Genomic DNA, 461,373 nt, shown 5'->3' with positions numbered 1-461,373 from the left:
GTGATCATGTTGGGGCTGGTTGCGGGATAATGGAGGCAAGAAATGGACCCCATTATTTGGACGGTTCAGAGACCAGGATAAGGTTGAGTCCGCCAGTGGCAACGCCTTGTTGAAGATTTGAGGTGTCCTGGCAATAGATGCGTGAGAAATCAGAAGTGGACAAGCACAGATCACTCTTTTGCGCGTAGAAGACAACTCACCGAGGTCCAGGAGGGCGTCCCGCCTGGCGGGCCCTTGGCGGAGCCTTCGCAGGTCACCGGCAGCGCCCGTGTGGGGCTGGGGCAAAGCCCCAGGCTCTTCAAGCTTCCATCACGGTGTTCCGTTCTCAAAGAGGCGGAATCAGGCTGTGTGTGCAAGTTGGGCTTTGTCTTCTTGGCGCTCATGCATCGCAGTGGAACGGATTGGCGGCGGACTGAATCCTTGTGATCGAGCCACGCCCAGCGCGTGCTCCCTGCAGCATAAAGGTGGGCAGCGTCATCTCATTGCCGCGCGGGAATTCCTCAACACAAATCGATTGAGGCAAAGCCTGAATAGGCTTCTGCTTTTCCATCTCTGCGTTCTGATGCGCTTATTGGGCGCTGGGCAGAGTCTGATCAGAAAGGCGCTGCAGCAGCGCGGCTTGACGCAGAAAAACACCGCGTTCAGGCTCAGATTTGCCGGTCGAGAGTTCGGTAAACTGGGCGGCGATGCGTAAGAGAAGCGTCTTGGCGTCGGCTTGCGCCGGCGCGATCGCCCATGCCGCCAGCGCCAAATCCCGCGCATTATCCTGAATGGGCAGCGACAGGCGCGTTCTGGCCAAATAGTTCTCCGCTTTTCGCAACAGTTTCTCGCGGTTCGGCATCTGGCGGCGCCACTGCCGGGCAATCTCTTGGCGTGTGACGCGCCACTGAGGCGACGCGTCTGCGCCCAACACCACGCCCGCATACCCCAGCAATGTCCACCCGCGCGCCGGTAGGCGCTGCTTGCCCGCCAGTTGCAGGTATCTCTCACCCACCTGGGTCATGAGCTGCTTGGCTTTGGCATGATTGGGGTCAAGGTCGAAAATCTGTAGCAATTTGTCTATTGCGTTTTCGCCAGTTGGAGAGGCCAGACGCAGCGCTTTCAGGTCAGCGCGTGCGCCGTCCAACAACGCGCCGATACGCGCGTCATTGTCGGCGCTCGGTTGTACGGAGGGCGCCTGTGGGGCGCTCTGCCCCATGGGCGACAAGGTGGCGGGCGCTGGCGGCGTCTCCGGCTTGGGCGCAATAACGGCGGGAGGCGCGCTGGAGCCATTGGCTGAGCGCAAACGGGGGTCGTCCGGCGCGATGCGCGACGCGCGCTCGAGCAGTTGTGTGCGCTCTTTGTTCGACTGGGCGGCGGCGGCCAGTTCAATGTAACGGTCGACCACGCGCAGCAGTCCCGCTTTGGCGGTCAGATTATCCGGCTGCAAGGCCAGCACCGCCTCAAAACGCGCCACCGCGTTGCGCACAGGCGGAGAAGAGAGGCGGTCCGCCTGGAGATTCTGTTCCCCACGCGCCAGCAGATCGGCGATTTTGCGCAGCGTGTCGGCATCGTGCCCTGTTTCATTTGCCGCCAGGGCGATGCCGCCCTCTTTGGCGGCGTCGGCCGCCTTGTCTTCAATTGGATCACTGGCAAGGGGCGGCGCAGCATCAGCTGACAGCTGCTCGTCGGCGGAGGTCTGGGGATTCGGCGTCTCCTGGCTGGGCTGGTTCGCGTCGCTTGTTTGCGCATCGACGATGGGTTGAGCCGTTTGCGCGGATTGAGACTTGCGCAGCGGCGCTTGGGTTGAAGGCGGAATCGGCGCCAGCGGCTCCAGGGCCACATGGATGATCTGATCCTGATTGGTCAGATCCACGATCACCTCTTGAGTCAGATAGCCGCTATGGCTGATGCGCATTTCGTAGCGGTCCGGCGGCAAGGTCATGGCCGGTTGATAGGGCGCATTGTCTGCGGAGAAACGGATATCGGCGTCGTTGGGCTCCACATGTACGTCCAACCGATGACGGATGGGCGTAAGTTGCGCGGTGATGGTGGTTTGGGGCGAATCGCCCGCCTGGATGACGCGCTCCCAGGTGTGGTGACCTGGCAGCACCATGCGCACGCGGAAATAGCCAGGTTTGAGCCCCTCTTTGACAACCGGCGTCACGCCGATGCGTCGCCCTTCAAAAAATGTCGCCGCCCCGGGCGGATTGCTGAGAAGACGCAGGGAGACGGATTGCGCCTCCTGGGCGGTGGATTGGGCCAGCTCTGGCTCGGTTTGCCGAGGGGACGCCGCCCCAGGCGACGCCGCTGGGGCTGAGTGCGCGCGCTGAGTCGCTTCTGCTTGTGGTTGGGCTGTGGGAGCGTTGGCCACAGTCGGTGCGTCAGCGGCTCCTTCGGGCGCGCCCAAGGAGGCCAGGTAGAGGGCCAAATCCTCACGCGCCTGGGCGTCGCCTAACGCCATGCGCATGGCGCGCAGTTGCGCTGGGCTTAGGTTGGATGCCGCGCCGGAGCTGAGTTCTGTGAACTTGGAGAGTGGAAATGTCGTTTGATCCGGGCCATGGTACAGATACTCCGCCAGCGCCGATTGGGTCCAAGCAAGGCCCAGAGTCTGTCCCACCTGAGTATGTGCGTTGGAGTGCGGGTAGCCCGGCGTGCTGCCGACTTTGCGCCCAATAAGACGCCACAGATAAGGGCCTTGGCGATTGCGTTGGCTGGCGCTCAGATCGTGACAATTGCCGCACAGCGATTGCGCCAACTCCTGGCCATGGGCCAAACGCTCCTGGTCGCTGTTGTCGCTGCAAGCGGACAGTAGAAATAGCAAGAGCGCGCACAATGGCAGGAGGCGGCGCAAGGTAAAGGGATAGAAAAACATACGATTCAGGCCGATAGCGTACGAAATGCCCAGGCGCGCGTCGGCGCAACGGTCAAGATTTGAGAGCGATATATAACAATTCAGAAAAATTGGACATTCACACGGTCCACCGGGCTGAATTATAATCGCTCTTGATAGGTATCACAATTGCTGGTTTCGTCGGAGTCTGTTTCGGGCGACATTGTGCGCTGTTTGAGTGTGGGATGGATTCGCGTCATGCAGACTTTGAGTAGGCAGCCTCGGAACGCGATGACAAACCATGCGTGAGGGGAAAGCTGGTGTCTGAGTCGCAAGATGAACAAGATCTGAGCGATTGGGGGTTGGTGGATCGCTCAGGTGTTGCGCGCTGGATGGCGTTGCCTTTGAAAGTGGGCGCCACCTTGATTGGTCGTGGTGTGGAAAACGATTGGGTGCTCAAGGATGAGGCGACCTCCCGGCGCCATCTTTCCGTCAGTGTTACTGAGCTTGGTGAGGTTGTGGCTGAAGATTTGGGTTCGGCCAATGGCGTGCGCATCAATGGGACGGTGATTCTGGGGCCGACGCCGTTGCAGGATGGCGACGTGGTGGGGTTGGGTCTGGCCACTCAACTGGAGTTGACCCGTTTAAGCGGCTCCTCCTGGGCGCAGGGCGTTGAGCACATGCGCGCGCGCAATCTGGATGCGACCCTGGGCGTGTGGAACGCCGATTTCTTCGATGATTTATTGGATACGGGCATCCAGCGCAAAACCATCATTGGCGATCCCTTCTGTTTGCTGCTGGCGCGCATGGAGGGGTATGCGGAGTTGGCGGCGCGCAGCGCTGATGGTCGCGTGGCGGATGTGGAGTTGACATGTGTGGCGCGTATTCGCCGCCATCTCTCCTTTCAGAAAGGGGACGCTGTCGCCTGGTTGGGCGATGGGCTGTTTGGCGTGATGTTGACACATAACAATATTCGTCAAGGTCTCCAGCGGGCTGAGTCGTTGCGGGATGCGCAACAACTGATGACGCAAAACTCCGAAACCAGCGATGAGATCGCTCCGCCGCAATTGGCCATGGGGTTGGCGGCGTGTCGGCAGCAGGTGACCGCTCCGGAAGAGTTGATGGGCCGCGCCATGCAAGCGTTGGAGCAAGCGCAAAAAGATGGTCATGGGTTGCTGCGTTACTACTATGAGCAGGGCGCAGGCATCTATCCCAAGCTCGATGGCGAGGACCCGCTCTGCTGTGAGGACTCCACCCTGCGCGCTTCGGATGCTGAGATCAAAGCCGGACAGCGGCCTGTGTTCCGCAAGGAGCAGTTTGAAATCGAGTAGCAAGATAGGACTGTCGTGGGCGTCGCAAAGGCGTCGTAACAGGCTGCGGCCTGTGTTGTGGAGGATTTTGCGTGGGGCTGTTGGAGACCTTGGCGCGTTCTGCGCTGTTTGTCGATCTATCCTGGGAACAGTTGTCTGAGTTGGAGCCGCACGTGCGCGGCGTGAGCATGAGCGCGGGGCGCTTTATCCTGCGACAGCACGACGAAGCGCGGCGGATTTTTGTGCTGGTCTCCGGCGCCGTGCAGCATCTGGTGCAGTTGGATGGCGCGGAGGATCCATTCCTGGTGGATGTGACCGACGCCGAGGGCTCGGTGTTGGGGTGGTCGGCGTTTCGCGCGCCCTATCGCTATATGGAGACGGCGCGCTGCCAGTCCGACTGTTTGCTGATCAGCATTGAGCGGGCGGGGTTGGAAGCGTTTCTGACCGCCTATCCGCAGCAGGCGACGGGCTTTCTGTGCGCCGTGGCGGGAGCGGCGTCAGAGCGCTTGGCGCGGGCCATTGGACGGTTGGTGCCGCTGTCGGCGCCGATTCAGCCGCCACTGCCTGCGCAAACCGAAGCGCTGGAGCTGTTGGCGGATGTGAACCAAGTGCGTGATGCGGTGCGTCATACCCCATTCTTTGAGGAGATGGATGAGTCGCTGCGCGAACGTTTGCTGGATATGGGCCAACGCGTGGAGTTGGAGGCGGGGCAGGCGGCGTTTCGGGTGGGCGATGCGTCGGATCGACTCTTTCTGCTGGCCGACGGCCGCATTCAACTGTTGTGGCCCTGCTCCGACGCGATGCAGGTGACCACCGGCTCCACCCGCGTGCCCTATCAGACCCTCAGCAGCCCGGGGCAGACCCTGGGCTGGACGGCCCTGGTGGAGAAGTTCCGCCAGGACGCCGACGCCGTGGCGCTGGAGCGTTCGGTGCTGCTGGCGCTGCCCCGTGAGCCGGTTGAGCGCGCCATGCGCGAGGATCCAGCCTTGGGCGCGTTGGTGATGCGGCGGCTGCTGTGGGTTATTGGCGGGCGTCTGCGCACCACCCGGGCGCGCTTGATCGCCCAGCGCTATGATCAGGAGTCGCTGGCGATTCAGAGCCTCATTGACGAGCAGGGGCCGCAGTTGGCGGTCAACTCCCCGCTGCGTCGCATTCCGCACTATCTGGCCAACCGCCTCACCTTGGGAGACGCCTTCCAGGTGCTTGAGAACGTGCGTCGCGACGGCGACTTTCTGGAGCGCAATCTGGCGGAGACCTGCTTGGACCTGATGGGACGCATCCATCGGGATCTGATGTTCTTCCGCGGCTTGCAGGATATCTATGAAGGGGTGGCCAGCGCGCCGGCCGGGCAGGACGCCGAGGTGATTCGCACACGCGCCAATCTGGGCTTTGGGCGGCTCTTCTCCAGCGTCGGACACCGCATTGTGGGGTGGGAGAATCTGCCTGAAGAGTCTGGCTGCATCTTCATCATGAACCACTTGGTCAACGACACCGCCAATCAGCTGCCGGCGGGCTTCATGATCACCCTGGACACCCACTTCGTCTCCTCCATGATTCTCTATCGCCACTATGGGCAGAACGCCCTGCGCGTGGTGCGGCGCTCGGAGCTCAACGAGTATGAGCATCAGCGCTATTTTGACCGCTTTGATTATATCTACGTGGGCGGCGACACCGGCGAGGAGGCGACGGAATCGAGTCGCACGCGGGATCGCGAAGCGTTTAATGAGCGCGCGCGGCAGACTTTGGCGGAGGGGCGCAATCTACTCATCTGCCCGGAGGGCAACACCACCAGCACAGAGGAGTCGCCGCTGCCATTCCGCAAAGGCATTTTCCATCTGGCCGCGCGGCTGCAGCCGGAGCCGTTGATCTGCCCCATTGTGGTGGCCAACTTTGACAAACGCTTAACCCGAGTCCGTACCGTGGCGATGATTCAACCGCCGTTCCGGCTCTCCGAGCGCATGGCGGATCCGTTGGATAACGAGCAGATTGGCGGCTTTGTCGACGCTTTGCGGGAGCAGTACCGGGAGTGGGTGGGGCAGGCGCGGGCGTTAGCCGATGCCGGGGAATAAGGGGTTGTAAGGGGCGGCGTCTTCGGCGATGAGATGGCACGGCGTTTTGTCGCCGAACTCTGGCGGCGCGCCCTCCAGAGCCAGGCGTTGCACCCGTTGGTCAAAGATCTCCCACAGCGTCTCCAGCGGCTCCTCGGTGTGGCTGATGGGGAATGAGTAACGCTCGTGGGGGCAGCGCAGCAGATCGGCGATGGCGCGCACGGTCTGTTCCGGCACGATGGCGTCGCGGCGGCCCCAGCCGATGAGGGTGGGGGATTGAATCAGCTGGGCCACGTTGACCGGATCAAAATAGCCCAGTACGCGCATCACATCCTCCTCAGCCTCCGGATTGCGCGCCAGGTAGGCGTTGACCTCGCCGCCAGAGCCCTGCAACGAGAAGAAGCGCCGTCCTTCGCGCCAGCCGAAGGTGGGCACGCCCACCGCCAGCAGATCGGCGCGATTGGTGATCCCCTGCGCCATGGTCGCCAGCCAGCCGGCGTAGCTGAACCCATAGAAGAGGCGGCGGCTGATGCGCGCTTCGCCCACCAACTCCACGCCCACGCGCAGCGCTTGCACCAGATCCATGACCGCGCCGCGCAGCAGGCTCTGCTCCGGCGAGTGGATGCCGGTCAGGGCGCGTCCCCAGCGGGACAACGGGTAGCTGAGTAGCGCGTCAGAGCGTCCATGGCCGCGAGTGTCGACGCCAATGACATTGATGCCCGACTCGGCCCAGTGTGTTTTGATCAGGCAGGCGCCGTTATAGCCATGGCCATGCACGATGAGCGGGCGTGGCGCGTCATCGTCGTGGATCAATGCGTAGCCCCACACCTGTTCGCCCCCCAGCGACGTGAAACGCAACTCATCCAGCATTACGCCTGACGGGGCTTCAGCCTCCATGCTGGGGTAGCGGCTGACTTGGGGATCGGTGGCGTCCACTGTGCGCAGTGTTCGGCGCCAGAACTCGGCAAAGTCCGGCGGCGCATCGGGATGGGCGGGGCGGTTGGGGGGTGCAGAAAGCGGCATGGGTTTATGACACTCTGCGCAGCGCTAGGGCTGAGCTTGAATCGGGATGTTTCGCCAGTTGTGAAAACGGATCGTTGACATGGCGCGCAGCCATGGGAGGCGCAAAGTGGCGCGGCGCGCTCGCTTATGCGATACTCTCCAGCGCCTCACGGGTTGCATGGGCCAGAGCGACGACGCGTGGCGCCAGGGGATCGATCTCAGCCCACGCTTCCTGTTGGCTGAGTCGCTCCAGCTCAATCACGCAGCGGGCCAGCTCATGCGCGCCCAGCTGCAGGCTGCTGCTTTTGAGGGTATGCGCTTGCGCGCCCAGTTGTTTGGCGTCGCGCGCGCGCACCGACTCTTCAATGGCATGAATACGACCAGGCAGGAGTTGCAGATAGGTCTCAATAAACAGCGAGAGATCCTCCCCCAACTCTTGTCGTAGCAGGTCGATGGCGGCGGAATCCAAGGCCTTGGTCATGATGCATCCCCTGAGTTGTCAAAAGGGCGCTTCATAACCAAGATAGAAGCGTTTTATCGCAAAGCAAAGTGGAATCGATAAAAAAAGCAGGCCGGGTCCACAGTTGAGACTGTGGCCCGACCTGCCAAAAGCGGGCACCTCGGTCGGGAGCAGCTCCAAGGCGCCGCCCCCTGGCTCATCCGGTCAGGTCAGGCCGGATCGTCACGGGAGCCAGGGGAATCTCGATCTTGCCGCAAGCGGCAAGGGGTGGTGCGTCTGTTCTTCAGTGCGCTGGCGGGAGACGCCTGACGCGACTGGTTGTTTCGATAGAAGCAACACTCATGCCATGCTTGTATTGCATGGATTTTCTGTAAGAATCCTCGAATATGTTTGATTTCTGACAGCTTTGGGCCGAGGGAATGCCAAGATTTCGACAAAATGACGGCGCAACTTTCATGACAACCGCGTCTGCCCGTCGCGCGCAGCGCTATTGCGCCGTCGTGTGTTTGCTGGGCGTGTGGGGCGTGGTCGCGCAGAGTTGGGCGCACAATCGCGACGGCGCCGAGCCCAAATGGCTCGCCATGCTCCAGCAGTCGGCGCAAGACGGCGATATCGAGGCGATGACCCGACTGGGCTTTGCCTATGAGTCCGGCGAGCTGGGCCCCGATGGCCGCAAACCGGCGCGGCAGTGGTATAAAAAAGCAGCGGAGCAAGGATTCGCGCAAGCCCGCGAACGTCTGGCGCTGATGGATGAGATTACCGGACGCGACAGGGATATTGAGAGCGCTCGAGCAGGTTACGCCAAGGCGGAGACTCAGTCTGAAGCCAGTCGCCTGGCGGTGGGCGATTTCCAGATGTATGGCTGGGGCGGCAAGCGCCGCGCACAAGCGGCGATGGCGCGCTATGAGAAGGCGGCGCGATCACCACGCAACGCCGCACGGGCCTTGTTGCGGTTGGCTTTGAATCACTACTGGGGCGCAGGCGTGGCGCGGGATACGCAACGCGCCCGCGAGTTGGCGCAAAAGGCGTTTGCCGCAGGCTCCATGGAGGCGGCCTATACGTTGGGGCTGTGGCTGTTGGAGGAGAACTCCGACACGCCACAGCAGGATCAGTTGCGCCAGGCGGCGCATTGGTTTCGACTTGCGGCCCAGGGCGGTCACGCCGGAGCCATGTGGCGGTTGGGCGCGCTGTTGGAGAATCCACGTTTTGACGCCGACTCCCCCGAGGCCGCCAAAGAGGCGCGACAGTGGCTGATCAAAGCCGCCGCCGAAGGCGATCATCGCGCCACTTATCGTCTCGGCCAATTGGCCCAGGAGGAGGGGCGTGCGGTGGGCGGTCATACCGCCCTGACTTGGTTTGAGCGCGGCGCCCAGGGCGGGGACCCGTTGTCGCAATATGGCGCTGCGCTGGCCATCTTGGACCAAGAGGATCCCGATCGCGAGGCGCTCACCCAAGCTCTGGAGTGGTTGCGGCGCGCGGCGGAAAATGGCCACATGCTCTCACAACATCTGCTGGCGCGACTGCTGGATGAAGGGCGCGGGGTGGAGCGTGACCTGGAGGAAGCGGCGCGCTGGTATCGTGAGGCGGCGCGACAGGGGCTGCCTGAGGCGCAGCACAACCTGGCCACGCTGCTGGCCCAGGGCGAAGGGGTGGCCAAACAGCCGGGCGAGGCGGCGCGCTGGTATCGTATGGCTGCGGCGCAGGGGTTGAGCGAAGCCGACGCCGCCCTGGGCGGTCTCTACGCCAAAGGCATCAACGGCGAATCACGTCCGCAGAAAGCCGTGCGCGCCTATGAACGCGCGGCGCGGCAGGGGGATCTGCGCGCCAAGTACAATCTGGCGGTGATGCTGCGCGATGGCGAGGGCGCGCCCAAGGATGAGAAGCGCGCCATGCGTCTGTTTGAAGAGGCATCTGAAGCAGGCGATCCGCGCGCCAGCAACAGCTTGGGCTTCGCATACTCCCATGGTCGCGGGGTGCGAAAGGATTACGCCAAGGCGGTGAAATATTACCGTCAAGCCGCCGAGCATGGCGACGCCTTGGCGCAATTCAATTTGGGGCACATGGCGTTGCGGGGCAAAGGGGTCGCCGCCGACCCCAAGGCTGCGTTCGATTGGTATCTCAAGGCCGCCAATGGCGGTTATCCTCCGGCGCAAACGGCGGTGGGCTTCATGTTGGAGAAGGGGATCGGCGTCGAGCAGGATGCCGCCAAGGCGCTGCCCTGGTATCGCAAAGCGGCGGAGTCCGGCTATGCGGCCGCGCGCAACGCTCTGGGGCGGCGTCTGTATGAGGAGGAGGGCGCGTCACTGGAGCAGAAGGTGCGCGCCTTGATGTGGTTCAAGCTGGGTATGGACGCCGGTAACGCCGCCGCCAAGGCCAACTATGACGCGGTGGTCCCGCAGCTATCGGATTCGGCGGTGCGCCAGGCGTTGGACATGGCGCGCGAACGCGACGGCAAAAACGCCCCTGCCGCAAAATAAGCGCTCAGGCGCACAGGGGCTTCTCTTCAAGCACTGTGGAGATCGCCAAACCATCGGCTGCGCAGCGGCGAAACGCAGCAAATGCGACGGCCTTGTTTACTGCGCGCGCTGGGTTTCACGCTCAACACGGGCGCGACAGCCGCATCTGTTCAATATTGGTGTTCGCCACGCATTGCGTAACGCCATGAAAATGTCGAAAATGGCTGAATTTGACACACTGAGCCGCATTGCGCGCTCCCGCCATTGCCATCTCCGTCTTTCCGTTTTGCGCAGTCATGTCGCTTCAGTTTTGCGCACACGGGGAAAAACTATGAGTCGCTCATGGGATCTTCCGCCCTCTTTCGTCTGCTTGTGATCGCTTCCGCCATCGCGCTGAGCGTCGCGCCGCAACCTGCGCAGGCGGTCAGCACCGATGCCCCGCCGCCCTCGGCGTCTCTGCCGACGCCCGCTGCGGACACCCTTGTGCCGATGAACTTCGCCCGCGGCGATTACGCCGCCGCGCGCCGCCACTACGCCAGCCAAGCCGATCGGGGCAACCCCGCCGCGCAAGTGATGCTCGGTTATCTGTGGGAAGAGGGTTTGGGCGGCCCCAAAGACGTGGATCAGGCGCGCAGTTGGTACCAAAAGGCTGCGGATCAGAACGCGCCGGCCGGACATATCAAATTGGGCGATCTGCATTTTCAAGGCATCGGCGTGGAGCGCGACCCGCTTAACGCGCTGACCCATTACCAACGCGCGGCGGCGTCAGGCAACGCCGAGGCGCAATTAACCCTGGGTCTGCTCTATGCGCGCGGCGCAGTGGTCAAAACCAATCTGCAGGCGGCCCACGACTGGTTCGCCAAAGCCGCCGCGCAGGGTTCGGCTTTGGCCCACACCTCTATCTGTCTGCTGCGCATTCGCGGCATGCTTGACAGCGCCGGACCACGCGCCCAAGGGCTCGAGAGCTGCCGCAAGGCGTCTCACCTGAACGAACCCTTCGCCGAGTTGCTGTTGGGCGAGTGGTATGAGCAGGGGCATGGCTCCGGTCCGCAATACACCGACGCCCTCGATTGGTATCGACGCGCCGCCGGACGGCCGTTTGACACCGGACCCTACTGGATTACCGAACTGTTCCGTGCCGACGGCACGGCGCAGCCCCGCGCCATCCGCGCTCTGAAGCCGCTGCTGGACTCCCGCAATCAGGCGATTATCAGCGCCGCTTTCAAAGTGGGCGAGATGTTCCGCGATGGCCGTGGGGTGGAGAAAAACCCGCGTCAGGCGTTCCATTGGTTCAAGCAGGCTGCACAGAAGGGGGATCGCGGCGCCCAGTTCATCGTCGGCCTCTATCTGGCCCAGGGCGTGGGCGTTCCTCAGGACATTCATGACGCCGTTATCTGGTATCGCCGCGCCGCTGAGCAGGGCGAGGCCCCGGCGCAGTTCAATCTGGGACTGCTCTATTACCAGGGCGAGCATGTGCCGCGCGACTTTGATCAGGCGATCAAGTGGTTCACCCGCGCCGCTGAGCAGGGCGATGATCAAGCCCAGGATCATCTGGGGGATATCTACCGCTATGGCCGCGGCGTGGAGGTGGATCCGACCCGCGCCATGATGTGGTATCGACGCGCCGCAGAGCAGGGCAATCTGTTCTCTCAAACCAGCCTGGGGGACCTGCTGCAAGAGGGGTTCGAGGGGCAACCTGCCGATCCCAAAGAGGCCGCGGCGTGGTATCAACGCGCAGCCGAGAAGGGGCACACCCAAGCCCAGGGTAACCTGGCGGATATGTATCGCACCGGTGTGGGCGTGCCGAAAAACCTCGCCCAGGCGGTTCAGTGGTATATGAAAGCCGCCGAGAGCGGCGACGCCTTCTCGCAAAACTGGCTCGGCATCATGCTCCACGAAGGCTTGGGCGCGCCCAAGGATCTGGGGCAGGCGGCGCACTGGTACCAGCAGGCCGCCGAGCAGGGTTACGCCTATGCGCAGAATAATCTGGCGGTGATGTATCGCGACGGTCTGGGGGTGAAGCGCAACTACGCCAAGGCGCGCAAATGGTTCACCAAGGCCGCCGATCAGGACAACGCCGAAGCGTGCAACAGCTTGGGCGCGTTGTGGGATAGCGGCAAAGGCGGAGCGGAAGATCCGGTACAGGCGCGGCGCTGGTATCGGCGCGCCTCCGATCTGGGTAATGCCGCAGCGCAGTTCAATCTGGGTGGCCTCTACTATCGCGGGCGCGGAACCAGCCGCGATCTGGATTTGGCCATCTCCTGGTATGAGCGCGCCGCCGAACAGGGCCGCGCTGAGGCCAAAACCGCGCTGGCGCGCATCTATCTGGACGATGAAGACGGCCCCTACGACGCCAAAAAAGGCTATGAACTGCTGGTGGAGGCCGCCGAGGGCGGCCATGCAGAAGGGCAGGCGTTGTTGGGGATTCTGCTGGCGGGCGGCGGACCGGTTCCCGCCAACTCGACACAATCCATTGTCTGGCTGCGCCGCGCCGCCGAACAGGGCAATATGGATGCGCAGTTCCATCTGGCTTACAAGCTCCATTTGGGCCAGGGCGTCAAACGCAATCTGGCCGCTGCGGCCAAGTGGTATCGCGAAGCCGCGCTGCGCGGCAGCGCCGAGGCGGCCAATAATCTCGGCGCGCTCTACTACTATGGCCAGGGGATGGAGCGCGACGTCTATGAAGCGGTGCGCTGGTACCAGTTGGCGGCCAAGTTAGGCCACGTGCAGGCTTTCCACAATCTGGGCAACCACTATCGTCTGGGCGTGGGCGTGAAAGCCGATGGCGCTGAGGCGGTGCGGTGGTTCACCAAAGCCGCCGAACACGGCTTCGCTCCCGCGCAATACTCCCTGGGCGAGTTGCTGGAGAAGGGCGGCGTCAATGGCGCGGTGGTCAATCTCAAGCAGGCGGCGTATTGGTATTCAAAGGCGGCCAGGCAGGGCAATCAAGAGGCGCAATTCCGTTTGGGACTGCTGCGGGAAAGCGGACGTTTGGGGCGCATCGACTTGGGCGCAGCGGAGCGCTTGTTCCGTCAAGCGGCCAATCAAGGCCATCTGCGCGCCATGTTCCGTCTGGGCCGCTTGCTGAAAAACAAGGGCCGCAAGAGTGGCGATGAGCGGGACTATCTGGACGCTTACGTCTGGCTCTCACGCAGCGCATCACAAGGCTATGAGCCTGCCCAGGAGGCGTTGAAACTCTTGGTCGAAGGGTTGTCGCCGACGCAACTTGAGCGCGCTGAACGGCTCCTGAAAGAGGCGGACAAGACGAAATCGCCGTAGCGGGAACCCTTCGCCCGGATGGTGCGCCGTTGATGAGGCGAGGGGCAAGGCCGACAGGAAAGCGTTATACGGCCTTCACTACCGCGCGGGTTTGTCCGCTGCGCCGTAGTTTCTAAGGCGTCAAACGCACGGCGTCCGCCGTGGTCCACAGCATATAGCGATTCCACGTGATGCGCGCCACCGGCATGGGCGTGCGCGCGGACTCCCATTGGATAAACTGAACCGATGTCGCGGGGGGCAGCATATAGCACTTGCCCTCTTTGACATAAGTGTCACCCACGGCGTCGATTCCCCGCAAGCGCGCAGCAATCACCGCCTCCAACCAAGCGCGCTCCAAACACCCCACCAGATTGGCCCCACTCTGCGTCATGGCGGGTTGACCGGGTGCAGGCGTTGCGCCATTCGTGTTCGCGCCGCCGGCGGGGGCCGCAGCAGGCTGCGTTTTTTGTTGCGCCGCACGTTGCTCGGCCTGCAATTTGAGCAGTCGGGGGTCGTCGGCGGGGAGCCCTGGATTGTCCTTGTTCAGAAACACCTGGGGGGCATTGCGCAGGGCTTCCATGTTTAACAATTTTGAAATGTTGACCTTCTTATGGGTCAATTCGCGGGTGCGCTCATTCTGCGGCGCAATATGCCCTTCGCTATTGATCATCCAGGTGTAGGGCGTCAGCTTGCCATAGGCGTTGGCGAATTTGCGCTCCACAATGCTGAAGTTGGCGCGCGCATAGTGGCGCACCTCCCACCCCTTATCCTCCAGAACCTTTTCTTTGCGTTTGGCGTCCAAACAGTCGGCGACCGTGCCGCCTTCGAGGCAAGCCTGCGAGGAGACGCGGTCGATGAAAGCGCGATCCTTGGCTGATAGAGCCGATTGCATTGAGGCTGCGCTGACCGGCGTTGCCTCAACCAGGGAGAGTGATAATCCCAGGCAGAGCGTTAAGGCGCTGGCGGTGGTCTGCAATCCCAGTCGATGCAGAGCGTGGTGCGGAGGACGTTTCATCATGGATTTATTCAGATTTTGAATGTGTAGGGCACTTGTGCGCAGGCGCAAGTGCGTTTACCGTGGTAAACAAGCGCCACCAGTCTAGCGGAAGCTATCGGTTGGCGCATCCTTTCCTTTTGTATCCTGGTCTGTCTGGGCCAGCGCCACCCTGTTGCGGCGATGCGTCGTCCAACCCAATGTGACGCTGGCGTTGTATGACGAGAGGAGTCTGTTATGAAGTGGCACTGTCCGATTTGTAGCTATGTATATGATGAAGACGAGGGCATTCCGGCGTTGGGGATTCAGCCAGGAACGCTGTTTAAGGATCTTCCCGATGATTGGGAGTGTCCCGAGTGCCCTGCGCGCAAAGATCAGTTTGTGCCTTATGACGATGAAGAGGCCGATGATCAGGATGTCATTGAACTGGACGGCGATGAGTGGTGAAAACACGGAAGCTTGTCCAGGGTTTCATCTCTTTTTCACATTGTCCGCGCGCGTAAGCGAAAAAGTCGCACGGATGCGAATTTTTTCATGGAAACGTTACAGCCTGTCGCGCAAGGGGTAACAAGGCCTCCCTATGATTCGGCCCGCGCTCGTCAATCGACGACGAATCTGTATCCTCCATAGCAGTTCCGAACCATCCAAAGGGAGTCATAAGGTAATGAAAAAGAGCCTGATTACCGCCGCCGCGCTGGTCGGTTTGATGAGCATTGCGCCTCAGCAAGCCGAAGCCCGCGACCAGATCCGCATTGTGGGTTCCTCCACGGTGTTCCCGTTCGCCACCACTGTGGCTGAACAGTTCGGTCGCTCCACCAAGTTCAAAACTCCGGTGATCGAGTCCACTGGCTCTGGCGGCGGTCTGAAACTGTTCTGCGCTGGTCTGGGTCTGGAGCATCCCGACATTACCAACGCCTCCCGCCGCATCAAGAAGTCGGAAGTGGAGAAGTGCGCCAAGAACGGCATCACCGACATTACCGAAGTCAAAATCGGTTATGACGGCATCGTGATGGCCAACTCCAACCAGGGCCCCCGCGTTGACCTGACCAAACAGCAGATCTTCCTGGCTCTGGCCAAAGTTGTGCCCGGTCCCGACGGCAAGTTGATCGACAACCCCAACATGAAGTGGTCCGACGTCGATTCCAAACTGCCCCCGACCCCGATTCGCGTGTTCGGTCCCCCTCCGACCTCCGGCACCCGTGACGCTTTCGCCGAGCTGGCCATGGAAGGTGGTTGCAAAACCTTCCCCGACATCAAGGCGATGAAAAAGAAAGATAAAAAGAAATATAAAGCGATCTGCCACGGTGTTCGTGAAGATGGCGCCTATGTGGAAGCCGGTGAGAACGACAACCTGATTGTGCAGAAGCTGGCTGCTGACCCCTTGGCTTTCGGCATCTTCGGCTTCAGCTTCCTCGACCAGAACAGCGACAAGGTGCACGGCAGCCTGATTCAAGGCGTTGAGCCCACCTTCGAAAATATCGCTTCCGGCGACTACCCCGTCTCCCGCTCCCTGTACTTCTACGTGAAGAAGAAGCACGTGGGTCTGGTTCCGGGCATCCCCGAGTATCTGAGCGAGTTCAGCAGTGAAAAAGCCTGGGGCGACGAAGGTTACCTGGCTGAAAAGGGCCTGATTCCCATGCCCAAAGAAGAGCGCAAGAAGTACGCTGAAGACGCCAAAATGCTGAACAATCTCTCCATGTAATCAGCATTTTACGCTGCGTCGACGACTGACGCACAGCATTCAAAAGCCCTGAACCACCTGGTTCAGGGCTTTTTTTTGCGCTACTCGCTTGCCTCGAATCGCGCGTAACTTCGCCGTGCGAGCGCCTCTAGGCATAGATACATAGCGAGTTCAAACCATAACTGCACAGAATGGCCAATGTTTGCGTGACGCAGGAGAAGCTTGCGCTGACTCTTGGCCGCCGACTGGTCGGCGGCGGGGTCTGGGGGCCGCGCCCCCAGCGGGTGTGGGCGGAGCCCACGGTTTGGATTTTGACTTTGGGAGCTCGAGGGCGGAGCCCTCGATATCTTCAAGCGCCCATATGTTCAGTTTTGAATCCTAGCGACCATTTTGGCCGCTAGCCAGTCGGAGGCCAATAGTCGGCGATCGCTCAAACGGCGTCACACAAACATTTGGCGCTCTGTACAATTCTGGATTGCGGTGACGATATACGCTGCTATTGAGGGGATCATTGCGGTGCGGATGAGGCGTTGGTCGCCGCCGTAATTGGACGCAGAGGCTTGGCGTTGGGGTCAGGCTCTATGGGGGTGATGATGCCGCCGCGAATGCCCATGAAGCGTTGAATCAGCGCAAAGGCCTTATTGGCGTCGCTGCGCTTGTCATAGGGTCCGGCGCACAGGCGCACATAGTGAATGCCGCGCACCAGCACATCGCGCGTGTAGTAGGAGATGCCAAGAGAGTCCAGCTCCTCCTGCTGTTTGCGCACATTGTCGTAGAGCAGGTAGCTGCCCACATGCACGGCGTATTTGCCGCTGTGTAGAGGGGGTTCAATGGCGGGCTGAATGCGCGGTGCGACGGCGCCGCCCGGTCCATTGGCGTCGAGAATCGCCAAACGCGGCGGTTGCACCGGTTTGGCTGCGATCTCTTCGTTATAGCGCAGGGGGAAGCCTTGATCGCCCGCTTGGGCCAAGGGGTTGCGGTCATTGACTGAACGCCCCCAAACATAGATTACAGGGGCTGTGCGCAAACCTTGTGCGTTAGCCTTTTGCGCAGAGTGAACAGCCCACAGTGCGCCAACGCAGCAAGCCGCCGCCAGGAGAGGGAGACGAAAGCGAGAGATCCGGCGTGTCGCCATCAGGACCAACCTCCATGCGCAAACAGGAGTGACGCTGCGCCATCTCTTGGCGGCAAAGCGTTATCGGCGCCACTCAACCAACGGCGCGCGCACCAGGGCGACAGGAATCAGATTGGGTTCGCCCACCGGACGCACCACCTGTAGCGGCACCTGGGCGGAGCCATATTTGAAGTGGGTCGGGCCGCCAAAAGGAGACCACTGTACCTCCAGCACCGGCGTCATATCGCTGGGATAGATTTTGGATGCGATGTTGCCGGGCGGATAGATGTAGCGACTGGTGGGCGCAAAGATCCGGGGAGCCGGATCATGCGCCCACACAGGCTGCGCGGAAGCCAAGGTCATGGCGGCGACGAGGACGCCAGCCGCAGCCCGAAGGGAATTGGATAGGGTTCGACGTAAGCCAACCATGACGCAAAGCCTCCATGCTTTGTGTCGGGTCCGTCGCCCACGGCGACGGACCCGAAACCGTCCTTACTTGTAAGACACGTTCACCCGGTAGGGGCTGGCGGGCATGCTCATGGGCACCCAGCCATAGGAGCTGTTCTGCGACACCACCACAGGCACGCCCATGGCTTGATAGCGCATGGTGGGCGCAACCGGGGAGACGGCGGCGTAGACAGCGGCGGGCTGCGTGCTGGCGTAGCGCACCGGCATGGCCGGAGCGGGCACATGGGCGGCGCCCATGGTGGCCTGAGGCGCGCCGCCGCCACGGGGGCTCGGATGGCTCAGGTATTTGGACAGGCCGTAGGTCGGCACGCCCACCGGCTGGGTGGTGTGGTAGATCAGGCCAGCCAGGGCGGTGGCGCCCAGGATGGTGGCCACGCCAGCCGCATCCGCTTTGGCGGACGAGGGGGAGTAGGCGGCGACGGCCATCGCGGCGGCGATGCCCATCAGGGCCGGTTTATGGAAGACGCTCTTGTTGATCATTGTTTACTCTCCGCTGCAAGATTTGGCCGTTTTCCGAATTTTTGGGCCGCTTTTTTATGTGTTTTTCACGCCTTTATTATTGTTATGGCACTGCTAGGCATCACTTGGTTCAACGGTACGACAGAATCAACGATACATCATGGCGCGCCCGTTTTGACGGGGAGCGCTGGGCGCATAGGCGTTGCCCATCTGCGCCACGTTCACGGGACGATATCCCGGGACCGGACTATAGGTTGATGCGCTGGGCATCGGCTGACCGCCGTTCATGGCGGTTGCTTGAGCATAGGTGTTGGGAGAGACGTAGATTCTCGCCATGCCGTTCTGGTCGCTCACCGTGGCGCGCGCATGATAGTCATACGTCGGATACTGGTAGGTGGCGACGGCGGGCATGCTCTTGAGCAGCACCTTCTGTTGTGTGAGCACGGTCACCGGCTCGGCCGGGTCGTCAACGGCGGTAAAATAGTCCCACTTGCCGGTTTTGGACGGATCCATGTACCACCAGTAGTCCACCGGGTGCATGGCGCCCTCCTGATAGACGTGGGCCATGACGTAGGGGGCTTTCGCCTGCGCGCCCTGCGCTTGCCACCCGTTGGCTTGCGCGGCGCCGGCTACGCTCAGGGCCAGCATGCCGATGGCGGCGGCCACTGCTTTGGTCTGCGTCTTCATGCTTTGGCGGCATCCGTTAACGCTGTTCATGGGTTTTTCTCCTTTTTCCCAATCGCGGCGGCAACAGACGGTTTGTGATCGCTCTTTACGAGTCTGCGTCAGTTGCCTGCCGTATTACAACTTTTTTTTCCTGATTTTGCTCTACTTTTTCCGAATCACTTATCCGGCGCCATGGGAACCATGGGAGCCATGGGGGCCATGGGAGTCGGCGTCGGGGCCAGGTGCACCGGCGCAGAGACTTGCGGCGCGGCGCTGGCGTAGCTGGCCATCTGTTGATGCCGCATGGGCGCCTGGGATTGAATCAGCGAAATCGGGTCTGTGGCGCTGGGCATCATGTTCATCATGGGCTGCTGCGTCACCGGTTGCGCATTGGCCGGCGCCATGGGCTGCGGGGCCACCATCATGTACGGTCCGGATTGCGCATACTGGGATTGCGGCGCGGTGGCTTGCTGCGGCATGGCGAAACCTGGCTGCGCATAGGATTGAAACGGCTGCGCCATCTGCGGATAGCCCATGGAGGGCGGGTAGGCGGCCATCTGTCCAAAGGTCGGCCCTTGGGTGTAGCTCATTTGCGGGTAGACGGTTTGCACCATGCCCATGTTGGGGTATCCGCCCATCTGCTGCGCCACCATGATCGGTTGCTGCGCATAGGCCTGCTGCGCATAGCCCTGTTGTACGAACCCCTGCTGGGCATAGCCCTGGGCGGGGTAGGCGGCGTAGGCCATGCCGGCCATGGGGTCATAGCCCATGCCCATCATGTCTTGCTGTTGATAGATGGCCTGCTGCTGCATCGCCATGGGCGCGCCGGGGTCGGCGTTCCAGTTGGGATTGGCGGAGTCGTAGACAGGGACGAAGCAGCCGCCCAAAACCGGGGTCAACGCCAGCACGCTCAGCATGGCGCGGCCGAACGGTTTGCGGGTCAGTCCGTTGCGGGTTTGAAATTTCGTCACCGTCTTACCTCCGTGGTTGTCTCTGGTGTCTTTGGGCTATTCATGCCGATGACGGTCATAGTATCGGGCGTAGAGACGGGGCGGATTAGCGGATCTTGGAAAAAAATCCGCTTTTTGAAGGGGTAACAGAGGGAGCGTGACGGTTATGCCGCGTCGTGGTGCGGGCGTAACTGTTTGAATCCCCGTTGAGGGGACGGCGTGTTATGTGAAATCAGAAAAAAAAATCAGCTGACTGTATCGCCAGTGAAATGGTGAGACACAGACAGCCATACAGGGGATACAGCTCAGATCGAGGGCGGTTTGGCCAGGGGAGCGCCGTCATCGGGCAGGAAAAGAATCGCCTCCAGACCGCCTTCAGGGCGGTTCTTGAGGGTCAACTCGCCATGGTGCGCGCGCACGATATTGCGCGCAATGCCCAGCCCTAGACCGGTGCCGCCGGAGCGGCGATTGCGCGAGGTCTCCAAGCGCACAAAGGGTTCGAACACCTCTTCGAGTTCGGCTTCGGGGATGCCCGGGCCGTCATCGGCAACCACAATGTGCAGACCATGGCGCCCATATCCGGCGCGGATGTAGGCGCGTTCGCCATAGGCCACGGCATTGCTCACCAGATTGTCCAGGCAGCGTTTGATGCTGTTGGGCTTGATATTGACCGGCGGGATCTGACTGCTCATCAAACGCACGTCGCGGCCCATATCCCGATGCTCTTCACACAGGGTTTCGAGCATGGCGTTCAGATCGGTCTGTTGACTCTCTTCCGAGCCCTCCATACCGCGGATGAAGTCCAAAGAGGAGGAGGTCATCGCCTCCATCTCTCCCACATCGCGCAGAATCTTCTCGCGCAACGCTTCGTCATCGAGCATTTCGGCGCGCAGCCGCAAACGCGTCATGGGTGTTTTCAGATCATGGGACAACGCCGCCAACAGATGCGTTCGTTCCTGTACGTAGCGTTGAATGCGCGCCTGCATGGCGTTAAGAGCGCGGGCCGCCTCGCGCATCTCCCGGGCGCCGCACTCGATGAGCGGCGGACGTTGAATATCTTCGCCCAGGCCGCGCGCGGCGGTGGCGAGCATGGAGAGGGGGCGGGTGGCCAAACGCACCACCACAAAGGTGATCAGAAACAGCGCAGCGGAGACCAGCGCCAAGCTGGCCAGCAGCCGCGTGGGACTCTCAAACAGCGCCTCGGGCATATCGTGATAGAACGCCGCCCACTGACCATCGCGCAACTGCACTTGCGCCACAAACGCCAGCTCCTCAGGCAGAATGGCGCCGCCGATATCCGGCGGCTCAGGCGGCGCAGGTTCGGTCTTCTTGGGCGCCTGCGGCTGTTCTGGCGCAGGCGTTTGTGGCCGTAATCCCGGGAAGGGCGGCGTAAAGAAAGGTTGCACCGGGGCGGGTAGGGGGTTCTTAACGGCCCACTCCGGCGTGGTGGGGGCGCTGAATCCCGGCGGCGCGCTGTGCGGCGTGAATCCCGGCGGGGTGGCGGGGTTCAACGGTTGTGCGGCGGCAAAATTGGGGGCGGAATAGCCACTGTTGGCCGCCTCTGTCGCCGCTGAGTTCGCGCGCTGCTGTGTGGCCCCTTGTTGCGGGCCATAGTTGGCGTTGGGCTGGGAGAACCGATTCTGATTGGGCGATGCGCCGCCATCCTGTGCGCCGGGAAACGGGAACGGTGGTTGACCAAACATGGGCATGGGCGGCGCACTGGGGAACAGCGGCATGCCTTGAGGCGACTGATTGGCGTAACGCGGCGCTTGCGGCGCTGTGCGCGCAGGCTTGGCTGGCGCAGTGGCGGCAGGGGCTTCCTTGTCTATAGCCTCAGGCGCTGTGCTTTGCTCCTCTTTGGGCGTCTTGCTGGCGGCGCTTTCGCTTGAAGACGATGACGTTTTGGCGGCGTGCGGCGGGACGGCGCTCTTGTCGCGCGCAGGCGTCTCTTTTGAGAGGGGCTTGGCCGCTGCCGACTCCGACGGGTTGGATGCGACAGGCGCAGCAGGCAGGGCTGTTAGCGGCGGCTCCTGCCGATTGAGCACATCGATCTCGATGGGGCGCTGGTCGTCCAGGCGACGCCGCAACAGCGCCAACACATAGCGCGCCTGGGGCGCATCGGAATCCACGCCCTCAAAACGCTGTGGTTGGTCATAGAAGCGCATGCGGAAGTTGGGCGACTCCAGCGCCGTGGCCAGCATCAGTCGATCATCGCGGGAGAGGGGGTCGAGCAGTTTGATCAGCGATGCGAATCGGTCCGCCGTCTGCAGCCCGCCCATCATCACCAGAGTACGCCCTCTGTCTTGGAGGTAGATCGCCGCGCCCAGCCCCAAAGAGAGGATCAGTCCGGCGCCCAGGATGATGGCCAGTCGTGAGAAGAGGCTATCGGGCAGCCAGCGCCGACGACGCGGCGGGATGGTCGGCGTCACGCCGACTCCTCAACCGGGCAGTCAAGCATATAGCCTTGGCCCCAGACGGTGGCGATGAGCTCAGGGCCATCGGGATTGCCCTCGCGCAGACGTTTGCGCAGGCGGCCTATCTGCACGTCGATGCCGCGTTCAAACGGCGAGGCGTCGCGTCCCACATAGGCGTTCATGATGCGGTCGCGATCCAGCACCTCCTGGGGATTGTTCAAAAAGATGGTGAGCAGGGCGTACTCTTTCTTACTTAAGGAGATGAGCACGCCGCTGGGCGCGGTCAAGCGGCGCGAAGCCAGATCCAGGCGCCAATCGGCGAACAGCAGCGCCTTGGCCGCCGGGCGCCCTTTGACCACCGGTTCGGCGCGGGCGCGCCGCAGCACGCTGCTGATGCGCGCCAGCAACTCACGGGGGTTGAACGGTTTGGGCAGATAGTCGTCGGCGCCCATCTCCAGGCCGATGATGCGATCGGTCTCTTCGGTGCGCGCGGTGAGCATGATGATGGGCAGCGGCGCGGTCTTGGGGTCGGCGCGCAGGTTGCGGCACAGGGTCAGGCCGTCGTCGCCAGGCAGCATCACATCCAGCACCAGCAGGTCCGGCATATGTTCATTGATGGATGGCCACAGCTCCTCGCCATCAGGCAGGGCGATGCATGCAAAGCCGTTCTTTTGCAAGTAATCCTGCAAAAGCTCGCGGGTCTGGTCGTCATCCTCCACCACCAGGATGGTCTCTTTTGCACTCATCGCAGTCCTCTTGACTCTCAATCGCGCCCGTGGGGCTTAACTGTAACAAATATGTGTCAATATTGGCACGGTTGTTTGGCTTTATCGCATGGATTCAATGGGATGTTGGGAAACTTTTACACAAATACGACTTCACGTCGACTGTGGATTATGTCACAGTATCGCTCAACGGAAGCCGAACGGATTCGGACCCTCTGCTCAAGAGGCTCCAGCAGCATAATAACAATGGACTCCCCAGGCGCGCCAGTTGGCCGATGCGCGCCGACTCGAAACTCGACCTCGACGACTGCAATGGAGATGAAAAATGAAAACGATTTCCAAACTGACCCTGGGCGCTCTGTCCGCCGCCATGCTGTTGGCCGGCGCCGCTTCCGCTGAAGAAGCCGCTGCTCCCGCGCCGTTCGCTCCCTATGGCTACGCTCCCTACGGTTACGCCGCCGCGCCCGCCATGCCCTGGTCGCAAGATCCCTACGCCGTGCAAAAGACCATCATGGAGAGCCAGTACAAGCTGCACCGCAAAATGATGGAAGACCAGTACAACATGCAGCGCGCCATGATGGATAAGAACGCTTTCCAAGGTCCTGAAGGCGAAAAGATCTACAAGCAGATGATCGAGAGCCAGGACAAGATGCACAAGCAGATGATGGAAAGCCATGACAAGATGCAAGAGAAGGTCATGGGCAACATGGAGAAGATGAAGACCATGGCTCCCGCCATGCAATCCCCCTTCACGGCCCCCACCGCCGCCAAGTAATCACCACGCTGCTAGCGTGAGGAATTTTTCTCCCGCCTCTGTGTGAGGCGGGAGAAGCCCGATTGCATCCCTCCTCCCGCGAAATCGCGGACCCGCTCCACCCCCCTGGAGCGGGTTTTTCTTTTGTGTCATCTGAAACCCCTGTTGTCCCTCCTGGTTCTGTTTCACACTCCTTTCCCATGATCTGAAAGGAGTCCATTGATGAATGCTGGTTCGCAGAGCGCTCAGAGTGCTTCGCCGCATGTGGTTGTGATCGGCGGCGCAGCTTCCCATGAGCTGATTCAGGATGTGGTCAATGCAATGCGACCGCTCTGCTGGCGCGGGGTGATTGCCGATGCCCGTGGCGCAACCTGGGCCCAACTGGCTGCGGAGTCGCGGCAAGGCGCGCAAGCGGCGGCGCCGGTGTGGTTGCTGCCGCTGGTGGAGCCCGCCCTTTGGCGCGATGCCGGCGTGGAGACGCGATTTTTTCGCCAGCTCCTGGCGCGGGAGCGCGCCGGCGAGTGGACCATTGCGCCTGTGCTGTGGCGTCCCGCGCCATGGCCCGATCCGGCCTGGGGGCGGCTGCGCGCCATCCCCGAACAAGGAAGCTCGATCGCGCCCCGTCTGGGCTACTCCGCCGCGCTGGCGTGGATTCAGGAGGCGTTGCGGCTGCGTTTGCGTGAGGATCGATCCCTCAGTCTGGGGCGGAGTGATGGCGTTGAACAGGGCGGCGGCGGCGCGGGTATGAGTCAGGATCCCCCTGAGCAGCGATTTCCCGCAGCGCGACCGCTCAACTTTGTCGCCAATGAAGAGCTGATGGCGGTAATGGACGCCGCCATGGCGCAGCATGCCCATGTGATTCTGTCCCCGCCCGAGGGCGCGGAGGCGGCGCATGGCTGGGGCGCCGCCACTTTGGCTTTGGAGTATCTCTATCGATTCCGGCAGCGTCATGCGGGCGTTGTTTGGCAAACGCCAGGAGAAGCGCTTGATCTCGCGCGGCAGCGACGACAAGTCGACCCGCGTGCGCTGTGGGTGGGGGATGCGGCGTTTACCGCACAAGCTGGAGACGCCCAACGCCTGACCTTATGGCGCAGTGTGGAGCCCCCCCTAGAGACACTGGCTGGTTGCGTGGTGCGTCTGCCGTCGTGGTCACTGAATGTGCGATTGGCTGCGCTGCGTTTGTGGAGTGGGCAGCGCCCTGGCCCGGGGTTGCGCGCGGTGGCCGAATGGGCGGATGGATGGCCGCTGCTGACGACTCTGCTGGGCGCAGCGGTGCGGGTGCGTCGGATTGCGCCGATGAAACTTCTCTCTCTACTGGATGTTGCGCACGCAGTGGGTTTGCAGGCGAAACTACGCGCCTATTATGCTTGCATGCGACTGTGGCTGGAGCAGGAGCGTCCACACAGCGCGCGTGTTTGGGCGCTGCTTTGCGCACAGTGGCGCAGCAGCGGCGCGCCTGAGCAGGATGCCGTGCGGCAGCGGTTTGGATTGGATGCTGATGCGCAGATTGGCTTGTTGCAAGCGTTGGGCTGGGTGCGGATTATTCGACAGCGTTGCGTCGGCCAGCAAGCTCTATTGGCGTTGGCGCAAGAGGATACAAACTGAGAAGCGGCGCGTTAATCCTCGCGCAGGCGGAAGGTGATGGTGAGTCGATTGCCCTGGTCATGATAGTTGACCTCATCGCAGAGGCGAGCCAAGGCGCGCAGACCACCCTGACTCTGTTGGCGCGCGGCGACATAGTCGAAACCCGCGCCGCTATCGCGAATATCCAGACGAAACTCGCCGCTGCAATCCTGTTCGGAGCAGGGGTGGCCCGAACACTCCCCCGTGTTTGCGAAATAGGCGATGTTGATGCGAATTTCGCCTTCGGTCAGTTCACGTAAGCGCTCCTGCCGCAGTTTGCTGTATTGGGTGGAGCGGGCCAGGTCGTACTTCAGCGACGGATCCAGACGCAACAGGCCGTAATCCAAGGCGTTGGAGAAGGTCTCACGCAAAATGATGAAGATCTTCTGGGCGTGGCGGCGCAGGGTGGGGCGGTGCAGCGCCATGCGCGTGAGCTGAATCACCCAGTCGCTGCCGCGCAAGGCGTCGGGCTCCAGCGTCGCGTCTAGGCGCCAGGTCGGGTCTTCGGAGTGGCCGCAAGCGGATTGGCGCGCGCGGTGCGCGCGGAATTGGGCTGCGGATTCAACAATGATGCGGGATTCGGCAAAGGGTTCATGCAGATTTTGACAGTTCAACTCAACGGCGGTGACGTCATCTTGTGGCGGCGTTGCGCCGCAGAACTGTCTGACCGCAGTATGAATATGGTCAAATGGCAGCTCTTCGTGCTGAATTTTCAACAACAGCGCCTCATAGGCGTCGGCGCCGAAATAGTCGCCATTGGCGTTCTGCGCTTCAATGGCCCCATCGGTGCTCATCACGATGCGCTGCATGGGAGAGGTGCGGCTGCGCACCGTGGGGGCTTGAAACTGATCGCCCGTAAGGATGCCCAGCGGGGGAATGCGGGAGTCCACCCGGCGAATGATGCGTCCGGCTTCCATGATCAGCACGTCGGGCAGCCCGGCGTTCCAGATCTGCACCGCCTGTTTATAGGGGTTCATCTCCAGCGCCGCCGCAGCCAGAAAGGCGCCGGGCGGCATGCGCTGATTGAGCTTGTTGTTGAGCTCCAACAGAATCGCATCCATGCGGAAGCCGCGTTCGCTCATGCCGGTGAAGATGTCCGACACCAGCGGCGCGCCCAGCGCCGCTGGCAGGCCATGGCCGGTGAAGTCGCCCAGAAAGATGTGCCGCCCGCCGTCGGGGCGGGTGGCGGCCAACAGCACATCGCCGGAGGAGGCTTCCACCGGGGTCATCACGTAGCGCAGGTCCGGCGTATCCAGATCCGGCGCATTGCGAATCCGCGACAGCGACTCTTCAATGAATTGCCGCTCTTGCGCCAGTTGGTCGCGGTGGCTCTTGAGCTGTAAGGCCAGCCGCCGCTTGCGGATCCAGGCATCGATGCGGGCCTGAAGAATCAGCTTGTTAACAGGTTTTAAGATGAAGTCGTCGCCGCCATAGGCCAGGCAGCGCGCCAAGTCGCTCTCCTCTTCCAAAGCGGTGAGGAAGATCACCGGAAGCAGGGGGTCAGCGGTCATGGACTTGATGGCGCGGGTGACTTCCAGCCCATTCATTCCCGGCATCACCACATCCAGAATCGCCAGCGAAGGGGGATGTTGCTGGAACTTGGCGATGGCCTCTTTGCCGTCATAGGCAACCACCACGTCATAGCCCATGGCCAGCAGATAGCGTCGCACCAGGAGCACCTGGTCCGGGTCGTCATCGACCAGCAGAATCCGTTCTTGGTCCATAAGACGTCAGACTGAGCGTGTGGATGCGTCGATTAGATAAACGAAGAGAACAGCGCGTTATCGGATTCCGGGTGCAGCTTGAGCGCATTGAGATAGGCGGTGTTGGCCAGCCCGAAGCGGTTCGTGCCGATGCCAATGGCGCTGCCTTCGCCCACTTTGGCGTCATCGGCGACGTCCAGATTGCTGGCCATGTTGGCGCCGTTGAGCAGGTCATCCAGGCTATCGGCTTTGATGGCGGCCTTGCCTTGGAGGAAATTGATGGTGTCTGGCTGACGGCTCGGATAACCCGCGCTATCCAGCACCTTGGAGAGCGGCGAGCTCTGCTTGACCTTTGCGCCGAAGGTGCTGTAATCGCCGCGCAAAGTGGGTGTAACGCCACTGTTGAGCGAGAGGGCGGAGTAGAGTGAGGTATATGCGTTCAGAGTATTGGCCATGATTTCTGCCCACCAAATGAGGGCGGCTCACCAAATGAGGGCGCCTGTGGCTTTTGAGAAAGATGCGACGCAAAGACGCTTCTTTCCATACTAATGTAAAATAAATCCTAACAAAAAAGCTTCAGCCTATCCAGAAATATCCGATAGTTCTCGTTGAGGGCGTCATGCGTGCTGAGTTTATCCCAATGCTATTGCGCATTTTTACCAAACGGTGCGGTTAAAATGGCGGGGGGAAGTCAGGGTTGGGGACGGTTTCCGCCTCGCTGGCGTTATCATCATCGCTGGATTCGTCTGCCGGGGTTTCGGCCAACGCTTTGCGGGCGGCCTCGACGATCTCATCCAGAGCCGCCTCATCCACATGGCGAAAGAATGAACCGCCCGGCGCCAAACGCATGTTAGGGCCCAGCTCGCAGCTGCCAAAACAGCGAATACGCCGCACTTCAATGGCCACGCCCGCCTGCTTTAAGCGCGTTTCAAGCGCATTCGCCAGCCCCTCGCTGCCGCGACCGGCGCAGGAGGGGCGGGTGCTGGGACGTTCATTGATGCATGCCATGATGTACGGGCGCATGCCGTTCTCCAAAGCGGGTTGAGCGAGTGGAATTACGGTTTACGCTTCGAGCTTCATGTAAGGCTCTAAACGATGCATCAGGCGATAGGTCACCTCGTCGCGGCGGCCGTCATTGAGTCCCATCAGGCGATCTTCGCCATCGGTGATCCCCTCCAGATAGTCGATGTTGGAGCGGTCGGCATGGAGAATGGCCAAGCGTTCGCCCACCATGCGGGGATCTTTTTCAAACACCTTGGCGAAGATGAGAATGATGGCGTAACCGCGCTCGTTGTCATCCTCAACATGCTGACGCGCCAGCAGCATGTTGGCCATGCCTTTGACATAGCCCATGACATAGGCGTCGTCGAGCAACTCTTCAGGGAGTTTGCCGCCTTGGCGCTCGCGCACCTCTTTGAACAGAGGGCAGATCTGCTGCAGACACTCTTGCAGATGTTTCTCCAGCACTTTCTCTTCAAGGGTGGACATCTGTTCTCTCCTGCCTGTGGGGCGGCGGCGTCACACCGCCAGTGGGGGGCTTTCGCCCGACGCCGCTATACTCCAGCGCATTCAGCGCGATATAGAGAGTTTAATGTTCCGATGTCGGTTTGCCAATTGTCTTCATGGACGGGAGCAGATATTTTCTGTATTTGCTCAAAGGTTGTGCAGAAATTTTATGCAGATCATTTTTGGTCTGTATGATGCTTGCAATCCTGCAGGCGCAACCCGCAGTTGGCGCGACGGCGCCTTGTGTGTGGAGGGTTTTGTCCGGAAGTCGTGACGAGAGCATTCTGTTGGGCGCGCGCGCGAACATTCTGGATATTTTCCGCAAAATCCGGTTATGATGGGTGAAATTCGATTTTTGTTCATGTAGACTGGCTTCGCAGTGGCGTGGGCGTTAGGTTGTTATGACCAAGACGCCATTGACAGGGGCTTAACGCAGGTTGGGGGCGGACGTTGCGCGGTCGGCAGAGCATGCGACGGCGGCGTTGAGCGCGATCTTCCCTTCTATCGCTTCATGAAACAGGCGATGGGTCGGCGCTGGCGGTTTCCAAACAGAATCTTCAACGGGGAATGCAAAGTATGGAAACGACGGAGGAAGTGAAAAAGCGGATCGGCTTCATCGGCGGTGGCGGCGACGGTAAGGAGTTGCTGCGGATGTTCGCCAAAAGCAACCGCGTCGAGGTGGTGTATGTCGCCGACTCCAATCCCAATTCTCCGACCATGAGCGCCGCCAAAAAGATCGGCGTGAAGACGCTGACCAAGATCGATACGGCGATGAAGAACATCGAGGCGGACTTCATTATCGTCGCCGAGATGAGCGAAGACATCATCAATGTCATCCATGAGGTGAACCCCGCTGGCGAAGTGCTCTCCAGTGAGATCGCCATCATGTTCTACCAGGTGCTGGACGCCCAGCGCGGCGAAACCTACCAACAGGTATTTGACGATCTGACCTCGGTGCGTCAAGAGATCGACCGCAACACCCGTGACGTCTCCAAGACCCTGCACGGCATTGAGAAGATCTCCAACGAGCTGGAGGTGCTGGCCATCAACGCCGGTATTCAGGCCTCCCGCGCCGGCGAGTTCGGCAAGGGCTTCGCGGTGGTGGCGGGCGAGGTGAAAAGCACCGCGCGCGTGGCGCGTGAGTTGGCGGGCGATATCGATCGCGTCATCAGCGAGATCTCCTCCATGTCCGACAAGATCGAGCAGTCGCTGCGCAAAGTGCAGTAAGACGCTCTGACTGGACGGATAGCGCATACGAAACGGCCCCGCCTGATCGCTCAGGCGGGGCCGTTTTGTGTTTGGTTGGTTGGTGTGGTGCGCGGTTATTTTGGCTCCAGCTTGAGCGAGGCGGAGTTGATGCAATAGCGCATGCCGGTGGGCGCGGGACCGTCATCGAACACATGGCCCAGGTGGGCGTCGCATTTGGCGCACAACACTTCGGTGCGGGTCATAAAGAGGCTGCTGTCGGTTTCCGTAGCAACGGCCTCTTCATTGATGGGTTTCCAGTAGCTGGGCCAGCCGGTGCCGGAGTCGAATTTGGCGTCGGAGTCGAATAGGGGCTCTTCGCAACAGGCGCAGACATACACGCCAGGCTCCTTGCAATCAAAATATTGTCCGGTAAAGGCGCGTTCGGTGCCCTTTTTGCGGCAGATGTGATACTGCTCTTCGGTCAGTTCCTCACGCCACTCGGCATCGCTTTTGACCACTTTCTCATTCATTTGTATGATTCCCGTCTGTTTGGCCCCGGCATATGGCTCGGGGCGCGTGGTTTGGCAGCACACTCTTTTGGACAAGGACGCGCTATGAGCGATCCCCGTTATAAAATCCGCGTTGAGGTGGTCTCCGACTACCTGGAAGACCAATCCTCGCCGGACGATGACCGCTATCTGTTCTCCTACACCGTCACCATCCGCAATGAGGGTACGGAAGCCGCTAAGCTTTTGACCCGGCACTGGATCATAACCGACGGCAACGGCCTGACCCAAGAGGTGCGCGGCCCCGGCGTGGTGGGCGAACAGCCCCGCTTGGAGCCGGGGGAGTCGTTCCAGTACACCAGCGGCACGCCTCTGTCCACGCCTATGGGCAGCATGCGCGGCTCCTATCGTATGATCAGCGATGAGGGGATAGAGTTCGACGCCGAAATCAAACCGTTTGGTTTGTTGGGGCCGGCGACGCTGCATTAAGGCGGGCGGCTAGAGCCAGCGCGTCACGCCAATTTCCGCCCGGCGACAAGCTGCCGAGGATGGCCGCCCCATGCGCGCCGGTGACCGCCGTATCGCCGGTGGGCAGGCCGCGCAGCGCGCGCATGGCCAGCCAGGCGAACGCTTCCGCCTCCATGGCGTTGTGGTCAACGCCCAGCTCCGCGCTGGTGAGGATGCGGGCGCTGGGCAGGCGGGCGGCGATCTGCCTGCGCAACGCCGGATTATTGGCGCCGCCGCCGCACAGAATGATACGCTCCGGTGTGCTGTTGGCGGCTTGCAGGATCGCCTCGGCGATGCTCTGCGTAGTGAACGCCAGCAGGGTGGCGACGCCGTCGTTGCCGCCCATGGCGGGGAACGCCGACAGCCAGCGATCCAGCAGCGCCGGACTGAAATCCTCCTTGCCGGTGGATTTGGGCAGCGGACGTTTTAGGTAGGGGTGCGCCATCAGCCACGCCAGCGCCTCGGCGTCGACGGCGCCCGCTGCGGCGCGCTGGCCATCCCGGTCGCAGCACTCCAGGCCGCCGCTCAGGCGCATGCTCAGTTCATCCATCAGCGCATTGGCCGGGCCGGTGTCCCCCGCCACGATGGGCGGCGCCGGGGGCTTTTGTAGCAACGTCACATTGGCGATGCCGCCCAGATTGACCACCACGTCGCAGGCGCTGTCGCTGGCGTCGGCAAACAGCGCCTGATGGTAGTAGGGCGCCAGCGGCGCGCCTTCGCCGCCCAACGCCATGTCCGGGGTGCGGAAGTCGCTGACGGTGGTGACGCCGGTGCGCGCGGCGATGATGGCGGCAGAGCCGATCTGCAGGGAGAAGTGCGGCGGGCGGTGGCGGATGGTCTGACCATGGCAGCCGATGAGGGCGATGTCATGGATGCGCACATCGGCTTGTCGGCACAGTGCGGTGGCGGCTTCGGCAAAGCGCTCGGCCAAGCGGCGGCTCATCTCCCCCAAGCGTTCAATCTCCTCGGGGCCTGACTGCTGCAGCGCCAGGATTTCATCGCGAATCTCCGCTGGGTGCGGCGTCTCCAGATAAGCGATGGGCTGCGGGCGTCCTTCGCCGGTGGTGCGGATGAGCGCGGCGTCGATGCCGTCGGCGGAGGTGCCGGACATCAGGCCGATCACCAGGGGGGCGTCATTGTGTGCTTGGGGCATGGCGTTTGGCCGTCTGTTGCAGTATATATGACTGTTCGTTGAACATGTTGTTTTGCGCGCGGCGCGTCAATCGTTTTGTGGCGTGGCGGCGCAGGCGCGCACAGGAGTCGAAGTGATGAAGCCACTGGCCGAACAGATGGAGATCATGACCCGCGGGGTTGTGGATCTGGTCTCGAAAGAGGCGCTGGAAGAGAAACTCAAGCGCGCCATCGACAGCGGCAAACCGCTGCGCGTCAAGGCCGGGTTCGACCCCACCGCGCCGGACCTGCATCTGGGCCATACGGTGTTGATCCAAAAAATGCGCCAATTTCAGGAGCTGGGCCATGAGGTGCTGTTTCTGATCGGCGATTTCACCGGTTTGATCGGCGACCCCACCGGCAAGAGCGAAACCCGCAAGCCGCTCACCGCCGAGCAGATCGCCGCCAACGCCGAGACCTATAAGCAGCAGGTGTTCAAAATCCTCGACCCCGAGCGCACCACGGTGATGTTCAACAGCACGTGGATGAACGCCATGACCCCGGCGGATATGATCAAGCTGGCGGCGCGCTTTACTGTGGCGCAGATGCTTGAGCGCGACGACTTTTCCAAACGGTACAAAGAGGGGCGGCCCATCGCCATCCATGAGTTCCTCTACCCGCTGGTGCAGGGGTATGACTCGGTGGCCATGCGCGCCGATGTGGAACTTGGCGGCACCGATCAGCTGTTCAATCTGCTGGTGGGGCGTGAGTTGCAGCGCGACTTCGGCCAGGAGCCCCAATGCGTGCTGACCATGCCCATCCTGGAGGGGCTGGACGGCGTGCAGAAGATGTCCAAGTCGCTGAATAACTACATTGGCGTGCTGGAGCCGCCGCGGGAGATCTTCGGCAAGGTGATGTCCATCTCCGATGATCTGATGTGGCGCTACTATGAGTTGCTGTCCGATCTCTCTCTGGCGCAGGTGGCGGAGTTGAAGCAGGCGGTGGCCTCGGGCGCGGAGCACCCCATGGAGGTGAAAAAGCGTCTGGGCGCCGAGATGGTGGCGCGGTTTCATGACGCCGAGGCCGCTGAGGCGGCCCGCGCCGAGTTCGAGACCATGTTCAAGAAGAAGGACCTGCCCGACGAGATCGACGAAGTCGAAGTCCAAGCCGAGGGCGCGTCCCTGGGGCTGCCCGCCGTGCTCAGCGGCGCCGGGCTGGTGAAATCCAATAGCGAGGGGATGCGCATGATCAAGCAGAACGCCGTCTCCGTGGAGCGCGAGAAGGTCAGCGATCCCAAACATGAGTTGGCGGCGGGCGAGCGCTATCTGATTCAAGTGGGCAAGCGTCGCTTTGCCTATGTGACGGTGAAAGGGGCCTGAGTATGGGCGCGCCCGACGTATTGCAGAAGATCATGGCGCGCAAACGCGAGGAGGTGGCCGCGCGCCGCGCCGCCGTCTCCGAAGGCGAGATGAGTCGCCGCGCCAGCGCTGCGCCGGGCGGGCGTGGATTCGCCCAAGCTCTGATGGAGAAGGCGGGGCTGGGCGAAAACGCCGTCATCGCCGAGGTCAAGATGGCGTCCCCCTCCAAAGGGCGCATCTTTCCCGCTGAGAAAAAATTTGATCCCGCCGCCATCGCCGCCGGTTACGCCGAACATGGCGCGGCGTGCATCTCCTGCTTGACCGATCACGACTTCTTTCAAGGGCATGAAGAGTATCTCACCGCCATTCGCGAGTCGGTGGCGGCGCCGGTGCTGCGCAAGGATTTCCTCTACGACCCCTATCAGGTGCTCGAAGCGCGCGCCATGGGCGCCGACGCCATTCTGCTGATCATGGCGGTGCTCTCCGTGCCCCAGGCCCAGGAGTTGGAGGCGGCGGCTCTGGACCAGGGGTTGGATGTGCTGGTGGAGGTGCATGATGAAGCCGAACTGGACGCCGCCCATGAGTTGAAGACCCCGTTGATGGGGGTCAACAACCGTAATCTGCGCACCTTTGAAACCTCCCTGGAGACCACTGTGCGACTGGGCGAGCGGGCGGAGAAATCCCGCCTGCTGGTCTCCGAGAGCGGCATTCACAGCGCGACGGATATCCGCATGCTCAACGCACACGGCGTGCGCGCGTTCCTGATCGGCGAAGCGTTCATGAAGAGCGGCGATCCTGGTCCGGCGCTGGGCGCGCTGCTGTCTGAGGCGGCGGTGTAAGCGTGGCGCTGGCGATCAAAATTTGCGGCGTCACCACTCTGGAGGACGCCTGGATGGTTCAGGACGCCGGGGCCGACGCGCTGGGGCTGGTGTTCTATAAGAAATCCTCCCGCTATGTGGCCCCAGAGACGGTGGCGCAGTGGGCCGGACGCATGCCGCCGCTGCTCACCGTAGTGGGGCTATTCGTCAACGCCTCGTTGGAGGAGATCCGTCGCGCTGAGTTCCTGTGCGGGCTGGATCGCATTCAGTTGCACGGCGATGAAGCGCCGGAGTTCTGCCAGGCGGTGGGGCCGCGCGCCATCAAGGCCGCGCGGGTGGCGCAAGCGGACGATTTGCTCGGCTTGAATCGCTACCCCGCCCGCGCGCTGCTATTGGACGCCAAAGTGGATGGCGCTTATGGCGGCACGGGCCACGCGTTTGACTGGGATATCCTGCGGCGGTTCGAACCCGATGCGCCGTTGATCCTGGCGGGGGGGCTCAATCCCGACAATGTGGCTGAAGCGGTGCGCCGCGTGCAGCCCCATGGGGTGGATGTCTCCAGCGGCGTGGAGGCCGCGCCGGGACGTAAGGATGCTGAAAAAACCCGACGTTTTGTTGAAAATGCGCGCGCCGCCGCTGTGGCGGGCGCTTAACTGATCGACCGAGGACGCCATGACCGAAGAATCCGGCGCGATGAACTGGCTGACCCGCATTATTCGCCCCAAAATCAAGGGCGACAGCAAGGCCAGCACGCCTGAAGGGCTGTGGATCAAGTGCCCCAGCTGCGGTCAGGCGCTGTTCCAAAAGGAGCTGGAGCGCAATCTGGATGTGTGCGCCCACTGTGAGAATCACTTCCGCATCTCCGGGCAGCGCCGCATCGACATCACCCTGGATGAAGATGGCCGTGAGGAGCTGCTGGGCAATATCGAGCCGGTGGACCCGCTCAAATTCAAGGACTCCAAGCCCTACAAAACCCGCATTAAAGAGGCGCAGAAGAAGACTGGCAATCCCGATGCGCTGCGTCTGTTCAAAGGCGCCATCAAGGGCGTGCCGGTGATCTGCGCGGCGTTCGACTTCCCCTTCCTGGGCGGCTCCATGGGCTCGGTGGTGGGCAGCAAGATCGCCGCGGGCGCGCTGGCGGCGGTGGAGCAACGTTGCGGCTTCATCGTGTTCTCCGCCTCGGGCGGCGCGCGCATGCAGGAGGGCATTCTGTCGCTGATGCAGATGGCGCGCACCTCCACCGCCCTGACGCGTCTTGAGCAGGCGGGTCTGCCGTACATTTCGGTCCTCACCGACCCCACCAGCGGCGGCGTCACCGCCTCCTTCGCCATGTTGGGCGATATCAATATCGCCGAGCCCAACGCGCTGATCTGCTTTGCCGGTCCGCGGGTGATCGAACAGACCGTGCGCGAGAAGCTGCCGCCGGGGTTCCAGCGCAGCGAATATCTGCTCGATCATGGCTTTCTGGATATGATCTGTCACCGCAACGAGATGCGCGACACCCTGGCGGACCTGCTCACGCGGTTTACCTCGCACCAGGCCAAAATTCCCGATTTCGCCACCAACCTGCGCTGATCCGACCATGGAGCCCTCAGGTTCCGAACGGTTGATTCGCCCGGGGCTGGAGCGGGTGGTTGCGTTGTTGGATGCGCTGGGCGGCCCCCAGCGTTCGCTGCGCCACGTGGTGCATGTGGCGGGCACCAACGGCAAAGGCTCGGTGCTGGCGTTTCTGGAGGCGATTCTCAAGGCTGCGGGCATTCCCAGCGGCGTTTACACCTCGCCGCATCTGCACCGTTTCAACGAACGCATTCGCGTGGCGGGCGCGCCCATTGACGATGCGGCGTTGGATCGCTATCTGGCCGCAGTCAGACGCGCCGACCCCAATGAGTTGGCGACCTATTTTGAACAGGCCACTGCCGCTGCGCTGTTGCACTTTGCCGATTGGGCCGCATTGCGACCGGGCGGCGCGCCTGCGCCGGTGTTGCTGGAGACCGGCTTAGGCGGGCGTTTGGACGCTACCAACGTCTTTCCTGCGCCGCTGCTCACCGCCATTACGCCCATCGCTTTGGATCACGCCGACTATCTGGGCCAAACCATCGAAGCCGTTGCCGCTGAAAAGGCGGGAATCCTCAAGGCGGGCGTAACCGCTGTTGTCCACCCCGGTTCATTGGCGGCGCGCAATGTCATCGCCGCCCAGGCCGAGGCGGCGGGCGCGCCGCTGTGGTTGGCGCAACGGGACTATCGCTACGACATGGCGTTCGAAGCGCACAGTTGGCGCTACGAGGATGCTTTCGGGCAGTTGGTGTTGCCGCGGCCAGGGTTGGTTGGACAGCATCAGATGCACAACGCCGCCCAAGCCGTGGCCATGGCGCGACTGCTGCGCGCCAATCAAGGCTGGCGTCTGCCCAACGAGGCGGTGTGCGAGGCGGTGGCGCAGGCGCAGTGGCCGGGACGTCTGCAGCGCATCGCCACAGAGCCCGAAGTGTGGCTGGACGGCGCCCATAACGCCCACGCGGCGCAGGCTGCAGCCGCCTTCTTTGCCGAAACGCCGGGACGCAAACCCACGCTGCTGTTTGCGGTGATGTCAGATAAGGATCTGCCCAGCATCATCGACGCTTGGCGCGATGGGGTGGAGGCGGTGGTGTGTGTGGGGTTGGATGACGCGCGGGCGTTGGATCCGCATCGCTGCGCCAACACCTGGCGCGCAGCGGGCGTACCCGCCCATGAAGCGCCCGACATTCCAGCCGGGCTGGCGCTGGCGCGGGATTTGACCGGTCATGGGGGTCGCGTGGCGGCGACGGGTTCGCTATATCTGGTGGGAGCGCTGCTCAGTGCGTTATAATGGGCGTTTGATCATCGGATGTTGGCTTGCAGGGATGGGCACAAAACACCAGCGCGCCTGCGAGCGCAGTAACGGGGCATAGGAGACGCAGTGAGCATGCGCAAGGCACAACAACAGGATCGCGGCGTTCGACGCGCGCCGGGAATGCTCTCAGTCTCCTGGCTGGTTTTGGCCGCGGCGGCCGCCTGCGCCGGGCCGGTGCTGGCCCGCGAGCAGCTCACCGAGCTGGCCAAAACCCCGGTGGAGCTGGAGGCCGACGAACTGGATCTGGATCGCAGCGACGGCAAGGTCAGCGCCCGCGGCGAAGTGCGCATCGTGCAGGAGGGGATTCTCGACCTCCAAGCCGACTCCGCCACCTATGACTTGACCGCGCAGAAGCTCAACGCCCGCGGCATGATCCGCATCACCCGCAAAGGCGCGGTGTTCCAGGGCGACGCCATCGAACTGGATGTGGCCAATGACGCCGGTGAAGTGGAGAATGCGCGCATCGACATGCCCGGGCCGGGCGGTCGCGCCACCGCCTCGGCGGCGCAGCTGCACAACGCCAAGCGCATGACTCTCAAGGACGCCACCTTCACCAACTGCGACTGCGAAGATCCGCCCTGGTACATCAGCGCCAGCAAAATTGAGGTGGATGACGAGAAGAACTCGGTCAGCGCCCGCGACGTCACCCTGCGTCTGGGTGGCGTGCCCATCGCCTATACGCCGTGGTGGACCCAGCCGCTGCGCAAAGAGCGCAAGAGCGGCTTCCTGACCCCCTCGTTCCAGGTCAGCGACTCCACCGGTTATGAGCTGGATCTGCCCTATTACTGGAATATCGCTCCCGACCGCGACGCCACTCTGACTCTGCACCCCACCACCCGACGCGGCGTGATGGGTAAGGTGCAATATCGCTACAAGGGGCAGAACTACCACGGCGAGTTGGAGACCCACGGCATCCACGACACCGAGTTGGAGATGTTCCGCGGTCTGTTGGTGTTCGACCATCAGCACGCCATGGGACCGTGGCGTTTGGAGTCCCATGTGGCCGCCAGCCGCACCAACGACTTCCTGGTCGACTTCGAACAGGATCTGCTGGACCCCAACACCCGCCACTTGCAATCGAGCTTGAGCGCCAAGCGTCTGATGGCGCGTCGCGGCGGACACACCGCCATTGAAGCGGGGGTCAACTGGTTCCAGGATCTGACCGTGGACACCAATCGCGACACTGTGCAGCAGTTGCCCTATGTGGCGCTGAGCGACTCGCGCCTGCTGCCGGGGATGACCCGTCGCCTGCGTCTGGAGAGCGGCGCGCGTCTGGACCACTTCTATCAGATGTCCGGCGACCGCGCCCAACGCGGCGATCTATCCGCCAAACTGCGCTACACCCAGCCGCTACACATTGGCCGTATCTCGCTGGCCGCTGGCGGCGAGGAGACCGCTTACTGGACTCAGCGCGGACCGGTGCAGGCGGGCGGCAATGACGAGGACGACTTCAACAACCGCATCGCCTCCATGCTCAGCGCGCGTTTGGATCTGAACCTGTCGCGCAACTATGAGTGGGGCAACGGCGGCGCGCTGCGTCACGCCATTGAGCCAACCGTGCAGTACGTGCTCAACGCCGCTACCGACCAGAGCATCATTCCCAACTACGATTCGCGCTCGCCGGTGACCGCCACCGATGACACCCTGCGCGCCTTCAACGCCACCAATCTGTTTGCTGAGAACCAGTTCGCCGGCATCGACCGCATTAGCTCCGGTCAGTGGATCAGCTACGGCGTCACCCAACGCTTCACCGGACGTCGCAGCGCCGACGGTCCGGTGGAGAACCTGGCCACCTTCACCATCGGTCAACGCTGGGCGCCGGCGGGCGATCGTGACTATCAGGATGGCAACTCCGTCTCTGACATCGTCGCCGACCTGTCGCTCAACATCTCCGATCAGTGGAGCGTAGAGGCCGACACCCGCTTCGATCCGCACAAGAAGTTGCTGGAAGTGGCCGATACCGAGGTGATCTATCGCTGGGATGAGGGGCAGGCGGCGTTGGGTTATCAGGTCAACCGTCCCGAAACCACTGAGGTCAACCGCGACGTCACTTTCAACAGCTCCTGGCGTTTCGCCAAGGAGTGGAAGTGGGAGCAGGAGGCGGGCTACTCCATGGAGCACCGCAACCTCAAGAGCTGGCGCACCGGCCTGACCTATATTCATGACTGCTGGAACCTCAAAGTCGTGGGGGGGCGTCGTCTGTCGGCGGACGCCAACACCCACGAAGGCGGCTATATGGGCGTGGTGCTGTCGTTTGAGGGCCTGGGCTCGTTTGGCGTGAATTGATCGTTGAGCGTTTGTGTGAACGACCGCCCGCTGGGGCGTTTGCCGTGAAGAGGGAGAACCGCATGAAATTGCGCGTAACGGTCTGGATGGCGCTGCTATGGCTCTTGACCTCCGCCGCCTGGGCGGGCGAACCGCTGGACCGCGTAGCCGCGGTGGTGGAGGGGGAGGTGATCACTGCTTCGGAGGTGCGCGCCAAGGCGGGCCCGATTCTGGAGCGGTTGAACGCTTCGGGCAGTCCGGCCAATCCGGCGCGTATCTACAATCGCGTGCTCGACAGCTTGATCATGCGCATCCTGCAGCGCAACAAAGCCAAACAGTTCGGCATTGTCGCCAGTGATCGCGACGTGATGAAGATGGCCGCAGGCATCGCGCGTAAAAATGGCGTTTCGCCGCAGGATATGCCGAAAATCGTCGCCCAGCAGGGTGGTGATTGGGAGGACTATCTGAACCAGCTACGCGACGACATGATCAAAACGCAGCTGCTGCGGCGGGTGATCCGCCCGCTGGTGTCGGTCTCCGAGGAGGAGTTGCGCGATCTGTATGAGAGCGCCAAAGAGAGTGATGAGGGCGCCGAGGAGCGCCGCGTGGGGCAGATCCTCATCGCGCTGGATGAGCGCGCGCCGGAGCTGGAGGTGGAGAAGGCCTACAATCGCGCCGAGGAGCTGGCCCAGCAACTGCGTGATGGCGGCTCTCTGGCCACACTGGCCAGCCAGCACTCCGATGATCCCAGCGGTTTGAACGGCGGCGATATGGGCTGGTTCAAACGTGGCGAGTTGCTGCCGGAGATGGAGCGTGCGCTGTTCGAGCTGACAAAGGGAGAGATCAGTAAACCGCTGCGTTCTCCCCAGGGGTTTCATGTGTTCAAACTGCTGGATGTGCGGCGCGATAAGAGCGCCCATGCCAAACCGGCCCAACAGAAAGTCCATGCGAGCCATATTCTGATCAAACTGGAGCGCGACGCCTCTGAGGCCGAGGTGGAGGCGGCGTTGCAACAGATTCAAGCGATTCGCCAGAAGATCGTCGACGGAGCCAACTTCGCGCAGATGGCCAAAGAGGTCAGCGAAGGGCCTTCCGGCGCCAATGGCGGCGACTTGGGCTTCTTCGGCAAAGGCGAGATGACGCCCCCGTTTGAGCAGGCGGCGTTTGCGCTGGAGGTGGGCCAGGTCAGTGAGCCGGTGCGCACCGAATTTGGTTGGCATCTGATTCTGGTGGAGGAGCGTCAGAGCATCGATGGCGACTCCTTCGAGGCCCAGCGTGACGCGCTGCGTCGGCGTCTGCTGGAGGCCCGCACCAAGGCGCGCTTCTCCCAGTGGCTGCGGGATCTGCGCTTGCGCGCCTATGTGGAGAAGTATTAATGGCCCACGCCGAGTCGGCGCGCGCGTCGGGGCTCATTGCGGTCACCATGGGCGACCCGGCGGGGGTGGGGCCGGAGTTGGTCCTGAAAGCCTTTGTGGCGCGTTCGACCGATGCGCCGCGTTGGGTCTGGCTGGGCGACCCGGAGGTGCTGGCTTGGGCTGCGCGCGCCGTGGGATTGCCCTGTTCGTTGGCGGTGCTCAGCGATGTGCGCGAGGCGCAGGGGTTGGACCCCAAGGCGCTGCCTGTGCTGCCCACCACGCACAAGGTGGATCGCGACCATCTCCATTTTGGCGTCGCCCATGGCGGCCATGCCCAAGCGGTGGTGGAGAGCATTCGCATGGCGTGCGACCTGGCCATGGGGGGTCTGGTGGATGGCGTGGCCACGCCTCCCATCAACAAATCCGCGCTGCATCTGGGCGGTTTCGATATCCCGGGGCATACTGAACTGCTGGGCCAGTTCACCCACAGCGCCACGCCGCCGGTGATGATGTTGGCTGGGCGCGGTCTGCGGGTGATCCCCGCCACCATCCATCAATCCCTGGCCAGCGTGCCGCAAGCCCTCACTGTGGAGGGGCTGGCGCAGACCCTGGTGACCACCGCCGTGGCGTTGGCGCAGGACTTCTCGCTGCCGCATCCGCCGCACATCGCCGTCACCGGACTCAATCCTCATGCGGGCGAGGCGGGCGCGTTTGGCGATGAGGAGAGCCGCATCATCGAACCAGCCATGGCGCTGGCCTCCACCATGCTGCAGTCCACTGGTCTGATCTCCCGATGGGAGATGACCGGCCCCTGGCCCGCCGACAGCCTCTTCTCCGAACGCTCCCGCAGCCGCTATGACGCCATCGTCTGCATGTACCATGATCAGGCGTTGATCCCCATCAAAATGCTCGCCTTTGGCGAGGCGGTGAACATCACGCTGGGGCTGCCCATCGTGCGCGCCAGCGTCGACCACGGCACGGCCTATGATCTGGCCGGGCGCGGGGCGGCGGATCACCGTTCGCTGCTCATCGCCATCGAGTCGGCGGCGCAGATGGCCGCCAGCCGTCGCATGTGGCGCGCCCAGCATGGGGAGGCGGCGCATGCGTGAGCGCATTCTGCGACAGCTCAAAATCCATGGTCTGGCGCCGCGCAAGGGGTTGGGTCAGAACTTCCTCATCGATCCGGAGATCACCCGCCGCATCGTCGCCTCCGCCGGAGTCAATCCCGGCGATCCGGTGTTGGAGATCGGTCCAGGCTTGGGCTCGCTGACCATTCCGCTGCTGGAAAAGGTGAAAACCCTGTGGGCGCTGGAGCGCGACGAGAAGCTGGCGGAGCTGCTGCGGGTGGAGGCCCACGGGGTGGGGGATTTGACCATCCTGGATGGCGACGCCCTGCAAGTGGACTACGCCGAGTTGGCGCAGCAGTTGGGCGGGCCGCTGCATCTGGTGGCCAATCTGCCCTATAACATCAGCACGCCGCTGGTGGGGCGTTTCTTGGATCAGCGCCACGCCTTCGCCAGCATGACGTTAATGTTCCAACGCGAGGTGGCGCTGCGTCTGGCCGCCGCGCCGGGCAATAAGGATTATGGCGCGCTCACCGTCTGGCTGCGTCTGTGGGCCGACGCCCATGTGCTGTTCGATGTCCCCCCCAGCGCGTTCCATCCGCCGCCCAAGGTGGTGTCCTCGGTGATCCACATCCGCATGCGTCCCGCCCCGCGCGCGGAGTTGGCCGATCCCGAGCGCTTCCATCGCATCGTCAAAGCCGCTTTCGCCCAGCGCCGCAAGACCCTGCGCAACACTCTCAAGCCGTTGGGCGCGGAGTCGGTGAATTGGCTGGAGGCGGCGGGCATTGATCCCGGACGTCGGGGCGAAACCCTCTCCTTTGACGAGTTCGTCGCGCTCTATCGCGCCGCCGAAGCCGCCGCCTGATCAATCCTTCGCCCGCTCCTGGGCGATCTGTTGCATACGGCTCTCGATGGCCTGTTTGACCTCCTCCAGAATGGCGTTGCGCTCATGCTTGCCCCGCGTGGCGGTCTCAATGGGCGGGGCGATGCGCACGCGGATAAGTCCGGGCTTTTTGAGGAATCCGCGCGCAGGCCAGTAGACTCCGGCGTCATGCGCCACCGGCACGATGGGCAGTTTGGAGTCCAGCGCCAAGCCCACGCCGCCCGCCTTGTAGTCGCCCACCACGTCCGGGGCCACGCGGGTGCCTTCGGGGAACACCACCAGACTGGTCCCTTCGCCCAAAATGCGCTTGCCTTCGCGCTTGAGCATGCGCATCGCTTCGCCGGGATTGGAGCGATCGATAAAGAGTTGACCTGTGGCCTTGAGCGCCCAGCCAAAAACCGGTATCTTTCCCAAGCTCTCTTTCAAAATCCAGGCGATTCGTGGAAAAACGCCATAGAACACCAAAGTCTCCCAGGCCGATTGATGTTTGGCCATGATCACGTAGGGCGGCGGCGGCAGATTCTCCATTCCCTGGATCTCATGGCGTAGGTTGCAGGCCAAGGCCAGCGAAAGGGCGTTGTAGCGGCCCCAAGAAGCGGCGATGGCGCGACGGGTGTCGATGGCGGTTACCGGCCACAGCAGAGACAGCAGCAGGCCGTAGACCAGAATGCCGCCCACCATGAGCAGGAAGTAGACAGAAGAGCGAAGCAAAATCAGCATAGCGGACTCACGTTTTTTTTGCATTTTCCGGCGATTTTTTTGCCGAAAGGGGCTTGAACTTTTGAAAACAGCACCTATCTATAAGTATGAAACCAGCGGCGGGCAAGATTTCACCGCTGAAAAAGCGCGTTATACGCGCGATCGTCATCATCCGTTTGGCAGAGGGGCGTACGCCATGACCAACATGCTTGTGGCGCTTCGTGATGAGAGGCATTTGGACCAATTCCTGGCGCAGGTGGACAGCTTTCCCATGCTTTCGGCCCAGGAGGAGTTCGACCTGGCGGTGCGCTATCGCGAAAAAGAGGATATCGAGGCCGCGCATAAGTTGGTGACTGCGTATCTGCGCTATGTGGTGCGCATTGCCAAGGAGTACCAGGGCTACTACGGCCTGCGCTTCATGGATCTGGTGCAAGAGGGCTCGGTGGGTCTGATGCAGGCGGTCAAACGCTTCGATCCCCATAAAGGTTTCCGTCTGGCCACCTACGCGCTGTGGTGGATCAAGGCTTCCATTCAGGAGTATGTGTTGCACTCTTGGAGTCTGGTCAAGATCGGCACCACCGCCGCGCAGCGCAAACTCTTCTTCAGCCTGCGCAAGAGCAAGAGCACCATCGACCGTCTGGACACCGTGCAGGCGCAAGAGATCGGCGAGCGTCTGGGCGTCTCCGGCGAAGCGGTGCTGGAGATGGATGCGCGTCTGGCCGGTCGCGACGACAGCCTCAACCGCACGGCGGTGGAGGATGGCGAAGAGATTCAGAATCTGCTGGCCGACCAGACCCCCAACCAGGAGACCCTGTTGTTGGAGGATGAGGCGCAGCGTCTGCGGCGCGAAGCCGCCGCCCGCGCCATGGCGGGCTTGAACGAGCGTGAGCGCATCATCGTGCAGGAGCGCATTCTCAATGCGCAACCGGCCACGCTGGAAACCCTTGGCGAGCGTTTCGGCGTCTCCCGCGAGCGTATCCGCCAGTTGGAAAAACGCGCTCTGGAGAAGATGCGCGGCATCCTCTCGGGCGATGAGCCGATGTTGATGGGCGCCTGAGTCACAGTTTGCCAGGCAATAGAATAGAAAAGGGCGGGATCGTTTGATCCCGCCCTTTTTGTTTGTGGCGATATTCTCATGATAACCGGTCAAAATCTGAATCTGACAAAGAGGCAAAGGCGTGAGGGCGCTTCAAGAGGCTGGGGCGTTGCCCCAGACCCCACAAGGGCTCCGCCCTCGACCCGCCAGGGCGTTGCCCTGGACCCACCAGGCCAATGAGGACAAGTCCGATTTCCCTGGACCCTCGTGAATTTTACTTCCTCATCTGTATGAAGCTTGTTCCTTGTCTGATTTTGGTTTTGCTCAGCTATATAGTCGCCGCAGAAGAGAATTAGACATTTGAAGCGAGAAGATATCGAGGGCTCCGCCCTCGAGCTCCCAAGATCAACAGCTACACCGTGATTCGGACCATCCCTGGTCCTCACCCTTCGGGCTCGCTGCGCGAGTCCGATTTGGCATTCCTGCCAAATCGTGGGCTCCGCCCATGTATGGTCCGCTCCGCCACGGCAAGAGAAAATGTCCACTGATGTGTGAGGCTTAGTCGCGCCCATGTATCCGGCCTGTTGATGAGGGGCTTGTCGCCCTCTGGCCCTGATGGAATTTGCGCGTGGCCCTCCTCAACACACCCTCGGCCTCAATGGGCCCTTGGGCGAAACAGGTTCTTGACCACGCAGGGCTATGCCGTTTCACGCCATCAATCTCGACTCTCTCTCGCAACCTGGCTGGTGGGATCTCTTTCTCTTTCCTTATCGGCCTGTTTTTCTTTTAGAGTTGTATTGCGCTCTCTCTACACAGCGGCGCTGGCCCCATAGGCCTCCTGCTTCACCAGCATCGCCCACGCGCTGCGCGCCATGCGGTTGGCCAGCGCCACCACTGCTCTATTTGCGCCGCGACGTTCCGACACCGACACTGCCCACTGGCTGCGGCGATCCAGCTTGTTTTCACACACGCGCAACGCCGCCCGCGCCCCATGAATCAACAGGGTGCGAAGATAACCGTTTCCCCGCTTGCTGATCCCCGTCAGCCACGCCTTGCCGCCTGTGGAGTGCTGATTGGGAACCAACCCTATCCATGCCGACAGCTCCCGGCCATTCTTAAACGCCCGCACATCCCCCACCGACGCCAACAGCGCCGTCGCCGTGATCGGTCCCACTCCCGGGATCGTCATCAGCAATCGACACTGCGGCTCCGCCTTGGCCAGCGCCTCAATCTCACGCTCATATTTGCCGATGCGCTCATCCAAATGCGCCAACTCATCGCGCTCATCCTCCAGAATTACGCGAAAATTGGCGCTCATTTCCGAGCTCTCATCACTCAAAATCAGCACAATCGCCCGCCGCGCCTGTTTGATGCTCTTGGGAAAGACAATCCCATACTCGGCAAGCAGTCCGCGAATCTGGTTCACCAACGCCGTGCGGTTCTTCACCGCCAGACTGCGTATCCGATGCAGCGACAATATCTCTTGCTGGGCAACGCTTTTGATCCCCACAAAACGCATATTCGGCCGCTGTACCGCTTCGCAAATCGCCTCTGCATCCACGCTGTCGTTCTTGTGCCGCTTCACGTAGGGCTTCACATATTGCGGCGCCATCAAACGCACATCATGCCCATATCCCTGAAATTTCCGCGCCCAATGGTGGGCGCCGCTACTGGCTTCCATCCCCACCAGGCACGGCGGCAGTTGCGCCATGTACTCCAGGAGCTCGTCTCGTTTCAGTCGCTTCTTGAGAACGCTTTTGCCGCTCGCATCGACGCCATGCAACTGAAACACGCTCTTGCCCAGATCAATACCCAGTACCCGTACCTGTCCGTTTTCGATATGATTGCTCATGGTCCGCTCCGACTCCGTTTAGATGGAAAAACACACCACCATCTTGGCCCATTGCGAGGCCGTTTGGGTAGCGGAGCGGACCATTCCATTACACCCGCTTAAGGGTCACAGACCCTATGACGATTTGGCAGGATGGCCAAATCGGACTCGCGCAGCGAGCCCGCAGGGTGAGGGCCATGGATGGCCCGAATCAATCCCGCCTCCGGCCAGCCGGAGGCCAATAGTCAGCGCAAGCTTTACCTGTGTCACACAAACATTGAGGAGCCTGTGCAATTCTGAATTGCGGTGACTATAGATATTAGAAGTGGACAAGCACAGATCGCTATAGTGCGTCAAAACCAAAACTGCACAGTTTTGGATTCTCATGGCGATTCATTGCGGGGCTATTGCGCCGGAATGGCGTCGTATTGCTTCTCCAACCGCTTTTCGGAGACCGGGATGGCGGTTTTCAGATCCTGCGCAAACAGCGACACCCGATACTCTTCGATCATCCAGCGGAACGCCTGCATCTCCTCCGGCCATGGCGCATCGGCTTCGCGCTTGGCTTTGAGCTTCTCCAACTTCGCCTCCCACACGGCGACCTGTTCCAGCTTCTGTTTATCCTTCTCCAGCGATGCGCCGCCGCGCTCCAAGCGCAGGAACGCCGCCTTCAAATAGCGCGGATAGTGCGCCAATTGATCCAACGGCGTCTGCAGCAGGAAGCCTGGATAGAGCAGTGCCGCCAGATGCGTCTTGATAGAGCCCGCCAGATGGCGTTCCGCCGGATGTTTGGGCGCTTTCAGGCGCTTCTTGAGCAGCTCCCGCGCGCTGTGAATCGATTCAAGCAGACGCGCCATTTTGTCGGCTTGCGGCATCAGGTGAGCGCGCCCCGCTTCAAAAGCGGCGAGAAATTGCGCCTCAGTGCGAATCCTCTCCGCGCCGCCCGCCGGGTCGATAAAGGCGCGCTGGGCGGCGGCGAAGGCGAACTCCCGGTTGAGCAGTTCACGCCGTTCGATCTCGCCCAACCCCACCTGCGCCGCCTTATTGATCGGCGGATTCTTGAGCAGGGTCTTGGCGATGGAGGGGAGTTGCAGCAGGAACAGACGGCGTAATCCGCGTTCATGGGCGTTGCGCGCCGCCAGCGGCGCATCATACAGCTTCAACGCCACGGTATCGCCTTCATCGGTGAGGGCCGGGTAGGCGTAGAGAGGGCGTCCTGCGCGGCCGATATCCACCCGCTCGTCGATAGCGCCAAACTGCCAACTGGTCTTGCCGCTGATCTCATGGGAGGACTTGGGCAGGGCGTCGAACTCCGTCTTGGCCTCGGCCCCTAGTTGCGCCTGCAGCGCGGTCAGATCACGCCCCTGAGCCAGCAGACGCCCCGTCTTGGGCTCCAGGACCTTGAAATTCAATGTCAGATGCTCTGGCGCCCGGCTCAAATCCCAATCATCGCGGGAGATGGCCACCCGGTAGCGCTTCTCCACCACGCGCTCCACCGCATCGATCAAGCGGCCGTCGCCGAAGGTCAGATCCCGCATCAGCGTGCGCGCCGCATCGGGCAGCGGCACCATGGGTCGGCGCAAACTCTTGGGCAGCGTTTTGAGCAGCGCCAGCAGCTTCTCCTCCAGCATTCCAGGAACCAGCCACTCAAACGGCGCGGCGGGCATTTGCGCCAGGGCGGGCAGGGGGATATGGGCGCTTACCCCGTCGGTTCCATGGCCGGGGGTGAACTGATACTCCAGGGCGATCTCCTGACCCAGGATGGTCAGATGGCCGGGAAACTCCTCGCCGCTGATATCGGACTCGTCGCTGTGGATCACCAGGTCACGCGGCAGAAAGAGCGCTTTGGGGTTTTTCTTCTCGGCGTTGCGCCGCCAGCGGGTGAGATCCCGCACGCTCACCACCCACTCGGGCAGCGCCTCATCGAAGAAGCGGAACAGTTCGTAATCTTCCGCCAGAATACCGCGGGCGCGGGCGCGGTGCTCCAACTCCTCGGCTTCGGCGATGAGGCGGCGATTGTGCAGATGGAACGGCGCGTCGCTGTGGATTTCGCCCGCCACCAGCGCCTCTTGAATGAAGATCTGCCGTGAAGCGACCGGGTCGATGGGGCCGTAGTGCACCAGTCGTTTGGGCACCAGGGTCAGGCCCAGCAGCGACACCCGCTCATAGGCGCTCACCTGTCCGGCGCGTTTGGACCAGTGGGGCTCGAAGGTCTGCTTCTGCACCTGATGCGGCGCCACCAGCTCCACCCACTCCGGCTCGATCTTGGCGCACTGCCGCGCATAGAGCTTGCTGGTCTCGGCCAGTTCGGCGGACATGATCCACTTGGGCGGCTTGGCGTAGAGGTGGGAGCCGGGAAAAACGTGGAATTTTAGCTGCCGGGTTCCATCGAACTGGCGCTTCTCCACCTTAAAGCCGATGTTGCCCAGCAGGCCGGTGAGGATCGACTGATGCAGCGGTTCATACGCCGCCTCAGTCATATTGGGACGAAAGCCCAACTCCTTGATGGTGATGGTGAGCTGCTGGTGGATATCGCGCCACTCGCGCACCCGCACCCAGGAGAGGAAATTCTGTTTGAGAAACTTACGGAATTTGTTGGCCGATCCGGCCTGCCTCTGGCCCTTTTCGATGAAGCGCCAGAGGTTGATCTGAGCCAGAAACTCCGAGCGGTTGTCGGCAAAGCGACGATGGGCGTCGTCGGCCTTCTGTTTCTGATCATCGGGACGTTCGCGCGGATCCTGGGTGGAGAGGGCGGCGGCGATGATCAGCGCTTCGGTCAACACGCCGCGCTCATTGGCGGCCAGCAGAATCCGGCCAATGCGCGGATCCACTGGTAGTTTGGCCAGATGGCGCCCTACTTCGGTCAAGGCGCCGTCGGCTTCGATGGCGCCCAGTTCATCCAGCAGGCGCAGACCGTCGCGCACGGCGTTGGGACGCGGCGGATCGATAAACGGAAAATCCAACGGATCGCCCAAATTGAGCGACTTCATACTCAGGATTACCGCCGCCAGGGAGGTGCGCAGCGCCTCGGGATCGGTGTGTTCGGGACGATTGAGAAACTCCTCCTCACTATACAAGCGAATGCAGATGCCGTCGGCGATGCGCCCGCAGCGCCCTTTGCGCTGATTGGCCGAGGCTTGGGAGATGTTTTCTATGGGTAAGCGCTGCACCTGGGTGCGGCCCGAGTAGCGGCTGATGCGCGCCAAGCCGGTATCCACCACGCCGCGAATGCGCGGCACCGTGAGCGAGGTTTCGGCGATGTTGGTGGCCAGAATCACCCGCCGTTTGTCGCCGGGATGGAAAATTCGATGCTGCTCGGCGGCGGAGAGGCGGGCGTAGAGCCCCAACACCTCGGTATGGGGCGGGTGGTGCTTGCGCAGCGCCTCGGCGGTTTCGCGAATCTCCCGTTCGCCGGGCAGAAACACCAGCACATCGCCGTTATCGGTGTCGCGGAACAGTTCGTCCACCGCATCCAGAATCGCCGCAATGCGCAGGTCCGCCTGCTGCTGCTTGCCGGGCGCCGGGAATACTTCGTCTTCATCCTCATCGCGCAGGGTGATGGGCGCATAGCGCGTCTCCACCGGATAGGCGCGGCCCGAGACCTCGATAATGGGAGCGTTGTCGAAGTGCTTGCTGAACTTCTCGGTGTCCAGGGTGGCGGAGCTGATGATCAGCTTGAGATCGGGACGGCGCGGCAGGATGCGCTTGATGTAGCCCAGCAGGAAATCGATGTTGAGGCTGCGTTCGTGGGCCTCGTCGACGATGAGGGTGTCATAATCCTCCAGCCAGCGATCCTGCTGGGTCTCCGCCAGCAGCATGCCGTCGGTCATTACCTTGACCAGGGAGTGGGCATTCACACGGTCGTGAAACCGCACTTTGTAGCCGACGGTTTCGCCCACCGCAGAGCCCAGATCCTCCGCCAGATACTCGGCGATGGCGCGGGCGGCGATGCGGCGCGGCTGGGTGACGCCGATGAAGCCATTGACGCCGCGTCCCAACTGCAGACAGATTTTCGGAAGTTGTGTGGTCTTGCCCGATCCGGTCTCGCCGCACAGCACCACCACCTGATGCTCGCGGATCGCCGCGGCGATCTCATCCCGGCGCGCGCTAACCGGCAGTTGCTCGGGGAAGTTGGGCTCAGGGATGGCGCGCACGCGCTCATCACGCCGGGTTACCGCATCAGAAACCGCCTGCTCCAACTCAAGCAGGGTCTCCTCCTTGGGGCCGCGATTCTGCTTGACCGCCTTCTGCGCGCCCTGGATGCGCCGCCGCAGGCGCGTCTGATCGCGCCGCAGGGCGTTATCCAGTTGCGTCCAGAGGGTATTCAGGCGTTGCTTGGGGTGCTTGGCTGCTTGACTCATGAATTCACTTGCTTGCTGTTAGCCACGTGATAGACGTCAAACCGGGTGCTGCGCCCGCTGATGGCGTGGCCCGGCTTAGGGCCGTCCAACGGCGGCGCCTTTAGGGGGCGTTTGACCACCACCCGTTTGCCCGCCAGTTGCAGCGCCCCCGCCAACGTTTCCGCCGCATCGGCGTCGTCGCCCACCAATTGTTTCAGGCGCCGCATCTCCTTGTTGGGCAGCGCGCCCTTCTTCTTCTCCGGGAACATCGGGTCCAGCGTGATCACATCCGGCGGCTCGTCGGACCACTGCGCCATCAGCTCCCGCGCATCGCCCGCCAACAGACGCATCCGCGTCGCCAAAGGCGCCGCCTCGTCATCCCGTTGCGCGCGCTGTAACGCATCTTCCAGCAGCGCCGCGATGATGGGAGACCGTTCGATCAGAGTCACCGCGCAGCCCAGGCGGGCCAGAATCCAGGCATCGCCGCCCAGTCCGGCGGTGGCGTCCAGAATGGACGGCGTGACGCCGCCTTTGACCCCCACCGCCTTGGCCAACGGCTGGCCGCGCTCCCAGTTCTCCGCCGCGCCGCCGCTGAACTCGGCGAAGACCGGTCCGCCGCCGGTGGGATCCGTCAGCGCGCGCAGCTCCAAGCGCTCCGCCGTCACCACCAGAAGATGGCTCATCCCCTCGGCGGAGGCGATGCAGGGCAGGCGCAGGCGCGCGGCCCATTGTTGTGCCACGGACTGAACGTCCAGGCTTTCGGCCCAAACGCCAAGGGGGGGCTGCGTTGTGGTCAATGGCGCTCCTTGGGGAAAACGCGGGGAAATCGTCTGCTGGATTTGCTTCTTGGGCCGCAGCGGCCTAAGATGGTCGCCCGCGAAATTTCCGGGCGATCCTAGCATGAAGCGTCGGCTCATCAAAGGCGCGCCCCGTCGTTGATAAATGGATACCCGTATGACCACAGCTCCTCTGCGCGTCGCCTTTCAGGGCATGCCCGGCGCCTATAGCGAACAGGCGTGCCGCGAACGTCTGCCCGGCGGCGAATACCTCCCGTTCAAAACCTTCGAGGAGGTGTTTGACGCGGTGGATGAGGGGCGCGTGCAGTTGGGCATGGTCCCGGTGGAGAACAGCATGGCCGGGGTGGTCTCCGACAGCTACGACCTGCTGGCGATCAAGGATCTGCACATCATCGGCGAATACTTCCTGCCGGTTCGCCACTGCCTGATGGCCCATCGTGGCGTGAGCTTGGAGCAGGTGCGCAAAGTCTACTCACACCCGCAGGCGTTGGCGCAGTGTCAGGGCTTTCTCAAACGTCAGGGGTGGGAGCGCGTCGCCGTCTACGACACCGCCGGCGCCGCCGAGGATCTGAGCCGCAACGGCCACCCCCACGAAGCGGCCATCGCCTCGGAGCTGGCCGCCGAGCTCTATGACCTGGAGATCCTGGCGCGCAACATTCAGGACAGCCGCCGCAACACCACCCGTTTTCTGGTTATCTCCAAACAGGGCAAGCCGCTGGATCCGCAAATTGAATCGGTCAAGACCAGCCTGCTGTTTGAGGTGCGCAACATCCCCGCCGCGCTGTATAAATGCCTGGGCGGCTTCGCCACCAACGGCATCAACCTGACCCGCCTGGAGTCGCGCCCGGTGGCGGGCAAGGATTGGAGCTACCACTTCTATCTGGACTTCCAGGGCCGCCCCGACCATGAACCGTCGCAACTGGCCATCGAGGAGCTGGGCTTCTTCACCCACAGCCTGAAAATTCTCGGCAGCTACCCGGAAGCGCCCAAACCGCCGGAAGATCCCGACCCGCAAGCGGGCGAGGAGGGGGCATGATCGCCTATCCGCAGTTCGACCCCATCATTTTCGAAGTCGGGCCGCTGGCGGTGCGCTGGTACGGGCTGATGTACACGCTCTCCTTCCTCTTTGCCTGGCCGCTGCTCAACTACCGCGCCAAGCGCTTCATGCCGCAACTGACTTCGGACCATCTGGGCGATATTCTCATCTACACCCTCATGGGCATCGTGCTGGGCGGACGCTTCGGCTATATCCTGTTCTACCAGTTCGACTACTATCTGCATCATCCCCTCGCCATTCTGCGCGTGTGGGAGGGGGGCATGTCGTTCCATGGCGGTCTGCTGGGGGGCATCGCCGCCTGCCTGCTCTATTCGCGAAAATCCGGCATTCCCTGCCTGCAACTGGCCGACCTGGCGTTCCCCATCGCCCCGGTGGGGCTGCTGCTGGGACGCATCGGCAACTTCATCAATGGCGAGCTGTGGGGCCGCGTCACCGACGTCCCCTGGGCTATGGTGTTCCCCACCGGCGGTCCGTTGCCGCGCCATCCCAGCCAACTCTATGAAGCCTTCCTGGAGGGGGTCTGCCTGTTCATTCTGATGTGGACGCTGGGCAATAAGCCGCGTCCGGCGGGCTTCCTGCTGGGGCTGTTCATCATGGGCTATGCGGTGTGTCGCTTCCTGGTGGAGTTCGTGCGCGAACCCGACGCCCATCTGGGGCTACTGGCGCTGGGGCTCTCCATGGGCCAATGGCTCACCCTGCCCATGTTCCTGGTCGGTCTGGGACTGCTGCTGCGCGCCCAGCGCAAAGGCGCGCAGGCGGCGTAAGCGACGCTCATGTCCAGCGAACCGCGCGCCCCCGCCCATCCGCTGAAAAAGGTCGCCAAGAGCCTGCCGCTGGCGCCTGGCGTCTATCGCTACCTGGACGCAGGCGGAACCGTGCTCTATGTGGGCAAGGCCAAGCAGCTGCGCAAGCGCACGCTCTCCTATTTCACCAAGAATCAGCAATCGCCGCGCATTCAGGTGATGCTCAGTCTGGCCCGTGGGCTGGAGGTGACCATCACCGAAACCGAGAGCGAGGCGCTGATTCTGGAAGCGTCGCTGATCAAAAAGCTCAAGCCGCGCTATAATGTGCTGCTCAAGGACGACAAGTCCTACCCCTATCTGCACCTGAGCACCAACCATGCGTTTCCGCGCCTGTCGCTCTATCGCGGCGACCGCAGACCGCCAGGCAAGTACTACGGACCCTATCCGTCGGCCCATGCGGTGCGCGAGACCCTCAAGTGGATCCAGAAGATCTTCCCCATCCGTCAGTGCGATGATAACGAGTTCAATCTGCGCACGCGTCCCTGTCTGCAGTTTCAGATTCACCGCTGCAACGGACCCTGTTGCGATCGGGTGAGTACTGAAGAGTACGCAGCGCTGACCCGCGACGTCATTCTGTTCCTGGAGGGCAAGGACAAGCAGCTCACCGAGATGCTCGCAGCGGCCATGTGGTCGGCCTCTGAAGAGCGCGACTTTGAAGGCGCCAAGGTGCTGCGGGACCGTATCCGCGCCATCGAATATGTGCAGCGTCAGCGCCGAGTCAATCTGGCCGCTGACGCCGATATGGATATCGCCGCCATTGAGCTGGGCGGCGGCATCGCTTCGGCGCAGGTGTTCTTCATCCGCCGGGGGGTCAATCTGGGCAGTCGTGGATTGATTCTGGAGCAGACCGGCGACTCCGATCCTGAAGAGATCCTCGAACAGTTCCTGCAGCAGTTCTACAGCGATAAGCCGCCACCGTCTGAAGTGGTGGTGGATCTCGATCTCACCGAGCGGGCGTGGTTGGAGAATGCCCTCTCCGAGCGACGCGGCCAGCGGGTCACCCTGACCCGCCCCCAGCGCGGCGAAAAACACCGCCTGTTGATGCTGGCCAGGGACAACGCCAAGCAGGCGCTGCAGCGCCATATGAGCGGGCAGGAGGAGGTGCGGCGCAAGCTGGAGGCGCTGACCGAGGCGCTCAATCTGCCGCAGACGCCAGACCGCATTGAGGTCTACGATATGTCCCACATCCAGGACAGCGAGGCGGTGGGGGCGATGATCGTGTTCGGCCCGGAAGGGTTCCGCAAAAACCAATACCGCAAATTCAACTTCAAGGATCCCAATCTCGCCGACGATACGGCGCGCATGGCCGAGGTGCTCACACGCCGTCTCACCCGCTTGAAAAACAGCGAAAATGAACAGAGTGAAGGGAGCGGTGAGGCGTGGCCGGATCTAATCCTGCTGGATGGCGGCCAGGGGCAGCTCAATGCGGTGATGCGGGTCGCGCGCGAAATGCAGATGGATGACATCGCCTTTTGCGGCATCGCCAAAGGACCGGAGCGCAATGCCGGACGCGAGCGGCTGTTCTTGCCCGACGCCGACGAACCCCTTATACTCCCTCACGACTCGCCTGCGCTGTTTCTATTGCAACAGATCCGCGACGAAGCGCACCGCTTCGCCATCGGCTTTCATCGCAACAAGCGCGGCAAGCGGCAGATCAAATCGGCCCTGGACGCCATCCCCGGCGTGGGTCCGCGACGCAAGAAGGCGCTCATCGCCCGGTTTGGCTCGGCGCGCGGGGTGTCGGAAGCCAGCGTGCGCGAATTGGCGCAGACGCCCGGCGTCTCCCAAACCCTGGCCGAAACCATATTGGACGCTTTGAAATCGGACTCCTGACGTAAGAGCTGCGCATCGTGCATCTGAATCTGCCCAACTGGCTCACTTTGAGCCGGATTATCATGATCCCGTTCTTTGTGGGGGCGATCTACCTGTCCGGCGATTGGGGCAACCTGGTCGCCGCCAGTCTGTTCGCCATCGCTGGCGTGACCGATTGGGCCGATGGCTATATCGCGCGCAAGCAGGGGTTGGTGTCGGCGTTTGGCAAGTTCTTCGATCCCGTCGCCGACAAGTTGTTGGTGGTGGCCGCCCTGGTGATTCTGCTTGATCAACAGCGCGTCGATCTGGTGGTGGTGATGGTGCTCATCATCCGCGAGATCCTGGTGATGGCGCTGCGGGAGTTCATGGCCGGGCAGGGCAGCGGCGCGCCGGTTTCCTGGATTGGCAAGTGGAAAACCGCCATGCAGATGCTCGGCATCGGCATGGCGCTGCTGCAGGACTCCTTTTTTAGCCTGCCGCTGGGGATGCCCGGGCAGTTGTGCCTGTACGTCTCCGCCGTGCTGTCGGTGTGGTCGGCGTTCTACTACATGCGCGATGCGTGGGATAAAATCCGACCGTAACACGCCTGTTGCGCCGGGTTCACACGATTGCGCGAGAATTTTTTTTCAAATTTGCGCATCGTTTGCTTGACCCGTCGCCGACATTGCCTTATAACATCCCCTCACCGTTGGCCAAGCGAACAACCACAGCCACGGTGAACAGTCGTACAAAGCACGGAATTTGTGGTAGAGTAGCAAGCGTGCGGGAGTAGCTCAGGGGTAGAGCGCAACCTTGCCAAGGTTGATGTCGAGGGTTCAAATCCCTTCTCCCGCTCCATTTTCTCTCTTCACACATTCTCGCGATTGCGATGATGGCCGGGTGGCGAAGTGGTCTAACGCTGAGGTCTGCAAAACCTTTATTCGTGGGTTCGAATCCCACCCCGGCCTCCAGCTCTTTGCTAACGAAGGCGTTGAAAATTATCTATCCTGCGGGAGTAGCTCAGGGGTAGAGCGCAACCTTGCCAAGGTTGATGTCGAGGGTTCAAATCCCTTCTCCCGCTCCAATTCGATCGCTTGACGGTCCATAAGGCGGCCTGCCGTACCTCGCAGTGCCGCCTTTTTTGTTTGTGATATGGATGCGCAGCGGTGTTCAAGTTGTCTGTTGTGAGTAGAATTGAGTAGAATAACTCTTCTATGCTGCAACGCGTGTTGAACCCTCTGGTTGTTGAACTGTCTGATGAGTTAACGAAGACAGACAGGCAGTACGGTCGTTTTCAGGAAGTTGCAAGCGGAATAATCACGCTTGTTGAGGTCGCCGATATCCCCATTAGCCGATATCGGCGAAAATTTCACGACGGTCGGCTCGCTGCTTTCGCCTCCAGCCCCGACCGCGCAATAAAAAGGACCCCGCATCATGGGTAACGCCACGGTTCCCGACTACATTTTCCACAAGAACGACCGTATTGCCGTCTTCATCGACGGTTCCAACCTGTATGCCGCAATCCGCTCCCTGGGTTTCGACTTCGACTACAAAAAGCTGCTGCAGTTTTTCCGCGGTCGCTGCCGCCTGATGCGCGCTTACTACTTCACCGCGCTGGGCGATGATCAGGAGTATTCGCCCATCCGCCCGCTGGTGGACTGGCTCGCCTACAACGGTTATTCCGTGGTGACCAAGCCCATCAAAGAGTATGTGGACCCGGTCACCGGTAACAAGCGCACCAAGGGCAATATGGACATTGAGATCGCTGTCTCCATGCTGCGCTTGGCTCCCAACTATGATCATGCGGTGCTGTTCTCCGGCGACGGCGACTTCCGCAGCGTGGTCGAGGCGCTGCAGGAGCAGGGCAAGACCGTGACCGTGATCAGCTCTCTGCTGACCCATCCGCCCATGATCGCCGACGAACTGCGTCGTCAAGCTGACTACTTCCTGGAGCTGGCCAAGATCAAGGATGAGTTGATCCGCGAGCAGCATGGCTCCCCGGGCGGGGCGCACCCGCAGCAAAGCGCCCCCAGCGCGACGCCGGACAATATTGGCAACCAGGCCCCTTAACGGGTTGCTGCTGGCGCAGCGACGCCCGCCGATGAAAAAATGCAAACGCTCCCGTGAAAACGGGAGCGTTTTTGCGTATAAAGCCTGCACGCATCGCCAAAATCATCATGTGGCTTTCCAATTGAGTCGCATCAACCCTGGACCCACATCGATGATTTTAGGATGATGTGTGATCGACTTGAAACATATCACGCCAGCATAACAAAGGGCGGTTCATGGGTAAGATAGCTTTTCTGTTCCCCGGACAAGGCGCGCAGAGCGTCGGCATGGGTCAGGCGTTGAGCGCCGAAGGCGGCGCCATTGGCGCCTATTTTGAGCAGGCTGACGCCGCGTTGGGCGAATCCTTAAGCGGGCTGATGTTCAATGGCCCAGAGGATCAATTGACCCTCACGCGCAATACGCAACCAGCGCTGGTCACCACCGCTATGGCGGCGTATCAGATGGTCACCGAGCGCACCGCCATCCGCCCCGACTTTGTCGCCGGCCACTCCCTGGGCGAATACGCCGCCATCTGTGCGGCGGGCGGTCTGGCGTTTGCCGATGCGGTGCGGCTGACCCGTCTGCGCGGCGACGCCATGCAGTCGGCGGTCCCGGTGGGGCAGGGCGCCATGGCGGCGATGCTGAATATGGCCGAAGCCGACGTCGAGGCGGTGTGCGCCGAGGCGGCCGAGGCTACCGGCGGCGTGTGCGTGCCCGCCAACTATAACACCGCCGTGCAGATCGTCATATCCGGCGCCAAAGCGGCGGTGGAGAAGGCGGTGGAGTTGGCCAAGGAGCGCGGCGCCAAGCGCTGCCTTCTGCTGCCGGTCTCCGCACCCTTCCATTGTCCCCTGATGCAACCCGCCGCCGAGGCGATGCAAGCGGCTTTGGCTGACGCCCAGATCAATGATCTGAGCGTGCCGTTGATCGCCAATGTCAGCGCCGCGCCGACCCAGGACGCCGAGACCGTGCGCCGTCAACTAGTGGAACAGGTGACCGGCTCGGTGCGCTGGGAAGCCTCCATGCAGCGTTTGCTCGATGAGGGCGTGGACACCTTCCTGGAGCTGGGTACCGGCAAGGCGCTGTGCGGCATGCTCAAGCGCATCGATAAAAGCGCCCGCGCCATTCCGGTCAATGGGCCGGAAGATCTGGCCGCGTTGGCGGATCTGTAATCCAAGAAATTTGTAGCAAATGGGAGCAGTTACTATGAAGGATCGCGTCGCCCTGGTCACCGGCTCCACGCGCGGCATCGGCAAGAGCATCGCGCTGGATCTGGCGCGTCGCGGCGCCCATGTGGTGGTGAGCGGAACCAATCAAGAGAAGATCGCCCAAACCGTAGCGGAAATTGAAGCTTTGGGCGTGCAGGCGTTGGGCGTGTCCGCTGACCTCAGCCAATCGGAGTCCGCCGCGCAATTGATCGACGCCGCCATGGGCAAGTTTGGCCGCATCGACATTCTGGTCAATAATGCGGGCATCACCCGCGACGGCCTGATGTTGCGTATGAAAGAGGACGATTGGGAGGCGGTGCTCAACGTCAATCTCAGCAGCGTGTTTCGTCTGGTCAAACTGGCGCTCAAGCCGATGATGAAGGCGCGCTTCGGGCGCATCATCAACATCACCTCGGTGGTGGGCTTCACCGGCAATCCCGGTCAGGCCAACTACACCGCCGCCAAGGCCGGACTGGTGGGTTTCTCCCGCAGTGTGGCGCGTGAAGTCGCCCCGCGCGGCATCACGGTCAACTGCGTGGCGCCCGGTTTCATCGCCACCGATATGACCGAAGCATTGAATGATCAGGCGCGGGAGGCTATCCTCTCACAAATTCCCACGGGAGCCATGGGCTCGGCAGAGGATATCGCAGGCGCGGTGGCCTATCTGGCCGCGGAGTCGACCAGCTATGTCACCGGCGAGACCTTGCATGTCAACGGCGGCATGTATATGGGTTAATTTGTTACGGATTAAACGGCGATGCGCCGTTGATCAAAATCGAAACTGTCGGCGAGGAGACCCCAGGCGCCGAAGCTTCGAGTGAAAGCAGTCCATCTTCAGCGCAGCGCCGCCACGGGCGCGCGGCGCCTCACTTAAGGGAACGAAATCAATGAGCGACATTGTTGAACGCGTGAAAAAGATCGTGGTGGAACAACTGGGCGTGGACGCCGAAAAAGTCAACACCGACTCCAACTTTGTCGATGACCTGGGCGCCGACTCCCTCGACAGCGTTGAGCTGGTGATGGCTCTGGAAGAGGAGTTTGGTTGCGAAATTCCCGACGAGGCGGCTGAAAAGATCACCTCCGTGCAAGAGGCGATTGACTACATCAACGCCAATATGGACTAAGACGCCCTTTGGGCGCCGCCGTGCGCTGGTTCTCCCGGCGTGCGGGGATTCTTGAAACCGCCAGGCGCTGTTTGCAGCTCGTTTGCTGATAACAGCGCCTGCGCGGTTTTGTGCTTATGTTGCATCTTTCAGACGAATTGACGCGGAGGCGGCCATGACGCGCAGAGTGGTCATCACAGGGGTGGGTCTGGTGACCCCGTTGGGGGTTGGCAATCAAACGACCTGGCAGGGACTGATGGAGGGGCGCTCCGGCATCGGCCCGATCTCCCTGTTCGACGCCACTGAATACAGCGTGCGCATCGCCGGTGAAGTTCCCGACTTCAACGCCGAGGATTGGATTCCGAAAAAAGATGTGAAGAAGATGGATCGCTTCATTCACTTCGGCATGGCCGCCGCGCAGTTGGCCATGGAGGACTCTGGACTCGAAGTGACGGAAGAGAACGCCACCCGTATCGGCATCACCGTGGGCTCGGGCATCGGCGGCCTGGTGGCGATCCAGACCCAGGCACAGCAGATTCTGGAGAAGGGGCCGCGCCGCATCTCGCCTTTCTTCATCCCCAGCGCGCTGATCAATCTGATCTCCGGTCAGGTCTCCATCAAGTATGGCTTCAAGGGGCCCAACCACTCGGTGGTTACCGCCTGTTCCACCGGCGCACACGCCATTGGCGACGCCTTCCGCATGATTCAACGCAATGAGGCCGACGCCATGATGGCGGGCGGCGCCGAAGCGGCCATCTGCGAACTGGGCATCGGCGGTTTCGCCGCCGCCAAGGCGCTCTCCACCCGCAACGACGAGCCCGCCAAGGCGTCGCGTCCGTGGGATAAGGATCGTGACGGCTTTGTACAGGCCGACGGCTCTGGCATCGTTATTCTCGAAGAGCTGGAATCCGCGCAGAAACGCGGCGCCAAGATCTATGCGGAAGTGGTCGGCTACGGCATGTCCGGCGACGCCCACCACATCACCCAGCCCTCGCCCGGCGGCGAAGGGGCGGCGCGCTGCATGCGCGCGGCGCTGGCCGATGCGCAGCTCAATCCCGAGCAGATCGGCTATATCAACGCCCATGGCACCTCCACCCCGGCAGGGGACGTTGGCGAAACCATGGCGGTCAAATCGGTGTTCGGCGACTACGCCAAAAATGGCCTGATGGTCAGTTCCACCAAATCCATGACCGGCCACCTGTTGGGCGCGGCGGGCGGCGTAGAGGCGATCTTCACCGCCATGGCGCTGTCTGAAGGGGTGATCCCTCCCACCATCAATCTGGACAACCCGGATCCTGAGTGTGATCTGGACTACGTGCCGCACACCGCGCGTGAAGTCAAATTGGAAGCCGCTGTCTCCAACTCCTTCGGCTTTGGCGGCACCAACGCCACTCTGGTGCTGAAAAAAGCGCCTTGAAGCGCGGAATCGCGGTCATATCGGTATTCGCCATCGTTCTAGCGCTCTGGTGCTGGCATCGATATGACCGCTATATGCGCCACTCTCTGGATGAGCGCATCACTGTCACCATCCCCAAAGGGTGGGGCGCAGCGCAAACCGGCGCCGAACTGGCCCGTCGGGGTGTGGTGGAGTCGGCGTTGGGCTTCCGCTTGCAGGCGTGGCGCGCCCCGGAAGGGGTGATTCGCGCCGGCGAGTACCACTTTGAGCCCGGCGACGGTCCGCGCGAAGTGCTGGCCAAGCTCCACGCCGGCGAAGTGGTGCAGCATGCGTTTGGCTTCCCCGAAGGGTTGACGGTCGGCGATGTGATCCAGCGCATGCAGCAGGCGGGTTTTGACAATATCCAATCCGCCTTGGATGCGCCTGCGCTGCGCGCCATCATCCAGAGCCCTGCGGAGGCGAGCGGCTTGGCGGCGCTGGAGGGGTGGCTCTACCCCGACACCTATTTCTATACCTCCGGCACCCGCACGCTCAGTCTGTTTCGACGCATGGCCAATCGCATGCGTCATGTGCTCGATAGCGAGTGGCTGACGCGCCCGCCGACGCATCCATTGACCCGCTATGAGACGCTGATTCTAGCCTCCATCATCGAAAAAGAGACTGGACGCGCCGCCGAGCGACCGCTGATCTCCGGGGTGTTCCACAATCGGCTGAAGCGCGGCATGCGCCTACAGAGCGACCCCACCGTGATCTACGGCATCGAGAATTTTGACGGCAACATCACCCGCAAGCATCTGCGCGAAGCCACCCCCTACAACACCTATGTGATCCCGGCGCTGCCGCCTACGCCCATTGCCAACCCCGGGCGTGACGCCATCCATGCGGCGCTGCATCCCCAGGAAACCAAGGCGATTTTCTTCGTGGCCAAGGGCAACGGCTACCACGCCTTCTCCGAGACGCTGGCGCAACACAACCGCAATGTGCGCCGCTACCAACTGAAAAAGCGTAAAAAATCCCAATGAACGCTGCGCCGCACACGGCTCGCGGTCGCTTCATCACCTTTGAAGGCGGCGAAGGGGCGGGCAAGAGCACACAAATTCAACGTTTGGCCAGCCGTCTGGACGCCATGGGCGTCGCCACCTTGATCACCCGCGAACCCGGTGGATGCGACCTTGCCGAACAGATACGCGCGCTGCTGGTGCAGGGGGATCCCGGCGGCATGGAGCCGGTGACCGAGCTGTTTTTGGTGCTGGCGGCGCGGCGTCAACATGTGATGCGGGTGATTCAGCCCGCTTTGGAGGCCGGGAAGTGGGTGTTGTGTGATCGCTTTCACGACAGCACCCTGGCCTATCAAGGCGCTGGACGCAATCTGGCGGGGGCGCGCCTGGACAGCGCCGAGCAGTGGGCGCGGGATGATCTGACGCCGGATCTGACCCTGTTTCTGGATCTGCCCTCGGAGATTGGCCTGCAGCGCTCACGCGCCCGCGGCGACGCCGAACAGCGTTTCGAAAAGGAGCGTGAAACGTTCCATCACAGCGTCAGGGAAGCGTTCCGCCAGCGCGCGCTCAGCGAACCGGGGCGCATGCGGGTGGTGGACGCCAGCCTGAGCATCGATGCGCTATCCGAGCGCATCTGGGAGTTGACCGGCGATGTCCGCAACGCTGTATGACGCCATTGGCGGACACGCGCCGCAGTTGCGCCGTCTGCAAGCCGCCCAGGCCGCCGACCGACTGCCCCACGCCCTGTTGTTGAGCGGGCCGCCCAGCGTCGGTAAGCGCATGAGCGCCATCGCCCTGGCGCAGAGTCTCTTGTGTCATAACCCCCTGATGCGCGCCAATGATTGCGCCGTTGCCTGTGGCGTTTGCGCTGGCTGTCGCAAGGTGGCGGCGGACACCCACCCGGATTTCCGCCGGGTGGAAAAACAGGAGGGGCGTACGCAGATTCTGGTGGAGCAGGTGCGCGACTTGATCCACGATATCGCCCTGTCGCCGCTGGAGGGGGGTGGCGCATCGCCCTGGTGGATGACGCTGCGCAGATGAACGCCAGCGCCGCCAATGCGCTGCTCAAAACCCTGGAGGAGCCCCCTGCGCAGTCGCTGTTGATCCTCATCACCCAGCGCCCGGGACTGCTGCTGCCCACCATCCGCTCCCGCTGTCAGCAGGTGACCTTCTCCGCCCTGGAGCCTGCCGAGATTGACGCCATTTTGCACACCCATGGGGTGGAGGAGACGACTGTCCGCGCCAGCGCCGCAGCGGCGGCGCGCGGTCAAGTCCAGCGTGCGCTGGATCTGTGCGATGGCGACGCCCTGGCCAAACGCGAGGGCTTTATTCAGCAGTTACAGCGCCTGCCCGAGGCCTCTTTGGGCGCGGTGTGTCAGTTCGCCGAGCAATGGGCGGAGAAAAGCGCTTTTCCTATCGCCCTGGATACGCTTCAAGGATGGCTTGGCGATCGGATTCATGCTAACGTAACAGAAAAATTACAGGACCGGCGCGCAGACGAGTCCAACCCCCAAAATGTCCATGCCGCACGCTTGTGGTTGGCCCATTTACAGTGGTTTGAAAACATCAGCGCGCAGGCGACTGTTTACAATCTGAACAAACAGTTGACTCTGGAAACGATCTTGATCCGCACCGCCCGTGTTATGCGCCAGGCGTCGTGACGCATCGATCCAGCCAGAGGTGAGAACCGCACATCCATGAGCGAAACACCCATCACTCCGCCTTCATCAGAAGGCGGCGCTTCTGCTGCGCCGCCCCCGTCCAGCCAAGCCGGATCCAACCGAGCCGAGTCCAACTCGCCGTCTCAGAGTGGGCAGAAGCGCGGACGCAATGGCGGCGCGCGCAATGGTCCACACCGGGTTGTTGGCGTGAAGTTACAACGCTCCGGCGCCATTCATCGCGTGAAATCCCGCATCGCCAAGCTCAATTGCGGCGATGAAGTGCTGCTGGAGACCCGCGCTGGCGATGTCATCACCGGGGCCATCGACCATATTATCCCCGCTAGCGCAGAGGCCGCACAGCGCGCCGGTTTCGGCCACATTACGCGCATCATTCGCGTTGTGACCGACAAAGATCGCGATGCGCAGGAGACGCGCGAGCAGCGCGAACGCGACGCCAAGCGCGCCTGCCAAGTGATGATTCGGCAGAAGAAGCTGCCCATGAAGCTGGCCAAGGTGACCCTGCAGGGCGCCAACAAGGCGATCTTCCACTTCACCGCCGACGCCCGCGTGGATTTTCGTGAGCTGGTGCAGGAGCTCTCCAAAGAGCTGCAAATGCGCATTGAGATGCGTCAGGTGGGGGTGCGCGACGAAGCCAAAATGCTGGGCGGCATGGGCGCTTGCGGCCAATCTTTGTGCTGCGCGCAGCATCTGCAGAAGTTTCATCCCGTCTCCGTGCGCATGGCCAAGAACCAGGATCTGTCGCTCAATCCGGACGCCATCTCCGGCATCTGCGGACGCCTGATGTGTTGTCTGGCTTACGAGAACGATACCTATACAGAATTGCGCAAAGGACTGCCCAAGCCCAAGTCCCGCCTGTTTACCTCAGAGGGTCAAGAGGTCACGTTGCGCTGCGTTCACCCCATTGCGCGCACCGGCGAGGTGCAGGCGGTGGAGGGGGGCTGGCGCTCGCTGGTCTCCCTGGATGATCTGCTGCAAACGCGTCCAGGTCAGGAGGAGGCGGCAGCACAGCCCGCCATGGCGCAACAGGGCGATGAGACAACGGAAAAGGGTGAGGCGAGCGCGCCGAGCACGCGTAAAAGCGGCGGTGGTTCGCGCAGATCCAGTCGGGAAGAGGGTCGCGGCCCCCAACGACGCGGCGCCCGTGGGGCCAACAGTGCGTCCAACGATGCTGGTCTGTCATCTCAACAGAATAAGAGCGATGCCGTCGCCACGCAGAGCTCACAAGACGACCCCCAAAAGGGGGGCGATGAGGCCGCCAGCGGCGGCAAACGCAAAAGCCGTCGCCGTCGTGGACGCGGGCGCAATAAGAACGCGGATGCCGCGCAAAATCCCAGCAGCGCCGCTTCCAATCCCCCCAGCGAGCAAAACCCGACGAAGCAGCAAACGGCTCCCGCTGGCGGGGAACAGAATGCTCAACACCAGGCACAGAGTCCCAGTGGCGCGACCGATGCGCCGCGCAAACGGCGTCGTCGACGTCGTCGTAAAAGCGGCGGCGGCGGTGATGCATCCAATGGGACGCCGCCCAGCGGCGGTCAATCCGGGGCCTCAGGAGAGTAGTTCATGTTGCTGGCGGACAGTCATGCGCATCTGACATTTGATGCGTTCAGCGCAGATATTGAAGCGGTATTTGCCCGCGCCGAGGAGCGCGGCGTGCGTTACATCAATCTCATCGCCACCTCACTGGCGGAAACAGACGCCCTGTTGGCGCTGGCGGAGGGTCGCTCCGGCGTCACCGCCACCACCGGCGTGCATCCCCACAAAGCCGGTCTCGAACCAATTACTGTTGATCAGATTCGTCAGCGTTGTCAGGATCCGCGGGTTATCGCCATCGGCGAGACCGGTCTGGACTACTTCTACGACAAGGCCCCCCGTGAGGCGCAACAGGAGTCGTTTCGGCTGCACATCCGCGCCGCTGTGGCGGAGGGAATGCCCCTGGTGGTGCACACCCGCGATGCAGAGGAGGATACCCGCAAAATCCTGGAGGAGGAGGGCGCCGACCGCTGCGGCGGCGTGATTCACTGCTTCACCGGCAGTGAGGAGATGGCGCGTTGGGCGCTGGATTTCGGTTTTTCACTCTCTTTTTCCGGCATCATCTCCTTCCGCAACGCCGCCAATTTGCGTGAGATCGTCGCCTGGGCGCCATTGGATCGCATCCTCATTGAGACCGACTCGCCCTATCTGGCCCCAACGCCGCATCGTGGCGGACGCAATGAACCGGCCTATGTGGCGCGGGTGGCCGAGGTGATCGCCCAGGCGCGTGATATGGATGTGGAGGAGGTGGCGCTGGCCACCACGCGCAACTACCTGCGACTGTTCCGCATTACCGATGGATACGGCGCCCAGCAAGCGGTCTCCGATAAGGGGCTCCTGGCCTATCCTATTGGCGACAAGCTCTATTTGAACATCACCCAAGGCTGCACCCTCAAGTGCGCGTTTTGTCCCAAGTGGAGCAGCCCGCAGGTGCATGACTACGACCTGACGCTCAAGAGCGCGCCATCAGAAGAGGAGGTGGTCCGCGCCATGGGGGATTTGACGGCCTATTCCGAAGTGGTGTTCTGCGGCTATGGCGAGCCCACTTTGCGTCTGGGGGTGATGCTGGCGCTGGCGAAACGCATTCAGGAGATGGGCAAGCGGGTGCGTTTGAATACCGATGGACTGGCCAACCGGGTGTATGGCGAAGATGTCACCCCGCGCTTTGCCGGACTCATCGATTCAGTCTCCATTTCATTGAACGCTCAGGAGCAGGCGGTTTATGATCGCCATTGTCAGCCCGCTTTTGAAGATTCCTACGCTGCGGTGAAACAATTTATTTCGGCTGTGAAGCGCCATGTGCCCCATGTCACCGCCACCGCCATTGATGGTTTGGACGGCGTGGACATCGCGGCGTGTCAACGCATCGCGCAAGATGAGTTGGGAGTGGCGTTCCGAGCGCGCGATCTCGATAGAGTCGGATAGATTGGGAGGAACTGGCGTCAAACTTGCTCAATCCTTGGCGCATACCTCGTCAAGCAAGCCATTTGTCTGACGAAGGCGCAGATTTCATCAAGTTGACGCGCGCAACAACCGATAGTATATGCGCATGTGTCTGGTGCGGGAAAGCGTCAATTGGCGCAACCCTGCTTAGGCTTTCCAAACGGGATTGACGTCACGTGTCTTCGGGCAAAAGCAAAGGCAAGGGCTTCCTCAAAAGCTTGATCTCCGGCAAAGGGGACAAGCAGGAGGACGCCGCCGCAAAGCTCCTCAAAGAGGGCACGGTTGATGATGTCGAGAAGATCATCTCCATCATCATCAAGGCCATTGAGGACAATCTTCCCGTCCAATTGACCATTGGCGAACAGGATCCGTTTACCTATTACACCTATTTTGAGCGCGAACACGAGAACACGATCTATCTGAAAGAGGCGCGCTACGTTCTCATCGCTGCGCTTGACCCGCCCATCGGCAACATCAAGATCCGCAACGCCGTCTACGTGGATGCGCAGATGTTCACCGACACCACCTTGGTGAGAGCGCGCTTGCGCTTCCAGAAGGTGCGCGAATCGAAAATCATCCAGCTCAGCTTTCCCGCCAAACTGGAGCAGGAGCCGCAAAAACGCGCGGTCATTCGCGCCAAGATCGATCCAAAGTGGGCGCTGAATCTGGAGATTATTCGTCCCTCCGGGGTGAAGTTCGACGCCAAAGCGTATGACATTGGCACGGGCGGGCTCGCCTTCTATCCGGTGAAAAAGGATCTGCCGCGCATCACCGACGGCTCGCGCTCTGAAGTGGTGATTCACTGGCCCGAAGGCAAACCCATCCGCATCGACGCCATGCTCATTGGCGAGTTCTCCAAAGAGGGCTATACCGGCTACCGTTGCCGCTTCATGATTGGGAATTATGAATTGGCCAAACAGATTGAAGAGATGGTGGCGTGGGTGCAGCGGCAGACGTTGAAAAAACGCACCCGCCTGTTTAAGGACTAACCACCGCTTCGCCATCACGCCTGTGGCAAATAGGAAAAGGCCCGCCAGATTCATTCTGGCGGGCCTTTTCTTTGATTGTGCAACAGCACGCCAAGGGTTTGGCGATGGCCCGTCAGCATTGGCAGGCCAGGGGAGGGGCCTTACTTGATGCGCATCCCCGGCGCGGCGCCGTTATCCGGCGTCAGGATGTAGATGCCCGCGCCATCGCCTGCCGCCAGCACCATCCCTTCGGAGAGGCCAAAGCGCATTTTGCGCGGCTTAAGATTGGCCACCATCACCGTCAGGCGCCCCACCAGATCCTCCGGCGCATAGGCGGACTTGATGCCCGCAAACACGTTGCGCTTGCCCAGATCGCCCACGTCCAGGGTCATCTGAATCAGCTTGTCGGCGCCCTCCACATGATTGACCTCTTCAATGCGCGCCACGCGCAGATCCACCGCCATAAAGGCGTTGATGTCGATCTCATCGGCCAGCGGCTGGCCGCACGCTTCGGGGCGTTTGCTCTGCTCTTGTTCCGCCATTGTCTTGTCGTCCGTTTTGCTCTGGGTTGCGGTGGAATTCGACGCCGGGGCAGGGGAGGGGGACTCCTCTTTGGAAGCGGCCACCAGCGCATCCACGCGGTCCGTCTCCACCCGGGTCATCAGGTGTTTGAACTTCTTGATTTGGTGATTGCTCAGCGGTGTGGCGGCGTCGGCCCACACCAGCGGCTCGGCGTCCAGGAACGCCTCCACCTTGGCGGCCAATCCCGGCAGCACCGGTTTGAGATAGATGATCAAGCTACGGAACAGGTTCAGCGTGATGCTGCACACCCCGTGCAGCGCCTCGGCCTGTTCCGGGTCCTTGGCCATGGTCCACGGCGCGCGGCTCTCCACAAAGCGGTTGGCTTCGTCAGCCAGACGCATAATCGCCTGCATCGCCTTGGCGTACTCGCGGCTCTCATAGAGACCGGCGATCTCTTCTCCTGCAGCGGCAAATCGGGCAAACAGCCCCTCGTCATCCTGCGGGTAGGCGTCGGACAAACGACCCTCAAAGCGCTTGTGAATGAACCCGGCGGTGCGCGAGGCCAGATTCACCACCTTGCCCACCAGGTCGCTGTTCACCTTGGCGACAAAGTCCTCCAGACTGAGGTCGATATCGTCCACCCGCGCGGTGAGTTTGGAGGCGTAGTAGTAGCGCAGATATTCCGGGTTCAGAAACTCCAGATATTTGCGCGCATTGATGAAGGTGCCGCGGGATTTGGACATCTTCTGTCCGTCCACGGTCAAAAAGCCGTGGGCGAACACTGCGTTGGGGGTGCGAAAGCCTGCGCCATGCAGCATCGCCGGCCAGAACAGGGTGTGGAAGTAGAGAATATCCTTACCGATGAAGTGATACACCTCGGTTTCGTCTGCGCGGCGCCAGTAGGCGTCGAAATCGGCGCCAGTGCGCTCACAGAACTTCTGCGTGGAGGCCATGTAACCGATGGGCGCGTCCAACCACACATAGAAGTACTTGCCCGGCGCATCGGGAATCTCAAAGCCAAAGTACGGGCCGTCACGGGAGATGTCCCAGTCGCGCAGGCCCGCTTCAAACCATTCGCCCAGTTTGCGCGCCATCTCCGGCTGCAACGCGCCTGATGCGGTCCAATCCCGCAAAAATGCGTCGAAGTCGGCCAGTTTGAAGAAGTAGTGCTCAGACTCTTTCTCCACCGGGGCGGAGCCGCACACGGCGCAACGGGCCTCTTTGAGGTCGGTGGGCGAGTAGGTGGCGCTGCACACTTCGCAGCTGTCGCCATACTGATCCTCGGCGCCGCAGCTGGGACAGATGCCGCGAATGAAGCGATCCGGCAGAAACATGCCGTCATGTTCACAGTAGGCCTGACGCACCGTGTTGGTGTGGATGTGGCCGGCGTCGCGGTTCTTCAGATAGACCTCTTCGGAGAGCGTGCGATTCTCCGGTGAGTTGGTGGTGTAGTACTCGTCAAAACCGATGCCAAAGGCGCGGAAATCCGCCAGATGCTCGTCGTGCATGCGCGCCACCAGATCATCCGGCGAAACGCCTTCTTTTTGCGCGCGCAGCATGATGGGCGTGCCATGGGTGTCATCGGCGCAGACATAGACGCAGTCGCGTCCCATCAGTTTGTGGAATCGGGTCCAGATGTCGGTTTGCACGTATTCGACCAGATGGCCCAAATGGATGTGACCGTTGGCGTACGGCAAGGCGCTGGTGACCAGAATTCGGCGCATGGCGTCAGACTCTCATGGGATTTATGATGGCGTAATCGGGAACACTGGCCAGCCGATGACGTCAAATGAGTTGTAATGGCATTTGACATAACATCGTCTGCATTCAGATACACAGGCGCGCCAGTGTAGGACGCAAAGCGCCCCAGGGCAAGCCGCAGAAGGCCCTGGCGCCGCCCCTGGGCCCTAAAGACGCATAAGATGTATTATGTCAAATACGGTAATGCGGAATTCCATATCAGGGATCCCATTTGAAATCAGATAGATGGGGCTGTCACCCATCAAATCCTGCAAAACTCTTGCGCGGATGCTGGTGATAGACGCAGTTTTGTCTATAATGGTGTGGATCTTTTTTATCTTATCATCAGGTTGCCGCACACATTCTGGCGCTAGCCTGACGGATACCCCCATTTTCAGCCTGCTCGGCGCTTTGCTATTCGCCAAGGAGCCTCCGTGAACATGCAAGCCCAGGACGACTTCCTCAAACGGATTGAGAAACTCAACGAGATCGGCATTGCGCTGTCGTCGGAGAAGGACACCAATCGCCTGTTGGAGACCATTCTGCTTGGCGCCAAGGAGCTGACCAACGCCGACGCCGGAACCCTCTATAGCGCAACTGAAGATGGGCAACTCAAGTTCGAGATCATCCGCACCGACTCGCTGGGCATCGCCATGGGCGGCACCACCGGAGTGCCGATCAACTTCCCTACTCTGCCGCTGTATAAGAATGATCAGCCCAACTTGCAGATGATCGCCGCCTATGCGGCCATCAAAGGCGAAACGGTCAATGTGCCCGACGCCTATGAGGCCGAAGGCTTCGACTTCTCCGGCACCCGCGCATTCGACCAGAAGACCGGCTACCGCTCGCAGTCGTTCCTCACCGTGCCGTTGAAGAACCACGAAAACGACCTCATCGGCGTGCTGCAGCTGATCAACGCCAAAAATCTCGGCGACAATCAAATCCGCGCCTTCACCATCGAAGACCAACAGCTGGCCGAGTCCCTCGCCTCCCAGGCGGCCATCGCGCTCACCAACCAGCGTCTGATCAACGATCTGAAGAAACTCTTCGAAGCCTTCATCCAAGCCATCGCTAACGCGATTGACGACAAGTCCCCCTACACCGGCGGCCACTGCCACCGCGTGCCGGTGTTGGCGGAGATGTTGGCCGACGCCGCCAGTCGCTCCGATTACGGCGAACTGGCGGCCTTCAAGCTTACCGAAGAGCAGATGTACGAACTGAAGATCGCGGCCTGGTTGCACGACTGCGGCAAGGTCACTACGCCCACCGAGGTGGTGGACAAAGCCACCAAGCTGGAGACCATCTTCGACCGTGTGCATCTGGTGGATCACCGCTTTGAGGTGCTTAAACGCGACGCCAAAATCGCCATGTTGGAGGCCAAACTGGCCGCCATGCAGGGTGGCGACGCCGAACACGCTGCGCAACTGGAAGCCGAGTATAACGATAAGATCGCGCAACTGGATGACGACCGTGAATTCATCCGCACCGCCAATATTGGCGGCGAATTCATGTCCGATGAACACCAGGAGCGCGTGCGCGCCATCGCCAAGCACGCTTATGTGAATGAACAAGGCGAGGATGCGCCGTTCCTCTCTGATGACGAGGTCTACAACCTTAACATCGCCCGCGGCACCATCACCAAAGAGGAGCGTGAGATCATCAACCACCATGTGGTGGCCACCATCAAGATGCTCTCGGCGATCCCCTTCCCCAACCACCTCAAATGCGTGCCGGAGATTGCCGGCAATCACCATGAAACGCTCATCGGCACCGGCTATCCCAACGGCCTGACCAAAGATCAGATGTCGGTGCAGGCGCGCATTATGGCCATCGCCGACGTGTTTGAGGCGCTCACGGCGCGCGACCGTCCTTATAAAGAGGGCAAAACCCTCTCCCAGGCGCTCAAGATTCTCGGCTTCATGAAAAAGGACCAGCACGTCGACGCCGATCTGTTTCAAGTCTTCATCGATGACAAAGTGTTCCTGCGCTATGCCGAAGAGTATCTGGATCCGAAACAGATCGACGATGTCGATCCCGCCAAGATCCCTGGCTACGACGTCGGCGCTTGACCCCGGACCGGAACGAATCAATTGCTCTCAGGCGCGCCTGAACCCAGGCGCGCAGGATACGGGATTTGACATAATTCAGTTTCAGCCAGGAGAGAGGCATGGTGATTTCCCCCGCGCGGCGCTATCTGATTCGGCATATTCTGAGTGCGGCGATACTCACCCTGTTCTTGATGAACTCTTCTGGGCTGCTGCATCTGGCGCCGGTGGCCCATCTGGAGAACTTCCTCTATGATGCTCGCCTGAACGCCACTCTCCCCAACGAGATCGATCCGCGCATTGTCATTGTCGATATTGACGAGCGCAGCCTCAAGGAGCTGGGCCAATGGCCCTGGTCCCGCGATAAGCTGGCGCGTCTGGTCAATACGCTGTTCGACCATTACGGCATTGCCGCCATGGGCTTCGACGTAGTCTTCGCCGAGGCCGACAACAGCGATGCGCTGCCAGTATTGGATCAATTAGCGGCCACCAACCTCAAAGATGACTCCGCCTTCCAGCAGACTTATCAACAAGTCCGCGTCAGTTTGGACAATGACGCGAAATTCGCCGATGCGCTGCGCGATCGTCCGGTGGTGATGGGGTACTATTTCAAACCGTATAACGACGACTCCCATGTGGGCGTACTGCCCCCCTCCTACCTGCCCATGGCGGCTCTCACCGAGGCGGAGTCGCTGCTCATTACGCCGGTCAAAGCGCGCAGCTATGGCGCCAATCTGCAAAAACTGCAGGTGGCCGCCTACACCGGCGGATTCTTCGACAATCCCCTGGTGGATGACGATGGCGTGTTTCGCCGCGTGCCGGTGCTACAGGAGTATAACAACGAACTCTACACCTCGCTGGCGCTCTCTTTAGTACATACCGTGTTGGGCAGTCCGCCGCTGGCCATGGGCGAAGGGATGCTCTCCATCGGCGAGTTGGATATCCCGGTGGATAGCAATATGGCGGTGCTGACGCCATTTCTGGGCACACAAGGGAGCTTCCCATATATCTCCGTGGCCGACGTGTTATCGCACAAAACGCCTGTTGAGCAGTTGGAATCCACCATCGTGCTCCTGGGCGCCACAGCGCCAGGTCTGTTGGATTTGCGCTCCACGCCGGTGCAGAACGTCTACCCTGGGGTGGAGATTCACGCCAATATCATCAGCGGCATCCTTGATGGCCGCATCCGCTCTGAACCGCCGATTCTGGTGATGTTCGAGTTGGGCGTATTGGCGCTCTTGGGGCTCCTGCTGACTTTCACTCTGCCACGCGTCTCCCCAATGCTCACCAGCGTGCTGTGTGTCGTGCTGTTGCTGCTGGCGGGGGCAGGCAATCTCTATCTGTGGAGTCAGGGGGTGGTGGCGCCGCTGGCCAATACGGTGCTGCTCATCGTCACCATGTTCATGCTGCACATGTCTTTGGGGTTCTTCCTGGAGAGCCAAGGCAAACGTCAGATTTCCAAGGTGTTCGGGCAGTATATTCCACCCGAGTTGGTGGATGAGATGAATGAGTCCGGGCAGGAGTTCTCCATCGGCGGCGAGAGCCGGGAGATGTCCGTGCTGTTCTCCGACGTGCGTGGTTTCACCACCATCTCTGAAGGGTTAAAGCCCGATGAGTTGACGCAGTTGATGAACGCCTTCCTCACCCCCATGACCAGGGTGATTCATGAAAATCGCGGCACCATTGACAAATATATGGGCGACGCCATCATGGCGTTTTGGGGCGCGCCGATTCAGGATGACCAGCACGCCGAACACGCTCTGCAATCAGCCTTCAAAATGATCGAAGGGATGCGCAAGCTCTCCGAGGAGTTCAAGACCAAGGGGTGGCCCGAACTGAAGATTGGCGTGGGCATCAACACCGGCCCCATGAACGTGGGCAACATGGGCTCGGAGTTTCGCATGGCCTATACGGTGTTGGGCGATGCGGTGAATCTAGGCTCGCGCCTGGAGGGGCTGACCAAACAGTACGGCGTGGAGATCATCATCGGCGAAACCACTGAGGCCCATGTGCGCGATGTGGCATTGTGTCGGGATCTGGATCGGGTGCGAGTGAAGGGTAAGGCCGAACCGGTGACCATCTATGAGCCGGTCGGATTTAAAAAGGAGTTGGAGAGCGCGCGCGCCGCCGAGGTGGAGAGTTACCACGCCGCCCTGGCGCTCTACCGCGAGCAGCAGTGGGATGCGGCCCAGAGCGCGTTTGAACAACTCAGCGAGCAGGAATCCAACCGTCTGATCTACAAAGTCTACTTGGAGCGCATCGCGCTATTCCGCGACACCCCCCCGGGCGAAGATTGGGATGGGGTGTTCACCCACACCAGCAAATGACTCGATCCTCTGTGGGGGAGAACTTACGCCGCCTCAATCACCACCTGGGCGATAGCGTAGCGACGCTCATCGCTTAAGCTGAGGTGAATGCGCGTCTCTCCCCTCCCCGCCCCCTGCGACAGCGCTTGCAGGCGCGCCAGAGTGGGGCCGCTCAATTGCGTCACCGGCTTACCCTGAGCGTCGTTGAGCACCTCGATATCAGTAAACCACAGACCATCGCGAAAGCCGCTGCCCAGCGCCTTGACCAGCGCCTCCTTGGCGGCGAAGCGTTTGGCGTAGCAGGCCATGGCCCCGCGCGCGCGCTGCGCGCAAACGGCGCGCTCGGCGGGGGTGAAAAGACGCGCCAGAAAGCGTTCTCCGTGGCGCTGCACCGCCTGCTCCAGTCGCGCAATCTCCAGCATATCCACACCGATGCCTAGGATCATGCCGCCACGCCCTACTGCGCCGCCTCGCGCATGAGCGCCTTCATGCGCCGCACTGACTCCTCCATGCCCCACATCAGCGAGCGCGCCACAATGGCGTGACCAATGTTGAGCTCCTGCATGCTGGGAATGGCGGCGATGGGCTGCACGGTGTGGTAGTCCAACCCATGCCCGGCGTGGACGATGATGCCTTGCGCATGGGCCTGGTGCGCAGCGATTTGAATCGCCGCCAACTCCTTCTCCCGCGTCTCGGCGGTTTCGGCGTCGGCATAGCGTCCGGTGTGCAGTTCGATCACCGGCGCCCCGGCGGCGTAGGCGGCGGAGATCTGCTCCAACTCCGGGTCAATGAACAGCGAGACGCGAATCCCCCCCGACAACAGGCGCTGGGTCACATCGCGAATGCGCTCCAACTGCCCGGCCACATTCAACCCGCCTTCGGTGGTCAGCTCGGCGCGCTTTTCCGGCACGATGCAGCAGTCGGCAGGGCGATATTTGAGGGCGATTTCGCACATCTCGTCGGTGGCCGCCATCTCCAGATTGATGCGGGTGCGCAGCGAGCGGGTCAGACGCGCCAGATCCTCCTCCTGGATATGCCGACGATCCTCACGAAGGTGGATGGTGATGCCGTCGGCGCCGCCGCGTTCGGCGGCCTGCCCGGCCTCGACGATATCGGGATTGCGTCCGCCGCGCGCCTGTCGGACTGTGGCCACGTGATCGATATTGACGCCCAGTTGAATCATGGTGAACACCTCGTTGCAGCGCGCGCGGAACCAAGGATTGGCGGAATTACTCGCGTCGTTGCGCCGCGTTGGGATTGACGGTATCGAGCAAGCGTTCGCGCGCATCCTCCGCATCGGTTTCCGAATCCGGCGCATTGGGATTGCTGTGCAGAATATCGCGAATAATCCCCGGCGCAATGGCGGACATGGGTTTCAGACGCACTTTCGGATCGCGCAGCGGACCGGTGACGCCAAACTGCGTCTCTAACACCGCATCGCGCTCCCCGGCCACCAGCTTGCCCAGCAACGGCACTTTGGAGACGATGGCGTCCAAGGTCTGCAGCGGTCGCGCGCCCACCAGCAGATTCAGACGATCCTCACTGATGTTGGCTTCGCCACTGACGACGATCTTCAGCGACGGGCCGGTCAACGTAACTCCCTGGTCGCTGAACAGCGCGCCGTCGCTTAGGCGCAGGCCGCCGGAAAGCGTTTCGAAATAGAAGCCGTTGCTCTCCAGATCGGGCCGATCCCCCATCAACAGATTGGGCAGCTTTTGCAACGAGAACAGCCCCAATAGAGAGCTTAGAGAGGAGACCTGACGCAGCGACCCTTTGGTGATCAGCAGATCGCCTTGTCCGCTCAGAGAGTCAAACAACGGCGCGCCAAGGGGGCGCTCTCCCTCCAGTTTAAACTCCAATTGGGCCTCGTCCTCCTGTAGAGAGTCGCTCAGTCCCAAGGCGTCGAGGAGTTGTCCCAGATTGCCGCTGGTGAAGAAGAGATCTCCCGTATAGGGCCCGTTGGCCCACTGTTCTTTCCAGGCGAACGAACCACGCAACATGGCGGACGCATCATCCAGCGAGAAAGAGGCGCGCGGCAGAGATAAGCGATTCTCCCGCAACTCGCCCTGGGCCTCCAGATCCCGCGCGCGCTTGTCATTGGCCAGAATGGTCTCATCGGCGACGATGTGCAGCGTGATCTCCGGCGGCGGCTTGGCGGCAATGGCGGACTTGGCCGGACGCGACGCTGACGACGCTGATGAACTGGTTGGCGCGTTTGAAGTGGAGTCGCCAAGCGTGCGCGTGAGCCAATGGGACAGATCCAAGACACGCCAATCCATATTCACCGCGATGCGCTGAGGAGCATACGCTTTATCCAGCGCCGCCTGGATGCTCAGCGCGCCATTATTACGGCCATATTTGAGTTTATCCAGCAGCAGTCCACCGCGATTGCGCCCATAGGCCCAGTCCGCCGAACCGGAGAACGCCAGCGATCCCACCTGACCCTTCAGCCGCGCCAGAGTCACTTTCTCGCCGGTTACGTCCAACGCGCCATCAAACGACCAGGAGGCGGGCTCGCCACGCGGTTTGTAGAGCAGATGTTTGCCCGCAATGCTGAGCCCATCCAGATTGAAACTGCCGGAGATGGCGTAATCCTTCTGCTTGGGACGTTTGCGCAGGGAGAGTCGGGCGGGGATGGAGCCGGTGAGCGCCCCTTTGCCCGGTTGCAGCGCTGGCGCCAGCCAGTCGCGCAGCTCATCGGTAATGAAATGGGTGGCCAGATTGACGCTCAGGTCGGTGGCGCCGGGATTCTGATAAGCGTCGGCGGTCAGGTCCAGCGCCAGCGCGCGATTCTTATACAGCGCGCTGCTGTCGCTCAGCGTCATGCTCTGATTATCCGCATGCAGCAAACCGGTGACGCGCTGTAGCGGCGCATCGAGAAAATTGGGCCGAATATCGGCTTGATCGATACGCAGCGACACATCGTACTGAGCGTCATCCAAGCGGTTGACCGGCAGCGTGAGCAGAAACTTCATCTCCCCTTGGCCGGAGAAATCGCTGCCATTGAGAGCGACGCGTTTGTCCCATCTCAATTTGGGGTTGGCGATCACCTCGCGCCACACGCCGCCGATATCCGCGCGGCAGCGCGCATCCACCTCCACGGTCTGATCGCCATTGAGAATATGGGGAATGCGCACCACCCCGCGCACCCGTTTGCTACTGCCCCAATCCGCATGCTTCACTTCGGCGGTCATCACCTGTTTATCGAAGGTGAGGATCACTTCGGCGTCGCCAATGGGCGGCAGGCCGGGGAAGTAGCTCACATCCACATTATGGATCATGCCCTGGATGCGGAAGATCTCCTGCTTGGGGTTGGCCGAGGGACGATGAAAGGGAATACGGTCGACCGGCCCGCGAATGCGCGCGGTGGCGTGGGAGACGCCGCCTTTTTTCAGACGCGTATCCAGCCAGTTGACCAGATTCGGGTTCATGTAGGTGACCGGATAGAAGCGGTTGACGATGCCGGTGGGCGCGCCGCCCGCCGTGGCGGTCAGGTCCAATATCGGCGCGCTCTTAAGCCCGAGCCCGCTGACGCTGAACAGCCCCTTGGCGAACAGATCGCCATCGCCGCGATAGCGGAAGGCGTCGGCGCGCAGGCTCCAGCCCTTTCCCGGGGCGTCCTGTTGCGCTGTGCCGCGCGCGCGCAACTGTTGAATAGGAAACGGCCAACGAAAGGTGGGTTTCCAAGTGAGCGAACCGGTTCCAATACGCGCCTCCCACTGCGCGTTCCAGGGCTCGCCACCGCCCAAAGCCAATGAGGCGGCCACATCCAGCGGCGCGTGCAACTCCCGAAGGGGGGGGATCTGCGCCACATAGGGCGCCATATGGGCCACCCGCGCCCCGCCCACCGCCGCCTGCAGTCGCCAGCGCCCGGAGGTGGCGCGTTCGGCGCGGCCACTGATCTGGATGGGGCGGAGCGATTCATCGCCGCTGGCGGGCATCCAGGTGACGCCATCCATCTCCGCCACCGGCTTGGGGCTGAGGGGGTTCCAGACTTTGATCGCCCGCAGTTGCATCTGCGCGGTAAAGGGAGCGTCCGGCTCGCCAGTGATAAAGGCGTCGGACCACGCCATGACCCCGGACTCCACCCGCACGATGGCCACCGCCAATCGGTTGAGCCACTCATTGACCCAGCTTTCGCCCAGATAGGGCTCCACCTGCGCCGCCGCCCCTTCGGCGCGCCACACCGCCAGCGGCAGATTGCCCACCCAGACATTGCCCAGCTCGCTGCGCGCCACATTAAAGCGCGGCTCCACCAGGGTCAGCTCCAAAGGGATGTGTCGTGGATTGGAGAGCCACGAGCGCGGCGCCAATCGCAGGGTGGCCAAACGCACCCGCGCCACCGGCTCCGCGCCCGCCTGGGGGTGAGTCAGCGTCAATCCGTGGGCCTGTAGCGTCAACAAGGATGGTCCCAAAGCCAGTTTCAGACGACCGATCTCGGCATGAAAACCGGTGGCCGCTTCCAGCCAGGTGACGATTTCATCCTTGTACTCGTTGATTTGCGGTGGAAAATAGGTCAACCACATCACCACGCCAAAGATTGTCAGCAGCGGGATATACACCGCCACGCGCACAATCCAGCGCACGCCGCGCCAGAGCGCGCGTCGCTTTTTGGTGTCCGGTGGTGAGGGGGGCTGTGGCGACATATATCCGTGGGCGCGACCGGCCAAACCTTTGATCAATCGAGTCAAAATAGGAGCTGAACATGGCGCAAAACGACACCACGCCGCTCATCGACAAGCAGCGCCAGGAGGCGCTGTGCGCCGCGTTCGACCTGGACAATGGGGCTTGGGATGAGATTCGTCAACTGGCCATGCAAACCGCGCGCCCACAAGCGCCCTATGAAGAGATGGAGAGAGTGGCGGCGCACAACGACGTCGACGCACCCCAGCGCGCCGCGCTGTTGCGCGGATTGCGCGATCCCCACTGGCGGCGACTGATCGTCATCGGCGTAGGCAACAGCCACTTTCTGGCCGGCATCGTGCGGCGCTGGCCGGACTTCATCCCGCAATTGATGGACGCCCCCTTCCCGCCCGATCCCGACCAGTTGCGCCGCGATATTCTTGAGGACGTGCTGGCGACCAAGGATCGAGCCGAAGCGGAAAAGCGTCTGCGCATCCACAAGCATCGGCTGTTTTTCGCCGTGGGCGCGCGGGAGTTGGCCGGCCACATTCTGCTGGAGCAGACCACCGAAACCCTCAGCCTGCTGGCGGAGATCTGCCTGGAGGCGTGTTATCAGTGGTTGCGCCGCGACTTGGCGGCGATCCACGGCGAGCCCATGAGCCGTCAGGAGGATGGCTCTGAAGCGCCGTCGCGATTCGTCATTCTGGGCATGGGCAAATTCGGCGCGCGGGAGCTCAATTTCTCCTCGGATATCGACCTGATCTACCTGCACGACGTCAATGACGGTCAAACCACCGGCCCGCGCCAGATCGCCATTAAGCAGTTCTTCATCAAACTGGGACGGGAGTTGATGAAGATGATGCACACCCCCTCCGCCGAAGGGTTCGTGTTCCGCACCGATCTGCGTCTGCGCCCCGAGGGCGAGAGCGGCGACCTCTCCATCCCGCTGCTGTCGGCGGAAACCTACTATGAATCGTGGGGCCAGACCTGGGAGCGCGCCGCCATGATCAAGGCGCGTCCGGTAGCCGGGGATATCGCCATGGGCGAGGCCTTCCTGACCTCCCTGCGCCCGTTCGTCTATCGCCGCTATCTGGACTACAGCGCGCTGGAGTCCATCCGCGAGATGAAGCATAAGATCGACCGCAAGGTCAACAACGCCGAAGGCTATGGGCGCAACGTCAAACTGGGGTTTGGCGGTATTCGTGAAATCGAGTTCTTCGCCCAGAGCCAGCAGTTGATCCACGGCGGCAAGATCCCTGAGTTGCGCACCCGCGAGACCATCACCGCCCTGCGGCTGCTGCGTGAGCACGGCTTTCTCGACTACGAGCGCTGCGAAACGCTGTGCGCCAACTACCGCTTTTTGCGCACGGTGGAGCACCGCATTCAGATTGAGCGCGAACAGCAGACCCACAATCTGCCCACAGATGATGACACCCAGGAGTGGGAGGCGCTCAGTCGCCGCATGGGCATGGATCTGGCGACATTCCGCGCAAAACTGGACAGCGTGCGCAAGCAGGTGCACGGCATCTATCAGGAGCTGTTCTTCGGCGGCCACGAGAGCGCCGAGGAAGCGGCCCTGGGTGAGCGCGCCGAAGAGTTGATGCGCTGCAATATCGACTCGCCGCGCTGTGATGAACTGCTCATCGCCGCCGGGGTGGAGGATCTGGCCGCCGGACGCGACTTCCTCACCCTGCTGCGGGAAGGACCGCGCCGCAGCGCCCTGACCGAAACCGACCAACTCTGGTTCGACAAGCTGGCGCCCCGGGTATTGGATGCGGTGCTGGACGCCGCCGACCCTGACCTGGCCATCACCCACGCCGCCGAATTCCTCGAGCAGTTGATCTTCCACCCCCACTATCTGGCGCTGCTGGTGGAGAGCCCGGGGGTGTTGAATCTGCTCATCCCCATCTTCGGCGCCTCGCCGCTGCTGTCGCGCTTCTTCATTCGCACCCCGGCGCTGATGGATCGGCTGGTGAGTCAGGAGTTTCTCGCCGGGTACCAGGGCCAGAGCCGTCTGCGTCAGGAGCTCACCGGGATGCTGACGCAGGTGGATGACGCCGAGACCCGCCATGAGCTGATCCGCAGCTTCAAGAACACCGAAGTGCTGCGCCTGGGGATCCGCGATCTGGGGGGCCTGGCGGATCTCTCCGAGACCATGGCGGGACTGTCGGCCATCGCCACCATCTCCCTGGAGCAGGTGTTCAATGACGCCTGGCGTGAGCTGGCCGAACGCCACGGCGCGCCCATGATGACCAACGCCGATGGGGAACGGGTGCGCGCCCGCTTCGCCATTCTCGCCATGGGCAAGCTGGGCGGCGACGAACTCAACTACAGCTCCGACCTGGACCTGATCTTTCTGCACACCAGCAGCGGCGAGCAATCCTGGACCGATGGCGAGCGCTCGGTGAGCAACAACCAGTTTTTCGCCAAGCTGGGACAGCGCATCATCCACGGCATCACCGCGCTGACCCGCGGCGGCCGCCTGTATGAACTGGATATGCGTCTGCGCCCCTCGGGCAACTCCGGCCCCATCGTCAGCGCCTGGGACTCTTTCAAGCAGTATCAATTGAATGAGGCGTGGACCTGGGAGCATCAGGCCCTCACCCGCGCCCGGGTGGTGGTGGGCGACGCCGATACCGCGCGTCTGGTCGGCCAGTTCATCCACGACGTCATCGCCCAACCGCGCGACCTGGCGACGCTACGCGACGATGTCCACGCCATGCGCGAGCGCATCTATCAGGAGAAGAAGCCCCCTGAGAGTGTCATTGACATCAAACAAGCGCGCGGCGGCGTGGTGGATGTGGAGTTTCTGATTCAATATCTGATCCTCGGCCACGCCCACACCCACCCCAATGTGATCCACCGCAACGCCTCGCGGGCGCTCACCGCCATCTACCGCGCGGGGCTGCTGGATCAAACCGAGTGGGAGAGCCTGGAGAACGCCTATCGCTTCTTCCGCTTGATCGAAAACCGCCTGCGCCTGCTGCACGACCGTTCGGAGAACCGCATCGCCCGCGATGATGCGCGGGTGCAGGCGCGGCTGGCGCGGCTGTGCAATCTGGAGGATGGCCAGGAGGTGATCACGCTGCTGGAGGCGCATATGGCGCGGGTGCGCCCCCTGTATGAAAAGCATTTGTTGCCCGCGCAATAGCATCACGGCGCAGGGCGCTTTTCTTGGCGCCGGTTTTCCGCTACCATGATCGGCCAGCCTGGATGAATCCGGTTCGTAAGGAGCCGCTTTACAACGACGCACGGCTTGCGCATCCAGGCGCGCAGGGGCGTCATATCAAGAGCAAAAACCAATGTGGGATCGTGACGGCAAGATCTGGATGGATGGCGAAATGGTGGACTGGCGCGATGCGAAAGTCCATGTGCTCACCCATACCCTGCACTACGGCCTGGGGGTATTCGAAGGGGTGCGCTGCTATGAAACCGCCACCGGTCCAGCCATCTTCCGTCTGCAGGAGCACACCGACCGCCTGTTCAACTCGGCGCACATTCTCAACATGTCTCCCACCTGGAGCCGTGATGAGATCATGCAGGCGCATATCGACATCGTCAAAGCCAACGGCTTGAAATCCTGCTACATCCGCCCGCTGTTCTACTACGGGGCCGAGAGCATGGGGATCAATCCGGCGCCGCTCAAGACCCACGGCATGATCGCCGCCTGGGAGTGGGGCGCCTATTTGGGTAAGGATGGCATGGAGAATGGCATCCGCATCAAAACCTCCTCGTTTACCCGCCATCACCCCAACGTGGTGATGACCCGGGCCAAGGCGGTGGGCAACTACCCCAACTCGATTCTGGCCAAATCCGAGGCGCTGGCCTGCGGCTTCGACGAAGCCCTGCTGCTGGACACCGAAGGCTACGTGGCCGAAGGCTCGGGGGAGAACGTGTTTATCATCAACGGCAAAACCGTGATGACCCCGCCGCTGGACTCCGCCCTGGACGGCATCACCCGCAACACGGTGATCATGGTGCTCAAGGAGTTGGGGCTGGAGGTGGTGGAGCAGCGTTTCCCCCGCGATGCGGTGTGGATCGCCGATGAGGCGTTCTTCACCGGCACCGCAGCCGAGGTGACCCCCATCCGCGAACTGGATGGCCGCACCATCGGCAAAGGAACCGCCGGGCCCATCACCAAAGAGGTGCAGAAACTCTACTTCGACGTGGTGCACGGGCGCTATCCCAAGCATCACGAGTGGCTGACGCCGGTTAAATAACCGGTTTTTACAGGGATCAACAACGGGCTTGCCGGCGACGGCAGGCCCGTTTTGTCGTATCGGGAGCAATGACAGATGGCTAGCTATCAATACATCTACACCATGCAGCGGGTCACCAAAACGGTGGGCCCGCAGAAGACCGCCATTCTCAAGGACATCACCCTCGCCTTCCTGCCCGGCGCCAAGATCGGCGTACTGGGTCTGAACGGTTCGGGTAAGTCCACCCTCATGCGCATCATGGCGGGGATCGACACCGAGATCGGCGGCGACGCCAAGCCCGCTGATGGCGTCAAGGTGGGCTATCTGTCCCAGGAGCCGGAGCTGGATCCCGACAAAGGGGTGCGCGGCAATGTGGAAGAGGGCGTGGCCGAGGTCAAGGCGCTGGTGGATCGCTTCAATGAGGTGAGCGCCAAGTTCGCCGAAGAGATGACCGACGATGAGATGAACGCGCTCATCGCCGAACAGGGCGAGCTGCAGGAGGAGATCGACCGCCTCGACGCCTGGGATCTGGACCGTAAACTGGAGATCGCCGCCGACGCTCTGCGCCTGCCGCCGTGGGACGCTGACATCAGCAAGTTGTCTGGTGGTGAGAAGCGCCGCGTGGCGCTGTGCCGTCTGCTGCTCTCCCAGCCCGACATGCTGCTGCTGGACGAGCCCACCAACCACCTGGACGCCGAGTCGGTGGCGTGGCTGGAGCGCTTCCTGGATGAGTACCCCGGCACCGTGGTGGCGGTGACCCACGATCGCTACTTCCTGGATAATGTCGCCGGTTGGATTTTGGAGCTGGACCGCGGCGCGGGCATCCCCTGGAAGGGCAACTACTCCTCCTGGCTGGAGCAGAAGGAGGCGCGTCTGGCGCAGGAGAAGAAAGAGGACGAGTCCCGCCGCAAGCGCCTCGGCGCCGAGTTGGAGTGGGTGCGCTCCTCGCCCAAAGCGCGTCAGGCCAAGAGCAAGGCGCGTCTGGCCGCCTACGAGGAGTTGGCCAGCCAGCATCGTGAAAAGCGCAAAGACACCCAGTCCCTGTTCATTCCGCCGGGGCCGCGTCTGGGCGATGTGGTGATCGAAGCCAAGGGTCTGAGCAAAGGCTTTGGCGAGCGCCTGCTGATGGAGGACCTGAACTTCATGATCCCCAAAGGGGGCATTCTGGGCATCATCGGCGCCAACGGCAGTGGTAAGACCACCTTCCTGCGCATGCTCACCGGACAGGAGAAACCTGATGCGGGGGAGATGATCCTCGGCGAAACCGTGAAGCTCACCTATGTGGACCAGTCCCGCGATGCGCTGGACGGCGACAAAACCGTGTGGGAGGAGATCTCCGGCGATCAGGACATCGTCACCCTGGGTGATCGCGAGATCAACTCCCGCGCCTATGTGAGCTGGTTCAACTTCAAGGGCGGCGATCAGCAGAAGAAAGTGAAGTTCCTCTCCGGCGGTGAGCGCAACCGTCTGCACCTGGCCAAACTGGTGCAGGAGAACGGCAACCTGTTGCTGCTGGACGAACCCACCAACGATCTGGATGTGGAGACCCTGCAGGCGCTGGAGACGGCGCTGTTGGAGTTCCCGGGCAGCGCCGTGGTGGTGTCCCATGACCGTTGGTTCCTGGATCGTATCTGTACGCACATTCTGGCGTTCGAGGGCGAGTCACAGGTGGTGTTCTGTGAGGGTAACTATCAGGACTACCATGCGGATTTGAAGAAACGTCTGGGCGATGCGGCCGATCAGCCCCACCGCATCAAGTACAAGCGTCTGGCCCACTGACGCGACCGTCCGGCGACCGTGTTGCACGGTCGCCGGACAGATCAACGCCTGCGCATCGGCGCAGCTTAGACCAAGGCGCTTTGACGGCTGGCCTCCAGCGGCAAGCGCCGGAAAATCACCTTCTTGCCTTTGACCATGGTGGACACCGGCTTGGGCGTCACCACCGCCACCGGCGTTTTGCTCTGCGCGGCGTCCTGCTCGGCGCGGGCCGTCAGGCCCTGCAGCTGCTCAGCCACTTCAATCAGCATATCCCGCGAACGGGTGCGCTCACGACGCAGATCGGAGCGCCCCTTCACCAACGACTCAATGCACTTGATGCGGCGCATGGCGGTGGTCTCATTGACCCCGTAGAGGGCGCCGATCAGTTGATAGGTGGCGCGGAAGCGATAGTAGATCATCAGCGCCATCAAGTGGTTCTCCAGATCGGGAATGCGGTAGGGGCGACCGGAGACCTTCTTGTTGCCCTGCAGCACGGACCACTCAGGACGCAGCGCTTCCGCCAGTTCAGCGAACTGCGCCAGCTCCATGCCACATACGCGGGTAAACAACTCCGTATGGGGTTTGAGCAGTTGATAGGTCAAATGCGGAAAATCGTGCTGGGTCACCATCGGTTTTCTCCCGTCAACAGTCCATCCCTTACGCCGTATCCATAACCTGTTTGTACTGTGCGGATCGACGCGCTGCTGCCTCTCTAAAGCGCAGATTCCGGGCCATGTTTTTTCGCAGATAATTCCTCTTTTAAGTTCAGATGATTAGCAATTCTTCCTGAGTTTTTTTCATCTTGCAAAAGCCTGTAAATATCTTGCGCGTGAAATGGCCAGAAATTAATTTATATAAAATTATTCAATGTGTTGTACTTATGCAAGATTCCTACACCCTGTTAAAACGCTTACACCCCTTTTGCAGTGTCGGCCAGCGCAACGGTCACTTAAGAGAATTGGCGGCTTGAAACCGAATGCGCATCGTTCTAATCTGAGATTGCATCAAAATTCAAACACAAGACGCGCCGCCTGAACGCCACCTGGCGGCGACCGGTTGCGCACTCAGCGCCCGGTCGAAGCACGTAGCGCCGATTCGGGGATTTATGGCCTCTTTAGACGACACCCCCTCCCTCTTCTCCAACCTTGAGGCTGATGAGCCGGAAGCATCCGGCTGCCTGAGCACAACGATCATTCACACCGATGGCGCCTGCAGCGGCAACCCCGGTCCGGGCGGTTGGGGGTATGTGTGGGAACGCGACGGCTTGGCGGGACAAGCCGCAGGGTTTTCACCCCGCACCACCAACAACCGTATGGAGCTGCTGGCCGCCATTCGCGCGCTGGAGAGCCTGCCGCGCGGGAGCCAAGCCGAAGTGATCACCGATTCCGCCTACGTCAAAAATGGCATCACCGAATGGATACATGGTTGGAAGCGACGCAACTGGCGCAAGAGCGGCGGCGGCGCCGTGCTCAACGCCGATCTATGGAAACGATTGGACGCCCTTGCCGCCCAGCGTTCGGTTGAATGGCGCTGGATCAAAGGACACGCCGGACACCCCGGCAACGAAGCCGCCGACGCCCTGGCTCGCCGGGCGATCAGCGACGGTTTGAACGGTTTGGCCGATGCCGACCCCGAAGGCGCGTTGTAACGGCCAGACCATCTTTCACTCACCAGGAGAGACGCTATGTTCGAGGATCAACTGCAAGCGGTGCAGGAACTGCTGACCACCAATGAGGCGTTCAAAGAGCTGTATGATCGCCATCAGGATTTGAAAAACCAGGTGAGCGACCTGAACGGCAGCACCGTTGACGACTTTACCCTGGAGCGTTTGAAAAAAGAGAAACTTCTTCTCAAAGATCAGATGGCGACGATCCTCAACCAACACACCGGCGTCTGAACGCCGGAACCGGAGGGGCGCTCACACGCCCCTCTTTTTTTCCGCATTGAGCGCGTCCCCTTCCATCTCTCGCGCGTCGCTTGCTTGGCGATGCGCGTCACGGGCGCCCGTTCGGGCGACTGTGACGACCCTGCGGAGTGATTAGCATGAACGCCGCCTCTCCCCTGCCTTCTGCAGAGCTGATTGAACAAGCTCTCAAGCGTCTGCCCGACAGCCACCAAAAAGCTGCGCAAAACCTGTTAACCCAGATATTGCATGATCTGAAGGGATCGCTCTCTTCGGCGCTGTGGTGCGACGCGCAGGGGCTGGAAGCGCTGTTTACCCTGTTCAACACCCCCCTGGTCAATGACAATGGCGGCGTCAAACTGCACATTGGTCGGCACGCGGGCGTACGCGACGACGACGAGACCAACGCATCGCCCTGCGCCCAGGGCGGCACGCGCATCATCATCCATCTGCACGACACCCCCTACATCCTCGATGCGGTGCGCAACTTCCTTAAACAGAGTGGGCTATCGCTGTTCGCCCAAGCTCACACCACCCTGCTGGTCAAGCGCAACGCCAAAGGCCATCTGGTCAACGTCGCTACCCAGAAGGTGAAAAACACCGACGCCTACACGCGCGAGATGGTGATCCTCATGCTCACTGAGGAGATCCTTGAGCCCGAGGCGTTTGATACCCTGCGAGTCAATCTGCAGGCGGTGTTGGACTGGGTCAAGCTGTCGGTGGACGACTTCCCGCAGATGGTGGCGCGCATCGAACAGGAGGCCGAACGGCTGGAGGGGGAGAGCCACGACGTCGAAGCGCAATTTCTGCGCTGGGTGGAGGATGGCAATTTTGTCTTCATGGGCGCGCGCATGCTCCTGGGTCATGGCGGTCAGTTGCGCAACCACCCCCATGAAGCGCCGTTGGGCGTCTATCGCAGCGCCCAGGTGGACGCCCTGCTGGCCCGCGTCATGCCCGGCATGCGTGAGGAGATCGACGCCATCCTCGACAACATCACCCAGCAGCCACCGCAAAAGGATGACGGCGCCACCCTCACCATTGACTACTGTGAACATGGCCAATCTGTGATCTACAACGCCGAGGGCGCTGACTTCTTCCTGCTCAAACGCCCGCATACGCTCAAGGACGGCGAGCTGACCTGGAAGGTGTTTATCGGTCTGGGCCGCTTCTCGCGCGCCTCTCTGGCCAGCCGCGCCTCCACCGTACCGGTGCTCAATATTCGCCTGAAAGAGACGCTGGCGCTCTCCGGCTTCGAACCGGGCTCCTATCTGCACCATGAGTTCCGCAATCTCTATGACCGCATGCCGCTGCGGGAGCTGTTCTACTCCAATCCCGAGGTGATCACCGAACAGATTCGCGAAATCCTGGAGATGGAAGGCGAGAACGACGTGCGCGTGCTGGCGCGCATGGGGCGCTTTGAGAACTATGTTTCCGTCATTACGGCGGTGTCGAAAAACCGCTTCTATTCGCGCCTGACCGACAAGGTCAAAACCATTCTATCGCGCCATATGGAGTACCCGGTGAGCACGGTGTCGGTGTCGGAAACCGGCTCGACCTTCTTCATTGTCTGCTACGCCAACCACACGCCAGGCAAGCCGTTCAGCTTCCATCGCGCCATGCTCGAAGCGCAGATCCGCCGCGAGGTGATGACCTGGGAGGACAAGCTGCGCGAAGAGCTGCTCCACAGCCTGCCGCCTCGCGCCGCGCATAGACGCTTTAATCGTTACGCCAACGCTTTTGAGCCGGTATTCAAGGAGGCTGCGCCTGCGCCGCAGGCGGCGCGGGATATCGATGTTATTGAGTCCCTCACGCCGCGCAAGCGTTTCGCCAGCCGTGTGGCCCACTATGAAAACGGCGGCGTCTACATCAAGCTCTACACCGATGACCCGGTGGAGCTGACGCGCATGGTGCGCACGTTTGATAACTTCGGCGTCGCCTGTCTGCACGAATTCTCCACTCAGGTGCGGTTGGAGAACGACAAAACCATCACCATTCAGCGCTTTGAAGTGGGCGGCCCGTCACGGGACCGTGAGCAGCTTACCAACCGCGCTGAGTTGTTCAGTCAGGCGCTGGACGCCATCCACGATGGCCGCATGCTCGACGATGCGCTGATTCAGTTGGTGCTGCTGGAGGGGTTTGAGCCCAAAGAGATCCTGTTGATGCAGGGAGTGCGGCAGTACCTGCTGCAGATCCGTCGCGAACTCTCCGCCGCCAAGGTCAATCAGGTGCTGATCGTGCACCACAAGCTGGCGCGCTTGATCCTGGAGGCGTTCCTGTGCCGCTTCGACACCGGCGGCAAACGCTCGAAGAAACTGATGTGCGACACCGCCAAGCGCTTCGAAGAGGGGCTGCAGGAGGTGGTCAATTTGCAAGATGACCAAGTGCTGCGCGGTCTGCATAACGTGGTCGAATCGATGCTGCGCACCAGCTACTTCCGCGAGGATTGCGAGCAGCGCATCTCGTTTAAAATCGACAGCGCCGCCATCTCGGAGATGCCCTCGCCGCGCCCCTGGCGCGAGATCTTCGTCATCACCCCCACTTTGGAGGGGGTGCATCTGCGCGGCGGGCGCGTGGCGCGCGGCGGGCTGCGCTTCTCCGACCGCCACGACGATTTCCGCACCGAAGTCCTCGGCTTGATGAAAACCCAGATGGTGAAAAACGCCATCATCGTGCCGGTGGGCTCCAAGGGCGGCTTCATCATCCCGCGCATTGGCGAGATCACCCCCAGCCACCGCATGGCCTATGTGGAGGCGCAGTACAAGGACTTCATTCGCGGCCTGCTGGACATCACCGACAACCGCGTGGAGGGCGGCATCGCCCACCCGCCTGACGTGATGATTCTGGATGAGGAGGACCCCTACCTGGTGGTGGCCGCCGACAAAGGCACCGCCACCTTCTCCGATATCGCCAACGGCATCGCCGAGGAGGAGTACGGCTTCTGGATGGGCGATGGCTTCGCCTCCGGCGGCACCCACGGCTATGACCATAAAAAGGTGGGCATTACGGCGCGCGGGGCCTGGGAGTGCATCCGCCTGCACTTCCACGAGCTGGGCCATGACATCTACACCGACCCGTTCACCGTGGTGGGCATCGGCGATATGTCCGGCGACGTGTTCGGCAACGGTCTGCTCTCCTCCCGGCAGATCAAACTGGTGGGCGCGTTCAACCACCTGCACGTCTTCCTCGACCCCGATCCCGACACCGAGAGCAGCTTCGCCGAGCGCGAGCGGCTGTTCAAGATGGGGCGCTCCTCCTGGAGCGACTACGACGTCAGCCTCATCTCCAAAGGCGGCGGCGTGTTCAATCGCTCGGCCAAGGCGATTCCGCTCAACGACACGCTGCGCAAACTGCTGGACACCAAGGCCGAATCCCTCTCCGGCGAGCAGGTGATTCAGCGCCTGCTCACCGCGCGGGTGGATCTGCTCTACAACGGCGGCATCGGCACCTATGTGAAGGCCCACACCGAGAGCCAGCTGGATGTCTCCGACAAGGCCAACGACTCGGTGCGGGTGGACGCCAGCCAGCTTAAATGCCGCATCGTCGGCGAGGGCGGCAATTTGGGGCTGACCCAGCGCGCGCGCCTGGAGTTCGCCGTCAATAAAGGGCGCGTCAACACCGATGCGCTGGACAACTCCGGCGGCGTGGACTTGTCGGACCATGAGGTCAATCTGAAGATCCTCTTCGCCCACCTGCTGCAAGTGGGCGAATTGGACTCCATCGACAGTCGCAACACCCTGCTCTCCAAACTCACCGAGGAGGTGGCCAATATGGTGCTGGCGGACAACCGCATGCAGCACATGGCCATCAGCCGCGACGAAATTCTCTCCTCCCAGAGCCCGGAGATTTTCCTCGACGGCCTGGACATGCTGCACGAGTTGGCCGGACTCAATTTCGTTGATGAGAACGTGCCCTCGCGTGAGGCGCTGGTGGAGATTCTGGACGATGGCCCCATGCCGCGTCCGCTGCTGGCCATCATGCTGGGCTACGCCAAACTCTACGCCTACACCCGCCTGCTCGACTCCGAGTTGGTGGATATGTTCTTCTTCGAGCGCTATCTGGTCAGCTACTTCCCCGCCTCGGTGTCGCGCGATTACGGCAAGGAGCTGTCCGAGCACTTCCTCAAGCGGGAGATCATCGCCACCTGCATCACCAACCGGGTGATCAACCAGACCGGGGTGGGGCCGCTGCTGGCCACCTTCAACAAAGTCCGACGCGCCCGTCCCGACGGCAACCCCTTAAGCGATCTGTTCAAAGCCTATCTTATCGCCGAGAACATGGTGGACGCCCCCAGTTTCCGTCACGACGTGCATGCGCTAGGAGTCAATGTCAAAGCGCCTATCAAGTATCAGGTGCTGGCGGATATGGAGTCGGTGCTGCTGCATCTGGCGGCGTGGATGCTGACGCATCTGTCCAACGACCGCATCACCATCGATGTGATCAACCTCTACGGCAAGGTGATTCTGGCGTTCCAGCGCAATTTGTGGGAGTCGCTGCCGCAGCTACTCTCCGCCGAGCGCGTAAACGAGCTAGACAAGCGCCGCAAACAGTTGGAGAAGATGGGGCTGAGCGAGAAGCTGGCCAAACAGACCGTGCTGCTGCCCTATCTGAAGGACGCCATGACCATCCTGCACCTGAAGGAGTCGCTACATGTGCACTTTGAGCCGGTGGGCCATCTCTATATCCAGGTGGACGACTTCTTCGGCATCTCCTGGATCGAGGAGAGTCTGCAGAAGGTGCGCAATCGCGATGTATGGGGCCGCCTGAATCTGGAGAACGTGCGCAAGGAGTTGTGGGAGACCCGCACCCGCCTGGTCAAACGCATCATCACCTTCAAGCGCCACAATGAGTCGGTGGCCGAAGCCTTTGCCAACTATCTGCAAGAGGTGGAGTCGCAGGTGGAGGAGTATCAGGCGCTGATGACGCAGTTGCGCGAACAGCAACTGCAGGATCTGTTGCCGCTATCGGTGCTGGTGCGCAAACTGCGCGACCTGCTGTTGATTGGTCAGGAAGAGAGCTGAATCAAGGAGCCGGAAGAGCATGAGTGAGCAGAACAAGAGCCCCAATGCGGTATGGCAGGAGGTGAGCGTTACGCGCGCCAACCGCGAAAAGCTGCATGGGCATCGCAGCCTGCTGGTGTGGTTTACCGGCCTGTCGGGCTCGGGCAAATCCACCCTGGTGCACGCCACCGAACAGGCGCTGCACGCCCGCGGGCGACGCACCTACGCCCTGGATGGCGACAATGTGCGCCACGGCTTGTGCGCCGACCTGGGTTTCTCCGACAACGACCGCACCGAGAATATTCGCCGTATCGGTGAAGTGGCCAATCTGTTTGTGGACTCCGGGGCCATTGTGCTGGCGGCGTTCATCTCGCCGTTTCGCGCCGACCGCCAAAAGGCGCGCAATCTGGTGGACCCAGGCGACTTCATCGAGGTGTTCTGCGACTGCTCGCTGGAGATCTGCGAACAGCGCGATGTGAAGGGGCTTTACAAAAAGGCGCGTCGCGGCGAGATCAAGGATTTCACCGGCATCTCTTCGCCTTATGAGGCCCCCATCGACCCGGAAGTGAGCCTCAATACCGGCGAGTTGAGCGTGGCCGAATGCGTGGAGCGCATCATGGCCGTGGTGGAGGCGCGCACGCAACTGACCGGCGATTAATGATAGCTGGGGGCGCGTTCAAGGCGATTTGAACGCGCCCCACGCCACGAGCGCCCACCCCAGCATAATCAGGGTTCCGCCCCAGGGGGTGGCGACGCCCACCCAGGCCAGCGCCGGGGCCAGGGTTTTGATAAAAATCGTGCTGGAGAAGAGCAGCGCCCCCAGCAGCAGCGCCCAGCCGCCGGTCAACTGTGCGCCAGAGCCCCCTCCTCGCGCCAAAATCAGCCCCAACAGCGCGGCGGCGATGCCGTGCAGCAGTTGATACTGCACCGCCGACAGCGCCGACTCCCAGCGCCCGGCGGCGACCAACGCTTCGCGCAATCCATGATGAACCCAGGCTCCCAGCCCCACCGCCACGCCTGCGCAAAGCGCCCCTAAAGCAGACAAATGGCGTGGCCCGAACAGCAGCTTGATTCGATCCATAACGCTCTCTCCCCACCCGGGCGCGTCGTTTTCCCCTTGGCGCCCCGGGGTGTTGTGGCTTAGATAAATGCGATCCAGATTTGCCCGAATGAGTCTCAGCGAAAACCCAGAGGCGCGCAATGAGCGACGAAGACAACTCCCATTCCGACGACCACGGCGAACACCATCCGCCGCGCTTTCCCGTGGGCCATCCCGACCGCGTCAATATGCCGGACACAACGCCCAAAGCCCCGGCGCGGGACACCGAGGATGAAGCCGAGGAGAGCATTCGCGAATCCATGCGCCGTCAGGCCGCCCAGCAGCGCGAAGAGGCCCACCATCAGCGTGAGGAACGCGCCCATCACCCCAGCACAGGAGCTTCCGGGGCCATGATCGAAGAGGACCATCTGCGCCAGTTCATCGACCGCATCGAGCGCCTGGAAGAGGAGAAGGCGGGCATCATGTCCGCCGTCAAGGATATCTACCAGGAGGCCAAGAGCGTCGGTTTCGACCCCAAGATCATGCGTCAGATCATCCGACTGCGCAAAATGGATCCCAACGAAATCGACGAGCAGGAGATCCTGCTGCACACCTACAAAAAAGCGTTGGGCATGGAGTAATTCGCCCCTGCGTGGTGTCCCTCTTCTAAGAGCTCCTTTCAAAATGAGAGCATCGCGACGACCCAGCGGCGATTTCGGCGCGCACAGCAGCAGAGCGTATAGATATACGTGAGCAGCGAGCACGACGAAAGCGTCGCTGGGGCTAGCAGGGCTCCATTTTGAAAGGAGCTCTAAGCGTCCAATTTGGCGCGCGGTTTTTCCGGCAGCCCCGAGCGGCCCGTCACTTAACCAGGAGAGTGGATATGATTTCTCGCAGAGCATTGATCCAGGCCGCCGCCGTCACCGGCGTGGGCGTGGTCGCCAGCGCCGCCCCGGCGCGCGCCATGCAGCCTGTGGACGCCAAAATGGCCGGCGGCGTCTACTACACCGCAGCCTACCCGGGACGCTGGAGCGGCAAAGCCGCCAGCCACGCGCCGCGCATCACGGTGACGCCCCAGGCAGATGGCGCCAAGGCAGTGGAGATCGTCACCGAGCATAAAATGCACGGCTACAAACACTATATCGTCAAGCATGTGCTGCTGGACGCCAACTACGGCTTTCTGGATGAAACCGTGTTCAACCCGGAGTCCGACGAAGCCAAATCGACCCACACCCTGCCGCCGGGTTATACGGGTCCGGTCTACGCCTTAAGCATGTGCAATCTGCACGACGTGTGGCTGTCTGCGGCGCAGGCGTAGAAACAAAGCAATACTGAACAAACGGCCAATGTTTGCGTGACGCTGGCCCGTCTTGCGCTGACTATTGGCCGCCGACTGGTCGGCGGCGGGGTCTGGGGTCTGCGACCCCAGCGGGGTGTGGGGCAGCGCCCCACGATTTGGCTCTTGGGAGCTCGAGGGCGAAGCCCTCGATATCTTCCATTTACCGTTAATCAAGCATCCGATTTTGGCTTCCCCTGAAGCTATAATCAACATCGCGGCCCCATCAGGAATAGCCCGCAGGGCCGCAATATGGGATCATGAACCGGCTAAACGCTGTGCGTTTAGCCGGTTTTCATTTGTCCATGGCGCATAGCCATGGACTGCATTTCAGTCAGGTTCGACAGCCATCATGCAAAAATTCTTCGCCACCACCGCCAAGGGTCTGGAAGCCGCGCTGGCCAGCGAGTTGAAAACCCTGGGCCTGCGCGATGTGCGCGCCGCCCGCGCCGGCGTCAGCTTTACCGGCGAGTTGGAAGCGGGCCTGCGCGCCTGTTTGTGGTCGCGGGTGGCCAGCCGCGTGGTGATGCGCCTGGACAATCTTCCCGCCGCCACCGCCGACGCTCTGTATGAATCGGCGCGCGCCTTCCCCTGGGAGGAGCATCTGGCCCCAGAGGGCACCCTGGCGGTGGACTTCCTTGGGACCAATGATGAGATCCGCAACACCCAGTTCGGCGCGGTGACCATCAAGGACGCTATCGTCGACCGCCTGCGCGATCGCAACGGCGTGCGCCCCTCGGTGGAGCGTCAACAACCGGACCTTCGCGTCAACGCGCGTCTGCGCGGCGAAACCGTGCTGCTGGGCATCGACCTCTCCGGCGACGGTCTGCATCGACGCGGCTACCGTCTGGAGGGCGCGGGCGCGCCGCTGCGCGAAACCCTGGCGGCGGCGATGCTTATCTACGCCGACTGGCCCGCTCGCGCTGCGGCGGGGGAGCCCTTCATCGACCCGGTGTGCGGCTCAGGAACATTGGTCATCGAGGCGGCGCTGATGGCCGCCAACTGCGCCTCGGGGATGGATCGCGACTACTTCGGCTTCAGCGGCTGGCTGGGCCGCGACGATGCCCTGTGGCAATCCCTCATGGCCGACGCCGAGGCGCGCTGTGAAGCGGGGCTGGATGCGCTCAAATCCGCCATCAACGGCTATGACATCAACCCTGAGGCCATCCGACAAGCGCGCGCCAACGCCCGTCGCGCCGGGGTGGGCTCGCTGGTGCATTTTGACGAAGGCGATCTGTTCCACTGGCGACCAGACACCGCCGAATTCAAAGGCGGCGGTCTGCTCACCGCCAACCCCCCCTATGGCGAGCGACTGGGCGACAGCCAGTTGCGCGACGATCTCTCCGCCAAATTGGAGTCCCTGCTGCACGGTCCGCTGCGCAGTTGGGGCGCGGCGGTGATTCTGCCCCAGGAGGCGGGACGCGGGTCGTTCCAACTTCCTGGCGGCGCGCCGCAGGAGGCGTTCAACGGCGCCATCCCGTGTGATCTGTGGATTCGCAACACCGCGAGCGCCCCCGCCCAAGCCGCCGATGCGCCGCTCTCCGAGGGCGCGACGATGCTGGCCAACCGGCTGAAGAAGAATCTCAAGCGTCTGAAACCGTGGCTCAAGCGCGAGGCGCCGGAGTGCTATCGCGTCTACGACGCCGACATGCCCGAGTATGCGGTGGCGGTGGATCGCTACGGCGAGTGGGTCCATGTGCAGGAGTATCAGCCGCCCAAAGATGTCGACCCGCAAGCGGCGGCGCGCCGCTTCGATGAGGCGTTGACGGCCATCGGCGCCGCCCTGGACGCGCCCCCGGAGCGCATCGTGGTGAAACTGCGCAAACGGCAGCGCGGCGAAACCCAATACACCCGGCAGGATGACCAGGGGCGTTTTCTGGTGGTGGAAGAGCACGGCGCGCGCCTGCGCGTCAATCTCACCGACTATCTGGACACCGGCCTGTTCCTGGATCACCGCCCCCTGCGGCGCATCATCCAGCAGGAGTCCATGGGCAAACGCTTTCTCAATCTTTTCTGCTATACCGGCGCCATCACCGTGCACGCCGCCCTGGGCGGCGCGTATGAATCCCTGAGCGTGGACATGTCTGGCAACTATCTGGACTGGGCGCGGCGCAATCTGGACGAGAACCGCTGCGACCCCAAACGCCACCGCATCGAACGCGCCGACTGCCTCTACTGGATCCCCCGCTCACGCGAACGCTTCGACCTCATCGTGCTCGACCCACCCACCTTCTCCAACTCCAAAAAGATGGTGGAAACGCTGGATATTCAACGGGATCACACCATGCTGATCAGCCAGACAGCGGCGCTGCTCAATCCTGGTGGAACGCTCTTTTTTTCCACCAATCGCAAACGCTTCCAGCCCCAATGGGATGCGGATTTCGGCGTCTCCGACGGATTGACGATTACTGAAATTACCGCGCAGACCCTGGACCCGGATTTCAACCGCCAACCGCCGCCGCATCGCTGCTGGCGTGTTGAAAAAGGGCTCTAATGACGTCATTGTGCAGTAAATTATTCAAAGCCCCGGATTTTTGAGGTATCTTTTCCCCTGGCGATCCGGCGGCGGCAGTCGTACAATCGCACCATTATTACAATTCGTCGGGATCACACCCCATTCGCCGGAGCGCAGTCCAGCCTCTGAGCGAGGAGCCCAAACGCATTGAGTTGAGGAGGTATTTCAGTGGCTGACAACAAGAAATTCCGCCTGGTCACCCGCAGTGACTTTGACGGACTGGTGTGCGCGGTGCTCCTGCGTGAACTGGACATGATTGATGAGATCAAGTTCGTCCACCCTAAGGATATGCAGGACGGCAAGATCGAAATCACGGGTCAGGACATCACCACCAACCTTCCCTACGTGGAAGGCGTGCACCTGGCTTTTGACCACCATGCCAGTGAAATGATGCGTCGGGGCGAAAAGAAGCCCGAGAATCACATCATCGACCCCCACGCCCCCTCCGCGGCCCGCGTGGTGTACAAGTACTTCGGCGGCGCCGAAGCCTTCCCCCGCGTCTCCTATGACATGATGACCGCGGTGGACAAGGGCGACTCGGCCATGTTCACCGAGGAGGAGGTGCTGCGCCCCACCGGTTGGGATCTGCTCAACTTCCTGATGGACGCCCGCACCGGCCTGGGCCGCTTCCGCGACTTCAAAATCTCCAACTACCAACTGATGATGCATCTGATCGAGTACTGCCGCGATCGCACCATCGAAGACATCCTGGAAGTGGAAGACGTCAAAGAGCGCGTGGAGCTCTACTTCGAGCAGGAAGAGAAGTTCAAAGAGCAGATCCGTCGCTGCTCCACCATCTACGGCAATCTGGTGGTGCTGGACCTGCGCAACGAAGAGGTCATCTATGCGGGCAACCGCTTCATGATCTACGCCATGTATCCGGAGACCAACATCTCCATTCACGTGATCTGGGGCTTCCAGCGTCAGAACACCGTGTTCGCCATCGGCAAATCGATCATCAACCGCACCTCCAACACCAATGTTGGCGAGCTGTGCTTGAAGTATGGCGGCGGCGGTCACCGCAACGCCGGCACCTGTCAGATCGAAACCGACAAGGCTGAAGAGACCCTCAAAGAGATTGTGGGCAAGATCAACGCCGACGGCTAATCAGTCTATGGCGGTGGCGTTATCGCCCTGTTGTCATACAGAAAACCCGAAGGGCTCCCCTTCGGGTTTTCTTGTTCTGGACACCCTCCCCTCATCCACAGGAGCATCGTCCCATGGTGCGAATACAGACAGAAGACTTCTCAGTGGACGAGGAGACGCGGGCGCTATTGGCGCACAACCCCCGCATTGGCGGCATCGTGACCTTTCTGGGCACGGTGCGGGACTTCTCCAGCGGCGAGGATGTGCAAGCCATCGAGCTGGAACACTACCCCGGCATGACCGAGCTGGAGCTGGAGCGTATCGAACAAGCCGCTCTGGCGCGCTTTTCCATCGACGCCATCACCGTGGTTCATCGTGTGGGGCGGCTGACGGTCAGCGAAAATATTGTCCTGGTCATCGCCGCGAGCATGCATCGCGCTGCGGCGTTTGAGGCCTGCCGCTACGTCATCGATCACCTGAAGGTGCGCGCCACCTTCTGGAAAAAGGAGTTCACCGCCCAGGGCGAGCGCTGGGTGGACTCCTGCCCCGGCTGCGAAGCCGCCGCCAGCCAGTGGGACGACCTGAAAGCGGGCCACACCCATGCCGACGCCTCAGACAAAGCTCACGACCATTCCCATCACCACCATCACGCCCACGACGCCGCCGCCCATCGCGACCACGACCACGCCATCTCCTGGGCTGGCCTGAACGTCGGGGTTCTGACTCTCTCCGATAGCCGCACATTGGCCCAGGACGCCAGCGGCGACGCACTGGAGGGGATGCTATTGAACTACGGCGCGCAGAGCATCAAACGCGCGCTGCTGGCCGATGAGCAAGCCGCCATTGAGGCGCATCTGCGTCAATGGGCCGATGTGGAGCGCCTGGACGTGATCCTCACCACCGGCGGCACCGGTCCCGGACCACGCGACTGCACCCCGGAGGCGACCCGTACGGTGACCAATCGCGAGCTACCTGGATTTGCTGAACTGATCCGCAGCGCCGGACTGGAGCAGACCCGCACCGCCGTGTTTACCCGAGGGGTGAGCGCTTTCCGGCAAAACTGTTTGATCATCAACCTCCCCGGCTCTCGTCGCGGCAGCGCACATTCGCTGCAAGCGGTGGCCGATCTGGTTCCCCACGCCCTGCGCATGGCGCTGGGCGGCGGTCACGGTTAACACACGCAGGAGCCCTTTATGATCACCTATGAAGAGGCGCGCGCGCGCGTCCTGCAGAGCGTTTCGCCTATTGATCGGACCGAGACCGTTTCCCTGGATGACGCTTTGGGGCGGGTGTTGGCGCAATCCATGGTCGCTCCATTTAACGTCCCTAACCACGCCAACTCCGCCATGGATGGCTACGGCCTGCGCCATGCCGACTTGAGCGACGCCCCCACCACCACGCTGACGCTGGCGGGGGAAGTCGCCGCCGGGGATTTCCGCGCACAGCCGCTGGAGCCCGGCCACGCGGTGCGCATTCTCACCGGTGCGCCCATTCCGCCGGGCTGCGACTGTGTGGTCAAACAGGAAGATGTCACCGTGGCGGGTCAACAGATCACCCTGCCCTCGAATCTGGCGCTGAACAACAATATCCGCCCGGCGGGAGAGGATATCGCTTGCGGGCAAACCTATCTGGAGCCTGGCAAGGCGCTCACGCCGCCGGATATCGGCCTGCTGGCCTCCATGGACCAAACAGAAATCCCAGTTTTCGCACGGTTGCGCGTGGCGGTGCTCTCCACCGGCAACGAAGTGACCCCAGCAGGGCAACCGCTGGCGCCCGGAAGAGTCTACGACAGCAATCGCGCTGCGCTCAAAGCCGCCATCACCGCTCTGGGTTGCGAGTGCGTCGACCTGGGCGTTGCGCCGGACGATCTGGCCGCCATTGAAGCCGCCCTACGCGATGGCGCCGCGCGCGCTGACGCGGTGATTACCAGCGGCGGCGTCTCGGTGGGCGACTACGATCTGGTCAAAGTGGCGCTGAAGAACCTCGGCGACATCGACTACTGGAAAGTGCGTATGAAGCCCGGCAAACCGCAGGCTTATGGCGTCATCGGTCCCGCGCGCTTTTTTGGTCTTCCCGGTAACCCGGTCTCAGCCATGGCCGTCTATCTGCTTATTGTGCGTCCAGCGCTGCTGAGGATGATGGGTCTTGCCGAACAGCCGGAGAATCTTTTGCGACTGCCGCTACAGGGCGGTTGGCGCAAAAAACATGACCGACGGGATTTCCTGCGCGCACGCGTTCACTTTCAAGGCGCGCAAAGTTACGTCACCACCACCGGACCGCAAGGCTCAGGGGTATTGAGCGGCATGGCGCGCGCCAACGCCTTTATCGCATTGCCGGAATCACCAGTGGTGATTGCGGATGGCGATTTGGTGGATGTGCTACTCATAGACTACGCGCCGGGAGTATGATGATGAGCGACCCGCTGAGCCATTTTGATGAAACCGGGGCCGCGACCATGGTGGACGTGGGCGCCAAAGCGGTTACTGAGCGTATCGCCATCGCCGGGGCCTCGGTGTGCATGCAGCCACAGACCTTGCAACGCATTCTGGCTCACGGTGTGGCGAAAGGCGATGTGATGGAGGTGGCGCGCATCGCCGGCATCATGGCGGCGAAAAAGGTTGATCAATTGATTCCGCTGTGTCATCAACTAAATCTCACATCTGTTAAAATTCATTTTGAACCCGTGGTCGAGGCCAGTCGGCTGGAGATCACCGCGCGGGTCAAGACCAGTGGTCAGACCGGCGTGGAGATGGAAGCCCTGACCGCAGCCAGCGTCACTGCATTGACCGTTTACGATATGGTTAAGGCTATGGACCGCGCGGTGCGCATCGAAGGCATACGATTACTGGAAAAATGCGGCGGCAAAAGCGGCCATTTTGTGCGCTCCGCACAAGATGAACCGTAAGTTCACGCTGAACGTGATGTTACTGCAAATGAGAGCTTCATGGCGCTAATCGATCCTTTTGGTCGGGCTATTACTTATCTGCGACTATCCGTCACGGAGCGCTGCAACCTGCGCTGTCACTACTGCCGCAAACCCGATGATTTCAATGAACGCGAGGATGATCAGGTCTTGAGCATGGCGGAACTGACGCGCTTAGCCCGCCTGTTTGTGGAGCTGGGAGTAGAACGCATCCGTTTGACTGGCGGCGAGCCACTGCTGCGCCAGGGCATCGTCGAAATGGTGGCTGAGCTCACTGCGTTACCAGGACTTCAAGAGGTCAACCTCTCCACCAATGCGCTGCTGCTCGAGCGACTGGCTGAACCGCTCAAACTGGCGGGACTGGGGCGCATCAATGTCTCACTCGACACTCTAAGACAACCAACCTTCACGCAAATCTGTGGCGCAGGGGATCCGGCTCGCGTCGTTGCCGGAATTGACGCCGCCATCGACGTCGGATTGGCCCCGGTGAAATGCAATATGGTGGTGATGGGTGGGGTCAATGACGATGAGATTGGCGACATTCTGAATTTTGCCCGTCAACGCGGCGTGACATTGCGATTTATTGAGACCATGCCCATTGGCGAGGCCGGTGCGCAAAGCATGTCTCGCTACATTCCGGCGCAGGAGATTCTCTCTCGCGTCTCCACTCTACTCGGCGCAGATCTGATCCCGGCGACAGAGCACCGTGGTCCAGGACCGGCGCGTTATTTCCACATTGCAGGCAGTCACGCCACAGTGGGCGTCATCTCGGCGGTCTCGCAACACTTCTGTGATAGCTGCAACCGAGTGCGCTTGACGTCGGAAGGTCAGTTGGCTCTCTGCCTGGGCGATGTCGGCCGGGTGGATCTGCGCGCCCCTCTGCGCAGCGGCGCACAGGACGAGTCAATGAAACAACACATTCTTCAGGCGCTGGCGCAAAAACCTTTGAAACACCCTTTTGATCAAGGCGGCTCATCAGGGAATGACATGGTCGCCCTTGGGGGTTGACATGCTCAATGAAGCTTCATTATTTCAGCATTTTACTGATACCTGAACACAGCAGAGCAGGTGTGCGCGGAATCATTTTTACCACAGCATGTCTAATAAGTCGGTGGATCTAATCACACCGGTTACGCTAACGGCGCCTTTTTTCTCATAACAAGTGAAAAAACATGACTAGCAGAATTCATGGTCTCGCATTGATTCGCTGAATGCCTGTAAATTTTTTCTGAAAAGTTTGCCTGTTACGCGCGCTCAAGCCGCTTTTTGTCTTTTACAGGCAGATGATAAAAGAGTATATCTAGTTCCAGATATGGGAAATCAATTACGGACGGGGATGCCTGTTATAACACAGACTGGCGGTGATTTTTTTACTCCCCGACCATCCCATGCGGCATGCTGGTTTTACAGCATGACGCCTTTACCTTGCCGGATAACAAGTCCGGTCGCCACGTGGCACAGAAAACGAAATAGAGACCATGACTCTAAGTAATCGTATCCGCACAGCGCGCGAATATGCCGGCTTTACGCAAAAAGAGTTGGCCGATCGCGTCAATATCAGCCAGACCGCCGTACACAAACTCGAATGCGGTCGCTCACGCTCCTCTCGACGTACTGTTGCAATCGCCCTGGCCTGCGGTGTAGATCCCATCTGGCTGGAGACGGGAGAAGGCAGTATGGTCAACGGGCCGGTGGGCGCGTTCGGCCACGCTTCCGATTCCGAAGCCACTTACTACGCACACGGTCAGAGACACTACTTCCAAGCGCCCATCATCTCCTGGGATGACGCCGCTCAGTGGGCCGCCAACACTGAAGAGAGTGGAAAAGAGCGCATCGATCACGACGGCTGGGCCCCGGTGGCGCAAGGCGTCTCCGGTAACGCATTCGCTTTGCGCGTGATTGGCGAATCCATGGAGCCTGAGTTCTCTGACAAGGATATCATCATTGTCGATCCTTCAGCCGAGGTCGCTCCAGGTCAACGCAACTATGTAGTCGCCATTGTGCCGGACCACAGCGGCGCGCCGATGACCTTGGACGCCAACGTACGCCCGACCTTCAAAGAGTATGTGATGGACGGCGGCATGAAATTCCTGAAGCCGCTTAACCCCCGCTACCCTATGGTCCAAGTGCAAGATGAGATCATTCTCCTTGGCGTGGTGGTGAGCAAATACAAAGAGTATCGCTAGTCATCTCGGCAACGCCTGTAAAAAAACCCCGCCAAGCCGAAGCTTGGCGGGGTTTTTTATGCGGAAAGACGCTTGGTCAAATTTGGCCTCAACTCGAAGCAGACTGACGTAAAACGCGCAGACCCCCAATTCGCCACAGCGCCGGAACCCCTAAAACCGTCACCACACAGTAAGAGATTGCTTGATAGATTAAAACCAGGCTCAGCGCCTCTTCCGCGCCAACCCCAAATGGCTTGAGAACCAGCACCGCTACCAGTTGAAACACGCCGACATAGCCTGGAGTTGAAGGCGCCAAGCTGGAAAACGCCAAGGCTGCAAAGAGAAGCGCGCACACCACAGGCTCCGCCTCGACGCCCACCGCAAGGGCTGTGGTCAGCATAAACCCAACCTCAAGAGTTAACCAAACCCCTGTCCACAGCAGAAACGCCGTCAACGGACGCCATTGATGCAATCCTCTGGACCCAAGAAGGAATTGACGCAACATGTGCTGAAGCGTAGCGGAGAAACTCTGTGGCAGCCGCGAACGCTCCAGCAGCGCAATCAACTTCTCTTCAAATAGCGGCAACGCAAGTAATATCACCAAAACCAAGGGCGCGCCCAACGCCATGGCCCCGCCGCCGCCGCTCAACCATGCTGGCGCCGCATCCAACAACGCCGTCGCGGCGCCCAGCAAACCCGCCAACGCTGCGGCGTCTGCAATGCGCTCGACCACAACTGTACCAAACAAGAAATTGCGCGAAACGCCGCTTCTGGCTGCGAGAGTAAAGATCCGCGCCACTTCGCCAGCCCGTGCAGGAAGGTAATTGTTGCCCAAATAACAGACCATATTGGCGTCGAACACCTGCCGCCACGGCAGCGGCGCCGAGGAAGACATGGTCAAGCGCCAACGCTGGGTTCTGGCCAGGAACGAGGCGATATGAATCAGTGCAGCAAGGCCGATAAGGAGCGGATCCGCTTGAGTCATACGCGCCCAAAGCTGAGCAAAATTCACATCACGAAAGGCTGCCCACAGCGCCACTGCTGCAATGGCAAGCGTGACGACAAGAACCAGATGGCGCTTAGTGATCATGGGCGCTGATGACTCATCTTGTGGCAGAGTGAATTTCAGAGGCGAATGAAATGAATGGCTTACTTCTGATGACGCAACTGATAGAGGAAAAAGGCTTGCAGGGTGGGACCATCCATCACGCCGCCGGGTTTGGCGGCCATCTCCAACATCTCCGCTTCAGAGAACCACCGCCCTTCGACAACGCCGATCTCTTCATCAATGGGGGCGTTTTCATCCAGCAGGCAGTTCTGTGCGGCAAACAGCGCGATGCAGGCGTTGGCCAATCCGGGGACGGGGTGAATGCGACCCAAATCAAGCATGTCCGGTTGCGCGCAATGCAGGCCGGTCTCTTCATACAACTCTCGGCGGGCGGCGACTTCAGGCTGTTCGCCATCATCCACAAAGCCGCCAGGAGCCTCCCAGGTCCATGCATCCACCGGGTGACGATAGATGCGCAGCAGATAGTAGGCGTTGTCCCGCACCGGCAGAATCATCGCGCCGGACAGTCCGGCGGAGCGCATGGATTTGGGCTCCACTACAAGATAGTCCGGCACATGATCGCCGTTGGGTTGCGTCAGCGCATCAGCATAGATGCGAAAGCGGCTGTTCTCCAGCGCCAGACGGCGCGCGTCCCAAGCATAGGGACGCTCGCCAGGAGGCGGACGCCAACTCACTGGTCGCCGTTCTGGAAGTGAATCGCGGTATCCGGGTCATAGACCATCACCTGCGAGCCGGTATGATCGATGCGCGTATCCACATGGATCAATTTGTTCAAACGTTCGCGCACGCGCTTCTGCAGCGCCGGACGCACACAGAACACCATGAAGCCGCCGGAACCGGCGCCCATCAGCTTGCCGCCACTGGCGCCCGCATCCATGGCCGCATTGTAGATCTCATCAATGCGCTCATTGGTGACGCTATCGGAGAGCTCACGCTTAAGCTTCCAGGACTCATGCATCAATTGGCCAAAGTGATCGATAGGCTGCTTGATATCGGTGAGGATATCGATGCTCTCATCAACCATCTTGTACATGCGCTTGAGCTGCTTCTCTTTTTTGCCTAGATTGGCGATCTTCTTACCCGCCACATCGGAAGCAAACCGCGTAATGCCGGTAAAGAAGAGCATCAACGAGCCCTCCATCTCCTGCATCCGCTCGCCGGAGAGGATCATGGGATCCACCTGGAAGGAGCCGTCGCGCAGGAAAGAGATCTTGTTGAAGCCGCCCAACGCCGCCGTAATCTGGTCCTGACAGCCCACATTCTCTTTGAGCACATTCTGCTCGATGTGGATCGCCTCCTGGGCCAGTTGCGCCTTAGTGACCATGCGGCCATTGAGGGCGTGGATGGCGCTCAGGAAGCCCACGGTAAACGAGGAGCTGGAACCCAAACCAGAACGCGCTGGCAAGTCGGCGTCGTGGTGAATCTCCAGACCACAGTTGACGCCGTGCTCCTGCATCACGCCGCGCACCACCGGATGTTGAATCTCAGAGAGCTCTTTGACCAACTCCACTTTGGAGTAGACGATGCGGTGCTTGTGCTCGAAGAACGGCGGCAGACGCCGCACAGTCAGATAGCAGTATTTATTGATCGCCAGCGCCAGAACCGCGCCTCCATGCTCCTTGAACCAGGGCGGGTAATCGGTGCCGCCGCCAAAGAAGGAGACTCGAAATGGGGTGCGGGTAATAATCATGAGCAGACCTCATACATCCAGCAGGGCGATGCGATCCAGACGCGCCTGGAAGAACGCCTGCGCCTGCTGGTAACTGTCTGGCGTGCCAAAGTCGATGAAGGGAGCGCTGACCACATCGGCGCGAATGGAGCCGGTGGGCATCGCGGCAAAGAAATCTTTTTCCAACGAGGGGCCTGCGCTCGCCATGAGACGATCCTGCTGGGCGGACTCCAGCAGATAAACTCCGGCGTTGATCAAACCCGGACCGGTGCGCGCCGGATCCTTTTCGGCGAAGCGGGAGATGCGTTCGGCCTCGTCCAACTCCACACAGCCGAAGCGGCTGCCATCCGGCACTTCAACGCAGAGCATGGAGAGATCCGCGCCGCTCTGTTGATGACCGCGGGCGAAAGCGCCCAGGTCAGCGTCCAGATAGGAGTCGCCATTCATGATCAGGCGCGGCCCGGCAGGCGCATCCATCTGCGGCAGCACAAAGCGCAGCGCGCCCGCCGTGCCGAGAGGTTCAGACTCCACAAAGCCTTCCACCCGCATCCCCTCCGGCAGGTCCAACTGCGCCAGATGGTCGCGTATCGCTTCGGCGCCGAAGCCCAGGCAGAAGACGATGTGATTGGCGCCATAGCCGCGCAGCCACGCCAGCAGATGACGCAGATAGGGCTCGCCCGCCAGCGGCGCCAGCAGTTTGGGGGTTTCGCCCAGAACCGAGCGAATGCGGGTGCCCAGACCGCCGGCCAACACCATGACAGGGGTGTTGGACAGCGACTGGTCGATGGGAAGCGTCGCCACCCGTTTAATCCGCTTACACGTTGGTGTAACGGGTGTTGCGGAGCATGGTGTAGCCCTTGATGAGCTCTTCGATGCCCATGTCCAGGGAGTAGGCGGGCATAAAGCCGGTGCCTTCGATCTTGTCGTTGGAGACGATGTAGTCGCGCTTGTCGGGATCTTCGCCGATGGGGGCTTCCAGAGGCACGAAGTTGGGCAGGTGCTTCTGGATGCGCTGGCACAGCTCCAGCTTGGACAGGTTGGCGTCGGACAGGCCCACATTGTAAGCTTCGCCGCGCATGGTGTCGAAGTTGTCCAGGGAGTGCATGAACACGCGGGTCACATCGCGCACGTGGATGTAGTTGCGCTTGAAGTGGGACTCGAACAGCACCACGGCGCGGTCATACACGGCGCGGTAGCAGAAGTCGTTGACCAGCAGGTCGATGCGCATGCGCGGGGCCATGCCGAACACGGTGGCCAGACGGAAGCTGATGGCGTTCTCACGCTCCAGCAGCGCCTCTTCCACTTCCACTTTGATTTTGCCGTAGAGGGAGATGGGACGCAGCGGCGAGGTTTCGTCGCAATACTTGTCCTTCTCGCCAATGCCGTAACCGGAGTTGGTGATGGGCATCAGCACGCGCTGCTCTTTGCTCATGTGCTTGAACATCATCAGCACCGCGTCGCGGTTGACGGTGATGGTGCCCACTTCGTCGCGGCTGCACAGGGGCGCGCCCACCAGGGCGGCCAGCGGAACCACCACGTCGCACTTGGAGACCAGATCCTTCATGATCTTCTCGTTGCGCACGTCGGCGTTGACCACCGTGAAGTTGGGGTTGGCGCAGGAGGTGTTGAGCGAGGATTGCTGGAACATGAAGTTGTCGATCACAGTCACCTTATGGCCCGCAGCCAACATTTCGGGGACCATAATCGAGCCCAGGTAGCCAGCGCCGCCCGTAACCAAAATGTTGTATTGCTCCGCCATGGTGTCACACTCCTGAGATCGTGATTGCTGAATACGATGGAACGCGCGCGAATCGCGACGTCCTATGTGGAAAAAAGGGGGCTATTATCGTTATGCCGCCGCTGGATGTCAACCGGCCTCACTCCCATCAACGCCAGAGACGTCATAAATCACGAATGCCTCACTGCGATGGAGTATTGGCAACGGCAACTCCGGCGTAAGCGGCAGCTGCGCACAGGCGTCTTCCAAACAGTCGTGCGCGGGCGGCTGGCCTGGCGTTGGCGTCACCAGAATGGTCCATTGCGGATAGCGCGCGCGCAATGCGCGGATGCGCGCCATATCCAGCACCGCCATGTAGCGTTGCAGCAACGTCACATCGCTGCGCGCATTGAACTGTTTCGAATCCCGATAGAAGGCCCGCAAATCCGTATATCCGTATACGCTGTCGGCGATTTGGCGCACAGCGGGGATGGCGGCGGGGAAATTGGACATGGCCAAGAAGGTCCAGCTATCGGCCAGACTCGCCCGCAACATCATTTTATCGTTGCTGGTGTCGGCATAGGGCGGCGCCAGAACGACTGCGCCAAGGGGCGCGTTGCGCTGAATCCACTCCCCGGCGTCACGGGCAAAGGCGATGGCGCTGGCAAAGCGCGTCTTTTGCATGGACGCAAACGCGCTCACGCCCCACACATCCAGCAGTAGCGCCACAGCGACAAAACCCGCCATCGCCACCGGCAACAAGCGCCCAGATTCGCTCCCAGAGGCCGCTGGATTGCCGGGCCGCCACAGCAGCAAACGCCACTGCAGCAGCGCCGTCGCCACAGCGAGCAGCAGCAACTGCTTGGAGGGCCCCATCTGGGCGAATCGCCACGCAACCAACGCCCAGAACAGGGCCAACCCCGCCCAGGCGAACAGTCGAGTTTGCGGCTTGACGGCCATCCCCCACAGCAGCGCCGCCATGAGTGGGGCCGCCATCCAGAGATCGCCGCGCAGCAGCATGGCGGCGGCCAAAGCCACCCCCAGCCCCAACCCGGATGCCGCGCCCACGCCGCCGCCACGCATCGCCTGCGCAAGGGCGCCCACCAGCCAAATCACCGCCAACGGCGCCAACAGAAAACCGCCGCGCGGCAAAGTGGCGGCGCTGAGAGTCATCCAGTGCATCAACGCGCCCACCAGCGCCGCCGCCCAGGCCAGCAGGATCATGCCCAGCACGCCCCAGGTCACGCGTTTGAGCAGATCAAGACCAGGAGCGGTCTGTTGTGGCGTCGCCGCCCGCATCAGCAGCAGCGTGGTGAGGGCCAGCACGACCATCTGCGCCATCTGCATGGGCTCGCGCCAGGGATAGTACTGCGTGGCGTAGTGACCATTGCCCACCAGCTCCATCCACAACGCCTGATCCGCCGCTAAGACCACTGCGCCGGAGGCGCCCAGCACTGTGAGCAGTTTCCACAATCCTGGAATAGCCAGAGCCACGCACAGCGCGCTCCCCTGGCCGATGGCGCGCCAGGAGATCGGCTTGGCGAGTAGCTCCATGCCCCATAACGCCAGCAGAACCAGACCAAAATAGGTGGGGTAGATCCACGCGCTCAGACCCGCCAGGGCATAGGCGAGCAAACGCCGGTTATAGGCAAGAGCCGCCAACGCCAGCACCCCGGGAAGTTGCCCCAGCGCGCCGATTTGATGGCTTTTGAACAGCACAAAACCGTAGGGGGCCGCCAGGGTCAGCAAGGGACCGGCGGAGAGAATGATGAGCAGCGCCGCCGCAGCGCCCACATGGGAGCCGGTTACGCGTCGGCCCAGCAGCGTAATCGCCGCCAGCGTGCCGCCAATTTGCGCGGCAAACAGGAGAGTGAGCCAACTGAATACAGAAATGCCGGTGGCGGATTCGGCGACGCCAATGAGATCCGCCAGTAGCGACGGGATGCGGGTGGCGTAGATGGTGACGGGAAACGCCGGATCGACGGAGAGCGCTCCATTGTGCACCAGCACACCGAGCAGCAGCTCCGATTCGTGATAGATCAACTCCAGATCAAAACGCCAAAACGCCCACAACGGCCACAGCACAACGAGGGCCGCCGTGAGCGCCAAGGCCAGGGGCTCGCGCCCCCGCCACGGATTCAGATTGATCACGCGTTATCCCGCGCGCGCAGGTTGGCCATCAGACTGGGATCCTCATCCAGCAGCTTGCGCGGCAGCGTCATGGCGCGCATCTCCTTGATGTGATCCAGCACATTGGTCCCGAAACGCTTCTCCACCATGGAGAGATAGCCTTGATCGTGGAAATAGCGATCGAAGGCGTAGTCGCGGAAGGCCAGAATCTCGCCTGCGCTGAGCTGATCGTTGGCCAGCGGCAGGGTGTCATAGGCGTGCTGCGAGAAGTGGTGCCACTGCTCGGGCAGTTTGGCGCCTTTGGACACCGCTTCGGTGTAGAGTTGCGAGCCGGGATAGGCCATGGCCGAGTAGAAGTTGATAAAAGCGCTCTTGAGCTCCAGGGCCATGTCCAGGGTGCGCTGCATCGACTCCAGAGTGTCGTCAGGCAGACCGAAGATGTAGTTGCCCAGCACGTGAATGCCCGCATCCTCCACCCGCCGCACCGCCTGCACGATCTCGGAGTCATTCAGGCTCTTTTCGGCGCCGTCACGCACGAAGTCGCTGGCGCTTTCGATGCCCAGGGCTAACCAGTTGATGCCCGCCGCGCGCATTTTATCCAGCAACTCAGGATAGGCGGTGTCGACGCGGGCGTAGGCCCAGATATTGACGTCATAGCCGTTGGCGATGATGCCGTCGCAGATCGCCTCCACATGGCGCTTGTTGAGCACGAACATCTCATCGACGAACTTGATGTTCTTGACGCCGTAATTCTTGACCAGATTGCCGATCATCGCCACCACCGTCTCCGGGCTCCACATGCGGTAGCTGGGTTTGCCGAAGGGGGCGTTGATGCAGCAGAAGTTGCATTTAAATGGACAGCCCAGGGTGGTGTAGAGCGAGGCATAGGGCTGGCGTTGATCGATGTGATCAAAACAGTGCCAGTTGTGCGCGCGATAGCGATCCATGGGCAGCAGATCCCACGCTGGCAGCGGCATGGTCCCGTCCAGATCGGTGATCAGCGGCGCGGCGGCCTGGGGCGGGATCACCTCGCCATCTTCGATGCGCCACAACGCCGGGGCGCGGCTGACGTCGCCGGAGCCCTTGAGGGCCTCGACCACCGCTTCGATGGTGATCGGGCCTTCGCCGTCGCACACGTAGTCCACCGCCTCCTCCATCAGGGTGCGCTTGGGCAGCGCCGCTGGATGGGTGCCGGTGATGAGAATCTTCTGCGCGGGAGAGGCCTCTTTAATCAGCTTCGCGATCTTACCGGCGCTGGACATGTTCTGCGTCGACGCCGACGGTTGGAACCCATACACCGGAATCACGATCAAACGCGCTTTATAGTCCTCTACGGCGGCGCGCGCGGCGTGTTCGGCGGGGCCGGACATGGCCGGGGTGTCGTAAATGGCGACGGAGTAGCCTTTGCGACGCATGTAATCGGCGAACATGGCCGAATAGATGGGCGGCTCAATGGCGGACATGCCGTCGCCCAAATTTTGATAAAGTTGTTTGCGGTCGCCGGGATTGATAAAGAGAACGTCCAGGGGCTGGGCCATGATATTGGAAACTCGTCTGGATAGGAGGTCTAAACGCGCAGTGTCAAAACGGACGGATACGAGGCGAACCCCCGCATCACGCTACTGGAATCTGGCCAAGATACGCCCCCCTATCGCTGTGCGCAAGCCGCCTTGCGCCGTCATTGCGCGGTGCGTATAGTGGCGCAACCCAAAGGCCTCTGTTTCATTCCAGGCGCAAACGCGGGCGCATCACCATTTATTATAGATGGCGCCGCGTTTATCATACTGTTTTCTTGCAAGGAGCACTCTTATGTCAGAAGTCCTCGACGTCAGCAAAACCCAATTGGAAGGCGTGTTGCTGATCAAGCCCCTGACGAACTTTGAAGATTTTCGCGGCGGCTTCGTGGAGACTTGGCATCAAGAAGCCTATGAAAAGGCGGGCATCGACGTTAAATGGGTGCAGGACGACCTCTCCTGGTCCCACCAACACGTGCTGCGCGGCTTCCATGGCGACTGGAAGACCCATAAAATGGTCTGCTGCCCGTACGGTCGTCTGTGGGTGGTGATTCTCGACGCCCGTGAGGATTCGCCCACCTACGGCAAATCCCAGGGCTTTGCCGTCACCATGAGCAACCGCTACCAACTGTTTGTCCCCCCCGGCTGCGCCATGGGCCATGTGATCATGTCCGAGCTGGGCATGCTCTCCTACAAACAGAGCCAATACTACGATCGCGACAGCCAGTTCACCATCAAGTGGGACGACCCCCGATTCAATGTCTACTGGCCGGTGCAAAACCCGATTCTCTCCCTGCGTGATAAAGAGGGCATCTAACCCCCTCGCCGCACGCAGGCAGCGACCTCAATATAAAGATTAGGCAATCACACGCCTCACGGAGCGATATGACAATGAAATGGCCCTTGATGGTTGACAATATCCTGCGCGAAGACCTCGATAATCTGATCGAATTCCTCAAACAGGACATGCCGCGACTGACCCAGGCCGGCGAAGTGCGCGCGTTCCAACAGGAGTGGTCCGAGTGGCTGGGCGTCAAATACAGCGTCTTCGTCAGCTCCGGCGCCGCCGCCAACCTGCTGACCATGGGCGCCATCCGCCACCTGTATGGCGAAGGCGAAGTCCTGGTCCCCGCCCTGACCTGGGTGTCGGACATCTCCTCGGTGATTCTGCAGGGCCTGAAACCGGTGTTCGTGGACATCAATCCACGCACCCTGGCCATGGATGAAGATCAGGTGCTGGCCAAAATCAACGATAACACCCGCGCGGTGTTCCTCACCCACGCGCAGGGCTTCAATGGCCTCTCCGACCGTCTGGTGAGCGAACTGGAGAAGCGCGGCGTGCCCCTGATCGAGGACGTGTGCGAATCCCACGGCGCCACCCATAAGGGCAAGAAGCTGGGCTCCATCGGTCTGGCCTCCAACTTCTCGTTCTACTTTGCCCACCACATGAGCACCATCGAAGGCGGCATGGTCTGCACCAACGATGAGGCGTTCTACAACGCCATTCTGGCGCTGCGCTCCCACGGCATGACGCGGGAGATTCAGAACGATGAGATCCGTCAGAAGTGGATCGATGAGAACCCGGAGCTGTCGCCTGATTTCATCTTCGCCTACCCGGCCATCAACACCCGCAACACCGAAATCGGCGCCGTGCTGGGCCGCAGCGCCCTGCCCCGTCTGGACGCCAACAACGCCCTGCGCACGCGCAATTTCACCCTGTTGATCAAGAATCTGGATCCCAACATCTACTTCACCGACTTCGTCCTGGAAGGCAGCAGCAACTACGCCTTCAACCTGATCCTCAAAGAGAAGGATCCGGCCCTGCGCGATCGTCTGGAGAAGAAGATGCGCGACGAAGGGGTGGAGTTCCGCCGCGGCAGCGCTGGCGGCGGCAACCAGGTGCGCCAACCCTACGTGCGTCCCTACATTCGCGAAAACGAGTGGCTGGAGTACCCGGAAGTGGAGCATATCCATTACTACGGCTACTATGTGGGCAACTACCCCAGCATGAGCGAAGAGCAGGTTCTGGAACTGTGCAAGGTGCTCAACAGCATCTAAGTGTATAAAAAGGAAGATTGGCAGCCCATGGACGCCACCCTCAAAGCCCTATCCGCCAAAGCGCACTGGGTGCGCAAGGAGATGTTCCGCTTGCACCAACGCGAGCCGGAAACCCGCATCGCCTCGTCGCTCTCGCCCATTGAGATGCTCACTGCGCTCTACTATGGCGACCTGCTGAAGTTTGACCCCAAAGACCCCCACTGGCCCGGACGTGATCGCCTGATCCTGAGCAAGGGCCATGGCGTCATCTCCATCTATCCCATTTTGGCCGACGTGGGCTTCTTCCCCGTCTCCGAATTGGAGAAGATCGGCGGCACCGACACCTTCCTGTCGGCCATCCCCGACGCCATCATCCCGGGCTTCGAGACCACCAACGGCTCTCTGGGCCACGGCGTCGGCGTGGGCTGCGGCATGGCCCTGGCCCTGCGCGCGCAGAAGAGCGAGTCGCAAGTGATCGTCATCAATGGCGATGGCGAAATGAACGAAGGCTCGGTGTGGGAAGGGATCATGTTCGCCGGCCACCACGGCCTGGATAACTTGATGCTCATCATCGATGACAACAAGTACTCCATGCTGGGCGCGCAAAAGCGGGTCATGGGGCTCGACCCCATGGCCAAGAAGCTGGAAGCGTTTGGCTGGAACGTGGTGGAGATGGATGGCCATGATATGGCCGCCACCCACCAGAGCCTCAAGCAGATCTGGAATGTCCGTGATGGACGTCCGCGCGCGGTGATTTCCCACACCGTGAAAGGCGTGGGCGTGCCCGAGCTGCTGGATAACGATCTGTGCCACGTCTCCACCCTCAAGTCCGAACGGGTGGCGGAGATTTTGGCGGACCTGGAAGCCCAGGAACCGAAGGGAGACGCGTAATGGCGACCATGAGCGGGAAAAAAACCATGCGTGATGCGCTCATCGCGCGCGTGCATGAAGCGATGGCCACCGACGAGCGCATCTTCTTCCTGTCGGCGGACATGGGCGCGCCGGTGCTGGACCACATCCGCGCCGACTTCAAGGATCGCTTCATCAATGTCGGCATCGCCGAGCAGAATCTGGTCAACGTCGCCGCCGGTCTGGCTCATGAAGGTTGGACTGTTTATGCGCTGGCTATCGCGCCGTTCTACCTGCGCGCCTATGAGCAGATCCGCATCAATCTCTCCCTGGCGCAGCATCTGCGGCCCATGAACGTCACCATGCTGGGGGTGGGCGTGGGCGTCAGCTATGACGTCTCCGGCCCGACGCACCACTGCCTGGAAGACATCAGCGCCATGCGCGTGCTGCCGCGTCTGACGGTCTGTTCGCCAGCGGACTGGGTCACCTCCCACGCCTTCTATGAGACCACCCGCGATGTGGCCTCGCCCAAGTACCTGCGCTGCGATAGCAAGCCCAACGAAGCGATCTACACCGACACGGATATGCTCGACTTCACCAAGGGCTTCCACGAGTTGATTCAAGGCGAGCGCGTCTGCCTGGTGACCACCGGCTATATGACGCAAAAAGCGCTGCGCACCCTGGATGGGTTGAAAGACCCCTCCATCGGCCTGGTGGACCTCTACATGCTCACCGAAGGTCTCAACGAAGCGGCGCTGTTCGAGACGTTGAGCCGTTACGACCGCATCATCACCTTGGAAGAGGCGTTCACCAATCGCGGCGGCATCGACTCCCTGGTCTCCAACCTGCTGCACAATAACCACTCCACCATTCCCATGGAGCGGTTCGGGTTCGACAACCAGTACCATTTCAAATTCGGCACCCGCGACTATCTGCATGATCTGGCTGGCTTTGGCGACAAACCGCTGGTGGATGCGCTGTCACGCAACATGGCCGATGTGGCCGCCGCCCGCGCCATGTAATGCGGGCTTTGCCCATCACTGACTTTATGCCGAGTGATTCACCCAAATGAGCCAACAGCACTCTGACGCCGCCCAACCGCAACTGCTCTCCGCCGTCTTCTCCATGCGCAATGAGGAGGGCGTGCTTGATGAGTTGATCGCGCGCATGCGCGCCGCCCTGGACCCGGTCGAGAACCTCGATTACGAGTTGATCTTCGTCAACGATGACTCAACGGATCGCAGTCTGGAGATCCTCACCGCCTATGCCGCTGAGGATAAACGCATCAAGGTGATCAACACCTCGCGTCGCTTTGGCGTGATTCAAGGCAACCTGGCCGGTTTCCGCCACGCCAAGGGCGACGCCATTGTCTATCTGGACGCCGACCTGCAGGATCCGCCGGAGTTGATCCCCACCTTGATCGAAAAGTGGCGCGAAGGGGCGGAAGTGGTGCACACCACCCGTACTCACCGTCATGGCGAAAACCCCGTCAAGATGGCGATCACGCGCGGCGCCTATCGGGTGATCAATTTCTTCTCCGAAATTGAGATCCCCATGGATACCGGCAACTTCAAGCTGATCTCGCGCCGGGCCATGGATGAACTGCTCAAAATCAAGGAGCAGGAGCCGTTCTTGCGCGGTCTCGTGTGCTGGGTGGGCTTCAAGCAGGAGTTCGTCTACTACGAGCGCCAGGCTCGCTACGCAGGCGTTACCCACTTTGCTCTGTTGCGCAGCTTCAACCCCACGCGCAGCTTTGTCTCCGGGGTGATCGCCTTCTCCACCATCCCGCTCTACTTTGCGCTGCTGCTGGGGATGCTGGTCTCCAGCGGCTCGTTCGCCTATCTGCTCTACATCATCGTCACACGCCTGACGGGGATGCACCAGCCCGGATGGTCGGCCATCATGGTGACCATGCTGTTCCTGGGCGGGGTGATTCTCTTCACCATCGGCGTGCTGGGGGTCTACATCGCGCAGATCTACGCCAACGTGCAGGGGCGCCCGCAATATATCATCGATAATAAGATCAATCTCGACGAAGACGAGAGCTGAACACTGGCGTGATCGGGAAAACAAAACGGGCCGCATCGTACGATGCGGCCCGTTTTGTTTTCACTCTAGTGAGTCAAAACCAGAACTGCACAGAACGGCTAATGTTTGTGTGACGTAGATTGAACTTGCGCTGACTATTGGCCGCCGACTGGTCGGCGGCGGGGTCTGGGGGCCGCGCCCCCAGCGGGTGTGGGCGGAGCCCACGGTTTGGTTGTTGATCTTGGGAGCTCGAGGGCGTAGCCCTCGATATCTTTCATGACCAATACCCAAACTGTCCGATTCTGATTTCAACTGACAATATTGGCCGCCGACTGGTCGGCGGCGGGGTCTGGGGGCCGCGCCCCCAGCGCCAATGGGGACAAATCCAGGGCGGACCCACGATTTGGCAGAATTGCCGAATCGGACTCGCGCAGCGAGCCCGCAGGGTGAAGGCCATGGATGGCCTGAATCACGGTGTAGTTGTTGACCTTGGGAGCTCGAGGGCAAAGCCCTCGATATCTTTCAGCGCCCATATGTTCACTTTTGAATGCTAGCGGCTCTATATAAAACTCAACCAATTAATGGGCGTCTCCAGAGAGTTTGGCAAACCGCTTGCGCATGCGCCGCATGCCCATCCACACCGTCACCAACACCACCGGCACAGCAATGCCTGTGGCCAAATCCAAATTGATGGGCGCGCCAAGATTCTTGATGGATTTGAACACATAGCCGCACAAACTGATGGCGTAGTAGCTCACCACCATCACCGAGAGCCCCTCCACCGTCTCTTGCAAATGTAGTTGCAGTTTGGCGCGGTGATCCATGGAGGCCAGCAGTTGGCGATTCTGCTCGGCCTGGAACACCTCCACACGCGAGCGCATCAGCCCCGCAACCCGCGCCGCGCGTTCAGACAGATCGTGCTGCCGTGACAAAGTGGACTCACACGTGGCCATGGCTGGCTCCATACGCCGTTCAATCAGATCCGCCAGAGTCTGCAATCCGGCGATGCGCTGCGTTCCCAACGACGACAAACGCTGCAACAGGATCGCGTAATAGGCGCGGCTGGCGCCCAGTCGATATGTGGTGCTGGTGGTGATGGACTCAATCTGTGCGCTCAACTCGGTCAAGCGTCGCTGAATCTCCGCATCGCTATTGGGATCTTTGGAGTCCTTCATCTCAGCGGCAATAGCGGCCAATCCTAGATCCATCTGTCGCAGTTGCGGAATCGCCGCACGCGCCACCGGCAACCCCAGCAGCGCCATCATGCGGTAACTGGTGATCTCAGAGAGCCGCTGCACCAGCCGCCCCGCGCGCCACTTGCTCATATCCACATCCTTGATCAGAATGCGCACAAAGCGGTCGGGATGAATGCGCATATCCGAATAGATTTTGGAGGTTTGGCTGGGAGTCAGATTGCCAAAGATGGGGTTGCCTTTGAAGATCTGGTTCAGCTCCGCCATATCCCGTTCCGGCGCATCCTTGGGATCGATGGCGATCTGCACTGCGCTCAGAAGACGTCCCGGACACTCATCGGTCCAGTCCAGCGGCAAACGCTCAATCAACTGTCCGTCAAACGGTTCGTCAAACGGCTCATCCAGATAGAAGGTGTAGGAGACGAACTCCGTATGCCGCTCCCATTTGATCCGCAGCGTGGGGTTGAGTTGACCAATGAAGTGGTTGGTGTCGGGCGCCGGGCCTTGGATGCCGAAAAAGCGGCACAGGCGATCCAGCCCAATGCGATCCTCATCGGCGCCGCTCTCGCCGGTATAGAAACCCAGATGCAGCACGCGAGCGGGCGATAGCACCGGGATCGGCGGGCGCGAGTGCAACTCCATGGCCAGCCATTCACGATCGGGATGCTCTTTTAGGGGAAACGTCGCCACAACTCACTCCTGCTCGCGCCACACCGCGTCGATCAATCACTCCCGTGAATACCAGGGTATTATGTTAGCATTCTCTAATGATCGAGGGTAGCGGCCACGCGCATTGGCGGCGCAAACACAAAAAAAGGGCGTCCCGCAGGACGCCCTCTTGATGCCGTGCGCCAACGCGCCGAGGCTTAGACAATCCCTTTGAGATTGTAGCCCGGCTCGATGGAGATGCGCTTCTTCTCCTGCACATGCTTTTTCACCACATCCCACACCGGCGGACCATCCACCTCGCCCATGGAGGCCCAGCCGGAGACCCAGTACTGCTTGTTGGGCTCCACCGCTTTGCCGTTCAACTCCATGGCGCTGATGCGCTTACCGATGCTCTCGCCCAGGGCGATTTTGTAGCGCAAACCACCCACACGCACCATGTCGCCGCCCTGCTGGCGATAGGGATCGGGGTTGAACAGGTTGTCGGCCACATCCTCCAGAATCACCTTGATCTGCTCGCCGGTCATCTGACGGCGGTAGGTGTTGGGGTAGGTGATGGCGGTCTGAGTGTAGATGGCGTCCATGGTGATGTCCTGCCCCGGCAACAGGCTCACGCCCCAGCGGAAGCCCGGCGACAGCGAAACCTCGGACTCCATCTGGGTGTTGAGGGCGTTGCAGATCAGATCGTCGAAGGTGCCGTTGAAGTTGCCGCGACGATAGAGCAGCGAGTCGGTCTTGCCCACCACGGTGTTGATCTCTTTGAGATGCGGCGCGCGAATCTTCTCGATCAAGCCCGCCATCTCCTTGTCCGCCGGAATCAGGTTGGAGATCACCGGAATCAAGCGGTAGTTCCAACCGGTCATGCGGCCATTGGCCACCTCGATATCCATTCGCGAGAGGAACTTGGTGTTGGAGCCGGAGTTGCACACCAGGGTCACCCCTTCAGGGTTCTTCACCTGGGTGGGCTGCGGCACCGCATCGTGGGTGTGGCCGCCCAGAATCACATCCAGCCCCACCACACGGGAGGCCAGTTTCAGGTCCACGTCCATACCGTTGTGGGAGAGCAGCACCACCACCTGAGCGCCCTGCTCGCGGGCCTCATTGACGCGCTCCTGCACCGCATCTTCCTGGATGCCCATGGACCATTTGGGGAACATGCGGCGCGGATTGGCGATGGGCGAGTACGGGAAGGCCTGGCCGATGACGGCGATTTTGGTGCCCGCCTTCTCATACATCTCAAACGCTTTGAACACCGGCTCTTCCCACTCGGTGTCCACCACGTTGTGGGCCAGGAACGGGTAGTTGAGCTTTTCGATATTGGCCATCACCTGCTCGGCGCCATAGGTGAACTCCCAGTGCGGGGCCATCCCCTCCACGCCCAGCAGGTTACAGGCGTCGATCATGTCCTGGCCCTTGGTCACCATACTGGTGTAGCTGCCCTGCCAGGTGTCGCCGGAGTCCAGCAGTAGCACATTGTCGGCGCCGCGCTGATCGCGAATGGCTTTGACCAGGCTGGTCATGTGGGCGAAACCGCCAACCGGACCGAACTCCTGCGCCAACTTCACATAGTCGGTCATGGTGTAGGCGTATGCCTCCACGCCGCCGGGCTGGAAACCGAAGTGCTTGAGGAAATCCTTGCCAGTGATGTGCGGGGCGTTGCCCGCCGCGCCGCCCACGCCGATGTTGGTGTCGGGCTCGCGGAAGTAGACCGGCAGCAGCTGCGCATGACAATCGGTAAAGTGCAGCAGGGTGAGTTTGCCTTTGTTGTTGAACTTGAGCAGTTCATCAAAGCTGGCCTTGCCCGCAGCGCGCAGCAAACCCGGCGCGCCCATCAGACCCGCCGCCGTCAACGCCCCAACCTGCATGAATTCCCGACGCGTCAAGCTCATATTTCCATCCCCCTGTGCACGGCCTGAAATGGCCAAAGTGTCATATTGAATAAAGAATCGCGCGCGGATTCAGGCCATTTCGGGCAGAACCCGCCCAGCCGGGACCGGGGGGCAAAACGCCCCCTCGGCAACCCAACTGGTGTTCAGGATCAAAAGATCGTGAAATTACGGACGGAAGCCCGGCACGTTGACCGGCAAACCGTTGGAGATGGAGGCCAGATAGACCTCCAGAGCGATGTAGTAGTCATCGCCATAGGCTTTTGGCTGCGCGCGCACGTTCTTGTTGCAGGTGCGCAGGCGACGCTGCATGGAAGCGGGTTTGCCCCACTTCAAGCGATAGGTGGGCCAGTGGTCGATGGAGCCCGAACCGATGGTGGCGCCTGCAGCGTTGCGTCGCTCGCGCTCCGGACCTTCGGGCAGTTCCGCCACCAGTTTCGCCAGCTCGCCCATACCGGTGTTATCCGGGGCGCTCATGAACTCGGCGCGGATGTTGGTCCCGGCGGCGACGTTGTGGCAGTGCTTGCAGGCGACGTCAAAGTGGCCTTGGCGCTCGTTGTAGAACGCTTCGCCCTTTTTGACCCAAGCAGCCATAGGGCCATCGGTGCGCACCGCCAACGGCATGCCGTTGGAGAGCGACTTGACCGCCAACATCAGCAGAATTTGATCGCCGCTCTCCCACTTGAGCTCTTTTTGCCCCATGTGGTCGGTCAGGCAGCTATTGATCTGGGTCTGCAGTAGCGCAGGCTTGCCCGCTTTGGGATCCCATTTGGGATACTGCGTGCCCACGCCAACCAGACGCGCGCCGTTTTCGCCGTGACAGGAGGCGCAGCTCTTGCCGCCGCGATCCTTATTGAAGGCCGCCATGGCTTCATCGAGCACGCCCTCGGTGGGCGGGAACTCGGCCATTTCAACAAACTTGGGCGAGTATTTATGCAAGCCCTGGTCGATGGCCGAGTCATACCCTTGAATGTCCATAGCCAGCGCCGAACCGGCGAAGGCGAGCGCGCCGATCAAGCCGCTCACCACGCCCAAACGGCGAGGATTCATTGATTGTTTCATTCTCTCTCCCCCTCCGTTATTTGACTTTGGCGCTTTCGGTGAACACTCCGCCTTTGTTGTCTTTCCAGGTCATCACCAGCTCACCCGGGGCGTCGGCCTTGATGTAGAACGACACGAAGGGGTTCTGGGAGACCGCAGCGCCCCACTCGGCCTGGAACACGGTCTTGCCGTTGTACTTGCCTTCCACGGTTTCGATGTAGTGGGCGGGAATCTTCTCGCCGGTTTTCTTGTTTTTGCGCAGGCCGGTCTCCATGGGGTGCTTGATCACCGCCTTGACCTCGGCCACGTCGCCCATTTTCTTCACTTTAACTTTCGCTTTACCGATGCTGGCCATCTGATATGCCTCTTTCCGTTTGTTCGCTTAGGATGCGTTCTGAAGTCGGTTTGTCGCGAACTGAGATCAGCCGCCGCAACCGCCGATGGTCACTTTCACCTCTTTGACGGCGCCAATCAGTTTGCCGCTGTTGGTGCGGGCGATGGCGCGCACGTTGGAGGTTTTGCCAATCTTCAGACGGGCCGAGACATAGGCCTTGCCGTTGGCCGGAGAGAGCACATATTTACCCGCAAACGGAGTGGGGTTGTTGTCCACAAACACGCCGATGGACTCAATGTAGTTGCCCGCTTCCATGGGGTGATCCACTTCCACCTTGATGGGCACCACGGCGCCGTTTTCGGCGATGATGGGGGCGTCGATTTTGACCGCCGGGGAGTCGGTAATGGCGTCGCCGCCCATGTACTTCTTGATCGACTCCATGGACTTGGCTTCATCAGCGCGGGCCGCGCCCACGGGAGCGCCCACAAAACCGGCGGCGATGGCGGCCAAACCGGCGTTCTTGAACAGACCACGACGGGTCACTTGCATTTTTTCAGACATGGAAAATCCCTCCAGTAGTCGACTATCGATCGGTCTTGGCCGACAATTATTGCTGTGCGGTCTCAGGCTTCATGTTACGCAGCGTCAGGAGATAGGCGATGATGTCCTCCACCTCCTGCGCTTCCAGAACACGCTTGCCCTGCCAATCTTTACGGATGTTCGATTTGCCTTCGTTTGAGTAGAAGGTGAACATCACAGTGTCGGGATTATCCACTTTGGGATTGACGATCTTCTGGCGAATCCAACCCACCGAGCGCTCGTTGTGTTGCATCGCGTCGAGCATGTTGGGTCCGGCGCTGCCGTGGAAGGTTCCGATAGGCATCCAGTGACAGGCGATGCAGTTGCCTTTGGAGCGGGTGGTGACCAGCTTGGCGCCGTTCACCGGATCTCCCGGCTTGTCAGTCAACGGCGTGGCGATGCCAATCTCCTCGGCGCTGAGCTCTTGCTCGGGTTGGTTGGCTGCGCACCCGGCGGTCAGCAGCATCGCCGCCAACACCGCCAAAGAGCGGCTCAATCCTGATTTCATAAGTGTATCCCCCTAAATCGAGTCAGAAAACTTCCGGCCAATGCGCTAGCGCCGGTTCAACACAGTGTCATCCCCCTTGTGCGTCACGCGGATTCATCACAAAGAGTCGCAGACGCAGCGCTCGTTTTTGGGAGGGATGCGCCGCGTCTGCGGGACGAATACATCGCGTGAACGGGTACCATGTTTACCAATCCGCCTGCGTTTGTCCATCACTCTTGCGCGTCTTCAGGTATTCACCCCACAATATTTTTGCGTATTTTCACTTTTTATATCTACATATATCAGTGTACTCTATTTGACTAATCCCAATCGCATGGCGTAACGCACCAATTCCGCCGTGGTGTGCACATTGAGTTTGCGCATCAAGCGAATCCGATGCGTATCCACAGTTTTCGGGCTGATTTCCATCTCTCTGGCCATCTCCTTGTTGGTCAATCCAGAGGCGACCAGCCGCAGCACCTCCCGCTCCCGCGGCGACAAGGCCGTGGTCACTGGGTCGCCAGGATCCAACTCCGCCACCCGTTCCCGCACAGCTGCGCTGTAGAATTTCTCTCCGCGCACCACCGCGTCAATGGCGTCGGCCAACTCGGAAAAGGTGTTGTCCTTAACCACAAACCCCATGGCCCCGGCGCGCTCCCCCTCCAGCGCCAATGTGGGGTCGATGTGCATGGTCAGCAAGATCACGCGGGTCGCCAGCTCCGGGTCATCGCCCAGACGCCGCGCCACCTCAATGCCGTCCAACCCCGGCATGGAGATATCCAAAATCGCCACATCGGGTTGGAGTTTGCGAATCAGCGCCAGCGCCTCATCGCCATCGGCGGCGTCACCGACGATCTCAATGCGCCCATCCCCCGCCAGCAGATGCGCCAGCCCCTGCCGAAAAATGCCGTGATCGTCGGCCAGCACCAACCGGATTACCGCGTCGCTTTCACCCATACCGTCATCCCCGCTCCCGGCGCTGCATCAAAGCGCGCCTCTCCACCCAATCGTTGGGCCTGCTCCTGAATAATGGAGAGACCCAGCCCACGATCCAACGAGCCCATCACCTGTTTCAGATCCGCGCCGCGACCATCATCCTTGACCATCAGCGTCACCTCGCCAGCGGCGCTGGAGGTCAACGCCACCTCGACGTGGCTGGCGCGCGCATGCTTCAACGCATTGGTCAGCGACTCCTGAAAGATTCGGAACAGGTTGTATTTGAACTCCTGGTCCAGTCCGTCCAACGCCCCTTCCGCAGTAAAATCGATCACCTGAGGCGCGTTGAGGGAGACGCGATCACACCACCAACGAATCGCCTGCTCCAACTCCATCCGCTCCAAAAACGAGGGCCGTAGCGCGGTGGTGACATCGCGCAACTGGCCAATGGCCTCGTCAATCTCCTGCAGCTCCAGTCGATAGGGCTCCTCGCCACCCCCCGCCCCTTTGGCCGCCGCCTTCATCTGCAGGCCGAGTTTAATGGCTTGCAGCGACTGTCCAATGCTCTCATGCAGCAGATTGCCCAGCCGCTTGCGCTCCTCGATCTCGAGTCGATTCTTGATGTGCCGAATGGAGGCCTCAATGTGCTGGCGCCGGGTCACATCGCGGGAGATGCCGCGATAGCCGGTAAAGACGCCGGACTCATCGAAGCGCGGCTCGCCATTGGTCTCCAGAATGACGCTGCGGCCATCGTTGGCGCGCAGAGTGCTGACAAAGCTCTCCAAGCGCGCCCGGGCGCCGATTTGCGGAGCCAGCAGCATGCGGGTGCGCTCGGCTTCCGCCTCGGGCATCAGGTCGAACGGCGAGCGCCCCAGCAGCGTCTCCGGCGCCATGCCCAGCATCTCCTCCACCCGCGGACTGACATAGGTAAAGCGCCCATTGGCGTCCAACTCCCACAGCCAGTCGGAGATCTCCTCGGCCAAGCCGCGATAGCGCGCCTGACTCTCCCGCGCCCGCGCTTCAGCCAGCTTCCGTTCACGCAACTCCCGCGTCAGGGAGGCGCGGGATTTGGCGATCTCCTCAGTGAAGCGATCCAGCAGCTCTTCCAAAATAATCAGACGGTCGCCGCGCCGCAGACGCCCCAGGGAGATGCCCAGATCGTTGCGCGCAAACTGTACGATGCGCGCGCCGAACAGCTGGAGTTTGCGCGAGATCCACAGCAGGGTGAGAAAGAAGGCGGCGAAGTAGACGGCGATGGAGACGCCGATCTGGCGGCGATCGGATTCCAGAATACGATCCTGCAAACTGGCCAGTGTCTCCAACGGCGCCAGGGTGGCGACCTGGAAGCTCATTTCCGAGGAGAATTCATAATTGAAGAAGTCGCGCTCCACCAGCACATAGCGATCGGTCAAGGCGGAGATGCGTTCACCGGGCGCCACCCGGGTCGGGTCGCTGCTGGCCATTACCTCGCCGCTCTCATGGCGCAGGAACACCTGCACGCCATGTTGATCAAAACGCCGGTTGAAGGTGGAGAGAAATTCGCTATTGAGCGGCGCCACCAGCACCAGCACCGCTTGCAACGCTCCTTCCCCGTTGCGCGCCTCAACCGAGGCCAGATAGTGGGGCAATCCCCCCACCGAGGTGATGGCGCCGCTGGGCCCGCCCACCCGCAGATAGTCCAACAATTGCGCCTGATAGTCATCCAGCGGCAGCGGCGTGCGCGCGGCGCTGTAGGTCTCCCAGATGCGATATTGACCATCCAGCAGCAGGAAGTGCACATGGCGCGAGAAGTTACGGATGAGTGAAGCGGGCGGCAACCACTCGGGGATGCGTCGATGGCTGATCAAGCGGCCATCCCGCCCCCAACCCGACTGGGCGCGCTGTTGAATATAGGTCTGAAACCGCTCCTGTGCGGCAAACAGTCGCCCCACCTGGACCTGATTGCGCAAAAACTCCTCCAACTGCGCCAGACTGCGACGCGCCTCCTCGCGCAAGCTCTGCTCCAACTGCTCTTTGAGCAGGGCGCTGATGCGGCGGTTTTGCAACTGCTCCTGGGCCATCCAGGAGGCCGCCCCCACCACCGACATCACAAACAGGATCTTGATGCTCAGCGGAATCGCCCGCGTGATGCGCATCAAGGCGGCTCTCCCACCAATTCACCGCCGACAAAGCGCCAACCAGCCTTGCGCAGCGCGCCCACAGGAATCACCCCAAAGGCGTCGCCGACTTGAGTGACGTCGGTTTCAAAGGCGTCCAGAAAGCTCTGCGCCAACGGTTTACGCAGCGCTTTATCCTCCCACAGGGCGATATTGTGGGCGCGGTAGAAGGGGTAGCGCGCCGCCAACAGGTGGGCATCGTCGCGCGGGTCCATCCCGTCGATGCGCAGCACTTTCACGCGTCCTTCGCTGCCGACATAACGCTCGATGTCGTACAGCACTTCATAGCCAATGGCGTCAGGAAAACTGGCCACTTCGTGGATCATGGCCGGAATACTGCCCACTTCGTTCATCTGCGGCGAGAACAGATCCTCATGATCGAGAATGGCGCGCCAGTGGCCCGGGCGCTGTTTACAATGCAGGCGCGATACCGGCCAGATGGGACGATCCAACGGGTTGCGCCCAGCGGGGACGGGCAGATCACGCCAGTGACGGATGCGACCGGCGAAGATGGCGCGCGCCTGTTCGACGGTCAGTTCATCGATGGGATTGTCGGGATGGACAATGAGCGCCAGAGCCGACACCCCCAGTGTATGAAAACGCAGCCCAGGCAAACGGTCGCTGGCGGCGGGCGGACAGCAGAAACCGCCCATGTCCACCCGCTTGCGCACCAGCAGTCCCTGGGAGACGCTACAGGTCCCCTCCTTTACCGCCACTCTTACGCCGTGCTCGGCCTCAAAGCGCTTGGCGAAAGGCGCCACCATGGAGTAGAGGTGCTGATCCATGGTCATGGCCAGATTGGCGCCATCGGCCCAGACATCATATTCGATCCCCCGCGCCATCCAACTAGGCGGCGCCGAAAGCGGTTTGTTGGGATCGGAGAACTTGGGCCCGGCCAGATCCCGACCCCACTGCTGGCGCGCCTGGGGGGGGATTGAAGGCGGTTGCAGCGCACCCTGCTGCGCACCGGACTCCGCCACAACGCGCGGGCTAGCCGCGCCTAGCGCCAGCGCCGCCAATAGCGCATAAAAAGCTGTGCGCGCGCACAGCCTGAACAGACTGCGCCATGCGCCGCCACAACGCCTGCCGTCAGACTTCACGCCGTTGGTCATACGCCCCCTCTTGCCACTCAAACGCGTCAAGTCAGCGCTGCGTCTTGAAGAACCCCAGCTCACACTCGACGGTCAACAACGCCACCATCCTGACGAATAGGCGGCATTTTAACAAACATTACGCCCTTTGCCGTCGGGAAAAGCGCTACACATTCCCGAAAATGGGGCGTATCGTATTGGGAACGTAACCGTTTTAATGCACACTTGGCCCAGCAAGCGCCCTATGGATTTGACCCCCTATCGATTCGCTCATGCTGCAGGCAGACGCCTGGCCTATCGCCGTCGCGGCGATGGAGCGCCGGTGCTGATGCTGCATGGAGTCGCCAGCTACTCCTTCCTGTGGGATCCCATTATCGACCGGATGAGGGATCGGTTCGACCTGATCGCGCCGGATCTGCTGGGCTGCGGCGCGTCGGAAAAACCTGAACACGCCGACCACTCCATTCGCGGCCAAGCGCTGTTGATGGTCGCGCTGCTCGATGCGCTGGAGATCGATAGCGTGCATCTGGTCGCCCACGACGTCGGCGGCGGCGTGGCGCAGATTCTGGCGGTGGATCATCCCCAGCGACTGCGCAGCCTGACCCTGATCAATCCAGTCGGCTACGATTACTGGCCGGTGCAACCCATCACCACCATGCGCGCGCCGGTCATTCGCCATCTGGCGCAGGCGGTGATGAATCGCTCCATGTTGCGTCTGGTCATCCGCCATGCGCTGTATCATAAGGAGTTGCTGACCGCAGAATTACTCGACGCCTTCTGGGCGCCATTCGCCTCCGAAGAGGGCAGACGCGGCTTCTTCCAACTCATTCGCGCCATCAACAACCGGCTCCTCACCGAGATTCAACCGCAACTCCAACGCATCACGCTGCCCACGCTGCTTGTGCGCGGCGCCGCCGACGCCTATTTGAGCGCTCACATCATCAGCGATCTGGCCCGCGACATCCCCCATGCGCAGACGCACACCCTGCCTCAAGGCGGCCATTTCATCCAAATTGATCTCCCGAATCAAATCTCGACGCTGGCGGCGGAATTTCTCAGCCAGCTCGAACTTTCGTCGAAGAATATGGAATGACCGACGCCCACGACAACAGCGCCGCCGCGCTCAGAGAGCAGATCGAGCGCCTCAAGCAGCGCAACGCCGAGTTGAAAAAAGAGAACGCTGAACTGGCCAGTGAAGCAGATACCGTGTTGCATCAGCGACTGATGGCGGAAAAACTGAGCTTGGAAGAGACCAGCGAACGCGCCATCAGCACCTTTATCGAGAGCCTTTCGGCGTTTAAAAACCTGCCCTTCTGCGCCTACTTGCGCGTGGAAAACGATACGCTGATCGTCCAGGAAGCGCGCTGTATCCACGCCTCGCCCACAGGCGAACCGCTGCCGCACATCCCGTTTGACGCCCCATGGAAAACCCTGCTGGATGAGGCCGAACCCTATTGCGATCTGACCGCAGCGCAACACGCGTCGATGAAACAGAGCATTCCCTGCCCGGCGCAACAGCAGGTGTGCGACGGCTATGTGCTGCCGGTGCACCTGCAAGACGCCCTCGTCGCTGTGGCTTTCATCGCCAATGATGACGCCCAGGCCACCCGCTACCGTAACCACGCCTTTGCCTTCTCCAGCCTGGTGGAGACGCTGCAAACCCGCTTGGAGCAACTTTCTCGCGTGGAGTGGCTGGAGCAGGCCATTGCCGAGCGCAATGCAGCGCTTTTGCTGAGTGAACAGCGCCTCTCCCTGCACCTGGAGCATACGCCGCTGGCCGCCATCATGTGGGACGCAGAACTCAACTGCATTCAGTGGAATGCCGCGGCGGCCGATGTTTTTGGCTTTACCGCCGAGCAGGCGTTGGGTCGCAACGGCATGGAGCTGCTGGCGCCCGCCCATGAGCGCCCGCGCATCGAAATGTACGTCAAAGAGTTGTGGGAAGGCGATGGCGCGCTCAAGGTGATCATCGAAAACGTCACCCGCAGCGGGCGCATCATTCAATGCGAATGGTTCAACACCATTCTGAAAAATCCCGATGGCTCGGTGTTGGGCATCGCCTCTTTAGTCAATGACATCAGCGACCGGTTACGTCTGGAAGAGGAGCTCAAACGCGCCCGTCGCGAGGCCGAGAGCGCCAACCAGGCGAAAAGCGTGTTTCTGGCCAACATGAGCCATGAAATCCGCACCCCCATGAACGCGATCATCGGCTTGTGTCATCTGGCCCTGGAGAGGGCCGAATCGGAGCAGCAATCCGGCTACCTGAACAAAATTCAGCGCAGCGCCAACGCCCTGCTGGGCGTCATCAATGATATTTTGGACTTTTCCCGCATCGAATCCGGCAAGCTCACATTGGACTACGCGCCCCTGCGCATGAGCGAGGTGATGGACAATCTGGCCAACCTGCTCAGTTTCAAGGCGCGAGAAAAGGAACTGGAGCTGCTGTTCCACATCGACCCGCAACTGCCGGATCACCTGATTGGCGATGCATTGCGGGTGGGGCAGATCCTCACCAATTTGGTCGCCAACGCGATTAAATTCACCGAGCAGGGCGAGGTGTTTCTGCAGGTGCAATCCCTGGGATTGATCGAACGCAGCGACGCCCAGGGGCCTACCTTGTTGGTGCGCTTTACCGTGCGAGACAGCGGCATCGGCGTCGATGAAGAGAAGATTGCACAGCTGTTTTTGCCCTTTGAGCAGGCCGATGACTCCACCACGCGACGCTTTGGCGGTTCCGGTTTGGGGCTGGCCATCAGCCAGCAGTTGGCGCAGATGATGGGCGGCCACATCGAAGCCGCCAGTCAACCGGGGCAAGGCAGTGAGTTTACCGTGGCGTTGCCGCTGCGCATTGACCTCTCTCCGCCGCCGCATACCGATGATCAGGCTCTGCGCTGGTTGGACAGCGCCGCCCTGGTGGTGGATGGCCGCCCCCACTCGGCGGCGATCATACGCGATCTATTGGCGCAATTGGGCTGTCGCCCGGTCATTTGCGCCAGCGCCGCCCAAGGCGTGCATTGGCTGCAGACGCAACGCGCCTATCCCGATGTGGTGTTCATCGACTGGCGCGTGCTGGAGCAGGACGATTGCCCCGAGTTGATCGCGCTGTGTGAACACAATGACGCCCCTTGGATCTGTATCTCACCGCGCCAATTGAGCAACGAACTCTCCACACTGCCGTCGGCGCCCAGCGCCACACTGCTCAAACCGACCCTTTTGGATGGGCTGCATCGCGCCCTGGACGCCGCCTTAAGCCCCACCATCGCGCCGACGCCCGCCACCACCAAAACCCCGGCGTGGCAAAGCGAAGCGGTGCGCGCCCTGCGCGGCGCGCGGGTGCTGCTGGTGGAAGACCATGAGATCAATCGCCACATGACCGCCGAAATCCTGGGCTTGGGCGGATTCCGCGTGGAGAGCGCCGCCCATGGCCAAGAGGCCATCGATAAGCTCAAAGCGCGCCCGTTTGATGTGGTGCTGATGGATATTGAGATGCCGGTGATGAACGGGTATGAGGCCGCCCAAATCATTCGTCACAATGAGCGTTTCAAAAATCTGCCCATTCTCGCCCTGACCGCCAACGCCATGACCGGCGACCGAGAACGCAGCTTGTCGGTCGGCATGAACGATCACATCGCCAAACCCATTGATCCAGAAGAGCTGTTCGAAAAGTTGGCGCGCTGGATGCGTCCGCCACAGACCAGCAGTGCGCACGCGCCACAGACGCCGCTCGACGGGGCCCAGGCCCCTGATGCTGGCGCCAGCCAACACACCCAGCAGGGCCTGGCGTTGCAAACCGAACCTGCGCTCCACCGACTGGGCGGCAACCGGGGTCTCTATGCGTCGATGCTGCAACGTTTGCCGCAGGCTTACAGCGAAATGATGACACACGTTGAGCAAGCCCTGGCGCAACAGCGGTGGCTCGAGGCGGCGCAACAGGCTCACGGATTCAAAGGGGTGGCGGGAAATCTCGGCGCCAGCACCATGCAAAAGGCGGCGGATGCTCTGGAGCTGTGTTTAAAATCGGAAACGCCGCAACAAGCCGAGGCTATATTGGCGAGCATGCGCCAGGAGATGGCGCGGGTGCAAAGCGCTATCACGGATTACCTTGCAGGCAAACCCAGCGCTGCAAACGCCCAACCCAACCATCAGACTCAAGAGAGTGCGCCTGCATTGCAGAGCACGCTCGATCCCCATGCCGCACACTGGAAAACGCTGCTAGAACTATTGGAAAACTATGATATTGAAGCGGAGAGTTTGCTTCATAAAATCAAGCAACTGCCGCTCAGTCCAGCGGAGCGTTCGGTGGCGCAACGCATTGATGAGCGCCTGTCGATCTATGATCTGGAAGAGGGCGCGCGCATCCTGCGCGCTTTCCGTAAAGATGGTGAGCCTTAATCGGTTGACGTCTCATCCAAGCGCTCCTGCAACCACGCCTTAAACGCCTCGGCGGGCAGATTGCGCTTGTGCTGGTTGCACTCGTGGCAGGCAGGGGCGCAGTTGGCCTTACTGGTGCGGCCGCCGCGCACCAGCGGCGTAATGTGGTCCAGGGTTAACTCTGCCGGGGGGAAACGGCGCTTGCAGTAGTAGCACTGGCCACGCCCCTTGCGATTGCGCCACCACGCCGTGCGTTTGAGCTCCTTGGCCTTGCGCCGCTCCCGCTCGATATGGTCGGGATCGGCGCTGATCAACAACGCATCCATCTGCGGCGGGTCAAATTCACTCATGACTCGGCATCGACCAGCGGTTGCGGCGCAAACGGCGCGATATCCAATGCTGGCGCGCGACCCTGCGCCAGATCCGCAATGATCTGCGCGGTGATGGGGGTCATGAGAATGCCGTTGCGATAGTGCCCGGTGGCGAAAAAGAGCCCGTCCAGCGGCCCGGCGCCCAGAACCGGCTGCCCATCCGCCGTTGCCGGTCGCAACCCCGACCACGCCTGCACGAAGCGCGATTTGGCCAATCCCGGCGCCATCTCCAGCGCCATGCCGGTAACCCGTTGCAACCCCTCGGTGGTGACCGCTTTGTCGAACCCGCGATCCTCCAGTGTGGAGCCCATCAACACGCGCCCGTCGGCGCGCGGCACGATGTAGCCCTTATAGCCGTAGATCACCCGCTGGCACACCGGCGGGCGGGTCTCCACCTGAATAATCTGTCCCGCCATAGGCTTGACCTGGGTGCGCAGCGGCGGCAATCCGGCGATCTGCGCGCTCCAGGCGCCCCCCGCCACCACCACCACCTCGGCCAGATGATCGCCATTCTGCGTGCGCACGCCCACCGCGCGCTCGCCCTCGGTGAGCAGACTCACCACCCGTTCGCCACTGAGAAACACGCCGCCCAGATGCGCCACAGCGCCCGCCAACGCCTGCGCCAGACGGATGGGATCCACCTGATGGTCGTCAGCATAGAAGTTGGCCCCAACGATGCTCTCAGAGAGGGCGGGCTCCAACTTGCGCGCCTCGTCGCGATCGAGGATCTCGACATTCAGACCACGATCCAGCATCCACTCGGCGCGTCCGGCGGCTAGCCGCCCCTCGGCGGGATCCAGCGCCACTTCCAGCACGCCGGAGTCCTCATAGCTGATATCCACCCGCGACAGATCCCGCAATTCGGCGGCGAAATCGCGAAACAGCGCGCGACTGGCCACACACAGCTCCAGGAACGGGCCCGCCGAGGACACTTCCGACTGGGCGCCGAGAATGCCCGCCGCCGCCGCCGATGACTCGGCGCCGGGCAGAGACTTCTCCAACAGGGTCACCGCATAGCCTGCTTGCAGCAGACGCAGGGCGCAGGCCGTACCCATCACGCCCGCGCCGATGATAATTGCGCGCTCCATGCTCACTCGCCTCCTGGTGCGTCCAAATCCATCCATACGCAATGGGCGCTCTTGCGCCGTTGCGGGTCATAATCACGCCACTTGGCCGCTGGCAACGCATCGGTGGGGACTTCGACAAACCCATTGCGCTGAAAAAACGCCAACACGCCGGAACTCTGCGTACTGGCGAACAGCGCGCGCAGTCCCGCAGCGCGACCCTGCTCGGCCAGTTGCGTCAGCAAGCGCCCGCCGATGCCTTCCCCCTTATAGCGCGTGAGCGCATAGATGGAGATCACCTCTGCAGCGCCCTGGTCGGCGTAGGGTTCACACAACAGTCCCGCCACCCCCGCCAGATTGCGCCCGGCGACAAACGCGCCCACGCCGTCTGTAAACAGCGCCAGCAGGTGCGACATGGGGCGCGGCATCAGATAGCCTTCGCGCTCACCGCGCCGCACCAGTCGTTCGACCTCGGCGTAATCGTTGATGCCCAGCGCACGCACCTGACAGTAGTGGCGCGGCGAGAAGAATACACCGTGCCCCTGGTAGGTGAACAGCTCCGCTTCGATGTCCGCCACACAACAGAGGCTTACCGCATCCACACCGCCGCACAGCATGGCGTGGATGGCGCGTAGCAGCGGTTGACGCGCGCCGGGCTCTTCAGCCATCTGCTCCAGGCGGCCCAGATTGACAAACCCCACATCGCCCACCGCGCCCGGTAGAGTCGCATCAGCGTCGCACAGCAACAGACGCTTCAGACGCAGCGCGCCGACAAAACGTCCCAAGCGGGCGAAGTAGTCCCCGGCGGGCGCGCCCTGCTCCAGATCCAGCACCAGCAGACGGCGCAACCCGCGCCACAGCTCCTGCAACGCGCCATGGGCGCCCAACGCTTCAGCTGGCGCGCTCCAGGCACCCAGGGCGCACGGGGTGATTTGCGGGGAGAATCGGCGTAATGCGTCGGTGGCTAAACGGGCCGCTTCGGCGTCGCAAAGGATCAGCACGCGCGCGCCCTCCAGCGCCAGCGCCTCCACTGCGCGCGCCAGCACCGACAGCGAGTCATGGGAGAGATCGCTGTTGCGGTGCAGCGCCAAGCCGACGATCTGCCCGCGAAACGCGCGCAGAAAGAAGCTCTTTTCCGAAAACGCCTCGGCATCCCGCATCGCGTCCGGCCACAAGGCTGCGTCCTGACTGCTCATGGGCGCCAAACCACCTTGCTCAACGCCATTGCGCGCACTGCTGCGCAACCACTCATCATCTCAGCCAACGGAAAATCCCTCTCCCGCCACCATGGGATAGATCACGGCTGTTTGCCTTCCAGAATGTATTCGCCGTATTTCTTGTCCTGCACGATGATGTGGGTAGTCAGCCAGTCCTTGAGGAAGCTCATCAGGCCCAAGTCGATATTGGCCTCACCCGCCTTCACCGCCTTGATGAACGCCAGCACTTGGTCGGTGAGATCCACATGTAGTTTGGCGTGGCCTGGCAGAACCGGATATTTGTGCTGGCTCATGATCTCCTCTTCGTGCTTGAAGTGGTTGACCGTGTAGCTGGCCAGTTCATCCAGCACCGCATGCGCCTTCGGCCCGGTCTCCCCGGAGACCATTAGCCGATAGACATCATTGATCAATTTCACCAGCACTTTATGCTCAGCGTCCATGGCTTTGATGCCGGTGGCCAGGTGGTCGTTCCAGGGCATGAAGTCACGCTCGACGTCCCCCTCCTGGCTCATGGTGCTCACATAGAGCTGATCGAGCTTCTCAAACAGTTCGCGGCGCAACGCGGCAAAGTGCGACATCGCCTGGATCGCGTCATCTGGATCATCATGGGCGGCAAGGCGCACCACCTCTTTGGCTTTTTCATGAATCCGGTTATGGACGTCCACCACCTCCTGGAACAGCTTCATCTCGCCCAGGCTCTCCTGACCGGCGCCATACAGCCAATTGCCAAATTTACACTCTCTGCTGCTGGTCACCTCTTCCGGCAACAGGGATTGCCGTCCGCGGATCACATCCTCAAGCTTACCCAACCACTCCAGATGCCAGCCCTTGGCTTCCGATACATTGAAGGGGGGGGCTGGGATCAAGAAACCACGTTCTGTGTCGCTTAGGGCATGGCTCGATTCATCGATCACATCGGTGAGGAAGCCGGAGTGCTCGATGGAGCCATGCAGGAAGTGCGACAGCTCCAGCGACTCGATCATCTTCTTCTGCACCACAATGGAGGCGCGGTAGATTTCGCCAGCGCCCAACTCCACATTGGCCGCGCGCTGCTGCGCTTCGTCGCTCAGATTGGCCACATTACTGGCCAACTGCGCCACGTCGGTGGCGGTGCTGGCGATCTCCGCCGTACTGGTGGCGGCATCCATGGCCACCCGCGCCACCGCCTCAGCGGCCGCCGAGAGCTCGTTGGCGTTGCGCGTCACCTCTTGAGCGGATTGGCGCACGGTCTGGATCGATTCGGCGATCTCGCTGACCCCAGCGGCCTGATCATCCACCGAGTCGGTGATGGCGCGGTTGGTGCCCGCCAGTTGTGAAATGACATCCACCACCGACTGGTTGGCGCTCTGCGCCTGGGAGCTCTCATCCTGTATGGCGCTGATCTGCGACTCGATGGACTTGGTGGCCTCTGCGGTCTGCGCAGCCAACTCCTTGACTTCGTTAGCCACCACGCCAAAGCCTTTGCCTGCCTCACCGGCGCCGGCGGCTTCAATGGCGGCGTTGAGCGCCAGCATATTGGTCTGGTCGGCGATATTCTTGATCTGCTTGGCGCTCTTGCCGATCTCGAACACCAGCTCGGTCAGTTTCTCCATCACCGCCTGAGTGTTGGAGGCGTTCTGCGTGGCCTCACCGGAAAGCTTATCGGCGCTCTGACAGCGCTGTCGCACCTCATCCAGGGACATGTTCAGCGCTTCGACGGCCTGAGAAACGTTCTGCACCGACTCACTGGTCACCTCCAGGCTCTGATTCACCTGACTGAGATTGGAGGTCATCTGCTCGGCGGCCGAAGCCATGGTGTTCACGTTGATGCTGGCCTGCTCGGCGGATTCGGCGATGCCGCTCACCTTGCCCGCCAGCAAACGCGAGGATTTGTTGCCCTCTTCGATGCTTTGGCGCGCGTTATTGACGTGGCCATTGAGCTGCTGGATCTCAGAATCCAGCTTATCGTTCTCCAGCGTCACCTCCTGCACCAGGGTCTTGGAGCGTTCAGCGTCTTCAAACAGGGAGGATTTCAGCGGCACCATCTCGCCGACCACCGATTTGACCGACTGCGAATGCAGCGCGATGGTGCGCAGCAGCCACCCCATCTGCTTGGCCATATCATTGATCTTAAGGACAATGGTATTCAATTCATGGGAGAAGGTGGTGCGCAGGTCACTGCGCAGATCGCCGATGGCCAACTGGTCCAAATAGCTGTTGATGACGCGAATCTGACCATTGAGCCCTTCATTGAACAGCACCAGAGCCAGGATCAACACCAGACCCAGGAACACCACCACAATGGAGACGTAATACGCGGCGTCCACCGCGGCGTGTTTACGCGCGCGCGACTCACCGGCGATGAGCCCCACCGTGGCGTGCATCTCCTTGAGCAGCTTCAGGCTGACGCCATTGATCTTGTCCCGCAAACCGGGCATGGCGGCCAGATCCTGCGCCGACACCCCTTCTTGAATGACGGCCTGGTACTCTTGCCAGATAGCGTTGACCTTCTGCAGCGCCGCGCTCCCCTCGGGCGAGGGTTTGGCCATGGTAACCAGTTTGGTCTGGTCTTTGGCGTTGAGGATGGTGGTGGTCTGACCGCCGCTGATCAACGCTTTGAGGGAGCGTTCAAACAGCGCCAGCGTGTTCTCCAGCGACTGCTGCTGGGCGCTGCGCGCTTCACTGCCCAGCGGCAGGGACATGGTCAAAAACGCCTCTTTACCGGCCTTTTGTGAGAGCATGCGCTGACGCCCGGCCACATTAATAGTGGCGGCGTCATCCTGCTGCAGAGCTTTGAGACTCCAGGCGCTGTCAATGGCCAGAGCGGCCTGCAGGACCATGATGCCGCTGATGATAAAGAACGTAACCCGGATGCTCAGTCGGCTACTGATTTTGGCCATGATCGACAGCTTACCAGCCATACCATCTCTCCCTGCACAGAGAATGTCTTGGATTCACCATACAAAATGATGTGTAAAATCAACGAATCCGCGCAAATACGACGATCTGTCACGCCGCCAAAAAAATCACACAAGCATAGCGCAACGCGCGATCTATTGCATCGGCGAACCTATGCAGCCTGATTTCTCAAGCCGATCATCTGCTCATAAGGATTCCGACGCCAGCCCCAGCTTATCGCGCTCATCGCGGGACTTGCTGCTGCTGACCACGGCGATTGACGCCGAGTCGGGCAGCAGATAGGTCTGCGCCACGCGCATCAAGTCGGCCATGGTCACCTTGAGCACGCCTTGCCGGAATGCGCGGCGCACATCCGGAGTGCGTCCGTAAAGGGCGTTGTGGAAAGCTTGTCGCGCCTCGCCGGAGGGGGAGCCCGGACGGTCGATGCCGCCCACCACGCCCAACACCGCCTCTTCTAACTGGCGGGATTTGTGGTCGCCATCAAGCAGCCACTGCACGGCGCGGTCAAAATCGCCCAGCGTCTCGGTCAGGCGCGGGTCGCGATAGGAGTAGAAGCGGAACGCCGCCGCATCGTGGTCGAAACCGGCGCCGCCGCCGTAGGCCCCGCCCTTTTCGCGAATGGCGGTGTGCAGGAAGCCATTACGCAGAAAGGGGCCCAGCACCATCAGCGCGGGGGCGTCGGGGTGGGTGTAGGAGACCGCCGGATAGGCCTTGGCGCAGAAGTGCACCTGACTGTTTGCGCTCCAGCCCACGCGCACCACTTCCGGGCGGTGGCCCAAGGTAAAGGCGTCCGACAGCGGCGTGCTGGACAGTCCGCCCAGGCGGGCGTTGAGGGAGTCGGCCAGCGATTCAAAACGCGGCGCTTCGCTCACCGCCAGCAGTTGCCGCGGCGCCTGCGCCAGCTTCTCGCCAATGGCTTGCAGACGCTCGGCGAAAGCGGCCAGATTCTTCGGCTCGTCCAGGCTCTTGTCCAGCGCCTTCAAACGCCGCACGCCGACCAGCCCGCCCCAACGGTCGCTTAATCGCGCAGTGGGACTCATGCCACGACAGGCGGCGGACATGGCCAGGCCATGGCCATTATCGGTGATGCGCGATTCCGCCGCGGCGCGCAGCTGCGCAATCAATTCCCGCAGGCGCGGCAGTTCGTCAAAGCGCGGCGCGGCCAGGGTCTCGCCCAGCAGTTGCGCCAGGGCGTCGCTATTGCGCGCCAATGCCTTGCCGGAGACCACAAAGCGGCTGTTATAGGTCTGCGCATCCTGCGCCATGGCGCGCACCGCCGCGCGGGCGCTGACGCCGCCGGTCAACTGCGCCTGGAGCGCCTGGGTCTGCAGATAGTCGCGCCCGCCGCTGCCCACTTCCGGCAAGCAGGCGGCGAACAGCGGCAGTTCATCAAACAGCTCGGCTTCGAAGTCGGGCAGTTCGCACACCAGTTGCAGGTAGTCGAGGCCGTTGGTGGGACGGTCGAACCAGGTGGCGCGCATGGCGCCGATGGTTCTCTCTTCGCCTTCGGGGATGCGCAGATCCTTGGGCGCATCGGCCACCGTCACTTTGGGCAGCAGCTCGGGGTTGTCCTCCTGCTCCTGACGCGCCTTGAGCGCCGCCGCCTGCTCCACCAACGCCTGTTTCTCCGCGGCGGAGAGCTGCTGGCGCACCGCCTCCAGACGCGCTTTCTCCCGCTCTTTGCGCTGTTCGCTCAGTTGCGGATCGGGCTTCAGGGTCATGCGCAAACGGTGGGGGTTATCCAGCAACCACTGCTGCGTCAGATTGGCGATAAAGCGCGGATCCTGCGACTCTTCGCGCAGGGTCGCCAGCGCCTCCTCCAGCGCCAGCACCGACAGCGGATCGCCGCCATGCAGGGCGGCGGGCAGCGCAGTGAGAATCAGCTTCAGGCCATAGGGCATGCCATCGCCGGTGATCTCGCGCCGCGACAGCTCCAACTGGTGCAGCGCCGCCTCCACCCGCTCGGGCTCCACGCCATCACGGGCCACCTGCTCCAGCACATCCAGAATCAGACGCTCCACCGCCTCGGCTTTGTCCGGGTCGCTGCCCTCCAGACCGCAGGCAAAGGCCATCTCTTTTTGCGAATCGTCCAGGCCGCACACCGGCGAAGGCGCGCTGCCCAGATCGGTGGTCTCCAACGCCTGCATCAGCGGCGAGGAGCTGTTATCCAGCAGCACGCTGGAGAGCAGGTGGCCGCGCAGCAATGCGCTGAGATCGGAAGCGGGCCCCAGCAGCCAGCTCAGGGTGATGTGGGTCTTGCCGGTCAGATCCTCTTCCCCCTCCAGGGCGTAGACCTCTTCGGCGACCTTGGGGGCGCTGAAGCGCTGCTCGTCGGGCACCGCCAGATCGCTCACGTCGATGGGCTCGAACTTGCTCAACACTCGCCCTTCGAACGCCATTTGATGCTCGGCGGCGGGGATGTCGCCATAGGTAAAGAACACCGCGTTGGAGGGGTGATAGTGCTTGGCGTGAAAGGCGCGCAGCCCCTCCCAGGTGAGGTCGGGAATGCACTCGGGGTCGCCGCCCGAATTATAGTGGTAGGTGGTGGTGGGGAACAGATGGTGGCTCATGCGCTCCCACAGGACGCGCACCGGCGAGCTCATGGCGCCCTTCATCTCGTTGAACACCACCCCTTTGTAGACCAGTTCCGCCTCGGGATCGCCCTCTTCCGCCGGTTCGATGCGCCGCCCCTCCTGCAGGAAGTCCATCTCATCCAGATTGGGGAAGAAGGCCGCATCCAGATAGACGTCCAGCAGGTTATCGAAATCCTTGCGCGAGAGCGTGGAGAAGGGGTAGGCGGTCCAGTCGCTGGAGGTGAAGGCGTTCATGAAGGTGGCCAGGGTGCGGCGCAGCATCATGAAGAAGGGATCGCGCACCGGGTAGCGTTGACTGCCGCACAGAGCGGTGTGCTCCAGAATGTGGGCCACGCCAGTGGAGTCCTGCGGCACGGTGAGAAACGCCACCAGGAAGGTGTTCTGCGGATCATCGGAGGCCAAATGGATGTGGCGCGCGCCGGTGCGTTGATGCCGATAGCTCTCAACGACGATATTGAGCGCCTCCACAGCGGCGCGGGATTGCAGAACAAAACCGTCGGATTGCTGGTCGGCGGCGGAGGCGGCGGATTGCGGAAGATTCATCAATTCATCCATTTGCAGGCAAAGGAGCGTCATGGCTGATCAAGCGCCACGGCGGCTCGTAGAAGGGTTCACCCCCGGGCGCAGACGCGCGCAGGCGGAGACGCGGTAAACTTATTCGTTCAGATATAACACGGACCAAGCGGGCAAAAAACAGCCCGCGCCAAATCGGCGGGAGCAACGTGGCGTTTCCGCCTTGGGCGCCGCTGCAGGATTGGAGTCGCTGTAAACAAAAACGGTTTCCGACGCCAAGCACCGGTCAACTCGCAATCCCATCGCAGTGCGCCCACAACGCAAAACGGACGGCGCAGGCCGCGCCGTCCGTCTGTACAGTCCGCTGCCGAAAAACGCTTTAGCGCATCCCTTCGATGGCCTGCCACGCCATTTCGATGCCGTGCAGCGAGCCGCTCAGGTGCAGAGTGAGGGATCCGGCGCAGTCGTCAAAGCCCCCCGCCGCCACCGGCGTCGCCTCCACATCAAACAGAATGCGGAACGCCTCCACCTCAGTGATCACCGTGGCCGAGCCCGCAGGAATCGGCATATAGCCCACCGGGGTCCCCATCACGCGATCCACTCGCCCCTGCCCCATCAGCGGCGTGGCGGCCATCACCGACGGCACCAGCTTGTTCAGCGACACCGGCATCACCAGCTCAGCGCCACGGGCGCAGATGATGGCCCACGCCGCGCCGATGGTGCCGCCCACCGGCGAGGCCATCAGCACCGCCACGTTGCCCGCAGCGTCGATGGCGTTGCCGCCCTTCACATAGATGTCGCCCGCCTCAAAGCGCTGCAACACCTCACCGGGCCAGCCACGACTCATCTCGCCGTTCTCAAAGATGATGGGGCCGGGACCGCGTCCCGCTTTGGGGGTTTCGCCCAGGGCGCCATCCTGCACGCAGCCCACGGCGAAGGCGTCACGACCGGGATCCTCGCCGGTAAGGGACCACGCTGCATAGCGCGCCGAACCGCCGCCCACGATCACCAGTCGCCCAGACGCCTTGGCCTGCTGCACCTGCGGCAGTTGCGCCACCGCGCCGCCGATCAACGCCCGCGACTCCTCATCCCGCAACACCACCAGCGCGGTGGTCTTCTCCTGCTCGTGCCCCATGATCTCTCCCATCTGGCGTATGGATCAAAAGCCTGTAACCGTTGCCCTCCACTTTGCGCGATTCGCTGCCGGCATTCAAGCGTCGCGCGTTGACAGACTGATCTGTAACCGGCATCACTGTAGGGCTTTTTGCTCGAAACATTGAGAAAGGATCGCGCCGTGTTGATGCTGCAAAGCGCCCTGGGATTGATCGTCCTCTCCGCCATCGCCTGGATATTGAGCGAGCAGCGCCGCGCCGTCAGTCCAGGCATGGTGGCGACCGGCATCGGTTTGCAGATTCTCCTGGCTCTGGCGCTGACCAAAATCGACCCGCTGTTTCACCTGTTCCAATCCCTCAATCAACTGGCGCTGGCGTTGGAGCAGGCCACCCGCGCGGGCACGTCGTTCGTGTTTGGCTATCTGGGCGGCGGTCCGCTGCCGTTTGATGAGAGCAGCCCTGGCGGCGGCTATGTGCTGGCGTTCCGCGGCTTGCCGTTGGTGCTGCTGGTGAGCGCGCTCTCCGCGCTGCTGTTCCACTGGCGCATTCTGCCGGTGGTGGTGCGCGCCTTCAGTTGGGCGCTGCAGCGCACCCTGGGGGTGGGCGGCGCGCTGGGTGTGGCCGCATCGGCGAATATCTTCGTCGGTATGACCGAAGCGCCGCTGCTCATCAAACCCTACCTGCTGCGCATGAGCCGCAGCGAACTGTTCGCCTTGATGACCTGCGGCATGACCAGCATCGCCGGTACGGTGATGGTGCTCTACGCCTCGCTGATCGGCTCCAAAGTGCCCGACGCCCTGAGCCACATCCTCATCGCCTCCATCATCAGCGCTCCAGCCGCCATCACCATCGCCCGCATCATGGTGCCCGACGATGGCGGCCGCACCGCCGATGACGCCGGCATCTTCTTCGGCGATGCGCGCGGCGCCATGGACGCCGTCACCCAGGGCACGACGCAAGGTTTGAAGCTGCTGCTCAACATCGTGGCGATGCTGGTGACCTTCGTGGCGCTGGTGTCGCTGGCCAATCAGATTCTCGGCGCGCTGCCGGACGTGGCCGCCGCGCCGCTGACGCTGGAGAGGATTCTGGGTTGGATCATGGCCCCGGTGACGTGGCTGATGGGAGTGCCGTGGAGCGAGGCGACCACGGCGGGCTCGCTAATGGGCGTCAAGACGGTGCTTAACGAGTTCGTCGCCTATCTGAACATGGCGCAACTGGATGAAGCGGCGCTGTCGCCCCACTCGCGCCTGATCATGACCTACGCGCTGTGCGGCTTCGCTAATTTCGGTTCGCTGGGGATTCTCATCGGCGGACTGGGCGCCATTGCGCCGGAGCGGCGCGACGAGGTGGTTGCGCTGGGGATGAAGTCCCTCATCGCCGGAACCTTGGGAGTGTGCATGACCGGCGCGGTGATCGGCCTGCTCAACGGCTGACGCGCGGGCGATGCGCGCCAGCGGAGTGGTCTGCAGTCAAATTCCCGCCAGGGCTTTGACGATACGGGCGCGATCCTCCCGTCCCTGGTCGGCGTCGCTATCGATGAGGGCGCGGATCATGCCCAGATGCTGGATCAACACCCCGCGCACCGAAGCGCCCAAGCGGCCCACGCGCTGGGCGGCGGCGTAGAAGCCATCGCGGCCGATGCGGCAGAAATTGCTCAACTCCTCATGACCATATAGACGCGCTTCCAGCGCCAGTTGGTCCAGGGTGGCGGCGATGTCACTGAGCGCCAGCAGGGAGGACTCGCCCCCGCGCAGGCGTCCGTTGAGCTGCTCCAAACGCTCCACAAACTGTAGAATTTCCTGGGTGTGGATGGGGGTGCTGAAGTCACTGCCCCACTCGGTTTGCGCGTCGCTAGTGACCACGGCCACGGGGGTGGTTTTCATCGGCGTAAACATGTGCGTCTCCTCACAGCATGCAATCGTGCAAGTACTCTGATTGACGCCTTACAAAAACCGCGCCAGCGTTTGCGCTGAGGAGTTTGAGTGGCCAGTTACGTATTGGAGATCGACGTGGCGCGCGCCATCACCGTCACGGTGGGCGCACTGGGGGAGGTGCGCTTGAGGCGTGGTCGGCATCTCTACGTGGGATCGGCGAAAAAGGCGTGGAATCAACGCATTGCCCGGCATATGGCGCGCACCAAAAAGCTGCGCTGGCATGCGGACTACATCACCACCCACAGCGATGTGCGGGTGACCCAGGCGTGGATTAGCCCGGTGGATCAGGAGTGCGACACCGCGCAGGCGTTGATGGCGCCCGAGGTCGGCGCGCAACCGGCGTGGCCGCGTTTGGGCGCATCCGATTGCCATTGTGCGGCGCATCTGCTGGTGGTGGGGAAAATTCGTCCCATCCGCACCCTGCTCAAGCAGCGCGGATTTGTCGTGTGGCGGCAGTCTATGGTCAGTGCAGGCTAGAACGAGACGCATAAGATAATTAAAGATATCGAGGGCTTTGCCCTCGAGCTCCCAAAGGCCAAACCGTGGGGCGCCGCCCCACGCCCCGCTGGGGGCGCGGCCCCCAGCCCCCGCCGCCGACCAGTCGGCGGCCAATAGTCAGCGCCAGATCCACCTGCATCACGCAAACATTGCTCGTTCTGTGCAGTATTGGTTTTATTGCGGCGAATTAAGCGCGACGCATCATGGAGCGCCAGCGCGACCATGCCAGGGTGATGGTCACCAGCGCCTCCACCAGCGGCGGCCCGACGATCAGGGCCGGATCGTACCCCGCCATGGGGTAGAATAGCGGCAGGGTGGCGCCGCCGATCTCCATCACCCGCATGGCGGTGGGCAATAAGCCATACAGCACCAGCAGATAGAGCATCGTAGTCAGGTCGGGCCGCTTGGCGGCGGTGTTCATATGCAGCATCTGCATCAGGGCGATGTCGCGGGTCATGAACAGGAATGCGGCGATGAGCGCCCACTTCACATGCACCTCTTCCCCCTCCCCCACATGGATGATGGAGGAGGCGACCAGATCCACGCTCAATGGCATGAACAGCAGCGCCAGCAGCAGCCCCATGCTCACGCCGTAGGTGATCCACCACAGCGGCAGAGCGTGGAAAAACGGCTTCCACTGCGCCCGCCGGGCATGGTGTAGGGTCAGGCGATAGGCCATCAGATCGCGCGATTCGGCGATGGCCGCGTAGTAGGTCAAGGCCATGGCCAGCGGCAGGCAGAAGGCGACGCGGGCGATAAGGTTGTCGTATTCGCTCAAACTGTCGGTAACGTTGACGAAGCCCGCCCCATAGCCGAACAGAAACGTCAGAAACAGCGCCCAGGCCAGCGGCGCGCGCGGTGTTTGCAACTCCTCGCCCATCACCCGCACGATAGCCAGCACAGTCCAGGCGAAAAAGGTCCACACGCTCAATAACAGGAATTTGGCCAGCGACAATTCGCGCCCATACCACAACACCTGGCGCTCCGCCTCCAACGGCGTGTAGAGCAGGTAGATCACGCCGAAAAAGAACGGCGCCAGCAGCAGCAGCCCCAACACCTGAAAGCCGGAGACGCGGCGGCGATTGATGCGCCGACGTTTGGTCACCGAGACGATGCTCACCAGCAGACTCATGGCGTGGCTCAGTGCGCCGCACCCCAGCGCCCAGCCGATGATCTGCCACGCCCGTTCCTGGGGAAAAAAGGGGAAATGGCGTTGCAGCGCAACCACAAACAGCAGCAGACAGATGATCGCCCCATACCAGACGAAAATGGTCGAGCCGGTCAGCTTGGACCAGGTCATGGACCACGGCGAGAGCACTGACATGCGTTGACTGTCCCAGGTGCGATCCAGCACCTCCTGGGAGACCGCCTCCCCCGCCAGGCGCGTGCCCCACAGGAAGATCAGCACGCCAAAGCCCGCCAACGCCGCATCGCGCGGATTCCACACGCTCTGATAGTCGCGGGTCACCCAGGTCAGATAGAACAGTCCCGCCAACACCAGCGGCATGGCGACAATGCGATGGGGCGTCAGTTCGGTCCACAGATAGCGGCGGAATTCCGGGTTCAGAGCGAACATGCGCCTACTCCTCCACCGACCAGCGCGGCGCATCCGCATTGCGGATGCCGCGCATATAGGCGTCGGAAAGATGCAGTTTCTCTTCGCTCAGACAGCACACCGGAAAGCCGTTCTCCAGCAGATCGCGCAACAGCGCATGCTGTTCGGCGCGGCCGCCATGGAACAGGAAGGTCACCGCGTCCTCATGGGACTCCAGCCCCTCCACGTGGCGATCCTGCGCCAAACGCTCGGCCAGATCGGGGCGGGGTTCGGCCAGGGACAGGCGCAAGCGGCGCTCATAGTGATCGTCGTTCTCGGTGATCTGCTGTAGATGGATGTGGCGGCTGTCGCGCAGAATCAACAGGTGGGTGGAGTACTCCTCCAACTCGGCCAGAATGTGTGAGGAGACCAGCAGGGTCATGCCGTAGTCGCGCAGCTCCAACAGCAGTTGCGACAGATTGCGCCGCGCCTCCGGGTCCAGACCCGAGGCCGGTTCGTCCAGCAGCAGCACTTCCGGCTCGTGCACGATGGCTTGGCCGATAGCCAACCGCTGACGCATGCCGCGCGAGAGCTGACCGGCGCGGGCGTTGCAGTGGTTCTGCAGGCCCAGGCGGTGAATCGCCCCTTCACACAACTGCGCGGCTTGCGGCTCGCGCACGCCATGGGCGCGGGCGGCGTGGGAGAGACATTGATAGACCGTCAGATCGTCATACAGCCCGAAAAAATCCGCCAGATAGCCGATGCGCCGATGACACAGGCGCGGCGCCGCCACTACGTCCACCCCGGCCACCCGCAAGCGTCCGGAAAAGGGCGTATGCAGCGCCGCCAAACAGCGCATCAGGGTGGTTTTGCCCACCCCGTTGGCCCCGGTCAACGCGGTGATGCTCTGACGCGGCAGGGTGAAGCTGATGTTGTCGAGCACCCGTTTGCCGGGATACTCAAACACCAGGTTCTCCACCACCACCATGGGCTCATGCGCCGCCTTGTCCGGCGTCAAAAGCGGCGCAGGGGCGTCGGCGGGCAGGGCCTCGTCGGGCATCTGTTGGGCAGTGTCGTTCATATCGCGACCGGACGCTGTTTTGCTCAAACGTTTATCGTGGGCAATGGAATCCCCTCAGTGATAACAAATTTCAACGATTTCCGATAGCGTTGCGGTTTTCAGCCCGCGTTGGCGCCTGCGGGCGGTTCATCCGCATAGTCGATGCCCAGCGCCGTGAGATGCGCGCGCATCACTTCCCAGGCTTGCGCCATGGCCTCCGCCTCCACCCCGCGCACCCCCAGTTCGATACATTGCGCCCCCCACATGGGCAGACTGGTGAACTCCAGTTGCGGAAAGCGCGCCGCCCACGCCTCCATGGGCGCCACCAGGGCGCTCTCGCCCAACCCCGCTATCCACAGGACGCGGCTATTCATGGCGGCGGCGCGCAGTGGTCGATTGAGCAGCGCCTCCAGAGTCCACTCCAGCATCGGTTGCGCCATCTGCGGAAAGCCCGGGTAGAAGTAGTGATTGCGGATATGAAATCCAGGAATCTGGTTGATGGGGTTGGGAATCACCCCGCTGCCGACAGGAAACTCGGTCATGCGGATGCGCGTAGGATAGGCTTCCGCGCCGAAGCGTCTTTCCAGCATCGCCACTGCTTCGGGATGGCGCGCCAGCTCCAGCCCCAACGCCTGCGCCGCGCACTGCCGGGTGCGGTCATCCGGGGTGCCGCCAATGCCGCCGAAACAGAACGTCGTCACCCCACTGGCGAAACTATTTTCCAGCACAGCGCGCAACTCTTTCGCCGCATCGGTAACATACTGCACGCGCAGCAGGCGCATGCCGCGCTGTGGCAACTGCTGCGCCAGCCAGGGGAAATGGGCGTCCACACGCGTCCCGGTGAGGATCTCATCGCCGATAATCAAAGCGGATGCGGGTTGAATTTCCTGCATAATTCCCCTCATTTGCGCGAATTGCGCCGCCACACGATTTTCACACAGGTTTCGTAGTCCATTTACCGCATTTTTGTAATTAATATTTTCAATGCGTTACACAACGGAATTTCCACGATTATCAATTGACCGGCGCCAAGCCTTGGTGCTTAATAGCGGTAAGTTTGACCGATATTGACGTCAGCACAGGAGTGGGCTTGGCGGCGGGAATCGTCATCCAAGGCGCCATCGCGTATCGGGCAAGGAGATTCTCAGTCGCGACGGTTATTGGCCTGTTCACGGATACTGGAATAAGTGTGCTCTAACGGTCAACCGCCGTGGGCGCGCAATGAATCACGACAATCAAGGATCGCGTTATGAAAAAACATCTGAATCGTGCATTGATGATGGCTGCGGCCCTGGCCGTTTCCGGCTTGGCCGCCAACGCCGCCCAGGCGGAAGGCATGGGTGCCCCGGTCGCGGGCCACCACAGCTTCGGCGGCTGGGAGCAGTGGCACCCGCAGGTGGGCCCCACCGCGCTGTCGGCTGCTGGCACCCAGGTCTACTTCTCCATGGGCGATGACAAAGACAGCGACATGGATGGCGTGTTTGACCGCCTGGACAAGTGCCCCGGCACCAAGTATGGCGTGAAAGTGGACGCCACCGGCTGCCCCATGGACAGCGACATGGATGGCGTGCCCGATATGGATGACAAGTGCCCCGGCACCCCCTACGGCGCCAAAGTCAACAGCGTCGGCTGTGAGCTCGATAGCGACGGCGACGGCGTGGTCGACTCCAAAGACAAGTGCCCCGGCACCATGTATGGCGCCAAAGTCGACGCCAAAGGCTGCGAGCTGGATGACGACATGGATGGCGTGGTCAACTCCAAAGACAAGTGCCCCGGCACCATCTACGGCGCCAAAGTCGATGCCAAAGGCTGTGAGCTGGATGACGACATGGACGGCGTGGTCAACTCCAAAGACAAGTGCCCCGGCACCCCCAAAGGCGCCAAGGTTGACGCCCAGGGCTGCTGGAAGATCGACGGCGTGATGTTTGATAGCGACAAAGCCGTGATCAAGTCTGAATTCGCCGGCATGCTGGACAAAGTCGCCGCCATGCTGATCCGCGGCGACCTGATGGTGGAGATTCAGGGCCACACCGACAGCCGCGCTTCGGAAACCTACAACATGAAGCTCTCCAGCAAGCGCGCCCAAGCGGTGATGGAGTACCTGGTGAGCAAAGGCGTGAGCGCCGGCAAGCTGACCGCCAAGGGCTACGGCGAGAGCAACCCGGTGGCCAGCAACATGAACAAAGCGGGCCGCGCCCTCAACCGTCGCGTGGTGCTGGACGTCAAATAATCCAGACCGCTTGATCGGTTAGCAGGACAAAAGGGCGGGATGCCAAGCATCCCGCCCTTTTTATTTGCCTTTGCGCCAAGAGCTGAGAAGCCCCGCCCTATGCGAGCACACGATAGCGCTATAGCCGCTTGAATCCAGAATGACACAAATCCAAAGCGCTCAATGTTTGCGTGACACTGGTTGGTCTTGCGCTGACTATGGGACAAATTTCCAGAGGAAATTTGGCGGGATTGATTCGGGCCATCCATGGCCCTCACCCTGCGGGCTCGCTGCGCGAGTCCGATTTGGCCATCCTGCCAAATCGTCATAGGGTCTGTGACCCTTAAGCGGGTGTGGGCAGCGCCCACGGTTTGGATTTTGATCTTGGGAGCTCGAGGGCGTAGCCCTCGATATCTTTCAGCGCCCATATGTGCACTTTATGAATGCGAGCGACTATATTGGCCGCCGACAGGTCGGCGGCGGGGTGTGGGGCAGAGCCCCACGGTGTGGGTTTTGGGAGCTCGAGGGCGGAGCCCTCGATATCTTCCAACACCCCTGTGTTCACTCTTGAATGCGAGCGACTATATTGAGTTCAGCAGCGCCTCATAGGCGGCGAATACCCGTTGCGGCGCACACGACATGGCCGCCTGTCGGCGCGTCTGCCGCGCGTCATCCCGCTGCTGTTCATCCCATGACTGCTCGGCTTGCAGCAACTGCGCGCAGCTCTGCGCCAGCGCCTCGGGGGTGATCTTCTGCGGCAGCGTCCGCCCGATACGCGCATCCCCGCCAATCAGCGCCGCCGAGCCCGCCCCCTCGCCCACCGCTACCGGCAAGCCCATGAACAGCGCCTCGGCGGTCACCGCGCCAAAGGTGTCCAATAGCGTCGGCAGAACCAGCAGATCGGCGGCGGCGTAGCAGGCGGCCACATCATCCACGCCGCCAAGAAAATGGACCCGCTCGGCCACGCCCCACTCCTGCGCCAACGCCTGCATGGGACGCTGTAATTTCTTATCCCGCCCCGCCACCAACAGATGCGTCAGCGGCGCCTGGGCCAGGGCTGCGATGGTCAGCCCCAGCCGTTTGATGCGAAATCCCGACCCCACATGCAGCCACACCGGATCAGACTCCGCCAATCCCCACGTTGCGCGCGCCTGTTGCCGCGTCGGCGGGTTGTCGAAGCGGGAGAAGTCCAACGCCGGGGGGATGATGGCGAATCGTTCCGGAGGGATGGGGTAATACTCCCGCCACTGCGCCGCGCCGCTGGGGGCCAGGGTGATAATGCGCGTGCGCCCGGTACGGGCGTCCTCGGCAATGCGCCGCTCCACCCCATTGATCACACCGTGCAGCGGATTGATGCGCCGCGACAGGGCGTCGCGCCAACCGCCCTGCTGGGCGCGTAGGGCCAACCAACTGCGGTGACAGGCGCTGCCTGCGCGGTAGAGGTCGGCGCCGGGGGCGCGCTCGAAGGCGATCACCCGATCATACTCGCCACCATGCTGTTGCAAGTGCGCGGAAACGCCGCGGGCAAACGACCACACTTTAAGCCAGGACGCTCCGGAGATGAACGGAACGGTGACGCTGCGTGCGCCGTCAGGCAGTTCCCCGCGCCAGCGCGCGCAGATGAGCGTCACGGCGTGCCCCTGATCCAACAGATGACGCGCCAACAGCGCCGCTTGCCGCTCAAAGCCGCCAAAGGGGTTGTAACGCATAAGCACCAGGGCGATGCGCATGGCGGATTGGCTCCCTACGGGCAGACGCCCAGATCCACATGGCGGGCGATGGTCCAGATATCGGTCTGTTCACACACTTCGATGCGCTCGGCGATGCCCGCCTCTTGCCACAGCGGTTGCAACATACGGTAGGAGTGGGTGGTGATGGCGTACTGTCCCACCTCCGTGGCGAATAACTGTTTGAGGCGCGGCGCCGACTCCGGGTACATGCGATGGAATGAAGCGTCCCAATAGGCGGGCAGGCGCTCCCAGGCAAACGCGCGCTGCAAACGGAACAGCGCCATATTGGTCTTCAGGTCCAGCGCCGTCAGATTCGGCGCAGCGGCCAGAGCGGGCTCCAAGGCCAGCATGCGATCCCGCAATCCGACGCGTTCGCTCCAGCGCCGCAGATCATTGCGTGTATCCAGCCAGCACCACACCACCAGCACGGTCAGAAAACCCAGCGCCACGCGCCGTGACCGCGCCGACCAGCCCGCCGCGCGCACCCGCTTCCACACCGGCCCAAACGCCAGCCACAGAAACAGCATCCACAGGAACACCAGAAAATAGCGCTCCTCAATGAGCAGCGAGCGCAGCACGTATTTGATCACCGCCACCACATTAGACAGGTCGGTTTTGTCCGCTTTGATGGCTGAGGGAATCCCGGCGACGTAATAGAGCAGAAACGGCGCGATAAACAGCAGCTCCATCACCCCGCGATGGGCCGCATCCCATCGGCGCAAGCCGTCGAACAGGGGTCGGTGTGCGGCCCAGGCGGTAAAGAACACGCCGCCCGCAATAGCCAGCAGAAACAGGGGCCGCGAGGGGAACAGCAGCGTGGCGGCGGCCACTTGGGAGTCGTGGTGGAAGGCGTAGACCATATACAGGGTGGCGGGAATCGCCAGCACCAGACTCTCACGGGGCCGATCACGCAGGGCCAGAATAAACGCGGCGATGAGCATGAAGACGGTGAAGTCCTCGCGCCACAGCAGACCAAACGCCGATAGCGGCAGCAGCCATTTGAGCTGCGGGCGCCACTCGAAGGCGGTGAGGAACAGCAGCGCCGCCGGAACCCAACCCACGAACGGACCAAACTCATACAGCATCAGCGGCATGAAGGATGGCAGCAGCAGCCCCACCAGCACAAACAGCCGTCCAGTAGCCACGTCGCGGGTGAGAGCGATCAAACGCTGCCCCATCCACCACAGAACGCCCACATTGAGCAGAAAGTAGAATACCAACAGCCCCGCCTCGCCGCCGCCCCAGCGATAGACATACGGCAACAGGTGGATGGCCGGACTCAGGTGCAGCGAGCCGCTGTCATCATTGACCGGATGCCCCTCAATGGCGAAGAACCCCAGCATGGAGTTGCCATTGGTGTTGACGTGCAGCGGGCGATGGTCGTCGCCAATAATCCGCAAGTGCGTGGGCAGGTAATCGATATCGTCAAACGAGAGCGAATCGCGCTTGATCTGATAGAGCCACAACGAACAGGCCAGCACCGCCAGCGCCACCAAGGGAACCGCCCAGTTGAGCGCAAAGGTCCATCCTGTAGCAGGTGGTGAAGACGCCGAATGCGCCTTGGCGGAACAGCCCAGATTGTCCATGCAAGCCCTTGTGTCAGCAGAGTGCGCGCCACGGGCGCCAGATCAATAAAGAGGTGGGGAAAATCGCTCCAAAGTATTGGGCGCCGCCCCGTCGCTGTCAAGTTGAGCCCCGTCCACTCTGCGCCGCCAACGGCATGTGGTCTGCATGCAGCAACGGCGTTGCCCCCTGGCGTGGCAAACGCCCATGCGCGGCGCGCCACACGCTGCTATGATGCCGCATCCGTTTCCCTTCAGCTTTGAGCCGGTCCATGTCACTGCAACCCGTCAACACCGTCGACAACAAGGCGCTGTTCCTGCGCTTCAAGGATGAGGTGTGGCCCTATCGCTGGCTGCTGCTGCCGGCCATGGTCGCCATGATGGTGATGGCGGGCACCAACGGCGCCATCGCCTATATGGTGCAGCCGATTCTCGATGACCTGTTCATCAAACAGGATCGGCAGATGCTGCTCATCGTGCCCATGGTGATTCTGGCCATCTTCCTGGTGCGCGGCGCCGCCTACTTTGTGCAGACCTATCTGATGGAGTATGTGGGATTGCGCGTGGTGCGCTCCATGCAAGTGCGCCTGTACAACCACCTGCTCGCGTTGGATATGGCGCAGGTGTTGGGCAACGCCACCGGCGGCTACATCTCGCGCATCATCAGCGACACCAATCTGCTCAAGTCCGCCGCCTCATCAGTGATCGCCAACATCTTCCGCGAAGGTTTCACCGTCATCGTGCTGCTGGGCATGGTGTTCTATCAGAACTTCGAACTGGCGCTGGTCTCGGCCATCGGCCTGCCCGCCGCCGGCTTCCTCATCTACCGCTTTGGCCGCCGCATGCGCAAACTCTCGCGCATTCGTCAGGAGCGCATGGAGAGCGTGGTCTCCCATCTGGAGCAGACCATCAGCGGTCTGCGCGTGGTGCGCGCCTTCAATATGGAGCCTCGCGAGCGCGCCGAATTCCGCCACATCACCAAAGCGGTGTTCGCCATCCAGAAGAAGGCGATCTTCGTGCGCGCGGTCTCCAACCCCTCCATGGACATCATTGCCGGGCTGGTGATCTTTGGCGTCATCACCTATGCGGGCAACGCCATCATCGAAGGGCAGACCACCACCGGGGCGTTCTTCTCGTTTCTCACCGCGCTGATCATGGCCTACACCCCCATCAAGCGCTTCACCAGTTTGAACAATGCGCTACAGGAGAGTTTGGCGGCGGCGCGGCGGGTGTTTGAATTCCTCGACATCCCCCCCACCATCGTCTCGCCCCCAGCCCCCCGAGAGACCCCCGCCGTCACCCAAGGGGTGAATTTCAACAACGTCACCTTCCGCTATGCGCCGGACCTACCGCCGGTGCTGCGCGACTTGAACCTCAGCGTGCGTGCGGGCGAGCGCATCGCCCTGGTGGGACAGAGCGGCAGCGGCAAGTCCACCCTGGTGAACCTGCTGCCGCGCTTCTACGACGTCACCGAGGGCGCCATCGAGATCGACGGCGTGGATATCCGCGATATCTCCATGCGCGGGTTGCGCTCGCGCATCTCCATGGTCACCCAGGAGGTGATCCTGTTTAATGACAGCGTGCGCAATAATATCGCCTATGGCGGCGGCTCCGACGATCCGGACAAAATCCGCCAGGCCGCCGCCGACGCCAATGCGCTGGAGTTCATCGAGAAACTACCCGAGGGCTTCGATACGGTGATCGGCGATCGCGGGGTCAAACTCTCCGGCGGCCAGCGCCAACGCCTCTCCATCGCCCGCTCCATCCTCAAGGACTCGCCCATACTGATCCTCGACGAGGCCACCAGCGCCCTGGACACCGAGTCCGAACGACTGGTGCAGCAGGCGCTGGATCGCCTGATGGAGGGGCGCACCACCCTGGTGATCGCCCACCGTCTCTCCACCATTCAGAACGCCGACCGCATTCTGGTGCTGCGCAATGGCGTCATTGTGGAGATGGGCAGCCACGCCGTACTGCTGGAAAAAGGCGGCGAATACGCCCGCCTGCACGCCATCCAATTCCACAATGAGGAGCCTATCGGAAATTAAGCCGCATTTTGAGCTTTTCCGCACGCTGACCTTTGACGAATCGACCGGAAGCGGCTAGAAGAGTGGCGCGCACGTGCGTGCGCTCCCCTATTCGCTTGTGTTAAGGACTTCCCTGTGTCTGATTCTGATATTACCAAACTGCGCAACATCGCCATCATCGCCCACGTTGACCACGGCAAGACCACCCTGGTGGACAAGCTGCTGCAACAGTCCGGCACCCTTGAGAGCCGCGGCGAGGCGCAGGACCGTGTGATGGACTCCAACGCGCTGGAAAAAGAGCGCGGCATCACCATTCTGGCCAAGAACACCGCCATCCGTTGGAACGGCTACCGCATCAACATCGTCGATACCCCGGGCCACGCCGACTTCGGCGGCGAGGTGGAGCGCGTGCTCTCCATGGTGGATTCGGTGCTGCTGCTGGTGGATGCGGTGGAGGGCCCCATGCCGCAGACCCGCTTTGTGACGCAGAAGGCGTTCGAACAGGGTCTCAAGCCCATCGTGGTGGTCAACAAGATCGACCGCGACGGCGCCCGCCCCGACTGGGTGTATGATCAAACCTTCGAGCTGTTCGACCGCCTCGGCGGCACCGATGAGCAGTTGGACTTCCCCATCATCTACGCCTCGGCCATCAACGGTCAGTCCGGCCTGGAGCCCACCGGGCTCAAGGACAGCATGGACCCGCTGTTCACCGCCATCATCGAACACTGCCCCTATCCCGACGTGGAGATGGACGAGCCGTTCCAGATGCGCGTTTCGGCGCTGGACTACAGCAGCTATGTAGGTCTGATCGGCATTGGCCGCATTCAGCGCGGCGCCATCTCGCCCAACAAGCCGGTCACCATCGTCACCCCGGAAGGGGTGCACCGTCATGGCCGCATGCTCAAGCTGTTCGGCTATCTGGGTCTGGACAAGGTGGAGATGGAGCAGGCGCAAGCGGGCGACATCATCGCCTTTACCGGCATCGACGGCCTGGGCATCTCCGACACCCTGTGCCACCCGGACCACGTCGAAGCTCTCCCCGCGCTGAGCGTGGATGAGCCCACCGTCTCCATGACCTTCCAGGTCAACACCTCGCCGCTGGCGGGCAAAGAGGGCAAGTTCGTCACTTCCCGCCAAATCCGCGACCGTCTGATGCGCGAGTTGGAGCACAACGTGGCTCTGCGCGTGGAGGAGACCGACGACGCCGACAAATTCCGCGTCTCCGGTCGGGGCGAGTTGCACCTGGGCATTCTCATCGAGAATATGCGCCGCGAAGGGTTCGAACTCGGCGTGTCACGTCCTGAGGTGATCATCAAGGAGGTGGATGGCCATCTGCAGGAGCCGTGGGAGAACCTCACGGTGGACGTGGAGGAGTCCTCCCAGGGCGCGGTGATGGAAGCCCTTGGCGAGCGCAAGGGCGAACTCAAGGACATGGTCCCCGATGGTCAGGGCCGCGTGCGTCTGGACTATCTGATCCCGGCGCGCGGTTTGATCGGCTTCCTTACGGAATTCCGCACCATGACCCAGGGCAACGGTCTGATGACCCACGTATTTGACCACTATGGTCCGGTGGTGGGTTCGGGCATTGGTCAGCGCAAGAACGGCGTGTTGATCTCCATGGACGATGGCGCGGCGGTGGCCTTCTCGCTGTGGAACCTGCAGGCGCGCGGTCGTCTTTATGTGAGCCCGGGCGAGCCGGTGTATGAAGGCATGATCGTCGGTCTGCACTCCCGCGGCAACGACCTGGTGGTCAACCCTCTGAAGGGTAAGCAGCTCACCAACGTGCGCGCTTCGGGTTCGGATGAGGCGATTCAGCTCACCCCGCCGCAGAAGTTCTCCTTGGAGGAGGCGCTGGAGTTCATCGACGACGATGAATTGGTGGAGGTGACGCCCAAGAGCATTCGTCTGCGCAAGAAGCTGCTGCTGGAGCATGAGCGCAAAAAGGCCTCGCGCGCGCCCAAGTCCTAAGCGGGCTGGCGAGACACATCAAGCGGGCGCGTCCGACAGGGCGCGCCCGCTTTGCGTATGGAGTGAAGGTGTTTGCGGGAAGGAGTGCGGGCCAGGGGTGTCTAATGGGCCGCCGACTGGTCGGCGGCGGGGTCTGGGGGCCGCTGCCCCCAGCGGGGTGTGGGGCGGCGCCCCACGGTTTGGTGGTGGCCGTTTCCCCATTGTACAAGGGCGGAGCAAGCAGGAAGTTTGATCAGGAGCGCCGAACGCGAAGCCAGCTCAGAGGTAAACGGGGAAACGGCAGTGAGCGATCTGTCGGCGGCGCCGACAGGAGCGAATGCCCTAAAAGCCGCCACCTGAGAAAGTCAAAAGTGTTTGCGGAAAGAGGTTATAGGAGTGCTGGCAGAGTATATGATATCAAATCTATTAAGAGACTGTCTCCGAAATTGCCGCAATTCCAGTATGGACTTAATATCATGATAACGAGCGAGCTTGATAACTTTAAAGAGTTTTTCAAAGAGATGAAAAACAAGGTTGAGATTGACTTCTCAGACGAAAAGTGGCACATCAATGGGCGTGTTCCAAACAAACCTGGATGGTATACAATACTCACAAATACACTAATCGACTCATTTGCTGGCCTTTATAAAACAGGAAAACTTCATTGCAACTACACAGACCAATATAACTCCTCAATAGGTTTTAATGAAGCGGGATTATTAATAACGCCAAATGACGACAATGAGCAATACGTCGTTTATTCCGGTGAAGCAAAAAGCCTGAGGGATAGAGCAAAACAACACTACAACGGACACAAAAAAACAGGGTGTCTTGCTCTCATGCAACAGAAATCTCTTCACGCATTTCAATGGGAGTTTGCATACTCAACATGTGAGGAGTTTTACCAGTACTATCAGAATTCTCCTGATCAGATACGCTTCAATGAAAAACGATTACAAATATTCGGAGAACAGGTTTGGCGTAGTATTCATGGCTGGCCAACTTTATGTTCTAAATAATCATGGGTTTCTGGGGTGAGCATTGAAACTGCTTTAATAAAAATTCTCTCCACCTTACTCTGCAAACATTTTTAACTTTCCCCTGCGGCGATTCTTACCGCATTCGCTCCTGTCGGCTGCGCCGACAGATCGCTCACTGCCGTTTCCCCTTTTCCCTTCTTACCGGCTCCACGCTTGGCGCTTCGCCCTTGGTTCCTACTGGCTCGCACTCTCTTCAGTGGGGAAACGGCCAAAGACTACTACCACTGCCACACCGTGGGGCGCCGCCCCACACCCCGCTGGGGGCAGCGGCCCCCAGACCCCGCCACCGACCAGTCGGCGGCCACGTGTTATCCCGTGCGGACATATAGCCTTCCAGCTTGGCGTCAAACTCCGGGAAATAGCACCGGATCACCGTGACGTCAAACCGCGACAGAATCCACTCCTTGAGCTCCCGATCCAGCAAAAACCGAAAGCACGTCTTCATGCATTGCACCGGACCTGCAGCGTTAAACGGCGCCCCTTTATGCGTCTACACCCCATTGATGGCGTGAAACGGAAGAGCCTTGCGTCAGTCTCGCCCAAGGGGCCATTGAGGCCGAGGGGGTGTTGAGGAGAACCGCGCGCAAACTTTATCCGGGCCAGAGGGCGACCAGCCCTCTTCAACAGGCCGGATGCATGAGCGCGACGAAGCCTCACACATCTGTGGATATTTTCTCTTGCCGTAGCGGCGCGGTCCATTCATGGGTTGCGCCCACCGCTTAAATTTTGAGGGTGTTGAGGGCGACGCCCTCAAAATCTTCCAGCGCCCATATGGTCACTGTTAATGGCTAATGACTAGAGTTTCCCACGACTCTATAACCGCTGCTTAAAGCAAAAAGCCCCGATCAACTGCGTTGATCGGGGCTTTTCTCATTCACATGGTCGCAGCTGTTAGCTGTCCGCTTTCTGCTGCTCGGCGACCTCTTTTTTCACCTCTTCCATATCCACATCCTTGGCTTTGCCGATGATCTCAGCAAAGGCCTGCTCCGGCAGCATGCCGGGCTGGGAGAAGATGATGATGTTTTCTCGGAAGATCATCAGCGTGGGGATGGAGCGGATCTGAAACTCCATGGCCAGCTCACGCTCTTCATCGGTGTTGACCTTGGCGAACACCACGTCGGGATGCTGCTCGGAGACCTTCTCATAGATGGGCGCAAACGCTTTACACGGGCCGCACCAGGTGGCCCAGAAATCGACGATGACCATGTCGTTGTTGTTGATGGTCTCGGCGAAGTTCTCTTTGGTCAATTCAACAGTGGCCACTGCGCTCTCCTGGATTGTAGTGTTCGGGCTGACGCGCTGCAGGAGCGCTGAAAACCAACCGTGACATTCTTACCCTCTGAACCGATAGGATCAAGTGTTTTCCTGAATATCGCCCAGCTGTTGATGGAGAAATTCACTCACAATAGCTCCCGCAGTGCGCGGCGGCGTACTCAATTGCTGACGAATGCGCGCCAAGCCCTGGCGTTGTTGCGCAGCGGCTTGCGGATCATCCAGCAGCGTGCGCAGGTCTTGACATAGGGTGTCAGGATTGGCTTCGTGCTGTATGCGTTCAGGCACAACCCCCTCGCCCGCCACCAGATTGGCCAAACTGATATAGGGGACCTGAATCACCCGTCTGCCAATGGCGTAGGTGAGCGCATTGACGCGGTAGACCACCACCATGGGCGCGCCGATGAGCGCCGCCTCCAGCGTCGCCGTGCCCGAAGCCACCAGGGCGGCGTCGCAGGCCCCGAGCAGATCATACGCCCCATTGGGGATGATGGAGACAGACAACGATTCGGCTTCAGCAGGCCAATGGGCGCGCAGACTCGCCTCATCCAAGGTATCGGCCAGAGCAATGGCGAAATAGGTGTTGGGCTTCTCCATACGCAATCGCACAGCCGCCAGTAGCATGGGCTCCAGCAGACGGGCAATCTCGCCAGGACGCGAGCCCGGCAACAGCGCAATCAGCGGCGCGTCGTCTGCAAGCCCCAGGTCGGCGCGCATCTGCTCCCGGCTGCGTTTAGGCTGGGCGCGATGCACCAATGGGTGACCCACAAACGAGACCGGCAGACCGGTCCCGGCGTAGATCTCCGGCTCAAATGGAAACAGCGCCAGCAGATGATCGAGAAAACCGGCCAGTTTGTCTGCGCGGCCCCGTCGCCACGCCCACACCTGCGGACTGACGTAGTGAATCACTGGCACGCCGAGTTTTTTGGCGCGTTTGGCCAGGCGGAAATTGAAATCGGGCAGATCCACTGTCACCAGTAGATCAGGGCGATCCGCGCGCATGCGCGCCGTGAGCGCATTCATGATGCTCACCAGACGCGGCAGATGGCGCACCACCTCGGCCAGACCGATGAGCGACAACTCATTGGGGTGATAGAGGCTCTCCAGACCCGCCGCGCGGGACTTCAGCCCCCCGACGCCGAAAGCGGTGAGCCCGGGGAACTCTGCGCTGAGTTCATTGAGCAACTCAGCGGCGAGAAAGTCCCCCGACGCCTCGCCGCTGATGATCATCACCCGGGGCGGACGCGCCGCCCTCTGCGCCGATGCGGTCATGCCAAATCACTTCTTGGGTGGGGTGAGCCCCTGTTCATCGATATAGCGCATCAGGGAATCGCGCACCTGCGCCACCACCGCCAGCGCTTTGCGGCCATCACGCCCGGTCACCAGCGGTTGGCGCCCATCGCGCACCGACTCGCAGAAAGAGCGAATTTCGGTCTCCAGGGTGTCGTAATCCTCAATGGTCAGGCGCTTCTCCTCCAGCGCCGGCACCGTGACGCCCTCCAACTGCATATCGCCCTCGCCCTTCATCACCACGCGAATCCCCTTGGTGATGAAGTCCAGCGCCACATAGGCGTCGGGCTGGAACAGGCGCATTTTGCGCGTGGCCTGCAACGACACCCGCGAGGCGCGCACATCGGCGATGCAGCCGTTGGCAAAGGTGAGACGCGCGTTGGCGATATCCACCTGATTGGTCAAGACCGGCGTGCCCATGGCCTCCACTTTGGCGACTTCCGAGCCGACGAAATTCAAGATGAGATCCACATCGTGAATCATCAGATCCAGCACCACGTCCACATCCAGCGCGCGGGGTTTGAAGGGCGCCAGGCGCTCAGCCTCAATGTAGCGCGGAGATCGCAAGATGCCGCTGTTACGTAGCGCCGCCACCGCCGGATGGAACCGTTTCAAGTGCCCCACCTGGATGAACAGATTGTTACGGTCGGCGATGTCGATGAGTTCGTCAGCCTCTTCCAGGGTGACCGTGATGGGCTTTTCGATGAGCACATGGATCCCGGCGTTAAGGCACGCCTCGGCCACCTTGAAGTGGCACTCGGTGATGGTGGCGATAGAGACCAGATCCACTTTATCCAGCAGATCGCGGTAGTCGGCATAACCGGCAACGCCCAACTCCTGACCGATCTGTTCGGCGCGTTTGGGATCGGCGTCGGCCACGCCCACCAACTCAACGCCGTCGATGAGCTGATACTTCTGTGCGTGGAAACGGCCCAGATAGCCGACCCCGATCACCGCTGCGCGCAACGGAGTGTTCGCCTGTGATCCACTCTGGCTCATGCCGGTTTCTCCTCTGCTGGGCTGGCGGGGCGCTCCAGCGCCACCAGCGTCATGCCATAGCGATCCGCCAACGCCAAAGTGTCGGCCAGATCCATAATCAGTGTGCGACCCGCCTCAATGCCCAAGGCGGGAATGCGCGCCGCATGCAAATTCTCAATGGTGCGCGAGCCGATGGTGGGCAGATCCAAACGCAGATCCTGGCCAGGCTTGCACACTTTCACCAATGCCCCATCGCCGCGACAGAGCGTTCCGGCGCGGGCGATCATGGCGTCAGTGCCCTCCACCGCCTCCACCGCCACCACCACTCTCTGTCGCGTCACCACCCCTTGGCCGATATCGAACTCGCCCAAGCGGCTGGCCATTTCAAAGCCAAAATGGATATCCTCCCACTGCTCCGGGGTGGGCTGACGGCGCGTGAGCACCCCCGCAGGCGCCAACAATGATGGCGCGATCTCCGCCGGGCCGCGCAGGGTCATGCCGTGATCTTCCAGGATTTGCGCAATGGCGCGCAAGAGGACATCGTCGTGGAGCGTGCGCAGAGAGAGCGCCATACGCAGCGCCAAAGCGTCGGGACGCACGCGCCAGATGCTGGATTTGGCGATGCCGCCGCACATCACCGCTTCGGTGGCGCGCCATTTCGCCAAATGTTTGAGGATGGTTTTGAATTTTCCCAGCTTGACCCAGGCAAAGCCGTCCACCCGCTGGGCCAGCTCAGGATCGGTTTCGCCCTCATGCCCCACTGCCACCACACGATGGCCGTCGGCACGGAGTTTGTCCGCCAGAATCAGGGGAAGCGCGCCATTGCCGGCGATGATGCCGATAACCGGCGCAGAGCCGTCAGGGGGTCTGTCGGCCATGCGCGCGCCCAGCGTGGCTTAGCGACAGATGCCGCGTTGGCTGGATTGCAGAAACTCCAGGAAGTGCACCACTTCCGGAGTATCGCAGCACTTTTCAATCTCGGAAAGCGCTTGCTCCAGACGCAGATTGTCGCGGAACACCATGCGATGGGCTTTGCGGATGGATTTGATCGCCTCTTCACTAAAGCCGCGCCGACGCAGACCCACCACGTTCACACCGGTCACCTTGGCGCGGTTGCCCGCCGCCGAAGCGTAAGGGGCGACATCCAACGACACCGCCGAAGCGCCGCCGATAAAGGCGTGGCGACCCACCCGGGCAAATTGGTGGATGGCGGTCAAGCCGCCGATGACGGCGTGCTCCTGCAACTCCACATGGCCCGCCAGCGTGGCGCCGTTGGCCATGATCACATGGTCATCCACGCGGCAGTCGTGGGCGATGTGGGAGTAGGCCATGATCATGCAATCGCTGCCCACGCGGGTTAGACCGCCGCCCGCTTCGGTGCCGCGGTTGATGGAGACATATTCGCGGATCATACAGCGCTTGCCGATCACCACCCGGGTCGGTTCGTCGGCGTAGTGGATATCCTGCGGAGCCGAGCCAATGGTGGCGAAGCTGAACACCTTGCTCTCTTCACCGATCTCCACATGCCCTTCGATGACGGCGTGGGCAGCCACTTCAACATTCTTGGCCAATTGCGCATTGGGGCCGATCACCGCATAGGGCCCGACAATGCACCCGTCCGCCAGTTGTGCGCCGGGATCGACCACAGCGGTGGCGTGAATAGAGACGTTGGCGTCTTTGTTGCTCATGCGGCGTCATCCCGTTTGCGCGTCATCGCCATCAGCTCCGCTTCCGCCGCCAACTCATCGTCGGCAAAAGCCTTGCCCTCGAACCGCCACACGTCGCGACGGCGTTTGATCAGCTTCAGATCCAGCACCAACTGGTGACCAGGGACCACAGGCTTACGGAACTTCGCCTTGTCGATGGCCATAAAGTAGACCAACTGCCCACGCACGTTTTCCGGATCGGTGCGCGCGGCAAACAGCGCCCCGGCTTGCGCCATGGCTTCCAGAATCAACACCCCCGGCATCACTGGCTCGCCGGGAAAGTGGCCCTGGAAGTGGGGCTCATTGAAGGTCACGTTCTTGATGGCGCGCAGATATTCGCCCGCCTTGAAATCCACGATGCGATCCACCAGCAAAAACGGATAGCGGTGCGGCAGGGATTCCAGTATCTCGTGCAGATCAAAGGACTCTTGAGCCATTGCGTCTTCTCGAATTACTTGAACAGGGAGGCGGTGCGCTCATTCAACCGCTTGAGCACTTGATCGGTGATGTCGATGGTGTCGGTGGCGTAGAGCACCTGACCTTTGCCGAACACCGCCGTGTATCCTTTTTCGCGTCCCATCTCTTCGATCACTTCCCGCAGCGCGCCGGTGATGCGCTTGGTCCAGCGGGCGTTTTCGCGATCCAAACGCAACTGCAGATCCTCCACCATTCGGCGGAAGTCACGCATTTCGCGTTGCAGTTTGGCGTTGAATTCCGCTTTGGCTTCCGGAGTCATCAGAGCGCCGCGCTTTTTCAGGTCGGCCTGCATGGTCTCAATCTGTGACTTCTTGGCGTCGACCTTGGCTTGGGTCTTGCCCTTGGCGCTCATGAGCAGATTGCGCGCCTGTTTGGCGGCGTCAGACGAGGAGATCGCCCGCTGCACATCGACAAAAGCGAATTTATCGGCGGCGTCGGCGCTCTCCACCCACAGCAGGCTCACCAGCGCCACGGCTGCACAGATCAGACGTAAGGACATTGAATCTTCCCCAAGTTACAGGCCGCCAGATCCGCACTGCTGGACTTGTCGACCAATTATACTCATGTGCAAACGAATTGCGAATTCTAACACCCCTACAGCGGTTGGCTCAAGCGAGCGCAGCGCGCAGAGATGAATCACGCGCACGCGCAGCTCACATGGAGGTGCCGATGCTGAAATCGAAGCTGCGGGTTTTATCCCACGACTCGCTGGCCAGCGGCACGCCGAAGGAGAACTGCAGCGGACCGAATGGCGAGCGCCAGTTGACGCCGACGCCTGCGGACATGCGCACGCTGCCGGAGTCGTTGACGTCGGTGGCCAAGGCGTCGAAATTGTCGAGCATGCCCACATCCACAAAGGTCAGCGCGCTCACGCCCTTGTCTTCCAGACCATAGACCGGGAACTGCACCTCCGCCGTGCCGGAGCCGAAGTAGGTGCCGCCCATGGCGTCGTCGCTATAGGAACGCGGGCCCACGCCGTGGGATTTAAACCCGCGCAAAGAGCGCATGCCGCCCATGAAGTACTTCTCGAAGATGGGCACATCGTCGCCGAACCCTTCGATCATACCCCCGCGCAGACGCAAGTGACCCACCACTTTGGCGCGCTTATAGATGGGATGGTAAACGTTGTTATCCGACGTCAGACGCAGGAACTTCACATCACCGCCCAAACCAGCCAGGTCGGTGGTGAGCATCATGGAGTGCCCCTTCATGGGATCCAGACGGTTATCAATCTTATCCCACGACAGTTCATTGGTGACCATGGAGGTCAGATAGGGGCTGGCGGCTTCCTGTTGACGCAGTAACAGGGCGGCGTTGGAGGCCACGCCCTTGATCTCGGTGTTGGTGAGGCTGTAGCTCAGGCGGGTGCCCAAATTCTTGGTCAGATTCAGACCAAAGGTGACGCTGCCGCCCCAGCTATCGCTCTCATAACCGCCGGAATCGGAGTTGTCGGATTTGCGGTTGAACAGGTTGATGCCCGCCGACACGTCACGCCCCATGAAGTAGGGTTCATACAGCCCCAGTCCGAAGTCGGCGCGGCTGGCCGACAGCGAGAACGACAGCGTCAGTTTCTGCCCTTTGCCCATGAAGTTGTTCTGACTGACTGAGGCGCTGCCCATGTACTTATCGGTGGTGGAGTAGCCCGCGCCCAGGGTAAATGCGCCGGTGGCCTTCTCCTCCACCTTCACCTGCACATCGACCTTGTCGGGGATGTCGGATTTGGGGGTGGTGATCTCCACGGTTTCAAAGAAGTCCAAGGCTTGCAAACGCTTTTTGGCTTTGCGCACGGCGGAGGCGGAGAACAGATTGCCCTCCACCACGGTCATCTCCCGACGGATCACTTCGTCGCGGGTGCGGGTGTTGCCAATCACTTCCACCCGGTTGACGTAGACGCGACGCCCTTTTTGGATATTGAACGTGAGGTTGACGGTTTTGTTCTCGTCATCAATCGCGGTTTCCGGCGAAATCTGCAGGAAGGCGTAGCCAAAATCGCCCACCAGGTCGGTCAGTTTATCGATGGTGGTGGAGACTTCGTTCTGGGTATACCAAGTCCCCTTTTCGATCTCGACCTGTTTGTAGAGATCTTCGATGGGCGCTTCGTCAAAGTCGCTTTTGATCTCCACTTCGCCAAATTTATAGCGCTCGCCTTCGGTGATGGCGTGGGTCACCACAAAGGCCTTTTTATCCGGCGTCAGCTCCGCCACAGAGGAGTCGACGCGGGCGCGCACATAGCCGTTATCCAGATAGACGCGGCGCACCTGAGATTGGTCGAACAGCAGCTTTTCACGGTCATAGGTGTCTTTTTCCGTGAGCCAGGAGAGCCAGTCTGTGGGTTGGATCACCAACTGCTTGGTGATGGTCTTGGCCGAGAGCTTCTCATTGCCCACCAGACGCACTTCGCGGACTTTGGACTTTTCGCCTTCGCGGATTTTGTAGGTCAGCTCCACGCGGTTTTCCGGCAGCGCTTTGGTCAGCAGATCGATCTGCGCCAGGAACAGACCTTTGACGCGATACGCCTGGCGCAGTGCGGCCAAATCCTTCTCAGCTTCGCTTTTGGAGAAGATGTCCCGCGCCTTGATTTTGACAATATCCTTGAGCTCTTCATCGTCAAAGGCGTAGGCGCCTTTGAAGTTGACCTCCTGGATCAACGGGTTCTCCACCACCTTGACCACCAGGGCGGCGCCTTCGCGCTCCAGCTCGATGTTCTTGAAGAAGCCGGTGGCGTAGAGGGACTTGACGCTCTTGCGCAGGTCAGAGGCGTTAAACGGTTGACCTTCGCGCACGGACAGATAGCTTTTGACGGTCTCTTTCTCGATCCAACGGGCGCCCTGGACGCGGATCTCATCGATCACGCCGCCCTGGGTTTGGGCTTGAACCGGGGCGGTCCACGCCAATAGCAGTCCGAGCATCAACAACAGAGTCGGGAGTCGTTTCATTGACTGCGCGATCTTCATAAAGCGGCCCTTGTACAGGATCATTGAAAATAGGCAACCAGACGCGGCCACAATCTGGCCAGGTCGTTGTAGAACGCCAAAATCATCAGACTGCCCAACAGCGCAATTCCGATGCGATTGGCCATCATATAGGCTTTTTCGCCCACTGGCTTCCCTTTAACAGCTTCCACGGCGTAAAACATCAAATGTCCGCCGTCGAGAATGGGGATAGGCAGCAGGTTGAGAATGCCGAGATTGACTGATACCAGCGCCATGAACTGCAACAGGCTGGTGGCGCCCTGTTCGGCGGTTTTGCCGGCCATCTCGGCGATCATAATGGGACCGCCCAACTGATCCGGCGACACCACGCGGGTGAGCAGCTTCCAGATGCTGGTCACCGTCAGGTCGATATAGGCCCAGGTCTGTTGCGCGCCCAGCGCGAAAGACTCAACAAACCCATAATCAGTGGTGGTCACCGCGCCGCTGGGGCTGATGCCGATGAGCGCGCGTTGGATTGGCTCGCCAAATAGGTTTTTCGACTCTTTGATCTCCGGCGTGATATTCAAATCAAAGCGATCCGACTCCCGCTGGACAGTAAAGTTGAGCGTGCGACCTTCGCTGGCGCGCACTGTTTCCGACAGATCCGTCCACAGCGGAATCGACTTGCCGTCAATGGCGAGTATGCGATCCCCTTCCTGCAACCCGGCCGCCAGCGCGGGAGAATCCTCTTTGACTGCGCCCACTTCCGGCAACAACTCGGGCATGCCCAGCAGAAAAGCGCCCCATAACGCCACCACGGCGAAGATGAAATTGAACATCGGCCCGGCGGAGACGATGGCGGTGCGCGGCCACAGCCCCTTATGGCTGAAGGAGTAGCGACGATCCTCCTCGTCCAACTCATCCTCCACCGACTCGCCCAGCATTTTGACATAGCCGCCCAATGGGATGGCGGAGACGGTGTATTCGGCGCCGGGGTCGGTGGCGCCAAAACGGCGTTTGCCGCGCCAACCCGCCAACTTGGGACCAAAACCGATGGAGAAGGTCACCACACGCACGCCAGACCAACGCGCCACCAGGAAGTGACCCATTTCATGCACAAAAATCAGGGCGCCAAGAACAACAATGGCCCAGAAGATGGTCAGCATAACAGCTCGCTTAGGATAAACAGTCGACGCGGTGTCCGACTGACAGGGTTAATGTCGCCCAAGGCGTTTAACAGATCTCTTCCACAATGCGTTGCGCGACCTTGCGCGCCTGATGATCGGCCGCGAACACATCCTCAAGCTGCGCGGCGGCGCCCAGCGGGAGGGAGTCCAGCGTGCGATCGATCACCTTGGGGATGGTTAAAAATGGCAATCCCGCATCCAAAAACGCCGCCACGGCAACCTCGTTGGCGGCATTCAATACCGCAGGGGCCAAACCGCCCCGGCGCAGCGCATCATAGGCCAACTCCAGACAGGGGAAGTCCGCCGGGTCGGGACGCGCTTCAAACGTCAGTTTAGCCAATTGTGGCAGGTCGAGTGAAGGGACGTTGGTTTGCGTCCGTTCAGGCCAGGCCATGGCCACCGCAATGGGGGTGCGCATATCCGGCGCGCCCATCTGCGCCAACACCGAGCCGTCCATGTATTCCACCATGGAGTGGACAATGCTCTGCGGATGCACCACCACGTCGATCTGCTCGGGGGGCAGACCAAACAGCCAGTGCGCCTCGATCACCTCCAGCCCCTTGTTCATCATGGTGGCGCTGTCGATGCTGATCTTGCGGCCCATAGACCAGTTGGGATGCGCCAACGCCTGTTCCGGCGTCACATTGACTAGTTCGCCTCGGCGCTTGCCACGGAACGGACCGCCCGAGGCGGTCAACACCAGACGGCGCATCCAACGGGTCTGCTGGAACACCTGGAAGATGGCGCTGTGTTCGGAGTCCACCGGGATCAAGCGCACCTGATAGCGGGCGATCTCCTCCATGAACAGCGCCCCGGCCATCACCAGACACTCCTTGTTGGCCAGGGCGATATCCTTACGCGCGCGAATGGCGGCGATGGTGGGCGCCAGACCAGCGGCGCCGACGATGGCGGAGACGGTCATGCGCGCCGACTCCAACGCCGCCGCTTCACTCACGCCCTCGACCCCGGAGAGTACCGGGATTTTGAGATCCGCCAACGCGGCGCGGGCCTGGTCAGCGGCCTCCTCGTCAAACAGCGCCACCACTTCGGGACGACACTGACGCGCCTGCTCCACCACCCGGCGCCAGTTACTCCCCGCCGCCAGCGCCACGATGCGGAAGCGGTCCGGATTGGAGAGCGCCACATCCAGCGTGTTGACGCCGATGGAGCCGGTGCAGCCCAGCACGGAGAGGGTTTTGACGCTCACAGCAGTCCCATCCACAGCAGGTAGGCGTAGTAGAGCGGCGTGGCGAACAGCAGGCTATCCAGACGATCCAGCAGGCCGCCATGTCCGGGAATCAACCCGCCAGAGTCTTTCACCGCCGCTTCGCGCTTGAAGAAAGACTCCACCAGATCGCCCATCTGACCGGCCAGGGAAATGATCGCCGCCGCCGCAAACGCATGGCCATAACTGAGCGGCAACTCAAAGGCGTAGGCGGTGAGCGTGCCTGCGCTTAAGCCCACAACCAAGCCGCCAATGGCGCCTTCACGGGTCTTTTTCGGGCTCAAGCGCGGGGCCAGTTTGACATTGCCCATGGCGCGTCCTGTGAAGTAAGCGCCGGAGTCAGTGGCCCAGATCACAAACAGCGCCAGACAGATCCAAGCCGGACCTTGATCCAGCAATCGAATCTCCATCAGCAGCGCCAACGGCAGGGCCGCATAGATCAAGCCAAACAGGGAGAGGGCGATACGGGATGCGCCCTGACGATCCTGGCTTTTGCCGTCATACCGCAGCGCCTCAATGGCGATGCGATTGAACAGAACAATCAACAGCACCCAAGGGATCAAGCGACTTTGGCCCACATAGGCGAGCATTTGAAACAGCGCCGCGCCACCCGCCCACCAGACAAAGCGCTGTTGATTGACAGCGCCTTGCAGCTTCTCCCACTCCCACATCAAGCCGACGCTGGCCAGAATGGTCAAACAGAGTGTGGCGATGGGCGGCGCGCCGATAATCAGCCACAGCACCAGGGGGATGAGGACGACTGCGGAGAGGATTCTGGTTACCATGAGCGCGCGCCCGAATGATTCACTGCGCCAGGACTCATGAGGCCGCGCCAAATCGGCGTTCGCGGCGGGAGAACTCTTCCAGGGCGCTAAGGAAATACTTGCGGTCGAACTCCGGCCAGAAGATCGGCAGGAAGACCAATTCGGTATAGGCGACCTGCCACAACAGGAAGTTGCTCACCCGCTGTTCGCCGCCGGTGCGAATCATCAGATCGGGATCCGGTTGCCCAACGGTGGTCAAGCGGTTGGAGATCTGCGCATCATCGATGGCGTCGAGGCTCAAATCGCCGTTGGCCACATCCTGCGCGATGGAGCGCGCGGCGTCGATGAGCTCCTGGCGTCCGCCATAGTTCAGGGCGATGTTGAAATTCAGGTCTGTGTTGTGCGTGGTCTTCTGTTCCAGGTCGCGCACCAGATCCCGAATCTTGGGCGGCAGTTCATGCAGACGCCCCAGAGCGCGGAAGCGCACCCCCTCCTTGACCAACTCATCCACTTCGCGCTTCAAGTGCAGCGCCAGTAGATTCATCAAGGCGGAGACCTCCTCTTCCGGCCGATTCCAGTTCTCCGCCGAGAAGGTGTAGAGCGTCAGGGTGGGGATTTTGAACTCCAGGCATGCCTCAATGGTGCGACGCACCGCTTTGACGCCCTGGCGGTGTCCTTCGAGTTTGGGCAGAAAACGCTTTTTCGCCCAACGACGATTGCCGTCCATGACGATGGCGACATGACGCGGGAGATTTTCCGGCAGTGGCGGCGTGGATTTACTCATGTCAGCCGCTTACACCTGCATCACGTCAGCTTCTTTGGACGCCATGGCTTCGTCGATCTTCTTGACGAAGGCGTCGGTCAACTCCTGGACCTCTTTCTCCTGAACGTGCATCTCGTCCTGGGAGATCTCTTTGTCCTTCTCGGCTTTTTTGAGCTGATCCATGCCGTCGCGACGAATATTGCGCACGCTGATTTTGGCCTGTTCACAATATTTGTGCACCAGCTTGACCATTTCGCGGCGACGCTCTTCAGTCAACTCCGGCATCGGCACGCGGATAAGCTGGCCATCGTTCATGGGGTTGAGCCCCAGATCGGACTCCAGAATCGCTTTTTCAATAGCGCCCAGAGAGCCCTTGTCCCACGGCTGGATCACAATCAAGCGGGCTTCAGGCACCGACAGGGTGGCGAGCTGATTGATGGGCATCAAGTCGCCATACGCTTTGACGGTGACATGCTCGAGCAGACCGGTGGAGGCGCGGCCGGTGCGGACCGTAGACAGCTCCTCTTTCAGAACGCTCAAGCTTTTACTCATGCGCTCATCCAGGTCCAGCAGCAACAGTTCCACATCCATGCTCATCCCTCCTCAATAATGGTGGCTTTGGGCTGGCCACCCAGCACAGCCGCCAAGGCGCCCTTCTCATAGATGGAAAAGACGCCGATAGGCAGTGCGTTCTCGCGACATAAGGTGATCGCGGTAAGATCCATCACTTTCAGGTCTTTGGCAAGCACTTCTGTGAAAGTGAGGCGGTCATAGCGCTGTGCGGCGGGGTCTTTGACCGGGTCGGCGGAGTAGACGCCGTCGACTTTTGTGGCTTTGAGCAGGATCTCTGCATCGATCTCGCAGGCGCGCAGCGCAGCGGCGGTATCGGTGGTGAAAAACGGGTTGCCGGTGCCCGCCACAAAGATCACCACGCGGTTTTCATTCAAGTGCGCCACGGCGCGGTCGCGCTGAAACGCCTCGGTGACTTTGGGCATCTCCAGGGCGGTCTGCACCACCGTCTCCACGCCCAGGGTCTCCATGGCGCTCTGCAGGGCCAAGCCATTGATCACCGTGGCCAGCATGCCCATCTGGTCGGCGCGGGAGCGCTGCATGCCCACCGCCGAGCTGGAGACGCCGCGGAAGATGTTGCCGCCGCCCACCACCAGGGCGATTTGGACCCCCATCTGATGCGCATTGCGAATTTCCGAGGCCACTTCGCTGACAAAGTCGGGATCCAGACCATAGCCGCGATCGCCCATGAGGGCTTCGCCGGACAATTTGATCAACACCCTGCGTTTCTGCTGTGTGGCCATGATGGTTCAGGTCTCCGTGCAATGGTGGCGTCAGATGAAAAAAACACCGACGCGCTTGCGCGCGTCGGTGTTGGGGTTCTGCTATCTACAGCATGATCAGCCGCCGATCTGCTCGGCGACTTCCGCTGCAAAATCCTTCTCTTCTTTCTCGATGCCTTCACCTAGGACGAAGCGGGCGAAGCCTGTGAGTTTGATCTCGGCCCCCATCTCCTTACCGGCGGCCTGCACCACCTTGCCGACCTTTTGGTCGGGGTCGATGACGAAGGCCTGGTCCAGCAAGCAGACCTCTTCGTAGTACTTGTTGATGCGGCCAATCACCATTTTTTCAATGATGTTGTCGGGCTTGCCGGAGGCTTTGGCCTGCTCGGTCAGCACGTCCTTCTCACGATCCAGAGCGGAAGCGTCCACCGAGTTGCGGTCCAGGAACAGCGGCGCGGCGGCGGCCACATGCATGGCCAGTTGCTTGCCCAGTTCAGCCAATTTGCCTGCATCGCCGGTGGACTCCAGAGCCACCAGCACGCCGATTTTGCCACCGCCATGGATGTAGCTGGCGACCACGCCGGACTCCACGCTCAGCACCGCAGCGCGACGCAGGGACATGTTCTCGCCGATGGTGGCCACCAGGTGGGTCAGCTCATCGCCCACATTGCGGCTGGAGCCGGGAAAGGCTTGGCCCTTGAGGGTCTCGATGTCGGTCTCGCCGCTGGCCAGGACCACGCCCGCCATGGCGTCGACATAGCCGACGAAACCGTCATTCTTGGCGGTGAAGTCGGTCTCGCAGTTGACTTCCACCAGGGCGCCTTTGGTCCCTTCGGAGGCCGCAGCCACCTTCCCTTCAGCCGCCACGCGGGTGGATTTCTTGGCCGCCGAGGAGATGCCTTTTTTGCGCAGCCAGTCAACAGCCGCTTCCATGTCGCCATCGGTCTCGCCCAAGGCTTTTTTGCAATCCATCATGCCCGCGCCAGTCTTCTCGCGGAGCTCTTTCACCATACCAGCGGTAACCGCCATTGCGCTCTTCCTTCAGTGCGTAGTTCAGATCTTTGGGACCAAAGCGTGCAGCGTCCCGCTTATTCCGCGTCGGCGGCGGCTTCCATCTCGGCGGCCAGGGACTCGTCGGCGCTCTGCTCAGCCGCTTCGCCCAGGCTGCGACCGCCCAACTCGCCGCCTTCCAGCACCGAGTCGCCCACTTTGCTCAGGAACAGGCCCAGGGAGCGGATGGCGTCGTCGTTGCCGGGGACCACGTAGTCGATGACGTCGGGATCGCAGTTGGTGTCCACCAGGGCCATCACGGGGATGCCCAGCTTGCGGGCTTCTTTCACCGCGATGGACTCCTTGCGGGTGTCCACCACCACCATCAGGTCGGGCAGACGCTCCATGTTCTTGATGCCGCCCAGGGCGCGCTCGATCTTTTCGGCTTCACGCTCCATCATCTGCCCTTCCTTTTTGGTGTAGGAAGACAGGGAGCCCTCTTCGCGCATCTTTTCGATGTCCTTGAGGCGACGGATGGAGCCTTGAATGGTGCGCCAGTTGGTCAGGGTGCCGCCCAACCAGCGGTGGTTCACATAGTATTGACCGCAGCGCTTGGCTTCGCGGGAAACCAGATCGACGGCTTGACGCTTGGTGCCCACGAACAGCACGGAGCCGCCCTTTTGCACGGTATCGCGCACCACGTTGCAGGCGTCGCGCAGCATCACAACGCTCTTGGAGAGGTTGACGATGTGCACGCCGTTGCGGGCGGTGAAGATGTAGGCGTCCATTTTGGGATTCCAGCGCTTGGTTTGGTGGCCGAAATGGAAGCCTGCGTCGAGCAGTTCACGAATTGAATACTTAGCCATGGTTTCCGTTCTCTCTTTCCGGTTCGGTTATGCCTCCGCCCGGCGTTTTGAGCGGCCATCCAACCCATGTGGGCACCGGGACAGCCAACGCTTGTGGGCGTGCGAAGTAAAAAGGGACGTCCTTTTACCACGTCAGCTTGTCAGATGCAAGGAATCCGACCCGCTGAGGTAAAATCTTATTGAAACGGGGCCGGATCGCCGGAGCCCACCCGCAACACCTCCACTGCGCCGCCAGTCAGATCCACCACCGTGGAGGGGTGTTCCGGCAGCACGCCGCCATCGATGATCAGGTCCACGCGCTTCTCCATCACCGAACGGAAGGCGACGGGATCCGACAGAATCTCCTCGCCGGGCAGTTTCAGCGAGGTGGAGAGCAGCGGCTTGCCGATCTGCTCCAGCAGCGCATGGCAGATGGCGTGGTCCGGCACTCGCAGACCAATGGTCTTGCGTTTGGTCAGCATCGACTTGGGCGCTTCGCGGGTGGCGTCCAACACAAAGGTGTAGGGGCCGGGCAGGAAGCGCTTGAGCAGACGATAGGTCTGATTGTCCACCATGGCGTACTCGGAGATCTGCGACAGATCCGCACACAGCATGGTGAGCTGGTGGTTGTTGGCCAGACGCTTGATCTGCGTGATGCGCTCGATGCCCTTGCGGTTGTCGATCAGGCACCCCAGCCCGTAGGTGGTGTCGGTGGGGTAGACGATGACGCCGCCTTGGTTCAAAATGGATACAGCCTGATTGATCAACCGGGGCTGTGGATTGTCCGGGTGTATGGTAAAGAACTGGCTCATGTTCTCGGCGGCTTCTGTGTGCATTCGGAGAGTATCCGGGGATGTCCAGGACGGGAGGCTTTGACTGCTGAAGGCGCGCTGATCGGCGCCGTCAAATGCATCCAGAATTGCGTCCTCTACGTAAACCTGCCTATCTTGTCACACTTTTCACTGTTACTAAAGGGATGGCGCCATGCCTGAATATCGCTCGAAAACCTCCACCCATGGCCGCAATATGGCCGGCGCGCGCGCCCTGTGGCGCGCCACTGGCGTCAAGGAGGCCGATTTCGGCAAGCCCATCATCGCCGTGGTCAACTCCTTCACGCAATTCGTTCCCGGCCACGTGCACCTGCGCGAAGTGGGCAAACTGGTGGCCGCCGAGGTCGAGGCTGCGGGGGGCATCGCCAAGGAGTTCAACACCATCGCGGTGGATGACGGCATCGCCATGGGTCATGACGGCATGCTCTACTCCCTGCCCTCGCGGGAGATTATCGCCGACTCCGTGGAATATATGGTGGGCGCCCACACCGCCGACGCCATGATCTGCATCTCCAACTGCGACAAGATCACCCCGGGTATGTTGATGGCGGCGCTGCGGCTGAACATTCCGGCGGTGTTCGTCTCCGGCGGTCCCATGGAGGCGGGCAAGGTGACCATGGAAAATGGTCAGATCAAAAAGGCCGATCTGATCGACCCCATGATCGCCGCGGGCGACGCCTCGGTGAGCGACAAGGACGTTGAGAGCTTGGAGCGCTCCGCCTGCCCCACCTGCGGCTCCTGTTCCGGCATGTTCACCGCCAACTCCATGAACTGCCTGACCGAAGCGCTGGGCCTGTCGTTGCCGGGCAATGGCACGCTGCTGGCCACCCATGCGGATCGCAAAGAGCTGTTCCTGGCGGGTGCGCGCCGCATCGTCGAACTGACCGAGCGTTATTATAAGCAGGGCGATGAGTCGGTGTTGCCGCGCAGCATCGCCACTTTCCAGGCGTTCGAGAACGCCATGTGCCTGGATATCGCCATGGGCGGCTCCACCAACACCGTGCTGCACCTGTTGGCGGCGGCGCAGGAGGCGGAGGTGGACTTCACCATGGCCGACATCGACCGCCTGTCGCGTCAGGTCCCCTGCCTGTGCAAAGTGGCCCCGGCCACCGACAAGTATCATGTGGAGGACGTGCACCATGCGGGCGGCGTGTTTGGCATTCTGGGCGAATTGGATCGCGCCGGGCTGATCAATGGCGACTGCCGCACCGTGCACGCGGCCTCCATGACCGAGGCCATCGCCACCGAGGACATTCAATCCGGCCAGGCCAGCGACGCCGCCAAGAGCCGCGCTCTGGCGGCGCCGGGGGGGCAGCCCACGGTGGAGCCCTATTGCCAGTCCCAGCGCTGGCCCGCCGCCGATGACGACCGCGTCAATGGCTGCATCCGCGACAAGGCCCACGCCTACTCCCAGGATGGCGGTTTGGCGGTGCTGTTTGGCAACATCGCCCGCGAGGGCTGCATCGTGAAGACCGCTGGGGTGGATGAGTCGATCTGGAAATTCTCCGGTCCGGCGCGCATTTTCCACAGTCAGGACGCCGCTTGTGAGGCGATTCTGGGGGACAGAATCCAAGCGGGCGATGTGGTGGTGATCCGCTACGAAGGGCCCAAGGGCGGTCCGGGCATGCAGGAGATGCTCTACCCCACCAGCTACTTGAAGTCCAAACACCTGGGCAAGGCGTGTGCGCTGATCACCGATGGGCGCTTCTCCGGCGGCACCTCGGGGCTCTCCATCGGCCACTGCTCGCCGGAAGCGGCGGAGGGCGGCGAGATCGCCTTGATTGAAGAGGGCGACACCATCGAGATCGACATCCCCAACCGCGCCATCAACGTCGCGATTGATGAGCAGGAGATGGCGCGTCGACGCGCCGCCATGGAGAGCGACCCGCACACCGCCTATCAGCCCAGCGGGCGCAACCGTGTGGTCTCCAAGGCGCTGCAGGCCTACGCCGCCATGACCACCTCGGCGGCGCGCGGCGCGGTGCGCGATGTGTCGCAACTGACCGCCAAACGGTAAGCGCGCCATGTCGTTTGAGAAAGATCTGGATAGTCGCCAGCAGCGCCTGAAATGGCATATGCAGCTTTTGGGGCTGCATATCGCCGGATTGATCGCGGTGCTGCTGGCGGTGTTTCTGCCGCAGCCGGTCAGCGGCGTATTGCTGGCGGTCTCATTTGGCGTGGCGGCGCTGCATGGCCGTTTTCTGCGGCGCATCACCGGCAATCCGGCGCACATCTGGATTATCCCGGGAGAGATTATCCTGTTTGGCTTGATCTACGCCTACTATCGGGGTTTGATCTAAGCGGTCACTCCGCGCTGGCGGCGCGGGTCAGGATGCGTCCTTGGCCTCGCGCCGCTTGCGCAGACGCTGGTTGAGCGCCGAGCGGGTGATGCCCAGCATGCCGGCGGCGATGCCTTGATTATCTCCTGCGCGGCGCATCGCTTCATCCACCAACAGATTTTCCGTCTCCTTGAGCGACGGCAGCGATTCAATCTGGGTGAACAGGCCATCGCTGCTGGGTTCGCTTATGCTCTCGGCGTGGGTCGTCACCGGCACGGGCGCGCCGCTCTTCTCGATGGCGTCGCGGAAGCTGTTCATAGAGAGCACCCCGCCCCCATGCCGCGCCACCGCATCCCACACCATGGCGCGCAGCTCACGGATATTGCCTGGAAAGGCGTAGGCGCACAGCAGGGTGCGCAACTCCGGCGGCGGCGTGGGCTTCTTCTTGCCCATCTCCTGGGCGGCTTGGGTCAGGAAGTGTTCCAGCAGCAGCGGAATATCCTCCTGCCGCCTGCGCAGAGGCGGAATCTCCACATGGTGCGCTGATAGGCGATAGTAGAGGTCGCTGCGGAAGGTCCCCGCCTCCATCCCCGCGCGCAGATCGCGATGGGTCGCCACCAGCACGCGGGCGTCGGTGGAGAGCGGCGCATCGCTACCCAGCGGGTAGTATTGGCGATCCTGCAGCAAACGCAGCAGTTTGACCTGAGAGGTGTGGCTCAGATCGCCGATCTCATCGAGAAACAGCGTGCCGCCCGCTGCTTGGGTGATTAGACCCTCGCGGGCGTTTTCGGCGCTGGAGTAGGCCCCTTTGCGGTGGCCGAAGAGGGTGTCGGAGAACAGGTCGTCATCCAACCCCGCCACGTTGACCGGCACGAATTTGCCCGCCGAACCGGTGAGTTCGTGCAGCGCCTGGGCGATCAACTCCTTACCTGAGCCGGTCTCGCCAGTGATCAGCACCGGCTCCTGCGAACGCGCAATGGCCTCCATGTAGCGGAACAGGCCGGTCATGCTCTCGCTGCAAGTGACGATGGCGTCGAACGCCTCCTGCTGCTGCAGACGTCCGTCGAGCAGATAGCGCCTGAGGGTGTCCACCTGATTGCGCAGCGCATTGAGCTCAAGCGCATGTTTGACCGCCGAGATGAAGCGGTTGGGCTCTACCGGCTTGACCAGGTAGTCAAACGCGCCCTCCTTCATGCAGTCCACGGCGGTGTCCAGCTCCTGGGAGGCGGTCATTACCATCACCGGGATATCCGGTTGCGCGCTCTTGAGCTGCTTGAGCAACTCCAGCCCGCTGATCATGGGCATGGTCAGATCCAGCACCACGCAAGCAGCGCCGGTTTGGCGGATCTGATCCATCAGGGTGCGGCCATCCTGCAGAGTCAAGACGTTGGCCACGCCCGCGCCGCGCAAAGTGAGGCGGGCGCTGAACAGAATATCCGCCTCGTCGTCGACCAAAATGACAGGCGGCGTGCGGTTGGCTGGAGCCAGTTCAGATAACATCGTCCGGTGCGCCTAATCCGGGTTCATACTGTGGCAGGATGACGGTGGCGCGCACGCCGCCATGGGGGCGCGGGCTGAACTCCAGATCGCCATCCAGATCGGTGAGCAGCTTATGACAGATGGAGAGTCCCAGACCGGTGCCGCCGCTCTCCTGCCGGGTGGTGTAGAACGGCTCCATGGCCAAGCGCAGTTGTTCGCGCGTCATGCCGCAGCCGTTGTCCTCCACCACGACTCCCACGCGTCCGGAAGGACTGCGCTCGGCGGGGTAGACGCGCACTTCGCCGCCACTGGTCGGCAGCGCCTGCAGAGCGTTGAGAATCAGGTTGATGAACACCTGCTCCAACTGCACCTGATTGCCCAGCGCCAATGGCAGGGAGTCGGGCAGATTGATCGCCACCTGGGCGCTATGCTTGCGGATGGCGTTGTCCAGAATGGCGCAGGAGGCGTCCACCACGTGCTGGAAGTTCACCGCGGTGCGCTGTCCGCTGCCCTCATTGCGCGCCATGCGTTTGAGGTTACTAACGATCTCCTTGATGCGCTGGGCGTTTTTTTCGATATCGCCAATCAGGCGCGGCACCGTCTCGTCCATCTCTTCAAACGGGATGCCCCCCAGTTCAAACGGCCCCTGTTCGCGCGCGACTTGATGCAGGATCGGCATGGCGTCGCGGGAGATGTTGCGCAGCAGATTGGCGTTGAAGCCGATGGCGTTGTTGGGGTTATTGACCTCATGGGCGATGCTGGCGGCGAGAATGCCCACGGTGACCAGATGGGCGTTGCGCATGGCCTGAAGTTGCAGCGCGCGCACTTCAGTCACATCGGTGGCGAACACCAGAATCACCGGCTCCTGATTCTGCCCGCCGATGCGCGAGAAGCGGATCTGCAACCAGCGTTCATTCTCCATGGCGATGGAGATGGCGCTGCGATCGCCGCCCAGAATGGCGCGGCGAAAGCCGCGTAGAAAACGGCTGCGGCTGCTGCTCTGCACCGCATTGGCGAACTGATCCCCCACTTTCAGATGGGAGAATTGCGCCAACGACTCCGGCCGGTTGACGAAACGCACTTCGCCGTCGAAATCCAGCGACACGATCAGGTCCGGCGAGTGCACAAACAGGGAGCGCATGGCGTCTTCGGACTGTCTGCGCGCCTTCTCGGCCTCACTGAGCTCATGGGTGCGTTCGGCCACGCGGCGCTCCATCTCCTCGTTGACGCGCTTGAGCTCCGCCGCCTGCTGGCGGATGATCTCCCGCTGGCGAAACAGATCCAGAAAAACCGTCACCTTGCCGCGCAGAATATCCGGTTCGATGGGCTTGAACAGGTAATCCACCGCGCCGAGGTTATAGCCCTCGAACACATGACGCTCATCCTTGTGGATGGCGGAGATGAAAATAATCGGGATCTTGCGCGTGCTTTGGACACCGGACATCAGGTGCACCACCTCAAAGCCGTCGATCTCCGGCATGTGGGCGTCCAGCAACACCACGGCGAAGTCGCCGTCCAGGATCAACTCCAGGGCTTCCTGGCCATTGGAGGCGGTGACCAGATCCGCATCCAGATCTTCCAGAATGGTGACAATGGAAAGAAGGTTTTCGGGCCGATCATCCACCACGAGGACGCGGGGGTTGCGAATGGCGGGGTCTGTCATAGGATGGCCTGTTTGGGAATCAAGAAAAATTGACTCCATTGATGCAAAAACAGACCGTTATTGCAAGCAACAAGTTGTTACAAGTGTAGAATTATGGCGGTCGGATCACTCCGGCGCGTGTTCGATGAAGCGATATCCGGCGCCGCGCAGGGTCTCGATGTAATCCCCCGCCTCGCCCAGCTTTTGCCGCAGACGTTTGACGTGGGTATCGATGGTGCGGGTCTGTACAGCGGCGGTGATGCCCCACACCTCATCAAGCAGAATGTCGCGGGTGAGCAGGCGTCCGCGCTGCTCCAAAAACGACACCAGCAGCTTGAACTCCATGAAGGTCAGGCGGATCTCTTCAGCTCCGACCCACACCTTGTGGGCAACGCGGTCGATGCGCAGTTTGCCGAACAGAATCTCGCGGCTGGAGGCGGCGGTGGCGGCGTATTCGCGTGAACGTCGCAACACCGCCTGCACCCGCAGCAGCACTTCGCGCACGGAGAAGGGTTTGACCACATAGTCATCGGCGCCGGCCAGGAACCCCGCTTCGTGGTCAGCGCTTTCGCCGCGGGCGGTGAGCATCAGCACCGGGATGTTGCGCAGGCGCTCGTTATCGCGCAGGGAGCGGCACACGTCGAGACCAGAGATGCCGGGCAGCATCAGGTCCAACAGAATCAGATCCGGCAGCGGCGTCTGTGCGGCCAGCCGCAGGGCGTCGCGACCATTGTGGGCGCGGCGGGTTTGATACTGGGCGGCGCGCAGATTGTACTCCAGCGTATCGACCAGATCGATTTCGTCATCGACGATGAGAATCAGAGCGGACATGGCGACCATCCAGCTAACGGGGAAAACGTCCCCCTCTGATGCCACGCGCCAGCCTTGAAGACCACCCCAAAAGGGGTCTCAAGCAGACTCGTTACAACGATTTGCCCGCTGGTCATTTTGGCGTATCGCAGCGGGCGTATTTGTGGAAGGACTGTCAAGCGGCGTCATGACCGCATCACATTGACGTCAAAATCGCTGGGTCGCCCGCACTCTCCTCATTGGGAATCCACGCCTGTTTGGCCACGGCGTCGGCTTCGGGCAGCGGCAGGCGCGCCATCAGGTAGCCCAGACAGTCCAGGCGCACGGCGCGCTCCTCCACGCTGAGCATGGCGGGGATGACCGGAATTCGGGTGACAATGCGCCCCTCATGCACATGCAGATAGTCATGAAACGCCGAGGCGCCGTTCTCATCCTCCACCAGGATATGCGCGCCGTCGCCAACGCTGACCCGCCCCAGCTCCACCCCAGCGCCCAACTCCTGAAAATTCCACTCATCCATGTGGCGCGGAAAGCAGATCTGCGCATCACAGCCAGGGCCGAAACCGAGGGAAAATTCATCCGGCACGCGGATGCGCGCGGCGGCGTGGAGCAGCGTGAGTTGATCATCCGCAGGCGGATGGGTGGGCAGGCGCGTAATCTCCAGACATGCGCGCAGAAACGCCAGCGCATGATCCACCCCCGCCTGTGCGCCGGCTTGACCACACTCCAGGGTCACGGCTGGACACAGCTCGGAGAAGGCCAGGGAGAGCGCGGTTTCGGGGCGGATGAAGTAGACCGCGCGTGGGGCGAACAGCGCCGCCAATTGCAAAGATTGCGCATCCAGTCGGTTGACGCAGGCGTAGTGAGGATTGCGCGAGGTGTTGTTATGGATGTCCACACACAGGAACGCCTCGCGCTGGCGCATCTCCTCCCACACCGTGCGCGCCATGCGCTGCTCCGGGGCGTCATCATCGCCGCGCCAGATGCGGTTGTAATCAGGCTGCTCGGGCAGGCGGCGCACACCGGCGGCGGCGGCGTCCACATTGCCAATGAACAGGGAGATGGCGCGCGGCAACTCCTGATTCTGATATTCAGCCAGCAGCGTGCGCACGGCGCTCCAGCCAGTGGTCTCATCCCCATGCAGCAGCACGCTGATGAAGATCGGTTTATTACGCCGACCGCGCAGATGAATCAGCGTGGGACCGCCCAGACGCTGCGCCAACTGGGCGGCGGGGGTCTGCAGCAGGCCATCGGGAATCGCGTCGAGAATCTGTAGCATCAGCTCAATCCCATTATGTATCCAGGCAGTCCGACAGCGGCCACAAGTGCGCCGGGTCGCCGCTGGCCTGGCGTCGCCAATAGCAACCGCTCATGCGTTGCGCATCGCCGTTGCATTGGCGCCACTGCGCGCTCTGCCACGCCGAGCCGGTCATGCGGGCGCGCACTCTTTGCTCTATAATATCAACATAATTGGCGCTGCCCGCACGCTCTAGCCCCATCGCATGCAGCCCCTCTCGCGCCATCGGAATGAGCTGCTCCTCCAGCAGGGCGGCGGCGCTGATCCGATGATCATCGAACCACCATAGCGTCGCATCCAGCCCATCGCGGGCGGCGCTGTAGAAATTCTCCTTGGCGCGCGCAAATGGCAGCCGACTGTGCAGGTCAGTCAGGTCCGCCAGCGCGTCGGTCAGGCCATAGAACAGCGCCGCATTGGCCACGCAATCGATTACCGTCGGCCCGGCGGGCAGGCAGCGCTGCTCGATGCGCAGCGCTGGCGCGCCGTGGGCGTCGAATCCCAGCACCGGGCGCACCCAACGCCACACCGCGCCGTTGTGCAGGCGCAGATGGCGGAATCGTTCCGGCGGATCTTCGAATGTCTCCGGCAGCAACACGTCGTAGTGCAGCAGGTTTTCGCTGAACAGGCGCATGGGCGAATCGGTGAGATAGTCGGCGGCGAACTGAACTCGTGGGTTCAGATGCGGGTGTCCGCCGCGGGTCCAGCCGGTTGGAATCGCCTGTTCGAAGATGGCGATGCGGGTTTCGCTCCACAGCTTGCGGCCAAACAGCAGCGGTGAGTTGCAACAGGCGGCCAGCAGCGGCGCGCTGGCCGCCAGCGCGGCATTGTAGAAGCTCACAAAACGGGAAGCGGGCGTCTGCAGATGAATTTGAAATGAGGTGGCCGCCGCCTCCAGCATGATGTCATGTCGCCGCAGTTGCAGACGCTCATCGGCGGCGCGGATATCGATCTCTATGGGGGCGCCGCGACGGCGCTGCATGATCTGATCGTTGAGGGCGCGATAGCGCGCCGAGGGCGAGAGATTGTCCAGGGTGAGGTGTTCGTCACGCAAGGTGGGCGGCGCGCCGATGATCATCAGTCGGGCGCCCATCTTCGCCGCCGCCTGCGCAGCGCGCGTCCACAACGCCTGCAACACGCCGTGCATCTGACTGAGCGCATCGCCGGTGAGCGGCTGCGGCGGGGTGTTGAACTCCACGTTGAAGCGCGACAGTTCAGTGGCGGCCAGTTGCGAATCCAGAGCGTTGAGAAAATGTTGATTCATGGGCGCCGGGGCATACATTTCGTCCAACAGCCACGCTTCCAATTCGAATCCGCCCACCAGCGGCGCATTGTCCAGCGCGCCGCTGTGTAACCGATGCGCCAACAGCGCCGTCTCCAGTTGCAGGCGCGCGGCGAATTCGGCAAAGGCGGCGTCATCGAACTGCGTTTGGCGAATCTCCTCTCCCATACCGGCGCTCCCAGCGGATTTACACAGGGTCAGATACGCAAAACCGTGAACCATCAACAGAGAAACCCATCCTATACGTTACACATTGGACAATGGAATGCGCCTGTGGGATCCTCGCAAAAAATTCTGACCCAACGCCTTTCCGTCACACCTTTTACCGACCTGCCATGAGCGTTTCCCCATGACCGCATTTTTCAAAAAAGGGGTGATCCCCCTGATCATTCTCGCCCTCGGCGTCGCTGGCGCCGGTTGGCTCAACGCTTCGCGGGCCACGCCGCCCAAAGGCAAACCCCATGAGCGCGTGGCCAATGTGCGGGTGATGGCGCTGCAGGCGGGGAGTTATCCGGTGGTGATCGACGCCACCGGCGTGGTGGAGGCGGCGCGCACGGCGGTGATCGCGCCAGAGTTGGCCGGGGTGATCAGCCAGCTCTCCGACCAGTTGCGTCCGGGGGGATTGATCAAGCGCGGCGAGCTGCTGCTGGCGCTGGACGCCGCCGAACAGCGCATCACCCTGCAACAGAAGCTGGCGGCGCTGCAGGAGGCGGAGTACAACCTCGCCATTGAAGCCGGAAAACAGGAGCGCGCCGAGCGCGACTGGAATCTGGTGAAGAGCCGCAAAGCGGACAAAAAGGCGGCGGAGTTGGCGCGACGGGTCCCCAATCTGGGCATCGCCAAACAGCAGGTCAAGAGCGCCCAGGCGGCGGTGGATCTGGCGCGGCTCAATCTCAAACGCATGCGCCTGACCGCCCCCTTCGACGCCCTTGTGCTGGAGAGCGATGTGGCGTTGGGCCAACGCCTGGGCGCCGGTTCCCAGGCGGCCAAACTGATGCAGGCCAATCAGGTGCGCGTGCGCATCGCCGCGCCGCTGACGCAGTTGCGCTGGTTGCAGATTCCGCCGCCGGACGCCGATTCGCCCCATGGCTCCGCCGTCACAGTCACTGTGGGCGATATTCAGGCCGAAGGCTGGTTGGAGGGCATCGACGGCGCCCTCAACGCCGCCTCGCAGCAGGCTGAACTGCTGGCGATCATCCCCCAGAGCGAGACCCCGAGACGACTGCCTTTGGGGGCGGTGGTGAGCGTGCGCCTGCACGGCCTCACCCAGAACGGCGTCATCGCCATTCCTCGCGCGGCGCTGCATGAGGGCAACCGCGTGTGGCTGGTGGATGCGGATAACAAACTGGATTATCGCGACGTCACGCCGCTGTGGGGCGACGCCAAGACCCTCTATGTGCGCGAAGGATTGGCGTCCGGCGCGCAGGTGGTGGTCTCACCGCTGGCGGCGCCGCTGCGTGGAGTCAAAGCGCGGGTGCAAGGCGATGAGGCGGCGCCATCGGCCCCTGAACAGCAGAGACACAAACGCGCCGGGGACGCCGCATGAGCGCCCTGGATCCCGTCACCCCGGCGCCCCATGGCATGATCGCCTGGATGGCCAACAACCCGGTGGTGGCCAATCTGATCATGGTGGTGGTGTGCGTGGGCGGCCTGATGGGGCTGTTTCAGGCCAAGCAGGAGGTGTTCCCCGAATTCGAGCTGGAGTACATCCAGGTTTCGGTCCCCTACCCCGGCGCCTCGCCCGCTGAGGTGGAGCAGGCGGTGCTGCTGGCCATTGAGGAGCAGACCCGTGCTCTGGATGGGGTCAAGCGCGTCACCGCCACCGCCTCCGAAGGCTCCGGCAGCGTGCTCATCGAGACCCTGCGCGACGCCGATCCCGACCAGGTGGCGGTGGACGTCAAGAACGCCGTGGACCGCATCACCACCTTCCCCGATGAGGCGGAAAAACCCACCGTGGCGCGGGTCTCCAACCGGCGCCAGGTGATCTCGCTCATCATCTCCGGCGATCAGCCCACCGCTTCGCTGCACGCCCTGGCCGAACGCGCCCGTGACGGACTGTTGGCCCTGGACGGCGTCACCCAGGCGGAGGTCTCCGGGGTGAGCGATCTGGAGATTCATGTGGAGTTCTCCCGCGCCCGCCTGGAGGCGCTGGGATTGACCCTGAACGATGTGGCCACGCGCCTGCGCAACGCCTCCCTGGAGCTGCCCGCCGGGCAGATCGAGACCCATGCCGGGTCGATTCTGGTGCGCATGTCCAATCGCGCCGAGACCGGCGCCGAGCTGGGCGATCTGATCATTCATAACGCCCCGGGCGGACATATTGTGCGTCTGCGCGACGTGGCGACCATTCGCGATGACTACGCCAACGACCATAAAGCCTTCTACTACAACGGTAAGCGCGCGGTGATGGTGACCGTCTACCGGGTCGGCGACGAGACCCCGCTGGGGGTGAGCGACGTCACCCGCGCCTATGCCGATACGTTTCGCGCCAGCCTGCCGCCCAGCGTGGAGGTGGCGACGTGGAAGGATGATTCGGAGAAGTTCCGCGACCGCATCGACCTGCTCAACCGCAACGCGCGCCTGGGCCTGATTCTGGTGGTCATCGTGCTGGCGCTGTTCCTCAGCCCGATGTTGGCGTTCTGGGTGGCGTTGGGGATTCCATTTTCGTTCCTGGGCGCGTTCATGCTCATGCCCACGGCGGATCTCTCCATCAATATGGTGACCCTGTTCGCCTTCATCGTCACCCTGGGTCTGGTGGTGGATGACGCCATCGTGGTAGGCGAGAATATCTACGCCCACATGCAGCGGGGCGATGCGCCGCTCAAATCCGCCATTCGCGGCGCGCAGGAGATCGCCGTGCCGGTGGGTTTCTCCATCGTCACCACTATCGTCGCCTTTATGCCGCTGTTTTTCGTCCCCGGGGTGATGGGCAAGCTGTTTTCGCTGATACCCGCCATTGTGGTGCTGGTGCTGGTGTTCTCGCTATTGGAATCCTTCACCGTGCTGCCCGCCCATCTGGGCCACTCGCATCGCCCGGCCAAGGAGCCCACCGGCGCTGCGCGCCTCTCCTATGTGGTCAACCGTCGCCTCAAGCGCTTCATCCACGGCCCCTATCGCACCGCGTTGCTGTTCTGCATCCGGCACCGCTGGAGCGCCATCGCTTTCTCTGTGGCGATGCTGCTGATCAGCGCCAGTCTGGTCACCAGCGGCAAGTTGGCGTTTCACTTCTTCCCCAAAATCGAGGATGACGACGTCACCGTGGCCATTCGCATGCCGTTTGGCGCCGACGTGAGCGAGACCGTGCGCATCAAGGATCGCATGGAGCAGACCGCGCGTCAGGCCGCCGAGCAGTTGGGCGGGCAACAGATCATCCGCAACATGTTCGCCAAGGTGGGACAAGCCTCCGGCGGCGGCCGTTTTGGCCCCACCTCCGGCTCCGGTTCGCATCTGGCCAGCGTGGAGGTGACGCTGCTGGCGCCCAGCGATGGCGGCGTGCGCGCCAGCGAGTTCTCCCGCGTGTGGCGCAAACTCAGCGGCGTCCCCGCCGGGGTCACCTCGCTCAATTTCCACCATACCGCCGGTCCGGGCGCGGGCTCGGATGTGGATGTGCAGTTGAGCGGCCGCGACCTGCCCACCCTGATTGACGCCGCTTCCGTATTGACCAAGGCGTTGGGACAGTTCGACCAACTGATGAACGTCGAGAACGCCCACGACGCAGGTAAGCCGCAATATGACTTCGTGGTCAATGCGGTGGGCCAATCCCTGGGCCTGACCAACCGTGAACTGGCCAATCAACTGCGCGCGTCGTTCTATGGCGCCGAGGCGCTGCGCACCCAGCGCGGACGGCTGGAGCTCAAAGTGATGACGCGCCTGGACGAGGCCGAGCGGGAATCCCTCTACGATCTGGACGCCATGAAGATCCGCACCCCCGACGGCGGATTCGCCCCACTCAGTGTAGTGGCCGATCGAGTGGAGGGGCGCGGCTCCACCAATATCCGCCGCGAGGATGGCGCGCGGGTGATCAATGTGCGCGCCGAACTGGCCGCGGGCGCGCGCTCCCCACGTCCGGTGCTCGAAGCGGTGGAGCAGAGCGTGTTGCCGCAGATTCTTGCCGACCACCCGGGGGTGAAGTACGAATTTGTCGGCTCGCGGCGGGAGTCCGGCGACACCTTCGAGAATTTGGGCCCCAACTACATGTTTGCGCTGTTCGTGATGTACGCGCTGTTGGCGGCGCCGTTCCGCAGCTATATCCAGCCGCTGATCATCATGTCGGTGATCCCGTTGGGTTTCGTCGGCGCCATCTGGGGCCACGTGATCATGGGCATCGACATGAGCGTGGTCAGCCTGTTTGGCGTCATCGCCCTGTCCGGGGTGGTGGTCAACGACTCCCTGGTGCTGATCCACGCCGCCAACCGTCTCCGACACAATGGTCTCACCGCGCAACAGGCGGTGTTGCGCGCAGGCATGACCCGCTTCCGCCCGATCCTGCTCACTTCGCTGACCACCTTCTTCGGTCTGGCGCCGATGATCCTGGAGACGTCGATTCAGGCGCGTTTTCTGATCCCCATGGCCATCAGCCTGGGGTTTGGCGTGATGTTCGCCACTTTTATCGTGCTGCTGGTGGTCCCCGCGCTCTACGTGATGATTGAAAATCTGCGCAGTTTGCTCTCGCGCATCTCTTTGACCGGCGCGGCAAAGCGGGAGGCTGTTTGAAAGCGTTGGCAATTTCATCTCAGGTGAATTAGATTCAAAAGGTTGCTCTATCTCCTGCAAATTCACCGCTATGGGCCGACTTATGAGTTTGTCGCGCCCCATTCGCCCACGTTTTGACTCAGGGATCGTATGACGGCGCACTCCGCAGTATGGAATGAGGGTCTGGAGACCCTGCGCGTTTTTGTGGTGGAGAGTTCGGCGGTGGGTCTGACCATCTTCCGCCGTCATCTGGCCCACGCCGAGGATATCCGCCTATGCGCCATGCCGCAGGGGCAGAGCGATCCCATTGAAGCGATTCGCGCGGTCACTCCCCATGTGGTGTGTCTGAATCTTCACGCCCCGGCCATGGAGTCGCTCACCTTTATGGCCGCGCTGCGCAGTGAGTGCGAGTGCCCGGTGTTGGCGGTGCGGTTTGTGGAGACTGCGCCGGAGGACGCCAATCTCCTGCCGCTGTTTGAAGCGGGCGTCACCGATGTCTTCTCCTCTCCGCTCAACTGGCGCGCGCAGGAGGATGACCCCCTGTCACGCGCCTTTGCCGAGCATCTGCGTCAACTGGGACGTCTGCCCGCCCAACGTCAGCAGAGCCTGACCACCACCATGGATGTGGACCTGACCCACATGCCCACCGAGGCGTTAGCGGTGAATCTGGTGGCCATCGGCGTGGGCGCCGGCGGCATGCCGGAGTTGCAGCGACTGGTGGCGCAACTGCCGGTGGATTTCCCCGCTCCCATCGTCTGCTGCTGTCATCTTGATGCGCAGTTTCAAGACGCATTGGTGGATTGGTTGACCCAGCACACCCAGTTGGCCGTGCATCGCACCGGATTGGTTGAAGCCCCGCTGCCTGGCTCCATCTACCTGCCGCCGCCGGATCACCATCTGGTGCTGGACAACCAGGGACGCTTGGTGGCGATTGACGCCCCGCCGCTGCATGGACGCAGGCCCGCCATGGATATCACCATGGAGTCCGCCGCCCAGCGTCACGGCGCCGCCGCCATTGGCGTGCTGCTGTGTGGTCAAGGCGTCGATGGCGCGCGCGGCATGCAGGCCATCGCCTCGGCGGGGGGCGTCACCATCATCCCCAACGGCGCCACCTCACCCTGCTTCGAAGCGCCGCGACGGGCTTGGGAAGCCAATGCGGTCTCGCATATTCTCGAGTTGTCGCAGATCGCTCAGGCGTTGTGCGTGTTGACCGGACATGCGGAAAAGAGCGCCCAGAACGCCCACGACACTGCGTCAACAGCTCCCACCCCAAGTCGGGATCAGGCGATTCTGGTGGTGGAAGATAGCGCCACCCAAGCGTTCAAAATGAAGCGTTTTCTGCAGGATCAAGGGTATCCGGTGCAGGTGGCGCGCGATGGCCAGGAGGGGTGGGAGATGCTGTGCAAACAGCCGCCGGATCTGGTCATCTCCGATGTCTCCATGCCGCGTATGTCCGGCTTTGAGCTGTGTCGAAAGATCAAAGGCGATGCGGCGCATCGCGAAATCCCGGTGATTCTGGTGACGGCGTTGAGCAGCCCGGAGGAGGTGATCGAAGGGCTGGCCAGCGGCGCCGACGCCTATGTGACCAAACCCTGGGAGGAGCGCGCGCTGCTTGAACAGATTGACTCGGTGGTTCATGCGCCCCCCTCCTCTTGTGAGTTGGCGCTCACCATCGGCGGCAAGCCTTACCGCATCAACGCCTCGCGCGCGCGGATCCTCAATCAACTCTTCGTGGTGTATGACAAAGCCACCGCACACCACAGTACGTTGATCGATGAACAGCTGACGCTCAAGACAGAGAATGTTCAACTCAGCGAACGCATCGCGCAATTGGAAACTGAACTCTCTAGTTTACGCGCGCAGTTGGAGACCCGACCGGATCCCTCCCGAGGGGAGACGTGATCCATGCAAGGTGACCTGATTACCGACTTTACGCGCGCCGTGCGCCAAAAAACCGGGCTGGTGATTCCAGAGGACGATCTGGCGCGTTTTCAGAAAATCATTGTCGATCGTATGCGCATTCGCCGCATCGATATTGGCGAAATTTACCTGCAACTGCTGCTGGGTCAATCCGACGCCTCCAAAGCTGAGTGGAAGGCCCTCAGCCTGCTATTGACCACCGGCGAAAGCTACTTTTTCCGCGACGCCGGGCAGATGAGCCTGCTGCGTCACAAGATCCTGCCGGAGCTGATCCGCAAACGCGAGGCGGAGAAACGTCTGCGCATCTGGAGCGCTGGTTGCTCCACCGGCGAAGAGCCCTACACGCTGGCTATGCTGTTGACTCTGATCTTGCCGGATTGGCGCAGCTGGTCGATTCATCTGGTGGGCACGGATCTGAATGAATCCGCCCTTGACAAGGCCCGGGCCGGACTTTACGGCGAGTGGTCGTTCCGCAAGGTCGATCCTGAGTTACGCAAACAGTTCTTTACCCCTTTGCCTGATCAGGTCTGGCGCATTGACCCTCAGATCCATGGCTTGGCCACGTTTGCGCATCTCAATCTGATTGAAGATCGCTACCCCAACGTCACCCAGAACCTGTACGACTTCGATCTCATCATCTGTCGCAACGTGTTTATCTATTTCGATGCGCCGACCATCGCTGGCGTGGTCGAGAAGCTGACGGAATCCTTGTGTCGCGGCGGCTACTTCATGAGCGGCCACGCAGAGATTCATGGCCGCCCCAGCGCAGAGCTCGCGTCGCGCTCGCACCCGGAGTCCATTATCTACCAGCGTGTGGAGAAAGCCCCTGCGCGGACTTTGCACGCCAGCGCCGAGTACAGCGTTACGCCCCGCGCGCCAGCGCCGCGCCAGACTCAGAGTGTCGCACCTGCGCGCAGCGCGCGCAGATCGCCGCCGCCGCCCGTTGCGCCAACGTCGCCCGCCAACCGCGCCGTCAGCAGTCGCGTAAACCTTTCTGAACAGTGGAATCAGATCATCCAATTGCGCCACAAGGGAGAGAGCGAGAAAGCCGCTTCATTGGCCGTCAAACTGGTTGCTTCCCACCCCGAGCATACACCTGCTCTGATGCTGTTGGCGTGGCATAACGCCAACCAAGGTCGCCAGAGCGAATCCGAATCCCTGTGCCAACAGGTTATCAAAACCGCGCCGTTGTCTCCGGAGCCGCATTACCTGCTGGCCCATATCGCGCTGGAGCAAGGCGAAGAGGGGTTGGCCAAATCCCTGTTGAATAAAGCGCTTTACCTTTCTCCCAAGCATGCGCCATCCTGTCTGTGTCTAGCCGACATCATGGCCCGTCAGGGCGATGCGCATCGCGCGCGGCACATGCGCGAAATCGCCTTGGAGTCTTTGGCGCAGATGGCCCCCGAGAGTCGCCTGGAGTTTTATGACGACTGGCGCGTAGAGGAGTTGGCGCAACACTTGCGCGCACAGTTGGCGGACGGAGCACAATGAACATTGAGGCTGGGAATCGTCCGCTTCACTGCTTGGAGATGACGTGATGGGAGCACACCGCACATGATCGATGCCGGCGCATCCGCCCACGCCAAACCCTATCTGATTTTTCGCATTCTGGATAAGCGCTACGCCATTGAAGCGCCGTTGGTGCGTGAGATTGTGCGCCTGCCTGAGATCACGCCCATTGAAGAGGCGCCGCCATTTATCGTCGGCGTGATCAATCTGCGGGGACAGGTGACCCCGGTGTTGGACCTGAATCTGCGCATGAACCGGGTCAGCGCCACCTATACCCTGTCGGACTGCGTGGTCTCGTTTGCGCACCTGGATAGCTATCTGGGCGTAATCGTCAGCGAAGTGTTGGAGGTGCGCAATCTGCGTGTGGATGAGATCGACGCGCCGCCCGCGTTTGGCGATACCGATCCGCGCAAGCGTCCGCCCTTCCTGCAAGGGGTGGCGCGCATCGATGATGAGATGGTGGTGACGCTCAATCCCAACCGTCTGCTGCTCTCCTCGCCCGCCGGCTCGGCGCCGGTACCAGAGGATCCTGAGCAGTGGAGTTTGGATGAGGAGCCCGAGCCGCTGCAGGAGCGTCGCCGCTTCCTGCCCGAGGCCACTGCAGAAGAGCGCGCCATCCTGCGCCAACGCGCCATGCAGCTGATGCGCAACGTCATCGACGAAACGACGCGTCGCGGCTCCTCCCTGGCGATTGTGCGCTTGCATGACGAATTGCTGGCGGTGGATCTGCGCCAGGTTTCCGGCTTTGCCCAGCGCCGTGATATCACGCCTATTCCCAGCTGCCCCAGCCATATCATTGGCGATATGAATCTGCGCGGCGAGATTCTCACCGTGTTGGATCTGGGGGAGATTCTGGGCATCAGCGCCTCTGGCAAACCCGATGATGAGAGTGGCATGGAGACGGTACTGGTGGCCCAGCATGAACAGACCCGTGTGGGCTTTTTAGTCAATGAAGCGCTGGATGTGGCGCAATGGGACGACGACGCCTTGTTGCAGTCGATCAATTCCGGGACCCTGCAAAGCGAACATCTGCGCGGAGTCGTCAGCCACGAGGGCAAAATGGTCAGCGTGCTGGCGTTGGAAAAGACCTTGAGCAGCGATGCGCTGGCAGTGAGCGCAGAGTAGAGTAGCGCGCGATTTGCGTGTACTGACGATTGAGAGACGAGCTGCTGGCGCGAGCGTCGCGACTGGCGAACGATTGAGGGTATGAGAACGATGAAACAAAAAGTCACCATGCGTCTGCGCAATGGCATCGGTCTGATTCAGCTGCTCCTGCTCGGACTGGGCATCTATACCGTCGCCGCCTCCTGGAGCCTCTCGCAGAGCGCCATCAAACTGTATGAGCACCCTTTTACAGTCAATACCGCTGTGCTGCGCATTGAACGCAACATTCATCACATCGCCAGCATTCTGCAAATGGCGGAGATGGAGGATGACATCACCCGCATTGACGCCCACGTTCAAGAGATCGACGCGTTGGATCGGCAGATGTCAGCGGATTTCATCAAGATCAACGAGCGCTTCCTGGGTAAGAAAGAGGATGTGCGCGCCGCCATCGCGCTGCTGGAGCAGTGGCGCCCCATGCGTGAGGAGATTCTGCGCAAGCTCAAATCAGGCGAACATAAGACAGTGCGCATGGAGCTCTCCAGCGGCGCCGAGTTCAACCATCGCAAAAATGTTCTGGTTGCGTTGGACAAGTTCAGCGATTTCGCCATGAACAAAGCGCAGACTTTCTATCAGGAGTCCACCAACACGCGCAATCTGGCGCTGGTGATCAATATCGCCCTGGTGGTGGGCATCGTATTGATCTCCTGGCTGTTCCTGCGCGGCATCACCACGCGTCTGACCACTGCGGTGAGCGCGTTGACCTCATCCTCCACCGAGATCGCCGCCACCATCTCCCAACAGGAGCGCATCGCCGCCCAGCAGACCTCGTCGGTGAACGAGACCAACACCACCATGGAGGAGCTCGGCGCCTCGGCGCGGCAATCCTCCGAGCAGGCGGAGTCGGCGGCCATCAACAATCAACGCGCTCTGGATATGGCCAACGAAGGCTCCTTGCGTGTGGGGGAGATGCTCGATGGCATGCAGAGCACCAAGCAGAAGGTGGAGGATATCGCGCGTCAAATCCTCAGCCTCTCCGAGCAGACCAGCCAGATCAGCGACATCACCAGCACTGTGACAGATTTCGCCAATGAAACCAAGATGCTGGCCATGAACGCTGCGGTTGAGGCGGTGCGCGCGGGCGAACATGGTAAAGGCTTCTCGGTGCTGTCGGTGGAGATCCGTAAATTGGCCGAAGAGAGCAAGCGCTCGGCCGAACGCATCAACATGTTGGTGCAAGAGATTCAGAAAGCCACCAACACCACGGTGATGGTGACCGAAGAGGGCACCAAAACCGTCAACGAGGGGATGCGCTTGGCGCAGAACACTTCGGATACCTTCAATGGTTTGGCCGACGCTGTGAGCGGCGCTTCCGAGAGCTCGCAGCAGATCAGCATGAATGTGCGTCAACAAGCCGTGGCCATCAAACAGGTGGTCGAGGCGATGAAGTTGATCAATACCGGCTCCAAGGAGTCCTCTTCTGGCATTTCGCAGGTCAAAAATGGGGTGCAGACGCTCAACGGCGCCGCCCAGGACCTGAGCGCAATGATGTGAGCGGGGCGCCGGTGCGGAGATGGGCGGAATGATTGACGATCTGGAGCTGCGCGAGCTCTTCAGCGCAGAGAGCGCAGAACATCTGGCCAAGCTGGATGAGGGACTCTTGCGCCTGGAGAAGCAGCCGGATGATCTGGAGCTGCTCAAAGAGCTGTTCCGTGAAGCGCACAGTCTCAAGGGCTCTGCGCGCATGTTGGGCGTGGTCAGCGTGGAGAAGACCGCGCACCGCTTTGAGGATTATCTGGGCGCCGCGTCACGCGAAGAGCGCGTCATCAGCGCTGAATTGATCGATTGCATGATTCAGGGGCTGGGCGATATCCGCCTGCTGGTGCGTGAAGCGATCACTGGTGAGGATCCTGGCGTCACCGTGGAGGAGGCGTTGGCGCGCATGGATGAGCCTGCCGCTGCGCCGAGCGCGCCTGCCGCTGCGCCGAGCGCGCCTGCCGCTGCGCCATCAGCAACTCCATCGGCGACGTTCTCTGCGCCTCCAGCGCCTACCCCATCCTCGCAAAGCGCGGCCTCGGTTGTCGTTGAGTCCGAGGATATTCCACGAATCGATGATCTGGAGTTGCGCGAGCTGTTCAGCGCCGAATGTGACGAACATCTCCGTAAGCTCGACGATGGGCTTCTCACTTTGGAGAAGACGCCAAACGATCAAGAGTTGCTCAAAGAGCTGTTCCGCGAAGCGCATAGCCTGAAAGGCTCGGCGCGCATGCTGGGCGTGGTCAGCGTTGAGCGCGTAGCGCATCGGTTTGAAGATTGGCTGGGCGAAGCTTCCCGCTCGCAAACCGCCATTGACTCAGAACGCATTGACCGCATGGTCGCGGTGCTGGACGACATCCGCCGCATGGCGCGCGCCGCCATCACCGGCGAACCCGCCGGGGTGACGGTGGCGCTGGCGTTATCGCGTCTGGAGGGGCAGAGCGCCCCGGCTGCGCCCGCGCAATCTCCGCTCGCCGCCACGACGCCGTCCCCAACCGCTGCGACTGACGATGCGCCCACTGCGCCCCCGATTGCAGCGACTGCGCCGGCCGACTCCCCGTCTTCAACTGAGCCCGCCGTAGCACCGGAAAAGGCGTCCGCACCCCAAGTGGAGGTGATGCTCGGCGATGGCAAGCAGATCGATACATTGCGGGTGGAGGCGCGCAAGCTGGATCATCTGCTCAACCAAGCCAGTGAACTCACAGTTGTCAAAACCCGCTTGAAACGGCGTTTGAGTCAGATTGAAGACGCGCTGGCGCTGTGGGACGCCGTGGCCCGTCATGGCGGGCCGTCCCAAGGCGTGGCCGCATGGGATAGCGGCGATCCCTTCATGCAGTTGGGCGCGCAACTGCAATCGTTGCGGCATGATGGCTACGAAGATGAGACCAATCTGGATATGGTTTCGCGGGATCTGGAAGAGGGCATCCGCAATTTGCGCATGTTGCCGCTCAACGCGCTGCTCAGTCTGTTTCCCCGTATGGTGCGTAATCTCTCCCGTCAATTGGGCAAGCGTGCGGAACTGACCATCATCGGCGGCGAAACCAGCGCTGACAAGCGCGTCATCGAAGAGATGAAAGCGCCCCTTACGCACATTATCCGCAACGCCATCCACCACGGTCTTGAGAAGCCGGATCAGCGTGTCGCCAATGGCAAACCGGACGCAGGACGCATCGTCATTCGCGCCCAACGCACCGCCACCCATGTGGTGATCGAGGTGGAGGATGACGGGCGCGGACTGGATTTGGACGCCATCCGCCGCAGCGCCGTCAAACGCGGCGCGGTGAGCGAACAGGATATTGAGAACCTGCCCGATGAACAGGTGCGCAACCTGATTTTCCTGTCTGGCTTCTCCACCACGAACATGGTCACTGACGTCTCCGGTCGTGGTGTGGGGTTAGATGCGGTGCGCAGCCATGTGGATCGACTCAAAGGCTCGGTTCAGGTACAGGCGCCGGACTCTGGCGTGGGCACGATTTTTACTATCAAGCTGCCCATTACCCTGGCCGCCACGCCAGTGTTCATCGTGCGGGAGTTCACGCAACGTTTCGCCATTCCGGTGGATTTCATCCGTCTGCTCAAGCGCGTGAACATGCGAGACGCGTTCCCTCTGGAGGGACGCGACGCCATCGAAATTCATGGATCGCCTATTCCCGTTGTGCGCTTGGGCGCGCTATTGAATCTCGTCAAACCCACCGCCGCCTACAGTGATGAGAGCGGCGCCAGCCGTCCCACGTGTTTGGTGCTCAAAAGCCCTGATGGCGGCCAATTGGGGATTTTGGTGGATGAAGTCGAGGATCAGCTGGAAGTGGTGATGAAGCCCCATAGCCCTGTATTTCAGAGGATTCCCAACGTCTCAGGCGCGACCATTCTTGGCTCAGGCGAAGTGTGTTCGGTGCTCAACCCGGCTGATTTGATGCTGCAATTTTGGCAAGGGGGGTATCGCGCCACCGAGCGGTCTGACGCCAGCGCCACAGTGATCGCGCGCGACGTGGCGCAGACCAAAATGGTGTTGCTGGTGGAGGACTCCATCACCACGCGCACGCAAGAGAAGCGTATTCTGGAAAGCGCCGGATATCAGGTCACCACCGCCGTGGATGGCATGGATGCGCTGGTCAAACTCGCCACCCAAACCGTCGACGCGGTGATCTCTGACGTGCAGATGCCCAATCTGGACGGCCTCGGGTTGACGGAGAAAATTCGCCAGAACGAAGGCTGGAAGAGCTTGCCGGTGATTCTGGTCACCGCCTTGGCGTCGCCAGAGGATATGCAGCGCGGTATGGAGGTGGGCGCGGACGCCTATCTGACCAAGCCGACATTCGATCAAAAGAGCTTTCTGGATACGCTCAGGAGGCTGGCGTGATACGTGTCGTATTGGTGGATGATTCTCCCATCGCTTTGGCTGTCCTGCAAAAGATTCTGGCGCCTTCGCCGGATATCGAGGTGGTGGGCACGGCGCGCCACGGGGTGGAGGCGTTACGCATTATCCCCAAGCTGAAACCCGACGTGGTGTGCACTGATCTGCACATGCCGCATATGGATGGCTTGGAGTTGACCCGCCAGATTATGCGCAACTTCCCGCTGCCGATTCTGGTGGTGAGCATCTCCGTGCAGAACAGCGGTGATGACAGCAACATCTTTCAGTTGATCGAAGCGGGCGCCATCGATGTGTTCCCCAAGCCCCGTGGCGGGTTGGAGGGTTCGCAGGGCGCCTCCTTGGCCTACTCCCTGAGCCAGAAGATTCGCGTGCTGTCCGGGGTCGTGCCGATTCGACGTCATGCGCCGCAAGGCGCCTATTGCCCGGTCCCTGGCGACTATGAGGCTCCGCGGCTTGCCACTCGGCCGGAGACGCAACGAAAAAAACGCTTGGTGGCCATTGGCGCTTCCACTGGCGGGCCACAAGCGCTGATGACCATATTTTCCAACCTTCCAGCGGACTTTTCAGCGCCAATCCTGTGTGTGCAGCATATGAGCGAAGGCTTTCTGATGGAGATGATCAAGTGGTTGCAGCAGCACACGGCGCTGCGCTTGAGCATCGCGCAGGAGGGGGAAAGCCCCCGCGCCGGGCATATCTACTTCCCGCAAGAGAAGCGTCACATGGTGATCAACGCCATGGGCAGAATGAGCATGAAGGCCGGACATGAGCGTGAAAGCCACGTGCCGTCAGTGGACGAGCTGTTCCACTCTGTGGCGGAGTTCTACGGTCCCACCTCGGTGGGCGTTCTGCTCACCGGCATGGGCCGCGACGGCGCCGATGGCATGAAATCGCTGCACGACCAGCAAGCGCTGACCATCGCTCAGGACCAAGCCAGTTGCGTTGTCTACGGCATGCCGCAGAAAGCCGTTGAGTTGGGCGCCGTGCAGTACTCCTTGTCGGTGGATAATATCGCCTCGGAGTTGATCCGCTGCGTCACCACGCCCAGTTGAGCGCCCGCCGCCAGCGTCGCCTCATTCGCCGATAATTTTCACCAGCGCGCGCTTGCGGCGTCCGCCGTCGAACTCGCCGTAAAACACCTGTTCCCACGGTCCAAAATCCAGGTGGCCATCGGTGATGGCCACCACTGCCTCACGTCCCATCACCTGTCGCTTGAGATGCGCATCGCCGTTATCCTCGCCGGTTTGATTGTGGCGATACTGAGAAATCGGCGCATGCGGCGCCAAGCGCTCCAACCACTCTTCGTAGTCATGTAGCAGACCTGACTCATCATCGTTGATGAATACCGATGCGGTGATGTGCATGGCGTTACACAGCAGCAGGCCGTTTTGAATTCCGCTCTGGTCGACGCAGTGCTGGAGTTGCGAGGTAATATTGACAAACCCGCGACGCCCGGGAATTTCAAACCATAGCTCTTGTCGAAAATGTTTCATGTTTCCCCCCGTTTATGCCGATCCATTGAGTAGGTTCAGGGCATTTGAATTGACATTATATATGAGATGATCATAATAAACGGTGCATTTCTATTGGGTCTAGAGCCCACTCTACGGACAGAGCGGCGATTGGGAATTCACCAGGGACGGCGTTTACAATACCGGCTCCAGCGTAAGCTGTATGCTTGAATCACAGTTTAGAGCCGATCCGGTCGTTGTGCGACGGCCAAATATCAACGCCAATGGTCACGGACACCTATGCAGAATAGCTTCACCATAACCATCACCACGTTTCGCGGGTCACGCTCCTTTAGCATGACCAAGCGACAGGTGCGCGTTGTGTTGAGCGCTTTGGGCGGGCTGGTGAGTTGCCTGCTCATCGCGTTGGCCGGAATATGGTATTTCCAGGAGGATCGCGAGCAGATTGCGATGCAACTGGAAGAGGTTGTGGCCAATAAAGACGATCTGTACCAGGCCAATCAGGCGCTCTCACTGGCGAATCAGGACAAGCAGGACCGCATTCACGCCTACGAAGAGAAATATGGCTTGCTGGAGCAGCCCAAGCCGGAGCCTGTGGTGGCGGTGACGCCGTTTGACGGCTATCGCAACGCGTTGGTCAAGCGCCATCTACTGGCCAGCATTCCCAACGGCAACCCGGTGCCGTTCAAGGGCGTTACCAGCCCGTATGGGCGCAGGGTGGAGCCGATTCGCTCAAAGAACAGCGGCCCCATTAGCGACGAGCCGAATGATTTCCATGGCGGCATTGATCTGCGCGCCAAAACCGGCACGGCGGTGGCCGCCACCGCCGATGGCGTGGTGGAGTTTTCCGGTCGCGACCACAGCGGCTATGGCGTTCTAGTGATTCTGCGCCACGATTTTGGCTTCCGCACCGCCTATGCGCATTTGAGTAAAACGCTGGTCAAGAAGGGCGACTTCGTGACTCGCGGTGATGTTATCGCCCGCTCTGGAAACAGCGGACGCAGCAGTGGTCCGCACCTGCACTATGAGGTGCGCTTTATCCGCAACCGCCTGAACCCCAACAAGTTTATGGCGTGGACGTGGGACAATTACGAGGAAGTGTTCAAGGAGAAACAGGTAAAATGGCGCTCTTTGGTAAAGATCCTCAACCGCAGATTGACAAATCCAGCACAACCATCATTGCAGCTGGCACAAAAATAACCGGCGAAATCGCCATTCAATGCAAGCTCCATGTGGATGGCGAGTTTAAGGGCTCCATTGAGTCCGATAGCCTCATCACCATTGGCAAACCGGGCGTAGTGGAGGGTGAAATCAACGCCCAGAAGCTCATTGTCACGGGTCGATTCCACGGCGTAGCCAACTGCGAGGAGATTGAAATTCTCTCCTCCGGGCAGGTCTCTGGGGAGATCTACTCCAAGGTTCTGGTGATTGAGCGCGGCAGCCTGTTTGAAGGCAAAAGCCGTCTCAAGGGCGCCGAAACCGTTGCCGCCACGGCGAAACCATCCAATGTGGTGGATGCGCCGAAAAACGCCGCCAAGGACGCCAAGAGCAATGTGGCGCCGTTGTCGACCCCTTCGCACCTGCCTGAGCCGAAACCGCAAACCGCGTAAATCGGTTCATCGCTGCGGATTCAAACGCGCGGCGGCCCTGCTCATGAGTTTTCAACTCATAGCGGGCTGCTGCGCGTTTTTTATTGCCTCTGATAGGCAATGACGCCAAGTCTTGAGGGGTCTAATCGGCTCCGTAGCCGCCTCCGCCTGGCGTCCGAATGCGCAATGACTCTCCTGCTTCAAAACGCAGCACAAAGCGCCCGGGCAGAGTCTCCTCTTGTCCATTGGCCTTGATGCGCGTGTTCTCGCCACAAGCGCCCGCGTCGCCGCCGTGTAAACCAAATGGCGCCCGCTCACGCCGTTCGCTGACCACGGTGACCTGCATGGGGGCCAGAAAGCGCAGTTCCCGCTCTACCCCCTCCCCACCCCGTTGCGCCCCGGCGCCGCCGCTGCCCGTACGCAGTCGAAACGCCGTCAAACGCAATTGCGCAAAGCGCCGCTCCAGAATCTCCGGATCGGTAATGCGGGTGTTGGTCATATGCACCTGCACGCCGCTGGCGCCGTTCGCTTGTGCTGTGGCGCCCGAGCCGCCGGCAATGGTCTCGTAGTATTGACCCGTCTCGCCATCCGGGTCGCCCAGCAACAGATTGTTCATGGTGCCCTGACTGGCCGCCGCCACGCCCAGCGCCCCCAGCAGAACATCCACAATTCGCTGGGAAGTTTCCACATTGCCGCCGGAGACCGCCGCTTGCGGCGCAGGATTGACCAGGGAGTCTGCGTCCACAGCAATATCCAACAGCGCCAGACAGCCATCATTAAGCGGGATGGGGTGGTCGATCAAACAGCGGAAGGCGTAGAGTATCGCCGCTTGGGTGACCGCCATGGGCGCGTTGAGATTGCCACTGTGTGTCGGACCACAGCCACGCAGATCCACCATCGCACGGGGCAATCCATCAAACCGTCGCGCAATCTCAATCCGGGCCTGGATGATGGCGCCATCGTCCATGGCGTCCTGCCGCTCGCCCACCCATGATTCCCGATCGCCCAGCACCTGTTCCAGCGCCTGCGCCATGGCCCGCATGGCGTTATGGCGCATGGCGTCCATACAGGCGTGAATTCTATCGACGCCATACTCACGGCACAGCTCATTCAACTCCACCACGCCGGTGGCGTTGGCGGCGATTTGACTGCGCAGGTCCGACAGCCTCTCCTGCGGGTTGCGCGCCGGATAGGGTCCACTGGCCAAGGCGTTGAGCACTGCCTCGTGTCGGAACACGCCGCCACGCACAATGAGCATATTACTGAGCACCACCCCCTCCTCCGCCAGAGTTTGGGCAAACGGCGGCATGGAGCCGGGGGTGGTTCCGCCAATGTCCGCGTGATGACCGCGGGTGGCGACAAAGAGATGCGGTTTGAGATCACGCGCATCCTGAGCGCCTTCAGGGAAGATCGGCGTCATAACGGTAATGTCTGGCAGGTGCGAACCGCCACAACGGGGATCGTTGCTGGCGTAGACGTCTCCAGCGCGCAGAGACGCGCTTTTGGTGGAGATTAGATGCCGCACTGTGGCGCCCATGGCCCCCAGATGCACCGGCACATGGGGCGCATTGGCGATGAGCGCGCCATGGGCGTCGAAGATGGCGCACGAGAAGTCATGACGCTCGCGCATATTGATGGAGTGCGCCGCTCCCGCCAAGGTGTTGCCCATGCGTTCCGCAATGCCCATAAACCGGTGATTGAACAGTGCGACGGTAATGGGATCCGTGGGGTCGAAATCCTCACGATTCGCCCCTGAATCATCCACACGGTGTAGCGTCACCACCCCTTGCGCATCGCGTGTGGCGGAGAAATCCGGCTCCACCACAATCACGGAGTTAGGTTCGCTGATGAGCGCAGGCCCCAGGATCGGCGAGGAGAGCGGCAGCGCATCACGAGCGTAGATCGGCGTCTCCAGCGGCGCATCAGCGCCATCAAACCAGACCGGCGCCCGCTCCAGCGGTTCAACAGACTGTGAAGTGCGCGCCTGGGCGCCGTCTCCACCATCCGTCGCAACGCGGCTTTCCGTTACGGCATCGTTGCGCCAGGTGACTTCCGCCTCCAGCGCGCTGAACTCCAGCTCTTCGCCAGGATGGAAGCCATAGAGGGCCATATGCGCCTCGACAAAGCGCTGTCGCAATACGCTCTCCTGGGCGCTGAACGCCACCCATAACGGCTGGTCGGCGCCGCGGGCGCGGATCCCCGCCTTGGCGGCGCTTACAATCCGATCGGGTTCAACAGGCTCGGCATGGCGTAGATCCGCAAGCAGATCGGCGCGTAACTGCTCCAGCATCTGATCCACAGTCATCTGCGCTCGTTGGACCGATTTCGTCGTAATCGGCAGAATCAGACTGCGGGTGGCGTGGCGCCGATGCGGCGTCATGGCGATGCCATAGGCGGACATCACCCCCGCCAACGGGTGGATGCGCACGGTGGGAATATTCAGCAGACGCGCAACGCCGCAAGCGTGCTGCGCACCGGCGCCGCCAAAACAGACCAGAGTATGGCGTCGCAGATCATACCCCTGCGCCACCGACAGGGCGCGGATGGGCTGGCACATGGTCTCATTGGCCACACGCAGCGCGCCCAGGGCCAGGCTTTGCGGCGTATGACGCGCGCCGGTCGCCGCCTCAACGCGGGCCGCCAGAGCGGCGAAACCGGCGGCGCTGGCGGCGGTGTCCAGCGGACCGTTATGATGTGCGCCGAACAGGTGCGGAAAGCGCTGTGGCCGTACCCGACCCAGCAACACATTGGCGTCGGTAATGGCCAGCGGTCCGCCCCAACCGTAACAGGCCGGACCCGGTGAGGAGCCTGCGGACTCCGGCCCTACGGTGAGTTTGCCGCCATCGAAGTCAATGATGGAGCCTCCGCCCGCCGCCACCGTCTCGATGCGCAGCATGGGCGCTTGATAGCGAATCCCCGCCGTCTCGGCGCTCAAGGTGCGCTCCAATCCAGCAGGCCCCACGCGGCACACATCGGTGGAGGTGCCGCCCATATCCAAGCCGATGGCCTGCTCATCGCCCAGTTGCGCGCGCAGGTGCGCCACCGCCAGTACGCCGCCCGCAGGGCCGGAGAGAATGGCGTCCTTACCGGTAAACCCGGCAGGCGGCAACAGCGCGCCGGCGCTGCTCATAAAATGGACTGGAATATCGCCGGTCCAGCGGCGCACGGTGTCGATATAGTCGCGCAATACCGGACTCAAATAGGCGTCCACCAGCGTGGTTTGGCCGCGGCCAGTGAGAGAGATGACCCGCAGCGTCTCCGACGACAGGGAGATCTGATCGAAATCAAACTCCTGCGCAATGCGCGCCGCCTCCTGCTCGTGGGTGGGATTATCCCAGGCGTGCAGAAAGGCGATAGCCACAGCGCGCGCGCCGTCGTGTTTCAATTGTGTTAACGCCGCGCGGATCTGCGCAGGATCCAGCGCCTGTTCGATGGCGCCATCGGGCCCCATGCGCTCGTTGGCCTCAGCCACGGCGCAATAGAGATTCTCCGGTTTGCGGATATCCAGCGCAAACAGCTCGGGGCGACGCTGATCGCCAATCTCCAGCAGGTCACGAAAGCCCCGGGTGATCAGCAATCCCACCGGCGCGCCTTTGCGCTCCAATAACGCATTGGTGGCCACGGTGGAGCCAAGGCGAATGGAGGCGATGCGCTCAGCGGGCAAAGTGACGCCGGGCGGAAGGTCCAAAATGCGCCGGATCGCTTCAATGGCGGCGTTGTCGTATTGGTTGGAATCGGAGAGGAGTTTGAGCGCGTGTCGCGTCCCGTCCGGGGCTTGCGCGGTCAGGTCGGTGAAGGTGCCGCCACGATCCACGGCAAAGCGCCACTTTGCCGGTAGAGTGTGACTATTTGCAGGTGCGTTGAAGCTCAAAAGAACAATCCGATGCGCAAAACTGCGCGGTCATGGCGTTATGCTGCGTTGTTCGGAGGAAAACTGAGCGGAATGGTCACCGGTCCATCATTGATAAGGCTGACCTGCATATCTGCGGCAAAACGGCCACGGGCGACCGGCACGCCTTCGATATCGATCAACTCCTGGCAAAAGATCTCATACTGCTCATTGGCGCGTTGCGGCTCTTCGGCCCCGCCAAACGACGGGCGGTAGCCCTTTTTCATATCCGCCGCCAGGGTGAATTGAGAGATGACCAGAATCTCGCCGCCAATCTCCTTGACCGACAGATTCATCTTGCCGTTTTCATCGGGAAAGATCCGCAGTCGCGCTACTTTGCGCGCCATCAAATGGCGCTGCGCATCGCCGTCACCGCGCTCCACGGCGAGCAGCACCAGCAGGCCGCGCCCAATCTGGCCGACGACCTCATCGTCCACCCGTACATCGGCGCGACTAACCCGCTGCACCACGGCTTTCATGTCGTTTGAGAGATCATGGGGATTGCAGCCGCGAGGTTACAGACTCTTCAGCCCGCTTACATCCATCTCCACACGGGAGCAGAAGACATAGCCTGCATTGCGCACGGTCTTGATCAAAGATGGATTTTTGGCGTCGTCCTGCAGCCGTTTACGCAAACGGCTCACCTGCATATCGATGGTGCGGCCAAACGACTCCTGCATTTTGCCATAGGTCAGATCCAGGATCTGATCCCGCGACAGCACCCGGTTGGGATGGTGCAGGAAGACGCGCAGCAGCGCATGTTCGCCGCCGGTCAGCACGATGGCGCGACCACTGGGGGCGAACAGTTGGCGCGTCGGTCCATCAAGGCGCCAACCGGAGAAGTGATAGGAGTGCTGCTCCGGGTTATCCAGAATGGTTTCCGGCAGCGTGCGCGCACGGCGCAGGACGCTCTTGATGCGAGCCAACAGTTCCCGAGGGTGGAACGGCTTGGCCAGATAGTCATCAGCGCCCATCTCCAGACCGATGATGCGATCCATCTGCTCGCCTTTGGAGCTGAGGATGACAATGGGCAGGTTGGAGCGGGCGCGCAAATTGCGGCACAGCACCAATCCATCTTCGTCGGGGAGCATCAGATCCAGCACCACGATGTCGACTTGGCTTTTGTCGAGAACGTCCTTCATGGACTGACCTTTGGCGACGCCGGTGACGCGGAATCCCCGCTGCTCCAGATAGTCGCCCGCCAGTCTCAGAATATCAGGGTCGTCATCAACGACAAGAACATGTCCTTCAATGCTCATAGGGCAATTAACTACAATGTTGACGGAATGAAACACGCATCAGAGCGCTGCTTATATGGGCATCTCCCCAATTTTTTTGGATTATGACCGCTAAAAGAAACAGATGCAAATAAAACACGTTACAATACACTACATAACGGAAAAAAATTCTATCACGCTCCTGCGCTTGAACCGACCACAACAGATCTAACTGCAATGATTTCACATTAATATCAGTTGCTTAGGGGTCGCTGGCGATGCAGTAATCATTGCGCCCAGACTGTTTAACCGCATACATGGCGGTGTCTGCCGCGCTCATCAGGGACTCATAATTCTCTCCATGACGGGGGAAAAATGAGATGCCGATGCTGGCGCCCATCTTGGCCTGCGCCACCCCCAGATCCACTGGTTCGGCGAGGGACTGCAGAATCTTGCGCGCCACATGCTTGACTGATTCAGTGTCATGCAACTCCGGCAACAGGGCGACGAACTCATCGCCGCCAATACGCGCGGCGGTGTCACTGGCGCGCAGCAGACTGGTCAAGCGCTTGGAGACTGTGCGCAGAGCCATATCCCCCGCTTCGTGGCCATAGGTGTCGTTGACCGGCTTGAACTTATCCAGATCGATGTAGAGCAGCGCGATTTCGCTGCCATAACGCTGCGCCGATGCGATGGCTTGGTGCAAGCGGTCTTCAAACAGCAGTCGGTTTGGCAAGCCGGTGAGGGGATCGTGATGCGCCTGGTGCTTGAGGCGATCTTCGGCCATTTTGCGGGAGGTGATATCCGAGAACAGCCCCACATAATGGGTGATGCGACCCTGATTATCCGTCACTGTGGAGACAGAGAGCCACTCGGGGAACACCTCGCCACACTTTCGGCGATTCCAAATTTCCCCCTGCCAGCGCCCTTTGGAGAGGATCTCCTTCCAGAACTGGATATAGAATGCGCGGTTTTGCCGCCCGTGTTTCGGTTCAGTTGGAAAATGACAAACAAGCCGTTTATAATGTGTAGATAATAAGCGGAGGTTTGTATGGAACGGAAGAAGCGGAGATTTACGGCTGAGCAGAAGGTAGGCTATGTGCGCCGTCACCTGGTCGAGAAGGTGGTTCTCTCGGATCTGTGTGACGAGGCGGGCATTCAGCCCAGCCAGTACTATCGCTGGCAAAAGGCTTTGTTTGAGAACGGCGAAGCGGCCTTGTCTGACAAACGCGGCCAAAAGGCTTGTGACCGACAGATTGCCGAACTAGAAGCGAAGTTGGCAACCAAAAATGAAGTTATGTCCGAGCTTCTTGAGGCGCATGTTGCGCTAAAAAAAAGTCTTGGGGTGAGCTGAACGGCTGCTGGGTGGAGCCGGACATACGGGATTCGGTGGTGGATTTCGTGGCGTTTTGGTCAGACAAGAGCGAAATCGACACGAGCCGAATTATCAACTGGATAGGCGTGCAAAGGGGCAAGTTCTATTCATGGCGCAAGCGCTATGGAATGGTTAACGACCACAATGGCCGTATTCCCCGAGATTTTTGGCTGGACGATTGGGAAAGGGAAGCGATTGTCGCCTTTTTCCATGAACATCCGTCAGAGGGCTATCGGCGCCTGACCTACATGATGCTGGATGCAGGCGTGGTGGCGGTCAGCCCCTCTTCAGTGCTGCGTGTGCTCAGAACTGCCGGGCTGATGCGTCGTTGGAGCCCACCGCCCTCGCAGAAGGGCACAGGGTTCAAACAGCCTTCGGAGCCGCATAAACACTGGCATGTGGACATCTCCTATCTGAATATCCAGGGGACGTTCTACTATCTGTGCAGTGTCCTGGATGGATGTAGCAGGTTTATCCTCCACTGGGAGATTCGTGAGTCGATGAAGGAAGATGAGGTTGAAGTGGTCCTGCTCCGAGCTCAGGAGGCCTATCCGGAAGCTAAGCCGCGGCTGATCTCAGACAATGGGCCGCAGTTCGTTGCCAACGATTTTAAGGCGTTCATCCGGGAATCCGGCATGACGCATGTGAGGACTTCGCCTTACTATCCGCAGAGCAACGGAAAGCTGGAGCGTTTTCACGGTAGTTTGAAGCGTGAGTGCATTCGGCCTCAGACGCCATTATCGCTGGAAGATGCCCAGCGGGTTGTGGGAAAGTACGTCGAGCATTACAACACCCGGCGGCTCCATAGCGCCATCGACTACGTCACCCCACAGGATCGCCTGGAAGGGCGGCATGTGCAGATCCTGGCCGAACGAGATCAAAAGCTTGAGGCGGCCAGAGAACGGCGTCGGACGACGCACCAAAAGCAGTCTTTTCAGCCATCCCAAAAAATGGCTGAAAAGGCGAACAGCTAACTGATATTTTGGTTTAGACGGTTGTCATGTTTCCGCTGAACCAGCACACCCGGAGCTCAATATCTGCGGCGACTTGCCAATCACTTCGGCGCGGCTGTAACCCGTGATGTAGTTAAAAGCGGGGTTGACGTCGATGATCCGCAACTGCGGATCCACCACGATGACCCCCTCTTGGCTGTTTTCGATGATGTTGGCGGCCAGTCGCAAGCGCTCTTCACGATGGCGCTGCACAGTGATATCGCGAAAGCTCAACACCGCGCCGGTAAACTGTTCGCCTTCATAAATGGCGGCGGCTGAAAACGAGGCTGGGAATGGGGCCGACTGATAACGATTGAATTGCGATTCGCCGCGAGTTTTTCGGGATTTGCCCTGACACACCTCGACCATGCTCTGCATGGCGTTTGCTTCTTCCTTCTCCAAGCCGGACTCAGGACGCAGCAGGCGTTCGATGGGATAGCCGATGATTTGATCTTCGGAGAGATTGAGCAAACTGCTGGCTTGAGGATTGACGAAAACCACCGTCATCTGATCATTGACGCTCAGCAGCCCTTCCGCCATGGAGGCGGTCAAATCGCGCAGACGCTTTTCGCTCTGGCGCATTTGCCGATTGGCCTCTTCCAGGTCAATCAAGGCTTTCAATCGCGCCAACAGCTCAACCCGTTGGATGGGCTTGGTCACATAGTCGGTAGCCCCGGCGGAGAAGGCTTCCGCCAGATCCGAGGCGGCGCTGTTGCCGGTGACCATAATGACTGGCAAAAGAGCATAGCGAGGGTCGGCGCGCAGATGACGCAACGTCTCAAGCCCATCCATACCGGGCATCATGACGTCCATCAGGAGGATATCGACGCTCCACAACGGCGCGCGCGCTTCGTTGCCCTCCCAAGAGACGCCCAGTGCGTTGAGCGCCGCTTGGCCAGAATCGCCGGTGACAAGATCACGATATCCCGCCCGCTTCAAAATTGTCTGAAGCAGCAAGCGATCATCGGGAGAGTCATCGACCAGAAGTATCTTCACAAACTGAATCCAGCGTTTGGCTAAGACTTAAAGCCCTCTGTTTATTCGTAGGTGACTTCCACCCGTTGCAGATAGGACTCCAGGTCCGCCACGCCTTTTTTTACCCCATCGATATCGTTGGATTTGGCGCTGGTCTCGATATGGCGGCCAATTTCGGTAATCTCATCGAAGCCATAACCGGCGCCGGAACCTTTCATGCGATGCCCCAGCACGTTGGCGGTTTCGGTATCGCCCTCTTCCACCGCTTTGCGCAGCGCTTCAATGTCTTTGTGCCGGTTCTCAATATAGCCAGGCACGATGTCTTCCAGATCCCGGTCAATGACCACCACAATCTTATCGCCAGACATGCCATCTCCCTCCCATCACGAGACCACCGCACAGCGGGTTCAATGCGGTAAATGGTAACATACTCCACTCTATGTGTCAGGCAACTGCCGCACCATCGTCACATTATTCCCGCGCGGGCCACAGATCCTGCATAAGCATATAAGCATACTCGCACGCAGCGGACAAATAGTTCTCAATCACAAGCGTGATTCAGGTCGGTTTGCGGCCATCCTCTGAACCTTCAAGGCGTTGTTTAAGGAGAGCGTCCGCCTCTTGAATACGCCCCTCCAAATAGAGTTCGGGAATTTTATCCTGCTCAAACGCCTCACGCCAGAATCTCGCCCGCAGCGCAAACGTGCTGCGCTGTTTGGCCACCCGCGCGCGCCATGCGCTCAGCCACTGCGCCAGAGCGTCCACACCTTCCGGGATCGCCTGCTGCAGACGCCGTCGCAACCAGCTACTGAGCGCCGGGCTGGCGCCGCCGGTGGTCAGCGCAGCCACCACCGGGTGGCGATCCACCAGCGCAGGCCAGATCGCCGAACAGTGCGTTTTACGATCCACCACATTCAAAAAAATGCGCCGTTGCGCGCACACGCGGCTCAACCGCATGTGGAGTTCCGGGTTGTCATCAGCACACAACACGAACCACACATCGTCGAGCATCTCCGGCGTAAAGGGTTCACGACGCCAAGCCAATGCGCCCTCTTCAGCTAAAGCCAGCAACTCGCCCTCCAACTCCAGAGCCAGCAGCGTCACTTGCGCGCCGGCAGCGATCAACGCGCCGGTTTTCACCAACGCCTCCTCGTTGGCGCCGATGACCAGACAAGCACGCTGTCGCAGATCGAGGAATAGCGGCAGGTAGTGTGGCGACTCATCCATTACGCATGGTCCTGACTGCGCTCGAACACACCGGTCAAGTAGGTTGCAAGATCGATGCGGATGGGCATCAGATAGACGTGTCCGCCCGCCTGCTCCGCCAAATCCAGCGCTTGATGGGCAAAGTTGATGTTCCACTCCACAGTGGGAGTGAAATCACGCGGGAACACCACCTTGTTGACGCGCTCCCAGTAGGCTTGCGACTTCTCAGAGGTGACCGGCGAGACGCCCCAGAACACGGTCTGATCGTGCATCATTTCGGCAAACAGCGTCATCAGGCGCAGATCAAAGAAAGGCTGGGTGAAAAAGCCGTCGGCGCCGACGTCCACTTTGGCGGCGACATAATCCAACTCCTGGCGGAAGCCGGCGCGATAGGGATCCAATGCAGCGTAAATGCGCGCATTGGGCATCGCCTTTTTAAACGCGCTGATCGCCTGCAGCGCTGTGGATTGCGCGGCGGCGCCATCGGCGGCGGGGTCGCCGGTCACCACCAGCACCTCATCGATGCCGTGCGCCAGCAGCAGATCACACATGGGCGGCGCGACATCGGGGGCCAACTCCCAGGCGCGGATATGAGGAATGGCGTGGGCAAAGCGCTTTTTCGCCGCCACGCATCCACTCCAACTGCGCACTGCAAAACGCGCCAGATCGGGAATGTTAATGGCGCTGGCCTGGGGACATGTTTGCGCCACCAAAGCCAGATCCGCTTCCAAGCCTTCTGCCGTGCGCGGCGTCAACTCCACCGAAATCCGCATGCCCTCCTGGCCTCCCTCTCTCTTCCTAAATGTCTTATGCAAGCTCAACATGGCGACTGGCGCCGTCGCTTCAACTGCATTTCCCTGCTGTAGCACTCTGCGCATCTGGCGTGGAGTGTCGCCAAGAGTTCATGCAATCGCCCTGATCCCGTCTCGGCATACAGAGAAAATGTATGCCGAATTTTCCTGGGTGGATTGTGTATTATTGTCGCATCAAGATCGCCAATTCCCACCTCTACGTCAATGGAAACACAGTGTGAATTGACAGAAACTTGTCAAATTCATATCCTTATATCTGCTTATGCGAATATACGGAATTTCAGGAGTTCCCATGAAACAGGCGTCCCCCAGTCAAAGCCAGGAGGCGTGGCCAGCGCTCTTCAAGGCCCTGAGCGAGCCATTGCGACTGCGTTTATTGGCCCTTATCGCCAGTTGTGACGAGATCTGCGTGTGCGACCTCATCGCCGTCACCGGCGAGTCCCAGAGCGCCATTTCACGCCATTTGGCTTATTTAAAAAATAGCGGATGGGTGACTGCGCGGCGTGATGGGGTGTGGATGCGTTACCGCTTGTCAGCCTACATGCCGCAAATCGGGCGTGAAATCACGCCAATTTTACTGAAGCATGCGCCTGACGATGAGGTGATGGCGGATGACCTGCAACGGCTACGCGCAAGAGCATCGTATGCCGAACACTGCACCACCAACGCGCAATAACGCGCCCAGTTGACGCACTCAAAAAGGAACCTCAATGACCATTCGAATCGGCATCAATGGATTTGGACGCATGGGGCGTTTGGCGTTGCGCGCAGCCTGGGACTGGCCTGAGTTCTCCGTGACGCATATCAATGATCCGGGCGCCGATGCGGCTTGCTCGGCTCATCTGCTAGCGTTTGACTCGGTTCAAGGGCCGTGGCGGCGCGATGTGCGCAGCAACGATAGTGAGAGCTTTAGCATTGATGGCGCGCCCATCAGCTATAGCCAGAGCCGCAACCCCCACGCTGTGGACTGGGCGGGAAAAGGGGTCGATCTGGTGCTGGAGGCGTCGGGGAAATTCAAAACCCCGGAGACGCTCAATCCGTATTTGGATAATGGCGCGCGCAAAGTGCTGGTAGCCGCGCCGGTCAAGCAGGGCGCGCTCAATCTGGTCATGGGCATCAACCATACACTCTACAATCCCGCCGAACATCACATCGTCACCGCCGCATCCTGCACCACCAACTGTCTGGCCCCGGTGGTGAAGGTGATTCATGAAGGGTTGGGTATCCGTCACGGCGCCATCACCACCATTCACGACATCACCAACACGCAAACCATCGTCGACAAGGGGCATAAGGATCTGCGTCGCGCCCGCGCCTGCGGTCAATCTTTGATCCCCACCTCCACCGGCTCGGCTACCGCCATCACGCAGATTTTTCCAGAGCTGACTGGACGCTTGAACGGCTTGGCGGTGCGCGTGCCGCTGTTGAATGCGTCGCTGACGGATTGTGTGTTTGAAGTGGAGCGCCCCACCACCGTTGAGGAGGTTAATGGCCTGCTCAAACAGGCCGCCGAAGGTCCGCTGCGGGGAATTCTGGGGTATGAGACGCGCCCCCTGGTGTCGGTGGACTTCAAGGGCGATCCGCGTTCGTCGATTATTGACGCCCTCTCCACCCTGGTGATCAATGAGACCCAGGTGAAGATTCTGGCGTGGTATGACAATGAGTGGGGCTATGTGAACCGCATGATGGAGATCGCCCGCATGATCGCCCTGGGATTGGCGGAGTAAGCGCGGTGCTGGAACTGGCGCAGCGCGCCGCCCTGCGCGGCTACGCGGTGGTGACCGGCGCATATTGGGCGTTTACCCTCACAGATGGCGCCATCCGCATGCTGGTGGTGCTCTATTTCCACAATCTGGGCTACGCGCCGTTTGATGTGGCGATGCTGTTCCTCTTCTATGAGGTGTTTGGCATCATCACCAACGGCGCAGGCGGCTATTTGGCCGCACGCATGGGACTCAACGCCACGCTGCTGATCGGCATGGCGCTGCAGATTGTCGCTTTGGGGCTGTTGGGGGGGCCGGACGCGTGGCTCTCGGTTCCGTTTGTGATGGCGTGTATGGCACTTTCTGGGATCGCCAAGGATCTCAATAAGATGAGCGCCAAAACCTCGGTCAAGCTGCTGGTGACCGAGGCCGACGAAGGCGCCAAACTGTTCCGTTGGGTGGCGGCGCTGACGGGGAGCAAAAACGCCCTCAAAGGCGCGGGGTTCTTCCTCGGCGCGGCGCTATTGGAGTGGCTGGGCTATCGCGCGGCGCTGTGGAGTCTGGCCGGGTTGCTGGCCGTTGCCTTGACCGCAGCCGGGTTGCTGCTGCCGCGACTGGCGGCCAAGCAGAAAAAGCGCGCGCCCCACTGGCGCGAGCTGTTCTCCCACCAGCGGGAGATCAATGTGTTGGCGGCGGCGCGGCTGTTTCTGTTCGGCGCCCGCGATGTCTGGTTTGTAGTCGCGTTGCCGCTGTTTCTCGATAGCGTGCTGAGCTGGGACTTCTGGCGCATTGGCGGCTTCATGGCGCTGTGGGTGATCGGTTACGGCGTGGTGCAAGCCTCTGCGCCGATGTTATGGCGGCGGCGCGGCGCCGGGCATGAACCCAATGGCAACGCTGCGCGGCTGCTGGCGTTGGCCCTGACCGGCGTGCCGGTTCTCATCGCCATGACGCTCAATATGGGTTGGTCGCCCGGATGGGTGATCGTTTGCGGCCTGATGCTGTTCGGCGTCATCTTCGCCCTCAATAGCGCCGTGCACTCCTACCTGATTCTGCGCTATGCCGATCGCGACGCGGCGGCCATGAAGGTGGGATTCTACTACATGGCCAACGCCGCTGGGCGTCTGACCGGAACGGTGCTCTCCGGCTGGCTCTATCAAGGGTTTGGATTGATCGGCTGTCTGTGGGCCTCGGCCCTCATGTTGGCGGCGGCGTGGCTGCTCTCCCATGGATTGCCGACGCAATATATTGATCCGTCGAGCAACCATTGAAGGCTTTAAGAGGTTGGGCCTCCGGCCCAGACCCGGCCAGGACTTTGCCCTGGACCTACGAGGGCGCTGCCCTCGACCCGCCAGGGAAATGATTTCCCTGGACCCTCGTGAGTTGGCTCCGTACGCGCATTGAGAATTGTGCTTATCAATAACCTGATTTGCCGCTATGCAGTCATTTATTAAACTGCATAGTTAAGCGGCTTCGGCTCTTCCCCCTCCATCTGGTAGAGGTAGATTTTGGTCTGCATCCAATCATCCAGATGGCGCACCGCCATGGGCGGAATCTCCGGCAGCGCAAAGCCGATACACGCCACATAGGCGCCGGGCCGCAACTCCGCCATGAGTTTGGGACGCAATCGGCTCATGGTCTCAGGGTTGAGATAGCACACCACCAATTGGGCGTCCGTGAGATCCTGCGCAAAGAAGTCGCCATAAAGAAATTGCAGATGCTTGGGGCGCCGCCAAGTGAGCTTCAAGCGCAGCCAGGAGACCAGCCACGGGAGTTCGGAGCACTCCACCCCCACCACTGCAACCGCTGGATAGAGCCGCGCCAGCCGCCACGCCAAACCGCCCCAGCCGCTGCCCAGCTCCACCACCCGCCCGCTCATGGCGCGGGGCAGAACCTCCAACAATGCGCGGCGCATACGCCCATTAGAGGGCATGGGCGGCGCGCCGGTGCGCCACGTGCGCCAGGCGATCCACCCGGCGATGAGCAGCATCGCCACCAGCACGCCAAAAGCGATCAAAATATCGCGTTCATCCACGCCTGCTGCACTCTGCGGCTGCATCAGAAACCGAGAATCTTTTTGCGTTTTTCGTTCTTGGTCTTGAACAGTTCATCCATGGCCGAAGACTTCTTCTCTTTGGGCTCACGGGGCAGTTCAATCTCATTCTTGCGCCGCTGCGCCAGCCAGATCTGTTGAATTCTGCCCATATAGGCGTTGATGCTGCGCTCCAGGGCGGCGTCCTCGACGTCGAACTGCACCGCAGTAATGGCGTGAATGGGGCGGCAGAGTTTGGCCTTGACCATACGCCGCAACACCGGACGGTTGGCGCGCACAAAGGCGGAGAGCTCCAGCGTCTCCTCGCCTTCCATATTCAGGCGCAGGCGCAACGGCTTCTCCGGCGGCAAGCTGTCAGTAAGATCGCGATGGTGGAAGAACGCCATACCACCGACGCTGATATCCAGCCCATCGGCCTCGAAGGGCTCCACATCCTTGCCGGAGACCGCCAGATGCAGACGCGCCTCACGCGGCACATGGGAGCGGAAGTGACGGCGTTGGCGAAACACGCCAAGAGACTCAGGAAAGGTGACTTTGAGCGCCGGTTCGCCAAAGACTTTCACCAGACCCTTTAGAAACACCTCGGTCTGCATGGTCTGCATACCGTCGAACAGACGCAGGGTGAGCGGCGCTTCCGGGTGCTTTTTGACCAGGGCGTTGGCGGCCACCGGCTCCAAGGGTTCGAGTAGGAGATACTTGCCCTCGTCCAGATAGCTCACGCTCTGCGCCAGAAACAGCGGCTCCTGGGTGGCCTCCGCCTCCATCTCGCGCGGGTCGACAGGGGGGCGATCGGCCACGCCGGAGAAGTAGTGACGCGACAGCTTGCCGATTTTGACCTCCAGACGCTCCTCTTCGAGAAAACAGCGCTTCAGATGCTCGGTGATCTGCGCCGGGACTTCGATGAGCGAATCGAACTCCGGTTGCGGCTCGGGCGCCGCCTCTTCCAGGGCGTTGCTGTCGGGGGTCTGATCGGTGGCGTCATCCGTCATGGGATCACAACGCTCCTGTCCGGTTGGGGCGATAGGCGGGTTCTGAGGACAGGTTACTGCAAAAATAACGAAATTTCACGATGGAACGTGGCGTTTACGCATCCAGTCAAGTAGACGCCAACCCAACAGAAAGGCGAGAATCGCCGCCATCTTTTGTGGTTCGCGAAAATCGGCGCGGGTCAGCCAGAAGAAGTGCGCCACCCCCAGGATGGCGATGGCATAGACCAGACGATGCAGACGCCGCCACCGCGCGCCGCCCAATTGGTGGATCATGGCGGCATTGGAGGTGGCCGCCAGAGGGATCAGCAGGAGAAACGCCGCCATGCCAGCGGTCATGAATTTGCGGTCCACCACATCCAGCCACAGCAGCTCCCAGTCGAAGAAGCGGTCAAGGCCGATGTAGCTTAAACCATGCAGGAGAGCATAGAAGAACGTATACAACCCCAGCATGCGTCGATATCGCCGCAGGAACGCCAACGGCGCCCACGCCGAAAGCGGAGTCACCGCCAGCGTCATGAGTAGGAGATAGAGCGTCCAATCGCCCAGATTGCGCAGAATGAACTCAATGGGATTGGCGCCCAGGGTCCCCTGCCACATGCCCCAGCCCAGACGCGCAACGGGGATCAGGCAGATAACGAACAGCAGGCGGCCCGGCCAGGGCGAACGACTCAGAAAGCGCGACACACTCATCAGAAGTTGGCGCTCAGATCCATATCTGTATACAGATGCGCTACCTGTTCGCCGTAGCCGTTGAACACCAGCGTTTTACGGCGACGGAATTCGCCGATGCGCCGTTCAGTGGCCTGGCTCCAGCGCGGATGGCGCACCTGCGGGTTGACGTTGGCGTAGAAGCCATACTCTTCGGGGGCGTGAAAGTTCCAAGAGGTGCGCGGCTGCGACTCCTGAAAATGGATGCGCACAATGGATTTGATGCTCTTGAAGCCGTATTTCCACGGAACCACCAGACGCAGCGGCGCGCCGTTCTGGTTGGGCAGAACCTCGCCATACAGGCCGACGGCGATGAGGGTAAGCGGATTCATCGCCTCATCCATGCGCAAACCCTCCTGATAGGGCCAATCCAGGATGGGACGTTGCTGTCCTTTGAGATTGATCGGATCCATCAGGGTTTCGAACGCCACAAATTTGGCTTTGCTCGAGGGCTCCACCCGCTTGATCAGCTCCGCCAAGGGAAAGCCGATCCAGGGGATCACCATGGACCACCCCTCCACACAGCGCAAACGGTAGACCCGCTCCTGCAGGTCGTGGGGCTTGAGCAGCTGATCCAGATCCAACTTGCCGGGCTGTTTGACCTCGCCAGCGATCTCCACGCTCCAGGGCTCGGTTTTGAGCCAATGGGCGTTGGCGGTGGGGTGTCGCTTGCCGCTGCCCAACTCATAGAAGTTACAGTAGCCGGTGACGTCATCGTATTTGGTCAACTCTTCGCTGGTGGAGAAGTCGGCGTTGCGCGGCGCCTTGAGCGGTTTGCCCGCCGCATCAACCGAGGCCAGCGGCAACGTCATGGCCGCAGCGCCCACCGCGCCCGCCTGCATAATTTGTCGGCGGCTGAGGTAGACCTCATGGGGGGTGATTTCGGACGCGGGCGGGATCTCCCACTGGGGCTTGCTGCTCATGGCGTGCGCTCCTTGAAAAGCGGGTTTCAGGCCTTATGTCATGGGAGTGGACCGAATGGGATTCAGTTCCTTGTACGCGCATGCAGTCAGTTTCCGTCGATTAATCCCTTGAGCTTGGCGAAGGGGTTATCACTGGCTTCCTGAGCGCCGCTCTGATCCTGGTAGGCCACCAGTTGGTCCTGGTCATCGCGCACTGAACCGCCCGCCGAGCGCTGCGCATGGTCATGCATCTTCTCATGTTCCCGGTCGTGGCAGTAGACGCACAGATTCTCCCAGTTGCTGCCATCGGTGGGGTTGTTGTCATGATTGTGGTCGACGTGGTGCACGGTCAATTCAGAGAGGGTCTCGCGGGTGAACACACGACCGCAGCGCCCACACACCCACGGGTGGATCTTCAATGACTGTTCGCGATAACCGGCGTTGCGTTTGGACTGCGCATCCAACGCCTGATTCACCACCTGATCGATACGCGCGCTGCTCTCAGCCTGCGGTTTGGCGGGTTGTTTGCGTTTAACTTGGCGCGAACGCAGGGCCATGATCTTCTCCGAATCGTTGTGTTCTGAACGCGGGATTAATGCGGGCGCAATCCATAGCGGGCGATGAGCATATCCAGAATGGGCTGATAGGCTTTTTGCAAACGCGCCAGCCCCGCCAGAGACTGTTTGGCGTCTTTGGCGCGAATGTGTAGGTGCATGGACTCTGCTGGCTCGCGCAATTGGGGGAAGATCGCGTTGGCCATACTGCCTTTGAGAATATGGCTCTGTTCCCGCGCCTCCTGCATGCGGCCATGATCGAGCAACGTGTGCAGGGTCATCAGCATGGTGGGAATCTCCTCCACAATCACCTCAGCCACCTCTTGATGGGTCTCTTCGGGCAGCCCCAGGGCGTTCATCGCTTTGGTGACGTCATAAGCGTCGGCGTCTTCTGGAGCGCTCACAGGCGCTTCCTCCGGCGCGGCGCTCTGCGCAGGCAACCAGCGCTCCAGTAAAATCCGCAGGGTCTCCATGTCGATGGGCTTGGTGAGAAAACCATCCATGCCGGCGGCGGCGGCGGCGGCCTCGCCCTCGTCAGGCGCATGGGCGGTCAAAGCGATGATCGGCGTGTGGGCAAACAGCAACTGCTGCTCTTGTGCGCGGATCAACTCGGCGGTCTGCGATCCGCTCAATCCCGGCATGTGACAATCCATGAACACCAGCGCATAGCGATGGCCTGAGATCAGGTTCAGCGCATCATCGCCTGTGGCGGCGGCGTCCACCTCCAGATTGGAGGCGCGCAAGGCGCCCAGCATGCTGCGCAAGACCTTCAGGTTGGTTGGATTATCATCAACGATCAATATGCGTGACGGTTTATCCACTCGGTTCTCGATTATGCCCGCGCTCAGGCGGTAAAATTGCCATCCCCACCTATAACATAATCTCTCAGCCCCACTCAGAAACAGACGGAAAATTCTGTTACGCACAGATTTTTCAGTCTCCAATGTAAAGCGGAGCAATCCAAAACGGCGGATTTGTCAGATAGCTGACGGAACAAGTATCTTGATCAGACGATTCAGTTCGGATTCCGTCAAAATTGTGTCCATATTAAGACGGCGACCGGAATCGGAGTGCAGCCCCGCGGCGGCGGGAGCCTCGGCTGTGGCTGGCGCGGAGATTTGTCGTGTGGACTGCTCAGAACCTTGCAACATCTCGTTTTTTGCATTAACACCCATGGAAGGCCTCCGTTGCGCGCTTGCGCTCCACATCAAGACGCGCGGCATCAAAATGAACCGTCATTTGTCATGCTTCGACAAAGCGGCGCATCCTGCGCACGGACGGATCGGAATCAAGAGCTTATGTCACTGTTCGGCATTCATTCCTACGTACGCTCAATTGTGCAAACCCCAGGCCAACGCGCAGCCAGCGATGGGACTTCCGCCGCCATTGCGCCACACCGCCCATGAGAACACGCCTGCCCACACTCTCGCCACTGAGCCAACAACGCTGGCGTCGGTTTAAAAATCACCGCCGCGGCTATGCGTCGTTGTGGATCTTTCTCCTCCTGTTCGGCGTGTCGCTGTTCGCCGAAGCGCTCTCCAATGACAAACCCATCGTGGTGAGTTTCGAAGGTCAGCTCTACTACCCGATTTTCATCACCTATCCCGAAACCGCGTTTGGCGGCGACTTCGAGACCGAAGCGGACTATAAAGACCCGTTTGTGCTGGAGAAGATTACCGGCAATGGCAACTGGGCGCTGTTTCCCCTCAACCCGCATAGCTACAACTCCATCAATCTGGAGTTGACGCAGCCGGCCCCCTCGCCGCCCTCGCCACAGAATCTGCTGGGCACCGATGATCGCGCCCGCGACGTCCTGGCGCGCTTGATCTACGGCTTTCGCGTGTCGGTGCTGTTCGCCCTGGCCCTCACCGCCATCGGCGTCTTTCTTGGGATCATGGCTGGCGCGCTGCAAGGCTATTTCGGCGGTCGCACTGACCTGCTGGGACAGCGCTTTATCGAGATCTGGAGCAGCATGCCGGAGCTCTATCTGCTGATCATCTTCGCCAGCCTGTTCAACCCCAGTCTGCTGCTGCTGTTGGGCCTGCTGTCGCTATTCGGCTGGATGGGACTCTCCGACTACGTGCGCGCCGAATTTCTGCGCTCGCGCAACCTCACCTATGTGAAGGCCGCACTGGCCCTGGGCGCATCGGACCGTCGCATCATGTGGCGCCATCTGATGCCCAACGCCATGACGCCGGTGATCACGTTTTTGCCATTTCGCATCTCCGGGGCGATTCTGGCGCTGACCAGCCTCGACTTCCTCGGTCTGGGCGTGCCCCCCTCCACCCCCAGCCTGGGCGAGCTGCTGCGCCAGGGCAAAGGCAACATTGAGGCGTGGTGGCTATCGCTCTCCACTTTCGTGGTGCTGGCGGTGATGCTGCTGCTGCTCAATTTCATCGGCGAAGCGTTGCGCGACGCCATGGACCCCCGCAAGGAGTGAGCCCATGGCGGAGCCGACGCAATCCCCTTTGATCGAAATTGAAGATCTCAACATCGCCTTTGAGACACCTGAGCGGCGTGTGGAGGCGGTGCGCGGCGCCAGCCTCGCCATGGCCCCGGGCGAGATTCTGGCGCTGGTGGGCGAGTCGGGCAGCGGCAAGAGCGTCACCGCGCTTTCACTGCTCAATCTGCTGCCTGGCTCGGCGCGCATCCACGCCAGGCGCAGGCAGTTTGCCGGTCGCGATCTCACCGGCCTGGATGAGCATGGATTCCAGCAACTGCGCGGGCGCGATATCGCGGTGGTGTTCCAAGAGCCCATGACGGCGCTCAACCCGGTGCAGCGCATCGGCGCCCAGGTGATGGAGCCGCTGCGCATCCATCATAAATCGACGCATGAGGCGATGCGTGAGCGCGCCCTGGCGCTGCTGGCGCAGACCGGACTGCCCGATCCGCAGCGGGCGTTTAACAGCTATCCGCATCAGCTCTCCGGCGGCCAGCGCCAACGGGTGATGATCGCCGCCGCGCTGGCGTGTGGGCCGCAGCTGCTCATCGCCGACGAACCCACCACCGCGCTGGACGTCACTATCCAGGCGCAGATTCTCACCCTGCTCAAACAGCTGCGCAGCGAACTGGGCATGGGCATGCTGCTGATCACACACGACCTGCCTATGGTGCGCCACACCGCCGACCGCGTCTGCGTCATGCGCCATGGTCAGATCGTCGAGACTGGCAGCGTTGTGGAGATCTTTGAAAACCCACAGCACCCCTACACGCAACAGCTACTGGCCAGTCTGCCGTCGGACCGCGCGCCGCAGAGCGCCCAGCCGCGTCCTGAGGCGCTCTATGAAGCGCAGGCGCTCAAGTGCTACTTCCCCATTAAGCGCGGCCTATTCAAACGCACGGTGGACCATGTGCGCGCGGTGGATGATGTGAGCATCACCTTGCGGCGCGGCGAGACCGTGGGCGTGGTGGGCGAGTCGGGCAGCGGCAAAAGCACCCTGGGCGAGACCCTGCTGCGGCTCAATGCCGGACACGGAAGTCTGTTGAAATTCGATGGCACGGAGTTGGGCGGCGCGTCCCGCAAGACGCTGCGCAGTTGGCGTCGCCACGCCCAGGTGGTGTTCCAGGACCCCTTCTCGTCGCTGTCGCCGCGCATGACCATCGAGCAGATTATGAGCGAAGGGTTGGAGATCCACGCGCCGGACCTCACTCCGGCGCAACGCCGCGCGCGCAGCGTGGAAAGCCTGGTGGAGGCCGGACTGGACGAGAGCGCTCTGGAGCGCTATCCGCATCAATTCTCCGGCGGCCAGCGCCAACGCATCGCCATCGCCCGCGCCATGGCGCTGCGGCCACAGTTTCTGATTCTGGATGAGCCCACCAGCGCGCTGGATCTCTCCGTGCAGGCGCAGATTCTGGATCTACTGCGCAAACTCCAGCGTGAACACGGACTCACCTATCTGTTCATCTCCCACGACCTGCGGGTGGTGCGCGCCCTCTCCCACGAGGTGCTGGTGATGCAGAATGGTCGCGTGGTGGAGCAGGGCCCCACTGAGACGCTGTTCAACAATCCGCAACACCCCTACACCCGGCAACTGCTGGCCGCCGCGCTGAAGATGAGCGCCAGCGAACAGAGCCCCTCTGCCGACGCTTAAAGCAGAACCACCGTCGCCAAGCCGAGGAAGGCGAAGAAGCCCACCACATCAGTCACCGTGGTCAGTAGTACCGACCCAGCGATGGCGGGATCCTGCCCCAGTTTGGTCAGCAACAGCGGCAAGCCCCATCCCGCCAGCGCCGCCACCGTCATGTTCAGCACCAGCGCGGCGGCGATAATCAGTCCCAAGCGGAAATCGCCAAACCACAGCATGGTCACCAGCGCCACCATTAGCGCCCACAGCACCCCGTTCAATCCGCCCACCGCCAACTCTTTTCGCGCCAAGCGCCGGGCGTTGAGGCTGGTGATGGAGCCGATGGAGAGTCCACGAATCACCAGCGCCAAGGTCTGCGAACCGGTGATGCCGCCCATGCTGGAGACGATGGGCATCAGCACCGCCAAGGCGACGATCTTATCCAATGTGTGTTCGAACAGTCCGATCACCGACGAGGCCAGAAACGCCGTCATCAGGTTGATGCCCAGCCAGATGGCGCGTTTGCGCGCCGAGGGCAGCACCGGGCCAAAGGTGTCATCTTCGCGGGTCATGCCCGAGAGGTTCAGCATGCGCTGATCGGCCAGGCGACGAATGACGTCCACCACGTCATCCACGGCGATGCGGCCAATGAGCGCGCCATCGGCATTCACCACCGCCACCGAGAACAGGTCGCGCTGTTCGAACAGTCGCGCCGTCTCCTCTTCGGAGAGGCTCGCCTGCACCGCCACCGCGCGCGGATCGAGGATTGACTCGATGGTCGCTTCCGGCGGATTGGTCAACAACGCCGCATAGGTCACCTTGCCCAGATAACGATTGGCGCGATCCACCACCATCAGACCGTCACTGTTGTGCGGCGCCGTCTTGCGAAAACGCAGGTAACGCTGTGCGGCGGCGATGGTGACATGGGCGCGCACCGACACCGCATCCACATGCATCAGTCGCCCGGCTGTGCCCTTGGGCCACTCCAAGGTGGCGTCAATGCGCTCACGCGCTTTGGGGTCCAGCGTTTCACGGATCTCATCGGCGACGTTGTTGGGGAGGCTCTCCAGCAGTTTGGCGGCGTAGGGTTCCGGCAGCACGCACACCGTCTCGGTCAACACCCCCACATCCAGATTGGCGAGCAGACTGTTGCGCACCGCCGTCTGCATCTCCGCCAGTACGCTGGGGATCGCCTCGGAGGGCAGCGCCTCCACCACTTTTTGGCGATCTTCACTGGGCAGGCCCGTCAACATCTCCGCTATTTGCGCCGGATGGCTCTGTTGCAGCTGACCTTGCAGGGCCTCGGATGCGGGATTGGCCAGATGCTCCTTGGCCTGCTCCATCAGTTGCGTCGCGGCGGCCTGTTCCGCTTGTGGCGTGACCACAGCCGCCTGAGTCGCATCGGCAGTCGCGATGACAGGGGAGGTAAGCGGAGGATTCGTCGCCCCTTGAGATAACTCATCGCGGTTTTCTGAAGTTGGCTCACTCACGCGCTGTCCTCCCTGCCGGGATGTGCGGTCCTGTGCATCGCCACCATGACGAAACGCCCCAGAGAGTAAGCCTGCGCAACGCCGCCAGCAAGCGGATTTTGTTGAGAACAAACAGATTGCCATCAATTGAGTTCATGGCAAAAAGCTGCAACCATAGAGGCCATTATGAATGACGTGCCCAACGCACGCCAAACCGAGGCTGTTACTGATGAAGAGAACCGTCAGCGTGGTGGTGGCTTGTTATAACGAAGTCATGAATGCGCGCATGATCTACACCGCCATCAAGGATGTGTGGGAGTGCATGCCCAACCACAATCTGGAGATCCTTTTCATCGATAACGGCTCCACCGACGGCACCCGGGACATTCTGCGCGAACTGGCGCAGGAGGATCCCGAAACCGTGAAAGTGATCCTCAATGCGCGCAACTACGGCACCGTGCGCTCTCACCCCTATGGCTATCTGCAAGCCACCGGCGATTGCGTGGTCTCTCTTGCCGCGGACTTCCAGGACCCGCCGGAACTGATCCCCGATTTTGTCGAACTGTGGGATCAAGGCAATGAGGTTGTCTACGCCGACCGCCTGGCCAGTTTTGAATCCCCTGTGATGGCCTCGGTGCGCAACATCTTCTACAAACTGGCCAGGCGCATCTCCGATGTGGATCTGATTGAAAACTTCAATGGCCTGGGGCTGTATGATCGCCGCGTCATCGAACTGTTTCGGCAGATGGACGACCCCTATCCCTACTTCCGCGGCATCATCGCGGAGATCGGGCTCAATCGCGCATCCGTGCCCTATAACCAGCCGACCCGTCGCGCTGGGGTGACCAAGAACAACTTCTTCACCCTCTACGACATCGCCATGAACGGCATCACCAGCCACTCGAAAATGCCATTGCGGCTGGTGACCCTGAGCGGCTTTCTGCTCGGCGCCATAAGCTTGATGGCGGCGGTCATCTACCTCATCTATAAAATTCTGTTCTGGGATAGCTTCCAGTTGGGCATGGCGCCGCTGGTGATTGGTCAATTCCTATTCAACAGCATCATCATTTTCATTCTGGGGCTGATCGGCGAATATATCGGCTTCATCAACACCCGCATTCTCAAACGCCCCATGGTGGTGGAGAGCGAACGTCTCAACTTCGCCTCCGTTCCGCCTGATCAGCGGATCCCTTCGCCAGTGACGCCGGATCGCAAGACATAAAAAAACGGCCTGGGGTTTCCCCAGGCCGTTTTCGTTTGGCTATCGGTGTAATTGGGCGACGAACTCACGCCCCGCGTTTGCGCAACTGGCGTTGCAAGCGCGCCACCAACGGAGCCAATTTAGCGGCCCACTTATCCTTGATCTGCGCCTCAATCTCCCGCTTGGCGGACTCCAAGGCGTCGGCGCTGGGCGTCTCCGACCGATTCATGCGACGCTTGATCAGCGTCATCAGATTGCGCGTCTGATCGCGCCAAGCGTTACGCTCCTGACGCAGCTCGTCGACACATTCACTGAGGGTGCGGTTCTCGCGCTCCAGCATCATGGCGCGACTCTCCAATTGCGCTGTCTCCTGCATCATCTGCACAATCAGATTTTTCTCGCTGGCGCTCAGCGACTCCGCCGTCAACTCCAAGCGCTTCTCATAGATTTTCAACAGTTCGCCAGTCTCGAGCACATCATGCCCGGAGGGGTCCTGTTTGACGCTGACGCTGCCGTCATTGACCTGTTTCCACAACGTGACCAAGTCCACGCCGGTCAACTCAGAGGCTTCGGCAAGAGTATGACGTCCCATGGTTTCACTCCATTGAATGCGATTCGGTCGAGCAGCTGACTCAAGAAGGATTATCGCCGCTTCGGGAACCCTGTTAGCGCATTGGCGCTCAAAACATATAGACCATAAGCTTGCAATTGACATGCCTGTTTACATTCGTAACGCTTATATTTACAAAATTGACATTTTGCGTGATTCGCAGTATAAAAATTCAGCATAGAAATATAATACATTCTCTATAAAATCATTTGGTTGCAGAAAATTATCCTATTCAGCAGCGGCAGTCGCCTGTGGGATTTCTTGGAGACTGCAGTGAAATCTGATAGGTTAGGATTTATATTCCTTCCTATCAATTACAATCACAGGGTGTGTCATGAGTGGATGCCCATGTTGCAATCCTGATGAAGAAGTCAGCTCCCTGGCGCAAGCAGCCGAGGAGCTGGCTCTCTCCTTAGCGAAATCAGGATACTGTTGTTCAGAAGCGATCTTGTTGGCCGCTGGCCGCGTCATGCGCCCCAATGATACCGATCCCCCTTATCAAATGGCGACCGGATTGTGTGGCGGGATGGGCGGCAGACAGGCCACTTGTGGAATCTTCACTGGCGGCGCGCTGGCGATTGCACACATGTGCGACGAACCGACTGTGAGTGGTGATCGCAAGAAACGGGTCAAGAGCGTCTCAGAGGCTTTCCAGCGTCGTTTGCAGGAGCATACCGGCGGCATCAATCAATGCGATGCCTTGCTGGAGGATTTTGGCGTGATTCGTAATATCGGCAAGCGACAGTGCCGAAAACTGACCGGGGAAGCCACCCGTATCCTGGTTGAAACGCTGCGTCACCACGACGTCAAATAGTCGACGCCACAAGACAGAGAATCCCTCAGCAAACAAAAACGCCTGCCGCAAATGCGACGCGTACGTACGTTACGTCGTACGTCGTACGTACGTACGTACGTACGTACGTACGTACGTACGTACGTACGTACGTACGTACGATCGTCGTCGTACGTCGTCGTCGTCGTCGTACGTCGACGTACGTCGTACGTACGTACGTACGTACGTACGTACGTACGTACGTACGTACGTACGTCGTACGTACGTACGTACGTACGTACGTACGTACGTACGTACGTACGTACGTACGTACGTACTACTACTAGTACTACTACTACTACTACTACGTACGACGACACACGACGACACACGACACGNNGNNGGCAGGCGTTTTTGTTTGCTGAGGTCAACTTCGTAAGCGGCGTTAAAGCGACTTAGTCGCCCACAGGCACCGGCTTAGCGCCACTCGACTCCGCCATAGGCTCCGCCTGTTTGGCGGGAATGGGCGCGACGTCCGCTGAGGGATCAGCCGCTGTGGGCGCATCTGCAGGCTGTTCGACAGCGACGCCTTGATCCATCACTGAGACGCCTGCGCCCTCTTGGGTGGTAAAAAACGCCAGCGTCAGACTAGTGAGCATGAACAGCCCCGCCAGACCCGCAGTCAGTTTGCCCAAAAAGCTGCCGGAACCCTGAGCGCCAAAAACATTCTGTGAGCTGCCGCCAAATGCTGCGCCCATATCCGCGCCGCTACCTTTTTGCAACAACACCACGCCAATCAGAGCCAGGGCCGCCAGGACGTGAATGGCGGTAATAATCAGAGACATGGAACGCCTAAATCCTTACAGAGTGGGTGAACAGAGCAACAGCTGGCGCTGCTCTGGCTTGCTCAATGACACGCAATAAACAGTGCGCGCGCTGATCGCTCAGTTGGGCAAAGAATCGACTATAGCCAAAAAGTCATTGGCGTTCAAGGCTGCTCCACCGATGAGGCCGCCGTCGATATCGGTTTGCGCCAGCAGCTCTTTGGCGTTGCCGGGCTTCATGGAGCCGCCATAGAGGATGCGGATCTTACCGGCGGTGGCGTCACCCAACGCTTTGGCCAGTTGCGCGCGGATGTGCGCGTGCACCTCCTGCGCCTGTTCCGTGGTGGCGACCTTACCGGTGCCGATGGCCCATACCGGTTCATAGGCGATCACCAGCGTTTGACGCTTGGAGTCCGTCTCCGGCAGGCTGGGCAGCATGGCGTTAACCTGACGGTCGATCACCTCCAGGGTTTTGCCCGCTTCGCGCTCTTCCAGGGTTTCGCCCACACACACAATGGGGGTAAGGCCATCGCGGTACGCCGAGGCGGTCTTGGCGGCCACCACTTCGTCTGTTTCGCCATAATATGAACGACGCTCAGAGTGCCCCAGAATCACATAGCGGCAGCCCACATTGCGCAGCATCAAACCGGAGACTTCTCCGGTATAGGCGCCGCTGGACTCCACCGCCATATCCTGGGCGCCCAACTTCAACGAAGATTCGCCCAACTGCTGATGCAGCGCCGACAAAGCGGTGAACGGCGGACAGATCAGCACTTCGCAAACCACCCGCTTCTCTTCGCGCTCGGTCAACCCGGTTTGGATCGCGCCCGCCAACTCCTGGGCGGTCTCCAACAGGCCATTCATTTTCCAGTTACCCGCAATTAGCGTCCGACGTCCCATGGAACGGCCCCCCGTTAGTGATCAGCAAGTGTCTGAGTCAACACGATTTGGATCGACATTGAGATCCGATTTCCAGATGCGCCCAAAAAAGCTGGCCTACATCTTCCCCAGCTGGGAAACACATGCACTCACGACGGGAGTGATTCTGAAATCGGCCAAATTAAGATAAGAGAAAAAAAAATCAAGTCAACCATCAACGATGTTTTTCACCGCCCCCGCAATCAGAATTCTCCCTGTGGTCACGCTCGCTGACCGTTGAATTCCCCCTCTCCCCTGTTTAGAGTACGCCATTTATCCTACAGTGTCGCCCTCGCAGGCGACCTTTGACCGCGTCACACCGCCGTTGCTCAGGAGCTCGTTTCCTATGCTCAATATTATGCGCGTCGCCGCCCAATCTTGGGTAATGAAAGGTCTGTTGATCTTTCTGGCCTTCACCTTCGCCGCATTTTTTGGCGATTACGCATCCGTCGGACCCAGCCGTGACGCCGCAGTCGTAGTCAATGGGCAAGAGGTTTCGCCGATGACGCTGCGCCGCGAAATCGAGGCGCAGACACGCCAGCTGCGCGAACGCTCTGGCGGCATGATCCCCGCTCAGGCGCTTGAGAGCAGAGCGCGTATGATTGCGCTGCGCAACACCATCGAACGCGGCTTGATGCTGGCGCTGGCCAATGACCTGCGGTTGGCGATCTCGCCGGATGCGTTGCAGGAGCACATCGCCAACACCCCTGCCTTTCAAGTCGATGGCCGCTTCGACCCGACGCAGTATAAAGCCGCTTTGCGCAGCTTTGGCATGACCCCCAAAAGCTATGAGAGCAGCACGCTTGAGGCCTTAATGCTGGATCAGCTCCAATCCGCCCTGACCACTGCGATCCATACGCCGGACCTGCTGCTCGATGATCTCGAAGCGTTGACGCTTGAGAAACGTCAGATCGCGCTGCTTACCATTGATCCCGACGCCATGGAGCCACCCAGCGCTCCTGATGATAAGAGCCTGGAGGCGTTCTACAAATCGCATCAAGCGCAATACATGACGCCGGTGCGTGTGAAGCTGGCCTACACTCTCATCGATGAACACAGCGTGCGCGATGACATCACCGTCACGGATGATGAGATCGCCGCTTATTATGAAGAGAATATGCCAGCGTTCAAAACGCCCGAAACGCGTCACGTGCGCCATATTCTGGTCAAGCTCGACAAAGAGAATCCCAACGCCGAAGCCGACGCCAGCGCCAAAGCTCAAGTGCTGCGAGAACGCATCCTGGCAGGCGAGAGCTTTGAGACGGTGGCCAAGGAGTCTTCGGAAGATATCACCGCACAACAGGGCGGCGACCTGGGCGTGATCCGTCGTGGCATGATGGTCAAAGCGTTTGATGAGGCAGCGTTCAGCCTGGAGCAAGGCGCCGTCTCCGACGTCGTGGTCACCCCCTTTGGCGTGCATCTGATCAAAGTCGACGCCATCGTGCATGAATCCGTCAAACCGCTGGAGAAATCCCGCGCGGAAATTCGTGAAAAGCTGATTGCTGACAAGGCCATTGAGAAGGTCTATCAACGCAGCATCGATCTGGAGGATCGCGCCGCCACCAGTGATGACCTAGCGGCCATCGCCAAGGATCTCAATCTGCGCTTCAAAGAGACCGATTACCTGAGCATGAACGACGATAAAGCCGAACAGATCGAACGTCAGGCCAAATTCGTCGCCGCCGCTTTTAACACCGCCACCGGCGCGCTCAGCCCCGTTACTGAGGTGGATGAGGGGAAATTCTTCATCCTGAAGGTGTTGGATCGTAAAGAGCCGGAGCCCAAACCGTTGGCGGATATCCGCGATGAGGTGAGTCAAGCCTATATGGCGCAGCAGAACGAACAGAGCGCAACGGAACTGCTCACTGGGGTGAAACAGGCCCTCTCCGAGGGCAAGAGCTGGGATGAGGCCACGGCAAACCTGCCCAAAGGGGCGCACGTGACGACTCCAGCGCCTTTTCTCATGACCGATCTCAAAAGCGACGTCAGCGCAGCGGCGCGGCGCGCCGCATTCCAAACCTCCCTCAAATCGCCGCTGCACGCAGAGATTGTGCGCGATGCCGGCAAACTGAATCTGGTCTATTTGACCAAAGTGTTGCCGGTGGAGGAAAAGGATCGTCTGCCCGAAGCGCAACGCACCGCCATGCGTCGCCAACTTTCGGCGATCCTGGGTCAGGAGCAGTATGAAGATCTGCTGCGCGACCTGCATGAACGCGCTGAAGTCCGCGTCAATGAAGCGCTGATGAAACAACTGTAAACGCTGAGTTTATGCAGTTTTTCCATGGAAGGCGTCCTCGCAAGGGGCGCCTTCCGCATTTCTACATCCCCACAACTCTCCTTGCCGGGTATGTAGGATGTCGTTGCGCCCCAACTTTGGCGACTATATTGCACGCCACTCAGAGCATCCAGGCTGTCTGCACCGCATCATGGCCGCAACAGGAGAGCGCATTTGAATTCCCCCGCCACACAAGACCCCAAACATAAAGCGGATAACAGCTACTACGCCAATGTGCGCCCCGAAGTCATTTCCCTGGTGCCACGGGACGCTCAACGCATCTTGGATGTGGGCTGTGGCGCCGGCGTTATGGGGCAAGCGCTAAAACAGATGGGCATTCCTTATGTGGCGGGCATTGAGTACGACCAACAAGCGGCGCAACAGGCTGCGCAGGCGCTTGACCATGTCGATATCGGCGATGTTGAACACCTCACCCTCGCCCACGCGCCGGACTCTTTCGACGTCATTATCTACGCCGACATTCTGGAGCATTTGATCAATCCGGAACGCACCTTGGCGCGCCACATGCGCTATCTCAAACCGGGCGGCATCGTCATCACCAGCATCCCCAACGTGCGCTATTACGCGGTCTTTACCAATTTGGCCAGCGGTTCATGGACCTACGAAGAGAGCGGCATCCTTGATCGTGACCATCTGCGTTTTTTCACCATCAAGGAGATGGTCAAAATGTTGAACGGCGCCAATCTGGAGATTGCCCACGTGGGCGAAACCCTCAACGAGCAGTACGAAGCGATCAAGCCCAACGAGTACCCCGCCACCATCAATTTTGGTCGTATTGCGCTCAGTGGTTTGAACGAATTTGAATTTCGTGACCTGTTCGTCTTCCAATATCTTATTGTTGCGCGAAAGCCTTCGGAGTAGTTCTCATGCGGGACGATGCGCCGGAGTGGTCAGAGAGTGTCGCTTGCCCCTATTGTGGCGAGTCCCTGTTCACCCAACGCGAAGCCGGACTGGGCAATCAGGAGTATATTGAGGATTGCCATGTCTGCTGCCGCCCCATCCGCTTTATCACGCGTTGGGATCCCTACACACAAAGCGAATCCCTCACCGTTCTGCGTGAGGATGATTAGCCCCGCCGCCCCAACGCCCACCGCCAGCGCCTCCACACGCCAAACACGCCTGCATTGGCGTCTTGCGCCTCTGGATTGCGACTGCTATTCTTTCAGGCTCTTTAAAGCGTGACCTGACGGTCATGTCTCGGTTTTGTTTTCTACAGCCCAGCGAGAGACGCCATGAGCGCCCAGACCCTTTATGATAAGATCTGGAACGCCCACCTCATCCGCACCGATGAGGACGGGACCAGTTTGATTTACATCGACCGCCACCTGGTTCACGAAGTGACCAGCCCGCAAGCGTTCGAGGGTCTGCGACTGGCCAGCCGCCGCGTGCGTCACCCGGAAGCCACTTTCGCCGTGCCCGATCACAACGTCCCCACCAAAGACCTGGCGGGCGGAATCAAAGACCCCGTGTCCAAAATTCAAGTGGATGCGCTGGATAGCAACTGCGCCCAGTTTGGCGTCACCGAGTTCGCCATTGGCGATGTGCGTCAAGGCGTGGTGCATGTGATGGCGCCGGAACAGGGTCTCTCCCTGCCCGGTTTCACCATGGTCTGCGGCGACTCCCACACCGCCACCCACGGGGCGTTTGGCGCGCTGGCGTTCGGCATCGGCACCTCCGAAGTGGAGCATGTGCTGGCCACCCAGACGCTGCTGCAGAAGAAGTCCAAGTCGATGTTGATCAGCGTCGATGGCGAATTGCCCAGCGGCAGCACCGCCAAGGATATTGTGCTCTATATTATCGGTCAGATCGGCACCGCCGGCGGCACCGGCTATGTGATCGAATTCGGCGGCTCGGCCATAGAAGCCCTCTCCATGGAGGGGCGCATGACCGTATGCAACATGGCCATTGAAGGCGGCGCCCGCGCTGGCATGGTGGCGGTGGACGCCAAGACCATCGAATATGTCAAAGGTCGCCCCTACGCCCCGCGTGGCGAGCAGTGGGATCAAGCAGTGGCCGCCTGGAGCGATTTGAAGAGCGATGATGACGCCAAATTCGACAAGGTGATCAAAATTGACGCCGCCAAAATCGTTCCGCAGGTCACTTGGGGCACTTCGCCCGAACTGGTCACCGGTGTGGATGGCCGCGTGCCCAACCCTGCCGATGAGTCCGATCCCATTAAGAAGGGATCCATGGAGAAAGCGTTGGCCTACATGGGCTTGACTGCAGGCACGCCCATTGAAGAGATCGCTATTGATAAAGCCTTCATCGGCTCCTGCACCAACGCGCGGATTGAAGACCTGCGCGCGGCGGCGGCGGTGGTCAAGGGCAAGCGTGTGGCCGATAGCGTCAAGCTGGCCATGGTGGTGCCCGGCACCGGCCTGGTCAAACATCAAGCCGAGTCAGAAGGTCTGGACCAGATCTTTGTCGACGCCGGATTCGAATGGCGTGAGCCGGGCTGCTCCATGTGTCTGGCCATGAACGATGACGTGTTGGCCCCCGGCGAACGCTGCGCCTCCACCTCCAACCGCAACTTTGAAGGGCGTCAGGGTAAGGATAGCCGCACCCATCTGGTGTCCCCCGCCATGGCGGCGGCGGCGGCGGTAGCCGGTCATTTTGTTGACGTCCGTAACTGGAACTGAGCGCGAAGGACAGGAACCATGGAAGCTTTCAACACCATTACCGCCATCGCCGTGCCGTTGGACCGCGCCAATGTGGACACCGACGCCATCATCCCCAAGCAGTTCCTCAAATCGATTCAGCGCAGCGGCTTCGGCCCCAACCTGTTCGATGAGTGGCGCTATCTGGACCAGGGGCAGCCCGGCGTGTCTTGTGAGGGTCGTCCCCTCAACACGGATTTCGTGCTGAATCAGGCGCGCTATGCGGGCGGTAAAGTTCTGGTGACGCGGGATAACTTCGGCTGCGGCTCCAGTCGTGAGCATGCTCCCTGGGCGCTGCTGGACTACGGCTTCCGCGTGATCATCGCGCCCAGCTTTGCCGACATCTTCTTCAATAACTGCTTTAAGAACGGCATTCTGCCCATCGTGCAGCCGTCGTCGGTGGTGGATGAGCTGATGCAAGACATTGAGGCAACGCCTGGTTACGAGCTGACTGTTGACTTGGAAGCGCAGAGCATCAACACCCCCGAGGGTAAGAGCATCGCCTTCGAGGTGGATCCGTTTCGCAAGCACTGTTTGCTTAACGGCCTTGACGATATCGGCCTGACCTTGCAACACCTTGATGAAATTCAGGCGTTTGAGCAGAAGCGGCGCAGCGAGGCCCCGTGGGCCTTCCCCGGCTGATTCATCGCATTGGACTGACCTTTATAGTAGGAATATGAGTTTATGAGCAAGCGTATCCTTTTGCTGCCCGGTGATGGCATTGGCCAAGAGATCATTGCTGAAGCGCGCAAAGTGCTCGATTGGGCGCAAGCCAATGGCGCTGAGTTGACTATTGATGAGGGTCTCATCGGTGGAACCGCCTATGACGAGACCGGAACCCCGCTGCCCGAGGCTACCATCACAGCCGCCAAATCCGCCGATGCGGTGCTGCTGGGCGCGGTGGGCGGCGTCAAATGGGAGTCGCTGGATTATGCGGTGCGTCCCGAGCGCGGTCTGTTGGGCATCCGCAAGGCGCTGGATCTCTACTGCAATCTGCGTCCTGCGGTGGTGTATCCGCAACTGGCTGACGCCTCCACACTCAAACCCGAAGTGGTCAGCGGCATCGACATGATGGTGGTGCGCGAACTCTCTTCAGGTATCTACTTTGGCGAGCCCAAAGGCGTTGAGACCCTGGCTGACGGACGCAAGAAGGGCTACAACACCTTGGTCTACCACACCGACGAAATCGAGCGCGTGGCCCGTTCGGCGTTTGAAATCGCCATGAAGCGCAGCAAAAAGGTGTGCTCGGTGGACAAAGCCAATGTGCTGGAGTCCACGGAGTTGTGGCGTGATGTGGTCACCGCCCTGCGCGATGCGGAGTATCCGCAGATTGAACTGTCGCACATGTATGTGGATAACGCCGCCATGCAGCTGATCCGCAATCCCAAACAGTTCGACGTGATGGTCACCACCAACATGTTCGGCGATATCCTCTCCGACGCCGCCAGCATGCTCACCGGCTCCATCGGCATGCTGCCTTCGGCCTCATTGGGCGAGAAGTATGCGCTGTATGAGCCCATCCATGGATCGGCGCCGGACATCGCAGGAAAAGGCGTGGCCAACCCCTTGGCCACCATCCTGTCGGCCTCCATGATGTTCCGCTACTCCCTGGATCTGGGCGCCATCGCCGATAAGATCGATGCGGCGGTCAACAGCGTGTTGGATCAGGACCTGCGAACTGCGGACATCATGCAAGCGGGTAAAACCGAGGTGGGCACTGCCGCCATGGGCGATGCGGTGATCAAAGCCCTCGGCTGATCTCCACGGGACCATTCCAACGCACTGACTAGCGCCGGGGTCCCATAGGATCCCGGCGCAGTCGTTTGTGTTGATGTGTAGCAACAAAATCTTAAGTCCGGGCGCAAGCCCTTTTGATGACACAGAAAGTGAGAAGAACCATGAGTTATTCCGTCGCCGTGGTTGGCGCCACCGGCAATGTTGGCCGGGAGATGATCAAAATTCTCGAGCAGCGCAAGTTCCCGGTGCGCGAAATCCATTTCCTCGCTTCCGAACGCTCTGCGGGCGAACGTATCGAATTCAACGGCCATGAACATGTGGTGCAGAATCTCGACGAGTTCGATTTCGAAGGGGTGCAGATCGGTCTGTTCTCGCCGGGCGCCTCAGTGTCGAAAATTCACGCCCCTCGCGCCGCCAGCGCCGGGGTGATTGTGATCGACAACACCTCCTACTTCCGCATGGATCCCGACGTGCCGTTGGTGGTGCCTGAGGTCAACCCCGACGCCATTGCCGAGCATACCAAAAAGGGCATTATCGCCAACCCCAACTGCTCCACCATTCAGATGGTGCACGCCCTTGTGCCGATTCATCAGATCGCCACCATTAAGCGGATTGTGGTCTCCACCTATCAGGCGGTCTCTGGCGCTGGCAAAGCGGCTATGGATGAGCTGTTTGAGCAGACCCGTTCCCGCTACATGACCGGTGAAGATGTGCCGCCCAACAAGTTTTCCAAACCCATCGCGTTTAACGTGATTCCGCAAATCGATGTGTTTTTGGAAAATGGCTACACCAAGGAAGAGATGAAGATGGTCAATGAGACCAAGAAGATTCTCGATCCCAACATCGCCGTGACCGCCACCTGCGTGCGCGTGCCGGTGTTCAACGGTCATGCGGAGTCGGTTACAATCGAGACCGAAAAGCCCATCACCCCGGAGATGGCGCGTGAAGCGCTCTCCAAGGCGCCGGGCATCAAAGTGGTGGACGATCCCAGCGCCATGGAATTCATCACCCCAGCGGAGTGCTCAGGCGAAGATCCGACCTACGTGTCGCGCATTCGCGCCGATGAGAGCGTCACGCATGGATTGAACATGTGGGTGGTGGCCGATAATCTGCGCAAAGGCGCTGCGCTCAACACCATTCAGATTGCAGAAAAGCTCATCGAGCAGGGCCATATCAAATAATCTGTCCGACCACTTCAGAGCATAAAAAAAAGCCCCGCTGACTGAGTCAGCGGGGCTTTTTCTTAGCACTCTGACGCAAGCTTAGTTCAGCTCGGACATCGCCGTGAACAGTTTGCCCCAGGTCGGCGCTTTGTCGTTCACTTTTTTCTCAAGAAACATCGCGTGATGCACAGCTTGGCGCGCCAGCATCATGTTGCCGTTCTGCAGGGCCTCTTTCGCCTTTTGGCCCTGAGCGACGGTTTCGGCGCCCTGCTCTTGGATGTCTTCCCAGTAAGCGATGGCTTCCAGGCGATAGACAAAGGTCTCGGGCTTCTCACGCGCCGCCTGAAGGGAGTTCACCTCATCATTGTAAGGACCGAATTTCATGGTCCAGCCAGTGTCAGCCCATTTGCTCGCGGCGTCGATGGCTTGATCCAGTTGGGAGATGATCTGTTCCTTGCTCATATCGAATGGATCCTCTGCTAAAAATGGCGCGATGCGCCGTCAACCTTCAGGTTATTGACGTGTGGCGGTATTACCAATCCGCCCAGACCCGCGCAAAGCCAAAGCCTGCAACAGGGTAAAACAGTCTCGGCTACGGGAGCCGTATCGCCAGCGCTTGTCAGTAGTAGCGACCCAGAGCAGCCAGCGTTGCAACACTCAATCCCAAAGTCAGATTGATCGTCACAATTTTGCGAATAGAGCGCATATAGATCCCAGCTTCCGGGAATAAGCACTCTTTGATCATGCGCTTGAATTCATTATAAGGCCCAAAATACATGTAAGCATAAAGGCCAATCATGATACAGCCCAGCGCAGTCATGGCGTGGTGTGGCCAGCTCGCGCCGCCCCATCCGCCAAACTGCTGGAAGATCAACCACAAACCCGTAGCGGGTAGAATCATGATGGCGCCCCAGACCCAACGGAAAAACCGTTGGAAAATCGCCGCCATCATCTGAATCCGCTCGGGCGAATTCAACACTGCTTCACCGGCAGGGCGCGCCATAAAGTGCGCAAAAAACATCCCGCCAACCCAAACCATGGCAGCCATAAGATGCAAAATCAGCGCGACTGCGTGTAGTGATGTCATAAATGAATCAATTTATAAGAGGGCAAGCGGGGCACAAACGCGATGCGTCTATGCCCCGCTTAGGTACAGCGATTAGCCGTTGCCCATACCCATATCAATATACCCAGTGGGGCAGCTCTCAGAGCAGATATGGCAGCCGATGCAACGCTCGTAGTAGGTGTACATCACCTGGCCTTCGGGGTTGCCTTTGAACATGGTGATGGCGTCTTGAGGGCAATACAGTTCGCACTGTTTGCACTCAAAGCACATACCGCAGCTCATGCAGCGATCCGCCTCTTCCGAAGCCTCCTGTTGGGAGAGCATGGAGAGAGTCTCTTGCCAGTTGCCTTCCACCACGCTGGGATGAGACAGCGTACGCTTGGCTTGGGGCTTGTTGACGAAGTAGTCCCACTTGAGCTTTTCGTAAGGCACCACATCGGGCTTGCTGGGCTTCTTGGGCAGGGCTTTGCCATTGATCAGCAGATCAATGGATTCCGCAGCCTTGCGGCCCTGACCGATGGCGGTGGTCAGCAAGTGGATCTGCACCGAGTCGCCGCCAGCGAACACATTATCCATGCCTTTGACCTGGAAGTTGTGATCGACTTGCTGGAACGGGGTGCCGTCGGTAGCGGCTTCAAAGCCAGCCGTGTCGGTGGTCTGACCAATAGCGGCCACAACCATGTCACACTCAATGGTGGCTTCCGTGCCCGCTTTGGGCTTGTAGCGCATGAAGGGAACGGCGTGGTTCCAACCGTCTTCACCCTTCTCTTTACGCTCCATCTCAACGGTTTTGATGCCGGTGATGTTGCCGGAACCGTCACGCACGATCTCCACCGAACCGGTGCAGAAGCGCATGTCGGTGCCTTCGGCCTTGGCTTCGTCGAATTCGAACTGCGAGCAGTTCATCTCTTCTTGCGCCACAGCCGACAGCAGAACCGCTTCGGAGCCCAGACGCAGCGACAGACGCGCGACGTCCATGGCCACGTCGCCGTCGCCGATCACCACCACCTTCTTACCGATGGTGACTTTGCTCGCGCCATCTTCTTCGATGCCGCCATTGTATTCAAAGTCACGCAGGAAGCTGATGGCGTTGGTGGCGCCAGGGCCTTCAGCGCCGGGGATCGGCAGACCACGACCTTTTTGCGCCCCAGTGGCCAGGAACACCGCGTCATAGTCGGAACGCAGTTGATCCAAAGTCACGTCTTTACCCAGGGTGACGCCGGTTTTGACGTCCAGACCCAGGTTGACGATACGCGCAATCTCCTTGTCCATCACGCCACGATCGACACGATAGCCCATGATGCCGTAACGCAGCATGCCGCCCAGCTTGGGATCACGCTCATACAGGGTCACGCTGTGACCTTTGAGCATCAGCTGGTAGGCGCAGGAGAGGCCGCCCACGCCGCCGCCCACGATGGCGACTTTCTTGCCCGTGGAGGCAGTCGGCTTTTCGTACTGCAGATCCTTCTCAATGGCGTACTGACCAATGGCGTGCTCAATGGCGTTGATGCCGATGGTCTCGTCGCGATATTGGCGGTTGCAGGCGCCTTGGCACGGAGCCGGGCACACGCGACCCATCACGGCCGGGAAGGGGTTTTTCGTGGTCAGGCGGTAGAAGGCCGTCGCATACGGATCTTCGGACTTCCAAACGCCGCGCACGATGTTGTTATAGCCGCGGATGTCCTCACCGGCCGGGCAGGCATTCGTGCAAGGCGGAATGCGCGGCTGGTAGGTGGGGCACTTACCGGAGGCGTCACCATAGGCGACAACTTTGTCGAGGCCCTCTTCGAAGGTGCACTCGTCAAACTTCCAGTTGACCGCCGTTTGGTGAAAATGATTCGGTTTGGCCATGTCGCTTTCTCCTTCGTATTCAGTCTCTATCCGCGAAACAAATTAGAAACGGATGTGCGTGGACTGGTTGAAGGAGGAGCGCGCGTGACGGTAGTTGTCGATCATGAACTTATCGAACGGCAGACCGGTTTGCTCGAAGAAGGCCTTCCAGCCGATGCGGTCGATCCACTCGCCCACACGCTCCCAGTCGCGACCACCCTCTTTGTAAGCGGCCAGGATCTTCTTGACCACTTCAGCCACTTCCGGCCAGCGGGGGGGGTTGTTGGGCAGGCCATGAGCAACCAGTTTCATGTTGCTGGGCTTGGTGCGGGCGTTGGCGTTCTTACCACCAACCCAGATGGCCAGTTTGGAGTAATCCGGGTGGTTGATCTCCATGGCCGGGCAGGCGCCGAAGCACGCGCCGCAGACGATGCACTTCTCTTCCACAACCATCAGCGAGGGCTGACCGTTGACGGTGGTGGGGCGAATCGCCGCCACGGGGCAACGGGCCACGGTGCTGGGCATCTCACAGATGTTTTTCAGAATCTCGTGATTGATGCGGGGCGGACGGGTGTGCTGCACCACGATGGCGATGTCAGCCTGACCGCCGCAGTTGATTTCGCAGCAGGAGGTGGACATGCGCACGCGGTTGGGCATCTCTTCGTGGGTGAAGTCATGGAACAGTTCGTCCATGAGGGATTTCACCACACCGGAGGCGTCGGTGGCGGGAATGTCACAGTGCAACCAACCCTGGGTATGGGCCAGGGAGGAGACGGAGTTGCCGGTGCCGCCCACGGGGTGGCCAGCCGCTTCCAGCTCCTTGATCATGGGCTCAACGTTGGCTTCTTTGTCGGTGACAAACTCAACGTTGTTGCGCACGGTCCAGCGCAGGTGGCCTTCGCAGTACTTATCGGCGATGTCGCACAGGAAGCGGACGATGTCCACGGTCACCTGACGGTGGGTGCCGGCGCGCACGGTGTAGATGGCGTCGCCGCTCTCGGCCACGTGCTTGAGCACGCCGGGACGAGGACGCTCATGATATTTCCACTGGCCGTAGTTCTTCTTGATAACGGGGTGCAGCATTTCCCCATGATGCTTGGGCCCCGATTCAACTGTTTGATACTCACGTTTTGCCATGGTTCTCTCTACTCCCAATGAGGGCGTTATGCAGTGTGCGGTTCCAGGGTCCGAGCCGGAGGCCGCATAAGCGGCCTCCAGGTCTCGGGCTTGAAGAACTTAGCCAGCGGCTTCGTAGTCGGCTTTGAAGAACGGGTTGTCGCGCGGTTGCTTCACCATATCGGGGATCGCGTCCAGACCCACGGCATCCAGGAACTGCTGCATGCCCACGCGCTCGATGGTTTCGCCGATGCGCTCGTGATCCAGACCGTTTTCGGCCCAGTAGTCGATCATTTCGTCGATCAGATCGGTGAAGGCGTCGTAATCTTCATCGGTCTCCAGCTTCATGAAGGGAACCATCACGGAGCCCAGCATGTTGCCCACTTTGAGGTGGCCTTTACCGCCCACCAGCAAGGTGATGCCTTTGTCCTTGCCCGGGGAGAGGGCTTTGGTCATCACGTTGATGCAGTGCATGCAACGGACGCAGGAGCTGTTGTCGATGGTGATGGAGGCTTGGTCTTCGTTCAGAGTAATGGCGTTGGTGGGGCAGCGCATCTGAACGTTGTTGACAAAGTAGGCGACGCCGACGTCGTCGAGGTAGTTCTTGACTTCCGCCTCGTCGACTTGGATATCGTCGCGCCAGGTGCCGATCACGGAGTAGTCGGAACGCTGGATGGAGTTGCAGCAGTCATTGGGGCAGCCGGAGAACTTGAACTTGGCTTTGTAGGGCAGCTGCGGACGGTGCACCAGGTCGGTGAAGTAGGTCAGCACGCGATGGTGGGCTTCCAGGGTGTCGTAGCAGGCCATTTCGCAGCGGGCGGGGCCGATGCAGGAGGCGCCGGTGCGCACGGTGGCGCCAGCGCCGCCGAGGTCCCAACCCAGCTTGTTCAGATCGTCAAAGCACTCTTGCACGTTGTCTTGCACGATGCCTTGCAGCTGGAGGTTGCCGGTCTGGCCGTGCATGGAGATCATGCCGGAGCCGTATTTTTCCCAGATGTCGCAGATTTCGCGCAGGTGCTTGGAGGTGTAGTGCAGACCCGGGGCCGGCTGAATGCGCATGGTGTGGCACTCTTTGGCTTCGGGGAACAGCTCGGGGATCATGGAGTAGCGGCTGATGATGCCAGCGCCGTAACCGTGCACGCCGACCACGCCGCCCTTCCAGTAACCCATTTTGGTTTCATAGGAGTAGTTGAGCTGGTCCAGAACGCCGCGCACCATGGTTTTGCCCGTGCGCTTGAAGTAGTCCTTATAACCCGTGATGAAACTGGGCCAGGGGCCGGTTTCCAGCTGATCCAGGTTAGGCGTCGGATTCAGCGTGTTCTCATTTTCAGCCATGGTTTTTCTCTCCCAACGTGGTAAGGCGATCAGCGTTCAGGCTCTGACTCGGACGATGATCGTATTCCCGAATATTATGAAATGCTACTACACTCGGCGCGCATTATCAAAGGACATATTTACGATTCAGCCGCCGAATATACCGGCAAGCCCCAGGGCATTGCCAGCTTTTTCTCGGCTGGGCGCCATAATCGTATAAAAATTGCTTTATGAAACAGGTGGATCTGCTATTCTGGCGGGAGTGCGTCAGTGTGTTTCTCTGGACTGGAGCGCGCCATCCTTAGAGCAAATTCCTGTTTTGAATCAGACGCTCAACTGGCTAATGCGCGCCAGGAGCGTACACTGCGGAAATGCGATTTTGGCAATCGTTACGGCTTGAGGATATTTACACAGTGAATATGTGTGGTAGCTTGTGTAAAACCCTGGCCATTGTCAGGTTGAATGCTCATATTGATATTCTTATTTCGCAATTTCGTCAAGTAAATCTCTCGCCTGGGACCCGCCAAGGAGATCGCCGTGCTGTTCGACTATCACATCATTGACCAGGTGATTGAGCTATGGAACCGGCACGAGAGCGTCGGCGGTTCGCTGCGCTTCGACCAGGTGAAGAGTGCCATGGAGACGGTGTTCCTGGCTGGACTCAAGCGCGAAGAGGATCGACCTGTTCAAGTGAGTGTGATTCTCCTCGAGCCTGAGATGTTCCCTCATCGCGAGCTCTCTGGCGAACCGGTGCTGGTGCGCATGGACCGCCGCCTCCCCTTTACGGTGGACTCTTTAGTTAAACTTGCTCCCGCTTTTGACCCGGTCACCACCGCACTGGCGGTGTGCGCGTGTGATGTGGATACCCAGGCGCTCTCCGTGTGGGGCGCGGTGTTCACTTCGCGCCGGGGACGCACCCGTTTCGACCCTGAACCCTTCAGCCTCACCCCGCCCGATGCGTTGGTCATCTCCACCCTCTCCACCGGCTCGCTCACGGTGTTTCGCGGCGGCAATGTGATCGCCCGCTTCAACTCCGGTCGCTTCAACGAACCCACGCCGACGCCGTTTACCGCCAGTCTTATGGGTTGGAGTCTGTTGCAGGGAATAAAATCCCACGCAGAGTTTCAAACCAACGGCACGCGCTACTGGCGCTGCTATCGCGATTTCATCGACCGTCTGCTGGTTGAGGCCAACAAGCGCGGGCACGGCGGCGCCATTGTATGGCTGCCTGAACACTTATTAGAAGATGGCCAGGATTGGATCAACCCCCGCTACACCCTGCAACAAGGCGCCGAGGGCGCGCCGCTACTGCAAGAGTTGTGTCGCTTGGAGATCGCCCGTGAAGAGGGCGAAGATGCGTTCCGGCAGGGGGTCAAAGGCCCTGACGTGCTGGTGGTGGAGCGCGCCATTCAGGAGGTTAAGCGGCGCATTGTGGAGCACGTCGAGCTGTTGGCGCAGATGACCCGGGTGGATGGCGCGCTGATTCTCTCCTCGCGCCTGCGCGCGCTCTCTTTTGGATCCATTCTCGAAGCGCCGACCTGGCTGGGCGAAACCATCTATGGACCCGACGACGACGCCTATCCCGCCTATCAGGTGGACTTGCACCAGTACGGCACACGCCACAACTCGGCAGTGAACTTCATCGGCAAGAATCATGACGCGGTGGCGTTCGTTCTGTCTCAGGACGGCCCCATCGCCGGCATCACCGGCAAGGATGGCGACACCCTCTACTGGTGGCCGGATTGCCTGTCGAGCTTGGGTTCGGTGTAACCCGCTACTGCGCGGAATCAAAGGTGATGCGCGGGTCCACCAGCACGTAGGTGACGTCGGTGATGAGCTTGGTGAGCAGTCCCAGCAGGGTGAAGAAGTAGAGGGTGGCCATCACCACCGGATAGTCGCGGTTGATCACGCTCTCATAGCCCAGCAGCCCCAGCCCATCGAGGCTGAAGATGGTTTCGATGAGCAGACTGCCGGAGAAGAAGGCGCCGACGAACATGCCGGGAAAGCCGGTCACCAGCGGGATCATGGCGTTGCGGAACACGTGCTGATAGAGGGTCGCCTCCTCCGACAGCCCCTTGGCGCGGGCGGTGGTGACGTACTGCTTGGCGATCTCTTCGAGAAAGCTGTTCTTGGTGAGCATGGTCATTACCGCGAACGAACCCACCACCGAGGCGGCGATGGGCAGCACCATGTGCCACAGATAGTCGACGATCTTCATGGGCCAACTCAAATCGGCCCAGTTGTCCGACACCAGACCGCGCAGTGGGAAGATGTCCCAGAAGCTGCCGCCGCCGAACAGCACGATGAGCAGAATCCCCAACACAAAACCGGGGATGGAGTAGCCGGTGAGCACCACCAGGGAGGTCCAGGCGTCAAAGCGCGTGCCGTGGCGCACCGCTTTTTTTATTCCCAGCGGGATGCTGATCAGATAGGTAAGCAGGAAGGTCCACACCCCCAGGGAGATGGAGACCGGTAGTTTATCCACCACCAGCTCCACCACGCTGCGGTGGTGGTAGTAGGACTCGCCAAACTCAAAGCGCAGATAGTTGCCCATCATCTGCAGGAAGCGCTCATGGGCGGGCTTGTCGAAGCCATAGAGCCGTTTCAACTGCTCCAGTTGCTCCGGATCAAGCCCCTTGGCGCCGCGATAACTCCCCTCCCCGCTGCTCATCATCGCCCCGGTCACATCGGCTCCGCCGCCGCCCAGGGTTCCGCCCGCCGCCGCACGCCCCTGCTCCAGGGTGTGAATCATCTGCTCCACCGGCCCGCCGGGGACGAACTGGATGATGACGAAGGTAAGCAGCATAATCCCCAGCAGCGTCGGGATCATCAGCAACAGACGGCGCAGAATATAGGCGGCCATGGCGAATCAGGCTCCCACGCTCACGGCTTGGCCAGCCACCAGGAGAGCAACCAGCCGTCGGCGGTGTAGTAGAGCGGCGGCTTGGCCGGGCGCTTGAGCTTGCTGGCGTAGGCCACGCGGTGGTAGGGGATGTGCCAGTTGGGGATCAGATAGTCCCCGGCCATCAACACCCGGTCCAGCGCGCGGCACGCCGCCACCAGGCCATCGCGATCCTTGGCTTGAATCAGCTGCTCCACCAGCGCATCCACCACCGGGTTTTTCAATCCCAGCAAGTTACGGCTGCCCTTCACATCGGCGCTCTGACTGGTCCACATGCCGATCTGCTCATTGCCCGGCGACTGCGACTGCGGGAACGAGCCCACCATCATGTCGAAGTCATGATCCTGCACCCGCTGCTGGTAGAGCGAGGCGTCCACGGTGCGATAGGTCATCTCCACGCCGAGCTTTTTCAGATTGGCGTTGAACGGCGCCATGACGCGCTCGAAGGCGGGTTGCGCCAGCAGGAAATCGAACGCCAGGCGCTCACCCTTGGCGTTGACCAGCACCCGGTCCGGTCCCAATTTCCAGCCCGCCTGTTTGAGCAGCCGCATCGCCTGCCGCAGATTGCCGCGCAGGGAGCCCGGCGGCGTTGTGCTGGGCGGCGGACGCACGCCCTCGAACACCTCGGCGGGGAGCTGTTTGCGAAACGGCTCCAATAGATTCAACACCGCCCCTTGCGGCGGCCCGGGACGGGCGGCCATCTCCGAGTTGGAGAAGAAGCTGCCGTCGCGGGTGTATTGATCGTAGAACAGATTGTGATTGCTCCACTCGAAGTCAAACGCCAGCGCCAGCGCCTGCCGCACGCGCTGATCCTGGAACAGCGGTTTACGCAGATTGAAGATGAACGCCTGCATGCCCTGATTGTTGCGATGGGGCAATTTCTCCTTGATCAAGGCGCCGGAGTCGAACTGCTTGCCCTCATAATCCCGCGCCCACTGTTTGGAGTTGTAGACGGTGATGAAGTCGAACTCTCCAGCCTTGAACGCCTCCAACGCCACCACCGGATCCTTGAACACCTTCAAGCCGATGGAGTCGAAATTGTAGAAGCCCTGATTGACCGGCAGACCCCAGCCCCAATAGTTGGGGTTGCGGCGATAGAGCACGCTCTTGCCCGACTCCACCTTCTCCACCACATAGGGGCCAGAGCCCACCGGGATGGTCAGATCCAGATCCTTGAAGCTGTGCTTGGCGAAGAATTTCTTGCTGAGAATCGGCAGTTGCCCGGCGATGAGCGGCAGTTCGCGATTGTACTGTTTGAAGTGGAAACGCACGCTGCGCGCATCGATGATTTCGGCGCGCTCGATATCGCGGTAGTAGCTGGCGTGGAACGGCGAGGCCTGATCAGACTTCAGGGTCTCCAGGCTAAATTTCACATCTTCCGCAGTAACTGGCGTCCCATCGGAAAATTGCGCTTTGGCGTTGAGGCGGAAGGTCACCGACATCCAATCCTCGGCCACAACCACATCTTCGGCCAGCAGGCCATACTGCGCGAAGGGCTCGTCCAGCGAGGAGGTCATCAGGGTCTCAAACACCAACGCCCCCAGCAGCGCCGGCGCGGCGCCTTTGAGGGTGAAGGGGTTGAGCTTATCGAAGCCGCCCATATCCTGCAGGGTCAGATGCCCACCCACCGGCGCCTGGGGATTGACGTAGTCGAAATGCTTGAACTCTGCCGGGTACTTCAATTCGCCATCCAGGCTCAGACCGTGCGCGGCCTGCGCTGTGGCGGCGTGCAGACACAAGCCCCACAGCAAGACAAAGACACACAACGATCTTTTCATGGCGCCCAACGCTCCAATCCCGGTAAACTGTTTGAGTAAGCAATTTTTCATGACCAATTTTGATCGGCATTGATGATGGCCCGCCAAACATGGCTTGTCCAGGGCGAGCGCCGACAGCAATGCGCGCCACAGCTCTCAGGAGCCGCTGTTATGACCACCCTCTCTGCACGCCCCCCTGCGGTGGCGGGAATGTTCTATCCCGATGAGCCCGACCTGTTGCGCCGCACCGTGGCGCACTTCCTGAGTTCGGCGCCCAAGCCGCAAACGACGCCATGCGCCGTGGTTGCCCCCCATGCAGGCTATCGCTTCTCCGGCGTCACCGCCGGCTACGCCTATAACGGTCTGCCCGCCGCCACCGAGGAGAATCCGCGCCGGGTGTTTCTGGTGGGCCCCAGCCATCGGGTCTATCTGGACGGGGTGTCGGTGGGCGACTACAGCGCCTTCGCCACCCCCATGGGGGATATCCCTCTTGACCTGCAGACCATCGGCTGGATGCTCACTGAGCCGGATGTCAGCAACAGCGCCAACCCCCACGCCATGGAGCACTCGCTGGAGACGCAACTGCCGTTTCTGCTGGAGAGCGTCCAGCACATGCGACTCATCCCCATGGTGTATGGACGCATCAGCCATGAGCGGCTGGCGCAGATTCTGCAAACCTATGCGTCTGAGGATGATCTGATCGTGGTCAGTTCCGACCTCTCCCACTTCCATGATTACGACACCGCGCGCCGCTTGGACTCTGAATGCCATGACGCCGTGGCCAAACAGAGCGCCGAGCAAATGAGCGAATGCGAAGCGTGCGGCCGCACCGGCGTGGCGGCGCTGATCATGCTGGCCAAACAGCGCGGCTGGCGCTCGGAGTTGGCCGACTACCGCAACTCCGGCGACACCGCCGGGGATAAAAATCGTGTGGTGGGCTACGCCAGCTACCTCTATTTTGACCACACGGAGCAGGCGGCATGAAAGCGGGACCGCAACTCCCTGCACTGGCGCGTGCGCATTTGGCGGCGAAGCTGAGCGACCAGCCGCTGCAGTCGGCGCAATCGCTGCGGGAGAGATTCCCGGAACTGGCCGAACCCGGCGCCTGTTTTATCACCCTCACCAAGCAGGGCGCTCTGCGCGGTTGCATCGGCTCCCTGGTCGCCCATCGCGACCTGGCGGCGGATCTGATCGCCAACGCCGAGGCGGCGGCGTTCCGCGACCCACGTTTTCCCCCTGTGAACTTCGAAGAATTGGCGCAAATTCGCGTTGAGGTCTCCCTGCTTTCGGCGCCGCAACCCCTCCCCTATGACAGCGCAGACGACCTCCTGTGCAAGCTTGAACCCAACGTGCACGGGGTGATTCTCAGCGTTGGCGGATCGCGCGCCACCTTCCTGCCGCAGGTGTGGGAGCAGTTACCCTCGCCCACGGAGTTTCTCTCTCACCTGTGCCGCAAGGCGGGGCTGGCTGGCGACTGCTGGCGCCACGGGCCCCAGATTCAGCTCTACACGGTGGAGAAATATAAGGAAGAGACGCCGTAATCTCCCATGGCTGACTTCTCCACCCATCTGAGCGTCGGCGCCGCTGTCTCCGGCGCGGCGGCCACATTGGTCAACGCCGCAGGCGTGATTAACGCCGACCAAACCCTGCTGCTGTTCACTCTGGGGACCATTGGCGGTCTGCTGCCGGATCTGGACAGCGATACCTCCACGCCGCTCAAAGCCGGTTTCACCTTTCTGGCCACGCTGTTCGGCTTCGTGGTGATGTTCGGCGTGGGTGTGGGGCGCTATTCGGTGCTGGAGTTGATCCTGTTATGGTGGGCTGCATTCCTCATGATTCGCTACGGCGTGTTCGCCCTGTTCACGCAACTGACCAAGCATCGCGGGATTATCCACTCTGTCCCGGCAGGGGCGCTGTTCGCCGCCATCGCCATTGTGCTGGCGGACCGCCTGTTTCTGCTGGGGATCACGCTGGCGTGGCTCAGCGGCCTGTTTGTGCTGCTGGGATTCCTCACGCACCTGCTGCTCGATGAGCTGGTGAGCCTGAATCTGCTCAAGGCCAGCGGCCCACGCAAATCCCTGGGCACGGCATTCAAACTCTTTTCCAACGATTGGCGCGCCACCGCTGGCGTTTATCTCGCCCTGGGGGCGTTATGGTTCGTGTTGCCGCCTGCGCCTGCGCTGTTTCAATTGGCTGCGCTGACTGGCGTTTGGCGCGCTGTGCTGCCCAACCTCCTGCCCCACGGAAGTTTTTTCGATATCACCTTTTAACCACCGAGAGTTTCTTCATTTCAGTGAGAGAAAATTCATGATATATATTTTATAAATTTGCAGACCAAATGATCTGTTTCGTGTTGGGATGCCAATATTTATATCATCTTGCAATCACAGCAGCCGTGCGCAGTCACCCTTCGCACACTATTCGCAACGACAAAAGCTGGCGCTAACTGCCGAATTTAAAGGGACGTCGCTGTGCGGGTTGTTCGATGCAACGCCGAGCCCTCTTTCATAACCACATGAGTGCGAGAATCCGATGAAAAAGACTCTTTCTTTAATTGCCTGCGCAGCGCTGCTATCGGGTTGCGCCACCATGGCCAAGGGCATGGATGGCGGCATGATCGAAGTTCACTCCAACACCCCGGCGGAGTGTGAATTCACTGACGCCATGGGCACCCGCACCTTCTCCATTCCTGGTCAAATCAAAGCCGACGCCAGTTCTGGGCCGGGCGTTGTCATGTGCCACGCAGATGGCTTCCTGGATATGACTCAACAGATCGATACCGAATTCAACGGCGCGACAGTGGGCAATATTCTGTTGGGTGGGGTCATTGGTCTGGTGGTGGACGCCGCCACCGGCAACACCAGCGCCTACCCCTCCCATGTGATCGTCTCCATGGAGCCTGTGGAGTTTGGCTCGCTGGCTGAAGAGGATCAGTGGCGCGCCGACAATGAGAAGTGGGTGGCGGACGTGCGCAACAAATACGAGCCACAGAGCGAAGATTTCAACCCTCATGCGGTGGTCAAAGAGTAACGCCACAAAACGGCGAGTTGAAAATAGCGCGCTTCCTCACGCGGGAAGCGCGCTTTTTTTTACATCAAACTGAGATCCAGCAGCCGCGCTTGAACCTCCCGCGCCAGCTCATATTTGCGATCATAAGGGAGTTGATCGTCCCGCAATTGCGCCATCTCTTCGCGCGTGCGCTGCATTGCGTCTATGAACTCCCGCTCATCCTCGCCACGCGCATCGGGCGCCATGGCCTCGACCTCTATCCAGCGGGGACGAAGTTCATCAAAAGCATCCTCCAAACCACTGAGAATCCGCTGATGGAATTCATCGGCCTCGCCGCCCGCCGGGCAGTCGTCGAATGTGTCGTCCTGTGCGCTCATACGCTCCCCTTACTGGGCGCCGCCCCCCTTGGCCATGGCCAGCAGCAGATCCATGGGGGTTTTGTCCGCCTGTTCGGCCAACGGCTTGAGTTGTCCGGTTGTGTCGGTCTCGACGCCAATGGCGCGCAAGCCCTGTAGCGCATAGTCAGGGCTCACTCCCAGCATCTGCGCCACCTCCGCCACGCTCTTTTGACCAATACCGCTCCCGGCAAAGCGCGCCTCAATCTCATCTGTGGAGAGTGAAGCGACCGGCGCCGCCTGCTGCGGAGCCGAGCTCTTCTCCAACGGCTTGATCACTGCATAGAGCGCCATGGCGTTGGATTGGTTCAATAGCGCCAAATCCTTGAGCTTGGTCTGACCGGCGTTGTCCGGCAGAGTCCAGCCAGCTTGCTCGAGTGCGGTGCGCGCAACGACCGGATCGATCGTCATCTTGCGGCAGAAGCCATTGAGGGAGACATCTTCGGCGTGGCCGAACGGCGGCTCGAACGCGGGATCGGTAATCCACGCCTGCTTGGACCAGTCGTTGAGCGCCATCAACCAACTGGTGGGAGGCAGATCGGCGATGGCGGTGACCACCAACACCACGCTGAAGCCGGATGCGGTGAGCAGTTCGCGGCTGACGCCGCCGGATTTGCCCCCCGCGTCATTGGCGCGCCGCTTGGTCTTGAGATAATTGACGAAGGGTTTCCAGTTATAGATCAGGTGCCACACGCCGATGACCACAAACAACAGACCAAAGACGATGTGAATGACCCCCCACTGCTCTTTGCTCATGCCGCCGAGGGTCCAGCTGACCCAATAGGCCACACGCCCCTGCGGCACGACAAACAGCACAATGCCGGTGATGACGCTGATGAGAAACGCCCATGTCACAATGAGTGAGATGGCGCCGCGCAGATTGAAGATTTTTGCCGTGGCCATGGCGAGCTCCTGCCTGAAAAGAGTATTTTCCGATTAAACGGCAATAAAATGTGTTTCCGGCGCAATCGCTATAAATAAATATAATGCATGAAATTGCTACTATTGCCCTCTCGCCCCCGGCGATTCGGACGATGGCCAGCGATGATAGTGAGTAAAACCAAAACTGCACTGAACGGCCAATGTTTGCGTGACGCAGGTGAAGCTCGCGCTGATTATTGGCCGCCGACTGGTCGGAGGCGGGATTCTTAAGGGTCTGTGACCCTTAAGCGGGTGTAATGGAATGGTCCGCTCCGCTACCCAAACGGCCTCGCAATGGGCCAAGATGGTGGTGTGTTTTTCCATCTAAACGGAGTCGGAGCGGACCATGAGCAATCATATCGAAAACGGACAGGTACGGGTACTGGGGATTGATCTGGGCAAGAGCGTGTTTCAGTTGCATGGCGTGGATGCGCGCGGCAAGAGCGTTCTGAAACAGCGCTTGAAACGAGATAAGTTACTGGAGTTCATGGCGCAACTGCCGCCGTGCCTGGTGGGGATGGAAGCCAGTAGCGGCGCCCACCATTGGGCGCGGAAATTTCAGGGATATGGGCATGAAGTGCGTTTGATGGCGCCGCAATATGTGAAGCCCTACGTGAAGCGGCACAAGAACGACAGCGTGGACGCTGAGGCGATATGTGAAGCGGTACAGCGTCCGAATATGCGTTTTGTGGGGATCAAAAGCGTTGCCCAGCAAGAGATATTGTCGCTGCATCGGATACGCAGTCTGGCGGTGAAGAACCGCACGGCGTTGGTGAACCAGATTCGCGGACTGCTTGCCGAGTATGGGATTGTCTTTCCCAAGAGCATCAAGCAGGCGCGGCGGGCGATTGTGCTGATTTTGAGTGATGAGAGCTCGGAAATGAGCGCCAATTTTCGCGTAATTCTGGAGGATGAGCGCGATGAGCTGGCGCATTTGGATGAGCGTATCGGCAAATATGAGCGTGAGATTGAGGCGCTGGCCAAGGCGGAGCCGCAGTGTCGATTGCTGATGACGATCCCGGGAGTGGGACCGATCACGGCGACGGCGCTGTTGGCGTCGGTGGGGGATGTGCGGGCGTTTAAGAATGGCCGGGAGCTGTCGGCATGGATAGGGTTGGTTCCCAATCAGCACTCCACAGGGGGCAAGGCGTGGCTGACGGGGATCAGCAAGCGGGGAAACGGTTATCTTCGCACCCTGTTGATTCATGGGGCGCGGGCGGCGTTGCGCGTGTGTGAAAACAAGCCGGATCGCCGCAGCCAGTGGGCAGTGTCGGTGTCGGAACGTCGCGGCGCAAATAGAGCAGTGGTGGCGCTGGCCAACCGCATGGCGCGCAGCGCGTGGGCGATGCTGGTGAAGCAGGAGGCCTATGGGGCCAGCGCCGCTGTGTAGAGAGAGCGCAATACAACTCTAAAAGAAAAACAGGCCGATAAGGAAAGAGAAAGAGATCCCACCAGCCAGGTTGCGAGAGAGAGTCGAGATTGATGGCGTGAAACGGCATAGCCCTGCGTGGTCAAGAACCTGTTTCGCCCAAGGGCCCATAGAGGCCGAGGGTGTGTTGAGGAGGGCCACGCGCAAATTCCATCAGGGCCAGAGGGCGACAAGCCCCTCATCAACAGGCCGGATACATGGGCGCGACTAAGCCTCACACATCAGTGGACATTTTCTCTTGCCGTGGCGGAGCGGACCATACATGCCGTGGCGGAGCGGACCATACATGGATATTTTCTCTTGCCGTGGCGGAGCGGACCATACATGGGCAGCGCCCACGATTCGGCAGGATTGCCGAATCGGACTCGCGCAGCGAGCCCGAAGGGTGAGGGCCATGGATGGCCCGAATCACGGTTTGGATTTTGACTTTGGGAGCTAGAGGGCATAGCTCTCGATATCCTCCATTTTCAAAATCGCCAAGGTCCAATTTTGATTTCGACTGACTTTAGCGCTTGCCGCTGACGATATCCAACACCTGCGGAATGGCGTCGATCCAATATTTGGGGTTGGCGGCGGCCAAACGCTCACGCGGATGCGCGCCGGAGGGGAACGCGCAGGCGTCCACCCCAGCGCTGTTGGCCATAAGCAGGTCAAAATCGGTGTCGCCCACCATCAACGCCATCTCCGGCGGCATGGCGGTCTCCGCCAACGCCTGCTCCAGCATTCCGGGATGGGGTTTGGAGGGGGCGCAATCGGCGGTTTTGATGGCGGCGAACAGGCCATGGAAGTTCTGCTCTTCGATCATGCGCTCCACCCCGCGCATGGATTTTCCCGTGGCCAGGGCCAGGGTGACGCCGCGCCCCTTCAGTTCGTAGAGAGTGTCGCGCACGCCGGGAAAGAGTTCATGGTCCAACGAATTGGCGTCGGCCAACGCTTTATAGTGCTGGCGATAGAGCGCCACCAACTGGTCGCGGGTCTGCTGAGTGGCGCTGGGCAGAAGGCGCTGCGCGGCGGCGTCCAGCGACAGGCCAACAATGGCCCCCACGCTGGCGTGGCTGATGGTGGGCAGCCCCAGCTCCTTGAGCGACAGATTGACCACATGGGAGATCGCCCCCAAGGAGTCCATCAAGGTGCCGTCGACATCGAAAATCACCAACTCATAGCGATTGCTGCTCATCATTTGCCTCCACGACGTCGGGCGCTGGGCGCGCCGCCGCGTCGTTCACTCCTCGGCTGTGCGCCCTTGCCCTGGACGCGTTGCGCCGGTTGCGTCTGGCGCGGCCGACTGCTTTTGGGCGCAGAGTCACGCAGCGCTGTGAGCACGCTTTGCAGGCCATCATCCAGCGGCGCGGTGAACTCCATCCAGCGCCCTTCATGCGGGTGCTTGAGGCGCAGACGCCATGCATGCAGGAACATGCGCTTGAGGCCCACCGACTTCATCTGTTGATTAAAGCTTTTATCGCCATATTTGCCATCACCGGCCACCGGGTGGCCCAGATCCTGGAAATGGACGCGAATCTGGTGGGTGCGCCCGGTCTCCAACGTCGCCTCCATCAATGCGCAGAAGCTGAAACGTTCGTGCATCGCGTAGCGGGTGGCGGCCTCCTGCCCCTCCCCATCAGAAGCGGCGACCATGCGTTCTCCACCGCGCACTTGACCTTTGGCCAGATTGCGCGCAATCCGACCTTGCGGTTTGGGCGCCCCCTGCACCAGGGTGAGGTATTGCTTCTCCACCTCGCCGTCGCGAAACGCCCGCGTCAACTCGCGCACCGCTTTCGGGGTCAGGCCAAACACCAGACACCCCGAGGTCTCCTTATCCAGGCGGTGACACAACTCCGGGCTGGCCACCACGCCCAACTCATCCAGATAGACGCGCATGGCGTCCACCACCCCCCATTCGTGCCCGCTGCCGCCATGCACCGGCACGCCCACCGGCTTGTCCAGCACCAGCATCCAGCCATCGCGGTAGATAATGCGCTCAGCCAACCGTTTGACCAGCGCCGCAGGCGGCGCCGCGCCCCGCTCGCGGGGTTTTTGATCGGCTTCGGTGAGCGGCGGAATCCGCACCTGATCGCCCAACGCCAGGCGGCGGTCCCCCTTGGCGCGGCCACCGTTAACGCGCACCTGTCCGGTGCGCATCAAGCGCTGAATTTCACCGCGCGGCATGCCGGGAATGTGATGGGTTAGGAACCGATCGAGGCGCTGACCATCAAACTCAGCGTCTACGGGTTCCTGCCGGGCGGGCGTTTTTCTGACAGGTTCGTTCACGGCTTCTTTGCTTTTGGGATTGGAGATCCGTACAATGTTCGAAATTTTCTGCTCGCCGATGTGGCTTGAGCAGGCCCGAGCATACTGGCATCGCAGCCTTTGCGCCATATGCGCGTTGCGCGTTCAGACACATTTTTCCCCGCTCATGTTGTCCCAGGTCCGAAGCCTGAGTGAAAACGCGCGGGTTTGTTGGAATTCATTAAGAGATTAGACCGAAGCCGACGCAGCGCCCTTGCGCCGCCGGATTCGCCCTTACGACGTCCACGTTATCGCCACCAGCTTGCAGTCGCCAGCGGTGCGGTGGCGTGGGCCAAACACACGGAGTTATCCCCCCACATGACCAAGCGCATGCTGGTGGACGCCACTCATGATGAAGAAGTGCGCGTCGCCATTGTTGAAGATCAACGCCTCCTCGATCTGGATATCGAGACCTCCACCAAAGAACAGATCAAAGGCAACGTCTACCTGGGCCGCGTGACCCGGGTGGAGCCCTCCCTACAAGCCGCCTTCGTCGATTTCAACGGCGGACGCCAAGGCTTCCTCTCCATCAATGACATTCATCCCAAGTACTATCCTGAGGATGAGGTCCAAAATGACGCCCCGCCGCCTGGGCGGAGCAGAGCCAAAGCCAAAGCCACGCCCGATGATCAGGCGGTGAGCAGCGCCCAAGAGGCGCCGTTGGAGGCGGTGACAGAAGCCTCGGAGTCCACTGAGGAGCAGCCGCAGGAGAGTGACGCCGATCAGGCTGAGCAAAGCGTTGATACTGAAGTCGAAGCCAGTACTGACGCCGAGCCCAACGCCGACGAAGATAGCGCAGAGGGTGCGGGTGGGTCCGACTCCGAGCAGGATGCCGACGAATCCGCGGATGAGTCGGAAGAGGACGACTCCGATGACGACGACTCCGATGAGGAAGACGACGAGTCCCCGGTTGACGATGATGATGATGCCGCGTTGGATGACGAAGATGGGGCTGAAGAGAGTGATAGCCCCTCCCGCGCCCGCCCCACGCGCACCCGTCGCCGTCGCAACATCCCCATTCAGAAGATTCTGACCAAAGGCCAAACCGTCCTGGTGCAGGTCATCAAGGAGGCGCGCGGCACCAAAGGCGCCTCCCTGACCACCAATATCTCCCTGGCCGGTCGCTACACCGTTCTGCTGCCCGAAACCGTAGGCGGCGGCGGCATCTCCCGTAAAATCATGGATGGCGCAGCGCGCAAAACGCTGAAAAAGATGCTTGCCACCATGGAGATCTCCCAGGAGATGAGCCTGATCATTCGCACCGCCGGTCTGGAGCGCACCAAGCGCGAAATCAGCCGCGACATGAGCTACCTGACGCGACTGTGGAAGACCATTCAGGATAAGTGTGAAAAGTCCAAAGCCCCCGCTCTGATCCACGAAGAGGGCGAACTGATCATCCGCACCATCCGCGATCTATACACCACCGATATGGAAGAGATCCTCATCGAAGGCAACGACGCCTATCGACGCGGCAAGGACTTCATGCGACTGCTAATGCCGCGCTACGTCAAGGTGGTGCAGCCCTACAAAGACAAACTGCCGCTGTTCTCCCGCTATCAGGTGGAGAATCAGATTGAGTCGATGCACGATCGCGTCATCTCGCTCAAATCCGGCGGCTATATCATCATTGAGCCCACCGAGGCGCTGGTCTCCATCGACGTCAACTCCGGTCGTTCCACCAAGGAGAAAAACGTCGAGAACACCGCGTTCAAAACCAACATGCAGGCGGTGGATGAGATCGCCCGGCAGTTGCGTCTGCGCGACTTGGGCGGATTGGTGGTGCTGGACTTCATCGATATGGAGGAGCGCAAGCACAATCTGGACGTGGAGAAGCGCCTGAAGGAGGCGTTCAAGAACGATCGCGCCAAAATTCAATTGGGAAAAATCTCCCAATTTGGCTTGATGGAGCTCTCCCGACAACGCATGAAACCGGCATTTGCCGAGAGCAACCGGGAGGTATGCCCCCGCTGTAGCGGTCTGGGCACCATCCGTTCGGTGGAGTCCACCGCTATCCGCCTATTCCGCTGCCTGGAAGAGGAGGCCTACTCCGGTCGCCATAAGCGCCTGGTCTACACCGCCCCACAAGCGGTGGCCAACTACCTGCTCAACAACAAGCGGGCGCAGTTAGCGGAGATGGAGAGCGCCAACGAACTGGAGATCATCATCCAGGGCGACGCCGCCATGGAGACGCCCAATTTCCGCCGCGAAAAGGGCGAAGGCGTCGCCGGCGAAGAGAACAACAGTCGCAACAGCGCGCGCAGCAATAAGCGCGATAATCGCAGAAAAGAGAACCCGCCAGCCAAAGAGAGCAGCGCAGAGGCCAGCCCCGTTGCCGAGGCCAAGCAACCCGCGGCTGACGAGTCGGCTACCGATGAGGATGGACAGAAGAGCGGGCGTAAAAAGCGTCGGCGTCGGCGTCGCAGAAAGAGCGGCGGCGAAGGCGATAGCGCGGAGGCCGCAACGCAGTCGACTGCCCAGTCCTCTACAGAATCCAGTGATTCCGCCGAAGGCGGAGACAACGCGCCCGCTGATGTCACAGCGCAAACCGAGTCGCAAGGCGACGATACCGTTGCGACGCCTGAGGCTGCCCCCACAGAAGAGGGCGATGAAGCCGCCAAGCCCAAACGCAAGCGGCGCCGTCGTCGCAGCTCTTCGCGCCGCGCCAGTGGGGCTGAGGAGAGTGCGCAAGGCGATCAGCAACCGCCGATGATGGACCCCGCTGAAGCGCCGCAGCCAGATATGCCCGGCATGGAGAATATGCGCGTCGTCGCGGACAATGTGGGCAATGTGGCGCCCAGTGAGCCGGTTGACGAACCCAACGGCAATGTTTTGCCCCCCGAACCTCGGGAGGAGGATGACGTCAACGGCAACGTACTGGTCGCCGAAGAGCCGCCTACTGAGAAGCCCAAACGCGCGCCGCGCAAGCGTCGCACCAGCACCCGCAGCAGCGGCGCAACCCGCTCACGCTCGCGTAAAAGCACCGCCAGCAGCGACGAAACCAAACCGTCCGCCCCCCCCTCGGCAAAACCGGATGGCTCTTCCGGCGACGAGTGAACTGGTCGGGTTTTATTGATCTTGCACGATGCAAAAAGGGCGCGACTGTTTCACAGTCGCGCCCTTTTTTACTGTGGTATTGTTTATCGCCAATCAAAACCAAAATCACACAGGAACCAATCTTCACACAATGCGGCAATATCGTCGCTATGGTGAGTCAAAACCAAAACTGCACAGAACGACCAATGTCTGCGTGACACAAGTGAAGCTCGCGCTGACTATTGGCCGCCGACCAGTCGGCGGCGGGGTCAGGGGAGCCGCGCCCCCAGCGGGGTAAGGGGCAGCGCCCCATGGTGTGGAAGTTGGGAGCTCGAGGGCGGAGCCCTCGATATCTTCCATCTTCAAAATCGCCAATGTCCAATTTTGAATTCGACTGACTATAGCTTTCAAAAATGAACACAGGGGTACTGGAAGATATCGAGGGCTCTGGTGGAGGCCAGCGCCCTCATGGAGTCTGGGGGGAAGCCCCAGTATGCTCCAGCATTCCGACCCTTTGCCTCTGTGTCCGATTGTAAATTTGACCGGCTATCGCTCAACCCAACCTTATATGGAGATCAACTCCTCATCGACGTCATCCGCGCTCCGTTTAGCTGGCGTTTCCAATCGCCGCAGGGTAAACCAGAAGCAGACCCCATTGGGCTTCACCCCCTCCACGCCCACTTCGCCGCCGAGCTTGATCACCAAGCGTTTAACGATGGAAAGACCCAATCCGGTTCCGCCCATCTCGCGCGCGCGCCCCTTATCCACGCGATAAAAGCGCTCAAACAGACGGTCGAAGTGGATGGGATCGATACCTGGGCCATTGTCTGTGACCATCACCCGCCAATGGTGTGGCGGCGACGGACGCATCAACACCGTCACCTGTGAGCCAGGAGGAATATACTTCACCGCATTGCCCAGAAGATTGCTGAGGATCTCCTCAATGGCTTCGCGATCGCCCACCGCGTAGTTCTGCGCCTCCACCCGATTGCGGAAAAACACCGAGCGTTCCGAGGCGATGGGCTTAAGCGTCTCAATGACATGCTCAACACAGGCGCTGATATTGACCGCCTCCATGCGGATCACATAGCCATCGGACTCGATGCGCGACAGGTCCAGCAGCTTGGAGATGATATCCGCCAAACGCGCCGCGTTGCGCTCCATAGCTTCCGCTAATTTTCGGCCATACACGCGATCTTCAATCGCTCCGCTAACCAAAGTCTCCGCATTGGCTTGTAGAATGCTCACCGGCGTGCGCAACTCGTGGGAGACGTTGGCGACGAAATCCTGACGAATCTTCTCCTGGCGCCGCAGGTCACTGACATCGTGCAAAGTGAGAATTGCGCTATGCCCCGAAGCTGTGGGCGTGAGTTGGGCCAAAATCCACCGCGCCTGCCCATCACGCTCCAGATTCAACTCCACATGGCCAACCAGTTCGCTCTCCAACAACTCCAACAGAGGCGCTTGGTCATCTTCGTCCAGAACATTCTCAACCGGTTGATGCAGGCACATCTGACCCAAACCGAGGATGTCCCGCGCCGAGGGGTTGAATAGCGTGATGCGATGCTCCGCATCCAGCACAACCACTCCTTCGGCCATCCCCTCCAACACGGCGGCCAATCGGTCCCGCTCCGCGGTCAAGGAGCTGAGCGCGGTATCCACCTCGTCGGCCATCTCATTGAACGTACCCGCCAACCAACCGATCTCGTCCTGGCTGCGCACCTCCAACCGGTTGCGCTGCGGCGTGCTGGCGCTCTGCACCACGTGGGCCGCCAACTGTCGAAAACGGCGCGTACTGAAGTGCGCCGCCAAGCCGCTGACCGACACCGCAATGATCAACCCCATCAACCCCGCCACCGCCAAAGTCAGTCGCAAACGCCAACTGATTTCACGAAAGGTTTTGAGTGGCAGGGCCATGCGCATGACCCCACGCCGCCCATCGGTCCGATCAAAGCGGGCGGCGACATAGATCATATTTGTTCTGAGGGTTTTGGAGTAGCGCTGGGAGACGCCAACGCCGTCGGCGAAGGCGCGAATAATCTCAGGCCGACCCGCGTGGTTGTCGAGTTGGCTGAGCTTGTCGAGAGGGATTTCCGAATCCCCCACCACCACGCCGGACTCCACCACGATGGTGGCGCGCGCGCCCGCCGCATGGCCGATGGCGTCGGCCATGGGATCCATCTCTTCAGCGCGCAGAGGCAGAGCGGGGTTGAGCAACTGATTGCGTCCCATGCGCGCGTGGCTGATCAACTCATCCGTGACGCGATCCACCAGCCATTCGCGCAGGGCGTATTCCAGATAGAAGCCAACCGACAGCACCACGGCCACGATCAGCAGAAGGGAGAGGAGGAAGAGTTTGCCGCGAACGCGCAGCTTCACGCTTCATCACCATCATCGGGTCGGTCACGAAAGCGGTACCCCACGCCACGGATGGTCTCCATATACTTGCCAGCCGGACCGAGCTTTTCACGCAGACGTTTGACGTGGGCGTCCACCGTACGCGTCTGCACAAAGGCGTTGACGCCCCACACATCGTTGAGCAGGGCGTCACGATTCTGCACCCGCCCCTTGCGTGACAGAAAGGTGGTCAGCAGCTTGAACTCCATAGCGGTGAGATTGGTCTCTTCGCCATCCACCCACACACGGTGGCCATCATAATCCACTTTCAGGCGGCCAAAAGTGACCAGCGGCGAGGCTTCCCCCCGCTCTGGTTGAATACGACGCAGAATAGCGCGAATGCGCAGAATCAGTTCGCGCACTTTGAAGGGTTTGACCACATAGTCGTCGGCGCCGGCTTCAAACCCCATCACCTTATCAATCTCTTCACCGCGCGCGGTGAGCATGATCACCGGCAACGTGCGCGTCTGCTCGTTTTCGCGCAAACGACGGCACACTTCAATGCCGGAAACGCCTGGCAGCATAAGATCCAGCACCACCAGGTCGGGCCAGCCTTCGTTTAACGCGATGGGCAGCCCCGCTTCGCCAGTGAGCGCCACGCGGGTTTTAAACCCCTCTTGCTTGAGGCTGTACTCCAGCGTGCTGGCCAGGTCCTGCTCGTCTTCGATGATGAGAATGGATTGACTCATAATTGACTGCGCCTTGAGGTTTGGCGGCGGCGCATCCGCCGCCTTTTGAATGCTGGGCGCGGCGAGTGACGCGCTGGGAAACCCAGGCGTTATATCACCGTGCGCGCAGATTGTGGCGCCGTTAATCGATGTATGGCAAGGCATTCATCGTAACGCCGCGCAACTGTCGAAGAGCTTTCTTATTGCGCGCTCGAAGATGTCGCACTGGGCCCGGACAGGCCAAAATCCTGTGTTTGCGGCAGGCAGATCTCTTCAGGCGTCACGTCCAACACGCGCCGTGCAGAGCCCTCAGCGGCAGATCCAAACATGTCCATGACCCGAGGCAGAGCCGCTTCATCCACGGTCACATCCACCCGTTGAAATCCATCATGTAGGGAAACTCGAAAGCGCATGGCATGCTCCAAACAAGCAATTGTTGTGGGCGAGAAGATCGCCAATTGCTTGTAACCATGCATTACCATGGCCAATTTTGAGTGATGGTGAAGAAATATTTCAGGTGATTTTCCTGCGCCTAGTGATTATGGTGAATGTTATACAATGAGTTATCTATAACAAATCATTGCGTAACCACAGGCTTTTCCTGCATAACCAAGCCTGTTACGACGCGCCAGCACAACCACTGCAGAGAGCAAATCGCGGCAATATTGTGTCGCGTGGAGTAACGCCTTGTCAGATACGACCCAGCACACATTGCGGGAGACCGTACTGATCGTCGATGACATCGCTGAAAATATTGATGTTCTGCGATCAACGCTTGCCTCGCACTATCGCGTTCTCATCGCCAAGAGCGGAGAGAAAGCGCTTGAGCTTGCAACGCAAACGCCATCGCCTGATCTTATTTTGTTGGACATCATGATGCCAGGCCTCAATGGCTACGATGTTTGCCGCACCCTCAAGAGCGCAGTCGCCACGCGCGACATTCCCGTCATCTTTGTCACCGCCAAGTCCGAGATCGAAGACGAAACCCTGGGTCTCTCTCTCGGCGCGGCCGACTATATTGTCAAACCCGTCACCCCTGCACTGGTTCTGGCGCGCGTGCGCACGCATTTGGAGTTGGCGCGCAGACGTCGTGATCTATCCGATCAAGTGCGTGATCGCACACAGCAACTGGAACGTTCAGAACGCCGCTACACCGCGCTATTCAATGAAGCGTCGGAGATGATTCACATCATCGATAATGAGATGCGCATCATTGACGCCAATCCAGCGCAACGAAACGCCATTGGCCATACCCGACACTCCCTGCTGGGCATGCCCGCCGAGCAGATCATTCACCCCAATTCACGCACGCGTTATCTGGAGCTGATCAGCGCTCTGCTGCAGAGCAAGAAGCCGATTCTGCGAGAACGCATTCTCCTGCTGGGACAAGGCGGCAAGACGCTGTGCACCGAGATGAGCGGCGCCGTCAATATTGAAGCGGGCAAAGTGACCGGCGCGCAATTCATTTTGCGCGACATTACGCATCAGGAAGAGATTGAATGCGCCCTGCGTTTGGCGAAAGAGAAAGCGGAACACGCCAGCCAGGTGAAATCCGATTTTCTGGCCATTATGAGCCATGAAATGCGCACGCCGTTGAATGCCGTCATGGGCATGGCGGAACTGCTTTCGGATACCGACATGGATTCGCAGCAGAAAGAGTTTTTGGAAATTCTCACCCGCTCTGCGCGTAGCCTGCTCTGTTTGATCTCTGACCTGCTTGACCTCTCGGCCATTGAAGCCGGACGCATAACCCTGCATAGCAGCGATTTCTCTTTGGCCAAAGTTGGTGAAGAGATGGTGCGCATGCACGCCATTAACGCCCACAACAAAAACCTGGAGCTTCGGCTCCTCATTGCGCCCGACTTGCCGCAAACTCTGTGCGCGGACCAACTGCGCACCCGACAGGTACTGCACAACCTTCTGAGCAATGCGATCAAGTTCACCGACGCAGGCTCGGTCACGTTGGAGATACAGCGCAACGGATCAGACAAGGTCTGTTTTACCGTTGCCGATACCGGCATTGGGGTTTCCCAGGATATGCAGACGCAGATCTTTGAGATCTTCAACCAAGCCGACACCAGCATGACCCGCGCCTATGGCGGCGCCGGCATCGGCTTATCGCTCTGCTCACGTCTGGCCCACGCCATGCGGGGCAGCTTGTGTGTGCAGAGCGCTCCAGGAGAAGGCGCGCGCTTCTTCTTCGTGCTGCCCTTGAATCCACAATCCAATTTTGATCGCTGTGACCTGAGATTAACGCCCTCAAACATGCCCCATAACGTGAACGGAGAGATGTGTCAGGTGGATGTGGTTGACCCCACCACGCCACCGGCCCAAGCGTCGCACGCAGCGATCTCATCAGACACGGCAGAGCATCATGTGCTGTTGGTTGAGGATGCCGAAGACAACCGACTGCTGATGCAGAAATTCCTCCAAGGGGCGCCCTACAAACTCAGCATTGCAGAGAACGGGGCTGAAGCGGTGACGCTGTTTCAAGAGCAGAGCTTTGACGTGGTGCTGATGGATATCCAAATGCCCGTTATGGATGGCTTGGACGCCACCCGCCACATGCGCGCCTGGGAGCAGGAGAAACACAAAGCGCCAACGCCCATCCTCGCCTTGAGCGCCCACGCCATGGGCGGCGACGAGGAGAAATCCTTGCAGGCCGGTTGCGATGCGCATTTAACCAAGCCCATTCGCAAGCGGGTACTGCTCGAAACCCTGCAGAACTACTGCAAAGGCGATTAATTTCTGTCGATTGGCCAACGCCAAACCCCAGGCGGCGCACAGCAAAACGCCGGGCGACAAGAGCCCGGCGTTTTGCTGTGCGCCGCTCATATGGATCCTGTGCGTCTGCGCTTGTCGCGCTTACTCCTCTTCAGCGGCCTGGAGCGATTTCACCGCGTAAATCGGCATGGTCTCACCCCCATACAGGGTCTGTTCTCCCAGCTTTTCCACGCCAATGGCGCCCTCGAGCACTTTGGCCGCCTCATCGGTGATCACAACCTGATTTGGCCCCGCCTGACGCCCCACCTGCTGCGCGATCTCCACATTCTCGCCAATCACGGTGATGTTGCGGTCACGATAGTTGGTGCCGATATTCCCGAGAATCACGCGCCCGGCGTTGATGCCGATGCGCACTTTGAACGTGCGTCCAATCTTCTGATGCAGATCCGGCAGCTTGTTGACGATCTCCAAACCCGCCTGCACCGCGCGTTTGGCGCCGTCGGCCTGACGATCGAAGCTGGCGTAGACGCCGTCATTGATCAACTTGTCAATGGTGGCGTCGTAGCGCACCAGAATGCCGCAGATAGCGTCGAAATAGCGATTGAGAAACGGCACCAGTTCCGGCGCAGGCAACTCGCGACTGATTCCGCCGAACCCCACCATGTCCACATACAGGATGGTGCGGAACTGGTCATCGGCCACACCGCCATCCTGATTGTACAGATCCACCACTTTGTGGTTGGAGAGGTGGGTCAGGTAGTTCTGGAACATTTTGCGCTGACTCTCCAGACGCTGCTGCGCCAGCACACGCTCCACCTCCGCCACCACACGGTCGCCGGTAAACGGTTTGGAGACGAACGCCTGAATGCCGATGGAGCGGATTTTCACCAAATCCGCCTGCGAGTTGCGTGAGGTCACAAAGATGATGGGCAGCTTGCGCTCTTGCCCCTTCTCATTGTTGCGGATGCGAATACACAGCTCCAGACCATCCAGGTTGGGCATCTCATAGTCGGTGATGAGCAGGTCGTACTTCTCTTTCATCACCATGGTCAGCGCTTCGACGCCATGCTTGGCTTCATCCAGACGGAAGCCTTGGGCGGAGAGCGCATTGCGCATGGCGGTGCGAATCATCTCCTGATCATCGACGATGAGAATGCGCTCCGGGCGCTCCTGTTCCGACGAGGTGTTGAGCAGACGCTTGATGCGGGAGATCAGCTCGGCCACCACAATGGGCTTGGCCAGATAGTCGTCAGCGCCCGCCTCAAAACCCTTGGCCACCGCCTCTTCAGAGGTGAGCGAAGTGAGCAGCAGGATGGGGATATCCTGCTCCATGGTGGCGCGCACATTGTGGCATAGGGTGATGCCGTCCATCTCCGGCATCTCCACGTCGGAGACGATGATGTCCACCTTGTTGGTGTCCACCATGGTGAGGGCCTCACGGCCATCATAGGCCTCCACCACGTTATAGCCCTCATCGCGCAGCGCCGGGACCACCACTCGGTGGAACATCTCGCTATCATCCACATAGAGCACTGTGGGCGCCTGCGGCAACAGGGACTCCACCAGCGCCTCGGCGTCCTCTTTCTCAAACGGCAGGGTCAGGAACTGGTCGGCGCGGTGCTGAATCGCCTGCTCGCGAATCTGAGGGTTGCCGGAGAGGAACACCACCTTGGCCTCGCGCAGGCGTTTGTCGCCTTTGATGCGCTCGCACACCTCGATGCCGTTGGCGTTCTTCAACTCCGTGCGCACAAAAATCAGGCTGGGCCGCGCTTCCACAATCTGATCGTAGAAGTCCGCTTCCGAAGAGGCGATAAGACGCGCCTCGAAGCGCTCTTCGTCCAGCGCCGAGGTGATGATTTTATTGAGAATCGCCGAGTCGGTTAACAGAACGACCGTGTCCGCCATGGAAACATGCCCCCCAAAAGAAGATAACCCGTCCAATGTCATCGGCCAGCCCACAACGCAGCCGACAGACCACTCCCCCCCCACGCGCCGACAGGGATCAGCGCCGCCACAACAGGTGGGAATAATATTTATTTTAACCCCTGTAAATTCCCTATAGTACCGAAACCCGAGTCGGCTTCCAAGCTAAGAATCTCAGCCATGTCCATGCCGTCATCGTTGTCTGCCTAGTCACTGAACCGATGGTGAAAACAGCATCTCGTGCAGCATCGATACTCTCTCATCGGCGCTATCCTCCTTGAGCAAAGCCATTTTTTGCGGATTGGTCAGCGGCAGATAGGAGACCACACGCCAAAACAGGGCGGCGGCGGCGTCACCCACAACGGCCCCACGCAGGGCATCGGGAAACTGCTGTTCGATCAAGCGGCCGACCTCATGCAGCCACTCCGGCGGCGTCTGTTGCGCGCGAATCTCCTCACGCAGCGTCACCCGGGCGGTGAGCAGACCACTGGCCTCTACCTGGGTCTCATGGATGGTCAAGCGCCGCGAACCTTCAATGGTGATGCCCAGCAGACCATCCGGCTGCGATTCAAAATCCACCACCGCCGCGCAGCAGCCGAAGGATTCGATTTCCGGAATCGGCCCCACCTCGCCGCCGCGCACGATCAGCGCCACGCCAAATCCACAGGGATCATCGCCAACCCGGCGCATGAGGTCCAAATAGCGCGGTTCAAATATGCGCAGCGGGATACGTTGCATCGGCATCAGCACGGTGTGCAGTGGAAACAGCGGCAAATAGCCTTCGGAACGTCTGGATTCAGCCATAGCTCCCTCTTCAGGCCCATCACACAAGACGCAAAAAAGCCGACCCGGCCTAAGGCCCGGTCGGCTTTTTCAAACGCTCACCAGGATGAGAAGACGCAGCAATGCGATTGAGCAATGCTGTGTTTACACCACCACATCAATGCCCGCCGCATTGGGCGACGGCTTGCTATAGTCGGCGTTGCTGTTGGCTTGATACTTTTGCGCCTCGCCATTGTAGTTCTGATCCAGGGCGCTGTTAACGCTCTGAATGCGCGACGTCATGGCATTGAGCCCACTCTTGTCGGAAGCCATGGTCTGTTCACGCGCGGTGGTGATTTCCGCGACGCTGGTGTTGCCCTCCATGCGGCGGGTGTTCTGCGCCACCTGCATGGAGCTGGAGATACTGTTGATGCTGGAGATCGCCATAATCAGTCACCCAATCTGTTTACACTCGCCCGAGGCGCGCTCAACCCTGAGCCTCTCGAGCGACGAGGACGTTTCGACTGATCCCGCCGAATCGTGTCGGTTATGTGGATGTATGTTAAATGGACCCGGGGCTGATTTTCAATAAGATAATGAAAATTCAGGGTTCCGCACCGCGCTTACCGATCCTGCAAACGCAGCGCCTCGATCAGACGCAAAGGAACTTTCTCTTTAATTCCCAAGAGTTGCGCCGCCTCACGATAATCTTCAACGAGCGCATCCAAAAAAGCGTAGGTTGCAGGCTGCGCATCGTTGTTGATCAACGTCACCGCGCGTTGCAGATAGCGCCACGCCTCTTGCGCGCGCCCCACATGGAGCAGGTTCTTGCCGTATTTATATTGGGCGAAGGGGTAATCCGGCTCGGCGTCGGCCCATTTGCCCAAAATCTCCATATTGCGCTGCAACTTCTCCTGATTACGCCCCGCCGCATAGCCGTGATGCAGAATGGTGATGGGCAGACGCGGCAACGGCGTTTGCGGCCAATGCCGATAGATGGAGCCGCTCACATCCTCATGGATGGGATTCTGAAAGCGGATGCGGTCATCGTTGAGAAACAGGCGCAGAGCGTTCTGCGGCACACGCTGGGCGCTGTCGCCCATGATATTCTCAATGCGCACAATGGCCCCGGGGGAGTCCAGATTGGCGCGCCACTCCTTGAGGATCAGATTGGTCGCCGAGTGCGGAACCAACTCCTCGTCGCAATCCAGACTCAGCAGCCAGCGGAATTTCGCCTGCGCAATGGCGTGGTTCTTGGCCGCGGAGAAGTCATCATCCCAAGGCCGATGGAACACCCGCGCCGCGGACGACTCGGCGATCTGCGCCGAGTCGTCCGTCGAACCGGTGTCCACATACACGATCTCATCCACAACACCGCCGAGAGCGCCCAGACAACGGGGCAGATTGGCCGCCTCGTTGCGTCCAATGATGATGGCCGACAGCCCTGCCGGGCGCTCCTGTGCGGTGATCAGAGACATGGATTACTTATCGTCCAAACTGGCCAGACCAGGCAGGGTTTTACCCTCCATCAGCTCCAGGAAGGCGCCGCCGCCGGTGGAGATATAGGAGACCTGATCGGCGTAGCCGGCTTGCTGGATCGCCGCGTCGGTATCGCCGCCGCCGATCACCGACAGCGCATCGCTCTCGGCCACCACTTTGGCCAGATCCATGGTGCCTTTGGCGAAGGCGGGCATCTCGAACACGCCCATGGGGCCGTTCCACACGATGGTTTTGGCGCTCTTCACCGCCTCGCTATAGAGTTCGGTGGTCTTGGGGCCGTTGTCCAGACCCATCCAACCGGCGGGGATGTTCTGCACCGAGACGATCTGCGTATTGGCGTCCTCTTTGAAGGCGTCGGCGGCCACCGCGTCCACCGGCAGCAGCAGTTTGACCCCCTTCTCCGCCGCCTTGGCCTGGGCCGCTTTGGCGATGTCGATCATCTCATCCTCCACCAGGGAGGCGCCGATCTCATAACCCATCGCCTTGAAGAAGGTGAACGCCATGCCGCCGCCGATGAGGACCGTATCCACTTTGTCCAGCAGCGCCTCGATGACGTTGATCTTGCCGGAGACCTTAGCCCCGCCGAGGATAGCGCACACTGGACGCTCGGGCGCGCCCAACGCTTTGTTGAAGTAGTCCATCTCCGCCGCCAGCAGTTTGCCCGCCACCGCCGGACGCACAAATTCGGTGACGCCGACGTTGGAGCAGTGGGCGCGGTGGGCGGTGCCGAAGGCGTCGTTGACATGCACATCGGCCAGCTTGGCGAACTGCTTGGAGAGTTCGGGGTCGTTCTTGGTCTCGCCTTTGTGGAAGCGCACGTTCTCCAGCAGCAGCACGTCGCCATTGTTCATGGCCGCCACCATCGCCTCCACCTCGGGGCCGACGCAATCGGGCGCCATAGCCACCGGTTTGCCCAGCAGTTCGGCCAGACGCGCAGCGCAGGGCTTGAGGGAGAACTTCTCCTCAGGGCCATTCTTGGGCCGCCCCAAGTGCGAAGCCAGGATCACTTTGCCACCCTGCTCCACCGCATGCTGGATGGTGGGCAGAGCGCCGCGAATGCGGGTGTCCTTACGGATGGTCCCGTCTTCGTTCAAGGGCACGTTGAAGTCGACGCGAATGAAAACGCGCTTGCCGGTCAGATCCAGATCTTCGATGGTGCGTTTGTTCATCTACTCAATCCTTGTGTCTGTTCGGTTCAGGAGGCTTTGATCAGGTTCGGCGCATAGTCGCGCATCTTCTGCATGGCGTCGATCAATCCGTCGATGCGCGGATCGTCGGTTTCACAATTCGAATCGAGCACGTTGCGACGAATCGCCGCGCGCAAGGCTGGCTCGTCATCGTTCTCCAGCGCATTGAGATAGACGTCGCGGCGCCCCATGGCGTTCTGCAACAGCTTCTCCATGCGCGCGCCGATGCGGATATCATTGACCCCGCGCTGGCGCATACTATAGTCGAAACCTTCAAAGATGGCATCCCACAGCGCCTGATTGATTCTGGCGGCGTCATTGCCTGCCTGGCGGCGCACATGGAATGACAGCGCCGAGCCCACCAGAATCATGGTCTCAAAGCGGTGATCGAAGTCATCTTCAACGCCCAGGGCGTTGTTTTCCGACAGCTTGAGCGCAGCGGAGGCCAGGGACTTCTGAGCGGCCAGCGCCCCGCGTTTGAGACGTTGCTCGGCGTTGGATCCGCCAAAAAGGCGTTGCAACCACGACATGGCGGGTTTGCTCCTTGAGTTGAGTGCGACTATCATAGCGCTCTTCCGGTCCAATGCGCCCACCATCACTTTTTACGGAAATGGCCAGATGCCCAAACCAGTACGCGCCCTTTTTTGGGGCCTCATCATACCCATGCTCACCTTCGGCTGCCAGTCCATGCCGGAAAATCATGGCAACATTCTCGATGTGGAGCTGGTCAATCGCATCGTTCCCGGACAGACTCACGCCCGCGAAGTCATTGAGATGTTGGGAGCTCCCACCATCGTCAACCCGGTGCGGCCCGATCGCTGGATTTATGTGATGGATCGGCGCGCAGGCGGCTACGAGACGGTCAATACCGTGGAGATCACCCTACGTCGCGGCGGCGTCATCGATGAGGTCAAGCGCAATTTCGATGACAAACTGCGCGACCCCGAACAGATGGTGGCGGAGAAGGGAAAACGCAGTTGGTGGCGGCGCACCTGGGGCAAAGAGACCTGGGAGCTGATCCCTGCGCCCGAAGGGGGCAAGGATGAGGTCGCCGCCCTGTTGCCGGAGGAGAAGTCGCTGCTGGACCGAACCGGCGACACCCTCACCGACGCGTTGAAACTGAAATTCCCCAGTCTGACCAAAGGGTGGGGCGAGGACAAACAGTCGCCTGCGCAACCTGCGGATGATGTCGCCCCTCCCACAGACCCCAACTGGTGGCGCTCGGTGCTGGCGCGGGATCCGGCCAAGGGCGAAACCATGACCGAGCCCCGCGACTACCGTTATGAAGAGGCGCTCAAAGAGAAAAAGGCGATTGAAAACGCCGACGTCAATCTGCCCGCATGGATGAAGAAATAGTCCACAGCGGGAACTTGTTTCGCCTGGCGTCGCCCAAACCGGCGACGCTGAGAACTCTGCGCCACGTGAGCGCCAAGGAGAGCCCGCATGGGATCGACCCCCGCCCCTATCGCCCTGATCGGCGGCACCAGTTTTTTGGATTCCTCCATGTTTCGCGACGCCAAGCGGGTGGATGTGGAGACCGAGTATGGCGCGGCGGCGCTGCTGGACCATGATGGCCTGATCTTTCTGCAACGCCATGGATTGGACGGCTACACCCCGCCCCACCGCATCAACCACAAAGCCAATCTGGCGGCGCTGAAGCAGTATGGCGCGCAGCGGGCGCTGGCCATCGGCTCGGTGGGCAGTCTGCAGGAGTCAATCCTCCCGGGCTCCTTTGTGCTGCCGGACGACTTCTACGCCCCCCACGTTAACGAATCGATCTTCGACGACGCCCGCGGTCATCAGCCGCCGGGGTTCGACGCCCCCTGGCGCGCGCAGATCCTCGAGCAGTGGCGCGCGGTCAACCCCAACGAGCCGCTGCGCGACGGCGGCGTCTACTGGCAGACGCGCGGCCCGCGCTTTGAGACCCGCGCCGAGATCCGCGCCCATCAGCCCCACTGCGATCTGGTGGGCATGACGGTGGCCGCCGAGTGCATCCTCTCCCGCGAATTGGGGCTGCCCTATGCCGCCATCGGCATCGTGGACAACTTCGCCAACGGCATCGGCGATGAAGAGCTGACCTTCGATGCGTTCAAGGCGCAGGTGCGGGCCAATGAACAGCATCTGCTGGCGGCCATGGAGACGCTGCTGCCCGCCCTGCGCGCGTTGGACCTGTCATAGGAGCCTGAAAATCATGGATCTGTTCGTACAAAACGCCTGGCATCCTGACCATGGCCAGGTGGATCTGGAGATTGAAGGCGGCGTCATCCGCGCCATGGGTCGGCATCTGGTCGCCTCCCTGGACGTGCAGGTGTTGGACGCCCGCGGCATGGCCATCATTCCCGGACTGGTCAACGCCCACACCCATGCGGCCATGACCCTGTTTCGCGGTTTTGGCGACGACATGCCGCTGATGCAGTGGCTGGAGACGCGCATCTGGCCAGCCGAGGCCAAACTCACCGAAGAGGACGTCTACTGGGGCACGCGTCTAGCCTGCCTGGAGATGATCCGCTCCGGGGCGATCAATTTTCAGGATATGTACTGGCACTATCACGGCGTGGCGCGAGCGGTGGAGGATTCCGGCCTGCGCGCCGGAGTGGGCGCCATCTTCATCGACGTGGCGGGCAAGGAGCAGGCCGAGCAATTCAAGCAGCAGGCCGAAACCCTGTGGGAGGAGACATCGCGCTACTCCGACCGGGTGCGCTACACCCTCACCCCCCACGCCATCTACACCGTGAGCCCCGAGACCCTGCGCTGGGTGGCGGAGTTCTCGGAGAAGCATAATGTGCCGGTGCACATTCACCTGTCTGAGACCCAGCACGAGGTGGATACCTGCCTGCAGCAGCACGGCTGCCGCCCCACGCAACATCTGGCCAATCAGGGTCTGCTCACCGAGCGCACGTTCCTCGCCCATGCGGTGCATGTGGACGACGCCGAACTGGACATGATCGCCAAAGCCGGCGCCACCCTGGTCACCAACCCGGTGAGCAATATGAAGCTGGCGGTGGGCGGCGTGTTCCCGTTGGCGCGGGCGGCCCAGCGCGACATCCCCATCGCCCTGGGCACCGACGGCGCCGCCTCCAACAACGCCCTGGACCTGTTCCAGGACATGAAAACCTTCGCGCTGATCCAAAAACACGCCGATGTCGACCCCACCGCCGCCCCGGCCAAACTGGTGTGGGAGATCGCCAGCGGCGCGCGCGCGCCCATCTTTGGCGAGAGCGGCCGCATCGAAGTGGGTCAGGCGGCGGACTTTCTGTTGATCCACCGGGAGAATCCCGAGATGACCCCGGAACACTGCTTCACCTCCAACCTTGCCTACGCCGCTACCGGCCACATGGTGGACACCGTGGTGGTGGATGGCCGCATTCTGATGCGCGGTCGTCACATCGAGGGCGAGCAGGAGGTGCGGCGCGAGGCGGCTTTACGCGCCCGCGCCCTGTGCGAGGCGCTATAAAGCGCCAGGAGCCGATTTTATGATTGTTGCCGAAACCCGTATCTCTCTATCCATCACGCGCACCGACAACGGCGGTTGGCGCGTGGAGATCCTACAGGAGTCCGAGCCGCTGGCGCGCATGGAGCGCGATGGCGCGGCGCTGCAACCTCTGCGCGCGGCGCTGGAGGCCTGGACCCAGGCCCGACGCATGGCCGAACGCGGCGATGCGCAGATGGCGCATAACGCATTGACCGCCGTGGGCGTGGAGTTGCGCGCCGCCTTCCTGGGTGAAGCCGCACTGCGCATTGACGCCCTGCTGGCCGCAGAGAGCACCGTGCTGCTGGGTGTGGGAACCACCGACCCGGAATCGCTGAGCTGGCCCTGGGAGACGCTGGCCGACGCCAATGGCGCGCCGCTGAGCCGCAATCCTCAGGTCAAATTCCGCCGTCTGGCTACGGGCGTAAAAGAGACTGCGCGCTGCTGCATCACCCTGCCCAACGGCCCGCTGCGCGCCCTGCTGTGCGCGGTGGACGCTGATCCCGTCAGCGCCCCGCAGCGGCACATCGCCGCCGAACAACTCTTCTTCCAAACCGCAGGCGCAGCCCGTGGCGAACGCTATCTGGAGGCGTGCGAACGCGCTGACCTGAGCGATCTGAAGAGCCGCATCAATCGCATGCAGCCGCAACTGTTGCATCTCTCCGCGCCGGTCAAACGCGATGAATCCGGCGCTGCGCTGTTGGGGCTGGCTGCCGATGACGCCAGCGGATTGCGCTTTGTGGACGCCCACACACTGAATCAGGATGCGCTGCAATCCAGCGGTGTGCGCGGCATCATCCTCAGCGGCGCCACCGCGCGTGATGAGAGCCACGCCCCTGAGGGCGCATTGCTGGAGCTGGGCGCGCAGCTGAGCGCACTGGGCGCGCCGTTGGTGGTAGTGCTGCCCTGGGATGGAGGCGACAAGCGCAGCCGCGCCTTCCTCACCGCGCTGTATGGCAAACTCATCGGCGGCAGTGGCGTGGACGCCGCGGTGCGCGCCGCGCGCGATGCCGTCTGTTCGGCAGATTGGGCCGCTCCGGCGCTGTTCGCCAGCGCTGTTGGCGATGGTCTGTACAACGTCTCCGACGCCGCCCCACGGGTGCGCCCGGAGTTCGATCAAGCCGCCTACCCGCCGCCGCCCGGTGTGATTTTGCCGATCCCGGCGCCCTTCTTTGGCCGCCGACGACAATTGGGTCCGCTGCTGGCGCGCATGCGCCATGGCGGTTTGCAGGTGCTTCTGCTCACCGGCGTAGAGGGGCTGGGCAAGAGCGCCTTGACCGCGCGCATGGCCTGGTCGCTCTCCCAGGAGGGGCTGGAGCCGATGGTGGTCAAGGGCTCCCCCGCCAATCCCATCAGCGTACACCGGGTGATTGAAGCGGTTGCGCAAAAGCTGCTGGATAAAGGCTTTGATGAGGAGTTCGCCATTCTCGACAGTCCCGACCTGGATCTGAGCAAACGGCTGGAGTTTGTCGTTGGCCTGATCAATCAGCGCCTGCCGTTGGCGTTGGTGCTCGATGGGTTGGACTACGGCATGGATGGCGACAGCCGCCACTTCCTCTCGCCCGCCATGGCGGCGCTGTATGAGATGCTGATCACGCGCATCTCGGGCCGCTCGCGCCTGCTGCTCAGCAGCCGTTGCGCGCCGGTGCTCAAGAGCGGCGCCAAACCCGCCTCCACCTTCCTGCATGAAGCGTTGGAGGAGCCCGAGGACAGCGCTTTCTACAAACGCGCCTGCCGACACGACGGGCTGATGCGGCGCATCAACGCCAGCGACCTGAGCTGGGACGACATCGAAGCGCTGCGCCAACTGCAGATCGCCTCCTTCGCCCCGGCGCCGCTCATTCTGGGCTGGGCCGATTCGCAACCGGCGGAGAGCCTGCGCGCAGTGTGTCAGCAAGCGCTGTCAGTGGATCAGGTGTCGTTGGACCTGAGCGGCCCCCTCACCCCGGGCATGGATCCCTCCGGGCAGATCCTTTCGCAGGCGGTGCTGGCGGATCTGAGCCCCGAAGACAGACAGCTTTTGGCCACTTGGGCGTTGGCGCGCACGCCGATGGATGTGGCCTCCCTCAACGCCATGTGCGACGAGAGCCGCGACCTGAGCGACGCCGAGTTGGAGCTGTGGCGCGAATCCGGCTGGGTATGCGAAGCGGGCAGCGGACCCGAAGGCGCGGCGCTGTGGATGTTGGAGCCGTTCCTGCGCGACGCGCTCAACGCCTCGGACACCTTGGCGGCGGACCTGCGCCAGAGCGTGCACGCCAAACTGGCGGAGATGACCCTGCAGTGGGTCGGTTCCGAGCGCGCTAGCGCCTATGGCCACACCTGGTTCGATCTGCTGTTTGAAGCCCGCGGCCACGCCCATGGCGCTGGCGATGCGTCCAAGTTCCTGGAGCTCTCCGACTCCCTGGCTTCGGCGCTGCTGCGCCATGGCCATGTGGATGAGGCGCTGCGTCTGAACAACGAGTCGCGGCGACTGACCAACCACCCCCTGCCGCTGCTGCGTATGGGCCGCATCTTCCTGGAGACGGGCCGCCCGGAAGAGGCGCAGCGCTGGTTTGAATTGGCGCTCAAGGAGGGGCGTGAACGCGCTGAACCAGGAATTGAGGGCGAGGCGCTGCAGGCGTTGGCGTCGCTGAAGATGGCGGCGCAGGATATCGGCGGCGCCGCGCATCTGCTGGGAGACGCTCTGGAGCTGATGCGCGAAGCGCAGGACTCCAGCGGGCAGGCGGCGATTCTCAACCAATTGGCGGCTATTGAGCTGCACCAGGGGGATCGCGCCTCGGCCATTGGCCGTTTGGAGCAGAGCGAACGGCTGTGGAAGAAGGCGCGCAATTATCCGGCGCGGGCCGCCACTCTACACCAGTTGGGCATGCTGGCGCTGGAGGATGACGAGCGCGACATCGCCATGAAGCATCTGGAGAAGGCGCTACAGTTCTATCGACTGGCGGGGGCCGAGCAGGAGCTGGCCATGCTGCTGCCGCAACTGGCGGCGCTCTACTACCAACGCGGCAACACCGAGGCGGCGCGGGAGTATTACGAAGAGGCGCTGCCGATGCTGGAGCTGGGACCGTTTGAACAGCAGCGCAGCTACACCCTGCATCAGCTCGGCGCCATCGACTTGGGCGACGGCAAGCTCGACGACGCCGAGCCGCGTCTGTTGGAGGCGCTCAAGCTTAAACAACGCCTGGAGGATCGGCGCGGCGAAGCGGCGGCGCTGTTCCAGTTGGCGCGTCTGGCCAAAGAGCGCGACAAGATGGAAGAGGCGATGCAGCTGGTGGGGGTGTGCTACCGTATCGACCAGCAATTGGGCTCCCCCGACGCCGATGAGGAGCTGCGCATCTACCTGGAGTTCGCCCAATTCCTCGAGATCGCCCAGGATGAGGCCGAGCAGTTGATGGCGCAGCAGTGGGGCGAGTATCTGCACGATCGCGGACACGCCCTGCTCAAGAAGGCGTTTCCGCAGCGGAAAACCATTCCCATCCAACTATCGCCGAGTTAATCTGCCTGCACGCAATGTCACCCGCAGCTTTTCTGCGCGCAGTCAGGAACCCATTTGCGAAAGGAACGAGCGTTATGAAACCGGGAAAAGCCTTGATCGCCCAAGGCGGCGGCCCCACCGCCGTGATCAACCAATCGCTGGTTGGCGCGGTGTTGCAGGCGCGTAGCTACGGACATATCGACGCCGTTTATGGCGCGCTGCACGGGGTGCGCGGCATCGTCGACGAAGAGATGATCGACCTGACCTACGAGACCAACCTCAACCTCGAGCGCATCGCGCAGATCCCCTCTTCGGCCCTGGGCTCCACCCGCGACAAACCCGACGCCGACTACTGCAAGGAGATCGCCAAGGTCCTGCAGGCCCACGACATCCGCTACTTCTTCTACATCGGCGGCAACGACTCCTCCGACGCCTGCCGCATCGTCGGCAATTTCGCCAAGGAGTCGGGTTACGACCTGACCGCCATGCACATTCCCAAGACCATCGACAACGATCTGATGGCCAACGACCACACCCCGGGCTTCCCCTCGGCGGCCAAGTTCGTGGCGGGCGCGTTTGCTGGCGTCAACCTCGACAACCGCAGCCTGCCCGGCGTCTATGTGGGCGTGGTGATGGGCCGCCATGCGGGCTTCCTCACCGCCGCCTCGGCCATGGCGCGCACCTTCGCTGATGATGGTCCGCACCTGATCTATCTGCCCGAGCGCACCTTCGACATCGACAAGTTCCTTGGCGACGTCAAATCCATGTATGAGAAACATGGCCGCTGCATCATCGCCGTCTCCGAGGGCATCCACGACGAGACCGGCGCGCCCATTATCACCAAGCTGCAGGAAGAGGTGGAGCGCGACGCCCACGGCAACGTGCAGCTCTCCGGCACCGGCGCCCTGGCCGACCTGTTGGTCAACGAGATCAAGTCCAAACTGGGCATCAAACGCGTGCGCGGCGACACCTTCGGCTACCTGCAGCGCTCGTTCCTGGGGGTGGTTTCGGAAGTGGACCAGAAGGAGGCCCGCGAAGCCGGTCAGATGGCGGCGATTCAGGCCATCGGCCACGGCAACTCCGGCACCATCGCCATGAAGCGCGTTGGGAACTATGCGGTGGACTTCCAACTGGCCCGCGTGGAGGAGGTTGCGGCGCTAACCAAGGTTATGGCCGACGAGTATATCACCGCCGAAGCCAACGACGTCACCCCGGCGTTCTGCGACTACCTGCGTCCGCTGCTGGGCGCTGCGCCGCTGGACGCCGCGCGTCTGCTGTCGCCCAAAGTGAGCAAAATCCTCAAAGCGTAATCCGCTCGGATTACGCAGTGTAGAAAAAACAGGGGCGGTCCCAGACGGGGCCGCCCCTGTGCATTTGACCGGTATAGTCGCTTGAAACCAGAATATCACAAACTCAGAATGCTCAATGTTTGCGTGACACAGGCCCGGCTTGCGCTGACTATTGGCCGCCGACTGGTCGGCGGCGGGGTCTGGGGGCCGCGCCCCCAGCGGGTGTGGGCGGACCCACGATTCGGCAGGATTGCCGAATCGGACTCGCGATAGCGAGCCCGAAGGGTGAGGGCCATGGATGGCCCGAATCACGGTTTGGTTGTTGATCTTGGGAGCTCGAGGGCAAAGCCCTCGATATCTTTCATTTTCAAAATCGCCAATGTCCAATTTTGAATTCGACTGACTCTAGCAAACTCTACAGCTTGAACGTCACCGCCACCGGGCAGTGGTCGCTGGCCTTGGGGCGATCCATGCCAATGCGCGGGTAGCGTTGAATCTCATCGCTGTTGGGAACCCGATAGGGCTGGCCGCTGCGAATCACCTGCGGCTTGCCCTTGATCCTGGCGTTGAGCGCAGGCGAGACGATCATATAGTCCAGTTGGGTCTTGGTTCTGTCGCCTGGGTAGTAGTGGGTCCAGCGCGCGGTCGCATCCAACGCATCCAGCGCGTTGACGCCAAAGCCATCATCCAGCAAGGGATCGACCCCGGAGGGATCATCAGCGCCCAGCGTCTTGAGGTTCTCGACATAGGAGCCGTCGGCGCGCCGTTTGGCCGTCACCTTGATCTGCTGGCGGTAGTCGTTCATATCCCCCACCACCACCCAGTTCTCCGCTGCCGGGTCGGCGAATTTGTTCTGGATGATCCGCTTGACCGCCAGCGCCTCCAACTGCCGCTTGCCCAAACTCTTATTGCGCCCGCCGCTCATGGACTTGAAGTGGCAGTTGAACACCGTCAGGCGCTTGCCGTCGTGGGCATACTCCATCTCCAGACAGTCGCGGCTGAAGATGGCGCGCCGTTTGTTGATCTCAGACTTGATCAGCGGATACGCCTCAATCAGGGCGTCGCGCGCGGCCTGGTTGCCAAACCAGGAGGGGGTGAGCCAGGCGTGGGAGCGGCTCATCACCGCGCGCTCGTCGCGCGCCAGCGCCGCCACATCGATGCCGCGCCGGTCGTTGCCTTCAAACAGGATCTTCTGCGCGTAGGCTCCGGCGCCCGCCTTTTTCAGATAGGCGTCGTGAAACCGCATCAGCGCGTTGATGTTATCCACCTCCTGCATGCAAAACAGGTGGGCGTCGGCTTCGGCCATGGCCGCGGCGGTGAATTGCCGTTTGTCATCGGCCTGCGCCAACATCACCCCGCTCAGCATCGCCTTGAACGCCTCAAACCGGCTCAAATCGCCATCAGCGGCGGCGTCCTGGGCGTAGAATTGCGCCACCGCAGGCAGATAGTTCTGCGCCCGCTCATCGGTGAACGCATTGAAGTCCAAACGCACAAACAGGTTCTCTACGTTGAATGTCGCCAATCTGAATTCCATCGCCACCCTCCGTTGGAAATTGAGCGGCGGCTAACGGGTCACTGACACGCCCGTTTGCCGCCGCTTGTTCAGCACGCTTATGCGCCGTCCAATGCGGCGGGAACGCGCCACTCGAACGACGGCGCGCCATGTCGCCCCTGCGCGTCACCGGCAATCGATTGGCTCATCATCAACGCCGCCATCGGCCCCAAACTGCGCATGCCGTCGGTAATGGCGGTGTACAGCGTCTGCGGCGCGCCGTTGAAGGCTTCACCGATCTGCTGGAGCATCACAGTGTAGTTCTCGTTAAAGCGATTATTCAACGCCGTCATGTTGGCGTCCGTCCCATAGTCGTTGGCCTGGGCGTTGACGATGATGGGATAGGCCGCTGCATAGTCCACCGGCAGCGGCGCGCCGCTGGGCGGATCCTTGGGTGTGTCGCCGGGCTGATAGAGCCGCCCTTGGTGGATCTCATTGAAGCGGAAGTAGTGCGCGACCTCCTGCGGTTGATCGAAATAGTGGGCGTCGCCATCGGCAATGGAGCCGCCGCTGCCCTCGCCCTGGCGAATGATCACATTGAGCGCCTCCAGGGCGCTGGCCAGATTGGTGACCGCCACCGGCTGGCCGCCGCCGGCCCAGTAGTAGTTCTCGGTGATTTGATGCGCCGGATCGCCGCTGAAAACTTCGGCTTCGGGATAGGCGTCGCAGAGTTGCTTAAGCATCTGCTCCACGCTGTGGTAGAACGCGCCGATGGTGATGCCCGGCACGGTCATTTCACTGCTCAACAGTTTATGTTCTGGCTGCGCCTTGCGCACAAACTCGGTGGGCAATTCGATCTTCATGAAGGTCTCGATGGCGTCCTGGGAGAAGGGCGCCAGATTGACGTCGAAGTCGCGGTCCTGAAATTTCTGCCCCTGAAACTCCAGATTGACCGGATAGCGCGGGATATGGTCTGCGTTCAGCGTCACCGCGCCGCCCAGACTGGTGAGCACATTGCCCGCCAGCACCATGTGCAGCATCTCCTCCATCATCACGCTGCGGATGATGGCCGAGGCGTGCTGATTGCTCCCCGGCTGGATGCTGGCCATGGCGGTGAAGTAGGCCGGAATGGTGGAGAGCTCCAACTCAAAGGCGGCCTGCAACAGGGTATAGAGTTTCTGTTTCTGTTCTTGCAGAGTGGTCATGGTCAGGCTCCCGCAGCGCGCTTTTGATCGATGAGGTGTTGGCCCAGTCGCAGCGCCAGAGCGGTCAGCGTCAGGGTGGGATTGATCGCCCCGGAGGAGCAGAAGGCGGCGTTGGAGCAGACGTAGAGATTGTCCACTCCATGCACGCGCATATGCGCATCGGTCACCCCTTCGCTGGCTGAGTCGCTCATGCGGCAGGTGCAGGAGGCGTGATCGGCGCGCCAGGAGACCGTGGGCTTGCCGACCATGCTCACCCCCATGGCGTCGAAGATCTGTTTGACGTGGCCGCCGATCTCAGCCATGCGGGCGTCGAAGTCCGCCGGTTGCGTGTAGTCCACGATGGTCTCATTCAAGCCGATCTGATTGACCTCGTCGAGGTTCATCACGCGGTTTTTCAAGTGGCTGAACATCTCCACCATGCCGTGGAGCTGCACGGTCTGCGCCCCTGTCACGCTCTGCTGCATCTGTGCCGGCGTCTGCCCGGACTGCATCAGCGCGGCCAGATTGACGCCCGGCGAGCTGGGCGGGTTGACCAGGATGAACTTGCCTTTGGCCTGCTCTGCGGGGGAGTCGAAATGGCGTGAACAGAGGGTGGGAAAGTTCATCTCCGGCTGCAGCTTGTGCGGATTGGCGGGGAGTCGGCCCGAGAAGATGAAGTACGGGTGGGTGATCAGATTGCGCCCCACCAGATCGGCGTCATTGCCGACGCCCTGAGGCCAATAGTCCGAGGTGGAGCGCAGCAACAATTTGGGCGATTCGATGGCGCCGCCCGCCACGATGATGCGTTTGGCGGTGAGGGTCTCATAGCGCTTGGCCAGTTTGTCGTAGTAGGTCACCCCGGAGGCGTTGGCCTTGTCGGCCATGACGATCTCCTGCACCACGCAGTTGAGTTTGACCGCAAAATTGGGGTAGCCGCCGAACTGGCGCATGTCATTGAGAAAATTGGTGGCCGCGTAGCGGGCCCCGAAGGGGCAGTATTTACAGGTGCCGGTGGTTTTACACGGCGCGTGCCGCGACGCGGTGTCGCCCATGCCGTGGCGCGCAATGGGCAGATGCGAGCAGCCGATGCCCAATGCGTCCATGGCCTTGCGCACCGGCGCATCCTCCAGGGTGTAGGGGAAGGCGGCAAAGGGGTAGCCCTGGGAGCGCGGCACGGTGGGATCATTGTTATCCCCGCTCACGCCGATGTAGCGCTCCGCCTCGGCGTACCAGGGCTCCAGATGGTCATAGGAAAACGGCCAGTCGACGCCGTAGCCGGTGTTGCTTTTGAGCTGGAAGTCCTCCGGTTTGAGACGGAAGGACCAACCGCCCCAGTGGATGGTGGAGCCGCCGTAGGTCATCACCCGCGAGCCGTCCAGCGGCATCACCGTGCCGCCGATGTTGAGATTCTGCCCCGGCTGGTCGCGCTCGGGATAGGGCGCGTCGTAATACTTGGTATAGGGCAGCTTGCCGCTGATCACATAGTCCTGCCAGATGGCGGCGTCCTGCATTTTCACCGCCTGCCCCGCCTCCAGAATCAGGATCGAGGCGTTGGGATCGTCGTCCAGCAGCCGTTGGCTCACCGCCGCTGCGGCCACCCCGGAGCCGATAATCAGGGTATCGATGCTCATGACGCCTCTCCCGTGCGGTAGGGCGCCGGTTGTCCGCTGATGTAACCACCGCCGATATATCCCGGATAGTTTTGCGCCCCATAGGCGGCGAATCCGCCCAGGCTCAGTTGCAGCGCGACGAACTCGTTGGAGACATATTGGCGGGTGATGGCCTGCGGGGTGGTGGCGGGCTTCTGATTGATCTGCTGGTCGGTAAACAGGTAGACGTAGGCTTGCTGCTGGCCCATCTGGGCGATCAATTCATTCAGGGTTTTGGCCGCCATCGCATAGTATTCGTAATAGATTGGCCGCAGCGCAGTGCGGTTTTGCATAAATCGATAGAGTTGACTGCGATGGTTCTGTGAGTCGGCCATGTTGCCCCAAAAGACGCCAATCTGCTCGAACAACTGAAACAGGGTGTCGAAATCATCCGCCTCCAGGGGCGTCAGCTCTGCGCTGACGGGGTGGAGAATCTGCTCTGTTTGCATGGAACCCTCTCTTTACGATTCTATTTTCATGAGAATAAATGACCGCCAGACTCTTGATATGATTATGCGTACAACATACATTGAGTTATTCAACACGCTATGTGGATTACAGTAGTTCACCTGATCGCCAATCACCACCGCAAATTAACCAATATTATTAAATTGCCGCAGCATGACCCATCCGGCTTCCTATCCACTCCCATCTCATCGCGTCCGCTCTCCTCCACCCCCCTCTCACTCTCCTTAGCGTCCCGCTCGCCGTATCTAACCGCACGCGCTTGACTGATGCGCAGGGATAAGCCAACTTATTAAGTTCGCAACTGTCTGAGTCTGGAGATCGCGCGCCAGCGCCCCAAACGGCGTTCGCTTACGCGATGCCGCCGCAATAAGGTTTCTCACGCGCGTCATCGACCATTGGGTCTGGCGCGCGTTATAGGTTAAACTGCCGATCTTCCTCTTCAACGCCCGCTTCAAATCCTCGTGAGCCGCGTCATGCGCATTCGTGAAATCCCCTATAACTACACCTCGTTCTCCGACCGTGAAGTGGTCATCCGCCTGTTGGGCGAGCCCATGTGGCGCGTACTGGACCAACTCTCGGCCACGCGCAAGACCGGGCGTTCGGCGCGCATGCTGTTTGAGATTCTGGGCGATATCTGGATGGTCACGCGCAACCCGCTGATCCAGGACGACCTGCAAGAGAACCCCAAGCGCCTGCTCTCGCTCACCGGCGCCATGCATGAGCGTCTGCGCCACATCAGCGAACGCGCCGAAGACAACCCCCTGACCATGCAACTGGTGGAGAAGACCACCGGTTTGGTCAACCGCTTCGAAGCCGATATCCGCGCCTCCAAGGCGCTGCGGGAAAAGGCGATCAAACGCTTTGGCCACGCCATGCGGCGCGACAATGTGGACTTCTCCGCCGTGGCGCGGGTCTCCCATGTGACCGACGCCACCGACTGGCGCGTGGCCTACCCCTTCGTCTGCCTGGCCCCGGACAGCGAAGAGGAGATGCTGGAGGCGGTGGCCGGCTGCATCGATCTGGATCTGATCATCGTGCCGCGCGGCGGCGGCACCGGCTACACCGGCTCGGCGGTGCCCCTGCACGAGACCAGCGCCGTGATCAACACCGAGAAGCTGGTGTTCGTCGACCCCGTAGTGGAGCGCGCCCTGCCCGGACTGGACAAACCCGTCGCCACCATTCGCGTGGGCGCCGGTGCGGTAACCAAGCGCGTGGCGGAGATGGCCGAATCGGCCGGTTATGTGTTCGCCGTGGACCCCACTTCGCAGAACGCCTGCACCATCGGCGGCAACATCGCCATGAACGCGGGCGGCAAGAAGGCGGTGCTGTGGGGGGTGTGCATCGACAACCTCGCCTCCTGGCGCATGGTGGTCCCCGATAACGGCGAGGTGGGTCACGCCCACTGGCTGGAGGTGGAGCGCGTGGGCCACAACCTGGGCAAGATCCACGATGTGCCCGACGCCACCTTCCGCATCACCCGCTTTGGCAAGGATGGCAACACGCCGCTGGGCGCGCCCGTGGAGATCACCATTCCCGCCGCCGAGCTGCGTAAGCCGGGTCTGGGCAAGGATGTCACCAACAAGGCGCTGCGCGGCCTGCCGGGGATTCAGAAGGAGGGCTGCGACGGTCTGATCACCAGCGCGGTGTTCGTGGTGCATCGCATGCCCAAGCAGACCCGCACCGTCTGCCTGGAGTTCTTCGGCCACGATCTGTCCAAATCCGTGCCCGCCATCGCCGAGGTGCTGGACGATCTGCAAGCCAATCCGCTGGTGCAGTGCGCCGGTCTGGAGCATCTGGACGACCGCTATGTGAAGGCGGTGGGCTACAACACCAAATCCGCCCGCTCCGAGCGCCCGAAAATGGTGCTGGTGGCCGACTTCGTCAGTGACGACGAAGCCGCCGTCACCGCCGCCGCCGAGTTAGCGGTGCAGCGGGTCAAAGCCCGCGACGGCGAAGGCTTTGTCGCCGCCAGCCCCGCCGCCCGCGCGCGCTTCTGGGCCGACCGCTCCCGCACCGCCGCCATCGCCGCCCACACCAACGCCTTCAAGATCAACGAAGACGTGGTGATCCCGATTCTGGCGCTGGCGGAATACAGCGCAGGCATTGAGCGCATCAACATCGAGCAGTCGATCCACAACAAGCTGCGCATCCTCAACAGTCAGCGCGCCTATCTGGCGGGCAACGCGTTCCATGCCGATCTGCCCAGCGAATACCCCACCAACGAGGAGTCGGAGAAGATCATCACCGACAAGCGTGATTCAGCGCTGAAGCAGATGGACCAGACCGCGCGCCGCTGGGAGGCGATTCTGGGCGGACTTGATCGCACCTGCGCCGACATGGCCGACACCCTGGCGCAGTGGCCCGACGCCAAGGTCGCCGACCCCACTGAGTCGGTGCTCAATCTGCTACTGCGCCACGATCTGCGCATCTCCTATCGCGAGGAGGCGCAGAAGCCGCTGGCCAATCTGTTTGGCGGCGACCTGTGGAGCGGCGTGCGCGCCAAGCTCGATGAGATCCACGCCGAGATCCGCACCAGTCGCATCTTCGTGGCGCTGCACATGCACGCCGGCGACGGCAACATCCACACCAACATCCCGGTCAACTCCAACGACTACATGATGTTGCAGACCGCCGAGGAGATCGTCGACCGCATCATGGAGCTGGCCACCGGTCTGGGCGGGGTGATCTCCGGCGAACACGGCATCGGCATCACCAAGATTCAATATCTGCCGCAGGAGCGCATCGATGAGATGGTCGCCTATAAAAAGCGCGTCGACCCCAAGGATCGCTTCAACCGCGGCAAACTGACCCAGCGGTTCGATCTGGAACACGCCTACACCCCCTCATTGCGGTTGGTGCAGCAGGAGGCGCTGATCCTGCGCGAAAGCGAGTTGGGCGCCCTCAACGACGACGTGCGCAACTGCCTGCGCTGTGGCAAGTGCAAACCGGTCTGCACCACCCACGTGCCCCAGGCCAATCTGCTCTACAGCCCGCGCAACAAGATCCTCGCCGCAGGCCTGATGATCGAGGCGTTCCTGTATGAGGAGCAGACCCGGCGCGGCATCTCGGTGCGCCACTTCACCGAGATGAACGATCTGGCCGACCACTGCACCGTGTGCCACCAGTGCTTCAAACCCTGCCCGGTGAAGATCGACTTCGGCAAGGTCACCATGCGCATGCGCCACATCCTGCTGGAGCGCAAGCAGCGCCGCACGAACCTCAGCGCCAAAGTGGCCATGGGCTTCCTCAACCGCACCGACCCGCGCACCGTGCGCATTCTGCGTCAGGGCTTTGTGGGCATCGGCTTTAAGATGCAGCGCATGATCTACAATCTAGCGCGCAAATGGCGCAAGCCGGTGGAGATCGCGCCACCGCCCCACGCCACTGTGGGACGCCCCAGCATTCCGTCGCAGATCGTCCACTTTGTCGAACGCCCATTGCCTGGGCCGATCAATACGCCCAAACAGACCATGCGCGCCTCGCTGCAAGTGGAGGATCCCTCCGCAGTGCAGGTGTTCAGCGATCCCGCCAAGGTCACGGACAGCAGCGATGCAGTGTTCTACTTCCCCGGTTGCGGCTGTGAGCGGCTCTACTCCGACGCCTCCCTGGCCACCATCGCCATGTTGAACCATGTGGGCGCGCAGACGGTGATTCCGCCCAACTACGCCTGCTGTGGCTATCCCCAGGCCTCCATCGGCGATGAGCCCACCTCGCGGCGCATCACCACCGAAAACCGGGTGCTGTTCCACCGCATCGCCAATCAGCTCAACTATCTGGATATCAAGACGGTGTTGGTCTCTTGCGGCACCTGCCTGACGCAGTTGAGCAAGTATGAGTTCGACGCCATCTTCCCCGGCTGCCGGGTGATGGACATCCATGAATACCTCATGGAGAAGGGTGTCAAACTGGCTCAGGCCAATGGCGACGGCTATCTGTTCCACGACCCCTGCCACACCCCCATGAAGGCCCACGACCCCATGGAGACGGTGACCAAACTGACCGCCTCCACCGTGCAACTCACCGATCGCTGTTGCGGCGAGGCGGGCACCTTTGCCGTGGCGCGCCCTGACGTGGCCGCCCAGGTGCGCTTCCGCAAACAGCAGTCGCTGATGCAATCCCGTGAGAAGCTGGGCGCCCCCGCGGCGCAGGATCGCACCCTGCTCACCACCTGCCCGGCCTGTGTTCAGGGCCTGTCGCGCTATGTGGACGAGGTCAATGTCACCCCGCGCTATGTGGTGGTGGAGCTGGCCGAGAAGCTGCTGGGGCCACAGTGGCGCGAGCAGTTGAAGGAGCAGTGCGACAAGGGCGGCCTGGAGCGCGTCCTGCTGTAATTAACAGGCCCGCGTGGCCGGAGAGAGTCCCCATGAGCGACAGCGCCAAGCCGCAGACGCGCTATCTAAAGGATTACGCCCCGCCGCCCTATGCGGTGAGCGCCATCCAGTTGCGCTTTGAGCTGTTTGAAGAGTCGGCTCGCGTCACCAGCACGCTGGAGATGCAGCGGCAACATCGTCAGGATGAGGCTGGACAGACGCCGCTCATGCTCGATGGTCACGACATGACCCTGCACAGCGTGACGCTGGATGGCCAGAAGCTGGACACTGACGCCTATATCGTCGAGCCCGAGCGATTGGTGATCGCCAACCCGCCGGAACGCTTCACCCTGGAGATCGTCACCAGTTCCAAACCCCAGGACAACGCCTCGCTGGAGGGGCTGTATCGCTCCGGCGACATGTTCTGCACCCAGTGCGAGGCCGAGGGCTTCCGCAAAATCACCTACTATCCCGACCGTCCCGATGTGATGGCGCCCTATACGGTGACCATCGAGGCGGACAAGGCGCGCTATCCGACGCTGCTCTCCAATGGCAATCGCATCGATGGCGGCGATCTGCCCGATGGGCGGCGCTTCGCCGTGTGGCAGGACCCCTTCCCCAAGCCCTCCTATCTATTCGCCCTGGTGGCGGGGAATTTGGGCTGTCTGCGCGATGCGTTCATCACCCAATCGGGCCGCCGCGTGGCCCTGGAGTTGTACGCCCGCGAGCAGGATGTGGCGCAGTGCCATCACGCCATGGCGGCGCTGAAGAAATCCATGCGCTGGGATGAGGAGCGTTTTGGCCGCGAATATGATCTGGATGTCTACATGATCGTGGCGGTGGGCGACTTCAATATGGGGGCGATGGAGAACAAGGGGCTGAACATCTTCAACACCAAGTATGTTCTGGCCAACCCCGACACCGCCACCGACAGCGAGTATGAGGGCATCGACAGCGTCATCGCCCACGAGTATTTCCACAACTGGAGCGGTAACCGCGTCACCTGTCGCGACTGGTTCCAGCTCAGTCTCAAAGAGGGGCTGACGGTGTTCCGCGATCAGGAGTTCTCCAGCGACATTGTCAGCGGACCGGTGCAGCGCATCAACGATGTGCGGGTTCTGCGCAGCCATCAATTTCCCGAAGACGCCGGCCCCACCGCACACCCGGTGCAACCGGACTCCTATATCGAGATCAATAACTTCTACACCAACACCGTCTACAACAAGGGCGCCGAAGTGGTGCGCATGTTACAAACCCTGCTGGGCCGCGACGGCTTCCGCAAAGGGTTGGATCTCTACTTTGAGCGCCACGACGGTCAGGCGGTCACAGTGGAGGAGTTCATCAGCGCCATGGAGGCGGCCAATGGCCGCGCGCTGACCCAATTCCGCCTGTGGTACGTACAGGCGGGCACGCCCCAGGTGCGCGCCGCCCTCAGCCACGATGCGGCCAGCCAGCGCCTCACCCTGACGCTGCGCCAATCCTGCCCCGCCACGCCGGGGCAGTCATTCAAGCAGCCGTTCCACATCCCCATCGCCACGGCGCTGCTGGATCAACAGGGCCAAGCGATTCCGCTGCGTCTAGTGGGCGAATCCAATGCCGCCCCGGCGCCCACGGAGCGGGTGCTGGAGTTGCGCGCCACCGAGGAGAGCTTCCACTTCGATGGCGTGGCGCAAATGCCGACCCCCTCGCTGCTGCGCGGATTCAGCGCGCCGGTGAAACTGGACGCCCAGTTGGATAATGCACAGTTGGCGTTCCTGTGGGCCCACGACAGCGACCCGTTCAATCGCTGGGAGAGCGGCCAGGAGTACGCCACACGGGTCATGTTGGGCCTGGTGGCGGCGCGCGCGCGCGGCGATTCGCTGAATCTGGATGAGAACTTTGTGGACGCCTTCCGCGCCTGTCTGCAAGACGACGCGCTGGATCCGGCCCTGCGCGCCCTGGCGTTGACCCTCCCCTCCGAGGGTCACCTGATGGAGCGCATGACCCTGGCCGACCCCCAGGCCGCCCACGCCATCCGCAGCTTCGTGCGCGCGCAACTGAGCGTGCGTCTGGAGGCGGAGTTGCTCACCGCCTATCACGCCTTCCGCGTGGCGGGCGCCTATCGCTACGCCCCCCTGGACGCCGGACGCCGCGCGCTGCGCAATCTGTGCCTGGATCTACTGCTGGCGGGGCAGGACTCCGCCGCCGAGACGCTGGCGCTCAATCACTACCACAACGCCGACAACATGACCGATCGGCTGGCGGCCATCACGCCCATCATTCATGGCGGCCTACCGCACTCGGATAAACTGATCGCCGATTTCTACATCCACTGCGCCAGCTCCGCCAACGCCCTGGACAAGTGGTTCTCCATCCAAGCCAGCGCGCCGTTGCCAGATGCTTTGCCGCGCGTGCGCGCATTGATGACTCACCAAGACTTCTCCCTGCGCAACCCCAATAAGGTGCGCGCGGTGATCGGCGCCTTCTGCGGCGGCAATCCGGTGCGGTTTCACGATGCCAGCGGCGCCGGATACGCCTTCCTGGCCGAGCAGGTGCTGGCGCTGGACGCCGCCAATCCGCAAGCGGCGGCGCGCATGGTGGCGCTGATGAGTCGTTGGCGGCGCTTCCGTCGCGATTTGGCGGAGTTGATGCAAAAACAGTTGCAGCGGATTTTGACCCAGGACAAATTGTCCAATGACGTGTATGAGATCGTCAGCAAGAGTCTCAACGCGCCAGCGGATGATTGAAAACTTGGCGCCAGCGCTTCGAATCAGTATTCTGAACATCAGGTATTTACCTGATGTGCGCCCTGCGTACGCCAGCTTATGTCAGGATAGTTTGCAATGAGTATAGACGCCGCTCGTCAATCCGACCGGATTCGATTCATTACCCGCTTGGTGTTCCATAGCGCGCAAGGACTGCGCATCGAAGGCCAGTCCAACGATGTCAGCCTCAGCGGCGCATTCCTGAAAACCCCTGGAAAAGCACAGAATATCGATGAGGGGGAGAGCGGCGTGGCGCAGATCACCGTGCGCGAAGGCGATTCGGAAGTGACCATGTCCTTCCCCTGCCGCGTGGCGCGGGTCACCGAAGCGGGAGTCGGCCTCCACTTCGACGTCGAATCCGAAGAGGAGGATGAGGGCGACGAACAGGAGTATGACGAGGACGACTAAGGCGCCGACGAAGCCTGAACTGTTCAACCTGCTTTAATGTCACGCTATTTTACCTGCACGCCCCGCGCCGCCCACATTTTGGGACCAACGCAATGACCATCCCCCCCGCTCTTTGCTTCGGCCCTTGGCGCCGTTTGCTTAGCCTGATTGCCTGCGTGTTCATCCTGAGCGCTTGCCAAACCACAACGCCATCCGCACCCAGTGAAAAATCGACCGTTGCGCGCTCCGGGCAAGCCCGTTCCGCCGACGGCGCCATGATCCATTACACCGACTCCGGCTCCGGCGATGCGGCGATCGTGCTGATTCATGGCTGGTCATGCGATGAACGCTATTGGCGCAAGCAGATTCCTGAGTTGGCCAACCAGTATCGTGTGGTGACCCTGGATCTGGCCGGACATGGCCAGTCGGGATTGCGCGACGATTATCCCATCACCGCCTTTGCCCAGGATGTGGCGGCGGTGGTCGAGCGCCTGCAGCTGAAACAGGTGGCGCTCGTCGGCCACTCCATGGGCGGACCGGTGGCGCTGGAGTCGGCGCGTCTGCTGCCCCATCGCGTGGCGGGCGTGGTGGCGGTGGACTCGTTTCACACCGGCTTCCCCTGGCCGCAAGACGAAGCAGGCATGACGCCGTTCCTGACTCAGTTCGACAAGGATTTTCACGGCGCCGCGCAGAAGATGGTGCGCGACATGTTCGGCATTGGCGCTGATCCGGAGCTGATCGAGTGGGTGGTCGGCGATATGTCTCAGGCGCCGAAAACAGTGGGCATGAGCGCCATGCGCCATCTGTTCCAGTGGCACAGGGATCCGGCGACCGCTTTCGACGCCGTGGCTGCGCCCATCGCCCACATCAACGCCAAGGGGCGTTTTGGTCAGACGCCGCCCCTCTCCTTGCGCAATAACGAAGAGATCTTCTGGATTGAAGGCGTAGGCCACTTTGTGCCAATGGAAGCGCCGCAGCGTTTCAGCGAAACTCTGGAGATGATCCTGCAGGGGTGGAAATTCCCGCGTCGGGTGAATTGATCGCTATCGTCAATCGAATTCAATATTGGACATTGGCGATTTTGAAAAGGGAAGAGATCGAGGGCTTTGCCCTCGATATCCCAAGATCAACAGCCACACCGTGATTCAGGCCATCCATGGTCCTCACCCTTCGGGCTCGCTGCGCGAGTCCGATTCGGATTCGGCAATCCTGCCGAATCGTGGGTCCGCCCTGGATTACACACCGTTGGCGCTGGGCGCGCGCCCCCAGACCCCGCCGCCGAGCAGTCGGCGGCCAAAATAGTCGCTAGCATTCAAAAGTGAACATATGGGTTCTGAAAGATATCGAGGGCTATGCCCTCGAGCTCCCAAGGCAACATCCAAACCGTGGGCTCCGCCCACACCCGCTTAAGGGTCACAGACCCTTAAGAATCCCGACAAATTTCCGTTGGAAATTTGTCCCATAGTCAGCGCAAGCCGGACCTGCGTCACACAAACATTAGCCGTTCTGTGCAGTTTTGGTTTTGCCTCACACTATGTCAGGCGAACATCAGTTTGTAGGACATGATCACCAACAGCACCCCAAACGCGCGCTTGAGCAGGGTTTGATCCAGCTTGTGCGCCAGCTTCACCCCCACCGGCGTAGTGATGAGCGTTCCGGCCACCACCCCCAATCCCGTCAGCCACGACACATAGCCCCAGCTGCCTGGCGGCAGCGCCGCTGCGTCCCAGCCCTGTTGCATGAAGGCCATGGCGCCCAACAGCGCAATCCCCACCCCCAGCGCAGACGAAGTCGCCACCGCCTCGCGCATACTGGCGCGCATGAGGATGGTCAGGGTGGGCACGCTCATGGTGCCGCCACCGATGCCAAACAGCGCGCTGACGCCGCCAATCACACCGCCTAAAGCCGACTGCGCCCACGCAGAGGGACGCCAGGTGACGCGTCCGTTCTCGCCGATGTTGAGCAGCATCTTCACGCCGATAATGCCCACAAAGGCGCCAAACGCCGTCTTCAACGCGGCGCCGTCGATGTGCGCCGCCGCCACCGCGCCGCCCAACGCCCCCAACAGCACGCCCGGAACAAACCATGTGGCCAAATCCCAGCGCACCGCGCCGCGTTTATGGTGGTGCCACACCGCAGACAGGTTGGTGATGACAATGGTGGCCAGAGAGGTCCCCACCGCCAGTTGCATCATGATGCTGGCGTCAACCCCGCGCCAGGTATACAGGGCCAGTAGCGCTGGTACGATGATCACCCCGCCGCCTACGCCGAACAGTCCCGCAATCACCCCCGCAAACAGCCCCGTGGCCGCCGCGCCCAGCAGAAACAGCATCATCGCCTACAGCTCCAAAACCTGTTTGGCCAGCGGCACCGTCAACGGGCGTTGGAGCTTCAGCGCCGCCCGGTCCAGACGCACCAACGCCGCTGACGCCTCGCCGATGCTGCGCGGCAGACGCAGCAGCAGAAAATGGCGCAACTCGGCGCTCAACCGCACGCCCCGATCCGCCGCCAACTTGTCCAGGATCGCTCCCAACTCGGACTCGTCGGGCTGCTCGACATTCAGCACCGGTCCCCACAGCAGGCGGGACTTCAGATCATCGCGCAGATTACGCATCTCCTGCGGCGCCACCTGCGCAGCGCCGACAAAAACGCCGCCGCCTGCGCGCAACGCATTGTAGAGAAATAGCGTCGCCTCCTGCAGCGCCGGGTCCAATTGCAGCCGCTCCAGGCCATCCACGGCGATCAGCCCGCCCGCATCCTGTTGCGCCAGAAAGTCGCTCAACGCCTGCTCCAGGTCATCACACCCGGCCAACTGCGCCGACAGCGCAGCGCAATCCAGGTACGCCCCGGCGCTGCGTCCGTTGCGCGCCTGATGCGCGCCCACCGCCGCCTGCAGCAGATGGGTTTTGCCCAACCCCGCTTCAGCTACGATCACCAAGCTGGAAACACCCAGCGCAAAGGGATCACGCAGGGCCGCCACCGCCTCCGCATTATGCGGGCCGCTCACCAGGGAGTAGAAGGTGAAATCAGGATCCAGAGGGTAGTTGAGCAGTAACTGGCTGGCGCCCTCGCCCGGGGAGTCGCTCATGGCGCGCCCCCCGGATCAGACGAGGTGGCGCGGCGGGTCCACTCGATGGTGTAAGCCAACCCGGAGGCAGCGGTAGTGAGGGCGGCAAAAATCAGCAGTGGCGTAAACAGCCACTCAAACGCGCCAAACGCCTGCTCCGCCAGCACCGCCACCAACAGGGTGATCTGCGCCACGGTATTGAGCTTGCTGATAATCAGCGGCTCCATGCGCAACGCGCCGGTGGCCAGTTGATACACCAGCGCGCCGCCGACAATGACCAGATCCCGCGTCACCACCAGCAGCGTCATCCACAACGGCATCACATCGATCACGCTCAGGGTGATAAAACCTGAAAGGAGCAGAAGCTTGTCCGCCAGAGGATCCAGATAGGCGCCCAGTTCGGTCTGCAAGCCAAAGCGCTTGGCGATAAAGCCATCCACCGCATCGGTGACGCCCGCAACCAGGAACAGCCAGAGAGCCGCATTCATCCAATCGTTGAGCAGCAACCAGATAAACAGCGGCGCCGAGAAGATGCGCAAAAACGACAGGGTATTGGGCACATTCAGAATAACTGGACCCGCCATGCGCCCTCCGCATCTTCGGACACGCGCCACCCCTGCGCGCTCAGCCACTCCCGCAGGCGCGCCGGTTCGCCCTGCAGGCTCAAACGCAACTTCGCCATATCCCAACGGCTGCCGCGCACTTCAAGACGGCGGACTTCGGCCATATCGCGCAGTTTGCACTCCAGATCCGCATAGCGGGTCAAATCGCCGCCAAAGCGCACATCCAGATCCACAAAGGCGTCGGCGTTGGCGCCGGAAAGCTGAGCGCTCATCCACTCCTTGGCGACTTGGTCCAGCAGGCTCTCGGCCAGTTGCTCCAGCAGCGTCTGTTCGGCCTCTTGTAGAGAGTTGAAAGAGCCGACGCTCTGGGCCTTGATCTCCACCGCGTCCGCGCCGCGCGAAGCGGCGTCGAGACGACCCACCGCATAGAAGCGCCGCTCTTTCTGATCCGCTTGCTGAGGATACTCGCCCACCTGCCCCTGCACCGACCAGATGCGCGCGGCGCCGTAGCGCTTGATCACCCAGTCAAAGGTCTTCTCATCCCCGGCCATGGCCTGGCCCCACTTGAGATTGACCAGATCCTCCACATCCTGCAGCGGGATCGCCACATCCAACCCGCGCGCCCGCGCCTGCTTGGAAAATGCGCGCCACAGCGGGTCGTTTTTTCCTGCATAGCGCCATCCGGAGGCGGTGCTCAACCCCACCAGCGCCAACACTTTGGGCATGGGCGAGTCGGTAAACAACACGCCATTGTCGCGCAACATCTGGCGTGTTTTTTCCCGGTCGAAGGCGATATTGGCCACAATGGCGAAGCTGGAGCTGTCGGTGGCGTAGCGTTCGCTTTGAATCACCACTCGCCGCACCAGGGAGTCGGTGAGATTGCGCATCTCACCGATGGCCTTCTCCTGCTCCTGCAACACGTTCTGCGGCGCCAGACGCGCCAACAGACGATCGAAAGCGATGCGTTTGGCGCGCCACAGCGCCACCGCCCGCGGAGTCTTATTCTCCGCCAAGGGCAGGTCCACACGCACGCGCACGCCGTCCACCTCATACAGAATCTCTTCGGCCTGCACTGAGGTTGGCGCAATGAACAGAGTGCTGAGCCAGATCACCAAAAAGGTGACGCTGAGCCTGATCAATCCGGGATGCGGCGGTGAAGCAGTCATGAAGCGTGCGTTCCACATTGCGATGGTGGCGGACAAAATCGTATAGTACTCCGCCTGAACCCTTGAACAAAGTGCTTTCAAGACGGGCGGCCATGACCCAGGAAACGCAATCCCCAAAAGAACCGCGCGCGGGCGGCTTGACCTACCGCGACGCTGGAGTCGATATCGACGCGGGCAACCGACTGGTTTCCCTCATCAAGAGCGCTGTGGCCTCTACCGCGCGCCCGGAAGTGCGCTCGGATCTGGGCGGCTTTGGCGCGTTGTTCGACCTGGACATCAGCAAGTACCGCAACCCCTTGCTGGTTTCCGCCACCGACGGCGTGGGCACCAAGCTGAAGCTGGCGTTCCTCACTGGTCGGCATGATACCGTGGGCATCGATCTGGTGGCCATGTCGGTGAACGATCTGGTGGTGCAGGGCGCCGAGCCTCTCTTCTTCCTCGACTACTTCGCCACCGGCAAGCTCGACCCCGAGGCGGCGGCCACGGTGGTGCAGGGCATCGCTGAAGGGTGCCGCCAAGCCGGTTGCGCTCTCATCGGCGGCGAAACCGCCGAAATGCCGGACTTCTACCAAGCGGGCGAGTATGACCTGGCGGGCTTTGCCGTGGGCGTGGTGGATCGCGACCGTCTCATCGACGGCCAACGCATCGCCCCAGGCGACGCTGTGATTGGTCTGGCCTCCTCCGGCCCCCACGCCAACGGTTATTCGCTGATTCGCAAAATGGTGCTGGCCGAAGGCGGTCCGGGTCTGGACGCGCCCTTCGGCGACGCCACCCTGGGCGACGCGCTGATCACTCCCACCCGCATCTATGTGCGCGCGCTGTTGGCGCTGGCGGCACAATGCGACGTCAAGGGGTTGGTGCACATCACCGGCGGCGGCTATTGGGAGAACATTCCCCGTGTGTTGCCCGACGCCATCGCTGTCACCCTGCGCAAGAGCGCCTGGGAGCGATTGGAGATTTTCAATTATCTGCAGAAGCTCGGCAACGTCTCCGAGGAGGAGATGCTGCGCACCTTCAACTGCGGCCTGGGCATGATCGTTATCGTTCCCCAGGAGCAGGCGGATAACGCGCTGTCGATTCTCAAGCAAGCGGGTGAAACCCCCTACCTTATCGGCCACTGCCACGCTCGTGAGGGCGACGGACCGCAGGTGACGATCCTTGACTGAGTCCAACGCCATCCCCTGCCGCATCGCCGTGCTGATCTCCGGCTCCGGCAGCAATCTTCAGGCGCTGATGGATCGCGTGGAGGATGGGACCATTCCGGGTCGCATCGTGCGGGTGATCAGCAACAAGGCCGACGCCTATGGCCTCACCCGCGCCCAGGAAGCGGGCATCGACACCCTGGTGATCGATCACAAAGCCTACGACTCCCGCGAAGCCTTCGACGCCGCGCTGATCGCAGCCATCGACGCCGACGAGGCCGATCTGGTCTGCCTGGCGGGCTTCATGCGCGTGCTCACCGGCGGCTTTGTGCGCCACTATGTGGGTCGCCTGATCAACGTCCACCCCTCGCTGCTGCCCGCCTTCCCCGGCCTCAAAGTGCAGCAGAAGGCCATTGATGCCGGCGTGCGCTTCTCCGGCTGCACCGTGCACTTTGTCGAAGAGGAAGTAGACGCCGGCCCCATCATCGCCCAGGCGGTGGTCCCCATTCTCCCCGATGACGACGCCAGCGCGCTGGCCGGGCGCATCCTCAAACAGGAGCATCGCATCTACCCTCTGGCGGTGAAGCTGTTTGCTGAAGGGCGGCTCTCCACCCGCAACCGCACCGTGCTGGTGGATGGGCAACCATGGGAGCCGGAGACAGCCCTGGTCAACCCGCCGCTGCCCGCCCCCCTGACCAGTGCTCCCAGACGCCGCGCCGGACCTTAATCGCTGCGTGCGGCCATCAACACTTGCTTCCTCTTTGCGTGCGGGGATAGTATTAACGATCCTCCCAACTGCACGCCGCGTTACTGTCCAGTATGAGCCGATTCCACGACCGTACCCCCACCGAACCCTCCTGGCTGGAGAATCCCATCAGCCTTGTGGAGGAGTATTGCATCGACCAGGATTGGCAGGTGGAGCGCCCCAATGACAACGAACTGTGGGGCGAAATCCTCGGCAACTGGGGCGGCTATCGACTGTGGGTGATCTTCCACGAAGACACCGAGTTTCTGCAGTTCAACGCCTATTTGAACCTGAAGATCCCCACCCGTTTCACCAACACCGTGGCGCAGACCATCACCTTGATCAACGAGCGCATCTGGATCGGGCATTTTGAGATCTGGGGCGAGGAGTCCACGCCGGTGTTTCGCTTGGTGATGCCCATGCGCGGGGCGGAGTTGAGCGACGAGCAGGTGGATGACATCTTCGCCTCCCTGTATCAGGAGTGCGAGCGTTTCTACCCCTGTTTTCAGTGGGTGATCTGGGGCGGCAAGAGCCCGGCGGACGCCATCGCCGCAGCCATGGTGGACACCGAAGGCGAAGCGTAATGTCCGCTTGCGATGGGAACGTCATCGGCGCGTCAAAAAATCCTTGACCCACATCCGCTTTAACGGCATGATGTGCGTCCTTGTGAGTATGGGCGGTTAGCTCAGCGGGAGAGCACTACCTTGACACGGTAGGGGTCACAAGTTCAATCCTTGTACCGCCCACCATTCTTTCTACTGAAATCTCAGTAGCTTAGAAGCAATCATATCCTGTCCTGGCTAGAAACAAATAGTCCTTGGTTCACTCTTGGTTCACTAAGAGGAGCAGGGCAGGATGGCTTCTATCAGCAAACGTACCGGCAAGTATCGAGTTCTGATCCGTCGCAAGGGTCAGCCACCACTCTCCCAAACATTCCTGAAACGCACTGACGCAGAGGCATGGGCTCGAAAGATTGAGTCTGAGCTTGAGCGCGGTCTGTTTTTGGATATCTCCTCAGCGAAGACAACGCCATTCTCACAAGTGGCTGAACGCTACACGCAAGAGATCCTTCCCTCCAAGAAATCCGGCTCTGTTCAGGCTTACCGACTCCAGCATTTTGTACGATACTTTAGCAATCGAACACTGGACCAAATCACGCCACACCTTGTCACACGATACCGAGAAGCTCGGTTAGAAGTCGTCAGCAAGCAGTCTGTGCGGGATGAGCTCAGTATTTTACGACGCATTTTCAAGCTGGCTATGAGTGAATGGGGAATCACGCTGCCCAAGGGAAATCCAGTTGAACAGGTACGATTACCAGAACCCTCCAAAGGACGTGACAGACGACTGGAGCCTGGAGAACTGGAAGCTTTGATTGATTGCCTTCCAAAGCGCGGTCCTGTACGAGAGATCGTTCTCCTTGCAGTGGAGACAGCCATGCGACGTGAGGAGATCACTAAGATGGATTGGCGTGATATCGACTGGAAGAAACGCACGCTGCATATCCCAGAGACGAAGACCGCTATTCCACGCACTATCCCCCTCTCCTCTACAGCCATTGAGATCTTGAAGCACCGCCAGGAGAAGAGCCCAGCCATCGCCGGGAGGATATTCACCATCCAGCCAGGGGGCGTGAGCCATGCGTTCAAGTGTTTCGGTTCAGTTGGAAAATGACAAACAAGCCGTTTATAATGTGTAGATAATAAGCGGAGGTTTGTATGGAACGGAAGAAGCGGAGATTTACGGCTGAGCAGAAGGTAGGCTATGTGCGCCGTCACCTGGTCGAGAAGGTGGTTCTCTCGGATCTGTGTGACGAGGCGGGCATTCAGCCCAGCCAGTACTATCGCTGGCAAAAGGCTTTGTTTGAGAACGGCGAAGCGGCCTTGTCTGACAAACGCGGCCAAAAGGCTTGTGACCGACAGATTGCCGAACTAGAAGCGAAGTTGGCAACCAAAAATGAAGTTATGTCCGAGCTTCTTGAGGCGCATGTTGCGCTAAAAAAAAGTCTTGGGGTGAGCTGAACGGCTGCTGGGTGGAGCCGGACATACGGGATTCGGTGGTGGATTTCGTGGCGTTTTGGTCAGACAAGAGCGAAATCGACACGAGCCGAATTATCAACTGGATAGGCGTGCAAAGGGGCAAGTTCTATTCATGGCGCAAGCGCTATGGAATGGTTAACGACCACAATGGCCGTATTCCCCGAGATTTTTGGCTGGACGATTGGGAAAGGGAAGCGATTGTCGCCTTTTTCCATGAACATCCGTCAGAGGGCTATCGGCGCCTGACCTACATGATGCTGGATGCAGGCGTGGTGGCGGTCAGCCCCTCTTCAGTGCTGCGTGTGCTCAGAACTGCCGGGCTGATGCGTCGTTGGAGCCCACCGCCCTCGCAGAAGGGCACAGGGTTCAAACAGCCTTCGGAGCCGCATAAACACTGGCATGTGGACATCTCCTATCTGAATATCCAGGGGACGTTCTACTATCTGTGCAGTGTCCTGGATGGATGTAGCAGGTTTATCCTCCACTGGGAGATTCGTGAGTCGATGAAGGAAGATGAGGTTGAAGTGGTCCTGCTCCGAGCTCAGGAGGCCTATCCGGAAGCTAAGCCGCGGCTGATCTCAGACAATGGGCCGCAGTTCGTTGCCAACGATTTTAAGGCGTTCATCCGGGAATCCGGCATGACGCATGTGAGGACTTCGCCTTACTATCCGCAGAGCAACGGAAAGCTGGAGCGTTTTCACGGTAGTTTGAAGCGTGAGTGCATTCGGCCTCAGACGCCATTATCGCTGGAAGATGCCCAGCGGGTTGTGGGAAAGTACGTCGAGCATTACAACACCCGGCGGCTCCATAGCGCCATCGACTACGTCACCCCACAGGATCGCCTGGAAGGGCGGCATGTGCAGATCCTGGCCGAACGAGATCAAAAGCTTGAGGCGGCCAGAGAACGGCGTCGGACGACGCACCAAAAGCAGTCTTTTCAGCCATCCCAAAAAATGGCTGAAAAGGCGAACAGCTAACTGATATTTTGGTTTAGACGGTTGTCATGTTTCCGCTGAACCAGCACACAAGAAGGCATGCGACAAAGCTGGAATTGAGAACCTGCACTTCCACGATCTGAGGCACGAGGCAACCACACGCTTCTTTGAGAAGGGGCTCAATCACATGCAGGTTGCAACAATCACAGGCCACAGGGACATCAAGATGCTGATGCGCTACACCCACCTGAAAGCCGAGAACCTTGTTGAAATGATCGGTTGATTGGAATGGCGCAGCGCATTGGGGTTTTGACCATCAAATCAATCACAAAGCCTTGATTGCTGCGCCTTTCCTGACTATCTCTCCCAGAAAGGTCACCCCCTCTTCCACACCTCGCTTCCTACCTTACAATGAACTGGACAAGCACCCGAATAACACCTAACGAAAAAACATGGCACACAACGTGCTTGCATATACTAGATGCGTGAAGTGCGCTTTCTGCGGGAAGGGCGGCCAATGACATTTTCATTGCTGCGCCAGAATACTCGTCAACCCCTGCCAGCACTACACGCAATCAGACTTTCGCTGTTAGTTATTGATATTGTGAGCAATTTATGCCGCCAAACTCAGCGCAGGAATTCACAGGAGACGAGAAAGGAGGGATGACAGTTTCATCGGGCTGAATTTTGCGCCCAAACAGGAAAGGAATCTGCCACAGGAAGGAGGAGGAACCGTCAAGGCAGTGACACTTCGCCAAAAATATGACGTTGCAGTCTTGGCAGTATGCGTATTTTGCCCAAGCTTCTGCACACTGTCAACCATTTTCTGAGCTTTTGCTCTACTTTTTTTTGGAGACACATTATGAGCATCAATAAGTTAGCAATCCGAGATTTTGTGACTACTCTTGGAAAAGAAAGCTGCGTCTTTCAAACCTTCAGTGACAAAAAGGGCGCTGGTGGAGGAGACCCTCTGGCTAGGGCAGTAACGGGCAACGTGGACAACCTTCTGCCTGACCTGAGCAATCTGGACGAGGCTGGCGCTGGAATTTTCCTGCAAATCAACGAAGGGCCAGAGCGTGGCAATCAGCACATCACTGATGTCACTGCCCTCTTTGTTGATACGGACGGCGCACCACTTGAGCCTATTTTAGACGCCATGCCCACTCCCCATATTCTGGTCCAGAGCAGCCCAGACAAATACCACGTCTACTGGCGGGTGAGTGATTGTCCACTGGACAGCTTCAAGGAAGTGCAGAAACGATTGGCCAATGCATTTGGAACCGACCCGAGCGTGTGTGATTTGTCGCGAGTCATGCGAGTCCCTGGCTCATGGCATCGAAAGACGGACAGCCCGTTTCAAGTAGAGATGGTGGAGGATGACCTGCCCCCCTACCCCCTTGCGAAAATCGAGGCTGCACTCAAGCGGGTTGAGAGAATCTCTTTGCCTGAGAGCATCCAGACGATCTTTGATGAACTCCGCAACGCTCAACCTGGAGATCGCAACAATACGCTCAACCGAGTGGCGTACGCCTGCGGCCAACAATCAGCATCACTGGATACAGATCCCAGGGAGGAGCTGCGAAAGATCGCCAAGTCCATTGGGCTGGATGACGGTGAAATTAACGCCACCATAGAAAGCGGCTTCACTTCTGGTCAGGGCTCTCCTCAGAGGTCCGTTCCGGAGAAAGGGGAAGAGGATCTGAACGATAAGCACGCCATCGCAATGATCGAAGGGAAAGCAGTGATCATCAACGAGGGTTCAGACGGGGCTATATCGTTTAGCAGCAAGGCTGATTTCAATGTCGCCACAGCGAGCATGAAACCTCAACCAGATCCGCACAATCCGAATCGAACGATCTCGGCAGCAGATGCTTGGATTAAGAGCCCGTTCCGTCGTTTCTACGAGCGGGTAGTCTTCGATCCGAGCGAGAAATGTCCAGTGGAGCATTACAATCTCTGGCGAGGATTTGCAGTCGAGCCTTCAGGCAATCATGAGGCTTGCCAACCTTTCCTGGACCACATCAAGAACGTGATTTGCAGCGGAAATGATGTGCATTACAACTATCTGATCTCATGGATGGCTGATGCTGTTCAGAATCCAGGCAAGCGCCCTGGTGTTGCTGTCGTGCTACTAGGAGGACGAGGCACAGGCAAGGGAATGTTCGCCAAGCACTTCGGATCTCTGTTTGGGGGGCACTATCGCCAGCTTGTTCAGCCACGGCACTTAACGGGCAACTTCAACTCGCATCTGAAGGACGCCTTGATGGTGTTTGCAGATGAGGCTTTTTGGGGAGGCAACGTCAAGGAGGAGGGGCCGCTGAAAGCTTTGATCACTGAGGACCAGTTGATGATTGAGCCCAAGGGGGTGAACTCGTTCGCCATCCAGAATCACATACACCTCATCATGGCGACCAACAACGCATGGGCTGTTCCTGCTGGAATTGATGAGCGCCGCTTCTTCTGCTTGGAGGTCTCTGACAGCATGAAGCAAGATCACGAATATTTTGGTGCGCTTGATGAAGCAATGATGAACGGTGGAATTGAGGCTTTGCTAGGATTCCTGCTTGAGTGGCCTCTGGAAGGAGTCAACTTGCGGCAGGTGCCTCAAACGGATGCGCTGAAATTCCAGAAGGATTTATCGATGAGCCCACTTCAGCGGTTCTGGCAACAGCTGCTGGCAGACGGATTTCTTCCGGGCGAAGAGGTTGGCGAAGAATTACCCTGGGATGACGAACCAGTTTCCATTGCTACGGACGAGCTGCGTATCTTGCTGAAGCAGTTTTGCCAGGAGCATGGGATTACGCGCACACCGAGTCCCGCTGAGGTTGGGAAGACACTCAACCAGCTCTGCCCTGGCATGACGAAGACGCGACCCCGTACAAACAATTCCAAACGCAAACAGCACTATACCCTTCCAGTCCTGGATGAGTGCCGCTATGCATTTGAGTTGGCTATGGGAGGCGCGCCTATCGACTGGAATGCTGTGTAGGTGGTCAGGGTGGTCAGGGTGGTCATAGAAGATTTATGATCCAGAGATGAAACGGTGGGGGTGTGGGTGACTGGGCCCCTGCTGTTCTCATCTGAATCTCAATTTCACTGTGACCACTATGACCACTGTGACCATCCCCAAACTTAACGACTTCCAGTCACCTGGAACGCTGCCTAGTAGAGGGGATGGGTGGCTTCCTTTGGAATTGAGCAGAGCCAACTGAGCTACCTCCAACCCATGAATCGAGACTATTATTCAAGAACTTGAGGTCAGCGAACCCAGAAAATCTAGCAAAAATTTCTTTTTGATCGGTTTACTCAGATGGCCATCACAACCAGCTTTAAGGCTCTGTTCTCGGGCCTCGGTTAAAACATGAGCAGATAAGGCAAAAATCGGTGTGGCTGCGAGACCTTTTTCCTGCTCCAATTGCCTAATTGCCTGAGTTGCTGCATAGCCGTCCATTTCCGGCATTTGCACATCCATCAACACCAGATCAAACGCTCCTGACTTGAAGGCATCAACAGCCTGTGCTCCAGTACGGGCAAATGAAATCTGGTGAGGAGTATTCTTCAAATAGGCCTTCAGCAGGGTAATGTTATCCTCTGAGTCCTCAGCGACCAGGAGCTTCAGCCGGGTGACTTTTTGAGTTTCTTCTGCCTTGTTGCCAGCCAAGATAGGACTGTCAGGAGCCTCTGTGCGAACCAGGGGAATCTCAAAATAAAACTTGCTGCCTTCGCCCTCTTTGCTGTCAACTCCGATTGAACCATCCATTCGCTGAACAATCGCTTTACAGATAGCCAAACCCAGACCAGTGCCGCCGAAACGCCTCGTAACGCTAGTGTCTGCCTGTACGAAAGGGGAGAAAATGACGGCCTGCTTCTTATCTGAAATGCCGACACCAGTGTCCGACACAGTGAACTGACACCTATCTCCTTCTTTCTCAATAACTGCTAGAGTGACAGAACCTTTTTCAGTGAATTTCATAGCGTTACCAACCAAGTTAATCAGGATCTGCTGCAATCGAGTTCGATCACTGTATGCCCATTCTGGGACATTTTCAGAAATGTCATAATTGAGCGCCAACTCTTTCTGGTCAGCCTGATGTGCAAAAATACGCACCACATCACGCACCACTAAGGATGTCCTTATAGGCTCAATACTAAGGCTAATCTCTCCTGCTTCAATGCGGGATAAATCCAGAATGTCATTGATAATTGTGAGCAGGGCTTCGCTGGCGCTTTGCACCACCTCCAAATAGTGACGCTTTTGGCTATCCGTCTCCTCTTCTAACAGGAGCTCACCCATTCCCAATACAACATTCATAGGAGTGCGAATTTCATGGCTCATATTGGCCAAAAAATCACTCTTCGCCATATTGGCTTTTTCCGCCTCCTCCTTTGCTATGACCAACTCCCGTTCAGCACGACTGCGCTCTGTAATATCTCGCTGCGTCTCTACAATACCAATCAACGCGCCGTCGTGATCATTTAACGGCGAGGCGGAAAGCTCTATCAATCGCTCTTCACCCTGGGCATCGTAATGCGTGTGAACCACTGAGGTAGCGTTGCCCGTTTTAAACACAATTTCCAACGGACAAGGGTGGCCATCGCCGCTGCATGGTTCAGGCTGATTGTGGGAAATGGAATAGCAATAGGAGGTTACCTCTGTCGATTGGCATAGAGCACTTTCTCTAGCAACCTTGTTAATTAACTTCACCTGATAATCGCCGCCAATCACCATAATGGGATCCTGTACGGCATCAATCACGGTTTGCAGAAAATATTGTTGATGCTTTCGTTTTTTCACCTCCTCGTCCAATTCATGGGTCCGTTCATCAATCTGCCGATGCAAACTACTCGAGACCACGCGAATGGCCCCCCAGATCAGCAGTTCCAAAATGATAAATCCAAAAGCACCAATGGCAAGGTTACTGCGGATAGCTTTGTGATAGGCTTGGACCTCCTCATTAACAGAAGTCCACAGTAAGATCACCCCTACCGGTGTTTGAGATTGATTTCGCCGTGCGATGTAATCGAACAATGGAAAGTGGGTGACCGAGTAGTTATGGCCAGCATGTTCAACCCAGTGGGTATGATCATCACTGAACCGTCCCCCTTCAAGATAGGGCATGGTGGCTTGCAGAATCTCTTTTACAGGGCGGGAGGCTGCTTCCACCTTGCAATCGCAACCTAAGTTTGAAAATACAAACTGTCGTTTTACAAACTCCTCCCACATGGCCTGATTCACATGCTGGCTTTTGAGCAAGGCTGCGATACCACTACTCAATTGGCGGTCAATAATCTCGAACATGCTCTCGAATGAGGTGCCAACCTCTAGAGTACCCACATGAATGCGCGCACCATTTGCAGGATCATCCGCATACACCGGGACTACACCGCGCAGCCCAGAGTAGATTCTCCCGGTTTCAAATCCTGTCAGTGTGCTCTGCCGCTTATAGCTATCCTCAATGATGTAGCGCAAACCATCCATACGATCGCCGAACTTGTCAGGCTGATGCACACGCAAAAAGCTGAGTGATCCAGGGCCTAGGTGAAAGTGGAGTTGGCGCACATCGTACTTGGCAGTCATCTGTTCCCAGCGCGGCCCTACCTCTTCAAGCAATGCCTGACGAATGCGGGCCGCTCCTGATCCACCAGCACCTCCCCCTTCAGCTTCAACTGCTTGCTTACCTTTTAAAAACAGTTGCTGAATTTTCGGATCCAAACTAATGAATGTGGCCATCTGCTGCATATTGGCCAGAGTGGAATTCAACAGGAGTTGGAAAGCGGACTTCTGTTCTCTGCCTCGCTTGGAAAAAGATTCCATCAAGGCATTTTGAGCCGCAACATAATTATAGCTGACAAAAAGAAAATCTGAGCTCAGCAAGGCTAGGCTTAGATAGAGAAAAATCCGAATTTGGCTGCCACTCTGAAAGCGGCCATTTAATAGACTCATCGTGTACGACTCTCACTTGCTCTTCATGCAACACCACCCCATCCATTTCACTTTACGGCATTTGCAGGAATTTTGGCGAGAATTTTAGAACGTGAAATGCATTGATTGTAAAGACTCCCCCCTTCCACCCTACCCCACCCCACCGATTTAGTTGCAGATGGTTTGGTTCAATCCTGGTTCAATCCTGGTTCACTGAGAGTCGTTTTCTGGAGGTATTGGTCGAGCGTTGGATTTGACAGGCGTGTGTGTCTTGTGTCAGTATGTATTTAATTTACTGGGCTATTTTGTTAGCTCAGCCAGGGATAGAGAAGCTTGCTTCTTGGAGGGTGAAACCCGGAGCACTACCTTGACACGGTAGGGGTCACAAGTTCAATCCTTGTACCGCCCACCATTCCGACATTCTAAAAAAGGCCGACGCATTTTCGTCGGCCTTTTTTATTGCCGCTTTTTACTCTCTGTCGCCTGTGGACTGCGCCCTTTGATTGCCACGTGACGCAGCATCACAAACCGCAGGAACGCCATCCACTGTGGGAGGCGACAATCTGGCGCATGCCAATCTCTCTTACGCCACCCTCTCCGGCTGCAGCCTGGACCGGCACAACCTACCCGGCGTCAACCTCTACGGCGCAACCCTGATCACCCTCTCCCTACAGGGCGCAATTCTGGATCAAGCGGATCTACGCGACGCCGTGTTGGGCGGCGTGGATCTCACCGGCGCCAGTTTGCGCGGGGCCAATCTCCGTTACGCAAATCTCACCGGCGCGAGTTTGCGCGGGTCACGAATTCGACATCATTGCAAGCCCGCCATTCTCGCATCGGCTGATCTGACCGAAGCGGATCTCCGCCGCTCCGATCTCAGCAATGTAAAATACAACTGCGCCACCATTTGGCCATCGGCCAAATTGCAACACGAGTCGATATCGATCCCTTCCCCCTGTCGCGATTAACCAGCCGATGATTTCCTATAGTCGCTTGAATCCAGAATGACACAAATCCAAAGATCTCAATGTTTGCTTGACGTTGGTTCAGCTTGCGCTGACTATGAGACAAATTTCCAGAGGAAATTTGTCGGGATTGATTCGGGCCATCCATGGCCCTCACCCTGCGGGCTCGCTGCGCGAGTCCGATTTGGCAATCCTGCCAAATCGTCATAGGGTCTGTGACCCTTAAGCGGGTGTGTAATGGAATGGTCCGCTCCGCTACCCAAACGGCCTCGCAATGGGCCAAGATGGTGGTGTGTTTTTCCATCTAAACGGAGTCGGAGCGGACCATGAGCAATCATATCGAAAACGGACAGGTACGGGTACTGGGGATTGATCTGGGCAAGAGCGTGTTTCAGTTGCATGGCGTGGATGCGCGCGGCAAAAGCGTTCTCAAGAAGCGACTGAAACGAGACGAGCTCCTGGAGTACATGGCGCAACTGCCGCCGCGCCTGGTGGGGATGGAAGCCAGTAGCGGCGCCCACCATTGGGCGCGGAAATTTCAGGGATATGGGCATGATGTGCGTTTGATGGCGCCGCAATATGTGAAGCCCTACGTGAAGCGGCACAAGAACGACAGCGTGGATGCAGAGGCGATTTGCGAAGCGGTACAGCGTCCGAATATGCGTTTTGTGGGGATCAAAAGCGTTGCCCAGCAAGAAATTCTAGCGTTGCATCGGGTGCGCAGTCTGGCGGTGAAGAACCGCACGGCGTTGGTGAACCAGATTCGCGGACTGCTTGCCGAGTATGGGATTGTCTTTCCCAAGAGCATCAAGCAGGCGCGGCGGGCGATTGTGCTGATTTTGAGTGATGAGAGCTCGGAAATGAGCGCCAATTTTCGCGTAATTCTGGAGGATGAGCGCGATGAGCTGGCGCATTTGGATGAGCGCATCGGCAAATATGAGCGTGAGATTGAGGCGCTGGCCAAGGCGGAGCCGCAGTGTCGATTGCTGATGACGATCCCGGGAGTGGGACCGATCACGGCGACGGCGCTGTTGGCGTCGGTGGGGGATGTGCGGGCGTTTAAGAATGGCCGGGAGCTGTCGGCATGGATAGGGTTGGTTCCGAATCAGCACTCCACAGGGGGCAAGGCGTGGCTGACGGGGATCAGCAAGCGGGGAAACGGTTATCTTCGCACCCTGTTGATTCATGGGGCGCGGGCGGCGTTGCGCGTGTGTGAAAACAAGCCGGATCGCCGCAGCCAGTGGGCAGTGTCGGTGTCGGAACGTCGCGGCGCAAATAGAGCAGTGGTGGCGCTGGCCAACCGCATGGCGCGCAGCGCGTGGGCGATGCTGGTGAAGCAGGAGGCCTATGGGGCCAGCGCCGCTGTGTAGAGAGAGCGCAATACAACTCTAAAAGAAAAACAGGCCGATAAGGAAAGAGAAAGAGATCCCACCAGCCAGGTTGCGAGAGAGAGTCGAGATTGATGGCGTGAAACGGCATAGCCCTGCGTGGTCAAGAACCTGTTTCGCCCAAGGGCCCATAGAGGCCGAGGGTGTGTTGAGGAGGGCCACGCGCAAATTCCATCAGGGCCAGAGGGCGACAAGCCCCTCATCAACAGGCCGGATACATGGGCGCGACTAAGCCTCACACATCAGTGGACATTTTCTCTTGCCGTGGCGGAGCGGACCATACATGGGCGGAGCCCACGATTCGGCAGGATTGCCGAATCGGACTCGCGCAGCGAGCCCGAAGGGTGAGGGCCATGGATGGCCCGAATCACGGTGTGGTTGTTGATCTTGGGGAGCTCGAGGGCGAAGCCCTCGATATCTTCCAGCGCCCATATGTTCACTTTTGAATGCTAGCGACTATATGCGCCAGATTTCAGCGCGCGCGCAAAACTCTCACCTTTTGTTCACACCTTCAACTTTCTTAGCTGACACAATCAGCGCCCATTTTGCCACATGGCTAAACGCGCTATTCTAAGTTGTTGTTATTTGATGCATCACGATTTGTAAGTCTCTACGGAAGGGCAAGCGCGTGCGCCGCCACCATCACATACTTCTGCTCTGTCTGCTTCTGATCGGATTCACTCTGCCGCAACCAGGCTGGAGCGAAACCACATCCTATCGCATCGGCGTGCTGGCCAAACGCGGGGTCAATCAAGCCCTCACCCAGTGGAAACCCACCGCTGACTACCTCACTGAGAAAATTCCACATGCGACTTTTGAGTTGATCCCACTGGGATTCGATGAGGTCACCCCCAAGGTCTCAGCCGGTGAAATCGACTTTCTGATCACCAACCCCTCCATGTATGTGGAGATGGAGACCCTGTTTGGCGTCAGCCGTCTGGCCACGCTCAAGAACCTGGGTCCCGATGGTCGCGCGCTGACCGTGTTCGGCGGCGTTATCTTCACCAAAGCCAACCGCAGCGATATCCACACCATCGCCGACTTGAAGAAGATCAACGCCTTCATGGCGGTGAAGGAGAATTCTCTGGGCGGTTTCCAGGTGGCGTGGCACGAGTTGACCAAATACGGCATTGACCCCTATACAGACTTCAAACGACTGATTTTCCGCAGCAAGCACGACTCCGTGGTGCTGGCGGTGGGGCGCGGCGATGTGGATGCGGGCACAGTGCGCACCGACACCCTGGAGCGCATGCACGCCGAAGGCAAAATCAACATCGACGACTTCAAAGTCATCGGCTCCGGCTATGGCGAGAAGATTCAGGAGTTCCCGTATAAAGTCAGCACCGTTCTCATGCCCGAATGGCCCTTCGCCAAACTGGACCACACCCCGGACAAGATCTCTCAAGAGGTCACCGTGGCGCTGTTGGAGATGCAGCCGGACTCCTACGCCGCCAAGTTTGGCAAGAATGCCGGCTGGACTGTGCCGTTGAACTACCAACCTGTGCGCAGCCTGATGCAGGATTTGCGCATCGGCCCGTTCCGCGACTTCGGCAAACCCTCTCTGAAGCGGTTGATGACCGAATATTGGCGTTGGATCACCGGTTTCACCGTGTTCCTCACCTTCTTGATCTGGCTGCTCTCCTACATCATCAAGATCAACCGCCGCATCTCCGCCTCGGAGAAGAAACTTACCGTGGAGGTGAATGAGCGCATCAGCGCGGAGAAGCAGCTGGCCGAGCGCGGCGAGGCGCTGCGCGCCGAGGTGATCCGCAATACCGCCTCCCTGCAGCATCTGGAAAAGATCCGCAAGTTCCACGAACTCACCTCGCTGCTGATCACCACACTCAACCCCAAAGCGCTGCTGCAGAAGGCGTTGGATCGCGTGGTGGAGCTGAGTGAATGCCAGATCGGCGGCATTTTCCTGTATGACGAGAAGAGCCAGCAGGTGCGCCCCTACGTTTTCCACGGTGTGAGCGCCAAGAGCATGTCCGCAGTGGGGCTGGGCGAGAGTCTCCCTGCTCAGGTGATTGCCGACCGTAAGCCGCGCCACATCCGCACCCTACCCAATGAGTGCGCGCTAACAGTGGATTTCGGCCTGTGGAAGAGCTGTCCCAAGGAGCTGTTGATGCTGCCCATGCTCTCCAAAGAGAGCGCGCTGGGCATGATCACCCTGGGCTCCATCAATGGGTTTGCTCAAGAGGACATCGAAGTTCTCTCCCACATGGCCGACCAGATCTCCATCATGCTGGAGAACGCCCTGGCCAATGAGGAGATGGAGCGGCTCTCCACCATCGACAGCCTCACCGGACTGTATAACCGTCGCCAACTCAATGAGTTCCTTGATCGCGAAGTAAAGAAAGCGCTGCGCCATCACCACAATATCGGCTTGCTGGTGATGGACGTAGATCACTTCAAGAAGATCAATGATGATTTCGGCCATCCGGAGGGGGATGTGGTGCTGGTGGCGGTGGCCGAAGCGTTGCGGGAAACTGCGCGGGAGATCGATATTCTGGGCCGGTTTGGCGGCGAGGAGTTTGTGGCGATTCTGCCGTCAACGGATCTGGCGGGCGCCAAGGCGCTGGGCGAAAAGATGCGCGATGCCATCGCCAACTTGGATCTGTCGCCGCACTGCACCCGTCCGGTCACCATCAGCATCGGCGTCACCGCGCTATGGGAAGCCAACGCCAAAAGCGTGCAGCAACTGGTCAAACAGGCCGACCAGGCGCTCTACACCGCCAAAGCGACTGGGCGCAATCGCTGTTGCGTGGCGGCCTCCGACGGCGTGCAGTAAGTCGTAACAAGCAGTCAGCGTCGGAGCGCCAACTCGCGTCGACATCCCCCTAGGCGGACGCGTCCGAGGTCTGCGGCGCGCTCATCTCTTTACTCAACGCACGCCCGCGCGCCAGCATGGGGCGCACTTCGATATGAAAGCCGCCATCGGCGGTGACCAAGGGCCGCTGTGACAACTCATCGAGCAGCTCCAGCGCATCCAGACACCAGGTGAGCAGTTGCGGCGACCAATCCCCCGTGGCGATGCGCGTTGGCGTCAATCGGCGCATCAGAATCCCATTGTCGCGGTCGGTGCGCTCCATGTGCTCCCGATAGCTGTTGGCCACCTGGGCAAAACCGCTGAACAGTTGCGCCTGCTTGTCCATGGAGGAGACCGCACGTTTGGTCATTTCGCGGTTCTTGTGCGCGTTTTCCATTTTACGCTCGGCCATCTTCTCGCGCGAAAGCGTGTTGCGCATGAAGCTGGCGGTGAGCTGCTCGCAATCGACGCCCAAAAAGCCGCCGCTGGGCTTGGGCAGATTGGTGGCGCAGGGCTCTTCGCTGATCAGGAAGCGAATGGCGCAGCTCTCCTCCACCCGCTGTCGCATCCAATCCATAAAGGTCTCGCCCGCTGCAGGCTTAACCAGATTGGCGATACCGAATGCCCCCACCCCCACCAACATGCAGGGGCTGGCCGCCTGACCATAACTGAGCAGCGTGCGCGCCTGTCGCCCGGTCTCGCGCACAGTAACCAGATGCTCATGCTGCGCGGGCGTGAGCGCGGCGGTAAGCTGTGGCTCGGAGAGAATCCGCTCCGCCGTGCGGCACAGCGACTCACCCACCATTTTCAGGCGGGTTTCTCCCAACTCACGTAACGCCGTGACAGCGTCCTGACTGGCGGTTTTCAGATCGTTGCGGGATTCCTGATAGAAGGAGACGGACAGCGCCTCCTCCTCTTTGGCGCGTTTGAACATCGCATCGGTACGCCCCTGACGGGACAGCGCCGCGCTGGTCAGAAAGGCGCCAGCGATCAAGCGTGCGGGAAACATGCTACTCCTCCTGGCTCATCCCACCCAACATCTCCAGGATTTCACCATACAGATCCATCTGCCGTGTGGTCCAGTTCTCCAACAGCGCCAGATCCACTTGGTGGATCTGCAATCGTTCGGCAATCTCCTGAATCAGAGCCTTCTCATCCGGGTGATAATTTCCATCGGCATACGCCAACCCGAGCAGTTCCAATATCAGCACCAGCGCTTCGCGACGCTGGGGAAACAGTCCTTCCAACTCTGGCCAAGGGGGGGCGTAACCCGGCGCCTCATGCAGCGGCACGCCGGTTTCGTGTGCGATCCGCTCCAGCACCGCAGCCTCGTTGTTATCCACCAACTCATCCACCCGCGCCAGATGAATTAACAGCGCCTGCAGCATACGCGTCTGCTCAGGGGTTAGCAGGTCGATAAACATATCAGCGCACTCCCTTGTGAGCCTCGCGGGATAATCTGATTCAGATCCCCCATCACCAATCCGTTACATCAGCATCGACAACTCTATTCCATCACAACCGGCGTATAGACGCCAGCTTCATCCCGGCAAATGTCTGCTGTGTGAAGAGAAAATCGGCGCTGTCGCACACATGACTCCTACGCGTCGGAGAACTGTCGCAATGCCTTCAAAGCATCACGCAGGCGCCGCTTCGGCGTGTTAAACGCAAAGAGGGCCACGAACTGTCGTGGCCCTCCATACATCTACTCACCTAAGCGATTCTTCGATTACTTAGTCGCCATGGCCACCGGCAGCGGGGTGGCCGCCGTGCTGGCGGGCAGAATCGGATAGGTCACATCCGGTTGTTCGCCGGTGAGGGTCTCCAGGAACGCGGTGATATCCTTGATCTGCGCATCAGAGAGTTTTTCCCCCAACTGGCTCTGACCCATAATGGCCACCGCCTGCTCCAGGTTCCACACCTTGCCGGAGTGGAAGTAGGGCGCGGTCAAAGCGATGTTGCGCAGCGGACCGGCGCGGAACACATAGGCGTCGTCAGCGGTTTTGGTCACCGCAAAGCGCCCTTTGTCCCCTTGCGGCAACACGTCGGCGCCCGGTTTCTCCACCACGCCAAACGGATAGTAATCCTGTCCGCCCACATTGACGCCCGAGTGGCAACCGGAGCAGCCTTTATCCATGAACAGCGCCAGGCCGCGTTTTTCCTGATCGGTCATGGCGGCGGCGTTGCCCTCCAGGAACTGGTCAAAACGCGAAGCCGGGGTGATCAGCGTGGCTTCGAACGATTCGATGGCCTTAGCCATGTTATCGAAGCTCACCGGGCTCTTCTCACCGGGGAACGCCTTACCGAAACGCTCCACATATTCCGGGATGCTGTTGAGGGTCTTCTCCACCATGGCGGGGGTGTTGCTCATCTCCACGCCAGCCTGCACCGGACCTTTGGCCTGCGCCTTGAGATCTTCGGCGCGACCATCCCAGAACTGCGCCACGTTGAACACCGCATTCAACGCCGTGGGGGCGTTGCGGGGGCCTTTAGCCCAGCCGTGTCCAATGGAGGTCTCCAGATTGTCATCACCTCCCATGCCGACGTTGTGACAGGTGTTGCAGCTAATCAGATGGCTGGCCGACAGACGCGGTTCAAAGAACAGCATCTTGCCCAACTCCACCCGCTCCCGGGTCACCACATTGCCCGACAACGCCGGCGGCGCCGAAGGAATGGGCTTGAAGGTTTCGCGCGCCTGAGCCATCAGGTCGCTTCCCGCCAGCGCCGAACTGATCGGGGCCAAAGTGAATAACGCCGCAATCGCCAATGCCTTTTTCATGATCTCTTCTCCAGGTCGTTGCCCATGTCAGTGCATGGGGAGAAACAGCCAATGAGAGAACCATAGAGAGGTTTAATGGCTTGGTCCAATATCATTTATCTATTGAATGAATAGGCCCACGCTATCCCTGTTTGCAGAGGGAATCAATTGCCTCAACGCAACAGCGTCACACCAACGGGCGGGGCGGAATAGATGGACTTGACCAGGGCTTGCAGAGCGGAGGGGTTGGGAAAGGAGCTGCGCCATGCCAACGCAACCCGGCGTTTGGGCGCGGGCTCGCAGAACGGCACGTAGCGCACGTAGCGATTCTCCTTGGCGGGGCAGTCGGCGGTGTTGCAGATCAATGAATGGATTGAGGAGGCGGGCAGCACGGAAACGCCCACCGCAGTGGCCACCATGTGCCGGATGGTCTCCAATGAACTGCCTTCGATGATGTTGCCGCCCGCCCCTTCGGCGGTGTCGGCCATCTTCATACAGTCCGGGCAGATCTCCAACACCTGATCGCGGAAGCAGTTGCCCTTACCCAGCAGAATCAGATCATCGGTGGCCAGATCCTGCCCTTCGATGTGCGGGCGATGCTCCCAGGCATGGCCCGCAGGCACCGCCGCCATAAATGGCTCATCATACAGGGACTGGATCTTAACCCCATGCTCCTGATATGGCAGCGCGATGATAATGGCGTCCACATCGCCGCGTTTGAGGCGCTCCGTCAGCACCGTGGTATAGTTCTCCTCCACCAACAACTTCATATTGGGCGCAAGTTTGCGGAACGCCGGAATCATGTTGGGGAACAGATAGGGGCCGATGGTCATGATGGCGCCGATGCGCAACGCGCCGCTTAACGGGTCGGCCCCATCCTGGGCGATGCATTTGATCTGGTCGATCTCCTCCAGAACCTTCTGGATCTGGGTGATGATCTGCGCGCCGAGCTCGGTGACCGAGACTTCATTCTTATGGCGCTCAAAGATCGGCAGCCCCAACTCCTCCTCCAGCCCTTTGATGGCCACGCTCAAGGAGGGTTGGCTCACATGGCAGAGCTTGGCGGCGCGGCTGAAATTGCCCGCCTGGGCCACCGCCAGCACATAGCGCATCTGGTTCAGATTCAACGTTATCTTCCCAGAGTCGCGTTACTGCGTGGTCGCTGTCGCGGTTGGCGTCAGCGTCACGCTGCCCTGATTGAGCGTCACCCCGGCGATCTGCCCGGTGTAGAACTGGTCAATGGGCACCGAAGTCGGCGCGCTCTGTCCGCTGTTGGTTGCGCTATCACCCGTAAAGAAGGAGAGCCCGCCGCCCGCCATGACGGAGACGATGTCATTGTACTGCTGAATCACCGTATCCAACGGAATGGTCAGGTTGGGCAGGTAGTCCACCGAGTGCACCACGTCCACATAGGAGTCGGTGGCGCTAAAGCCAATGGTGGTGTCGGTCACCACCGGAACCACGCGGAAACGCACCGAGGCGGTGTAGTCCGAACCGTAAGAGGCCAGATCCTGGAACAGGCTGGTCAATTGGGTTTGCGCGCTCTGCGGCAGACGCGAGACCAACTGATCCACGGATTTCAGGTCAGCGCTGACCTCCACCATGGCCGGTGAGATGCTCACCCCCAGATTGGGCACGATGTCCGACAGCGACTGCGTCACCTGCCCGCCGCTGCTCATCTGCTGCGCCAATTTAGCCAGAATCAGACTGCGCACATCGGTCTCCGTGAGCGCCACCGACTGCCCTGCGGCCAACTGCTCCTCGATGCCTTGATAGACCACCCGCCCGCTATCGCGCAGAGTCGAATCGGCGCCGGAAACGCCAACGATATCGATGGAGCCGTTGAAATTCTGCAGATAGATCACAAAGTTCTTGGTCAGTGACAGCCCTGTGCCGTTCTTATCGGTCACCGTGACGGTGATGTTGTGCTGACGGTCATAGGTATCAAACTTCTCCACTGCCGTGGCGTCATTGACCACCAAACCGCCCGCATCGATGCTGAAGCGTCCCGAGGCGTCATTGTAGGGAGAGGCAAAGGCGAACACGAAGCCCGAGGAGTCATTAGGATCGGTCACCGTGAACAGGCCAACGGTATCGCCATTGGTCACGCTTCCGCTCTGAATCGCATTATTGGAGAGCGTCAGATCGGTGGGGGCCTGGTTGGTGGTGGTGCTGCCGCCGGTTGATCCACCCGTCGTGCCGCCGCCACTGCCTGTCGAGGGTGAGGTGGTCCCAGTGCTGCCCGTATTGCCGGTCGTTCCCGTGTTGCCGGTTGTTCCCGTGCTGCCGGTGGAACCCGTGCTGCCGGTGGCGCCTGTGCTGCCCGTGGCGCCTGTGCTGCCCGTGGCGCCAGTACTCCCTGTACCGGCAGGCGTGCCGGACCCAGTTGTTCCGGTTGCGCCGCTCGAAGAGGTTCCCGTTGACTGCGCTGGGGTTTGCCCCGCCGCGTCGCCTGCGCCGGTCTGCCCGGCGTCAGAGGCTCCGCTCGCGCCGCTATCGGCAGTTGTCGGTTTGGTGAAGGTGGTGTCCACACCGCTGCCGCCGCTAGCGGCGCCTGCGGTAGTCTGCACCACCACCACCGGATTGGGGTTCGACACCACCTGTTGAGCAGCCTGTTGCGCGGCGCGCACGGGATCCTCTCCCTGCGCGATAGCCTGCTTCACATTGGAGACGACATCGCTGACCACAGCGTCGCCCACCGCTTGGGTCATGGGGTCGGATGTTTGAATCGGCGTAGTGACGATCTCATCTATCGAGGCCGGAACAGTGACCGCCTTTTTGGCGTCAGTCAGGTTCATCAGCTGCGTCGCCGTGGCGGCCTGCTCTGCGCTCATGCCCATCTGTTGCAAAGTTTGCTGCATAGATAGTTGAATCGCCTGATTCAGCCGATCAGCGTCCTGCGCCGTCTGCACCACGCCCTGCGCCTCGCTTGGAGTCAGCTGTAAATTCTCTTGCAGAGTCTGCGCAAACTGTTGCTCAATTTGCTGCAACTTGGTTGATTTTTGATCCAACAGGCTTTGGATGACCACCGCCTGATCGCCCACGGCCGCAACCATCGCCTGCTGGGAGTTGGCGTCGCTCTGCGCCTTCTTCTCCGCCGCCTGCTGGGTGGTTTGCGCCAACGCCGCCAACTGAGCCGCCGTCAATGTCGGCGTCTGCGCGACGCCATCCAGTTGCAGCGCAATTTGTGCTGCCGTATCCGCCTTGGCAGGGTCGCCCACAGCCTGTGCAATATCCTGTTTGGCCTGCGCATCCACTTGCGTGGCCTGCAACAGCGCATCGCTCAACAGATCGCGCACCTGTTGCGCTTCCGTGCCTTTCAGACCATCCAGGGTCTTCTGCACATCGCCAACGGTAATCGAGCTGTCAGCCTGTTTCAGATTCAGCGCCGCATCGACCTGATCCTGGGACAACCCCTGATCGGCCAGGGCCTGGGCCAGATCCGAATCCAGTTGCGATTTTTGCGCCTTTGCCTCTTCGGCAATCGCCTGGACTTGCTCGTTTTGCGTCGTGTTCAGTTGCGCCTTCTGCTCCAGCTGCTGGGCGACCTGTTGCTTCGCCAGGGTCTGCTGCGCGCTCTGCGCCAACTGTTGATTGAGCTGATTGCTCTGGGCGACTTGGTCGGCCAGAATCGACAACACCTGCTGCGCGGTGGCCGTATCCCCTGTTTGCGTCGCCAGATTCTCCGCCAACTGCGCATCAATCTTTTGGGCTTGCGCAGCCTTATCCTTGAGCAGTTGCGCAACGGTCAACGCTTGCAGCTCCGTCAAGCCCTCGGTGGCCGCCTTAATCTGGCTGGGGCTGGGATTGCTCTGCGCTTCGGCCAAGGCCAGCGCAGCTTGCGATTGTGCGTCACTCAACTTGGCTTTCTGTTGCAACAACTGAGCGGTCTCGTCCGTCAACTGCGCCTGCTGCGCTTCGGCCTGGGTGGTCAACTCTTTGAGCGCCTGCAGTTGCGTCTCGTCGCCCAACGCATCGCTGAGTTTTTGCTCCGTTTGCAACGCCAACTGCGCCTGCTGGGCGGCATTCTCCAACGCCAACTGTTGTAGCGCGCTGGCGGTTTCCGTTCCCAGCGTCTGCTGTAGTTCGCTGGCCATTTCATTGGCCAGTTTCGCATCAGCCTGTTTCTTCAGCAGGTCGATCTTCTCGGCCTGCTGCAACTGTGCGGGCGTCACCGAGTCGCCTACGGCGTCGAGGAAGGCGTTCTCCAGCAAGGCCTTCTCTTCGTTGCGCTTGCTCATCTCCTCCAGCACCGCCTGAGCGTTCTCATCACCCAACTGGTCCTGCAGTTTGGCGCTGAGTTCCTGATCCACATTCGCCTGCGCGGCTTCGAGGCGCTTCTGGGCCATGGCCACTGCGGCGCTCGCTCGCGGATCGCTGTCCAAACTGCTCTGGAGGTTGGAGATCTTCTCATCCAGCTGATAGATCTTATCCTGCTTGTTGACCGTCGCTTCAACTTCCTGCGCGGTCAGATCCCACTGCATTTTTTCGATCACGTCGTCAATGGAGGCGTCCGCCATCTTCTGCGCGGTTTCGGCATCGGGCGCTGCGCCGCTCTCCATCAACTCCTGGACGATCTGCTCTTTGACTTGCGCTTTGGTTTCCGCCGACACCGGCTTGGGCGTCATGGTGGCCAACTGCGCCTGCGCGACCTCAGACACCGACACGCGCTTGGCGGCGGTGGGCGCTGTATTGGCGTCGCTCACTTCCGCGCCGGTGTGGGGTTTATCCATCACCGTGGTTCCCGCTTCGTTCTGCGCCACGATGGTGGGCTCCAAAGCGATCACCACCGCTTCGGGTTTGCCATTCTCGCCGATGGTCAAACTGGTGAAGTAACTGGAGCCGCGCACCCCCATGGAGGCCACAGGGGTCTTCAGGGTAAACGGCTGGCCCTTGAGTTTGGCCAGCTTACCGGAGTTGGCGCGGAACAGACCGCGGGTCAGCTCCATCAGGCCTTTGCTATTGGTGTAGGTCTGCTCGTTGGAGGAGTCGGGCGAGTAGCTGTATTGACGGATGATGAATTCGGTATCGGCGCCCAAAGCGATGAGGGCGTCGTCGGCCATCTCCAGGATGACCCGGGCGCGTTTGCCGGTGACAATGCGCTCTTCGGGATAGACGCCGTCATTGGTGGAGAGCTGGCGCGCCTGATCTTTGTAATAAGCCGTGGCGTTGCCATGGATGCGCGCCACGCGTCCGGCGGGGATGCGGCCAAACGCGTCATCGTCCATATTCTGCTGAACGTCTTTATCCGCTGCCGCAGTTTGAACGTTTTTCGGCCCGGCGGGCGCCGCATCAGACTCCGTCATGGCGTTCGGTTGAACGGCGGTGACTTTGCTATCGTCCAGGACGCTGGCTGCGCTGCCGGAGGACGGCGCGCGACGCGCAGGACTGAGAATGATCTGCTTGGCGGGTTTTTGACTGACGCTGTCGGTGAGCATGGAGAGCCCCCCGAACACCGCTGCGCCGATCACGACCCCAACCACCACCAGGCCAATCAGCACCCACTGAGAGGGAAACTCTTTCTTACCCATGCCGCCACCTTGAGAATCTCCGCTGCGAACCCGAAACATTGCGCCGTTAAGGTGCAATCACTGCGCCATCCATTAAGTTGTCCAGCCAGCCCCCCGCCCGGGGAGCGGTTCGTGCTTGGCAACTCTTTGGTTAGACAGCAGGTTCAGAACAGCCGGTTCATCTGAGCAGACGTACGCCGCGTCCTTGGCGCACCTTCCACATATTGGATCATGCTAGCATGCGCCTCAATGGGGAAGCAACGCGACAATCTGTGACGACAGCTACCGGGCTTGAGCGTCATCCGCATTTGACGCGGACTCGGTCGATACGGGCGTTGGCTTTGCCGCACCATCTTGTTTACGCAGGGCTGCCACCGCCTTATTGATCTCCTCAACTTGTAACGGGCTGGCCTTGAGCCACACCGGACGCTGCGGCGGGGCCAGGTAGATCGCCTCACCCTGCTTCCACACCGGAATCGCCTGGGCGGTCTCGGCATTGCCCACGGTCATAACGAACCAGGGGTCGGGCAGCTCGGCGCCCGCTTTGACGGCGGAGAACGCTTCGCGCGTGGCCAGCTCCTCGAAGCTCTTCCACAACGGGCGCTCCCATTGGCCTTTATCGTTGCGCTCGGCGCGGTAGTTCTCGTTATTGACAAAGGCCAGGGCCAGTTGCGTCACGTTATTGCCCAACAGTGGACGCAGCGCCGACAGCGACAGCGGATCGCGCTGGATATCCTCGGCTACATATTCAGGGATGACAATGGCGTCATCCTCACCGGGGCGCAGAGCCAGCAGCTTGTCCCCCACTTGCCAGCCGCTCACCGCCACGCTGTCGCCCTTGGCGTTGGTCAACTCGGCGCGCCACTCGGGATTCTCCGGCGGCGGCGGCGCGGGAACGAACGACATCCCCACACTATTGGTCACCGTATTCACCCAGATCGGCGCGCGGTTGAGTGAAGCGCGATCCTTATAAGGGGACTGCAACGCCCACTCCCCTTTATCACTCTTGACCATCACCACGTCGCCCTGCTTACCGAAGACGGCGATGCGGGTCACATCATCGCTGCGCCACGCTGGAAACAGACGTTTATCGCGCAGATCATCCGCCGTCTGCACCAGTGCGGAGAGATCCGCCGCGGCGACCAAAGCCACATCGCCGCCCTCGCCCAACTGCACATAGCGTTTGCTGGAGACCGGCGCCACGCCGCCCAGGATCAGCGTTTCGCTCTGGCCCTCTTTGGTGGAAACGGTCAGTTTGGCGCTGGGCTTATCCAGTCCGAACGGAGCCAGATCCTCCACTTTGCCAACAAGACGGGCGTAGCGTTTCTCCAGCGGCTCCAGCAGACGCGCGGCGGAATCGGCGTCGGTGCGCAGAGGCTTGGGCGCGGTGATGGCCCAGCCGCTCTGCTGCCGCGTGAGGGTCAATTGCGTCCCCTCACGATCGGTAAAGCTCATGCTGGCGATCTGCTCGGGTTTGAGCGCGGAGAGGGCGCGGGAGCGCTCATCGGCGCGCTTTTCCCCCTCTTCGTGGCGCTGCAGCCCTAGCAGCACGCCGAAGCCGACCACCACCACCGCTAACAGAATGAGATTGAGTCTCCACCCGCTACTCATGGCGTTCTCACCTTTCAAATCAATGCCACCACGTCTTAGAAGAGCCCATTGAAATCCAACAAAACTTCAATCACGCACGCAGGTAAACTCACGAGGGTCCAGGGAAATCATTTCCCTGGCGGGCCCCGGGCGGCGCCCTCGTGGGGTCTGGGGCAAAGCTCCAGTCTCTTTCATAGTCGCTCGTATCAAAAAGTGAACATATGGGCGCTGGAAGATATCGAGGGCTACGCCCTCGAGCTCCCAAGATCAACAGCCACACCGTGGGCTCCGCCCACACCCGCTGGGGGCGCAGCCCCCAGACCCCGCCGCCGTCCAGTCGGCGGCCCATAGTCAGAGCAAGCCGGGCCTACGTCACGCAAACATTGCATATTTGGATATGTATCATTCTGAATTCAAGCGACGATATTACCCCCACCCCATCAACGCCGCCGACGCCGCATCCAGATCGCCACCCCGGCGCCCGCCAGAGAGACGGGAACCACCCCCAACAGCAGCACCATGAGCAGGATCAAGTCGCCGCCTTGCAGCTGCATGCCAGCGTCCAACACCGGCTTGGGCTTGATGGCGATGCTGTTCTCCTCCGAAGCGAGCCAGCGAATCATGTTGAGGAACAGATCGGCGTTGCCGGGATAGCCCATCAATTGATCGCTGGGGAAATCGGCGTCCGCCGTCACCACCAGACGCTTATCGCCATCGGCCACCGCCGAGGCCATGACAATGGGTCCGCGCTTGTCGCCATCGGTCTGCTGGAAGGAGATGGATTCGCCATCCAGATTGCCGCTCTCCAACCAACTGGATTCGGAGCTGGCCAGCAGGCGGCTGCGGGTCCAGGTCGCGCCGGTGGGGATCTCGCTATCCAGCGCCAGACCGCGCGCGGTGTAGAAAACCGGAATCTGCGTCAATTTGGGCGCGATGGGGTGATTCTCATCCACCTCGGCGGGAGGAATGGCGAACGGCGTGCGCGCCATGCGCGGCTCCACCAGCGTCCCCTCCAGCAGCTTGACGCCATAAGGCTCCAGCAGCGCAGACAGACCGCCATCGCCCTCCGGGTCCAGCAGGGTCATCAGCCGCGCCTGTTTATTCTCGTTCCACCAGGTGGTCAGACGCGCAATTTCCGGCTCCAGTAGATCGCTCTTGGGACCGGGGATGATCAGCACGTCCACATCATCAGGGATCTTCTCCTGCTCCACCAGACGGATCACGCCGACGTCGTAGCCCTCGGCCTTGAGCACGGCGATCACCTGGCTATAGGCGCTGCGATCGCCTTTATCCAAAACGTGCTCGCCGTGGCCGGTGACAAAGCGCACTGTCTTGCGCTTCTCCTTGCCCATGCGCACCAGGGCGTTGGTGAGCTCCTCTTCGGAGAGGATCTCCACCTTCTCCTGCTTGTCGCCTGCACGCAGCACCACCGTGCCCAGTTTGGTCACGCCGTCGGCCTTGACCAGATCGGGCCTCAGCTCCGGATCGACGATGACGATGCGCAGCTTGGCGTTGTGCAGTTGATACTTCTCCAACTCCTCCTTGGCCACCGCCGCTTCGTTGCTGCTCTCCTGCGCGTAGACGGTGGCGGTCAGGCCCTCTTCAAAACCCTGCACCGCCTTGATGGACTGCTCGGCCAAACTGTGCTGTTTGTTGGCGGTCCAGTCCCACTGCACGTCATAGCGCTTCACCGCCACGCCGATGAGGGTGAGCAGGGCCACGCCGATGGCCAGCAGAGTCAACAACTGCGCGCGCTGGCTGCGACGATAGGTTTGATTCATCTCCATGATCGATTCTCCCTTTGCCGTTTAGCCGCGAATCCGTTCCGACACCAGAAAGTGCCGCGCCACAAACAGGCCGAAACCGACCACCAGGAGGAAATAGACCAGATCCGACAGCCGCACCATGCCGCGCAACATGTTCTGATAGTGGTCGGACAGGGCGAGGAATTTGATCGCCTCACCGGCGGTGTCGCCCACCGCCGAACTCATCCAACCGACGATCCACAGAAACAGCAGCAGGCCGAATGTCACAACCGCCGCCACGATGGGGTTTTCGGTGGCCGCAGAGACCGCCAGCCCCAGCGCGCCAAAAGCCGACGCCACCAGGAACACCCCCAGCATGCAGGAGAGGATCACCCCCACGTCGGGGTTGGCGTAGAGGGAGAGGGTCCACGGCAGCAGCCCGATCAGGGTGATGGCGGCGGCCAGGAACAGCAGCAGCCCCAGATACTTGCCCAGCACAATCTGGGTCGGAGAGAGGGGTGAAGCGGCCAACGCGGGCCAGGTGTCGCGGCGCTTCTCATCGGCGATCAGCCGCATGGTGACCAGGGGGAGAATCAAGAGGAGCAGAATCGCGGTGTTGGCGTAGAGGGAGCGAATCACCACCTCGGTGACGGAAAGCTGCTGGCCCATCTGGGCATATAGCATCACCGCGTCCTGATAGCTCTGCATCATGCTCAAGAACATGAAGCTAATAATAAAGAACAGCACCGCCAGCAGACTCCACGCCAACGGCGAGAGAAACATACTGCGCCACTCGCGCCACGCCAAGGTCCAGATTGCGCTCATTACGCCGCCTCCTGTTGCTGCGATTCCGCCGACTCTTCGCGGGTGGTGAGTTGCACGAACACCTCCTCCAGGGCGTTGGAGCCCGGGGTCAGTTCACGCAGGTCCCAGCCCCCCGTCACCGCCGCAGCGAGCAGAGCGGGAATGGGATCAGCGCCTGCTTGCGGCAGCACCGTCCAGCCCCCCTCCACCACATGCACAGCGGCCACGCCATCCAGCGCCTCCACCGCCGCAGGCTCCGGCGGCGCGCCGAAGCGCACGCGCACGCCATGCTGCTCGCTGGCGCGCGCCTCCAGTCCCGCCATGGAGTCCTCCAGCACGATGCGCCCGCCATTGATCACCGCCACCCGGTCACAGGTCATGCGCACCTCGGGCAGGATGTGGGTGGAGAGCATCACCGCATGCTCCTGGCCCAACTCTTTAATCAGGTCGCGGATCTCGCGGATCTGAATGGGGTCGAGGCCCACTGTGGGCTCATCCAGAATCACCACATCCGGGCCATGCACGATGGCCTGTGCGATGCCCGCGCGCTGGCGGTAGCCTTTGGAGAGGTTGCGCAGCAGCCGTTCGGCCACATGGGTCAGACCGCAGCGGGCCATGGCGCCATCCACCGCCCCACGACGCTGCTTACCGCCCACCCCGCGCAATTGCGCCAGATAGCTGAGATATTCGCGCACCGTCAGCTCGCCATAGATGGGCGGCGTCTCCGGCAGAAAGCCGATCTTGCGTTTGGCGACGTCGGGATTGGCCACCACATCCACCCCGGCGACGCTCACGGAACCGGAGGTGGGCGCCAGCAAGCCGGAGAGAATGCGCATGCAGGTGGTCTTACCGGCGCCGTTGGGGCCAAGAAAGCCCATCACCTGACCGCGGGAGACCTGGAGATTGACGGCGTCCAGCGCCCGATTGGGTCCGTAATCGCGGGTGAGATTCACCGTTTCGATCATGATTTGTGACATCACGCGCTCCTCGAGTCGGTCTGGCCAGGAAGTGCTGAGGGAGATCTATTGACGTTTGCGCATCCTCTAACGCGCCACTCATCGGATTCCGGCGCGCGGGCATTATGTAAGACGCGCTGCGCACAATCTCAAGTGACGGGGAAAATTTTCTTTTCCGATGCAACGTCCAAGAATGCATCAGACATGATTAATTTTTAATCACACGAACAAAATGTGATCATAAACTCATCAGTTAAGGTCCACATCCAGCACCGTCCAACATTTACCCTGAAGCCACAGAGTGACGCTTAATCAGACTGTTAATGCGATCAGTTGCGATAACAAACGCTTGGCACATCGGTTGCTCCCTCGGCATCGCAATGTCACACAGTGAGGAAAACACCCTCAACTTATTGCAGCCTCATGAAAAAAATCGAAGCGATCATCAAACCCTTCAAACTTGACGACGTGAAACGCGGACTCATCGAGTGCGGCGTTGTCGGCGTCACCGTCAGCGAAGTGCGCGGCTTCGGGCGGCAAAAAGGGCACACCGAGATCTATCGCGGCTCGGAATACGAAGTGGACTTTCTCCCTAAAGTAAAAGTCGAAGCCATCGTGCCGTCGGAACTTGCGCAACAAGCGCTGGAGGTGCTGGAAGGCGCCGCGCGCACCGGACGCATTGGCGATGGCAAAATGTTTGTCAGTGGCGTCGACGGCGCGGTGCGCATTCGCACCGGAGAGACTGGCGTTGACGCCGTCTAACGGGTAAGATCGCCCAAATTTCATGCGCTTTGGGAAGAAGCACGCCCCAAGGGCAAACAAATACTGGCGGTTTGCGCCAAATCTGGCTAATAATTGAGCAGCCTGTACACCCCACCTACAGTTCAGAAAGGAACTTAGTCACATGGCCAATCAGGAAGCGGTGAATAAAGCCCTGTCGATGATCGAGACCGAAGGCGTGAAATTCTGCGACTTCCGTTTCACGGACTTCAAAGGCAAGTGGCAGCACATCACCACCCCCGCTCGCATGGTCACGCCCGACGTGTTTGACGACGGCTTCGGTTTTGACGGCTCCTCCATCGAGGGCTGGTGCGCCATCAACCAATCGGACATGGTCTATCTGCCGCTGGCCGAAACCGCCGTGATGGATCCGTTCGCCGAGCACGCCACCCTGATCTTCATCTGCGACATCGTTGATCCGTTCACCGGCGAAGGCTACATTCGCGACCCCCGCGCCGTCGCCAAGCGCGCCGAAGCGTACCTGAAGTCCACCGGCATCGGCGACACCTGCTACGTCGGCCCCGAAGCCGAATTCTTCGTGTTCGACTCCGCCCGCTTCGCCTCCGACATGAACCACGTGTTCTACCACATCGACTCCGAAGAGGGCGTGTGGAACAACTCCAAAGAGTTCGAAGACGGCAACTGGGGCCACCGTCCCGGCGTCAAGGGCGGCTACTTCCCCGTGCCCCCCGTGGACTCCTATCAGGATCTGCGTAACGAGATGACCCTGGTGATGGAAGAGATGGGTCTGACCATCGAATTCCACCACCACGAAGTGGCCACCGCCGGTCAGTGCGAAATCGACATGCGTTTCGACACCCTGACCCACATGGCCGACAATCTGCAGATCTACAAGTATGTGGTCCACAACGTGGCTCACAACTACGGCAAAACCGCCACCTTCATGCCCAAGCCTCTGGCTGGCGACAACGGCTCCGGCATGCACTGCCACATGTCCATCTGGAAAGACGGCCAGCCCCTGTTTGCCGGCAACCAGTACGCCGACCTGTCGGAAATGGCTCTGAACTACATCGCCGGCATCAAGAAGCACGCCCGCGCCATCAACGCCTTCACCAACGCTTCGACCAACTCCTACAAGCGTCTGATCCCCGGCTTTGAAGCGCCCGTGCTGCTGGCCCACTCCAGCCGCAACCGTTCGGCCTCCATCCGCATCCCGGCGGCCAACAACCCCAAAGGCAAGCGTTGCGAAATCCGCTTCCCGGACCCCTCCGCCAACCCCTACCTGGCCTTCTCCGCTCTGATGATGGCGGGTATGGACGGCATTGAGAGCAAGCTGGACGCCGGCGCGCCCATGGACAAGAACCTGTATGACCTGCCCGCCGAAGAGCTGCACGGCATCCCCACCGTGTGCGGCTCCCTGCGCGAAGCTCTGGAAGCGCTGTCGGAAGACCGTGAGTTCCTCAAGAAGGGCGACGTGTTCAGCGACGACCTGATCGACGCCTACATCGACCTGAAGATGGAAGAAGTGCACACCATGGAGCACACCCCCCATCCGGTCGAGTTCGAAATGTACTACAGCGTCTAAGTTCAAGCCCCTGCGCTTGACACGCTTTTTGAAAATTCGCCTGCTGAAGCGCCTGCTTCAGCAGGCGTTTTTTTCTCCTGATTCACCCACTCCCGAGCCTGCCGCCGCTTGTGACGATCCTGCGCACCCGATTCGCTCTGCTAGCGCTGTTGATTCCGGCTCTCTGGTCTGGCGCAGCGCAGGCCTACCCCTGCCGACCTGATGGTGACGCACAGATCACCCTGCGCATGCAACCGGCTACGCCGCAACAGATCATCCGCATCGACCAACAAGCCCTGGTGCGCAAAACCGGCAAACCCTACATTCTGGGACTGACCGAGGCGAAAGCATTCTCTGTTGGGCAGTACACTTTCGGACGCTACGCCGATGGCCAGGAGAAGCAGTGCCTCTATATCACCGGCATCGACTTCACCATCGGCTATGAGGATGTCCTCATCTATATCCTGGGTGAATACCCGCGCGAATCGTGTCAGTATGGAGTGATTCACGCCCATGAGATGCGCCACGTGGAGATCTTGAATCAGGAGCTGCAGCGCGCACTGCCGGGGTTGAAACAGGATCTGTCGCGCATCAGCCGCAATTTGACCCAACGGGTGCGCCCCCAGCGGACGCAACAGGCCCAGCGCGCCATCGAAACCCGTGTGCGCGGCCGTGTGCGTTTGGCCATCAATCGCGCCATGCGGCGGGTGGATCGCGCCAATGCCCGCATCGATACCAAACAGGCCTATCTGGCCGAGAACCGCAAGTGCCGCAACTGGCGGAGCATCGCCCATGCGTCTCAATCTTCGCAACACATGGATTAGGTTGCTGCTGCTCACGGTGTTGATGGCTGCGCCGCAAACGTTGCGCGCGCAGGAACGCGACCCCTGCGCCAAATCCTTTGCCCACGCCATCGCCTTCCGCTACGCGCCCATCACCCTTGAGGCGCAAGGCGCTCAACCTGCATCGTTGTTTAAACTCAAGCGACTGGCCGGCCAGCCAAACGCCCGCATTCTTGGCTACACGCAAACACATTTCTTCATGCAATTACCGATTTACCGGACCCAACGTTTTGAGCGAGCGGGCGGATCAGCCTGCTACCGCATCGCTGAAATCACCCTGCGTTTCGGCTATGATAAAATGTTGGTTCACTATCTGGATAAATACCAACCCGGCAGCTGCCCCTACGCCACGATTCTGGCCCATGAGCAGGAGCATGTGGACGCCTATAACGCCAAGCTGAAGACGCACGCCCCCGCGCTGGCCGCAACGTTGAAAAAATGGGCCAGCCGCCAGGTTATCCCGGTGCGGGATTTTGATACCGAGATGGCTCAGGATGCGCTGCGACAGAAGATTAAACGGGGCTTCGAACTCTCACTCAGGCAGCTCCAGCGCCGCATCCAGCTCTACCAGGCCGACATTGACGACGATGTGTGGCGGCGCCTGCAACCGCTCTGCTCAGATTGGTAATGTGTAAAACCGCTTCACCCCCCCGCAAGGAGAGCCGATAGCTAATCAGAGCAGCCGCGCTCTGCGCGCGCACGCCATGGACCCCTTCCATTTCCCTCTCTTTCACGGACGAAAGGAGCGAAAGCATGTCCACCCCGAAACGCCCGCATACGCAACACGCCCCCTGGGTCGATCTCCGCGCCTACCTGGTGGAAGGCAAACGCGCCCAACCGGTGCACTTTGAGATCAATGCTCTACACGATGTCGCCGAACCCAAAGCCTGGGTCGAGCTACACGATTATCTTCTTGAAGGCAAACGCAAAGTCCTGCCTAAAGCGCCGCCCGCAAGCTATCTGCCCAAGCATCTGCGCAAGCCGCCGCCGCCCAAGCCGCGTCAGCCGGAAGCGGACTTGACCATCTATCGCGCCATTGAGGAGATCTACGCTCCCACAGCGCGTGAGGCCAGCGTGGTGCACGCCGCCCTGGATGTGGATGTGACCCTGTGCCGGGAGGCCGCCGCCAACCGGGGCATGGAGCCAGACGAGTTGAGCGCATGTGAAGCGCACGTTGAGGAGATCCGGCTGAACTACACCAAGGAGATCGATCAGATTTGCGATTGGTATCTGGAGAACATGGCGCGTGTTTACGACAATCCGGAGGGACTCTGAAGATGACCGGCATCCGTCATGAGCACCCCTTTCCCACCCTGAAAAAGCTGGATGTCAACGGCGCCAAGGATCTGGTGTTACAGGCGCAATCCAGTGAGCGTCAGCGCAAGAATTTCAATTTCCACCCGGAGCTGGATGACCCCATTCAGCGCCTTGCCAACGCCTTCGAGCCAGGCACCTATGTGCCCCCGCACCGCCACATCGACCCGGACCGCTGGGAGATGTTTCTCCTCATCGAAGGGCGCGCAGCGATTCTGGTGTTCGATGATGAGGGCAAAGTGACCGATCGCGCCGAACTGGGCCGCGATAACGATAGCCAATGCAGCGTGGCGGAGATCCCGCCGGGCGCGTGGCACAGTGTGGTGGCGCTCACCGCAGGCACGGTCCTGTTCGAGGTCAAGGCTGGCCCCTATGCGCGTTTGACCGACAAAGGCTTCGCCAGTTGGGCGCCGCGTGAAAACGAAACCCAGGCCGCGCGCAGCATCACCAAATGGATGGAGCAGGCGCAAGTGGGCGACCTGTTTGTCATGTAATCTCACAGGCAACCCTTTGGAACCTTTTCCCTCATGCAGGCGCCTGAAGGAGTAACGACCACGTGCGCAGCAAGGGGGCAACATGATCTTGGTTACCGGAGCCAACGGATTTGTCGGCGGCGCGCTGGGGCGTCATCTGCACGCCAGCGGCCATGCCCTGCGCGGGTTTGCGCGCCACCCTGAGCAACGCAAGGAGCCGGACGCGCCGTATACGGAGTGGAGCGCCGGGTCGATTCTCGATCCCCATACACTGGACGCCGCCATGGCGGGAGTGGATACGGTGATCCATCTGGTGGGGATTCTGGCCGAGACCCGCACCCTGAGCTTTGAGCAGGTCCACCATCAGGGAACGCGTAATGTGCTCGAGGCGGCAAAACGCGCGGGGGTGACGCGCTATATTCAGATGTCCTCGCTGGGCACGCGGCGCAACGCCGCCAGCCGCTACCACCAGAGCAAATGGTTAGCCGAAGAGGCGGTGCGCGCCAGCGGGCTGGACTATACCATTCTGCGCCCCTCTGTGATCTTCGGTCCCCACGACAGCTTCATCAATCTGTTCGCCAAAATGGCGCGCTACTCCCCCGCCCTGCCCCTCATCGGCGATGGCAAGAGCCTGATGCAACCCATCTGGGTTGAGGATCTGGCGCGCATCGTGGTCCAGTGCCTGGAGAAGCCTGAGACTATCGCTCAGACCTATGAGTTGGGCGGCCCAGAGCAGATCCCCTTCAGGGAGATTCTCGACGCCATTCTGCAAACCCTGAAACTGCGCCGATTCAAGCTCCCCGGCCCTGTGAGTCTGCTGAAACTGGAGGCCGCTCTGTTTGAGGCGGTGTTGCCCACGCCGCCGCTCACGCGGGATCAATTGATCATGGCGCAAGAGGACAATATCTGCTCAGGCGCCCCGATTCCGGCCCCCTTTGCCTGCGAACCCATGCCGCTGCGTGAGGGAATCTCCGCCTTCCTGAAACCGTAGCCATCAGAATTTGCAGCGCTATTGTGTCATGATCGAGTTTTCCACAGGGGGGGGAATTCCTGTGGATCAATACGGGGATAACGGGGCGCGGACTGGGGCGAAACAGCCTCATGCAGGGGCAAACGCGTTTGTCCACAGGGCCAAGATTATCCCCAAAATCTGTGGAATTTTCCGTGGACAACTTCCACAGAGAATTTCCTTCCCCTTGAAATCACGTCTGTTTAATTACAATGCACAATTTTTAATCAGCTGTGGTTATCCACACCACGGGGACAAACACGGCCAAATTGTGGACAACCCTGTGGATCACTGCGCTCACATACAGAAATTTCCGTATTCACAACACCTTACCAACCAGGGTCTGAGATTCGGCGACAAACGCTTCCAATTGCACAGTCAGCAGGGCGCCGGATTGAGCGGTCTGCGCGCCACGAATGCGCACGGGCAGAAAATCGCGCCGCTTGCCTGTGGCCATCCCCGCCTGATCCACCGTCTCCACCAGCACTTCGCACGCCCCTTCGGCCAGCGCCCGTTCCGCCGCCGCCTGTAGATGCCCCGCGCCCGCGACAATCAACGCCTCGGAGCGGCGCTTCATCTCGCTATCAGCCACACGAAAGCGTTGGGGAATCTTCTGCGCCGGGGTATTGGGGCGATCGGAGTAGCGAAACACATGGGGCATGGCCAGGGGAATCGCCTCCGCCAGCGCCAAGGTCTGGGCGAAGGCGTCGTCATCCTCGGTGGGAAAACCGACGATCAGATCGGCGCCGAAAACCATGTCAGGACGCACATGGCGCAACGCCGCCACTTTGCGCAACACCAAGTCGCGGTCATACACGCGGTGCATGCGCTTGAGGATGCGGTCGTCGCCGGACTGAATCGAGAGGTGCAGATGGGGGCACAGCGGTGACGAGGCGTCGGCAAATAGGGCGATGAGGGCCTCGTCGATATCCTCCGGGTCGATGGAGGAGAGACGCAGTCTCTTTAGCCCTGGCACAGCCATGAGCTGTTCACACAGCGTAGCCAAACCCGACTCGAGCCCCAAATCGGCGCCATAGGCGCCCAGATCGATGCCGGTGAGCACCAACTCGCCAAAACCCTGCGCCACAAAGGCGCGCCCCGCCTCCAGCGCCGCTTCCAGCGACAACGAACGGCTGGGGCCGCGCACCCCGGGGATTAAACAGAAGGTGCAGCGTTTGTCGCAACCATTCTGAATTTGCAAAAACGCCCGCGCACGACCGCCAAAGCCCGGCGCATCGGGATTGATGGCGGCATCGGCAGCCAGTGGTGGAAACGGCCCGCTGGACTCCGCGAAGGGATCGCCCACGCGAATGGGCGCGTCGGCGTCGGCGCGGGCCAGATGCGCGGCCAGGTCCAGCTTCTCCTGGTTGCCCAACACCAGATCCACCCCCTCAATGGCGGCCAGGGTCTCCGGCGCGCGCTGGGCATAACAGCCGGTCACCACAATGCGCGCGCCCGGGTTCTCGCGCTGGGCGCGACGAATCAGACGTCGGGCTTGGCTGTCGCTGGCGTGGGTCACCGAGCAGGTGTTGATCACCACCACCTGCGCCGCCTCGCCCTCGGCGGCGCGGGCAAAGCCCGCCTCAGCGCACGCGGCGTCCATCACCGCGCCCTCATACTGATTGACGCGACACCCCATATTGATCACCCGCGCGCGCCCTTTGGCGCCGGGGGGAACGAACTTCATCTTGACGCCGTTCACGACATCCCCTAACCTGCTATTCGCTTTTTCTTCATGTCCACTCAACGCTGTCGCCGACGCCGCGCTAGGTCCTCGACGGACCGCCTACGGGATGTTTTCGCATGACCTTGGCGCTACGCAACGGGTTCTCCCCCTTCGTCCAGAACCTGCTGGATGATCTCAACTGGATCATCGGGCCGATTCATCTGGTCGGCGGCGGGCTGCGCAACGCCCTGCAACACCATTTCATCTCCGCTGAGCTGGACATCCTGGTGGACAAGCCCTTGGAGGAGTGCCGTCGCCTGCTGCTGGACGCCGGTTACAGCTCGGCGGTGATGGGCGGCAAGGAGAACCAACTGCTGCTGCCCCTCAAACGGCGCGAAAACCCGCAGACCATTCAGATCAGCCGTCTGCGCGCCCGCCCCGGGGTCACCCCCAATGTGGGCGAGGATCTGGCCCATCGCGACATCACCGTCAACGCCATGGCCTACTGCTGGCCCGACGGCCCCCTGGTGGACCCCTTCAACGGGCGCCAGGATCTTTCGCACAACCGCATCCGCTTGGTCAATGGCGTGCTCACCCTGGCCAATGCGCCGTTGCGGGCGATCCGTTTCTTCCGCTTCACCATACAGCTGGGCGGCGATCCGATCCCCGAGGATCTGACCCGCTGCGCCGAAACCGACCTGACCAACGTGCGCGGCGAGTGGCTGCGCGGCGAGACCGACCGCATCTTCTCCCTGCCATTGCAGGATGAGCGTTCGCGTCAAATTCTATTCGACCTGTTCTCCTGCACCTTGGGGCGCTCACTGCTGCCGGAGTTGTGGATTCTCAAACAGTGGCCGGAGCAACCCGGCGCCGAGCAGAGCGCGTGGAAGAACACCCTGCTAACCATGCTGCACGTGCCCCACGCCATTGATGGCGAAGAGTTCTCCGCGTTGGATCTGCGTTGGGCGGCGCTGCTGCATCAACTGGGCAAGCCCCAGGGCGCGCGCTATAACGCACAGGGCGATTTGACCGGCTATGGCGGCTACTGGGACAACTCCGCGCGCATCGGCGCCCAGGTGCTGGAGCGTCTGCAGTTCTCCAAACGGCGTCAGCGCCGCATTCTCAATATCATCCAATATCTCGAAGTGGGGCTCTCGCCCACCGAACGCACCTTGCGGCGTCTGGCGCAGAGCCAAGCGCCGCTGGAGGCGGTGTTCCGGCTGAACTACGCCAAGGCGCTCAGCGCCGATGATCTTACCCCCGAGGCGCGCGCGGGGGTGGATGAAGAGTACCAACGCGCCATGCGCCGCTGTAGTGCGGCGCGCCGCCATATCAACCGTCTGCAACCCACCGATTTGGCGCTCTCCGGCGGCGAGATGGTGGATATCGTACGCGCCGCCCCCGGCCCCTGGATCAGCCGCTTGCAATCCTATCTGGTGGACTGGGTGAGCGAAGACCCCAAACGCAATAAAAAACCGCTGCTGGCCGACGAAGTGCGCAGTTGGCTGCTGGAACAGTCAGACCTGTTCACCTGATCAGCGTTCCCCACTTAAGGCGCTGGCCCCGATTTGTCGGGGCTCCACGCCGAAACGTCAATTCCACATTTCCATCAGATGGTGATCTGCCGCCGCCCGTCGTCGGAGCCGTGATCCTGCCGTGTGCGCGAGAGCAGATAATCGGTGACGATATCGATGGCCTGTTCGGGCTTGTCCACCAGGTGGAACAGCTCCAGATCGTTCTTATCGATGCAGCCGGCGCCCAGCGCGCGCTGTTTCAGCCAGTCGACCAATCCGCCCCAATAGTCGCTGCCATACAGAATAATGGGGAAGCGGGTGAGTTTGCCGGTCTGTTGCAGAGTGAGGGATTCAAACAACTCATCCAGAGTGCCGAAGCCGCCGGGAAAGATGATGATGGCGTCGGCGTACTTGGCGAACATCAGTTTGCGCACGAAGAAATAGCGGAACTCCAAACTGATGTCCTGAAACTTGTTGGCGGTCTGCTCAAACGGCAGGCTGATATTCAGACCGATGGAGTTGCCGCCCTTTTTGAAGGCGCCGCGATTGGCCGCTTCCATAATGCCAGGCCCGCCGCCGGTAATCACCGAGACTCCTTTGGCCGAGAGCTTGGTTCCGATGGCCTTGGCGGCTTTATAATAGGCGTCGCCTTTAGACAGCCGCGCGCTGCCGAAGATGGTGACCACCGGTTCGGTGCCCAACGCGCGCAGGGTTTCGATGCCATCGATCAACTCCGCCTGAATACGGAAGATGCGCCACGCTTCGGAAGTCTTGAGTTCGTCCGTCACCGCCAGCTCCTTGTCAGCCATGATAGCAGCTCATTGAGATGTCAAATCGGGTTGTTCGGGCGATTGTGCCGCCGCGCCCCCCTTAGGGCAAGGCCCCATCGTTCTGGCGGGGAATCCAGTGCCGCCAGCCGCGCATGAGGGGAAAATAGAGCCCCACGCGAATGGGGCGCTGCGGCTCCAAACGCCGCAGCAGACGCGCATACCCCTCCAGTTGCGCCCGATAGCGCTCGGCTTCGTTATCCAGAAACCCTTGCGGGTCGCCCCCCTCGTGGGCGCCGGTTTTGAAGTCGATGATCCAGCGCGCGCCCTCGGCGTCGATGAAGGTGCGATCCACCACCATGCGCTGGCGCTTGCCATCGATCACGCCGGTCAAATCCCACTCCGAGCGCGCCGCCTCATGGCTGGGATCGAGAATCCAGCGCCCAACGGGATCTTCAGCGCAATTTTCGATAGCGGCGACGCACTTGGCCACCGCCCGCTCCAGCTCATCATGGGGCGCGCCCAGGGCGCGCAGTTGTCGCTCGATGGCCGCCTGCGCCGCGCCGCCGCCCTGATCGCGCCAGGCATCGACGCCCACTTCAGCCAGTCGCCGCAACGCCCCATGGGCCGCCACCCCCACCAGACGCGCCGTCTCACTGGCCCAATCGAACGCCACCGGCTCGGCGTCGGGCTCAACGCTGGCGGTGACGCTCTGCTCGGGCAGTTCGACATCATCGGCCAACGGCGGCGGCGTCCAGCAAGCGGGCAAACGCGCCAATGTCTGCGACAGCGCGGGCGCAAGCTGCTGAAGCGGGACGCTCGGCGGATCCAGCGGATCCAACGGCTCCAGATTGTCGGCATCGGGCTCCTCGGGCCAGATCAAGCTCTGCGCCGCCGCCTCGTCGGTGAGAGCGGGCCACAGCAGCGCCAGGAAGGAGCCATTGGCCGGTATGCCCTCGCCGCTCTCGCCCAGCGCCGGGGCCTGTCCCAGCAAGTGCAGTCGACGCCGCGCGCGGGTGGCGGCCACATACAGCAGTCGCCCGGCTTCAAACGCCCCCTTCTGCCGCTCCAAACGGGTCAGATGGGCGTAGAGCGGATCCTCATCGCCGCCCACGCGCTTGATGGGGGCCAGCAGCAGCGCCGCGTCACGACTGGGCCGCTCGGCCCACTGCAACAGCTCCGGCTCGCCGCGATAGGGGGTGCGCGACAGCCCCGGCACGATGACGCAATCGAACTCCAGACCTTTGGATTTGTGAATGGTCATCAGCTGCACGCGCACATCCGGTCCGTCATCCACCGCAGCGAACAGACTGGCCATGCGCTCGGTGAGCAGCGCCTCCTGCGGCATCGCGCCGCCCTCCTCCAGTTGATCCAGCAGGTTCAGATAGGCGTCGATATCGGCCAGTTCACGGGCGTCGCGCAAACACGCCTCGCCGCCCAATGCGCGCCAGACGCTCAGCAACCAATCGCGCAGACGTCCGCGCCGCCGCGACGCGCCTAACGCCTGCGACAGCACCGGCCACACTCGCGCCAAACGCGCGCGGGCATCGTCACTGAGCCCCGCCAGCCGCTCCCAGCGCGCCAATTTCTCCGTAATGCAGCCGCGCGGCCCGGCGTCTCCCCCCGCCAGCAGATGTAGATCCGCCAGTTGCAGGCCACACCATGGCGCGCGCAAGAGCGACAACCACGCCACCCGGTCGCCCCGGTGCAGCAGGGCGCGGGTGAGCGCCAACATATCCAGAATCCACGGACGATTGGCCAGCGCCTCGATCTCCACCGCGCGGTAGCGAATCCCCGCCTGTTTGAGTCCGGCGGCAATGGCGGCCAGGTGCGGGCGCGCCCGCGCCAGAATGGCCACCTGCCCCTCGGGGAAGTCCGCCAGCGCCTGTTGCGTCAACGCCACCGCCTGCCGCGCCTCGTCCTGAGCGTCTGTTGTCAGTCGCACATCGGCGCTGGCCAGGGGGTCGGGGGCGGCGCCGGGGGGCTCGAAGCAGGCGGCGCGGGAAAAGGGCGCCGCGCCGCGCTCCACATCGGCCTCCTCGGGCATGACGCTGACAAAGGCGTAGTTGACCCAATCCACCACCGCGCGCCGGGAGCGGAAATTGACCGTCAATTGCAGCGGATGCAGCTCGATGCCGCCCAAGCGCCCCGGCGTGCGCCCGGAGACGTCGAACAGACTCAGAAACAGCCCCACCTCGGCCTCGCGGAAGCGGTAGATGGACTGCATCGGATCGCCCACCAGAAACAGCGTGCGCCGATCCTCCGGCGTCCACTCGGCGGTAAGGCGCTCCAACAGGCGGTACTGCGCATGAGAGGTGTCCTGGAACTCATCCACCAGAATGTGCTGCAGCGCGTGATCGAGCTTGAGGGCCAGATCGCTGGGATTGTCCAGATCGCCCAGAGCGCGGCTGGCGCTTAAGGAGACCTCAGCGAAGTCCACCGCCTCGCGCTGGGCGAAACTCAGGGTCAGATAGCCCGCCGCCATCACCATCAACTGACCCAGCGCCGCCAGCACCTCCCACTGCGACGCCTCATAGCGGGTGGGCGGCAGTCTGCGCGCCTCATCCAGACGTTCAGCCAGCTCCGCGTCGCCATCCAGACGCTCCAACAGCGTCAACATGCGCGCCTTCATCTCCTTGAACAGCGCCTTCTGCTGCGCATTGGCGCCGCTGCTGGCGGCGGGGAAACCCTCGCGCTTGGTCACCTGACGCCGCCACGTCCCGGCCTGGGTCAGCAGCAGATTGGCCAATCCCGCCCACGCCGTCGCCATGCTGGCATCGGCGTCCGGCAGGGCGATGCGCTCGCGCCACGCGCTCAGTTGCGTAGCCTTCTCTTCCGGCGCGTTGAGCGCGGCAAATCGCGCCAGAGCGCACACCTCCCGCTCCAGGGTGCGGGGCACAGCCGCGCGCAGGGCGTGCAGCGACTCGCGCACCACTGCCTCCACCGCCTGCTCCAGAGCGGCGCGCTCCAACTGCCCATCCACCACATGGCGCAACCACTGTTCACGGCTGGAGAGCATGCGCGCCAGCATCGCCTCAGCGCGATTGACGTCGCCATTGAGATGCGCCAGCACCCGCCGCGACGCCTCACGCCGCGCCCCGTCCGGGTCCGATGCATGGCGCAGCGCCGCCCCTGCCGCCTCACGATAGAGCGCGCCGGGGTTGGTCTCGACGCCCAAAGGCCCGCCAAAACGCGACAGCACCGGCATGCGCTGCGCCAGCGACAGACACAGCGCGTCGATGGTCATCATGCGCAGCCGTTGCGGATTGTCCAGCAAGCGCCAACCACGCTTTGTATTTTGCTCCAGCGCCGCCCGCGCCAGGCTCCACAGTTGGCGTTGGTAATCGGACTCCGGCGGCGTGTTCTGATCGGCGGCGGCGTGCAGCGCCTCCAGCACCCGCGCGCGCATCTCGGCGGCGGCTTTGCGGGTGAAGGTGATGGCCAGAATCGCCTCCGGTTCAGCCACCCCCGCCAGCAGTCGCAGCACGCGCTGGGTCAACAGACCGGTCTTGCCAGAGCCCGCCGGGGCCTGCACGATGAACGAGCGCGACGGCTCCAGGGCGGCGCGCCGCGCCGCGCTATCTTCGGGTTCAAACCCCATCGCCATCCTCCTGCTCTGCACTGGCCGCATCGGCGCCGCGCAGTTGATCCACCCGACACAGCGTCTGCAAACCGCAATAGAGGCACGCCGACGGCTTGATGGGATCCACCGCCGCCGCCCCGCTGGCAAAGGCGTCGGCCAAGCGGATCAGCACATCCCGCCACGCCTGCAACTGCGCCTGCCAACTCTCGGCGCGCTCACTATATTGGGTCTGCTCAAGCGCCTTGCCGCCGGGGATCGCGTCGCTGTGGGTAAGAATCGCCTGAAACCGCTCATTGCCCGGGCGCAACTGGCCAAACGCCGCGCCGCAGATGGGCCCCAACTCATGGGCGAAGGCGGCGTAGAGCGGCAGTTGCGGATCCGCCGGACGCGGGCCGAACCATCCGGCGGGGGAGCTGAGTCCGGTCTTGTAGTCGATCACCAGCGCCTCATCGCCGTCGAGACGGTCCACCCGGTCGAGCCGCGCGCGCACGTTGAGGGGTCCCACCTGCAGCGTCAACGGCAGCTCCAACCCAGTCACCGTGAACGGCTCCATGCGCTGACGTTCGCCATCCAGCCAGTTCCGCAACAGGTGAATCAAGCGACCGCGCTCCAGATCGGTCACCGCCTCCCACCACGCCGCATCCTCGCCGCTCTCCAGACTCTCGGCCAGCACCTCGCCCACGCACACCACGATGCGCTCCAGCAGAGCCACATCGTTCAGCGCGGCCAACCCGGCGCTGTCACGGGTGACGCGCCAGAAGCGATCCAGCGCGCGATGGGCGAACTGCCCACGCCGCCGCGCATCCGGGCCGCTGCCGGGCTCCTCCAGCGACTCGGCGCGCAATCGGTAGCGGGCAAACGCCTGAAACGGGCACTGGGATTGGGATTGAAACAGCCCCGCCCCGCCCGGCGCATTCAACTGGGCATCGAACGCGGGCGCCTGCATATCCTCGAAGCTCTCCAACGGCGCGCCCAGATAGCGTTCCACATCCGGCGCATCCGCATCTGCGTCCGCGTCCTCCAGCGCCAGATGCGCCACTAACGGGCTCACCCGCAGCGGGCGATCCTCTTCGCTCACCGACCAGCTCACCACCACCTGCGGCGCGCAGGTGAGCAAGCGCTGGGTGATCACCTCGGCGTAGTCGCGCTCACGGGCGGCGGAGGCGCGCGGCATCTCCCACTGCCGTTGCAGCGTCAGCGGCAGGTAGGGGTTGGGATCGGGCGGCGGCGGCCACGCCTCGTCGATCATGCCGACGATCCACAGCGCATCGAACTGCTCGCCCGCCGCCTCCAGCAAGCCCATGGCCTGGGCCTGGGCCAAGCCGCCGTCAGGCTGAAAATCGCGCTCGTTGGCCAGACGGGTTAATTGACTCAGCGCCGTATGCAGATCGACAGCGCCGCTGACGTCATCCAGCGCGCCCATGGCGCTCAAGCACTGCCCCCAGGCGGTGACGGTCTGATGCTCGGCGCTGTCCAGGGAGCGGTCATCTCCCGGCCAGCCCAGACGCGCCAGTGTGCGGGAAAACACCCCCGCCCACGCCGACGGACGCCGCGTCTGACGCAGACCGCCCATCTCCTCGGCTTGCAGCGCGGCGCCGAATCTCTCATGCAGTTGCGGACAGGAGGCGGGCGCGAAGCCCGCGCCGTCGCTCAAGGCGCGCAGCAGACCATCCGGCCGCATGGCGCGTCGGCCCAATCTGCGCAGACGCGCATCCAACAGCGCGCGGCGCTCCGCCTCGCGCAGACCGCCGGGAAGGAACGGCGAGCGCAAAAACGCCCCCACGCGGGCTATGGAGGCATCGCCAAAGCAGAGACGCAGCCCCAACAGCGCATCGTGGGCCGCCGGGTAGTCTGACAATGGACGCCCGGCGGAGATATTCAGCGGCGCATCTGCGGGGTCCACCCCTTCATATCGACTGTGCGGGCGCAGAATCTCCCAGGAGAGGCGGCGTAGCGGCTCGGCGATGGCGGGCAGATTGGGCGCGGCAATGCCGATGCGCGCTGCGGGGTTATCCAGCAGCGTGCGCCGAGTCCACTGCAGCGCGGCGCGCAGCTCCGCCTCCAACCCGCTACACGGGATGCAGCGCGCCTGCGCATCGGCCAACGCATCGGCGCGCCAGGTTTCCACCACCACGCCCAGCGCCGTGAGGGTCTCGAAGTAAAATCCCTGCATCTGCGGCGTCAGTTGGTCGAAACCAGCCAGGATCAGCCGCTTGGGCAGCATGGGGGGGGTGATGCGCCCAGCCAGTTCATCGGCCAACGCCGCGCTGGGCAACCAGCCGCGCTCGGCGCACAGAGCGTCGAACTCCGCCGCCCAGAAGCGAAACGCCAGCACATCCGGCTCGTCATAACCGGTTAGATCGTCCAGGCTGCGACGCCACTGGCGCAACAGGCCCCAGGCGCGCATCACCCCGCGCGCGGCCACCGCAGGCTTGAGCAATGGATAGCGCGACTGATGCGCCGCGATCACCCCCTCCCACGCCAGCGACTCGCGCGAGGCGTTGAGCAATAGCGGCAAGCCGACAGCCTGCGCCTGAATGCCATCACGCTCCTCCAACTCCCGCCACAGCGTCTCCAACCAGGCGTTTTGCGGCAGGATGCGCGGGGTCTCCCACACGCTGTCGCCCTGGATCTGACGCATCTGCGCATAGCGTTCGTGCAGATGGCGGGCAAGCCGTCGGTTGACCGTCACCACCAGCGTTTGCGTGTCGCCAACACTCTGTAACAGCGCTTGATAGGCGTTCATGATTCTCTGCGCGCGCGCAACTTTGCGCGCGATGGGATATTGGCCATTTTCCACATCGGGGATTTTCGCTATCCTTTTTCTATGACTCCTCCCGCACAGCATAGCCCGGCGATGCCCACGCGCCAATGGACCGCCAATATCGACCCCCAAGCACACCGGTCGCGGCGGCGCATGCTGCTTGTCGTCAGCGTGGCGATGCTGCTCCATGCCGCGCCTGTGCACGCCGCCACAGAGCAATCTGGCGTCGCCGCCAGCACTCCTACACAGGATCTGGACGGCAACGGAGGAAACACGCCGTTGGACTCCCAATGGGTCTGGCGTCTACTCCACAGCGGACAGGATGAGGAGGCCAAGCGACAACTGCGTCGGCAGCTGGACGCCTTCTCCGGTCTGGACGCCGTCTCGCAAAGCCATCGGCATCAGGCGCAAACGCTGCTTTCCCTGCTCTCTTCGGCAAAGCAATCCGCCGGGGCCGTCGGCGGTCAAACCGATACGTCTGTGGATTCAGCGCAATCCGTGGATTGGCATGAGCAGTCGTGGGGGATAAATTCTCGCAGCGCCATACAGACCCAAGACTATGACGCCGCGCTGGCCAATCTCACCCGCAAGCGGGACGCCCTGCGGCAGCAGATGGGCCAGGACCATCCACTGCTCACGCCGATTCTCGAAGCCATGGCGGAGATTCAATCGGCGCGCAACGAGGATGAAGCGGCGCTGGCCTTGCGCGAACGGCTGACCGGCATGGTCCGGCGCACCCTGGGTCCCAACCATCCGGCGTTTGCTCTGGCGCTGGAGAAGCAGGCGGACGTGCTGTGGAAAATGCAGCGTTTGGAACACGCTGAGGTAATCTATGGCATGGCGCTGGCGATCTTCATGAAACAGCCCGGCCCCTACCACCGCAGCCGGGTGCGTTTGCACATGAAAGTGGCCGACACCCTGATCGGGCGCAAACAGTACGGCAAAGCGATGGACAAACTGCGCGTGGCCATGTCCATGGCTGAAAACGTGCTGGGCGGCGCCAATCCCGAGCTTTCCCCTATTCTGGGGCGCATGGCTCAGGCGCTGCAATCCAGCGGCGACGCCCAGGCCGCCCACGAAGTGTTGTTGCGCGCCGAACAGATTGCGCAACATACGCCGGTGCAGGTCAAGGGCGATAGTCCGGCCTACCTGATCAGCAAAGCGGATTATCAATTCGAAGCACAGCAGTTCAAAGCGGCGCAAAGTCTGTATGAAAAGGCGCTCAACCTCTCCTCCCCGGAAAAAACGCCGCCACACATCACCGCCTATCTACAAGAGCGCATCGCCGCCACCCTGGCCGCCCAGTTCAAATGGCGCGCCGCCGAGCGGGTGCAACGCCAGGCCACGCAAACCTGGGTGCTGCTGGTGGGCGCGGGCGACCCGGCCACCCAGCAGGCGCAGGCCACTCATGCCGACTATGTGCGCGTGCTGCACGATCTGGCGCCGCAGCAACCCGCCCTGCTCAAACTCCGACCCACCATTCAGCTCACCCAGAAGCGGCTGGCGGCCATCGGCATCGACCCCGGCCCGGTTGACGGCATTCCCGGACCGAAGACGCTGCAAGCGCTGCACACCTTCACCCAGCGCATGGGGCTGCCGCCCACCGGCAAATTGACCCTCACCTCCCTAGCCGCTCCGCTGGCGCATCTGCCGCCGGTGGGCAAGCGGCGATAGGCTTTCCCAGCGCCACGAACTCTCTGTATTCAAACCCGTTACAGCACTCATTTCCGGCGCCGTGAATAAAATTCTCAGCGGCGTCATGGATGCTTGGCGCAACGCCTGCGCCAGAGTATCGTGAAGTCGTCGTCCATGTTCGGCTTCAGGGCCCAAAGGAGATCACTGCGCGCCATGAGCGCCTCGGTATTACGCTTCGGTCAACACCGCGTGCAGGGCCGCGCCGCCGTCCGCTTCAAATACGATTGCGTCCAGACGCGCCTGGATCATCTGTACCAGAGCGATCCGCTACGCCTGCTGTTTCCCCTGCCCGAGCGCGATGAACCACTGACCACGGTTCTCACCACCACCTCGGGAGGGCTGGTGGGCGGCGATGAGCTGGATATCGAAATCACCACGCTGGCGGGCGCCCAGGGATTGGCCATGGCGCAAGCGGCGGAGAAGATCTATGGCTCCAATGGGCCGGATTGCAACGTCACCCTGCGTCTGAACGCCCATGATGGCGCACGTTTGGAGTGGCTGCCGCAGGAGAGCATTCTGTTTGATCAAGCCCGCTTGCGACGTCATACCGATCTCTACACGGCGGGCTCGGGGGAGATTCTCGCCGGAGAGATGTTGACCTTTGGCCGCATGGCCATGGGCGAGCGGGTGCGCAGCGGGCTGGCGCGCGACGCTTGGACGTTGAGCGATGACGCCGCTGTAGTGTGGCGCGATGCGCTGCATATGGAGGGCGATGTGGCGGAGATTCTGGCCGATCCGGCCTGCTTTGATGGCGCCCAGGCGGCTGGGAGTATTGTGCATGTGGGGCCGGATTATGTTGCGACGGCGCGGGAGATTCTGGCTCAATTGAAACTCCCCGAAGAGGTACTGGCCGCCGCCGGGCGAGTGGCCGAGCGGGTGAATCTAATCCGCTGGCTGGGGCGGGACGCCCAACAGATGCGCAAAGCCTATGGCGCGTTCTGGAAGGCGTATCGGCATCAGGTGTGGCAACGGCCCGAGAAGCTGCCCAGACTGTGGGAAATTTAAGCGTCAATCCGGTTGAGAAATCCCACTCTGACTCGATTGTGCACGCGGAGTAAAACTAACGAGGGTCCAGGGAAATCATTTCCCTGGCGGGTTGAGGGCGGAGCCCTCATGGGTCCAGGGCAAAGCCCTGGCCGGGTCTGGGCCGGAGGCCCAGTCTCTTAAAGCATACTATTTTTCCAATTCGGAGCCCCCGCATGCATCTGTCACCACGAGAGAAGGACAAACTGCTGGTCGCCACCGCCGCCATGGTGGCGCGTCGCCGCCTGGAGCGCGGGGTGAAGCTCAACCACCCGGAGGCGGTGGCGCTGATCACCGACTACGTAGTGGAGGGCGCGCGCGACGGTCGTAGCGTGGCCGACCTCATGAGCGCCGGGGCCACTGTGCTTACCCGCGAACAGGTGATGGAGGGGATACCGGAGATGATTCACGAAATCCAGGTGGAAGCGACATTTCCTGACGGCACCAAGCTGGTCACCGTGCACAACCCCATTCGCTGATTGGAGCCCGCCATGATTCCTGGAGAAGTGATTGCCGCCGAGGGCTCCATCACCCTCAACGCCGGACGCCAAACCCTCACCCTGAGCGTGGCCAACAGCGGCGACCGCCCGGTGCAGGTGGGCTCCCACTACCACTTTTCTGAGACCAATCCGGCGCTGCAGTTCGACCGCGAGGCGGCGCGCGGCTATCGGCTCGATATTCCGGCGGGCACGGCGGTGCGCTTCGAACCGGGGCAGACTCGCGACGTCACCCTGGTGGCGCTGGCCGGAACGCGCACCGTTATCGGCTTCAACGCCCGCGTGGACGGCGCGCTCTAGGAGGAACGCCCATGGCTTTTGAGATCGATCGCGCCGCCTACGCCGCCATGTTCGGCCCCACCGTGGGCGACAAGGTTCGCCTGGCCGATACTGAACTGTTCATCGAGGTGGAGGAGGACCGCACCCTCTACGGCGAAGAGGTCAAATTCGGCGGCGGCAAGGTGCTGCGCGACGGCATGGGGCAATCCCAGGCCAGCCGCGCTGATGGCGCCGTGGACACGGTGATCACCAACGCGCTGATTCTGGACCACTGGGGCGTGGTCAAAGCCGATGTGGGGATTCGCGACGGACGCATCGTCGCCATCGGCAAGGCGGGCAACCCGGATATTCAGCCGGGGGTGGATATCATTGTCGGTCCAGGCACCGAAGCCATCGCCGGGGAAGGACGCATCCTCACCGCTGGCGGCATCGACGCGCATATTCACTGGATCTGTCCACAGCAGATTGAGGACGCGCTGCATTCTGGGGTTACCACCATGCTGGGCGGCGGCACGGGTCCGGCGGAGGGCACCAACGCCACCACCTGCACCCCCGGACCGTGGCACATCGCGCGCATGCTGCAGGCTGCCGAAGGGCTGCCGGTCAATCTGGGCTTCTTCGGCAAGGGCAACGCCTCGCGCCCCGACGCCCTGCGCGAACAGGTGGCGGCGGGCGCCTGCGGTCTCAAGCTGCACGAGGATTGGGGAACCACCCCCGCCGCCATTGATCAGTGTCTGGCCATCGCCGACGCCATGGATATTCAGGTCGCCATTCACACGGATACCTTGAACGAGTCGGGGTTTGTAGAGAACACCGTGGCGGCGTTCAAAGGGCGCACCATCCACGCCTTCCACACCGAGGGCGCAGGGGGCGGCCACGCGCCGGACATCATCAAACTGTGCGGCTACGCCAATGTGCTGCCCTCCTCCACCAACCCCACACGCCCCTATACGGTCAACACCATCGACGAGCATCTGGATATGCTGATGGTGTGTCACCATCTGGATTCACGCATCCCCGAGGATGTCGCCTTCGCCGAATCGCGCATCCGTCGCGAGACCATCGCCGCCGAAGATATTCTGCACGATCTGGGCGCCTTCTCCATGATCGCCTCGGACTCCCAGGCCATGGGGCGGGTGGGCGAAGTGATCATCCGCACCTGGCAGACCGCCGACAAAATGAAACGTCAACGCGGCGCCCTGCCGGAGGATAGCGTAGGCAACGACAACTTCCGCGCCAAACGCTATATCGCCAAATACACCATCAACCCCGCCCTCACCCACGGCATCGCCCAACACGTGGGCTCGGTGGAGGTGGGCAAACTGGCGGATCTGGTGCTGTGGAAGCCGATGTTCTTCGGCGTCAAACCGGACATGGTGCTCAAGTGCGGCACCATCGCCTCGGCGGCCATGGGCGACCCCAACGCCTCCATCCCCACGCCGCAGCCGGTGCATTACCGCCCCATGTTCGGCGCGTTTGGGCGCTCGCTCACCCACAGCTCGGTGGTCTTCGCCTCGGCTGCGGGAATCGATGCGGGCATCGCACAGCAGTTCGGCTTGTCGAAAACACTTCTGGCCGCCTCCGGCTGTCGCACGGTAAGCAAGGCGTCCATGATCCACAACTGCTATGCGCCGACCATGGAGGTCAACCCGGAGACTTATGAGGTGCGCGCCGACGGCGTGCTGCTCACCTGCGAACCGGCCCAGGAGTTGGCCATGGCGCAGCGTTACTTCCTGTTCTGAGGCGGTCATGAGCGAACAGCGACGGGCGGTGGCGGTGGCGCGGGCGGGCCAGTGGGACGCCGCACGGCAGCGCGGCGTCATCACCCTGCCCTTTGATCAGCGCTACAAACGCCGTCTGCGCATGCAGGATGATGCGGGCGAGGCGTTTCTGCTGGACCTGGAGCGCGCCACCCTGATGGGGGACGGCGACGCGCTGGAGCTGGCCGACGGTTCCGGTTTTCTCCTTATCCGAGCCGCCGTGGAGCCGGTGGCGGAGATTGCGCCGAGCTCGCAACAGGAGGCGGCGCGCCTGGCGTGGCACATCGGCAATCGGCACACCCCAGTGCAGGTGCTGTCCGATGGCCGTCTGCGCATTCTGCACGATCCGGTGTTGATTCACATGCTCACCGGCTTGGGGGCGCAGATCTCTGGGGCCGAGGCGCCGTTCTCGCCGGAAGGGGGCGCCTATGGCGGCGGCGGCATCGGCGCCGGTCACAGCCATGGCTCTTCCCAGGGCAGGATTCACGAACATCCCCACTCCCATGATGACCACGCCCACCCGCATACTCATGGCGATCATGACCACGCCTGAGCCCAACACCCTCTATGCCCTGATGACGTGGCTGTCGCCAGCGTTTCCGGTGGGGAGCTACACCTACTCCCACGGCTTGGAGCAGATGGTGGAGGTGGGTCGGGTTCATGACGAGGCGAGTTTGGAGGCGTGGGTGGGCGGCGTGCTGCGCTTCGGCGCCGGACGCAACGACGCCCTGCTGCTGCGTCAGGCGTGGCGTGCGGCGGATGTCGGCAGTCTGGCGGATTTGACCAGCATCACCCAATTCGGCGCCGCGCAACAGCCCAGCGCCGAGCTGCATCTGGAGACGAGCGCCCAGGGCGCGGCGTTTGTGAAGTGTCTGTGCGATGCGTGGCCGGATCCGTTCTATCTACAATGGGCGGAACAGTTGCGTCAGATGCGCTGTGAGCCGCCCAACCCGGTGGCGGTGGGCGCGGCGGCGGCGCGGCATGGGGTGGCGCTGGAGGCGTCGCTGCACGCCTATCTGCACGCCCTGGCGGCCAATCTCATCTCCGCAGGGGTGCGCCTGATCCCCCTGGGGCAGAGCGCCGGACAGCGCATCACCGCGCGTTTACAAGCGGTGGTCGCGCTCTGCGTGGCCAATGTTCAGGAGACGCCTGCGGAGGATTGGGGCGGCGCCACCGCCCTCACCGACTGGGCCTCTCTGCAACACGAAACTCAATACACGAGGTTGTTCCGATCATGAGCAGCGTACTGCGCGTGGGCATTGGCGGGCCGGTGGGCTCGGGCAAAACCGCCCTGCTGGATAATCTGTGCAAAGGGATGCGCGACCAATACCGCATCGCCGCCATCACCAACGACATCTACACCCGCGAGGATGCGGACTTTCTCAACCGCTCCGGCGCGCTGCCCCCTGAGCGCATCGCCGGTGTGGAGACAGGCGGCTGTCCCCACACCGCCATCCGTGAGGACGCCTCCATCAATCTGGCGGCGGTGGAGCGTATGATCGCACGCTTCCCGGATCTGCAAGCGGTGTTCATTGAATCGGGCGGCGATAATCTCTCCGCCACCTTCTCGCCCGAGCTGGCCGATATCACGATCTACGTCATCGACGTGGCCGCAGGAGACAAGATCCCGCGCAAAGGGGGACCTGGCATCACCCGCTCAGACCTATTGGTGATCAACAAGATCGATCTGGCGCCCCATGTGGGCGCCTCCTTGGAGGTGATGGAGCGCGACGCCGGGAAGATGCGCGGCGAGAAGCCATTTCTGCTGGCCAACATGAAAACCGGTCAGGGCGTTGAACAGATCATCGCCTTTATTATCCAGAGCGGCGGCCTGTAAGCGCTGAGCCAACACGCACAAAAAAAGGGAGCGGCCTGGGGCGCTCCCTTTTTTTGTTCATCGCAAAGCCGACAATCAGGCAACCGGCATATAGAAACACTCGACAAAGAACGGGCCGTGCTCGATGCGGAAATATTGCTTGATGCTGTTCAAGCTACGGTTGTAGGACATGGCGAAGTTGCTGCCTCGAATCACGTTGGGCGGCGTCAGGTTGATCTCCCCATGCTTTTCGGACAACCGGGACTGCAAACCGCCTGCGACCATATTGGCCAACTCGCCAAAACCGTCACTGGCTTCGGCGTCCATTTCCGTGTACTCCTCGCCGGAAAAGGACGCGGCCAACGCCAGCGCCACATACATCGGGCAGGAGAGATGGATGCCCCCTTTCAGCCCGCCGCTAAAACCCACTGTCGCCGTGGCCTCGGACTCGGGCGGCGTATAGGGTTCAAACTCCGGCTTGGCGATAGCGGGACCTGGAGAGACCTCCAAGGAGAGAAAAGCCAAGAAGATATCGTGTACGGAATCGACAATCGCCTTGGAGATTTCATTCTGCATAGCCGTGCTCCCATGATCTCTAACTTGGATCAATATTGAGCCCAAAGCATACTGCAATGGACTCAAGCCTTCCACCCCTAGATGAGAAAAAACTTGGTTTTAGAAGCAATTAGGCAATAAACACAGCTTTAGAATACTGAATCATCAACTATTTAACGAATAAATCCTGCAAATAGTATGCTACGCGTCGCCCCCCTCCCGCAACGCATTTATGACGCTCTGAACCGGCTCACCCGCTAAAATGGCGCGCGGAGCGGCGCTGACCATGGCCTCGGCGCATGCTTGCCCGACAACTTTTGCAGCCATCTGCACGCCATCGCGCAGAACCGGCTGGCGCTGATTAAACCCATGACCATCACTGGCGATGACATGCGCCCAACCAGACTCCAGAATAAAATCCGCCGTCTCAGCCACTCGCGCGCCAAACGCCCCGGTAATGGAGCCCGCTGTTAGCTGCGTCAGACAACCCAAATTCATAAAGGGTTCCAGCAGTTCGGGATCGTCGCGAAACGTTCGAATACGCTCTGGATGCGCCAGCACCGGGATAAAGCCAGCGCGGACGATCAACTCAGTCCAATAAAGGTCGCCAGCGACCAAACCCTTATGGGAGAACTCCAGTAAGACGTAGCGCGCCTGACCAGATAATCCATTGAGCAGCGGTAGGGTCTCTTTCTTGAGCGCGGGCAGAACACTGGGCGTGAGACGAATCTCAGCGGCGGCGCTCATCTGCAGCGCGATGCCGCGCTCCTGCAAATGGCGCTGCATCACGCTCAAACTGTGACGAATGCGCGGGGCGTCGTTATCAAACACACCGGGCTGAATATGCGGCGTGGCGACAATATGGGTCACCCCATCAGCCTGGGCCATACGCGCCATATTCAGCGCTTGATCCATACTGCGCGCGCCATCATCCAAACCAGGGAGTATGTGGCAATGGAGATCGATCACATCGCTCATGGCGCGCGGTTTCCATATCCCTGCGCCCTTCAAGGCGCCAAAAGTCCATTTTTTTGTCCAACACAGGGTGGCGCGCAGGCGCGTCGGGGTCAAGCAAAACAAATCAAAAAACGGGCTTGCCATAGACAAGCCCGTTTTTTTCAAACCATCCAGGGCGCAACAAGCTTACCCCCTGGATCTGTCTTCACAGCGCTTAGGCCAGGGCTTTGAGCGCAGCTTCGTAGTCGGGCTCTTCCACGATCTCAGGCACCTGCTGCGTGTAGATCACCTTGCCGCTCTCATCGACGATCACCACGGCGCGGGCCATGAGACCAGCCAAAGGACCGTCTACGATGCGCACGCCGTAATCTTCGGCAAAGCCGCGCTTGTGCATTTCGGAGCAGGAGGTCACGCTCTCCAGCCCCTCAGCGCCGCAGAAGCGGGAGTGGGCGAAGGGCAGGTCCATGGAGATGCACAGCACCACCGCGCCGTCCATTTTGTCCACATCGGCGTTGAAGTGACGCACGGAGGCGGCGCACACGGCGGTGTCGATGCTGGGGAAGATGTTCAGAACCACCTTCTTGCCGGCGAAGTCCTTCAGGCTCACATCGGAGAGGTCGGACTTGGTCAAAGAGAACTCGGGCGCAGCCGAACCCACGCTGGGCAGCTCGCCGGAGGTGTTGATGGGGTTGCCTTTCAAAGTGATCTGAGCCATGCCTGCCACTCCTATGGGGTAATCGCATATGTGATTTCAGTGCAGGTCGCCGAACTGTGTGACGAAGCGTTCATGCGACCCATTTGCGAAGGGATACTACGCGACTATTTCCAGCACAGCAACATTTTTGTTGCTGTGCCCACATTTTTTTCTCAAACGTCACTTTCTCAACCACATACCATCCTGCTGCACCCACCAACCACCACGGGCTTGCCCACGCCACTTCTGGGCGAAAACGTCGCGAATGCTCCCCTGCCAGTCGGGATGGCCATTGGCTTGGGCAATCTCCCGATAGAGCGCGGCGCGATCCTGATTCTCCAACGCCACCAGGCGCTCAACGATGCTGCGCTCGCGCAGACTGATGGAGCCGGGATCGCGCAGGACCAGATCGCCATTGGCGAGAATCCCCACCACGCCGCGATCCAGGTAGGGTCTGAGTTGGTCGGCGCGGGCGTGAATGCGATCCTTTACAGCTCGAATGGCGGCAGTCGAGACATTGATATCGGCGCTCTGGGCGTTGGCTGACGGAATCATCCAGTTGGCGGCGGTCACCACCATGTTGCGCAGCAACAGCGCGCCGCTGCCGGGCTTGGCGTCGGGTTTAGCGCCCTGCTCAGGCGATTTGCCGCCTGCGGGATCATCTCCCCACACCTCCTGCACAATGCGTTCGGCGGCCTCTTGCATGGCCGGGGCGGGAAAATAGATATTCACAGTCACGCAGGCGGCCACAAACAGCGTGGCGCCCAGCAGCAGCATATGCAGGGTTTTGCGCATGATTTACTCCTCTTTTTGACGTTCGGCGGCACGCTCGAAGATGCGATCCAGACGCTCAACCATATCCTTCCAGCCAATCACAGAGTTGTGGCTCACCACATCCACGCGCGGCGGGATATAACTGCCCTCCACCAGCAGGTGCTGCCGCTCGGCGCCGCCCAGGCCGGAAAGATGGAAACGGTCATTCTTCAAACGACAGCGTATGCCGATACGGCGATAGCGGTAGTTGTTGAACGCCGAAAGCAGCCCTTGAGTGATGGCGTTGACGCCCCCTCCACCCAGCATATTGAGGTCGTTGATGGCGTCCACGCTGATGACCTGTTGGGTGTTGCTTTCGACGCTGCCAAAGGAGGCGTCGAAGGACACCGGCTCAGCCCCGGCCATGGCCAGATCCTCCACTTCGCCGGAGAGCGTTCCATGCATCGCGCCCACGCCCAAGGCGGCGCTGACTCGACCCAGATCCAGTTGCGAAACCTGCACATCCATACCCCACTCCGGTGTGGGTTGGGTGACGTTACGGGCCCAGATGTTGCGCAAAGAGACGATGCCGCCATACATCTGCAAGCCCGCCTCGCCCTGGAATTTACCCACCCCCCACTGCGAAAGAGTCACCCGCGGAAACTCCAAAAACGCTTTACCTTCCATCGGCTTGGTCAGTTGCAACGCATGACTGACGCGCGTGAGATTCAGGTCGCGGCCGGTCAAACCGAAGCGCGCCTGCGCCGGGCTCTCTGTTTGCGGGAACTCGACCTGAACATTGCTGAGCTTGACGCCGCCACCCAGAAGATCCAACTCCACTTGCTCGCCCAAGCGCAGCAGACGCCCCTCCACAATGGGTTTGAGTCCCATCAGCGCAATGGGCTCTTGACGCCAAATCACACGTTCAATATTCAGTGCGCCAGGATCCCGCGGCAATTTGGGCGGCGCCAGATCGGTGTAAATGGGCAGATCCAGTGAGACGTTTTCCAGCCGCCACTCTTGGCCAGGACCAACAATATAGCCATCACGCAGGCTGAGGCTGCCTTCCAGACGCATCGCCTCGCCAGGCCAGTTCAAGGTCACTTCACCATCGACCTGACCCACCATTTTGGCTTGACGCCACTGGGGATTGACCAACGCCCAGCGATCCTGCAGATAGGTTTTGAACAGCGGCTCCAGGCGCAGTTGGTTCAGCTTTGCCGTCACCCCGGCCGCTTTGGGATCGCGCCAGTTACGACTCTGCAGCGTAAGCTTTTCGATGCTGCGCGCCATCACCCGCAAACGCCCTGACAATGCGCCGTCGGGCAGCAGGGAGATATTGGCGATTGCTTGAGGCTCTTCGGCGCCCAGATCGCCATACCAGCCATCGGCCAGCCATTCGCCTTTCTCAACGCGCATGCTGGTGGAGACTCGGTACGATTTCACCTGCTCGGCCCAGGAGAAGTTTCCATCCCCCGCAGCGTTGACGCCTTGCGCAATCACCTCTGGCGCGTCCCCACGCGCTGGTTGACTCCAGCGGCCGTTACGCAGCCCCCAACTGAACTGACCCTCCCAGTGACTGCCTGGGATATGGCGCTGCAGGAACTCCAACTTGCCTGACAGATCGCCACTGCCCAGATTCCGATCCAGCAGCGCGCCAACGAGAGAGATCTCCAAGGGTTTTTTGGGCTCTGCAGTGAATACCCAGGAGATGTATTTTCTGAGCTTGCGATGGGCGATATGGATCATGCCGCCATCGGCCACAGTGACCTCGGCGCCCAGCGTGCTCACAGCCAGACCATCCAAACGCGCATCCATGGAGACGCCCATGGATTGATACGCGCCATTGCCGGTGCGCACGCGCCATTTGCCCAGCAGATGCGCCTCCAGCGACTCCTCATTCTCTTCCGATAGATCCACTTCGCCATGCCAGAGCATTTCGATGGCTTCGGCTTTGTGATACTTCAAATGCGCGGCGGAGAGCTCAACCCGCGCCCGATCGCCCAGTTCAGCCCCACGGCCATTCAGTTGCAGCGAAACATTCACATCCTGAGCGCGCAGTTGGTCGGAGTGGATGACGTCCGGACCGCTTTTGAGCGACGCCTGCCACTCCGGCGCGCGCGGGTCGCCTTGGGCCACCACATGCAGGCGCCACGGCTTGTGGGTGCGCAGCCTCAACTCCTCCGATGCAGGCGCGCCCAACCACTTGGCCAACTCCATGGGCGCCACGCTGATCAGCGTGGCGTCCAGATGCAGACCCGCCTCCCAGCGTCCATTGAGCTCCAGGCGCCCCAATCCAGCCAATTTGACCTCGGACTCCTGCAACACCCACAGCCCCTTGTCGTACGCCACCACTCCGGTGAGCAGCAGATCCTCTTTGCCGGCATAGGGCGAGCCCACCAGCACAGCGCCCGTCCACTCCACGTTGCGCCGACCCGCGTGCAGAAAGAGTTCGCCGTCGGCGTTCCAGCCGCCAGCGCTGTGCGCGTTTTTCACCCGCAGTCGACCCGATGCTTCAAACGGGATATTGGGCCCGAGAGTAATCTCCATGTGTGTCGAGAGATACCCGGCATCCAGCGGCGCGCCCACCAATGCGCCCAACGGCGCCAAAGGCGCGTCTTCGGCATCGATGTTGAGCATCACCTGTTCACGGCTCCACACCACTTGCGCTGTTATCACGCCGCCGGGGTCGCCCTGACCGGCAAAGATCACCTCACCTTGTCCCTCATCGAGATCATCGCCATAGGCTTCGATGCGGGTAAGCTTCCACTGGGTTTGATTGCGTTTGCTTTTTAGCTGTATCAGGCCGTTGCGAATTTGGAACGTTCGCAGCGCGAAGGGGAGCGCCATGGGCGCCTTACGCCAGTTGGCCTTTTGTGCGCTGGCGCTGTCGTTATTACTGGAAGTGGGAACGATGGAAACGACGGGGTCGTAGAGTTGGAAATTGCTCAACCGGCCGGAAAACAGGTCATGCAGACTCCACTCGACCCTCAGTAGGGCGGCTTCGATATCGGTGCCATGGCTGATAGCGCTCACGCTGCGCATATCCAGCCGCCCCCAGTAGAGATCAAACTCTTCGATATGGATGCGCCAATGAAGTTGCTGCTGCAACTGACCCAAAGCCATATCCCGCGCTTGCGGCTGCAGCATGATCAGCGGCAACGCCGCCGCCAGTACAATCACCAATGCCAACATATAAAATAGAAAACGAAATATTTTCCGGAACAAGCGGCTTGGCATCGGCATCACGTCCAGTGTTTTTTTTGCAACCTGACAAAGGAAACGCGCAACATTATTGTCTCTGACCAGCAACCAAGCGACAAGGTTTTGTAACGCATAGAGTGTCGCAAGGTTGGGCGCAAACGAGCAGTCAGCGCTGATATGCGCGGTGAAAATAGCCGTCAGATGAGGGAATAATAGGTAAACTGGGGAAAAAAAAGAACCCCCTAACCAAATGTGAGGGGGCAACAACAGGTTCGCAGTAGTGGAAGAATTCTTAAAACGGGTCGGTGATGAGTCGACCACGCCCCGGTTTACCGTCACCCACCGGAAGGAGAGGGCTGGATTGGACGAGCCAGCCGACGGTCTGTGTGGGCAACCGCAATATCTAACGGATACCCAATAGATACAGGCGTCAACACAGGGAATGACGACACAGCTATCCGCCGTCAAGTCAGTTGAAGCGCCTGGCGCATTTTTGCAAAAACTCGAATTTCTCGGTGTGCTTCAAGATGTCATTGTAAACATTTTTCCGACAAAAGCCACCGCATAAATTCGAACAGCTGTCAATCGCTGGTCTGAAGAGGCGAAACAACAGCCACAGCAGCACGCCCAGCGCCTACATCATCAGGTAGACCACTACACCCACACACGCCAACCACAGGTTGGTGATGTTGCTCACCACAATATTGAGCACGGCCGCCACGCCATTGCCGCGACGCAACAGCGCCATGGTGGATTTAAACTCCGGCCAACTGGTCAAGGTGGAGAGAACGATGAAGCCGATGACGCCCTTGGGCGCCATGGACTGTTCGGAGGCGAAACTGACCACCGGATCCAGAGCATAACCCGCGCCGATCAGACACAATAAGGCGGGGAAGAACCAGGACTTGCTGATGGCGATATCATCGGTCTCCTCCTCCTGCTCGGGCATGCGACGCAGAAAGAAGTAGACGCTGGCGATGACCACGGCGATGACCCAGAACAGGTAGTGCGCCCGATCCACCAGATAGAAGCCGCCGGCAAAGGTGGCGGTGACCACCAGACAAGAGACGGTGTAAGCGGGATGCACTTTGAGAGTCAGCATCAGCCGCCCGGTCAGAAGAGCGGCCAGAACCAACAGGATGGGGTTCATAAAGTTGGAGCCCAGCGGCGTGGAGGCGGCGAAGAGAATGTCGCCGGTGGCCAGACCCACCACCACCACAATGGCTTCGGGGCCATTGGTGAGAAACCCGGTCAAGGTGCCGATGCCTTTGACATCCTTGAGGGTCTCGATCATCACTTCAACCGAGGCGCCAACCAGAAACATGGTCATCACCACGCCGCCCGCGCCGATGAATGAGAGCGTCAGATCTCCGCCATTGATCGCTGCGGCGCCAAGAAAAAACAGGGCGGTTAGCGCCCATGAGATCATGTCCACTGGGCTGATGGAATCGAGAATAAACTGTCTCATCACGGCGATGACTCCGGCGCAACAGGCGGTGAACGATAAAACCTGTTCTACACCAAGCGCCGCCCCCCGTCCACGTGCAGGATCTCGCCGGTGACAAACGGCGCATCAATCAGATAGCGCATGGCCTGAACCACCGGCGCCACCCCCTCCTCGCCACGCAATGGGGTATTGTGCAGCAGACGCCGCCAGCCGACATTATCCTCATCGTTATTGGGCGGCGCCACGGCCCCCGGAGCAATCAAATTGACCCGCACAGCAGGTGCTAGATCCCGCGCAGCGCCCATCACCCCCATACGCAGGGCGGCTTTGGCGGCGCTGTATGCAGTGTAATTCCCCAACGGGCGCTCGCCCCAGACATCGCCGACATGGATCACCACCCCCTGACCAGCAGAGTGTCGAATGGCTTCCGCAGCTTTAAAGGTCAACCAGAGCGGCCCTTGAGCATTCACCACGAACTGCGCCTGCATCAACTCCCACACGCCGCCATCCGTATCGGTGGGCAGGAACATGCCTGCAGCGTTGATGACAATATCCAGCCGCCCCATCTGACGCAGGGTTTCATTGATGGCGCTCTCAATGGCGGCGGGGTTGCGCAGATCCATCCCCACGGCCAGGGCGCGTCCGCCGCGCGCGATAATCGAATCAGCCTGGGATTGGGCGCGGGACTCCCGCGATTGCGCCGCCAGCACAACAGCAATTCCTTGCGCAGCCAATGCATCACCCATCGCTTCGCCCACCCGACCGCTGGCGCCCACCACCAGAGCGACACGATCCTGTTGCGGCGTCTGAATGGTTTCCACAGATGACTCAGAGGCCTGCGCCAATAACTCTGCGGAGTCTGTCTCAAGCGGGTCGGGGGCTCCTCCAGCACGCAATTCGCTGGGATGTTTATATTTCAATGTGGAGCCGGATTGGGTCCGGCGCACAGGTTCTGGGCGTCGCGGCGCACGCCCTTGCAAGCGCGCCAACAGAGGGTCCCAGGGCGGGATAGGCGCTGGGCGCCCGGCGCGGATTTCACTCAAACGATAGATCGGCCACAACAGTCCAAGAATGAGAATAAACGGCGCGCCGACCACCAGCGCCAGCGCCAGTTTCGCGCCCAGCACAACGCGCGCGCCCGCCGTCAACTCCTCGGGCGGTTCGTAGTCCCACTCCTCTTCCTCTTCGAGGGGCTCACGCTCGGCCATCACGCGCCTCGCGGATGCAGTTTCTCGTGCAGACGCTTCAAACGCTCGTTGGCCACATGGGTATAGATCTCAGTGGTGGCGATATCGGCGTGACCCAACATCATCTGCACCGCGCGCAGGTCGGCGCCGTGGTTGAGCAGATGGGTGGCGAAAGCGTGACGGATGCCATGTGGAGAGAGCGGTTTGACGATGCCCGCATCGGCGGCGCAGCGTTTGACGATGTGCCAGAAATTGTGCCGCGTCATGGCCGCCGCGCGGCGGGTGACGAACAGCGCGCTGCTGCGGCGTCCCCGCAGCAACATGGGCCGGGCGTGTTTCAGATAATCCCGCACCCGATCCAGCGCCTCTTCGCCCATGGGCACGATGCGCTCCTTGTCGCCTTTGCCGATTACCCGCACAAAGCCGCCCTCCAGATCCACCCCGTCGGTGGTGATGGTGACCAACTCGGTCACCCGCAGACCGGTGGCGTACATCAGCTCCAGCATGGCCGCGTCGCGCACGCCCAGATCGGTGCTGATGTCCGGCGCCGAGAGCAGCGCCTCAACTTCATCTTCAGTCAGGGTTTGCGGAATCTGACGGCGCATTTTCGGACGGCTCAGTCGTGCGGTGGGGTCATCCTCGCGCAGTCCGGCGTCGCGCAGATGGGTGAACAGACGTCGCAGGGAGCTCAAGCGCCGCGACACCGTGGCGGCGGTGCGCCCGGCTTCCGCCAGATTGGCCAGATAGTCGGTCAGATCGCGCCGGGTGGCGCGCAACACCGTACCGCCGCGTTGGCGGCAGAATTGGATAAACCCCTCCAGATCGCGCCGATAGGCGTCCAGCGTGTTGGCCGACAGGCCATGTTCGATGATCAGTCGATCGAGGAAGGTTTCCAGAATTTGCGCGTCACTCACCGCTCTTCTCCACACCATGCGTCGCCCGCCGCTCCAGCGCGGGGATGGACGCTTTTTGCTTGATGACACCAGCCTTATCGCGAAGCGCGGTCATGGCGTAGACCACCTTTTCGGCTTCGCATACGATTACGCCGCCCGTGGGCGCGAACCATCTCTCTCCCGCCTTTTCCCAGGCGGCTCCCCAGCGCTCCCAGCGCTCCCAACGCCGACCAAACAGCGGCGGCATGAACAGCGCAAAGGCGGCCTGTTTGGGGATAAACAGCGCCTCCTCCAACTGCTGACGCAGCTGCGCCGGGGAGAAGGGCCGCCCCCAGCCGAAGGGGTTGTTGTCGCGCCGGGCCCACAGCCCGCCGCGATTGGGCGCCACCACCAAAATGCGCCCGCCCGGCTTGAGCACGCGCCAGATCTCCCGCAGCACCGGCTTGGGTCCGTTGACCCCCTCCAGCAGATGGGTCAGCGCCACCCAGGAGAAAGACTCGTCCGGATAGGGCAGCGCATCGGGGCGCATCAAAATATTGCGATTGGCCGCGCGCGCAGGCCAACGCGCCGCGCCCATCTCCGCCGGGGATGCGACCAGTATGCTTTCACAGCGCGGCGCCCAGCGCTCCAGATAGGGGTGCGGGTAGCCCATGCCCAACATGGCGTCCAGACGGCGCTCGCCCAACAGGCGGTCAATGGACTCCCCAATGAAGCGATTGGCGAGCAAACCCTGGGGCGTGGCGTACCAACTCTGTAAACTGATGGCGTCCAGATTCACCGAATGGGCTCACTTTCCCCTTTCAGGAGCATGTGCATGATGCGCGCCACGCCGCTTGAGTGTTTGGATGACAACTACATCTGGGTCTTTGCCGTCGCCGACGGCGCCGTGGCCTGTGTCGACCCGGCGGAGTCGGAGCCGGTCGCCGACCACCTCATGCAGAGCGGATTGCGGCTGACCCATATTCTGCTCACCCACCATCACAACGATCATATCGGCGGCGTCGACGCGCTGCGCCAGCAGACCGGCGCTCAGGTCATCGGCCATGCGCTCGACGCTGACAACCTGCCTGCGTTGGACATTGCCGCCAGTGATGGACAGCGTCTGAAGATCGGTGATTGCGAAATTCAGGCCATGGCGACGCCGGGTCACACGCCGGGGCATATGGTCTATCTGATTGACGATCTGCTGCTGTCCGGCGACGCCCTGTTCAGCTTTGGTTGCGGGCGACTTTTTGGCGGCACGCCGGAGCAGATGTGGCGCTCGATTCAGACCCTGCGCCGCCTGCCTGACGAGACTCAACTCTGTTGCGCTCACGAATATACCGTCAAAAATCTGAGTTTCGCCTTAAGCGTGACACCCAACGATGAGAAGCTGCATGCGCTGTTGCAGAACGCTCAGCGCCTGCGGCGTGACGGCGAACCCACCCTGCCCGCCAACTTGGGCGTGGAGAAGCGCTATAACCCCTTTATGCGCTGCGATGAGGAGAGATTTCTGCAAGCGGCGAATCTGCATCAGACGTCGCCGCTGGACGCCTTCATCACCCTGCGTGAACGGCGCAATCGATTTTGACATCAGCCGCTTGACCCGATGACAGGGATCATGGATGCTGAATTCAGCCCTGCTGACGTACACGGGATTGCCCGACCACTATGCAGGCGGCCTTGGCGGTCGCCTGGAGAGCGCCCATGAGCGACGCCGCGCCTGAACCCCGCCTGCAGGCGGATAACGCCAATCTTTTCGCCCAGCCGCCGCAGAGCATCGGCGCAATTCTCAGTTGTTACGCCAGCCGACAGCAGCGCAATCGACCGCCGGAAGATGTCAAACCCGTCGCCCGCAGACGCGCCGCCATCGCCATGGGCATCGGCGTCACAGTGTTCGGCTTTGGCGTGATGATGCTGGGCGGGACGCATCCGTTCACCACCTGGCTGGGCGTGGCGCCGCCGCTGCTGGGTCTGGGCGCGGCCTGGGCCATCTGGGTCAATCGCCTGCCCCATGAGACGCTCACCTTCGTCGGCCGCTCGGGCGCGGCGCGCTTTGTGCGAGAAGGCCACCGCGCGCACACCATTTTCCACAGCTTGGATTTTCACCACGCCGCCACGCTGATTAAGCGTCACAACACTCATACCCAGGCCAATCACTACCTCTATCAGCCGGTGGACGATGAGACGTATGATTTTGTCTGGCTGGATGCGGCGGGGGATGAGCTGCTGCGGGTGCATGGGCACGACACCCATTTGAACCACTTCTCCGAGCCGCAACAGAGCTACTATTTTGGGCTTGCCGCCGAGCTGGCCTGGACCCGCCACCTGCTGCGCGAGAACAGCGCGCGATTGATCAAGGGCGAAGCGATCCGCTTTCGCCTCAATGATATCGACGAACACTGGATCAGCATCAGCCCGGAAGGGGTGCGCGTCTTTTGCGAGGGGTGTGAACAGGTCTATGAGCTGGACCTGAGCAAACCGCTGTGGCGCGGCGAGAGCGGCTTTCGGATTGCGGTCAAGCCTGACCGGGAGGGAGAACAGACGCGCTGGATCGATTTTCCTGACCAACTGATGCCCAATGAGCTGCTGTTTCTGAAGATCTGGGAGCTCTACACCGGCGCCAAAGCCGAGCAACATCATCTGGTTTCAGAGACACAATCCGAGCCCCACTGCCCCCTCACCGGCCTGCTCGCCACCCAGATGTTCCATCGGGAGTTGGAGAAGGCGGTTGCGCAACACAATCGACGCAAACGGCATTTGGCGGTGATGGCCATCGAGGTGGCGAATCTGGCGCACATCAAGCACGCCTTCGGGCGCGAGAATGGCGAGTTGGCGCTCAAAACCCTGGCCCAGCGCCTGCGCCAGAAGGTGCGCGACAGCGATCTGCTGGGCCGACTGTGGCACGATGAGTTGGGGGTGGCGCTGGTGGATTTCAGCGGCGCCGAGCAGATCATGCCCATGGTGGAGGCGCTGTATGACGCGCTCAATGCGCCCATTCAGTCGCCTATGGGATGGATTCACACCGAACTGCACATCGGCTGCGGCATGCTCACCAGCCAGCAGGAGCGCTGGGAGGCGTTGCTGTGTCTGGCGCGTCGCCGCGCCTATCGACAGCGGCTTGAGGCGGTGGTGGGCCATACGATTTACGGCGAGAGCGGCTGCGGCGAGCATCTGGCACCGGCCGCACAGCACGCCCCACAACCCGTGCAAAGCGCTTAAGAGTCAGCCTCAGAAATGACGCCAGACGCCTGCAACCAGGCGTCCACGCGGCGCTGCGCCTGTGGCAGCGGCCACCCCTGCTGCACGGCGATGCGCGCCAGATCGTCATGCTCAATGCTCACGCGGGAACCAAAGCGTTTGATGCCCAGCGCGCCCCATGGCGACTCCACACGCTCCCCGCTGCGCGGCGCCGCCCAGCGAGTCATACTCTGTTCGCGCACCCCCAGAGTAGTGGAGTGGGTGAGAATCAGCTGCGCCAGCTCCCGCGCTTTGTCGGGCGTGCAGACCACCTCCAGGCGCACGCCCGGGCGTCCCTTTTTCATGGTCATGGGCAGCAGCGCCACGTCCAGCGCGCCCGCCTCCGGCAGCAAACTCCACAACGGCCCGTACCACTCGGGGTTCATGTCGTCGATGTGGGCGGAGAGCACCGTCACCTCTTCGCGCTGCGCCATGCTATCATCTGTGAAGTGTTCCGCGTACTGCGCCAGTATGCGCAGACCGTTGGCGCGTCCGGGAACCTCGCGTCCGCCCAGGCCCACGCCGATGGCGTCCACCCGCTCGAGCCGACGCACGCCATAGTCCGCCCGCAAGTGGGCCAGAATCGCCACTCCGGTGGGGGTGGCCAATTCGCCCAGATCGTCGCTATCGGCCATGGCCAGGGGAATGCCGTGTCGAGCAAGCATCTGCGCCACCGCCGGAACCGGCACCGGCATGCGCCCATGGGCGCAGCGCACATGGCCGGAGCCCGCCATCAATTTGGACGCGGTGACATCCGCCACCCCCAACGCCTCGAACGCATAGGCCGCGCCGCAGATGTCGATAATGGCGTCCACTGCGCCCACTTCATGGAAGTGGACCTTGTGCGCCGCAATGCCATGCACCGCGCCTTCGGCCTCGGCCAGAATGGCGAAGATATCCTTGGCGCGGGTTTTCACCGCATCGCTCAGGGCCGATTCATCGATAATGCGCTCAATATCCGGCAGGTGACGATGCACATGCCCCTCATCATGCTCCACATCCAGATGCGTCCCGCGCAGACCGCCGCGGCGCGCCTCCTCCACCGTGAAGCGCCAGCCCGGCAGATTGAGCGACGCTAACGCCGACTCCAGCGCCGCGCGATCCAGCCCCAAGTCCAGGCAGGCGCCCAGAAACATATTGCCTGCAATCCCCGCGTCCAGATCCAGATGCCACTTCACGTCGCCACGCTCCTGCCCGAATGGGGTGTGAATCTTAATATAGTGAGTCAAAACCAAAACTGCACAGAACGTCCAATGTTTGCGTGACGCAGGTGGAGCTTGCGCTATCTATTGGCCGCCGACTGGTCGGCGGCGGGGTGATTCGGGCCATCCATGACCCTCCCCCTTCGGGCTCGCTGCGCGAGTCCGATTCGGCAATCCTGCCGAATCGTCTGGGGGCCGCGCCCCCAGCGGCCCCAGGCGAAGCCGTATCAACAATCAAAAGGCGGAGCCCACGGTTTGGCTGTTGATCTTGGGAGCTCGAGGGCAAAGCCCTCGATATCTTCCATTATCCAAAAACCGAGCATGCCCGAATCTCGGTTTGACTTGCTATAGGCCGCATGATTAAACGCCCGCCCGCGTCAGCAGCAGCGCCAGCAATGGCGCCGCCAGCAGCGCCCAATCAGCGACGCGCCATGGGGGAACGCTCTCCAGATCCAACGGCAACGCATCGAATCCCCGCGCGCGCAACGCCCACTCCTGCTGACGCGCCTGCCACAACACCCGCGTGATCATGGCGTCAAAAAACCGCGTCCACTGACCCATGCGCGCCATAGCGCCACGGGGCGCAGCGCCAGCGTGCAAACGCACTCCCTGCCGATAGCGCGCGGCGTGCAGCCGCATCTGTCCCAACACCGTCAGCGCATGGGCGGCGATGGCCAATGCGCGTTGCAACGACGGCGGCGCCCAGGTCGGCAGCCAGCGCCCCACAGCCGCCATCAGCGACGCCATCGGAGTGACGCGGGCAAACACCCACGCAGCAATGGCGAAGGTGAGCAAGCGCGCCGCCTGCGCCAAACCGTGGATCACGCCATTGAATGAGATCGGAAGGCTCCAGGAGAGCAGCGCAAGAGGCGGACCCGGGGTCAACCACAGATGCAGCAGAGCGATGGCCAACAATAGCCAGCGCAGACGCCAGATAAAGCGCGCGGTATTGACCAGTCCGGCGTCGCTATCCCACCACGCCAGCGCCAGCAGCAGCGCCGCCAATCGCCAGCCCCACGACTGCGCCGGATCGCCGCTGAGCAGCGCCAGCAGCAACAGCGTCAGAGCGAGGATCTTGGCCTGCGCGCTGCGTCGGACCAGCACGCCGCGCCTCAGCTCTTGGTCGGGGTGTTTTCGGCGTGTTTTTCAAACTCTCTCAAAGCGTGGTCGGCATAGTAGGCGGCATCGCCCCAAAGGTCCTCTTCCTTGCGCCTGCGCCAGAGCCCCCACATCAGCATGGGAACCACCGCCAACCCCGCCCCAGCCAAGCCGGCGCCGAACATTTTCGGCGCATCATCACGCCAATCGGTGGGCGCTTCCAAGCGCGCCAAGCGATGTTCAAGAGCGTCGATGCGCTCCAGCAGAATGGTCTGTGCGGCGGTGGCGTCCTGCGGCGACGGCGCAACCCCCGGGGCTGCGAGGCGCGCCGATGCGGGCGCCAGCAGATCCGCCGCGGAGATGCGGCCGATGGTCACCTGCCGCAGCGCTTCGCGGGTCAACGGCGCCTCCTCCAAAATCTGACCGCGCAGCAGCAGTTTGTGTTGATAGCGCACCCGCCACGCCAGGGCGTCATCCAGTTTCGCCAGCGCCGCCGTCGAGGGGATGGTGAGTTTCTGCCCGGCCATGAGTTTGTTGATATTGTCATCCACAAACGCCCACGGGTTGGCCAGCCAGATCCCCACCATGGCCTGGGATTGGGTGAGATTGGCGTCGAGAATCACCTTCAAGGCGATGGCGGCCAGCTCCTCCCCCTCAATAGTGGGACCATAGACGCCGCCAATGGGTTGGGTGGCGCTGACAATCTGCGGCGCATCCAGCGTTGCGAGAGGTTCGACTGTTGCGACAGGCGGCGGCTCGACAACTGCGGTGTGGCCTGCAGGTTCAACCACAGGAGCGGCTTTGGCGGCGCTCTGTTCGGCAGCGGACTTGACCGTCGGCGCAGGCGGCGGTTCCAGTGCAGCGACCGCAGGCGCTTGTTGCGGCTGAACTTTCCCCTCAGCCTCCTCTGCTGCTGGGGGACTCGCTTGCGGTTCCATGGCTGCTGCAACAGGGGGTGTCTGTGTCGCGGCGGGAGCTTCCGGCTTCGTCTCTGGCTCGGTTTTCGGCAGAGCGATTTTGGCTGGGGGCGCAGAAACGGACTCTGACCCAGCGGCAGAGGCCTGGACAGGCGGAAGCTGAGCGGATTCAGTCTGCGCCGAATCAGAGGTCGTGGGCGCGGTCTTATCCGGCATCGCCTCTGCCTGGGAGAGGTCGGGCGATGGCGGCTGAGACGACGCCTCTTCAGTAGGCGTCGCCATCAGGTGCGTGGGGGCTTTGGGTTGCGGAATAGAGACCGCGGCCACCAACTCCTGCACCGCCTCATGGGGGCCGAGAGAATAGCTCACCAGGGTGGTGATCAGCGGCTCTTTGACCGGCACCACCCCGCGCGCCACCAACACCCAGCCACCGTCGGCCACCTGCTCCACCTGCAGTTGCGCCCCGGCCAGAGCGGTGGGACGGCGCATGCTCAATTCGTTATAGGCGTCGGCGTTGGCGAAGCGGAAAAAGCCCGGCTTGCGCAGCGCGCTCATCTCTTTGGCATCGGCGTCGCGAATTTCGCAATAGAAGCGCAGCGGCTCGCCCAGGCTGGAGAGGTTCATGGGCGCAGAGAGGGTCAATGCATTGGCCGCAGAGACGCTCAACACGCTCCCGGCCAACGCCAACAGGCCCATACCCCACCGATTGCGCCGACTGATCATGCACGCTCCCCTGTTCACCACAAAATTCATGCGCCCATTCTGGCGGCAAAGCCGCGCAGGCACAATGTCTGACGCCGCAGCCGTCCTGCGCTACGCCTTGCGCGGAGCCTTGGCGGGGGCGTTGGGCGCCAGCGCCGCCAGCGCCTCGCGAATCCCCTGCAGACGTTCGCGCTCGCCGCTCCAGTCACGATTGCGCAGCCCCAATGTGTGCGAGGCGGCGTCAAAACGGTTCTGCCCGCCCCCTTTACGAATCATATCCAGCAGCTTGGCGGTGTCGATGGCCGGTTCCGGGTGGAATTTAATGCTGCCGCCCTTGGGCCCGGCCTCCAGTTTGAGAATCTTCAGCGCCACGCACTGCCGCTTGATCTGCATCACCTCGAGCAAGTTCAATACCGAAGGCGGCAGCGGCCCGAAGCGATCCTCCAGTTCGGCGCGCATTTCGCCCAACTCATCGGCGTTGTGCATCTCGGCGATGCGCTTATACAGGGTCAGACGCTGGTGCACGTCGGGCACGTAAGCTTCCGGGATGAAGGTGGACATGTGCAGATTGATCACCGGGTGGATCTGCTCGTCGTCACTCTCGTCGGCGTCATCGGCGTCGACCTTGGGCAGCGGCTTGCCCGCTTTGAGCGCTTCCACCGCCTCCTGCAACATCTGATTATAGAGTTCAAAACCCACCTCGCGGATCTGACCCGACTGCTCGTCGCCGAGGATATTGCCCGCGCCGCGAATCTCCAGATCGTGGGTGGCCAGCATGAAGCCTGCGCCCAGATCGCCCAACGACTCCAGCGCCGCCAGCCGTTTTTCCGCATCGTTGCTGATCTTGCGCTTGTGCGGCACCAGCAGATAGGCGTAGGCGCGGTGTTTGGAGCGCCCCACCCGACCGCGCAACTGGTGTAGCTGCGCCAGACCGAACTTGTCGGCGCGGTCGATGATGATGGTGTTGGCGGTGGGGATATCCACGCCGTTTTCGATGATGGTGGTGCACACCAGAATGTTGAAGGTCTGCTTGTAGAACGCCATCATCACGCGCTCCAGCTCGCTCTCCTTCATCTGCCCGTGGGCCACGCCCACCCGCGCTTCGGGGATCAACTCGCCCAGTTCTGCCGCCTTCTTGTCGATGTCGCTGACCTGATTGTGCAGATAGAACACCTGGCCGCCGCGATAGAGTTCGCGCAGCACCGCCTCGCGCACCTGCTGCTTGTCGTAATGGGTGACGATAGTGCGAATGGCCAAGCGGTCAGCCGGAGGCGTGGCGATGATGGAGATGTCGCGGAGCCCCGCCATGGCCATGTTCAAGGTGCGCGGAATGGGGGTGGCGGTGAGGGTGAGGATGTCCACATCGGCGCGCATCTGTTTGATGCGCTCCTTGTGGGTGACGCCAAAGCGCTGCTCCTCATCCACCACCAGCAGGCCCAGATCCTTGAATTTTATGTCCTTCTGCAACAGACGATGGGTGCCCACCACCACGTCCACTTCGCCGCGGCCCAGGCCGTCCACCACCGTCTTCTGCTCCTTGGGGGTGCGGAAGCGCGACAGACTGCCGATCTTCAGCGGATAGCCCGCCAGACGTTTGGCGAAGTTCTCATAGTGCTGATGGGCCAGAATGGTGGTGGGCGCCAGCACCGCCACCTGCCGCCCATCCATGGCGGCGCGGAACGCCGCGCGCAGCGCCACTTCGGTCTTGCCGAAGCCCACATCGCCGCACACCAGTCGATCCATTGGGCGTGGCCCGGCCATATCCCCCAGCACCGCTTCGATGGCCGCGCCCTGGTCGTCGGTCTCCTCGTAGGGGAAGGTGGCGGCGAACTCCTGATACAGCGCATCAGGGCCGCTGTACTGGAAGCCCGGACGCGATTCGCGTTGGGCCTGCAGCGCCACCAGCTCCTGCGCCATCTCCAGAATCTTCTTGCGCGCGCGCTTCTTGGCACGCTTCCAGCGCTTGGAGCCCAGCTTGTCCAGGGGCACATCCTCGCCCCCAGCGTGCTTGCCCACCTGATCCAGATCCTCCACCGGCACGTAGAGGCGGTCGTCATCGGCGTAGCGAATCAGCAGGAATTCGTTCTGCAGCTCCCCCAGTTTCAGAGTATGCAACCCGCCAAAACGCCCCACGCCGTGGTCGGCGTGCACCACCGGATCGCCCTCGGCCAAGTCCGAGAAGCTGGCGATGAGCTGATCCAGATAGCGGCGATCCACCTTGCGGCGACGGATGCGCTCGCCAAAGATGGCGTCCTCGGTGATCAGCGCCAGCTCCGCCTCGGGGTGGGAGAAGCTCTGCGCCACATCGCCCAGAGTCAGCAGCACCGCCCCGCGCGGGGCGGTCAGGGCGTCGCGCCAGGAGTCGGCGTCATTGGTGAGAATATCGTGGTCGGCCAGCAACTCGCGCAGCCGTTCACGCTGACTGACGGTGCGCACCGCCAGCACCGCGCGGCGTCCGCGCCGGGCCTGGGAGTCGATGGATTTGGCCACCCGCGCCAGAATATCCCCCGGCGACTCCTTGGCCTGTTCGTCATCGTGGAAGTTGGGCAGCGCATGGAAACCAGCGTTCTCCCCCTCGCCCGCCTCGGGATGCAGGGTCAGGTGGGAAAACCTGGCCAGCCGCTCCTTGAGCTCCACCTGACTCAGATAGAGCGCGTCCTGCTCCGGACAGCGCGAGGCGGGACCGGACTCCGAGGCGATCTGATGGCGCTCGATGATCTCCCGTTCACGCTCGATCACCTGCTCCCAGGACGCCTCCTCAATCAGCAGCGCGCTGCCTGCGGGCAGATAGTCGAAGAAGTCATCCGCCGCGTCATAGAACATCGGCAGATAGCGCTCCATGCCCGGCACCGGCAGACCTTGGGAGATCTCGCGATAGATCTCATCTTCGGCGGCCTGACCGCCAAACGCTTCACGGTAGTTGGTGCGAAAACGGGTGATGGCGTCGGCGGTGAGCAACGCCTCGCGCACCGGCAGGGCTTCAATATGCGGAATGGGGTCCAGCGAGCGCTGGGTCACCGGGTCGAACAGCCGTAGCCGCTCCACCTCATCGCCGAACAGATCCACCCGCACCGGCTCGCTGGCGCCGGGGGGATAGAAGTCGATGATGCCGCCGCGCACGGCGAATTCCCCCGGTTCGGAGACCTGCGCCACCGAGAGATAGCCGCTGCGGGTGAGGAATTCGCGGAAGCGCGGCAGATCCATCTGATCCCCCACCGCCAAGGCGAACCCATGCGCCAGCAGGGTCTTCTTAGGCATCAGCCGCTGCATCAGCGCCGCCGGGGTGGTGATGATCAGCGCCCGCGCGCGTCCGGCGTCATCGCCGGAGAAGAGCGGTCCGTCGCCGCCCATCTGCGCAATGCGGAACAGCGTGGCCAGTCGCTCGCCCACCAGCGGCCCATAGGGCGACAGACGCTCAAACGGCAGCGTCTCCCAGGCGGGAAAAACATGGATCGGCAGCGTCGGCGTCAGCTTCTGCGCAAAGTAGATCACCTCCCGCTGCAGCGCCTCGGCGCGGGCGCTGGTGGGAGCGACCATCACCACCGGCGCATCGGACTGGTCCGCCAGCATGGCGCCCAACCACGCCCCGGCGCTCAGTGGCGCGCGCCCCAACAGGGGCGATTGGCGATCCAGCGCTTGGCGCAGAGGGGCGAGAACGGGAGAGAGCGGCGCGTCGGTCATAGCGGATTTCAGAAATCGTGTTATCGATATCAGCAACAGGAAAACCGCAGCCCATACGCAAGCGGATGCGTGCGTTTGGCTGCGGTCGTTTCGGATCGTTCAACCTCTTGGATGACGCGCCGCCGGGGTTATTCACGCCCCGGCGGCGCGCCGAGAGTTTTAGCCTTTGCGTTTCTTCTTGGGGATCTCGAACCCCATCTCGTCCATGGCCCGGGTGGCCAGCTTCACCACCTGCTCGGGGGCGAACACATCGCTGTTGATGGTCATGTCATAGAAGTGATGATCGGTCACATGGGCCTTGTAGAGATTGCGCACGAATTCGTTGCGCTCGGCGTTGACCTTTTCAAACATCGCCTCGGCGTCGGCCTTCTTGATGTCAAAACGTAAGCTCAGTCGTTCAACACAGCGGGTTTTGCTGCCCTCCACGCGCAGACGGAACACCGGCCGGTCACGCAGGATCAGATGCGCGCCGCGTCCGATGATCACGCCGCCGTCGCCACGGCTGGCGATGCCGAGGATGGTCTTGATCAAGTAGTAGTTGAACTTGTCCTTGGAGGTGCCTTTGCTGGGCACCAGCGAGTAGATGAAGTTCTCCACCGCCTTGGGCGCGCGCTCATCGAGCTTTTCCAGCAGATATTTATCGCCTTTGGCCATCTCCGCCACCCCTTCAAGGATCTCACGATCATAGAAGGGCACTTCCAAGCGTTGGGCCAGCAAGCGGGCGATGTCGGTGCCGCCGGCGCCAAAGGTGCGCGATATGGTGACCAACGGCGCGCCGGGTCCCATTTTCTGCTGCTTTTTCGCGGTGTAGATCTCCACGCCCATGAGCGAGGAGACTAGCGCTTGATGGGGAGTTTTGCTCATGACCGCTCCTTCCAGTGTGAACCGGGGATGACAGGAGCATCGCAAAGGCGCTGTGCAAGTTTATCACGCCGCCAAGCGACCACATCCAACCCGGTGAACCGCCAGACACAAGGAAACCGTTCTTGTTATCAATCATACCCCTCCCGACCTGTAAAGGGAATTGCAAGCGTGAAGAATCGCAACGCTTTTTCCCTATCAACGGTCATTTTTCACTGTTTGACGCCCCATGGCTGGCGTAAAGTGAATGGGTGGGCGCGCAGTGGTCCACAGACCCGAACCCCCAGCAATGAGAGAGTCCAATCACCATGGGGCACCCGCCGCCAAAGCCTGATATGGCGCAGGCCGAGCAGGAGGAGAGTCTGGCGCGCCAACTCAACGCCTGGGGCGTGGGCTATTGCCAGCTCGACGCTGACGGCGTGGTGCGCATGGTCAATCCGCAGATCAGCGCATGGCTAGGGGTGGCGGACAACGCTCTGGTGGGCGCCCCGTTGGAAGCGTTTGTGTGCGAAACGACTCTGCAAGCTTTTCGCGATCAACATCGCCAGCTGACCATCGAGCGTTTGCACACCAGCCATTGGGCGCTGTGCGCCGCTGACGGCCAGATGGGCGTTGAGTGCCGCGCTCAGGCGCAACTGAACGCGCACAACGATTTTGTCGGCGTGCGCATGATGCTGTTTGACGCCCGCGACAAGCTGGCCCGTGAAGAGGCGCTGCGCGAGCAGGCGGAGAGCTATCGCACCATCGCCGAGTTCACCCACGACTGGGAGTCGTGGTTTGACGCCAGCGGCCATGTGCGCTGGATCAACCCGGCGGTGGAGCGCATCACCGGACACACCATCGAGACCTGCCTGGAGCACGCCGACTACCCGCTGTTCATGGCTCACCCGGATGATCGCGAACGGCTGGCCGACGCCCTGCGCGATGGTTTGGCCGGACGCGCCCGCCACGACGACGCCTTTCGCTTGATCCGTCAGGATGACGAACTGTTGTGGGTGTCGCTGTCGCTGCAGCCCATCATCGACAGCCAGGGGGTGTGCAATGGCCTGCGCACCAGCATGCGCGACATCACCGGACGCAAGAACGCCGAGGAGATCCTCGAACGCGCCAAACGCGCCGCCGAAGACGCCAACACCGCCAAGAGTGAGTTCATGGCCACCGTCAGCCATGAGATCCGCACCCCCATGCACGCCATCCTCGGCATGGCGGACATGCTCACCGACTCCCCATTGGACCGCAATCAGCGCCGCTTTTTGAATGTGATCAAGCACTCCGGCGAGACCCTGTTGGAGCTGCTCAATGACGTGCTGGATCTGTCCCGGGTGGAGTCGGGCAACCTCACATTATGCCTGGAGCCGTTCGACCTGGCCGAGCTGCTCGAAGGGGTGATGGAGATCATGACCCTGCGCGCCCGTGAGAAGGGTCTGAGCCTGCTGGCGCACATCGCTTCGGACTGCCCCACCCGCTTGATCGGCGATGCGGTGCGGGTGCGGCAGGTGATCCTCAACCTGCTGGGCAATGCGGTCAAATTCACCGAACATGGCGAGGTCTCCATCTTTGTGGAGCCCCTCCCCGAGGAGGCCCCGGCGCGCCCGCTGCACGCTCTGCCGGGCAATGCGTCGCGTCTGTTTCGCTTTACCGTCGCCGATACCGGCATCGGCATCCCGGACAATCAACAGCAGGACATCTTCGAGCCCTTCAAACAGGCCGACGCCACCTTTACCCGCCGTTTTGGCGGCACCGGGCTGGGATTGGCCATCTGTCAGCGTCTGGCGGAGATGATGGGCGGCAAGATCACCGTGCGCAGCGCCCTGGGCCAAGGCAGCTCCTTTATCTTTGAAGCGCCGTTGCGGCTGGATCTGGCGCGCCCCCGTCCCAAGGACGTGGAGGGCGGCCCCGACCTCACCGGCTACCGCTATCTGCTGCTCACCAGCAGCGCCGCCATTCGCCGCGCCATCGATGAGATGATTCGCTCTCTGGGCGGCGAGATGGATCTGGCGGTCACCCATGACGACCTCATGGGCGCCATGGCGCAAAGCGGCCCCTACGACGTGCTCATCCTGGATGGCCCCTCGCCTTTCCCCGGCATGGATCTGAACTCCTACGCCGTGGAGCTGAAACGCCGTCCCGGCTGGGAGGATCAACCCTGCCTGCTGCTCAATGTGGACCCCGCTCCACAGCGCGCCAACCGACGCGCCAAACCGGGCTTTGCCCACATTCATCAGCCCATCAAACGCAAAGAGCTGGGCCTGACGCTGATGCAGCTGGTTGAGGATCAGGCTGAAGAGGTGACTCTCAGACCCGATAAACCGCCCACGGCGACGCGTCGAAAAGGGCGCCGTCTGTTTATTCTGGTGGTGGATGACGCCCCTTCCAGCATTGAGGTGATGCAGGAGTTCCTGCGCGAGACGCGCCACGTGGTGGATGTGGCCGGCAATGGCGAAGAGGCGGTGGCCAAATACAAGACAGGCTCCATCAGCCCCATGGGCCATGGCGATCCCTATGATCTGGTGCTCATGGACGTGGAGATGCCCGGCATGGACGGCTACGCCGCCACCCGCAAAATCCGCGCGTTTGAGCGCAGCCAGCGTCTGCGCCCGGCGCGGGTGTTGGCGGTCACCGGCCACGCCATGAAAGGCGCGGCCCGCGCCAGTTTGCAAAATGGCTGTGACGGCCACCTGACCAAGCCCCTGCGGCGGCAATCGCTGTATGAGATTCTTGAAGAGCTGTTTGGATAGAGCATGACTGCCACGACACACGGCGCCCTGCCGCGCACCCCGGAACCGGAGCTGATGAACGAGGCGGAGCAGGCCCGCGCCTACGCCGAAGCCGACTTCAGCATCCCTCATGAGAACTTTGTCGACCTGTTTGCCGAGCGTTACGGGAATCTGGATGAGTTGGATGCGCCCTGTGCGCTGGACTTGGGCTGTGGCCCCGGCGATGTGGCGCTGCGCTTCGCCCGCCGCTTTCCCCGGGTCCAGGTGGACGGCCTCGATGGCGCTCAAGCGATGCTGGCGGCCGCCCCGCCTCTGTTCGCCCGCGCCGAGCCCGGCGCCGCGCAGCGTGTGCAGCTACATTTTGGCCTATTACCGGATGATCCGCCGCCGCGTCCCTGTTACGATGTGATTATCAGCAACAGTCTTTTGCATCATCTGCGCGACCCCATGGTTTTGTGGCGCAGCGCGCAGCGTTGGGCGGCGGCGGACGCCATCGGCTTTGTGATGGATTTGATGCGCCCTCACAGCGAACAGCAGGCGCGCTGGATGGTCCAACACTATGCCGGCAATGAAGCGGATCTTTTGCAGGACGATTTCCTCGCTTCGCTGCATGCGGCGTATCGTTTGGACGAGGTGCATCAACAACTGGCGGACGCTGGGCTGAATCATTGGAATGTGGAGGCGGTGAGCGATCGTCACCTCATCGCCTGGGGTCGTTTCCCCAACAATTCATAATAAAAAACAACCCGATTGGCGGCATCTTGCCGTCAACGGCGACAAGGGGGCAAACATGAAAATTGGCGTCATCGGTCTGGGCGGCATGGGCTCTGGCATGGCCCGTAATCTCCACAAAGCGCAATTATTGGAAGCCGTATGGAACCGTACTCGCCAAAAGGCGATCGAATTCGCCAATGAGACCGGCGTAGTGGCCGCCACCGACCCCGCCACCCTGGCGGGACGCTGTGAAGCGGTGCTGATCTGCGTCTCCGAGGATCGCGATCTGTTTGAGGTGGTGGAGATGCTCACCCCAGGTTTGAAAGCGAGATCGGTGGTGATCGACTGCTCCACCGTAGGCGCAGAGACCGCACAAGTGTGCGCCGAGCGTTTGGCCGACCACAACGTGGCGTTTCTTGATGCGCCGGTGACCGGCGGCACGGAGGGCGCGCGCAACGGCACGCTCTCCATGTTGGTGGGCGGCGACGAGGATGCGCTGGAGCGGGTGACGCCGCTGCTCAAACCAGTGGCCTCGCGCATCACCTATATGGGCCCGTCCGGCAGCGGACAAGCCGCCAAAGCGGTGAATCAGATTATGGTGGCGGGCATCAATCAGGCTGTCACCGAAGCGTTGGCGTTGGCGCAACGGCTGGATCTGCCAGCGGAAAAGCTGATCGACGCCCTTTCCGGCGGCGCGGCGGGCAACTGGTTTTTGCACCATCGTGGTCTGAGCATGCTGCAGGGCCGGTTCGACCCTGGCTTCAAGGTTTCACACCACCACAAGGATCTGAAAATCTGCCAGCGCATGGCCCAGGATGCGCAAACGCCCACCGGAATCATCGACATGACCCTGCCCCAATACGCCCACCTCATTGAGATGGGACATGGGGCTGAAGATATCTCCGCCCTTTTTCGCTTGAAAAATGGGGACGAGATCGAATAAAGCTTGAGCGTTGGGAAAAACCATCAAGTTGCGCAGGATTTTCCCGATAAATGAAAAGAACGCCGCATACTGATCAGGATTGGAACTCCCATGAGCGATGAAGAATACGACCTGGATGATGAAGAGGAGAGCGTTGCGCGTCGGCGCAAACTCCTCGGCGTCAACAAGTCTCACATGATCGCGCTGCTGGGCATTTTGGGCGTTACTGTCCTGTTGGCGGTGCTGGACGCTACGGGTGTCCTCTCCTCACGTGAAATCTTCGCGCGCCGCGAAGTCGCGCCCAAGCAGATGGACGGTGATTTGGGTGAAAAGCAGGGCAAGGGCGGCATGAGCAACACATCCGCCCAAGCAGGTGAAGAGAAGCCCGCCAGCACGAAAAAGGCGGGGAAAAACGCTGCCCCCCTGCCCGCCAACGCCAAGCAGCGCCAGCCGCGCGCCCAAGACAAAGCCGTAGCAAGCACGAAACAACAAGGTCGCGGCGGCATGAGCGCCATGCAGAAAGCAGGTCCCGCGCCCCAGCCAGGCCAAAAGGTCTCATTGGGCGCCGCCCGGGTGGGGGTGAATGACAACTACTTCCCTGTCTGCCCGCCCAACACGCGCCGCGTGCTTAGCGACATCAACAACCACAGCGACAAACCCATTGAAAACGCCTCGGTGGATGTTGAGTTCTACAATCGCAAAGGCGAAGTGGTGCTGGTGCGTCGGGTCAACCCTCTGGCGGTCTCTGGCGGTGTGTTTGGTGATGTCACCCGCCCGCTCAAACCAGGTGAAAAGCGCCTGTTTGCAGCCAGCATCGATCACGTGCCCAACAACTGGTCCGGCGAAGTCAAAACCAGCCTCAGCGGGCCCGCCAACCACGCGCGCAGCCTTGCCTATCTGTTTGGCGGTCGTTAAATCCGCTCCTGACACAGCGCTAAACAAAACAGCGCGCCCACATTGGGCGCGCTGTTTTGCATTCCGGCGTTTGCAGCGCCATATATAGTCGCCGCAGAAGAGAATGAGACATTTGAAGCGAGAAGATATCGAGGGCTCCGCCCTCGAGCTCCCAAGATCAACAGCTACACCGTGATTCGGACCATCCCTGGTCCTCACCCTTCGGGCTCGCTGCGCGAGTCCGATTTGGCATTCCTGCCAAATCGTGGGCTCCGCCCACACCCGCTTAAGGGTCACAGACCCTTAAGAATCCCGCCTCCGGCCAGCCGAAGGCCAATAGTCAGCGCAAGCTTTACCTGTGTCACACAAACATTGAGGAGCCTGTGCAATTCTGAATTGCGGTGACTATATATTGTCAGTTGAAATCAGAATCGGACAGCTTGGGTATTGGTCATGAAAGATATCGAGGGCTACGCCCTCGAGCTCCCAAGATCAACAACTAAACCGTGATTCGGGCCATCCATGGCCCTCACCCTTCAGGCTCGCTTTGCGAGTCCGATTCGGCAGTCCTGCCGAATCGTGGGCGCTGCCGACACCCGCTGGGGGCGCGGCCCCCAGACCCCGCCGCCGACCAGTCGGCGGCCAGTAGTCAGCGCAAGATCAATCAGTGTCACGTAAACATTTTTCACTCGGTACAATTCCGGATTGCGGGGACTATTCGCTGTGCGCAGTGCGCAGACTCTTAGCGCAGCAGTGACTTCAAGGGAATATCATGGGGTTTGAGCCCCTGTTTGTGCGCCATCTGCGCCAGGAACAGCTCGCCGCACGCCAGCGCGTCGATCATGGCGTTGTGGGCGCGATAACGCGGCAGATTATAGCGCTCCCGGCACGCCGCCAGACGTAACGCGCCGACGCCGGTGGTCAGGCTGCTGTTGTGCAGGCGGCGCTGCTCAATGAACAGCGTATCCACCACCGGCATCACCAGCGGCGCGCCATAGAGCTTTTCGCAAATGGCGCTGATGAAGTGGATCTCAATATTGGCGTAGTGGGCGATCATCACGCGCCCGGCCAACGCCTCCAACGCCAGTGGTAGAATCTCTTCCAACGGCTCGGCGGACTGCGCCATATCGTCGGTGACCCCATGGATCACCACCGACTCCGGCGGCAGATCCCCCACCACATTGACCACATGGTGGGCATGACTCTCCAACGCCACGCGCTCGGCGTTCATCTGCACCCAGCCAAAGCTCACGATCTGGTTGCGCTTGGGATCCAGACCGGTGGTTTCCAGATCGATGGCCACATAATCGGCCTGCCGGTAGTCGGCGTGAATGTCCGGCAGCGGCGTCTCCAGGAAACGACGCATGGGTCCATCACTGACCCGCGAGAGCGCACGTAAGCGCTTGGACTCCAAGCCGAACAAGCGATTCCACAATCCGGTCATCCGCCCCCCTGCCTGCTGATTTCAACGCGCAACAAATCCGTCATGCAAAGCGCCCCACCTGGAAGCGATTGCCAATGGCGCTCTGGATGGTCTTGACCACCGAAAATGCGTCTTTGAGGTGATTGCGCTCAAAGTGGGAGAGCTCATCGGGCGGAATATAGTTATCCGCCGCAGCGCCGTGTTGAATGCTACGCGCCTGATGCCGTAGACGCACATCATTGATGAACTCCATGGCGTCGCGCAGATCCTCCACGCCATTGGTGCTGATCACCCCCGCCTCTTTGGAGCTGGCCAGACGCTCCATGGTGTTAACCGACTCCGAGCCCGACGCCAACGCCGCCACCCGCGCCAGATCCACAATGGGGACCACGCCATTATGTTTGAGATCCAGCGTGTCTTTGTGCTCGCCCTTGTTGATCAGCACGAAGTTCTTGAAGAAGCCCAATGGCGGCGTATGGGTCAACGCGTTGGAGGCCATATAGGCCAGGAACAGATTGTTGCCCTTGGACTTGGCCACGATATGTTCACGCAGTTTGGCGAACAGCGTCGCCTCGCCCCACACCATGCGCAGATCGAACCAGACGCTGGTGAGCATCAACGCTTTGCGATCCGGCTCATCGATCCAATGGGTGAAGTACTCTTTCCATTTGGAGAGGGTCTGCCGCCACTCGGGATTGGTGGCCATCATGTCGCCGGGGCAGAGGTAGTAGCCGCACGCCTCCAGACCATCGCGCATGTAGATCGCGAGATTTTCAAAGTACTCGCCATGACGCTCTGGATCGTAGGCGTCATCCAGCAACAGAGCGTTATCCTGGTCCGATACGCCGGTCTGCTCATGGCGCGCCTGGGAGCCGCCCACCACCCAGCAGAACGGAATCGGACTGGGTCCAAGGCGCTCCTGCGCCAACTCGATCAGACGCACCGCCACCGAGTCGGAGACCGCCGTAATCATCTTGCCCACCAGACTGCTGGCGGCGCCCATATTGACCAGATTCACCAGCACTTCCGGCAATTTGTTCATGGCCGCCGCCATCTCTTCGGGACCATTGCTTTTGCGCAACTCGCCGATCAAGTGCACCGCAGAGGCTGGTTGCGTCAAAGTCAGGGTGCTGGCGGTCACCACCCCCACGCAGTGGTTCTCTTCGCTCACCACCGGCAGATGGTGCACATTGTGGCGCATCATCGCCAACTGCGCGTCCGACAGCGTGCTCTCCAGCGCCAACCCCACCGGATCGCGGGTCATAATGTCGCCCACAATCTGATCGCCTGTAAGACCTTTGGCCAACACCCGCGAACGCAGATCGCGGTCGGTGAGGATCCCCTCCAGACGGCCATCGGCCTGCTGCACGATGAGACAGGAGACCCGCTCTTCACTCATCAACTGGGCGGCTTCGGTGATGCTGGCATTGGGCGCGATAGCCACCACTTTGCGCTTGAGCATGCTCTGCACCGGCATGCCCATGCGCCCCACGGCGTCGTCGTTTTGATCCTCCCGCGCGGCCTTGGCCTCACGCAAACGCTGCGCGCCCAGGGGGTCGAAGAAGTAGCGAAACTGTTGATACTCGCCACACAGTCGCTCAAACTCCTCGCGCGGCATGCGATAGAGCAGCGTATCCTCAATGGCCGCCGAGCGATTGACGATGCGCCCGCCCGCCATGATGGCGCGCACGCCGAACACTTCGCCCACCCCCATGCGCGCCAGCAGTTCATCACTGGCGCCGTGGGTCTCCACCGCGCCGGAGCGGATAATATATAAAAAATGGTTCTCGCCGCCCGGCTTCAACACCTCCGCATCGCGACGCACATAGGTCGCCTCCAGTTTGGCGGGCAGGTTATCCAGTTCATTGGCGGGCAATAGATCGAATGGGTGCAGGCCCAATAGGAAATCACGAATCTCTAACAGCTCTACGTCCATCTGCGGCTCCATCAATCAGACGTTTGGCAAATCGCTTGGTAAGGGCCTGGCAACGCTATGCGGATTTCCGTTTCTGGCTCGGCGAAATTCGATGAGAAAGCGGAGCGTACAGACAGTACGTGAGCATTTCGAATCGGATTTCAACGACGCCAGGGGCAATAAGACGGAAAGCGTTAACAGGTCCTTGCATAAAAAAGGCGGGCGCCAATGGCGCCCGCCCGAGTTGCATGGGATTATGGCCACATGCTGTACAGCTCTTCAGGTCGCCTTAGTGGCCAGTGGCCGCGCCAGCGCCTTGAGGAATGCGGATGTGCTCCACCAGATCCTGGATCTCTTGCGGCGGCTCAGTGGTCATCTTGGAGACGATGATCGCCACCGCGAAGTTCACCACCGCGCCCACAGCGCCAAAGGCGTTGGGGGAGATGCCGAAGAACCAGCTCGGCTTCATGTCGCCCAGGAAGGCGGTGCCGGGGATGAAGAAGATCCCCTTGTGCTGGAACACGTAGAGCATGGTCACGCCGATGCCCGCGATCATACCCGCGATAGCGCCAGCACGGTTCATGCGCTTGTTGAAGATGCCCATCATCAGCACCGGGAAGATCGACGACGCGGCCAGACCGAAGGCGATGGCCACGGTGCCGGCGGCGAATCCCGGGGGATGCAGACCGAAGTAACCGGCCAGCAGCACAGCGCCAACCATGGAGACGCGACCGGCCATCAGCTCCGACTTCTCAGAGATGTTGGGGGCGAACACGCCTTTGAGCAGGTCGTGGGAGATGGACGAGGAGATCGCCAGCAGCAGACCGGCGGCGGTGGAGAGCGCCGCAGCCAGACCACCAGCGGCCACCAGGGCGATCACCCAGTTGGGCAGCTTGGCGATCTCGGGGTTGGCCAGCACCATGATGTCGCGGTCAACTTTGACCATCTCGTTGCCTTTCCAGCCCCACTCACTCTCGGCCTTGGCGGCAAACTCTTTGTTCTTGTCGTTGTAGTACTGGATGCGACCGTCGTTGTTCTTGTCTTCAAACTTCAGCAGACCAGTGGTTTCCCACTTCTTGAACCACTCGGGACGATCTTCATACTTCAGGTTGGACTCCACTTGACCCACGGGACCGGTCTGGATGGTGTCCATCAGGTTGTAACGCGCCATGGCGGCCACAGCCGGAGCAGTGGTGTAGAGCAGCGCAATGAAGACCAGCGCCCAACCCGCCGAAGAGCGGGCGTCCCGCACGCGAGGCACGGTGAAGAAGCGGATGATCACGTGGGGCAGACCGGCGGTGCCGATCATCAGCGACAGGGTGTAGACGAACATGTTCAGCTTGCCGCCCATCTCCTGTGTGGAGTAGGCGTGGAATCCGAGGTCGGTGACCACGGCGTCCAGTTTGGCCAGCATGGACATGTCGGTGCCGGTCACCATGTCGCCCAGACCCAGCTGCGGGATGGGGTTGCCGGTGATGTTCATGGAGATGAACACGGCGGGCACGGTGTAGGCGAAGATCAGCACGCAGTACTGGGCGATCTGGGTGTAGGTGATGCCCTTCATGCCGCCGAGCACGGCGTAGACCAGCACGATGCCCATACCGGTGTACAGACCCGCTTCATAGCTGGTCTCCAGGAAGCGCGAGAAAGCCACGCCGATGCCCTTCATCTGACCGATCACGTAGGTGATGGAGGCCAGAATCAAGCACACCACCGCCACGATGCGGGCGGTTTGGCTGTAGAAGCGGTCGCCGATGAATTCGGGCACGGTGAACTTGCCGAATTTGCGCAGATACGGCGCCAACAGCATGGCCAACAGCACGTAGCCGCCGGTCCAACCCATGAGGAAGACCGAAGCGCCGTAGCCGTTAAAGGCGATCAAACCCGCCATGGAGATAAACGAGGCCGCGGACATCCAGTCGGCGCCGGTGGCCATACCGTTGGCGATGGGGTGAACGCCGCCGCCCGCCACATAAAACTCGCCGGTGCTGCCCGCGCGGGCCCACACGGCAATACCGATATACAGCGCAAACGTTGCGCCGACGACCAGATAGGTCAGTGTTTGCAGATCCATTATGGTCATACCCTCTGATTATGATTAGTCTTCACGCACGCCAAACTTGCGATCCAGGGCGTTCATGCGCACGGCGTAAATGAAGAGCAGGAGCAAGAACACATAGATGGAGCCCTGCTGCGCAAACCAGAACCCCAGCGGATACCCGCCAAGAATCATGAACTGGTTGAGGTAATCCGCAAACATGATGCCGCAACCATAGGAACAGAGAAACCAGATGACCAACAGCTTGACGATCAAGCTGACGTTGGCCTTCCAGTACTCCTCCCCGCTACCCGATTGACTCATAAGCTTTCTCCTTATGGGTGAGCGCCAACAGACACCGGACCGCCCCTGTGGCGCCATTTTTGTCTGTCAAACAAGATTTTAAACTCAGAAACGGCGCTTTCGCCGCTCCGCCTTATCACGCCTGAGTGATGTACATTATTTTTTGAATAGGTCCATCAATACTTCATTCCACGCAGGGAGCCAAGCCATTTTTTACATTAATACCATCTGTTCACGCAACAACTATCAACCTGCAAATACAGATATATTTAGTGGAAATATCACCCATCAATGATACTTATGAGTGTATGCGTGATTTGACGCAGTTTATAAGGGCATACACCGGAATTAACGCCGCAGAAAGAGCTTTTCCAGGTCCGCCTTGGTGAGCGCAACATGGGTGGGACGGCCATGATTGCACTGGCCGGTGAAGGCGACCTGCTCCATCTGCCGCAGCAGGGCGTTCATCTCGTCGAGGGTGAGACGGTGGTTGGCGCGCACCGAGGCGTGACACGCCATGGTGGCGAGGATGGCGTCGCGTTTTTCGGTAAGAATGTCGGACTGACCCTGCTGTTGCAGCTCGGCGACCAGATCCACCAGCAGATTGGCCAGATCGCCATGATCCAGCAGCGCTGGCGCTTCACGAATAGCGTAGGCGTTGGGTCCAAAGGGCTCCACCCCCAGGCCGAGTTTGCGCAGGGTCTGCTGGTGCGCATCGATCACCGCCGCATCGGCGGCGCTCACCTGCGCCACCACCGGCATCAGTAGCATCTGCGTCTGTTGCGTCCCGGCGTCCAAACCCGCCTTGAGCTTCTCGTAGACGATGCGCTCGTGGGCGGCATGCTGATCGATAAGGATCACCCCATCGTCGGTTTGCGTCAGGATGTAGGTGCGGTGTATCTGCGCAAGAGCCTGCCCCAACGGGCCGGAAATCGGCGTTTGCGCCTGCGCCTCGACCCGGTATGGGGCTTGGGCGTCGCGCGCCTGCCAACCGCCGTCAGAGGCGTATTCGGCGCTATTGGGCGTGGTCAGATCCAATGCGCCCTGAACGTGGGCGGGTTGGCGCGGCGGCGCGCCGCCAGGCGCGCGCGGCGCGGGCGCCGCGTAATGCGCCGGAGCATCCCACTGCGCCGGTTTCACCACCGCCGGAGGCAACTGCGCGCTCACCCGCTCGGTGGTCGCTGCGCCCGAGAGCGCTGCGGCGGGATCCTGCGGTTGGTAGGCGCGCGCGCCCATGCGCTCCAGCCCCTCCAGCAGGGCGCCGCGAATCACCGCATAGACCGACTGCTGATGGCGAAACCGCACCTCCGCCTTGGCCGGGTGCACATTGACGTCCACCTCCTCCGGGTCCATCTCGATGAACAGCGCCAACAGCGGGAAGCGATCCTTGGGCATCAGGTCGCGATAGGCCTGACGCACCGCGCTCACCACCACTTTGTCGCGCACCCAGCGCCCATTGACGAACTGATGCATACCGCTGGAGGTGGCGCGATTGAGGGTGGGCAGTCCAATCCAACCCATCACCCGCACCGCATCGTTGCCGCCGGAGAGCTCCAGGCAGTTTTCGAGAAAATCCTTGCCGAACACCATGCCCAACCGCTCGACATAGGCGTCCTGACTGCTGGCGGCGCGAAAGCGCAGCGTCTCGCGCCCTTCATTGGTGAGGCGGAACGCCACCTCCGGGCAGGCGATAGCGAAGCGCTGCACCAGTTCGCTGATGTGGCCGAATTCGGTGCGATCGGCGCGCAGGAACTTCAAGCGCGCCGGGGTATTGAAGAACAGGTTGCGCACGCTGATGCGGGTTCCCACCGGCAGGGCCGCCGGTTGTGGGGCCTCCACCTCGCCGCCCTTGATGCGGATGCGCACCCCTTCGGGCTCGCCATCAGACTGGGTGGCCAGCTCAAAGTGCGATACCGAGGCGATGGAGGGCAGCGCCTCGCCGCGAAACCCCAACGTGCCGATGCGGAACAGATCGTCGGTTTCACGAATTTTGGAGGTGGCGTGGCGCTCCAGCGCCAAGCGCGCTTGATCTGGCGGCATACCGCAGCCGTCGTCGCTGACGTCGATGAGCTCGCGTCCGCCCGCCTCGATGCGGATGTCGATGCGCGTGGCGCCCGCATCGAGGCTGTTCTCGATCAACTCCTTGACCACCGAGGCCGGGCGCTCCACTACCTCGCCGGCGGCGATCTGGTTGGCCAGGGCGTCGGGCAGCAGACGCACCTCGGGTCGGGACGATTTGCTGGGATTCTCTGTACTCATAAGGACTCCCCTTGCGCCAGACGGCAGCGCGCCGCCAGCGGACAGCCGGGACAAGCGGGTTTACTGCGGCAATGGGCTTTGGCGTGATGTACGATCAGGGCGTGAAATTGACCGAACAGGTCGGCATCGGCGGGCAGCGCCCCGTGGACGAGATCCTGCAGCGTATCGTATCCAGCTTTGGCGTCGGTCCAGCCCAGACGATGAAACAGGCGCCGGGTGTAGGCGTCCACCACGAACAGCGGCTGCTTGGCCTCGTAGCAGACGATGGAGTCGGCGGTCTCCTTGCCGACCCCCCACACGCCCAGCAGCTCCGCGCGCAGGATCTCCTTGGGCTGCGCAAACAGGCGCGCCAGATCATCGTCATAACGGCCAAGGAATTCACACAAACTCTTGAGCCGCCGGGTTTTGAGATTGAAATAGCCCGCCGGTCGGATCACCGCGCCCAATGCTGCTGGATCGGCGGTGCGAATGGCTGAGGGCGAGAGCAGCCCGGCGAGTTTGAGGGCGTCCACCGCCTGTTTGGCGCCGCTCCAGGCGGTGTTCTGCACCAGAATGGCGCCCGCCATCATCTCAAACGACGACTCGGCGGGCCACCAGTGTTGCGCACCATAGGCGGCGTCCAGTCGCGCCAGCGCCCAGGCCGGATCGGCGCTTGGGGCGACGTCGGCGGACGCAGGCGCGACCACGCCTTACCCTTTTTTGCCGCGCCCGGAGGCGATCACCTGACGCAGGCGCGCGCGCTCAGCCTGGGTCAGCGGACGCCAGGTCCCGGGCTGCATATCGCCCAGGGTGACGCCGCCAAAAGCGATGCGGATCAGGCGCGCCACGCTCATCTCCAGAGTCTCGAAGATGCGACGGATTTCGCGGTTGCGCCCCTCGTGCAGGGTGAGGGTGATCCAGCTATTGGCGCCGCCGCTGCGATCCAGCGCAATGGCCAGCGGACCGGTGGGGCCATCCTCCAGCATCACGCCGGTTTGGCGCAATTCGGCGATGCGCTCCTCGTTCAAACGGCCATGCACCTTGACCCGATAGGTGCGCGGCACCTGGGTCGATGGATGGGTCAGTTTGTGCGCCAGACCGCCATCGTTGGTGAGCAGCAGCAGCCCTTCGGAGTTGATATCCAGACGCCCCACATTGTTCAGCCGCGGCAGGTTCTGCGGCAGCAGATCGAAGATGGTGCGCCGCCCGTCGGGATCGTGGCGGGTGCAGATCACCCCCACCGGCTTGTACAGCACCACCGCCATGCGCGCCGGGGCGCCCCGCTCCACCGCATTGCCATCCACCGCCACCAGATCCTGCGGCCCCACTTTGGCCCCGGGCTTGGTCACTTTGTGGCCATTCAGGCTCACGCGTCCGGCGGCGATCCACTCTTCGGCCTCGCGACGGGAGCAGAGTCCGGCATCGGCCAACCATTTGTGCAAGCGGGGATGTTCGCTACCGCTGTGATCGCTGGGGGCGTCGGGCAGATCGCCATCCAGCGACCACGCTTCCATCTCTTCCGCGCGCACGGGTTTGACAAAACCGCCGCGCGGTTTGTTGTAACCGCCGCGCTCGCCGCGCTGGTCATCGCGCGGTTTGTTGTAACCGCCGCGCTCGCCGCGTTGGTCATCACGCGGCTTGCCATAACTTCCACGCTGTTCATCGCGCGGCTTGCCATACCCGCCGCGCTCGCCGCGTTGGTCATCGCGCGGCTTGCCGTAGCCGCCACGCTCGCCGCGCTGTTCATCGCGCGGCTTGCCGTAGCCGCCACGCTCGCCGCGTTGATCGTCACGCGGCTTGCCATACCCGCCGCGCTCGCCGCGTTGGTCATCGCGCGGCTTGCCGTAGCCGCCACGCTCGCCGCGTTGGTCATCACGCGGTTTGCCGTAGCCTCCCCGCTGATCATCGCGCGGCTTGCCATAGCTCCCGCGCTCGCCGCGTTGATCGTCGCGCGGTTTGCCGTAGCCTCCCCGCTGATCATCGCGCGGCTTGCCATAGCTCCCGCGCTCGCCGCGTTGATCGTCGCGCGGCTTACCGTAGCCGCCGCGTACCCCGCGCTCGTCATCACGACGGGGCTTGCCATAGCCTCCCCGTTCGCCGCGTTGATCGTCGCGCGGCTTGCCGTAGCTTCCGCGTCCACCATGCTCATCATCGCGACGGGGCTTGCCATAGCCTCCCCGTTCGCCGCGTTGATCGTCGCGCGGCTTGCCATAACTTCCGCGTCCACCATGCTCATCATCGCGACGGGGTTTGCCATAGCCGCCCCGTTCGCCGCGTTGATCGTCGCGCGGCTTGCCGTAGCTTCCGCGTCCACCATGCTCATCATCGCGACGCGGTTTGCCATAGCTTCCGCGACCACCATGCTCATCATCGCGACGGGGCTTGCCATAGCCTCCCCGTTCGCCGCGCTGGTCATCACGGGGCTTGCCATAGCTTCCCCGTTCGCCGCGCTCATCATCACGGGGTTTGCCGTAGCCTCCCCGTTCGCCGCGCTGGTCATCACGGGGCTTGCCATAGCCTCCCCGTCCGCCGCGTTCGTTATCACGCGGCTTGCCGGAACCGCCGCGTCCACCGCGCGTATCGCTACGCTCGGCATGCCGGGACGCCGAGGCCCCTCCACTCCGCGGCGCGCTCCCCGCGCGGCGCTGATTTTTCTGATCTTTCGACACTTCAACTCTACTTTCTAAAACGATGGGGATCCAATGGCAGGCCGATGGCGTCCATCACCCGCATCATCACCCCTTCAGCGCGCTTGCGCGCCACTTCGGCGCCTTGCGCCAGGGTCTCCAACAACATCCCCTCACTCTCCCGCAGCGCCAGATAGCGCTCGCGCACCGGGGTGAGGGCTTCGGCCACCGCTTCGGCGGTCTCCACCTTCAACTTGCCATACATATTGTGATCAAAGTGCGCCAGCGCCTCCTCCTGGGAGGAGCCGGTCACGGCGCAGTAGATATTCAGCAGATTGGCCACGCCGGGCTGATTGGCTTCATCATAGCGGATCGTGGCCTCATTGTCGGTCACCGCCTTCTTGAACTTCTTGATGATCGCCTTGGGCTCGTCGAGCATCATCACCTTGGCCAGCTCGGACTCGGCGCTCTTGGACATCTTCTTGGTGGGCTCCTGCAGGTCTTTGACCCGCGCGCCGCCCTTGGGAATCATCGGCTCAGGGACAACCAGCACGTCGCCGTAAATGCCGTTGAAGCGGGTGGCGATATCCCGCGCCAGCTCCAAGTGCTGCTTCTGGTCCTCCCCCACCGGCACCCGCTGGGTTCCGTAGAGCAGAATATCGGCGGCCATCAGCACCGGGTAGGTAAACAGACCGGCGTTGATGTTGTGCTTGTGGCGCTGCGCCTTGTCCTTGAACTGGGTCATGCGCTCCAGCTCGCCCATCTGCGTATAGGTGTTGAGCAGCCAGGCCAGCTCCGCATGGGCGGGCACGTGACTCTGCACAAACACGGTGCTCTTGGCCGGGTCGATGCCGCAGGCCAGATAGAGCGCCGCCAGACTCAGAATCGACTCCCGCAACGCCGCCGGATCCTGGCGCACGGTCAGCGCGTGCAGATCCACGATGCAGAAGATGCAGTCGTGGTCATCCTGCAACGTCACCCATTGGCGCAACGCCCCCAAGTAGTTGCCCAGGGTGAGTTGACCAGTGGGCTGGGCGCCGCTGAAGACAATGGGGTTGACCGCGGATGAGGCGTTCACAGGCGCCGCTCCTTTCGAGTGCGTCAGGGTTGCGTGATGCGGGTTGATCCCAAACGGGATGAACCTGCCAGGGGAATCGAGCAGTTTAGCCCATTACCCCGGCAAGTTCGAAGTAGAAATGCAAGAGAGCGGAGATTGCGGGCCAGATGATCTGACCCACCACCCCGGTGAAAATGAGCAGAATGAGAATCGGCAGGCCAAAACGCTCCATGCGCGCCAGCCACATATCCGCTGGATGCGGCAGTAGCGACACCGCCACCCGCCCGCCATCCAGCGGCGGCAACGGCAGCATGTTGAACACCGCCAGCAGCACGTTCATGAAAATGGCTGCTTGCAGCATCTGCGCAACGGGGCTGGCGAAAAAGGGCGGCAGCAGCAGCACGCCGTGGATGGCCAGCGCGCACAGCAGCGCCAGCAGAAGATTCATCCCCGGTCCCGCCGCCGCCACCCACAACATGGCGGTTTTGAAGCGTCCTTTGAAATTACGCGGATTGACCGGCACCGGCTTGGCGCCGCCGAACGCCATGGGCTGACCCACAGTGGCCAACGACACCGCCAACATTACCGCCGGCAGGGCGATGGTCCAAACCGGGTCGATGTGCACAATGGGATTGAGCGACAATCGTCCCATGTTGCGCGCGGTGGGGTCGCCGAAACGATCGGCCATGAAACCATGCGCCCACTCGTGCAGGGTGATGGCGAAGATCACCCCGGGCGCCCAGATGATCAGGTTTTGTACAATCTCCGACCAGTTCATCCGCGCCCACCCGTCTCAGTCAAACCGCTAAAGCCCTTGAGGGCGTTTTCCCGGCGCTCCAACGCCGCGTCCAGCACCCGCAGCAGGGACTCCAGTTGCAGCGGCTTGGTGATGTAGCCGTCAAACCCCGCCGCACGGCCCCGCGCCACATCCTCGGGCATGGCCGAAGCGGTTACTGCATAGATGGGAATGGTGCGAAAACGCCGATCAGCGCGCAACGCCTCCAGCAGATAGAAGCCGTCTTTGCCGGGGAGATTGATGTCCAACAGGCACAGATGGGGGCGCTCCTGCTTGGCCATGGCCAAGCCGCTCTCAGCGTCGGGCGCGGTGATCAGACGCCACGCCGGACGCCGCGCCGCCGCACGCTCCATCAATTTGCGGTTGATGGGGTCATCCTCCACATACAGCACCAGCGCCGCGTGGGCCGGTTGCGCCGAGTCCGGCTCCACGCCGCACATCTCGGCGCCGCCCTCTTCACTGCTCTGGGCGGCGTCTCCGCTCAAAGGGATATCGATCCAGAACAGCGCCCCTTTGCCCGCCTCGCTCTCAAAACCGATGGCGCCGCCCATCTCCTCCATGAGTCGCCGACAGATGGCCAGACCGATGCCCGACCCCTCCACCCCGGAGTGGTCCGCGCCCAATCGGTTGAACGGTTCGAACACCTCTTGCGCCTTATGCGCGGGGATACCGCGCCCGGTGTCGCGCACCCACACCCGCACGAAGCCATCTTCGCGCATGTCACAGCCCAGCATCACCTCGCCGCCGGGGATATTATATTTGATGGCGTTGGAGAGCAGATTCAGCGCCACCTGTTTCAGACGCTTGCGATCCGCCAGACAGAACACCGGCGCACAGTCGTTCAACGCGCTCTCATCAGGCATCAACACGCCGCGCTCAGCGGCTTGCGCCGACATCAGCGTCAAGCACTCCTGCAGCAGCAAGCCCAGGCGCGTGCGTTCGATCTTGAGCTCGATGCGGCCCGATTCAATGCGCGCCAGATCCAGCACCTCATTGATCAACTCCAACAGGTGGTTGCCCGCTGACAGGATCTCCTGCACCGAATCCGCCTGCCCGGCGGAGAGCGGCTCCACCGGATCGGAGAGCAGCAGTTGCGAAAACCCCAGCACCGCGTTCATGGGGGTGCGCAACTCATGACTCATGGAGGAGAGGAAGCGTGATTTGGCCTGACTGGCGCGCTCGGCGGCTTCTTTGGCGGCGGTGAGGTTGCGTTCAAACTGCTTGCGCGCGCTGATATCCTGCACAATGCCGACGAACATGGCCGGTTCCGACAGCGGAATCATGCTCAACGACAGACGCGCCTCGAATTCGCCGCCGTCAATGCGCACCCCTGACAATTCCAGGCGGTTTTGCTCCAACCTTTCCACGTCCACCGGCAGCGCCATGGGAAACGGCGACTGCGGCAGCAGATCGGTGATGGCGCGCCCCATCATCTGCTCGGCATCACAGCCAAACAGCGTTTCGGCGGCGCGGTTGAACAGGGTGATGGCGCCCTGGGCGTCCACCACCACCATGCCCTCATTGGAGTGTTCGACAATGGCGCTAATGCGCGCCTCACGCTCACGCAGGGTCTCCTCGGCGCGCACCCGGTCGGTGATGTCCTCGGCGTAGATGTGCGCCACCGAGAGCGCCGACACCCCTTGCAACACCACATTGTAGCGCCGATCGCCCAGGGTGGTTTCGAACTGCGGACGGCGGTTGGATAGCACACACTCCAGCAGCGAGCCCATGCCGCGTTCGGCCAGCCGGGCGGTAAACGGACAGGCCTGGTTCTGCCCCATGCCCAACGCTTCAGCCGCCGGGTTGGCGTCGAGAATCAGATTGTGGCAATCCACCCGCAGCATGGGCGACGGGTGCTTCTCGGCAAACAGCGCCATGCTGTGAGCACGGGCGCGGTACATGCGCTGCTGAGTGATGTCGGTGCGGATGGAGATATACTCCCACGGCTCGCCCTGATCGTTGAGCAGCGGCACGATGGAGGCCGACACCCAATAGAACGAGCCATCCTTGCGCCGGTTCTTGACCTCGCCGTGCCACACCTGGCCGTTGGAGATGGTCTCCCACATGCGCGCGTAATACTCCGGTGGATGCTCGCCGGATTTGAGAATGCGGTGGTCCTGACCGATCAGCTCGGCCATGGTGTAGCCGCTAGTTTCGCAGAACTTCTCATTGGCGTAGGTGATGCGGCCGGAGGGGTCGGTGACGCTGACGATGGCGTGTTCGTTCAAGGCGTGTTGCAGATGCTCCAGCTCGCGCAGGGCCGAGCGCATATGCTCCAGTTTGCGCCGCGAGTCGCGCCGCTGCTTGATGCGCGAGAGCACCACGCGGGTAAACGCCGCTGGCGAAACCGGTTTGATCAGATAGTCCTCATGGGCCAGGTTGCGGTCCGACAGACGCCGCCCCAGGTTCTTCTCACCGGAGAGGAACAGCAGCGGCAGGTCGGCGAAACGGTCGTTCTGCCGAATCACCCAGCCCAATTCGATGCCATTGATGCCGGGCATATAGAGATCCAGCACCACCAGCTCCGGCGCATGCGCATCCAATGCTTCGAGAAGCTGTGACGGGTCGTTGAGGATGTGCGCCTGCATCCCCGCCTGCTCCAGGATCGACTGGTAGAACTCGGTGAGCACCGGGCTATCATCCACCAACAGCACGCGGTAGGGATCATCTTCAATATTGCGCGGCAGCGGCGCCAGAATGCGCGCCAGTCGCGCCGGTTCGCCTGGCGCGCGGAAAAAGTGGGTGCTGCCCAGACGCACGGCGGCCAGACGGTGCGTCAGGCCATCCTCTTCATGCAGCGCCGCCACTGGCGAGGGGGTCTGACGCTGCTGATAGTTGGCCGAAAAGGTCAACGCAGGCGTCTGTGCGGTGATCGCCAGTCCGCGCATATCCAGCAGCACGCCATCAGGCGGATCGCTCTCCACCATACGATGCAGCGCAGGGTAGTCCGGCGCCGACTCCACCACCGCATTGCGCCGCGCCAACTCCTGACGCAAACGCTCGCGCAAAACTTCATCCTGAGTCAGCGCCACCACCCGGCGCTCGGCGCCGCGATGACGCTCCTCCTGCGCCAAATGGGGCATGGGATCGCGCAGGGCGCTGATCGCCTCCCGCGCCAACTGATCCAGATTGCTCAGATGCTCGTCAATCACCGACAAGGCGCTCGCCAGCGCTTCGGGCTCTGCATAGCGTTTGACGCCGCCCTGGGTCACATTGGCCAAGCTTCGCGCGCGCTCGGTAAAGTCGGGAAAGCTGAAAGTGGCCGCTGCGCCGATCAGACCATGGCTGCTGGTAAAAAACAGATCCCAAGCCGCCGCATCGCCCTGCGCCGAGGCCATACGTTGCCTCAAATCCGTCAGCTCCTGCAGCCGATCCGGCAGACTGCGGGCGAACTTCTGCCGCAAAGCGTGATAACGCTCCTCAAACCGCATGACGGGATCTCCCCGCGCAGCAACGGCGCTCAGGCTTCAGTGTGGGATACGGGCTCATCGGCAAAACCTTTGGCAATCTGTCGAATGCGGGGCAAAGCGCGGACAAACGCCTGCACCAGCTCAGGATCATAATGGGTCCCAGACATGGTCACAATCTCCTCCACCGCCTTCTCTTGCGGCCAGGCCGCTTTGTACGGACGGGTGGAGGTGAGGGCGTCAAACACATCGGCGATGGCGCAGATGCGCCCGAACACCGGAATCTCCTCCCCCTGCAGCCCGGTGGGGTAGCCAGAGCCGTCCCACCGCTCATGGTGGGTCAGGGCGATGATGCGCGCGGTCTCCATCACCTCCGATTCGCCCCCTTCGAGCAGGTGCGCGCCGATCTCCGCATGCTGGCGCATCTTGGCCCACTCGGCGTCATCCAGTTTGCCGGGTTTCTGTAGAATGCCGTCGGGAATGCCCAGTTTGCCGATATCGTGCATGGGGCTGGCGTTGAGCAACAGCTCACACTCGCCGGGGCTCATGCCCGCCTCGCGCGCAATGGCTTCGGCGTATTGACTCATGCGCACAATGTGCAGACCGGTCTCGTTGTCCTTGTACTCCGAGGCCATGCCCAAACGCCGCACTACCTCCAACTGGGTGTTCTGCAACTCTTCGGTGCGTTCGCGCACGCGCTGCTCGAGGATACGGTTCTGGTCGCGCGCCTGTTTGTGCAGCATGCGCACCTCCAACATATTGCAGATGCGGTGCAGCGCCTCGACGCGGTCAAACGGTTTGGTCAGATAGTCGCGCGCGCCCAACTCCAGCGCGTGCAGGCGGGTCTCCTGATCGGTCTGCGCGGTCATCACCAGCACCGGCAGATAGTCGCCATCGGACGACAGCGAGCGGATGCGGCTCATCACCTCGAAGCCGTCCATCTGCGGCATGCGGATATCGAGCAGGATCAGATCATAAGGGTCTTGGCCGTGAAGCGTCTCCACCAGAGTCGGGTCGGTGACGCACTCCACGTGGGAGAAGCCGCTCATGCGCAGGAGTTTGTCCAGCAGCTTGACGTTGACCTGCTGATCATCGACGACCAGGATGCGCGCGGCGTATATGGCGTGTTGCAGCTCCATGGGGACGACCTTCTGCTCCGACTGTGCGCCAGCGTGATGGGCGCGCGTCCCAGCGCCTACGGCGCAGGACTCAGTCGCCCCTCATGTAATCTCAGCCGACGCGGCAATTGGTCGGCCAATTCGGTGTTATGGGTCACCATCAGACAGCTCAACTTGCGTTCCACATTCAAACGCTTGAGCAGATCAAACACGCCCTGTGCGGTATGAGTGTCCAAATTGCCGGTCGGTTCATCGGCCAGCAGCAACTTGGGGTTGGGCGCCACCGCCCGCGCGATGGCTGCGCGCTGACGTTCGCCGCCGGACATCTGCCCGGGTTTGTGGGTCAAACGGTGCGACAGCCCCACCTCACCCAGCATCTCGGTGGCGATTTTTGTCGCCTGCGCCACCGCCATGCGCCCGATCAGCAGCGGCATCATCACATTCTCCAGGGCGGTGAACTCCGGCAACAGCCCATGGAACTGGTAGATAAACGCGATCTTGCGGTTGCGCAGCGCCGCCCGTTTGGCCTGATTGAGGGCGAAGATATCCTCACCCTGCAGCAGCACGCGCCCGGCGCTGGGGGTATCCAGCGAGCCAAGAATCTGAATCAGGGTGCTTTTGCCGGAGCCTGAAGCCCCCAACAACGCCGCCATCTCCCCTTGTCCCAGACTCAAATCCACCGCATCGAGCACCCGCACGGTCTCAGCGGCGGTCTTGAACTCGCGGCTGATCCCCTCGGCCTGCAAAAGCGGCTGCGACTGATCACTCATAGCGCAACGCCTCCACCGGATCAATACGCGATGCGCGCCAAGCCGGATAGAGCGTCGCCGCCACGCTGATGGCCAAACTCACCAGCGTCACCACGGTCACATCTTCAGGAAGCACCTTTGACGGCAGGTAGTCAATAAAATAGACATCGCCATGAATCAGCTGGGTGTTGAGCAGTTTTTCCACAAACGCCAACGCCGCCTCCAGATTAAACGCCAGAGAGAGGCCCAAGCCCAACCCCAACAGGGTGCCGCCCACGCCGACGATGCCGCCATTGATCATGAAGATGCGCAGAATGCCGCCGGAGGTGGCGCCCATGGTTTTGAGAATGGCGATATCGCGCCCCTTCTCCATCACCACCATGATCTGACTGGAGATGATGTTAAACGCCGCCACCAGCACCACCAGGAACAGGATGACGAACATGGTCGCCTTCTCCATCTGCAAAGCGCGGAAGAAGTTGCGGTTCATCATCATCCAGTCGCGCACGTAGTACTGCCCGCCCAACGCCGCCTCCAGCCGCGCGCGCACGCCGGAGGCCAGATCCGGGTCCGGGGTGCGGATCTCGATGCCGGTGACCTTGTCGCCCAGACGGAATAGCGTCTGCGCATCGCCCAGGTAGGCGTAGGCCAGATTGGTGTCATACTCATGCATGCCGGATTCGAAAACCCCCACCACGGTAAAGCGTTTCACCCGTGGCAGCGCGCCCATCACGGTGATGTTGGCCTGGGGCGCCATGACGGTGAGTTTGTCGCCCACATCCACCGCCAGCGTGCGCGCCAGGTTCACCCCCAGCACCAGCCCGAAGCCCTGCATCTTCTCCAGCGAGCCGCGCTGCATATTCTGTTGCAGATCAGACAGATGGCGTTCGGATTTGGGTTCGATGGCGCGCAGCCCCACGCCCACGGCGGTGTCGCCGTGGGAGAGCAGCACCTGCTGGAAGATATACGGCGAGGCGGCGGAGACCCCTTCGGTATTGCGAATGACCTGGAGCAGTTCAGGGGAGTACGGCAGTTTGCCGAAGTAGTTCTGCACCACCACATGGCTGGTGACGCCGAGGATCTGCCGCTGCAGCTCCACTTTGAAACCGGTCATCACCGCCAGCACCACGATCAGCGCCGCCACCCCCAGGGCGATGCCCGCCAGAGAGAGGAAGGTGATGGCGCTGATGAAGCCCTGGGATTTTTTTGCGCGCAGATAGCGCAATCCCACCAGCCACTCATATTTGGCCGAGAGCATGCGCGCGCCCCGGCTTACTGCACTTCGCGTTTGAGCTGCGGGAACAGCAGCACTTCGCGAATGGTGGGGGCGTCGGTGAGCAGCATCACCAAACGGTCGATGCCGATGCCCTCGCCGCCGGTGGGGGGCATGCCATACTCCAGCGCGCGGATGTAGTCGGCGTCGAAGTGCATCGCCTCATCATCGCCGGCATCGTGGGCGTCGGCCTGGGATTGGAAGCGTTCGGCCTGGTCGGCGGGGTCGTTGAGCTCGGAGAAGGCGTTGGCGATCTCCCAACCGCCGATGAACAGCTCAAAGCGCTCGGCGATGTCGGGATTTTCATCGCTGCGGCGCGACAGCGGCGACACCGAGATGGGGTAGTCGACGATGAAGGTGGGCTGAATCAGCAGATGCTCCACCTTCTCCTCGAAGATCTCCATCACCAGTTTGCCCACATCCCAAGCCGGATCCACCTCCATGCCCAGCTGCGCGGCCAACCCCTCCCAGGCGCTGCGCGCCTCCGGGTTCATCCAGTCGGAGGTTTTGGTTTCGATGAACGGCGCCATCCCTTTGAGGGGCTCGACGGCCTCGGGGACATACTTCAGAATCGCTTCGGCCGGGGTCAGGCGCGCCCACGGGCCGGAGAAGTCGATATCGCGCTCCTGGTGGGTGACCATCAAGCCGCCGGTGGCCGCCTCCACCACTTCGCAGATCAGCTCCTCGGTGAAGTCCATCAACTCGCGGTACTCGGCGAACGCCTGATAGAACTCCATCATGGTGAATTCGGGGTTGTGGCGCGGTGAGAGCCCCTCATTGCGGAAGTTGCGGTTGATCTCGAACACCCGCTCGAAGCCGCCCACGATCAGACGTTTCAGATACAACTCCGGGGCGATGCGCAGAAACAGCGGCATATCCAGGGCGTTGTGATGGGTTTCAAACGGCTTGGCCCGCGCGCCGCCGGGGATGGGGTGCATCATGGGGGTCTCCACCTCCAGGAACCCCCGCGCTTCCATGAAGCGGCGGATATGGCTGATCACCCCGGAGCGGGTTTTGAACACCTCCCGCACTTCCGGGTTGACGATCAGGTCCACATAGCGCTGGCGATAGCGGGTCTCGGTATCCTCCAGACCATGGAACTTCTCCGGCAGCGGCCGCACCGATTTGGAGAGGAGCTGAAACTTCTGCACCCGCAGGGTCAGCTCACCCACCTTGGTGCGGAACAGATGCCCTTTGCAGCCGAGGATATCGCCCACTTCCACCTTCTTGAACAGCGTGTTGTAGATCTCCTCGCCCACCTCATCGCGCTGGGCGGCGATCTGCAAACGCCCGCTCTCATCCTGCAGGGTGGCGAAGGTGAGCTTGCCGAAGCTGCGCAGCAGCATCACCCGACCCGCCACCTTCAGAGAGGCGTGGGAGAGCTCCTCGGCGTCCTGAATCGAGCCGTAACGCTCGCGCACCGAGTCCAGCGAATCTTCGGGCTTGTAGCCGTTGGGATAGGGATTCACCCCCGCCTCACGGATGGCCGCCAGCTTCACCTTGCGCGCGGCGATCTGCTGGTTCTCTTCCTGGGGTTCGGCGTTGGCGTTCTTCTCTTGTTCGGACATGGCGCTTTCGCTTTCGATCCGTGCTCTTTGTAATGAGCTTCTACACTGTCATCGGGAAGATAAAAGAGGCTGGGGCTCCGCCCCAGACCCGGCCAGGGCGCCGCCCTGGTCCCGACAGGGCTTTGCCCTGCACCCACCAGGCCAAATTGGGACAAATCCCGATTTCCCTGGACCCTCGTGAGTTTTGCTTCTGCGCCAACACGCAGTTTATCGCGTGGAAAACGCAGCACTCCGCTCGCGTTAGAAACTCTTAATTGCTTTCCGACTCGCCGCTGATGCGTTGCGCCAGCGCCGCCTTGATGAATGGATTCAAATCGCCGTCCAGCACCGCGTCGGTGTTGCCGCTCTCCACCTGGGTGCGCAGGTCTTTGACCAAGCGGTATGGCGCCAGCACGTAGGAGCGGATCTGATGGCCCCAGGCGATGTCCGACTTGGCGTCGGCGGTGGCCTGCGCGGCTTCGGCGCGCTTGTCCATCTCGTGCTGGTAGAGGCGCGATTTGAGCACCTGGAACGCCATATCGCGGTTGCGGTGCTGCGAACGGCTGTCCTGACACTGCACCACAATCCCGGTGGGAAAGTGGGTGATGCGGATGGCGGAGCTGGTTTTGTTGACGTGCTGACCGCCCGCGCCGGAGGCGCGATAGGTGTCCACGCGGATATCCTTGTCGTCGATCTCGATCTCGATGGAGTCGTCAATCTCCGGCGACACAAACACCGAAGTGAACGAGGTGTGGCGCCGCGCCGAGGAGTCGAACGGGCTGATGCGCACCAATCGGTGCACGCCAGACTCCACCTTCAAGTAGCCATAGGCGAAGTCGCCTTCGATCTTCAGACTGGCGGATTTGATGCCCGCCTCGTCGCCGGGCTGGATATCCAGCTCTTCGACCTTGAAGCCGCTCTTCTCACAATAGCGGGTGTACATGCGCAGCAGCATGCTGGCCCAGTCCTGGGACTCGGTGCCGCCGGCGCCGGAGTGGATCTCAAGGAAGCAGTTGTTGCCGTCGGCCTCGCCCGAGAGCATGCGCGCCAGCTCCAGATCCTCCAGACGGGTGAGCAGGTCGCTGACCTGGGCGCGCACCTCGGCGACCATCTCCTCGTCGCCCTCCTCCTGCGCCATGGCGAGCAAGTCGCTGGCGTCGGAGGTCTCCTGATTGAGGTTGTCCCACTCGCCGATGGTCTTCTCCAACTGCGTCTTTTCGCGCATCAGCGTCTTGGCGCGTTCGGCGTCGGTCCACAGGTTGGGATCCTGGCTCAACGCATCCAGCTCGGAGAGGCGCTCCTTGCCGTTTTCATAATCCAGGTGGCCGCGCAGCAGCGTCAGCTTCTCGGCGATGGAATCAAATGTTCTTTGGATGCTTTCATCCATGATGCGGTCTCAACTGTCTTTCCACGCGCGAATGTGACTCCGCGCGCAATCCGATTCTTGATGGCGGGAACCTGCCACTATACCATGGGGCGCACAAAAGGCAAAACCCGACGCGATATTTCCCACCCCCGCGCTCTGCTCGTAGGAGTCTGCCCCATGTACTACGCCATTATCAGTCAGGATGTGGATAACAGCCTGCCGCTGCGCAAACAGGCGCGCCCGGCGCATATCGAACGGCTCAAAGCCCTGGCTGCGGAAGGTCGACTGCTGGTTGCTGGGCCCAATCCGGCCATCGACAGCGAAGAGCCCGGTGAAGAGGGCTTCACCGGCAGCACCGTCATCGCCGAGTTCGACTCGCTGGCCGACGCCCAGGCCTGGGCCAACGCCGACCCCTATGTGGAAGCGGGCGTCTACGCTTCTGTGTCGGTGAAACCGTTCAAAAAAGTCCTGCCGTAATCTCCGCCACAGGATTTTGCCTGGAGGGTAATCGCATGACCGCTCGTGTATTGGTCCCCATCGCCGAAAGCTGCGAAGAGCTGGAAACCGTCACCATCGTCGATCTGCTGCGCCGCGCCGGAATCGACGTCACCATCGCCGCGCTGGAGCCCGGACCGGTGACCATGAGCCGGGGCGTGGTGATTCTGCCCGACGCCGAGCTGGAAGATGTGATCGACCACGAGTACGACATGCTGGTGCTGCCCGGCGGCATGCCCGGCGCCGAACATCTGAACAACGACGCGCGCATTATCGCCTTGATCCAAAAGATGGCCGCCGCCAACCGCTACACCGCCGCCATCTGCGCCGCGCCCATGGCGCTGGCCAGCGCCGGAGTTCTGCAGGGCAAACAGGCCACCAGCTTCCCCGCCTTTCATGACAAACTCACTGCGGGCGGCGCCGCCCTGAGCGCCGATGCGGTGGCGTGCGATGGTAAAGTCATCACCTCGCGCGGCCCCGGCACGGCCATGGACTTCGCCCTGCAACTCATCGAAAGCCTACTGGGCAAAGAGCAGCGCGACGCGGTGGAAGCGCCGCTGCAGCGCCCGTGATCCACTCTCTAACGTGTTTGCGGGAAAGCGTTTGATCCAGGGATGACTATTGCCCGCCACTGATCGGTGGCGGGTGGCGGGGCCTGCGGCCCCAGCGCCCACGCCCATTAGATTTTGAGAAGCGGATTGGCGCGCAGACTCTCCACTGCCATATCAATGAATGCGCGCACTTTGGCGGAGACATGCCGCCCTTCGGGGTGAACAATGTGCACCGGCATCGGCTCTGGCTCATAGTCGCCGAGCACGATTTTCAGACTTCCCGCATCCACCTCCGGCCCAATTTGATAAGAGAGCGCCTGGGTAACCCCCCAACCGGATTTGGCGGCGTCGATGGCGGCGGGGATGGTGGAAAAAGAGACGCGTGGCGTAACACGCACGCTTTCTCCTCCAGCAAACCGCCACGCATTGGTGGACGCAACAGGCCGGGCGGCGATAATGCGATGTTCGGCCAGCGCTTCAAGTGTTTGCGGGATTCCAGCATGGGACAGGTACGCCTCTGCCGCGCACAACACCCGTCGCACCGCGCCAACCCGTATGGCCATCAGATTCGTCTCAGGCAAAGCGCCAATCCGCACCGCCAGATCGAACCCTTCGTCGATCAGATTCACAATCCGATCCAGGTAGATCGCCTCCGCCTCCATTTCCGGGTAGCGATCCAGGAAACCCAGCAAAACCGGCGAAACATAAAGTTGACCAAACAAGGTCGGCGCCGTAAGCCGCAGCACCCCTTTTGGCGCGCGATGCGCGCCGCGCGCCGCATCGCGGGAGATGTGAAAATCGTCCAGAATGCGTCGCGCATCGGTCAGAAATGCGCGCCCGGGGTCCGTGAGAGTTGTCGCCCGGGTGGAGCGGTGAAACAGCAGCACATCCAGATCCGACTCCAGCTCGCCCAGGATGCGCGTCACCGACGGCGCGCTGATGGAGAGGGCTTTTGCCGCGCCAATCAGTGAGCCCGCCTCAGCCACAGCGACAAACACCTCCAACGCGCGAAAGCGATCCATAACCGTCCTGTTTATTTTGGAATGTGAAATAGTGAATTACAATTTAACCATATTCATTTGATTTTCTGAATACACTACTGTTCCTCCATCGACGCAAGCAATCCTGCTGGCGACTAGAGAGAGGATCAAACCATGTCTCACATTCCTACGCCCGAATCGATCCAACAAGCCCCTCATGGGTCGCAAAACTTGCTGCAAGCGGTGCAACAGAAGCTGGGCGTCGTCCCCAATCTGTTTCGCATCGTCGCCAACAGTCCGGCGGCCCTGCAAGGTTATCTCGGACTGCTCGCGGCCCTGGAAACGGGCGCCCTTGAAGCGGCCACCCACGAACGCATTGCGCTGGCCGTGGCGCAAGTCAACGGCTGTGGCTACTGCCTGGCCGCCCACTGCTATTTGGGCAGCAACATCGCCCATCTGAGCGATGAGGAGATGGAGGCGAATCGTAAAGGCTTCTCCAGCGACGCCAAGGCGGAAGCAGCCGTGCGCTTTGCCGCCGACATCGCCCAAAGCCGGGGCCATGTCGCCAGTAGCGCCGTGCAGAATGTGAAAGCGGCGGGCTACAGCGATGCGGAGATTGTGGAAATCGTTGTCCACGTGGCGCTGAACACACTGACCAACTACGTCAACTCGGCGCTGGGAACCGCAATCGACTTTCCTCAGGTGCGGGAGCTGGCGGCCTGAGGCGCAACAAGAGCGATCCCCGATGCGCTGCGTCGGGGATCCCGCCTGCAGCCTTATCACGTTAGTGGGACTCGCTGAGTTCCCCGCACAAGCGCCTCTGTTGTTACAGGCCCGCCCAGGGGACTCTGCCCCAGGTGATGTCGCACCGTTTCAACGTCTCTCCGGCGCCAACTCTTCAGGAGAACAGCGCAATGAACACACGACCGTCAGACATCGCCTTCACCCCCAGCGTAAAAGCGATCCAGCAGCGCAAACACTCGCGCGACGCCTACCGCCACATGGAGGAGACAAAAGGCTGGAGTCAGAGCATCAGCGACGAATTGGCGGCTTTCATCGCGGCGCAGAGAAGTTTTTTTCTCGCCACCGTTTCCAGCGAAGGCGCGCCTTACATCCAGCATCGGGGCGGCCCGCCCGGATTTCTTCGCATAATCAGCCCAACACGGCTGGGATTCGTCGATTTCAAAGGCAATAAGCAGTTCATCACCCAGGGCAATCTGGTTGACAACCCCAAAGCGCACATCCTCCTCATCGACTACGCCAAGGGCCAACGGGTGAAACTTTGGGGCGAGGCGCAGGTTGTGGAGGGGGATCAACTGCTTATCCAAGAGCTGATGCCGCAAGATTACCAGGCGCGCGCTGAACAGGTGATTCTGTTTGACGTGTCCGCCTGGGATATCAATTGTCCCAAGCATATCCCAAGACGATATGAACACGTAGATGTGGAACGCGCCATTCAGGAGCGGGACGCCAGAATCGCCGAACTGGAAGCCAAACTTCGGGGCGCACTCTGAGCAAGCGTGTGTGCTGGGGGGACCCTTGAGAATTCAGCTTCCTTCCGCAAACACTTTTGACTTTCCCTGCGCTACGTTGGACTGCATTCGCCGTCCTGCGGACGACGGCCCCTTTGGGGCCTGCTCACTGTCGTTTCCCCGTTTGCCCTGTTGCGGGCTTGTTGCTCCCAGCTTCGCCCGCCACGTCGACTGGCACAACCTCTGTTCAATGGGGAAACGGCAACGGCCAAAGAGACACCGTGGGCGCCGCCACTGATTTGTTGATACGGCTTCGCCTAGGGCCGCTGGGGGCAGCGGCCCTCAGACGATTTGGCAGGATTGCCAAATCGGACTCGCGCAGCGAGCCCGCAGGGTGAGGGGGCCGACGGGGATGGATGGCCCGAATCACCCCGCCGCCAACCAGTCGGCGGCGCATTGGAGACTTCTAGCCCGCCATCGCCTCCAGCGCCTGCTCGAAGTCCGCTTGCAGATCCGCCACATCCTCCAAACCAATGGACAGACGCACCAAGCCCTGGGTAATCCCCGCCGCCTGCCGCGCCTCCTCTTTCCATTTGGCGTGGGTGGTGGTGGCCGGATGCGTCGCCAACGTGCGGCTATCGCCCAGATTGGCGGTGATCTGCGCAATGGTCAGCGCATTGAGAAAGCGATACGCCCGCTCCCGATCCCCCAACTCCAGACACAGCAGGCCGCCAAAGCCCTGCATCTGGCGCTTGGCTAGCTCATGCTGCGCATGGCTGGGCAAGCCGGGATAACGCACCTTGCCGCCGCTCAGCAGCGCATGACAATCCAATGCTTGGGCGATCTGCAACGCGCTGTGATTGTGCCGCTCCATCCGTAACGCCAAAGTCTCCAGCCCCTTGTGCAGAACCCAGGCGTTGAACGGCGAGAGCGTCGGCCCGCAGTTGCGCAGATAGCTGTAGATGGGACCACGAACCAGATCCTTGCGTCCCACCACCGCGCCGCCCAGCACCCGGCCCTGACCATCGAGATATTTGGTCGCCGAATGCACAGTCAAATCGGCGCCCAAGGCCAGCGGTTGCTGCATCACCGGCGTGGCGAACACATTGTCCACCGCCAGAATGGCGCCGTTGTCATGGGCCAACTGCGCCAACGCGGCGATATCCCCCATCTCCAACGTGGGGTTGGCCGGGGTCTCCATGAACAGCATTTTGGTATTGGGCTTGATCGCCGCGCGCCAGGCCTCCAGATCCGACAACGAAACCAGATCCACCTCAATGCCCATGCGCGGCAACACGTCCCGCGCCACATTGGCGATGGAGCCAAACACCGAACGGCTCAACACGATGTGATCGCCCGCACTGAGCAGCGCCAAAAAGGTGGAGCTGATAGCAGCCATGCCGGAGGCGAAGGAGACCGCATCCTCGCCCCCCTCCAGCGCCGCCATGCGCTCTTCAAAGGCGCTCAGATTGGGGTTGGTGAAGCGGCTGTAGATGTTGCCCGGCTCCTCGTCGGCAAAGCGGGCGCGCGCTTGCTCCGGGCTTTCAAACGCGAAGCTGGAGGTGAGATAGAGCGCGATGCTGTTCTCCCCCTCGGCGCTGCGCCGCTGACCGGTATGCAGCGCGCGAGTGGCGGGACCCCAGGAGTCTGATGGCGATTTCGGCGACATGGCGATGCTCGTATTGGCGTGAATCTGAAACAACGCAAGTGGCGGTCAAACACTTGATCGGCTTGCCGCAGCTTGACCATTGGGATCAGCAATGGTAACACACATGGCGTGCCCGAGTGGTGGAATTGGTAGACACTACAGACTTAAAATCTGTTGACGGTAACGTCGTGCCGGTTCGACCCCGGCCTCGGGCACCATTTTCCTTTCGAAACACGCCTCTTTCTCCCACACAACCACCGCTTTATCCCGCTGAAAAGCGCTCTGGCGACAGATCCGGAGCGTCTCTTCACATGGCGTCTTGGCGTGCATAGGTCAACTGACCGCTGCGCTTGACCTTGTCATAGAGCCAAATATGGCCGACACGATGTTGGCTATCGAGCGCAGCGATGGCCACATAGCGCCCCTGCGGCGCAACCACCAGATTCCGCTCCCGGCTGGAGGAGTCACGCCCCACGATGCGACTGAACCCCGGCAGCGCGCGCAAGAGTTCGCGCCGCTCTTGCGGCGCCCCCTTTTGGTCAATAAACAGCAGTGTATTGCGGCCGAACGACGTGACGCCAACATACTGTTTATCCACCGGATCAAACGCCAGAAGTTGCAGATCAACACCGCCAAAAGTTCGGAAATCCAGCCACTTTTCCCGTTTGGCATCAAACCGATAGAATGCTCCATCACCACCAAAACTCACGATGGAGACAATGTCCTGATGCGTATCGTAGGCGATTCCAATCGGCCACGAGAAGCGCACAAAATTGGCCGGAATATCAAACGTCTCGGTACTGCCTTGCAAACGCTGGTCAATCACCTGTACGCCGTTCCTGGCGATACGATACTCACGCTCGCCATCGGGGCTCAACGCGCGGGAGTGAGGCGACATCACCGCATCCTCCGGCGTCTCCAACGGACCATTCAAATCATACAGCGCTAGCGCGCCCTTGCGCGTTGGCAGTGAAAAGATCAACTCCTGCTCGCTGCGCTTCACAGGAGGCCAGTTCAGCGACCACTGCGGCCGTTTGTCAGACCGATTCAGCACAATTTCTCCAGGCAAACCATAGGCGCCGAAAAAACCGTCCAACGCGGTAACATTCAAATTCTGTTTCATCCAGCGCAGCAGTTTGGTGAATCGCCTTCCCTCTTCCTGATACGCAAAACCCGCTTTGGCGCCATACAGCGGCGTTTGAGTCGATGAGAACACGGGGCTTTCATAATACCCGGACAAAACAATATATTTCAGGCGCGTGTGCGCGGAAGGCGAGACCCGCCAAGTGATTTTGTCATAAGAACTCAACAGCAGCACGACATCCTTCCCCGGACGATCGACAACCACCTCCACCTCAACGTCGCCACGCCGCTCTCCCTTGGCTTCATAGCCGCTCACCACATAGACCTCTGCGCCATGGGGACGCTTTGGCGCTGGCGTCCCCTGAATCACGGGCAAACGCTCTTTTTGCGCAGCCGGAGACAGCGCTTCGACGACTTCCCCAACGGAATGTAAGAGATCCACTCTGGCAGTGAAAATGCGCTCGCTCTGCGCACCCTGGCGCGCAGCCAGGCCAGCGTCGCGCATAGATTGAGACGGCGCGCTCCAGACCTCCTCCATCACCCCATACCCGGTGAGCGCCAACACGATCGCCATCGTCCAGAACCTGCGCTCATAAGACATTGCTCTCCCCCTGTAACAACAAAAGAAATCATTGAGAAAATAGGGTATTGCACTCCCAACAATGCCCAGCGCTTAGGGCAAAATCGAGACAGCGACTCAATACGAAGAACAGATTTGCGCCACAGAAACAGTCAAAACGGGGTGGAACCTTCTGGGGCCGCCACTCCTGACCACACGCCAAGTGAAAACGACTACTCTCTACGATTCATCAACACTCTGCCCGCAATCGGAGAACGATTCAATCTGTGTCAGGCTATCCGCAGACGACAACAATTTCAGTAATTGCCGTTTTTTTATGGGCTTGGTCATAAAACCGTCGCACCCAACCTCCTCGGCGCTCTGTAGCATATCCACCACGGCATGGGCTGTCAGCGCCACGACAGGCGTGCGCTCGCGACCATTCTGCGCTTCCCATAGGCGGATCTCCTGGGTGGCGGTCAATCCATCCATCTGCGGCATCTGCAGATCCATCAACACCAGATCAAAACGCCCCTGCTGGAACATCCGCACCCCTTCCACACCATCAATGGCCTCTACCACCTGGTGTCCTGTCCCTTTGAGAAAAGCGCGAATCAACAAGCGATTATCCGGGGAGTCCTCCACCAAAAGCAACTTCAACCCGTCCGCTTGCTCCAGCGACGCCTCCGCAAGCGCCTTGGAACTCAAATCCGACTCAGCAGGCTCCTTGTCCTCACCATGTGAGTGGTGTGCAAGAGAGGCGCTCAATCCGAGCCTCTCGCCGATGCTCCAGGAGAGATCCGCCCGTTTGATGGGTTTGGTCAAGTAACCAATCCCTTCGCTTAGCGCTTTGTCACTGGTCTGGCGGCTGTGGTCGGAACTCAGCATGATCACCGGCATATCCGCTATGGCGTCCAAACCGCGCAGATGCTTGACCACATCAAACCCACTGCAGAAGGGCATGCGACAATCCACCAGCATCATGTCATAACGCTCGCCCTCTTGAGCGATCTCATCAAGCGCATCAAGCCCCTCTTCACCGCCGGAACAGACCGACACTTCAGCCCCCAAATAGGCCAACCCCTCCTCCAGAATCGCCAAGTTGACCGGGTTATCATCCACAGCCAGGATCTTCACCCCGGTTAAATCCTGCATGTTAGGCGCTTGTTGATCCGACTCCTGCAGCGGGGTTAGCCGCACGGTAAAGTAAAATGCGCTGCCAACCCCCTCCTGGCTTTCCACCCAAATACGCCCCCCCATGGCGTTAACCAGACGCTTGCAGATCGCCAACCCCAGTCCAGTGCCGCCATAGCGCCGCGTCACCGAAGAGTCCGCTTGGGTAAAGGTGTCGAAAATCGTGCTCTGTTTGTCCGGCGCAATCCCGACGCCGGTATCGCTGACGGTGAATTGAAAGACGTCCGACGCGCCGCCGGAGTCCGGCTCGGCGCGCAACGTCACATGGCCCTGCTCAGTGAATTTGATCGCATTGCCCAACAGATTGATCAAAATCTGACGCAAACGGCTGGAGTCCCCATGAACCAGGACAGGCAGCTCGGGAGAGAGGCTCACATTGAGCTCAAGCCCTGCTTGATAGGCGCGAATCGCCATCACCACCGCGGTGGTTTCCACCACCGAACAGAGTTGAAAAGCGCCATAATCCAACTCCAGTTCACCGGCTTCGATTTTAGACAGATCCAAAATATCGTTGATCAAAGCCAGCAGGATCTCTCCCGCATTGGAGAGCGTACGCACATAGGTGCGTTGATCGGAACTCAGCCCCGTCTCCTCCAGCAGCTCGCACATGCCCACAATGGCGTTCATGGGGGTGCGAATTTCATGGCTCATGGTGGCGAGAAATTCCGACTTGGCGAGATTGGCCGACTCGGCGCGAAACTTCGCCTCCTGCAAGGCTGACTCGTGCCGCTTACGTTCGGTGATGTCGCGAAACGCCACCACCCCGCCCAGAATCCTTCCTTCGCTGATCAAGGGCGTGGCCACATACTCGACGGGAAAAGCTTCACCGCTCTTGCGCCAGAAGAAGTCATCGCCGCGCTTGATTAACTGGCCCTGATGCAGCGCTTGATGGATCGGACATTCGCACTCGGGAAACTCGGAGCCATCAATGCGATGGTGGTGCATCACCTCATGCTGGTTGCGACCCAACAGCTCCTGCTCGCTAAAGCCAATCAATTTGGCGCCAGCAGAGTTCACGAAGGTGATTCTGCCAGACGGATCCATTCCGTAGATGCCATCGCCGACGGTTTCCAAAATCAGGTTATTATAGAAGTGGGCGGAAGCCAGATCATTATGGATCTTTCGAATCCCCAGCTCTGTACGGCTGGTGATGCGCAGGAACAGGGAAAACAGAATGCTGAACAGGAAGACGCTGATAAGCGTGGCCAACGCCATATAGCGGAGCATATCGCTCGTGGCGGCGCTCACATCCAACAGCGCCACAAAGTGGCCGACTTCATTATCCGCCACATCATAGACGGGAATTCCAACCGCTTTGAATTGCTGCCCCTGCCAGGAGAGATCCAGCATGGCGCGGGCATGGGATCGGTTCATCTCGTCGAGCATGGCGTAGAGTGGCTCCGGCGTGATGTCCAGAGTCGCCGAACTCACAACTGTATTGGCAAACTGATCCCAAAGCGGCGCCCGCCCCAACATGCGCATCCCCTTACGCCACCCCTTCTCGCTCAGGTCGTGCTTATGCAGCAGCAGCATCACGTCTACATTGAAGAGTTGACTGATCTGGCGCGTCACATCGTCGATCTCTTCACCCAACTCCAGATAGCCCAAAAACTCGCCGTCATGATGGACCGGAACAACCGCGCGTAGCGTAAAGGTGCCCAGCGGCCCCAGTTCCGCGCCAGAACTGACGCCGCCATGAGGCGTGGCGTTGCGCATGGTGGTGCGGGTAATGGCGTCGCCAAACCGCCCAGGCTGATGCACGCGGGCAAAATTGACTTTGTCCGTGCGGTGAAAATAGAAGTGGGTGATGCGGCTTTTCTCACGCAGATCACGAAACTGGGGCAATGCTTTGGCGATGAGGGCCTGTCGATTTGAGTGACGCCACGTCGCCAGGATATCGGGGTTGTGCGCAATGGCTGTGAGAGTGGCGCCGAGTTTCTGTGCGCGCAGATTCAGCGCCATTTTAAAAAACCGGTCGATCTCCAGGCGCTTGTTGCTCAGGTCTCGTGAAAAGGCATGCTCGAAATAGAGGTAGCTGCCGCCGATCACCACAGCGGTCAGTAGCGCGAAAGCCAGCGCTAACGGACGCAGAATATGCTTCTTCAGAGCGATGCCGCCGTCATTTCTGTGGTTTTGAAATTGCGAGATGTTCGAAGAATTCATCATCGCTTTCAGCCTATCTCAGACGCTCACAGAGCGGTCTTCGGCGTCAGGAGCAGACGCAAACTTAGAACAGAAGAGAAACAAACCAGGAGCTGGACAAAAAATCCCGGAAACGAGACTTCAAGTCGATGGTCGAGACGCATGCACGCCAGAAGCCCGCACAGAGATTAATTTTCTCAATAGATCGATAAACATCATAGTGCCAGGACTCTTCATTTCTATCTATAAAAAATAGAGATTTTCCTGCAAATTTGACAATTTAAATACAATAGCCCGCCATGTTTCCATGGCGGGCTATTGGCACAGCATCTCCCCCAAAGCGGGAGAACAGGCGAAGAGTCTTACAAAGCGTCGGTATCGCGCTCGCCGGTGCGGATGCGCACCGCCACTTCAATGGGCGAAACAAAGATCTTGCCATCGCCGATACGACCGGTGCGGCCAGCTTGTTCAATGGCTTCCACGGCGCGCTCCACCATGTCGTCAGCCAGCACTACTTCCACTTTCAGCTTCGGCAGAAAGTCCACCACATACTCGGCGCCGCGATACAGTTCGGTATGCCCCTTCTGGCGACCAAAACCGCGCACCTCGCTCACGGTAATGCCTTGAATTCCCACTTCCGCCAGCGCTTCTTTCACATCATCGAGCTTGAAGGGCTTGATAATCGCTTCCACCTTCTTCATGGGTCCGGGACCTCCACTCCATCCAATTGAAATAATGACGCCTCAGGCTTCAGGCTGACGCGCAGGATCTGATTTTCGAGCAATTTCGCGCCGAGCGCACGGCATAACAACTCAGCGATATTTCATACAGTCACCACATTCATATCACACTTTACGCGCAGGCGTCACCCACCAGGACGCCGTCGGGCTATTTTCCATCTCCCCGCGCCGCGCCAGCACAAACCAGCCTAAACCGGCCGTACTTTATCCAAAAACAGCTTGTATTCCAACGCCTCCACCATGGCGTCGTAGGAGGCGGCGATAATGTGGTCAGAGACCCCCACGGTGCCCCAGCGTCGCTCGCCGTCATTCCATTCAATCAGCACCCGCACGATGGCGTCGGCGCCGCCGGACATGGAGCCGCTGCCCATCAGGATGCGCACTTTATAATCCGCCAGTTCGATCTCGCCCAAAGAGGGGTAATGGCGCGACAGCACCAGAGTGAGCGCATTGTGCAGCGCATCCACTGGTCCGGCGCCCTCAGCAACAATGTGCTCCATCACCCCGCCAATGAGGATCTTCACTGTCCCTTCGGCGCCCATGAAGCGGTCGTCATCCTCATCTTCGCGTATGCGCCGCTCGTCGATGACGCGAAAGCCCCGCCGTTCAAAGTAGGTGGGCACCTGCCCCAATGCGCGCCGCGCGCGCAGCTCCAGGGAGCCTTCGGCGCCGTCAAACTGGTAGCCATGCAACTCCAGGCTTTTGACCTCTTCGAGGAGGGTTTGGATACGCGGATCCTTGGGGTCCAACTCAATGCCCAGTTCGGAGAATTTATACAGTAGATTGCTGCGCCCGGATTGATCGGAGACCAGCACGCGCTGCTTGTTGCCCACCTGCTCTGGACGAATATGTTCGTAAGTGCGCGAATCCTTGAGCACCGCCGAGACGTGAATGCCGCCCTTGTGGGCGAACGCCGAGCTGCCGACGAAGGGCTGATTCTTCTGCGTGGGGCGGTTGGCCAACTCATTAACAAAGCGGCTTAAAGCGGAGAGCTTGGGCAGACGCTCCTCGCCGACGGAAGTTTCGCGCCCCATTTTCAGAATCAGATTGGGCAGCACTGAGATGAGATTGGCGTTGCCACAGCGCTCGCCCAAACCATTGAGGGTGCCCTGCACGTGGGCGCAGCCCGCCTCCACCGCCGCCAGGGCGTTGGCCACCGCCAACTCCGAGTCATTGTGGGTGTGGATGCCCAGCACCGCGTTGAGATCGCGCAGCCCGGCCACCGCCGCGCCCACCTGGCTGGGCAGGGAGCCGCCGTTGGTGTCACACAGAATCAGCGCATCGGCGCCAGCGTCCCGCGCCGCCTCTAAGGTCTGGCGCGCATAGTCCGGGTTGGCGGCAAAGCCGTCGAAGAAGTGTTCGGCGTCATAGAAGACCCGATCCACGCGCTTTTTCAGATAGCGGATGGTGTCGTGGATCAACTCCAGATTCTGCGCCAAAGAGATGCCCAGCGCCTGGGTCACATGCAGATCCCAGCTCTTGCCGAAAATGGTGATCACCCCAACCTCGGCGGAGAGCAGCCCCCGCACCACCACATCCTCCTCCACACGGGCGGCGGCGCGGCGGGTGGAACCAAATGCGCTTAGCCGCGAATGGGAGAGGTTCAGCTCCTTGCGCGCGCGGGCGAAGAAGGCGTCATCCTTGGGGTTGGCCCCGGGCCAGCCGCCTTCGATGTAGTCCACCCCCAGGGCGTCCAGCTTGCGGCAGATGCGCAGTTTATCCTCCACCGAAAACTGCACATCCTCGCTTTGCGCGCCATCGCGCAGGGTGGTGTCATAAATATCGACGCGTTTTAAGTCGGTCATGTGGCGAGTCCCGAGGGGAGAAACGGTTGCGGGGCGGCCCCAAAAGGGCCGCCCCGTCTGATCAGGCGCAAGCGTATCGGTGCAACGCGTCATAAGCGACGCGCAAACGGGCGTCAGCCGGTGACGCGATCACCCGCGTCCTTATCCAGTTCAAAGGCGTCGTGCAGGGTGCGCACAGCCAGTTCGGTGTATTTTTCGTCGATCACCACGGAGATTTTGATCTCCGAGGTGCTGATCATCTGAATATTGATGCCCTCCTGGGAGAGCGCTTTGAACATGGTCTGCGCCACGCCGGAGTGGGAGCGCATGCCCACGCCGATGGCGGAGATTTTGGCGATGTCCGGGTCGCCCACCACTTCGCGCGCGCCGATCTGCTTGATGGGCTCCTCCAGCGCCTTCAAGGCCTGGGCGTAGTCGGTGCGCGGCACGGTGAAGGTGACGTCGGTGCCGCCCTGCACGGAGATGTTCTGAATGATCATGTCCACGTTGATGTGGGCGTCGCCCAGAATGCCAAACAGGGTGGCGGCCACGCCGGGATGGTCGGGCACGCCGAGGATGGTGATCTTGGCCTCATTCTTATCGTAGGCCACGCCCGAGACCAAAACCTGTTCCATCATCGCATTTTCCTTTGTCAACATGGTGCCGGTGCTGTTGGGGTCCAGAGAGGAGAGCACACGCACCGGCACGGTGTATTTTTTCGCCAGCTCCACCGAGCGGGTTTGCAACACTTTGGCCCCCAGCGAGGCCATCTCCAGCATCTCATCGTAGGAGATGACGTCCATTTTGCGCGCTTTGGGCTCAATGCGCGGATCGGTGGTGTAGACGCCGTCCACATCGGTATAGATGTCGCAACGATCGGCCTTGAGCGCCGCCGCCAGCGCCACCGCAGAGGTGTCGGAGCCGCCGCGCCCGAGGGTGGTGATGTTGCCGTCGTCGTCTATGCCCTGGAAACCGGCGACGATGACGATGGCTCCGGCGTCGAGGTCCTTGCGGATGCGGAACGACTCGATTTCGCGGATGCGCGCCTTGCTGTGGGCGCCGTCGGTGCGGAAGCGCACCTGCCAGCCCAGATAGGAGCGCGCCTTGTAGCCCATGGATTCGATGGCGGTGGCCAGCAGACCGATGGAGACCTGCTCGCCAGCGGAGACCACCACATCATATTCGCGCTTGTTATAGAAGCCGGTGATCTCCTCCACCAGCGCCACCAGGCGGTTGGTTTCGCCGGACATGGCGGAGACCGCCACCACCACCTGATTGCCGGATTCGAACTCGGCGATGGCCTTGCGGGCGACGTTTTTGATGCGGTCGATGGAGCCGACGGAGGTGCCGCCGAATTTCTGTACGATGAGCGCCACGGGACGTCCTACTTGGGTGGTGAAAACGCTTTACGACAAAGACTTGCGCTTAGCGGCGACGCCGACGCGCCGGGGCGCGGCGCGCGGCGACTTGCGCGGTGGCGGTGGCCTGGGCGGCGGCCTGCTTGCGCTCGGCGTTCATCGCCTCCTTGGCCGCCTGACGCTGCGCGCGGCTCTTCTCCACGCGCTTGCGCTCCAGATGCTTGGTGACCAGATAGCCAATCAGGAAGAAGGCGATCACCAGCATCAGAACCATGATCACCAGTTCCGTCGGGGTGCTATCGACGCTGGCCTTGAAACTGCCCGATGCAGCGCTGACGCGATTCTCCGCCATGGGGTGGTCTCCTCTTCGTCTATTCGAGTCGATTGCGTAAGCGAAGCGTGCGCCGCTTACAGCGTAAAACCGGAACCCCCGGCCAGACCAGGCAACGGCGTGGCGACGGTTTCGAACAGGGTCTCGGCGTGGTCGGCGCCGCCAAAGCCGACGATCTTCACGCCCGCCATCACCGGCTCGCCCGCCACGCCGTGGATGATGCTCAAGCGGCCATCGTCGGTGAGCTGCCCCACCGGCTGCGACGGGGTTTTGTCCGCCGCGCCGCAGAACAGAATGGCGTCATAGGGCGCAGGATCCTTCCAGCCTTCAGCCAGTTCGCCCACGCGCCACTGCACGTCAAGCCCTGCGGTGGCCGCTTTGCCCAACTCGGCCAGCGCCGCATCGCTCTCCACGGCGTAAACCTTGGCGCCCATGGTCGCCAGCAGCGCCGCTTCGTAACCGAGACCGGCGCCCACCACCAGCGCCTTGGCGCCGGGTTGGATATCCAAAGATTGGATCAGCCACGCCGCCTGCAGCGGCGAGAGCATGCGGCGTCCCTGATCATCCAGAGGAATCGCCATGTCCGAATAGGCCGCAGCGGCAAACTTTTCGGGGGCGAAATTCTCGCGGGCCACGCTGTTCATGGCGGCGAGCAGCGCCTCATTCTGCACATTATTGGGCAGAACCTGGGATTTGACCATATTGGCGCGGGCCTGGGCGGTATCCATGAGAGCTCCTTGCGCGGCAATTGCCGAAATAACGCCAGCTACGTCTTGACCCTTGCGCAGAAGATCGCTCAATTGCGCCGCAAGCCGCAGTGACAGAACAGATGTGCACCCTTAACCTTTAGGTTTCTACCCGATTCCCCTACCCCTGGCAACCCTTTCAAGCGCGAGCGCGCCACGCATCCAGCAGCGTTTCGGCCCTTTGCAGCCGTTGCGCCGAACCGATATCGGCCCACAGGCCATTCAGCGGCGCGCCAAACAGACGCCCAGAGGCCAGGGCGTCGTCATACAAACGGTTGAGGGAAAAGGGTTCAATGACGTACGCCGCCAGCGCCTGAGGACGCAAAATCTGCACCCCGGAGTAGGTCAGCGCGCCGGTGGCGCCGCGTCCGCGCAGCAGACGGCCATCGGCCTGCAGCAGAAAGTCGCCGCCGCCGTCAGGGGGGTTGGCCACCAGCCCCAGACGCGCATCCATTTTCTGCGCATCGAACCCGGCGATCAACTCGCCGAGATCCAGATCCCACAGAATATCGCCATTGACGCACAACACCGGCGCATCGCCCAACAGCGGCAGGGCGTTACGCACGCCGCCGCCGGTCTCCAACAGATCCTCTTCCGGCGACCAGACGATGCGCACGCCGAAACGCGCGCCATCGCCCAGCGCCTCCACCAACTTCTCGCCCAGATGATGGGTGTTGATCACCACCCGTTCCACACCGAACGCAGCCAAGCGCGCCAAGGTGTGTTCAATCACCGGCACGCCGCCCACCGGAACCAAGGGTTTGGGGGTGTGCGCGGTCCACTCGGGCAAGCGGGTTCCGCGCCCGGCGGCGAGGATCATGGCGGTCTGCATCACGTCGCCGACATCTGCGCCGCCGGACGCGGCGGAATCTGTCGCCCACGCGCCTGCACGTCGGCGGCGCTGGGTTCGCAACCGGCGGGAATGTACTTCGCCAGCAGCGCATTGAGTTCGGCCAGTTCCGGCTGCCGCGCCAGGGTTTCGCGCACGTAGCTCATGGTGCGCGGCACGTCATCCATATAGCCGCATTTGCCGTCGCGCAGCCACAAGCGCCCGAAGATTCCCACCGCCTTGAGGTTGCGTTGAATCGCCATCCAGTCGAAGTCGCGGCTGAAATCCTCCCATTTTGGGGCATAGCCCAGCTTGGATTCCGCCCCCGCCAACCACTCGCGCTGCACATGCTGGCGGAACGGTTCGTCCCACGCCACATAGCAGTCGCGCAGCAGGCTGGCCAGGTCGTAGGTGATGGGCCCCACCACCGCGTCCTGAAAATCGATCACCCCCAGCGGCAAACCGGGGCCGCGCCACATCAGATTGCGGCTGTGGTAGTCGCGATGCACCAGCACGCGCGGCTGTTTGAGCAGCGCGGCGATAATCTGCTCGAACACTTCATCGAAGGCGTCATAGTCGGCATCGCTGATGGGCGTTTGCAGAATCCCTTCGATATACCAGTCGGTGAGCAGGGAGAACTCAAAGCGCAGCAGCGTGTGGTCATAGGGGCGCTGATGGGCGATGCAGGAGCCGTCGATGGGGGCCTGCTGCATGGCCAACAGTTGATCGCACGCCATGGCGTAGAGGGTTTCCGCCTCGACGCCAGAGTTCAACGCCTGCAGCAAGGTCACATCGCCCAGATCCTCCAGCGCCAGGAACCCCTGCTCCAGATCCACATGGTGCAGCAGCGGGACATGCACCCCATGGGCGCGCAGATGGCGGGCGATATCCACAAACGGCGCGCAATCCTCCTTGTCCGGCGGCGCGTCCATGAGAATGCGTGGGCCGTCGTCGGTGTGGATGCGGAAATAGGCGCGGAAGGAGGCGTCTCCGGCCACCTGCTCGATCCCCGCCACTCCGGGAAATTCGCGCTGGACGAACTGTGTAATGCGTGTGGCGTCACGACTGCTCATGGTCTGTTTGAATTCCATTGCGTTTGCAGGGCGTTCAATACCGCTGCGCTGCGTGGGCCCAGGGCCGCAAAGCGCACGGCGCGCAGATTCGGTTGCTCAGGGGATTGATGCGCCAAGGTGATCTCCAGACGGTCGACGGGCAGTAGTTCGGCGGCGCGCTGGGGCCACTCCACCAACGCCGCGCCGCTGCGACCATCCAACGGCTCGTCGGCGCCCGCCAGGGTCAACTCCTCGGCGTCGGCCAGACGATAGAGGTCATAGTGAAACAGCGGCATGCGCCCCTGTTCATACGGGTTGAGCAGGGTAAAGGTCGGACTGGTGACGGCGGTGGATTCGGGCGTCCCCATAGCGTAGACGAAGCCGCGCGCAAAGGCGGTCTTACCAGCGCCCAGATCGCCATGCAGGGCGATCACCAACCCCTCTGGCGTCTGCTCAAAGACACACTGCGCCAGCGCCGCGGCGATGCGCGCAGTCTCCTCTTCGGATTCGCTGGTCAGCAGCATCCCCTCCGCCGCCATGGATCATTACGCCTCGTTGGATTGCAGCATGCCGCGAATGACGTCGGACTTATCCACCGAGCCCACCACTTCGCCATCGCGCAGCACCGGAACCATGGCGATGTGCTGCTCGCTGAGGACCGTGGCCACATCGGACAGTTCAGCGTCGGCGTCCACCGTGATCACGTCGGCGGTCATGATCTCGCTGGCGGTGCAGGCGGCGATTTTGCGCAGATCCTCTTCATATTGGCGCTCGCCCGCCACCGGGATGATCGCATCGAGGATGTTGACGATGGTGGGCAGGTGCACCTTCTTCACCCGATCCACCAAGTCGCCCTCGGTGATGATGCCGGCCAACTCGCCGTCGATCTCCACCACCACGCCGCACACCTCTTTGCGCGCCAGCAGTTCGGCGACCTCTTTGACGCTGGCGTCGCCGTTGACCGTCGCCACATCGGAATTCATAATCTCAAACGCTTTAACGCCCATGACGCAACCTCCCTGCCATGCGTGGAAATAGCCGATATCCCATGCTACTGTAGTCGGCGACGCGCCACAATAGCGGCCCATACGGGCTCTGCTCTTCCCGACCACGCGCTCCGCCATGCAACGCATACACCGGGGCTTGATACAAGAATCCGCCATGCTGTTCAAGATCCTGCTGCCCATACTGGCCATCGCCTCCATCTATGCCCTGGGACGCTTTCAGGCCCAGCGCAAAGAGGCGCTGATCACCCCGGAGCAAGCCGAGGCCCTGCGCGCCCAGGAGGTCGCCGACCAGCGCGCCGGTCGTCGCGCCGGCCTCATCGCCCTGCTGCTGCTGGTGACTCTGGCGGCGACTATGGCCTACTTCTATTGGCGCGACGCCAATAAAGAGATGCTGATTCGCGTCATCAACATCCAGAGCGGGGAGACGCAGATCTATCGCGCCCGCAACAAGGATCTGCACGATCGCGTCTTCACCACTCTCGATGGCCGCCGCGTGCGCCTGGCCGACCTGGAGCGCATGGAGGTGGAGACGGCGCCGAGCGAACCATGAACGCCGCCATCCCCCGGCCCCTGTTTCGCGACGCCAATCCAGAGCGCGACCTGGAGGTGGTGCAGTGCGGCGACGAGCGCTACCTGCACTTTGGCGATCATCTCAAACAGAGCGCCATCGACCTCGCCCGCCCCGACCAACTGGCGCTCTCCTACTCGCGCCTGATGATGACCGCTCTGGTCCTGATGGCGACGCCCCCGCAGCGCATTTTGATGATCGGTCTGGGCGGCGGCTCCATGGCGCGTTTCCTCTGGCGCGCCCTTCCCCAGGCCCATGTGACGGTGGTGGAGCGCGACCCGGTAATGGCGCGGGTGGCCTTCAGCTATTTTGAACTGCCGCAGGATCCGCGCCTGATGGTGCGTCTGCGCGATGGCGCACGCGCCTTCGAACCCAGCCCCAAGCGCCCCTATGATCTCATTCTACTGGACGCATTCGACCCCTCTGGACTGGCCGAATCGATTCACTGCGCCAAGTTTCTGCACAAGTGTCGCGCCCACCTCTCGTCCGATGGGGTGCTGGCGGTGAATCTCACCCGCTCCAATAAACGGCGCCATGGGCAGGCGGTTAACGCCATCAAAGCCGCCTTTCCTGAGGCTCATTGGCGCTTGCCGGTGGCCAAATTCAGCAATGAACTGCGCTTCGCCAAATCCAGCGTGACCAATGAGTGGCTGCTTGAACCGAGTCTGCGCACTCGGGCGCAAACTCTAAACAAAGAGCTCTCATTGGACTTCCCCGGCTTCTTGGCGCAGATGAAACGGGTCAATTTCCCCCTGTGGCGACGTCTGCGCGCCGGTCGATAGCCTGTACTCAAGGAAAGCGCCATGCGCAGCTTCTACCGCTTTGTTTTCAGCATCGCATTGCTCCTGGGCCTTCTGGCTGGCGGTGGCGCGATCTATCAAATCTTCATCAAAGCCAGCGCGCCGCAACCGATAACGGCGCCCACGCAATCTGGGCAACCATTTGACGATCCGCAGGATCTGGCGCAAAGCCCGCTGCAAACCTTGCAGGCGCAAGTCAGTGACCTTAGCGACCACACCACGCGCTTGCAGGAGGAGGTCCACTCACTGCAGGAGACGCTCACCCACTATCGCCGCCACGCTGCGCAACAAGAGGGCGCGCTGGCGTCTTTGCGTCTGGCCAACACCCGATTGACCCAACGCATCGCGGATCTGAGCGCGCGTTCGCCCTTGATACAGAGCGGCGCCCATCTGATCCGCCGCAATGACCCTGAATGGCGCCTCAAAAGCCTGTTCACCAAGCAGCGGGAGTTCCGCCACAGGATCGTCTTTGCGCAGCCGTTTCGTTCAGCGCCAGAGGTCATCCTAGGGGTCAGCGCCATTATGATCGACCCAGATCAACAGCAGACCCTTCGCATTCGCGCCGAAGAGATCGACACGAAGGGATTCACGCTGGTGGCGGACACCTTATCGGATTCAAGAATGCGGGAGATGCAGGCGCAGTGGCTGGCCCATGGCGTTCAAGATACGCAGGATGCGCCAACTGGCGCAGGGGGAAAACAGCGTGACGAACCCACCGCCGCGAACGTTACGACGACGGCTCCTCCGTCGCCTGCGCAGCAACCGGCTCAGGCTCCTGCTCCAGGTGCAGAATGATCCCATGCACAGAGAGATTCTGATTGATCTTCTCTTGGGCCGACGCCGCGGCCTCACGGGTGTCAAAGCGCAGCCGCACGGCGTAGGATGATGCGGCGTCATTTTCCCAGCGCCGAATGAACGGCGCCCAGCGTGCTTGTTTGAGCGTGTTGGCCAGTTGGACTGCGGAGTCAAGTTGACTCAGGGTGCCGAGTTGCAGGACGTACTCGCCTGTGGCCGCATCGGGCTCGACCCACGGCGCGAGTGTCTGCGCCACGCTCTGTGCTGAGGGCGGCTTTTTCATCACCGCCTTGGGCGACGGCTCCGCTTTGGCGACAGGTTCAACATCGTGTTGCGGCGGCGGCGACGGCTTTGACAACTGAACGGCGTCAGTGACCAAAGACGATTTGGATTCCAGCATGGAATTCGGCGCTTCCGCTGCGACTTGATCCATCTCGGCCAGAACGCTTTGCGCTGCTTGCTCCACTGACGATTGTGGGCTCTGCGCGACGCCATCATCGCTAGGCCCCGGCGATTTTGCGGTTGCGATAACCGGCGGTGCTGTGTCGGCGGTTTCAACCAATTCAGGCAGATTCTCTGACGTTGAGGTTGCGACGGGTCCATTCACCGCCACCGCGTTTACAGTGTCGACGGTTGCGACGCCCACATCTCCTGGCTCACTGGGTTGCGCCGACGCCTCCAAACTGCTGAACTCTGGTTCCGACGCCGCTTGTTCCACAGGAGAAGATGCGTGTTGCAACTCTGGGTCGCGCTGCGCGGTAGACTGGGTGGCGCTCTCATCGGCCACGGCCAGTTCCAGGGTCAGCTTCCCAGCTCCATGCCAATGCCCCAGCGCATAACCCGTCGCCAGCAACAGAGCCGCCGCCATGGTCTGCAGGATGGTGCGCTTGATAACACGTGGGGAGCTGCTGCGTCGGAATGCAATGGCGTCACGGGCCACACGTCCATCCACCCGCTGCGTGCGTCCCGGCCCGCACTGCAGGCTGATTTCACGCATAATGCGGTGTATGGCGGCAGGATTGCCATCAGCTTGCGTGAGGATCTCGCGCCAGCCGCCCCAAGTGATGGGTGGCGGCGCGCCGCGATCATGCTGGGGAGAAAAGAGGGCGTTCCAGACGAATCCTACAAGCAGACGCGCCTGCGACTTCTGGAGACGAGACAGGCGCACCACCGTGGCGGCGCGTCGCGACAGAGGCTGATAGGCGCTTTTGTGCAATTTTCCACTAAGCGCGTTACGCCCGCTCAACACAATGCGCACTGGACGGAAGCCGTCGTACTCATAATCCGCCAACTGCGTGACGAGAGCCAGATTGCGACCAGTGAGCAGATGCGCGGAGTCCACCACCAGCGCCAACGGCGCACGGTTGCGCGCGCGCTTGTCCACCTGCGCCATTAGGGTTGCGACAATGTCGCCGTTGGCCGGATCACATGTCAGCGTCGCGTCCGCAGCGGCCAGTTTTTCACACAATTGACTGACAAACAGAGTGGCCGGTTGGCCAGGATTCTCCATCACCGCCACAGGGCCCCAATCGCTCAGCGCAGCGGCCAACCGACGCAGCAGAAAACTCTTCCCCACGCCAGCAGAACCAATCAGGGTGACCCCATCCGCGCCATCACGCAGCATGGCGACAAGAGTGCGGCAGACCTCCTCATGAGCGTCCAAACGCAGGCCAACGCCACCCTGCGGCAGCGCGAACGCGCGCTGCTGAATCTGCGCATCCAAAGTCTCAGACGCGCTGATAGGACGCCATGGGATCTTCAATGTCGCGTCCGCATGTTATGCAGCGCTTTGGCCATCTTGCGCCAGGCGACCACGGCACATTTCCACCAACTGCTGCAGCATGGGAGCCAGCGGCGATGCGCCCAACTCCGCCTCTTCCACCGCCTCTTCGAAGAAGCTCTTGCTGTAGTTGATCTGACGTTGACGCATTTTCTCCAGATGCGACTCCCAACCATTGAGCAGGGACATCCACCCCTTCACCGTCAGCGCCCCCGGAGGGGTGCTGGCGGAGGCGCGATCCAGCGCCAACGACAAGCGCAACGATTCGATCAAAGGCACGGCGCACTCCAGACGCTCATCCACCGCCTGGGTTTGCAGATCCGACAGCAGTTTCCGCACGGTTTGCACGTCCGCCGCCACCGGCGCATGAGCAGCCGTTTCCTGCCCGGCGGACTCCGCCTGGGCTTTGGAGATGAGTTCGCCGAGGCCCTGGCCGCGGGATTTGCGCAGCGCCGCGCCGATGCCCGCGCGGAGTTTGTCGCCACGCAACGAAGAGGTGTTCAAATTGGATTTACGCATGCTTATTCCTCGACTCGTTGAGCGCAACGACGCGGGTCTTCTCCTGATGGACTGCGCCGTCCTTCGTCTTTTTTTGTTGCGCGCGCTTCCTGGCGGCGCCGAGCTAAGGGCCGCTTCACCGGACTACCGGCGCGTTGGCGGCCATACTTTGATACCGATACACCGCCGCTTGTTGCGCCGCGGGGGTGGCGGCTTGCGCCGCGTTAGGCGTCATGCCTTGCTGGAGCAATGCGGCGTCCACTTGAGTGGCGCCGGTATAGATCTGATAACCGGAGGCCCGCGCCGTCACCGACGGCGCGCCATACACTTGCCAATTCGGCTGCGGCGCAACCGGGCGCGTCACCGTCTGCGGCATCAACGCCGAAGCGACGTGTTCGCCCACATCCTTGCCGCTGCTTTCCCGCACCAACACATCAGCAGCGGAGCCCGCCAACCCCAGCACCGGACCGCCGGTCAGCACGCCATACAGCGCGCCGCCCGCCAGACGCGGACCATTGCCAATCTGATCCCCGCTGCCAGCGCGGTAGAGCCCAGACACCACAGGCAGGTGCTGCATGGGATTGACGGTATCCCAGACATCTTCAAACCCGGGTTTCTCCCCCTGCCATAACGACGATTGGCTCTGCGCCGGTTGCGGCGTTGTCGTTGTGACGGGTTGCGCCACGCTTGGCGGCGGCGGCATATACGCTGTGGTCATCGCCTCACTCCTTCTCAGGAGCTTAGATAGCAACTGTGGCGCCAGCTTGCTATAACAGCACAACACATTGATTAAAATGAATTCGCAACCTATCATCAAAACTCTGACAGGTGAAATCCCCACTCTGCCCGGCCACTACGCCAAAAACTCGCCATCGCTCAAGCCGTGCATCAATTCAGAGTTTTGCCGCGTCCAGGCTGCGCACAGTCTGCTCACCGACAGTCCATGCCGCATGACGCGCTCCTGCGGGAACCCGCACTCCTTGCAACGACTCCAAAATCAGAGTCTCGCCGCCCAGCGTCAGGGCAAAGCGCCCACTGAGCGCCACCACAATCTTTTCATACGGGTGGGTATGCTCGGCAAAATGACAACCGGGGGGATAGTCATAGCGCGAAGGGGCGTAACCACGACGTTGTAGATCGGCCACAGCTTCAGCTTCGCTGGCCCATTGAAATCGATCAATTGCGCTCATCTGCTTCTCCCCGCTGGCGCTGCGCGACGTCATTGCGCCTTGTCCGTGTGTGACGATGTCGCCATTATGGAGCGTTTTCCGGGCGCGTGACGGCGCTCTTTTGCAGCAAGGCGTTGCCCCATGAATGAGAAAAAACGCGCAGCAGTCGCCATGTCCGGCGGCGTCGACTCCTCGGCCACAGCCGCGCTGCTGGTGGAGCAGGGCTATGACGTCATCGGCTTAACCATGCAACTGTGGGATCATGGTCACTCTTGCGCGCCCTCTCCCAACAGCCGCACCTGTTGCGCCACCGAGGATGTGCAGGACGCGCGCCATGTGGCCGAGACCCTGGGCATCCCTTTCTATGTGATCAATTTGCAGGAAGCGTTTCGGCAGGCGGTGGTGGAGGACTTCATCACCACCTACGCCCATGGTCAGACGCCCAATCCGTGCGTGCGCTGCAATCAGATACTCAAATTCGAGATCCTGCTGGATCGCGCCCGTCAACTGGGCGCTGAGTTCCTCGCCACCGGCCACTATGCGCGCTGCACAGTGGATCCGGTGGGCCATGCGCCGCAGTTGTGGCGCGGCGCCGACCGCGCCAAGGATCAATCCTATTTTCTGTTCGCCACCACCCGTGAGCAGTTGCAGCACATCCGCTTTCCGCTGGGCGATATCTCCAAAGCGCGCACTCGCGCGCTGGCGGCCCGCGCCGGACTGCATCTGGCTGATAAGCGCGAAAGCCAGGACGTCTGCTTCGTGCCCGATGGCGACTACGCCGCCTTTTTCGCCCAGCACGCCCCCCACGCCATCACCCCAGGCCCCATTGTCGACAGGGATGGAAAGATCCTGGGCCAACATCACGGCTTGGCGCGCTACACGGTGGGACAGCGCCGAGGATTGGGCGTGGCGGCGCCGCACCCGCTCTATGTGATTGCGCTGGACGCCGACAACAATCGCCTCATCGTCGGCCCCAATGAGGCGCTGATGCGTGATGAACTGGTCTGCGCCCAGGTCAACTGGATCATCGACGCGCCCAGCGCGCCGTTCTCGTGTCAGGCGCGCATTCGTTACGCCGCCGAGCCGCAACCAGCGACGGTGACCCCGCTGCCGGACGGCGGCGCGCAGGTGGCGTTTGCACAATCGCAACGGGCCGTCACACCCGGTCAAGCGTGCGTGTTTTATCAAGAAGATCAGGTGTTAGGCGGCGGCTGGATTCAGTAACGTCGCATGGGAGAGACGAAAATGTTGATCATGAAACTCCTGGCTGAGGTGCCCTTCTTCTGGAGCTTTACCGAGCAGGAGCGGCAGGTTTTCGCTGATGACGAGGAGAGCCTGTTTGTCACCCTGGCGGCCAATGAGAAGCTCTGCAGCGAAGGCGATGAGGATCAGGCGCTCTATATTCTGGTGAAAGGGACCGCCGACGTCACCATTAACGCCAAGGCGGGGGTGCGGGTGGCCACCCTGGAGCCCGGCGCGGTGATCGGCGAAATGTCCTTTCTCACCGGCGCGCCGCGCAGCGCCCACGTCACCGCTGTGGAGCCGCTGGTGGCGTTCCGCATCGACAGCGCCGCACTGGAGAAGCTGGACTCGGAAATTCAGCTCAAATTCAAGGACCAGATGCTCAGTATCATGGTGGAGCGACTCAACCAAACCAACGCGCAGGTCTCCGAGCTACGCAGCCTGCTCACCGAAGCGCTGGATAGCTTGGCCAAGCAGCAAGCGGGCAATCAAGCCCTGACCGAGGCGCTGCGCAAGCAGGCGGCGCAGGCCCAAGCCGCACGCGCCTGACGCCCCTACTCACTTGGCGGCGTTGGCTCCGCCCCTTTGGCCGGCTCCTGCGTTTTCTCGACTGACGCCGCTGGACTTTTCTCGCGACGCCACCAAGGCTTGCCCGTTTTTGGCGGCGCCGCGCGCCACAAGCCATCGGCGCTGAACATGCGCCACCCCCACTGCGACCAGCGGATCACCGACCACGCCAGCCACAACGCCCACCCCAGCATTAAGGCGCGATAGCTCCACAGCGGCGCCGAGAGCGTCCAGGCCTGGGGGAACGCCCCAGTGGCCGCGCGATCCTGATACCATTTGAGCAGGTATTGGGTTGAATCATTGCCCGCCACCCGCATGTTGGGCTGACCCAACAGCCCCTGCCGCACCACCTCCAGCAGAGCGATGGCCGCCATCAGCGTCAATCCCGCCAGGACAATCTGCATGAGATTAAAGCGCATGCGGGTTGCAAGCATTCCAGCGCCCTGCGTTCCGCGCCAACCGAGCAGCACAAACCAGCCGATGAGAATCACCGCATCATCCACTCCGCGCATGGGCGCCAGCCCCACCGCCAGCAGCAACCAGGCGCGCAGAGACAGCGGCATATGCGGAATCCGCGACAAACCCACCGCCACCACCAGGAACACCAGCATCGCGCCCCAGAACAGCACCGCCGGCCCCAACTGCGGACCGCCCAGCGCCAGTAGCCAACGCCCCTGCCCCGGCTGAATGCTCACGCTGACATTGGAGGCGTCGACGCCCAGATCGGGAACCGCCGTACGCAGCAGGAATCCCGCCGCCTCCGGCTGACGCCAGCGCAACGCATAACTCTGCATCCCCGGACGCAGCGGCAGTTGTACGCGCCCATCGCGCATGGCCATGGCCCCACTGGGACCATGATCAATCTGCGCCGACAGCGGCTCGGCTCCCGGCGGCAGCGTCACCGCATAGGAGCCGCCGCGACCGGCGCGCACATCCAGCGTGAGGGTATAGTCAGCGGCGCGTTGACCCTGCTCAATGTGCAGCTTCGCTCGCTCCACCGTCAGCGACCCGCCCGGCGCGCGCTGGGGCTGGGTGATGGTAAGCTCGGCGGTTTCGCCGCGCCACAGCGCCCAGGAGAGGGTCTGCCCCTCCTTGCGCGCATCGGACAGCAGCGGCGGCGGCCCCAGATGGGAGACCCGCCACAACGGCGTGGGAACCACGCGCCACAGCGTCATCCAATCAGGACTCTGCGAAGCGCGCAGAGCCAGCGCGGGCTGTGGCTCCAAGGCGCTGCGCCAACGCTTCTCACGTTCGCCGCGGGCCAGACTGGCCACCACGAAGCCGCCATCACGCTCGATGGATTCGCTGGCGGGGGACTCCTGCGGCAGCAGCGGCAGGCGCAGCGACACCGCCTCATCAGAGCCGCCATCACGCACAATGCGCGTCTCCACGCTCCATTGATGATCCAGATAGACCGTGCGCTCCACCCGCACAAAGGGGGGAATGGCCGACGGGGCCAGACCCGCCTCCTCCTCGGCGCGCGCGCGCCGGGGCTGCGTGGCGCCGAGGCGAGTCAAGTGTAAGGTCTTGCCCGGATGGCCGTTCTCATCCAGACCGGAGACGCGCCAGCCGCTGGCTTGCCAATTCACCCGGTGCGGACGCAGTGGCAGGGTAATGGCCAGGGCGCTCTGCCCCGGGGCTTCAGCCTCCAGGGTCACCCGGGTCAACCCGGGCTCCACCAGCGCCCACAGCACGCCATGTTCATCACGCCGCGCCGCATCGCTGGGCAGTCCGTTGCGAAACAGTGACGCCACGCGCCACCCCTCGCCGCCATCAGGCAGCGGAATCGCCGTGCGCTCGGCGGCGTGGATAATAAGATTTAAGCGCACCACATCGCCCTCGGCGGCCACGTGCATGCGCGCCACCTCGGCGCAATTGGGCAAACACTGGGGCGGCGCCGTCAGATGCTGACGCAGATCATTGAGCAACTCCGGTGGTGGAATCGCCGCGCCCGCCGACAAGTTCTGCGCCATCGACGGTTGTGGCCACAGCATTCCCGCAACGACCAGCAACGCCAATCCGGCTGCGCTCTGAGCAGATGGCGTCGCAGCCGAGGCGCTGGATGCAGAGGCGCCGCTGTGCGGCGGCGTCTGCCCGCTGGGCGCGCGCCACGCCCACAACCCGCGCGCGCCCAGCGCCAGCAGCAGCAGCGCGCCCAGCGTCCACAACGCCCGATTGACCGCTGGCGGAATCAGCGTCAAGTCGACTTGCTGTCCGGCCATAACCGGTCCATCCCACCACATATTGGCGTCGCGCCAGCGCCAGCGCGGCTCACCCGGACCGGTCTGCACCGCTTGCGCCTGGGCCTGCTTGTAGCCTTGCTGCGCGCCATACCCCTGCTGCTGATACGACGACTCGAGCGATTTCCGCACCATTTTGCGGCTGCGCTCCAGCGGCGCCGAGGGAGCTTGGGCCATGGACGCTTCCAAAGCCATATCGTCATACTCTTGATAGCGCGCAGGAGCGGATGCGCCCGCATTGGACCGCTCCAGTTGCGGATAGAGCGCCAGGCGCCCCTGCTCCAGCGCCAACGGCGCCACGATGAAGATCAGCGCCGCCAGCAGCAGCGTGTGCGCGGCGCGCGCCAATCCCTGCAACCGCCCGCCCTCCGGCGCGGCGCGACGTAGCGCCTCACTCACCAGGGCCAACAACAGTGTTCCCGCCAGCATCTGCTCCTCATGGTGGACCAGCAGCAGCAGGATCCCGGCAGCAACGCCCCAGCGCGCCCCCCACAGCTTGCCTGTCGCCAACGCGCACAGCAGCAGCAGGAAGAGATCCAGCAACGTCCAGCGCCCCAACCAGTCGCCTGACGCGCGATCGGCGCCGCCGATGTGCAAAATACGCCACCCCGGCGGCAGACTCAGCGTCATCTCCACCCGTTCAAAGGTCTGGTCCCAGCCCGAAACCGGCAACGGCGCCGTGTCATTGGCGCGACTGATCGCCTCAATGGTCTGCTCGCGGGTGGTCACGGCGATCTCCCGCGCGTCGCTGGCGTCGCCCAGCATCACCAGACGCGGCTCGCCGCCTTCGCTGGCGCGCCCCAGACGCCACGGCGCCGACAGCGCCAAGCGCCAGAGACCATTGCGCTCGCCGCTGATGCGGTCGCGCGCGGTGACCCCGCCGCCGTCGAAGTCCAACCACAGATCGCGCTGCAGCGTCAGCGACTCCGGCTTTTTGCCCTCGGCGCCCCGTTGCAGCGTGATGAAACTCAGCGCCGCATCAGCGCCGCCGCTGTAGGCGGGATCCTGCCGCCACCCTTTGGGGACGTCGGCTTGGGCCGGATCCACCGGCGCGCCGCCCTCAATGCGCATCTGCCGCAAGCGCCCATTGCGCCGCACCGACCAGATTTCGCTCTCCGTCCAATGCCCGGCGCGCGGCGTTTCGCTCCACGCCAACCGCTGCAACGGGCCGACGCTGCGCTGCGTCAACGTCACGCGCCACTGGCCGGGGCGCACGCGCAGATGGATGCGGCCATCTTCGGCCACACGCGCAGGGAGTTGACTCTCAAGACTCTGCGCAATCCATCCGGCCTGAATCGGCTGATCCAGCACCTCTTCGCGCGCCGGGCCGGAGACGCGCAGATCCAGCACGCTGATCAGGCGCGCCGGGGCGTCGTCCCGCGCCAGGCGAAACACGCGCAGGTCCAGACTCTTCTCCTCTTTCTGGGCAACGGAATCCGCCGCAGGCGCGCGGCTCTTGAGCCAGATACGGCCTTGGGCATCACGATTGGCGCTCATTTCGCGCCCGGCGGCGTTGCGCAGGCGCAGCACCGCCGCTTGCGAGGGCGCAGGCAGGTACTCCGGGGCCTGTCGCCAACCGATGCGACCGGTAATCAGATGCTCGCCCACAGGCAGATGCACGCTGGGAACGCCGCCGTGCGCCACCACCGGCGCGTCAGCGTCGCCCACGCGCACACTCTGCGGCCACAGTTTGTCATCCCCGGGCAAGGGCGCCCAGCCAGGCGCAAACAGGGTGGTTTTCAGGGTGAAATCGGCGCCGCTCTCGGCCAGGCTCAGATTGAGCTGGGCGGGCCACTGGCACAGTCGACTCTGGGCATTATAGGGGGTTGGGCAGTGGTGAACGCCGCGTTCACCGCGCGTCACCCAATCGCTCCATGGTTGCAGAACGTCAGGAATCGGAACCTCTTGCGCCCACGCAGGCAGCGCGCCCGCCAAGAGCAGACACACCCCCAACCACGCGCCCCATCGACTCTTCATACCGCGCCCCGCCTCACTGAAAGGTGACTTGTGCAGCCACCCTGGCGCCGATTGCGCCGGAAAGCAAGGCGGGGGCGGCGGGTCAATCGCGTAGAGTGAGGATCGGCCAACCGCGCGCTTCGGCTTCGTCGCGCAAGGTGGGATCGGGGTCCACCGCATGGGGGTGCGCAGCCAGATTCAGCAGCGGCAGGTCGTTGTGGGAGTCGCTGTAGAACCAGCTATCCTCCAGATCATGGCCATGCTCGGCCATCCACGCCTTCAAGCGGGTCACCTTGCCCTCTTTAAAACAGGGCGTATCGGTGGAGCGTCCGGTGTACTGCCCATCCAGCCCCTCCTCCACTTCGGTGGCCAGCAGATGCTCCACCCCGAACGCTTCGGCGATGGGCGCGGTGACAAAACGGTTGGTGGCGGTGATGATCACCAGAGTGTGGCCCATCTGGCGATGCTTCTCCAGCAGCGCGCGCCCTTTGTCGAGCATGATGGGAGCGATCTTCTCCTGCACGTAGTCGGCGCGCCACGCCTCCAGCTGGGCGCGATCGTTCTCGCCCAGGGGCGAGAGGGCAAACGAGAGAAACTCCTGGATATCCAGCTTGCCCTCTTCGTACTGGCGATAGAACACTTCGTTCTTCTGTTTATAGAAGGCCTCGTCAACAATCCCCTTCTCCACCATATAGCACCCCCATTGGAAGTCGCTGTCGCCGCCAAGCAGGGTGTTGTCCAGGTCAAACAGGGCCAAGGTCATGAGTTCTCTCTCCAGTTGAGCGGATGCCGATCATTACTGTGCGCCGCATGCCTACCATAGCCTGCGCCCCGGCTCAAGGCGCGCACGCGCTTTTCTTACGGACGTCACGCGCCCGCCCCACGCGAGCGCAGCCCATCGCCCCTCCCGACGCAACGCATTTCCCGCTATACTGTCTAATGTAATAGGGAAGGAGTGTACAACTCGCCGGTACTGCATAAGGAACGATCATGTTTGCCGTGATGCCGACACTCACTGCGGTCATTCCTCTGACTCCGGCTCCGGAGCTGGCCAATCTGAATCAGGTGGCTGACGAGTTGCGCCATTCGGGGCCCGATTCGGCCACCCGCAATCTGGAGCCCTCCGCGTTGCGGCAGGTCGCTGAACAAGCCGCCGCCCAGCCCGGACATGACCAGGATTTCGTCAAGCAGGAGGCGTCCAAATACGCCTATCTGGCCGCCGACGCTTACCCGCCGCAGCGGGACCACGCCACCAGCGCCAAACGCCGCGTCAATCCCAGACAGGCCAGCCGCTCGTTTGAGCGGAATCTGGCGGATCAGCGGCGCAATAACGCCCAACGCCACGCCCAAGACGGCGTTGACCTGATGGCCTGAGCCCACCCATGCCTCCATCGTCAGATACCGATAAACGGCCCGACTGCATCAAGTGCCGCTACTTTCGCATCACCTGGGAGCCTGACCACCCGCGCGCCTGCGAAGCCATGGGATTTAAAACCAAACTGATGCCCAGCGCCGAGGTCAAGCGCGCCTCCGGTCAGGAGTGTCTGCACTTTGCACCCAAGCCTGAACGCAAAGATTCAGCACGTTCTCAAGGGAATGTCTCCACCGAAACCGGGGCCGGTCGATCCTGGAAAGCTTAACACTCTAATTTTACAAGACAGTTTCTTTTCCTCCCGCAACGCCTTCGACTTGCTCCCGCACGCCAATGCCGCTATAACATTAAATAGCCCCCATTCTTATTCTATATCCTGCTTGCGGGAGTTGGCATGTTAAACCGGTTTAGCATCTCCCAGAAGATCCTCGCCTACTCGGTGATGATCACTCTGCTCCTGTGCATCGGCGGAGCACTCGCCTTTACCAGCCTCAGCCGCACGCAGACCGATTGGCGCACTCATCAGGCGCGCATCATCGAACAACAGAAGCAGTTGCTCGCGCTGCATCGGGCTTTTGGTCCCGCCGCGCAGAGCCAGACCGAAACCATGGCGCGCCTGGCGCACCAAACTCTGAGCGCCTATCAGAAGCTGGCAGGACTCAGCGCCGCCGAGAAGTCCTCTGTCGGCCTGCTTGCCGAGTTGGCCGACAAGTTGGGTGAGCCGGCCATCGCCACACAGTCTGAACAGGCGCTACAAAGCTTAAGCGAACAGTTCACCAAACGTGTGGCCGCAGACCACGGCGCCATCACCTCCAGCCTCTCTGGCGTCTCTACCCTGCTGCTGTGGATTCTTCTGCCCGCACTGCTGATGAGTTTGGCGTTCGCCTTTGTCACCCGCGCCTTTGTGCTGGCCAAAGCCGCCAGAATCACCGAAACCCTGGAGCTGCTCACTCATGGCGACTTGACCCGCCGCATCGCCGTGCCGGAAACCCCCGACGAATTGGACCAGTTGGCCATGGGGGTCAACCGCATGTCCGATAGCCTGGTGAAGATGATTCGCAACGTCTCCCTGCGTTCGGCCACGCTGGATGCAGTGATCAACGAGTCCCAAGGGGTCAAGGATCTGCTCAACAAAGACGCCAAACAGGCCCACGAGCGCACCTATGAAGCGGTGGCGCGCAACTCCGGCGTGGATGAGGATTTCACCGATCTGAAAAACCACATCGATAAAGTGTCGACCAACTTCACCACGGTATACGACGCCGCGCTGTCGCTGACCGAGCGCATCAGCGCCATCGCCGACGCCTCAGCCTCGGCGGAAGAGAACGTCTCATCGGCCGCCCGCTCCACCCAGGAGATGGCCGCCAATATCAATGAAATCAATCAGGATCTCGATAGCGTCAACGCCTCCATGCAGGAGGTCGCCAGCAAAATCGGCGACATCAATCAATCCATTCAGGAGGTCAACGAACGCTGCGTCACCGCCAACGCCGAGTCGCAACGCACCAAGGTGCAGTCGCAGGAATCCATGGAGCGGATGACCAAGCTGGCCGATTCCGCCCACTCCATTGAAGCGGTGGTGGAGATCATCAACGACATCGCCGAGCAGACCAATATGCTGGCGCTCAACGCCGCCATCGAAGCCGCCGGCGCCGGTGATGCGGGCAAGGGCTTTGCCGTGGTGGCCAACGAAGTCAAAGAGCTGGCGCGGCAGACCACAGAATCCACTCTGCTGATCCGGGAACGTATTGACGAAATCCAGGATGGCGCCCGCGACGCCGCCAACGCCAGCAAACACGTCAGCGAGAGCATCGAGCAGATCGCCGCCATTAATAACGAGATCAACACCCTGGTGGGCGAGCAGAACCACACCATCGGCGTCATCTCCCACTCCATGCAGGAGGTCTCACAAGCCGCCCTGCGCGTCTCCGGCAACGCTCAGGAGATCTCTGAGAGCGCTGGCGCCATCACCGCCGCCAGCCAGAGCGCCGACGCCAGCGTGCGCGAGATCACCGCCATGAGCGCCCAGGCTTCCAGTGACGCCGCCTCGCTTACCGAACTGGGGCAGCAGTCGCAGCAGTTGGCCGAAGAGGCCAAGACCATGGGCACCAACATCTTCTCCGCCTCCTGTGAGGTGCAGAAGAACGGCATCCAGACCATGAATCTGGTCAATATGATGAACGGCTCCATCCACCAGACCGAAATGTTGGTGGAGGTGATTCAGGAGACCAGCACCGCGCTACTGCAATCCACCGAAGGGCTGCGCATCGGCAACCCCACCTTCGATGTGCGCGCCATCAAACTGGCCCACCTGGGTTGGTTGACCAAGCTGGAGCACGTCATTCGCGGGCGCGTGAGCCTGTCGCCCAACGAAGTGGCCACCGGGCGCGATTGCGCCTTCGGCAAGTGGTACTACAGCTCCGGCGTGGAACTGTTCGGCGACCTGCCGGTGTTCCAGCATCTGGGCGAAGTGCACCTCAAAGTGCATGAAACTGCGCGTGAAGTGGTGCATCTGGCGCATGAGCAGAAGACCGAAGAGGCCATCGTCAAGATGTCTGATTTCAACAATCTGCGCCGTCAACTGTTCGAACTTCTCGATGAGGTATTCCAGGACTGCAAGGCCATCGCCATCGTCAACCCGGACCAGCAATCCAACCCGTAAACCCGCCGCTTGCGCCAGGATGGCGCGGCGTATCCTGACGATGCGGAAACTCTTGACCGGGCGCATATGGAGAAGTAGGATATGCGCTCTTCAAATTGACAGCCTCACGCCGCCTTAGCTCAGCTGGTAGAGCAGCGCATTCGTAATGCGGAGGTCGTAGGTTCGAATCCTATAGGCGGCACCACTCTAACCCTCTGATTTCCCTATATTCTGCCGTTCGATATCGTTGTATGTTGAACAAATAATCAGAAAATGGGACAAAAGTGGGACAGAAAAGCCCCGAAATCCTCGTGATTTCGGGGCTTTTGTTTTTCACCAATGATACGTGTTCTAACTCAAAGCGAGTCTTGGCGATTCTGGAAATGAAAGATATCGAGGGCTACGCCCTCGAGCTCCCAAGATCATAAGCCACACCGTGGGCTCCGCCCACACCCGCTGGGGGCGCGGCCCCCAGACCCCGCCGCCGACCAGTCGGCGGCAAATAATCAGCGCAAGCCGAACCTGCATCACGCAAACATTGGCCGTTTTGTACGGTTTTGGTTTCGCATTGCACAAAAAATCCCCTGGAGGAGATCCTCCAGGGGATTTTCACTTCAACGCCAGCGGCCAGGCCGCCGGGCGGGATTAGGCAGCGGCGATGGGAATGATGCCGCTGTTTTCGTAGTCCGGGATCTCATGGAAGTTGAGATAACGGTACAGCTCATCGGCGTTGGGATCGATCTTCTCCTTGGCGATGGCCAGATACTCCTCCGCCGTGGGGATCTTACCCATCATGGCGCACACCGCAGCCAACTCGGCGGAACCGAGATAGACCTGCGCGCCTTTGCCCATGCGGTTGTCGAAGTTGCGCGTGGAGGTGGAGAACACCGTGGCGTTGTCCTTCACCCGCGCCTGGTTGCCCATGCACAGGGAGCAGCCGGGCATCTCGGTGCGGGCGCCGGACTTGCCGAAGATGTTGTACACACCCTCTTCGATGAGCTGCTGCTCATCCATGCGGGTGGGCGGCACCACCCACATGCGGCCATCAATCTGCGGCTGACCGTCGAGAATCTTGGCGGCGGCGCGGAAGTGACCGATGTTGGTCATGCAGGAGCCCAGGAACACTTCGTCGATGGTGTCGCCAGCGACGTCGGAGAGGGTCTTTACATCGTCTGGATCGTTGGGGCAGCAGACGATGGGCTCCTTGATCTCGGACATGTTGATCTCGATCACCTTAGCGTACTCGGCGTCGGCGTCCGGTTGCAGCAGCGTGCCGTTGGCGATCCACTCCTCCACCGCATCGATGCGGTTTTGGATGGTCTGCGCATCGCCGTAGCCGCGCTTGATCATATTCTTCATCAGCGTGACGTTGGATTTCAAATACTCCACCACCGGCTCGCGATTCAGATGCACGGTGCAGGCCGCCGCCGAGCGCTCGGCGGAGGCGTCGGCCAGTTCGAACGCCTGCTCGACTTTCAGGTCGGGCAGACCTTCGATCTCCAGGATCTTACCGGAGAAGATGTTCTTCTTACCGGCTTTGGCCACGGTCAGGTCGCCATTCTGGATCGCCACGTAAGGAATGGCGTTGACCAGATCGCGCAGGGTGATGCCCGGCTGCAACTCGCCGGTGAAGCGCACCAGCACCGACTCGGGCATCACCAGCGGCATGGAGCCGGTGGCGGCGGCGAAGGCCACCAGACCGGAACCCGCCGGGAAGCTGATGCCGATGGGGAAGCGGGTGTGGGAGTCGCCACCGGTGCCCACGGTGTCGGGGATCAACAGACGGTTGAGCCAGGAGTGCACCACGCCGTCTCCCACGCGCAGCGCCAGGCCTTTACGCTCCTGGATGAACTGCGGCAGGGTGTTGTGGGTTTTGATGTCCACCGACTTCGGGTACGCGGCGGTGTGGCAGAAGCTCTGCATCATCATGGGCGAAGAGAAGCCCAGGCAAGCCAGCTCCTTGATTTCGTCGCGGGTCATGGGGCCGGTGGTGTCCTGGGAGCCCACGGTGGTCATGAACGGCTCGCAGTATTCGCCGGGACGCACGCCGGTTTTGCCCACGGCCTTGCCCACCATCTTCTGCGCCAGGGAGTAGCCTTTACCGGAATCGGCGGGCTGCACCGGGTCGGTGAACAGGTCGATGGGGCCCATGCCCAGCGCTTCGCGGGCTTGAGCGGTCAATTTTCGACCGATGATCAACGGCACGCGGCCGCCGGCGCGCACTTCGTCGGCCAGGGTGTTGGGCTTCAATTCGAAGCTGGCCACCTCGGCGCCGTCGCGCATGATCTTGCCGGTTTTGGTGTTGATGGTGATCACGTCGCCGGAGTTCAGACCGGTGACGTCACACTGAATCGGCAGCATGCCGGAGTCTTCAGCGGTATTGAAGAAGATGGGGGCGATCACGCCGCCGATCACCACGCCGCCGGTGCGTTTGCCGGGCACGTAAGGGATGTCGCGGCCGGTGTGCCAGATCACCGAGTTGGCGGCGGACTTACGCGACGAGCCGGTGCCCACCACGTCGCCCACATAGGCCACCGGGTAGCCCTTCTGTTTGAGCTCGATGAGCTGCTCCAGACCGCCAGGCATGCGGTTGACCAGCATCGCTTTGGCGTGCTGCGGGATATCCGGACGGCTCCAGGCTTCGGAGGCGGGAGAGAGGTCGTCGGTGTTGGTCTCGCCATCCACCTTGAACACGGTGACGGTGACCTCTTCGGGCATCTCCGGCTTGCTGGTGAACCACGTGGCGTTGGCCCAGTTCTCCAGCACCTGTTTGGCTTTGGGGTTGCTCTTGGCCTTGTCGGCGACATCCTTGAAGGCGTCATACACCAACAGGGTGTTGGAGAGCGCGTCCACCGCCACGTCGGCCAGCTCGGCGATATCCAGCAGGTCGATCAACGGAGCCACGTTGTAGCCGCCCATCATGGTGCCCAGCAGCTCGGTGGCGCGCTTGGGGTCGATCAGGGAGCAGGAGACCGCGCCGCCGGCCACAGCGGCCAGGAACTCGGCTTTCACTTTGGAGGCGTCGTCCACGCCGGGGGGCACCTGATTGGAGATCAGGTCCACCAGCGTCTCCTCTTCGCCCGCCGGGGGATTTTTCAGCAACTCGACCACGGCTTGGGTCTGTTCAGCGTTCAGGGGCAGCGGGGGCAACCCCTCTTTGGCGCGTTCAGCCACATGTTGGCGATAAGCTTCGAGCATGATTCTCCTCCAGAAAGCTGGTCGCAGATGCGCCTATTCACATCTGACAACACCAGCATCATTCACAGAAATGGCCTGAAAGATAGACTGACTCGCTCCGCTTGGCAAGCAACTTTTCACGCAATCCGCGCAATGATTGGCGCCAGCCGCAGCAGCGGGCGGCAAGTGAGCGCGCCCAACCTGCAGTCAGACTATTTGGATCAACGCAACTGCAATCCCATTCCATTCCATAATGCTGATGACGCGCTGGCGCCCATGCGGCGGGCAAAGCGATCAAACAGCGGCTCTTCGGATGAGTAATCGACGATATCTTCGGCTTTGACTTTGTCGCGGGCAATGGCCTCCAGCGACGCCAAACCGTCGATCAAACCCAACTCCAGCGCCTGTTCGCCGGTCCAGAACAGACCGTTGAAGAGGGTGTCGTCATCGGCCTTGAGCCGTTCGCCCCGAGCGCGTTTGATCACCTCAATGAACTGGCCGTGGATCACGCTGAGAAGCTTCTTGGCGTGGGCGCGCTCGGTCTCATCCACCGGCTGCATGGGGCTCAGGAACGCCTTATGCGTGCCGCTGGTGAGGGTGCGGTCCTCCAACCCCAGCTTCTGCAGCGCCTCGGTGAATCCCATGCCGGGCATCACCACACCCACCGACCCCACCAGCGTGGCTTTGTCGGCGTAGATCTGGTCGGCGGCGGAGGCGATGTAGTAGCCGCCGGAGGCGCACATATCCTCCAGCGCGGCGTAGACGGGTATTTTCTCATATTTGGCGCGCAGACGGCGGATCTCATCGTGCACCATGCCCGATTGCACCGCGCTGCCGCCGGGGCTGTTGATCTGCACCACCACCGCGCTGGTCTGCTTATCCTTGAAGGCGGCGCGCAGCCCCTCGATCACCTTTTCGGCGCTGTTCTGGCCATCGGGCAGAATCGCCCCATCGATGCGCACCACGGCGGTGTGTTTATCGGCATCCGACAACGATTCAGCGTCGGCCAGCAGATCGTCCTTGATGCTCAAAGCCAAAAAAACCAACAGATAGAGGGCGATGAACAGGCGGAACAGATTCTTGCCCCAACGGGCGCGTTTCTGTTCACGCAGGGAGTCGCCGACGATGCGCTGCATCGCCACACGCTCCTGCATGCGGTTATCTTCCAGCGCAGTCAACAGCCGTTGCAGGCGCTGATCGGTCTCATTGTCACTCATGGGATTACGCCAACGCCCATCGTTAATGGTGTGAATTTGGATGGGAAAAGGGTGGCGCAGATGGGCAGGGATGGCAAGGGTTGACGCACCAGGGCGTCAACCCTTGTACAGGATGCAAGGAGAGCCTAGCGCACGGCTCAGGCGCCCGCAGCGGCGCCCGCATGGGAGTCGGGTCGCATGCGCGGCTGCATGGAGAGCTGGTCGGGGTTCTTAAAGCGAATATCGACAAAGTTCTTGAGCATGCTCACGCAGAAGCGCATGCCATAGACTTCGCACTCGCGGCACTCCTGGGTGTTCTGAGTGCACATGTTGTTCTTGTTGGCCCAACAGGGGGTCTTGTTGTCATGGATCACCGGGCAGTTGTGTTTGCCCTCGAAGGTGCACGCTTTGCTCTCCCAACAAGGGATCAGCGACATCAGGCGACGGATGCCGGCGATGCTGATGCCCGCCTTGATCATCTTGCGCACTTCGATGAGCCACTCCACGTCGCGTTCGGTGAAGTAGCGGGTGCCCGCCGAATTCTTGTAGGCGATGAACAGCCCTTCGCGCTCATACATGTGGATGGTGCGGATACTAATATCCAGCCGCTTGGCCACCACGCCGATTTTGACCATTTCGTTTTGGTCAACGTGCGTTCCACACGCGCTTGCTTTTGCGTCCATGGTAATCCCCCCTTAGGAATATGACTCACAAATCAGTGTGCATCCCGACGATCATCTGCTTTTTTTATTTTTGATGTCGTCAAATATAATTCATCTGGATATAAATATAAACCGCAAATATGTCGGGTGATCACCTGAAAGGCATTTTCACAAATCCAGTGCAGCCCGCGCCCACAGGCGATTGAGGAGGCATTGCGTCAGGCAAAAAAAAGAGGCCCTCACGGGCCTCTTTATATCGACATCCATTCAACGTCTTACAATCGTCATCCCAAATTCAGATTGTAGAAGGCGCCACGGCCGTCAAAACGGGCGGCCTCGCCCAGCTCCTCTTCGATGCGCAGCAGCTGGTTGTATTTGGCGATGCGATCGGAGCGGCTCATGGAGCCGGTTTTGATCTGACCGGCGTTGGTGGCCACGGCGATATCGGCGATGGTGGCGTCTTCGGTTTCGCCGGAGCGGTGGGAGATAACCGCCGTGTAGCGGGCGCGCTGAGCCATTTCGACCGCTTCAAAGGTTTCGGTCAGGGTGCCGATCTGGTTCACCTTCACCAGGATCGAGTTACCGATGCCTTTGTCGATGCCTTGCGCCAGGATCTTGGTGTTGGTGACGAACAGGTCGTCGCCCACCAGCTGGATGCGGCCGCCCAGGGCGTCGGTGAGCGCCTGCCAGCCGTCCCAGTCGGACTCGTCACAGCCATCTTCGATGGAGACAATGGGGTACTTGCCGCACAGATCTTCATAGAAGCGCACGATCTCGTCCACCCCCATGGAGCGGCCTTCGCCGGAGAGATCATAGGTGCGGTTGTTCTTGTTGTAGAACTCCGAGGAGGCGCAATCCAGCGCCAGCAGGATGTCGTCGTTGGGACGATAACCGGCGCGCTCGACGGCTTGCATGATCACCGACAGCGCCTCTTCATTGGAGCCGAGGTTGGGGGCAAATCCGCCCTCATCGCCCACCGCCGTGTTCAGCCCTTTGTCATGCAGCACCTTGCGTAGGTTGTGGAACACCTCGGCGCCCATGCGCAGCGCCTCGCGCAGAGTCGGCGCGGAGACGGGCATGATCATGAATTCCTGGATGTCGACATTGTTGTCGGCGTGGGCGCCGCCGTTGATGATGTTCATCATGGGCACCGGCAGCAGGGAGGCGTTGGCCCCGCCCAGATAGCGATAGAGCGGCAGATCGCACTCATTGGCGGCGGCCTTGGCGGCGGCCATGGAGACGCCCAGAATGGCGTTGGCGCCCAGGTTGCCCTTGTTCTCGGTGGCGTCGGCGGCGATCAACGCGGCGTCAATGATCTTCTGATCGGCCACATCCAGCCCCAGCACCGCTTCGGCCAGATCGCCGTTGACCGACTCGACGGCTTTGAGCACGCCCTTGCCCAGGAAGCGGGCGGCGTCGCCATCGCGCAGTTCAACCGCTTCGCGGGAGCCGGTTGAGGCCCCGGAAGGCACCGCAGCGCGGCCAAATCCGCCATCTTCGGTGTAGACATCCACTTCCACGGTGGGGTTGCCGCGGGAATCGATGATCTCACGGCCATGGACTTCAATAATGCTGCTCATGGAATGGCTCTCCCTTTCTGGGCGTGTTGCCGTCGCGCGCGTAGCGCGGTTCCGATTGGGTCCAAGCAATGGACAAAAAAAACGGTTTGGATGGGCTCTTTTATACCCTCAACCCCGCGAAAACGCCAGGTCGGGCTTACGCGCCGCGCGGGTTTCATCCAGACGCGACACCGGCGTCTTATGCGGCGCGGTTTTCACCAGTTCAGGATTCTCCCGCGCCTCTTGCAGAATGGCGGTCAGAGCGTCGACGAAACGATCCAACTCCTCCCGACTTTCGCTTTCGGTGGGCTCGATGAGCATGCACTCGGGCACCAGCATGGGGAAGTAGATGGTGGGGGCGTAGAAACCGTAATCCAGCAGCCGCTTGGCCACGTCCAGCGCGCGCACGCCGGTCGCATCGGTGAGGGGTTTCAGGCTGATGATGAACTCGTGGGTGGCGCGCCGCTCGGGGAAGGCCAGTTGGAATCCCGCATCGCGCAGCCGCGCCATCAGGTAGTTGGCGTTGAGGGTGGCGTAGTCGGCCACCCGCGCGATGCCTTCGCGCCCCACCAGTCGCAGATAGGCGTAGGCGCGCAGCAGCACGCCAATATTGCCGTGAAAGGTGGACATGCGGCCAATGGAGCCGGGGCGCTCGTCACAGTGCTGCAGACGATACTCATCGCCCTCGCGCACCACCACCGGCATGGGCAGATGCGGCAGCAGACGTTCGGAGACCCCCACCGGACCGGCGCCGGGTCCGCCGCCGCCATGGGGGGTGGCGAAGGTTTTGTGCACATTCACATGCACGCAGTCGAAGCCCATGTCGCCGGGCCGCACGCGCCCGGCAATGGCGTTGAGGTTGGCGCCGTCGTAATAGAGCAAGCCGCCCGCTGCATGCACGATGGCGGAGATCTCGCTGATGCTGCGCTCGAACACCCCCAGAGTGGAGGGGTTGGTGAGCATCAGCCCGGCGGTCTGTGGCCCCACCATCTGTTTGAGCGCTTCCACATCCACGTCGCCCTGATCGGTGGTGGGGATCTCCCGCACCACGTAGCCGCACATGCTGGCGGTGGCCGGATTGGTGCCATGGGCGGCGTCGGGGGTGAGAATCTCCACCCGGGCGTCGTCGCGACGGGCGGTGTGGTAGGCGCGCATCATCGCCACCCCGGCGAACTCGCCCTGGGCCCCGGCCATGGGGGCCAGACTCACCCCGGCCATGCCGGTCAGATCGCCAATCATCCCCTGCAGCTCATACAGGCAGGCCAGCACGCCCTGATTGAGGCTGTCATCGGCCAGCGGATGGGCGTCGAGGAACCCCGGCAGCATCGCCATGCGATGGGCGCCGCGCGGGTTGTACTTCATGGTGCAGGAGCCCAGCGGATAGAAGTGGGTGTCGATGCCGTAGTTCTTCTGCGACAGGCGGGTATAGTGGCGCACCGCCTGCAACTCGGAGACCTCCGGCAGACCGCTGGGCGACTGCCGCAGCAGACTCTCGGGCAGGGTCGCCTCTCCACTCTCAGCGGGTGCGTTCTGATGCAGGGAGGCCAAACGCCCCGCCTGACTCTGTTCAAAGATCACGCTCATGCGCCCGCCTCCCGGTGCAGCGCCGCGCTCAAGGCGGCGGCGTAACGATCCAGATCCTCTGCGGTTTTGGTCTCGGTGACGCAGACCAGCAGGGCGTTATCCATCCCCTCCACCCACTCGCCCAGGGGCAGACCGGCGCTAATGCCCTCGCCGCGCATGCGCTCCACCACCAGCGCGGCATCCATGGGCAGCTTCAACACCATCTCATGGAAGCTTACCGCCTCCGGGAACCACAGCGACACCCCGTCGATGCGCTCCACGCGACGGCGCAGGGCGTTGAGATTGCCATGACAGGCGGAGGCGGCGCTGCGCAGCCCCTCGGGCCCCAGCAGGGAGAGGTGAATGGCGGCAACCACCGTCATCAAACCCTGGTTGGTGCAGATGTTGGAGGTGGCCTTGGCGCGGCGAATGTGCTGCTCGCGCGCCTGCAGGGTGAGCACGAAGCCTTCGCGCTCATCTTTATCCACGGTGCGGCCAACGATGCGACCCGGCATCTGCCGCGCCAACTTCTGGCGACAGGTGAGGAAGCCGAAATAGGGCCCGCCGAAGGAGAGTGGCGCGCCCAGGGGCTGCCCTTCGCCACAGGCGATGTCGGCGCCCGCCGCGCCCCACTCGCCCGGCGGTTTGAGCAGCGCCAGCGCCATGGGATTGACCTGTGCGATCACCAGCGCGCCGCGCTTGTGCGCCCAGTCGGTGAGCGTATCCACATCCTCTATGGAGCCGAAAAAGTTGGGCAGTGGGATCACCAGCGCCGAGAACGGCTCATCCTCCACCAGATTCAGCCCATTCATGGAGGCCGCGCCGCGCTTGGCGCAGAAGCTGGGCTCCACCAGTTCAATGCCTTGATGACGGGTCATGGCCGCCGCCACCTGGCGATATTTGGGGTGCACCGAGGCGGGAATGAGCACCCGCGCGGGCCTGTCCCCATCGGGGCCCTTCTTGGGCGGATTGGCGCGCACCGCCATGAGGATCGCCTCGGCCAGCGCCGTGGCGCCGTCATACAGCGAGGCGTTGGAGACCTCCAGCGCGGTCAAGCCGCACATCATGGACTGGAACTCCCAGATCGCCTGCAGCATGCCCTGGCTGGCTTCGGCCTGATACGGGGTGTAGGCGGTGTAGAACTCGCCGCGCCCGGCGATCTCCCACACAGCGGCGGGGATGTGGTGCTCATAGGCCCCGGCGCCGATGAAGTTGAGTCCCGCGCCGCTCTGCCCGGCGCGCTCACGCATCAGCCGCATCAGCGCCATCTCACTCAGCGCCTCGGGCATATTGGGCATGGCGTCCCGCGAACGGATGTTGGCGGGAATCTCATCGAACAGCGCCTCCACATCCGCCGCGCCGATGGCGTCCAGCATGATGCGCAGGTCCTCTTGGGTGTGGGGAATAAACGGCATACCGCCCTCGATCCTGAAAAACAGCTCGATCCTGAAAAACAGCTCGATTCTGCAAAACAAAAAGGGCGGAGGCTTGCGCCCCGCCCAGAAAAGTCATCCCGATGTCAGAATGTAGCCTGACCGCCCTTGACCAACGGCAGCGCCGCCAGGCGCGCCGCCAACGGTTTGCCGCGCACCACCACCTGACACGCCTGCCCGGCTTTGGCGCTCTTGCTCACTCGCGCCATGGCCACGCCGCGCTCGAGCGTGGGCGACCACGCCCCGGAGGTGGTCTGGCCGATGAGCTGGCCGTCGGCGTCCAGCACCTCCATATGGCCGCGCAGCACCCCTTTGGTCTCCAGCGCCACGCCCATGCGCTTCTGCGCGATGCCCGCCTCACGCAAGGCGGTGAGCGCACGGCGCCCAACGAAGTCGCGCCCTTCGGGCTCCCAGGCGATGGTCCAGCCCAGACCGGACTCCAGCGGGTTGACCGACTCGTCCATCTCATTGCCGTAGAGATTGAGCCCCGCCTCCAGACGCAGGGTGTCGCGCGCGCCCAGGCCGCACGGTTGCACCCCTTGCTGCATCAAGGCGTCCCACACCGCCAGCGCGCGCGGTTCATCCAGCATCAATTCATAGCCATCTTCGCCGGTGTAGCCGGTGCGCGCGGCCCAACCGCCAATACAAGGGGTAATTTGGAACGGTTGAAGCTCCGCCAACTGCTCGCCGTCCCAGCCTTGAATTTGGGTCAGCGCCTGCAACGCCTGCGGCCCCTGCACCGCCAGCATGCACAGGTCGGCGCGGTAGCACAGATCGGTGTCGGGAAAATCCTTCAACCAGCTCTGCAACCAGCGCATATCCGCTGCATAGCGGGCGGCGTTGAGCACCACATGATAGCGCTGCGGTTCAATGCAGTAGACGATGAGATCATCGATCACGCCGCCCTCTTCATTGAGCATCACCCCGTACAGGGCGCGTCCGATCTCGTTGATGCGCCCCACGTTATTGGCGAACACCCGTTGTAGAAACGCTTCGGCGTCGGCGCCGAAGACCTGAATCTGCGCCATATGGGAGACGTCGAACACCCCCACGGCGCGGCGCACCGCATGGTGCTCGGCGATTTGCGAACCGTAATTAATGGGCATCTCCCACCCGGCGAAATCGACCATTTTGGCCTGCGCTTGCAGATGCAGATCATACAACGGGGTTCTCTGGCTCATGCACACACTCCTGTCACTGCCGCCCATGGATGCGGCGATCAATTCAACAACTCAGCAACTCAGCAACTCAACTGGCGGCCAGCGCCGCCTTACGCACCGCATCCAGCGCCTTCAATTCAACCAGCAGAGGCTCCAGTTGCGCAAACGGAATCATGTTGGGGCCATCGCACGGGGCGTGGTCGGGATCCGGGTGGGTCTCCAGGAACACCCCCGCCACTCCAGCGGCCACAGCGGAGCGCGCCAACAGCGGCGCAAAACGCCGGTCGCCGCCGGAGGAGCCGCCCAATCCGCCGGGCTGCTGCACCGAGTGGGTGGCGTCGAAGATGACCGGGTAGCCGCTCTGCGCCATCACCGCCAGTCCGCGCATATCCACCACCAGATTGTGGTAGCCAAAGGTGGCGCCGCGCTCGCACAGCATCAGATTTTCATTGCCGGTGGCGGCGGCCTTCTCGGCCACCCGCGCCATGTCCTCAGGGGCGAGGAACTGCCCCTTTTTGATATTCACCGGCTTGCCCGCCGCCGCTGCCGCCTGGATGAAGTCGGTCTGGCGACACAGGAACGCCGGCGTCTGCAGCAGGTCCACCGACTGCGCCACAATAGCCGCTTGCTCGGGGGTGTGCACATCGGTCACCACCGGCAGGCCGGTCTCTTCCCGCACGCGCTGCAAAATGCGCAAACCCGCCTCCAGCCCCGGACCGCGAAAGCCCCCCGCCGAGGTGCGATTGGCCTTATCAAAGGAGGATTTGAACACCAGCGGCAGATCAATGCGGTGGGACAGCTCGGCCAGGAACGTAGCCGCCTGCAGCGTCTGCTCTTCGGACTCAATCACGCACGGCCCGGCGATCACCGCCAACGGCAGCGCATTGGCGAAGCACAGATCGCCGACGCTCACACAGCGTGCGTCAACCGGCATCGCTGCTCTCCACAGGTTTGGCCCCGCCGCGACCGTAATCGATGGCGGCTTTCACAAACGCGGTGAACATGGGGTGCGGCTTGCGCGGCTGCGACTTGAACTCCGGGTGGAACTGACACGCCAGATAGAACGGATGGCTGGGCAGCTCCACCATCTCCACCAATTCGCCGTCGGGCGACAGACCGGAGATGCGCATGCCCGCCTCGGTGATGGCGTCGCGATAGGCGTTGTTGAACTCATAGCGGTGACGGTGGCGCTCGGAGATCTCGCGCTTGCCGTAGACCTCGGCGGCCAGCGTGCCTTCGCTCAGAACACACGGATAGGCCCCCAGACGCATGGTGCCGCCTTTGTCGGAGGTGGCGTCGCGCTTCTGCACCGCGCCGCCATCCACCCATTCGGTCATCAGGCCGATCAACGCATGATCGGTATTGGCGTCGAACTCGCTGGAGTTGGCCCCGGCCAGTCCGGCCACATTGCGGGCGAACTCCACCACCGCCAACTGCATGCCCAGACAGATGCCAAAGTAGGGCACGCCGTTCTCCCGCGCATAGCGGATGGCGGCCATTTTGCCCTCCACCCCGCGCTCGCCGAAGCCGCCCGGCACCAGAATGCCGTCCACGCCCTTCAGATAGGCGTCCACGCCGTCGGCTTCGATCTTCTCGGCGTCGATGCGGCGAATGCTCACTCGGCGGTGGTTGGCGATGCCGCCATGGCTCAACGCCTCGGTGAGCGACTTGTAGGCGTCCAGCAGATCCACATATTTGCCCACCAGACCGATGGTCACTTTGGCGCTGGATTCGTGCACGGTGTCGCGCACCCGCTCCCAGTCGGTGAGCACCGGCTCGGTGGCGGGCATGCCCAGATGCTGCAACGCTTTGGCCGCCATGCCTTCGCGGTAGAGGGCAAACGGCACGTCATAGATGGAGTCCTGGTCCACGCAGGGGATCACATAGGCGGGATCGACGTTGCAGAACTGGGCGATCTTCTCGCGCTCGCCGCTGGGCAGATCGCGGTCGGAGCGGCAGATCAGCATATCCGGCTGAATCCCCAGCGCCAGCAGCTCTTTCACCGAGTGCTGGGTGGGTTTGGTCTTGAGTTCGCCCGCGGTGGGGATATAGGGCACCAGGGTCAGGTGCACGAACAGGGTGTTGCTGCGACCCAGATCGTTACGCAGTTGGCGGATCGCCTCCAGGAACGGCAGCGACTCGATATCGCCCACGGTGCCGCCGATCTCGATAATGGCCACCTCGGCGTCGCCCGCCACCCCCAACACCGCCTGTTTGATGGCGTCGGTGATGTGGGGAATCACCTGCACGGTGGAGCCCAGGTAGTCGCCGCGACGCTCTTTATTGATCACGGTCTGATAGATACGCCCGGTGGTCCAGTTGTTGGCCTGGGACATGGGCACGCCCAGGAAGCGTTCATAGTGGCCCAGGTCCAGATCGGTCTCGGCGCCGTCATCGGTGACGAACACCTCGCCGTGCTGGAACGGACTCATGGTGCCCGGGTCCACATTGATATAGGGATCAAGTTTTTGGATGGTGACCTTGCAGCCACGCGCCTGCATCAGGCACCCCAGGGAGGCGGCGGCCAATCCTTTACCCAAGGATGAGACCACACCGCCGGTGAAAAACACGAACTTAGCCATGATATCCGCCTGACTCCACTGCTGTGCGCGCCCTTGTTATCGGTTGTTATCAGGCGCTGCGGTTTCCCCCTACCAAACGAGTAAGGATAGCGCATCTGCGCGCGCAACCGTAGCGACAAAAAATAGCGCCCAGGGTATTCACCAATAAAATATCGACGCCGATCAGGAGGCCAGCAACGCGCGCGCCCGCTCCAAGTCATCCGGCGAGTCCACCCCCACCACGCGATGCTCGGTCACCCCCACGTGAATGGCGTAGCCATGCCACAGGGCGCGCAGCTGCTCGAGCTTCTCCCACTGCTCCAGCGGCGCAGGCTCCAGAGCGGCGTAAGTTTGCAGAAATTCGCTGCGAAACCCATAGATCCCCACATGCTGCATGACGCCGGGAGGGATCGCCTCACCCTCGGACACGGGATTCTCGGCGCGACAGGGAACGCAATCGCCATAGCGGTCGCGATGATAGGGAATCGGCGCGCGCGAGAAGTAGAGCGCCTGAGAGCGAGCGTCGGCCACCACCTTGACCACCCCTGGGTCGGCCAGATCCGCCGCGCGGGTGATGGGGTGCGCCAGGGTGGCCATGGGCAGCGCAGGGTCATCCAGCAGCGGACGCGCTGCCTGGCGCACCATCTGCGGCTCCAGCAGCGGTTCATCGCCCTGCACATTGATAATGATAGGCTGCGTCAACTGACGCGCCGCCTCGGCCACGCGGTCGGTGCCAGAAGCGCAGTCGGGGCTGGTCATGGCGGCGCGCCCGCCAAACCGGGCCACGGCGTCGGCGATGCGTTGGTCATCGGTGGCCACCAGCGCCACGCTCACCCCCGCCGCCATCACCCGCTCGTAGACGTGCTGGATCATCGGCTTGCCGTGGATATCCGCCAGCGGTTTGCCGGGCAGGCGCGTGGCCGCCCAGCGCGCCGGGATGATCACCGCCACATGGGACAGATCGCTCATCGAATTCTCTCACTCACTATCGGGAGTCGCGCTTGTGGCCGCGCCCATCGTCAAACGCAATCAGGTCGGCGGCCATGAAACCGATGCGCACGTCGGTCTCCACCCGCACCGGCAGACGGCGCTCGTCGTCAGTGAACCACACCTGGATGGCGCGCTCCTGCTTGAACAGCTCCGACTTCTTCAGATGCACCGACACCGGGATCACGGCAAAGCGCCCCAACGGGGTCTCCAACTCCTCGCGGGGGTGCACCACCATGCGCCCCACATAGTTCTGTTGACCGTTAACCACCGGGATCTCAATCTCCTCACCGGCGCTAAACGCCTCCCGCGCCCGCGCCACGTACAGCGCGGTGATGGGTTCATTGACCTCCGGCCCCACCTGTTTCAGGACCTCCGGTTTGCCATGGTTGAGCGCGCGGATGACCACGCCTTTGTCGCGGTCGAACACCTGCTCGGTGAAACGCCCCTTCTCCTTCACCTGCAGTTTTTCATAATGCAGCGTCTGCAGCTTTTGCCCGTCGCGCGCGCCGGTGATGGCGATGCGATCCAGCAATGGATAGAAGAAGCCCGCCGCGCCGGTGGACTCGATCTCCACCTCAATGCGGAATACGTCCTGCGCCGGGGTGTAGAAGCGCATCAAGGCGCGCCCGGCGGGCACCCCCACCCAGTGGATATTGTAGGTCAGCATCTCGCCGTGGGCGGCGCCGCGCACGGGGCCCTGCGCCAGCGCCAATCCTGGGAGAATCCAACCGAACAGCAGCGCCAGCATCAGCCTGCGCACGCTCCGCCCTGCGCCTTTTGAGCGCATCCTGTGGGAATTCATGGTGCCCAACTCCTTGGCCGCCAAGCGCTCTTGTTCGCCAAATGGCGGTGATCACCCGTTGTGTTAACCCATCTATACAGTGTATGAAACCCCAGGTCCGGCGCCAAGCATCCGCGCTTTGCATCGGCGGAAAATCACCCCCCTGTCAACCCAAAAGCTCTGAAACGCCCTTATGTCTTTTGATGACCAACCGACCGTTTTGCTCGATCGCGACGGCGTGATCAACGAAGAGCGCAGCAACTATGTGCTCACCATCGAGCAGATGCGCTTTATCCCCGGCTCTTTGGAGGCCATTGCGCGCTTGACCCGCGCCGGCGTGCGCGTGGCGGTGGTGACCAATCAGGCCTGCATTGGCCGCGGACTGCTCACCGAGCTGCGCCTGCAGGAGATTCACCGCCATTTGAACGAACAGGTGGCCGCACACGGCGGCCAGGTCGCCGCCATCTACCACTGCCCGCACCACCCCGACGATGGATGCGACTGCCGCAAGCCCAAACCGGGCATGCTGCTGGCGGCGCAGAAGCAGTTCAATCTGGATATGGCGCAGGTGTGGTTCGTCGGCGATTCGCCCTCCGACATGGGCGCCGCCCGCGCGGCGGGAACCCGTGGCGCGCTGCTGCGCAGCGGATTGAAAAACGTCGATGACGGGGAATTGCCCGACACGCCCCGGTTTGATAATTTAGAACGCTTCGTCGATGCCTATTTGGACGGTCAGTTGCGTTCCTGATCCGTTACCGTTTCGTTTGCGCCGCCGCCCGAGCTGCGCTCAATCTTGTGTGAAGGATTCGCCCCATGATCGATATCGCCGCCGCCATCGCCGAACATCAGGAGGCGTTCGCCAAAATCAGCGCCCTGGAGCCCGCCATGGCGGCGGTGGCCACGGAGATGACCAACACACTGAAGAATGGCGGTAAAGTTCTGTGGATGGGCAACGGCGGCAGCGCCGCCGACAGCCAGCACCTGGCCGCCGAGCTGATGGGCCGCTTCATGCGCGAGCGCCCCTCCCTGGCCTCGGTGGCGCTCACCACCGACACCTCGGTGCTCACCGCCATCGGCAACGACTACGGCTATGAACTGGTGTTTGCGCGGCAGATCGCCGGTCTGTGCCGCCCCGGCGACTTCGTGGTGGGCATCTCCACCTCCGGCAACAGCGAAAACTGCATTCTGGGCCTGCGCAAAGCCCGTGAAATCGGCGCGCGCACGGCGGTGCTGGTGGGCAAGGATGGCGGCAAAATGAAGGATGAAGCCGATCACGCGCTCATCGCCCCCGGCCCCAACACCGCGCGCATCCAAGAGTGTCACATCTTCATCGGCCACACCATCTGCGATTGGGTGGAAGCCGCCTGCATGCCGCAAGGATAAGGGTACCCGCCATGTTCGAACGTCGCGAGCAGGTTATTGACGCCATTAAAAACTGTTTCCATGGCCGCAGCATCCTGGTCGTCGGCGACTTGATGTTGGACAAGTACCTGTGGGGCGACGTCGGCCGCATCAGCCCGGAGGCGCCGGTGCCGGTGGTGCGGGTGACGCGGGAGTCTGATAACTGCGGCGGCGCGGCCAATGTGGCGCTGAACCTGGCGCAACTGGGCTGCGCGGTGACCGTGGCCGGATTTGTTGGCGACGACCCCATGGGCCAACGCCTCACCGACCTGCTGGCGGCGCGCGGGGTGCGCAGCGATGCGGTGTGCGCCATCAGCGGCATGCCCACCATCACCAAAACCCGCATCATCAGCGGCCACCAGCAGATGATGCGGCTGGACATCGAAGAGCCGAAGAAGCTGGGCGATAACGAACACGCCTGCCTGCTGGACCGGGTGGAGGATCTGATCTCCTGCGACGATCAACCCGCCGTAGTGATCCTCTCCGACTACGCCAAAGGGGTGCTCTCCGAACATCTGTGCCAGGAGGTGATCGCCACCTGCCAGGGGTTGGGCATCCCGGTGATGGTGGACCCCAAGGGCTCCGACTACCGCAAATATCGCCACGCCACCGCCATCTCCCCCAATCGCGGCGAGCTGGCGGCGGCCACCGGGGTCAAGGGCGACGATCTCAATCAACTGCTGGAAGCCGCCGAGTATCTGCGTCAGGAGCTGGATCTGGCGTTTGTCACCGCCACCCTCTCCGACCAGGGCATCGCCCTGGTGGATGGCCACTCGGGTCGCTGCCGCATCCCCGCCATGGCGCAGGAGGTGTTCGACGTCTCCGGCGCAGGCGACACTGTCATCGCGGTGCTGGCCGCTTCGCTGGCGTGCGGCTTGACGCGCATGGACGCCCTGCATCTGGCCAATGTCGCCGCTGGCGTGGTGGTGGGCCATGTGGGCACCACCCCCATCACCACCCCGGAGCTGCTGGATGCGGTCACCGCCAGCGAGGCGCTGTCGCAATCCAATAAAATCGGTACAATCGATCAGGTGGCCAGACAGATTGCGCGCTGGCGCGCCAAGGGTGAGCGCATCGTCTTCACCAATGGCTGCTTCGATCTGCTCCACGCCGGTCATGTCACCTATCTGGAGCACGCCCGACAACTGGGCGACCGCCTCATCGTGGGTCTGAACACCGACCGCTCGGTGCGCGAACTCAAAGGGCCGTCGCGTCCGGTGATTCAGCAGGAGGATCGCGCCCGCGTCATGGCCGCCATGGCCTCGGTGGACGCGGTGGTGCTGTTTGACGAAGAGACCCCGCTCAATCTCATCGAACGCTTCAAACCCGATATCCTGGCCAAAGGCGCCGACTACCGCGAAGAGGAGGTGGTGGGCGGCGATCTGGTCAAGAGCTGGGGCGGCAGCGTGGCCCTGGTGGAGTTGGTGGCCGGACGCAGCACCTCCAGCATCGTCACCAAAGTACGCGGCGATGAGAGCAAATAAACCGGCGCGCACGCACTGAGCCATCGGCTGCAGGGAGAATCCACACATGTACATCGTCACCGGCGGCGCCGGTTTCATCGGCGCCAACATCGTCGCCGGACTCAACGCCCGCGGCATCACCGACATCCTGGTGGTGGACAACCTGGAGCGGGCCGAGAAGTTCCTGAATATCCGCGATCTACAGATCGCCGACTTCATGGACAAACGGGAGTTCCGTCACCATCTGGAGACGGAGTTCTTCACCAATATGCCGGTGCAGGCGATCTTCCATGAAGGCGCCTGCTCGGACACCATGGAGTACAATGGCCGCTACATGATGGACAACAACTTCACCTATTCGAAGTTGCTCCTCGACCACGCCATTCGCCGCGGCATCCCCTTCATCTACGCCTCCAGCGCCGCCACCTACGGCGCCAGCAAGGCGTTTGAGGAGAAGCCGGAAAACGAGATGCCGCTGAACGTCTACGGCTACTCCAAACTGCTGTTCGACCAACTGGTGCGGCGCTATCTGGACCAGGTGGAGTCCACCGTGGTGGGGCTGCGCTACTTCAACGTCTACGGCCCGCGCGAGCATCAGCACAAGGGCAAGATGGCTTCGCAAGCGTATCAGCTCTATGCCCAGATCAAGGATCACGGCTACTGTGAACTGTTCGAGGGCACGGGCGGTTACGCCAACGGCGAGCAGTCGCGGGACTTCATCAGCGTCGACGACGTGGTGGACTTCAACCTCTTTTTGGCGGATTCGGCAGAGCCCATCAAAGGGGTGATCAATCTGGGCACGGGGTTGAGCCGCTCCTTCAACGCCGTGGCGCAAGCGGTGATCGACACCCTGGGAACCGGCGAGATCCGCTATAAGCCCATGCCTGAGGTGCTGCTGGACAAGTACCAGAACTACACCTGCGCCGATATGACCCACGCCCGCGCCGTGAGCGGTTATGACAAACCCTTCTTGAGCGTGGAGGACGGCGTCAAACGCTACGTGCAGTGGCTGGAGGCCCGCGCCGCCGAATGAGTGACGCCAACGCGCCGATTCTGCTCATTGGTCCCGCCTGGGTGGGGGATATGGTGATGATGAGCGCGCCGGTCACGCTGCTGGCGCGGGAGAATCCGGCGCGTCCCATCGACATCCTCTCGCCGCCGTGGACGCAACCGGCGGCGGCGCGCATCGAGGGCGTGCGCGACGCCCTCACCCTCCCCATCGGCCACGGCGCTTTAGCGCTATCCGAGCGCAGACGCATCGCCGCCGATCTTAAATCCCGTGGCTATGCCCAGGCCATCGTGGTGCAGCGGTCGTGGAAGAGCGCGCTGATCCCCTGGCTGGCGGGCATCCCCACCCGCACCGGCTGGTTGGGCGAGTTGCGTTGGGGTCTGCTCAACGATATTCGCCATCTGGACAAACGCGCCCTGCCGCGCACGGTGGATCGCTTCGCCGCGCTGGCGCTGCCGCTGGGCGCCGCCCTGCCCAAGCCCCTGCCCCTGCCCACATTGCGCGCCGACTCGGATGCTGGCGCCGCGCATCTGCGGGAATTGGGAATCGATCCCGCCCAAGGCCCCATCGTCGCGTTGTGCCCTGGCGCCGAATACGGTCCCGCCAAACGCTGGCCCGCCGCACACTTTGCCGAGACCGCCCGCCGCATGCTTGCCCTCGGCTGGCGCGCGGCGCTATTTGGCTCGCCCAAAGAGCAGGCGCTGTGTGAGCGGATTGCGGACGATGCAGGCCCCGGCTGCGTCTCCCTGGCGGGGCGTTTGGGGCTGGATCAGGCGTTGGACGCCCTGGCGGTCTGCTCCGCCGCCGTCACCAACGACAGCGGCTTGATGCATGTGGCCGCCGCCCTGGGCCTGCCGCTGGCCGCTGTCTACGGCTCGTCAGATCCACGCCATACGCCACCGCTGTCCGACACGGCGCGCGTTCTGTGGCTACAGATACATTGCAGCCCCTGCTTCAAGCGCGACTGCCCCTTGGAGCACACCGACTGCCTGAACGATATCACTCCCGAACAGGTGGTGAGCGCGTTACAGGAGTTGACCGCGTGAGCGCAGAGGCCCCGCCGCAGCCGCGTCACTACGCCGAGTGGCTGGCGCTACGCGCGGCCATCGGCTGGGTCCAACGCGGCGATATGCACAGCGCCGCGCGCAAAGCCGCCGCCCTGGCCAGGTTGGGACGGCGACTGCTCAAATCCCCGGACCACTGGGCGCGGGTCAATCCGCGCCTGATCTTTGGCGAGCATCTCACCGACGCCCAATACAATCGCCTGGCGCAGTTGGCGTTTGAGAACATTTTTCTCAGCCATATCGAAGGGGTGCGCGCCAGCGACGTGGCGTTTGACACCGACGGCGGCGAAACCCTGCGCGATGCCTACGCCCAGGGTCAGGGGGTGATCTGCGCGGCGATCCATCTGGGGAGTTGGGAGCCGGGCCTGATGCACGTAGCGCGACTGGGCTACCCGCTCTCGGCGGTCTACCGCCACGCCAACAACCCCCTGGCCGAACAGATGTTCATGGCCATCCGCCAACCCTATGGCATCGGCTGGATCGCCCGCCGCGACGCCAAACAAACCATCAGCGTGCTCAAACGCAAGCAGATGCTCGGCTTGATGATCGACATCAACACCGCCGAGGGGGGCGTGGCCGCGCCGTTCCTGGGGTTCCCCGCCCTATGCCCGGCGGGTCCGGCGCGACTGGCGCGCAAATTCGGCGCGCCGATTGTTCCCATGATCGCCACTCGCGAAGCGCCGGGCCGCGCCACCCTGCGCATCGGCCCCGTGCTGGAGCCATTGCCGGGCGAGGATGACGCCGCCTTCACCGCGCGCCTCAACGCCGCCTTCACCGACTGGATCGTTGACTACGCCCACCAATACAATTGGCTGCATGGACGTTTCAAATCGCGCCCCGATGGACGGCTGTGGCGGCGGTCAGAGCCCTTGGCGTCGATGATGGGCGAGCGGGATACGCCCTTTCTCACCCCCTCCGCCAAATTGCTGGAGGCGCTGGCGTGAGCGGCGGACGCGCGCTGATTGTGAAACTATCCGCCATGGGCGACATCATCCACGCCCTGCCCGCGCTGATGGACGCCGCCCGCGCGCGGCCCGATTGGCGCTTCGACTGGGTGTGTGAGAAAAATCACGCCGAACTGCTCCGTTGGGGCGCGCCGCTGGCCAACATCCACACGCTGCAGTTGCGTGAATGGAAACGCGCGCCGCTGCAACAACTGCGGCGCGGCAGCGCGGCGCGGGAGGCCATCGGCGCTTTGCGCGCCCGGCGCTATGACTGCGTGATTGACGCTCAAGGGCTGCTCAAGAGCGCCATCACCGCCCGCATCGCCGCTCAGGGCGCGCCGATTCACGGACCTGATGCCGCCTGGGCGCGGGAGAAAGCCGCCAGCCGATTCTATACACACCCCACCGCCGTGGACGCCTTTCACGTGGTGGCGCGCAATCGCCAACTGTTCGCCCACGCCCTGGGGTATGCGTTACCCCATACAGCCCCCGACTTTGGCGTCAAGCCTGACGCTCTGCCGACTCTGGAGCAGATCAACGGGCAACTGCACGGGCCATTGCCGTCCCGCTATCTGCTGCTGCTGCATGGCTGCGGCTGGAGCTCCAAGGCGTGGCCGGAATCCTATTGGGCCGAGTTGATCGCGCAGATTGGCGCGCGCAACTGGGGACCGGTGCTGCTGCCGTGGGGCGGCGAGGCGGAAAAGGCGCGGGCCGAGCGACTGGCGCAAGCCGCGCCGCAACACGCGCGGGTTCTGCCGCGTCTGGGACTCAGCGCCATGGCGCGCATCATCCATAACGCCCGCGCCGTGGTGGGTCTGGACTCCGGCTTTGCCCATCTGGCCGGAGCGATGGAGGCGCCTGTAGTCACCCTCTACGGCGCCACCAATCCGGATTACTCGGGGGTGGCGGGCGCACAAGGCGTTCTGCTGCACAGCGACAAGCCCTGCGCGCCGTGTATGTTGCGGCGCTGCCCGCTGGATGAGCCCGGCCCCATTCAGCCGCCCTGCTTCGCCACCCTGCCGCCGTCTAAGATCATCTCTGCGCTGGAATCCTTGCTCACAGGAGGCGCGTCATGACGCAGCCAACACCGCTGTCCGGGGTGGTGATTACGCTGAATGCGGAATCGGTGATCACCGAGTGTCTGCACAGCCTGCAGTTTTGTAATGAGGTGGTGGTGGTGGACTCCGGCTCCACCGATGAGACATTGGCCATCGCTGGACAATTTACAAATGTGCGCATTGTGCATCAGCAGTGGCTGGGATATGGACCGCAAAAGCAATTCGCGGTGAAGCAGGCGACCCATGATTGGGTGCTGTGCCTGGATGCCGACGAGCGGGTCAGCCACCCGCTAAAGCAGGAGATTGAGCAACTTCTGGCCACGCCTGAGCGCGCCAACCACGCCTATGAGTTCCCCCGCTGCAACCGCTTTATGGGGCGCTGGCTGCGCCATGGCGAGGGCTATCCCGATCCCAATCTACGGCTGTATGACCGCCGCCACGGGCGCTGGAGCAGCGACCCGGTGCATGAACACGTCATCGCCGATGGTCCCGTTGGACGTCTGCGCGGCGACCTGCTGCATCTGTCGGAGCAGGGGCTGGAGGATTACCTGGCCAAGCAGAACCGCTACACCACCATTCAGGCGCAACGATTGGCGGCGCAGGGGAAAAATATCCGCGCACACAAACTGTGGCTGAGTCCTGGCTTGCGGTTTCTGAAATTCTTTTTTCTACGCGCCGGATTTCTCGACGGCGTTCCCGGCCTGGTTCACATCGCCATTGGCTGCTTCAACACGCTGATAAAATACGCTAAAGCCCGCGCCATCCAACGGCGTCAAACGCCGGACAAAACCTCCTGAGCATATCCAGTACAAATCCACGCAACAAAAAAACCCAGCCCGAGGGCTGGGTTTTCTGGAACGGCAAGGTCATCCGTGATGGTCTCTATTGATTGAGTCTTTAACCTTATGTGAGAGCATCACGCATGGGGCCAATCCGAATTTCAACTTCCCTGTTGATCGTTTTCGATCAGACGCGACCCCGGATAGTCTGCAACTGCATCAGGAACTCACGGGTGGTGGCGGGAATGTGTTGATTGACGCCAAACCACCATCCGCGAACGGATGACTCCGACGCATTCAGATCGCGCGCCAAAGCCTTGATGTAGACATCATCCAACAATCCCTTCCCGTAGAGCGTTCCCCCCACCGTCTGCAACTCTTCACTGGTCATGCAACAGGTGTGCTCCGGAATCCCAAACAAGTCGTGACGTTCATCGCTGATCATGAAACCGGCCCTCCAAATTGGTTGTATTTTTCTTGTGCGCAAACCTCATTGACCCCCAAATCCACGCCCGCTTTTTATGTGCTCCCGATATTTATGAGCGTGGAAAAACCCCAAAATATATTATTTTAGTTGTATACAGCAACACAAACGGTTCCTTCTATGATATAAAATATTACGATTTTTTTCTGAGAAGAACTGCGAGAAAATCCAAAAACCCTGTAACCGCCCCCTCGGTCACTGCGTCTATTAATGATGATCGCCCGACGCAAGAGAGAGGCTACCCTATCCTTTTGCCCTAGGCAAGCGGCTAATTTCGCATTGCGCACATTTTTTTGCGGATGTTGAGATTCCATCGCTTTGACAGCTGGGACAGACACCTGCGAAACAATCTAAACCATTATATTTCAACAATAATAATCTCCACATTTAAACATAATTTAAATGTGTATGCCTACAGCAAGACCCCGCCATATAGAGACTTTTCCCAGCGCAGATTTGTGTGGAATGTGCCGCGCTACTGTGCCAATGCGTAGTAGAAACGCACCAGACTTTCGATGCCGGTATGGAAGGTGGGCAGATGGAGGTTCTCATTGGGCGAATGCGCCCGACCATCGGGCAAACCAAAGCCGATCAACGCTGTGGGAATGCCGAAGCGTTGCCACAAATCCGCCACGATGGGAATGGTGACGCCCTCTCCGGCCAGCACCGGCTCGCGTCCGAACGCGGCGGTAAGCGCCTGTTGGGCGGCCTGGATAATGGGCAGATCATCGGCAAAGGCGACGCCGCGCGCCGCCCCGGGCAAGGCGTTGGCGATCACCTGGGTCCAGGGCGGCGCATTATCGCGTAAATATGCGCAGACCAGCGCCGCAATGCGCTCCGGGTCCTGCTTGGCCACCAGACGCATGGAGATTTTGGCGTGGGCCTGGGCGGGCAGCACGGTTTTGAACCCCTCGCCCTGATAGCCGCCCCACAGTCCATTGATTTCAAAGGTGGGACGCCGCCACAGACGGGCCAACTCGCCATACGGCGCTTCGCCCCACCCTGTTGCGGTCCCCTGCTGCGCATAAAAAGCGCGCGCATCGAATGGCGTGGCCGCCAACCGCTGCTCTGTGGCCGCATCCAATGGCTCCACATCATCATAGAAGCCGGGGATGAGAATGCGTCCACTGTCATCTTTCACCGACGCCAACAGACGCGCCAACGCCTCCAGAGGATTACCAATGACGCCGCCATAGGCGCCCGAGTGGAGGTCGCGATTGGGCCCCTGCATGGTCACATCAATGAGCGCCATGCCGCGCAGACTGGTGGTGATGGCGGGAACGCCCTCATCCCACATGGAGGTGTCGGAGATCACCGCCGCATCCGCCTGCTGCAACAACTCGGCGTGGGCGTCGAGGAAGGCGGGCAGATTGGGACTGACGATCTCCTCTTCGCCCTCAATGAGAAAGATCACATTAACCGGCAGGGAGCCGGTGCGGCGCAGAATCTCCCCCAGCGCCAGAATGTGCATCAACACCTGCCCCTTATCATCCATGGCCCCGCGCGCGAACACGCGGTCATCGGCGATGCGCGGCTCAAACGGCGGCGAGATCCACAAGTCCAAAGGGTCGACCGGCTGCACGTCATAGTGGCCGTAGACCAGCACCGTAGGTCGTTCCGGTCCGGCGCCGCGCCACTGCGCCAGCACGACGGGCTGTCCGGCGGTCTGATGGATATCCACGGACTGCATGCCCGCCTGCTGTAACAACGCGGCAGTGTGGCGCGCGCACTGCTGTAAGGAGTCGGCATGGGTGGGGTCGGCGGAGATGGCGGGAATACGCAGGTAGTCCAGCAACGCCTGCTCAAAAGCGGGCCGCTGAGCGGGCAAACCGGCTAGAACACGATCCATGGCGGGTTACTTCTTCTTCTCTTTCAACTCACGTGGGGCTTGCTGATCCAACAGCTTGGCGCAGCCTTGGCTTAAACCGCTCCACTCATCGGGCATGTGCAGGATGAACGCTGCGCCGGTTTTGACCAACCCCACGCCATAAGGAGCGCTCTCTTCATCTTCCGCCTGACACGCTTTGGCCAGCGCCTGCTCGCCCACCAGGAAACCACACAGCAGCTCCAACCCTGGATTATGCCCCACCAGCAACACTTGCTGCGCTTTGTGCGGCGCCCCCTCCAGCACCGCCAGGAGGTCTTCCAGACTGGCGCCGTAAATGCGCTCATCCCAGACGATTTTTTTCTTCTTCAGGTCCAGTTCCCGGCACACCAACAGGGCGGTCTGCTTGGCGCGTTCGGCTGGCGAGCAGAGCACCAGGTCGGGCTTGTCGCCCCGTTTCTTCAGCCACTTGCCCATACGCGGGGCATCGCGCTTGCCGCGTTTGGCCAACGGGCGCTCAAAATCACTCGATGCGTCCGTATCCCATGCGGACTTCGCATGGCGCAAGATGATCAATTGGCGCCCCATAACGTCACTCATCCCATAGACAGGTAATACGCCCTGCGCCAACAGGTTTCCCTGGGCGCCGCAACATAAACATCATAACTCTGTACGCGAACCGTCACAATTATATCAAATTTCCCTTTTGGAGCAATGCTTGTTTCACTCTGTCAAAAAGCTTATCACCTGACAAACCCACTTTTTATATCGCACAATCAATACCCTGCATACACATCAGAAATACTTGCTTATCATAACGCACATAATCGCGCACAGTGGAGTGAAATGGGGAACACCATGAATTTGGTCAGCGTGGCGCAGCGCCTCACCCTCCGCCACGCCTACACCCCCTCGGGCTGCGCCGTTTGCCTAACGCAAACACGCAGCCAACTTCGCCAGCCAAGGAGAGGACTCATGGGCGAACCCATCATAGAACCGAGCATAGCCAACGGAACCACCCCCGCCAAATGGCGCGCGCACCTGTGGATTGAGTTAATGCGTCTATGCAGCACCCGCATGGCGAGCCCTCTGCCGCCAGAACGCAATACGCAGATGGTGTTTGCGCTGCGCCGCTTTCTGGACGACAGCTTGGCTGCAGGGTGCCAACTCCCAGCCGTATCCAACCAATTCCAAGCCCGCACCGGCGACCCGGAGCAGTGGGAAACTCTATGCGCCATCCATGAAATCGTCGTCGACGCGGTCACCGGCTTCTGCTCACAGCGTCGCCACAACCGCTATAAAAGCAGCAACGAATTCTCCACCTTCTTGACCCTCTCCATCCGCGCGCCACAGGAGAGCTTGGAGTCTGAGGCGGTCGCGCGCGCCAAACAGGAGCTCAATCTGCGCACCCGTCAATGCGGCTGCCTGCTCACCGCCATGGCCACCATGCTGATGACGCCGGAGACTCTGCGCGAACTGTTAACACAGATGATCGTCGAGGATGGTCTCGACCTCTACGTACACGTTCGCGACGAATTGGCGCATTACCCGGAAGGGTATCATGTCTACTTGACGGCATTGGGAATGAGCGGCGCCGGGTTGATGCAGCGCTATCTCCAGGGCCATTTCACGCCTGACGACCAGCACATCAGCGACGATGAAATGCTCGAACGGATTCGCCACATTGGGCTGTATGATCCAAGCTTGCCGGAGATGCTGGAGAACGTGCGCGCCGCGCACTCGCGCATGGGCGGTAAGGTGCGAGAATTTGAGATGGACGAACACGGGCGCTGGACGCAGTTGCACTGACAGGGCAGTGTCACCGCCAACGAAACCTCACGCACGAGAAGAGCTTTAACACGCAGCAGGGAGAACAGAGCCAGGGCGGAGTGGGGAGAGAGTGGCGTCCCGTACGGGTTTCGAACCCGTGTTACCGGCGTGAAAGGCCGGTGTCCTAGGCCTCTAGACGAACGGGACGCACTTGTTGCCTCAATGATGAGGCCTCCTCTTCCTGAGAGGTGAGAAGGTGACACGGATGTCGCCGCCCCTCGGGAGCCATCATAAATACGCCATTGAGAATGGCTTGGCAACCCTGAAATCACCAGAACGTCATTTTTTCTTCGCCTGAGCGATCCTGCGTTGCACAGGAAACTCAGCGCGCCTTTTCCCAGTCAGAGCCGTTGTTCATACTGATTCCCATACCGACCATAAATGGACCTGCTGCGCAGGCGCGGATACGCCCGTTTCCGCATCGCTGCAGCCGTCACGTCAGGAGAAGAAAATGAGCGTTTTGGCGGAATTTTCCATGACCCCCTTGGACAAGGGCGAGAGCGTCAGCCCCTATGTGGCGCGCTCCATCGACATCATTCAGCAGTCGGGTCTGCCGTACAAGATGGGCCCCATGGGCACCTGTATTGAAGGCGACTGGGATGCGGTGTTTGGGGTGATTAAACAGTGCTATGAGAAGATGAATAGCGACTGCAAGCGCATCACCATCAGCATCAAGGTGGATGCGCGCGACGGCGCGGAGAATCGTCTGACCGACAAGATCAAAAGCGTGGAAGAGAAGCTGGGCAGAGCGGTGAACAGCTAAGCGCAAGCGCCGCCCGACGCGCCGGGCGGCGTCTACTCCTCAGACGCCAAAGCCGACGACTTGCGCCAGGGCGCCATACGGCTCTTCAGCTCTCCCATGGCGTGGCGCAACTGCGGCGAATTGCGCATCAGGTCGCCATCGTGGCCGCCCCGAGTGGCCAGAAACGCTTTGGGCTTGTTGGCGGCGTCGAACAGGGCGCGTCCATGGTGAATCGGGATCACTCCATCTTCGCGACTATGCACGATGAGAGTCGGCGTCTCCTCGATCTGCGCCAGACGTTCGCGATTGGGGAAGATGATGCGCGCCAGTTGGCGAATGGGCAGATAGGGGTAGAGCTCCGCGCCGCGATCGGGCACCGAAGTGAAGCTGCCCTCAATCACCAACGCCCCCACCGGGCGATGCTGCGCCAGCCAGGTGGCGGGGCCGCCGCCCAGCGAGTGACCATAGAGGATCAGACGCTCAGGGACGATCCCCTGCTCCTCCACCAACAATCGCCACACAGAGTCGGCGTCCTGATACAGCCCCTCCTCGCTGGGCTGACCGGGATTGACCCCATAGCCGCGATACTCCGTGAGCAACACGCCAAAACCCAGGGTATGAAAGAACGTGGCGTAATCGCCCACTTGGCTGATATTGCTGGCGTTACCGTGAAATAGGATCACCACCGGCTGATTGTCCAGCCCGGGCAGCCACCAATGCTCCAGCGTCAGCGCGCCGCTCTCCGAGGTGAGGGTCTCATAGCTGAGACCCCACTCTTTGGGCGTAGCCAGGAGTTCACGCGGCGGGAAAAACACCTGACGCCGTTGCGTCAGGTACATCACCGCACAAACACCCAAATAGAAGGCTCCCACCGAGCCGACCCATAACGACCAGTGCATGGCGAATCATCAATCCTTAAACAGAAGCGCGCCGCGCAGAGTGAACCTGCGCGTTGGCGTCATTGAAAATCGGGCGGAATTTGGCTGGCGTCGCCCAAATCGGCGGCCACGCGCGTGAGCACCTTCTGCAACCCAGGCTCGCGCACCCAACTTGCGGTTTGCGCCAAGGGCAGCCAGCGACGATCGCGCTCCTGCTCCAGCCAACTGTCCAACACGCTCTCCACCAGCATGAGATAGACGCTCACACGGCACACCCCACCCCACTTGCGGTAATCATACATGCCCACACAGTGCGGGTGAACCGTCCCCAACACCCCGGCCTCCTCCAGCGCCTCTTTGGCAGCGGAGCTCTGCGGCGTCATCGCCGGTTCAACGAGACCCTTGGGGATAACCCAGCGTTTTTTCTTACGGGTGGTGATCAGGAGCGCGCGCCAACCGCCCGCATCGAAGCGAACCGGGATGACGCCGGACTGCACATAGATGTGCAACCCATCGGAAGACTCGCGCAGTCGCGTTAACATGAGTCTAGACCTCTCTTGCATAACGGCTTCCGTGACAAGGGCGTCGCCACGCCAGACGCGACAGTGTGCGCCTTTGACGCATACACAGGGGTTCCCCTGGGCGCTGGGAGCGTCTACCCTGTGCGCCAATGTTGCGCCGCTGTGTGGCGGGGCATACATTGCGCCCATCCGACATAAAACGCAAGCAGGAGTCCCCACATGGATCTGGAACTGGTCAGCTTCAAGATCTGCCCCTACGTACAGCGCTCCATCATCACCCTGAAACAGAAGGACGCGCCGTTCAAACTGACCCATCTGAAGATGGGCGACAAGCCGGAATGGTTCCAAAAAATTTCCCCGCTCGGCCAGGTCCCGGTGTTGGTGGTGGATGGCCAAACGCCGCTGTTTGAATCCAGCGTCATCAATGAGTTTGTGGATGAAGCCACCCCCGGCGCGCTGCACCCGGAGGATGTGATTGAACGGGCGCGCCATCGCGCCTGGATCGCCTTCTGCAACGACTGCATGGGCGACTTCTCGCAGATGAGCATGGCCCCATCCCAGGAGGGGTTTGAGAGCGCCCGCGACTCGCTGCTGAAGAAGCTGGCGCGCCTCGAGGATGCGGTGAGCGACGGACCGCTGTTTGCAGGCCAAGCCTTTAGTTTGGTAGACAGCTCCTATGCGCCGATGTTCATGCGCCTGACGCTGCTGGAGGGATGGATCGCCGACTTCAGCCCCTTTGCCAACCTGCCCAAAACCGCCGCCTGGCGCGATGCGCTGCTGGCGCTGCCTGCGGTCACGGAGTCGGTGGTGGCGGAGTTCCCCAAGCTCTATCGCGGCTTCCTGGTGATGCGCAAAGGGTGGCTGGGGCAGACCTATCTGGCGACCAAGTCCTAACCCCCGCACTGCAGGCATAGCACAAAAAAAGGGCGACGTTGCGAAACGTCGCCCTTTTGCGTTGCGGCGCCGCCCCGTCAGGAGGCCGGGCGCACCAAACGGAAGCCGATCAGGTCCAGGAAGTAGTTGGGCTTGATCCAGTCGCGATTGGCGCAGCGCACCTCCACCGCCTCATTGCGCCATGAACCGCTGCGCAGCGATTGATAGGGGGAATTCTTGGAGTCGTTGCGCGGATTCTGCGTCGGGGCGCGAGAGTAGTAGTCGCGCTCATAGCGGTCGGCGACCCACTCATAGACGTTGCCGCTCATATCAAACAGCCCCAAACCGTTGGGCTGTTTACGCCCCACCGGATAGGGCCCATCGCCGTCGCCAACGACATCCTTGCTCCAGCCCGCCGCCTGCACGTCGGCGCCACCGGACCAGGTCTCGTCGCCCCCGCCGCTGCGGCAGGCATACTCCCACTCCGCCTCGGTGGGCAGACGGAAGTTGGCGTGACTCAGTTCGTTGAGTTTCTGAATGAACTCCTGGGTGTCGTGCCAGGAGATATTCTCGACTGGTCGATTGGGGTCGGCGGCGTTTTTGGAAGGGTTGGCGCTAGACCCCATCACCCGCATCCACTGCGCCTGAGTCACCTCAAACTTGCCGATCCAAAACGCGTCCAAGCACGCCTTGTGCAGCGGCTTCTCGTCGGCTTCGCCCTCGGCGGAGCCCATTTGGTAACACCCCTTGGGCGCCAGAGCGAAGGCCATGCCGGTGACCGGCTCCACCCACTCCTTGGCATTGGCGCTTGGCGCGGGCGCGGCGGCGACTGCTTCCGGTTGTGGCGCGAATTGTGACTCGGCCGCCTGTTTGGCCGCCTGTCGCGCAGCCTGTTTGGCCGCCGCGCGCTGGGCGCGCTGCTGGGCCTGACGCTGCAAAACCTCCCCTTGCGCTTTGCCGATGCGCGCATCCCCCGGCAGCAACGAGGCCGCTTGCGCCAACAGCGCCAACCCCATCTCCGGCTCCAGGCCCTCTTTGAGAGCGGCCAGCGTCAACGCGCCCACCAGGCGCTGCGCCAAACTCCGCGCGCGCGCGTCGTCCGGCGCGGCGCGCAGCACGGCGCGCGTACGCGCCAATGCATTGCCCTGGGCGGGCGCAATCAAACGGCCTGCTTTGATGTCATCGTCCGCCAGAGTGACGCTCATTCCGATCCACTCATCCAGCGCCTGCGCCGCCTCCTGCTGCGCCTGCCGCTCCTGTTGGGCGGTCTCTTCATCCGCAGAGGTCTCCGCCGACGCCGGTTCCGCCGTTGCGCTTTGCGCCTCAGGCTCGGGCTGTTGCTCCGCCTGAACTGCGGCGGTGGGAGATGGCTCCGATGCCGCCGGTGGCGACGGCTGCGCAGGTTTGTCGTCCGCAGCAGGCGCGGCCGTCTGCGCCATCGCCGCAACAGAGGCTGTCGAGCTGGAGTGCAGATAGCGTTTTTCAATCATCTGCGCGGTCTGCCGCCAATCGGCGATATTGTCGGCGCTGGCGTTGGGGTTGGCCGCCAGTTCCAGTAGACGGTCGGCCACTGCGCGCAGCCCGGCTTTGGCGGCGGCGCTTTGCGGATCCAATTGCAGCGCCTGCACAAAGCGATACAGCGCATTGCGCTCGCGCGGACGGGTCAGACGGTCGCGTTTCAAGTTATAGTGTCCCCCCGCCACCAACTCCTGAACGCGCGCCTGACGCTGGGCCGCCAGCTTGCCCGGCGCCTTGGCCTCCAGTTGCGCGGTGAGCTTGACCACGGTGGCGTTATTGGGCGCCAACGCAGCGGCGGTGACGAGGAAATCCACCGCCAGATCAACTTTATCCTGCGCCAAACGGCTCGCCGCCAACGCCGCATAGCGTTCGCCCACGCGGATCTCCAACGCCAAAGCTTCGGCGTTGTCCGGAGCGCTATCGCGCACCTCGAACAGTTTGACCAGGGCGTTGTTGGCTGGCGGGCTGCTTAACCGCATGGCGGAAACATCCTGTTGAGCCTCCGCCAACAACGCGGTAATCTGCTGGCGCGATAACTCAGAAGCGGCCGCCGTCTGCGCCAAATTCAGCAGCAACGCCAGCGACGCCAAACGCGCAAAACGAGCGCATTGGCGGGAAAAGGGTCTGGAGGAATGCTCTGTCATACGTCCCATTTTTCTGTCGACTCCCCATTAGCGTCCATGCGCTCGGATGATCCGATAATGCGCGTATTGTTGGCGATGATCGGCCCGGCTGCAAGGCGCCAGGCGCGCATCGCCTCGATTCTCTGCCAGGAGACAGGTTCCTCATGAGCGCCGTTCATCTCATGCACAAACGCCGCAACGCCCTACTGGCCGGTTTGATGGGCCTCATGGCGCAGTGGAGCGGCGCCGCCTGGGCCGACCATACCCATTCCCGCATCCCCGAGGGACAGAAGCTCGCCCCCTGGGCGGTCTACTACTCCGACAAGGCGCCATTGGAGCGTTTTCGCGCCTTCAATCTCCTGGTGCTCGACAGCCTCTACCATCCGCCGCTGCCGCCGCTGGCCGATGCCGGCAAGCTGCTGCTTGGCTACATCAGCCTGGGTGAAGTGGAGCAACATCGGGACCACTATGCCGCAGTCAAAGCCGAAGGCATTCTGATGCAGGAGAATGAGAACTGGCCCGGCAGCTTTTTTGTGGACGTACGCGACAAACGCTGGACCAAGCGCGTGGTGGAGGAGTTGATTCCGGATATCCTCCACGCCGGGTTCCACGGCCTGTTTTTGGACACTCTGGACAACCCCGGCCACCTGGAGTCCAGCGACCCGACAAAGTACGCCGGCATGCGCGACGCCGCCGCGCGCATGATCCACACCATCCGCCTGCACTATCCGCACATGCCCATCATGCTCAACCGCGCCTATGACCTCCTGCCCTTGGTGGGCGATGCGGTGGATATGGCGCTGGGCGAATCGGTGCGCGCCGATTACAACTTCCAAACCAAGACTTACCAGATGGTGGAAGAGACCGATTATGTGTGGCAGGTAAACCAGCTCAAGAGCGCCGCCAAGCAGTTCCCCCACCTGAAACTGTTCACCCTGGATTACTGGGATCCTCAGGATAAAGCGGGCATTACGCGCATCTATCAACAGCAGCGCGCACAGGGGTTCATCCCTTCAGTGGCCACGGTGGAGCTGGACCGCATCATCGACGAGCCGCGCTAAGCCCCATGCGCCATCTGCTCACCCTGTGCCTGTTCTCGGCATCGCTTTGGCGACATCCGCGCAGGCCGCCGCGCCCAAGGCGCTCAAGCGCACCATCCTCGCCTTCTACGATAGTCAGGAGGACGCTGAAGGTTTCCTGTTCGGCCCCGCCCACCGCATGGCCGAGACGCCGCTGAACCATCTGGGCATGAGCGTGCGCCACCTGGACCTGCGCAAGCCTCTGCCGCCGGTTGAGGAGCTGGGCGATGTGCGCGGCGCGCTCTATTGGGTCTACTCCGACTACGGCCACTCCGCCGCCGAATTTCTCCCCTGGATCAATGCGGCGCCGTTCCTGGATCAATATCCGCCGCGCAAAGGGCGGGTCGGCGGAGAGATTCTGGAACGCATGGGACTGGAAAAGCGCACCCTGCCGCCGGTGGACAGCGTGCAGTGGAAACGCCTCATCGCCAAAGCCGAGGCCAAGCAGGGCGCCGCCGACGCCAAATATCTGATGGAAGAGGCGCAAAAGACGCTGAAAAAGAATTATGAGCGCCCCCGCGCCTATGCGGTCAAGCCGTTTGATCTGGATCTGGAGATTGGCGGCGCCAAACGCTATATCGAACGCTTTTTGCCGCCGGGCAAACGGGTGGAGGTGATTCAGTGGTCCGGCAATACGCTGCCGTTTCTGGAGGTGATGCGCAAAACCGAAGAGGCCAAGATGGTCAATATCAACGGCGGCGACACCCGTTTTGACCGCGAATACCCCTCCATCTCCTGGGTCTCGCCGGTGGGTCGGCAGGTGGGACCGTACAATCAGATCTACGCCTCCAACAGCAATGAGAACACCTACACCGACCTGTGGACCGATCGCTTCTTCGGCTTCAAACATCTGGTGCGCACCCTGCGCAACACCGAGATTCCGCGTCGATTGAAGCCGTTCAATGTATACTACCACATGTATTCCGGGCAGAAGCTCTCCAGCCTCAACGCCGTCAAACGCAACCTGGATTTCGCCCACGAACAGGGGGTGATTCCGGTCACCACCAGCCACTTCGCCACCATTGGCAGCGGCTTCTTCACCACCCGCTTCGAACAGTTGGAGCCTGACCGCTGGCGCGTCACCGAGCACGGCGCGCTGCCCACCATTCGGTTTGACAACGCCACCTTCAAAGAGGTGGATTTTGATCGCTCTGAAGGGGTGATCGGCCAGCGCCATCTCTACGGCAGCCTCTACGTGATGCTCGACACCAGCCTGGAAGCGCCGATCATTGCCCTCAAAGAAGCCCCGTTCACGGGCAAAAGCGCTGAGGCCAAGCGCCTTTATCTGCGTGATGCGCGTTGGCGGGTATGGAATTTTCAAGAGGATGGCCGCGGCGGCGCGCGCTTTTTCGCCTCAGGATTCGGCGCCGGAGAGATGACTTGGCGCACCCAGTCGGACCACGACCGCTTTCACGTCACCATGGAAAAACTCGACGGCAGCGTGTTGAGCAACATAACGGTCTCCGCCAGCGCGCAAAACATGTTAACGTTTCAGTTACCCGCGCAAGCAACCGAACCAGTCAACATCACCCTGTGGCGCCTGTAATCCGACCTGGTCTTTTGCAGACACCTTGCGGCGCGCTGCGCATACGGGGCATAACCACTGCGCACCGCATGGAAGCCGCTGGCGCGGCGAGATGATCGTCTTTCCTGGGATTGCGCACAAAACTATGATTATTCGACTGACTCTTCTACTTCTCTGGTTTACCCTAGCGCCCGCCCCCGCTTGGGCGGCGAAAACGCCGTCGCCGGTTCCGCTCAAACGCGTGATCATCACTTTCTACGATAGTCAGGACGATCCCGAAGCCTACATGTACAATCGCATCGTCCACCACATGGCCGAGACCCCGCTCAACCACCTGGGATTGGTGGTGCGCCATCTGGATGTGCGCAAACCGCTGCCGCCCATGAAAGAGCTGGGCGACGTGCGCGGACTGCTCTACTGGACCTACTCCGATTACGGCCACCCCGCCGCCGAGTTCCTGCCCTGGATCAACAAACTGTTGGATCGCAAGATTCGCGTGGTGCTGCTGTCGGTTCCGCCTGCGTTGAATGCAGAAAATCTCGCCCCGGACCTCAGCGCCTTGGCGGACAATTTCTGGCGCCGCTTCGGCGTGCGTCCCAGCGGCAAGTGGGTGCGCATCACCTACGACATGACGCTGACCCGCAACACCCCGCACATGCTGGACTTTGAGCGGCGCATGGAGGGGGTGCTGCCGCCCTATGACGCGGCGATGGTCGACCCTGCGATCGGAGCGGTTTCGCATCTGGACGCCCAGCGCCCGCATCTGCCGGACACCCGCAGCACCCTGGTCGCCACCATGCCCACCGGCGGCTACGTGGCGGGCGGCTACACCCACTTCTCCCAGGAGAACGCCCAGTTCAGTCAGTGGTGGCTCAATCCGTTCGACTTCTTCCGCGCCGCCTTCCAAACTGATGAGCTGCCCAAACCCGACGCCACCACCATCAATGGGCGGCGCATCTTCTACAGCCACATCGACGGCGACGGCTGGCGCAACCTCTCGGAGATCCGCAAATACAGCCGCGACGCCACCTTCTCCTCAGAAGTGATCCTCAAGGAGATTGTGCAGAAATATCCCGATCTGCCGGTCACCATCGGGCCGGTGGTGGGCGACCTGGACCCGGACTGGTACGGCGGCGAAAAAGCTCAGCGGGTGGCGCGGGAGATCTTCCGCGAACCCAATGTAGAGGCGGGCAGCCACACCTTCAGCCATCCGCTGGATTGGGGCTTCTTTGAAGACCCCGACCCGCGCAAGGAGGAGCCGTTTCTCGACCAATACCCACCGCGCAAAGGACGTGTGGGCGGGCATCTGATGGAAAAGCTGGGACTGGAGAAGCGCAACCTGCCCTCGGTGGATACCGCGCAGTGGAAGAAACTCATCGCCAAAGCCGAAGCCAAACAGGGCGCCGCCGACGCCAAATACCTCATGGAGGAGGCGCAAAAGACCATTCGCAAGAACTACAAGCGCCCGCGCGCCTATGCGGTCAAACCCTTCGACCTGAATCTGGAGGTCGGCGGCGCCAAACGCTTCATCGAGCGCTTCCTGCCTCCGGGCAAGCGGGTGGAGGTGCTGCAGTGGTCCGGCAACACCTCGCCGTTCCTGGAGGCGATGCGTCTGACCGAACAGGAGAAGATGGCCAACATCAATGGCGGCGACACCCGCTTTGACCGCGAGTACCCCTCCATCGCCTGGGTCTCGCCGGTGGGACGGCAGGTTGGCCCCTATACCCAGATCTACGCCTCCAACAGCAATGAGAACACCTATACCGATCTGTGGACCGACCGCTTCTTCGGCTTCAAACATCTGGTGCGCACCCTGCACAACACCGAGATTCCGCGTCGTCTGAAGCCCTTCAACGTCTACTACCACATGTATTCGGGGCAGAAACTCTCCAGCCTCAACGCCGTCAAACGCAACCTTGACTACGCCCGTGAGCAAGGGGTGATCCCCGTCACCACCAGCCACTTCGCCCACATCGGCGGCGGTTTCTACTCGTCACAGTTCGAGCGTCTGACCCCGCACACATGGCGGGTGCGCAATCATGGCCAGTTATGCACCATCCGTTTCGATCGTTCAGCGTTCCAAAAGGTGGATTTCGCCCGCTCCAAAGGGGTCATTGGTCAGCGCCATCAATACGG

374 protein-coding genes, 7 tRNA genes and 2 pseudogenes (2 of these 383 cut by a window edge) are annotated in these 461,373 nt (G+C 61.2%); 177 read left to right on the top strand and 206 right to left on the bottom strand.

The window, feature by feature from the left end:
* Positions 1–30, top strand: partial view of a hypothetical protein gene (locus MAIT1_RS08890; RefSeq protein WP_085441920.1) — the end only. Its footprint begins 429 nt before the window's first position; 30 of the gene's 459 nt are visible here — the last part of the coding sequence; the start codon falls outside the window, past its left edge; its stop codon occupies positions 28–30.
* A gap of 349 nt (positions 31–379) precedes the next feature.
* Here the strand turns inward: MAIT1_RS08890 and MAIT1_RS21815 are convergent, their stop codons facing one another.
* Positions 380–550 carry a hypothetical protein gene (locus MAIT1_RS21815; protein ID WP_158089400.1) on the bottom strand — a complete coding sequence of 57 codons (171 nt, stop codon included), beginning with the start codon at positions 548–550 and terminating at the stop codon, positions 380–382.
* 18 nt (positions 551–568) lie between these two features.
* Positions 569–2,803: a PEGA domain-containing protein gene (locus tag MAIT1_RS08885; protein ID WP_158089399.1), complete on the bottom strand. Its 2,235-nt coding sequence runs from the start codon at positions 2,801–2,803 to the stop codon at positions 569–571.
* Positions 2,804–3,132: 329 nt separating this feature from the next.
* Between MAIT1_RS08885 and MAIT1_RS08880 the strand changes: the two genes are divergently transcribed.
* Positions 3,133–4,143, top strand: a complete 1,011-nt coding sequence (locus MAIT1_RS08880; RefSeq protein WP_085441918.1) for an FHA domain-containing protein — start codon at positions 3,133–3,135, stop codon at positions 4,141–4,143.
* 71 nt (positions 4,144–4,214) lie between these two features.
* Positions 4,215–6,191, top strand: a complete 1,977-nt coding sequence (locus tag MAIT1_RS08875) for a cyclic nucleotide-binding domain-containing protein (RefSeq protein ID WP_085441917.1) — start codon at positions 4,215–4,217, stop codon at positions 6,189–6,191.
* Here the strand turns inward: MAIT1_RS08875 and MAIT1_RS08870 are convergent.
* On the bottom strand, positions 6,171–7,193 hold the full coding sequence (locus tag MAIT1_RS08870; protein ID WP_085441916.1) for an acetylxylan esterase: 1,023 nt from the start codon (positions 7,191–7,193) through the stop codon (positions 6,171–6,173). The two genes, MAIT1_RS08875 and MAIT1_RS08870, sit on opposite strands and share 21 nt — an antisense overlap.
* 124 nt (positions 7,194–7,317) lie before the next feature.
* A complete protein-coding gene (locus MAIT1_RS08865; RefSeq protein ID WP_085441915.1) occupies positions 7,318–7,653 on the bottom strand; it encodes an Hpt domain-containing protein in 336 nt (111 codons plus the stop codon).
* A gap of 434 nt (positions 7,654–8,087) precedes the next feature.
* On the opposite strand from MAIT1_RS08865, the gene MAIT1_RS08860 reads away from it, so the two are divergent.
* Both MAIT1_RS08860 and MAIT1_RS08855 read left to right on the top strand, forming a co-directional pair.
* On the top strand, positions 8,088–10,109 hold the full coding sequence (locus tag MAIT1_RS08860; protein ID WP_158089398.1) for a tetratricopeptide repeat protein: 2,022 nt from the start codon (positions 8,088–8,090) through the stop codon (positions 10,107–10,109).
* Between the two features lie 321 nt (positions 10,110–10,430).
* The gene (locus MAIT1_RS08855) at positions 10,431–13,367 is read left to right on the top strand and encodes a tetratricopeptide repeat protein (RefSeq protein WP_085441913.1); all 2,937 of its coding nucleotides are present in this window, start codon (positions 10,431–10,433) and stop codon (positions 13,365–13,367) included.
* A gap of 112 nt (positions 13,368–13,479) precedes the next feature.
* On the opposite strand, the gene MAIT1_RS08850 is transcribed toward MAIT1_RS08855, so the two are convergent.
* On the bottom strand, positions 13,480–14,364 hold the full coding sequence (locus MAIT1_RS08850) for a hypothetical protein (protein ID WP_143814740.1): 885 nt from the start codon (positions 14,362–14,364) through the stop codon (positions 13,480–13,482).
* A 213-nt stretch (positions 14,365–14,577) separates the two neighbouring features.
* Here MAIT1_RS08850 and MAIT1_RS08845 point away from each other — a divergent pair, with 213 nt between their 5' ends.
* Complete coding sequence (locus MAIT1_RS08845; RefSeq protein ID WP_085441911.1) at positions 14,578–14,787, top strand: rubredoxin; 210 nt, start codon at positions 14,578–14,580, stop codon at positions 14,785–14,787.
* A gap of 217 nt (positions 14,788–15,004) precedes the next feature.
* On the top strand, positions 15,005–16,042 hold the full coding sequence (locus MAIT1_RS08840) for a PstS family phosphate ABC transporter substrate-binding protein (protein WP_085441910.1): 1,038 nt from the start codon (positions 15,005–15,007) through the stop codon (positions 16,040–16,042).
* 487 nt (positions 16,043–16,529) lie between these two features.
* Here MAIT1_RS08840 and MAIT1_RS08835 read toward each other — a convergent pair whose 3' ends face one another.
* From MAIT1_RS08835 to MAIT1_RS08800, 7 genes are all read right to left on the bottom strand, one after another.
* Complete coding sequence (locus MAIT1_RS08835) at positions 16,530–16,991, bottom strand: SPOR domain-containing protein (protein WP_085441909.1); 462 nt, start codon at positions 16,989–16,991, stop codon at positions 16,530–16,532.
* A 225-nt stretch (positions 16,992–17,216) separates the two neighbouring features.
* Positions 17,217–17,498, bottom strand: a complete 282-nt coding sequence (locus MAIT1_RS08830) for a hypothetical protein (protein WP_085441908.1) — start codon at positions 17,496–17,498, stop codon at positions 17,217–17,219.
* Between the two features lie 129 nt (positions 17,499–17,627).
* Positions 17,628–18,083 carry a hypothetical protein gene (locus tag MAIT1_RS08825; protein WP_143814738.1) on the bottom strand — a complete coding sequence of 152 codons (456 nt, stop codon included), beginning with the start codon at positions 18,081–18,083 and terminating at the stop codon, positions 17,628–17,630.
* A gap of 126 nt (positions 18,084–18,209) precedes the next feature.
* The gene (locus MAIT1_RS08815; protein ID WP_085441905.1) at positions 18,210–18,779 is read right to left on the bottom strand and encodes a hypothetical protein; all 570 of its coding nucleotides are present in this window, start codon (positions 18,777–18,779) and stop codon (positions 18,210–18,212) included.
* Positions 18,780–18,904: 125 nt separating this feature from the next.
* Complete coding sequence (locus tag MAIT1_RS08810) at positions 18,905–19,699, bottom strand: polyadenylate binding domain-containing protein (protein ID WP_085441904.1); 795 nt, start codon at positions 19,697–19,699, stop codon at positions 18,905–18,907.
* A 284-nt stretch (positions 19,700–19,983) separates the two neighbouring features.
* Positions 19,984–22,107 (bottom strand): ATP-binding protein, encoded by a 2,124-nt coding sequence (locus MAIT1_RS08805; protein WP_085441903.1) that lies wholly within the window; start codon positions 22,105–22,107, stop codon positions 19,984–19,986.
* On the bottom strand, positions 22,104–22,838 hold the full coding sequence (locus MAIT1_RS08800) for a response regulator (RefSeq protein ID WP_085441902.1): 735 nt from the start codon (positions 22,836–22,838) through the stop codon (positions 22,104–22,106). Before MAIT1_RS08800 ends, MAIT1_RS08805 begins: the two co-directional genes overlap by 4 nt.
* A gap of 304 nt (positions 22,839–23,142) precedes the next feature.
* On the opposite strand from MAIT1_RS08800, the gene MAIT1_RS08795 reads away from it, so the two are divergent.
* Positions 23,143–23,592: a hypothetical protein gene (locus MAIT1_RS08795; protein WP_085441901.1), complete on the top strand. Its 450-nt coding sequence runs from the start codon at positions 23,143–23,145 to the stop codon at positions 23,590–23,592.
* A 201-nt stretch (positions 23,593–23,793) separates the two neighbouring features.
* On the top strand, positions 23,794–25,176 hold the full coding sequence (locus MAIT1_RS08790) for a hypothetical protein (protein ID WP_085441900.1): 1,383 nt from the start codon (positions 23,794–23,796) through the stop codon (positions 25,174–25,176).
* Positions 25,177–25,187: 11 nt separating this feature from the next.
* Here the strand turns inward: MAIT1_RS08790 and MAIT1_RS08785 are convergent, their stop codons facing one another.
* The 4 genes from MAIT1_RS08785 to MAIT1_RS08770 form a co-directional block, all read right to left on the bottom strand.
* On the bottom strand, positions 25,188–26,918 hold the full coding sequence (locus MAIT1_RS08785; protein WP_085441899.1) for a SpoIIE family protein phosphatase: 1,731 nt from the start codon (positions 26,916–26,918) through the stop codon (positions 25,188–25,190).
* A gap of 32 nt (positions 26,919–26,950) precedes the next feature.
* Entirely contained in the window at positions 26,951–27,352 is a 402-nt protein-coding gene (locus MAIT1_RS08780) for a hypothetical protein (protein ID WP_143814737.1), read from the bottom strand.
* Positions 27,353–27,569: 217 nt separating this feature from the next.
* The gene (locus tag MAIT1_RS08775) at positions 27,570–27,920 is read right to left on the bottom strand and encodes a (2Fe-2S) ferredoxin domain-containing protein (protein ID WP_085441897.1); all 351 of its coding nucleotides are present in this window, start codon (positions 27,918–27,920) and stop codon (positions 27,570–27,572) included.
* Between the two features lie 39 nt (positions 27,921–27,959).
* Positions 27,960–28,385 (bottom strand): hypothetical protein, encoded by a 426-nt coding sequence (locus MAIT1_RS08770; protein WP_085441896.1) that lies wholly within the window; start codon positions 28,383–28,385, stop codon positions 27,960–27,962.
* Between the two features lie 594 nt (positions 28,386–28,979).
* Here MAIT1_RS08770 and MAIT1_RS08765 point away from each other — a divergent pair.
* Positions 28,980–29,630 carry a methyl-accepting chemotaxis protein gene (locus tag MAIT1_RS08765; RefSeq protein WP_158089397.1) on the top strand — a complete coding sequence of 217 codons (651 nt, stop codon included), beginning with the start codon at positions 28,980–28,982 and terminating at the stop codon, positions 29,628–29,630.
* Between the two features lie 95 nt (positions 29,631–29,725).
* Here MAIT1_RS08765 and msrB read toward each other — a convergent pair whose 3' ends face one another.
* Positions 29,726–30,121 (bottom strand): peptide-methionine (R)-S-oxide reductase MsrB, encoded by a 396-nt coding sequence (msrB, locus tag MAIT1_RS08760; RefSeq protein WP_085441894.1) that lies wholly within the window; start codon positions 30,119–30,121, stop codon positions 29,726–29,728.
* Positions 30,122–30,205: 84 nt separating this feature from the next.
* On the opposite strand from msrB, the gene apaG reads away from it, so the two are divergent.
* Entirely contained in the window at positions 30,206–30,586 is a 381-nt protein-coding gene (gene apaG / locus MAIT1_RS08755; protein ID WP_085441893.1) for a Co2+/Mg2+ efflux protein ApaG, read from the top strand.
* On the opposite strand, the gene MAIT1_RS08750 is transcribed toward apaG, so the two are convergent.
* Positions 30,546–31,757, bottom strand: coding sequence for an anhydro-N-acetylmuramic acid kinase (locus tag MAIT1_RS08750; RefSeq protein ID WP_085441892.1), 1,212 nt, complete (start codon positions 31,755–31,757; stop codon positions 30,546–30,548). The two genes, apaG and MAIT1_RS08750, sit on opposite strands and share 41 nt — an antisense overlap.
* A gap of 115 nt (positions 31,758–31,872) precedes the next feature.
* Between MAIT1_RS08750 and tyrS the strand changes: the two genes are divergently transcribed.
* The 9 genes from tyrS (at position 31,873) to rsmA (ending at position 42,305) form a co-directional block, all read left to right on the top strand.
* Positions 31,873–33,093: a tyrosine--tRNA ligase gene (tyrS, locus tag MAIT1_RS08745; protein ID WP_085441891.1), complete on the top strand. Its 1,221-nt coding sequence runs from the start codon at positions 31,873–31,875 to the stop codon at positions 33,091–33,093.
* Between the two features lie 2 nt (positions 33,094–33,095).
* Complete coding sequence (gene trpC, locus MAIT1_RS08740; RefSeq protein ID WP_085441890.1) at positions 33,096–33,911, top strand: indole-3-glycerol phosphate synthase TrpC; 816 nt, start codon at positions 33,096–33,098, stop codon at positions 33,909–33,911.
* A gap of 2 nt (positions 33,912–33,913) precedes the next feature.
* Entirely contained in the window at positions 33,914–34,543 is a 630-nt protein-coding gene (locus MAIT1_RS08735) for a phosphoribosylanthranilate isomerase (RefSeq protein ID WP_085441889.1), read from the top strand.
* A 19-nt stretch (positions 34,544–34,562) separates the two neighbouring features.
* Complete coding sequence (gene accD / locus MAIT1_RS08730; protein WP_085441888.1) at positions 34,563–35,465, top strand: acetyl-CoA carboxylase, carboxyltransferase subunit beta; 903 nt, start codon at positions 34,563–34,565, stop codon at positions 35,463–35,465.
* 7 nt (positions 35,466–35,472) lie between these two features.
* Positions 35,473–36,732: a bifunctional folylpolyglutamate synthase/dihydrofolate synthase gene (locus tag MAIT1_RS08725; protein WP_085441887.1), complete on the top strand. Its 1,260-nt coding sequence runs from the start codon at positions 35,473–35,475 to the stop codon at positions 36,730–36,732.
* 96 nt (positions 36,733–36,828) lie between these two features.
* Positions 36,829–39,042, top strand: coding sequence for an LPS-assembly protein LptD (locus MAIT1_RS08720; protein WP_085441886.1), 2,214 nt, complete (start codon positions 36,829–36,831; stop codon positions 39,040–39,042).
* A gap of 62 nt (positions 39,043–39,104) precedes the next feature.
* Entirely contained in the window at positions 39,105–40,397 is a 1,293-nt protein-coding gene (locus MAIT1_RS08715) for a peptidylprolyl isomerase (protein WP_085441885.1), read from the top strand.
* A complete protein-coding gene (gene pdxA, locus MAIT1_RS08710) occupies positions 40,397–41,485 on the top strand; it encodes a 4-hydroxythreonine-4-phosphate dehydrogenase PdxA (protein ID WP_085441884.1) in 1,089 nt (362 codons plus the stop codon). Before MAIT1_RS08715 ends, pdxA begins: the two co-directional genes overlap by 1 nt.
* On the top strand, positions 41,478–42,305 hold the full coding sequence (gene rsmA, locus MAIT1_RS08705; RefSeq protein ID WP_143814735.1) for a 16S rRNA (adenine(1518)-N(6)/adenine(1519)-N(6))-dimethyltransferase RsmA: 828 nt from the start codon (positions 41,478–41,480) through the stop codon (positions 42,303–42,305). The genes pdxA and rsmA overlap by 8 nt, the downstream gene beginning before the upstream one ends.
* Here rsmA and MAIT1_RS08700 read toward each other — a convergent pair whose 3' ends face one another.
* A complete protein-coding gene (locus MAIT1_RS08700) occupies positions 42,306–43,043 on the bottom strand; it encodes a lysophospholipid acyltransferase family protein (RefSeq protein ID WP_158089396.1) in 738 nt (245 codons plus the stop codon).
* Between the two features lie 175 nt (positions 43,044–43,218).
* Between MAIT1_RS08700 and rpoH the strand changes: the two genes are divergently transcribed.
* Complete coding sequence (gene rpoH / locus MAIT1_RS08695) at positions 43,219–44,079, top strand: RNA polymerase sigma factor RpoH (protein WP_085442034.1); 861 nt, start codon at positions 43,219–43,221, stop codon at positions 44,077–44,079.
* A gap of 787 nt (positions 44,080–44,866) precedes the next feature.
* Here rpoH and MAIT1_RS08690 read toward each other — a convergent pair.
* From MAIT1_RS08690 to MAIT1_RS08680, 3 genes are all read right to left on the bottom strand, one after another.
* Positions 44,867–45,910, bottom strand: coding sequence for an IS110 family RNA-guided transposase (locus MAIT1_RS08690; RefSeq protein ID WP_085441881.1), 1,044 nt, complete (start codon positions 45,908–45,910; stop codon positions 44,867–44,869).
* A 383-nt stretch (positions 45,911–46,293) separates the two neighbouring features.
* Positions 46,294–50,250, bottom strand: coding sequence for an ATP-dependent RNA helicase HrpA (hrpA, locus tag MAIT1_RS08685; protein WP_085441880.1), 3,957 nt, complete (start codon positions 50,248–50,250; stop codon positions 46,294–46,296).
* Entirely contained in the window at positions 50,247–50,969 is a 723-nt protein-coding gene (locus tag MAIT1_RS08680) for a class I SAM-dependent methyltransferase (protein ID WP_198947832.1), read from the bottom strand. The genes hrpA and MAIT1_RS08680 overlap by 4 nt, the downstream gene beginning before the upstream one ends.
* A 214-nt stretch (positions 50,970–51,183) precedes the next feature.
* Between MAIT1_RS08680 and pheA the strand changes: the two genes are divergently transcribed.
* The 18 genes and pseudogenes from pheA to MAIT1_RS08580 all read left to right on the top strand — a co-directional run bounded on the left by pheA (position 51,184) and on the right by MAIT1_RS08580 (position 67,075).
* Entirely contained in the window at positions 51,184–52,062 is an 879-nt protein-coding gene (gene pheA / locus MAIT1_RS08675) for a prephenate dehydratase (protein ID WP_085441878.1), read from the top strand.
* Positions 52,059–52,847 carry a prolipoprotein diacylglyceryl transferase gene (gene lgt, locus MAIT1_RS08670; RefSeq protein ID WP_085441877.1) on the top strand — a complete coding sequence of 263 codons (789 nt, stop codon included), beginning with the start codon at positions 52,059–52,061 and terminating at the stop codon, positions 52,845–52,847. The genes pheA and lgt overlap by 4 nt, the downstream gene beginning before the upstream one ends.
* A 9-nt stretch (positions 52,848–52,856) precedes the next feature.
* A complete protein-coding gene (gene uvrC / locus MAIT1_RS08665; RefSeq protein WP_085441876.1) occupies positions 52,857–54,719 on the top strand; it encodes an excinuclease ABC subunit UvrC in 1,863 nt (620 codons plus the stop codon).
* A gap of 17 nt (positions 54,720–54,736) precedes the next feature.
* Positions 54,737–55,279 carry a CDP-diacylglycerol--glycerol-3-phosphate 3-phosphatidyltransferase gene (pgsA, locus tag MAIT1_RS08660; RefSeq protein ID WP_085441875.1) on the top strand — a complete coding sequence of 181 codons (543 nt, stop codon included), beginning with the start codon at positions 54,737–54,739 and terminating at the stop codon, positions 55,277–55,279.
* A 181-nt stretch (positions 55,280–55,460) separates the two neighbouring features.
* Positions 55,461–55,535, top strand: a tRNA-Gly gene (locus MAIT1_RS08655).
* 36 nt (positions 55,536–55,571) lie between these two features.
* Positions 55,572–55,648 (top strand) — tRNA-Cys (locus MAIT1_RS08650).
* A 38-nt stretch (positions 55,649–55,686) separates the two neighbouring features.
* Positions 55,687–55,761: transfer RNA gene (locus tag MAIT1_RS08645), tRNA-Gly, on the top strand.
* 350 nt (positions 55,762–56,111) lie between these two features.
* Positions 56,112–56,747, top strand: coding sequence for a LabA-like NYN domain-containing protein (locus MAIT1_RS08635; protein WP_085441873.1), 636 nt, complete (start codon positions 56,112–56,114; stop codon positions 56,745–56,747).
* Positions 56,748–56,962: 215 nt separating this feature from the next.
* Complete coding sequence (fabD, locus tag MAIT1_RS08630; protein ID WP_085441872.1) at positions 56,963–57,898, top strand: ACP S-malonyltransferase; 936 nt, start codon at positions 56,963–56,965, stop codon at positions 57,896–57,898.
* A gap of 34 nt (positions 57,899–57,932) precedes the next feature.
* A complete protein-coding gene (fabG, locus tag MAIT1_RS08625) occupies positions 57,933–58,670 on the top strand; it encodes a 3-oxoacyl-ACP reductase FabG (RefSeq protein WP_085441871.1) in 738 nt (245 codons plus the stop codon).
* Positions 58,671–58,821: 151 nt separating this feature from the next.
* On the top strand, positions 58,822–59,058 hold the full coding sequence (gene acpP / locus MAIT1_RS08620) for an acyl carrier protein (protein WP_085441870.1): 237 nt from the start codon (positions 58,822–58,824) through the stop codon (positions 59,056–59,058).
* Positions 59,059–59,212: 154 nt separating this feature from the next.
* Complete coding sequence (gene fabF / locus MAIT1_RS08615) at positions 59,213–60,454, top strand: beta-ketoacyl-ACP synthase II (protein WP_085441869.1); 1,242 nt, start codon at positions 59,213–59,215, stop codon at positions 60,452–60,454.
* Positions 60,451–61,455 carry an endolytic transglycosylase MltG gene (gene mltG, locus MAIT1_RS08610; RefSeq protein ID WP_158089395.1) on the top strand — a complete coding sequence of 335 codons (1,005 nt, stop codon included), beginning with the start codon at positions 60,451–60,453 and terminating at the stop codon, positions 61,453–61,455. Before fabF ends, mltG begins: the two co-directional genes overlap by 4 nt.
* Positions 61,452–62,102: a dTMP kinase gene (gene tmk, locus MAIT1_RS08605; protein WP_085441867.1), complete on the top strand. Its 651-nt coding sequence runs from the start codon at positions 61,452–61,454 to the stop codon at positions 62,100–62,102. The genes mltG and tmk overlap by 4 nt, the downstream gene beginning before the upstream one ends.
* Positions 62,083–63,092: pseudogene (holB, locus tag MAIT1_RS22640) on the top strand (DNA polymerase III subunit delta'). The gene tmk and the pseudogene holB overlap by 20 nt, the downstream one beginning before the upstream one ends.
* 36 nt (positions 63,093–63,128) lie before the next feature.
* Positions 63,129–64,670, top strand: coding sequence for a PSP1 domain-containing protein (locus tag MAIT1_RS08590; RefSeq protein ID WP_085441864.1), 1,542 nt, complete (start codon positions 63,129–63,131; stop codon positions 64,668–64,670).
* Positions 64,671–64,673: 3 nt separating this feature from the next.
* Positions 64,674–66,068, top strand: coding sequence for a TatD family hydrolase (locus MAIT1_RS08585; RefSeq protein ID WP_085441863.1), 1,395 nt, complete (start codon positions 64,674–64,676; stop codon positions 66,066–66,068).
* Between the two features lie 194 nt (positions 66,069–66,262).
* A complete protein-coding gene (locus tag MAIT1_RS08580; RefSeq protein ID WP_085441862.1) occupies positions 66,263–67,075 on the top strand; it encodes a PilZ domain-containing protein in 813 nt (270 codons plus the stop codon).
* 140 nt (positions 67,076–67,215) lie between these two features.
* Here the strand turns inward: MAIT1_RS08580 and metG are convergent, their stop codons facing one another.
* Complete coding sequence (gene metG, locus MAIT1_RS08575; RefSeq protein WP_085441861.1) at positions 67,216–69,300, bottom strand: methionine--tRNA ligase; 2,085 nt, start codon at positions 69,298–69,300, stop codon at positions 67,216–67,218.
* 456 nt (positions 69,301–69,756) lie between these two features.
* Between metG and MAIT1_RS08565 the strand changes: the two genes are divergently transcribed.
* Together MAIT1_RS08565 and MAIT1_RS08560 are read left to right on the top strand one after the other, a co-directional pair.
* Positions 69,757–71,385, top strand: coding sequence for an HD family phosphohydrolase (locus MAIT1_RS08565; RefSeq protein WP_085441859.1), 1,629 nt, complete (start codon positions 69,757–69,759; stop codon positions 71,383–71,385).
* Between the two features lie 98 nt (positions 71,386–71,483).
* A complete protein-coding gene (locus tag MAIT1_RS08560) occupies positions 71,484–73,688 on the top strand; it encodes a CHASE2 domain-containing protein (RefSeq protein ID WP_085441858.1) in 2,205 nt (734 codons plus the stop codon).
* Between the two features lie 23 nt (positions 73,689–73,711).
* On the opposite strand, the gene acpS is transcribed toward MAIT1_RS08560, so the two are convergent.
* Genes acpS through MAIT1_RS08545 form a run of 3 tightly spaced genes read right to left on the bottom strand, consistent with a single transcriptional unit; the run spans position 73,712 to position 78,313 of the window.
* The gene (gene acpS / locus MAIT1_RS08555) at positions 73,712–74,113 is read right to left on the bottom strand and encodes a holo-ACP synthase (RefSeq protein WP_085441857.1); all 402 of its coding nucleotides are present in this window, start codon (positions 74,111–74,113) and stop codon (positions 73,712–73,714) included.
* A gap of 11 nt (positions 74,114–74,124) precedes the next feature.
* Positions 74,125–74,850, bottom strand: coding sequence for a pyridoxine 5'-phosphate synthase (gene pdxJ / locus MAIT1_RS08550; protein WP_085442033.1), 726 nt, complete (start codon positions 74,848–74,850; stop codon positions 74,125–74,127).
* 46 nt (positions 74,851–74,896) lie between these two features.
* On the bottom strand, positions 74,897–78,313 hold the full coding sequence (locus tag MAIT1_RS08545; RefSeq protein ID WP_143814734.1) for a YhdP family protein: 3,417 nt from the start codon (positions 78,311–78,313) through the stop codon (positions 74,897–74,899).
* 59 nt (positions 78,314–78,372) lie between these two features.
* Between MAIT1_RS08545 and glnE the strand changes: the two genes are divergently transcribed.
* The 3 genes from glnE to ettA all read left to right on the top strand — a co-directional run bounded on the left by glnE (position 78,373) and on the right by ettA (position 84,268).
* Complete coding sequence (gene glnE / locus MAIT1_RS08540; protein WP_085441855.1) at positions 78,373–81,441, top strand: bifunctional [glutamate--ammonia ligase]-adenylyl-L-tyrosine phosphorylase/[glutamate--ammonia-ligase] adenylyltransferase; 3,069 nt, start codon at positions 78,373–78,375, stop codon at positions 81,439–81,441.
* A 151-nt stretch (positions 81,442–81,592) separates the two neighbouring features.
* The gene (locus MAIT1_RS08535) at positions 81,593–82,510 is read left to right on the top strand and encodes a branched-chain amino acid transaminase (RefSeq protein ID WP_085441854.1); all 918 of its coding nucleotides are present in this window, start codon (positions 81,593–81,595) and stop codon (positions 82,508–82,510) included.
* A 75-nt stretch (positions 82,511–82,585) separates the two neighbouring features.
* Complete coding sequence (gene ettA / locus MAIT1_RS08530) at positions 82,586–84,268, top strand: energy-dependent translational throttle protein EttA (RefSeq protein ID WP_085441853.1); 1,683 nt, start codon at positions 82,586–82,588, stop codon at positions 84,266–84,268.
* A gap of 65 nt (positions 84,269–84,333) precedes the next feature.
* On the opposite strand, the gene MAIT1_RS08525 is transcribed toward ettA, so the two are convergent.
* Positions 84,334–84,876 (bottom strand): transposase family protein, encoded by a 543-nt coding sequence (locus MAIT1_RS08525; protein WP_085441852.1) that lies wholly within the window; start codon positions 84,874–84,876, stop codon positions 84,334–84,336.
* 476 nt (positions 84,877–85,352) lie between these two features.
* On the opposite strand from MAIT1_RS08525, the gene rnhA reads away from it, so the two are divergent.
* The 4 genes from rnhA to cysC all read left to right on the top strand — a co-directional run bounded on the left by rnhA (position 85,353) and on the right by cysC (position 91,805).
* Positions 85,353–85,895: a ribonuclease HI gene (rnhA, locus tag MAIT1_RS08520; protein WP_085441851.1), complete on the top strand. Its 543-nt coding sequence runs from the start codon at positions 85,353–85,355 to the stop codon at positions 85,893–85,895.
* A 36-nt stretch (positions 85,896–85,931) separates the two neighbouring features.
* Entirely contained in the window at positions 85,932–86,144 is a 213-nt protein-coding gene (locus tag MAIT1_RS08515; RefSeq protein ID WP_085441850.1) for a DUF465 domain-containing protein, read from the top strand.
* Between the two features lie 146 nt (positions 86,145–86,290).
* The gene (locus MAIT1_RS08510; RefSeq protein ID WP_085441849.1) at positions 86,291–91,168 is read left to right on the top strand and encodes an NAD-glutamate dehydrogenase domain-containing protein; all 4,878 of its coding nucleotides are present in this window, start codon (positions 86,291–86,293) and stop codon (positions 91,166–91,168) included.
* Positions 91,169–91,187: 19 nt separating this feature from the next.
* On the top strand, positions 91,188–91,805 hold the full coding sequence (cysC, locus tag MAIT1_RS08505; RefSeq protein WP_085441848.1) for an adenylyl-sulfate kinase: 618 nt from the start codon (positions 91,188–91,190) through the stop codon (positions 91,803–91,805).
* A gap of 18 nt (positions 91,806–91,823) precedes the next feature.
* On the opposite strand, the gene MAIT1_RS08500 is transcribed toward cysC, so the two are convergent.
* Positions 91,824–92,228, bottom strand: a complete 405-nt coding sequence (locus MAIT1_RS08500) for a DUF423 domain-containing protein (protein ID WP_085441847.1) — start codon at positions 92,226–92,228, stop codon at positions 91,824–91,826.
* Between the two features lie 368 nt (positions 92,229–92,596).
* Here MAIT1_RS08500 and MAIT1_RS22575 point away from each other — a divergent pair, with 368 nt between their 5' ends.
* From MAIT1_RS22575 to MAIT1_RS08455, 9 genes are all read left to right on the top strand, one after another.
* Positions 92,597–92,827, top strand: coding sequence for a DUF2312 domain-containing protein (locus tag MAIT1_RS22575; protein ID WP_085442032.1), 231 nt, complete (start codon positions 92,597–92,599; stop codon positions 92,825–92,827).
* A gap of 242 nt (positions 92,828–93,069) precedes the next feature.
* On the top strand, positions 93,070–93,504 hold the full coding sequence (locus MAIT1_RS08490; protein WP_143814733.1) for a desulfoferrodoxin family protein: 435 nt from the start codon (positions 93,070–93,072) through the stop codon (positions 93,502–93,504).
* A gap of 370 nt (positions 93,505–93,874) precedes the next feature.
* A complete protein-coding gene (rlmKL, locus tag MAIT1_RS08485; protein WP_085441846.1) occupies positions 93,875–96,016 on the top strand; it encodes a bifunctional 23S rRNA (guanine(2069)-N(7))-methyltransferase RlmK/23S rRNA (guanine(2445)-N(2))-methyltransferase RlmL in 2,142 nt (713 codons plus the stop codon).
* 189 nt (positions 96,017–96,205) lie between these two features.
* Positions 96,206–97,144 (top strand): DHH family phosphoesterase, encoded by a 939-nt coding sequence (locus MAIT1_RS08480; protein WP_085441845.1) that lies wholly within the window; start codon positions 96,206–96,208, stop codon positions 97,142–97,144.
* A 113-nt stretch (positions 97,145–97,257) separates the two neighbouring features.
* Positions 97,258–98,298, top strand: a complete 1,041-nt coding sequence (locus tag MAIT1_RS08475; protein WP_085441844.1) for a molybdenum cofactor biosynthesis protein MoaE — start codon at positions 97,258–97,260, stop codon at positions 98,296–98,298.
* An 18-nt stretch (positions 98,299–98,316) separates the two neighbouring features.
* A complete protein-coding gene (gene moeA / locus MAIT1_RS08470) occupies positions 98,317–99,531 on the top strand; it encodes a molybdopterin molybdotransferase MoeA (RefSeq protein ID WP_085441843.1) in 1,215 nt (404 codons plus the stop codon).
* Between the two features lie 2 nt (positions 99,532–99,533).
* Positions 99,534–100,028 carry a cyclic pyranopterin monophosphate synthase MoaC gene (moaC, locus tag MAIT1_RS08465; RefSeq protein WP_085441842.1) on the top strand — a complete coding sequence of 165 codons (495 nt, stop codon included), beginning with the start codon at positions 99,534–99,536 and terminating at the stop codon, positions 100,026–100,028.
* Between the two features lie 39 nt (positions 100,029–100,067).
* Entirely contained in the window at positions 100,068–101,054 is a 987-nt protein-coding gene (moaA, locus tag MAIT1_RS08460) for a GTP 3',8-cyclase MoaA (protein ID WP_085441841.1), read from the top strand.
* Between the two features lie 470 nt (positions 101,055–101,524).
* A complete protein-coding gene (locus MAIT1_RS08455) occupies positions 101,525–102,232 on the top strand; it encodes a LexA family protein (protein ID WP_085441840.1) in 708 nt (235 codons plus the stop codon).
* 88 nt (positions 102,233–102,320) lie between these two features.
* Here MAIT1_RS08455 and MAIT1_RS08450 read toward each other — a convergent pair whose 3' ends face one another.
* The 7 genes from MAIT1_RS08450 to MAIT1_RS08420 form a co-directional block, all read right to left on the bottom strand.
* A complete protein-coding gene (locus MAIT1_RS08450) occupies positions 102,321–103,301 on the bottom strand; it encodes a lysylphosphatidylglycerol synthase transmembrane domain-containing protein (protein WP_085441839.1) in 981 nt (326 codons plus the stop codon).
* A 59-nt stretch (positions 103,302–103,360) separates the two neighbouring features.
* Entirely contained in the window at positions 103,361–103,954 is a 594-nt protein-coding gene (locus MAIT1_RS08445) for an NUDIX hydrolase (RefSeq protein ID WP_085441838.1), read from the bottom strand.
* Entirely contained in the window at positions 103,951–104,970 is a 1,020-nt protein-coding gene (locus MAIT1_RS08440) for a GHMP family kinase ATP-binding protein (RefSeq protein ID WP_085441837.1), read from the bottom strand. The genes MAIT1_RS08445 and MAIT1_RS08440 overlap by 4 nt, the downstream gene beginning before the upstream one ends.
* Positions 104,971–104,979: 9 nt before the next feature.
* Positions 104,980–105,750: a nucleotidyltransferase family protein gene (locus tag MAIT1_RS08435; RefSeq protein WP_085441836.1), complete on the bottom strand. Its 771-nt coding sequence runs from the start codon at positions 105,748–105,750 to the stop codon at positions 104,980–104,982.
* A gap of 13 nt (positions 105,751–105,763) precedes the next feature.
* Entirely contained in the window at positions 105,764–106,708 is a 945-nt protein-coding gene (locus tag MAIT1_RS08430) for an NAD-dependent epimerase/dehydratase family protein (RefSeq protein ID WP_085441835.1), read from the bottom strand.
* A gap of 108 nt (positions 106,709–106,816) precedes the next feature.
* A complete protein-coding gene (locus MAIT1_RS08425) occupies positions 106,817–108,817 on the bottom strand; it encodes a hypothetical protein (protein WP_085441834.1) in 2,001 nt (666 codons plus the stop codon).
* On the bottom strand, positions 108,814–110,334 hold the full coding sequence (locus tag MAIT1_RS08420; RefSeq protein WP_085441833.1) for a B12-binding domain-containing radical SAM protein: 1,521 nt from the start codon (positions 110,332–110,334) through the stop codon (positions 108,814–108,816). The genes MAIT1_RS08425 and MAIT1_RS08420 overlap by 4 nt, the downstream gene beginning before the upstream one ends.
* Positions 110,335–110,605: 271 nt before the next feature.
* Here MAIT1_RS08420 and MAIT1_RS08415 point away from each other — a divergent pair, with 271 nt between their 5' ends.
* From MAIT1_RS08415 to MAIT1_RS08395, 5 genes are all read left to right on the top strand, one after another.
* Positions 110,606–111,127, top strand: a complete 522-nt coding sequence (locus MAIT1_RS08415) for a dTDP-4-dehydrorhamnose 3,5-epimerase family protein (protein ID WP_158089394.1) — start codon at positions 110,606–110,608, stop codon at positions 111,125–111,127.
* Positions 111,128–111,216: 89 nt separating this feature from the next.
* On the top strand, positions 111,217–112,368 hold the full coding sequence (locus MAIT1_RS08410; RefSeq protein ID WP_198947829.1) for a DegT/DnrJ/EryC1/StrS family aminotransferase: 1,152 nt from the start codon (positions 111,217–111,219) through the stop codon (positions 112,366–112,368).
* A 27-nt stretch (positions 112,369–112,395) separates the two neighbouring features.
* Entirely contained in the window at positions 112,396–113,238 is an 843-nt protein-coding gene (locus MAIT1_RS08405; protein WP_085442030.1) for a transketolase, read from the top strand.
* On the top strand, positions 113,238–114,218 hold the full coding sequence (locus MAIT1_RS08400) for a transketolase family protein (RefSeq protein WP_198947828.1): 981 nt from the start codon (positions 113,238–113,240) through the stop codon (positions 114,216–114,218). The genes MAIT1_RS08405 and MAIT1_RS08400 overlap by 1 nt, the downstream gene beginning before the upstream one ends.
* 46 nt (positions 114,219–114,264) lie before the next feature.
* Positions 114,265–115,245 carry a glycosyltransferase family 2 protein gene (locus MAIT1_RS08395; protein WP_085441830.1) on the top strand — a complete coding sequence of 327 codons (981 nt, stop codon included), beginning with the start codon at positions 114,265–114,267 and terminating at the stop codon, positions 115,243–115,245.
* Positions 115,246–115,802: 557 nt separating this feature from the next.
* Here MAIT1_RS08395 and MAIT1_RS08390 read toward each other — a convergent pair.
* The 9 genes from MAIT1_RS08390 to MAIT1_RS08350 all read right to left on the bottom strand — a co-directional run bounded on the left by MAIT1_RS08390 (position 115,803) and on the right by MAIT1_RS08350 (position 125,614).
* On the bottom strand, positions 115,803–117,107 hold the full coding sequence (locus tag MAIT1_RS08390) for a DUF3422 family protein (protein WP_085441829.1): 1,305 nt from the start codon (positions 117,105–117,107) through the stop codon (positions 115,803–115,805).
* Positions 117,108–117,283: 176 nt separating this feature from the next.
* Complete coding sequence (gene soxB / locus MAIT1_RS08385; protein ID WP_085441828.1) at positions 117,284–118,972, bottom strand: thiosulfohydrolase SoxB; 1,689 nt, start codon at positions 118,970–118,972, stop codon at positions 117,284–117,286.
* Positions 118,973–119,137: 165 nt separating this feature from the next.
* Positions 119,138–120,019, bottom strand: coding sequence for a sulfur oxidation c-type cytochrome SoxA (soxA, locus tag MAIT1_RS08380; protein ID WP_085441827.1), 882 nt, complete (start codon positions 120,017–120,019; stop codon positions 119,138–119,140).
* Positions 120,020–120,047: 28 nt separating this feature from the next.
* Positions 120,048–120,365 carry a thiosulfate oxidation carrier complex protein SoxZ gene (soxZ, locus tag MAIT1_RS08375; RefSeq protein WP_085441826.1) on the bottom strand — a complete coding sequence of 106 codons (318 nt, stop codon included), beginning with the start codon at positions 120,363–120,365 and terminating at the stop codon, positions 120,048–120,050.
* A 66-nt stretch (positions 120,366–120,431) separates the two neighbouring features.
* Positions 120,432–120,905: a thiosulfate oxidation carrier protein SoxY gene (gene soxY / locus MAIT1_RS08370; protein WP_085441825.1), complete on the bottom strand. Its 474-nt coding sequence runs from the start codon at positions 120,903–120,905 to the stop codon at positions 120,432–120,434.
* Between the two features lie 46 nt (positions 120,906–120,951).
* A complete protein-coding gene (gene soxX / locus MAIT1_RS08365; protein WP_085441824.1) occupies positions 120,952–121,431 on the bottom strand; it encodes a sulfur oxidation c-type cytochrome SoxX in 480 nt (159 codons plus the stop codon).
* Between the two features lie 291 nt (positions 121,432–121,722).
* Positions 121,723–122,367, bottom strand: coding sequence for a response regulator (locus MAIT1_RS08360; protein ID WP_085441823.1), 645 nt, complete (start codon positions 122,365–122,367; stop codon positions 121,723–121,725).
* Positions 122,346–124,481, bottom strand: coding sequence for a PAS domain-containing sensor histidine kinase (locus MAIT1_RS08355; protein ID WP_085441822.1), 2,136 nt, complete (start codon positions 124,479–124,481; stop codon positions 122,346–122,348). The genes MAIT1_RS08360 and MAIT1_RS08355 overlap by 22 nt, the downstream gene beginning before the upstream one ends.
* The gene (locus MAIT1_RS08350) at positions 124,481–125,614 is read right to left on the bottom strand and encodes a substrate-binding domain-containing protein (RefSeq protein ID WP_085441821.1); all 1,134 of its coding nucleotides are present in this window, start codon (positions 125,612–125,614) and stop codon (positions 124,481–124,483) included. The genes MAIT1_RS08355 and MAIT1_RS08350 overlap by 1 nt, the downstream gene beginning before the upstream one ends.
* A gap of 223 nt (positions 125,615–125,837) precedes the next feature.
* On the opposite strand from MAIT1_RS08350, the gene MAIT1_RS08345 reads away from it, so the two are divergent.
* Together MAIT1_RS08345 and MAIT1_RS08340 are read left to right on the top strand one after the other, a co-directional pair.
* On the top strand, positions 125,838–126,686 hold the full coding sequence (locus MAIT1_RS08345; protein WP_158089393.1) for an alpha/beta fold hydrolase: 849 nt from the start codon (positions 125,838–125,840) through the stop codon (positions 126,684–126,686).
* Positions 126,683–129,985, top strand: a complete 3,303-nt coding sequence (locus MAIT1_RS08340) for a response regulator (protein ID WP_085441819.1) — start codon at positions 126,683–126,685, stop codon at positions 129,983–129,985. The genes MAIT1_RS08345 and MAIT1_RS08340 overlap by 4 nt, the downstream gene beginning before the upstream one ends.
* On the opposite strand, the gene MAIT1_RS08335 is transcribed toward MAIT1_RS08340, so the two are convergent.
* From MAIT1_RS08335 to MAIT1_RS08310, 6 genes are all read right to left on the bottom strand, one after another.
* The gene (locus tag MAIT1_RS08335) at positions 129,982–130,314 is read right to left on the bottom strand and encodes an HNH endonuclease (RefSeq protein ID WP_198947827.1); all 333 of its coding nucleotides are present in this window, start codon (positions 130,312–130,314) and stop codon (positions 129,982–129,984) included. The two genes, MAIT1_RS08340 and MAIT1_RS08335, sit on opposite strands and share 4 nt — an antisense overlap.
* Complete coding sequence (gene thiO, locus MAIT1_RS08330) at positions 130,311–131,423, bottom strand: glycine oxidase ThiO (RefSeq protein WP_085441818.1); 1,113 nt, start codon at positions 131,421–131,423, stop codon at positions 130,311–130,313. The genes MAIT1_RS08335 and thiO overlap by 4 nt, the downstream gene beginning before the upstream one ends.
* A gap of 2 nt (positions 131,424–131,425) precedes the next feature.
* Positions 131,426–132,595: a GNAT family N-acetyltransferase gene (locus MAIT1_RS08325; RefSeq protein ID WP_143814731.1), complete on the bottom strand. Its 1,170-nt coding sequence runs from the start codon at positions 132,593–132,595 to the stop codon at positions 131,426–131,428.
* A gap of 101 nt (positions 132,596–132,696) precedes the next feature.
* Positions 132,697–135,516 (bottom strand): bacteriohemerythrin, encoded by a 2,820-nt coding sequence (locus tag MAIT1_RS08320; RefSeq protein WP_085441816.1) that lies wholly within the window; start codon positions 135,514–135,516, stop codon positions 132,697–132,699.
* 183 nt (positions 135,517–135,699) lie between these two features.
* A complete protein-coding gene (locus tag MAIT1_RS08315) occupies positions 135,700–138,651 on the bottom strand; it encodes an insulinase family protein (RefSeq protein ID WP_085442027.1) in 2,952 nt (983 codons plus the stop codon).
* Positions 138,652–139,000: 349 nt separating this feature from the next.
* Positions 139,001–139,756: a hypothetical protein gene (locus MAIT1_RS08310; RefSeq protein ID WP_143814730.1), complete on the bottom strand. Its 756-nt coding sequence runs from the start codon at positions 139,754–139,756 to the stop codon at positions 139,001–139,003.
* Between the two features lie 165 nt (positions 139,757–139,921).
* On the opposite strand from MAIT1_RS08310, the gene MAIT1_RS08305 reads away from it, so the two are divergent.
* Positions 139,922–141,166, top strand: coding sequence for a NupC/NupG family nucleoside CNT transporter (locus tag MAIT1_RS08305; RefSeq protein ID WP_085441814.1), 1,245 nt, complete (start codon positions 139,922–139,924; stop codon positions 141,164–141,166).
* Between the two features lie 36 nt (positions 141,167–141,202).
* Here the strand turns inward: MAIT1_RS08305 and MAIT1_RS08300 are convergent, their stop codons facing one another.
* Positions 141,203–141,628 carry a hypothetical protein gene (locus tag MAIT1_RS08300; RefSeq protein WP_085441813.1) on the bottom strand — a complete coding sequence of 142 codons (426 nt, stop codon included), beginning with the start codon at positions 141,626–141,628 and terminating at the stop codon, positions 141,203–141,205.
* Positions 141,629–141,715: 87 nt separating this feature from the next.
* On the opposite strand from MAIT1_RS08300, the gene MAIT1_RS08295 reads away from it, so the two are divergent.
* Complete coding sequence (locus MAIT1_RS08295) at positions 141,716–142,144, top strand: GIY-YIG nuclease family protein (RefSeq protein ID WP_085441812.1); 429 nt, start codon at positions 141,716–141,718, stop codon at positions 142,142–142,144.
* 208 nt (positions 142,145–142,352) lie between these two features.
* On the opposite strand, the gene MAIT1_RS08290 is transcribed toward MAIT1_RS08295, so the two are convergent.
* From MAIT1_RS08290 to MAIT1_RS08280, 3 genes are all read right to left on the bottom strand, one after another.
* Positions 142,353–143,741 (bottom strand): hypothetical protein, encoded by a 1,389-nt coding sequence (locus MAIT1_RS08290; protein WP_085441811.1) that lies wholly within the window; start codon positions 143,739–143,741, stop codon positions 142,353–142,355.
* A 4-nt stretch (positions 143,742–143,745) separates the two neighbouring features.
* Entirely contained in the window at positions 143,746–144,780 is a 1,035-nt protein-coding gene (locus tag MAIT1_RS08285; protein ID WP_198947826.1) for an ABC transporter ATP-binding protein, read from the bottom strand.
* Positions 144,781–144,878: 98 nt separating this feature from the next.
* Positions 144,879–145,652, bottom strand: coding sequence for a competence/damage-inducible protein A (locus MAIT1_RS08280; protein ID WP_158089392.1), 774 nt, complete (start codon positions 145,650–145,652; stop codon positions 144,879–144,881).
* Positions 145,653–146,008: 356 nt separating this feature from the next.
* Between MAIT1_RS08280 and MAIT1_RS08275 the strand changes: the two genes are divergently transcribed.
* Positions 146,009–146,989 carry an OmpA family protein gene (locus tag MAIT1_RS08275; protein ID WP_085441809.1) on the top strand — a complete coding sequence of 327 codons (981 nt, stop codon included), beginning with the start codon at positions 146,009–146,011 and terminating at the stop codon, positions 146,987–146,989.
* A gap of 560 nt (positions 146,990–147,549) precedes the next feature.
* Here the strand turns inward: MAIT1_RS08275 and MAIT1_RS08270 are convergent.
* Together MAIT1_RS08270 and MAIT1_RS08265 are read right to left on the bottom strand one after the other, a co-directional pair.
* Positions 147,550–148,698, bottom strand: a complete 1,149-nt coding sequence (locus tag MAIT1_RS08270) for a glycosyltransferase family 4 protein (protein WP_085441808.1) — start codon at positions 148,696–148,698, stop codon at positions 147,550–147,552.
* Between the two features lie 14 nt (positions 148,699–148,712).
* Complete coding sequence (locus MAIT1_RS08265) at positions 148,713–150,284, bottom strand: hypothetical protein (protein WP_143814727.1); 1,572 nt, start codon at positions 150,282–150,284, stop codon at positions 148,713–148,715.
* Between the two features lie 248 nt (positions 150,285–150,532).
* On the opposite strand from MAIT1_RS08265, the gene msbA reads away from it, so the two are divergent.
* The 3 genes from msbA (at position 150,533) to MAIT1_RS21495 (ending at position 155,253) form a co-directional block, all read left to right on the top strand.
* Positions 150,533–152,308, top strand: coding sequence for a lipid A export permease/ATP-binding protein MsbA (gene msbA / locus MAIT1_RS08260; RefSeq protein WP_085441806.1), 1,776 nt, complete (start codon positions 150,533–150,535; stop codon positions 152,306–152,308).
* A gap of 114 nt (positions 152,309–152,422) precedes the next feature.
* Positions 152,423–154,255, top strand: coding sequence for a translational GTPase TypA (typA, locus tag MAIT1_RS08255; RefSeq protein ID WP_241893435.1), 1,833 nt, complete (start codon positions 152,423–152,425; stop codon positions 154,253–154,255).
* Positions 154,256–154,359: 104 nt separating this feature from the next.
* Positions 154,360–155,253 (top strand): hypothetical protein, encoded by an 894-nt coding sequence (locus MAIT1_RS21495; protein ID WP_143814726.1) that lies wholly within the window; start codon positions 154,360–154,362, stop codon positions 155,251–155,253.
* A gap of 912 nt (positions 155,254–156,165) precedes the next feature.
* Here MAIT1_RS21495 and trxA read toward each other — a convergent pair.
* The 17 genes from trxA to MAIT1_RS08170 all read right to left on the bottom strand — a co-directional run bounded on the left by trxA (position 156,166) and on the right by MAIT1_RS08170 (position 171,787).
* Entirely contained in the window at positions 156,166–156,552 is a 387-nt protein-coding gene (gene trxA / locus MAIT1_RS08250) for a thioredoxin (RefSeq protein ID WP_414673638.1), read from the bottom strand.
* A 75-nt stretch (positions 156,553–156,627) separates the two neighbouring features.
* Positions 156,628–157,818, bottom strand: a complete 1,191-nt coding sequence (gene lpxB / locus MAIT1_RS08245; protein WP_085441804.1) for a lipid-A-disaccharide synthase — start codon at positions 157,816–157,818, stop codon at positions 156,628–156,630.
* A 6-nt stretch (positions 157,819–157,824) separates the two neighbouring features.
* Complete coding sequence (locus MAIT1_RS08240) at positions 157,825–158,835, bottom strand: Gfo/Idh/MocA family protein (RefSeq protein ID WP_085441803.1); 1,011 nt, start codon at positions 158,833–158,835, stop codon at positions 157,825–157,827.
* Positions 158,832–159,692 (bottom strand): LpxI family protein, encoded by an 861-nt coding sequence (locus MAIT1_RS08235; RefSeq protein ID WP_085441802.1) that lies wholly within the window; start codon positions 159,690–159,692, stop codon positions 158,832–158,834. Before MAIT1_RS08235 ends, MAIT1_RS08240 begins: the two co-directional genes overlap by 4 nt.
* Before the next feature lie 18 nt (positions 159,693–159,710).
* On the bottom strand, positions 159,711–160,502 hold the full coding sequence (gene lpxA / locus MAIT1_RS08230; protein WP_085441801.1) for an acyl-ACP--UDP-N-acetylglucosamine O-acyltransferase: 792 nt from the start codon (positions 160,500–160,502) through the stop codon (positions 159,711–159,713).
* Positions 160,499–160,957 (bottom strand): 3-hydroxyacyl-ACP dehydratase FabZ, encoded by a 459-nt coding sequence (fabZ, locus tag MAIT1_RS08225; RefSeq protein WP_085441800.1) that lies wholly within the window; start codon positions 160,955–160,957, stop codon positions 160,499–160,501. Before fabZ ends, lpxA begins: the two co-directional genes overlap by 4 nt.
* A gap of 14 nt (positions 160,958–160,971) precedes the next feature.
* Positions 160,972–161,496, bottom strand: a complete 525-nt coding sequence (locus MAIT1_RS08220) for an OmpH/Skp family outer membrane protein (RefSeq protein WP_085441799.1) — start codon at positions 161,494–161,496, stop codon at positions 160,972–160,974.
* 154 nt (positions 161,497–161,650) lie between these two features.
* Positions 161,651–163,933, bottom strand: a complete 2,283-nt coding sequence (gene bamA, locus MAIT1_RS08215; protein WP_158089391.1) for an outer membrane protein assembly factor BamA — start codon at positions 163,931–163,933, stop codon at positions 161,651–161,653.
* A gap of 38 nt (positions 163,934–163,971) precedes the next feature.
* Positions 163,972–165,075 (bottom strand): RIP metalloprotease RseP, encoded by a 1,104-nt coding sequence (gene rseP, locus MAIT1_RS08210; RefSeq protein ID WP_085441797.1) that lies wholly within the window; start codon positions 165,073–165,075, stop codon positions 163,972–163,974.
* Between the two features lie 67 nt (positions 165,076–165,142).
* Positions 165,143–166,303, bottom strand: coding sequence for a 1-deoxy-D-xylulose-5-phosphate reductoisomerase (locus MAIT1_RS08205; protein ID WP_085441796.1), 1,161 nt, complete (start codon positions 166,301–166,303; stop codon positions 165,143–165,145).
* Complete coding sequence (locus MAIT1_RS08200; RefSeq protein ID WP_085441795.1) at positions 166,300–167,106, bottom strand: phosphatidate cytidylyltransferase; 807 nt, start codon at positions 167,104–167,106, stop codon at positions 166,300–166,302. Before MAIT1_RS08200 ends, MAIT1_RS08205 begins: the two co-directional genes overlap by 4 nt.
* A gap of 34 nt (positions 167,107–167,140) precedes the next feature.
* Positions 167,141–167,869, bottom strand: a complete 729-nt coding sequence (uppS, locus tag MAIT1_RS08195) for a polyprenyl diphosphate synthase (RefSeq protein ID WP_085441794.1) — start codon at positions 167,867–167,869, stop codon at positions 167,141–167,143.
* 9 nt (positions 167,870–167,878) lie between these two features.
* On the bottom strand, positions 167,879–168,439 hold the full coding sequence (gene frr / locus MAIT1_RS08190; RefSeq protein ID WP_085441793.1) for a ribosome recycling factor: 561 nt from the start codon (positions 168,437–168,439) through the stop codon (positions 167,879–167,881).
* A 2-nt stretch (positions 168,440–168,441) separates the two neighbouring features.
* Positions 168,442–169,161, bottom strand: a complete 720-nt coding sequence (gene pyrH, locus MAIT1_RS08185; protein WP_085441792.1) for a UMP kinase — start codon at positions 169,159–169,161, stop codon at positions 168,442–168,444.
* Between the two features lie 96 nt (positions 169,162–169,257).
* Positions 169,258–170,169: a translation elongation factor Ts gene (gene tsf / locus MAIT1_RS08180; protein WP_085441791.1), complete on the bottom strand. Its 912-nt coding sequence runs from the start codon at positions 170,167–170,169 to the stop codon at positions 169,258–169,260.
* Positions 170,170–170,228: 59 nt separating this feature from the next.
* On the bottom strand, positions 170,229–170,996 hold the full coding sequence (rpsB, locus tag MAIT1_RS08175; RefSeq protein WP_085441790.1) for a 30S ribosomal protein S2: 768 nt from the start codon (positions 170,994–170,996) through the stop codon (positions 170,229–170,231).
* 176 nt (positions 170,997–171,172) lie between these two features.
* Positions 171,173–171,787 (bottom strand): L-threonylcarbamoyladenylate synthase, encoded by a 615-nt coding sequence (locus MAIT1_RS08170; protein WP_085442024.1) that lies wholly within the window; start codon positions 171,785–171,787, stop codon positions 171,173–171,175.
* 172 nt (positions 171,788–171,959) lie between these two features.
* Between MAIT1_RS08170 and ilvD the strand changes: the two genes are divergently transcribed.
* Positions 171,960–173,822 (top strand): dihydroxy-acid dehydratase, encoded by a 1,863-nt coding sequence (gene ilvD, locus MAIT1_RS08165; RefSeq protein WP_085441789.1) that lies wholly within the window; start codon positions 171,960–171,962, stop codon positions 173,820–173,822.
* A 7-nt stretch (positions 173,823–173,829) separates the two neighbouring features.
* Entirely contained in the window at positions 173,830–174,105 is a 276-nt protein-coding gene (locus MAIT1_RS08160; RefSeq protein ID WP_085441788.1) for a hypothetical protein, read from the top strand.
* A 27-nt stretch (positions 174,106–174,132) separates the two neighbouring features.
* On the opposite strand, the gene MAIT1_RS08155 is transcribed toward MAIT1_RS08160, so the two are convergent.
* The 5 genes from MAIT1_RS08155 to MAIT1_RS08135 all read right to left on the bottom strand — a co-directional run bounded on the left by MAIT1_RS08155 (position 174,133) and on the right by MAIT1_RS08135 (position 180,759).
* Positions 174,133–175,584 (bottom strand): sigma-54-dependent transcriptional regulator, encoded by a 1,452-nt coding sequence (locus MAIT1_RS08155; protein ID WP_085441787.1) that lies wholly within the window; start codon positions 175,582–175,584, stop codon positions 174,133–174,135.
* The gene (locus MAIT1_RS08150; RefSeq protein WP_158089390.1) at positions 175,574–177,226 is read right to left on the bottom strand and encodes an ATP-binding protein; all 1,653 of its coding nucleotides are present in this window, start codon (positions 177,224–177,226) and stop codon (positions 175,574–175,576) included. The genes MAIT1_RS08155 and MAIT1_RS08150 overlap by 11 nt, the downstream gene beginning before the upstream one ends.
* A gap of 105 nt (positions 177,227–177,331) precedes the next feature.
* The gene (locus MAIT1_RS08145; protein WP_085441785.1) at positions 177,332–178,036 is read right to left on the bottom strand and encodes a response regulator; all 705 of its coding nucleotides are present in this window, start codon (positions 178,034–178,036) and stop codon (positions 177,332–177,334) included.
* Between the two features lie 175 nt (positions 178,037–178,211).
* Positions 178,212–179,294, bottom strand: a complete 1,083-nt coding sequence (locus MAIT1_RS08140; RefSeq protein WP_085441784.1) for a M14 family metallopeptidase — start codon at positions 179,292–179,294, stop codon at positions 178,212–178,214.
* Positions 179,295–179,307: 13 nt separating this feature from the next.
* Positions 179,308–180,759: a glutamate-cysteine ligase family protein gene (locus tag MAIT1_RS08135; RefSeq protein WP_085441783.1), complete on the bottom strand. Its 1,452-nt coding sequence runs from the start codon at positions 180,757–180,759 to the stop codon at positions 179,308–179,310.
* 181 nt (positions 180,760–180,940) lie between these two features.
* On the opposite strand from MAIT1_RS08135, the gene MAIT1_RS08130 reads away from it, so the two are divergent.
* The 8 genes from MAIT1_RS08130 (at position 180,941) to cheB (ending at position 195,276) form a co-directional block, all read left to right on the top strand.
* Positions 180,941–182,137 (top strand): efflux RND transporter periplasmic adaptor subunit, encoded by a 1,197-nt coding sequence (locus MAIT1_RS08130; protein ID WP_085441782.1) that lies wholly within the window; start codon positions 180,941–180,943, stop codon positions 182,135–182,137.
* A complete protein-coding gene (locus MAIT1_RS08125; RefSeq protein ID WP_085441781.1) occupies positions 182,134–185,304 on the top strand; it encodes an efflux RND transporter permease subunit in 3,171 nt (1,056 codons plus the stop codon). Before MAIT1_RS08130 ends, MAIT1_RS08125 begins: the two co-directional genes overlap by 4 nt.
* Positions 185,305–185,433: 129 nt before the next feature.
* Positions 185,434–187,185, top strand: a complete 1,752-nt coding sequence (locus MAIT1_RS08120) for a chemotaxis protein CheB (protein WP_085441780.1) — start codon at positions 185,434–185,436, stop codon at positions 187,183–187,185.
* Positions 187,186–187,188: 3 nt separating this feature from the next.
* Entirely contained in the window at positions 187,189–188,694 is a 1,506-nt protein-coding gene (locus tag MAIT1_RS08115) for a CheR family methyltransferase (RefSeq protein ID WP_085441779.1), read from the top strand.
* 63 nt (positions 188,695–188,757) lie between these two features.
* On the top strand, positions 188,758–189,837 hold the full coding sequence (locus tag MAIT1_RS08110; RefSeq protein WP_085441778.1) for a chemotaxis protein CheW: 1,080 nt from the start codon (positions 188,758–188,760) through the stop codon (positions 189,835–189,837).
* A gap of 90 nt (positions 189,838–189,927) precedes the next feature.
* A complete protein-coding gene (locus MAIT1_RS08105) occupies positions 189,928–191,370 on the top strand; it encodes a methyl-accepting chemotaxis protein (RefSeq protein WP_198947825.1) in 1,443 nt (480 codons plus the stop codon).
* Between the two features lie 28 nt (positions 191,371–191,398).
* The gene (locus MAIT1_RS08100; RefSeq protein ID WP_158089389.1) at positions 191,399–194,212 is read left to right on the top strand and encodes a hybrid sensor histidine kinase/response regulator; all 2,814 of its coding nucleotides are present in this window, start codon (positions 191,399–191,401) and stop codon (positions 194,210–194,212) included.
* Positions 194,209–195,276: a chemotaxis-specific protein-glutamate methyltransferase CheB gene (cheB, locus tag MAIT1_RS08095; RefSeq protein WP_085441775.1), complete on the top strand. Its 1,068-nt coding sequence runs from the start codon at positions 194,209–194,211 to the stop codon at positions 195,274–195,276. The genes MAIT1_RS08100 and cheB overlap by 4 nt, the downstream gene beginning before the upstream one ends.
* Before the next feature lie 21 nt (positions 195,277–195,297).
* On the opposite strand, the gene MAIT1_RS08090 is transcribed toward cheB, so the two are convergent.
* Complete coding sequence (locus MAIT1_RS08090; RefSeq protein WP_085441774.1) at positions 195,298–195,717, bottom strand: secondary thiamine-phosphate synthase enzyme YjbQ; 420 nt, start codon at positions 195,715–195,717, stop codon at positions 195,298–195,300.
* A 315-nt stretch (positions 195,718–196,032) separates the two neighbouring features.
* Between MAIT1_RS08090 and MAIT1_RS08085 the strand changes: the two genes are divergently transcribed.
* Both MAIT1_RS08085 and MAIT1_RS08080 read left to right on the top strand, forming a co-directional pair.
* Positions 196,033–196,896, top strand: coding sequence for a M23 family metallopeptidase (locus tag MAIT1_RS08085; RefSeq protein ID WP_158089388.1), 864 nt, complete (start codon positions 196,033–196,035; stop codon positions 196,894–196,896).
* Between the two features lie 32 nt (positions 196,897–196,928).
* Positions 196,929–197,306, top strand: coding sequence for a bactofilin family protein (locus tag MAIT1_RS08080; RefSeq protein ID WP_241893433.1), 378 nt, complete (start codon positions 196,929–196,931; stop codon positions 197,304–197,306).
* Between the two features lie 121 nt (positions 197,307–197,427).
* Here MAIT1_RS08080 and MAIT1_RS08075 read toward each other — a convergent pair whose 3' ends face one another.
* The 4 genes from MAIT1_RS08075 to MAIT1_RS08060 all read right to left on the bottom strand — a co-directional run bounded on the left by MAIT1_RS08075 (position 197,428) and on the right by MAIT1_RS08060 (position 203,502).
* Positions 197,428–201,156 carry a hydantoinase B/oxoprolinase family protein gene (locus MAIT1_RS08075; protein WP_085441771.1) on the bottom strand — a complete coding sequence of 1,243 codons (3,729 nt, stop codon included), beginning with the start codon at positions 201,154–201,156 and terminating at the stop codon, positions 197,428–197,430.
* A 38-nt stretch (positions 201,157–201,194) separates the two neighbouring features.
* On the bottom strand, positions 201,195–201,653 hold the full coding sequence (gene dtd, locus MAIT1_RS08070; protein WP_085441770.1) for a D-aminoacyl-tRNA deacylase: 459 nt from the start codon (positions 201,651–201,653) through the stop codon (positions 201,195–201,197).
* 36 nt (positions 201,654–201,689) lie between these two features.
* On the bottom strand, positions 201,690–202,433 hold the full coding sequence (locus tag MAIT1_RS08065; protein WP_085441769.1) for a response regulator: 744 nt from the start codon (positions 202,431–202,433) through the stop codon (positions 201,690–201,692).
* A 220-nt stretch (positions 202,434–202,653) separates the two neighbouring features.
* Positions 202,654–203,502 (bottom strand): diguanylate cyclase domain-containing protein, encoded by an 849-nt coding sequence (locus MAIT1_RS08060; protein WP_275531626.1) that lies wholly within the window; start codon positions 203,500–203,502, stop codon positions 202,654–202,656.
* Between MAIT1_RS08060 and MAIT1_RS08055 the strand changes: the two genes are divergently transcribed.
* Positions 203,443–203,745 carry a transposase gene (locus tag MAIT1_RS08055; RefSeq protein ID WP_085440078.1) on the top strand — a complete coding sequence of 101 codons (303 nt, stop codon included), beginning with the start codon at positions 203,443–203,445 and terminating at the stop codon, positions 203,743–203,745. The genes MAIT1_RS08060 and MAIT1_RS08055 overlap by 60 nt on opposite strands.
* A gap of 11 nt (positions 203,746–203,756) precedes the next feature.
* A complete protein-coding gene (locus MAIT1_RS08050; protein WP_085441294.1) occupies positions 203,757–204,740 on the top strand; it encodes an IS3 family transposase in 984 nt (327 codons plus the stop codon).
* A 24-nt stretch (positions 204,741–204,764) separates the two neighbouring features.
* On the opposite strand, the gene MAIT1_RS08045 is transcribed toward MAIT1_RS08050, so the two are convergent.
* The 4 genes from MAIT1_RS08045 to MAIT1_RS08030 form a co-directional block, all read right to left on the bottom strand.
* Entirely contained in the window at positions 204,765–205,754 is a 990-nt protein-coding gene (locus MAIT1_RS08045; RefSeq protein ID WP_085441767.1) for a response regulator, read from the bottom strand.
* Between the two features lie 41 nt (positions 205,755–205,795).
* On the bottom strand, positions 205,796–206,101 hold the full coding sequence (locus MAIT1_RS08040; RefSeq protein ID WP_085441766.1) for an Hpt domain-containing protein: 306 nt from the start codon (positions 206,099–206,101) through the stop codon (positions 205,796–205,798).
* Positions 206,102–206,291: 190 nt separating this feature from the next.
* The gene (locus MAIT1_RS08035; protein WP_085441765.1) at positions 206,292–206,960 is read right to left on the bottom strand and encodes a precorrin-2 dehydrogenase/sirohydrochlorin ferrochelatase family protein; all 669 of its coding nucleotides are present in this window, start codon (positions 206,958–206,960) and stop codon (positions 206,292–206,294) included.
* A complete protein-coding gene (locus tag MAIT1_RS08030) occupies positions 206,960–207,712 on the bottom strand; it encodes a methylenetetrahydrofolate reductase (protein ID WP_085441764.1) in 753 nt (250 codons plus the stop codon). Before MAIT1_RS08030 ends, MAIT1_RS08035 begins: the two co-directional genes overlap by 1 nt.
* Before the next feature lie 331 nt (positions 207,713–208,043).
* On the opposite strand from MAIT1_RS08030, the gene MAIT1_RS08025 reads away from it, so the two are divergent.
* The 3 genes from MAIT1_RS08025 to arsJ are packed head-to-tail and all read left to right on the top strand — an operon-like array spanning position 208,044 to position 210,722.
* The gene (locus tag MAIT1_RS08025; RefSeq protein ID WP_085441763.1) at positions 208,044–208,427 is read left to right on the top strand and encodes an ArsR/SmtB family transcription factor; all 384 of its coding nucleotides are present in this window, start codon (positions 208,044–208,046) and stop codon (positions 208,425–208,427) included.
* Positions 208,428–208,461: 34 nt separating this feature from the next.
* Positions 208,462–209,478 (top strand): ArsJ-associated glyceraldehyde-3-phosphate dehydrogenase, encoded by a 1,017-nt coding sequence (locus MAIT1_RS08020; RefSeq protein WP_085441762.1) that lies wholly within the window; start codon positions 208,462–208,464, stop codon positions 209,476–209,478.
* 5 nt (positions 209,479–209,483) lie between these two features.
* Positions 209,484–210,722: an organoarsenical effux MFS transporter ArsJ gene (arsJ, locus tag MAIT1_RS08015; protein ID WP_143814724.1), complete on the top strand. Its 1,239-nt coding sequence runs from the start codon at positions 209,484–209,486 to the stop codon at positions 210,720–210,722.
* 179 nt (positions 210,723–210,901) lie between these two features.
* Here arsJ and MAIT1_RS08010 read toward each other — a convergent pair whose 3' ends face one another.
* From MAIT1_RS08010 to MAIT1_RS21490, 7 genes are all read right to left on the bottom strand, one after another.
* Complete coding sequence (locus MAIT1_RS08010; protein ID WP_085441761.1) at positions 210,902–211,510, bottom strand: class I SAM-dependent methyltransferase; 609 nt, start codon at positions 211,508–211,510, stop codon at positions 210,902–210,904.
* Positions 211,510–212,493 carry a PilZ domain-containing protein gene (locus MAIT1_RS08005; protein ID WP_085441760.1) on the bottom strand — a complete coding sequence of 328 codons (984 nt, stop codon included), beginning with the start codon at positions 212,491–212,493 and terminating at the stop codon, positions 211,510–211,512. The genes MAIT1_RS08010 and MAIT1_RS08005 overlap by 1 nt, the downstream gene beginning before the upstream one ends.
* 75 nt (positions 212,494–212,568) lie before the next feature.
* Complete coding sequence (locus tag MAIT1_RS08000; RefSeq protein WP_085441759.1) at positions 212,569–213,183, bottom strand: protein-methionine-sulfoxide reductase heme-binding subunit MsrQ; 615 nt, start codon at positions 213,181–213,183, stop codon at positions 212,569–212,571.
* Positions 213,183–214,124: a protein-methionine-sulfoxide reductase catalytic subunit MsrP gene (msrP, locus tag MAIT1_RS07995; RefSeq protein ID WP_085441758.1), complete on the bottom strand. Its 942-nt coding sequence runs from the start codon at positions 214,122–214,124 to the stop codon at positions 213,183–213,185. The genes MAIT1_RS08000 and msrP overlap by 1 nt, the downstream gene beginning before the upstream one ends.
* A gap of 86 nt (positions 214,125–214,210) precedes the next feature.
* Positions 214,211–214,660, bottom strand: coding sequence for a YajD family HNH nuclease (locus MAIT1_RS07990; RefSeq protein WP_085441757.1), 450 nt, complete (start codon positions 214,658–214,660; stop codon positions 214,211–214,213).
* 35 nt (positions 214,661–214,695) lie between these two features.
* Complete coding sequence (locus tag MAIT1_RS07985; protein WP_143814723.1) at positions 214,696–215,478, bottom strand: response regulator; 783 nt, start codon at positions 215,476–215,478, stop codon at positions 214,696–214,698.
* 156 nt (positions 215,479–215,634) lie between these two features.
* Positions 215,635–215,832, bottom strand: a complete 198-nt coding sequence (locus MAIT1_RS21490; RefSeq protein ID WP_143814722.1) for a hypothetical protein — start codon at positions 215,830–215,832, stop codon at positions 215,635–215,637.
* Between the two features lie 227 nt (positions 215,833–216,059).
* Between MAIT1_RS21490 and MAIT1_RS07980 the strand changes: the two genes are divergently transcribed.
* Together MAIT1_RS07980 and MAIT1_RS07975 are read left to right on the top strand one after the other, a co-directional pair.
* Positions 216,060–217,097, top strand: coding sequence for an ABC transporter permease (locus tag MAIT1_RS07980; RefSeq protein ID WP_085441755.1), 1,038 nt, complete (start codon positions 216,060–216,062; stop codon positions 217,095–217,097).
* Positions 217,098–217,101: 4 nt separating this feature from the next.
* On the top strand, positions 217,102–218,748 hold the full coding sequence (locus MAIT1_RS07975; RefSeq protein WP_085441754.1) for an ABC transporter ATP-binding protein: 1,647 nt from the start codon (positions 217,102–217,104) through the stop codon (positions 218,746–218,748).
* On the opposite strand, the gene mgtE is transcribed toward MAIT1_RS07975, so the two are convergent.
* Positions 218,745–220,211 carry a magnesium transporter gene (gene mgtE / locus MAIT1_RS07970; protein ID WP_241893432.1) on the bottom strand — a complete coding sequence of 489 codons (1,467 nt, stop codon included), beginning with the start codon at positions 220,209–220,211 and terminating at the stop codon, positions 218,745–218,747. The genes MAIT1_RS07975 and mgtE overlap by 4 nt on opposite strands.
* 208 nt (positions 220,212–220,419) lie before the next feature.
* Between mgtE and MAIT1_RS07965 the strand changes: the two genes are divergently transcribed.
* Entirely contained in the window at positions 220,420–221,412 is a 993-nt protein-coding gene (locus MAIT1_RS07965; RefSeq protein ID WP_085441753.1) for a glycosyltransferase family 2 protein, read from the top strand.
* A gap of 64 nt (positions 221,413–221,476) precedes the next feature.
* Here the strand turns inward: MAIT1_RS07965 and MAIT1_RS07960 are convergent, their stop codons facing one another.
* A complete protein-coding gene (locus tag MAIT1_RS07960; RefSeq protein WP_085441752.1) occupies positions 221,477–221,983 on the bottom strand; it encodes a hypothetical protein in 507 nt (168 codons plus the stop codon).
* Positions 221,984–222,335: 352 nt separating this feature from the next.
* Here MAIT1_RS07960 and MAIT1_RS07955 point away from each other — a divergent pair, with 352 nt between their 5' ends.
* Positions 222,336–222,815 (top strand): C-GCAxxG-C-C family protein, encoded by a 480-nt coding sequence (locus MAIT1_RS07955; protein ID WP_085441751.1) that lies wholly within the window; start codon positions 222,336–222,338, stop codon positions 222,813–222,815.
* Between the two features lie 413 nt (positions 222,816–223,228).
* Here the strand turns inward: MAIT1_RS07955 and secG are convergent, their stop codons facing one another.
* Positions 223,229–223,618, bottom strand: coding sequence for a preprotein translocase subunit SecG (secG, locus tag MAIT1_RS07950; RefSeq protein WP_085441750.1), 390 nt, complete (start codon positions 223,616–223,618; stop codon positions 223,229–223,231).
* Between the two features lie 99 nt (positions 223,619–223,717).
* Positions 223,718–224,497: a triose-phosphate isomerase gene (tpiA, locus tag MAIT1_RS07945; protein ID WP_085441749.1), complete on the bottom strand. Its 780-nt coding sequence runs from the start codon at positions 224,495–224,497 to the stop codon at positions 223,718–223,720.
* Between the two features lie 364 nt (positions 224,498–224,861).
* On the opposite strand from tpiA, the gene MAIT1_RS07940 reads away from it, so the two are divergent.
* From MAIT1_RS07940 to MAIT1_RS07910, 7 genes are all read left to right on the top strand, one after another.
* The gene (locus MAIT1_RS07940) at positions 224,862–226,772 is read left to right on the top strand and encodes a SurA N-terminal domain-containing protein (RefSeq protein WP_085441748.1); all 1,911 of its coding nucleotides are present in this window, start codon (positions 224,862–224,864) and stop codon (positions 226,770–226,772) included.
* A 192-nt stretch (positions 226,773–226,964) separates the two neighbouring features.
* Entirely contained in the window at positions 226,965–227,672 is a 708-nt protein-coding gene (locus MAIT1_RS07935; protein ID WP_158089386.1) for a class I SAM-dependent methyltransferase, read from the top strand.
* Positions 227,673–227,677: 5 nt separating this feature from the next.
* Entirely contained in the window at positions 227,678–227,881 is a 204-nt protein-coding gene (locus tag MAIT1_RS07930) for a CPXCG motif-containing cysteine-rich protein (protein WP_085441746.1), read from the top strand.
* Between the two features lie 162 nt (positions 227,882–228,043).
* A complete protein-coding gene (leuC, locus tag MAIT1_RS07925; RefSeq protein ID WP_085441745.1) occupies positions 228,044–229,450 on the top strand; it encodes a 3-isopropylmalate dehydratase large subunit in 1,407 nt (468 codons plus the stop codon).
* 18 nt (positions 229,451–229,468) lie between these two features.
* Positions 229,469–230,110 carry a 3-isopropylmalate dehydratase small subunit gene (gene leuD, locus MAIT1_RS07920; protein WP_085441744.1) on the top strand — a complete coding sequence of 214 codons (642 nt, stop codon included), beginning with the start codon at positions 229,469–229,471 and terminating at the stop codon, positions 230,108–230,110.
* A gap of 42 nt (positions 230,111–230,152) precedes the next feature.
* Positions 230,153–231,226 (top strand): 3-isopropylmalate dehydrogenase, encoded by a 1,074-nt coding sequence (gene leuB, locus MAIT1_RS07915; RefSeq protein WP_085441743.1) that lies wholly within the window; start codon positions 230,153–230,155, stop codon positions 231,224–231,226.
* 140 nt (positions 231,227–231,366) lie between these two features.
* On the top strand, positions 231,367–232,386 hold the full coding sequence (locus MAIT1_RS07910; RefSeq protein ID WP_085441742.1) for an aspartate-semialdehyde dehydrogenase: 1,020 nt from the start codon (positions 231,367–231,369) through the stop codon (positions 232,384–232,386).
* Positions 232,387–232,467: 81 nt separating this feature from the next.
* On the opposite strand, the gene MAIT1_RS07905 is transcribed toward MAIT1_RS07910, so the two are convergent.
* The 5 genes from MAIT1_RS07905 to dsrA form a co-directional block, all read right to left on the bottom strand.
* Entirely contained in the window at positions 232,468–232,830 is a 363-nt protein-coding gene (locus tag MAIT1_RS07905; protein WP_085441741.1) for a hypothetical protein, read from the bottom strand.
* A gap of 157 nt (positions 232,831–232,987) precedes the next feature.
* Positions 232,988–233,455 carry a CopD family protein gene (locus MAIT1_RS07900; RefSeq protein WP_085441740.1) on the bottom strand — a complete coding sequence of 156 codons (468 nt, stop codon included), beginning with the start codon at positions 233,453–233,455 and terminating at the stop codon, positions 232,988–232,990.
* Positions 233,456–233,527: 72 nt separating this feature from the next.
* The gene (locus MAIT1_RS07895) at positions 233,528–235,285 is read right to left on the bottom strand and encodes an NAD(P)-binding protein (protein ID WP_085441739.1); all 1,758 of its coding nucleotides are present in this window, start codon (positions 235,283–235,285) and stop codon (positions 233,528–233,530) included.
* Positions 235,286–235,327: 42 nt separating this feature from the next.
* The gene (dsrB, locus tag MAIT1_RS07890) at positions 235,328–236,401 is read right to left on the bottom strand and encodes a dissimilatory-type sulfite reductase subunit beta (protein WP_085441738.1); all 1,074 of its coding nucleotides are present in this window, start codon (positions 236,399–236,401) and stop codon (positions 235,328–235,330) included.
* Between the two features lie 99 nt (positions 236,402–236,500).
* Entirely contained in the window at positions 236,501–237,715 is a 1,215-nt protein-coding gene (gene dsrA, locus MAIT1_RS07885; RefSeq protein WP_085441737.1) for a dissimilatory-type sulfite reductase subunit alpha, read from the bottom strand.
* Positions 237,716–238,231: 516 nt separating this feature from the next.
* Here dsrA and MAIT1_RS07880 point away from each other — a divergent pair.
* Positions 238,232–239,464: a putative sensor domain DACNV-containing protein gene (locus tag MAIT1_RS07880; RefSeq protein WP_085441736.1), complete on the top strand. Its 1,233-nt coding sequence runs from the start codon at positions 238,232–238,234 to the stop codon at positions 239,462–239,464.
* Positions 239,465–239,468: 4 nt separating this feature from the next.
* Here the strand turns inward: MAIT1_RS07880 and MAIT1_RS07875 are convergent, their stop codons facing one another.
* Both MAIT1_RS07875 and MAIT1_RS07870 read right to left on the bottom strand, forming a co-directional pair.
* Positions 239,469–240,557, bottom strand: a complete 1,089-nt coding sequence (locus MAIT1_RS07875) for a microcin C ABC transporter permease YejB (RefSeq protein ID WP_085441735.1) — start codon at positions 240,555–240,557, stop codon at positions 239,469–239,471.
* 20 nt (positions 240,558–240,577) lie between these two features.
* On the bottom strand, positions 240,578–242,374 hold the full coding sequence (locus MAIT1_RS07870) for an extracellular solute-binding protein (protein WP_085441734.1): 1,797 nt from the start codon (positions 242,372–242,374) through the stop codon (positions 240,578–240,580).
* A gap of 150 nt (positions 242,375–242,524) precedes the next feature.
* On the opposite strand from MAIT1_RS07870, the gene amrB reads away from it, so the two are divergent.
* From amrB to MAIT1_RS07850, 4 genes are all read left to right on the top strand, one after another.
* Positions 242,525–243,337 carry an AmmeMemoRadiSam system protein B gene (gene amrB, locus MAIT1_RS07865; RefSeq protein ID WP_158089385.1) on the top strand — a complete coding sequence of 271 codons (813 nt, stop codon included), beginning with the start codon at positions 242,525–242,527 and terminating at the stop codon, positions 243,335–243,337.
* Positions 243,334–243,894 carry an AmmeMemoRadiSam system protein A gene (gene amrA / locus MAIT1_RS07860; RefSeq protein ID WP_085441732.1) on the top strand — a complete coding sequence of 187 codons (561 nt, stop codon included), beginning with the start codon at positions 243,334–243,336 and terminating at the stop codon, positions 243,892–243,894. The genes amrB and amrA overlap by 4 nt, the downstream gene beginning before the upstream one ends.
* 6 nt (positions 243,895–243,900) lie before the next feature.
* Positions 243,901–244,623: a metal-dependent hydrolase gene (locus MAIT1_RS07855; protein WP_085441731.1), complete on the top strand. Its 723-nt coding sequence runs from the start codon at positions 243,901–243,903 to the stop codon at positions 244,621–244,623.
* Positions 244,624–244,885: 262 nt separating this feature from the next.
* Positions 244,886–245,383, top strand: coding sequence for a hypothetical protein (locus tag MAIT1_RS07850; RefSeq protein WP_143814721.1), 498 nt, complete (start codon positions 244,886–244,888; stop codon positions 245,381–245,383).
* A 59-nt stretch (positions 245,384–245,442) separates the two neighbouring features.
* Here the strand turns inward: MAIT1_RS07850 and MAIT1_RS07845 are convergent, their stop codons facing one another.
* On the bottom strand, positions 245,443–245,739 hold the full coding sequence (locus tag MAIT1_RS07845; RefSeq protein WP_085441729.1) for a hypothetical protein: 297 nt from the start codon (positions 245,737–245,739) through the stop codon (positions 245,443–245,445).
* 9 nt (positions 245,740–245,748) lie between these two features.
* Positions 245,749–246,660 carry a DUF4405 domain-containing protein gene (locus MAIT1_RS07840; protein WP_085441728.1) on the bottom strand — a complete coding sequence of 304 codons (912 nt, stop codon included), beginning with the start codon at positions 246,658–246,660 and terminating at the stop codon, positions 245,749–245,751.
* A 364-nt stretch (positions 246,661–247,024) separates the two neighbouring features.
* Between MAIT1_RS07840 and MAIT1_RS07835 the strand changes: the two genes are divergently transcribed.
* Entirely contained in the window at positions 247,025–248,068 is a 1,044-nt protein-coding gene (locus MAIT1_RS07835; RefSeq protein WP_085441727.1) for an IS110 family RNA-guided transposase, read from the top strand.
* Between the two features lie 544 nt (positions 248,069–248,612).
* On the opposite strand, the gene MAIT1_RS07830 is transcribed toward MAIT1_RS07835, so the two are convergent.
* Together MAIT1_RS07830 and MAIT1_RS07825 are read right to left on the bottom strand one after the other, a co-directional pair.
* Positions 248,613–249,284 carry an HAD family hydrolase gene (locus MAIT1_RS07830; RefSeq protein ID WP_158089384.1) on the bottom strand — a complete coding sequence of 224 codons (672 nt, stop codon included), beginning with the start codon at positions 249,282–249,284 and terminating at the stop codon, positions 248,613–248,615.
* The gene (locus tag MAIT1_RS07825) at positions 249,284–250,375 is read right to left on the bottom strand and encodes an RluA family pseudouridine synthase (protein WP_158089383.1); all 1,092 of its coding nucleotides are present in this window, start codon (positions 250,373–250,375) and stop codon (positions 249,284–249,286) included. Before MAIT1_RS07825 ends, MAIT1_RS07830 begins: the two co-directional genes overlap by 1 nt.
* Positions 250,376–250,711: 336 nt before the next feature.
* On the opposite strand from MAIT1_RS07825, the gene MAIT1_RS07820 reads away from it, so the two are divergent.
* Positions 250,712–253,447, top strand: a complete 2,736-nt coding sequence (locus MAIT1_RS07820; RefSeq protein WP_085441724.1) for a ribonuclease E/G — start codon at positions 250,712–250,714, stop codon at positions 253,445–253,447.
* A 543-nt stretch (positions 253,448–253,990) separates the two neighbouring features.
* Here MAIT1_RS07820 and MAIT1_RS07815 read toward each other — a convergent pair.
* The 3 genes from MAIT1_RS07815 to MAIT1_RS07805 all read right to left on the bottom strand — a co-directional run bounded on the left by MAIT1_RS07815 (position 253,991) and on the right by MAIT1_RS07805 (position 256,967).
* A complete protein-coding gene (locus MAIT1_RS07815) occupies positions 253,991–255,805 on the bottom strand; it encodes a sensor histidine kinase (RefSeq protein ID WP_085441723.1) in 1,815 nt (604 codons plus the stop codon).
* The gene (locus MAIT1_RS07810) at positions 255,802–256,512 is read right to left on the bottom strand and encodes a response regulator (protein ID WP_085441722.1); all 711 of its coding nucleotides are present in this window, start codon (positions 256,510–256,512) and stop codon (positions 255,802–255,804) included. Before MAIT1_RS07810 ends, MAIT1_RS07815 begins: the two co-directional genes overlap by 4 nt.
* 179 nt (positions 256,513–256,691) lie before the next feature.
* Positions 256,692–256,967, bottom strand: coding sequence for a hypothetical protein (locus MAIT1_RS07805; RefSeq protein WP_143814720.1), 276 nt, complete (start codon positions 256,965–256,967; stop codon positions 256,692–256,694).
* 211 nt (positions 256,968–257,178) lie between these two features.
* On the opposite strand from MAIT1_RS07805, the gene MAIT1_RS07800 reads away from it, so the two are divergent.
* On the top strand, positions 257,179–259,236 hold the full coding sequence (locus tag MAIT1_RS07800; RefSeq protein ID WP_085441720.1) for a hybrid sensor histidine kinase/response regulator: 2,058 nt from the start codon (positions 257,179–257,181) through the stop codon (positions 259,234–259,236).
* Positions 259,237–259,356: 120 nt separating this feature from the next.
* Here the strand turns inward: MAIT1_RS07800 and MAIT1_RS07795 are convergent, their stop codons facing one another.
* The 6 genes from MAIT1_RS07795 to MAIT1_RS07770 form a co-directional block, all read right to left on the bottom strand.
* Positions 259,357–261,120, bottom strand: a complete 1,764-nt coding sequence (locus MAIT1_RS07795; protein WP_158089382.1) for a response regulator — start codon at positions 261,118–261,120, stop codon at positions 259,357–259,359.
* 228 nt (positions 261,121–261,348) lie between these two features.
* Positions 261,349–261,942, bottom strand: coding sequence for an LON peptidase substrate-binding domain-containing protein (locus tag MAIT1_RS07790; protein WP_085441718.1), 594 nt, complete (start codon positions 261,940–261,942; stop codon positions 261,349–261,351).
* 123 nt (positions 261,943–262,065) lie between these two features.
* A complete protein-coding gene (locus MAIT1_RS07785; protein ID WP_085441717.1) occupies positions 262,066–262,347 on the bottom strand; it encodes a hypothetical protein in 282 nt (93 codons plus the stop codon).
* Positions 262,348–262,523: 176 nt separating this feature from the next.
* Complete coding sequence (locus MAIT1_RS07780; RefSeq protein WP_085441716.1) at positions 262,524–263,378, bottom strand: glycosyltransferase family 2 protein; 855 nt, start codon at positions 263,376–263,378, stop codon at positions 262,524–262,526.
* Positions 263,379–263,381: 3 nt separating this feature from the next.
* The gene (locus MAIT1_RS07775; RefSeq protein ID WP_085441715.1) at positions 263,382–264,569 is read right to left on the bottom strand and encodes a phosphoglycerate kinase; all 1,188 of its coding nucleotides are present in this window, start codon (positions 264,567–264,569) and stop codon (positions 263,382–263,384) included.
* A 26-nt stretch (positions 264,570–264,595) separates the two neighbouring features.
* On the bottom strand, positions 264,596–265,117 hold the full coding sequence (locus MAIT1_RS07770) for a ubiquinol-cytochrome C chaperone family protein (RefSeq protein WP_158089381.1): 522 nt from the start codon (positions 265,115–265,117) through the stop codon (positions 264,596–264,598).
* A gap of 88 nt (positions 265,118–265,205) precedes the next feature.
* Between MAIT1_RS07770 and MAIT1_RS07765 the strand changes: the two genes are divergently transcribed.
* The 5 genes from MAIT1_RS07765 (at position 265,206) to MAIT1_RS07745 (ending at position 272,841) form a co-directional block, all read left to right on the top strand.
* Positions 265,206–265,943 (top strand): outer membrane protein assembly factor BamE, encoded by a 738-nt coding sequence (locus MAIT1_RS07765; protein ID WP_158089380.1) that lies wholly within the window; start codon positions 265,206–265,208, stop codon positions 265,941–265,943.
* Positions 265,944–266,030: 87 nt separating this feature from the next.
* On the top strand, positions 266,031–266,765 hold the full coding sequence (locus tag MAIT1_RS07760; RefSeq protein WP_085441713.1) for an MTAP family purine nucleoside phosphorylase: 735 nt from the start codon (positions 266,031–266,033) through the stop codon (positions 266,763–266,765).
* A gap of 13 nt (positions 266,766–266,778) precedes the next feature.
* Positions 266,779–268,041: an amidohydrolase gene (locus tag MAIT1_RS07755; protein WP_158089379.1), complete on the top strand. Its 1,263-nt coding sequence runs from the start codon at positions 266,779–266,781 to the stop codon at positions 268,039–268,041.
* Positions 268,042–268,060: 19 nt separating this feature from the next.
* The gene (locus tag MAIT1_RS07750) at positions 268,061–271,552 is read left to right on the top strand and encodes a tetratricopeptide repeat protein (RefSeq protein ID WP_085441711.1); all 3,492 of its coding nucleotides are present in this window, start codon (positions 268,061–268,063) and stop codon (positions 271,550–271,552) included.
* A gap of 74 nt (positions 271,553–271,626) precedes the next feature.
* A complete protein-coding gene (locus tag MAIT1_RS07745; RefSeq protein ID WP_085441710.1) occupies positions 271,627–272,841 on the top strand; it encodes a 6-phosphofructokinase in 1,215 nt (404 codons plus the stop codon).
* A gap of 394 nt (positions 272,842–273,235) precedes the next feature.
* Here the strand turns inward: MAIT1_RS07745 and MAIT1_RS07740 are convergent, their stop codons facing one another.
* The 4 genes from MAIT1_RS07740 to MAIT1_RS07725 form a co-directional block, all read right to left on the bottom strand.
* Positions 273,236–274,354, bottom strand: coding sequence for an endonuclease/exonuclease/phosphatase family protein (locus MAIT1_RS07740; protein WP_085441709.1), 1,119 nt, complete (start codon positions 274,352–274,354; stop codon positions 273,236–273,238).
* Between the two features lie 77 nt (positions 274,355–274,431).
* Positions 274,432–275,517, bottom strand: coding sequence for a ferritin-like domain-containing protein (locus tag MAIT1_RS07735; protein WP_085441708.1), 1,086 nt, complete (start codon positions 275,515–275,517; stop codon positions 274,432–274,434).
* Between the two features lie 2 nt (positions 275,518–275,519).
* The gene (locus tag MAIT1_RS07730; protein WP_085441707.1) at positions 275,520–277,127 is read right to left on the bottom strand and encodes a GMC oxidoreductase; all 1,608 of its coding nucleotides are present in this window, start codon (positions 277,125–277,127) and stop codon (positions 275,520–275,522) included.
* The gene (locus tag MAIT1_RS07725) at positions 277,124–277,594 is read right to left on the bottom strand and encodes a hypothetical protein (protein WP_085441706.1); all 471 of its coding nucleotides are present in this window, start codon (positions 277,592–277,594) and stop codon (positions 277,124–277,126) included. The genes MAIT1_RS07730 and MAIT1_RS07725 overlap by 4 nt, the downstream gene beginning before the upstream one ends.
* Positions 277,595–278,086: 492 nt before the next feature.
* Here MAIT1_RS07725 and MAIT1_RS07720 point away from each other — a divergent pair, with 492 nt between their 5' ends.
* The 4 genes from MAIT1_RS07720 to MAIT1_RS07705 all read left to right on the top strand — a co-directional run bounded on the left by MAIT1_RS07720 (position 278,087) and on the right by MAIT1_RS07705 (position 286,094).
* Positions 278,087–281,944, top strand: coding sequence for a DUF3683 domain-containing protein (locus MAIT1_RS07720; protein ID WP_085441705.1), 3,858 nt, complete (start codon positions 278,087–278,089; stop codon positions 281,942–281,944).
* 32 nt (positions 281,945–281,976) lie between these two features.
* Positions 281,977–284,649: an aminopeptidase N gene (gene pepN, locus MAIT1_RS07715; protein ID WP_085441704.1), complete on the top strand. Its 2,673-nt coding sequence runs from the start codon at positions 281,977–281,979 to the stop codon at positions 284,647–284,649.
* A 96-nt stretch (positions 284,650–284,745) separates the two neighbouring features.
* On the top strand, positions 284,746–285,075 hold the full coding sequence (locus tag MAIT1_RS07710) for a PilZ domain-containing protein (protein WP_085441703.1): 330 nt from the start codon (positions 284,746–284,748) through the stop codon (positions 285,073–285,075).
* A 254-nt stretch (positions 285,076–285,329) separates the two neighbouring features.
* On the top strand, positions 285,330–286,094 hold the full coding sequence (locus MAIT1_RS07705) for an alpha/beta fold hydrolase (RefSeq protein WP_158089378.1): 765 nt from the start codon (positions 285,330–285,332) through the stop codon (positions 286,092–286,094).
* A 497-nt stretch (positions 286,095–286,591) separates the two neighbouring features.
* Here MAIT1_RS07705 and MAIT1_RS07700 read toward each other — a convergent pair whose 3' ends face one another.
* Genes MAIT1_RS07700 through MAIT1_RS07685 form a run of 4 tightly spaced genes read right to left on the bottom strand, consistent with a single transcriptional unit; the run spans position 286,592 to position 289,850 of the window.
* Positions 286,592–287,389 carry a sulfite exporter TauE/SafE family protein gene (locus MAIT1_RS07700; protein ID WP_085441701.1) on the bottom strand — a complete coding sequence of 266 codons (798 nt, stop codon included), beginning with the start codon at positions 287,387–287,389 and terminating at the stop codon, positions 286,592–286,594.
* 3 nt (positions 287,390–287,392) lie between these two features.
* The gene (locus MAIT1_RS07695) at positions 287,393–288,142 is read right to left on the bottom strand and encodes a DnaA/Hda family protein (protein ID WP_085441700.1); all 750 of its coding nucleotides are present in this window, start codon (positions 288,140–288,142) and stop codon (positions 287,393–287,395) included.
* Positions 288,139–288,705: a CDP-alcohol phosphatidyltransferase family protein gene (locus tag MAIT1_RS07690; protein WP_085441699.1), complete on the bottom strand. Its 567-nt coding sequence runs from the start codon at positions 288,703–288,705 to the stop codon at positions 288,139–288,141. Before MAIT1_RS07690 ends, MAIT1_RS07695 begins: the two co-directional genes overlap by 4 nt.
* The gene (locus MAIT1_RS07685; protein WP_158089377.1) at positions 288,684–289,850 is read right to left on the bottom strand and encodes a DUF2066 domain-containing protein; all 1,167 of its coding nucleotides are present in this window, start codon (positions 289,848–289,850) and stop codon (positions 288,684–288,686) included. The genes MAIT1_RS07690 and MAIT1_RS07685 overlap by 22 nt, the downstream gene beginning before the upstream one ends.
* 92 nt (positions 289,851–289,942) lie before the next feature.
* Here MAIT1_RS07685 and purM point away from each other — a divergent pair, with 92 nt between their 5' ends.
* From purM to MAIT1_RS07640, 9 genes and pseudogenes are all read left to right on the top strand, one after another.
* Positions 289,943–291,016 (top strand): phosphoribosylformylglycinamidine cyclo-ligase, encoded by a 1,074-nt coding sequence (gene purM / locus MAIT1_RS07680; RefSeq protein ID WP_085441697.1) that lies wholly within the window; start codon positions 289,943–289,945, stop codon positions 291,014–291,016.
* 10 nt (positions 291,017–291,026) lie between these two features.
* Positions 291,027–291,719 carry a phosphoribosylglycinamide formyltransferase gene (gene purN / locus MAIT1_RS07675; protein ID WP_085442020.1) on the top strand — a complete coding sequence of 231 codons (693 nt, stop codon included), beginning with the start codon at positions 291,027–291,029 and terminating at the stop codon, positions 291,717–291,719.
* Positions 291,720–291,811: 92 nt separating this feature from the next.
* The gene (locus tag MAIT1_RS07670) at positions 291,812–292,321 is read left to right on the top strand and encodes a type III secretion system chaperone family protein (RefSeq protein WP_085441696.1); all 510 of its coding nucleotides are present in this window, start codon (positions 291,812–291,814) and stop codon (positions 292,319–292,321) included.
* Between the two features lie 90 nt (positions 292,322–292,411).
* Positions 292,412–292,486, top strand: a tRNA-Val gene (locus MAIT1_RS07665).
* Positions 292,487–292,592: 106 nt separating this feature from the next.
* A complete protein-coding gene (locus MAIT1_RS07660; RefSeq protein ID WP_085441695.1) occupies positions 292,593–293,411 on the top strand; it encodes a tyrosine-type recombinase/integrase in 819 nt (272 codons plus the stop codon).
* Positions 293,412–293,455: 44 nt separating this feature from the next.
* Complete coding sequence (locus tag MAIT1_RS07655; RefSeq protein ID WP_085440078.1) at positions 293,456–293,758, top strand: transposase; 303 nt, start codon at positions 293,456–293,458, stop codon at positions 293,756–293,758.
* Between the two features lie 11 nt (positions 293,759–293,769).
* Complete coding sequence (locus MAIT1_RS07650; RefSeq protein WP_085441294.1) at positions 293,770–294,753, top strand: IS3 family transposase; 984 nt, start codon at positions 293,770–293,772, stop codon at positions 294,751–294,753.
* Positions 294,754–294,808: 55 nt separating this feature from the next.
* Positions 294,809–294,994: pseudogene (locus MAIT1_RS22570) on the top strand (tyrosine-type recombinase/integrase); the annotation flags it as partial.
* Positions 294,995–295,573: 579 nt separating this feature from the next.
* Positions 295,574–297,700 (top strand): DUF5906 domain-containing protein, encoded by a 2,127-nt coding sequence (locus MAIT1_RS07640; protein WP_158089376.1) that lies wholly within the window; start codon positions 295,574–295,576, stop codon positions 297,698–297,700.
* A gap of 255 nt (positions 297,701–297,955) precedes the next feature.
* On the opposite strand, the gene MAIT1_RS07635 is transcribed toward MAIT1_RS07640, so the two are convergent.
* A complete protein-coding gene (locus MAIT1_RS07635) occupies positions 297,956–300,655 on the bottom strand; it encodes an ATP-binding protein (RefSeq protein WP_085441692.1) in 2,700 nt (899 codons plus the stop codon).
* Between the two features lie 527 nt (positions 300,656–301,182).
* Here MAIT1_RS07635 and MAIT1_RS07625 point away from each other — a divergent pair.
* The 3 genes from MAIT1_RS07625 (at position 301,183) to MAIT1_RS07615 (ending at position 305,778) form a co-directional block, all read left to right on the top strand.
* Positions 301,183–301,602: a pentapeptide repeat-containing protein gene (locus MAIT1_RS07625; protein WP_158089375.1), complete on the top strand. Its 420-nt coding sequence runs from the start codon at positions 301,183–301,185 to the stop codon at positions 301,600–301,602.
* A gap of 323 nt (positions 301,603–301,925) precedes the next feature.
* The gene (locus MAIT1_RS07620) at positions 301,926–302,969 is read left to right on the top strand and encodes an IS110 family RNA-guided transposase (protein ID WP_085441690.1); all 1,044 of its coding nucleotides are present in this window, start codon (positions 301,926–301,928) and stop codon (positions 302,967–302,969) included.
* 646 nt (positions 302,970–303,615) lie between these two features.
* Positions 303,616–305,778: a diguanylate cyclase gene (locus tag MAIT1_RS07615; RefSeq protein WP_085441689.1), complete on the top strand. Its 2,163-nt coding sequence runs from the start codon at positions 303,616–303,618 to the stop codon at positions 305,776–305,778.
* A gap of 49 nt (positions 305,779–305,827) precedes the next feature.
* Here the strand turns inward: MAIT1_RS07615 and MAIT1_RS07610 are convergent, their stop codons facing one another.
* The 9 genes from MAIT1_RS07610 to MAIT1_RS07570 form a co-directional block, all read right to left on the bottom strand.
* The gene (locus MAIT1_RS07610) at positions 305,828–306,805 is read right to left on the bottom strand and encodes a hypothetical protein (protein WP_085441688.1); all 978 of its coding nucleotides are present in this window, start codon (positions 306,803–306,805) and stop codon (positions 305,828–305,830) included.
* Between the two features lies 1 nt (position 306,806).
* Entirely contained in the window at positions 306,807–307,220 is a 414-nt protein-coding gene (locus MAIT1_RS07605) for a TerB family tellurite resistance protein (protein ID WP_085441687.1), read from the bottom strand.
* Between the two features lie 305 nt (positions 307,221–307,525).
* Positions 307,526–308,575, bottom strand: coding sequence for a cytochrome-c peroxidase (locus MAIT1_RS07600; RefSeq protein ID WP_143814718.1), 1,050 nt, complete (start codon positions 308,573–308,575; stop codon positions 307,526–307,528).
* A gap of 152 nt (positions 308,576–308,727) precedes the next feature.
* Entirely contained in the window at positions 308,728–309,681 is a 954-nt protein-coding gene (locus MAIT1_RS07595; protein WP_085441685.1) for a hydrogen peroxide-inducible genes activator, read from the bottom strand.
* A 21-nt stretch (positions 309,682–309,702) separates the two neighbouring features.
* Positions 309,703–314,085 (bottom strand): FecR domain-containing protein, encoded by a 4,383-nt coding sequence (locus MAIT1_RS07590; protein WP_158089374.1) that lies wholly within the window; start codon positions 314,083–314,085, stop codon positions 309,703–309,705.
* A 261-nt stretch (positions 314,086–314,346) separates the two neighbouring features.
* Complete coding sequence (locus MAIT1_RS07585) at positions 314,347–315,675, bottom strand: DUF4340 domain-containing protein (RefSeq protein ID WP_085441683.1); 1,329 nt, start codon at positions 315,673–315,675, stop codon at positions 314,347–314,349.
* 419 nt (positions 315,676–316,094) lie between these two features.
* Positions 316,095–317,441 carry a GldG family protein gene (locus tag MAIT1_RS07580; protein WP_085441682.1) on the bottom strand — a complete coding sequence of 449 codons (1,347 nt, stop codon included), beginning with the start codon at positions 317,439–317,441 and terminating at the stop codon, positions 316,095–316,097.
* A 21-nt stretch (positions 317,442–317,462) separates the two neighbouring features.
* Complete coding sequence (locus MAIT1_RS07575) at positions 317,463–318,224, bottom strand: ABC transporter permease subunit (protein WP_085441681.1); 762 nt, start codon at positions 318,222–318,224, stop codon at positions 317,463–317,465.
* On the bottom strand, positions 318,224–319,180 hold the full coding sequence (locus tag MAIT1_RS07570; RefSeq protein ID WP_085441680.1) for an ABC transporter ATP-binding protein: 957 nt from the start codon (positions 319,178–319,180) through the stop codon (positions 318,224–318,226). Before MAIT1_RS07570 ends, MAIT1_RS07575 begins: the two co-directional genes overlap by 1 nt.
* Positions 319,181–319,582: 402 nt before the next feature.
* Here MAIT1_RS07570 and MAIT1_RS07565 point away from each other — a divergent pair, with 402 nt between their 5' ends.
* From MAIT1_RS07565 to MAIT1_RS07535, 7 genes are all read left to right on the top strand, one after another.
* Complete coding sequence (locus MAIT1_RS07565; protein WP_085441679.1) at positions 319,583–319,921, top strand: P-II family nitrogen regulator; 339 nt, start codon at positions 319,583–319,585, stop codon at positions 319,919–319,921.
* A gap of 142 nt (positions 319,922–320,063) precedes the next feature.
* Positions 320,064–321,485, top strand: coding sequence for a type I glutamate--ammonia ligase (glnA, locus tag MAIT1_RS07560; protein WP_085441678.1), 1,422 nt, complete (start codon positions 320,064–320,066; stop codon positions 321,483–321,485).
* Between the two features lie 110 nt (positions 321,486–321,595).
* On the top strand, positions 321,596–322,288 hold the full coding sequence (locus MAIT1_RS07555) for a hypothetical protein (protein WP_143814717.1): 693 nt from the start codon (positions 321,596–321,598) through the stop codon (positions 322,286–322,288).
* On the top strand, positions 322,257–322,934 hold the full coding sequence (locus MAIT1_RS07550) for a hypothetical protein (protein WP_143814716.1): 678 nt from the start codon (positions 322,257–322,259) through the stop codon (positions 322,932–322,934). The genes MAIT1_RS07555 and MAIT1_RS07550 overlap by 32 nt, the downstream gene beginning before the upstream one ends.
* Positions 322,935–323,059: 125 nt before the next feature.
* A complete protein-coding gene (locus MAIT1_RS07545) occupies positions 323,060–323,581 on the top strand; it encodes a hypothetical protein (protein ID WP_085441675.1) in 522 nt (173 codons plus the stop codon).
* Between the two features lie 2 nt (positions 323,582–323,583).
* Positions 323,584–324,114 (top strand): WbuC family cupin fold metalloprotein, encoded by a 531-nt coding sequence (locus tag MAIT1_RS07540; protein ID WP_143814715.1) that lies wholly within the window; start codon positions 323,584–323,586, stop codon positions 324,112–324,114.
* A gap of 82 nt (positions 324,115–324,196) precedes the next feature.
* Entirely contained in the window at positions 324,197–325,084 is an 888-nt protein-coding gene (locus MAIT1_RS07535; protein ID WP_085441674.1) for a complex I NDUFA9 subunit family protein, read from the top strand.
* 337 nt (positions 325,085–325,421) lie between these two features.
* On the opposite strand, the gene mtaB is transcribed toward MAIT1_RS07535, so the two are convergent.
* Positions 325,422–326,804: a tRNA (N(6)-L-threonylcarbamoyladenosine(37)-C(2))-methylthiotransferase MtaB gene (gene mtaB / locus MAIT1_RS07530; RefSeq protein ID WP_085441673.1), complete on the bottom strand. Its 1,383-nt coding sequence runs from the start codon at positions 326,802–326,804 to the stop codon at positions 325,422–325,424.
* Between the two features lie 101 nt (positions 326,805–326,905).
* On the opposite strand from mtaB, the gene MAIT1_RS07525 reads away from it, so the two are divergent.
* On the top strand, positions 326,906–328,303 hold the full coding sequence (locus MAIT1_RS07525) for a tRNA nucleotidyltransferase/poly(A) polymerase family protein (RefSeq protein ID WP_085441672.1): 1,398 nt from the start codon (positions 326,906–326,908) through the stop codon (positions 328,301–328,303).
* A 74-nt stretch (positions 328,304–328,377) separates the two neighbouring features.
* On the opposite strand, the gene MAIT1_RS07520 is transcribed toward MAIT1_RS07525, so the two are convergent.
* The 3 genes from MAIT1_RS07520 to MAIT1_RS07510 all read right to left on the bottom strand — a co-directional run bounded on the left by MAIT1_RS07520 (position 328,378) and on the right by MAIT1_RS07510 (position 335,378).
* Positions 328,378–329,091, bottom strand: coding sequence for an LOG family protein (locus MAIT1_RS07520; protein ID WP_085441671.1), 714 nt, complete (start codon positions 329,089–329,091; stop codon positions 328,378–328,380).
* 61 nt (positions 329,092–329,152) lie between these two features.
* Positions 329,153–332,650 (bottom strand): UvrD-helicase domain-containing protein, encoded by a 3,498-nt coding sequence (locus tag MAIT1_RS07515; RefSeq protein ID WP_158089373.1) that lies wholly within the window; start codon positions 332,648–332,650, stop codon positions 329,153–329,155.
* Entirely contained in the window at positions 332,640–335,378 is a 2,739-nt protein-coding gene (locus MAIT1_RS07510; protein WP_158089372.1) for a PD-(D/E)XK nuclease family protein, read from the bottom strand. The genes MAIT1_RS07515 and MAIT1_RS07510 overlap by 11 nt, the downstream gene beginning before the upstream one ends.
* Before the next feature lie 111 nt (positions 335,379–335,489).
* Between MAIT1_RS07510 and MAIT1_RS07505 the strand changes: the two genes are divergently transcribed.
* The 8 genes from MAIT1_RS07505 to ureG all read left to right on the top strand — a co-directional run bounded on the left by MAIT1_RS07505 (position 335,490) and on the right by ureG (position 342,487).
* Positions 335,490–337,070 (top strand): peptidoglycan-binding protein, encoded by a 1,581-nt coding sequence (locus MAIT1_RS07505; protein ID WP_158089371.1) that lies wholly within the window; start codon positions 335,490–335,492, stop codon positions 337,068–337,070.
* Between the two features lie 174 nt (positions 337,071–337,244).
* Positions 337,245–338,096, top strand: coding sequence for an urease accessory protein UreD (locus tag MAIT1_RS07500; protein WP_158089370.1), 852 nt, complete (start codon positions 337,245–337,247; stop codon positions 338,094–338,096).
* Between the two features lie 194 nt (positions 338,097–338,290).
* A complete protein-coding gene (locus MAIT1_RS07495) occupies positions 338,291–338,593 on the top strand; it encodes an urease subunit gamma (RefSeq protein WP_085441667.1) in 303 nt (100 codons plus the stop codon).
* A gap of 12 nt (positions 338,594–338,605) precedes the next feature.
* Positions 338,606–338,911 carry an urease subunit beta gene (locus MAIT1_RS07490; protein ID WP_085441666.1) on the top strand — a complete coding sequence of 102 codons (306 nt, stop codon included), beginning with the start codon at positions 338,606–338,608 and terminating at the stop codon, positions 338,909–338,911.
* Positions 338,912–338,922: 11 nt separating this feature from the next.
* Positions 338,923–340,632 carry an urease subunit alpha gene (ureC, locus tag MAIT1_RS07485; protein WP_085441665.1) on the top strand — a complete coding sequence of 570 codons (1,710 nt, stop codon included), beginning with the start codon at positions 338,923–338,925 and terminating at the stop codon, positions 340,630–340,632.
* A 7-nt stretch (positions 340,633–340,639) separates the two neighbouring features.
* Positions 340,640–341,203 carry an urease accessory protein UreE gene (locus MAIT1_RS07480; RefSeq protein ID WP_085441664.1) on the top strand — a complete coding sequence of 188 codons (564 nt, stop codon included), beginning with the start codon at positions 340,640–340,642 and terminating at the stop codon, positions 341,201–341,203.
* Complete coding sequence (locus MAIT1_RS07475; protein WP_198947824.1) at positions 341,154–341,888, top strand: urease accessory protein UreF; 735 nt, start codon at positions 341,154–341,156, stop codon at positions 341,886–341,888. Before MAIT1_RS07480 ends, MAIT1_RS07475 begins: the two co-directional genes overlap by 50 nt.
* Positions 341,885–342,487, top strand: coding sequence for an urease accessory protein UreG (gene ureG, locus MAIT1_RS07470; protein ID WP_085441662.1), 603 nt, complete (start codon positions 341,885–341,887; stop codon positions 342,485–342,487). The genes MAIT1_RS07475 and ureG overlap by 4 nt, the downstream gene beginning before the upstream one ends.
* 75 nt (positions 342,488–342,562) lie before the next feature.
* Here ureG and MAIT1_RS07465 read toward each other — a convergent pair whose 3' ends face one another.
* The 9 genes from MAIT1_RS07465 to MAIT1_RS07425 form a co-directional block, all read right to left on the bottom strand.
* Positions 342,563–343,042, bottom strand: coding sequence for a chemotaxis protein CheX (locus MAIT1_RS07465; protein WP_085441661.1), 480 nt, complete (start codon positions 343,040–343,042; stop codon positions 342,563–342,565).
* Between the two features lie 180 nt (positions 343,043–343,222).
* Positions 343,223–343,999, bottom strand: a complete 777-nt coding sequence (locus MAIT1_RS07460) for a tyrosine-protein phosphatase (protein WP_085441660.1) — start codon at positions 343,997–343,999, stop codon at positions 343,223–343,225.
* Between the two features lie 193 nt (positions 344,000–344,192).
* The gene (tpx, locus tag MAIT1_RS07455) at positions 344,193–344,693 is read right to left on the bottom strand and encodes a thiol peroxidase (RefSeq protein WP_085441659.1); all 501 of its coding nucleotides are present in this window, start codon (positions 344,691–344,693) and stop codon (positions 344,193–344,195) included.
* Between the two features lie 159 nt (positions 344,694–344,852).
* The gene (locus MAIT1_RS07450; protein ID WP_085441658.1) at positions 344,853–345,467 is read right to left on the bottom strand and encodes a YdbL family probable chaperone protein; all 615 of its coding nucleotides are present in this window, start codon (positions 345,465–345,467) and stop codon (positions 344,853–344,855) included.
* A 3-nt stretch (positions 345,468–345,470) separates the two neighbouring features.
* Complete coding sequence (locus MAIT1_RS07445) at positions 345,471–348,608, bottom strand: AsmA family protein (protein WP_143814712.1); 3,138 nt, start codon at positions 348,606–348,608, stop codon at positions 345,471–345,473.
* Positions 348,609–349,263: 655 nt separating this feature from the next.
* Complete coding sequence (locus tag MAIT1_RS07440) at positions 349,264–350,097, bottom strand: sodium:proton exchanger (protein WP_085441656.1); 834 nt, start codon at positions 350,095–350,097, stop codon at positions 349,264–349,266.
* A gap of 47 nt (positions 350,098–350,144) precedes the next feature.
* A complete protein-coding gene (locus MAIT1_RS07435; protein WP_085441655.1) occupies positions 350,145–351,284 on the bottom strand; it encodes an SDR family NAD(P)-dependent oxidoreductase in 1,140 nt (379 codons plus the stop codon).
* A complete protein-coding gene (xerD, locus tag MAIT1_RS07430) occupies positions 351,284–352,177 on the bottom strand; it encodes a site-specific tyrosine recombinase XerD (protein ID WP_198947823.1) in 894 nt (297 codons plus the stop codon). The genes MAIT1_RS07435 and xerD overlap by 1 nt, the downstream gene beginning before the upstream one ends.
* Positions 352,170–352,934 carry a class I SAM-dependent methyltransferase gene (locus tag MAIT1_RS07425; protein ID WP_085441653.1) on the bottom strand — a complete coding sequence of 255 codons (765 nt, stop codon included), beginning with the start codon at positions 352,932–352,934 and terminating at the stop codon, positions 352,170–352,172. Before MAIT1_RS07425 ends, xerD begins: the two co-directional genes overlap by 8 nt.
* 36 nt (positions 352,935–352,970) lie before the next feature.
* Between MAIT1_RS07425 and gloB the strand changes: the two genes are divergently transcribed.
* Both gloB and MAIT1_RS07415 read left to right on the top strand, forming a co-directional pair.
* A complete protein-coding gene (gloB, locus tag MAIT1_RS07420; RefSeq protein ID WP_158089369.1) occupies positions 352,971–353,726 on the top strand; it encodes a hydroxyacylglutathione hydrolase in 756 nt (251 codons plus the stop codon).
* A 116-nt stretch (positions 353,727–353,842) separates the two neighbouring features.
* The gene (locus tag MAIT1_RS07415; protein ID WP_158089368.1) at positions 353,843–355,357 is read left to right on the top strand and encodes a diguanylate cyclase domain-containing protein; all 1,515 of its coding nucleotides are present in this window, start codon (positions 353,843–353,845) and stop codon (positions 355,355–355,357) included.
* Here MAIT1_RS07415 and larC read toward each other — a convergent pair.
* The 5 genes from larC to MAIT1_RS07390 form a co-directional block, all read right to left on the bottom strand.
* Entirely contained in the window at positions 355,354–356,553 is a 1,200-nt protein-coding gene (gene larC, locus MAIT1_RS07410; RefSeq protein ID WP_085441650.1) for a nickel pincer cofactor biosynthesis protein LarC, read from the bottom strand. The genes MAIT1_RS07415 and larC overlap by 4 nt on opposite strands.
* 384 nt (positions 356,554–356,937) lie before the next feature.
* Positions 356,938–357,681, bottom strand: a complete 744-nt coding sequence (locus MAIT1_RS07405) for a CbiQ family ECF transporter T component (RefSeq protein WP_085441649.1) — start codon at positions 357,679–357,681, stop codon at positions 356,938–356,940.
* Between the two features lie 8 nt (positions 357,682–357,689).
* A complete protein-coding gene (locus MAIT1_RS07400) occupies positions 357,690–359,315 on the bottom strand; it encodes a FimV/HubP family polar landmark protein (RefSeq protein ID WP_158089367.1) in 1,626 nt (541 codons plus the stop codon).
* A gap of 90 nt (positions 359,316–359,405) precedes the next feature.
* The gene (gene mfd, locus MAIT1_RS07395) at positions 359,406–362,975 is read right to left on the bottom strand and encodes a transcription-repair coupling factor (protein ID WP_085441647.1); all 3,570 of its coding nucleotides are present in this window, start codon (positions 362,973–362,975) and stop codon (positions 359,406–359,408) included.
* A gap of 159 nt (positions 362,976–363,134) precedes the next feature.
* A complete protein-coding gene (locus MAIT1_RS07390) occupies positions 363,135–363,839 on the bottom strand; it encodes a cytidylate kinase-like family protein (RefSeq protein ID WP_085441646.1) in 705 nt (234 codons plus the stop codon).
* A 305-nt stretch (positions 363,840–364,144) separates the two neighbouring features.
* On the opposite strand from MAIT1_RS07390, the gene MAIT1_RS07385 reads away from it, so the two are divergent.
* The 4 genes from MAIT1_RS07385 (at position 364,145) to MAIT1_RS07370 (ending at position 369,104) form a co-directional block, all read left to right on the top strand.
* Positions 364,145–366,574 (top strand): PAS domain-containing hybrid sensor histidine kinase/response regulator, encoded by a 2,430-nt coding sequence (locus MAIT1_RS07385; protein ID WP_085441645.1) that lies wholly within the window; start codon positions 364,145–364,147, stop codon positions 366,572–366,574.
* Between the two features lie 3 nt (positions 366,575–366,577).
* Entirely contained in the window at positions 366,578–367,288 is a 711-nt protein-coding gene (locus MAIT1_RS07380; protein WP_085441644.1) for a class I SAM-dependent methyltransferase, read from the top strand.
* 55 nt (positions 367,289–367,343) lie between these two features.
* Positions 367,344–368,210, top strand: a complete 867-nt coding sequence (locus MAIT1_RS07375; RefSeq protein WP_085441643.1) for an NAD(P)-dependent oxidoreductase — start codon at positions 367,344–367,346, stop codon at positions 368,208–368,210.
* Positions 368,211–368,300: 90 nt separating this feature from the next.
* The gene (locus MAIT1_RS07370; RefSeq protein WP_085441642.1) at positions 368,301–369,104 is read left to right on the top strand and encodes a hypothetical protein; all 804 of its coding nucleotides are present in this window, start codon (positions 368,301–368,303) and stop codon (positions 369,102–369,104) included.
* Between the two features lie 721 nt (positions 369,105–369,825).
* On the opposite strand, the gene MAIT1_RS07365 is transcribed toward MAIT1_RS07370, so the two are convergent.
* The 15 genes from MAIT1_RS07365 to prfB form a co-directional block, all read right to left on the bottom strand.
* Positions 369,826–370,527, bottom strand: a complete 702-nt coding sequence (locus MAIT1_RS07365; RefSeq protein ID WP_085441641.1) for an exonuclease domain-containing protein — start codon at positions 370,525–370,527, stop codon at positions 369,826–369,828.
* Between the two features lie 40 nt (positions 370,528–370,567).
* Positions 370,568–372,442 carry a putative nucleotidyltransferase substrate binding domain-containing protein gene (locus MAIT1_RS07360; protein WP_085441640.1) on the bottom strand — a complete coding sequence of 625 codons (1,875 nt, stop codon included), beginning with the start codon at positions 372,440–372,442 and terminating at the stop codon, positions 370,568–370,570.
* Between the two features lie 268 nt (positions 372,443–372,710).
* Positions 372,711–374,495, bottom strand: a complete 1,785-nt coding sequence (locus MAIT1_RS07355) for a sodium:solute symporter family protein (protein WP_085442017.1) — start codon at positions 374,493–374,495, stop codon at positions 372,711–372,713.
* A 24-nt stretch (positions 374,496–374,519) separates the two neighbouring features.
* A complete protein-coding gene (locus MAIT1_RS07350; protein WP_085441639.1) occupies positions 374,520–374,783 on the bottom strand; it encodes a DUF4212 domain-containing protein in 264 nt (87 codons plus the stop codon).
* 327 nt (positions 374,784–375,110) lie between these two features.
* Entirely contained in the window at positions 375,111–377,021 is a 1,911-nt protein-coding gene (gene mutL, locus MAIT1_RS07345; protein WP_085441638.1) for a DNA mismatch repair endonuclease MutL, read from the bottom strand.
* Entirely contained in the window at positions 377,018–377,707 is a 690-nt protein-coding gene (locus tag MAIT1_RS07340; protein WP_198947822.1) for an endonuclease III domain-containing protein, read from the bottom strand. The genes mutL and MAIT1_RS07340 overlap by 4 nt, the downstream gene beginning before the upstream one ends.
* A gap of 3 nt (positions 377,708–377,710) precedes the next feature.
* A complete protein-coding gene (locus MAIT1_RS07335) occupies positions 377,711–379,669 on the bottom strand; it encodes a pseudouridine synthase (protein WP_085441637.1) in 1,959 nt (652 codons plus the stop codon).
* 7 nt (positions 379,670–379,676) lie between these two features.
* The gene (gene trpS, locus MAIT1_RS07330) at positions 379,677–380,705 is read right to left on the bottom strand and encodes a tryptophan--tRNA ligase (protein WP_085441636.1); all 1,029 of its coding nucleotides are present in this window, start codon (positions 380,703–380,705) and stop codon (positions 379,677–379,679) included.
* A gap of 85 nt (positions 380,706–380,790) precedes the next feature.
* Positions 380,791–381,462 (bottom strand): site-2 protease family protein, encoded by a 672-nt coding sequence (locus MAIT1_RS07325; RefSeq protein ID WP_085441635.1) that lies wholly within the window; start codon positions 381,460–381,462, stop codon positions 380,791–380,793.
* Positions 381,459–384,911 (bottom strand): PAS domain S-box protein, encoded by a 3,453-nt coding sequence (locus MAIT1_RS07320; RefSeq protein ID WP_085441634.1) that lies wholly within the window; start codon positions 384,909–384,911, stop codon positions 381,459–381,461. The genes MAIT1_RS07325 and MAIT1_RS07320 overlap by 4 nt, the downstream gene beginning before the upstream one ends.
* A gap of 29 nt (positions 384,912–384,940) precedes the next feature.
* Positions 384,941–386,026 carry a response regulator gene (locus MAIT1_RS07315; protein ID WP_085441633.1) on the bottom strand — a complete coding sequence of 362 codons (1,086 nt, stop codon included), beginning with the start codon at positions 386,024–386,026 and terminating at the stop codon, positions 384,941–384,943.
* Positions 386,027–386,082: 56 nt separating this feature from the next.
* Positions 386,083–386,775, bottom strand: coding sequence for an ABC transporter ATP-binding protein (locus MAIT1_RS07310; RefSeq protein ID WP_085441632.1), 693 nt, complete (start codon positions 386,773–386,775; stop codon positions 386,083–386,085).
* Positions 386,768–388,012, bottom strand: coding sequence for a lipoprotein-releasing ABC transporter permease subunit (locus MAIT1_RS07305; RefSeq protein WP_085441631.1), 1,245 nt, complete (start codon positions 388,010–388,012; stop codon positions 386,768–386,770). Before MAIT1_RS07305 ends, MAIT1_RS07310 begins: the two co-directional genes overlap by 8 nt.
* Positions 388,013–388,026: 14 nt before the next feature.
* Positions 388,027–389,595 (bottom strand): lysine--tRNA ligase, encoded by a 1,569-nt coding sequence (gene lysS, locus MAIT1_RS07300; RefSeq protein WP_085441630.1) that lies wholly within the window; start codon positions 389,593–389,595, stop codon positions 388,027–388,029.
* A 250-nt stretch (positions 389,596–389,845) separates the two neighbouring features.
* Positions 389,846–390,961: a peptide chain release factor 2 gene (prfB, locus tag MAIT1_RS07295; protein WP_085441629.1), complete on the bottom strand. Its 1,116-nt coding sequence runs from the start codon at positions 390,959–390,961 to the stop codon at positions 389,846–389,848.
* Between the two features lie 156 nt (positions 390,962–391,117).
* On the opposite strand from prfB, the gene MAIT1_RS07290 reads away from it, so the two are divergent.
* Together MAIT1_RS07290 and MAIT1_RS07285 are read left to right on the top strand one after the other, a co-directional pair.
* Entirely contained in the window at positions 391,118–391,417 is a 300-nt protein-coding gene (locus tag MAIT1_RS07290) for a YciI family protein (protein ID WP_085441628.1), read from the top strand.
* A 35-nt stretch (positions 391,418–391,452) separates the two neighbouring features.
* Complete coding sequence (locus MAIT1_RS07285; RefSeq protein WP_085441627.1) at positions 391,453–392,007, top strand: DJ-1 family glyoxalase III; 555 nt, start codon at positions 391,453–391,455, stop codon at positions 392,005–392,007.
* A 107-nt stretch (positions 392,008–392,114) separates the two neighbouring features.
* On the opposite strand, the gene MAIT1_RS07280 is transcribed toward MAIT1_RS07285, so the two are convergent.
* Positions 392,115–393,008 carry a LysR family transcriptional regulator gene (locus MAIT1_RS07280; RefSeq protein ID WP_085441626.1) on the bottom strand — a complete coding sequence of 298 codons (894 nt, stop codon included), beginning with the start codon at positions 393,006–393,008 and terminating at the stop codon, positions 392,115–392,117.
* Between the two features lie 132 nt (positions 393,009–393,140).
* On the opposite strand from MAIT1_RS07280, the gene MAIT1_RS07275 reads away from it, so the two are divergent.
* Positions 393,141–393,689 (top strand): carboxymuconolactone decarboxylase family protein, encoded by a 549-nt coding sequence (locus MAIT1_RS07275; protein WP_085441625.1) that lies wholly within the window; start codon positions 393,141–393,143, stop codon positions 393,687–393,689.
* A 191-nt stretch (positions 393,690–393,880) separates the two neighbouring features.
* Positions 393,881–394,480, top strand: coding sequence for a pyridoxamine 5'-phosphate oxidase family protein (locus MAIT1_RS07270; RefSeq protein ID WP_085441624.1), 600 nt, complete (start codon positions 393,881–393,883; stop codon positions 394,478–394,480).
* Between the two features lie 424 nt (positions 394,481–394,904).
* On the opposite strand, the gene MAIT1_RS07265 is transcribed toward MAIT1_RS07270, so the two are convergent.
* Complete coding sequence (locus MAIT1_RS07265) at positions 394,905–396,107, bottom strand: O-succinylhomoserine sulfhydrylase (protein WP_085442015.1); 1,203 nt, start codon at positions 396,105–396,107, stop codon at positions 394,905–394,907.
* 110 nt (positions 396,108–396,217) lie between these two features.
* On the opposite strand from MAIT1_RS07265, the gene MAIT1_RS07260 reads away from it, so the two are divergent.
* Positions 396,218–396,304: transfer RNA gene (locus MAIT1_RS07260), tRNA-Leu, on the top strand.
* 89 nt (positions 396,305–396,393) lie between these two features.
* Here the strand turns inward: MAIT1_RS07260 and MAIT1_RS07255 are convergent.
* The 11 genes from MAIT1_RS07255 to MAIT1_RS07205 form a co-directional block, all read right to left on the bottom strand.
* Entirely contained in the window at positions 396,394–397,485 is a 1,092-nt protein-coding gene (locus MAIT1_RS07255; RefSeq protein ID WP_143814709.1) for a YncE family protein, read from the bottom strand.
* Positions 397,486–397,968: 483 nt separating this feature from the next.
* Positions 397,969–401,088: a response regulator gene (locus tag MAIT1_RS07250; protein ID WP_085441622.1), complete on the bottom strand. Its 3,120-nt coding sequence runs from the start codon at positions 401,086–401,088 to the stop codon at positions 397,969–397,971.
* A 338-nt stretch (positions 401,089–401,426) separates the two neighbouring features.
* Positions 401,427–401,765, bottom strand: coding sequence for a P-II family nitrogen regulator (locus MAIT1_RS07245; protein WP_085441621.1), 339 nt, complete (start codon positions 401,763–401,765; stop codon positions 401,427–401,429).
* Positions 401,766–401,992: 227 nt separating this feature from the next.
* Positions 401,993–403,609, bottom strand: coding sequence for a citramalate synthase (gene cimA, locus MAIT1_RS07240; RefSeq protein WP_085441620.1), 1,617 nt, complete (start codon positions 403,607–403,609; stop codon positions 401,993–401,995).
* A 113-nt stretch (positions 403,610–403,722) separates the two neighbouring features.
* Entirely contained in the window at positions 403,723–404,964 is a 1,242-nt protein-coding gene (locus MAIT1_RS07235; RefSeq protein WP_085441619.1) for an aspartate kinase, read from the bottom strand.
* A gap of 49 nt (positions 404,965–405,013) precedes the next feature.
* Positions 405,014–405,298 carry a hypothetical protein gene (locus MAIT1_RS07230; RefSeq protein ID WP_085441618.1) on the bottom strand — a complete coding sequence of 95 codons (285 nt, stop codon included), beginning with the start codon at positions 405,296–405,298 and terminating at the stop codon, positions 405,014–405,016.
* A gap of 56 nt (positions 405,299–405,354) precedes the next feature.
* Positions 405,355–406,005, bottom strand: coding sequence for a protein-L-isoaspartate O-methyltransferase family protein (locus tag MAIT1_RS07225; RefSeq protein ID WP_085441617.1), 651 nt, complete (start codon positions 406,003–406,005; stop codon positions 405,355–405,357).
* A gap of 157 nt (positions 406,006–406,162) precedes the next feature.
* The gene (locus tag MAIT1_RS07220; RefSeq protein ID WP_085441616.1) at positions 406,163–406,855 is read right to left on the bottom strand and encodes a nucleotidyltransferase family protein; all 693 of its coding nucleotides are present in this window, start codon (positions 406,853–406,855) and stop codon (positions 406,163–406,165) included.
* Entirely contained in the window at positions 406,855–407,925 is a 1,071-nt protein-coding gene (locus tag MAIT1_RS07215) for an aminoglycoside phosphotransferase family protein (RefSeq protein WP_158089366.1), read from the bottom strand. Before MAIT1_RS07215 ends, MAIT1_RS07220 begins: the two co-directional genes overlap by 1 nt.
* Positions 407,922–408,443: a tRNA (adenosine(37)-N6)-threonylcarbamoyltransferase complex ATPase subunit type 1 TsaE gene (gene tsaE / locus MAIT1_RS07210; RefSeq protein ID WP_085441614.1), complete on the bottom strand. Its 522-nt coding sequence runs from the start codon at positions 408,441–408,443 to the stop codon at positions 407,922–407,924. The genes MAIT1_RS07215 and tsaE overlap by 4 nt, the downstream gene beginning before the upstream one ends.
* Positions 408,444–408,449: 6 nt before the next feature.
* Positions 408,450–408,911, bottom strand: a complete 462-nt coding sequence (locus MAIT1_RS07205) for a CBS domain-containing protein (RefSeq protein ID WP_158089365.1) — start codon at positions 408,909–408,911, stop codon at positions 408,450–408,452.
* A gap of 154 nt (positions 408,912–409,065) precedes the next feature.
* Between MAIT1_RS07205 and MAIT1_RS07200 the strand changes: the two genes are divergently transcribed.
* The 3 genes from MAIT1_RS07200 to MAIT1_RS07190 are packed head-to-tail and all read left to right on the top strand — an operon-like array spanning position 409,066 to position 411,074.
* Positions 409,066–409,461 carry a hypothetical protein gene (locus MAIT1_RS07200; RefSeq protein ID WP_085441612.1) on the top strand — a complete coding sequence of 132 codons (396 nt, stop codon included), beginning with the start codon at positions 409,066–409,068 and terminating at the stop codon, positions 409,459–409,461.
* Entirely contained in the window at positions 409,458–410,261 is an 804-nt protein-coding gene (locus MAIT1_RS07195) for a fused MFS/spermidine synthase (RefSeq protein ID WP_085441611.1), read from the top strand. The genes MAIT1_RS07200 and MAIT1_RS07195 overlap by 4 nt, the downstream gene beginning before the upstream one ends.
* A gap of 21 nt (positions 410,262–410,282) precedes the next feature.
* Positions 410,283–411,074, top strand: a complete 792-nt coding sequence (locus MAIT1_RS07190) for an H-type lectin domain-containing protein (protein ID WP_085441610.1) — start codon at positions 410,283–410,285, stop codon at positions 411,072–411,074.
* On the opposite strand, the gene MAIT1_RS07185 is transcribed toward MAIT1_RS07190, so the two are convergent.
* From MAIT1_RS07185 to MAIT1_RS07170, 4 genes are all read right to left on the bottom strand, one after another.
* Complete coding sequence (locus MAIT1_RS07185; protein ID WP_143814708.1) at positions 411,007–412,836, bottom strand: ATP-binding protein; 1,830 nt, start codon at positions 412,834–412,836, stop codon at positions 411,007–411,009. The two genes, MAIT1_RS07190 and MAIT1_RS07185, sit on opposite strands and share 68 nt — an antisense overlap.
* A gap of 15 nt (positions 412,837–412,851) precedes the next feature.
* Positions 412,852–413,373, bottom strand: a complete 522-nt coding sequence (locus MAIT1_RS07180) for a hypothetical protein (RefSeq protein WP_085441608.1) — start codon at positions 413,371–413,373, stop codon at positions 412,852–412,854.
* Between the two features lie 115 nt (positions 413,374–413,488).
* Positions 413,489–414,070 carry a hypothetical protein gene (locus tag MAIT1_RS07175; protein ID WP_085441607.1) on the bottom strand — a complete coding sequence of 194 codons (582 nt, stop codon included), beginning with the start codon at positions 414,068–414,070 and terminating at the stop codon, positions 413,489–413,491.
* A 175-nt stretch (positions 414,071–414,245) separates the two neighbouring features.
* Positions 414,246–414,542: a cupin domain-containing protein gene (locus MAIT1_RS07170; protein ID WP_158089364.1), complete on the bottom strand. Its 297-nt coding sequence runs from the start codon at positions 414,540–414,542 to the stop codon at positions 414,246–414,248.
* Positions 414,543–414,662: 120 nt separating this feature from the next.
* On the opposite strand from MAIT1_RS07170, the gene mnmA reads away from it, so the two are divergent.
* Positions 414,663–415,745, top strand: coding sequence for a tRNA 2-thiouridine(34) synthase MnmA (gene mnmA / locus MAIT1_RS07165; RefSeq protein WP_085441605.1), 1,083 nt, complete (start codon positions 414,663–414,665; stop codon positions 415,743–415,745).
* Between the two features lie 21 nt (positions 415,746–415,766).
* Positions 415,767–416,312: a Crp/Fnr family transcriptional regulator gene (locus MAIT1_RS07160; RefSeq protein ID WP_158089363.1), complete on the top strand. Its 546-nt coding sequence runs from the start codon at positions 415,767–415,769 to the stop codon at positions 416,310–416,312.
* A 5-nt stretch (positions 416,313–416,317) separates the two neighbouring features.
* On the opposite strand, the gene MAIT1_RS07155 is transcribed toward MAIT1_RS07160, so the two are convergent.
* A complete protein-coding gene (locus MAIT1_RS07155) occupies positions 416,318–420,547 on the bottom strand; it encodes a hypothetical protein (RefSeq protein ID WP_085441603.1) in 4,230 nt (1,409 codons plus the stop codon).
* Between the two features lie 82 nt (positions 420,548–420,629).
* The gene (locus tag MAIT1_RS07150; protein ID WP_085441602.1) at positions 420,630–421,289 is read right to left on the bottom strand and encodes a histidinol-phosphatase; all 660 of its coding nucleotides are present in this window, start codon (positions 421,287–421,289) and stop codon (positions 420,630–420,632) included.
* Between the two features lie 227 nt (positions 421,290–421,516).
* Here MAIT1_RS07150 and MAIT1_RS07145 point away from each other — a divergent pair, with 227 nt between their 5' ends.
* From MAIT1_RS07145 to MAIT1_RS07130, 4 genes are all read left to right on the top strand, one after another.
* Positions 421,517–421,900 carry a hypothetical protein gene (locus MAIT1_RS07145; RefSeq protein WP_085441601.1) on the top strand — a complete coding sequence of 128 codons (384 nt, stop codon included), beginning with the start codon at positions 421,517–421,519 and terminating at the stop codon, positions 421,898–421,900.
* Between the two features lie 8 nt (positions 421,901–421,908).
* The gene (locus MAIT1_RS07140; protein ID WP_143814707.1) at positions 421,909–422,166 is read left to right on the top strand and encodes a hypothetical protein; all 258 of its coding nucleotides are present in this window, start codon (positions 421,909–421,911) and stop codon (positions 422,164–422,166) included.
* A 126-nt stretch (positions 422,167–422,292) separates the two neighbouring features.
* A complete protein-coding gene (locus tag MAIT1_RS07135; RefSeq protein WP_085441600.1) occupies positions 422,293–424,560 on the top strand; it encodes a methyl-accepting chemotaxis protein in 2,268 nt (755 codons plus the stop codon).
* 108 nt (positions 424,561–424,668) lie between these two features.
* Positions 424,669–424,744 (top strand) — tRNA-Thr (locus tag MAIT1_RS07130).
* 440 nt (positions 424,745–425,184) lie between these two features.
* On the opposite strand, the gene acnB is transcribed toward MAIT1_RS07130, so the two are convergent.
* The 11 genes from acnB to MAIT1_RS07075 all read right to left on the bottom strand — a co-directional run bounded on the left by acnB (position 425,185) and on the right by MAIT1_RS07075 (position 439,642).
* A complete protein-coding gene (gene acnB / locus MAIT1_RS07125) occupies positions 425,185–427,737 on the bottom strand; it encodes a bifunctional aconitate hydratase 2/2-methylisocitrate dehydratase (RefSeq protein ID WP_085441599.1) in 2,553 nt (850 codons plus the stop codon).
* A 200-nt stretch (positions 427,738–427,937) separates the two neighbouring features.
* Positions 427,938–428,933 (bottom strand): S49 family peptidase, encoded by a 996-nt coding sequence (locus MAIT1_RS07120; protein ID WP_198947821.1) that lies wholly within the window; start codon positions 428,931–428,933, stop codon positions 427,938–427,940.
* A 137-nt stretch (positions 428,934–429,070) separates the two neighbouring features.
* Positions 429,071–429,595, bottom strand: a complete 525-nt coding sequence (locus MAIT1_RS07115; protein WP_085441598.1) for a MerR family transcriptional regulator — start codon at positions 429,593–429,595, stop codon at positions 429,071–429,073.
* 263 nt (positions 429,596–429,858) lie between these two features.
* A complete protein-coding gene (eno, locus tag MAIT1_RS07110) occupies positions 429,859–431,154 on the bottom strand; it encodes a phosphopyruvate hydratase (protein WP_085441597.1) in 1,296 nt (431 codons plus the stop codon).
* A gap of 108 nt (positions 431,155–431,262) precedes the next feature.
* Positions 431,263–432,717, bottom strand: a complete 1,455-nt coding sequence (gene gcvPB, locus MAIT1_RS07105) for an aminomethyl-transferring glycine dehydrogenase subunit GcvPB (RefSeq protein ID WP_085441596.1) — start codon at positions 432,715–432,717, stop codon at positions 431,263–431,265.
* Positions 432,714–434,111, bottom strand: coding sequence for an aminomethyl-transferring glycine dehydrogenase subunit GcvPA (gene gcvPA / locus MAIT1_RS07100; protein WP_085441595.1), 1,398 nt, complete (start codon positions 434,109–434,111; stop codon positions 432,714–432,716). Before gcvPA ends, gcvPB begins: the two co-directional genes overlap by 4 nt.
* A 104-nt stretch (positions 434,112–434,215) precedes the next feature.
* Positions 434,216–435,310: a glycine cleavage system aminomethyltransferase GcvT gene (gene gcvT / locus MAIT1_RS07095; RefSeq protein WP_085441594.1), complete on the bottom strand. Its 1,095-nt coding sequence runs from the start codon at positions 435,308–435,310 to the stop codon at positions 434,216–434,218.
* 67 nt (positions 435,311–435,377) lie between these two features.
* On the bottom strand, positions 435,378–436,223 hold the full coding sequence (kdsA, locus tag MAIT1_RS07090) for a 3-deoxy-8-phosphooctulonate synthase (RefSeq protein WP_085441593.1): 846 nt from the start codon (positions 436,221–436,223) through the stop codon (positions 435,378–435,380).
* The gene (locus MAIT1_RS07085) at positions 436,213–437,874 is read right to left on the bottom strand and encodes a CTP synthase (protein ID WP_349678488.1); all 1,662 of its coding nucleotides are present in this window, start codon (positions 437,872–437,874) and stop codon (positions 436,213–436,215) included. Before MAIT1_RS07085 ends, kdsA begins: the two co-directional genes overlap by 11 nt.
* A gap of 159 nt (positions 437,875–438,033) precedes the next feature.
* Positions 438,034–438,819 carry a 3-deoxy-manno-octulosonate cytidylyltransferase gene (gene kdsB, locus MAIT1_RS07080; RefSeq protein ID WP_085441591.1) on the bottom strand — a complete coding sequence of 262 codons (786 nt, stop codon included), beginning with the start codon at positions 438,817–438,819 and terminating at the stop codon, positions 438,034–438,036.
* 16 nt (positions 438,820–438,835) lie between these two features.
* Entirely contained in the window at positions 438,836–439,642 is an 807-nt protein-coding gene (locus MAIT1_RS07075) for a DUF3108 domain-containing protein (RefSeq protein WP_143814706.1), read from the bottom strand.
* Between the two features lie 172 nt (positions 439,643–439,814).
* On the opposite strand from MAIT1_RS07075, the gene gmhB reads away from it, so the two are divergent.
* The 8 genes from gmhB to MAIT1_RS07035 all read left to right on the top strand — a co-directional run bounded on the left by gmhB (position 439,815) and on the right by MAIT1_RS07035 (position 447,357).
* On the top strand, positions 439,815–440,369 hold the full coding sequence (gene gmhB / locus MAIT1_RS07070; protein WP_085441589.1) for a D-glycero-beta-D-manno-heptose 1,7-bisphosphate 7-phosphatase: 555 nt from the start codon (positions 439,815–439,817) through the stop codon (positions 440,367–440,369).
* Between the two features lie 65 nt (positions 440,370–440,434).
* Positions 440,435–441,004 carry a D-sedoheptulose 7-phosphate isomerase gene (locus tag MAIT1_RS07065; protein ID WP_085441588.1) on the top strand — a complete coding sequence of 190 codons (570 nt, stop codon included), beginning with the start codon at positions 440,435–440,437 and terminating at the stop codon, positions 441,002–441,004.
* A gap of 11 nt (positions 441,005–441,015) precedes the next feature.
* Complete coding sequence (hldE, locus tag MAIT1_RS07060) at positions 441,016–442,506, top strand: bifunctional D-glycero-beta-D-manno-heptose-7-phosphate kinase/D-glycero-beta-D-manno-heptose 1-phosphate adenylyltransferase HldE (RefSeq protein WP_085441587.1); 1,491 nt, start codon at positions 441,016–441,018, stop codon at positions 442,504–442,506.
* Positions 442,507–442,552: 46 nt separating this feature from the next.
* Positions 442,553–443,518: an ADP-glyceromanno-heptose 6-epimerase gene (gene rfaD / locus MAIT1_RS07055; protein WP_085441586.1), complete on the top strand. Its 966-nt coding sequence runs from the start codon at positions 442,553–442,555 to the stop codon at positions 443,516–443,518.
* A complete protein-coding gene (gene waaF, locus MAIT1_RS07050; protein ID WP_085441585.1) occupies positions 443,515–444,540 on the top strand; it encodes a lipopolysaccharide heptosyltransferase II in 1,026 nt (341 codons plus the stop codon). Before rfaD ends, waaF begins: the two co-directional genes overlap by 4 nt.
* Positions 444,537–445,502 (top strand): lysophospholipid acyltransferase family protein, encoded by a 966-nt coding sequence (locus tag MAIT1_RS07045; RefSeq protein ID WP_158089362.1) that lies wholly within the window; start codon positions 444,537–444,539, stop codon positions 445,500–445,502. The genes waaF and MAIT1_RS07045 overlap by 4 nt, the downstream gene beginning before the upstream one ends.
* Positions 445,499–446,578: a lipopolysaccharide heptosyltransferase I gene (gene waaC / locus MAIT1_RS07040; protein WP_085441583.1), complete on the top strand. Its 1,080-nt coding sequence runs from the start codon at positions 445,499–445,501 to the stop codon at positions 446,576–446,578. Before MAIT1_RS07045 ends, waaC begins: the two co-directional genes overlap by 4 nt.
* Positions 446,575–447,357 (top strand): glycosyltransferase family 2 protein, encoded by a 783-nt coding sequence (locus MAIT1_RS07035; RefSeq protein ID WP_085441582.1) that lies wholly within the window; start codon positions 446,575–446,577, stop codon positions 447,355–447,357. Before waaC ends, MAIT1_RS07035 begins: the two co-directional genes overlap by 4 nt.
* Positions 447,358–447,526: 169 nt before the next feature.
* Here MAIT1_RS07035 and MAIT1_RS07030 read toward each other — a convergent pair whose 3' ends face one another.
* From MAIT1_RS07030 to MAIT1_RS07020, 3 genes are all read right to left on the bottom strand, one after another.
* Positions 447,527–447,784, bottom strand: coding sequence for a hypothetical protein (locus MAIT1_RS07030; protein WP_085441581.1), 258 nt, complete (start codon positions 447,782–447,784; stop codon positions 447,527–447,529).
* Positions 447,785–448,298: 514 nt separating this feature from the next.
* Positions 448,299–449,672, bottom strand: coding sequence for a dipeptidase (locus tag MAIT1_RS07025; RefSeq protein ID WP_085441580.1), 1,374 nt, complete (start codon positions 449,670–449,672; stop codon positions 448,299–448,301).
* Positions 449,673–449,678: 6 nt separating this feature from the next.
* Positions 449,679–450,236: a SixA phosphatase family protein gene (locus MAIT1_RS07020; RefSeq protein ID WP_085441579.1), complete on the bottom strand. Its 558-nt coding sequence runs from the start codon at positions 450,234–450,236 to the stop codon at positions 449,679–449,681.
* Between the two features lie 387 nt (positions 450,237–450,623).
* Between MAIT1_RS07020 and MAIT1_RS07015 the strand changes: the two genes are divergently transcribed.
* Positions 450,624–451,457 (top strand): hypothetical protein, encoded by an 834-nt coding sequence (locus MAIT1_RS07015; protein ID WP_085441578.1) that lies wholly within the window; start codon positions 450,624–450,626, stop codon positions 451,455–451,457.
* Between the two features lie 92 nt (positions 451,458–451,549).
* On the opposite strand, the gene MAIT1_RS07010 is transcribed toward MAIT1_RS07015, so the two are convergent.
* A tRNA-Glu gene (locus MAIT1_RS07010) sits at positions 451,550–451,625 on the bottom strand.
* A gap of 304 nt (positions 451,626–451,929) precedes the next feature.
* On the opposite strand from MAIT1_RS07010, the gene MAIT1_RS07005 reads away from it, so the two are divergent.
* Complete coding sequence (locus MAIT1_RS07005) at positions 451,930–452,241, top strand: MTH1187 family thiamine-binding protein (RefSeq protein ID WP_085441577.1); 312 nt, start codon at positions 451,930–451,932, stop codon at positions 452,239–452,241.
* A gap of 32 nt (positions 452,242–452,273) precedes the next feature.
* Here the strand turns inward: MAIT1_RS07005 and MAIT1_RS07000 are convergent, their stop codons facing one another.
* The gene (locus tag MAIT1_RS07000; protein ID WP_085441576.1) at positions 452,274–453,119 is read right to left on the bottom strand and encodes an alpha/beta hydrolase; all 846 of its coding nucleotides are present in this window, start codon (positions 453,117–453,119) and stop codon (positions 452,274–452,276) included.
* 59 nt (positions 453,120–453,178) lie between these two features.
* Positions 453,179–453,640 (bottom strand): NUDIX hydrolase, encoded by a 462-nt coding sequence (locus MAIT1_RS06995; RefSeq protein WP_085441575.1) that lies wholly within the window; start codon positions 453,638–453,640, stop codon positions 453,179–453,181.
* Positions 453,641–453,838: 198 nt separating this feature from the next.
* Between MAIT1_RS06995 and MAIT1_RS06990 the strand changes: the two genes are divergently transcribed.
* Positions 453,839–454,513 (top strand): glutathione S-transferase family protein, encoded by a 675-nt coding sequence (locus MAIT1_RS06990; protein ID WP_085441574.1) that lies wholly within the window; start codon positions 453,839–453,841, stop codon positions 454,511–454,513.
* Between the two features lie 77 nt (positions 454,514–454,590).
* Here the strand turns inward: MAIT1_RS06990 and MAIT1_RS06985 are convergent, their stop codons facing one another.
* The gene (locus MAIT1_RS06985; protein ID WP_158089361.1) at positions 454,591–456,489 is read right to left on the bottom strand and encodes a formylglycine-generating enzyme family protein; all 1,899 of its coding nucleotides are present in this window, start codon (positions 456,487–456,489) and stop codon (positions 454,591–454,593) included.
* 308 nt (positions 456,490–456,797) lie between these two features.
* Between MAIT1_RS06985 and MAIT1_RS06980 the strand changes: the two genes are divergently transcribed.
* The 3 genes from MAIT1_RS06980 to MAIT1_RS06970 all read left to right on the top strand — a co-directional run.
* Positions 456,798–457,694 (top strand): glycoside hydrolase family 191 protein, encoded by an 897-nt coding sequence (locus MAIT1_RS06980; protein WP_085441572.1) that lies wholly within the window; start codon positions 456,798–456,800, stop codon positions 457,692–457,694.
* 25 nt (positions 457,695–457,719) lie between these two features.
* Positions 457,720–459,258 (top strand): polysaccharide deacetylase family protein, encoded by a 1,539-nt coding sequence (locus MAIT1_RS06975; RefSeq protein WP_085441571.1) that lies wholly within the window; start codon positions 457,720–457,722, stop codon positions 459,256–459,258.
* 124 nt (positions 459,259–459,382) lie between these two features.
* Positions 459,383–461,373 carry the 5' portion of a polysaccharide deacetylase family protein gene (locus tag MAIT1_RS06970; RefSeq protein WP_143814705.1) on the top strand. Its footprint extends 361 nt past the window's final position, so only the first 1,991 of its 2,352 coding nucleotides appear in the window; the start codon lies at positions 459,383–459,385; its stop codon lies beyond the right edge, outside the window.

Origin of the sequence: Magnetofaba australis IT-1, assembly GCF_002109495.1 — a bacterium.
GTDB lineage: Bacteria > Pseudomonadota > Magnetococcia > Magnetococcales > Magnetococcaceae > Magnetofaba > Magnetofaba australis.
Note: the sequence above shows the minus strand (reverse complement) of the source record. Positions and strands in the feature narration are given on the sequence as shown.

Excerpts from the sequence above, each read along its gene's own strand:
- MAIT1_RS21815 (WP_158089400.1), bottom strand. The coding sequence starts at position 550 with ATGGAAAAGCAGAAGCCTATTCAGGCTTTGCCTCAATCGATTTGTGTT.
- MAIT1_RS08870 (WP_085441916.1), bottom strand. The coding sequence starts at position 7,193 with ATGCCGCTTTCTGCACCCCCCAACCGCCCCGCCCATCCCGATGCGCCG.
- MAIT1_RS08865 (WP_085441915.1), bottom strand. The coding sequence starts at position 7,653 with ATGACCAAGGCCTTGGATTCCGCCGCCATCGACCTGCTACGACAAGAG.
- MAIT1_RS08860 (WP_158089398.1), top strand. The coding sequence starts at position 8,088 with ATGACAACCGCGTCTGCCCGTCGCGCGCAGCGCTATTGCGCCGTCGTG.
- MAIT1_RS08855 (WP_085441913.1), top strand. The coding sequence starts at position 10,431 with ATGGGATCTTCCGCCCTCTTTCGTCTGCTTGTGATCGCTTCCGCCATC.
- MAIT1_RS08850 (WP_143814740.1), bottom strand. The coding sequence starts at position 14,364 with ATGATGAAACGTCCTCCGCACCACGCTCTGCATCGACTGGGATTGCAG.
- MAIT1_RS08845 (WP_085441911.1), top strand. The coding sequence starts at position 14,578 with ATGAAGTGGCACTGTCCGATTTGTAGCTATGTATATGATGAAGACGAG.
- MAIT1_RS08840 (WP_085441910.1), top strand. The coding sequence starts at position 15,005 with ATGAAAAAGAGCCTGATTACCGCCGCCGCGCTGGTCGGTTTGATGAGC.
- MAIT1_RS08830 (WP_085441908.1), bottom strand. The coding sequence starts at position 17,498 with ATGACCTTGGCTTCCGCGCAGCCTGTGTGGGCGCATGATCCGGCTCCC.
- MAIT1_RS08825 (WP_143814738.1), bottom strand. The coding sequence starts at position 18,083 with ATGATCAACAAGAGCGTCTTCCATAAACCGGCCCTGATGGGCATCGCC.
- MAIT1_RS08815 (WP_085441905.1), bottom strand. The coding sequence starts at position 18,779 with ATGAACAGCGTTAACGGATGCCGCCAAAGCATGAAGACGCAGACCAAA.
- MAIT1_RS08800 (WP_085441902.1), bottom strand. The coding sequence starts at position 22,838 with ATGAGTGCAAAAGAGACCATCCTGGTGGTGGAGGATGACGACCAGACC.
- MAIT1_RS08795 (WP_085441901.1), top strand. The coding sequence starts at position 23,143 with ATGAAAACGATTTCCAAACTGACCCTGGGCGCTCTGTCCGCCGCCATG.
- MAIT1_RS08790 (WP_085441900.1), top strand. The coding sequence starts at position 23,794 with ATGAATGCTGGTTCGCAGAGCGCTCAGAGTGCTTCGCCGCATGTGGTT.
- MAIT1_RS08785 (WP_085441899.1), bottom strand. The coding sequence starts at position 26,918 with ATGGACCAAGAACGGATTCTGCTGGTCGATGACGACCCGGACCAGGTG.
- MAIT1_RS08780 (WP_143814737.1), bottom strand. The coding sequence starts at position 27,352 with ATGGCCAATACTCTGAACGCATATACCTCACTCTACTCCGCCCTCTCG.
- MAIT1_RS08775 (WP_085441897.1), bottom strand. The coding sequence starts at position 27,920 with ATGCGCCCGTACATCATGGCATGCATCAATGAACGTCCCAGCACCCGC.
- MAIT1_RS08770 (WP_085441896.1), bottom strand. The coding sequence starts at position 28,385 with ATGTCCACCCTTGAAGAGAAAGTGCTGGAGAAACATCTGCAAGAGTGT.
- MAIT1_RS08765 (WP_158089397.1), top strand. The coding sequence starts at position 28,980 with ATGGAAACGACGGAGGAAGTGAAAAAGCGGATCGGCTTCATCGGCGGT.
- msrB (WP_085441894.1), bottom strand. The coding sequence starts at position 30,121 with ATGAATGAGAAAGTGGTCAAAAGCGATGCCGAGTGGCGTGAGGAACTG.
- apaG (WP_085441893.1), top strand. The coding sequence starts at position 30,206 with ATGAGCGATCCCCGTTATAAAATCCGCGTTGAGGTGGTCTCCGACTAC.
- MAIT1_RS08750 (WP_085441892.1), bottom strand. The coding sequence starts at position 31,757 with ATGCCCCAAGCACACAATGACGCCCCCCTGGTGATCGGCCTGATGTCC.
- tyrS (WP_085441891.1), top strand. The coding sequence starts at position 31,873 with ATGAAGCCACTGGCCGAACAGATGGAGATCATGACCCGCGGGGTTGTG.
- trpC (WP_085441890.1), top strand. The coding sequence starts at position 33,096 with ATGGGCGCGCCCGACGTATTGCAGAAGATCATGGCGCGCAAACGCGAG.
- accD (WP_085441888.1), top strand. The coding sequence starts at position 34,563 with ATGACCGAAGAATCCGGCGCGATGAACTGGCTGACCCGCATTATTCGC.
- MAIT1_RS08725 (WP_085441887.1), top strand. The coding sequence starts at position 35,473 with ATGGAGCCCTCAGGTTCCGAACGGTTGATTCGCCCGGGGCTGGAGCGG.
- MAIT1_RS08720 (WP_085441886.1), top strand. The coding sequence starts at position 36,829 with ATGCGCAAGGCACAACAACAGGATCGCGGCGTTCGACGCGCGCCGGGA.
- MAIT1_RS08715 (WP_085441885.1), top strand. The coding sequence starts at position 39,105 with ATGAAATTGCGCGTAACGGTCTGGATGGCGCTGCTATGGCTCTTGACC.
- pdxA (WP_085441884.1), top strand. The coding sequence starts at position 40,397 with ATGGCCCACGCCGAGTCGGCGCGCGCGTCGGGGCTCATTGCGGTCACC.
- rsmA (WP_143814735.1), top strand. The coding sequence starts at position 41,478 with ATGCGTGAGCGCATTCTGCGACAGCTCAAAATCCATGGTCTGGCGCCG.
- MAIT1_RS08700 (WP_158089396.1), bottom strand. The coding sequence starts at position 43,043 with ATGCTGATTTTGCTTCGCTCTTCTGTCTACTTCCTGCTCATGGTGGGC.
- rpoH (WP_085442034.1), top strand. The coding sequence starts at position 43,219 with ATGACCAACATGCTTGTGGCGCTTCGTGATGAGAGGCATTTGGACCAA.
- MAIT1_RS08690 (WP_085441881.1), bottom strand. The coding sequence starts at position 45,910 with ATGAGCAATCATATCGAAAACGGACAGGTACGGGTACTGGGTATTGAT.
- hrpA (WP_085441880.1), bottom strand. The coding sequence starts at position 50,250 with ATGAGTCAAGCAGCCAAGCACCCCAAGCAACGCCTGAATACCCTCTGG.
- pheA (WP_085441878.1), top strand. The coding sequence starts at position 51,184 with ATGACCACAGCTCCTCTGCGCGTCGCCTTTCAGGGCATGCCCGGCGCC.
- lgt (WP_085441877.1), top strand. The coding sequence starts at position 52,059 with ATGATCGCCTATCCGCAGTTCGACCCCATCATTTTCGAAGTCGGGCCG.
- uvrC (WP_085441876.1), top strand. The coding sequence starts at position 52,857 with ATGTCCAGCGAACCGCGCGCCCCCGCCCATCCGCTGAAAAAGGTCGCC.
- MAIT1_RS08635 (WP_085441873.1), top strand. The coding sequence starts at position 56,112 with ATGGGTAACGCCACGGTTCCCGACTACATTTTCCACAAGAACGACCGT.
- fabD (WP_085441872.1), top strand. The coding sequence starts at position 56,963 with ATGGGTAAGATAGCTTTTCTGTTCCCCGGACAAGGCGCGCAGAGCGTC.
- fabG (WP_085441871.1), top strand. The coding sequence starts at position 57,933 with ATGAAGGATCGCGTCGCCCTGGTCACCGGCTCCACGCGCGGCATCGGC.
- acpP (WP_085441870.1), top strand. The coding sequence starts at position 58,822 with ATGAGCGACATTGTTGAACGCGTGAAAAAGATCGTGGTGGAACAACTG.
- fabF (WP_085441869.1), top strand. The coding sequence starts at position 59,213 with ATGACGCGCAGAGTGGTCATCACAGGGGTGGGTCTGGTGACCCCGTTG.
- tmk (WP_085441867.1), top strand. The coding sequence starts at position 61,452 with ATGAACGCTGCGCCGCACACGGCTCGCGGTCGCTTCATCACCTTTGAA.
- MAIT1_RS08590 (WP_085441864.1), top strand. The coding sequence starts at position 63,129 with ATGAGCGAAACACCCATCACTCCGCCTTCATCAGAAGGCGGCGCTTCT.
- MAIT1_RS08585 (WP_085441863.1), top strand. The coding sequence starts at position 64,674 with ATGTTGCTGGCGGACAGTCATGCGCATCTGACATTTGATGCGTTCAGC.
- metG (WP_085441861.1), bottom strand. The coding sequence starts at position 69,300 with ATGCGCCGAATTCTGGTCACCAGCGCCTTGCCGTACGCCAACGGTCAC.
- MAIT1_RS08565 (WP_085441859.1), top strand. The coding sequence starts at position 69,757 with ATGCAAGCCCAGGACGACTTCCTCAAACGGATTGAGAAACTCAACGAG.
- MAIT1_RS08560 (WP_085441858.1), top strand. The coding sequence starts at position 71,484 with ATGGTGATTTCCCCCGCGCGGCGCTATCTGATTCGGCATATTCTGAGT.
- acpS (WP_085441857.1), bottom strand. The coding sequence starts at position 74,113 with ATGATCCTAGGCATCGGTGTGGATATGCTGGAGATTGCGCGACTGGAG.
- pdxJ (WP_085442033.1), bottom strand. The coding sequence starts at position 74,850 with ATGATTCAACTGGGCGTCAATATCGATCACGTGGCCACAGTCCGACAG.
- MAIT1_RS08545 (WP_143814734.1), bottom strand. The coding sequence starts at position 78,313 with ATGTCGCCACAGCCCCCCTCACCACCGGACACCAAAAAGCGACGCGCG.
- glnE (WP_085441855.1), top strand. The coding sequence starts at position 78,373 with ATGGCGCAAAACGACACCACGCCGCTCATCGACAAGCAGCGCCAGGAG.
- MAIT1_RS08535 (WP_085441854.1), top strand. The coding sequence starts at position 81,593 with ATGTGGGATCGTGACGGCAAGATCTGGATGGATGGCGAAATGGTGGAC.
- ettA (WP_085441853.1), top strand. The coding sequence starts at position 82,586 with ATGGCTAGCTATCAATACATCTACACCATGCAGCGGGTCACCAAAACG.
- MAIT1_RS08525 (WP_085441852.1), bottom strand. The coding sequence starts at position 84,876 with ATGGTGACCCAGCACGATTTTCCGCATTTGACCTATCAACTGCTCAAA.
- rnhA (WP_085441851.1), top strand. The coding sequence starts at position 85,353 with ATGGCCTCTTTAGACGACACCCCCTCCCTCTTCTCCAACCTTGAGGCT.
- MAIT1_RS08515 (WP_085441850.1), top strand. The coding sequence starts at position 85,932 with ATGTTCGAGGATCAACTGCAAGCGGTGCAGGAACTGCTGACCACCAAT.
- MAIT1_RS08510 (WP_085441849.1), top strand. The coding sequence starts at position 86,291 with ATGAACGCCGCCTCTCCCCTGCCTTCTGCAGAGCTGATTGAACAAGCT.
- cysC (WP_085441848.1), top strand. The coding sequence starts at position 91,188 with ATGAGTGAGCAGAACAAGAGCCCCAATGCGGTATGGCAGGAGGTGAGC.
- MAIT1_RS08500 (WP_085441847.1), bottom strand. The coding sequence starts at position 92,228 with ATGGATCGAATCAAGCTGCTGTTCGGGCCACGCCATTTGTCTGCTTTA.
- MAIT1_RS22575 (WP_085442032.1), top strand. The coding sequence starts at position 92,597 with ATGATCGAAGAGGACCATCTGCGCCAGTTCATCGACCGCATCGAGCGC.
- MAIT1_RS08490 (WP_143814733.1), top strand. The coding sequence starts at position 93,070 with ATGATTTCTCGCAGAGCATTGATCCAGGCCGCCGCCGTCACCGGCGTG.
- rlmKL (WP_085441846.1), top strand. The coding sequence starts at position 93,875 with ATGCAAAAATTCTTCGCCACCACCGCCAAGGGTCTGGAAGCCGCGCTG.
- MAIT1_RS08475 (WP_085441844.1), top strand. The coding sequence starts at position 97,258 with ATGGTGCGAATACAGACAGAAGACTTCTCAGTGGACGAGGAGACGCGG.
- moeA (WP_085441843.1), top strand. The coding sequence starts at position 98,317 with ATGATCACCTATGAAGAGGCGCGCGCGCGCGTCCTGCAGAGCGTTTCG.
- moaC (WP_085441842.1), top strand. The coding sequence starts at position 99,534 with ATGAGCGACCCGCTGAGCCATTTTGATGAAACCGGGGCCGCGACCATG.
- moaA (WP_085441841.1), top strand. The coding sequence starts at position 100,068 with ATGGCGCTAATCGATCCTTTTGGTCGGGCTATTACTTATCTGCGACTA.
- MAIT1_RS08455 (WP_085441840.1), top strand. The coding sequence starts at position 101,525 with ATGACTCTAAGTAATCGTATCCGCACAGCGCGCGAATATGCCGGCTTT.
- MAIT1_RS08450 (WP_085441839.1), bottom strand. The coding sequence starts at position 103,301 with ATGATCACTAAGCGCCATCTGGTTCTTGTCGTCACGCTTGCCATTGCA.
- MAIT1_RS08440 (WP_085441837.1), bottom strand. The coding sequence starts at position 104,970 with ATGATTATTACCCGCACCCCATTTCGAGTCTCCTTCTTTGGCGGCGGC.
- MAIT1_RS08430 (WP_085441835.1), bottom strand. The coding sequence starts at position 106,708 with ATGGCGGAGCAATACAACATTTTGGTTACGGGCGGCGCTGGCTACCTG.
- MAIT1_RS08420 (WP_085441833.1), bottom strand. The coding sequence starts at position 110,334 with ATGGCCCAGCCCCTGGACGTTCTCTTTATCAATCCCGGCGACCGCAAA.
- MAIT1_RS08415 (WP_158089394.1), top strand. The coding sequence starts at position 110,606 with ATGTCAGAAGTCCTCGACGTCAGCAAAACCCAATTGGAAGGCGTGTTG.
- MAIT1_RS08410 (WP_198947829.1), top strand. The coding sequence starts at position 111,217 with ATGGTTGACAATATCCTGCGCGAAGACCTCGATAATCTGATCGAATTC.
- MAIT1_RS08405 (WP_085442030.1), top strand. The coding sequence starts at position 112,396 with ATGGACGCCACCCTCAAAGCCCTATCCGCCAAAGCGCACTGGGTGCGC.
- MAIT1_RS08400 (WP_198947828.1), top strand. The coding sequence starts at position 113,238 with ATGGCGACCATGAGCGGGAAAAAAACCATGCGTGATGCGCTCATCGCG.
- MAIT1_RS08395 (WP_085441830.1), top strand. The coding sequence starts at position 114,265 with ATGAGCCAACAGCACTCTGACGCCGCCCAACCGCAACTGCTCTCCGCC.
- soxB (WP_085441828.1), bottom strand. The coding sequence starts at position 118,972 with ATGAGCTTGACGCGTCGGGAATTCATGCAGGTTGGGGCGTTGACGGCG.
- soxA (WP_085441827.1), bottom strand. The coding sequence starts at position 120,019 with ATGAATCCTCGCCGTTTGGGCGTGGTGAGCGGCTTGATCGGCGCGCTC.
- soxZ (WP_085441826.1), bottom strand. The coding sequence starts at position 120,365 with ATGGCCAGCATCGGTAAAGCGAAAGTTAAAGTGAAGAAAATGGGCGAC.
- soxY (WP_085441825.1), bottom strand. The coding sequence starts at position 120,905 with ATGTCTGAAAAAATGCAAGTGACCCGTCGTGGTCTGTTCAAGAACGCC.
- soxX (WP_085441824.1), bottom strand. The coding sequence starts at position 121,431 with ATGAAATCAGGATTGAGCCGCTCTTTGGCGGTGTTGGCGGCGATGCTG.
- MAIT1_RS08360 (WP_085441823.1), bottom strand. The coding sequence starts at position 122,367 with ATGGGTGAAAGCGACGCGGTAATCCGGTTGGTGCTGGCCGACGATCAC.
- MAIT1_RS08355 (WP_085441822.1), bottom strand. The coding sequence starts at position 124,481 with ATGCGCATCACGCGGGCGATTCCGCTGAGCATCAAGATCCTGTTTGTG.
- MAIT1_RS08350 (WP_085441821.1), bottom strand. The coding sequence starts at position 125,614 with ATGACCAACGGCGTGAAGTCTGACGGCAGGCGTTGTGGCGGCGCATGG.
- MAIT1_RS08345 (WP_158089393.1), top strand. The coding sequence starts at position 125,838 with ATGGATTTGACCCCCTATCGATTCGCTCATGCTGCAGGCAGACGCCTG.
- MAIT1_RS08340 (WP_085441819.1), top strand. The coding sequence starts at position 126,683 with ATGACCGACGCCCACGACAACAGCGCCGCCGCGCTCAGAGAGCAGATC.
- MAIT1_RS08335 (WP_198947827.1), bottom strand. The coding sequence starts at position 130,314 with ATGAGTGAATTTGACCCGCCGCAGATGGATGCGTTGTTGATCAGCGCC.
- thiO (WP_085441818.1), bottom strand. The coding sequence starts at position 131,423 with ATGGAGCGCGCAATTATCATCGGCGCGGGCGTGATGGGTACGGCCTGC.
- MAIT1_RS08325 (WP_143814731.1), bottom strand. The coding sequence starts at position 132,595 with ATGAGCAGTCAGGACGCAGCCTTGTGGCCGGACGCGATGCGGGATGCC.
- MAIT1_RS08320 (WP_085441816.1), bottom strand. The coding sequence starts at position 135,516 with ATGGCTGGTAAGCTGTCGATCATGGCCAAAATCAGTAGCCGACTGAGC.
- MAIT1_RS08315 (WP_085442027.1), bottom strand. The coding sequence starts at position 138,651 with ATGAATCTTCCGCAATCCGCCGCCTCCGCCGCCGACCAGCAATCCGAC.
- MAIT1_RS08310 (WP_143814730.1), bottom strand. The coding sequence starts at position 139,756 with ATGGGGCACGAGCAGGAGAAGACCACCGCGCTGGTGGTGTTGCGGGAT.
- MAIT1_RS08305 (WP_085441814.1), top strand. The coding sequence starts at position 139,922 with ATGCTGCAAAGCGCCCTGGGATTGATCGTCCTCTCCGCCATCGCCTGG.
- MAIT1_RS08300 (WP_085441813.1), bottom strand. The coding sequence starts at position 141,628 with ATGTTTACGCCGATGAAAACCACCCCCGTGGCCGTGGTCACTAGCGAC.
- MAIT1_RS08290 (WP_085441811.1), bottom strand. The coding sequence starts at position 143,741 with ATGTTCGCTCTGAACCCGGAATTCCGCCGCTATCTGTGGACCGAACTG.
- MAIT1_RS08285 (WP_198947826.1), bottom strand. The coding sequence starts at position 144,780 with ATGAACGACACTGCCCAACAGATGCCCGACGAGGCCCTGCCCGCCGAC.
- MAIT1_RS08280 (WP_158089392.1), bottom strand. The coding sequence starts at position 145,652 with ATGCAGGAAATTCAACCCGCATCCGCTTTGATTATCGGCGATGAGATC.
- MAIT1_RS08275 (WP_085441809.1), top strand. The coding sequence starts at position 146,009 with ATGAAAAAACATCTGAATCGTGCATTGATGATGGCTGCGGCCCTGGCC.
- MAIT1_RS08270 (WP_085441808.1), bottom strand. The coding sequence starts at position 148,698 with ATGCGCATCGCCCTGGTGCTTATGCGTTACAACCCCTTTGGCGGCTTT.
- MAIT1_RS08265 (WP_143814727.1), bottom strand. The coding sequence starts at position 150,284 with ATGGACAATCTGGGCTGTTCCGCCAAGGCGCATTCGGCGTCTTCACCA.
- msbA (WP_085441806.1), top strand. The coding sequence starts at position 150,533 with ATGTCACTGCAACCCGTCAACACCGTCGACAACAAGGCGCTGTTCCTG.
- MAIT1_RS21495 (WP_143814726.1), top strand. The coding sequence starts at position 154,360 with ATGGGCCGCCGACTGGTCGGCGGCGGGGTCTGGGGGCCGCTGCCCCCA.
- lpxB (WP_085441804.1), bottom strand. The coding sequence starts at position 157,818 with ATGACCGCATCGGCGCAGAGGGCGGCGCGTCCGCCCCGGGTGATGATC.
- MAIT1_RS08240 (WP_085441803.1), bottom strand. The coding sequence starts at position 158,835 with ATGAGCCAGAGTGGATCACAGGCGAACACTCCGTTGCGCGCAGCGGTG.
- MAIT1_RS08235 (WP_085441802.1), bottom strand. The coding sequence starts at position 159,692 with ATGGCCGACAGACCCCCTGACGGCTCTGCGCCGGTTATCGGCATCATC.
- lpxA (WP_085441801.1), bottom strand. The coding sequence starts at position 160,502 with ATGAGCAACAAAGACGCCAACGTCTCTATTCACGCCACCGCTGTGGTC.
- fabZ (WP_085441800.1), bottom strand. The coding sequence starts at position 160,957 with ATGGCTCAAGAGTCCTTTGATCTGCACGAGATACTGGAATCCCTGCCG.
- MAIT1_RS08220 (WP_085441799.1), bottom strand. The coding sequence starts at position 161,496 with ATGTCCTTACGTCTGATCTGTGCAGCCGTGGCGCTGGTGAGCCTGCTG.
- bamA (WP_158089391.1), bottom strand. The coding sequence starts at position 163,933 with ATGAAACGACTCCCGACTCTGTTGTTGATGCTCGGACTGCTATTGGCG.
- rseP (WP_085441797.1), bottom strand. The coding sequence starts at position 165,075 with ATGCTGACCATCTTCTGGGCCATTGTTGTTCTTGGCGCCCTGATTTTT.
- MAIT1_RS08200 (WP_085441795.1), bottom strand. The coding sequence starts at position 167,106 with ATGGTAACCAGAATCCTCTCCGCAGTCGTCCTCATCCCCCTGGTGCTG.
- uppS (WP_085441794.1), bottom strand. The coding sequence starts at position 167,869 with ATGAGTAAATCCACGCCGCCACTGCCGGAAAATCTCCCGCGTCATGTC.
- frr (WP_085441793.1), bottom strand. The coding sequence starts at position 168,439 with ATGGATGTGGAACTGTTGCTGCTGGACCTGGATGAGCGCATGAGTAAA.
- pyrH (WP_085441792.1), bottom strand. The coding sequence starts at position 169,161 with ATGGCCACACAGCAGAAACGCAGGGTGTTGATCAAATTGTCCGGCGAA.
- tsf (WP_085441791.1), bottom strand. The coding sequence starts at position 170,169 with ATGGCGGTTACCGCTGGTATGGTGAAAGAGCTCCGCGAGAAGACTGGC.
- rpsB (WP_085441790.1), bottom strand. The coding sequence starts at position 170,996 with ATGGCTAAGTATTCAATTCGTGAACTGCTCGACGCAGGCTTCCATTTC.
- MAIT1_RS08170 (WP_085442024.1), bottom strand. The coding sequence starts at position 171,787 with ATGAGCCAGTTCTTTACCATACACCCGGACAATCCACAGCCCCGGTTG.
- ilvD (WP_085441789.1), top strand. The coding sequence starts at position 171,960 with ATGCCTGAATATCGCTCGAAAACCTCCACCCATGGCCGCAATATGGCC.
- MAIT1_RS08160 (WP_085441788.1), top strand. The coding sequence starts at position 173,830 with ATGTCGTTTGAGAAAGATCTGGATAGTCGCCAGCAGCGCCTGAAATGG.
- MAIT1_RS08155 (WP_085441787.1), bottom strand. The coding sequence starts at position 175,584 with ATGTTATCTGAACTGGCTCCAGCCAACCGCACGCCGCCTGTCATTTTG.
- MAIT1_RS08150 (WP_158089390.1), bottom strand. The coding sequence starts at position 177,226 with ATGACAGACCCCGCCATTCGCAACCCCCGCGTCCTCGTGGTGGATGAT.
- MAIT1_RS08145 (WP_085441785.1), bottom strand. The coding sequence starts at position 178,036 with ATGTCCGCTCTGATTCTCATCGTCGATGACGAAATCGATCTGGTCGAT.
- MAIT1_RS08140 (WP_085441784.1), bottom strand. The coding sequence starts at position 179,294 with ATGCTACAGATTCTCGACGCGATTCCCGATGGCCTGCTGCAGACCCCC.
- MAIT1_RS08135 (WP_085441783.1), bottom strand. The coding sequence starts at position 180,759 with ATGGGAGAGGAGATTCGCCAAACGCAGTTCGATGACGCCGCCTTTGCC.
- MAIT1_RS08130 (WP_085441782.1), top strand. The coding sequence starts at position 180,941 with ATGACCGCATTTTTCAAAAAAGGGGTGATCCCCCTGATCATTCTCGCC.
- MAIT1_RS08125 (WP_085441781.1), top strand. The coding sequence starts at position 182,134 with ATGAGCGCCCTGGATCCCGTCACCCCGGCGCCCCATGGCATGATCGCC.
- MAIT1_RS08120 (WP_085441780.1), top strand. The coding sequence starts at position 185,434 with ATGACGGCGCACTCCGCAGTATGGAATGAGGGTCTGGAGACCCTGCGC.
- MAIT1_RS08115 (WP_085441779.1), top strand. The coding sequence starts at position 187,189 with ATGCAAGGTGACCTGATTACCGACTTTACGCGCGCCGTGCGCCAAAAA.
- MAIT1_RS08110 (WP_085441778.1), top strand. The coding sequence starts at position 188,758 with ATGATCGATGCCGGCGCATCCGCCCACGCCAAACCCTATCTGATTTTT.
- MAIT1_RS08105 (WP_198947825.1), top strand. The coding sequence starts at position 189,928 with ATGAAACAAAAAGTCACCATGCGTCTGCGCAATGGCATCGGTCTGATT.
- MAIT1_RS08100 (WP_158089389.1), top strand. The coding sequence starts at position 191,399 with ATGATTGACGATCTGGAGCTGCGCGAGCTCTTCAGCGCAGAGAGCGCA.
- MAIT1_RS08090 (WP_085441774.1), bottom strand. The coding sequence starts at position 195,717 with ATGAAACATTTTCGACAAGAGCTATGGTTTGAAATTCCCGGGCGTCGC.
- MAIT1_RS08085 (WP_158089388.1), top strand. The coding sequence starts at position 196,033 with ATGACCAAGCGACAGGTGCGCGTTGTGTTGAGCGCTTTGGGCGGGCTG.
- dtd (WP_085441770.1), bottom strand. The coding sequence starts at position 201,653 with ATGAAAGCCGTGGTGCAGCGGGTTAGTCGCGCCGATGTACGGGTGGAC.
- MAIT1_RS08065 (WP_085441769.1), bottom strand. The coding sequence starts at position 202,433 with ATGAGCATTGAAGGACATGTTCTTGTCGTTGATGACGACCCTGATATT.
- MAIT1_RS08055 (WP_085440078.1), top strand. The coding sequence starts at position 203,443 with ATGGAACGGAAGAAGCGGAGATTTACGGCTGAGCAGAAGGTAGGCTAT.
- MAIT1_RS08040 (WP_085441766.1), bottom strand. The coding sequence starts at position 206,101 with ATGTCTGGCGATAAGATTGTGGTGGTCATTGACCGGGATCTGGAAGAC.
- MAIT1_RS08035 (WP_085441765.1), bottom strand. The coding sequence starts at position 206,960 with ATGGATGAGTCGCCACACTACCTGCCGCTATTCCTCGATCTGCGACAG.
- MAIT1_RS08030 (WP_085441764.1), bottom strand. The coding sequence starts at position 207,712 with ATGCGGATTTCGGTGGAGTTGACGCCGCGCACGGCAGAAGGCTTGGAA.
- MAIT1_RS08025 (WP_085441763.1), top strand. The coding sequence starts at position 208,044 with ATGAAACAGGCGTCCCCCAGTCAAAGCCAGGAGGCGTGGCCAGCGCTC.
- MAIT1_RS08020 (WP_085441762.1), top strand. The coding sequence starts at position 208,462 with ATGACCATTCGAATCGGCATCAATGGATTTGGACGCATGGGGCGTTTG.
- MAIT1_RS08010 (WP_085441761.1), bottom strand. The coding sequence starts at position 211,510 with ATGCAGCCGCAGAGTGCAGCAGGCGTGGATGAACGCGATATTTTGATC.
- MAIT1_RS08005 (WP_085441760.1), bottom strand. The coding sequence starts at position 212,493 with ATGACGGATGACGCCACCGATCAGACCCCCGACAGCAACGCCCTGGAA.
- MAIT1_RS08000 (WP_085441759.1), bottom strand. The coding sequence starts at position 213,183 with ATGAGTGTGTCGCGCTTTCTGAGTCGTTCGCCCTGGCCGGGCCGCCTG.
- msrP (WP_085441758.1), bottom strand. The coding sequence starts at position 214,124 with ATGAGCAGCAAGCCCCAGTGGGAGATCCCGCCCGCGTCCGAAATCACC.
- MAIT1_RS07990 (WP_085441757.1), bottom strand. The coding sequence starts at position 214,660 with ATGGCCCTGCGTTCGCGCCAAGTTAAACGCAAACAACCCGCCAAACCG.
- MAIT1_RS21490 (WP_143814722.1), bottom strand. The coding sequence starts at position 215,832 with ATGGGTGTTAATGCAAAAAACGAGATGTTGCAAGGTTCTGAGCAGTCC.
- MAIT1_RS07980 (WP_085441755.1), top strand. The coding sequence starts at position 216,060 with ATGAGAACACGCCTGCCCACACTCTCGCCACTGAGCCAACAACGCTGG.
- MAIT1_RS07975 (WP_085441754.1), top strand. The coding sequence starts at position 217,102 with ATGGCGGAGCCGACGCAATCCCCTTTGATCGAAATTGAAGATCTCAAC.
- MAIT1_RS07965 (WP_085441753.1), top strand. The coding sequence starts at position 220,420 with ATGAAGAGAACCGTCAGCGTGGTGGTGGCTTGTTATAACGAAGTCATG.
- MAIT1_RS07960 (WP_085441752.1), bottom strand. The coding sequence starts at position 221,983 with ATGGGACGTCATACTCTTGCCGAAGCCTCTGAGTTGACCGGCGTGGAC.
- MAIT1_RS07955 (WP_085441751.1), top strand. The coding sequence starts at position 222,336 with ATGAGTGGATGCCCATGTTGCAATCCTGATGAAGAAGTCAGCTCCCTG.
- secG (WP_085441750.1), bottom strand. The coding sequence starts at position 223,618 with ATGTCTCTGATTATTACCGCCATTCACGTCCTGGCGGCCCTGGCTCTG.
- tpiA (WP_085441749.1), bottom strand. The coding sequence starts at position 224,497 with ATGGGACGTCGGACGCTAATTGCGGGTAACTGGAAAATGAATGGCCTG.
- MAIT1_RS07940 (WP_085441748.1), top strand. The coding sequence starts at position 224,862 with ATGCTCAATATTATGCGCGTCGCCGCCCAATCTTGGGTAATGAAAGGT.
- MAIT1_RS07930 (WP_085441746.1), top strand. The coding sequence starts at position 227,678 with ATGCGGGACGATGCGCCGGAGTGGTCAGAGAGTGTCGCTTGCCCCTAT.
- leuC (WP_085441745.1), top strand. The coding sequence starts at position 228,044 with ATGAGCGCCCAGACCCTTTATGATAAGATCTGGAACGCCCACCTCATC.
- leuD (WP_085441744.1), top strand. The coding sequence starts at position 229,469 with ATGGAAGCTTTCAACACCATTACCGCCATCGCCGTGCCGTTGGACCGC.
- leuB (WP_085441743.1), top strand. The coding sequence starts at position 230,153 with ATGAGCAAGCGTATCCTTTTGCTGCCCGGTGATGGCATTGGCCAAGAG.
- MAIT1_RS07910 (WP_085441742.1), top strand. The coding sequence starts at position 231,367 with ATGAGTTATTCCGTCGCCGTGGTTGGCGCCACCGGCAATGTTGGCCGG.
- MAIT1_RS07905 (WP_085441741.1), bottom strand. The coding sequence starts at position 232,830 with ATGAGCAAGGAACAGATCATCTCCCAACTGGATCAAGCCATCGACGCC.
- MAIT1_RS07900 (WP_085441740.1), bottom strand. The coding sequence starts at position 233,455 with ATGACATCACTACACGCAGTCGCGCTGATTTTGCATCTTATGGCTGCC.
- MAIT1_RS07895 (WP_085441739.1), bottom strand. The coding sequence starts at position 235,285 with ATGGCCAAACCGAATCATTTTCACCAAACGGCGGTCAACTGGAAGTTT.
- dsrB (WP_085441738.1), bottom strand. The coding sequence starts at position 236,401 with ATGGCAAAACGTGAGTATCAAACAGTTGAATCGGGGCCCAAGCATCAT.
- dsrA (WP_085441737.1), bottom strand. The coding sequence starts at position 237,715 with ATGGCTGAAAATGAGAACACGCTGAATCCGACGCCTAACCTGGATCAG.
- MAIT1_RS07875 (WP_085441735.1), bottom strand. The coding sequence starts at position 240,557 with ATGGCCGCCTATATTCTGCGCCGTCTGTTGCTGATGATCCCGACGCTG.
- MAIT1_RS07870 (WP_085441734.1), bottom strand. The coding sequence starts at position 242,374 with ATGAAAAGATCGTTGTGTGTCTTTGTCTTGCTGTGGGGCTTGTGTCTG.
- amrB (WP_158089385.1), top strand. The coding sequence starts at position 242,525 with ATGACCACCCTCTCTGCACGCCCCCCTGCGGTGGCGGGAATGTTCTAT.
- amrA (WP_085441732.1), top strand. The coding sequence starts at position 243,334 with ATGAAAGCGGGACCGCAACTCCCTGCACTGGCGCGTGCGCATTTGGCG.
- MAIT1_RS07855 (WP_085441731.1), top strand. The coding sequence starts at position 243,901 with ATGGCTGACTTCTCCACCCATCTGAGCGTCGGCGCCGCTGTCTCCGGC.
- MAIT1_RS07850 (WP_143814721.1), top strand. The coding sequence starts at position 244,886 with ATGAAAAAGACTCTTTCTTTAATTGCCTGCGCAGCGCTGCTATCGGGT.
- MAIT1_RS07845 (WP_085441729.1), bottom strand. The coding sequence starts at position 245,739 with ATGAGCGCACAGGACGACACATTCGACGACTGCCCGGCGGGCGGCGAG.
- MAIT1_RS07840 (WP_085441728.1), bottom strand. The coding sequence starts at position 246,660 with ATGGCCACGGCAAAAATCTTCAATCTGCGCGGCGCCATCTCACTCATT.
- MAIT1_RS07835 (WP_085441727.1), top strand. The coding sequence starts at position 247,025 with ATGAGCAATCATATCGAAAACGGACAGGTACGGGTACTGGGGATTGAT.
- MAIT1_RS07830 (WP_158089384.1), bottom strand. The coding sequence starts at position 249,284 with ATGAGCAGCAATCGCTATGAGTTGGTGATTTTCGATGTCGACGGCACC.
- MAIT1_RS07820 (WP_085441724.1), top strand. The coding sequence starts at position 250,712 with ATGACCAAGCGCATGCTGGTGGACGCCACTCATGATGAAGAAGTGCGC.
- MAIT1_RS07810 (WP_085441722.1), bottom strand. The coding sequence starts at position 256,512 with ATGAGTCAATCCATTCTCATCATCGAAGACGAGCAGGACCTGGCCAGC.
- MAIT1_RS07805 (WP_143814720.1), bottom strand. The coding sequence starts at position 256,967 with ATGCATGGTTACAAGCAATTGGCGATCTTCTCGCCCACAACAATTGCT.
- MAIT1_RS07795 (WP_158089382.1), bottom strand. The coding sequence starts at position 261,120 with ATGGCGGACACGGTCGTTCTGTTAACCGACTCGGCGATTCTCAATAAA.
- MAIT1_RS07790 (WP_085441718.1), bottom strand. The coding sequence starts at position 261,942 with ATGGCTGAATCCAGACGTTCCGAAGGCTATTTGCCGCTGTTTCCACTG.
- MAIT1_RS07785 (WP_085441717.1), bottom strand. The coding sequence starts at position 262,347 with ATGGCGATCTCCAGCATCAACAGTATCTCCAGCTCCATGCAGGTGGCG.
- MAIT1_RS07780 (WP_085441716.1), bottom strand. The coding sequence starts at position 263,378 with ATGTCTCTGATCACCGCACAGGAGCGCCCGGCAGGGCTGTCGGCCATC.
- MAIT1_RS07775 (WP_085441715.1), bottom strand. The coding sequence starts at position 264,569 with ATGAACAAACGCACCATCGAAGATCTGGATCTGACCGGCAAGCGCGTT.
- MAIT1_RS07770 (WP_158089381.1), bottom strand. The coding sequence starts at position 265,117 with ATGTCGTGGTTGCAACGCCTTTTTGGCGGATCCAACGCCGAGCAACGT.
- MAIT1_RS07765 (WP_158089380.1), top strand. The coding sequence starts at position 265,206 with ATGCCCAAACCAGTACGCGCCCTTTTTTGGGGCCTCATCATACCCATG.
- MAIT1_RS07760 (WP_085441713.1), top strand. The coding sequence starts at position 266,031 with ATGGGATCGACCCCCGCCCCTATCGCCCTGATCGGCGGCACCAGTTTT.
- MAIT1_RS07755 (WP_158089379.1), top strand. The coding sequence starts at position 266,779 with ATGGATCTGTTCGTACAAAACGCCTGGCATCCTGACCATGGCCAGGTG.
- MAIT1_RS07750 (WP_085441711.1), top strand. The coding sequence starts at position 268,061 with ATGATTGTTGCCGAAACCCGTATCTCTCTATCCATCACGCGCACCGAC.
- MAIT1_RS07745 (WP_085441710.1), top strand. The coding sequence starts at position 271,627 with ATGAAACCGGGAAAAGCCTTGATCGCCCAAGGCGGCGGCCCCACCGCC.
- MAIT1_RS07740 (WP_085441709.1), bottom strand. The coding sequence starts at position 274,354 with ATGGAATTCAGATTGGCGACATTCAACGTAGAGAACCTGTTTGTGCGT.
- MAIT1_RS07735 (WP_085441708.1), bottom strand. The coding sequence starts at position 275,517 with ATGACCACTCTGCAAGAACAGAAACAGAAACTCTATACCCTGTTGCAG.
- MAIT1_RS07730 (WP_085441707.1), bottom strand. The coding sequence starts at position 277,127 with ATGAGCATCGATACCCTGATTATCGGCTCCGGGGTGGCCGCAGCGGCG.
- MAIT1_RS07725 (WP_085441706.1), bottom strand. The coding sequence starts at position 277,594 with ATGCAAACAGAGCAGATTCTCCACCCCGTCAGCGCAGAGCTGACGCCC.
- MAIT1_RS07720 (WP_085441705.1), top strand. The coding sequence starts at position 278,087 with ATGCGCATTCGTGAAATCCCCTATAACTACACCTCGTTCTCCGACCGT.
- pepN (WP_085441704.1), top strand. The coding sequence starts at position 281,977 with ATGAGCGACAGCGCCAAGCCGCAGACGCGCTATCTAAAGGATTACGCC.
- MAIT1_RS07710 (WP_085441703.1), top strand. The coding sequence starts at position 284,746 with ATGAGTATAGACGCCGCTCGTCAATCCGACCGGATTCGATTCATTACC.
- MAIT1_RS07705 (WP_158089378.1), top strand. The coding sequence starts at position 285,330 with ATGATCCATTACACCGACTCCGGCTCCGGCGATGCGGCGATCGTGCTG.
- MAIT1_RS07700 (WP_085441701.1), bottom strand. The coding sequence starts at position 287,389 with ATGATGCTGTTTCTGCTGGGCGCGGCGGCCACGGGGCTGTTTGCGGGG.
- MAIT1_RS07695 (WP_085441700.1), bottom strand. The coding sequence starts at position 288,142 with ATGAGCGACTCCCCGGGCGAGGGCGCCAGCCAGTTACTGCTCAACTAC.
- MAIT1_RS07690 (WP_085441699.1), bottom strand. The coding sequence starts at position 288,705 with ATGGCGGGTCCAGTTATTCTGAATGTGCCCAATACCCTGTCGTTTTTG.
- MAIT1_RS07685 (WP_158089377.1), bottom strand. The coding sequence starts at position 289,850 with ATGACTGCTTCACCGCCGCATCCCGGATTGATCAGGCTCAGCGTCACC.
- purM (WP_085441697.1), top strand. The coding sequence starts at position 289,943 with ATGACCCAGGAAACGCAATCCCCAAAAGAACCGCGCGCGGGCGGCTTG.
- MAIT1_RS07670 (WP_085441696.1), top strand. The coding sequence starts at position 291,812 with ATGAGCCGATTCCACGACCGTACCCCCACCGAACCCTCCTGGCTGGAG.
- MAIT1_RS07660 (WP_085441695.1), top strand. The coding sequence starts at position 292,593 with ATGGCTTCTATCAGCAAACGTACCGGCAAGTATCGAGTTCTGATCCGT.
- MAIT1_RS07655 (WP_085440078.1), top strand. The coding sequence starts at position 293,456 with ATGGAACGGAAGAAGCGGAGATTTACGGCTGAGCAGAAGGTAGGCTAT.
- MAIT1_RS07640 (WP_158089376.1), top strand. The coding sequence starts at position 295,574 with ATGAGCATCAATAAGTTAGCAATCCGAGATTTTGTGACTACTCTTGGA.
- MAIT1_RS07635 (WP_085441692.1), bottom strand. The coding sequence starts at position 300,655 with ATGAGTCTATTAAATGGCCGCTTTCAGAGTGGCAGCCAAATTCGGATT.
- MAIT1_RS07620 (WP_085441690.1), top strand. The coding sequence starts at position 301,926 with ATGAGCAATCATATCGAAAACGGACAGGTACGGGTACTGGGGATTGAT.
- MAIT1_RS07610 (WP_085441688.1), bottom strand. The coding sequence starts at position 306,805 with ATGTTTCCCGCACGCTTGATCGCTGGCGCCTTTCTGACCAGCGCGGCG.
- MAIT1_RS07605 (WP_085441687.1), bottom strand. The coding sequence starts at position 307,220 with ATGTTTATCGACCTGCTAACCCCTGAGCAGACGCGTATGCTGCAGGCG.
- MAIT1_RS07600 (WP_143814718.1), bottom strand. The coding sequence starts at position 308,575 with ATGAAAAAGGCATTGGCGATTGCGGCGTTATTCACTTTGGCCCCGATC.
- MAIT1_RS07590 (WP_158089374.1), bottom strand. The coding sequence starts at position 314,085 with ATGGGTAAGAAAGAGTTTCCCTCTCAGTGGGTGCTGATTGGCCTGGTG.
- MAIT1_RS07585 (WP_085441683.1), bottom strand. The coding sequence starts at position 315,675 with ATGAGTAGCGGGTGGAGACTCAATCTCATTCTGTTAGCGGTGGTGGTG.
- MAIT1_RS07580 (WP_085441682.1), bottom strand. The coding sequence starts at position 317,441 with ATGGAGATGAATCAAACCTATCGTCGCAGCCAGCGCGCGCAGTTGTTG.
- MAIT1_RS07575 (WP_085441681.1), bottom strand. The coding sequence starts at position 318,224 with ATGAGCGCAATCTGGACCTTGGCGTGGCGCGAGTGGCGCAGTATGTTT.
- MAIT1_RS07570 (WP_085441680.1), bottom strand. The coding sequence starts at position 319,180 with ATGTCACAAATCATGATCGAAACGGTGAATCTCACCCGCGATTACGGA.
- MAIT1_RS07565 (WP_085441679.1), top strand. The coding sequence starts at position 319,583 with ATGAAAAAAATCGAAGCGATCATCAAACCCTTCAAACTTGACGACGTG.
- glnA (WP_085441678.1), top strand. The coding sequence starts at position 320,064 with ATGGCCAATCAGGAAGCGGTGAATAAAGCCCTGTCGATGATCGAGACC.
- MAIT1_RS07550 (WP_143814716.1), top strand. The coding sequence starts at position 322,257 with ATGCGTCTCAATCTTCGCAACACATGGATTAGGTTGCTGCTGCTCACG.
- MAIT1_RS07545 (WP_085441675.1), top strand. The coding sequence starts at position 323,060 with ATGTCCACCCCGAAACGCCCGCATACGCAACACGCCCCCTGGGTCGAT.
- MAIT1_RS07540 (WP_143814715.1), top strand. The coding sequence starts at position 323,584 with ATGACCGGCATCCGTCATGAGCACCCCTTTCCCACCCTGAAAAAGCTG.
- MAIT1_RS07535 (WP_085441674.1), top strand. The coding sequence starts at position 324,197 with ATGATCTTGGTTACCGGAGCCAACGGATTTGTCGGCGGCGCGCTGGGG.
- MAIT1_RS07525 (WP_085441672.1), top strand. The coding sequence starts at position 326,906 with ATGACCTTGGCGCTACGCAACGGGTTCTCCCCCTTCGTCCAGAACCTG.
- MAIT1_RS07520 (WP_085441671.1), bottom strand. The coding sequence starts at position 329,091 with ATGGCTGACAAGGAGCTGGCGGTGACGGACGAACTCAAGACTTCCGAA.
- MAIT1_RS07515 (WP_158089373.1), bottom strand. The coding sequence starts at position 332,650 with ATGGGGTTTGAACCCGAAGATAGCGCGGCGCGGCGCGCCGCCCTGGAG.
- MAIT1_RS07510 (WP_158089372.1), bottom strand. The coding sequence starts at position 335,378 with ATGAACGCCTATCAAGCGCTGTTACAGAGTGTTGGCGACACGCAAACG.
- MAIT1_RS07505 (WP_158089371.1), top strand. The coding sequence starts at position 335,490 with ATGCCCACGCGCCAATGGACCGCCAATATCGACCCCCAAGCACACCGG.
- MAIT1_RS07500 (WP_158089370.1), top strand. The coding sequence starts at position 337,245 with ATGAGCGCCTCGGTATTACGCTTCGGTCAACACCGCGTGCAGGGCCGC.
- MAIT1_RS07495 (WP_085441667.1), top strand. The coding sequence starts at position 338,291 with ATGCATCTGTCACCACGAGAGAAGGACAAACTGCTGGTCGCCACCGCC.
- MAIT1_RS07490 (WP_085441666.1), top strand. The coding sequence starts at position 338,606 with ATGATTCCTGGAGAAGTGATTGCCGCCGAGGGCTCCATCACCCTCAAC.
- ureC (WP_085441665.1), top strand. The coding sequence starts at position 338,923 with ATGGCTTTTGAGATCGATCGCGCCGCCTACGCCGCCATGTTCGGCCCC.
- MAIT1_RS07480 (WP_085441664.1), top strand. The coding sequence starts at position 340,640 with ATGAGCGAACAGCGACGGGCGGTGGCGGTGGCGCGGGCGGGCCAGTGG.
- MAIT1_RS07475 (WP_198947824.1), top strand. The coding sequence starts at position 341,154 with ATGATGACCACGCCCACCCGCATACTCATGGCGATCATGACCACGCCT.
- ureG (WP_085441662.1), top strand. The coding sequence starts at position 341,885 with ATGAGCAGCGTACTGCGCGTGGGCATTGGCGGGCCGGTGGGCTCGGGC.
- MAIT1_RS07465 (WP_085441661.1), bottom strand. The coding sequence starts at position 343,042 with ATGCAGAATGAAATCTCCAAGGCGATTGTCGATTCCGTACACGATATC.
- MAIT1_RS07460 (WP_085441660.1), bottom strand. The coding sequence starts at position 343,999 with ATGAGCGATGTGATCGATCTCCATTGCCACATACTCCCTGGTTTGGAT.
- tpx (WP_085441659.1), bottom strand. The coding sequence starts at position 344,693 with ATGGCTCAGATCACTTTGAAAGGCAACCCCATCAACACCTCCGGCGAG.
- MAIT1_RS07450 (WP_085441658.1), bottom strand. The coding sequence starts at position 345,467 with ATGCGCAAAACCCTGCATATGCTGCTGCTGGGCGCCACGCTGTTTGTG.
- MAIT1_RS07440 (WP_085441656.1), bottom strand. The coding sequence starts at position 350,097 with ATGAGACAGTTTATTCTCGATTCCATCAGCCCAGTGGACATGATCTCA.
- MAIT1_RS07435 (WP_085441655.1), bottom strand. The coding sequence starts at position 351,284 with ATGGCCGAGCGTGAGCCCCTCGAAGAGGAAGAGGAGTGGGACTACGAA.
- gloB (WP_158089369.1), top strand. The coding sequence starts at position 352,971 with ATGATGCGCGCCACGCCGCTTGAGTGTTTGGATGACAACTACATCTGG.
- MAIT1_RS07415 (WP_158089368.1), top strand. The coding sequence starts at position 353,843 with ATGAGCGACGCCGCGCCTGAACCCCGCCTGCAGGCGGATAACGCCAAT.
- MAIT1_RS07400 (WP_158089367.1), bottom strand. The coding sequence starts at position 359,315 with ATGATCAGTCGGCGCAATCGGTGGGGTATGGGCCTGTTGGCGTTGGCC.
- mfd (WP_085441647.1), bottom strand. The coding sequence starts at position 362,975 with ATGACCGACGCGCCGCTCTCTCCCGTTCTCGCCCCTCTGCGCCAAGCG.
- MAIT1_RS07390 (WP_085441646.1), bottom strand. The coding sequence starts at position 363,839 with ATGAGCAAAACTCCCCATCAAGCGCTAGTCTCCTCGCTCATGGGCGTG.
- MAIT1_RS07385 (WP_085441645.1), top strand. The coding sequence starts at position 364,145 with ATGGGGCACCCGCCGCCAAAGCCTGATATGGCGCAGGCCGAGCAGGAG.
- MAIT1_RS07380 (WP_085441644.1), top strand. The coding sequence starts at position 366,578 with ATGACTGCCACGACACACGGCGCCCTGCCGCGCACCCCGGAACCGGAG.
- MAIT1_RS07375 (WP_085441643.1), top strand. The coding sequence starts at position 367,344 with ATGAAAATTGGCGTCATCGGTCTGGGCGGCATGGGCTCTGGCATGGCC.
- MAIT1_RS07370 (WP_085441642.1), top strand. The coding sequence starts at position 368,301 with ATGAGCGATGAAGAATACGACCTGGATGATGAAGAGGAGAGCGTTGCG.
- MAIT1_RS07365 (WP_085441641.1), bottom strand. The coding sequence starts at position 370,527 with ATGACCGGATTGTGGAATCGCTTGTTCGGCTTGGAGTCCAAGCGCTTA.
- MAIT1_RS07360 (WP_085441640.1), bottom strand. The coding sequence starts at position 372,442 with ATGGACGTAGAGCTGTTAGAGATTCGTGATTTCCTATTGGGCCTGCAC.
- MAIT1_RS07355 (WP_085442017.1), bottom strand. The coding sequence starts at position 374,495 with ATGGATCTGCAAACACTGACCTATCTGGTCGTCGGCGCAACGTTTGCG.
- MAIT1_RS07350 (WP_085441639.1), bottom strand. The coding sequence starts at position 374,783 with ATGAGTCAATCGGGTAGCGGGGAGGAGTACTGGAAGGCCAACGTCAGC.
- mutL (WP_085441638.1), bottom strand. The coding sequence starts at position 377,021 with ATGAGTACAGAGAATCCCAGCAAATCGTCCCGACCCGAGGTGCGTCTG.
- MAIT1_RS07325 (WP_085441635.1), bottom strand. The coding sequence starts at position 381,462 with ATGAACTGGTCGGAGATTGTACAAAACCTGATCATCTGGGCGCCCGGG.
- MAIT1_RS07320 (WP_085441634.1), bottom strand. The coding sequence starts at position 384,911 with ATGCGGTTTGAGGAGCGTTATCACGCTTTGCGGCAGAAGTTCGCCCGC.
- MAIT1_RS07315 (WP_085441633.1), bottom strand. The coding sequence starts at position 386,026 with ATGGAGCTGCAACACGCCATATACGCCGCGCGCATCCTGGTCGTCGAT.
- MAIT1_RS07310 (WP_085441632.1), bottom strand. The coding sequence starts at position 386,775 with ATGAGTGATCAGTCGCAGCCGCTTTTGCAGGCCGAGGGGATCAGCCGC.
- MAIT1_RS07305 (WP_085441631.1), bottom strand. The coding sequence starts at position 388,012 with ATGCTCTCGGCCAAATATGAGTGGCTGGTGGGATTGCGCTATCTGCGC.
- lysS (WP_085441630.1), bottom strand. The coding sequence starts at position 389,595 with ATGTCCGAACAAGAGAAGAACGCCAACGCCGAACCCCAGGAAGAGAAC.
- prfB (WP_085441629.1), bottom strand. The coding sequence starts at position 390,961 with ATGGATGAAAGCATCCAAAGAACATTTGATTCCATCGCCGAGAAGCTG.
- MAIT1_RS07290 (WP_085441628.1), top strand. The coding sequence starts at position 391,118 with ATGTACTACGCCATTATCAGTCAGGATGTGGATAACAGCCTGCCGCTG.
- MAIT1_RS07285 (WP_085441627.1), top strand. The coding sequence starts at position 391,453 with ATGACCGCTCGTGTATTGGTCCCCATCGCCGAAAGCTGCGAAGAGCTG.
- MAIT1_RS07280 (WP_085441626.1), bottom strand. The coding sequence starts at position 393,008 with ATGGATCGCTTTCGCGCGTTGGAGGTGTTTGTCGCTGTGGCTGAGGCG.
- MAIT1_RS07275 (WP_085441625.1), top strand. The coding sequence starts at position 393,141 with ATGTCTCACATTCCTACGCCCGAATCGATCCAACAAGCCCCTCATGGG.
- MAIT1_RS07270 (WP_085441624.1), top strand. The coding sequence starts at position 393,881 with ATGAACACACGACCGTCAGACATCGCCTTCACCCCCAGCGTAAAAGCG.
- MAIT1_RS07265 (WP_085442015.1), bottom strand. The coding sequence starts at position 396,107 with ATGTCGCCGAAATCGCCATCAGACTCCTGGGGTCCCGCCACTCGCGCG.
- MAIT1_RS07250 (WP_085441622.1), bottom strand. The coding sequence starts at position 401,088 with ATGATGAATTCTTCGAACATCTCGCAATTTCAAAACCACAGAAATGAC.
- MAIT1_RS07245 (WP_085441621.1), bottom strand. The coding sequence starts at position 401,765 with ATGAAGAAGGTGGAAGCGATTATCAAGCCCTTCAAGCTCGATGATGTG.
- cimA (WP_085441620.1), bottom strand. The coding sequence starts at position 403,609 with ATGACCGACTTAAAACGCGTCGATATTTATGACACCACCCTGCGCGAT.
- MAIT1_RS07230 (WP_085441618.1), bottom strand. The coding sequence starts at position 405,298 with ATGGCGGAGAATCGCGTCAGCGCTGCATCGGGCAGTTTCAAGGCCAGC.
- MAIT1_RS07225 (WP_085441617.1), bottom strand. The coding sequence starts at position 406,005 with ATGGATACCGCCCAGGCCCGCGCCAATATGGTCAAATCCCAGGTTCTG.
- MAIT1_RS07220 (WP_085441616.1), bottom strand. The coding sequence starts at position 406,855 with ATGCAGACCGCCATGATCCTCGCCGCCGGGCGCGGAACCCGCTTGCCC.
- MAIT1_RS07215 (WP_158089366.1), bottom strand. The coding sequence starts at position 407,925 with ATGAGCAGTCGTGACGCCACACGCATTACACAGTTCGTCCAGCGCGAA.
- tsaE (WP_085441614.1), bottom strand. The coding sequence starts at position 408,443 with ATGGCGGCGGAGGGGATGCTGCTGACCAGCGAATCCGAAGAGGAGACT.
- MAIT1_RS07205 (WP_158089365.1), bottom strand. The coding sequence starts at position 408,911 with ATGGGCGTTAAAGCGTTTGAGATTATGAATTCCGATGTGGCGACGGTC.
- MAIT1_RS07200 (WP_085441612.1), top strand. The coding sequence starts at position 409,066 with ATGCTGTTCAAGATCCTGCTGCCCATACTGGCCATCGCCTCCATCTAT.
- MAIT1_RS07195 (WP_085441611.1), top strand. The coding sequence starts at position 409,458 with ATGAACGCCGCCATCCCCCGGCCCCTGTTTCGCGACGCCAATCCAGAG.
- MAIT1_RS07190 (WP_085441610.1), top strand. The coding sequence starts at position 410,283 with ATGCGCAGCTTCTACCGCTTTGTTTTCAGCATCGCATTGCTCCTGGGC.
- MAIT1_RS07180 (WP_085441608.1), bottom strand. The coding sequence starts at position 413,373 with ATGCGTAAATCCAATTTGAACACCTCTTCGTTGCGTGGCGACAAACTC.
- MAIT1_RS07175 (WP_085441607.1), bottom strand. The coding sequence starts at position 414,070 with ATGACCACAGCGTATATGCCGCCGCCGCCAAGCGTGGCGCAACCCGTC.
- MAIT1_RS07170 (WP_158089364.1), bottom strand. The coding sequence starts at position 414,542 with ATGAGCGCAATTGATCGATTTCAATGGGCCAGCGAAGCTGAAGCTGTG.
- mnmA (WP_085441605.1), top strand. The coding sequence starts at position 414,663 with ATGAATGAGAAAAAACGCGCAGCAGTCGCCATGTCCGGCGGCGTCGAC.
- MAIT1_RS07160 (WP_158089363.1), top strand. The coding sequence starts at position 415,767 with ATGTTGATCATGAAACTCCTGGCTGAGGTGCCCTTCTTCTGGAGCTTT.
- MAIT1_RS07155 (WP_085441603.1), bottom strand. The coding sequence starts at position 420,547 with ATGAAGAGTCGATGGGGCGCGTGGTTGGGGGTGTGTCTGCTCTTGGCG.
- MAIT1_RS07150 (WP_085441602.1), bottom strand. The coding sequence starts at position 421,289 with ATGACCTTGGCCCTGTTTGACCTGGACAACACCCTGCTTGGCGGCGAC.
- MAIT1_RS07145 (WP_085441601.1), top strand. The coding sequence starts at position 421,517 with ATGTTTGCCGTGATGCCGACACTCACTGCGGTCATTCCTCTGACTCCG.
- MAIT1_RS07140 (WP_143814707.1), top strand. The coding sequence starts at position 421,909 with ATGCCTCCATCGTCAGATACCGATAAACGGCCCGACTGCATCAAGTGC.
- MAIT1_RS07135 (WP_085441600.1), top strand. The coding sequence starts at position 422,293 with ATGTTAAACCGGTTTAGCATCTCCCAGAAGATCCTCGCCTACTCGGTG.
- acnB (WP_085441599.1), bottom strand. The coding sequence starts at position 427,737 with ATGCTCGAAGCTTATCGCCAACATGTGGCTGAACGCGCCAAAGAGGGG.
- MAIT1_RS07120 (WP_198947821.1), bottom strand. The coding sequence starts at position 428,933 with ATGAGTGACAATGAGACCGATCAGCGCCTGCAACGGCTGTTGACTGCG.
- MAIT1_RS07115 (WP_085441598.1), bottom strand. The coding sequence starts at position 429,595 with ATGGACGCAAAAGCAAGCGCGTGTGGAACGCACGTTGACCAAAACGAA.
- eno (WP_085441597.1), bottom strand. The coding sequence starts at position 431,154 with ATGAGCAGCATTATTGAAGTCCATGGCCGTGAGATCATCGATTCCCGC.
- gcvPB (WP_085441596.1), bottom strand. The coding sequence starts at position 432,717 with ATGAGCGTGATCTTTGAACAGAGTCAGGCGGGGCGTTTGGCCTCCCTG.
- gcvPA (WP_085441595.1), bottom strand. The coding sequence starts at position 434,111 with ATGCCGTTTATTCCCCACACCCAAGAGGACCTGCGCATCATGCTGGAC.
- gcvT (WP_085441594.1), bottom strand. The coding sequence starts at position 435,310 with ATGAGCCAGAGAACCCCGTTGTATGATCTGCATCTGCAAGCGCAGGCC.
- kdsA (WP_085441593.1), bottom strand. The coding sequence starts at position 436,223 with ATGCCGGTTGACGCACGCTGTGTGAGCGTCGGCGATCTGTGCTTCGCC.
- kdsB (WP_085441591.1), bottom strand. The coding sequence starts at position 438,819 with ATGAGCGATCTGTCCCATGTGGCGGTGATCATCCCGGCGCGCTGGGCG.
- MAIT1_RS07075 (WP_143814706.1), bottom strand. The coding sequence starts at position 439,642 with ATGAATTCCCACAGGATGCGCTCAAAAGGCGCAGGGCGGAGCGTGCGC.
- gmhB (WP_085441589.1), top strand. The coding sequence starts at position 439,815 with ATGTCTTTTGATGACCAACCGACCGTTTTGCTCGATCGCGACGGCGTG.
- MAIT1_RS07065 (WP_085441588.1), top strand. The coding sequence starts at position 440,435 with ATGATCGATATCGCCGCCGCCATCGCCGAACATCAGGAGGCGTTCGCC.
- hldE (WP_085441587.1), top strand. The coding sequence starts at position 441,016 with ATGTTCGAACGTCGCGAGCAGGTTATTGACGCCATTAAAAACTGTTTC.
- rfaD (WP_085441586.1), top strand. The coding sequence starts at position 442,553 with ATGTACATCGTCACCGGCGGCGCCGGTTTCATCGGCGCCAACATCGTC.
- waaF (WP_085441585.1), top strand. The coding sequence starts at position 443,515 with ATGAGTGACGCCAACGCGCCGATTCTGCTCATTGGTCCCGCCTGGGTG.
- MAIT1_RS07035 (WP_085441582.1), top strand. The coding sequence starts at position 446,575 with ATGACGCAGCCAACACCGCTGTCCGGGGTGGTGATTACGCTGAATGCG.
- MAIT1_RS07030 (WP_085441581.1), bottom strand. The coding sequence starts at position 447,784 with ATGATCAGCGATGAACGTCACGACTTGTTTGGGATTCCGGAGCACACC.
- MAIT1_RS07025 (WP_085441580.1), bottom strand. The coding sequence starts at position 449,672 with ATGGATCGTGTTCTAGCCGGTTTGCCCGCTCAGCGGCCCGCTTTTGAG.
- MAIT1_RS07020 (WP_085441579.1), bottom strand. The coding sequence starts at position 450,236 with ATGGGGCGCCAATTGATCATCTTGCGCCATGCGAAGTCCGCATGGGAT.
- MAIT1_RS07015 (WP_085441578.1), top strand. The coding sequence starts at position 450,624 with ATGGGCGAACCCATCATAGAACCGAGCATAGCCAACGGAACCACCCCC.
- MAIT1_RS07005 (WP_085441577.1), top strand. The coding sequence starts at position 451,930 with ATGAGCGTTTTGGCGGAATTTTCCATGACCCCCTTGGACAAGGGCGAG.
- MAIT1_RS07000 (WP_085441576.1), bottom strand. The coding sequence starts at position 453,119 with ATGCACTGGTCGTTATGGGTCGGCTCGGTGGGAGCCTTCTATTTGGGT.
- MAIT1_RS06995 (WP_085441575.1), bottom strand. The coding sequence starts at position 453,640 with ATGTTAACGCGACTGCGCGAGTCTTCCGATGGGTTGCACATCTATGTG.
- MAIT1_RS06990 (WP_085441574.1), top strand. The coding sequence starts at position 453,839 with ATGGATCTGGAACTGGTCAGCTTCAAGATCTGCCCCTACGTACAGCGC.
- MAIT1_RS06985 (WP_158089361.1), bottom strand. The coding sequence starts at position 456,489 with ATGCGGTTAAGCAGCCCGCCAGCCAACAACGCCCTGGTCAAACTGTTC.
- MAIT1_RS06980 (WP_085441572.1), top strand. The coding sequence starts at position 456,798 with ATGAGCGCCGTTCATCTCATGCACAAACGCCGCAACGCCCTACTGGCC.